Here is a 451,831-nt window from a genome sequence, read left to right as displayed (position 1 = left end):
CACCGGTCCCGTACCCGGTGCCGGAACCGACCCCCAGGCAGGTCAGCAGCCGGCACAGCAGGGCGCTCAGGCCCCCGTACAACAGCCTCTCCCGGCGTCACAGACGGGCAGCTTCCATCTGGCCCCGCCACCGCAGCAGCCGCCGCCCGCACAACTCCCGCACCCGGCCCAGCCGTCCACTCCTCCCCCCGTGCCGGCGGCCGCGGAACCCACGCCAACCCCACCCCACACCGTACCGGCGCACAGCGCCTCCCCGCTTCACACCCCCGCGCCCGAGCAGTCCTCGCAGTCCCGGACCGCTCCGACCGCGCCGGTGCACTACGAACCAGCTCTTACCCGTGCTTACACCGCTCAGAGCCCGCAGGTTCCGCCCTCGCACGCACCAGTTCCGCAGGCGGCACACAAGCGACCGGGACCGCCCCCGAAGGTTGCGATCCCGGTGCTGCTCGTTGCGCTGCTCTGTTTCGCGGTCGGCATCTGGGCGCTGACCCAGTCCTGAACCACCGGCCCTGAACTACCAGGCGGGCGGGGGTCCGTACTGTCCGGGCGGCGTCTGCCCGTGTGCCTGCCCGTGTGCCTGCCCTTGCGGCTGCCCCTGAGCGTGCCCGGAGGCCTGCCCATGCACGTGCCCCGGCGCCTGGTCCTGAACCGGGAAGGGGCCAACCGCCGGAGCGGGCCCCTGCACCGGGGCCGCCCGCCGCCGCGCGAGCAGCATCCACACCCCGAGCCCGAGCACCAGCACGGTCCCCGCCCCGATCCCGGCGGCGGCGACCAGCTTCATCGTGCCGCTCTGAGCCACCTCGGGCGCGCTCTTCCCGCTGTCGGCCGCCTCCTGGTCGTCCTGGGTGACCTCGAAGTCCCCGGCGGGCCCCGCGTACGACGGAGCGCTTTTCGCCTCGCCCTCGACGTTCACCCGCAAGGTCAGCGGGAGTGCCTTGTTGCCGTACTCCTCGGCGATCTTCGGGTTGAGCGTGACCGACAGGTAGTACCAGCCGGCGAACCGCATGGCGCTGGTTGCGCTGCTGGAGGCGTACCGGTTCTCGTACGCCACCGGAGGCAGCGGATCCAGCGCGACCGACTTCTGCTTGCCGTCGTAGTACATGCTCGATTCGTCCGCGACATAACCGCGGGCCGGGTTGTGCAGCGACAGCACGAGCGCGTTGCCGACGCCCGCGGCGTCCTCGGACGCAGTGCTCGTGCCCAGGTCGGCGCTGGCAAAGATCTGCTGTCCCCAGTTCACCGGCACCCGGTAGAAGAGCGTCTGGCCGGGGGTGATCCCGTCCTGCCACTCGCCCTGCCTGAGGCTGGTGGCGTCGAAGAAGCTCGTACCGCCGGGGCGCTTCTCCGGGCCACCGTCGGGCGCCGCGGGGGAGGCGGACGGCCAGTTCTCGCGCGGCGCGGTCGGGCCGGCCGCCTTCAGCCCCGGCTCCGAGGCGAAACGGATCTCGACGTCCCATGCCTCGGGCGTGGAGGTGGCCTCGGCGGTCCTCTCCAGGAGCACGTAGTACGCGCCCGCCTCCTGGCAGCTGTTGCGGTCCTTGACGATCGTCCGGTCCGCGTACGCGGCGACCGGCCGGGCGTACGTGGCGGAGCTGAACTGCGCGTCGTTGTCACCGCACTTGATGCCCTCGCGGTCCTCGACGCTCACGGACAGTTTGTCCGCGAACCCGACCTTGGTGGCCGGCTTGGGGACGGCCACCGCCGAGATGTACGCATTGGTCTTGGCGTCCAGATCGAGGCGGTAGTAGCGCTTCTCGCCCGGCTTGATCTTGTCCTTGTAGGTCGAACCGGCTGTCAGGGACGGCCCGTCACTGTTGACCGCCGAGCCCTGAACGGGCTTCGCAGCACTGTCGAAGTCGTAAGGATTGGGCTCACCGGCCGCCCAGGCCCGCCCGGGCAGCGCTGCCACCGCGCACATCGCCGCCACGCAGGCGAGCGTCACCCGGCCCCTGCCGCGCTGCCTCTTCACGCGCTTCTCCTTGTTGAGTCCGTTGAGTTGGTCGAGGGCGACGATTCCGTGGTCGAGTGCGCGACCGTGGCAGCACCCGCGGCCCGCCTGCGCCGTACCAGTACCAGCACCAGGCCCGCGACCACCACGAGCGCACCGCCCGCCACAGCCGCGGTCCCAGTGCCGGACCATCCTGCCCGTTCGGCCGCGTTGCTGTCTGCGCGCGCGGCCGAATCACCCTTCTTGTCCGCCTTCTTCGCCACAGCGGGGGCGTCGTGTTGCGGCCCGGCCAGTTCGCCGCCCATCACCGCCACCCGCAGCACTACGCCGATCTGCGGGTTCTCGGCGATCTCGGCGGACTTCGCGCCCAGCGTGACGGCGATGTAGAACCCGCCGCTGGTGTGCACCGGAACGGGCCCCCAGGGCGAGCAGCGCCGCGCCGATCATTGCCACCGCCGTACGGCGGCCCAGCCATGCCTTCACCATGTCCCCCCAAGACCAAAATTTGCACTTGCAACTTAATGGTTTACTGAAGGGAACTCAAGGCCAGGATTGTCACGGTCATGCAACGCCACCGAGGCGCTCAGGCAGCACGAAATCCCGGCCGGCACGGAGCCCGGAGCAGCACGAAGCCCCGGCCGCTTCAGCGACCGGGGCCCGTGACTCAAGACCGTTTGCGTCTCACACACCCGAACCTGCGGGCACGGAGTCGGTCGCCTCCGTCCACAGATCCTGCTCGGCGCGATCCGCCTGGATCTGGCGGTACACGAGGAGCCCGCCGATGGCGGCCAGTGCGACCAGGAGAAGCTTCTTCACCGCGCGACCTCGTCTTTCCTTGACGTATGAGGACTTCTGGCGCCCGACTATACACACCGACCGATACCGATCGGTGACCTGCGTACGGCCTCCGTACGCCCCAACTCCGGCCCCGGACAAAGCGATCGGCCCGCACGGAGAATCTCCGTACGGGCCGAATCGTCACTGTGGGGCTAACAGGATTTGAACCTGTGGCCTCATCCTTATCAGGGATGCGCTCTAACCAACTGAGCTATAGCCCCGCCGCGCTGCGCGCTGACTCATGAAGATTAGCGCACGTCGGGGCCAGTCCCAAAATCGGTTGTCCCGTCTCACTCGTCCTCTGCGAGCGTGAGCTCGACACCGCCCACGAAACCGGCGGAGAGGTTGTAGATAAAGGCTCCGAGCGTCGCCAGCGCTGTGGCCAGCACCACGTCGATCACCGCGATCACCGAGGTGAAGATCAGCACCCGCGGCAGCGAAAGGAACGACTGAAGGTCGAAGCCATTGCTCTCGTTGGAGCCGGTGGCCTCGCTGATCGTCCCGCCCACCGTGGAGAAGACGCCCATCGCGTCCATGACCATCCATAGCACCGCGGACGCGATCACCGTGCAGATCCCCAGCGCGATGGAGAGCAGGAAGCTGACCTTCATCACCGACCACGGATCGGCCTTGGCCACCCGCAGCCGCGCCTTGCGGGTCCGCGGCGTCGTGCGCGCCCCGGTCCGCGGCCGGCGCACAGCGGTGCCCGCCTGCTGCCCGCCATGCGTGCCGCCCCCGCCGGGCGGCGAGGGATAGGCCTGCGGCGGGTGGTACGGCTGCCCGGCCTGCTGCGGCGCCGACTGCTCGCCGCCAAACATCTCGTACGGGGGCTGAGGCCCCCGGGTGTCCGTCACCGTAACCCCCTGGGAGTCCGCGGCAGGGCCACGGGCACCGTTCGCTCCGGAAGCGGCCGATCCGGCGCCCGTGGCTCCACTCACGCTTTACTCCTCGTGCTCCCCGGCCGAGGACTCACTGCCCTCGACTGCCGCCTCGACCGCCTCATTGTCGGCCTCTTCGGTCCCTTCGACCTCTTCGGCCTCGCGACCTGCCTCGGCGTTACGAGCGATACCGACCACGGCATCGCGCTTGCCCAGGTTGATCAGTTGGACGCCCATGGTGTCACGGCCCGTCTCCCTGACTTCATTGACTCGCGTACGAATCACACCGCCGCCGAGGGTGATGGCAAGGATCTCATCGGTCCCCTCGACCACCAGCGCACCCACGAGTGAACCGCGGTCCTCCACGATCTTGGCGGCCTTGATACCGAGGCCGCCACGACCCTGGACGCGATACTCGTCGACGGCGGTCCGCTTCGCGTACCCACCATCAGTGGCAGTGAACACGAACGTACCGGGCCGGACGACATTCATCGAGAGGAGCTCGTCTCCCTCACGGAAACTCATCCCCTTCACGCCGGATGTCGCACGCCCCATCGGGCGCAGCGCATCGTCCGTCGCGGTGAACCTGATCGACTGCGCCTTCTTACTGATCAGCAGCAGATCGTCCTCGGCGGACACCAGCTCCGCGCCGATCAGCTCGTCGTCGCTGCCGTCCTCCGTCTCCCGGAGGTTGATCGCGATCACACCACCCGAACGCGGCGAGTCGTAGTCCTTCAGCGACGTCTTCTTCACCAGGCCGCCCTTGGTGGCGAGCACCAGATAGGGCGCGGCGTTGTAGTCGCGGATCGCCAGGATCTCGGCGATCTGCTCGTCCGGCTGGAAGGCCAGCAGATTCGCGACGTGCTGTCCGCGCGCGTCCCGGCCGGCGTCGGGGAGTTCGTACGCCTTGGCCCGGTAGACCCGGCCCTTGTTGGTGAAGAACAGCAGCCAGTGGTGCGTGGTCGAGACGAAGAAGTGGTCGACGATGTCGTCTTCCTTCAGCTTCGTACCGCGTACGCCCTTGCCGCCGCGCTTCTGCGAGCGGTAGTCGTCCGTCTTCGTACGCTTCACATAGCCGCCACGCGTGATGGTGACGACGATGTCCTCCTCGGCGATCAGGTCCTCGATGGACATGTCACCGTCGAAGGGCACCAGCTTGGAGCGCCGGTCGTCGCCGAACTTCTCGACGATGACGGCCAGTTCCTCGCTGACGATCTGACGCTGCTTCTCCGGCGAGGCGAGGATCGCGTTGTACTCGTTGATCTTCTGCTGCAGCTCGTCGTGCTCGGCGACGATCTTCTGGCGCTCCAGGGCGGCCAGTCGGCGCAGCTGCATCTCGAGGATGGCATTGGCCTGGATCTCGTCGATGGAGAGCAGCCCCATCAGGCCCGTGCGCGCGGTCTCGACCGTGTCGCTGCGCCGGATCAGAGCGATGACCTCGTCGATCGCGTCCAGCGCCTTGAGCAGACCGCGCAGAATGTGCGCCCGCTCCTCCGCCTTGCGCAGGCGGAACTTCGTACGCCGGACGATGACCTCGATCTGGTGCGTCACCCAGTGGCGGATGAAGGCGTCCAGCGAGAGGGTGCGCGGCACACCGTCGACCAGTGCCAGCATGTTGGCGCCGAAGTTGGTCTGCAGATCGGTGTGCTTGTAGAGGTTGTTCAGCACGACCTTGGCGACCGCGTCCCGCTTCAGCACGATGACCAGGCGCTGGCCCGTACGGGAAGAGGTCTCGTCGCGGACGTCCGCGATGCCGCCGATCTTGCCGTCCTTCACCAGGTCGGCGATCTTCTGCGCGAGGTTGTCGGGGTTGGTCTGGTACGGAAGCTCCGTGACCACCAGGCACTGGCGGTTCTGGATCTCCTCGACCTCGACGACCGCGCGCATCGTGATCGAGCCACGGCCGGTGCGGTACGCCTCCTCGATGCCCTTGCGGCCCACGACCAGCGCGCCGGACGGGAAGTCCGGGCCCTTGATCCGCTCGATGAGCGCGTCCTGCAGCTCCTCGTGCGAGGCCTCCGGGTGCTCCAGCGCCCACTGCGCGCCGGCCGCGACCTCACGCAGATTGTGCGGCGGGATGTTGGTCGCCATACCGACCGCGATGCCGGCCGAGCCGTTGACCAGGAGGTTCGGGAAGCGCGCCGGCAGGACCGTCGGCTCCTGGTTGCGCCCGTCGTAGTTGTCCTGGAAGTCGACGGTCTCCTCGTCGATGTCCCGGAGCATCTCCATCGACTGCGGCATCAGCTTGCACTCGGTGTACCGCATGGCGGCGGCGGGGTCGTTGCCCGGGGAACCGAAGTTGCCGTTGGAGTCCACCAGCGGCATGCGCATCGACCACGGCTGGGCCAGCCGGACCAGGGCGTCGTAGATCGAGGAGTCGCCGTGCGGGTGGTACGTACCCATGACGTCACCGACGACGCGGGCGCACTTGTAGAAGCCCTTCTCGGGCCGGTAGCCGCCGTCGTACATCGCGTAGAGCACACGACGGTGGACGGGCTTGAGACCGTCCCGTACGTCGGGCAGGGCACGCGAGACGATGACGGACATCGCGTAGTCGAGATACGAGCGCTGCATCTCCGTCTCGAGCCCGACGGGCTCGATCCGCATGACCGGCTCTTCTTCTTCGGTGGTGGCGGGGGTGTTTTCGTCGGCCATTGCTGGTCAAGATCCTTTCGAAGCGGTCAGCTGAGACCGACTCAGATGTCGAGGAAGCGGACGTCCTTGGCATTGCGCTGGATGAACGAGCGCCTTGCCTCGACGTCCTCGCCCATCAGCACCGAGAACAGGTCGTCGGCCTGTGCCGCGTCGTCCAGGGTGACCTGGCCGAGCACGCGGTGGTCCACGTCCATCGTGGTGATGCGCAGCTCCTCGGCGTTCATCTCGCCGAGACCCTTGAAGCGCTGGATCGAGTCTTCCTTGATCCGCTTGCCGTTCTGCTTGCCGAGCTCGACGAGCGCGTCGCGCTCACGGTCCGAGTACGCATACTCGAAGTCGTCCCGGCCCCACTTGATCTTGTAGAGCGGCGGGCGGGAGAGGTAGACGTGCCCGGCCTCGACCAGCGGCCGCATGAAGCGGAACAGGAAGGTCAGCAGCAGGGTGTTGATGTGCTGGCCGTCGACGTCGGCGTCCGCCATCAGAATGATCTTGTGATAGCGGAGCTTCTCGATGTCGAAGTCCTCGTGGACTCCGGTGCCGAAGGCCGAGATCAGCGCCTGGACCTCGGTGTTCTGCAGGATCTTGTCGATCCGGGCCTTCTCGACGTTCAGGATCTTGCCTCGGATGGGCAGGATCGCCTGGTACATCGGGTTACGGCCGGACTTCGCCGAACCACCGGCGGAGTCACCCTCGACGATGAAGATCTCGCACTTCGTCGGGTCGTTCGACTGGCAGTCACTCAGCTTGCCCGGCAGCGACGCCGACTCCAGCAGGCCCTTGCGACGGGTCAGGTCACGCGCCTTGCGGGCCGCGACACGCGCCGTCTGCGCCTGGATGGCCTTGCGGATGATGTCCGCGGCCTCGTTGGGATTGCGGTCGAACCAGTCGTTGAGGTGCTCGTGCACGACCTTCTGGACGAAGGTCTTCGCCTCGGTGTTGCCCAGCTTGGTCTTGGTCTGACCCTCGAACTGCGGCTCACCCAGCTTGACGGAGATGATCGCCGTCAGGCCCTCGCGGATGTCCTCGCCCGCCAGGTTGTCGTCCTTCTCGCGCAGGAACTTCTTCTCGCGCGCGTACCGGTTGACGAGACCCGTCATGGCCGCACGGAAGCCCTCTTCGTGCGTACCGCCCTCATGCGTGTGGATGGTGTTCGCGAAGGAGTACACACCCTCCGTGTACTGCGAGTTCCACTGCATGGCGATCTCGGCCGAGAGCAGACGCTCCTTGTCCTCGGCCTCGATGTCGATGACGGTCGGGTGGATCAGCTCACCCTTGCGCGAGTTGAGGTACTTCACGAAGTCGACGATGCCGCCCTCGTAGTAGTACGTCACCGTGCGGACCTGGTCCTCGGCCGCCTCCTCGACGGTGTCAGCACCGGCGGTGGCCTTCGCCGACTCGCGCTCGTCCGTCAGCGACAGGGTGAGGCCCTTGTTGAGGAAGGCCATCTCCTGGAAACGGCGCGAGAGCGTCTCGAAGGAGTACTCGGTCGTCTCGAAGATGTCCGGGTCGGCCCAGAACGTGACCGTGGTGCCGGACTCGTCGGTGGCCTCGTTCTGCGCGAGAGGGGCAGTGGGGACGCCGAGTTTGTAGTCCTGCGTCCAGCGGTAGCCGTCGCGCTTGACCTCGACGGAGACCCTGGACGACAGGGCGTTGACGACCGATACACCGACGCCGTGCAGACCGCCGGAGACGGCGTAGCCGCCGCCGCCGAACTTGCCGCCGGCGTGCAGAACGGTCAGCACGACCTCGACGGCCGGCTTGCCCTCGGACGGGACGATGTCCACCGGGATACCGCGACCGTTGTCGATCACGCGTACGCCACCGTCGGCAAGGACCGTGACATCGATGGTGTCCGCGTGCCCGGCGAGGGCCTCGTCGACGGAGTTGTCGACGACTTCGGTCACAAGGTGATGGAGTCCACGCTCACCGGTCGAGCCGATGTACATGCCGGGGCGCTTGCGGACCGCGTCCAGACCCTCGAGGACGGTGATCGCGCTGGCGTCGTACGAGGCTGTGACCTCGCCGTTGCCGCCGGCAACAGTGGACGGAATGTTCTCGTTGGGGTTGCCGGAATCGGCCACGAAGCGCCCTTTCTGGCACAGCACAAGCCGTTCTCCGGGCAGGCGGGAACGGCTGCGTCGTTCGACATGTTCCGCGAGTGGGCGGGATTGTCTGCCAGTCTACCGGTACCGCCGACCCGAATGGGGGTTTGCCGGTAGCTGAGTCCTCATGTGCCGCCCTGAACCCTGACGGTCCGACTCCCCATATCCGGGAAGGGGCTTCAGGAGGCTCACACGGGCATTGAGCGCTTCGGCCTGTCAACTACCCACTACGGTGAGGGACACCTCACACGCCTCGCCCGTTTTCCCCCGGCTCGCCCGACTCGGGGCAGAGCGAGGTCTGGGGGCGCGGGTGCGGGTGATCGGGCGCTGCACGGCGACGGCGACGGGCGGGTCACGGCGCCTTGCGGGGGCTCGTCGGCGCGAGCCAGATCACATGGGGCCGCGGCGCCAGGGTCGCACCCGTGGGTCTCTGCGGCGCGAGCCAGATCACACGCGGCTGCGCCCGGGCGTCCGGGGCGCGGCCCCCGGTTTCGGGAAGGGGGGAGGGGAGAAACACCCCCCGCTCTCACCCGTACGTGTCCCCCGGCCCCACACTCCCCGGAGCCCTCAACGGCCCATACCTCCGCGGCGGCCCCCCCGGCCCCAGCACCTTGATCAACTTTACGGTCCCCTGCCCCAGGTCCTCGTTCAGCCGCGCCACCAGCCGCGGCGCCAGCAGCCGCAGCTGCGTCGCCCACGCCGTCGAGTCGCACTGCACCGTCAGCACGCGCTCATCCTCGTCGTACTTCTGCGGCACACAGTGGTTCGCCAGGTCCTCGCCCACGATCTGCGGCCAGCGCCCCATCACCCCGCCCACCGCGGCCGGCGTCTCCCAGCCCCGCTCGGTGATCAGCCGGTTGATCGCCGCACCCAGCGGCAGCGGATCGCGCCCGTCCGCCCGCGCACCCGACCGTAGGCCGCCACCCCGCCTGGCCTGCTTCTTCTGCTGGGCCGCCGCGCCCCGCGCCTTCGCCTGCTCCTTCGCCGCGCGCAGCGCGACCCGCGCCAGATCGACCCCCGACGACTCGGGCGCCTTCGGCTGTTCCGCAGGCTGACCTGCAAGCTCCCCCGGAGACCGGTCGCCGGCCTGACGGCCGGAATCGTCGCTCATACGCGCGCCACCTCGCCCTCGGCCACCTCGTACCGCACCCCCGCCAGCACACCCGGCACATCGTCCTCGACCGCCGCCGTCACCAGCACCTGCTCGCCCGGAGCCACCAGTTCCGCCAGCCGCTCCCGCCGCCGGGCGTCCAGCTCCGCGAAGACATCGTCCAGGACCAGCACGGGCTCATTGCCCTCGGCCCGGAGCAGGTCGTACGAGGCAAGCCGCAGCGACAGCGCGTACGACCAGGACTCGCCATGGCTGGCGTACCCCTTCGCGGGCAGCTGCCCCAGCCTGAGCACCAGATCGTCGCGATGCGGCCCGACCAGCGTCACACCCCGCTCGATCTCCTGCTTGCGCACCTCCGCAAGCGCGGCAATCAGCTGCTCGCACAGCTCGTCGCGACCGTGCACACCGCCCGCCCCACCGGCGGAGGAACGGTACTCCAGCGCGATCGGACCGCCGCCCGGCGCCAACTGCTCGTACGCCTTGTCCGTCAGCGGCTGCAGCGCCGCGATCAGATCGATCCGCTGCGCCAGCAGCTCCGCCCCCGCCCGCGCCAGATGCTGGTCCCACACATCCAGCGTGGACAGATCCATCCCGCGCCCACCGTGCCGTCGCGCCATCGCCGCCGACTTCAGAAGGGTGTTGCGCTGCTTGAGCACCCGCTCGTAGTCGGACCGCACGCCCGCCATCCGCGGCGAGCGCGCCGTGATCAGCTCGTCGAGGAACCGGCGCCGCTCGCCCGGATCGCCCTTCACCAGCGCCAGGTCCTCCGGCGCGAAGAGCACCGTCCGCACTATCCCGAGCACATCACGCGGTCTGACCTGCGAGGACCTGTTGATACGAGCCCGGTTCGCCTTCCCCGGATTGAGCTCCAGCTCGATCAGCTGGGAGCGCTCGCCCTGGGTGACGGCCGCCCGGATGACCGCCCGGTCCGCCCCCATCCGGACCAGCGGAGCGTCCGACGAGACCCGGTGGCTGGCCAGCGTCGCGAGATAGCCGACCGCCTCGACGAGGTTGGTCTTGCCCTGCCCGTTCGCCCCCACGAACGCGGTGACGCCCGGGTCGAGAGGGACCTCGACCCGGGCGTACGAGCGGAAGTCGGCCAGCGACAAATGCGTGACGTGCATGGATGTACGCCGACCTCCCCCGGCTCAGGGCTACTTCTTGTTCTCGACCGCGTGGCCGCCGAACTGGTTGCGCAGCGCCGCGATCATCTTCATCTGCGGGGAGTCGTCCTGCCGGGACGCGAACCGCGCGAACAGCGACGCGGTGATCGCGGGCAGCGGCACAGCGTTGTCGATGGCGGCTTCCACAGTCCACCGGCCCTCGCCGGAATCCTGTGCATAACCGCGCAGCTTCTCCAGGTGCTCGTCTTCGTCGAGCGCGTTGACCGCCAGGTCGAGCAGCCAGGAACGGATGACCGTGCCCTCCTGCCAGGAGCGGAAAACCTCGCGTACGTCGGTGACCGAGTGGACCTTCTCCAGGAGCTCCCAGCCCTCGGCGTAGGCCTGCATCATGGCGTACTCGATGCCGTTGTGGACCATCTTGGCGAAGTGGCCGGCGCCGACCTTGCCCGCGTGGACCGCGCCGAACTCGCCCTCGGGCTTGAGCGCCTCGAAGATCGGCTGGACCCTCGCGACGTGCTCGGCCTCGCCGCCGTACATCAGCGCGTAGCCGTTCTCAAGGCCCCAGACGCCGCCGGAGACACCGCAGTCGACGAAGCCGATGCGCTTGATGCCCAGCTCCACCGCGTGCTTCTCGTCGTCCGTCCAGCGGGAGTTGCCGCCGTCGACCACCACATCGCCCGGCTCCAGCAGCGCGGCGAGCTCGTCGACGGTGGACTGGGTCGCGGCGCCGGCCGGGACCATCACCCACACGACCCGGGGGGCCTTCAGCTTGCCCACAAGCTCTTCGAGGCTGTGGACATCGGCGAGGTCCGGGTCGCGGTCGTAGCCGATGACGGTGTGGCCCGCGCGGCGGATGCGCTCGCGCATATTGCCGCCCATCTTGCCGAGGCCGACGAGACCGAGCTCCATCACAGATTCCTTAAGCGTTGTATGCCGATTCGTACCCGGCTCCGAGCCTACGCCCGGGCAGTACGCACGGCCTGACGGGCCTGCTCACGTCCGAGCAGGCCCGTCAGGAACGGTCGGTTCGTGCCCTGTACGCCGTGTCCGCTGTCTCAGCCGGACAGCCGCACGGGCATGATCAGGTACTTGTACGCCTCGTCCGCCTCGGCATCCACCGCCGGCTTGCCGCTCAGCAGCGCGGGCTTGGTGGAGGTGGTGAAGGACAGCTGGGCGACCGGCGAGTCGATGGCACTCAGGCCGTCGAGCAGGAAGGTCGGGTTGAAGGCGATCGAGATGTCGTCGCCGTCGAGGTTCGCGTCCACACGCTCCACAGCCTGTGCGTCGTCGCTGGAACCGGCCTCCAGGATCAGCACGCCCTGCTCGAAGCTCAGGCGCACCGGAGTGTTCCGCTCGGCGACCAGGGCCACACGCTTGACGGCCTCGACGAAGGGCGCGGTCTCGATGACGGCGACCGAGTTGAACTCGGTGGGGAACAGCGTCCGGTACTTCGGCAGATCGCCCTCGAGCAGACGGGTCGTCGTCCGCCGCCCGGCACCCTCGAAACCGATCAGCCCCTCGCCCGCACCCGAGCCGGAGAGCGCCAGGGTGACCGTGTCACCGCTCGTGAGCGCCTTGGCGGTGTCCAGGAGCGTCTTGGCGGGCACCAGGGCGACCGCGGAAGTCTCCGGGTTCTCAGGCTTCCACAGGAACTCGCGGACCGCGAAGCGGTAGCGGTCGGTGGAGGCCAGGGTGACGGAGTCGCCCTCGATCTCGATGCGTACGCCGGTGAGGACGGGGAGCGTGTCGTCACGGCCGGCGGCGATGGCGACCTGCGCGGCGGCGGAGGCGAAGACCTCACCGGGCACGGTGCCGGTCGCGGTCGGCATCTGCGGCAGCGCCGGGTACTCCTCCACAGGCAGGGTGTGGAGTGTGAATCGCGAGGAGCCGCAGACCACGGTCGCTCGTACACCGTCTGTGGAAATCTCCACCGGGCGGTTGGGGAGAGCGCGGCAGATGTCGGCGAGGAGCCGGCCGGAGACCAGAACGGTGCCGCCCTCGTCGACCTCCGCCTCCACGGAGACGCGGGCCGAGACCTCGTAGTCGAAGCTCGAGAAGCTGAGGGCGCCGTCCTCCGCCTTCAGAAGAAGGCCCGCGAGTACGGGCGCCGGCGGACGGGCCGGGAGGCTGCGGGCCACCCAGGCCACCGCCTCCGCGAGTACATCGCGCTCCACCCGGATCTTCACCGGAACCGCCTCCTGCTGTTGCTGGCTCGCCCTGCTGGCCTTCGTCGTCGGCTGTATCGCCGGGGACCAGTCTGACGTACGGCACCGACAGTCGGTGCGGGTCGGGGTCAAGTCGTGGCAAGAGGTGTCGGGGGCTCCGGGCTCGAGTTGTACACAGGGCCTTCTTCGAAGCGAATTTCCCCGTAACTCTAGGGGGCAGTAGTAGTAGGGCCTGTGGAAACGGTGGATAACGTCATCTGTGCAGGTCAGACCCGTTTTTTTGTCCACCGGGCCTGTGGGTGGAGCCGGTGGAAAACCGGGTCGTTCTGTGGACGCCCGAAAGTTCTGCACACCCGATGCACAGCCCGAGGGGACTTTTCCCCAGTGCTGTCCCCAGCTTTTCCCACGTTCCCCACAGCCCAACCGACCACGTCGGTGTGACGGCTTTCACTCGACACGGTGAGACCTGGTGTTTCGTTGCCGAACAGTGGACAGGGGTGTGGAGAAGCTGTGGGCAACGCGGCTCCGCCTGTGGGCCGCCGGTGGACAACGCCGATCACGCCCTGTGGACGATCTCCGTGTCCACAGTCTGTGGAGAACGGTTGGCCACAAATCCACAAGCAGTTGACCTGGTGCGATGAAGTTCCACCAGCCGTGCCTGTGGACGCGATCTGGACAACTTTCCAGTCCCCAGGCTGTGGACGGAAGATCCTCCCCAGATCTGTGGAGAACGGCACCCGGCCGACGCGTATTCGAACGCCGCAGACGTACGGAACGACGAAGGGCGCCCCGGGACTTCGTCCCAGAGCGCCCTCGAAGGCCTCTTCGCCGGCCGCCTCAGCCGTTCTTGATGCGGTTGGTGAGCTCGGTGACCTGGTTGTAGATGGAGCGCCGCTCGGCCATCAGCGCGCGGATCTTGCGGTCCGCGTGCATCACGGTCGTGTGGTCGCGGCCGCCGAACTGCGCGCCGATCTTCGGCAGCGACAGGTCGGTGAGCTCCCGGCACAGATACATCGCGATCTGGCGCGCCGTCACCAGCACCCGGCTGCGCGAGGATCCGCAGAGATCCTCCACCGTCAGTCCGAAGTAGTCGGCGGTCGCCGCCATGATGGCGCTCGCGGTGATCTCGGGAGCCGAGTCCTCCCCGCCCGGGATCAGGTCCTTCAGCACGATCTCGGTGAGCCCGAGATCCACCGGCTGCCGGTTGAGCGACGCGAACGCCGTCACCCGGATCAGCGCGCCCTCCAGTTCGCGGATATTGCGCGAGATCCGGGAGGCGATGAACTCCAGCACCTCCGGCGGGGCATTGAGCTGCTCCTGCACCGCCTTCTTGCGGAGGATCGCGATCCGCGTCTCCAGCTCCGGCGGCTGTACGTCGGTGGTCAGCCCCCACTCGAAGCGGTTGCGCAGCCGGTCCTCCAGGGTCATCAGCTGCTTGGGCGGCCGGTCCGAGGACAGCACGATCTGCTTGTTGGCGTTGTGGAGCGTATTGAAGGTGTGGAAGAACTCCTCCTGCGTCGACTCCTTGCTCGCCAGGAACTGGATGTCGTCGACGAGCAGGATGTCCACATCGCGGTACCGCTTGCGGAACGTGTCGCCCTTGCCGTCGCGGATCGAGTTGATGAACTCGTTGGTGAACTCCTCGGAGCTCACATACCGCACCCGAGTGCCGGGGTAGAGGCTGCGCGCGTAGTGCCCGATGGCGTGCAGCAGGTGGGTCTTGCCCAGGCCCGACTCTCCATAGATGAAGAGGGGGTTGTACGCCTTGGCCGGTGCTTCGGCGACCGCGACCGCCGCCGCGTGCGCGAACCGGTTGGACGCGCCGATGACGAACGTGTCGAAGAGGTACTTGGGGTTCAGGCGGGCTTGCGGCTCACCGGGGCCGGATGCCGGCGACGGCTGCGCGCCCAGCGGTCCCGGGGCGCCTCCGGGGGCGCTGCGGTGCCGGGGCTGGTGCTCCGGGAGGCCGTGCCGCTCCGGACGCTGCTGCTGATGCTGCTCGTACTGCTGGCGCTCGGGCGGCTGCGGCTGCCGGTAGTCGTGCTGGGGCTCGCGCGGCCGGGCGGTGGCATAGGGGTCGCGGTCCTGGAAGCCGCCGAGCCGCGGCTGCTGCCACAGGTCCTCCTGGGTGCGCGGCCAGGCGCCGGGTTCCGGTCGCTGCTGCTGGTGCTGCTGGTACTCGGGGTAGGCGGGGCGGACGTTCGGCAGTCCGTCGTCGGCGGGCCGGTGCCCGTACCCGTCGTAGTGGTCGTTCTGTCGCGGCTCATCGTGCTGCGGGCCCTGATAACGGGGCGCCTGCGGCTGCTGCTGCGACGGGGGTGCCTGCGGGGCCGGGGGCTCGCCCACGGAGTCGTCGACGGTGATCGCGATCCGGATCGGGCGGCCGCACTCACGGCTGAGGGTCTCGCTGATCAGTGGGGCGAGCCGGCCTTCGAGGACCCGCTTGCCCCATTCATTGGGGACGGCGAGAAGAGCGGTGTCAGCCACCAGTGCGAGTGGCTGGCAGCGCTCGATCCACTGCTTGTCCTTGGGCTCGATGCCCTGCTGGCCCTCCGCGAGGAGCTGCTCCAGCACTCGTGGCCACACTGCGGCAAGATCGGCAGGTACATCAGCCACAAGGCACGCTCTCTCACAGGTCCCGTCCCACGAATGTGTGGTTCTCGGGACGGGATGGGAAGACAGGCAGGAAAGGAATTGGAGTTCAGCCACGGTAGTCAGGCGAAGCCGCGCGGTTCAAGTTGTTGTCCACAGGCTGTGCACAGTGGACCCCGCCACGGGGCTGGTTTGACCGGATGGCTCAGCCGCGCGTACCGTAACCAGGTCGAGTTGTCGATGGCTGCTGCCGCCTGCCTCCGATGGGCAAAGATCACGGTCTGTGATCGTGAAGCGGTGCACTCGGGCGTAAACGCGAGCTACTCGTGGGCGCACGGTGACAGCCAGGCGATGTCCCGCCATCTACGAATTACTTCTGGAGCCCCCGAGTGAGCAAGCGCACCTTCCAGCCGAACAACCGTCGTCGCGCCAAGACCCATGGCTTCCGCCTGCGGATGCGCACCCGTGCCGGCCGCGCGATTCTCGCGAACCGCCGTGGCAAGGGTCGCGCGAGCCTGTCCGCCTGATCACTAACAGGTCATGACGTGCTGCCTACCGAGAATCGGCTGAGGCGGCGCGAGGACTTCGCGACCGCGGTACGCCGGGGACGCCGGGCCGGACGCCCGCTTCTCGTCGTCCATCTACGCAGCGGTGCAACGGACCCGCACGCGCCTGGGGAGAGCGCTCCCCCGACGCGTGCGGGTTTCGTCGTGAGCAAGGCTGTGGGCGGGGCGGTCGTACGCACCAAGGTCAAGCGAAGACTGCGCCACCTGATACGCGATCGGCTCGCCGAGCTGCCCCCCGGTAGCCTGGTGGTCGTACGGGCGCTGCCCGGTGCGGGCGACGCCGAATATGAACAGCTGGCCCGAGACCTGGATGCTGCTCTTCAGCGGCTGCTGGGAGGGGGCGCGCGATGAAGTACCCGCTGCTGGCTCTGATCAAGCTGTACCAGTGGACGATCAGCCCGTTGCTGGGGCCTGTCTGCAGGTACTACCCGTCGTGTTCGCACTACGGATTTACGGCCATCGACCGACATGGCGCGGTGAAGGGCACTGCTCTCACCGCCTGGCGCATTCTGCGGTGCAATCCGTGGTCGCCGGGCGGCGTGGATCATGTGCCCCCGCGCAAGCGCCCTCGTTGGCACGAAATGCTGCGCGAAGCCTTGCGTGGCAGCAAGGGCGGGCACTCCGCCGCTGATGTGCCTCACCGGGAGTCGGCCCCCGAACCCCCGAGCCCGGCCGCAGAGACTTCGCCCAATGCTCAAGGAGCCTGATTAGTGGACACGATTGCCGGTCTCTTCAGCTTTATCACCACACCTGTTTCGTGGGTCATCGTCCAGTTCCACTCGATCTACGGGGCGATCTTCGGCCCCGACACGGGCTGGGCCTGGGGACTGTCCATCGTGTCGCTGGTGATCCTTATCCGGATCTGTCTGATCCCGCTCTTTGTGAAGCAGATCAAGTCGACCCGGAACATGCAGGCGCTCCAGCCCAAGATGAAGGCGATCCAGGAGCGCTACAAGAACGACAAGCAGCGTCAGTCCGAAGAGATGATGAAGCTGTACAAGGAGACGGGCACCAACCCGCTCTCCTCGTGCCTTCCGATCCTCGCGCAGTCGCCGTTCTTCTTCGCTCTGTACCACGTGCTCTCGAAGATCGCCTCGAACGACACCATCGGTGTGATCAACGAGTCGCTTCTGCAGAGCGCTCAGAAGGCTCACATCTTTGGTGCGCCCCTTGCCGCGAAGTTCACGGACAGCCCGGAGAAGGTCGAGGCGCTCAACGCCTCCCTGACCGATGTGCGCATCGTCACCGCGATCATGATCGTCATGATGTCGGCGTCGCAGTTCTACACGCAGCGCCAGCTGATGCAGAAGAACGTCGACCTCACGGTGAAGACGCCGTACATGCAGCAGCAGAAGATGCTGATGTACATCTTCCCGGTGATCTTCGCCGTCATGGGTATCAACTTCCCCGTCGGTGTCCTCGTCTACTGGCTGACCACCAACGTGTGGACCATGGGCCAGCAGATGTTCGTGATCAACCAGAACCCGACGCCGGGCAGCAAGGCCCAGGACCACTACCTCCAGCGGCTGCTCAAGGGCGTCACCGTTCACAGCGAGGTGCGTTCGCGGCGCAAGCGCAACGTCGTCCAGGCGATCGTCGCCAAGGGCCCGGACCGCAACGAGAACGAGCGTAGGTTCATCACAGGCCTTGCCAAGGCGGGTCTTGCCGCCCAGCCGGACGGCACGGTGGTCAAGAGCGATGTCGCTGTTGCCGAGGCCGAGGGCGGTGCCACACCGAAGCGGCAGCAGCCCAAGCGCCAGACCAAGGCGAAGCGTCAGTCCGGCAGTGCCCAGCAGGCCGCCGCCAAGAGCCCCGAGGACGGCGACTCCGTGTCGAAGCCCTCGCTGCAGAAGGACGAGCCCGCTGGGGGCACCTCCCAGGCCGGAGGTTCTGGAGGAGACGCCAAGTCGAAGCCTGCCAGCGGTTCCGCACGCCAGCAGCCCAAGTCGGGTCAGCGCAAGGGCCAGCAGCGGCCCAAGCACCCGTCGTCCAAGAAGTAAGAAGGAGTCCATCCGTGACGGAAGGCACCATCTCCGCCGCCGCCGAGGGTGGCGACACCCTGACCCGCCTCGAGCAGGAAGGGGAGATCGCAGCCGACTACCTCGAGGGTCTGCTCGACATTGCCGATCTCGACGGTGATATCGACATGGACGTCGAGGCCGACCGGGCCGCGGTCTCGATCGTCGGCGACGGAGGAAGCAGGGATCTGCAGAAGCTCGTGGGCCGCGACGGTGAGGTCCTGGAGGCTCTCCAGGAGCTGACGCGCCTCGCGGTGCACCGTGAGACCGGGGACCGCAGCCGGCTGATGCTGGACATCGCGGGCTTCCGGGCCAAGAAGCGCACGGAGCTCGCCGAGCTCGGTGCCAAGGCCGCCGACGAGGTGAAGAGCACCGGTGAGCCGGTGAAACTGAACCCGATGACGCCCTTCGAGCGCAAGGTCGTGCATGATGCGGTCGCGGCCGCGGGTCTGCGCAGTGAGTCCGAGGGCGAGGAGCCGCAGCGCTTCGTCGTCGTCCTCCCGGCCTGAGTTCCATCGTTCCCTCGGCCCCGTCTGTTCGCAGGCGGGGCCGATCTTTGTCAGCCTGATAGTCAGCCAACCCAGTCCACAGCGCGACAGTGCGGTACGGAAGGACGGTTCCCGTGACGGAGGAAGCAGAGCTTCCCCAGGCGCCCGAAGTGGCGCGGACGGTATTCGGAGAGTTCTTTCCGGAGGCCGTGCGGTACGCGGAGCTGCTCGCTGATACGGGAGTCAAGCGCGGCCTGATCGGGCCTCGTGAGGTGCCGCGGCTGTGGGAGCGGCATCTGCTGAACTGCGCGGTGCTCTCCGAGGTCGTGCCCGAGGGTGTCACGGTCTGCGATGTCGGTTCGGGGGCAGGCCTGCCGGGCATTCCGCTCGCGCTGGTACGCCCGGATCTGAAGATCACGCTCCTCGAACCGCTGCTGCGCCGGACGAACTTCCTTCAGGAGGTCGTCGAGCTGCTGGGCCTGGACCACGTGACCGTGGTCCGGGGCCGGGCCGAGGAGGTACTCGGCACTCTGCCGCCGGTCCATGTGGTGACGGCGCGTGCCGTGGCCCCGCTGGACCGGCTGGCGGGCTGGGGGGTCCCCCTGCTGCGCCCCTACGGAGAGATGCTGGCGCTCAAGGGCGACACCGCCGAGGAGGAGATCCAGGGAGCCAGGGCCGCGCTGAGCAAGCTCGGCGTTGTGGATGCCTCCGTGCTGCATGTCGGTGAGGGGCTGGTCGATCCACTGGCCACCGTGGTGCGTGTGGAGGTCGGGGAGAGCCCCGGCGGAGTTCGCTTCGCGGCGAAGCGGGCCAAGGCCGCCCGCACGAGCCGTACCCGCCGGCGTCGCTGATCCGGCGTCCCCGGGCCACGCGGCCCGTCTGTACTGTCTATGAGCAATGCTCCATACAAGCTGCCATACGTACGCATTTCGGAGTGTCGTGTGGGCGTAGTCCTGCGGCCGGTGCATCGTGTTTCACGTGAAACGTCGCTCACTGCTGCAGGGAATCATCAGCCGCGGCCGTGCGGCCGCCCCGATGAAGGGTCGCAGGCCCCTCGAGCAGGTTACGAAATTGTCCACAGAGGTGGATTCCTCCACAGAACCACGGGCCTCGCTGGTTCACGACCCCGAAAGCATGGCAGGCTCTGTCCATTGCGAGCCTGAAGTCGAGGAGAGTGCCTTGCGGTCTGACGCCAACATCGCGGGGCCGATGACCGATCCGGTCCCCGGTCCCCGTACCGAGTCGGCGGGGGAGGATGTTTCACGTGAAACACCGCCCCCGATGGACGACACCCCCATTGGCCGTGCTGCCCAGCTGGCGGTGGAGGCGCTGGGGCGTGCCGGCGAGGGTCTGCCCCGGCCCGAGCAGACACGCATCATGGTTGTCGCGAACCAGAAGGGCGGCGTGGGGAAGACCACTACAACGGTCAACCTCGCCGCCTCGCTCGCGCTGCACGGCGCGCGCGTTCTGGTGGTCGACCTGGATCCACAGGGCAACGCCTCCACGGCGCTGGGGATCGATCACCATGCCGAAGTCCCCTCGATCTATGACGTCCTGGTGGAGAGCAGGCCGCTCTCCGAGGTGGTCCAGCCGGTCCTGGACGTCGAAGGTCTCTTCTGCGCCCCCGCCACCATCGATCTCGCCGGTGCGGAGATCGAGCTGGTGTCGCTGGTGGCGCGGGAGAGCCGACTGCAACGAGCGATCCAGGCCTACGAGCAGCCGCTGGACTACATCCTTATCGACTGCCCGCCGTCGCTCGGTCTGCTGACGGTCAATGCGCTGGTCGCCGGTGCAGAGGTGCTGATCCCCATCCAGTGTGAGTACTACGCACTGGAGGGCCTGGGTCAGTTGCTGCGGAACGTGGACCTGGTCCGCGGTCATCTCAACCCCGACCTGCATGTGTCCACGATCCTGCTCACCATGTACGACGGCAGGACCCGGCTCGCTTCACAGGTGGCCGACGAGGTGCGCAGTCACTTCGGCAATGAGGTGCTGCGGACGAGCATTCCCCGGTCGGTCCGTATCTCGGAGGCCCCGAGCTACGGACAGACGGTGCTGACCTACGATCCGGGTTCCAGTGGTTCCCTGTCGTATCTCGAGGCGGCCCGTGAGATCGCGCTGCGGGGGGTGGGGATCCACTACGACCCGCAGCATGCCCATCTGGGCAGCCAGAACAGCCAGCAAAACATGTCGGAGGGGATCCAGTGAGTGAGCGACGTAGAGGATTGGGGCGTGGGCTCGGTGCGCTGATCCCTGCCGCTCCGCAGGAGCAGACGGTGCCCCCTGCCGGGGCTGGGAGCTCTCCGGGAGCGATTCCGGTGCTGACCGCGGAACGCGGTGTGGCGGCGGCGAAGGTGACGATGCTGCCCAACGCATCCTCTCCGCCGGACGCGATCACGTCGGCGACGGAGCCGGAGGCGGTACCGCAGCCCGCGGAGCCGGCCGGTGCGCACTTCGCCGAGTTGCCGATCGACGCCATCACGCCCAACCCGCGCCAGCCGCGTGAGGTGTTCGATGAGGACGCTCTCGCCGAACTGGTTACTTCCATCAAGGAAGTGGGGCTCCTCCAGCCCGTCGTCGTGCGACAGGTGGGGCCCGAGCGGTATGAGCTCATCATGGGTGAGCGCCGCTGGCGGGCTTGCCGTGAGGCCGGTCTGGAGCGGATCCCCGCGATCGTCCGGGACACGGACGACGACAAGCTCCTCTTGGACGCGCTGCTGGAGAACTTGCACCGCGCCCAGCTGAACCCGCTGGAAGAGGCTGCCGCCTACGACCAGCTGCTCAAGGACTTCAACTGCACGCACGACCAGCTGGCGGACCGGATCGGGCGCTCGCGTCCGCAGGTGTCCAACACGCTGCGGCTGCTGCGCCTCTCGCCTCCTGTTCAGCGAAGGGTCGCTGCCGGGGTGCTGTCGGCCGGTCATGCCCGGGCGCTGCTCTCGGTGGAGGACTCCGAGGAGCAGGACCGGCTGGCGCACAAGATTGTTGCCGAGGGGCTCTCGGTGCGAGCGGTCGAAGAGATCGTGACCCTGATCAACTCGAGCCCCAAGAGCACGTCCAAGCCGAAGAGTCCGCGAGCTGGTGCCCGGTTGTCGCCGGCACTCACCGATCTGGCCTCCCGGCTCTCGGACCGGTTCGAGACGAGAGTGAAGGTCGACCTCGGTCAGAAGAAGGGAAAGATCGTCGTCGAGTTCGCTTCGATAGACGATCTGGAGCGGATCCTCGGCACCCTCGCTCCCGGTGAGGGGCGGGTCCTGGAGAAGGGACTCGACGAGGAGCCCGCAGAGGGCGACGAGGTCTGAGTCTTCAGAGATGCCGCCAGGGGCGGGCCGTGTCCGTTGGCTGACGGAACACGGTCCGCCCTTTGCCGTCGTACGGTACCCGTGCCGGGGCTGGGTGGATACGATGCGTTCTGGTATGGCGCATCCACCTTGATCCACCTCAGAGGGAGGGCGAGGGCCATGCAATCGGTGAGCCGCAGCCAACTGGTCACAGTCGGCTTGGGCCTTGGGGCAGTGGGCGGCTTCGTCAGCAGCCTGCTCCGGGAACGGAGCGCGCTGGCAGCCGCTCGTAGCGCGGCAGGCGAGGGAAGCGAGGAACAGCCTTCATGGGGCGTCGGCTTGCACCGCTCACGCTGGACAACGTTTCGGACCTTCCCAAGCGCTGTCGTGCGTGTGTCTTCTGGGAGCTTGATCCGGTCCGTGGCGAAGCCGCGGTAAAGGCGGGAACTCCCGAACTGGAGAAGGAAGCCTGGATCTCCGCTGTGCTGCTCGAATGGGGCTCCTGCGGCAGGGTCGTCTACGTCGACGAGGTGCCCGTCGGCTTCGTTCTCTACGCGCCTCCGGCGTATGTGCCGCGCGCTACGGCTTTCCCGACGAGCCCTGTGTCACCGGACGCCGTGCAGCTGATGACCGCATGGATCATGCCGGGCTATCAGGGGCAGGGGCTCGGCCGGGTCATCGTGCAGACGGTCGCCAAGGATCTGCTGCGCCGCGGGTTCCGGGCGATCGAGGCGTTCGGCGATGCCCGCTGGAAGGAGCCGGCCTGTGTGTTGCCCGCCGACCATCTGCTGGCTGTGGGTTTCAAGACAGTGCGTCCGCATCCGACGTACCCCCGGCTGAGGCTGGAGCTGCGGACGACGCTCTCCTGGAAGGAAGACGTGGAGTTGGCGCTGGACCGGCTGCTGGGTGCCGTGCAGAAGGAGCCGGTGCTGCGGCCGCTGTGAGCGGGAACGCGAAAATGGGCTCATCCCCCGTCAGGGATGAGCCCATTCGTGTTTCACGTGAAACAACGTCGCGATGACTACTCGCCGATGAAGCCCTCAAGGTCGCGAACAATCGCAGCCTTCGGCTTGGCACCGACGATCGTCTTGGCGACCTCACCGTTGAGGTAGACGTTCAGCGTCGGGATGGACATGACGCCGTACTTGGCTGCGGTGGCCGGGTTCTCGTCGATGTTGAGCTTCACAATCTCGATCTTGTCGCCGTGCTCAGCGGCGATGGCCTCGAGGGACGGCGCGATCTGGCGGCAGGGACCGCACCAAGCGGCCCAGAAGTCCACCAGCACGGGCTTGTCGCTCTTGAGGACATCCTCTTCGAAGGTGTCGTCAGTCACGTTCTTCAGGGCGCCGGCCACGGCGGCCTCCTTACTTCTTTGCGGGGTATGAGGGATGTGGTGCTGGGGTCAGACCGCGGTGGTCTTCTCCGGCTCGGCGGCCTTCTCGCCGTCGGCGAGCGCAGCGAGAAAGCGCTCGGCGTCGAGGGCGGCGGAACAGCCGGTCCCGGCTGCGGTGATGGCCTGTCGGTAGGTGTGGTCCACGACGTCACCCGCGCCGAAGACACCGGTCAGCTTGGTGCGCGTCGACGGCGCCTCGACCACCAGGTAGCCCTCATCGTCCAGCTCGAGCTGGCCCTTGAAGAGCTCGGTGCGCGGGTCGTGGCCCACGGCGATGAACAGACCCGTCACTGGGAGGGCCGAGGTCTCTCCGGTCTTGGTGTTGCGCAGAGTCAGACCGGAAAGCTTCTGCTCGCCCTGGATCTCGGTGACCTCGCTGTCCCAGGCGAAGGAGATCTTCGGGTCGGCGAAGGCGCGGTCCTGCATGGCCTTGGAGGCGCGGAGGCTGTCGCGGCGGTGGACGATGGTGACGGACTTCGCGAAGCGAGAGAGGAAAGTGGCCTCCTCCATCGCGGTGTCACCGCCGCCGATCACGGCGATGTCCTGGTCCTTGAAGAAGAACCCGTCACAGGTCGCGCACCAGGAGACGCCGCGTCCGGAGAGAGTGTCCTCGTTCGGCAGGCCGAGCTTGCGGTGCTGCGAACCGGTGGTGACGATGACGGCCCTGGCACGGTGGACGGTGCCCGCCGTGTCGGTGACGGTCTTGATCTCGCCCGTGAGGTCGACGGAGATGACATCGTCGGGAACCAGCTCTGCACCGAAGCGCTCCGCCTGGGCGCGCATGCTGTCCATCAGGTCAGGACCCATGATGCCGTCGCGGAAGCCGGGGAAGTTCTCCACCTCGGTTGTGGTCATCAGCGCACCGCCGGCGGTGACGGCACCCTCGAACACCAGCGGCTGCAGCGATGCGCGCGCGGTGTAGAGCGCGGCCGTGTAGCCGGCGGGCCCGGAGCCGATGATGATCACGTTACGGACGTCGCTCACGGGTTACTTCCTCGTCTCTGCGGACTGCCTGCTGCCTACGGGGGCCGGGTCAATGACTCTCACCCCACGCAACGGATCCTACGGGGCTTGCATTCCCGGTACGTCCGAGCGGCGCAATGGGGTGTGTCAGGCGCGGGGGTAGGCGTTTGTCAGCAGCAGTTTGCCCGTGGACGCGGGGGCAGTCTCGACGCAGGCCGCGTCGACCACATACGCCTGTACCTGCGCGCCGTCCGTGGAGTGCGGGAGCACGACGAGATAGGCGCTGTCGCCCTTGTACTGTCCGCGCTCGAAGGCGATGGGTGTATCCGTGCGGCCGGTGCCCTTCTGGATACAGGGCGGCACCGTGACGCCCGGCATGCGCTTGGGGGAGACGGGGGCGCTCCGGCTGTCGCTGGACGTCTCCTTCTCTATGTCCTGGTGCTGGGTAAGGGCGGGGGCGATGAGCGCCTGCACGCGGCCCTCGATGCCGGACTGCGAAAAGTCCTGGGTTCCGCCCTCAGCTGAGCTCGCGCTGTCCTTCGTTGCGCTGGCGTCGCCCCCGGTGGACTGCGGGCTCTGGAGGAACAGGACACTGATGCCGACTGCGGCAGCGCTGAAGACTGCGCCGAGGACCACTGCGCGGCGACGCCGTGTCCGGTGATTGCGGCCAGGACCCGTCGCGGCGCGCGGGCGTCCCGCCGGCCGATCGGCCTGTGTGGCCTCCGTCTGCTGAGTGACCGGCGTTGTTTCACGTGAAACATGCGCGGTCTCTTCAGGCGCGGTGGCGTCCAGAAGAGCCTCGGCGGCCAGAGCGGCATCGATCCGCCCGGCGAAATCGGCGGGCATCCGATGTGCCCCGGGGAGGGTGCCGAGCAGTCCGCGAATCTCCTCGAGGGACGTACGTACATCCGCGCACAGGGGACAGCCGTCGAGATGCTGCCGCACCTCGGCCGTGCGGTCAGGCGAGAGAAGACCTTCGGTGAGGTCGGAGATTTCCGAGACGTCCGGATGCTGAGTCGTGTCGGTCGTGGATGTCACGCGCGCCCACCTCCGCCCTTCACAGCTGCAGGGTCATTCGGCCCTGCGTCCCTTTGTCTCGACGCCGGTGGGACGGATGTCCCCGGCTTCCGGTTCCTTCCCTTGCTGACCTCGGTGCTATCCCCGGCATCGCTCCGCAGATGAGTGAGCATGGGCAACAGCCGTGCCCGGCCGCGCGCACAGCGGCTCTTGACGGTCCCGACCGGTACATCGAGGACGAGGGCGGCCTCCGCCACGGGGTAGCCCTGCATGTCCACCAGCACGAGCGCGGCCCGCTGATCGACGGGGAGCTTTGCCAGCGCTGCCAGCAGTTCCCGGTGGAGATCCTGACGCTCGGCCGGGGCCTCGGCCGACTCGTGCGGCTCGAGGATCTGTTCCAGGCGCTCTGTGTCGTCGACGGGGGACGTCTTGCGCGAGGCTGCCTTGCGGGCCCGGTCGAGACAGGCGTTCACCGTGATGCGATGCAGCCAAGTAGTGACGGCGGACTGGCCCCGGAAGGTATGAGCGGCTCGGAAGGCGGATACGAGAGCGTCCTGGACCGCGTCGGCTGCTTCCTCTCGATCGCCGAGGGTTCGCAGGGCGACGGCCCACAGCCGGTCGCGGTGGCGCCGTACGAGCTCACCGAAGGCATCCGGGTCCCCCGCGACATGGCGGGCCAGAAGGTCCTGGTCGCTCGTATCGCCGAGTGTCGCGTCGTCCAACGGTGACCCCCTCCCCTGATGCCGTCAGCTGGTGATCTTGATCTCCGAGACCTTGCCCCGGAAGTTGCCCTCGTCGGTCTGTGGAAGCTTGGTCAGCCAGACCAGAACGTACCGCGTCTGCACCGGTTTGCCGGGCTTGAGGGACACATTCGAACCGGACCCGTCGGCCACCTTGGTGAAGCCGTCGAGGGTTGTCGGCTCGGACGAGGCGCCCTCGGGTGCTGCCCGCAATTCCACCGAGGTGTCTCCACCGAGGAAGGAGACATCCACGGTGCCGACCTGTTGGACCTCGTCGAGATCCAGAACGATGCCGACGCCTGACTTGAGCCGCCCGAAGTCCGCGCTGAAGTAGCCGTCCGTGGTCCAGGACGTGCTCGGGTCTTCGTCGTAGCTGTTCTTTATCCCGGCCGGCTTCTCGGAGCCGTCGGTCCCAAGGGGGTCGAAGTCATGGGCGCCGGTGATGATGACCGGCTTGCCGGACTCCGGCTCGGGGTTCTTCTCGCCGTCGTTCGTCTGCGAGCTGTCCGGACCGGTCGGCTCGTTACCGCGGTCGATCAGCTTGTCGGCTACCTGCCAGCTGCCGAGTCCCAGGGCGGCGATAAGCAGCGCGGCCACGGTCCACTTGAGGACCTTGCCCGTGCGGCTCTGGAGCGGGGCGGGCGGGGTGGCTACCTGCTGGGGCGCAGTCACCCCCGGGTGAGGCGCAGGACGGCCGTACGTGCCCTGCTGGTAGGTGGTGCGCTGGTACTCGGGCCGGGTGGTGAACGCAGGTTCCGGCGGACGGATGCGGGGCATCGCCGCGACGGCCTTCGCCAGCTCGTCGGGCGTGGTGCAGGGCGGCTCTTGGCGGGAGGCGGTGGCACCGTCATTGACCAAGGCGCGCATGGCGAGCTCGGAGAGCCCACGGTGGATGCCGGCCCGCACCTGGTCCGGGGCGATGAGCCCGACACCCTTGGGCAGTCCGGAGAGACCGTAGGCGTCGTTCTCGTACGGCCACCGCTGCGTCAGCGCCGCGTAGAGGAGCGCGCCGATCGCCTCTGTGTCGGCCCGCTGGGGTCCCTCGGCGGTGATTCCGCGAAGGGCTGCGTTCACCGCGAGGCCGCGGATCCGGTACTGCCCGGTGGAGCTCCGCAGGACCGCGCCCGGGGTGAGCCTGAGGTGGGCGAGGCCCTCACGGTGGGCTGCGGCCATCGCCTGGGAGAGCTGGTCGACGAGCTGGTAGGCGTCATGAGGTTCCATGGGCCCCATGGCGAGCAGAGCGGTGAGGTCGGTCGCGTCCGGAAGCCATTCATGGACGACGTAGACGAGGTCGTTCTCCTCGACGGCGTCCAGGACCTGTACGAAACGGGGGTCGCCGAGGAGCGCGGAAGAGCGCGCCGCCGCGAGTACAGAGCGCGCCCGCGGGTGATCGGCGGGGAGCAGATGCACCCCGACGGCACGACGCAACTTCTCGTCGACAGCGCGCCAGCTGCTGAAACCGTCCAGACGGGTGACGCACTCCTCGAGGCGGTAGCGTCTGGCGAGCTTGTGGCCACTGTGCAGTTCAGGCGTTGTGATGGCAGGTTCGGCGTCCTGCCGCTCGCTGCCCGTGTCCGGTGCGGTCTTCTCCGCCGAGTCCTGGGATTCCGCCGCCCCGTCGGTCGTGGCCTTACCCGCCTGCGCGGTCAGCGGGTCGTCTCCGCTGTTGTCGGCCACGTCGACGGCAGCCGTGCTACGTTCCGCCACCGTCGTTCCTGCCTCCCCATCCATTGCGCACTATCCAACAGCCATGCCAATTGTGCCCACAGTCCGGCGCTATGCACGACACACGGCGTCCGACGATGGTTGTGCGGGACCGCTCGTCCATCAGCGTCCGAGCCGACCGCGGACCATGCCGACCATGGCGTTGAGCTCCTCGATACGCATCCGCTTCGCGGCGATGAAGAAGACGCCCAGCAGCACGATCCCACCGGCGAGCAGTGCGACGAGCGAGCCGGCGGCGCCATTGCCGAGTCCCTGAGTGACGGCGAAGGCGACCGCGCCGGCGGCGACCGCGGCCGGGACCGAAGCCATGCAGAGCCGAGCGTAGGTTCGCATGACGTGGGAGCCGTCCAGATCCCCGCCCAGCCTGTTCTTCAGCCGCCGCCAGGCGATGCCGACGCCGACGGCGTACGCGAGTCCGTACGAGGCTCCCATGCCCACGACAGCCCACTGAGCGGGGAGGAGCACGTAACAGAGAGCGGAAGCGGCCGCGTTGACCGCGGCGACGATGACGGTGTTGTAGAAGGGCGTGCGGGTGTCCTCGTACGCGTAGAAGCCGCGCAGCACGACGTACTGCACCGAGTACGGAATCAGGCCGAGCGCGAACGCCATCAGGATGAAGCCCATGCCCCGGGCGGACTCGAGGCCGCTGGAGGCGAACAACAGCGTGGACATCGGGACGCCGAGCGCCAGGAATGCGAAGGAGACGGGGACGATCGCGACCGCAGAGTTGCGCAGACCCTGGGAGATGTCGTCGCGTACGGCACCCGGGTCGCCGTCGTGGGCGGCGCGAGAGATACGGGGCAGCAGGGCGGCCATGACCGAGACGGTGATGATGGCCTGCGGCATGCCCCAGATCAGCTGTGCGTTTGCGTAGGCGATGAAACCTGCGCCCTGCCTGCCGGAAGCCTTCCCGGCGGCGGTGGCGAGCTGGGTGACGACGAGCACGCCCGCCTGGTTGGCGAGGACGAACAGCACAGTCCACTTTGCCAGCTTGACGGTCTTGCCGAGGCCGTGGCCCTTCCAGTCGAAGCGGGGGCGGAAGCGGAATCCGGTCTCGCGCAGGTAGGGGATCATCGCCAGCGCTTGGACCACGAGGCCCAGCAGGGTTCCGATGCCCAGCAGGCGCACACCGTCCGGCGGGATCGTCTGGACGCCCATCTGCGAATCGGCTGAAGTGCCGTACACCCAGATGAACAGGCCGAACGTGGTGATCATGACGATGTTGTTGAGGACCGGAGTCCACATCATCGCGCCGAACTTCCCGCGGGCGTTGAGGATTTGCCCCATGACGACATGGATGCCCATGAAGAAGATCGTGGGCAGGCAGTAGCGGGCGAAGGTGACGGCGACGTTGTTGGCCGCCTGATCGCTGGCGATGGTGTCCGACATCAACTGGATGAGCAGCGGAGCCGCGAACACCGCGATGCCGACGATGGCGCCGAGCGCCACCATGACGAGAGTCAGCAGGCGGTTGGCATAGGCCTCGCCACCGTCCTCGTCGTTCTTCATCGCCCGCACCAGCTGGGGCACGAAGACCGAGTTGAGGCCGCCACCCACGGTGAGGATGTAGATCATCGTCGGGAGGGTGTACGCAATGGTGAAGGTGTCACCCAGCAGGGCGGCACCCAGAGCGGCAGTGATCACCAGGCTGCGTACGAAACCTGTCAGACGGGAGACCAGCGTTCCGGCCGCCATCACCGCGCTGGACTTCAGCAGGCCCGAGGCACGACCGCCCGACTTCTTGGGAGCGGGCGTCGCCGGGAGAGGTTCGGGGGCGGGGGCAGGTTGACCGGAGGCCTGCTGGTCACGGAAGAGGTGCGCGAACGCGTCGGGCTCCGGCTCATCCTCGCCGGCCCGCGTGACCAGCTCGTCCACGCCGGTGAACTGGGTCGTCCTGGCGTCGTCCCCGTACGGCAGATGGCGGGACGGACCGGCGGGTTCGGGCGGCGGGGTCTGCGCCCAGATGCGGGGGTCCGGGGCGTGCTGAGGTGTCGGCGGCTGCTCGTACAGCGGCTGAGGCTCCTGGTAGGTGCCCGGGGGCGGCGGCGGGTGCGAGGCACGGTCGTAGAGTGCCTCGGTCACCGGGTCCTGGGCAGACAGATCCTGCGCCCGGTAAGGATCACGGGCGTAGGCGTCCTGGACATACGGGTCCTCGGAGTACGGATCAGGGGCGGGCTGGGGCGGCGAAGGAACCTGGTCTGCCGGGTCTCTGCCCGCGCCCTGACCGCGGTCACCGTCGTACGGCGCGTTCATTGCTACCCCACCTCATCGTCCCCGGCCGACCGGCCACGACATCGCTCAACGGTCCACTTTCTCACCCGTGCCCGACGGGTCGCCGCTTTCCGGTCCGGTGTCCGGTGCCGGGTCACTCGCCTGCGCGGGATCAGGGCTGTCGATGTCACCCACCGAGCCTTCCAAATCCTCAGCATTCTGTGATTTTTCCGAGGTCTCCGCATGTTCCGCAGCGGCGTCACGGGCTGCCGCGCGCTTGCGCTGGCTGTACATCCGGACGCCTGCGAGGACGAGCAGCAGGACGCCGCCCGCGATGACGAGCATCACGGTCGGGGTGATCTCGGAGACCTTTACCGAGAACTCCATGGGCTTGCCGTACGGCTTGCCGTCGTCGGTGTAGAGCTGGGCCGTCATCTGCACCGGGCCGTTGGCGTTGGCCGCGGCGGCGAACTTCACTGACTGGCTGTGGCCGCCCTCGACTTTGATCGGCTGCTCGACGATGGCCTTGTCGTCGTCGAGGCCGAGGCGGGTTGGGTTGTCGGACCTCAGCCGCAGCACCAGATGGTCGATGCCCTGGACCAGCTTGTTCTGCACGGTGACAGGAATGGTCGCGCTGCGCCCCGACAGGGTCACAGGCGACTTCTCGATCAGCTGCACCTCTTCGGTGAGGCTCTGCAGATAGGTTCGCACTCCGCTGCGGTACTGCTGCCCAGCCGCTGCGTGCCCGCGCCAGGACGTGGACATCTCCCGATCGATCGCCCTGCCGAAGGGCGTGACCACCCGGTCCTCCGCGGTGAGAATGACCTTGAAGTTGTCGAGGATGTTCTGAGTGTTCCAGATGTCCCGGAACGCCTGGACCGGCAACTCCTGCTGTCGCAGCTGCTTGGGATAGCGGGAAGAGCTGGGCATCCTGGTGTTGGCATCGGCGTCGGGTTTGGCGTCCGCGGCTGCGACCAGGTCGAGCGGCTGGGTCCAGCGCTGACTGTCGAGGGCGTGCAGTGCGCGCGCCATGGTCTGCGCCTGGGAGGCCGTCGGCATCCGCTGCGGGGCAACGACGATGCTCCGCTGGTTGTCCGGGTCCTGGCGGGTCAGCGCCAGCGTCTGGGCGAGGAACTCCTGAACCGCGAGAGTGGACTCGCCGGTCTGGAGCATGTCGCCCTGGAAGGCGGTGGAGAGCCGGGCGTCGGCGACCACGGCCGTCGTCCCCCCACCGATCGGCCGTGCCGAGGTGGGCGTGTACGACAGGTCGTCCCGCAGGCTGTCGCTGCGGGCGATCACCTTGTGGGCGCCGGCGGAGGTGCCGACATCGACGATCGAGGAGTCGATGGCGCCGTTCACCGGCCAGGCGAAGTCGACGGACGGTGTCACATGGAGGATCGTCTCCACCGTCGTCCCGGCGACCACGGTGGCAGGCTGCAGATGGCTGAGGGAGCCTGAGACGTTCTTGCCGCGGTGTGCCAGGGATGCCAGATCAGGGTCGGCGAATGGCAGCGCGATCACCTTGCGGCCCTGCACCGCGGCCTCGACGGCGCTCAGCCACCGCTTGGCGACGGCCTGATTCTTGCCCGCGACGGTCGTGGTCCCGTTCTTGACCCGGTAGCTCCTCGTCATGGCGTCGACGGTGGCCAGGAGATCCGGGTCGACGACCCACGTGACGGGGAGGCTGTTGCCGAGGGAGACGAGCTGCTCGAGCCGTCCGCCCGGGGCGAGCTCCGCGGCCAGCGCCTCGTCCTCGAAGACCGGGGTCTGCTGTTCGTCGGACCCCGTTTCCGAGGTGAGGTGGGTCGACGAGATCAGCGGCCAGAGATAGGTGAACTGGGTCTTCTTCTCCGTAGCCTCGGGCTGCCAGGGAAGGAAGGTCCGCTCGATGCCCAGAACCTGCTTGAACGGCTCGCCCGGGGTCTGTCCCGACAGGGACACACTGAGCTGGTAGACGCCGCCGTCCTCGTCGAGCTCGAGCTCGCTGATGGGGATCGACAGCGTGAAGTCCCGGCTGATGTGGGACGCCAGCTGCGGAATCTTGATGACGTACTTGCCGCCGACCGGCGAAGGATCGGGGCCCGGGACATATCCGGTGCGCTCGGCGGCGCGGTCGATGGCGGTCCTGCCGGACAGTGTCGGCCCCACACGCAGATCGACCTGCGCGTCGGTGACGGTCTGCTTGCCCTTGTTGTACACCGTGCCGGAGATCATGAGCGTGTCGCTCTTCCCGGGCACGGGCGGAGTCAGAGTGTCGAGAGACACATCGACCGTACGGGAGCCTGTGGCGCTCTCAGTGCCCCCCGCGGCGGACGCGGAAGGGGCGGCGGGACCCCATAGCAGTCCGGCCACGAGCGGGGCGCCCGCGATCACGGAGGCTGTACGTCGCAGCCACCGGCGGGCAGGAGAAGCACTCATCCCCTTGAAGTCTGCCGCCTCGGCCACGCGCTCGCCCGTCCCTCGTCGTCTGCTGCCGGTGGTGGTTCTCGGTCCTTGCGTCCACGCATGGTAACGAGGTGCGCTGTGCCGAAGTGCCGCGGAGTGCCCCACAAGATCGGAAGAGACTTCCGGGACCGATAAACAGGGACGCTCCGGTCGGCCCGGGCACGTACCCTTTTCTGTTGTGCCGAACGCCAATGAAGACAACCCCACTGCACTGAGCCAGGTGCAACGCCGCGCGGTGAGCGAACTGCTGCGGGTGTCCCCTGTCGCCGACGACCTTGCCCGCCGCTTCCAGGAGGCCGGGTTCAGTCTTGCCCTGGTCGGTGGCTCGGTCCGGGATGCGCTGCTCGGCCGGCTCGGCAACGACCTGGACTTCACGACGGACGCCCGCCCCGAGGACGTACTGAAGATCATCCGTCCGTGGGCGGACTCGGTCTGGGAGGTCGGGATCGCCTTCGGCACGGTCGGGGCTCAGAAGGCTGCCCGCGACGGAAGCGCTGATCGACTCTTCCAGATCGAGGTCACGACGTACCGCTCGGAGTCGTACGACAGGACCTCGCGCAAGCCAGAGGTGTCCTACGGCAACTCGATCGAGGAGGACCTCGTACGCCGTGACTTCACGGTGAACGCGATGGCCGTCGCGTTGCCGGAGAAGGAATTCATCGACCCGCACGGCGGTCTGGAGGACCTCGCCGAAGGCGTTCTGCGGACACCCGGTACGCCCGAGGAGTCCTTCTCCGACGACCCGCTGCGCATGATGCGGGCTGCTCGCTTCGCCGCGCAGCTGGACTTCGAGGTGGCGCCCGAGGTTGTCGCCGCGATGAAGGAGATGGCCGATCGCATCGAGATCGTCTCCGCCGAGCGGGTGCGCGACGAGCTCAACAAGCTGATCCTTTCCGCTCACCCACGCAAGGGTCTGGGGCTGCTGGTCGATTCGGGCCTGGCCGATCATGTGCTGCCCGAACTGCCGGCGCTGCGCCTGGAGAGCGACGAGCATCACCGGCACAAGGACGTGTACGAGCACTCCCTGATCGTTCTGGAACAGGCCATCGATCTGGAGGAGGACGGCCCGGACCTGGTACTGCGGCTCGCCGCGCTGCTCCATGACATCGGAAAGCCGCGGACGCGGCGCTTCGAGAAGGACGGCGGCGTCTCCTTCCACCACCACGAGGTGGTGGGCGCGAAGATGACCAAGAAGCGGATGGCCGAGCTCAAGTACTCCAACGACATGGTCAAGGACGTCTCGCGTCTGGTGGAGCTGCATCTGCGCTTCCATGGCTACGGGACCGGTGAGTGGACCGACTCGGCGGTGCGGCGGTATGTGCGCGATGCCGGACCGCTGCTGACCCGGCTGCACAAACTGACTCGCTCGGACTGCACCACGCGCAACAAGCGCAAGGCGGGCGCCCTCTCCCGCGCTTATGACGGACTGGAGGAGCGCATCGCGCAGCTTCAAGAGCAGGAGGAGCTGGACGCCATCAGGCCCGACCTGGACGGCAACCAGATCCAGGAGGTCCTGGGTGTGGGTCCTAGTCCGGTGATCGGGAAGGCGTATGCGTTCCTGCTGGAGCTGCGCCTGGAGAACGGTCCGATGGGGCGTGATGCGGCGGTCGCCGCGCTCAAGGAGTGGTGGGCAGAGCAGGGCTGAGCGTGAAACGGCGTCATGTTTCACGTGAAACATGACGCCGGACCGGTGTGCCGAGGGGCGGTGTTTCACGTGAAACACCGCCCCTCGGCGTATGCGACTGCATGTGCGATCGACCGCTTGTCGCGTGCGCGCTATAGCCCCGCCCCAACTCGGTTCCAACGGGCCATCATTACAGCGACCACCGCGTAGATCACCGCGACCACGACAACCAGGGGAACCGACCGGCCGTCAGGAGGCAGCATCAGTGCGGCGATTGCCGCAGCGACCACGAAGGCGACGTTGAACAGCACGTCGTAGAGGGAGAAGACCCTTCCGCGGTAGGCATCGTCCACCGATGTCTGTACCACCGTGTCCGTGGTGATCTTCGCTCCCTGGGTGATGAGCCCCAGGACGAACGCGGCGACGAGTATCGGTGTAGGAGCGAATGGCAGCCCCAGGGCGGGTTCGAGGACGGCGGCTGTCCCGGCGCACGCGACGATCCAGCCGAACTGGCCGAGCCGGCCGACCGCCCATGGGGTCAGTACGGCAGCCGCGAAGAAGCCCGCGCCCGAGATGGCGATGGCCAGACCGAGCAGGGCCAGGCCCTCCGGCTCGGTCTCGGACCAGGCGTACCGGCAGAGCATCAGGACCATCACGGTCAGCGCGCCGTAGCAGAACCGCATCAGCGTCATCGCGACCAGCACACGGGCTGCCGTCCGCCGCTCGGCCAGATGCCGCACTCCGTCCGTCAGCCCGCGCGCCGTGGACGCCAGTGCGGCGGCAAGCCGCGGCTGCACCAACTCCTGCTCGGGGCCGAGCAGGTCGCGCGCCATCCGGAGTGAAGCCAGCGCCGCGCAGAGATAGAGCGCGGCACCGAGCAGCACCACCGCGGCATCGGAATCCGCGGACACCAGCCGGACGGCGAACGCGAGCCCGCCGCCCGCGGTGGCGGCGAGGGTACCGGCCGTCGGGGAGATGGAGTTCGCCATCACGAGCCGGTCGGCGTCGACCACTCGGGGCAGCGCGGCGGAGAGACCGGCCAGGACAAAGCGGTTGACCCCGGTGACGGACAGAGCAGAGGCGTAGAAGAGCCAGTCGGGAACGGACGCGAGAATCAGCACCGCGGTGCCGCAGGCGAGGAAGGCCCGCAGCAGGTTCCCGTACAGGAAGACCTGCCTACGCTGCCAGCGGTCCAGCAGGACGCCGGCGAAGGGGCCGATCAGCGAGTACGGGAGAAGCAGCACGGCCATGGCGGAAGCGATAGCGGTCGGCGAGGTCTGCTTCTCCGGCGAGAAGACCACGTAGGTGGCGAGCGCCACCTGGTAGACGCCGTCGGCCGACTGGGAGAGCAGCCGGACCGCCAGCAGCCGGCGGAAGTCGGTCAGGCGCAGGAGTACGCGCAGATCACGCACGGCAGGCATGCGATCAAGCGTCACACACGAGGAGGGTCCCCGGGCGGATTGCTCGGGGACCCTCCTCGGTGAAGCAGGAAGAACGCTTAGCGCTCGACCTCGCCCTTGATGAACTTCTCTACGTTCTCGAGGGCTTCGTCGTCGAAGTACTGCACCGGCGGGGACTTCATGAAGTACGAGGACGCGGAGAGGATCGGGCCGCCGATGCCCCGGTCCTTGGCGATCTTCGCGGCGCGCAGGGCGTCGATGATGACACCCGCCGAGTTCGGGGAGTCCCACACCTCGAGCTTGTACTCAAGGCTCAGCGGGACATCGCCGAACGCGCGGCCCTCGAGGCGCACGTACGCCCACTTGCGGTCGTCCAGCCAGGCCACGTAGTCCGACGGGCCGATGTGGACGTTGTCGGCGCCCAGGTCACGGTCGCGGATCTGCGAGGTGACGGACTGCGTCTTGGAGATCTTCTTGGACTCCAGACGGTCACGCTCGAGCATGTTCTTGAAGTCCATGTTGCCGCCGACGTTCAGCTGCATGGTGCGCTCGAGGCGGACACCGCGGTCCTCGAAGAGCTTCGCCATCACACGGTGCGTGATGGTGGCGCCGACCTGCGACTTGATGTCGTCACCGACGATCGGGACGCCCGCCTCGGTGAACTTGTCCGCCCACTCCTTGGTACCGGCGATGAAGACCGGGAGAGCGTTGACGAAGGCGACCTTGGCGTCGATGGCGCACTGTGCGTAGAACTTCGCAGCGGCCTCGGAACCGACGGGCAGGTAGCAGATCAGGACGTCGACCTGCTTGTCCTTGAGGGTCTGGACGATGTCGACCGGCGCCTCGGCAGACTCCTCGATGGTCTCGCGGTAGTACTTGCCCAGGCCGTCGAGGGTGTGGCCGCGCTGAACGGTCACGCCGGAGTTCGGCACGTCGCAGATCTTGATGGTGTTGTTCTCGCTGGCGCCGATGGCGTCCGCAAGGTCGAGGCCGACCTTCTTGGCGTCCACGTCGAAGGCGGCCACGAACTCGATGTCAGAGATGTGGTAGTCGCCGAACTGGACGTGCATCAGACCCGGCACCTTGACGGTGGGGTCGGCGTCCTTGTAGTACTCGACGCCCTGCACCAGCGAGGCGGCGCAGTTGCCCACGCCGACGATGGCTACGCGAACCGAACCCATTCCGGTTGCTCCCTGTGTGATCTCGGTATTCCGGATGAAACCCTGCGGATCGCAGAGCCTCATTTGGCGGTGTCGTCGGACGGATCCGGCGGGGTGGAGGGTCCGGGGGATGTACCTCCGGACGACTCGGCACCCCTGTGCCGGGGCAGGCCGCCCGTCGCTCCAGGTGTGTTGTCCTGCTGAGCTGAGCTCTCGGGGGAGGGCTGTCGCTTATCCCGCCCCGCCCGCTCGCTCTCGATGAGCTCGTTCAGCCAGCGCACTTCGCGCTCCACGGATTCCATGCCGTGTCGCTGCAGCTCAAGCGTGTAGTCGTCGAGGCGCTCGCGGGTACGGGTCAGGCCGGCGCGCATCTTGTCCAGACGCTCCTCCAGCCGGCTGCGACGGCCCTCCAGCACCCGCATCCGTACCTCGCGCTCCGTCTGCCCGAAGAAGGCGAACCGAGCAGCGAAATGCTCGTCCTCCCATGTATCGGGGCCGGTGTGCGAGAGCAGCTCCTCGAAGTGCTCCTTACCTTCTGCCGTCAACCGGTAGACGATCTTGGCCCGGCGCCCAGCGAGTGAAGCGGCGAGCGCATCCTCGGGAGCACTGCCCGGCTCCTCGATCAACCAGCCGTTGGCGACCAGCGTCTTGAGGCAGGGGTAGAGGGTCCCGTAACTGAAGGCCCGGAAGATCCCCAGCGAGGTATTGAGCCGTTTCCGCAGCTCATACCCGTGCATCGGGGCTTCACGGAGCAGACCGAGCACGGCGAATTCCAGGATGCCGGAGCGCCTGCTCATCGTCGCCTCCTTCGCCGCGTCGGTCGTTATGTCGTGCTGATGTATCGACTCGATACATCAGCACGATAGAACGACGTTCCTGCTGCGACAAGAGGGGCCAAGGTGAACGGCGTCACATCGTCAATTCATAGGGAGCAAGTTGCCCGATTTAGGGTGAACTTCAGCGCTATGTGGGTTTTGACCGTGCGTAGTCTGTGCGGCATGCAGACCGCCGGGAACCATGTGACGCCTCAAAGCGTCATCGCCGTGGATGCACAACGGATGAGCTCTTCGCGGAGCTGGTCCGTATCCATTTCGGGGGGACCGGAACTCAACTGCCGCTTCCAGGCGTCTCGCCTGCCCGAGGAGTAGTCGTTCGATGAGCGAGCACCGTCGCAAGCCGCCGCAGCCGCCGCAGGGTGGCGGGCGGGCAGGAGCCAGGCGCGCCGCCCAGCAGCCCTCTGGCCGCCGCGCAGCCCCGTCCCGGGGCACCACGTCAGGTTCCCCTTCCGTTTCGTCCGGCGAGGAGCGTCCGTACGGCGGTCGTGCCGAAGCCCGCCGTGCCGCCCAGCGCAACGGCGGTGGTCGCGGACGCGTTGACGAAGGCGCGGGCGCCGGCCACGGAGGCCGGGGCGGTGGCCGCCGTGGAGGCGGCGGTGGGGGCCATGACGGTCCCGGCCGCGGTCGCGGGGGGCGGCCGTCCAAGAAGCGGATCATCGACTACCCGCGCCACAACAAGTACGGCTGGCGCCGGTGGGTGCCGTCGTGGAAGCTCGTCACCGGGCTCTGCCTGGGTTTCATCGGCAGTCTGATGGCCGCCGCGACCATTGCGTACGCCATGGTGGAGGTTCCGGACCAGGACAAGACGGCCAAGGCACAGAACAACGTCTACTACTGGGCGGACGGCAAGCCGATGGCCGCCACCGGCGGCGAGATCAACCGGCAGATCATCCCGATCGAGAAGATCCCCGCGAACATGCAGAACGCGGTGATCTCGGCGGAGAACAAGACGTTCAAGGACGACTCGGGAATCGACCCGATGGGTATCAGCCGGGCCCTGCTGAACATGGCCAAGGGTGGGCAGACCCAGGGTGGCTCCACCATCACCCAGCAGTACGTGAAGAACGCGATGCTCGGCGACCAGTCCCAGACGCTGACGCGTAAGTTCAAGGAGCTGTTCATCTCCATAAGGGTCGGCACGGACCTGGACAAGCCGGAGATCATGGCCGGTTACCTGAACACCTCGTACTACGGACGCGGTGCCTACGGCATCCAGGCCGCGGCCCGTACGTACTACGGCAAGAACGCCGACACGCTGGACGCCGGAGAGTGCGCATTCCTCGCCTCGCTCCTGAAGGGTGCGACGTACTTCGACCCCGCCGGCGCCGAGGACATCGACCCCGCGGCGACGGCGAAGGCCAACACGGAACGCGCAATCGAGCGCCGGAACTGGATCCTCGACGAGATGGTCAAGGACGGTCACCTCCCGGCCGGGGAGCGGGCCAAGGTCGCTGAGTTCAAGATGCCTGACAAGCCCAAGAAGGACGCACAGCTGGGCGGTCAGGTCGGCTATCTGGTGGACCTTGCCAAGTCCAACTTCCTCAACAGCAACCCGGACATGGACGCCACCGACCTCGCCCGAGGCGGCTACGAGATCCACACGACCTTCGAGAAGGACAAGGTCGACAAGCTGAAGGCCGCGGTCAAGAAGGTCCAGGACGCCAACATCAAGCCCGAGAAGCGCCCGAAGACGGACACCTTCGTCCAGTTCGGTGGCGCCTCGGTCAACCCGAAGACCGGTGCCATCGCCGCCGTCTACGGCGGCGAGGACGCGACCAAGCACTTCACGAACAACGCGAACGAGACCGGTGCCCAGGTCGGATCGACGTTCAAGCCGTTCGTGCTGGCCGCCGCGATGCGGGACGGTGTCCGTGACCCCGAGCTCGGCGAGGACCAGGATTCGTCCGAGCGCACCATCGTCGACCCCGACAAGGCGATCTACAACGGCAAGAACAAGCTCAAGATCAAGAAGTACGACGGTTCCATCTGGACGAACGAGGAGGGAAAGGAGTGGCTTCAGACCAACGACGGTGACGAGTCGTACAAGAACATCAACCTGCGGGAAGCCATGGTCCACTCCGCCAACTCGCCCTTCGTGCAGCTGGGCATGGACATCGGCATCCCGGAGGTCAGAAAGGCGGCCACGGACGCCGGTCTGCTCGACTCGTCCTTGTCCAAGTCGAACGTCCCGTCCTTCTCGATCGGTATCTCTTCTCCCAGCGCCATCCGCATGGCCGGCGCCTACTCGACCTTCGCGGCCAACGGCGAGCAGCGTGACCCGTTCTCCGTCACACGGGTCGAGTACCAGGGCAGGACGGTTTACAAGCACGAGGACCACGCCGAGCAGCCCTTCACGTCAGCCGTTGCGAGCAATGTGACCGACGTGCTCAGGTCTGTCGTCGACGAGCCCGAAGGCACCGGCAAGAACGCCCGGCTCCCCGGCAGGGAGGTCGCCGGCAAGACCGGTACGACCGACGGAAACAAGTCGGCCTGGTTCGTCGGCTACACGCCGCAGCTGTCGACCGCCATCGACATGTACCGGCTCGACGACAACGAGAAGAGCAAGAAGCGCGAGTTCCTCGAGATGTACGGCACCGGCGGCCAGGACAAGATCCACGGTGCTTCGTTCCCCTCCGAGATCTGGCAGGCCTACATGAAGGAAGCGCTCAAGAACACGAGCCCCGAGTCCTTCCCCGATGCTGAGCCGATCGGTGAGGCCTACTGGGGCGGCGGCGCGTCCAGCCCGCCCCCCACACCGTCGAACACGCCGTCCGGCACCCCGTCCTCGACGCCGTCGAACACCCCGTCCGGCACCCCGTCGGGCTCTCCTGACCCGAGCACGTCATGTGATCCGTGGCAGGACTGGACCTGCGACCCCACGGGCGGAGCCAGTGGCAGCAACGGCAATGGCGGAACCACCAGCGGCGCCTCTGGCACACCCTCGATCAGTCCGTCGACGACACCAACAGGAACCAACGGCAACGGTGGGGGCAATGGCAACGGAGGCTTCATCGGAGGCTCCGGGTAGCAGCCGGTCCGGACCGGCTTGAGCAACGCCACGAGGGCCGCCGCCCGGTACGCACAGCACCCTGTGCACTCCGGTGCGGCGGCCCTCGCCGTGTCCCGGGCCCCGTACGGCAGGATGTGCAGCATGCCCAGCGCAAAAGAGACCAGCGTGTACCAGGACCGGCCGGACGTACGCCCCACGCGGCAGGACCCCATCGCCGCGTCCGGCAGCGAGCTGATCGGCGGGCCCGCCGGTCGCTTCGCCTGGCGCGGCAGCAGCGGCTGGCTCAATCCCGTACGTGTCATCGCACTGGTGGCGATCGGCATGTTTGCGCTCGGCATGGTGCAGAAGATGCCCTGTTACAACTGGGCCTGGTTCCGAGGCACCAGCTCCCAGTACACACACGCCTGTTACTCCGACATTCCGCACCTCTACCTCGGGCGTGGCTTCTCGGAGGGTCTCATTCCGTACTTCGACCGGCTGCCCGGCGATATGGAGTACCTCGAGTACCCCGTTCTGACGGGTCTGTTCATGCAGGTGGCTTCGTGGCTCGATCTGGCCGGCGGCTCCATGCAGAACCAGGAGCAGATGTACTGGATGGTCAACGCAGGCCTGCTGATGATCTGCACCGCGATCATCGCCGTCTGTGTGGCCCGTACGCACCGTCGCCGGCCCTGGGACGCGCTGCTGGTGGCTCTGGCACCCGCGTTCGCGCTCACCGCCACCATCAACTGGGATCTGCTGGCCGTGGCGCTCACCGCCGCCGCGATGCTGATGTGGTCGCGCGGCCGGGTACTGGCTTTCGGCATCCTCATCGGGCTGGCGACCGCCGCCAAGCTCTACCCCGTGCTGCTGCTCGGGCCGCTGCTGCTGCTGTGCTGGCGGGCGGGTAAATGGCGAGAGTTCGCCACTGCGGCGCTCGGCGCGGCAGGCGCTTGGCTGGTCGTGAATCTGCCCGTGATGCTGCTGGCGCCGGAGGGGTGGAAGAAGTTCTACACCTTCAGCCAGGAGCGGCAGGTCGACTTCGGCTCGTTCTGGCTGATCATCACGCAGCGTACGGGTGAGCCCATGGAAGTCGAGTCGGTGAACACCTACGCGACGCTGCTGATGCTGCTTGCCTGTGCGGGCATCGCCGCGCTGACGCTCAGCGCGCCGCGGCGGCCCCGTTTCGCGCAGCTCGCCTTCCTGGTCGTCGCCGCGTTCATCGTCACCAACAAGGTCTACTCACCGCAGTACGTACTGTGGCTGATTCCGCTCGCCGCGCTGGCCAGGCCGCGCTGGCGGGACTTCCTGATCTGGCAGGCCTGCGAGGTCATGTACTTCCTGGGGATCTGGATGTACCTCGCGTACACGACCAGCCCCAAGCACCAGGGGCTGCCGCCCGAGGGCTACCAGGTGGCGATCGCCCTGCATCTGCTGGGGACGCTGTACCTGTGCGCGGTGGTCGTGCGGGACATCCTGATGCCGGAGCGGGACGGCGTACGCAAGGACGGGTCGGACGACCCGTCGGGCGGTGTGCTCGACGGAGCCGACGACGTCTTCGTACTGGGGCAGGCGGCGCATCCGCCACGGCACGCCGCGCACGCCCTGGAGGGGCCGCGGGTGGAGTGGGGGACGCGTTCCCAGGATCCTGGGAACTAGCCGGTCGTTCTGCTCTCTAGCGGTCGACGAGGCGGTCGAACTGCGTCGTCGTATGACGCAGATGAGCCACCAGTTCGTCGCCGACCTTCGGCTCCTGCGCGTCCGACGGCACGAACAGGATCGAGACCTGCATGTGCGGCGGCTCGGCGAACCAGCGCTGCTTGCCCGCCCAGACGAACGGCGAGAGGTTACGGTTCACGGTCGCCAGTCCGGCACGGGCGACACCCTTGGCGCGCGGCATCACACCGTGCAGGGCCTTCGGGGCCTCCAGGCCGACGCCGTGGGAGGTACCGCCGGCGACGACGACCAGCCAGCCGTCGGAGGCGGTCTTCTGCTGGCGGTAGCCGAAACGATCCCCTTTGGCGACACGTGTGACGTCGAGAACCGCGCCGCGGTACTCGGTCGCCTCGTGGTCGCCGAGCCACAGCCTTGTGCCGATACGCGCGCGGAAGCGGGTCTGCGGGAACTGCTGCTGGAGGCGGGCCTGTTCCTGGGCGCGCAGATGGCTGACGAACATGGTGTGCAGCGGCAGCCGGGCCGCGCGCAGCCGGTCCATCCAGCCGATGACCTCTTCGACCGCGTCCGAGCCGTCCGTACGGTCGAGGGGGAGGTGAAGCGCGAAGCCTTCGAGGCGTACGTCCTCGATGGCGGCGTGCAGTTGTCCCAGCTCCTGCTCGCTCACGCCGTGGCGCCTCATGGAGCTCATGCACTCGATGACGACCCGCGCGCCCACCAGGGCGTGCACGCCGTCGACCGAGGAGACGGAGCGGATGACGCGGTCGGGCAGCGGAACCGGCTCCTCGCCCCGCCGGAAGGGCGTGAGGACGAGGAGGTCGCCGCTGAACCAGTCCTTGATCCGGGCCGCTTCGTAGGTGGTGCCGACGGCCAGCATGTCGGAACCGAAGCGCGAGGCCTCGTCCGAGAGCCGCTCATGACCGAAGCCGTAGCCGTTGCCCTTGCAGACCGGTACGAGGCCGGGGAACTGGTCGATCACGGACTTCTGGTGCGCCCGCCAGCGCGCGGTGTCGACGTAGAGGGAGAGCGCCATGGCCGGCCCGGAACCTTTCTGGTGGCTGCGGTGTATCAGAGGTATGTACGAGATTTACGAGACTACGGCGTTGTGCGCGGCATCGTCAGCGGTCTCGATCCTGCCGACGGCCGTTCGATCAGCCGTGACGCCGCCCCTACCATCGTCAGCGGCGCGACATGTACATGTCGAGCGCCTTGTGGAGCAGCTTGTTGAGCGGGAAGTCCCACTCGCCGACATACTCCACAGCCTCGCCACCGGTGCCGACCTTGAACTGGATCAGGCCGAAGAGGTGGTCGGTCTCGTCGAGCGAGTCGCTGATGCCGCGCAGGTCGTAGACGGTCGCGCCCATCGCGTAGGCATCGCGCAGCATCCGCCACTGCATCGCGTTCGAGGGCCTGACCTCACGCCCGATGTTGTCGGACGCGCCGTACGAGTACCAGACATGCCCACCGACGACGAGCATCGTCGCCGCGGACAGGTTCACTCCGTTGTGCCGCGCGAAGTACAGGCGCATGCGGTTCGGGTCCTCGGAGTTGAGCACCGTCCACATGCGCTGGAAGTACGAGAGCGGGCGCGGCCGGAAGTGATCGCGCACCGCGGTGATCTCGTACAGCCGCTGCCACTCGGCGAGGTCCTCGTAACCACCCTGGACGACCTCGACACCTGCCTTCTCGGCCTTCTTGATGTTGCGGCGCCACAGCTGGTTGAAGCCCTTGAGGACATCGTCGAGCGAACGGTTCGCCAGCGGCACCTGGTACACGTACCGCGGCTGCACGTCCCCGAAGCCGGCGCCGCCGTCCTCGCCCTGCTGCCAGCCCATCTTCCGCAGCCGGTCCGCCACTTCGAAGGCACGCGGCTCGATGTGCGTCGCCTCCACGTCACGCAGGCGCTTCACATCCGGGTCCTGGATCCCCGCCTTGATCGCCGGCGCGTCCCAGCGCCGGATGACCACAGGGGGGCCCATCTTCACGGAGAAGGCGCCCTGCTGCTTGAGGTGGGCGAGCATCGGCTGCAGCCAGTCGTCCAGATTCGGCGCGTACCAGTTGATCACCGGGCCCTCGGGCAGGTACGCGAGATAGCGCTTGATCTTGGGCAGCTGGCGGTACAACACCAGGCCGGCGCCCACCAGTTCACCGCTCTTGTCGAACCAGCCAAGGTTCTCCGAGCGCCATTCAGTCTTCACATCCGCCCACGCCGGGACCTGGCAGTGACTTGCCGCGGGCAGGCTCTGTACATAAGCCAGATGCTGCTCTCGGCTGATGGTCCTCAGGGTCAGGCTCATGCGGGGCGCTCCTCGGCAGGTGTGTCCCCATGGATACAGGGGCTCCGGCTCTCGCGCCGAAGCCTACTGCGCCGGTGGAGCGCCCCGGATGGCCGCAGGGGAGAGCGTCGTTGTGACCCCCGTCCCCTCCTGACTCTGTTTCTGTTCCGGTCCCGTTCCGCCCTAGCCCAGGAGCCCGCCGAACAGTCCGCCGTGTGCCATGCCGAGGAAGAAGCCGAACGCGGAGGCGCCGAGGCCGAGGATCAGCGCGAAGCGCTCCCGTGTCGTCACCGAGATGAATTGCCCGTAGGCGCCTGTGAGGATCCCCACCAGCCCGGACCACGAGCTGAGCAGATGGAGGCTGTCGAACATCGCCGAGACGAAAGCGAGAGCTCCGAGCACCACGGTGACCGCCATCAGGGTGTCCTGAAGGGGATGGGGCTTGCCGTCGGTGGCGAAGAGGGAGACGGAGGACTGAGGTCGCGTTGCCTGTGCCATGGGGCACCTCCTGGCGTTGCCGGAAGGCGGCGCATCGTAGCGCCGCGCACACCCGATGTGTACAGATTGCGTCCCCTGGCCACCGGATTTCAACCGGAAGGCTGTCTGCGGGTACTCTGTACGGTCTGCACCGGTGTCTGCCCAGGCCAGAACGCAATCCCTCGGGATTGTCAGTGGCGGCCGATATCGTTGCTTACGCATCACGACCCTCCTGCCACGGAACGACCGTGGCCGCTGAGTCCAAAGGAGGTGGGTTCCACATGCGTCACTACGAAGTGATGGTCATCCTCGACCCCGATCTCGAGGAGCGCGCTGTCTCCCCGCTGATCGAGAACTTCCTCTCCGTCGTCCGTGAGGGCAACGGAAAGGTTGAGAAGGTCGACACCTGGGGCCGTCGTCGTCTCTCGTACGAGATCAAGAAGAAGCCCGAGGGCATCTACTCGGTCATCGACCTGCAGGCCGAGCCTGCGGTCGTCAAGGAGCTCGACCGCCAGATGAACCTGAACGAGTCGGTCCTCCGGACCAAGGTCCTCCGTCCCGAGACCCACTGAGCATCTAGCTCAGAGGTCATCGGGTTCGAGTAGCAGCAAGCAGCCAGAAGCAATCCCCGCCGAGAGGTTCACCCATGGCAGGCGAGACCGTCATCACGGTCGTCGGCAATCTCGTCGACGACCCCGAGCTGCGCTTCACCCCGTCCGGTGCGGCGGTCGCGAAGTTCCGTGTCGCGTCCACTCCCCGCATCTTTGACAAGCAGACCAATGAGTGGAAGGACGGCGAAGGCCTGTTCCTCACCTGCTCGGTCTGGCGTCAGGCGGCGGAGAACGTCGCGGAGTCGCTTACGCGAGGCATGCGCGTCGTCGTGCAGGGCCGGCTGAAGCAGCGGTCCTACGAGGACCGCGAGGGCGTCAAGCGCACGGTCTACGAGCTGGATGTCGAGGAAGTCGGCCCCAGCCTGAAGAACGCCACGGCCAAGGTCACCAAGACCACCGGTCGCGGTGGCCAGGGTGGCTATGGCGGCGGTCAGCAGCAGGGCGGCGGCAACTGGGGCGGCGGTCCCGGTGGTGGTCAGCAGCAGGGCGGCGGCGGTGCACCCGCCGACGACCCCTGGGCGACCAGCGCGCCGGCCGGCGGCGGCCAGCAGCAGGGCAGTGGGGGCAGCTGGGGCGGAAGCTCCGGAAGCTCCGGCGGTTCTGGCGGCGGCTACTCGGACGAGCCTCCCTTCTAAGGGCAGCTCGTACCCAACTTCTTGATCACACAGGAGAAACACAATGGCGAAGCCGCCTGTGCGCAAGCCTAAGAAGAAGGTCTGCGCATTCTGCAAGGACAAGACCGTGTACGTGGACTACAAGGACACGAACATGCTGCGGAAGTTCATTTCCGACCGCGGCAAGATCCGTGCCCGTCGCGTCACCGGCAACTGCACGCAGCACCAGCGTGACGTCGCCACGGCTGTGAAGAACAGCCGTGAGATGGCGCTGCTGCCCTACACGTCCACCGCGCGATAAGGGAAGGGTGACCGACTAATGAAGATCATCCTCACCCACGAGGTCTCTGGCCTCGGTGCCGCCGGCGACGTCGTTGACGTCAAGGACGGATACGCTCGCAACTACCTGGTCCCGCGTGGTTTCGCGATCCGCTGGACCAAGGGTGGCGAGAAGGACGTGGCGCAGATCCGCCGCGCCCGCAAGATCCACGAGATCGCGACCATCGAGCAGGCCAATTCGATCAAGGGCCAGCTCGAAGCCGTCAAGGTCCGTCTGGCTGTTCGCTCCGGCGACGCCGGCCGTCTCTTCGGTTCCGTCACCCCGGCCGACATCGCCTCGGCGATCAAGGCTGCCGGTGGTCCGGAGGTCGACAAGCGCCGCGTTGAGCTCGGTTCGCCGATCAAGACCCTGGGTTCGCACCAGGTGTCTGTGCGTCTGCACCCCGAGGTTGCCGCGAAGCTTGGCGTCGAGGTCATCGCCGCCTGAGCGCTGCGTAACTTGCTCGACTGAGCAGTAGGAAGGGTCGCACCCCAAGGGTGCGGCCCTTCCGCTTTGACGTCCTGCACGTGTCGTGTTTCACGTGAAACATCGAAGTTCAGCGCGTGGCGCCGGTGACGATCCAGCGACCGGAGCGGGCGCGGAGCCAGAGAGTCAGCATGCGGACGGTCATCATCAGCGTCATGGCCAACCACAGGGTGGTCAGTCCGCCGCCGAAGGCGGGGACGAGCAGGGCGACAGGGGCGAAGACTGCCAGCGTGACCAGCATCGCCCCGGCCAGATAGCGGCCGTCGCCCGCTCCCATCAGTACGCCGTCCAGTACGAAGACGATGCCGGCGATCGGCTGGGAGACGGCTACCACCAGCAGCGCCGGGAGCAGAGTGTCCTGCACCGCCTGGTCGCTGGTGAACAGGGGGATGAAGAACGGCCGGGAAACAACGACCAGAATGCCGAGCACCACACCTGCGGCGGCGCCCCACTGCACCATGCGGCGACAGGCCTGCCGGGCACCCTCTGCGTCGTCGGCTCCCAGATAGCGGCCGATGATCGACTGCCCGGCGATGGCGATCGCGTCGAGTGCAAAGGACATCAGGTTCCACAGGGAGAGGACGATCTGGTGGGCGGCGATATCGGTGTCGCCCAGGCGGGCCGCCACAGCGGTGGCGATCAGCAGGACGGCGCGCAGTGAGAGCGTACGGACCAGGAGAGGGGCACCTGCCTGGGCACTGGCTCGTATCCCTACGGTGTCGGGGCGCAGGGAGGCGCCGTGCCGACGCGCTCCCCGTACGACCACGATCAGATAGGCGGCGGCCATCGCGCACTGGGCGATGACCGTGCCCCAGGCGGAGCCGGCGACGCCGAGTCCGGCGCCGTAGACGAGTCCGACATTGAGCGCCGCGTTGGCGGCGAAGCCGCCGATGGCGACATACAGAGGGGTCCTGGTGTCCTGGAGGCCGCGCAGTACGCCGGTGGCGGCGAGCACGACCAGCATCGCGGGGATGCCGAGGCTGGAGATCCGCAGGTACGTGGTGGCGTACGGGGCTGCGGTGTCAGAGGCGCCGAAGAGCTGGACGAGCCAGGGAGCGGTGGGGAGGGTGACGGCGATGACGACGACACCGAGCAGCAGCGCGAGCCAGATGCCGTCCATGCCCTGCCGGATGGCGGCCGCGAGATCGCCCGCGCCGACGCGGCGTGCGACGGCGGCTGTGGTCGCGTAGGCGAGAAAGACGAAGATGCTCACTGCGGTCATCAGAAGGGCCGCTGCGACGCCCAGGCCGGCGAGTTGCGGCGTACCGAGGTGGCCGACGACTGCACTGTCGACCATCACGAAGAGCGGCTCGGCGACGAGGGCTCCGAAGGCGGGGACCGCGAGCGCGATGATCTCTCGGTCGTGCTGTCGCCGGCGGTCCTTCGGTGCCGCGGGAGCCTGTGTCATGGCAGCAATCTAATCTTCCACAGGTAAGAGATGCAATCCGCCCGTGGTCCTTACCACTCCTCTTGGTGTCCGTTCTGTCGTGCGCCGTTTGTTCTGATCTTGGTCCAGTCGGGAAAGTTTTTCTCCCCCACAGCCGGTGGACGGAAAAAGGCCAGGTCAGAGTACGTGAAGCGAGGTGGCTATGAGTTTGTCCACAGTACTGTCCCCCGGTCCGTGCACAGGTTCCGAGGGGTTCTCCACAGCATCTGGTCCGTCGTCCACATGGCCTGTGGATAACCAGATTGGCTGACGGTGCCGACGGGCCTACCGTGGACCGTCGCCCGACGCGCCGGAACCGGAGTCTGGCAACTCGTTTTGTCAGTGTCGTGCCGTAGAAAAGAGTGGCACGGCGAGGTCCGCGGAGCGGACGGGAGGAGGTGGCCCGGGTGAGCATTTCCGAGCCCTTGGACGACCCGTGGGCCCCAGATGGTCCTGGTGACCGTCTGCCCGTCTCCCGCCAGCGCCGCAGCGACGGTCGTGGTGGCCGCGAGGACCAGCACGAGCGGGGCAGGGAGAGCGGAGGCTGGGACGGAAGCTCCCCCGGTTTCGAGCGGGTGCCTCCCCAGGACCTCGATGCCGAGCAGTCCGTCCTCGGCGGCATGTTGCTCTCCAAGGACGCCATCGCCGATGTCGTGGAGATCATCAAGGGCCATGACTTCTACCGGCCCGCCCACGAGACGGTCTACACGGCGATCCTCGACCTCTATGCCAAGGGCGAGCCGGCCGACCCGATCACCGTCGCGGCGGAGCTGGTCAAGCGTGGCGAGATCACCCGCGTCGGCGGGGCGCCGTATCTCCACACGCTGGTCCAGTCGGTGCCGACCGCGGCCAACGCGTCGTACTACGCGGAGATCGTCCATGAGCGCGCGGTGCTCCGCAGGCTGGTGGAAGCCGGCACCAAGATCACGCAGATGGGATACGCGGCCGATGGCGACGTCGACGAGATCGTCAACTCCGCCCAGGCCGAGATCTATGCCGTCACCGAGCAGCGCACCAGCGAGGACTATCTCCCGCTCGGCGACATCATGGAGGGCGCGCTCGACGAGATCGAGGCGATCGGTTCGCGCAGCGGCGAGATGACCGGTGTGCCGACCGGCTTCACCGACTTCGACTCGCTGACGAACGGACTGCACCCGGGCCAGATGATCGTCATCGCGGCCCGTCCCGCCATGGGTAAGTCCACGCTCGCGCTGGACTTCGCCCGCGCCTGTTCGATCAAGAACAACCTGCCCAGCGTGATCTTCTCCCTCGAAATGGGGCGCAATGAGATCGCGATGCGTCTGCTGTCCGCCGAGGCGCGTGTGGCGCTGCACCACATGCGCTCCGGGACGATGACGGACGAGGACTGGACCCGGCTGGCCCGCCGGATGCCGGATGTCTCCCAGGCCCCGCTTTACATCGACGACTCCCCGAACCTCTCGATGATGGAGATCCGGGCCAAGTGCCGACGGCTCAAGCAGCGCAATGGTCTGAAGCTCGTCGTCATCGACTATCTGCAGCTGATGCAGTCCGGCGGTTCGAAGCGCGCCGAGAGCCGTCAGCAGGAGGTCTCGGACATGTCCCGAAATCTCAAGCTGCTGGCCAAGGAGCTCGAGCTCCCGGTGATCGCCCTCTCCCAGCTGAACCGTGGCCCCGAGCAGCGTACGGACAAGAAGCCGATGGTCTCCGACCTGCGTGAATCGGGATCCATCGAGCAGGACGCGGACATGGTCATCCTGCTGCACCGCGAGGACGCGTACGAGAAGGAGTCACCCCGCGCGGGCGAGGCGGACCTGATCGTGGCCAAGCACCGTAACGGTCCGACGGCGACGATCACCGTCGCCTTCCAGGGCCACTACTCCCGCTTCGTCGATATGGCGCAGACCTGACCGAGCCGGCTGTAGGTTCCCAAAACGCGTGGCCACTTTCCATCGGCGGTGGCCACCGCGTGGCCACTTGGCCACGGGGATGGAAATCATGCTCCGTGGACGAGTAGTTCCCCTCTTCGTGTAGAGGACCTCCCTGATCGTCGTCTCCGCTGCCGACCGGGGCAGGACCCCAGCGTTCGGTGGCCAGTAGGGCTGCCTCGGAAATCGCGGGGTTGGTGGTCCGATGGGTACAGCGGTGGCCGCGCCGGTACGGCTGAGCGTTCGGCGCGGTGACGAGACCGTGGTGGAGGACCTGGAGTGGCCGTCGGTGCCGCTCTCACTGCTGGGCGAGGCCCGGCCGTGGCGGACGTTCCGCTGGTACAAGGGGCAGCAGCACTACTCGGGCACATACTGGTCGGCCACCGTGGGCGATCATGTGATCTACGAGTCGCGGCTGGAACTGGGGCGGCTGATGTTCGCCGACTTCGCCCCGGAAGTGCGGCACATCGTCGCCCAGCCCTTCCTGCTCAAGGCCGATATCGATGGCAAGGTCCGCAAGCACATCCCGGACTATCTGCTACTGACGCATGACGGTCCGGTGCTCGTGGATGTCAAACCGCGTCACCGGCTTGAGAAGCCGGAGGTCGCCTTCACCTTCGCCTGGACACGGGAGGCGGTCATGTCGCGCGGGTGGCGGTATGAGGTGTGGAGCGAGCCGGATCCGCACGTGCTGGAGAACGTCCGGTTCCTCGCGGGCTACCGCCGCGCCTGGCTGTTCGTACCTGGTGGCCGCTTTACGGGCCGCTGATCTGGACGGGATGTCGCTGGGCGATGCCTTCCGGCTGCTGCCGGAATGGCCCCGGCCGCTGGTGAAGTCCGCGGTGTTGCACGTTCTGTGGTCCGGGCATGTCACGACTGCGCTGGACCGGCCGCTGAGCGCGGGCCACGTGCTGCGGAGGGCCGCATGAGCTGGGCGGGGACGAGGCTGGGGGTCGGGACGCACTTCCGGCTGGACGGCGAGACGGTCGAGGTCGTGGAGTTCGTCAGCCTGGCCATGGGCATGGAGGTCGTCCTCAGGGACGGGCGTGACCGGCTGGCCCGGATGTCGCTGCGTGAGTTGCTGACCTCCGATCGCGCCGAGCTGATCCACGACAGGTCGGGCCCGTCCTCCACCGACGATGAGGATCTCGTGGCCGTCGTGCTGAACCGCCTGACCAAGAGGGAGAAGAAGGAGGTTCTGGAGCGGGCCGAGCATGTCCGGGAGATGCTGACGGGCTACCGCTCCGGCAACCACGGCGTCACCAATGAAATTGACCCCGATCGGCGAAGCCGTAGTCGCAGCGATCCACGCGGCGACAGAACTGGGACCTGTCCGGCCGATCATGTGACTAGTGCGTGTCCGGGGCGTTGACGTGGGCACTGGGCGAGGGGATGGGATGTCCTCTCAAGCTGGCCAAGTCCGTCCGCTGCACCGTGTCGGGATGCCGCACACGGTGCAGCGGATCGGGACCCAGCAGCCCTTCTGCCTCCAGTTCAGCCCAGTGCGCAGCGATCGAGTGCAGCACGAACCCGGTTGAGTCCCTCCACTCTCCAGTGGTCCCGGTCAGGCATTTGGTCGTCTCGACGCCAGCGCCAGGCCGAGAACATCGCCCAGTTCAAGGCGCGGCACTGGTGAATCAGGCTGTGGTCAGCCCCCGCATAGTGCTTTCCCACTTCTTCGGGGGCATGGGTGGTTTTGTTCACGGATCACGACAGCGGTCGTTCAGCACTCTGGAAGGCGCCCGCCCGGGGGCGAGGTCGATGTTCACGAGAACGGACAGCACCCGTCTCCCCATCCCGGGCAGGGGTGGCTTTCCTGAGCCTCGGCACCCGCAAGACCGGATTGGTCCTCGATCCTCGGGTATGTCACCAGACCGTTCGCCTCGCCTGCGGCGCACCTCCGTGGTGCGATGGAAAAGGGTGTCGGAGGGAGAGAGTGATGGTCCCACCAGCAGCGGAGCGCAAGAGTGACGCGGCCCCGGTATCAGTCCGCCCTCTGGGTGAGGCGGACCTGGATCGGGCCGACGAGGTCTTCAGGGTCGCCTTCGGGACGTTCCTCGGGGCTCCCGAGCCGAAGACATTCTTCGGGACCGCCGACTACGTCCGCACTCGCTGGGCGGCCGATCCACAGGCGGCCTTCGCAGCGACGGTCGAGGGCGAAGTAGTTGGATCGAACTTTGCCACTAACTGGGGCAGCGTCGGGTTTTTCGGACCGCTGACCGTGCGTCCGGATCTGTGGGACCAGGGCATCGGCAGGCGTCTGATGGAGCCGGTCATAGACTGCTTCGACGCCTGGGGGAACCGCCACCTCGGCCTGTTCACCTTCTCGCACAGTCCCAAGCACCTTGAGCTCTACCGCCGGTACGGTTTCTGGCCTCGATTCCTCACAGCCATCATGAAGAAGCATGTCGCAGACGGTGCCCCAGTCCCCGGCCGGGTGCTCTATGGCGACCTGCCCGCCGCCGAGCGGCCTGACGTGCTGAGTCTCTGTGGAGCACTGACCGGGGCCGTGTACGAGGGCCTGAGCCTGGAACGCGAGATCGTGGCCGCGCACGCGCAGGGACTCGGTGACACCATCCTGCTCCATGGCGCTGGCTCCGAGCTCGATGGCCTGGCCGTCTGTCACTGCGGAGCCGGGTCGGAGGCTGGCGAGGACGTGTGCTTCGTCAAATTCGGCGCCGTACGTCCTGGTCCGGAGGCCGCCGACCGGTTCGAGCGACTGCTCGACGCGTGCGAGTGGCTGGCCGCCGAGCGCGGGCTGGGGCAACTGGACGCTGGCATGAACCTGGGCCGCTCGGATGCCTACCGGCGCATGATCGACCGCGGTTTCCGCACCTGGTTGCAGGGCGTGACCATGCACAGGCCCAACGAACCCGGGTACAGCCACCCCGACGCGTATGTGATCGACGACTGGCGCTGAGACCACCGCCGCGCTCGGCCCGCTAGGAAGGCTGCTCCCGGTTGTTCACTTCTCTGAGTGCCGCGGCGACTCGATCGGTGAAATGCGGTGCGTCCAGATCGATCTGGCGCAGGGCGGCATGGTGTCGCCTGAGCACGTCTGCGTAGTCGATCGGCGCGATCTCTGATCCCACAGGTTCGTAGTAGGTCCAGAGCGAGATGGCGACGGCGTCACGCAAATAGACTCGGGGCTCGACCCGAGGATCGAGCTCAGCCACCGGTGCGTCGACGTCGGCGAGGTGGTGAGCAACCTCTACTTCGAACTCGGAACCAGCCAGACAGGCTGTGGTCCGCGGACGGAACTTGGGAGCTTCTGCTCCAGCAGCCCAGGCCGCTGCCGACGCGGCAGATGAGATCGACTGGGACATCTCGGTCGACTCCACCATCGTCCGCGCTCACCAACATGCGGCCGGCGCCCGCACGCAGGCGCCTCCGGGCCCGCGCGCCGAGGAAAATGACACGCACCATGGGAATACGGCACTGACACGATGCTGGAACGCTGTGCAAAGCCGCAGGTCACGTGAACTGACGGTGAATCAGGTAGTGAGAACCTACACCGGCTGTAGGTTCGCATTTCCGATGTCCCTTTCTCGTTGGCGGTGGCCTTTTTTCTGGCCCAATGGACAGCGTGATGAGACGCACTCCAGTCTGATCATTCACTCGTCGTGGTGCTCGTAGGCGATCCGGGCATGGGCGAGGGCCGCCTGCAGCCGGAGTGAGTTCGCCCAGGCGTACTCGGGTCCACGGACACCGCGGCGCTGACGTACGTCGAGCAGCAGGCGGACGTCAGCGTGCCGCAGTCGTTGCAGGAAGGACTCGCCGTCGAGGCCATAGACGCCGATCGTCACCATTCTGAGCACCGGAAATCACCCATCTGCCTGCTACTCGTGCCGGTTCAACCGGCACCGGTAGCAGAGGCGGCGAGGTCGCATCACGCGACGGCGGTCCCTTCAAGCTCGACCATCTGGCCGGGGATCGCCAGCCGCGTCACCCCGAGCATCGTGGTGGTCGGCGCCACCCCGGCGGCGCCCAACCGCGCCGCCAGCACGCCGTAGTGCTGGAAAAGCAGATCGACGTCGGTCGTGTAGACGTTGAGCCGGACGAGGTTCGCGAGAGACATGCCAGCCTCGCCGAGCACGGCCTCCAGGTTGTCGATGCTCAGCGCCAACTGCGCCGCCATGTCACCGTCATGCTGGGGCTTGCCGTCGCCGCTCATCGCGGTCTGCCCCGAGATGTACAGGGTCCGGGCGTGCCCGGAGACGACCTCACCCTGGTTGAATCCCATCTCCACCGACCACGTCACCGGGTTGACCGCCGTTCGTTCCATTGCCACGTCAGCTCCATTCGATTCATTGGGAGTACGTACGTCCATCGGCTCGGTAGCCGCCGGCTTCGACGTCGTGTTAACGAGCCTCGCAACAAATCACGACATCCTTAGTCATGTATTTCGATAAAGTTCTCGTATGCGCGCCGACCGGTTGGTCTCGCTGGTGCTGCTGCTGCGTCAGCGCGGTCGGCTGACTGCGGACACGCTGGCCCGCGAGCTGGAGGTATCCACCCGCACCGTGCTGCGCGACATCGAGGCGCTGTCCGCGGCCGGCGTCCCGGTCTACGCCGAACGCGGCCGGCACGGCGGTTTCGCGTTGTCGCCCGGTTTCCGGACCGAGCTCACCGGTCTGAACCACGACGAGGCCCTCGCCTTGCTGACCGCCGGATCGGGGCGCGGCGAGCAGGTATTCGGCCTCGGCTCGGCGCTCGCTTCGGCCATGCGGAAGGTGGTCGACGCGCTGCCCGAAAGCCACCGGGCCACCGCGAGCGACGCGGCCCAGCGATTTCTCGTCGACCCCGAGACCGACCTGCTCTCACGTCGGCTGGTCACTGAGGAGGTACCCGACACCACAATGATCGAGGTCCGGCGCGCGGTGCTCGCCGGACACAAGCTGCGCATCCACTACGCAGCCACAGGCCAGACACCACAGTGGCGCACGCTGGACCCGATCGGCCTGGTCACCGTACGCGACCGGGGCTACTTGCTGGCCACGAGATCTGGCGCGGACCGCACCTACCGGCTGTCGCGGGTGTTGGCCGCCGAGGAACTCCCCGAAACGGCACAGCGACCAAACCGGGTCGATCTGGACCGGATCTGGCGGGAACGCTCCGCGCAGTTTCTCTCCGGCGGCGACCACATCACCGTGCTGGTACGGGTGAACCCGGTGCGGCGGGAGGACCTGCTGGACACCGCGCTGGCGGTCCGCGCAGAGGAACCCGACGCAGACGGCTGGCTGCGGCTGGAGGTGACCTTCCAAGATTCACGACACGCCGAATGGGCGCTGTGGCAGCTCAGCACGGACGCGGAAGCCCTGGCCCCGCAGTCGTTGCGCACCTCCCTACGCAACCGCGCCGCCGCGATTGCCACCCGCTACGGAGACTCATCCTGAGAGTGAGAAGCCATCTCATTTGGCTAACTGATCATTTCGGAGTGAGTTGGGTGCAGGGGCTTGGCGGTTGAGGTTGCCGACGGCAGAGTTCTGCGGGTGTCGGATGATCTTGTGGACCGCGTGCAGGCGGCGCCAGACGTACCCTGGCATGCTCGCCGATGCCATCCGCGATCTGAACTTGGCGTGGCAGTGCCGCCTGCGGTCGTTTCGGCTTTCGTGTAGAGGATCTCGCGGGCCTGCTCCGCGGCGCGGGTGATGCTCTCGCCGACGAAGTCGACGAAGCGGGCGATGTTCTCGAGGCGGGCGGCAGCCGGGGTGTCGGGGCCGAGGATGCTGACGCCCTGCCGTGCGATCTCGGCGAGCTGGGCGTTGGACCGGGCGCTGGCGATCATCGACTGGTACCAGACGTCGTCGTCGACGACGTAGCGCTCGCGGCGGCGTTCGTCGCGTTCCCGGCGGATGAGGCCCTGGCTTTCGAGGAACGTGATCGCTTTGGAGATGGACGCCGGGCTGACCTGGAGGTGCTGGACGAGTTCGGACGCGGTGAGGCTGCCCGCGTCGGTGGTGTAGAGGGACACCAGCACCCGGGACGTCATCTTGGGCAGGCCCGATTGCATGAGGAGGGTGGTGAACATCTCCTCGTACTCGCGCACGGCCTCGGCGTCGCGTCCATGGGCCTGCGGGGGCGCCTCCGGCCCTCGGGGCGCGGCCTGCCTGCGCCGGTGGGCGCGGCGTTCGGTGGCGCGGTGGGCCAGGTCGGCACGGCAGGCGGTGGGGCCGCCGTTGCGCAGCACCTCACGCGTGATCGTCGAGGTGGGGCGGTCGAGGCCTCTGGCGATCTCCGCGTAGGCGAGCCCGTCGGCCAGCCCCAGCGCGATCTGCTGGGTGAGCCTGCCTCCCGGCATCGCGATCTCCCTTCGTGCTTCCTTGATGCCTCAAGTATAGCGTTCACTCCCAATTCATTGCAACGAACGAGTGGCTGCTGTTGCATTAGGATCAGATCCATTGCAACGCTATCCTAGCTTCTACCTGCCATGATGGCGATTATGCGCAACGATCGTGTTGGCGGATCTTTGAATACAACGTAGCGTTTCCGGTATCAGAAACAACGGGCCGAAGGAGAGCACGATGCAGAAGTTCGACACCCTCGCCCCGGTCTCCGCCGTCCTCGACATCCCTGCGGGACGCATCCGGTTCATCGCCGCCGAACGGGCCGACACCACGGTCGAGGTCCTGCCCGCGGACGCCTCGAAGGGCCGCGACGTGAAGGCGGCGGAGCAGACCACGGTCGAATACGGCGACGGCGTCCTGCGGATCGAGGCCTCACCGGCGAAGAACCGGATTCTGGGCAGCTCCGGATCCATCGAGGTGACCATCCAGCTGCCCGCCGGCTCCCGCATCGAGGCAAAGGCGGCCAGCGCCGAGTTCCGGGGCGTCGGACGGCTCGGCGACGTCGCCTTCGCGGGCGCGCAGGGCTCGGTCAAGCTCGACGAGGCCGCGAGCGCCCGCCTCACCCTCCTCGCCGGCGACGTCTCGGTCGGCCGCCTGGGCGGCCCCGCGGAGATCAGCACCCAAAAGGGCGACATCCACATCGCCGAGGCCGTGCGCGGCACGGTCGTGCTGCGCACCGAGGCCGGCGAGGTGTCGGTCGGCGCCGCCAGCGGAGTCTCCGCCTCCCTGGACGCCGGCACCACCTACGGCCGGATTCACAACGCGCTCAAGAACACCGAAGGCGCCGCCGGCCTGAACATCCACGCGACCACCGCCTACGGCGACATCGCCGCCCGCAGCCTCTAAAGGAGCACCCATCGTGACCAACCTGGCCATCGCGGCGAACGGGCTGCGCAAGTCCTACGGCGACAAGGTCGTGCTCGACGGCGTCGACCTGGCCGTCCCCGAAGGAACGATCTTCTCCCTGCTCGGCCCGAACGGCGCCGGCAAGACCACTGCCGTCAAGATCCTCTCCACCCTCATCTGCGCCGACCCGGGCACCGGCGACATCCACATCGGCGGCCACGACCTGGCCGCCGACCCGCAGGCCGTGCGGGCCGCGATCGGCGTCACCGGCCAGTTCTCCGCCGTCGACGGCCTGCCCGAAGTAACCGCCATGACAGCGCGGGCCACCTCCCGCAACTCGTCCCGCTCCAGGGCGGCGTACTCCGACACCGCGTCGGCGTACGCCGCCCCGTCGGCGTTCTCGGCCATCCGGCCCGGGGATCCCCGGGCCGGCCCCTCGGGTCGTTTCCGCACGTCGGCGTCCGGCAGCCTTTGCGTCATGTCCGACTCGCTCCAGCTACTGGCCGGTCAGTTGTCCCGTGGTGTCCGAGCCGGGATTCCGGGGCCAAGTAGGCGAGCCGCGACCCATACCTCGTGGTCGGCATGGGACAAGACCGTGAGACCGCGCATCGTGAAATCAGCTCGACGTGGTGCATCGGCACCGATAGACCTGCCCCATGACCTCACCCTTTGAAGAGCTGCTCCCCAGTACGCAACGAGCCCTGCTGCACCGCATCGCCGTCGCTCAGTCCGAAGGGCGCGCCCCGTCGTTCGTAGGCGCCGTGGAGCGCGAAGGACAGGTGGTCTGGGCGGGCTCCCGCAGCTCGGTCGACGCACATGTACCGGACGCCGACACCCAGTACCGCATTGGCTCAATTACCAAGACCTTCACGGCCGTTCTGGTGCTGCGGCTGCGCGACGAGGGCCTGCTCGATCTGAACGACTCCCTGGAGATGCACCTCCCGGGCACGGGCGTGGGGGATGTGACCATCGCCCAACTCCTGGGCCACAGCGCCGGTCTGGGCGCCGAGACCCAGGCACCCTGGTGGGAGCGGACGCCGGGCTCGCTCCGCCCCGAACTTGCCGACGTCCTCGGTGAAGAGCCGCGGATGCATCCTGTCGGCCGTCGCCACCACTACTCCAACCCCGGCTATACGCTGCTCGGTTCACTGACCGAGGTGGTGCGCGGGGCCTCCTGGGAGGAGGTCCTGCAGCGCGAGATCCTCGAGCCGCTCGCCATGGACCGTACGAGCACTCAGCCCCGGCCCCCGCACGCCGGCGGTTGGGCGGTGCACCCCTGGGCCGATGTGATGCTGCCCGAACCCGTAGAGGATCTCGGTCTGATGGCGCCCGCAGGACAACTCTGGTCGACCGCCGCCGACCTCTGCCGGTTCGCCGCGTTCCTCGCCGAGGGCGACGACCGCGTGCTGAGCGCCGCGTCCTTGGAGGAGATGCGGACGCCGTCCGTGCCTCCGGAGGCCGGTGAGTGGGACAGCGGCTACGGCCTGGGGTTGCAGATCGTACGGAAGGACGGCCGCACTCTGGTCGGGCATACAGGCTCGCTGCCAGGCTTCCTCGCCGGACTCTGGGTGAGTGTGGACGACGGGGTCGGCGCCGTAGCGCTCGCCAATGCGACCTCGGGGCCTCTGGCGGGGACGGTCGCCGCCGATCTCGTACGGATCGTGGCCGAGGCCGAGCCGCGTATCCCCGAGCCCTGGCGGCCGCTGCCCGAGGTCGACCAGGCGCTTCTGGACCTGACCGGACCCTGGTACTGGGGGGCGTCTTCCTTCGGCCTGCGTCTTCTCGCCGACCGAGGCGTGGAACTGCAGCCCCTGCGCGGCACTGGCCGCGGGTCGCGCTTCGCTGCGGCGGCGGACGGGACCTGGACGGGCCTCGATGGCTACTACGCGGGTGAGACGCTGCAAGTGGTGCGGCGGGAGAACGGCTCGGTGAGTCATCTCGACCTCGGGTCGTTCGTCTTCACACGTGAGCCGTACGAGCAGGGCGATGCGATTCCCGGGGGAGTGGACAAGGAGGGCTGGCGCGGACTCCGCATGTGAAACGGGAGTGGAGCGATGTTTCACGTGAAACCCGGCGCGTGACCGCCACCAAGCCGGTCGGACCGCTCAAACCGCTCCGGCCGGTCCGGCTGGTCGAGCCGCCCCGACCGGTTCGGCCGGTCCCACCGGTCAGGCCGTCAACTCCCGCTCCAGCGGCGTACGGAAGCGGGGCGTGATCCGGGCCTCGCCCACCCATCCCGACAGCCGTGAAGCCTCCGCTTCGATCGTGGCGGCGGCCTCCCCGCCGGGATCGGTCAGCAGTCGCCAGACGATGTTGCCGTCCGTGCGCTGGGCCCAGCCGCCGATGATCTGTCCGTTCCACCAGACCGTGGGGCCGACGTTGCCCGACCGGTCGAAGAGCGCCGTGCGATGGTCGGCACTGAGGTGGAAACCGCGGTCGCCCCAGCCCATCGCGCTCGGATCGAGCGCGGGGAGCAGTGCGGCCCAAGGCTCCACGGTCGGTTCGGGCGCCATGTCGCCGGGCGCCACATAACCCGTGCCCTCGTCCAGCCCGACCTCCTCCGCACCGACGGCGGCCAGGGCCTTGCGTACGTCGCCGAGGGTCCACCCCGTCCACCACTTGAGGTCGGCCTCGGTGGCCGGTCCGTACGAGAGGAGCCAGTGCCGGGCCAGCTCGGCCCGTGCCTCGGCGGCCGGCAGTGCGGGCCAGGGTTCGCTCGCCGTCCAGTGGAACTGGCTGGAGGTCCAGGAACCGCGCGGCCGGTCCCGCCGGATACGGCCGTCGGCGGCGAGCACCCTGATGACCCGGCTGGCCACGCCCTGCACCGTCTCGTACTTCTTGCCGGGGAAGACGGTGATCTTCGTCCGAAGGGCCGGCACATCGGCGGAGAGCTGGCTGCCCGTCGCGGAGCCGCGTGTGGCGAGGGCCGCCAGGGCCGCCTCCTCGGCCTCGGCGAGCCACCGTTCGTCCAGCCCGTTCACGTCGTCCGTCAGATGATCGATGAGTGTCCGGCGCTCCTTGACCGCGATGGCACGCGCGGTGGAGGCGTCGACATACGGGGCGAGTTCGGCGGAGACGGCGAAGAGCGTGCGCCGCATGGAGAGCAGCCGTACCAGCGCCACGTCCTTGTACAAGGACCGCTCCACGGCCGCGACGCTCGGCTCGCCGAGGCGGGCACAAGCGGAGAGGAAGACCGTCGAGGCATCGGTGGCGTGCAGCGCGACGACCGCGTCGGCGACCGCCACGGGCGAGTCCGCCCGCACGGACGGGGCCAGCAGATGGCGGCGGCCGAGCCGGATGCGGCGCTGCTCGTCACTGATCCGGTGCACAGCGAACCCCCTTGTTCAGAGCATCGTCGGAGCGTGGTCAGAGCGGGAGTTTGAAGCCCACGTGGGAGGCGGTGAATCCGAGCCGCTCGTAGAAGCGGTGGGCGTCGGCACGGCTGACGTCCGAGGTCAGCTGCACCAACTGGCAGTCCTGGCGGCGGGATTCGTCGATGGCCCATTCGATGAGCCGGGTGCCGAGGCCGCTGCCCCGCTCGTCGGCGTGGACCCGTACGCCTTCGATGATCGAACGAGTGGAGCCGCGCCGGGACAGCCCGAGGACGATCGTGAGCTGCAGGGTGCCGACGACCCGGTCCTCGCGCACGGCGACGGCCTGGATCTGGTTCGGGTCCTGGGCCAGCCGCTCGAAAGCGGCGGTGTACGGGGTGAGGTCGTCCGGCGATTCACGCTGAGCACCCAGCGGGTCGTCGGCAAGCAGCGCCACGATCGCCGGGATGTCGTCGAGTACCGCGGGCCGTATGTCCAGATGGCTCATGATCGGCAGACTACGCGGGGACCTTCAGTTCCTCGACAGCCCTGACCAGGGGGGCCAGCTCGGGGTTCTTGCCGGCCTCATCGAGAGCCTCACGCAGGGCCGAGTCATTGGTGGGCCGGGCCTCGGCGAGCAGCTTCAGGCCGGCGTCCGTGACATCGGTGTAGGTCGCACGCACCGCAGTGACGTCACCCGCTCCGCGTCGGGCCGCTCACTCATCCGGCCTGATCCAGAAGACCGGCCCTAACCCGCCGCGACCGACAGGGGCGCGAAGCGGCGGGTCCAGTCGCCCGGGAGGTCCGGGGCGCCATAGACCATCACCGCGTTGAAGGCGGTCGGCTCCAGGCCGTGCTCCTTCACCCACGTGAGCAACTGCTCGTGGCGTACGTCGATATCCGTACGGAGCGCCCGGTCCGTGCCCGCCGCCAGCGCGGCGATCAGAGCCTTCGCCGTCTCCGTGTCCCGGGCGATCAGCGGGCCGACCACATGTGTGTCCATGTTCGGCCAGGCCGCCGCGTATCCCGTCAGGACGCCGTCCTCCTCCGCCACCCGAAGCTGGTCCGCGAAGGCGGGCAGGCGCGTGATCATATGCGTGCGGTCCAGGCCGAAGACCTCGGTGTCCAGGCGCAGTACGGCCGGGAGGTCCTCGGCGGTCGCCGGTCGGGTGGTCACATCGGGGAGTGGACCCGAGGAATGGAATCGGCCGCGGACCATTTCGGCGCGGCCGATGTTCGCAAAACCCAGTTCTTCGTAGAGCGGCTGTCCGTACGGCGTGGCGTGCAGGGTGACGGGAGTGTCCCCGGGCTCCGCCAGAACGTGCTTCATCAGCCGCCGCGCGACACCCTGCCGGGTGTACCGCTCGGCGACCAGCATCATGCCGATCGCGGCGAGCCCGGAGCCGTACGAGGTCAGTACGCAGGCCGTCACCAGTCCCTTGCCCGCCGGGTCGTCGATGCCGTATCCCGTTCCTGCTGTGAGCAGCAGGCCCCATTTGTGCTCCTCGCGCGGCCAGCCGCGGTCTTCGGAGAGGTCGGCGCAAGAAACGAGGTCGTCCGTGGTCAGACGCCGGATGGGGAGCTCGGAGAGCGGTGTCGACATGGGGTCAGGCTGTCTGACGCAGTGATCGCTCGTCCAGTGCTTTCCTGGAAGTGGCCGAGAGACGCGGCCTCCTGCCGCGCCGCGTAAGGCCCCACGGCTTGAGGACGGAGATGACCGTCATAAAGACATAGGTGGTCAAGGAGACGGCCGGGCCCATCACGAGGTCAAGCGGCTGGGCCAGCGAGGCGCCCGAGGAGACCGTCTCGACGGCGTCGTTGACACCTGGCCGCAGAGCGAAGAGCGATGCGGTGAGGGTGACAAGGGTCAGCCAGAACTTCGTGTAGACCCAGCGATGCCGGGCCAGGCCCCACTTGGTGCCGAGCGACAGCACGAGACCGCTGAGCAGGGTCAGCAGCGCCATCGGGATCACCAGCCAGTCCGTGAAGACCTTCATCGAGCGGCACGCGGCCTCGATCATGGGTGTGGATTCCGTGGTGGCCGCGGTGAGGGCAAGCGCGAGCAGTCCGAGCGTGAGCCCGAGCCAGCCTGCGGATGCGGCGACATGGACGACAAGGAGGGCCCGGCGAGCGGGGCGCTTGAGTGGTTTCACGTGAAACACGGTGCCGGGTGGGCAGGCGCACCGCGTCTGACAGCGGGAGTAATCGCGGGTACTAACCTCGGCGTACATGGAGAGAACACGCAGGCTGCATATCTTCGATCTCGATGGGACACTGATCCGCGGGTCGGCGGCCCCGGTGGAGATATCCCGGCAGCTGGGGCTGCTGGACGAGATCGGTGAGCTGGAGCGGGACTTGACCGCCGGCAGGATCGGCCCGCCGGAGTATGCCGTCCGCGTGCACGCTCTCTGGACCGATCTCACCGAGGCGCATGTGGCCGCCGCCTTTGAGGCGGCGCCCTGGCTGGACGGCATCCAGGAGGTGTGGCGGGAGATTCGTGAAGCCGGCGACTACTGCGCCGTCATTTCGCTCTCGCCCTCCTTCTTCGTGGAGCGGCTGCTCGGTTGGGGAGCTCATGCGGCGCACGGATCGCGCTTTCCCGAGGTGCCCTTCACGCGGCCGGTGGATCCGGCGGGCATTCTCAACGCGGCCGCGAAGGTGAAGATCGCTGACCGGCTCTGTGCAGAGTTCGGGGTGGGTCTGGACAGATGTGTTGCATATGGTGATTCCATGTCCGACGCGGAGATCTTCGCGGCTGTGCCCACAACGGTGGCGATGAATGCGGATCACCATCTGTCGGGGCTTGCCACATATACCTATACGGGGGGCGATCTGCGCGAGGCCTGTGAACTGGTGCGATTTCGCGAGTAGTTCAGGAGCCCGGGGCGGTCCGGGGGATCCCGCATGGGGACATGGGGCAATGGAGCCTAACGGGAAAGCGGGTTCGGATGCCCGGACTTTCTGCTCTTTGTCCGATGCGGTCACGATGCCTGGCATGCTGCGACGACTGGGGCTGCGGACAATGTCACATTCCGGGCTTACTCGCCCCTATTCGGCTTGTGGCTGAGGATAGTGTGGGCCAGCAGTAGTCCTGAGGCAGAGCGGCGAATTGAGGCACGTTCCGGACCAGCGGAAGTGCGCGGACCGACCGAAAGATGTTCGAGGCGAGGCACACAATGGACGCTCCGACCACCACGTCGGCCGGCAACGGCACGTCAGGCGACAGCGGCGGAGGCGGATGGTTCACCCCTCGTAAGCCGCCGGCTCAGGGCGGTGCCGCCCCCACGCCCGCTCCCGCTGAGGGGGCGTCCGCAGGTGACGCCGGGCAGGACCGAAGAACCGCCCCGAGGCGTACCGTCTCCTCCATACGACCGGTGGGCTCCGGTATGTCTCGTACCGCCCCGCAGCCCGCGGACGAAGCCCCCGTGGCCGAGCCTGTGGCCCGTGCCGGCGTGCCCGCCACCCCTGTGCCCGCCACCCCTGTGCCCGGCACCCATGTGCGTGCGGCGCCTGAGCCCGATGCCCCGTTCGGCGATCGTTCCCTCGACGAGGTCCGCACCGACGGCCTCCCGATCGATCACGTGCCGATCGATCACGGGGCGACCGAGTACGAGGCGGTCGAGCAGGCTCCGGACGAGCGCCCCCCGCGTCACGAGGCCTCCAGCCCCCACGAGCCCGCCCAGCGCCCCGAAGACGCCGCCCCGCCCGCCGCCGCGGACGACGCTTCCCCCGACGCCATCCTCATCCGCCGCACCATGGCGGAGATCGCACCCGTCGCGGACAAGGTCACCTCGTACTTCTACGCCCTGCTTTTCGTCCGCCACCCCGAGCTGCGCGGCCTCTTCCCGGCTGCCATGGACTCCCAGCGCGACCGGCTCCTCAAGGCGCTGCTGACCGCCGCCGAGCACATGGACAACGCGGCTGTGCTGACCGACTACCTCCAGCACCTGGGCCGCGGCCATCGCAAGTACGGCACCCAGGCCGCGCACTACCCCGCCGTCGGTGAGGCCCTGATCGGCGCGCTGACCCGGTACGCCACCTCGACCTGGGACGAGGAGACCGAGGCCGCCTGGATCCGTACGTACACCACGATCTCCCAGATCATGATTGACGCGGCGTCCTCGAACGAGCGGCTCGCGCCCGCCTGGTGGCATGGCGAGGTGGTCTCGCACGACCTCAGAACCCCCGACATAGCGATCATCACCGTGCGCCCCGACCAGCCGTACGCCTTTCTGGCGGGCCAGTACACCAGCCTGGAGACGCCCTGGTGGCCGCGGATCTGGCGGCACTACTCCTTCGCCGGAGCGCCCCGCCCCGACGGGCTGCTCTCCTTCCACGTCAAGGCGGTCCCGGCCGGCTGGGTTTCCAACGCCCTGGTCCACCACGCCCGCCCCGGCGACATCCTGCGCCTCGGACCGCCCGCCGGCTCGATGACAGTCGACCACAGCACCGACAACGGCCTGCTCTGCCTGGGCGGCGGCACGGGCATCGCGCCCATCAAGGCGCTGGTCGAGGATGTCGCCGAGCACGGTGAGCAGCGGCGGGTGCAGGTCTTCTACGGGGCGCGCACCGACTTCGACCTGTACGACATCGACACGATGCTTCGGCTCCAGCAGACGCACCCCTGGCTCTCGGTCCGGCCGGTGGTCGACGGCCGGTCGCAGTTCCCGGACGCCGTGCGGGAGTACGGCCCGTGGTATGAGTACGACGCCTATCTCTCCGGCCCGGCCGGCATGATCCGCAGTGGTGTCGACGCTTTGCGGGGCATCGGCATCCCGCAGGACCGGATACGCCACGACTCCCTCGAGGAGCTTGTGGCGGCCGGCGACTGACGAGCCCCGGCCCGGGGTGCTCAGCCCAGGTCCTGGACCCTGCCGGGCCTCAGCCCAGGTCGGGAGCGTGCATCGCCCGTACGCCCTCGATATTGCCGTCCAGGTAGTGCCGCAGGGACAGCGGTACGAGATGGACGGCCGCGATCCCGACCCTGCTGAACGGCACCCGTACGATCTCGTACTCCCCGCAGGGCTCCTCGATCTCCGGGCCGTGCCGCAGTGAGGGGTCCATGGACTCCAGTCGGCAGACGAAGAAATGCTGCACCTTCACTCCTGTCACACCGCCGTCCGCGATGTGTTCGACGGTGTCGACGAAGCAGGGCACCACATCGGTGATCTTGGCGCCGAGTTCTTCGTCCACCTCCCGGTGGAGCGCGTCGACGACGGTTGCGTCCTCCGGATCGACCCCGCCACCAGGCGTGAGCCAGTACGGATCCACTCCGGGCTTGGTGCGTTTGATCAGGACGAGGTCGTTGCCGTCCAGCAGAATGGCGCGTGCGGTGCGCTTGACCACGGGTCGTTCGGTCATGGCAAGAGAGTGGCCCGCGCCGCCCGTTCTGAAACTCCTGTCCGCCCTCCGTTCACCAGTCGATGGCAGCGCGCAGCAGACACTCGTGCGCCCGCGCGATGTGCGGGAGGGCGAGTGTGCCGGTTCGTACGACGAGAAAGTACGTACGCAGCGGGGGCACCGGAGGGTCGAGCAGCGCCACCAGCCGACCGCGTTCCAGTGCCTCCTCGCACAGATACCGGGGCAGCACGGCCAGCCCGGCGCCCGAGGCCGCGGTCTCCAGGACGGCCCGCAGATCGGGCGCTATGACGGCGCCCGCGGCGGCTGGACGGGAGTCGAAGACGGCGGACCAGTAGCGCGAGACCAGCGGCAGGGACTCGTGCACCTCGACCACCGGGAGCTGATCCAGCACCACGTGTCCCTTGCGCAGCGCTCCGGGCCCCAGCCGCGCCGCCCAGCGGGGCGAGGCGACCAGGACGTGTTCCTCGTCGCAGAGCGGAGTCGAGGTGAGCAGCCCGCCGCGCGGGCGGGCCGTCGTGATGGCCAGATCATGGTGTCCGGCGGCCAGGCCCTCCAGCGTCTCCTCGACGTTGCCGAACGAGGCCCGCAGGGCCAGCCCCTGGGAGATCAACGGGGTGAGAGCGGGCAGGGCGCGCAGCGAGGTGAACTCCGGGGGCCCGGCGAGATGCAGCGTCCGTACGCCCGACTCGTCGTCGAGGCCGGCCTCGGTGATCTCCACCAGGGCGTCCAGATGCGGAGCGGCCCGGTGCGCGAGTTCGTCGCCGATGGTCGTCGGGGTCACGCCGCGCGCCTGGCGCAGGAACAGCGGGCGGCCCAACTGCCGCTCCAGCGTGCGGATCTGGCCGGTCACGGCGGGCTGGGAGAGCCCGAGCAGCGCGGCGGCGCGGGTGAACGAGCCGGCCCGGTGCACCGTGACGAACGTGCGCAGCAGGGCCAGATCCATGCCATGCCCCTCCCGACCGGACGATGCCCGTTGGACGATGCTCGCCCGGTGCAGCCGCGGACCCGGCCAACTATAAATAAGTCGATAGGTCGCTGTCGCTACTGTGATTGGACACTGACGCACAGTCAACTAGCCTTGGTCGCGCGGTTCTTGGCGGGAGGAACCGGGGGCGGTCCGAGCCATGAGGGGGGAGGCTCGGGCCGCCTGTTGTACGTACGGACGCTCAGCGCGCCGACGTACACCGGCGTACGCCCCCAGCGGGCCCCCGCCCCAGCCGGGCCCCTGCCCCAGCCGGGCCCCTGCCCCAGCCGGGCCCGGACCGCGCCGCCCAGACCCCGCCCCTCCTACCGCCCCGCCTCGTCGAGCGCCCGCAGCACATCCGCCACCAGGTCGTCCGCGTCCTCCGCACCCGCCGAGAACCGGATGAACCCCTCCGGCACCGCATCACCGCCCCAGCGCCCGCGCCGTTCCGCGCTGGAGCGCACTGCGCCGAAGCTCGTCGCGTCGTCCACCAGCCGCAGCCCGCCCAGAAAGCGTTCCGCGTGCCCGCGGTCCGGCAGAACGAACGAGACCACGCTGCCAAAGCGCCGCATCTGCAGCGAGGCGGTCTTGTGCGAGGGATCCCCTGCCAGTCCCGGATAGCGCAGACCGGACACCTCTTCGCGCCCGCCCAGCGCCTCAGCGAGCGCCAGCGCGTTCGCACACTGCCGCTCGATCCGCAGCTGCAGTGTGGCCAGCGAGCGGTGCGCGAGCCAGGCCTCCATGGGCCCCGGGATCGCTCCGACGACCTTGCGCCAGCGCCGTACACCGGCAGCCAACTGGGTATCCCGGCAGGTCACATGACCGAGCAGAATATCGCCATGGCCGGTCATGCCCTTGGTGTCACTGGCCACCGAGAAGTCGGCGCCCAGCTCCAGCGGGCGCTGCCCGAGCGGCGTCGCCAGGGTGTTGTCGACGGCGACCAGTGCACCGGCCGCGTGCGCCGCCTCCGCCAGCCGCCGCACATCGCATACATCGAGCCCCGGATTGGACGGTGTCTCGATCCACAGCAGCCGTGCGCCGTCCAGGACGGACAGCTGGGCGTCGCCACCGGTCGGCGCGGTCCGCACCTCGATGCCGTACGCCTCGAGCCGCTCGCGCACCAGCGGCAGCGCCTGATAGCCGTCGTCCGGCAGGACCACCGCGTCTCCGGCCTTCAGCTGCGAGAACAGGACGGCCGAGACCGCCGCCATGCCGGAGGCGAAGGCGACGGTCTCGACCGACTCCCCCGGCGCCTCCAGCTCGCCGATCGCCCGCTCCAGATGCGTCCAGGTCGGATTCTGGTCACGGCCGTAGGTGTACGGCCCGGTGGGCTCGCCGGGCAGATGGAAGTGGGCCGCGAAGACCGGCCCCGGCAGGGTCGGTTCGTACTTCACCGGCTCGGGCAGCCCCGCCCGTACCGCCCTTGTGCCGTCTCCCACCGTGTCGTCTCCCACGCTCATGCAGCTCGCTCCTCAACAGCCGTCCGTACGGCGGCGAGCAGGCCCTCGCTCGCCGACTCCACCATCTCCAGGCACTCCTCGAACCCGTCCATGCCGCCGTAATACGGATCCGGAACGTCCACATCGCCAACGGCCCCGGGGTCGTACGCCCGCAGCAGCCGCACCTTCGCGGCATCCTCGGGGCTCGGTGCCAGGCGACGCAGCTCCCGCACATGCCCCTCGTCCAGCGCGATCACCAGGTCGAGGAGCGGGAACCAGTCGGCGCGGAACTGGCGCGCACTGTGCCCGGACTCGTAGCCGTTCGCCTCCAGTACGGCGACGGTGCGCCGGTCCGCACCGTCGCCCTCGTGCCAGCCTCCGGTGCCGGCGCTGTCCACCTCCACCACGTCGTCGAGTCCGGCCTCCGCCACCCGCGCGCGGAAGACGGACTCGGCCATGGGCGACCGGCAGATGTTGCCGGTGCAGACGAAGCAGACGCGATACGCGGAATTCACGCGACGATCAGTCCTTGTCGGGCAGAGCGACATTCATCGCCCACGAAACGACCGAGATGATCAGACCGCCGAGCACGGCCGTCCAGAAGCCCTCGACATGGAAGTTCAGGTCGAACAGGTCAGCCAGCCAGGAGGTCAGCAGCAGCATCAGGGCATTGATCACCAGTGTGATCAGCCCGAGGGTGAGGATGAACAGCGGCAGCGTGAGCAGCTTCACCACCGGCTTGACGAGGAAGTTGACCACCCCGAAGAGCAGAGCCACCAGGATCAGCGTCCATGCCTTCTTGCCGGTGCTGTCACCGGTCAGGGTGATGTCCTGGAGTATCCAGATGGCCACCAGCAGAGCCGCCGCATTGGCGATCGTCTTGACTAGGAAATTCTTCATGTGTCTGATCGTGGCAGACGTGATCGGACCAAGGGCAGGGGCGGACGGACGATGAAGGCATTCCGACTGGACGAGCTGGAGGCGGAGCGCGCCGCCAACGACGGTGCGTATCTGCAGTTCCTGCGCGAACGGAACATGTCGGTCGGGCTGTACGCACTGGACGCCGGCGAGCTCGACCCGCAGCTGCCCCACCGCCAGGACGAGGTCTACTTCGTCGTCAGCGGCCGGGCCGCCATCACGGTCGGCATGGAAACGACGCAGGTCGGTCGGGGCAGCGTGGTCTACGTCCCGGCCGGAGTGGCGCACAAGTTCCACCACATCACCGAGGATCTGCGGGTCATGGTGGTCTTCTCTCCCCCTGAGAGCTGACGGCGACCCTCGCCGGTCCCTAGGGGTTCGATCAGGGGAGTTCAAGGGCTCGGGGGCCCCCGCGCACCCCCTCTCCCGCCTAGCATCGAAGCCAGGAACTCAGAGAAGCGAGGTAAGGACGATGGCTGTGCGGGAAATATTCGCGGGGATGCCGTGGTGGGTGAAGTGGGTCGCGGTGCCCGTCATCGCCCTTGTCGTATTCGGCGGGCTGATCGCCAGCGTCGTTGGGTTTGTGATCGGGCTGCTCTTCAAGGTGCTGGTCTTCGTCGCCATCGTCGGCGGACTCATCTTCGTCGTGCGGAAGTTCATGTCGTCGTCGAGCTCGCGCGAGGACTGGTGAACGGCCCCTGTCCGTACGGGCGTTAGCCCGGCCGGGGGAAGCCCCCGGCAAACCTCCGGTACCGGACAGGGGCGGCCATTACAGTGGCAACCCGCTGCCGTCCCTTGGGAATCCGCGCGGCGGGCGCGCGGGGGCGGCCCCCGCGGGCGGGCGCTGAGCCCGTCACCAGCCTGGGGGTGACCTTTGGCCACGGTTACGAACGCCGCAGTCCCTACCCTGATCTGTTCGGTACAGCCGGCGCTGAAGCTGCCCGAGGCCGTGGGAGCCCATCCGGACGGGGCCCCGGCGAAGCAGCTCGCGCGTGAGGCGGGGGTGCCCCTTCCCACCGCCTACCACCTGCTGCGCACCCCGACGCACGAGGACTACCTGCGGCGCGAGAAGGGTGTGTTCGTCCTCGGTGAGGCCGTCGGCCGGCTCACCCTCGGCGGCGTCCTGCAGAATCGTCGCAGCAGGCTCGAGGAGTCGCTGGTGCACTGGCGGGACGCGATCGGCGTCCCGGTCTACTTCGCGGTCTACCGCGAGGGCGAGATCGAACTCGTTGCCGTCGCCGACACCCCGCCGCGATCATCTGGACCGCCACCCCGTGCAGCCGGTCACCCCCTACTCCGTACGCGACCGGCTCACCCTGCTGGAACGGCTCGCGTCGATGGAGCGAATGCAACCGGTCGTGGAGCGACAGGAATATGCGCTCGGCACGGTTTGTGCCGCAATTCCGATCACTGCCGGATCCAGTGCCGCGGCGACGGAATCGGAGGGCTCCTCAGCTCGCTAATGTTCTCTATCAGTATCTGAAAAATCACTCCTTGTGATCTGCTGGCGCTTCCAGCACGATTGCGTCAAGAGGGCCTATGGGGGCCATCCCGGCCGTCTTCAGCAGGTTTCATCTCACTGCTTCATCAACTGCGGGGTATCTGATGCGCGAGTCGGTCCGGGCCGAGGTCCTGATGAGTTTCCTGGTCTCCGAGGAACTCTCCTTCAAGATCCCGGTGGAGCTCCGGTACGAGACGGGGGATCCCTACGCAGTGCGGATGACCTTCCACCTGCCCGGAGACGCCCCCGTGACCTGGGCTTTCGGCCGCGAGTTGCTGCTCGACGGCATCAACTGGCCGAGCGGGGAGGGCGATGTGCGCATCGCACCGACCGGGCCGGAAGGCCTGTCCGGCGTCGCCATCAGGCTTCAGGTCGGCGCCGACCGGGCGCTGTTCGGGGTGGGCGCTGCGCCGCTGATCGCCTTCCTCGACCGCACCGACAGGCTGGTGCCGCTGGGGCAGGAGCGCACGCTGGGTGACTTCGAGGGGAGTCTGGAGGAGGCGCTCGGGCGCATTCTCGCCGAGGAGAACGCCGGCTGAGCGGACGCCGCCCGCCGGTCGCTACTTCTTACGGCGGCGGCCCTTGCCGCTCCGTACCACCGGCGCTGCCGGCGATCCGCCCGCCGCTCCAGCGGCTCCCGGTGCTCCGGCAGGTCCCGGCCGGTCCGCGGAAACCACCAGCGCGGCGAGCCCGGTGGTCACCGGCACTGAGGCGACCAGTCCGATCGACCCGATCAGGGTCCGTACGATCTCCTCGGCCACCAGCTCGCTCGTGGCCACCGTCCCCACACTGCTCTGCGCGATCGAGAACAGCAGCAGCAGCGGCAACGCCGCGCCCGCGTAAGCGAGTACGAGGGTGTTCACGACGGACGCGATGTGATCCCGGCCGATCCGGATACCGGCCCGGTAGAGCCCACGCGGGCCCATGCTCGGATCCGCCTGGTGCAGTTCCCAGACCGCCGACGTCTGGGTCACCGTCACATCGTCGAGCACACCGAGCGAGCCGATGATGACGCCTGCCAGCAGCAGACCGCTCATGTCGATGTTCGGATACAGGCCGTGGATGAGTCCCGTGCTGTCGTCGGTATTGCCGGTCAGGCTGGCCCAGCCGACGAAGAGCGAGCCGAGCAGCCCGATCACCAGCAGCGAGATCAGCGTGCCGAGCACCGCGACCGATGTACGCGCGGTGAGGCCGTGGCACAGATAGAGCGAGATCAGCATGATCGCGCTCGCTCCGATCACCGCGACGACCAGCGGATTCGAGCCCTGGAGAATCGCGGGCAGGATGAAGAGGGTCAGGACGGCGAACGAGGCTGCGAGCGCGATCAGTGCCATCACGCCGCGCATCCGCCCCACCAGCACCACCGCGAGCGCGAAGATCCCGGCCAGCAGCGCCAACGGGAACCCGCGGTCCACATCGGTCACCGAGTACTGCAGATCACGGGGTGCGTCGGGGGCGTACGCCACCACCACCCCCTGGCCCTTGTCCAGCTGACGGGGTGCGTCCGGCTGGATGATCTCGGTGAAGGTGCGGCCCTTGTCCTTGCCGGTGGTGACCTCGATCGTCGCCTTCTCGCAGCTGCCCTGCTGGGCATTGACCGCCTCGCGCCCCTCTGGTGTGGAGGTGTCGCCGGTCGGCGGGACCTGCGCGGCGTTGACGTCCTTGCAGTTGACCTTCTCGACCTGCACCACCTTCCCCTGCTCGGTCTGCCGGTCGAAGCCGACACCGGAGCGCTCATGGCCGGGGGTACCGCCCGGCCAGAGCACGAGAAGGCCGACCACGACGGCCGCGGCGAACGGAATCAGCACCGCCGCGATGACCTTGCGGAGATGCTTGGAGACGGGTGCGGCGGGCCCATGGCTGTGGGAATGGCCGTGCGCTTCGGGCGTCTGCTGCGATGAGGTCACCGACCGATCATCGCAAGAACGAAGGGGCCCTCTGTTCAGCACGCCAGAAATGACGCTAGCGTGGTGCCACCTTTGCACACGCGGGAGCTCGGAGCACCGGGCTGAGAGGGCGCTGACCTCCGTACAAGCAGTACGGAAGCCGCTGCGTCGACCGCCGAACCTGTTACCGGGTAATGCCGGCGTAGGGAGTAGGTCTCATGACCGTTCAGGATGCACGCACGCCTGCCGCCGACCAGGCGGAGCGCAAGCCGGGCTGGCACAAGGGGTACGTCGGGGGATCCCGCCCCGACCTGCGGGTGCCGGTCCGCCAGGTGCACCTCACCAATGGCAAGGACGTGACGCTGTACGACACGTCCGGCCCGTACACAGACCCCACCGTCGAGACCGACGTCCGCCGCGGCCTGCCGCCGCTGCGGGAGAACTGGATCATCGGCCGCGGCGACACCGAGGAGTACGCGGGCCGCCCGGTCCGCCCCGAGGACGACGGGATCAAGCACACCTCGCCGCGCGGGGGACTGCGCAACCTCGACGCGGTCTTCCCCGGCCGGCCGCGCCAGCCCCGCCGGGGCCGCGACGGGCAGGCGGTGACGCAGCTCGCCTACGCCCGCCGTGGCGAGATCACGCCGGAGATGGAGTACGTCGCCATCCGCGAGAACGTCTCCCCGGAGGTCGTGCGCGAGGAGATCGCCGCGGGCCGTGCCGTCCTGCCCGCCAACGTCAACCACCCCGAGATCGAGCCGATGATCATCGGCAAGCGGTTCCTGGTGAAGGTCAACGCCAACATCGGCAACTCGGCGGTCACTTCCTCCATCGAGGAGGAGGTGGACAAGATGACCTGGGCCACCAAGTGGGGCGCCGACACGGTCATGGACCTGTCCACCGGCCGCAATATCCACACCACCCGCGAGTGGGTGCTGCGCAACTCCCCCGTCCCGATCGGCACGGTCCCGCTCTACCAGGCGCTCGAGAAGGTCGACGGCAAGGCCGAGGAGCTGACCTGGGAGGTCTACAAGGACACGGTCATCGAGCAGGCCGAACAGGGCGTCGACTACATGACCGTTCACGCGGGCGTGCTGCTGCGGTACGTCCCGCTGACCGCCCGCCGCAAGACCGGCATCGTCTCGCGCGGCGGCTCGATCATGGCGGCCTGGTGCCTCGCACACCACAAGGAATCGTTCCTGTACGAGAACTTCGAGGAGCTCTGCGAGATCCTCGCCTCGTACGACGTGACGTACTCACTTGGCGACGGACTGCGCCCCGGCTCGATCGCGGACGCCAACGACGAGGCGCAGTTCGCGGAGTTGCGCACGCTCGGGGAACTCAACTCGATCGCCAAGCGTTTCAATGTGCAGACGATGATCGAAGGACCTGGTCACGTCCCGATGCACAAGATCAAGGAGAACATCGACCTCCAGCAGGAGATCTGCGAGGAGGCACCCTTCTATACGCTCGGCCCGCTCACGACGGACGTGGCCCCGGCGTATGACCACATCACCTCCGGCATCGGGGCGGCGATGATCGCTTGGTGGGGCACCGCGATGCTCTGCTACGTCACACCCAAGGAGCACTTGGGCCTGCCGAACCGCGACGACGTGAAGACCGGCGTCATCACCTACAAGATCGCGGCACACGCGGCGGACCTGGCCAAGGGGCACCCGGGCGCGCAGGAGTGGGACGACGCGCTGTCCGACGCGCGCTTCGAGTTCCGCTGGGAGGACCAGTTCAACCTGGCCCTCGACCCGGACACGGCACGGGAGTTCCACGACGAGACGCTTCCGGCCGAGCCGGCGAAGACGGCGCATTTCTGCTCTATGTGCGGGCCGAAGTTCTGCTCGATGAAGATCTCCCAGGACATCCGGAGGCAGCACGGCGGCTCGCAGGAGGAGATCGAGGAGGGTATGGCGGAGAAGTCCAAGGAGTTCGCCGCGGCCGGCAACCGGGTGTACCTCCCGATCGCCGACTGACGTTCCGCCGCGAGCACCGGCCGGTGGTCACTCCGGCTGGTGCTCGGGGCCGCCGAAGTCCGGGCTGGTGAAGTCCGGGCTGGTGAAGGTGGGACGCTGTCCCGCCGTCGATCCCTCGCTCGGGCTGGAGTAGTCCGGGCCGCTGTAGCCGATCTTCGGGAGATGGCTCACATGGCGCGGTGGGTCCGCAGAGGTGGGGTCGGCGCTGGGATCGGCCAGGGCTGCCCGTAGGAAGGGCAGCAGCCCGCGTTCCAGTACGGCGTGACGCCAGGCCTCTTTGGCGCGGGCCACTTCGTCGGGCTCGCCGGCCGCTTCCTCGGCCGGGACCTGCGTCGCGCCGTTGCGCAGGGCGGTGATCAGCAGCCCGGCCGCGGCGACCAGGATTCCGGCCGCCGTGACCGCTCCGAAGAACCAGCCCGCGGTGAGCAGGGTGTCCGCGAAGGACGGTGTGGGGCTGAGCATCTTGAGGATGTAGCCGACCAGCAGGAAGATCACCGCGGCGGTGCCCGCGAGCACGGGCGCCAGTACGGCTATGACGGCGGCGAACCCGGCACCGCTCTCGTCGGCCTCGCCCACGGCAGGTGCCAGTACGGAATTGCGCACGGAAGCGGCGGGCCTGGGCGTGCGCAGCTCCTCGCGGACCTTTACGTAGTGCTCGTACTCGGCCGCGGCGGCGGTGGTGATCAGCGCTGCCGCGTTCAGAGCCATGGTGCGGAGTTGCTCGGCGTTGAGTCGCTGCCCCACGGCGGCGAGATCCGGACGGTCATGGGCGTTGCGCAGCGCGTCGTCGAGGATTCGCTCGTACTCGGCACGATCCTCGGTCAGCAGGTGCGGAGCGCTGTTCATGTGCATCCCCCGATGCTCCGTAGGGCCGGATTGCCCGCATTGACCGGGCAGTTGGGCAGAAACGGAGGAGAGCCTGCTACGGATAAGCCGATGGTAGAGCGGTTACGGCACGGCGTGACAGGGGGTTTCGCTAAATCGCCTGCCCGGGGTCGGTTGAGTTATGCAGGGGGAGTTCGACGACAAGCAGTTTTCCGGCCATGGTCACTCCGCCGTCCATGGCGATCGCGAGCCCGTCCGCGTACACATGAGGGCCCTCGACAACCGGACGCGCGCCGTCCTCGCCGTCCTCGGTGCCTACTTCGCCCAGCAGATACGGAATGGGGCTGTGGCCGTGCACCACCCGCCCGCCGCCGTAGGCGGAGAGCAGTTCGCGTACGGCCTGTGGGCCGCCCTCGTCGCGGAAGGCGAAGCGCTTGGTGAACTTGCGGAAGAGGTCCCAGCACTCGTCGGCGTCATTGCGGGTCAGGGTCTCGCGGACCGTGTCGTTGACCGCTTCGATCGAGTCGCCGTATTCGAGATAGGCGGTGGTGTCGGAGTGCATCAGCAGATGCCCGTCCTCCAGCTCGATGGCGTCGAGCCGCGCCATCCACTGCAGATGAACGTCCTGCAGCCGGTCCATGTCGGATTTCTGGCCACCGTTGAGCAGCCAGGCTGCCTGGAAAGTGGCGGTGCCGGCACCGGAGTTGACCGGGGTGTCGCCGAAGCGCCTGGCGCCGAGCAGCAGAAGTTCGTGGTTGCCCATCAGGGCCTTGCAGTAGCCGCCGGCGGCCGCGGCCTCGGCGGAGAGCCGCATCACGAGGTCGATGACACCGATGCCGTCGGGGCCCCGGTCGGTGAAGTCGCCGAGGAACCAGAGGCGCGCGTTGCCCGCGGCCCACTGGCCTTCGGCGTCGATGAGTCCCTGTTCGGAGAGCGCCGCGAGGAGTTCGTCGAGATAGCCGTGGACGTCGCCGACGACATAGAGGGGGCCGAGTCCTTCGGGTGCGGGCGCCTCGTCCGGATCGACCTGCACCTGGACGGTGTCGCCGGGACCGCCGCGGGTGATCACCGGGAGGTCGCGCGCGGTGGGCGTGTAGCCGTCCGGCGCCTCGCCCTCCGGAACGGCGCTGCCGGGATGGTCCGACTCCGTGGACTGTTGTGCGTGAGGCTGTTGTTGACCTTGTGACTGCACGGGAACCTGCGCGTAAGGCGGTACGCGGAAATCACGCAACGTCGCCGTCCGCACCACGGGTCCTTGACCGGCCCCCTGAGTCATCGACCCCTCCACCACCGTCGCGCCGCCGTTCACCTCTCGGCCCAGCCTGGTCGGGGTGGTCCGCGGTGTCGTGCGCCCATCATAGGAATGAGCTCCGCGCTGTGTGACGCACCAGGGGTGGTGAATCCGTTCGCACCCCTGGTTCGCCGGTTGATTCGTACCGATTAGGGAGGTCTAGTCCGCTGAAGGGGATCGCGGGGCGCTCACAGTCGTTCGCGGAGGGCGGCGCTGTGAGGACGTCCGGACGATCAGTTCGGTCGGTATTACCTGCTCGACCGGCCAGTCCTCGTTGATTCCTTCGATGGCATCGATGAGGAGCTGGACGACCGCCGTGCCGATCCGGCGCGGTTTGAGCGAGAGCGTGGTGATGGGCGGTTCGGTGGTGGCGTACACGGTCGACTCGCTGCAGCAGACCAGCAGCAGATCGTCGGGAACGCGCAGGCCGTACCGCCGGGCGGCGGCGAGCAGGTCGGTGCCGTTGGGGTCGAAGAGCCCGTAGACGGCGTCGGGCCGGTCGGGGCGGGCGAGCAGCCGGTCTGCGGCTACGGCACCTGCGCATGGATCGTGTGCGGGGTAGGACTCGTAGACCGGGTCCTGGCCGACGCGCTCGCACCAGCGCAGATACGCCTCGGTGGAGAGCCGGGTGTAGGTGTCGGTGGTGTTTCCGGTGAGCAGGCCGATACGGCGGGCGCCGGCGGCGGCGAGATGGTCGAGCAGATCGAGGACGGCGGCTTCGTGGTCGTTGTCGACCCAGGCGGTGACCGGGAGCGTGCCGGCCGGACGGCCGTCGGAGACGACGGGCAGGCCCTGGCGGACGAGTTCGGTGACGACCGGGTCGTGGTCGGAGGGGTCGATGACGACGGTGCCGTCGAGGGCGACGTTCGACCAGACGTCATGGCGTGAGGTGGCGGGCAGGATGACAAGTGCGTAGCCGCGGGCGAGCGCGGCGGAGGTCGCGGCTCTCGCCATTTCGGCGAAGTACGCGAACTCGGTGAAGGTGAAGGGTTCATCCCCGTACGTCGTCACCGTCAGGCCGATGAGGCCCGACTTTCCGGTACGGAGCGTGCGGGCCGCGGCCGATGGGCGGTAGCCCAGCCGGTCGGCGACCTCGCGGACATGTCGGCGGGTGGCGTCCGGGAGCCGGCCCTTGCCGTTGAGTGCGTCGGAGACTGTCGTGATGGAGACACCGGCTGCGGCGGCCACATCTCGGATGCCCGCCCGACTTTGCCGGCTGCTCCGGCGGGATGTCTCCGTCCGGCTCACCTGGTGCTTCCCTGCTGCTGTCATGGCGAGCCGATAGTAGGGCTCGCGTGGGCGGTTGGGCCGGTCGCATATTCACTCGTCGACAGGCACGTTTCTGCAAGGCCTATCATGGTCAACTGCCTTGGAAATAAAGGTAGTTGAGCGGTGAACCCATGGCGTCTCGCGCCTCGAGCGGTATGGGCCTGTCGAATGGTCGATGTTTCGAAGAGGTCTCAACTCACCGGTACGGGGGATGCGCGCCACGGAGTGAGCTACCGGCGCGCGCCGGGCGAGGGGCGCTCCCCCTTTCCCGGGGCCCCCATTCGCAGCGGCGGCGAATCCTCATAAGGTGAGCAGTATTGGTGAGTGGTACTGCTGTGTACGGATGGTCGAGGAGGACCTGCGGTGAGCGAGACGAGCCCCAAGCTGCGCGCCGAGCTGGACGGCATCCCCACGTACAAGCCGGGCAAGCCGGCTGCGGCCGGCGGCCCGGTCGCGTACAAGCTGTCGTCCAACGAGAACCCGTATCCGCCGCTGCCGGGTGTGATGGAGACCGCGATCGCCGCGGCTCACGGTTTCAATCGCTACCCGGACATGGCCTGCACGGGCCTGATGAACGAGCTCGCGGACCGTTTCGGGGTGCCCCTGTCGCATCTGGCCGCCGGCACCGGTTCGGTGGGTGTTGCCCAGTCGCTGCTGCAGTCCACCTCGGGCCCGGGCGACGAGGTCATCTTTGCCTGGCGGTCCTTCGAGGCATACCCGATCATCACGCAGATCAGCGGGGCGAAGGCGGTGAGGGTGCCGCTGACCTCCGGTGATGTGCACGATCTGGACGCGATGGCCGAGGCGGTCACCGACCGGACCCGGCTGATCTTCGTCTGCAACCCCAACAACCCGACCGGCACCGTGGTGCGCCGGGCCGAGCTGGAGCGCTTCCTCGACCGGGTGCCGTCCGATGTCCTGGTGGTGCTGGACGAGGCCTACTGCGAGTTCGTCCGCGACGTCGATGTCCCGAACGGCATCGAGATCTACCGAGACCGCCCCAATGTGGCGGTGCTGCGCACCTTCTCCAAGGCGTACGGCCTGGCGGGGCTGCGGGTCGGCTTTGCGGTCGCCCATGAGCCGGTGGCCGCGGCGCTGCGCAAGACCGCGGTCCCCTTCGGTGTCTCGCAGCTCGCCCAGGACGCGGCGGTCGCCTCGCTGCAGGCCGAGGACGAACTGATGGGCCGGGTCGGATCACTGGTCTCCGAGCGTGGGCGGGTGTACGAGGGCCTGGTCAAGCAGGGCTGGACCGTGCCGGAGACCCAGGCGAATTTCGTCTGGCTGCGCCTCGGTGAACGTACGGTCGACTTCGCTGCGGTCTGCGAGAAGGCCGGTGTCGTGGTCCGGCCGTTCGCGGGCGAGGGCGTACGGGTCACCATCGGCGAGGACGAGGCCAACGATCTCTTCCTGCACACGGCCGAGGCGTTCCGCAAGGAGCTCTAGGGCCTCCAGGTTCTAGACCTCTTCGCCCAGGTCCGGGCGGTGGAGGAGAGTGGCAGAGCCCCCATGAGCGCCACGCTCGTGGGGGTTTCTTCGAGGGCCGCGGACAGCTGCCCGGCGGGCCATGAGATCCGTATCCGCATGCGGCGGATTCAACGAGATGTTGAAGTCCTTGAGGAGGGGTGCCCTCGGGGTACCCCCGCCCGACGGTGCGGATTTCGTATGAGCCATAATTGCTTGTGAATGTGAACGCGTTCACAAGCGCGTTCCCGTTTCTCCCGTGAGTAGTGGGATTAAAGGGGCAAACTGCCGCAGTGACCACGGCGATGTAAGGAGAAGACGACGTGGACGTAGCTCTGGCGCCAGAGACCTTGGCGCGATGGCAGTTCGGCATTACCACCGTCTACCACTTCCTCTTCGTCCCCCTGACGATCTCGCTCGCCGCGCTCACCGCCGGCCTGCAGACCGCCTGGGTGCGCACGGAGAACGAGAAGTACCTCAAGGCCACGAAATTCTGGGGCAAGCTCTTCCTGATCAACATCGCCATGGGTGTGGTCACTGGCATCGTCCAGGAGTTCCAGTTCGGCATGAACTGGTCCGACTACTCGCGCTTCGTCGGTGACATCTTCGGCGCCCCGCTCGCCTTCGAGGCGCTGATCGCCTTCTTCTTCGAGTCGACCTTCGTCGGACTGTGGATCTTCGGCTGGGACAAGCTGCCCAAGAAGATCCATCTGGCCTGCATCTGGATGGTCTCGATCGGCACCGTCCTCTCCGCGTACTTCATCCTGGCGGCCAACTCCTGGATGCAGCATCCGGTCGGCTACCGGATCAACACGGAGCGGGGCCGGGCCGAGCTCACCGACTTCTGGCACGTGCTGACCCAGAACACCGCGCTCACGCAGTTCTTCCACACCATGACGGCCGCCTTCCTCGTCGGCGGCGCCTTCATGGTGGGCATCGCCGCCTTCCATCTGGCGCGCAAGAAGCACATCCCGGTGATGCGCACCTCGCTGCGGCTCGGGCTGATCACCGTGGTGATCGCCGGACTGCTCACCGCTGTCAGCGGTGACCTGCTCGGCAAGGTCATGTTCAAGCAGCAGCCCATGAAGATGGCGGCCGCCGAGGCGCTGTGGGACGGGGAGGCGCCGGCGCCTTTCTCGATCTTCGCGTACGGCGATGTCGAAAAGGGCCACAACAAGGTCGCCATAGAGGTCCCGGGACTGCTGTCGTTCCTGGCCAACGACGACTTCACCTCGTACGTCCCCGGCATCAACGACGTCAACAAGTCCGAGCAGGAGAGGTTCGGGCCCGGCGACTACCGTCCCAACATTCCCGTCGCCTACTGGGGCTTCCGCTGGATGATCGGCTTCGGCATGGCGTCCCTCACCATCGGGCTGATCGGGCTCTGGCTCACCCGCAAGAAGTTCATGCTGCCGCCGGGGCTGCGAACGGGCGAGCATGAAGTGCCGAATCTGGTGCTCTTCAAGAAAAAGGTGCTCAGCCCCAAGCTCACCAAGTGGTACTGGATCATCGCGCTCTGGACGATGGGCTTCCCGCTGATCGCCAACTCCTGGGGCTGGATCTTCACCGAGATGGGCCGTCAGCCCTGGGTCGTCTACGGCGTGCTGCGCACCCGCGACGCGGTCTCCCCCAGTGCCTCACAGGGCGAGGTGCTCACCTCGATGATCGTCTTCACCCTGCTCTACGCGGTCCTCGCCGTGATCGAGGTCAAGCTGCTCCTGAAGTACGTCAAGGCCGGACCGCCCGAGCTGACCGAGGCCGACCTCAACCCGCCCACCAAGATCGGCGGCGACGACCGTGACGCCGACCGGCCGATGGCCTTCTCGTACTGAGGCCCTGAGGAGCTGCTGAGGCATGGAACTTCATGACGTCTGGTTCGTACTCATCGCCGTCCTGTGGATCGGCTACTTCTTCCTGGAGGGCTTCGACTTCGGAGTCGGTGTCCTGACCAAACTGCTGGCCCGGAACCGTACCGAGCGACGGGTCCTGATCAACACCATCGGGCCCGTCTGGGACGGTAATGAGGTCTGGCTGCTGACCGCCGGTGGTGCGACCTTCGCCGCCTTCCCCGAGTGGTACGCCACTCTCTTCTCCGGCTTCTATCTGCCGCTGCTGCTCATCCTGGTCTGCCTGATCGTGCGCGGGGTCGCCTTCGAGTACCGCCACAAGCGGGACGAGGCGCGGTGGCAGACCAACTGGGAGCACGCGATCTTCTGGACCTCGCTGCTGCCGGCTCTGCTGTGGGGTGTGGCCTTCGGCAACATCGTGCGCGGCGTGAAGATCGACGGACAGAAGGAGTACGTCGGCGACCTCTTCGATCTGCTCAACCCGTACGCGATTCTCGGCGGACTGGTCACGCTGACGCTGTTCACCTTCCACGGTGCGGTGTTCACCGCGCTCAAGACGGTCGGGGACATCAGGGTCCGGGCGCGTGGGCTGGCGCTGAAGCTGGGGCTGCTGACGGCCGCACTGGCGATCGGCTTCCTGATCTGGACGCAGGTCTCGCGCGGTGACGGCAAGAGCCTGATCGCCATGATCGTCGCCGTGGCGGCGCTCGTCGGGGCGATTGGGGCGATCACGGCGGGGCGCGAAGGCTGGTCGTTCGCGCTGTCGGGTGTGACGATCGTGGCCGCGGTCGCGATGCTGTTCCTGACGCTCTTCCCGAACGTCATGCCGTCCTCGCTCAATGAGGAATGGAACCTCACGGTCACCAACGCGTCGTCGAGCCCGTACACGCTGAAGATCATGACCTGGTGCGCCGGTATCGCCACACCGCTGGTGCTGCTCTACCAGGGCTGGACGTACTGGGTGTTCCGCAAGCGGATCGGTACGCACCACATCGTCGATGCCCACTAGTGGGGGATGTTTCACGTGAAACCGATCGACCCGCGTCTGCTCCGGTACGCCCGGGCCACCCGGCACTTCCTGATCGCGGTGGTGCTCCTCGGACTGGTCGGGGCGGCGCTGGTCGTCGCCCAGGCGATGCTGATCGCCGAAGTGGTGGTGGGGGCGTTCCAGCAGGGGCTCTCCACCTCCGGTCTTGGGACACCCCTGGCGCTGCTGGCAGCGGTCGCGGTCGGCCGGGCGGTTGTCTCCTGGCTGACCGAACTGGCGGCGCACCGGGCGAGCGCGGCGGTCAAGTCGGAGCTGCGGGGGCGGCTCCTTGAGCGGGCTGCAGAGCTGGGACCGGGATGGCTGAGCGGGCAGCGGACCGGTTCGCTGGTCGCGCTCGCCACCCGCGGTGTCGACGCTCTCGACGACTACTTCTCGCGCTATCTGCCGCAGTTGGGGCTCGCGGTGGTGGTGCCGGTGGCGGTGCTGGCGCGGATCGTGACCGAGGACTGGGTCTCGGCGGCGGTCATCGTGGTGACTCTGCCGCTGATTCCGCTGTTCATGGTGCTCATCGGCTGGGCCACGCAGGCCCGGATGGACCGCCAGTGGCGGCTGCTGTCCCGTCTTTCGGGACACTTCCTGGATGTGGTGGCCGGTCTGCCGACCCTGAAGGTCTTCGGGCGGGCGAAGGCACAGGCGGAGTCGATCCGGTCCATCACCTCGGAGTACCGCAAGGCGACGGTGCGGACGCTGCGGATCGCGTTCCTCTCGTCGTTCGCACTGGAGTTGCTGTCGACGCTCTCGGTGGCGCTGGTGGCCGTCGGGATCGGTATGCGGCTGGTGCACGGGGATCTGGATCTGTACACGGGCCTGGTGATTCTGATCCTCGCGCCCGAGGCGTATCTGCCGATCCGGCAGGTGGGGGCGCAGTATCATGCGGCGGCGGAGGGGCTGTCGGCCGCCGAGGAAATCTTCCAGGTCCTGGAGACCGAACCGCGGGTGGGCGGTGGGAGTGAGGTGCCGGGCCCGCTCCTGCTGGAGCTCGATGGGGTGACCGTCCGTCACGCGGGGCGTAGTGAGGCGTCGTTGGAGGCGGCCTCGCTGGTGGTGGAGCCCGGCGAGACGGTCGCACTGGTGGGGCCGAGCGGGGTCGGGAAGTCGACTCTGCTGGATGTGCTGCTGGGCTTCGTGGAGCCGGCCGAGGGACGGGTGCGGGTCGGCGGCACTGATCTGGCGACTCTCGACCTGGACCGCTGGCGCGAGCGGATCGCGTGGGTACCGCAGCGGCCGCATCTCTTCGAGGGGACGATCGCCGAGAACGTACGGCTGGCGCGGCCTGACGCCGATGACGAGGCGGTGCGGGAAGCGCTGCGGGACGCGGGGGCATGCGGCTTCGTGGCCGGACTCCCCCAGGGTGTGGACACTCCGCTCGGCGAGGACGGCGCGGGGCTCTCGGCCGGGCAGCGGCAACGGCTCGCGCTGGCCCGGGCGTTCCTCGCGGACCGGCCGCTGCTGCTGCTCGACGAGCCGACGGCGGCGCTGGACGGAGAGACGGAGGCGGGCATCGTCGACGCGGTGCGGCGGCTGGCGGCGGGGCGGACGGTGCTGCTGGTCGTCCATCGGCCGGCGCTGCTGGCGGTGGCGGACCGGGTGGTGCGGCTGGAGCCGGCGGCGGCTTCGGTGGGCGGGGCGCTTGTGGGTGCGGGTGTGGGTGCGGCGAACGGTGCGGGTGCCGCTGCGCGGAGCGGTCCCCTGCCCGCCCCTTCCCGTAGCCGGGGCTCCGCCCCGGACCCCGGTCCTCAAACGCCGGACGGGCTACTGGAGTTGGCCGCACGTGGGGGTGCGCTGGGGCGGGTGCGGAGCGCCGCAGGAGAGCTACGGGGCCGCCTCGGGCTCGCGCTGCTGCTCGGCAGTCTCGCGGCGGCGTCCGCCGTTGGGCTCATGGCCGTCTCCGGGTGGCTGATTTCGCGGGCGTCCGAACAGCCGCCGGTGCTGTACCTGATGGTGGCCGTGACGGCGACCCGCGCCTTCGGCATCGGGCGGGCCGTCTTCCGGTACGCCGAGCGTCTTGTGTCGCACGACGCCGTACTGCGGATGCTCGCCGAGATGCGGGTGGCGGTCTACCGCAGGCTGGAGCGGATCGCGCCCGCCGGCCTGCGGCAGACCCGGCGCGGGGATCTGCTGTCGCGGCTCGTCGCCGATGTGGACGCTCTGCAGGACTACTGGCTGCGCTGGCTGCCGCCCGCCGGCGTGGCCGTCGTCGTGGGAGCCGGCGCTGTCGGATTCACCGCGTGGCTGCTGCCCGAGGCCGGGGCCGTACTCGCGGTCGGGCTGCTCTTCGCAGGAGTCGCCGTACCGCTGATCAGCGGCGCCTTCGCGCGACGGGCCGAAAGGCAACTCGCCCCCGCGCGCGGGGCGCTGGCCACCCGCGTCGTCGACCTCCTCGGCGGTACGGCGGAACTGGCCGTCGCCGGAGCCCTGAAGGGGCGGGTCGAAAGGACACGGGAGGCCGACCGGCAGCTGACACGCATCGCCTCACGTGGTGCCGCGGCCACCGCGCTCGGCGGCGGGCTCTCCGCGCTGGCCTGTGGACTGACCGTCGTGTGCGCCGCGTTCGCCGGAGTGCAGGCGGTACGCGACGGGCGGCTCGACGGAGTGTCCCTGGCGGTCGTGGTGCTCACTCCCCTCGCCGCGTTCGAGGCGGTCACCGGACTTCCGCTGGCCGTGCAGTACCGGCAGCGGGTCAAGCGGAGCGCCGAGCGGGTGTACGAAGTGCTGGACGCGCCCGTCCCCGTACACGAGCCGGAGCAACCGGCCACCCCGCCCGCGACGGCGTTCCCGCTCGAGGTCCGGGGGCTGAGCGCCAGGTACGCCGGACAGCAGCGGGACGCGCTCGGCGGCTTCGATCTGACGCTCACCGCCGGGAGACGCATCGCCGTCGTCGGGACCTCCGGCTCGGGCAAGACCACCCTCGCGCAGGTGCTGCTCCGCTTCCTGGACGCCAGGGAGGGGACGTACACGATCGGAGGCGTGGACGCGGCGGCGCTCGACGGGGACACGGTCCGGCGCTTCGTCGGGCTGTGCGCGCAGGACGCCCACCTCTTCGACAGTTCCCTACGGGAGAACCTCAGGCTCGCGCGCACGGAGGCGACGGAGGACGAACTGCGGCAGGCGCTCGCCGAGGCCCGGCTGCTGAGGTGGGTCGACACACTGCCCGACGGCCTCGACACCCTCATCGGCGAGCACGGCGCGCAGCTCTCCGGCGGTCAGCGGCAGCGGCTGGCGCTGGCCCGTGCGCTGCTCGCCGACTTCCCCGTACTCGTACTCGACGAGCCCGCCGAGCATCTCGACCTGGCGACGGCGGACGCGCTGACGGCGGATCTGCTGAGGGCCACCGAGGGGCGGACGACGCTGCTGATCACGCACCGGCTGCAAGGGCTCGACGCCGTCGACGAGATCGTGGTGCTGGGGGAGGGCAGGACCGTGCAACGCGGTTCGTACGCCGAGCTCGCCGCCGCCGAGGGGCCGCTGCGGGGGATGCTGGAGCGCGAGCGGGCCGCGGACCTGCTCAGTACCCGACTTTCCTCGTGAAATGGGACTTACTGCCCTCAAGGGCATGACCGCGCCCGAATCGCCGTGCGCAGTGCCGTGCGCAGTGCCGTGTGCAGTGCCTTTCGCAGTGCCTTCCGCAGTGCCGCCGGCCATCCGGCGGCCGGGTTCTGGGCCAGGTGGCGGTACGACACCGCAGGGGTACCCGAAATCGCTCCCGAGCCGGGTGACGATCCCTCAATGGGCTCGACACACCGCGACCGGCTGCTGCTCGTCCCGGCGGTGCTGTGCGCGCTCCTCGGCACCACGGCTCCCGCGGCCACGGCGTCCGACGGGCCCGGCATCGGCACCGGCGCCGAGGTGGCGCGGCTGTACGACGACGCGGCGAAGGCCACCGCCGCGTACGAACAGGGCAGGCGCGCCGCGGATGCGCAGCGGATCCAGGCGGTCCGGCTCCAGGGGCAGCTCGCCGGGCGGCGGCGGGAACTCAGCACGATCCACGACGCCATCGGGGGCGTCGCCCGGGAGCAGTACCGCACCGGCAGCCCGCTCGCGCTCACCGCTCAGCTGCTGCTCGCCGACGACCCCGACGAGGTGATGCGCGGGCGGCGGCTCGCCCGGCAGGCGGAGACGGCCGTGAACCAGCTGCTCGGCCGGGCCAGGCAGGCCGAGCGGCGGCTCACCCTGGCCGAACGGACGGCCAGGGCCGCCCGGCACGCGCTCGACCTGCGCAAGGCGCAGCTGGCGAGGATCAAGCAGGGCATCGCGACCAAGCTGGAAGGGGCGCAGTGGAAGCTGCAGGGGGAGGCGGATCGCAGCGTGGCGGCGGGCAGATGCGCGGGCGCCGTCCGGCTGGAGGGGCGCGGGGAGGTGCCGCGGGGCACGGCATGGGTGACGCCGGTGGAGACGTACGAACTGTCCGCCGGGTTCGGCAGCGCCGGTGAGCGCTGGGCGCAGCGGCATACGGGGCAGGACTTCGCGGTGGGCATCGGCGCCCCGGTGCGGTCGGTCGGGGCGGGCAGGGTGATCTCGGTCTCCTGCGGCGGCGGCTTCGGCATCGAGATCGTCGTCCAGCACCCCGGTGGCTACTACTCGCAGTACGCGCATCTGGCGGCGGTCACGGTCGACCAGGGCGAACAGGTGCTCACGGGGCAGTGGATCGGGCAGGCCGGCACCACGGGCAACTCGACGGGGCCGCACCTGCATTTCGAGGTGCGGCTCACGCCGTATCTGGGCTCAGGGGTAGATCCGGCCGCCTGGCTGCGCGAACGCGGAGTAAGGCTTTGGCGCGGGTCTCTCTGATCCTGCCTGTGCCCGTTGACTTACGCGCGTCCCGCGAGGATCTGCTCGATGACGACCGCGACGCCGTCCTCGTTGTTGGCGACGGTGCGGCCGGAGGCCGCGGCGATCACGTCCGGGTGGGCGTTGCCCATCGCGTACGAGGTGCCCGCCCAGCTCAGCATCTCCACATCGTTGGGCATGTCCCCGAAGGCGACGACCTCGTCGGAGGAGATCCCGCGCTCGGCGCAGCAGAGCGCCAGCGTGCTGGCCTTGCTCACGCCCAGTCCGCTGATTTCGATCAGCGCGCTCGGGCTGGAGCGGGTGAAGGACGCGAGCCGGCCGGCGGTCGTACGGGCCAGGGTGAGGAAGCCGTCGGGCGCCAGCTCGGGGTGGTGGGCGAGCAGTTTGATCACCGGGGCGCTGGTGCCCGGCTCCTCCTCGTGGAGCAGCTTCTCGGCGGCGGCGACGGTGGCGCCCGGGTCGAGATGGAACGGCGGATAGTCCGGCTCGTAGTGGATACCGGTCGTCGTCTCGACCGCGAAGGAGGTGCCGGGGGCAGCGTCCCGCAGGGTCCGTACGACCTCCAGGGCGGTGTCCCGCTCCAGAGCGCGGACCTCGAGCAGCTTCCCGCCGGCGTGCAGATCGACGACTGCCGCGCCATTGGCGCAGATCGCGAGCCCGTGGCCGTGAACATGGTCACTGACGACGTCCATCCAGCGGGCCGGGCGGCCCGTGACGAAGAAGACCTCGATCCCGGCCTCCTCGGCGGCTGCCAGGGCGGCGATCGTACGGTCCGACACGGACTTGTCGTCGCGCAGCAGGGTGCCGTCCAGATCCGTGGCGATCAGCCGGGGCGTGGTGGGCAGGGGGCGGGAATGCATAGCTGAGGTCACAGACGCATTCTCCCGTACGACGGCGCACGGGCGTGCGACAGGGCGCACATTTGAGTGACCGGGGGTGAGTGTGCGAGCGCCCCTGTCGGGCGACGTAGTCTCGAAGGCATGCGTTTGAGTACCGTGATCCTCCCTGTCCGCCGCTGGCACGAAGGTGGCCGCGACGAGTGGCTGCGAGCCGAGCAGCTCGGTTTCCACACCGCGTACACCTACGACCATCTGTCGTGGCGGACCTTCCGCGACGGCCCCTGGTACGGCGCGGTGCCGACGCTGACCGCCGCAGCCGCCGCCACCGAGCGGCTGCGCCTCGGCACGCTGGTCACCTCGCCGAACTTCAGGCACCCGGTGACCCTCGCCAAGGACCTGATTTCGCTGGACGACATCTCCGGCGGGCGGATCACGCTCGGCATCGGCGCGGGCGGCATGGGCTTCGACGCCACGGTGCTGGGCCAGGAGGCATGGACGCCGCGCGAACGTGCCGACCGCTTCGGGGAGTTCCTGCCGCTGCTCGACCGGCTGCTGACCGAGGACTCGGTGACGTACGAGGGGACCTTCTACTCGGCGGTGGAGGCCCGCAACATTCCGGGCTGTGTGCAGCGGCCCCGGCTGCCCTTCGCGGTCGCGGCGACCGGGCCGCGCGGGCTCAAGCTCGCGGCGAAGCACGGGCAGGCGTGGGTGACCACGGGTGACCCGAAGCTCTTCGAGACGGGCACGCCGGAGGAGTCGGTCGAGGCGATGCGCGGGCAGATCGAGAAGCTCGGCAAGGCGTGCGCGGACATCGGGCGGGAAGTGGCCGAGCTGGACAAGATCCTGCTCACCGGCTTCACCCCGGAACCCGGCCGTCCGCTGGAGTCCCTCGACGCCTTTGTGGACTTCGCGGGCAAGCACTTCGAGCTCGGCTTCACGGAGATCGTCGTCCATGCGCCGATCCCGGACTCGGACTTCGCCGCTGATCAGGCGGTCTTCGAGCAGATCGCGACCGAGGGTCTCGCTCAGCTGACCCGCTGAGGTCGTCCTATCCGTCGGTCCGGCTGCCGGGGAAGCGCAGAAACTCCGGCGGTACGGAGTCGGTGAGCCAGACCCCGTTGGCGCTGACGTGGAAGAGGTGGCCCGCTCTGTGCATCGCTCCGGCGTCCACAGACAGGACGACGGGGCGGCCGCGGCGGGCGCCGACGCGGGTCGCGGTCTCGCGGTCGGGTGAGAGATGGACATGGTGGCGGTTCATGGCACGCAGTCCCTCGGCGCGGATCGCGTCCAGGCTGCGGGCGACGGTGCCGTGAAAGAGGTACGCGGGCGGCTCGGCCGTCGGCAGGTCGAGGTCGACCTCGACGGTGTGGCCCTGGTTGGCGCGGATGCGCGCGCCGTCGATCGTGAAGCGCTGCTTGTCATTGACGGCGACGACATGGTCGAGCTCGGCGCGGGTGATCCGGAAGCCGTGCTCGGCCGCGGCCCGCATCAGCTCGTCGACGGCCACCCAGCCGTTCTCGTCGAGGGTGATGCCGATGCGGTCCGGCTGGTGCCGCAGATGCTTCGAGAGGTACTTCGACACCTTCACGGTGCGCCGCTCGTCGGGCCGGCGGAGTTCTTCGTTCATCCGGTCAGCGTGCCCGCCCGTGTGGTGTCACCGCCACCCAAAAAATTCACTCCAAAGGTTTGATCCACAGCCAACTGTAGTTATCCACAAGTGAATTGGCGATTCTGTGGACAACTGTGGGGAGATTTAGGAAGTTTGGTTAACTTGTCCGGAATCTCCATTGATTGACATGAGAGAGTCCAATGTCCGTGCCTGCAGTTCCCGTTCGGTCGCGGCGGTGATGAAGGCGGCGGCGTTCTCCTCGCCAACCAGGGCGTGGACCGAGCGAATTGTCCCCGCCGGCAGTGTCACCGATCGGGGCTCGGTGTCCGCCGGAGGCAGCCTCTCCGGGCTCAGGTGCTGCTGAAGATGCCGGGTGGCGAACGTCCGCATGGCCCGCGCCAGTTCGGCGTCGACCGTCTGCTGCGCGAGCGGCCGCAGCCGCCGTACCAGCGACGCCGCTTCGGCCGCGTCCGCGTCGGTCGGCGGACGGTGCCCCAGGTAGCGCGCGAAGACATGCTCGGTGGTGAACTCCAGGAAACGGGAGGCGATGTGCTCGACCTGCCCGCGAAGTTCCCGCAGATGACCGGAGATCGCCGGGAGCGGTACCCCGGCGGCGTACAACTCGGCGGCGACCGCGAGCTCCTGGGGGCTGGGCACCAGGAATTCGTCGTCCCGGCCCGGGATGCGCTCCAGGACGCCGAGATCCACCGCCTCCGCGACGGCGGCCTCGTCCGGCTTCCCGCCGAACTTCCCGTCGAGCTCCGCGCGGGAGATCCGCGCCGCCTCCTCGTCCGTCCACGGGCCCTGCACCTCGGCGACCAGACCGAGCACTCCGCCCAGCCCGCGCCCGGCGTCCCAGGCCTCCAGGAGCTCCTTGATCGAGGCCAGGGTGTAGCCGCGGTCGAGCAGATCGGCGATCTGCCGCAGCCGGGCCAGATGGGCGGACCCGTACACATTGGCCCGCCCGCGCCGCTCCGGCTTCGGCAGCAGCCCGCGGTCCTGGTAGGCGCGGATCGTACGAACCGTGGCGCCGCTGTGGTGCGCCAGGTCCTCGATCCGGTACTCGGCGACTGACTGGCCTACTGACTGCTCGGACAATCCCGCCCCCTCGATGACAGGTCGATGACACGCCGCCTACGGCAAGGCCGCGCGGCCCACCGCCCCCGCCGCAACGCGGGCCGCGGGCGAGGTCGCGAGATAGTCGACGGCCTTGCGCAGCGAGCCCTCCTGCGAGGGATGGTACGACCGCCGGAAGTAGCGGGGTATGGCCGCGCCCAACTCGCGCCACGTGGGCAGCAGACCCTTGCCGACCGCGCGGTTGTGCTCGCGCAGGGAGTAGCGCAGCCGGCCGGCGAGCTGGGGGTCGTGCCGGATCAGATACGCGGTGCCCCATGCCCAGAGCCAGAGCAGCACGGGCGCCGTGACGGCCATGCCCTCGATACGGCGGGCGTAGCGCGGCAGCCCCTCGCCGCCGCAGTGCTGGTACATGTCGAAGGCGACGGCCCGGTGCTCGACCTCCTCCGCGCCGTGCCAGCGCAGCAGGTCCAGCATCACCTCGTCGGAGCCGGCCTCGTCAAGACCCTCGGCGTGCAGCACCCAGTTGCCCAGGACCGCCGTGAACTGCTCGATCGCGGCAATGACCGACAGCCGGAAGCGCAGCCACTCCTGGGGCGGTACCGGCGCGCCGAACGGCGGCTTCTCGCCGAGGAGTTTCTCGAAGAGGAAGTCGACGTGCTTGGTGAAGGCCTCGGTGTCGAGCCGCTGTGTGGCCAGATGGTCCAGCACATGCGCGTGCTGAACGCTGTGCGTGGCCTCCTGGCCCATGAAGCCCTTGACGTCCTTCAGCAGCACCGGGTCGCCGACCAGCGGCAGGGCTTCCTTGAAGACCTTGACGAACCACCGCTCGCCGGCCGGCAGCAGCAGATGCAGCACATTGATGACGTGGGTGGCGGTGGGTTCGTCCGGTATCCAGTGCAGCGGCGTGCCGTCCCAGTCGAAGGAGACCCGGCGCGGTGCGATGGCGTGGTGGTCGTCGTGCTCCTCGGCGCTCACAGCGGCGGCTCCAACCGGGCGATCGCCCGCAGCGTCCTGGGCGTGAAACGGGACATGAACAGGGCGCCGCGGGCCTCGGGGGTCACGGGCACGACCGCCTGGTTCCGCACGACGGCGCGCAGGATCGCGTCGGCGACCTTCTCCGGCGGGTAGTTGCGCAGCCCGTACAGCCGTGCCGCCTTCTTCTGGCGGCGCTTCTCCTCGGCCGCGTCGACCCCGGCGAAGCGCGCCGTCGACGTGATGTTGGTGTTGACGAAGCCGGGGCAGATCGCCGAGACGCCGATTCCCGCTCCCGCGAGCTCCGCGCGCAGGCACTCGCTGAGCATCAGTACCGCGGCCTTGGAGGTGCTGTACGCGGGAAGCGCCTTCGAGGGCTGATAGGCGGCGGCGGACGCGGTGTTGACGATATGGCCGCCCTGGCCGCGCTCGGCCATCTGCCTGCCGAAGAGCCGGCAGCCGTGGATGACGCCCCACAGATTGACGTCGAGGACCTTCTTCCAGTCCTCGGTGCTGGTCTCGAGGAAGGAGCCCGAGAGACCGATGCCGGCGTTGTTGACGAGGACGTCCACCACGCCGTACTCGGTGGCGACCTTCTCGGCGAGCTTCTCCATCGCCTGCTCGTCGCCGACGTCGACCGTCTCGCCCCAGGCCTCGGGGGAGCCGATCAGCCGCGACATCTCGGCGGTCCTCGCCGTGCCTTCGGCGTCCCGGTCCACCGCCACGATCCGCGCTCCCGCCTCGGCGAACGCGAAGGCCGTGGCGCGCCCGATACCGCTGGCCGCGCCCGTCACCAGGACGAGCTGCCCGCCGAACCGCTCGGCGTACGGCCCCTTGGCCTCCGTCCGGCGCGCGGCCGCTCCGGCGGCGGCGCCCTCGTTGGCCATGACGAACTCTCTGATCCAGGCGGTGAGCTGGTCGGGCCGGGTGCGGGGTACCCAGTGCTTGGCCGGCAGCGAGCGGCGCGTCAACTGCGGTGCCCACTCGCCCAGTTCGTCGTAGAGCCGCTCGGAGAGGAACACGTCGCCGGTCGGTGTGATCAGCTGCACCGGTGCGTGTGCGTACGCGTCGGAGCGTGGGCGGCGCAGCCGCGCACGGACGTTGTCGCGGTAGAGCCAGGCGCCGTGCGCAGCGTCCTGCGGCAGCGATGAGGTGGGGTAGTCGCCGGCGGGTACCTTCTCCATCCGCTCCAGGATCCTGGGCCATCGCTTGCCCAGCGGCCCGCGCCAGGCTAGCTCCGGCAGCACCGGCGTATGCAGCATGTACACGTACCAGGACTTGGCGCCCTGGCCGAGCAGCTGGCCGACCCTGCGGGGGGTGGGCCGGCGCATCCGCTTCTTGATCCAGTGCCCGAAGTGGTCCAGGGAGGGACCGGACATCGAGGTGAAGGAGGCGATACGCCCCTCGGTGCGCTTGACGGTGACGAACTCCCAGGACTGCACCGAACCCCAGTCGTGTCCCACCAGATGCACCGGCTTGTCCGGGCTCACCGCGTCCGCGACCGCCAGGAAGTCGTCCGTCAGCTTCTCCAGGGTGAACCCGCCGCGCAGCGGGGCCGGCGCCGTCGAGCGGCCGTGCCCCCGGACGTCGTAGAGCACCACATGGAAACGGTCCGCCAGCCGCTCCGCGACCTGCGACCACACCTCCTTGCTGTCCGGATAGCCGTGCACCAGCACCACGGTCGGCCGGGAGGCGTCCCCCAGCTCGGCGACGCACAACTCGATACCGCCCGTACGGACCCAGCGCTCACGCGCCCCCTTGAGACTCACGCCGACCTCTCCTCCGCCCAGTGCCGCACATGCGGCAGATCGTCGTCCAGCCAGAACGCGCTCTGCTCGGGGTCCTTGGAGTCGGTGACCACCAGGATCTCCTCGAACTTCGCGCCCGTACCCCGGAATCCGAGGTGCGGTTCGACCGCCCACAGCCCCGGCCGGGGCGGGTGGTCGGAGAACTTGTACGGGCTCCACAGCGGGGACCAGCCGTCGCGGTGGCCGTGCACCGCGTCGCTCGCGAGCCCCTTCAGCGACTGCGTGCCGAACCCGAAGAGATGCGGCGAGAAGCGGCGCTCCTTCACCCGGTCGATCTTGTGGGCGATGACGCCGAAGGGATACGCGCGATGCCGGTTGGCGTACCCCTGCCGGACCATCAGCCGGTCCACGTTCTCGTAGATCTCGCGCAGCGGACGCCGCTCCCGCACCTCGCGCAGGATCAGCTCGCGGTGCGCCTCCAGATCGGCGAGCAGTCTGTTGTGCACAGGGCTCGGGCCGAGGCAGCCGGAGTAGCCGATGTCCGCGGTGTAGCCCTTGTGGACCGGGGCCATGTCGAGGATGAAGGGCATCCCCGCCTCGAGCACGCGGTTGGTCGGGAAGAACTGCAGCGGTATCCGGAAGTTGGTGAAGGCCGTACGGTCCCCGAACCAGGCGAAGGGCAGGTGGAACCAGTCCCGTACGCCCCGCTCGCGCAGCCACTCGCGCTGCATCCGCGCCGCGCCACGCTCGGTCACCCCGGGCTTGAGCTGGGCCGCGACCGCCTCCGCGCATGCGTATGCGAGGCGCTGCACTTCCCTGAACCCCCGCAGTTCCGCGGGCAGTTCGCTTGCGACTGCTGAGGTCATGCCACCTGTCCGTCCGTGTGCGGTACGCGGCCGTAACTTGACACTGATGAATGTGACAATGCCCGGCGGCTACGTCAAGGGCCGTGCATCAGCCTGTGGAAAACCCCAGCGGAAGCCCGCGGCAACGCGAGCGACGAAGGTCTGGGGCCTAGGGGCTGCCTGTCCTCTTTAGTCGGAGCCCCCTACGGGTCCGTACCTCTCGAGTCGGACACGGATCCAGCCGCCAGGGCTGACGCCCCCTGTGTCGTGCGCCACTACCTTCGAATTGTGACTGTGATCGCGACCGAAAGCCTGAGCAAGCGGTTCCCGAGGGTGACCGCTCTTGACCGGCTCTCCTTGGACATCGGACCCGGTGTGACCGGCCTGGTGGGCGCCAACGGAGCCGGCAAGTCCACGTTGATCAAGATCCTGCTGGGTCTGTCCCCCGCCACGGAAGGCCGGGCCGCTGTGCTCGGCCTCGATGTCGCCACCAGCGGCAGCGCCATCCGTGAGCAGGTGGGGTACATGCCCGAGCACGACTGCCTGCCGCCCGATGTCTCGGCCACCGAGTTCGTCGTCCATATGGCGCGCATGTCCGGGCTGCCGCCGACGGCCGCCCGCGAGCGCACCGCCGACACCCTGCGCCATGTCGGTCTGTACGAGGAGCGGTACCGCCCCATCGGCGGCTACTCCACCGGCATGAAGCAGCGCGTCAAACTCGCGCAGGCCCTCGTCCACGACCCGAAGCTGGTCCTCCTCGACGAGCCGACCAACGGCCTCGACCCGGTCGGCCGCGACGAGATGCTCGGCCTGATCCGCCGTATCCACACCGACTTCGGCATCTCGGTCCTGGTCACCTCGCATCTCCTGGGCGAGCTCGAGCGCACGTGTGACCATGTCGTCGTCATCGACGGCGGCGCACTGCTGCGCTCCAGTTCCACCAGCGACTTCACCCAGACGACCACCACCCTCGCGGTCGAGGTCACCGACACCGACACGCACGCGGACGGCACCGCGGTGCTCCGTGAGGCACTGGTAGCCGCCGGAATCACGCTCCACGCGCGCGTGGAGGACGGTCTGCCCGGCGCGGGCCACATCCTGCTGCTCGAGGCCAAGGGCGAGGAGACGTACGACATCGTGCGCGACACCGTCGCCGGGCTCGGCCTCGGTCTCGTACGGATGGAACAGCGGCGCCACCACATCGCGGAGGTCTTCCGCCCGGAGGCAGCGGCACAGGCCATGGAGGTGCAGGCGCGATGAGCACGGAGACCCCCGAGACCACCCGGATCCACAACATCGGGTACCGGAACTACGAAGGGCCGCGGCTCGGCCGCGCGTACGCACGCCGCTCGCTCTACTCGCAGTCGCTGCGCGGGGCGTACGGACTGGGCCGCTCGGCCAAGTCCAAGGTGCTGCCGATGATCCTCTTCGCGGTGATGTGCCTGCCCGCGGCGATCATCGTCGCGGTCGCAGTCACCACGAAGCTCAAGGACCTGCCCCTCGACTACACGCGCTACGCGATCGTCACCCAGGCGGTCATCGGCCTCTACCTGGCCGCGCAGGCCCCGCAGTCCGTCTCCCGCGATCTGCGCTTCAAGACCGTGCCGCTGTACTTCTCGCGTCCGATCGAGCGCATCGACTACGTACTCGCCAAGTACGGGGCGATGGCCTCGGCCCTCTTCGTACTGACCGCGGCGCCGCTGGTCATCCTCTATGTCGGCGCTCTGCTCGCCAAGATGGACTTCGTGGACCAGACGAAGGGCTTCGCCCAGGGCATGGTCTCCGTCGCGCTCCTCTCCGTCCTCTTCGGCGGCCTCGGCCTGGTGATGGCAGCGCTGACGCCGCGCCGCGGCTTCGGCGTCGCCGCCGTGATCGCGACGCTGACCATCACCTACGGAGCCGTCTCCACCGTCCAGGCCATCGCCTGGGAGACCGGCTCGGCCGGAGTGATCAAGTGGCTGGGCCTGTTCTCGCCCGTCACGCTCATCGACGGCGTACAGACCGCGTTCCTCGGCGCCACCTCGGCCTTCCCCGGCGAGGCGGGACCGGGCGCCGGCGCGGGCATGGTCTATCTGCTCGTCGTCCTCGCGCTCGTCTTCGGCTCGTACGCCGTCCTGATGCGCCGCTACCGAAAGGTCGGGCTGTGACCACCATCAACATCGAGCACACCTCGCGGTGGTTCGGAAACGTCGTGGCCGTCAACGACGTGACCATGACGATCGGCCCGGGTGTCACCGGTCTGCTCGGCCCCAACGGCGCCGGCAAGTCCACCCTGATCAACATGATGGGCGGCTTCCTCTCGCCCTCCACCGGCGCCGTCACCCTCGACGGCAAGCCGATCTGGCGCAATGAGTCGGTGTACCGGCAGATCGGCGTCGTACCGGAGAGGGAAGCGATGTACGACTTCCTCACCGGCCGCGAATTCGTCGTCGCCAACGCCGAATTGCACGGCCTGGGAAAGCAGGAGGCCCAGCGCGCGCTGGCCACGGTGGAGATGGAGTACGCGCAGGACCGCAAGATCGCGACGTACAGCAAGGGCATGCGACAGCGCGTGAAGATGGCCTCGGCCCTCGTCCACGAGCCGTCCGTGCTGTTGCTGGACGAGCCCTTCAACGGTATGGACCCGCGCCAGCGCATGCAGCTGATGGACCTGCTGCGGCGGATGGGCGCCGAGGGCCGCACCGTGCTGTTCTCCTCCCACATCCTGGAGGAGGTCGAGCAACTGGCCTCCCACATCGAGGTGATCGTGGCCGGGCGGCATGCCGCGTCCGGCGACTTCCGCAAGATCCGCCGGCTGATGACGGACCGGCCGCACCGCTATCTCGTACGGTCCAGCGACGACCGGGCGCTCGCCGCTGCCCTGATCGCCGACCCGTCGACGGCGGGCATCGAGGTCGACCTGACCGAGGGCGCGCTGCGCATCCAGGCCGTCGACTTCGGCCGGTTCACCCAACTGCTGCCGCGGGTCGCCCGCGAGCACTCCATCCGGCTGCTCACGGTCTCGCCCTCGGACGAGTCCCTCGAGTCGGTCTTCTCCTACCTCGTAGCGGCCTGAAAGGAGCTGTGACGTCGATGTACAACCCCACAGTCGCCCGGCTCACCTATCGGGCCGTGCTCGGTAAGCGCCGGGCAGCGATTCTGTTCGTACTGCCCGGCCTGCTGCTGCTGATCGCGGCGGCGGTACGGAGCTTCAACGGCGTGGACGACCAGGTCGCCGCCGATGTCCTGGGCGGTTTCGCCATCGCCACGATGGTGCCGCTGATCGGAGTGATCGCGGGCACCGGGGCGATCGGCCCCGAGATCGACGACGGTTCGATCGTCTATCTGCTGGCCAAGCCGGTGAAGCGGTCGACGATCGTGTTCACCAAGCTGATCGTGGCGATCGCGATCACGATGGCCTTCTCGGCCATCCCCACGTTCATCGCCGGATTCATCCTCAACGGCAACGGCCAACAGGTGGCGGTGGCGTACACGGTGGCGGCGCTGGTCGCCTCGATCGCGTACAGCGCGCTGTTCCTGCTGCTCGGGACGGTGAGCCGGCACGCGGTGGTCATCGGACTGGTCTACGCCCTGGTGTGGGAGACCCTGTTCGGCAGCCTGGTCCCGGGGGCGCGCACGCTCAGCGTCCAGCAGTGGTCGCTTTCCCTGGCCGAGAAGATCGGCGGCGAGGGCCTGATCGGCTCGGATGTGGGCCTGCCGCTGGCGGTGACTCTGCTGGCGGGGGTCACGGTGGTGGCGACCTGGTACGCGGGGCAGAAGCTGCGGGTGCTGAAGCTCGCCGGCGAGGAGTGAGGCGGAGGGCGGCCTCGGAGCCTCGGTGTTGTCGGTCAACCCCCGTCCGGTGGACGGGGGTTGACCGCGTTTGCCAGCTGTATCCGTACGCGTCGGTCCGCTTCGCTACGGCTCGACCGCTGACGTGGGACTCGAAAACCAGTGGCATCGAACGGTCGTCCGGGGCACAGTAGTTGAGCCGGGAGCACGCCAGTGCAATCGGCGCCACCGACCGGGAGAGGAGCGCGGCGATGACCGAGAGTACGAGCGCGAGTCCGTCGAGCTCCCATCAGGGCAGCGCCGGGCAGGCAGCGGAGTAGCCACCGACCACTCCGCGCAGCCGCCCAGGGCACTGCCCGGGGGCGGCCGCTTCGAGCGCGCATCCGCGCGGGCCGCCCCCTCCCGGAGGATTGGCCGAGTGGTAAGGCAGCGGCTTGCTAAGCCGTAGTCGGGGCGCAGACCCCGCGCGCGTTCGATCCGCGCATCCTCCGCGGGGCCCTTGACCGGGCCGCACGTTCGGGCCCTGAGGCACGGGCAGACCGCCCACAAGCGGCGTCAGCTCGCGAGCAGGTGCTCCAGCACCACCGCGATGCCGTCGTGCTCGTTCGACGCCGTGATCTCGTGCGCCACGGCCTTCAGCTCGTCATGCGCATTGGCCATCGCCACTCCGTGCGCGGCCCAGCCGAACATCGGGATGTCGTTCGGCATGTCCCCGAACGCAATCGTGTCCGAAGCCCGCAGCCCCAGCCGCCGCGCGGCCAGCGAGAGCCCTGTCGCCTTGCTCAGCCCCAGCGGCAGGATCTCCACGACGCCCGCACCCGCCATCACCACGTCCACCAGGCTGCCGACGGTCGCCCTGGCCACCTTCGCCAGTGCGTCGTCGTCCAGTCCCGGATGCTGGATGTACACCTTGTTCAGCGGCGCGGACCACAGCTCGGCCGGGTCGTCGAAGGGCACCACCGGCAGCGGGCCCTCCTGCACGCGGTAGCCGGCGCCGACCAGTACCTCGCCGTCCAGACCGTCCCGGCTCGCGGCCAGCGCCAGCGGGCCGATCTCCGCCTCGATCTTGGAGAGCGCGAGCCCGGCCAGCTGCCGGTCCAGCGTCACCGAGGTCAGCAGCCGGTGCTCACCCGCGTGGTAGACCTGCGCGCCCTGGCCGCAGACCGCGAGCCCGTCGTATCCCAGGTCGTCCAGGATGTGCCGGGTCCACGGCACGGCACGTCCGGTGACGATGATGTGCGCGGCGCCCGCCGCGGTTGCCGCGGCGAGCGCGTCGCGCGTGCGCTCCGAGACCGTGTCGTCGTCACGCAGGAGCGTGCCGTCGAGATCGGTCGCTATCAGTTTGTACGGGAACGGGGCGGTGCTCACTTGGCCAGGGGCTCCAGAACCTCGCGGCCGCCCAGATACGGACGGAGCACCTCGGGCACCCGCACCGAACCGTCGGCCAGCTGGTGGTTCTCCAGGATCGCCACGATGGTGCGCGGTACGGCGCACAGGGTGCCGTTCAGCGTCGACAGCGGCTGCACCTTCTTGCCGTCGCGCATGCGTACCGACAGGCGGCGCGCCTGGAAGCTGTCGCAGTTCGACGCGGAGGTCAGCTCGCGGTACTTGCCCTGGGCCGGGATCCACGCCTCGCAGTCGTACTTGCGCGAGGCGGAGGCACCCAGGTCGCCCGTCGCCACATCGATCACCTGGAAGGGCAGTTCAAGACCGGTCAGCCACTGCTTCTCCCAGTCCAGGAGCCGCTTGTGCTCGGCCTCCGCGTCCTCGGGAGCGACGTACGAGAACATCTCGACCTTGTCGAACTGGTGCACCCGGAAGATGCCCCGGGTGTCCTTGCCGTACGTCCCCGCCTCGCGGCGGAAGCAGGGCGAGAAGCCCGCGTACCGCAGCGGCAGCTTGTCCGCGTCGATGATCTCGTCCATGTGGTACGCGGCGAGCGGGACTTCGGAGGTGCCGACCAGGTAGTAGTCGTCCTTCTCCAGGTGGTAGACGTTCTCCGAGGCCTGGCCGAGGAAGCCGGTGCCCTCCATGGCACGGGGGCGGACCAGGGCCGGGGTCAGCATCGGGATGAAGCCGGCCTCGGTGGCCTGTGCGATCGCCGCGTTGACGAGCGCGAGCTCCAGCAGTGCGCCGACGCCCGTCAGGTAGTAGAAGCGCGAGCCCGACACCTTGGCACCGCGCTCCACGTCGATGGCGCCGAGCGCCTCGCCGAGCTCCAGGTGGTCCTTGGGCGCGAAGCCCTCGGCGCCGAAGTCGCGGATCGTGCCGTGCGTCTCGAGGACGACGAAGTCCTCCTCGCCGCCCACCGGTACGTCCTCGTGGACGATGTTCCCGAGCTGCAGCAGCAGTCGCTTGGCCTCCGCGTCGGCCTCGTCCTGTTCGGCGTCGGCCGCCTTGACGCCGGCCTTCAGCTGCTCGGCCTTCGTCAGCAGCTCGGCGCGCTCTTCCGGAGTGGCCTTGGGGATGAGCTTGCCGAGCGCCTTCTGCTGGGAGCGCAGCTCGTCGAAGCGGACGCCGGACGACCTGCGCCGCTCATCGGCGGAGAGCAGGGCGTCGACGAGGGCGACGTCCTCTCCACGGGCGCGCTGGGAGGCGCGGACACGGTCGGGGTCCTCACGGAGCAGGCGAAGGTCAATCACCCCACCAGGCTACCGGTGCCTACTCGCGCCACCCCACCCGATATTGCCTTGCGTGTCATTTTGCCCGAATTGCCGGAATTTGGAAAGGTATCGGCAAATCACTGGCGTATCGCCGGTGTATCCCTGGTTATCGGCGCCGTAAGCGTCAATTAGTAAGCCGCTATTCGCCGAAATGGGGCACTCGGGGGGTGTCCGCGTTGACCCACTCCCCTTGTCCCGTCCGGGATTCGGGCACCCCTTGTCCACAGGGGCGCGGCCCCTCGAAAAGTTATCCACAGCCTGTGTGGGAGATCTGTGGACTACGGAAAAGATCGTTTCGAAAGCCGAGTGTGGGCCGGAGGATTCCCCACCCAAACCCACCTCACACACTCATTCGGGTGGGAATTCCTCGCTCTAAAGAGTTGATCAATGGAATTGAGGTGACACGAGGCAAGCTGCCACCCTGTGGACGGAAGTGGGGCGACTGGGCGGATTTGTCGACCATGTCGGCTTGCGTTGTCGACTTATCCCCAGGTCGAGAAGCGCACCTGTGGATAACTTCTGTGGATAACGAAAATCTGCAGGTAGGACCGGGTCGCAGTGGATTCGGGACCGCTCAGGCCCGGCCGTCCTGGCAGCGCGCCAGCCAGTCCGACGCCGCCGTGAACTCGGCGTCCGACGTCCCCGCGCGCAGCGCCCGTACGTCCTCCACCGCCACACCCGCCCGCGGATACGACCCGAGAAACCGCACGTTCGGGCAGATCCGCTTCAGGCCCATCAGCGCCTCGCCGACCCGGCGGTCCGAGATATGACCCTCGGCGTCCACGGCAAAGCAGTAGTTGCCGATCCCCGCGCCTGTCGGCCGGGACTGGATCAGCATCAGGTTGACCCCGCGGACCGCGAACTCCTGGAGCAGCTCCAGCAGTGCACCCGGGTGGTCCTCGCCCAGCCAGATGACCACCGAGGTCTTGTCGGCACCGGTCGGCGCCGCGGGCCTGGCCGGCCGGCCCACCAGGACGAAGCGCGTCTCCGCGTTCTCCGCGTCATGGATCTCGGTGACCAGCGGCTCGAGCCCGTACGTGGCCGCCGCGAACTCGCCCGCGAAGGCCGCGTCGTACCGCCCCTCCTGCACCAGCCGCGCACCGTCCGCGTTCGACGCGGCCGACTCCCACAGGGCGTCCGGCAGATTCGCCCGCAGCCAGTTGCGCACCTGGGGCTGGGCGACCGGGTGGCCGGTCACCGTCTTCACCGCGGAGAGCTTCGTGCCCGGCCGCACCAGCAGCGCGAAGGCGATCGGCAGCAGCACCTCGCGGTAGATCATCAGCGGCTGCCCGGAGGCCAGCTCGTCGAGGGTCGCGGTGACGCCGCCCTCCACGGAGTTCTCGATCGGTACGAGGGCGGCCGCGGCATCCCCGTTCCGTACGGCATCGAGCGCAGCGGGCACGGACACCATCGGGACGAGCTCCCGGGTGGCGGCTTCCGGAAGCGTGCGCAGGGCGGCTTCGGTGAAGGTGCCCTCGGGGCCGAGATAGGTGTAGCGCGTAGCCGACATACCGTCACCCTAATGGGCGTTGTGGATTCACGACTCCAGAAGCCGCTGGCCCACGTACTCGCCCTTGCGCGCACCGCCCGGCACCGCGAAAAGACCGCTCGCCTCGTGCCGGATGAACGCCGACAGCGCGTCCCCACGGTCGAGCTTGCGCTGCACAGGTACGAAGCCGCGCAGCGGGTCCGCCTGCCAGCAGACGAAGAGCAGCCCCGCGTCCGGCGTCCCGTCCGGCGCGATCCCGTCGTGGAAGGAGAACGGCCGCCGCAGCATCGCCGCCCCGCCGTTCTGCTCCGGCGCGGAGATCCGGGCGTGCGCGTTGCCGGGGATGACCAGCTTCCCGTCCGGCCCTGCCCTGTCCAGCGCGAGCTCGGTCGTCTCGCTGCCGCCCGTCAGCGGAGCCCCGTCGGACTTGCGCCGGCCGATGACCCGTTCCTGCTTCTTCTGCGGGAGCCGCTCCCAGTCGTCGAGCAGCATCCGGATGCGGCGTACGACGGCGTACGAGCCTCCCGCCAGCCAGTCGTACGCCGTCCCCGACGGCCGGCTCGGCACGAAGATCCGCTGGTCGAAGTCGGCCTCGGACGGCTTCGGATTGCGCGTGCCGTCGATCTGGCCCATCAGATTGCGCGCGGTCATCGGCTTTCCGGTGGCGCCCGGCGAGCGGTTGAAGCCGTTCATCTGCCAGCGCACCCGGGCCGCGTCGCCCGCCGCCTTCTGGATCGCGCGCAGCGCGTGGAAGGCGACCAGCGCGTCGTCCGCGCCGATCTGCACCCACAGATCGCCGTTCGAGCGCCCCGCGTCCAGCTGGTCGGAGGAGAAGGCGGGCAGCGGGTCCAGCTCCGGCGGGCGCTGCGCGACCAGCGCCGTACGGTCGAAGAAGGTGCGGCCGAAGCCGAAGGTGACGGTCAGCGAGGAGGGCCCGGCGTCCAGCGCGACGCCGGTGTCGTCGCCGCCACCGGGTACCTCACCCGCCATCAACTCGCCGGCCAGCGCGGACCAGCGGCGCATCAGCGCGGCCGCCTCCTTGCGGCCGGCGCCCGGCGCCAGGTCGAAGGCGATCAGATGGCCGCGGGCCTGCAGCGGTGTGGTGATGCCCGCTTGGTGCTCGCCGTAGAAGGGGACGCCGGTTGAGCCGACCGTGGTCAGCTCGGCCGGTGTTTCGCCGGCCGCGGCGTACGCGGCCGCGCCGCCCGCCGCCCCCAGCACAAGACCGGTCGCACCCGCCGCCCCCACGGTGCCGAGCAGCCGCCGCCTGGAGATGCCGCTGTCGCTCGAGGGCTCGCTCAGGGCGTCCTTCGCAGCGTCCTTCACGGGGTTGTTCACGGTGTCACTCACGGGTACATCAGCCGATCTTGATGTTCTTGTCGATGGTCGTCTGGTCGATGTCGGAGGTCCGTACCGTCACCTGGACCTGCCAGTCACCCGGCATCGGGATCTGGACCGCGCCCGCCGTCCAGTGTCCGGCGGTGACGCGGTCGGGGGTGATCGGCAGCGGACCGATCTGCTTGGCCTTGAGGGTGAAGGCGACCTTCACCTCGGGCACGTCCATCAGCTTCAGGTCCGGGCTGTAGATCCAGACGTGCATCTCGTTGGCGCCGGAGGCGGCGGGGTCGAGGCTGAGCCGGATGATGCCCTTGCCGTTCTTGCCGCCGGTGTCGAAGGGCAGCTTGATCTCGGCCGGTCCCTGGGGCACGGTCGCGGCCGCCCGGGTGCCGCCCGCCCTGGCCGCCTCTTCTTCCGTGCGACCCGGTTCGGTGCTGGTCAGGACGGTCGTCACCGCCAGCAGGATCACCGCGATGCCTGCCTCGGCCAGTACGGAACGGCGCAGTCCCCAGCGCTCCGGATCGTCGTCCCGGAGCTTCTTCTCGCGGGTCGTGGCCAGCGCGGCCTGCTGACGGGCGAGTTGAGCCGCCCGTTCCGGGTCTGCGGACTCCTCCGATCCGGCCGCGTCGTCGGGAACGGTGACCGACTCCAACTCCTGCTCGGTCGCGGTCACCTCGCTGAGCCGCGCCGTCCACCGCCGCGATATCCATGCGACGGCGACCAGGACGACGACGAGCGCGATCTTCACCAGCAGCAGCTGTCCGTACGAGGTCCCGGTCAGCGCCGACCAGGAGCCGACCTGCCGCCAGGACTGGTAGATCCCGGTCGCGGTGAGCACCACGACACTGCCGAACGCGAGCGTGGAGAACCGCTGCACGGCAGTGCGCTCGATCGACGGCGCCCGGTAGAGCGCGGTCAGCAACGCCGCGAGACCGCCGAGCCAGGTCGCCACGGCCAGCAGATGAGCCACGTCCACAGGCATCGCGAGCCCCGGCTGGATACCGGTCGAGGCGTGCTCCGACAGCGCCCAGGTCCCGGCGATCCCGGCCGCGACGACCGTGCCGCCGATCGCGAGGCCGAAGGTGAGGTCCTTCTTCTCGGCCTCGTCCTCCCGCTTCGCGTAAGCGCCGAAGAGCACGGCGATGAACAGCGCGGCAGCGCCGAGCAGCATCAGCCGGGAGCTGAGCGCGGCTCCGGTCTTGGTCTGCAGGACGTCCCGCAGCCCGCCGAGGTCGAAGGTGTCCGCGAGTTCGCCGGAGCCGGTGTAGGGGGTTCGCAGCAGCAGCATCGCGAGGGTGGCCGCGGTGAGCGTCACCCATCCCTGGACGACCAGTCGCTGCAGCGGCCTCTCGGAAGCGCCGCGCCGCCAGCAGACGAGGATGAACGCGGCGCCGCCGGTGAACAGCACGAAGCCGGCGTACGAGGCGTAGCGCACGATGTCGTAGAGGATGCCGACAACGCCTCCGCCGGCCTTCTGGCCGGACACGACGGCGGTGGTCTCGGAGGGGGCTCCGATGGAGAAGGTGAAGGCCCCGGAGACGGGATGGCTGTCGGCGGAGACGGCCTGCCAGGCCACGGTGTAGGTGCCGTTGGGGAGCCCGGGCAGCAGATCGACGGCGTAGGTGACCTTGCCGGCGGCCGAGAGGTCACGGATCTTGGCGGTGTCGGCGCGTTTGCCGCTGGGTTCGAGGACCCGTATCGAGTCGTTCCCCATGGCGATCTGCTCGGAGAAGGTGAGCGTGACGTCCTTTGGGGCCGTGGCGACCACCGCCCCGTCCTTCGGATTGCTTCCGGTCAGTGCGGCGTGCGCCGACGCGGGGCTCGCGCCGGCCAGGAGCGCGCCGACGAGGGTGCCGAGGAGCACGGTCGCGGCGAGCAGCAGCCGGACCGGGGATGGGCCGAAGCGCGGGGCGGTGGCTGTCATGGCGTGTTCAGTCCCTCAGTGCTCGGAGGTCAGTGCTTCGGGTTGTGGGTGGGTGCCTCGACGGGAAGTTCGACCTTGATCGGGCCGGACTTCTCGAAGCGCAGCTCCACGGTGACCTTCTCGCCCTGCTCCGGCTTCTGCTTGAGCCTCATGAACATGATGTGGTTTCCACCGCGTTCGAGATCGAGCTCGCCGTCCGCAGGTACGTCGAAGGCCTTCACCTCCTGCATCGTCTGGTTCTTCGACTCGTGGATCGTGATGTCGTCCGAGAGGTCGCTGGTGACGGAGGTGAGCCTGTCGGCCGTGCCTCCGCTGTTCTGCACCGTCAGAAACCCGGACGCCATCTCGGAGTTGACGGGCTGCGGCATGAACGCACCGCTGACCTTCAACTCGGGCGACCCGGGCTCACTGCCGGACGAGCAGCCCGCCAGTGCCAGCCCCCCGCTGAGGGCGACGACAGCGGCGAGAGCCGTGCTCCGACTCACGGGTTCTCCCCACGGATGATCTTCGGCAGGTCTTTGGCGTAGTCGTCCGCCGTGGTGTCCTCGCCGTACAGGACATAGCCCGCGTCGGTCTTCGGCGAGAACGCGATGACCTGCGCGCCGTGCATGGAGACGACCGTGCCGTCCTTCTCCTTCTTCGGCGGGTCGATGCCGATGCCCATCTGGCGCGCGCCCGCCTGGATGGTCGGGAAGTCGCCGGTGAGGCCGGTGAAGGACGGGTCGCCGGCGCTCGGGAGCCACTTGGCCAGCTCGGCCGGTGTGTCCCGCTCCGGATCGGTGGTGACGAAGACGACCTGGAGCTTGTCCTGGTCGGCCTTGGGGAGCTTCTTCTTGGCGATGGCGATATTGCTCATCGTCAGCGGGCAGACGTCGGGGCAGTGCGTGTAGCCGAAGTAGATCAGCGTCGGCCTGCCCTTGGTCTGCTCGCGCAGGTCGTACTTCTTGCCGTGCGTGTCCGTCAGGACGAGGTTCGGCTTGGTGTAGGGCCGGTCGAGCACGGTCGCGGGCCGGTTCGCCTGGGCGGAGACGTCGGCGACGGGGCTCTTCGCCGAGTCGTCGCCGCTTCCGCAGGCGGACAGGGTGAGCCCGGCGGTCACAACGAGCGCGGCCGCGAGCACAGTCTTCTTGCGCATGGAGAAATATCCCAAATGTGATGTACGAAGCGCCGGACGGCGCCGGAGCGACGTCGGGCGGCCTCTGGCTGCGTCAGGCGGAGCGACGGCGTCCGGCCAGGACGCCGAAGGCGACACCCGCGACACCGACAAGGATGCCGACGATGCCCAGGATGCGGGCCGTGGTGTCGCTGTCGCTGTCCGACGCCGCCTCGGACTTCGTGTCCTCGTCGTGCCCGGAGTTCTTGGCGTCCTTGGCGTCCTTCGCGGACGCACCCGTCGCCGCGGCGCCGTGCTCGTCCTCCGTGGCGGCCGACAGCTTGAGGACCGGCGCGGGGGACTCGGGCTCCGCCGCGCCCTCCTTGGCCTCCTCGATCCAGCGCACGACTTCCTTGTTGCTGTACGTCTGGATGGCCTTGAAGACCAACTGGTCGGCGTCCTCGGGCAGCCGGCCGAGAGAGACCGGGAACTGCTGGAACTCGCCGGGACCGATCTTTCCGCCGTCCGCGGTCCACGTGATCTTGGAAGGCGCCTCGGTGATCTGCTTGCCGTGCACCTCAAGGGGCTTGGCCAGCTTGGACTTGGTGACCACGGCCTTCCAGCCCGGGATGGGCTGCGGCATGGCAGACGCGATCGGGTGATCGGCCGGGAGGCTGACCTCGAGCTTCACGGTCGAGGCGTTGTCGCGCTCGTTGGGGACCTTGAAGTTGACCGTGGCGTAACCGCCCTTGGCGGCCTCGCCCTGGGGCTGCACGCTGACGTGCGCGAAGGCGGTGCCCGAGAGCAGCAGTACAGAGGAGGCGGCGACGCCGGTCACGAGCGCGATACGGGAAAGGTTCATGGAAGAAGGCACTCCGGATCAGGAGAGATGGGGTGTGTGCCGGGCACTTGGGGGTGAGCGGCACCGCGACACCACTCCCGTCGAGTGGGCCGCGTCAGGCTGCGAGAGCGAGGCGGGCGGCGGGCGGCCCGCGCCTGATCACCGTGTGCTGGAGTGCCTCTCCGGCCGACGGCACGGGAGGGGCGGACGACGGCCGGGGAGTGCGCGGATCCACCGCGGGCGTCCCCGTGAGACCGGCACGAAGCGCCCGTACGAGAACGAGGGCGGCGCGCAGCGACCGCAGCCAGGCGGCCTCCGCGACCTCATGGGCCGAGTCGGCGGACAGCCTGATCAGCCGGAGCAGCGCCAGATCCCCGCGCCGCAGCAGCCAGCCGGTCGCGACCGCGGCCAGCAGATGCGCCAGCAGCATCGGGAGGCTGGGCAGCAGCCCGGGCGATGCGGCGGAGGTCCCCGCCATGTGTGTGTGGACGCCGTGCGCCGTCGGGTCGATGCCCGCGTTGGTGACGATCCGGTGCGCGTCGGCGGGGCTCAGGGAGGAGGAACCCGCCCCGCACACCAGCTTCGCGGCCATCCTGATCAGCGCGTCGTCGGCGGTCGGCGCGAGGCGCAGATGGCTCTGGCCGGCCCCGAACAGGGCGTGCAGAGCGAGCTGTCCGGCGGTCAGCGCGACGGCGATGGACGGCAGTGACCGCGCCCGCCCGGCGAACGGCGCGACCAGCGCGAACACCCCGAGAAAGCCGATGGCCAGCGTCCACCGGGGGACGGCCGCACAGGCGGCCAGCGCATGTCCCGTCGCGGACAGCACGACACAGACCGCGGTGAACACCGAGGCCCTCAGCAGCCGCAGACCGGCTCTGGCGCGCGCAACGGGGATGGACGACATGGCCGGGTCATCATCGCACTGCGGTGAGAGCGGCCGTACGGCAGGTCCGGAAGATCCCCTTTGCCGACATACACCGGCGTGCGCGTGGCGCGCATCCGCCGAATGAGCGCAATCACATCAACTCTGTGCTTATGGACCGTCGCTTGCGGCAATACGTATCGGTATGTCGAGCCGCAGCCAGGAGGCTGGAGCATGAGCATCTGGTGGTCTCTCCACTTGCGGCGCGAAGCCGCGAGCGTCCCGCTCGCCCGCCGCCTGCTGCTCGGCACGATGGAGACCGCGGGGGTTGATCCCGACGTTTCCTACGATCTCTCCGTCGCGCTCAGCGAAGCCTGTGCGAACGCCGTCGAGCACGGCGGCGGTCAGGGGGCGAGCGAAGCCTCCGCGGCGTTCCGGGTGACCGCCTACCTGGACGGCGAGACGTGCCGTATCGAAGTGGCGGATTCGGGGCCCGGCTTCCCCGCCCGGCACGGCGGGCCGTGCGCACATGCGATGCAGCAGCCCCCGGCCATGGCGGAGAGCGGCCGCGGACTCTGTCTGATCGAGGAGCTCGCCGACCATGTCCACTTCCGCAACCGCCCGGGGCGGGGCGCGGTGGTCAGTTTCGACAAGATCCTCAAATGGCGGGAGGACGCTCCGCTCGTCGCCTCGTGAGGCGGCGGGTGGGTGCACGACATGCAAAAGCCGGCAGGCGGAGCCCACAAAGGGGCCCCGCCGGCCGGCAGGGTACGAAGAGTGGCTACGACGAGGTGCTGATCAGGCCTTGGGGCCCTTGAGCGAGGCCATCCAGGCCTCGACCTCGTCGGCCTGCCGCGGCAGCGCCGCCGACAGGTTCCGGTTGCCGTCCTCGGTGACCAGGATGTCGTCCTCGATCCGGACGCCGATGCCGCGGTACTCCTCCGGCACCGTCAGATCGTCCGCCTGGAAGTAGAGCCCGGGCTCCACCGTCAGGCACATGCCCGGCTCCAGCGTCCCGTCGACATACGCCTCGGTGCGCGCGGCGGCACAGTCGTGGACGTCCATGCCGAGCATGTGGCCGGTGCCGTGCAGCGTCCAGCGGCGCTGCAGACCGAGCTCGAGCACGCGCTCGACGGGACCTTCGACCAGACCCCACTCGACCAGCTTCTCGGCCAGCACATGCTGCGAGGCGTCGTGGAAGTCGCGGTACTTGGCGCCCGGCTTCACCGCCGCGATGCCCGCCTCCTGCGACTCGTACACAGCGTCGTAGATCTTGCGCTGCAGCTCGTTGAAGCGGCCGTTGACCGGCAGCGTGCGGGTGATGTCCGCGGTGTAGAGGCTGTGGGTCTCCACGCCGGCGTCCAGCAGCAGCAGCTCACCGGAGCGGACCGCGCCGTCGTTGCGCACCCAGTGCAGGGTGGTGGCGTGCGGGCCCGCCGCGCAGATCGAGCCGTAACCGATGTCATTGCCCTCGACGCGGGCGCGCAGGAAGAACGTGCCCTCGATGTACCGCTCGCTGGTCGCCTCGGCCTTGTCCAGCACCTTGACGACGTCCTCGAAGCCACGCGCGGTGGAGTCGCACGCCTTCTGCAGCTCGCCGATCTCGAACTCGTCCTTCACGGCGCGCGCCTCGGAGAGATAGGCGCGCAGCTCCTCGTCCCGCTCCGCGGTGACCTTGTCGGTCAGCGCGGCATCTATGCCGGCGTCGTGTCCGCGGACGGCGCGGACCGGGCCGCTCGCCCGGCGCAGCCGCTCCGGCAGCTCGCGCACATCCTTGGCGGGAATGCCCAGCAACTGCTCGGCCTCCGCCAGGGAGTGACGGCGGCCGACCCACAGCTCGCCCTGGCCGGACAGCCAGAACTCGCCGTTCTCGCGGTTGGAGCGCGGCAGCAGGTGGATCGTGGCCTTGTGCCCGCCGTCCTTGGGCTCCAGCACCAGGACGCCGTCCTCGGACTGGTCGCCGCTGAGGTAGGCGTACTCCGTCGAGGCGCGGAAGGCGTACTCGGTGTCATTGGAGCGGGTCTTCAGATTGCCCGCGGGGATCACCAGGCGCTCGCCGGGGAAGCGCGCCGAGAGCGCGGCACGGCGGGCGGCGGTGTGCGACGCCTGGGCGATGGGCTCCAGATCGTGCAGCGCCGTGTCCGCCCAGCCGCTCGTCATGTTCTCCGCGAGCTCGTCGGACACTCCCGGGTACAGGCCGTTCTTGCGCTGCTTGATCGGCTGCTCTTCTTCTTCCGGGCCCGCTGCGGCAGCAGCCTCATCGGACTCCGCCGGGGTGAGCTCCTCAGCCACGTCTTCTCCTCGATACGACACTGGACCGGCTTCCATCGTATGTGCGACGGGAAGACCGCCCGGTGCCCTGTGGAAAACGTGTGAGACATCAGTCAAAACGGGCGGCGAGCAGCACGACGTCCTCACCGCCGTCGGCCTCGTCGAGACCCTCGGGCAGCACCGTGCGCAGCACATGATCGGCGATCGCCGCGGGATCGTCGCGAGCCGGCATGGGCACACTCGCGGCCGCCGCGTGCAGCCGCGCGAAGGCCCGGTCCATGGGGTCGCCGGTTCGCCGCAGCAGCCCGTCCGTATACAGCAGCACCGTTTCTCCAGGCTCGGGCGAGAGCTCCACACTCGGCGCCTCCCAGCAGGCGAGCATCCCCAGCGGCGCCGACAGGGACGTCTCGACGAACTCGGTTCGCCGCTCGCCGACCACCAGCGGCGGCGTGTGTCCCGCCCCGGCCAGCACGATCTTCCTCCTGGCCGGCTCGGCGTAAGCGAAGAGCGCTGTGGCGGTGCGGGCGGGCTCGGTCAGCCGCAGCAGCAGCTCCAGGTCGGACAGTACGGCGACGGGGTCCTCGCCCTCCATCACGGCGTACGCCCGCAGGGACGCCCGCAGCCGTCCCATCGCGGCCAGCGCGCTCGGCCCCGCGCCGCTGACCGATCCGACGGCGAGCCCCAGCGCGCCCTCGGGCAGCGGCAGCGCGTCGTACCAGTCGCCGCCGCCCCGCGGACCCGTGCGGTGCCGGGCAGCGAGCTGGACGCCGGGCACCCGGGGCAGCCTGCTGGGCAGCAGCTCCTCGGCGACCGTCGCCACTGTGGCGCGGGCGTGCTCCAGTTCCAGGAGCCGGTCCAGATGCTCGGTGGCGTACCGCATATAGAGGCCCACGAGATGGCACTGCCGCTCCACCGGTGCGGCCGGCTCGTCGTACATCCAGACGGCCGCGCCGAGTGTGCCGGCCGCCGTGGAGGCGAGCGGCAGGGTGTAGCTGGCGGCATAGCCGAGGCGGACGGCGACCTCCCGGTAGCGGGGGTCGAGGGTCTTGTCGCCGAGCAGATCGCCATCGGCCACGGCTTCGGGGTGACCGGCGGGACCTGGCTGTCCGTCCGGGAGCCGGCCGTCCAGGATCCGGCCGTACGCGATCGCACTGCGTGGGACTGTCTCGATATGGCCCAGCTCGGCATGCGTGAACCCGAGGCGCTTGGTGAGAGCGGGACCGCGGCCTTCGTCGAAGCAGTCGTTCGCTCGCGAAGCGCCGGGCGGCGGTTCGAGTACGACCATGCCGCGACGGGCGCCGACCAGGGCGGCTCCGGCGCGCAGCAGCTCATGGAGGGCTTCGTCGAGCGAGCCGGTTCTGGCCAGGCGCTCGGTGAGTTCGTGGAGCGTGGTCAGATCGGAGACCCAGCCGGCCAGCCGGTCCTGAATCACCGCTCCGGGAGGGGCTGGTGCGGCAGGGAAGGCGGGCATGGGCGAGGAAGTCTGCGCGGGCGTCGGAACCGCTGAATCGATTCCAGCCACTTTCGGCAGGTGAGGGGCGCTCATGGCAGTCGGCTTTCCGACTGGTTCGTTTCGCTCAATAGCATCGCAAACCCCCATGTCATTCTGCGCCGCTATCAATGCATCCACATGTACACGCACAAGTAAGGGGATGTCCAGCATTGCCCCAGTGGTATTGGTGGTGTCTACGGGACCGTTAACTTGGCTGAAAAATGCACACGATGGCGGTGTACTGGGTTCGACTGATGGCGTTCGACCGGGGGTCCCCCCAGGGCGTCGGCCCGAAGGGGAGCGTCATCCCAAGCGTGATGGGTACGTAAACGGTGACGGCCAGGGGCAGTTGGGACCGCCCCGGAACCTGGCGGCGGGCCCGGGCGTCCTAACACCCGTAAGCCGCGCCCCATCCCCGAGTGGCGGGGAAAAGTTACAGCGGGACCGCAAGCGCCAGGCGCGCGCCACCCCTCGCCACGCGTTTAATGGACTACAGCCCACGTTCGACCCCCGGGCGGCGATCCTGCCGCAGGCGAAGCGGGGCGTCGCCCATGCAGGCGGCAAGGGCGGTGATGCGCCGACTTGTACGCACAGTGAAGAGCTGCACACATGTTGTGATGTGGACCTCGGCGTTCAACGGAAAGGAACGAGCGCTCATGCGCGAGATCCTCGGAAGGCGACGCAGGCTCCTGTTCCGTCGCAAGAGGGGGCCTGCACAGCTCGGAGCGGCGCTCACCTGCGTCGCCGAGTGGCAATGGCCTGTACTCCCCGGTGTGGGACTGAAAGCGGCCGGAAGTCGCGGTGACCGCGGCTGCGCCTGCCCCGACCCCGAGTGCGTCGTACCCGGCGCGCACCCCTTCGACCCCGGAATCCTGGCGGCGACAACCGACGAGCGGATGGTGCGCTGGTGGTGGACCAACCGGCCCACCGCCCCGATCATGCTGGCCACCGGAGGCCGCGCGCCGTGCGCGGTGAGCCTGCCGGCCGTCGCCGGAGCACGAGCGCTGTCGGAGCTCGACCGGATGGGTATGCGACTGGGACCGGTCGTCGCCACGCCCACCCGCTGGTCGCTGCTGGTGGCTCCGTACACCCTCGAGCAGCTCGGCGAGCTGCTCTTCGTGAAGGACTGCGTGCCGAGCTCGCTGCGTTTCCACGGCGAGGGCGGCTATCTGGTGCTGCCGCCCTCGGAGACGGGGACGGGACAGGTGCGCTGGGAGCGCGCGCCGCTGCCCGGATCCGCGGCTCCCTGGCTGCCGGACGTCGAGGCGGTGGTGGACGCGCTGGTCGAGGCGAGCACCAGCGCACCGGACGGCGGCAGCCGGCTCGCCTACTGAGCACTCGCCCACCGAGCAGTCGGCTCGACTGCCGAGCAACCGGCTCGCCTACGGGCGGCCGGTTCGCTCGCTGAGCAGTCGGCTCCTCTGCTGAGCCGAGCGCTCGCGGTCCAGCTCTCTCACTCGTACGGGTAAGAGCTGGACCGACTTGTACGGGAATTGGGCGCGCGGCCCCCCGGGCACCCGTATTCCGTCGATATCTTCGGCCCACCGTTGAATTTCCCGCGCAGTCGGCAGGTGGACCCATGAATCTCCGCATGATCGGTCTCACCGCCGCCGCGGTGTTCGCCGCACTGCTGCCGCCTGCCGCCTCCGCGGGACCGGCCGACGGTCTCTGGCCGGGATCCGACTCCTCGCCCCCGGAGGGGGCGAAGGTCAAGGCGGAGCCCAGGACGGAGCCCGAGCAGGGGCTGCTCCCCGGGATCGGCGGCTCCGAGGGATCCGATGCCTCGGACGACTCGGATGTGGCGGGGGCCATTGCGCCCCGGACGGCCGCGCAATGTGGGCCGGAACTCACCTCCCCCGACGGGGTCGAGGCCCAGACCTGTGTGCTGACCGAGGGACGCGACACATGGGCGCGCACGTACTACCGCAATGCGACGGGGGAGGAATTGAGTTCCGTACTCACTCTGATGGGGCCCGGCGGGCGCACTCTGCAGACGAACTGTGTGGTTGGCGCGGGGGACGAGCCGGACGCCTGTGAGACGCCCCGTGAGCCTTCTCGCGGCGCTGTCGCGGAGTATTCGGCGGTGGCGGAGTTCGCGACTGCGGACGAAGTGGGAGAAGGGCCTCTACTGCTGAGGTCCGGGAGCAACTCCGGTGCGCCTGAGGTCCGTTGACGACCGTTGACGGAACGAGCCGTTCCACAGAAATGGAAGCGCCCGGTCGCTGGCGACGGGGGATGCACCAGCGACCGGGCTTCTAGAACGGTAACAAGAGATCGGCAGTTCGCAAATTCGATCTGGAGTATTCGGACAGGGATTTACCTGTCCATAGGGCGAGTTGTGACTGGAGTCACCTATCGGTCGACAGAAACCGTCACTCTCAGCTCAGGGTGACCTGGCGGTTGGTGAGCCCGCCGCGCGCCCGGCGCTCCTCCGGAGTCAGCGGAGTGCCGGCCGCGAGGGCCGCCGCCAGCCGCTCGGCGAGCTCCGCCGCCGGCTTCTCGCACTCCTCGGCGTCCATCCCGCTCGGCAGGTCCCAGACCGGGACCATCAGTCCGTGCGCGCGGAAGGAACCGACCAGCCGGGTTCCCTCGCCGAGCGAGGACGTACCGGCGGCGTGCAGGCGGGCGAGCGCGTCGAGGAGCTGCTCCTCGGGCTGCGGCATGACCCAGCGCAGGTGGTTCTTCTCCGGGGTCTCGCACCAGTACGCGGAGTCGACGCCGGACAGCTTCACGGTCGGGATCGCGGCGGCGTTCGCGCGCTCCAGGGACGCGGCGACCTCGGGGGTGGCGCTCTCCGCGGAGTCAGGGACCCAGAACTCGAAGCCGGAGTGCACGGTCGGCTCGAAGTCGGCGCTGTCGTCGAGCAGGTCCTGCAGGCGTACGCCGTCGGCAGGCACGCGCTGGGCGGCGACCGGGGTGCCGGGCTCGGCCTTCAGCGCCCGCTGGAGGGTGTCCGCGAGATCGCGGCTGAGGTCGCCGGACGAGGTGTCGTTCTGCAGTCCCAGCAGGACGGAGCCGTCGTCTCGGCGCAGCGCCGGCCAGGCCATCGGCAGGACGGTCGCCAGGGTTACGGACGGCACACCCTCGGGCAGCCCGCCCTTGAGGGCCAGCGGGACCGTTGCTGCGGGAACGAGCTCGCGCAGGGCCACCAGGTCACACTCACCGGCCAGTCCCTCGAAGGGGCGCTGGACCAGCTGGGTCACGGCGTGCGCGGCGGCCCGGCCGTGGCAGGCCTTGTAGCGGCGGCCGGAGCCGCAGGGGCAGGGCTCGCGTGCGGCCACCACCGGGATCTCTGCGCTGGTGATCTGCGGCTGCTTGGCCTTGGTCTGGGGGCGCTTCTTGGCCATGGGTGGCTCTCTCCCGACTGCGGTGGTGCTGGGTCGGGCGCGAGCCTAGCCTTCCGCTGCCGTCACGGGGAGCAGCCCCACACGCGTTCCGCGGTCGCGTTGCCCGGTCGCGTTGCCCGGTCGTGTTGCCCGGTCGTGTTGCCCGGTCGTGTTGCCGGGGTCCCGCTCGGTCCCCGCCCCAGTCCGTCCGCACTCCGGCCGGAGTGCGTCCGCACTCCGGTCGCAGTCCGTCCGCGAGTCCGCCTCGGCGGACTCAGTCGAGATCGTCGTACGAGTCCGCGAAATCGAAGCTGGGGCTTGTGACGCGCGTAGCGAAATCCTCGCGCCGATGCCCTTCGGTGACGATCACCCACACGGTGACCTCGCCGGTCGCGCTGTCGCGGACACCCCAGTCCTGGGCCAGCGCGCTGATGATGTTGAGCCCGCGGCCGCCTCGGGCGGTCACCGATGGCGTGGCCGGAATCGGTCGGGTCGGACCGCCTCCGTCTGTCACCTCGACCGTCAGCCGGCCTGCTCGGTCGACGCGCCAGGCGGCACGGACATCTCCGTCGCCCACGTCCGCGTGCCCCAGCGGCCTGCCGTGCCGGCAGGCATTGCTGAGCAGTTCGGAAAGGATCAGTACTGCATCGTCGAGGATCGTCTCCGACACCCCGCTGCGGCTCAACTGCTCACGCATCCGGTGTCGTGCCTTACCCACGCCCGCAGGGCCGTGGGATACGGCCATGCTCGACGACGTGGGCACCTCCTGTGCCACCACCAACGCCACCCCCGAGACCTCCTTTGCCCCACGCCACGGTGTGAATGCCCCAATGGACTGGACCGGAAACCGGCCAAGGGCGGGCCAGTGACGCACTCGTAACGATCGAATACGGACCGAACGCGCCGGTGCACTCCCTGTAATCGGTGTTAAAGGCGGCCCAGTTGTGACAGCACCTGTTTCGGGCGATTGGTGATGATTGCCTCGACGCCGAGGCGGGCACAGAGCTCGACATCCTCCGGCTCGTTGACCGTCCAGACGTGCACGCGGTGGCCCGCCCGGTGCAGCCGGGCGATGTAGCCGGGGTGATTGCGTACGATCCGCATGCCCGGGCCCGCGATCCGTGCGCCGGCCGGCAGCCGGCCGTCGCGCAGCCGGGGCGTCACGAACTGCATCAGGTAAACGGTGGGGATGTTCGGCGCGGCCGCGGCGACCCGGTGCAGGGAGCGGGCCGAGAAGCTCATGATCCGTACGGGCGAGTCGTCGGCGGCCTCTGGGGCGTCCAGGCCGAACCGCCCGAGCAGATGAAGCAGTCGCTCCTCCACCTGGCCCGCCCAACGGGTGGGGTGCTTGGTCTCGATGGCCAGATCGATACGGCGGCCGGAATCGGCCACCAGCTCCAGCAGCCGCTCGAGGGTGAGTACGGAGGTGAGCGAGGGGTCTCCCCAGTCGGGGCTCTCCGCGGCGTCCTCACGGCCCTTCCAGGTGCCGAAGTCGAGGGCGGCGAGATCCGCGAGCTCCAAGGCGGAGACGGCGCCGCGGCCGTTGGAGGTGCGGTTGACGCGGCGGTCGTGGACGCAGACGAGATGGCCGTCGGCGGTGAGGCGCACATCGCACTCGAGGGCGTCCGCGCCGTCCTCGATCGCCTTCTTGTACGCGGCCAGGGTGTGCTCGGGGGCGTCTTCGGAGGCGCCTCGGTGGGCGACGACCTGGATGTTGTGCTGCCGTGCTTGAGTCACCGCGTCATGGTGTCACCGTGGCGGGGTAGGCGCGTGCTCGGGGCTCGCGGCGCGCCCGTCCGGTGGGTCTGAAGATGCGTCCGTTTTGCCGGACGTAAAGGATTGCGCGCATACACACAGGTCCTGCTTACAGTGGCCTGACGTGCTGTGGGAAAAGCTGACTGCGGACACCTGCACAGCGGAACGCTTGCCGAAGACTGATGTGGAACCGTGGAACCTGAGGAGAAAGAGCTGTGAGCAGCGAGAACGAGGGCAACGAGGGCACTGCGGTTCCGGCCGCCCCGGCAGTCCCGTCCGTACCTCCTGTGCCGGCCGCCGCTCCCGAAGGCACGCCTGCGTCGGCAAACGCCTCACGAGATGAGGCCCAAGAACCGGCAGCGGCCGCGGCCGAGCAGCCCGGGCACTCCCCCCAGCCCGAGCAAGCCGCCGCGCCGCTGCCCGGATACGTACCGGCCGCTTACCCGGCAGAGGCGCCTGCCGGGGCGACCGTCGGCACGACTGCGGGAGCGCAGCAGCCGGGAGCGACCTGGCCGCCGCCCCCGCCCGCGCTCCCGTCCTACGGCGGCGGGGCCGGCGGCGGTCCCGTTTGGGGAGCCCAGGTGGCGGAGCCCCCGCGCAAACGGTCCGGCGGACTGGTCGCCGCGGTGCTCGTCGCCGCGCTCGTCGCGGGCGGCGTCGGCGGTGGCATCGGCTACTGGGCCGCCGAGCGAAACGACGACACGAGTGGCTCAACCACGGTCGCCGCGGCCGAAGCCCCCAGGGACCTCAAGCGCGAGCCCGGCACGGTCGCGTCGGTCGCGGGCAAGGCGCTGCCGAGCGTGGTCACCATCGAGGCGAAGGCGGGCGGCGCCGGAACCGGCGAGAGCAGCGAGACCGAAGGCGGTACGGGTACCGGCTTCGTCTACGACAAGGAAGGCCACATCCTCACCAACAACCACGTGGTGGCCTCCGCGGCCGACGGTGGCACGCTCTCCGCGACCTTCTCCAACGGCAAGAAGTACGACGCCGAGGTGGTGGGCCGAGCCGAGGGCTACGACGTCGCCGTACTGAAGCTGAAGAACGCCCCCTCCGGGCTGACCCCGCTGGCCCTCGGCAACTCCGAGCAGGTCGCGGTCGGCGACTCGACCATCGCGATCGGCGCACCCTTCGGTCTGTCGAACACCGTCACCACCGGCATCATCAGCGCGAAGAACCGCCCGGTCGCCTCGGGCGACGGCTCCAGCGGCAAGAACTCCTACATGAGCGCCCTGCAGACCGACGCCTCCATCAACCCGGGCAACTCCGGCGGCCCGCTGCTGGACTCGCGCGGCGCGGTGATCGGCATCAACTCCGCGATCCAGTCGGCGGGCAGCGGCGGCCTCGGCCAGACGCAGGCCGGCTCGATCGGCCTCGGCTTCGCGATCCCGATCAACCAGGCGAAGAACGTCGCCGAACAGCTGATCAAGACGGGTAAACCGGTGTACCCGGTGATCGGCGCGACGGTCGACATGGCGGGCAAGGAATCGGGCGCCAAGATCGCGACCCAGGGCGCGGGCGGCACCGAGGCGGTGACCCCTGACGGTCCTGCGGCGAAGGCCGGATTCAAGGCGGGCGACGTCATCACCAAGTTCAACGGCAAGCCGATCGAGAGCGGTCCGACGCTGATCAGCGAGATCTGGAACCACAAGCCGGGCGACAAGGTGACGCTCACCTTCCAGCGCGACGGCAAGGAGAAGACGGCGGACGTGGTCCTGGGCGAACGCAAGGGCGACAGCTGACGCGCGGTGCTCCGGGTAGGGCTCTGGGTACGCGGTGCTCCGGCTACTCCTACGGGCACCAAGGAACGCTGCTGCGACGCGCGACGCGGGGCCGGTAGTCTGTAACCCGCTCCGCCGCAGGTGGCTGGGGCGTGGGTGGGTTGCCCGAGCGGCCTAAGGGAACGGTCTTGAAAACCGTCGTGGCAGCGATGTCACCGTGGGTTCAAATCCCACACCCACCGCAGCAGGTCAGCGTATGTGCTGGTCAGAAGGGGTGCCTCTCAGTGAGAGGCACCCCTTCTGCGTTCAGCCTGTCTCACCTTGGATCGCCGGTATCCCGGTGTTGACCAGCGCGTGTGGCCAGCCTGCGGCCAAGGCGACATCCAGTACGCCTCCGCTAGGAGATCGCCGAGTTCGGGATGGAGCCAACGGCTCACGGAAGCCAGCGCCACCACTCGAGGCAGAATGCCCGCGAGTCCGAGAGCAGGATTCGAGTCCGCGATGAGCTCAAGTGGACGGCGGTGTTGTTCCAGCGCGAGCGGCTGTTGAATGACGCCGATGTCCTGCGGCTGGGCCGCCGACCGCATGGAACGGTTAGAGCGCATCGAGGCGGAGCGGCATGCGTAATGGGCAAGGCCGTCGTGACTCAGGCTGGGATCCATCTTGGAAGACCCCAGAAGTGCGGCGGGCTGTGCGAGGAGGCGGATCTGCGCTCGCGTTCACGCCTAGGAAACGGAGCAGCCCATCCAGGTCGGCCGCCGGCCAGTCGTGCCAGGACGCGGAGGAGCGGGCGGTTTTCGACCATCAGGGGTGCCAGCGCGTTGTTCGGCGGCGCACCCCCTGGCCGGGTGCGGAGGGCGGGACGCTGCATGTAACCGGAGTCGGAGCACATCGGCATGACTGCCGGTCAGGACGGCTTCCACCCAAGAGACTTAGCGCATGTGACTCATGTCTCCTGAGGCTCGTGGCTTCACGGAATCACCACGACCGGTAATGCTCATGGGTCTTGATCGCTAGTGACACCCTCATGGGCCACCGTGGATCACCCCCATAAATAAGGAGAGTGGCGGCGCCCTCACCTTGTCAGGGACACCGCCACCCTGAGTGACGCGTTGATCATCATCTGTAACCCCTGCGTGCGGGAGTTTTGTCGGCGTCGGGCGGCCCCTGGGGTACCACCCCCCGGGGCCGTTGCCCGACCGCTGGCGCCAGACCGACCAAGGTTCAACGTCAGCGACACCAATGTAACGGCCGCCCCGCCAGAGAGAATCCTCAAAATTCAGGCGTTACTAAAGAGTAACCGCTCGATCCCTGGTTCCTGGGGGCTTGTCCCCGCGAGTAGCGCTCCGCGCTTCCCGGGCCACCATGCGGCCTTGTGGGTGACAAGACTGTCGCGCCCGTCGTATATCGTCGAGGGATCGATCGATATCAGCTCGATGACGGCGCTGTACTCGGACTTCACCAATCCAGTCCAAGCCGTCGATAAACCAGTCACTAGTGACTGGAAAAAGTCCAGACCGACCAATCGTTCAACAAAAGAGAGAAGACGAATGTCAGCGTTCCTTGTCGCGGCCGTCATGATCGTCGGGATCATGGCGATGACGATCGCGTTCACGGTCAAGGTGCTCTCCTCGACCCCCGTACGGATCGCGGTCGTCATCGCGGCCATCGTGGCCATGCTCACGCCGCTCCCGCGGGTGTTCGAGTCCCTCCAGCCGCAGAACCAGCAGCCCGCCACCGTGGCGCCCTCCCAGCCGAACTCCACTGGAACGGGGGCTCGGTGATGGCCTTCTGGAAGCGCAACGAGCCCATCCAGATCGGCTCCTCCTTCTATACGCTTGACATCGCTACGGGCAGGATCGACCGGGACAAGGGCCCGATCCGCCTGAACGCGGTGTTCGAGCGCAACTCCTTCCTCCGGGAGCTGTCTTCCGAACTCCGCTCAGGTTTCCGGGAGGTGGCCCACGGATCGCGCGAGTACCGGCGGCAGACCGAACTCCGGGGCCCCAACGGCGGCACCGCCGTTCACATCGTGCTCCGTGGCTGTGTTGCGGAGCGGACCCGGATCGGCTCCTCCTCCACCGTGCGCATCTTCGGGGCCGGCTCCGTCCTCGGATGCATGGAGGTCTTCGACGAGCGCATCCCGGCGCCCACCGCAATCTGCCTGAATGACACGTGGACCCTGTCGATGCCGCTCGACCGAATGAGGGCGCTCGCCGAGACCAACACCAGCCTGATGAAGGCGATCGGAATCTCCGTCACCGACCGGATCGAGGCGACGGAGCGGATCTACAACCGCCACTCCCTGAAGCCCGAGCAGCGCCTGGCTGGGCTCCTGGCACACCTGGTCATGCACTGCGCCGTCCCCGGCAAGACATACGACTTCATGGTCGAGGGCCCGGCGCAGACCGACCTTGCCGACGCGCTCGCCCTCAGTATCGGGTCCGTGGAAGCCGCCATGGCCACCCTGCGCAAGAGCAAGAGCGTGATCACTGGCTACCGAACCTACGAGTTTCCCTCGCTGCGCCGACTGCTGGATACGAGCGAAATACAGTTCCCGCCCGAGTCCCTCGCGGGAGCCCTGGCGACCTTTTAGCCGCTACGCAAATTTCAACCCGAAAGCGTTGGCCATAGGTGCGTGATCTGTGGCCAACGCTTTCAGTGTTTCCGGGGGTGCTGTGGACGAAGGAAGGAATGGAATACGGCAATTCCTTTCTGTCTGCACTGCGGCGGGTGGCCCTTTTCGGCCAGAAGGCTAAAACGTGCTCTGGCGTCGCAGTCGCCGCCTGTGGCACCTCTCGGGGCTTGATCGCGATGCTCGCGACACGGGATTCGAACGTATGTACTGTCAGGCGGGGCCGGTGTTCCCTGGCCCCTCTGCGTGTTCAGCGAACCCGCGGTCGATGAGGTCGTTCATCCTTGCCTCCTCACCGTCCAGAACCTTTGCGTAGTACCGCTGCAGAACGGCGATGCTCTGACCCGCCCGTCGTGCGGTTTCGGCGAGGCTCACCCCGGACCGGAGCCAGAAGGACACGCATGCGTGCCGCAGGTCGTACGGGATGGAAGCGAGCGGCGAGCCGACTTGCTCGGGGATCAATGCCCGCTTGCGCGCCTCTTTCCAGATCGAGCCGTACTCCTGTGACCGGATCGGGCCGTTGCGCACTGCCCAGAACAGCCGGCCGTCGTCGTCCGTGCCGAATTGCTCGATGTGCTGGCGCAGGAGAGCCACCAGGGCGGGCGGGATCGGCACCCGCCTGACCGTCCGCTGCGCACGATGCTTCAGCCCGCGCTCCTCGTACGGCTTGCCGTCGTCAGTCCAGCCGGAGCCCACCTGCGGCCGGGCGCCCGATAGATCGAGGCGCCCCCACCCCGTCTCGGGGAGCGTGCATTGCGACCGGGCGAGGATGGAGACCTCCTCGGGGCGCAATGCGCCGTAGTACATGCAGCCGAAGAACGCTTCGAGGTGCTCGCCCCGCTTTCCCTGGCTGCGCACGGCTGCGAGCAGGGCGGCGGCCTGGGCGGGAGTAGCCACGCTTCGCTCGTCCAGTTCCTCTACCGCCTTGGGTGTCTCCCAGTGGACGCGCTGGAGAGGGTTGCTGGGCAGCAACTCGCGCTCCACTGCGATGCGAAGGCAGTTGCTGAAGACGGCGCGACGACGCTTCACGGTGTTCGACGCCGCGGCGGTGCCGTCCTTCTTCTTGGCCAGCGCATCGAGGACCACCCGCATCCGCTGGGCGCTGTCGAGGTCGGCGATGGCCGGCGCATGCTTGTCCGCCCACGCGAGCGCGGCCGCCTCATCGGAGGGCGGCTCGGTGTCGCGTCGCCCAGCGTTGAATGCCCACTGGTACAGGGATCGCCGCAGCAACTCGGTCTCCGGCCGCCCCTTGCCGTCGGGGCAGAGCGCGAGGGTCGCGAGGGTCAGACTTTCGGCGATGCTGGCCCGGTGCTTGGCCGCGGCCTTGGCCCACTTGAGATCGACGTAGTTCCGGGCATGCGCGTACCACGTCGTTCGGTTGAGCTTCCGCAGCTCCGAGACGGGTAGCCCCGTCTCGGAGTCGAAGGCTTCACCGCTGCGAGCGGCCGTCATGAGTTGAGATCTGCGCGCATCCGCGAGCGTCTTGGTCACGAACGGCTCTTGCTGCTCCTTGCCGCCGACCAGCCAACGCAGCTGGAATGGCGCGCTCTTGCTGGTCCGGCGGCGAATCCCCCAGATACGGACGTCGTAGGTGTGCATGCGTCTCTCCCTTCGTACGCGAAGGGGGCCCGCCGCCTTGGCGGGCCCCCTTCGGTGTGGTGATTGGTGCTAAGCGGCAGGCAGTTCGCGGCTCTCCCACCACGCGTCGAGGTCCTCGCGGCGTACGCGGAGCTGGCCATTGGGGAGCTTGATGATGCGCGGGGCCTGCCCACGGGCTCGCATGCGGTAGAAGGCGGCTCGGCTCATGTCGATCTCTGCCAGCACTTCCGAGAGCCGGAGCTTCTTGAGGTTTGCCATTGAGCTGACTCCTTCGTGAGCTCGGTTATCCGCAGCAGGGATGAGTGGTGGCGCCGCCGGCCGTGCTGGGGTCCATGGGCTGTCGGCAGATGGCGCATGTCGGGTGCTGCCCAGAGATTGCGTGCATTTCAGCGTCCGCAGTGTCCGCAGCGTCCGGTGCCCCGGATTCGCGCAGGTCAGGGGAGCTGGGAGTTGTGGACGCTAGCGCGACGCCAGTGTCCGATCGAGAGGCCGCAGCGTCCGCAAGACGATCCTGCGGACGCTGAGCAGACGCCTTGCGGACGCTAGGGGCGCGCTCAGTGTCCGCCGATCGCCCCAGGTCAGATGTGACTGCGGACGCTGTGGACGCTACGGACGCTGGAATCGGCTCATCTCTGGTGTCCGCAGGGGCGGTGAGCGTGTAGAGACGTTGCCGGTGTCGGTCGGGGGTTCGCTTGCTGTCGTCGAACGTGATCCCGACCGACCGCAGAATCGGTGCGAGCCGCTTGAGCTGCCCGCCGGCCCGGGTGGCGTCCTTGGGCCACTTCTGGTGGGGCATCTCCGGGTGGGGCAGGTGCTCCAGCAGCATTCCTGCCGTGCCGGACCACGAGCCATCCGCCTCCACGAGGGAGACGACTGCGCTGCCGAACGGGTCACCCTCCAACGCGTCGGCAGCGACGTCTGCCGAGGATGTGGTGTAGGAGGCGAGGGTCTGCCACCCCTTGATGCGGTCCACGGCAGCCAGTACCCGGGCGAAGTCCGCCATCCGCGGCATCCGTTCCAACTGCACGTTCGGCAGCTCCTTGAGAACGGCCGCGAGCAGATCGAACAGCGCTGCGAGGATCATCGGTCGCGCGTCTCGGAACGCGTTGTCCAGCTCTTCCTCAGTGCGCCGCTTGTCCTCGTCGATCAGTTGCAGGTCGAGCATCAGCAGCCGTTCAGCGAGGTCACCCGCGAGCGCCCCGGCGTCGATCGTGGTCATCGCCAAGACGCGGCGGAACGTGAGGACCACCACGTCGTCATCCGTGTACAGGGCTCGATCGACGATGCCGTCGCCGGTCACGGCCTTGCACAGGGTGTCCGACAGCCACGGCGGGATCATGCTGATGTTGTCCAGGCACAGCGCCCAGGAGTTGAAGGCTTGCGTTGCCCAGGACTTCACGTCCCGCGGCTGGGACCGCTTGGCGGCAGGCGAGGGATCGATCAGGTTCACGATGGTCTGCGCGGCCTTCGACTTGCCGGTGCCCTGCTCTCCCTTGAAGGTGAGGACCGGATGTGGGATGTGCGGGATCCACGCGGCCACGAGCCAGGCCACCAGTTGATGGAATGCCTCGTCGTCCATGTTCACCAGCGACCGCAGCAGGGGCAGGCCCTCGTGGTCGCTGTCGTGGACGGGCTCAGGCATGACAGCCATTGCGCCTGAGCGACGGAAAAGCACAGGAGATCGGTCCTGCACCGACCACCCGTCGGGGGCGGCGACCACGCACCGGCCGTCGGCCGTGCCCAGATCCACCACTACCTGTTCGGCGTCGCCGGCCACCCGGAGCAGCACCGGCACGGGGTCGGTGGATGCGGCAATGCCTTCCAGCACGGTCATCGCGTCCGCGAGAGCCGACTGGGAGGCGACGGCTCCTTGGTTGATGTCGGTGAAGATCCGAGCGAGTTGAGAGCGCAGTCCGGCCCTACCTCGCAGAGGCAAGGCCAGGTTCGGCCCGTGCTTCTTGACTCCATAGGGGCGGCCGTCTTCGGAGGTCACCAGGTCGTAGCGCTCGCGTGCGAGGGTAACCAGCTGGCTGGCTTGCGATGGGCCCTTGCCGTCCTTCTCACTCAACGGTTACTCCTTCCCCCGCTGGTCCGTGCGCGTGCGCTGGCGATGGTCCGGGCCGCTCCGCGCTCGGGGTGCCCTGCTGCACAGGCCGCTGCCAGCAGCGCATCAGCGCAGGCTTCGGCGTCGCGGGGCTGCTCGAAGGCGCGGCAGGCGGCCCAGAACAGCCGGTTGTTCAACTGGCCTTCCGGCGATTCGCGGACGAACGTCGCCAGCGCATCCCCCGCTTCCCCCTCCACACGCGGCGGAGGCAATGACGTGGGTTGGCGGGCTGGGCTTGCCTCGGCTGCCAGGAGCTTCAGCAGAGCAGATGGCGCGGGCTGAATGCCGGCGGAGGCGCGGCTGGCTAGCTGGTACGTGCCGCGCGGGGACCAGGAGCCGGGTCCGGCCAGGTATCCGCCCGTGCCGCGGATATCGATGCCTGGGCCGAGACGGCTCACCGAGTTGGGCACGAGCGCATCGCCGGGGGCCTTGAGGTAGAGGTGCAGTCCTCCGCTCGGTGTATGGACGGTGGTGGTTGGAGGGAGGCTGAATTCGTGCCGGACCGCGAGCTGTTCGAGGGCTGCGACTCCGTCGACGCCGTTCTTGCGGTCCAGGTCGACGCCGACCAGATGCACGTGAGGCATTCCGCAGGCGATGCCGTAACCGGTCGCCCGGGGCGCCGACTTGAACAGCAGCTGCACCCGGGCAGGGTCGGTGCTCGCGTCGTGGACGCCGTGACCGATCCGGCCGCACTCACCGCGGCATGCTTCGCCGGGATGCGGGCTACGCAGCGCCGGCAACTTGCTGGAAGCCAGAGGAAACACCGGCAGGCCGTATTCGGCGGCAACTAACGCGCCCCGGAGGGCCTTGGGCCAGAACAGGGAAGGGGGCATGCTGACGGTCTCCTTGGTTCTTTCAGGCAGGGAGAACCCGGGGCGGCCGTGAGTCTTTGGCGAGATTGGGCGGCCGCCCCGGGCAGATAGTTCGTGTGATGGGAAATGGCCGGACCGTGTCGGTCCGGGCTGTGGAGCGGATTTCAGCTCCAGGTCCAGGACTCCCCGGCGTCGGCTGCGCGGTTGGCGGCGCGGGCGAAGACCGCAGCTTCGGCGGCCCACTGCCGCTTCATCCGTGGGTGGTTCGCTGCGCTGTGCAGGATGTTGCCGATCTCCCGCGCGCGGGCCGGCTCGACCGCGATCTCGTCGGCGAAAGCGCCGTCGAAGAGGAACTGGATGCGGGACCAGTCGTCACCAGTGAGGACCGAGCGGAGGTACGCACCGAGGTTGGCGATGGTGGTCGCGGACCGCCGCTCTTCGCCGAAGAAGTCCTCACCGTGCGACACGTTGATGCCCATGATCAGACCGCCTTTGCTACGGAGAGGACCAGGACGCGGTCTGCGTGCTCGGGTCCTCCGAGGCAGCGCCGGGCAATGTTGCGGCGGACGAAGCGGCCGTCGTAATGCGGCATACGGACGTTGGTCCTGTGGAACCCGCCGGTCTCGTCGTCGGACCAGCGGACCGTGTAGGTGATCAGTGCGTCGGTCATCGCCCTGCCTCCCGGGCGTTGGCGGCCGCGGTACGGACGAGGCGGAGGACCTGGTCGCGGGTGCGGCCCTCTCGGTCGTTCCACACGACGTACGAACCGGCCTCGGTGCCGAGCGTGTCCTGCAGGAAGTGCGAGGCGCGGCGCAGGGTGTCGACGTCGCCGTAGCCGAGGCGGTGCAGGACGTACTGGGCGCCGATGAGGCAGCGCTGTCCGGCGTTGCCGCGCTCGGTGCCCTGGGTCCAGCCGAAGCGCTCGATGACCAGCGCGACCAACTCGAGGTTCTCGGCTGCGGTGATGGGGCGCCCGCCTCCGTGCCAGGCCCGCAGGAGAGGAAAGCCGAGGACCCAGTCGGGCAGGCGGCGCAGGAATGCAGACGGGGCCGTCAGCCGCACCGCGCCGTCGGGTGCCAGCGCGGTGCCGAGCTGCGCGAGCGCCTCGGTCACCAGCTCCTGCGTGGTCTTGGTCAGGAGCGGGTGCGCGGTGGTCCGTACGCGGGCGGCCAGGTAGCGCTCGATCTCGACGACCAGGCCGTCGACATCGAGCGCGGTGACCGGGAGTTCGGCCGGGGCGTGGCTTGCTCTGGCAGTGGCGGTCGTGCTCATCTCGTACTACCTCCTGCGGTCTTGTGCCGTGGTCGGGTGGTGGGGCGCTCCTGTGCTGTCCAGGCGGAGGGAGCGCCCCGGTCCGTTCAGTGGTGCTGGCGGATCCGTGCGCGGTTGTAGTCGGCGATCTCCTGGAGGCTGATTCCGGCGGCGCGGGCTGCCTTCACTGCCTCGGACATCGGCTTGGGGTCGGTGGCGCAGCCGCTGTCGGCGTGCGCCTGGACCAGGTCGGCGGCCTTCTTCAGCACTGCCTCGCGGCGGTCCATGGCCTTCTCCTTCCGGGCCCGGGTGGTCTGACCGGGCTCCCCTCACCGCCCGTACGAGACGGGCGGATCGGGCAACGGTCAGGCCGACGTGCCGAGCGGGATGGTCATGCTGGCTACGGCGATCTCTGCCGCCTCGCTGCCATCGGTGGTGCGGGTGGTGAACCGGGCCGCGACCTCCTGCGCGATCTGGGAGGCCCGGTCGGCGTCTCCGGCCTGGCGGGCGGCGATGTAGTCGCGTACGGACTGGTGCTTGCTGCTCATCTCGGTCTCTCCCTCGGTGGTTGACGGTCAGTGCAGATGGCAGGAGCAGTCGTCAGCCGAGCAGGCTCCGCAGGCGGCGGGGCTTGCCCGCGACCTGGGCCTCAAGGCTCCTGATCTCCGCGTCCGACAGATCGCGGCCGAACCCCGTGCCCTCGGGCAGCGGTCCGGCGTACTGCGGGCCGGGCTGGTGAACGCCGCGCATCCCTGCCGGCTGCTCCGTGTAGACGGGGCCGAAGCGGAGCACCAGGCCCTCGACGCTGAGCGAGCCGCAGATCATCGGGGCGCCCAACAGCGGGTGCATGTACTCGACTCGGTGCTGGCTGTAGAGCTGGGCGTCTTCGTACGGCGCGAGGTTGGTCGCGACGTCCGCGACCGTGTAGAAGACATCGCCGACCTTCGCAATGCGGGACAACTCCTTGGCATCGCGCTCCGTCCGCTTCCAGACGGTCCTCTTGCCCATGACTTCTCCTTCGGTCCGGTGCGTGGTTGGGGGTGGTGGGGCGCTCCCGTGCTGTCCAGGCGGAGGGAGCGCCCCGGGCGGGGCAGCGGTCAGTGCCTGCCGCAGAGCTGCGTGCGGTCGCTGACGTTCTCTCCAACGGTTTGTACTGGTTTGGGAGATGGTCGGGTGGGTGGTCACCCCTCGGTCTACGCCTTGTTTGTCCTGGTTTGCCGGGCGGTCGCCGGGTGGGTCAGGGTGGTCGGGCGACCGGTTCGGGCTCCTCGGTGACCGTGTCGGATACCGGAGCAATCCGGGCGGCGACCGGGGGATGATCGGGTCTCGGACCGGGTTGGTCTGCCCCTATTTGCCGGTCTTCCCGTGTGCTTCGGCGATCTGCTCGCGCGTGTAGCCGTTGGGGTTGGCCATGCCGTCTATCGCCCCGAGCTTCCGGGTGGTGCCGGCGGCCGCGTCACGGAGCCGGGCCTGGAGCTGGGGGCGGGTCAGGTCGCCGTAGCGGCCGGGGTGGTGCTCCGCCAGGAGCTCGACCAGCCGTTCGGTGCGGGCCCGGTCGACCCCGGCCTGGTCGAGCACCGTGAGGCAGTCGGCCAGCAGGAGCCGGACGGCGGCCGCGGCCGCGTCTTCCTTGCCGTACTCAGCAGCGTCACCGGTCAACGTCCCGGCGGTGATCCGCAGATCGCGGCCTCGCAGGCAGATGTCCCTGAACTCGGGCAGGTCGATCACATCGGCCTTGAGCGTGACGTGGCCCTGCTCGCTGCCCTGGTCCAGGACGACGACACCCTTGGACGCCTCACCCAGCAGGTGAGGGGCGGCGCCCGCGTCGACCGCGTCGTCACCGAGGACCATCTTCGAGCTCTTGTCGCCCTTGACCCGGTAGCTGGCGCGCTTGGCGCAGACCTCACGGAGCTTGGTCGGCACCGAATCGGCGGAAGGGCGCTGGGTAATGAAGACGCCCATGCCGCCGACGAACCGGGTGACGCGCACGTAGCGGGCGAAGGCTTCGACCATGAGGTCACGGCCGGACCGGGTCTTGGGCCGGCCCCCGCCCTCGGGCTCGTCCTCGATGGCGACCTGGACCAGCGCGGCACCGTCCAGGAGCTCCTGCAGCTCGTCGACGACCAGGAGCACCGGGCCCATGCCCTTCTTCGCGAGCTCGGGCGTGATCTTCCCCTCGGGAACGGCGGCCGGGTCCTCCTCGTACAGGCGGTCCAGCTCGGTGCCCCGGTCCTGCATCTCACCGATGGTCTGCTCCATCACCCCCAGGACGCGGCGGATGATGTCGGGGGTCGCCCCGGCGATCCACTGGTGGGCGATGTGCCGCAGCGGTGCCCAGTCCGGGCCGGTCTTGCCGGTGAGGACGATGATGCGGACGGTCGGGTCCAGCGCGGCAGCGGCGGCCACCAGGCGAGCCAGGTAGCTCTTGCCGTAACCCATCAGGCCGCCGATCATCAGCGACGACCACAGCAGGTGCATCGTGTGACGGTCGCGCCGGGCGTCGGCACCGAGCGGGACGCCCTGCTGCCAGAAGTCCCAGACCGGGGCGGCGATCAGCTCGGACGGGTGCTTGCCGTTGCCGTAGGGGTTGTCCTCGTTGGCGACCCACAGGACGAACCGGCCCTCGTGGCCGTCGTCGCTGGTGTCGGCAGAGATCTCGATGCGGGACTTCTTGATCCGCAGTGCGGACGCGAGGTCCTCGACCCGGCTGACGGCCACCGACGCCTTGGTCCCGCGGGGCAGTTCCACGGTTGCGGTCCACCCCGGCCCGGAGGGCTGGATGACACCGGCAAGGTGGGTCTCGTCCCGCTGGGCCTCACTGACGATCCCGGCCTTGATGAGCGCGGTGACGAGGTCCTTCTCGCCCTGGACCCGGCCGGACTCGGGCTTGATCAGGCTGACGCGGCCCATGGCCGCGAGCGCGTCGGGAACGAACGGTGTGCCGGTGTCCGGGGCTTCGGCAGCGGGGAGCACCGCCCCATCGTGGCCCACAGCCTGCGCGGGGATGACCGCCTGCTTCTCGTCCTCGGTGACCGGACGGGAGAGGTACCACCAGGCGAGCGGGCCCGCGCCCAGCGAGGCCAGCGCGAGCAGCGGTTCGGCCGCGACGCCGTTGAGGTAGGCGAAGCCTCCCAGGGCCACGGCACCAAGTCGGCCGGCCTTCTTGCCCCAGCGGGCCCGGCCCAGGTCTCGGCCCGTCACCTTGAATCGGTCGGCGTCGTCGTCCTGGCGGAGCTGGATCTGCGACTCGGCTCCAGCCAGCTCGATGGCAAGGCCGGTCGCCTGGTCGCCTTCGGCGTGCCGCAGCTTCTCCCTGAGCACGCGGATCCGGGCGCGTAGCTCGGTCTCTCCCTGCTGCTGCGTCTTGCGCCGCTTGGTCTCGATCTCCTGCGCGAGCCTGGCGTCGGTCACGTCGGTAGTGGCGAACCAGGCCCCGACGCGGGCGAACACGACCTCACGCTGCCGAGCCATAGCGACGCGGGCATGTGCGGTCGCGCGGACCGTACGAGCCTTCGCCGCGGTCTTGAGCTGGTCCAGGCGGCCGACTTCCTCCACATCTATGACGTCGTCTTCAGGGGCTACGGGCCGGGTCGTCTCGATGGTCATCAGAGCCTGTCCTCTCCGGTCGAATGGGGCGCGGGAGTACCCGCGCCCCGACTTGCTGACTAGTTGGCTTGCTGGCTAACCCGCTGGTGGTGGGGTTACAGGCCGCCGAAGAGGTTGCCGAAGGCGGTGACGCCGGAGCCTCCGAGCTGGGTGACGAGCGGGCCGATGAAGGTGCCCGCGACCACCACGCCCATGGCCATCGAGGTGAACGCCCAGCCCTTGGAGACCTTGCCGCCCTTGATGCCGAAGAACAGGACGATGCCGAGGACCAGGGCCAGTACCGCGCCGGTGCCGAGTGCGGCGCCGCCGCCCGCCTGGGTCTGGATCTGCTGGGGGTTGTAGCCGGGCTGCTGGAGCCCGTTGCCGACGCCGCTCTGCGCGGGCTGCTGCCGCAGCGAGCCGTCGATTCCCGCCATGCCGCCGGGGGCGGTCCCGGCGGGGCCGGCGGCCAGCTGTACGACGGCGGTGCGGTGGGAGGAATCGGCCCGGTAGGCGAGCGAGTCGAGCCCGCGGACGTGGAGGGTCTTGCCGGACGGGAGGGCGACCGGGGTTCCTGCGGCGCGGTCGACGGCCGTCTCGATGGCGGTGGTTGTGGTCTGGGGGGTGGCGGCGGTGGCTGTGGCGGCGGTCCCGAGGACGGCAGCGGCGGCGGCACCGGACAGGGCGATCGTGCGGACGATGCGAAGCATTGCGGGGCTCCTTCGGGAGTCGGTACGACGGAGGTTGGGGTGGTGCTGCGCGGTGCTCACGCCGAGGTCTCAGCGGTGGTGCGGGCGCGGGCGGTCGCCCGCATCTGGCTGCGTGCGGCGGAGCTGTACAAGGTGGTGCCGGGGCGGCGTCGGGGAGGGGTTCCGCCGTTGCGCTTCCGTCCGTCTTCGCCGGGCTGCTTGGGCCCCTTGGCGGACTTCCCGTCCTCGGAGGTCAGTTGGGAATCGACCTGGGCTATTGCGTCCTTCTCGGGCTTCTCCAGCGGTCCGTTCTGGGCGAGCCTCACGGCGCGCTTCGCGGCCCTCGTGTGGGCGATCCGCTCGGCTGTCTGGCCGACCTCGGCACCGTGGATTTCGGTCCACGCGCGGCGGTACGTCGACTCGCTCGGGGTCTGCTCTGCCAGGGCGGCCGCGAGGTCGAGCGCGCGCTCCCACACGTCCTTGTCCCGTACGGCGCGCGCCTCGTTGACCGCGTCGATGCGCTTCGCCTCGCGCTTGGCTGCGCGGGCCTCCGCTCGGCGGACCGAGCGCGGGATGTGGCCCTCGCGCTTGGCGATCCGGCCGTGCTCGTGGAGGTCCCAGATCATGGGGCCGATCACCGAGCACAGCGCGCCACCGATGCCGGTAGCGATGCCGTACGTCTCGCTGCCGTGGGCGTAGTTGATGCCTGCGGCGATGAGCGCCTGGATCAGCGCTCCGAGGCGGTAGTGCCAGGACGGTCGGCCGTCGTCGATGGCTGCCTGCGCTCCGGTCAGCAGTGCCCAGGCCACGCCTTCGAGGACGAAGGGCGCGGCGACCAGGAACCATGCGTGCGGGTCCCAGAACGCCATGATCTGAAGGGGCAGGGAGACCAGGACACACACGGCGGCGATGCTCTTCGCGGCCTTCTTCCAGGTCTCGGCGGACTTCGCCGCGCGGGCCTTCGCCTCAGCCGATTCCCGGCGCGCCTCGTCCCGCCGGCGCTTCTCGTCGGCAGCCTCCGCGAGCGAGGCCTCGATGTCCGCCTGCGCCTTGGCCGCAGCCTTCTCATCGACCAGAGCCTGGCGGCGGCGATCCGATTCGGTCTTGGCACGCAGCGCGTCGGTCTCTGCCTCGATACGGGCGGCGCGGGCCAGGCCTTCGGCGTACGTCTCACCCGACTCGCGGCGAAGTTCGGTGACACTCACGCCGCCACCCCCGACTGGCGGGAGCGGCGCTGAGCCGACCGCACCAGAAGCCGCCTCGCATGCATCAGCGCCGCCGCATAAGCCGCAGCCTCGGAATCGCTCTCACGCAGATCCGCCAGGATGTCGCGGGCGGCGTCCAGCCTGGCCGCCCGATCGCTGGTGGACTCCGCATTGGGACCGATGAACAGGTCCAGGTCCACAGCCGGCACAAGCTCTGTGATCTCGACGGCCGTAACGGCCATATGACCAGCAACGATGCACTCCATGGGTCGTGCTCCTCTCACAGTGGAACGGCCCGAAAAGCGGCTCCGGTGTTCGAGCACCGGAGCCGCGCCGTTGTCTGTCCGTCTTGGAATGACGAGAAGTTCTGTCTCCTTCGGGAGCGCGCTCCCGTTTCAGGCAGAGACGTGACCTTTCGGTCTGTGCCCTCCGGTTGACCAGGGGTCCGGGTCCCTCGGCCCCATCTGTCCGGGGCCCCTTTGTCGTGCGTTTCGGAGCAGCACAAAGAAGGCCCTCCGAGTGCGTTCGCTTCGCTGTCCTAGGACTGCGAGCGACCTAGGGAGACTGTGCACCCACAGTCCTAGGACTGTCAACAGTCCTGGGACTGTGTTTCACTAGGCGGGTCGAGAGGAGGCGTGCATGGCACCGAAGTGGCGCGAGCTGGCCGACAAGCTGGCTGCACAGATCAGGGACGGCGAGTACGAGCCGGGTCAGCAACTGCCGCACATCCGCGATCTCGTCGAGGCCGGAGAGGGCTCAAAGTCCACGGTCCACACGGCCTATAAGGCCCTGGAGGCTGAGGGGCTGGTCACCTCATCGCGTGGACACGGCACGGTCGTACGGCAGCAGTCCCCGCTCAAGCGCCTCGGCATCGCGCGGTACGACAAGGCGAAGTGGCGCGACGGCGACGAGGTCGCGTTCATCGCGGACCGCGTGGCGTCTGGCCGCTCGTACCGCCGCGGGGACCAGACGCAGACGGTCTCCCGTGTCGAAGCCCCGCCGGCGGTCGCTGAGGCGCACGGTCTCCCTGCTGGTGCCGAGGTGTACGCACGCGCCCGCCTGGTGAAGGAGGGCGACCAGCCCACGCACACCCTCACCAGCTACTACCGTCCCGAACACGTCGAGGGCACGCGCATCGTCGACCCGACGCCTGGCCCGGCCGGCCGCGGCGGCGGCTTCCGCGTCTTGTACGACGCGGGTTACGAGATCGACCACATGAAGGAACAGCTCTTCGCCCGAGTCCCCACGGCGGAGGAGGCGAAGCTCCTTCAACTGACGCCCGGAGAATGGGTCGTCGAGCTGCACCGCACCACGTTCACCGCCGACGGCACGGTGGTTGAGTTCGCCATCGGACTCCACGCGGCCTCACGCTTCGCGTGGGAGTACGACTTCAAGGTTCCGGACTCGGCGCAGAACCAGGAGGCGCGGCAGTGATCTCGGAGCAGTCGTGGGCCGATGCGCAACTCCTGTGGGACTACCACCAGATGCACCATGAGCTGCGTCCGTGCTCGGTCGCGATCGGTCTCGGTAGCCACGACCTTGGCGTAGCGGACACCACGGTTGACCTCTACAAGCGAGGCTTGGCGCCGCTCATCGTCTTCACGGGGGCCACGAGCCGCACGACGCAGGACCGCATGCCGCGCGGTGAGGCGGTCCACTACCGCGAGCGGGCGCTGGAGTTGGGCGTTCCTGGCGACGCGGTGCTGGTCGAGCCCCGTGCCCGCAACACGGGGGAGAACATCCGCTTCTCGCGGGCGGTCCTGGAAGCGGCCGGCGTCGAGGTCTCGTCAGTGCTGCTGATCAGCAAGCCGTACGAGGAGCGGCGCGCGTACGCCACGGCGCGGAAGCTGTGGCCCGAGGTCGAGTTCGTCAGCGCATCCACTCCGATGACCCTTGAGGAGTACGTGGACTCCATCCAGGACGCGCGCCTGGTGATCGACATGCTTGTCGGTGCTCTACAGCGGCTGTTGCTCTACCCCAAGCAGGGATTCACCATCACCCAGACGGTGCCCGACGACGTGACGGCGGCGTACGACAGGCTGCGCCGCGCCAGCTTCACGAGTCGACTCATGCCGGACGGCGCAGATGCGAGGCGCTGAGCCGAAGAGGTGCAGCACCGCAGCCTGAGTAACAACTTTCTCTACACGTTCAAGGCGCCGCGCAAGCGCGGCGCGCGCGGCCGGGCGGCGGCGCACCGAGCGCGACACCAGCCCGAGAGAGATGCCTCCGGCGGGGGCGCTCAGACTCCGGGATGGATCCGGCGCCGTTCGCGAGTGTCGGCCGGGATGTGGCGAGCGTGGTGAGCTCCCATCCCGACCACCTTCGACCCAGGCAGAGCCGAGCAGTCGCGGCCCAGGGCGTCAAGGTCGTTCGTACAGTGGCGCGCTCCACCTTGACGCCCTGAACCACGCCCGCTCCACGGTGTGTGGGTCGAAGGCGGACGGGATGGGAGCTGGGGTGAGTAGTGGGTTGGGGTGGTGGAGCGAGCTGCGCGCAATCGAGCCCACCGGGAATCGAATCTTTGTTCCCGTTATGGATGCAGTCGTCAGACTTGTTCCATAAATGGACTTACCGTGATACAAATTCACGCACTGTCACCTGGGGGGTGTGGTAACGATGACGCAAAAGGCTCCGACCCTGCGCTTCAACTGCTTTTTGCTCCGGGAAGGCTTGGTATCTCATGAGCAAGCTTTCAGGGTTCAATATCGGCCAGGCAATAAATCGGGAATGCGGAAACTCACAACTTCGCCCGTGGCGCCTGAGGGGTGCGTGGCATTCTTGCGGGACAAGTCTGAGAAGGCGCCCGCATGGGCCAAACTTCTCGCACCAACATTCACCGAGCTGGAAAACGTATTGAACTTTTCGAATAGGCTTGTGATCTTCCTTCCTGTAGAGGATCGCACATTCGCCGTCTGTTTCGGTTATGGCAGTTCTACACTTGAGTGGTCTTGGGTGGAAGCGAATTTCGGCCTGAAATTTGCCGCCCGACGCTTTGACAGTAATGCCATGAGTGGAATCAGTAGCCGCAGGATCGACGCATCCGCGCGGTCGCAGTGGGTGCAAATCCCGGCCAATTCCTCTATCAGTGATTTCGAGGTGGAATTGGATGGTGAGTTCACTCGAAAATTGGTCGGCAAGCTTGATGCGGGACTCGAATTTCCGGAGCTTGGGGCTGTAGTCGCTACGGACTCAGTGTCGTTTAAGCTTGATACGAACCTTTACAGCGTTCGAGATGTACTGACAAAAATGCTCGTTACGGCAGAGACCGGTATTGCGGATAAAGATCTTGCTTTCATTGACTCGCTAGAACCCTTGCGCATGAAGAGTGAGATAGTCAAAGACCTAGAGAAGCTACTCGTTAACGAAGTCTTCCAGGAGCGTGCGCGCAAACCGCAGGGGCCCGACCTCGACACGCTGCCCGTCAGCGATCTGAACGTTCATGTTCTTGCATTCGCGCCACCCGACGATGTTTCTGTTGAGAACATCCATGACTTCACCGTGTACAAGAATGACTCATCCGAGGATTTCGAGGTAATGACTCTCGAATCCCTTAGGGGGGCGCTGTTGGAATTCCCCGGTAAGTTTGGAGTGTCGAGTCTCGCTGATATCAAAGTGATGGCCAGGGATTCTAACGGTGAGCCAGCCGGTATGGCGAAGCCGCTAAAACACTGGCTCGTTTTTGAGGCCGGCGACCAGGATAGGCGTTACCTGCTAACTCTGGGAAAATGGTATGCCCTCGCGGAGAAATACTCCGAAAGGCTGGACTATGACCTTGCGCAAATAAAGGACGTCACGTCAACTCTGAACCTCTGCACCTGGGACGATTGGGGGTGCCAAAAGAATTGGGAAAAACACTTCAACGAGAAGGCTACCGAGGACAGGTCGGATTTGATCTGTTTGGACAGGTACCCGCTTTTCGCGGAAGACGGGGAACAAATCGAAGCCTGCGACCTTCTGCATGCTGATGGCTATCTAATTCACGTGAAGCAGTACACGGGGAGTCAGACGCTGAGTCACCTATTCTCTCAGGGCTTCGTGTCGGCCCAGGTGATCATTTCTGACGAATCATACAGAAAGGATTTTATCGAGGCCGTCGAATCTATTAATTCGAATATTGTCGACGCGGCAAAATGGTTGCCACCGAAATATGTGACCTACGCCATTGCGTTCGATGGAAAGCAGCGTTTGCCGCAAGATTTGCCAACTTTCAGCAAGGTTAACCTCCGAAGTTTCAGCAAGAAAATTAAATTGCTCGGGTCGGTCGCAACACTTGCGCGTATTCAGATGACATTCAAACCGAAAAAGAAGAAGTGAAGTTAGGTTTGTCTTCTTCTTGGTCACTGGCCTCGCCTGACATCTACGCCTGACATCAACGGCCATGGACGGCGACAGCCTCGGGTGGCTGTCCACAACGGCCCTGTCAATGACGTGACCAGGTGCGAGGCGTGCCGGCCGAACTTACAAGGCAGATGTCGATGCCTGTGGACTATCTGCGGACTGGAGCAGGTTCAGTACCCGCATGCACACCCACGACCAGCAGCGCTACCACAGCCGCAAGGGGCCTCCCGAGCCGTGTGCGCAGGTTCGAATCCTGCCGGGGGCACTTCGCTTCAACCAGCTCGATCTAGCGGTTGACCAGCGCTGATGCCTTGGCCAAAGAGCCGGACTAGTGATGATGCCGCCCGCGCGTTGGGTGGTGCTCAGAAATCCTCGGCGTTGCCTCCACAACAAGCGGAAGGAATCCGCCACCTCGTTGATCCTTAAAGAATTCGACAGTCCAAGACTGCGATTCTGGACTCCACTCAATTATGTCGAAGAACATTGGAGTCTGGCGGATGCCGAGGGAGCTCCCACACCCTACCGTCATGAGGCGTCGCTCGTCCGTGCCTCTGCCAGTATCGACAGGGATCGAGTCTTCGATCAGGCGGGGAGTGTGGAGGTGGCCATGGAGAATCAGTCCAATTCCTCGCGCAGCGCACCAGTTGCGAAATTCCTCCCGGCCATCGAACCCAACAAATTCTTCCCTGCCGATCCAAGTCCGTGGATCGATCAGGGTCTCAACTCCCGGCGAAGCGTCAGGCTCGTAGGGATGGTGGTGGACGAGCGCGACCTTTAGATAGCCGTCGAGCCTGCCTTCGTTGTCTGCATGCTCATACTCCATGGCCATTTCATACAGTTGATCATCGTCCACTTTACCTCTTGCGAGGATGCCGCTCCGGCAGGAGTCGAAGCAAAAGAAAGCCATACGCGCTCTTGGGTTATCTGCGAATGCCTGGAAATGGAGTCCGGCAAGCTCGCGCAGGAGTCGACCGCGCGCGAAAATGTTATTTCCGAAGAGTCGTTGGTCGTGGTTCCCTGGGACCCAGATCGGGGGTCGGCGGCATATGGTCCGCAGAGTATTGGCGAATGTCTTATACTCTCGAGCATGCCTCTTCCATGGCTGGTCAAAGAGATCCCCCGTAATTACTACTTCGTCTGCCCTCTCTAGCTCGCCAGAGAGGGCCGCCACAAGATACGACTGCCGCTTCGAGACATCCTCTCTGCCGAAATGCAGGTCACTCAAGTGCAGTATCCGGCGGCGGACATTCCCGTCTCGCGCTGCAGCGTTCTGCACCATTATGCGCCATTGTATGGAGAACTTATCTTGCTTCACATCTGGGCGTTCTTGACTGATCTGCATCCATTGGACCATGTCGTGAAGTGATTTGTGGGCCGTATCGCCAGGAATGAAGACGGACCTGCCGGTCCTCATGCCCACGATTACACCAGGCCACAAATCTCGTCTCTTGACGGCAACCTCTACGCCCTCGTCAGGGTCGTGCACGCGAACGCTGTCGTCGGCTCCGTAGAACTCCGCAGGTAGCGCAACCAGGATTCCCGGAGCGCTTGCAGCCTCGGAAGCCATCTGTTCAAGTTCTCGAACGTCCTGCCACGAGCCAACAGGCACTACAACTAGGTCGTAGCTGCGCAATATCCGCAGGAGAGGGCGAAATATGCGATGAACGTCGGCCGCATCTGCGGGTGCTGGTTTGCCAGAGCATTTTTGGCGGAGATTGTACGCCTGTGCGACCCAAGTAGCCCAATTTCGTATTTCATCGGGCGAATCAGACGGATGGGTCAGGAGTCGGAGACCTTCCCCTTCGAGGATGTCTCTTACGAAGACATAAATGGCCTCGTACGTCAAATTGGGAGGTGGCTCCCCTTGAGATACCAAACATGAAAGGATGTTAGGTGATTCCAGGCCTCTGGTCCCCATGGCTCTCGCTTCCAACGGTGACCTGCCTACTTCCCCTCTGATCGAGTCTACGAAGGAATGTGTCACCACGCACCTCGTGGCCCCGTGAGATCTGCTGGGGTGCGCCAGCACCGCGCCGGAGAGGAGGCACAGCGGTGCCTGTTAGGGGAGGAAATCAGAGACGGACTCGGACTGGTGTCGAGGAACCATGATCGCGTTCAGAGGGAAGAGATCGCCTGCCAGAGCCGTCTCTGCACCGTCAGAGGGAGACCTGCAGCGGCCAACGACGACCAATGCCGGCGGCTTGGCCCATCTGTCGTTGCGGCATTGACGTCGATCACGGGGCGCGACTCCGTAGCCGCACTACTTCCTGCGGAAGCAGACGGTCTCAGAGGCCCTACAGCGGGACCCAGATGGAGGGGGTGGAGCACCCGCGCACGGTATGCGATAGAGACCCGTTACAGCAGCGCCACCATTCGGCGTACACGCAGGTGAGGAGAGCTGTGCACGATGGTCTCGGCATGCTCTCCGTAGCCGTGTGCGTAGGTTCGAATCCTGTCGGGGCACCTTGAATGTCTCGCGGAGACGCGTTCATCCCGGATAGGAGGGCCGACCGGGGCCGTGTCAGAGCCGTGGGAGGACACCCAGTAATGATCAACGTGAGCCACTGTCGACAGCTCACCGCAGGTCACAGCTTGATCCATTATGCGACCGCAGGTCACGGACCCAGCGAGTCGCTTCTCAAGAACTTGGCGCGCGGCATCGTGGCCCTCGTGTTTCTATGCCGACCGGTTGGAGGGGAGCGCGCACCTCTAGCGAATCGGTCGACGTGTAGTGGTTCACTCGCGAAGAGGTAGAGAGCCACATGCTTGAGGCGTACTCGGTGCGCGTGCTCGATGCCCTCGACAGCGACGCGGCGCAGGTGCAGGTGCATGATGGGCGCCGACTGATTGGCAGCGCCCATTCGACTGCGGTTTCTGCGGCTTCTTGGCCCCCGCTTCGGGCCCGGACGCGGGCCGTCTGTGGGCCGTCCGAAGGGGCCCAACGTCGACCGAAGACGACCAACGATGACCGCCCCTCCGGACGCGCTCGCCGCTTCCGCCCCTGATCGCGGGTCTCTGAGGAGCTTCCCAAGCTAAGGGCTCACCGCGGGTACCCAAACGCTCATTAGGGTTCAATTACCGCATGATGCGAAGCGGCCCCACCGACAGCGCCGCGGTGGTAAACGCCTCAGCGAATGCACGCTTGCGCGCCCCCGGCGGTCCTTCCACTGGCGTGACGTTGATCAGCGGGAAGCGCTCGCACTTCACCTTCCGCTCGTCGCCGTCGACCAGCAAGGTCACAGTGACGACCTGCCCGCGACGTAGGAGGGACGGCTTGACGTCAAGCCACCCGCGAACGCTCCCAGGACTGGCCAGGGTGACCTGTCGGCCGGTAGCCAGGTCTGGACGCAAGCTGCCGACTGGGACGTTCGCTACCTCCAAGATCGCTTTGACCTCATGGCCGAGGTCAAACCTGATCGGCTCGCTTGCATGGAACATGTCTGCCGTGATGTCGCGTCGCCCCTGGTTGGCAATGACTAGCTCAACGATGCGGGGCTGACTCAGTTGATCCGGACCGAGGTTGACAGTGAGTGGCCCGCTACCCGCGGAGAACTGCGGCAAGCTGATGAGGGGGGTATTGGACTTCACCCACCAGTTGATCCTGTGCTTCGGGTTGTTCGACCTGAACGTGGCCCATGCGCCAAGGACGCCGACCGCGATGCCCGCGATGATCGTGATGATGAACTGCCATAGGGAGCCGGAGGCCCACCAGTCCCCCGCAAGGATCTCCATGGGTGGGATTAAATCAGCTACGCAGCGGACGAGATGACGGCTTTACAGGAGGCTCGCTGAGTTTCTGATCAACCGCCTGCCAGTCGAAGCGAGTCCCTAAAGGGGTGCTCACCCTTTGCTCCCCTCAAAGCGAGGGCGTGAAGCCGGCACCCTGGTCGAGGTGGAACGGGGAGCCCGGAGCTGTTGGGGTCCCACCCTCGCGAAGGGCAGATTCTATGGCTTGGACCACGTCGGATGGCAGTACATGCTTGGCCTCGCGTCCGAGCTAGTGGCTCGGATGTGGCTGGTTGGTGGTGCCCCCGAGCGTTCTCCCGGGGCGTCTGCATGCTCGACCGCGAACGTGCACTGTGTCCAGGACAGGGCTTGAAAGTAGGCGGACCCACTGCGCCGCCGCCAGCGGTAGGCCGTGCCGTCGACGACGATGCGTCGTGCTCCATTGCGGCCCAGTGCCATGCTCCTCCTCGACTCGGGGGATGCTGGCGACTCCTGGCTCTGCCGTCCGTCTCGGTTTCCGTCTCATTCAGCACCGTTCATGGCCGTTCAGACGAGACCGAAGCCGATAGCCGCTTCTACGACCGACCGCCCATGAACGCAGGTGAACGCCCCTGCACCCAGCCCAAGACCCCACCAACACAGTTGGAAAGCGTGTGGGGCTTCGCAAGGCTGTCTAACGCAGTGCTGAACGACAGCCCCCACGACTGACCGAGACCCACGACACTTGCAGAAGCACGGACGGAGAGCCCATGGCAGAGAAGGAAACAGCGATCCGCGCCCTGGCCCAACTCGCTGACGACGTGTATTGGGTACGGGAGTGGCCCGACAAGCCGACCTGGCGCGATCGGCTCCGCCGATGGGTATACCCCGAGTCCTACCGCTTCGACCGGACTGCCGCCCTGCCGAGACCCTGGGTCGACCGACCCGCCGGGCACTATGAGCGGACAGGTTGGCGCATCCGAGCGGCCTACTTCAGATCCGACCTGGCTTTCGAGGTCGAGTACGTGGTCTGCGATCTGTGCGAGATCGGCTGGGTGGAATCGCCTTACTCCTATGAGGGCTACAAGCGCTGCGGCCTCGCTTCAGCCGCTCTCTGGTCTCTGCGCCGCGCCTACCCCGGAGTCCAGTGGCACACGGGCGGCGGACACTTCCGCGAGTCTGAGCCCTTCTGGGATTCCGTGAGCGTGGACGTTCCCGGCGGCTACACCCAGCAGGAAAGGTGTCATCACGTGGAACCGCGGCAAGCGCAGCGAGGGTGAGCACGACGCTACGCCAGGGCGTGGAAGGGGTCTCTGATGAAGCGGTCTGGTGATGCGGACCGCACCACAACCGCACCAGAACGAGCGGGGAACAGCGGGGAATCACGGTGAAAGCAAGCGCCACCGACGAGGCAACTGCCCGACCGTTTGCCCAGCTCAGCGGCCAAGCTGACCACAAATGATCGCAGCTTCCCAAGCTCAGAGCGCGGGTTGAATTCCCGTCACCCGCTCCACGAGCAAGGCCCGGGTCAGCGACCTGGGCCTTGCTTGTTGTCTGGACCGCTCCGACGCCGCGTGCTCTCCGCTTGCCGCATCTGCCGGTGAGGCCAGTGCGTCGGCGCACCCGCGCGACCACTCGGACCGCAGCGGGAGGCCACCTCCGGCCGAGCGTGGTGGGGGCATTCCCGCAGGCGGCCGTGATGTTGGAGGGCAAGAGAGCATGCCTCCGCCCGCTATTCAAGGCCAGGCCGATTCGTAGCGTGTCGGCCGACCCGAGGGCGCTTCTGAGCCAGACGCAGTCATTTCCCAGTGAAGTTGGGACTGTGTGGCACAGGGTGGGGTCCTCACAAGCAGCTTCCTCGGGGGAGGTGGCAGATGCCGCTGCTGTCATGGAGGGCTGCGGCACCCAAGGGGGGCAGCCCGGATCACACCGGGCCGCAGGGGCCCGAAGGTGTGCCGGGAGTCCCTGTAGACAGCGTGAATGGGAGGCCGATCGCCTACGTCGCCGGACGGGGCTCGGCTCGGACTGAGTATGCGCGGCGGGACCCGGTGCCGAGAACGAACTCGGTGATCCGAGGTCTGGCCGGTTCCGTGCATGAGCGAGTCAACCGTATTGGGCAGGCGCGGGACTGGCTCGGACGATGGCAGGACAAAGTTCAGGGAAGACCCCAACGCCCCATTCGAGCTCTGGACGAATTCACCGGTGAGTCGCTCGCACAGTGGGCCTTGACGAACGTGCTGTACGCACGGAAGCGTCCAGTGCCGTCCTTCGGATTCGGGCTGGCGCCCGTGCTCACGCACAGCCTTGCTGCACGGCGACAGCGCAGACTCCGGGGCGCGCTCTTGATAGCGGCGCTGGTCTACCTGGGGGCGTCCCATGTGCGAGGGCTGGCAGCGATCGTCGTTACCGTATTGCTTTGGCAGTTCATCGTTGGACGCCCTGGCCAGGCGATCTTGCGGTGGGGGTTTAGCGCGCTGGTGCCCGCTGTACTTCTAGCCGGAGTGCTGTTTGGCCTCTGGACTTTCGTCAGACCACGCATCCCGGTGCTGCGCGATGCCGCACTGGACGGATTACTTGTCGCGCCGCAACTGTTGATCGCAATAACTGCGGTGTACCTATTTGATCGCTGGGCGTGCCATGCCTACCTGCAGTCGCTGCGTCCAGGCCGCGAACACATCGCCGAGCGTCCCTTCCTAGCGCCGTTCGCTGCCAAGAGAATCGATGGGCGCAGGGTCACCGAGCAGTGGCAGAGCATCGCGTATCACAAGGAAGGCGGGGCGGATCGTTTCGTCGGAGCCGGCCTCGACTCATGGCCGAGGGGCGCTACCCGTATCCAGCTGACGGCAGCCCGCACCAATGAGGACGAAGAGGATAGCCAATCCTTGGATCCTGCCGACATCACCGGCCTCGACGAGAGCCAGAAGTTCGAGGCAGACGAGCTGCTCGACAAGGTGCGCGACGAGCTGGAAAAGCTCTGTGGAGCTCTAGTCGAGACTCACGCCCTGCCGAACTGCGACGTGGCGGAGTTCTTCGGAGTCCCCGAAGGACGATGGAAGAGTCTGAGCCAGACCAGCGGAGAGGGCGACAAGCATGAGTGGCCGGAGGCCACCGAGATGTGTACCGAAGCCCGGGATGCTCCCACCGGCCACTTCTCACGCAGATACCTCGCCGCGCAAGTCGTCGCCTGGGACGGTCAGATCGTCGTAACGGTGTACGCGCATGCCGCCCTGGAAGGCAACACCCTGCACTTCGTTACCCGCCCGCATGTCCTGGCACCACTGCTTCCCTCGGCAAACGGTACCCCCGCCACGGGCTGGGATCTCGCCAGGAAGCTGGCTGAAACACCGCTCCATGCGTGCGGGGACACCGTAGCGCTCGCTGCACGGGCCTACACCACCATCGGACGCGGCCTCGGCTTGCTGACCGCAGTCACCACGGCCGCTGTCGCTGTCCGCCAGAAAGACGATGGTCTGCCGGTGAGCCTGAGAGAGCACTGCAGCCGTGTCACAACAGAGGACATGCACCAGACCGAGGACGTTCAGCGCTACGTGTCGATCCTGCAATCACGCATGTTCAACACGGTGAGCGCCTTTCTTGCCGACCACGGACTGGCGACTGGCGAGTTCAAACGCCAGGCCATCGAAATCACCCAGAACTACATCAGCGGCAACAACAACCAGGTCAACACCGGCAACATGGGCGGTGGCATGCAACAAGGCCACGCGCCAGGCGGTCCGGCAAACGAAACCGAGAAGGCAGGTTGATCATGACATTCGGACGAGGAAACGCCGGCGGTGGCACCCACATCACCGGCAGCGGCAACCAGGTCAACACCGGCAGGGTCGGTGGCGACATGCGCCAGGTCCAAGTCTCGGGCGGACCAGCGGACGACCCCGGACTGCTGGTCGCGCAGAACAGACTCACCGAACTGGCGGCTGCGCTCGACGCGCACGCTGACGAGGTGAACAGCATCGACAGTTGCCGGCAGGCCGTCGCCAGGATTGACGAGGAGTTGCGTAGCCCCACTCCGGACGGGCGCCGTCTAACCGAAACCCTGGAGATGCTGGGCCTCGCGATCGGTTCCGCTGCGTCCCTCGCCTCGCTCGTCGGAACCCTCAGAAGCGCAATCGAGGCACTCATCGGCTGAAGCGTTGGCCCAGCGCAATGACCCAGGCGGCCCGCGTCAGTTGCCGAGGCGGCAGGAGCGCCACTGCCGGCCGGTTCGGGTGATCACTCCGGCTTGTTCCATCCGGCGGAGCTGGTACGCCACGGACGAGGTGCTCGACAGGCCGACGCTCTTACCGATCTCTCGGATCGTGGGGCCCTCCCCGTACTCGGCGATCCACTCCGTGATGCACCGCAGGATGCTCACCTGCCGCTCAGTGAGGTGATCGGCGGCCATGGGTCTCCCCTTCTTCCTGTGAGCGGACCAGCTCGCGCAGCTCCACCCGGGCCGCAGGCGACCGGCCCCGATCGGTGCCCCAGAAGGGATGGGCAGCGAGGCGGCAGGACAGCCGCAGCAGACGGCGACGCAGTGCCGTGTAAGGGACCTCGCGGGCAGCAAGCTCCGCGTAGGTGCGGTCCCAGGCGCGCTGGGCCTCCACCAGATCGGACGGGAAAGCGGTGTGGGCCATGCCTCCAATTCAATCATGTGTTCGATTTAAGGTGCATCGCAGACGCACACCCCTACGGGCTCGACTTGGCTGGCCGACCCGGGCGGAGACGGGATCCGTTTCCTTGCGCGGATGACGAGCGTGGGCAACGTTGACCCGCGGGAACAGCACCACCGGGACACCGTTCGTGCCGAGCGCCTCGCGCACTTGTATAAGGGACTTGTCGTCGGCGATGGACGAAGTGGTCTGGTCAGGCGCTGCGCGGCCAACCTGTGGCCAACATTCCGGGATGGCAGGCCTGCGACGCTTGTCTTCCCAGGTCAGGTGCCTGAAGGGTCGACGTATGGGCCGGTCTTGAAAACCGTCGTGGCAGCGATGTCACCGTGGGTTCAAATCCCACACCCACCGCGCAGGTCAGCGTAAGAGCTGGTCAGAAGGGGTGCCTCTCATTGAGAGGCACCCTTTCTGCGTTCGCCGGTCAGCGGCTGCCGGCCGGCTCGAAGCCCGCGAGCATCTGCTCGAGTGCCTGCTGGTCCGGGCCGACGAAGGGGTCTGCGGCGGGTGCCGTCGTGATCGTGTCGATCATGCTTGGGGCGAGGCCGACCGCGGGCGGCAGGTGCGTGGAGAGGACGATCTCGGGGTCCATGGTCCGCAGGGGCTGGACCGTGGCGAGGTACTTGTCGGTGTCGATGGCGTGGATCCAGGGGCTGTCGACCGTCGCCCACAGAAGTTGGGCGTCCCGCAGTTGCTCGGCGGCGAGGTCGCCGACGTTGTCGGTGACGGCGAGTTCCGCGCTGGGCATGGGGGCGCCGAAGCAGTCGGAGCTGAAGCAGGTCCGGGACCGGTCGTCGTAGAAGCCGACCGTGGCGGGGTTGTCGAACAGCGGCGGACGGAAGGCCTTGAGTGTGCGGTCGCCGACGTCCAGGGACTGGCCGGGGTTCACCAGGAAGACGCGGTCGAGCGGAAGTGGCCGCTCGGTGGACATGATCCCGGCGCCGATGAAGGTGGTCACCACGCGCGCCTTGGGAGCCGCGGCGAGGAGATCGAACAGTCCGCCGGTGTGGTCGCGGTCGGGGTGCGTGAGCCAGATCCACCGTACGTCGACGGGGTCGAGGACCGAGCCGAGCGTCTCGAGGAAGTTCCGGTCGGGGAGCCCGAGGCCGGTGTCGACGACGAGGGGCTGTTCGGAGTGCAGGACGAAGGCGTTGACCGGGATGAAGCCGATCCCGGGCACTTCCAGACAGTCGCTCAGTACGGTGGTGTCTCTTCCGGCCTTGTGAGTGCTCATGGCGGGTCTCCCTGAGTCTCCCCGGGGGCGGGCGCGGGACCGCGGCCGCGCGGGGAAGCCGCGGTTGCCGCCGGCCCCACGACCCGCTGGCGGGTGGAGCAGGACTACCGGCCCGCGGTGCCCCTACCTCCAGGGTGTGGCAGTCCGGTCGCGCGCGCACGCGGACAGTGGTGATGGGCGGCCCTGACCAGGGCCTCAGAGTTCCTTCCTGTCGGCCTCAGAGTTCGTCATCGGCCGCCGCGGCCCATGGTCAGCCGGTCGGCCGAGGCGATCGTTGCGCGGGCCTCGCGTTCGGTCAGGCCCGCGCGGACCGCCGCTTCGGTCAGGGCGTCCGCGAGGTCGTCGCCGAAACCGTTCTCGTAGGCGCGGCAAGCCGCCCAGAACAGCCGGGTGTTGCGCTGGCCTTCGTGGGCCGCGAGGACGAACTGGACCAGGCCCTGGCCCTGGGGCGGGCGGAGGGCGGGTGCGTGGGGTGGTGGGGCGTGCGGGGCGTGATGAGGCGCAGGAGTGCGCGGGGGCACGGCGCGGGGGACAGCTCGGCCGTGCCGGGCGCGAGGCGGTACGCGCCGTGGGCGCTCACCGAACCGGGGCCGACGAGATAGCCGCCGGCGCCGCGGACGTCGATGCCGGCGGCGAGCCGGCTTGCGGAGTTCGGGACGACGACGTCGGGCGGGCCGGTCAGCCAGAGGTGGCGGCCGCCGCTCGGGGTGAGGACGGTGACCGTATCCGGGATCGTGAACAGATGGTGGAGGGCCAGGTGCTGCAGCGAAGCCACGGAGTCGGTCGAGGACTTGGTGTCGAGGTCGATGCCGATCAGATGGTGCGGCGGCCGGCCGCAGGCGATGCCGTAGCCGGTGGCCCAGGGGGCGGCGGCGAACAGGGCGCGGATGCCCCCTGGGTCCGTGGTGGCGTCGTGGACCCCATGGCCAGGCAGGCCGCATTCGCCGCGGCACAGGACCGGCTCGGGGTCGCCCCGGTGGGGTGAGCGCAGGGCGGGAGCTTGGTGGGGGACAGGGGGATGACGGGGAGCCCGCGCTCGGCGGCGGAGAGAGCGTGGGCGAGGGCCAGGGTGGCGGTCTGCCGGTCGGTGGCGGCCATAGGTCTATCTTCGTACACGTGTTCGAAGAAGGGAAGGGGGGGGAATTGGCCGAACATATGCCGAAACGCTTCATCCCTTGTCCTGGCCGGGCTGTGTGGTGTGCACCGGCGTGAACTGGGGCCCTGCGGGCGCGAAGGGGGTTTATCGACATGTCCTCACGCTTGAGGGGGAATTGGGTGCTCCGGCGTGGTTCGTAGTGGATTCGGTGGGCAACTCTGATCTCGCGACGTCGTGACCAAGATCCGGGGCGGTCGGCCAACCGCCTTGGAACAAGCCGTACTTCTGCAGTTCCGGTTCATGGAGGAAATGACATGGCAAGCATCCGTACCGCCCGCGCCATCGCCGCTGTCGTTGCCCTGCCCCTCGCTGCCGCCCTCTTCTCGGGTGTTGCCCAGGCCGACAATGGCGCCTTCGCGGACGACGGATCGAACGCGACGGTGGCCTCGATCGTCAGCGGCGTAGGCGGCGATAACTGGGGCAATTCGACCACCACTCAACAGGTGGCGAGCGGTGCCGGCGCGTCCAATCAGAACAACACCGCCAGCGTGAACGGCTCCGGCTTCACTGCGATCGACCAGTCCAACACGGTGGTGAACTTCACGCCTCTGTGGTGGTGACCGGCCCGATGGGGGGTTTGGCCAAGGGGTGAACGACTGCCTGCGCGGCGGCACTTCGGTGCCGCCGCGCAGGCCGTTGTGCGTGGTGACGCCGTCTGTTGCGGCTGTGGGTGCCCCTGTGTGCGGTGCTCGCGTCCGACGCCGGCCTTGACAGCGGATATGTATCTGACGGACAGTCAGAAACCTCTGATCCGTATGCCCGGGAGGCGGCCCCCCGTGCACCTCGCCCCGACGGAGCGGCAGCAGCAGCTGCGCGCCGAACTGCGTTCGTACTTCCGAGATGTGATGCCGGAAGGACCGCCGCCCGCCGACGACGAGGCGGAGCGGCGCCGGCTGCTGCGGCGGATCGGCACGGACGGGATGCTCGGGCTCGGCTGGCCCGTCGAGTACGGAGGCCAGGGGCGGGGCCCCGACGAGCAGTTCGTCTTCTTCGACGAGGCGTACCGGGCCGGTGCGCCCGTCTCCATGGTCACGCTGAACACCGTCGGACCGACCCTGATGACGTACGGGACCACGGAGCAGAAGGCCTTCTTCCTGCCGCGCATCCTCAGCGGGGACGTCGTCTTCGCGATCGGCTACAGCGAGCCGGAGGCCGGGACCGACCTCGCGTCGCTGCGTACGCGCGCCGTGCGGGAACGGACGGATCACGGTGAGGTGTGGGTCGTCGACGGGCAGAAGATCTTCACCAGCAACGGCCAGAACGCCGACTGGATCTGGCTCGCCTGCCGTACGGATCCGCAGGCGCCCAAGCACAAGGGCATCTCGATCATCCTGGTGCCGACCGACGCGCCCGGGTTCGCCTGGACGCCGATCGAGACAGTGGGCGGACTCACCACGACGTCGACGTACTACGACGGGATACGGGTGCCCGCGGAGAACCTGGTCGGCGAGGAGAACGGCGGCTGGGGGCTGATCACCAACCAGCTCAACCACGAGCGGGTGGCGCTGGCGGCGATCGGGATGCAGGCCGAGGACTTCTACGAGGCGTCACTGGAGCGGGCGCGTACGCCCGATCCAGTGACGGGTGGGCGACGGATTGACGAGCCGTGGGTGCAATTCAGAGCGGCCGAAGTGCACGCCCGGCTGGCGGCAACGCGCCTGCTCAACTGGCGTTTGGTGGGGGATGTGGGGGCGGGCCGGCTGGCGCCCGGCGATGCGAGCGGCGTGAAGTTCGCGGGAACCGAATCCGCGGTCGAGGTGTATCGAATGTGCCAGGAAATCACGGGGGAGGAGGGGCTGATCCGGGGCGGATCGCCCGGCTCGCTCGACATCGGAGCTCTGGGTGACGGGGAGCTGGAGCGGATGAACAGAGCGGCGCAGATCAACACCTTCGGGGGCGGGGTGAGCGAGGTGCAGCGGGAGATCGTCGCGACGATGCGGCTCGGCATGAAGAGGGGGAAGAGGTGACCGATGAGTTGTACGGACAGCTGAAGGCGTACGAGGGGCGGGCCGCGGCCACGGCGGGCGTCGGCAAGGACCTGGTCAACGAGCCGATGATCAGGCACTGGTGCGAGGCAATGGGGGACACCGGCCCCGCCTACATGGGGCCGGATGCCATAGCGCCGCCGACGATGCTGCAGGCATGGACGATGGGCGGTCTCTCCGGGCATACGGACCGGACCGCGGCGCAGGACGAGCTGTTCGCCCTGCTGGACGGGGCGGGGTACACCTCGGTGGTCGCGACCGACTGTGAGCAGGAGTATCTGCGGCCGCTGCGGCCGGGGGACCGGATCACCTTCGACGCGGTGATCGAGTCGGTGTCGGAGCTCAAGACCACCAAGCTGGGGACGGGCCACTTCGTCACGACGCGGATGGACGTCCGGGCGAACGGGGAGCTCGCGGGCACGCACCGCTTCCGCATCCTCAAGTACGCACCGGCCGCGCGCCGGAAATCCGGGCCCGCGGCCCTGAGCCGGCGGCCACGGCCAGTGATCAACAGGGACAACGCCGGGTTCTGGGACGGGGTGGCCGAGCACAGGCTGCTGATCCAGCGCTGTGGGGAATGCGCTGCGCTGCGCCTTCCCTGGCTGCCGGGCTGCAATGCCTGCGGCTCGCCCGAGTGGGACACGGTGGAGGCGGGCGGCGCCGGGACCGTGTACTCGTACGTCGTGATGCACCACCCTCCCTTCCCGGCGTTCGACCCCCCGTACGCGGTGGGGCTGATCGAGCTGGCGGAGGGTGTACGGATGGTCACCAATGTGGTCGGGGTGCCGTACGACAAGGTGCGGATCGGCATGCCCGTACAGCTCGAATTCCTCCGGGTGGACGAGGAGTTGGAGCTTCCGGTCTTCCGGGGCCCGGACGGGGGTGCGGGCTGACATGGACTTCACGCCCACGGAGGAGCAGACGGCCGCGCGCGACCTGGCGGCGCAGATCTTCGGCGACCTCTCCACGCATGAGCGGCTGGCCGCCGCCGGGACCGGTACGGACACGGAGTTGTGGAAGGCGCTGTGCTCGGCGGGCCTTCCCGGGGCCGCCGAGGACATAGGTCTGCTCGGTCTGGTGCTGTTGCTGGAGGAGCAGGGGCGGACCACCGCGCAGGTGCCCTTCGCCGCGACCTGTGTGTACGGACTGCTGGCGGTGGCCGCGCACGGCACGGACGAGCAGCGGGCCCGGCTGCTGCCCGCGCTGCGCGACGGCACAGCGGTGGCGGCAGGGGCGTTCCCGGCCCACGGCGGGGTTCGGGCCTCCGCGCCGGGGTGGTTGAGTGGCTCGGTGCCCTTCGTGCCGTGGCTGCGGGACGCCACGCATGTACTGGTCCCGGACGCCGAGCGGGCGCTCTGGCTGATCCGGACCGCCGACGCGGAGGTCACGGAGGTGGAGACCACTGCGCCGTGGGCGGCCGCACGCCTCGTCCTGTCCGGGGCCGCGGGCGAGCGGCTCGGCGGGCCCGGTGCGTACGAGTCCGTGCTCGCCCTGGGCCGTACCGCCTTCGCCGGTCTCCAGGCCGGGGTCTGCGCGGGCGCGCTCGCCCGGGCCGTCGAACACACCGCGACCCGCGAGCAGTTCGGGCGTCCGCTCTCCACCAACCAGGGAGTGCTGCTGCGCGCCGCCGACGCGTACATGGATACGGAGGCGATACGGGTCACGGCCTACGAAGCCGCCTGGCGGCAGGACGAAGGGCTGGACGCCGCCGCCGAGGTGCTCACCACCGCATGGTGGGCCTCCGAGGCCGGCAAGCGTGTCGTGCATGCCGGGCAGCATCTGCACGGCGGGACCGGTGCCGACCTGGACCATCCCGTCCACCGGCACTTTCTGTGGGGCCGCCAGCTGGACGCCTACCTGGGCTCCGGCCCGGAACTCCTCGCCGAACTGGGCAAGTTGCTCGCGAAGGAGGAGCCCGTATGACGAGTGTCGGCGAAGAGCTGCCGCCGCTGACCATCCCCATCACCCGCACGCTCATCGTCGCCGGGGCTGTGGCCTCCCGGGACTACCAGGACGTCCACCACGACTCCGAACTCGCGAAGGAGAAGGGATCCCCGGACATCTTCATGAACATCCTCACGACCAACGGTCTGGTCGGGCGGTACATCACCGACTGCTTCGGGGAGCGGGCCGTGCTCCGCAGGGTCGCCATCCGGCTGGGTGCGCCCAACTACCCGGGAGACACCATGGTTTTGAGCGGCACGGTCACCTCCGTGGAAGGCGACACTGCCGAAGTGCGGGTCGTCGGCGCCAACAGCATCGGCAACCACGTCACCGGCACGGTGGCAGTGACAGTTCCGGGGGAAGGAACATGAGCATCCGCGGCCGGGACACGCTCGGCGGCCGGGCGGCCGTCGTCGGCATCGGGGCGACCGAGTTCTCCAAGGACTCGGGCCGCAGCGAGCTCAAGCTGGCCGTCGAAGCGGTGCACGCCGCCCTCGACGACGCCGGCCTCTCCCCCGCCGACGTCGACGGTCTGGTCACCTTCACCATGGACACCAGCCCCGAGATCACCGTCGCCCAGGCGGCGGGCATCGGTGAGCTGTCCTTCTTCTCCCGTATCCACTACGGCGGCGGCGCGGCCTGCGCCACCGTGCAGCAGGCCGCCCTGGCCGTCGCCGGCGGCGTTGCCGAAGTCGTCGTCTGCTACCGGGCGTTCAATGAGCGCTCCGGCCGCCGCTTCGGCTCCGGGGTGCAGCAGCGGGAGCCCTCGGCCGAGGGTGCGGCGCTCGGCTGGAATCTCCCGTTCGGGCTGCTCACCCCAGCCTCCTGGGTCGCCATGGCCGCCCAGCGCTATCTGCATACGTACGGGCTGACGCCCGAGGTGTTCGGCCATGTCGCCGTCACCGGCCGCCGCCACGCGGCGAACAACCCCGCGGCGTATTTCTACGAGAGACCGATCACCCTCGCCGAACATGCCGACTCGCGCTGGATCGTCGAGCCGCTGCGGCTGCTCGACTGCTGCCAGGAGACCGACGGCGGGCAGGCGATCGTCGTCACCAGCGCCGAGCGGGCCAGGGACCTGCCGAAGCCACCAGCTGTGATCGTCGCAGCCGCGCAGGGCGCCGGCCGGGCGCAGGAGCAGATGACCAGCTTCTACCGGGACGACCTCACCGGTCTGCCCGAGATGGGCGTGGTCGCCCGGCAGCTCTGGCAGACCTCCGGGCTCGCTCCCGGCGACATCGACGTGGGCATCATCTACGACCACTTCTCCCCGTTCGTGCTGATGCAGCTGGAGGAGTTCGGGTTCTGCGAGCCGGGCGGGGCGGCGGAGTTCGTGGCGGCGGACGCGCTGCCGCTGAACACCCATGGCGGTCAGCTGGGGGAGGCGTATCTGCACGGGATGAACGGCATCGCGGAGGCGGTCAGACAGCTGCGCGGCACCTCGTTCAACCAGATACCGGGCGCGGCCAGGACCCTGGTCACGGCGGGCACCGGCGTACCGACATCGGGGCTCATTCTGGGCGCGGACGGCTGATGGAGGCTCCGGTGCGGGCTCGTGGCCCGCATCCGACCCTGAGGGTCTCCTCCACCTTCAGGAGGTCGGGGCAGCACCACCCGTACAACCTGAGGCGGAGAGGGCTTCGGGACCTGGGGCCGATCCGCGACAGTAGTGCCCGCTCCTAGCGTGGACCTATGACCACGCCAGTCTGCACAAGCGCTTCGAGGGCCGCCGCGCCGGTGGTGTCGTACGCGCCGTACTCATCGTTTTCGTCGTATGTACGGGCGCGGGGGCCCGTACTGCTGCGTACCGCCCGCTCGCTCACCGCGAACCCGAGCGATGCCGAGGACCTGCTGCAGACCGCGCTCGCAAAGACGTACGTCGCGTGGGAGCGGATCGAGGACCACCGGGCGCTCGACGGCTATGTCCGCCGTGCCCTGGTGAACACCCGCACCTCGCAGTGGCGCAAGCGCAAGGTCGACGAGTTCGCCTGCGACGAGCTGCCCGAGCCGGAGAGCGTGCCCACGGCAGACCCGGCCGAGCAGCAGGTGCTGCACGACGCGATGTGGCGCGCCGTGATGAAGCTGCCGGACCGGCAGCGCGCGATGGTCGTGCTGCGGTACTACGAAGACCTCAGCGAGGCCCAGACGGCCGAGGTCCTCGGAGTGTCGGTCGGCACGGTCAAGAGCGCGGTGTCGCGGGCGCTCGGCAAGCTCCGCGAGGACCCGGAGCTGTCGCCGGTGCGCTGACGCCGGGCCGATGGCACGGTGATGCCGGGCCCCATAAGGGGCGATCCAGCCGACGGCGCGGCGATTCCTTACTCCCGGGTAGTGACATACCGAGCGGTACGTCGCAGAATCTGCACAACCCTTACTGCCACGTAGCGCTAGCGCCCACCGGGAGGACGCCGTGCTGAGCACCATGCAGGACGTACCACTGACTGTGACCCGCATCCTTCATCATGGGATGACGATCCACGGGAAATCACTGGTCACCACCTGGACGGGGGAGGCCGAGCCGCAGCGCCGCACGTTCGCGGAGGTCGGCGAGCGGGCCACCCGACTGGCCAATGCCCTGCGTGACGAACTCGGAGTCGTCGGCGACCAGCGCGTCGCCACGCTCATGTGGAACAACGCCGAGCACGTCGAGGCGTACTTCGCGATCCCCTCCATGGGCGCCGTCCTGCACACCCTCAACCTCCGCCTCCCCCCGGAGCAGCTGGTGTGGATCGTCAACCACGCCGCCGACCGCGTCGTCATCGTCAACGGCTCGCTGCTGCCGCTGCTCGCGCCGCTCCTGCCGCATCTGCCGACGATCGAGCACATCGTCGTCTCCGGCCCCGGCGACCGCGCCCTGCTCGCCGACGCACAGGCGCAGGTGTACGAGTACGAGGAGCTGATCGCCGGCCGTCCGAGCACATACGACTGGCCGGAGCTGGACGAGCGCACCGGTGCCGCCATGTGTTACACCTCGGGCACCACCGGCGACCCCAAGGGCGTCGTCTTCTCCCACCGCTCCGTCTATCTGCACTCCATGCAGGTCAACATGACCGAGTCGATGGGGCTGACCGACCGCGACACGACGCTGGTGGTGGTCCCGCAGTTCCATGTCAACGCTTGGGGACTGCCGCACGCCACGTTCATGACCGGCATCAACATGCTGATGCCCGACCGCTTTCTGCAGCCCGCGCCGCTCGCCGACATGATCGAGCGCGAGAAGCCCTCGCACGCCGCGGCCGTCCCCACCATCTGGCAGGGGCTGCTGGCCGAAGTCACCGCGAACCCCCGGGACCTGAGCTCCATGAAGACCGTCACCATCGGCGGCTCGGCCTGCCCGCCGGCGCTGATGGAGGCGTACGACAAGCTCGGCGTGCGGGTCTGTCACGCCTGGGGCATGACCGAGACCTCTCCGCTCGGCACGATGGCGCACCCGCCGGCCGGACTGAGCGCGGAGGAGGAGTGGCCGTACCGCGTCACCCAGGGCCGCTTCCCGGCAGGCGTCGAGCCCCGGCTGGTCGGCCCCGGCGGCGAGGTGCTGCCCTGGGACGGCGAGTCGGCCGGTGAGCTGGAAGTGCGCGGCACGTGGATCGCGGGCGCGTACTACGGCGGCGCGGGCGGCGACGACTTCAGGCCCGAGGACAAGTTCAGCGAGGACGGCTGGCTGAAAACGGGCGATGTCGGCGTCATCAGCCACGACGGCTATCTGACACTGACCGACCGCGCGAAGGACGTCATCAAGTCCGGCGGCGAGTGGATCTCGAGCGTGGATCTGGAGAACGCGCTGATGGCACACCCGGAGGTCGCCGAGGCCGCGGTCGTCGCGGTCCCGGACGAAAAGTGGGGTGAGCGGCCGCTGGCGACGGTGGTGCTGAAGGAGGGCTCGACCGCGGACTACCAGACGCTCAAGGCCTTCCTCGCCGAGACGATCGCCAAGTGGCAGGTGCCGGAGCGGTGGGCGGTGATCCCGGCGGTGCCGAAGACGAGCGTGGGCAAGTTCGACAAAAAGGTGATCCGCAGGCAGTACGCGGACGGCGAGCTGGACGTCACCGAGCTGTAGCACGGGTACGGAAGGGGGCGGCGGTCACAACCGCCGCCCCTTTCACGTCAGTTCGTACCGATCTTCGCCAGCAGATCGACGATACGGGCCTGGACGTCGCTGCTGGTGGAGCGCTCCGCGAGGAAGAGCACCGTCTCGCCCGACGAGAGCCGCGGCAGCTCCGCCCGGTCGAGGCCCGCCGAGGTGTAGACGACCAGGGGCGTGCGGTTCAACTGGCCGTTCGCGCGCAGCCAGTCGATGATCCCCGCGCGTCGGCGGCGTACCTGCATCAGGTCCATGACCACCAGGTTCGGCCGCATCTGGGTGGCGAGCGTGACCGCGTCCGTATCCGCGCCGGCGCGCGCGACCTGCATGCCGCGCCGCTCCAGCGTCGCCGTCAGCGCGAGCGCGATCTCCTCGTGCTCCTCGATCAACAGGACCCGCGGCGGATGCTGTTCGCTGTCGCGCGGGGCCAGCGCCTTGAGCAGTACGGCAGGGTCGGCGCCGTACGCGGCCTCCCGCGTCGCCTGCCCCAGGCCCGCCGTCACCAGCACCGGGACCTCCGCGGCGACGGCGGCCTGGCGCAGCGACTGGAGCGCGGTCCGGGTGATCGGGCCGGTCAGCGGGTCGACGAAGAGCGCCGCCGGGAAGGCCGCGATCTGCGCGTCGACCTCTTCGCGCGAGTGCACGACGACCGGGCGGTAGCCGCGGTCGCTCAGCGCCTGCTGCGTGGAGACATCGGGCGCGGGCCAGACAAGGAGCCGGCGCGGGTTGTCCAGCGGCTCCGGGGGCAGTTCGTCGTCGACGGGACGCGGCTGCGGCTGGTTGGCCACCTCGACCGCACCCCCCGGCCCGTCCAGCGGCTCGGGTCCCTCCGCACCCTCGTCGGGTGCGCCTATGGCGTACGACCGGCCCTCGGACTGCGCCGCGGACAGCCGCGGCCCGATCTGCGTGGCGGCCTGCGGGTGCGGACGGGCGGCGGGTTCGGGCCGCTCGCCCTCCGGAGGCGTGGCCAGCTTGCGGCGGCGGCCGGCGCCGAGCGTCTGGTTCTGCTGCTGGGCGATCTGCTGCGAGAACGGCACGCCCTGACCGAGCGTGCGCACGCTGAAGGCCCGCCCCTGCGAGGCGTCCGCGGAGACCGGCGCCTCGGCGGGCAGCGGTTGTGCGGGGGGCAGCGGCTGTGCTGCGCGCGCGGGGGCCGGCCGGGCGGGTGTCTCGGCGGGCAGGGGCAGCGGCAGCGGCAGCGATACGGAACCGGTGTCCTGGACCGTCTCCCCGCGCGCGCCCTCGTCGTCCGTGGCCATGTGGTGACCGGTCGAGTCGTCGGTGGCCAGGCGGTGACCGGTCGCGGCGAGAGCGGCGAGGCCGGTGCCCGAGGTGCCGTTCCCTCCCCATCCCGGCTGTCCGGATGCCTGCGCGGCGCCTTCCGGTGTCTGCGGGGCCTCCAGGGCGTGGGCCTCCAGCGCCTGCACGGGCTGGGGCTGGGGCTGGGCGTCCTTGCGGGCGCGGCGGCGGCCCGTCGGTACGGGATGCTGCTGCGACGGCGTGTGGTGATCCGTGCCCGGCTCGGTGCGTACGGCGTCGTGCCGGGCCGCCGGCGAGGCGTCCGCCGCACCGGCCGTCGGGGGGAGGGGCGCGACCGGCGCGATCCGGTCGGCCTCGGCCGGCGGGAGCGCGAACGCCGAGCGCCCGCTCTCCACGGCGGCCGGTGCGGCCGCCAGCGCCCGCCTGGCCCGCCGCCCGGCCGGCTGTGATCCGTCCGAAGCCGCAGCGGCGGAGGTCGCCGAAGGTACGGTGACCGGAGCGGCAGGTACGGCAGCCGGAGCGGCGGACAGTTCGGGCATGCCGCCGCCCTCCCCGCCACGCCGTGCGCGCCGGCCCGACGGACCCGTTCCTTCCGGTTGGACGGGGACGCCCTGCGGCGGCACCGCCTGGCCGAGCGCAGCCCGTCCGGTCGAGGCAGCGCCCTCCGCGGCCGTCACCACCGAACCCCCGGTGGGCTCAAGGGTTCCCGCGACAGCTCCGAGAGCTCCGAGAGCTCCGAGAGCTCCGACAGCACCAGCGGCTCCCGCGGCGCCCGCAGCTCCGACCGTCGCGGCGGACTGCTCGGCGGGGCTCGGCCGCCCGCGCCGCCGTCCGGTGCCGCCACTGCCGTCGCTCCCGGAACCTCTCCCCTCGCCCGAGTCCTGGGCCGGAATCCGTTCCTGCTGCGGCTCGTCCGCGGGAGACCCGGGAGACCCGGGAGCACCGTGGGCTCCATGGGCCCGGCGCCGCCCGGTCGGCTGCGCGGCCGTCACCGGGTCCTCGATGGCCACCGGGCTGTCCAGGAAGGCATCCGTGGTGGCCCGCCGCGCGCGCCGCCGCCCGCCCCCGCCGGACGTACCCGGTGATCCACTCGTCTGCTGTTCGGGCAGCGCGAGCGCGCCGCCCTCCGGACCGGCCGCGGGTGGAGCCGTCACCGTCCCTGAGCCCTCGCCGAGCGGCACCTCCAGGACGTACGCGCTGCCGCTCATCCCCGGCACCTCATGCGTCTGCAGCACACCGCCGTGCGCCCGTACGATCCCGCGCACGATCGGCTCGTGCACCGGGTCTCCCCCGGCGAACGGCCCCCGCACCTCGATCCGTACGACGTCACCGCGCTGGGCCGCCGCCACCACGATCGTCGAGTCCACGTAGCCGCCGCCCGGAACCACCCGGGCCTTGCCGGTCGAGTCGACCCCGGCCACGTCCGCGACCAGATGCGCCAGCGCCGTCGCCAGCCGCACCCCGTCCACCTCGGCCTCTATGGGCGGCGCGTGCACCGCGAACTGCGCCCGCCCCGGGCCGATCAGCTCGATCGCGCCCTCGACCCCGGCCGCCACGACCCCGTCGAGCAGCACCTTGGCCTTACGAAGCTGTTCCGCCCCGGTGTCGAGCCGCTGGTAGCCCAGCACATTGTCGACAAGTGTCGTCATCCGGGCGTATCCGGCGGTCAGATGGTGCAGGATCTGGTTGGCCTCGGGCCACAGCTGCCCGGCCGGGTCGGCGGCGAGCGTGCCCAGTTCGGCGCGCAGCTCCTCCAGCGGCCCGCGCAGCGACTCGCCGAGTACGGCGGTCAACTGGGCATGCCGGGCGGCCAGCTCCTCGTACCGGTCGTCGCGCACCTCGATCTCGGCCGCGTAACGCTCCGACTTGTCCGCGATGTCCGCCGTGAGCCGCTCGGTCGTCTCCGTGAGCTCGCCCGTCAGCCGCTCCGTCGCCTCCGCCAGCTCCGCCGCGTGCTGCTCCGCCAGCTCCTCGTACGGACGCCGGTCGGTGAAGGTCATCACCGCGCCGACGAGCTGATCCCCGTCCCGCACCGGCGCGGTCGTCAGGTCGACGGCCACCTTCGAGCCGTTCTTCGCCCACAGCACCTGCCCGCGCACCCGGTGCTTGCGGCCGGACTTGAGGGTGTCCGCGAGCGGCGATTCCTCGTACGGGAAGGGCTCGCCGTCCCCCCGCGAGTGCAGGATCAGGGGGTGCAGCTCCTGGCCGCCGAGGTCGCTCGCCCGGAATCCGAGGATCTGCGCGGCGGCCGGATTGACCAGCACGACCCGCCCGTCGGTGTCCGTCCCGACGACACCCTCGGAAGCGGCCCGCAGGATCATCTCGGTCTGCCGCTGCGAACGGGCAAGCTCCGCTTCGGTGTCCACAGTGCCCGACAGATCACGTACGACGAGCATCAGCAGCTCGTCGCCGGTGTAGCCGCTGGACGAGGCATAGGCCTCGCGCCCGTCCTCCAGACTCGCGCTGGTCACCTCGACCGGGAACTCGCTGCCGTCCGTGCGCCGGGCGACCATCCGAGCAGGCTTGGTGCGGCCCCGCTCGTCCGCGGCCTCGGGCCGTCGCATGGAGCCGGGGATCAGCCGCGAGTCGAAGGACGGCAGCAGATCGAGCAGCCCGCGCCCGACGAGTGCGGTGCCGGGAGACTCGAAGAGTTCGAGGGCGATGGTGTTGGCGTTGACGACCGTGCCGTTGGCATTGACGAGCACCAGCCCGTCGGGGAGGGCGTCGAGTATGGCTGCGAGGCGAGCAGCGCCTCGGGATGGCCTGCTGCTCACGACGACGCTTCCTCCCTGACCTACTGCATATTGCGGACGGCCGGTCCCATCTTGCCCCTCGGGCCTCAGCCTGTCACTGGAGGGAGTCTAAAGGCAGCGGATGCGGGCGTGACGGCGGATGAGGGGGAGCTCTCACCAAGGTTGTGTGCACATGACGTACGCCTTGGGCCTATGACCTGGTGTTGGGCAGTACCGGCTCCATCATCTGCCAGCGCGAGATTTCACAGCCGTTGGCCCGGCTGAAGGTGGCGTCGATGCTCCGCCCCTGCCATGTTCCGGTGACGTGCGCGCCGGCGGGACCGCCCATCTGCTGCGTGCACATCTGGTCCTGGGGCACCGGCGCGAAGGGGTCCTTCCCCTGCTGCGCCAACTGGTCCAGCCGGTCGCAGGCGGACTGCGCCGACGGGTGCGTCCCGCCGGTGGGCCCGCACTCGAGCTCGTACCGCCCGTCGGTCCGCGTGCTCCCGGACTCGGAGACGGTCACGGTCAGCTCATCGGGTGACGAGAGCAGCGGCAGCGGAAAGGGCAGGGGCGACGCCCCGGCCGCCGGCCCGGCGGCGGCGAGCGCGGCGACGGACGCGGTGGCGGTGAGAGCGGTGAGAACGAGGCGGCGCAGCATGGGAGCTCCTGGAGCTGGAGAGTCACGGGTCCGGCCGGGGCGCGATGCCCCGCCCTCTCTAACGCTCCTTGCGCCCCGGCGTTGCGCAACCGGACGGACGCCCTGTGGGGGACAGGCCCCGGCCTCCCGGAGTTTGCTCAGCGGCCGGACTTTGCTCTGCGGCCCACGTGCCTAGTACCGTGGGCAGCGATTGGTGACACCCCGCTGGGCTGTGTCATCATCTGCACGCACCACTCGCGCCCACGCGGGTGTGCTGGAGGCGTCGCCTAGTCCGGTCTATGGCGCCGCACTGCTAATGCGGTTTGGGTCTTAAAGCCCATCGAGGGTTCAAATCCCTCCGCCTCCGCCAGTTGATCACTGAAGCCCCGTCCTGATGGCCGGGGCTTCGGTCGTTTCAGCGTCGCGTCCAGGCACCGTTTCTGCAGTGTTTTTGCAGGTCAGGCGGGGTGTGCTTAACGGATTTCACCTGACGGCGCGGGTCATGTAATGTTGTTCCCGCAACGCCGACCAGGCAGAAAAGCCCGGAACGCCAGGCACTCGTAGCTTAACGGATAGAGCATCTGACTACGGATCAGAAGGTTGCAGGTTCGAATCCTGCCGAGTGCACAGCAGACCAGAGGCCCCCGGAGATAATCCGGGGGCCTCTGGCGTTGGGTGTACAGCAAACGGACTGAGGTCCGAGTGCCGACCCAGCTCGCGGCTAGGGTGTCGCGCATGTCGCACGTCGACCAGGGAGTCGAGAGATCAGTGCGACACCGGGAGGGGCGTTCATGAGGGTCAAGGCTCGAAGAGCAGGACTTGCTGCGGCGGTGCTATCCGCATTGGTGGGATGTGGGGCTCAGACCGCAGGTTCAGAGACAGGGGTGCGTGCAACGGTTGTCCCCTCTCCCCCAGTACCGCCCTCGACAGAGGGCCGTCTCTCCTCTGGGGATCTGCAAAGCCGGTGGTGGACGTGGGCGGCGTCGGAACCTGAGCAGACGAACCCCGTTGCTGACCAGGACGGAAGCTCATGCGGGCGCAACCAGTCACGAGACGTATGGTTTCTGGCGGGCTCTTTCGGCGGTCAGGTCAAGCGAACGTGCAGCGTCCCTAACGGAGTGCCTCTCGCTTTCCCCCTTGTGAACCTCATAGGAAATCCGTCGGCCTGCGCAGGCTTCATGAGTGCCGCCAAGGGGTCCGCGGTGCTGGATGGCAAGAAGGTCGCCTCGGAGGCACTCCGAGGGGAGGCGATCTCCGTGCTGGGGGTCGCCAACAACCCTGTCACCGGGACAGACGGACGCTTCACGGCTACTGGATGTGGCGTATGGGTGCAGCTGCCGCCACTGGAACCTGGGCAGCACGCGTTGACGATTCGCGGTGAGTCTGACGATTTCTCGGTCGGGGTGGACTATTCGCTTAACGTCGAGGCCGCTTCGGAGTAGCCCCCAACGGCCAGGAGATCCCGAGCGGGTCGCCTGGCCTTTCAGTTCTTCGATGCGCACCGCTCAGCCGGTGCGGCCCATTGCGTCGGACAGCTTGCCGATCGCGTCGCGTACAGCTTCCTCGCTCGCTTCGGCGTAGACCTCCATCGTCATGGCGATCTGTGAGTGCCTGAGGATGCGCTGGGCCACCTTCGGGTGGACCTTGAGGGCCACCAGGAGTGAGCTGCACGTGTGCCGGGTGTTCCGGAGCGGGATGACCCGGAGCCCGGCACGGCGAGCCCGCAGGGCGAACATGCGGGTGAGGTTGCCAGGCTCGATCGGGGTGCCGTGCTTCGTGGTGAAGATCAGGTCATGGCTGCCTTGCCAGAGCTCCCCGACGGCTTTCCGGTCGCCGAGCTGCTGCGCGCGACGCATTCGCAGAGCCTTGAGGCAGCGCCGGCAGAGGCAGGAAGTCGTCCGAGTCCTCTGTCTTGGTCTCGCGGTAGAGGATCTGACGCCCGGCCCGCTGGATCTGGTGATCCACGTACAACTCACTGGTCTCGAAGTCGACGGACTTCCACGTCGGGCCCAGGACCTCACCCCGGCGCAGCCCCAGGCACAGGACCCAGGCCGCGAAGAGGTGGTCATCACGGGCGGCGGCAAGCGCCAGCGCAGGCCAGTCAACGCCACTGCACTCCGTGTCTGCGGCCGGGGCCGTCGTGCGCGAGGACGGCCGACTCCTGGCGATCCGCTGAGCGGACAACGGGACTTGGGAACTGCCGGGCGGAATTCTCGAACTCACCGAGTCACCCGAAGCAGGCGTCACCCGTGAGGTCCTGGAGGAGACGGGCATCCACGTTGAGGTGGACGAACTCTCGGGCGTCTACAAGAACACGACGCGAGGCATCGTCGCCCTGGTCTTCCGCTGCAAGCCGTCCGGCGGCATCGAGCGCACCTCCGACGAGTCGACAGCAGTCGCCTGGCTCACGCCCGAGGAAATCGCCGAGCGGATGTCCGAGGTCTACGCGATCCGCCTGCTCGATGCCCTGGACGGCAACGGGCCGCATGTTCGCAGTCACGATGGCAAGCGGCTCGTCAAGGTCGGCTGACGGCGCCAGGTCAGGTGTCAAGCCGGGCTTGGCGGTCGCGTCGTCGGCGTCACGGAGTTGAACGCCGTCGCCACGCAGTTGGCAGTCCGCGTCGTGAGCTGAGCTCTTACTCGCCGTAGAAGCGACTCTCCGCCTGGCCACCGAAGTACACGAGTACGGCGAGAAGTAGCAGGCCAACTGCCAGGAAACACCCACAGCCGCTACCCGTGTAGGAGGCAATGGGGCCCTTGCGGCCCTCACGAACCCAGAGCGCGACTGCCAGGCCAATGAGAATGAGAATGATCAGGCCAGCCATGCATCCTCCATCGCGGCAGCGGAGCCTCACTCGCGTGCGGACTGTGACGCTACCTCCCCGCAGCAGGGCTCGCGGCGCGGTTCTCAAAGCTCCCTCACGCGTAGCTCTGCCGTTGAACCCCCAGCACTCGTAAGCCCGTTGGGGCGAGCGCGGCAGCGAGACCGGACAAGCTACAAGAGCGCCCGTGCGGTAGAAGTTTCCCTACTCAATCAAGTGCTCGCTTCGCTCGCTGCCCGACCCAGGGTTCGGTGAGCGAGCGAGGATCATTGGCAGCTCAGCCGCCACACGCAGCCAGCCACACGGGACCGGCCCTGTCCCTTGCCTGCCATGCGCCCGAGTGGTCCCCAGAAGGCTTCAGAGACACAAGCGCACCAGGCCCGGGGGATGAGGCGGATGCTCGGGAGAACACCACATTTGACGCATCGAGCGTCTGCTTTCCCGGCCTCCTGAACTGCGGTAGCAGTCTGATCAGAGATCAGAGAGTGCCGCGCACAGCGCGGCGGCGCCGGCCGGACGCCGCCGCGCTTGCCCCTCAATGTCTACGCCACCGGGGCCGCACGTCGTCGCCCGCCCGCGCCCACAAGGGGGCGAAAGAACCAGGCCGGGGGTGGGGTCGGTCGGCTCCACGGCTTTACCCACCTCTCCGATTCGGGTCCCGTGTCGAGCAAGACCAGGGGGCCACTCGGACACATTGCGGGCAGGGGTGAAGCCTGCCCGAGTAGCTGGCAAGCGTACGGCCCCCTGATCATGCTCGACCCCAAACCGGGCAGGACACCGGCCAAACCCGCACAGCCGACCTCACGTCGCGAGTCCCCGCGCACTCATTGATCACCTGCGGAGTCCCCGCACAGGCTCGACGTTGTAGAGCCTGCGCCCCAGCCGAACCTACAGCCGGACCTCCTGCCTGCCCACACCCCGCCCAACAAGCCGAAACGGCCCACCAGATGGACCGGCAGGCCGTCACGAAGGATCGAGGCTAATCAGCAGGCGTATTCGGGGTCCTTCGGGACCAGAATCCATCCTGCGTCCGCCGGCTTTGTGTAGGTGGACTCAGCCTTGTCGGTGTATCGGCAGCCGATCGGAACACTCGGGGCAAAACAACCTCGTGTAAGTCCGGGCTGCAACGTGGAGGCGGCACACCAGGCGTCCCCGCCGCCATACTCGCCGCCACCATTAGTGGACTCGAATACAATGCGGCCGTTGACCGCCTTGGGTAGCGTTGATGCATTCTGGAAAACCAGAACGGCCTGAGCCCAATGGCTCGAATTGACCACAATACATGTCTTCATATTGAGGCCAGCTTGAGCGGGCGCCCAGCCAGAACAATGCCAGTTCGAGTCCGTGCTCACTACCTTCCAGTTCATGGTAGGGCTGGCGGATGCGGGTGTGCTGCTGAACAGAAGGCTAGCGCTGACTGCTGCAGCCATTGCTATACCGCGTACCATCTTGCGCATAGTGGACCCCCCTTTTTCGCGTCGAAACAACGCGTCCTCGGATTCGGCATGAACATGCCGACTCCGAGGACACTATATGACACGACCTTCGCTGTCATGGCTCATTCCCGGTTTGGCCGCGCCATCAGCACGGGAGCCGCCGACTTGGGGGGCGTTGTGCTTCTCGTCAAGAGGTTCTGCGTCCGCGGAGTCCAGCCACCTATCGATTGCATCGGGGCCTGACCCGGCCGCAGTACAGCAGTCCAGTACGCAACCTCAGCAACCGCCTCCCTCCGATACCGTCCCTCCGGGGCCTTGAAGCGGCCGGTATGACCGTCGCTGACCGATCCGGCTAGAGCTACGGATCAGAAGGTTGCAGGTTCGAATCCTGCCGAGTGCACACAGCTCAGAAGCCCCCCGAGATCATCTCGGGGGGCTTCTGACATCAGCGGGTGACATCAACGTGCCAGGCGCTCTGAGATCTTCAGAACCGACGACCGCACCTGAGGGGTGGAGGACGCCATGGGCGGCTGGTCGTCGTTGGTCTATGACCTCGTAGTGGGCCTGGGCGCGATGGTCATCGCGTTCGACTACCGCAATCTCGGACTACGGTTTTATGACCTGATAGACCGGTGGACACCCGGCGGCGGGGTTGACCCGCGTTTCTCGCCCGACGTGCTGAGGGTGATTGCAGGTGCAGTGGGCGTCGCGGTCCTTGCCCTCGCGGCGGTCCGAGGGTTCGACATGTTCTGATCTGTGGCTCTAAGGCTTCAGCGTGCAGGGTCCGTGTCGAGCCCTTCCGCGTCGTCCACTCCCAATGCGTCGTCCATCCGGTCAGCAGCCCGCGCGGAGCGTCGACTGCATCACGTGGGCGTAGGTGTCGAGGGTCATGGTGATGGTGCCATGCTCGAGCGTCTCCATGATCGTGCGAGCGTCGACGCCTTGGGCGAGCAGCAGCGATGCGCACGTGTGCCGAAGGATCGTGCACTCTCACTCGTCACACCTTGGCATCCCGGCACAGGATGGTCAGCATCCGATTCAGACTGCGCGGGTCTGTGACCCGAGCATGTGTGGTGGTGAAGACCAGCCCGGCCGGCTGTCCGGGCCCCGGCTGCCACTTCCCGCCCGCGACCTTCCGCTCCTGCTCCTGCTGTGCGTGGTGCTCGCCGAGTGCCCGCGCACATCGCTGCGGCAGGGAGATCGTCCGGATCGAACGCGTTGTCTTGGGCGTGCCGAAGATGAGTTCCCGCCGGATGCGCTGCACGTTCCGCCGCACGCGCACGCGCACGGTCCCCGACCGAGGTCGATGTCCGCCCACGTGAGCCCGAGGGCTTCCCCACGCCGCAGGCAAACGGTGGGACTGGGCGGTCTTGAGCAGCAACCGCGCCTCTCCCGCGTCCAACGGACGTACCTCCTTGGCATCCACGGTTGGCGTCTCCACGATCCGGGCAACGTTGATGCAGTTGGCACGGGTCGCTGTAGATCGCCAGTGGGACCACCGCCGCCACCGTAAGCACGACCATCAACACCATGGCTAATCGCTGCCTCACGGCCGAGCACCTCGGCTCTCTGTCTCCCGGTAGGGGTTGCTTGGCGCCGGGTCCACCCGCCAGAAGCACTCCGTCACCGCCTTGAACTGACGATGCGTTGGATGCAGCCCCGTGTGCTTGAGGGCCCACACCTCCACCGGCAACCGTTCGCCGTCCACCGGCTGTGCCTCAGCGCCGCACGTGAGGCAGACCGCCGAGAAGATCGCCTGAGGTGCGCCCTCCGCCGTCTCCGCAGTCAAAGTCCACTCTGCGGCCGTGATGATCGTGTGCGGAGCCATCAGAACCCCCGGCTCTGACTACGCCTGTTGGTCTCAGCGACCCGCGCGCTTAGCGCCTCATCTCCGCTCGCCTCGCGGATGTCCTGCGGCTCTACGTCCCACTCGCGGCCACTTTCTAAGGGGCGCAGCTGGACCCTCGGCCCAACGTGGCCCATCACCCAACCAACCTTGTTCCGCTTCGTGTCGACAGCCATCGTGCCGATCTCCAGCGCGGCAGGAGTCCCGCTCTCCTGCCCGTCCGCCCAAGTCCCAGCCATGGTCACCACCTCGTGGTCTCACGCCTCGTACCGCCAAGACCAAAGCGTGATCGCTGTGTTCTGAGCCACACTTGATGCGCGCAGCGCATACGCGTATGCACGAAGCGCATTCGGATGCCAAGTGGCGCGGCCGGGGACCTACCGTCAGGAGAGGTGAGTCGATGAGCTGGTCCAAGCAGGCCATCCGGGACGCGTCACGCGAGAGCGACTACGGACGCGTCATTCAGCTTGCCCGCAGGGAACAGGGCCTCACACAGCGCCAGTTGGGCGAGGCATGCGGCCTTACTCAGTCCGCGGTCTCACGGCTCGAAGGCCGGGCAGCGGGCCCATACAACATGAGCATTCTGGCGAGCGCCGCCGCTTACCTGGGTCTTTCCCCACGTCTCGTCGGCCTCGCCGACGGAACGGCGGTATCAGCCGCAGATGGAAGAGATCCAGTGGAACGTCGCGAATTCCTGGCAGGAGCCGTTGCCGCAGCAGCGACGCCCGCCCTTGCAGCCCTTCCGATGCCCGAGCGCCAGGAGGCCGGCCAGGCCGCCACGCTCAGACTCGCCACGACAGCGTTCCGGCGCATGGACGGATCGACCCCGTCACGGCAGCTGTCCGAGGTGGTCTTCGCCCATCTGCGGCTGGTCCAGAGTGTCGCAGCGGAGGCACCGGACGAGGACCAGCGCGTCAGGCTCGCGGCAGTGGGCAGTGAGGCGGCAAGTCTGGCCGGGTGGTTGAGCTGGGACATGGGCGACCACGGCTCCGCCCGCACCTGGTACGGATCGGCAATCAAGGCCGCCCGTCGCTCAGGGAATCGACTGCTCGCCGCGTACCAGATCGGCAGCCTGGCCCAGATGGAGGCGGACGCGGGGAACGCTGCCCAGGGACTGAATCTGACGCGCTCCGCACGACGGCAACTCGGTACGAACGCTCCGGCCGTCGCCGATGCATGGCTCTGCACGGTGGAAGCCCTTGCGCATGCCGCCGCGGGGGATGAGCTGTCGACGGATCACGCCCTCGTACGCAGCAGAACGGCAGCAGCCCTCATCACGGCGGAGGAGCCCCCACCGTGGCCCTGGGTGTTCACCTTCGACGAAGCCAAGATTGCCGCCTGCCGGGTGACGTGCGGCGCGCGTCTCGGCCTGCCGATATGGGTGTTCGGCAAGCGTGACGAGGTGGCTACCGCGATGCCGTCATCGCACGCGAAGCAGCACGCGCTGTTGCAACTGGACCTTGCGGCCGGGCACCAGGCCGCCGGACGGTTGGAGGCTGCCTATGTCCTCGCGACCCAGGCGGTCGAATCCGGGCTGCGCTACCGATCCGGGCGCGTTGTCGAGCGGGCCCGAGTCTTCCGGCGTGCGTACACCAGCAGCACACCGCCCAAGGTGGTGCGGACATTCGACGACCGGTTGCACGGCGTGTACCTGTGAAGGCGAGAGGGGACGGAATGAGGGTTGGAATCACCGGGCATCGCGGTTTGCCTGTGGAGGTCGAAGAGCGCGTGAAGCGGGCAATCAGGGAGACCGTGAGCAGCTGTCCCGCCGCCGGCCTCGTGGGGATTTCCTGCATCGCGGACGGGCCGGATGCCTGGTTCGCACAGGCTGTGCTGCACCACGGTGGCGCTCTCGAAGTCGTCGTTCCTGCTGAGAAGTACCGGGAGTCGCTGCCCGAGTGGCATCACGACGTGTACGACGACCTCATGCGCCAGGCCACCCAGGTCCACGAGACCGGGATGACGGAATCCGACTCCGACGCGCACATGGCAGGCAGCGAGATCCTGGTCGGACTGGCGGACGAACTCATCGCGATCTGGGATGGACAGCCCGCACGCGGCTACGGCGGCACCGCGGATGTGGTGAGCTACGCCGAGCGGACGGGGGTGCCGGTACGGGTCGTTTGGCCCGAGGGCGCAAGCCGCGACTGACGGCAACCCTGTGGCAACGACGGCACACAGCGGCGAATGATCGCTAACCTCGACTGTGACAGCAGGAGCCTCCGGGGCCCCTGGCAAGGCACTGCCCGATCCTACGGATCAGAAGGTTGCAGGTTCGAATCCTGCCGAGTGCACAGCAGACCAGAGGCCCTGTGGAGCAATCCACAGGGCCTCTGGCTTTTGCGTTGACGGCAGTGTTTGACGGGCCGTGGAGCAAAAGTGAGTTGAGGCCAGGCGGCCAGGCCGAGCGCCCAGTTCGACTTGGCGAGCCGGAATCCGCCGTGACCCTCGCGAGTGCCTGAGGCCCTGTGGTCGGGGCGGCCGCCACATGTTCGGGCCCGGCCCGAGTTGTCGTCCACGGCACGCAGAAGCCCGGCCGGGTCAGGCCGACGCCTCGACGGCCGAGCCCGCCCGGGCCCGCTCCTGCACGACGCGGCGGCGCCGGGTCGGCATCCCGAGCGTCGGGTTGGCGACGCCCCAGGCCGCGCCTTTGCAGACCAGCTCCTTGTAGACGGCGGCGAGCCGTCCTGTCAGGGCAGCCCGGACGGCGCGGTCGTCGGCGGTGACGTACTGGATCACGCCTTCCTTGCGGCCCAGTGAGATGCACTGGTTGAAGTAGCGGAGCGGCGCGTTCGGGAGCTTCCCGCCGGTCAGGCGCGCCGCGATGGCGTCGGCGGCCTGCCACGCGGTGGGGGTGCCCGAGGCGCACGACATCCGCAGCGGCTTGTCGCCGGGGCCCATCACCATGGCCGCGTCGCCGATGGCGTACACGTCCGGGTGCGAGACCGAGCGCATGGTCCCGTCGACCACGATCTGGCCTGTGCCGGTGACCTCCAGAGCGGTGGCTTTCGCGATCGGGTGGACCGCGAAGCCGGTGGTCCACACGGTGACCGCGGCCGGGACGGACTTGCCGTCGGCGGTGGCGACGCGGTCGGCCTCCACGCCGGTGACGGCGGTGTGCTCGTGCACGGTGATGCCGAGCTTGTCGAAGACCTTCCGCAGGTGCCGGCGGCCTTTGGGCGAGAGCCAGTCTCCGAGCCCGCCGCGGGCGGCGAGGGTGACGTCCAGGTCCGGGCGGGCCTCGACGATCTCGGTCGCGGCCTCCAGGCCGGTGAGGCCGCCGCCGACGACGACCACGGGCTGTCCGGCGCCCAGGCCGGCCAGGCGCTCGCGCAGCCGGAGCGCTCCGGGGCGGCCGGTGATCTCGTGGGCGTGCTCGGCGGTGCCGGGGACGCCTTGGGTGTTCCAGCCGCTGCCGAGGGCGTACACGAGGCTGTCGTACTCCAGCTCCTCGGCGCCGTTCGCGTCGATGACGGCGACGGTCTTGCGGCCGACGTCGACACTGGTGACCTTCGCGAGCTTCAGTTCGACGCCGGTGCCTGCGAACATCTCGCTGAAGGGCCGGGGCCTGAGGTCATGGCCGACCGCCAACTGGTGCATCCGGACGCGCTCGACGAAGTCGGGCTCGGCGTTGACGAGGGTGATGGCGACGTCCTCGCGGCGCAGCCGCTTGGCGAGGCGACCGGCGGCGATGGCTCCGGTGTATCCGGCTCCGAGGACGATGATGCGGTGCTGCATTTCCCTGCTCCTGTCTCGCGCGGGTTCGCCACCTGAACAGGGCAGCCCGCCGTTTCCTGACAGGAACGCGATGTGAAGCACCTCACATCGAGGTCAGAATGCGTTGAGCAGGGGTTCCCCGTGGTCGGCGGCCGCCCACCGCTGGGTCGCGCGTTCGAGCTTGTCGGGGTTGACCTGGTTGCGGATCGCGGCGATGCCCTCGGCGGTGATCTCCAGGCACATGACGCCGATGACCCGGCCGTCGACGACCGCCACGAGGGCGGGGGCGCCGTTGGCGGTCGTTGCGTAGATCTCGGGGGAGCCGCCGGCGATGGCGCGCTTGGCCTTGCTGGGTTTGAACAGGCCCCGCATGAACTTCGCGACCGCGAGGGCGCCTTCGAACGCCTTGGCGCGGGCCGGGACCTTCCCGCCGCCGTCGCCGATCGAGATGGCGTCTTCGGTGAGCAGCCGCACGAGCGGCTCGGTCTGGCCGCTGGTGGCGGCCGCGAGGAACTCCTCGACGATCCGCCGGGTGGCGGCCTCGTCGATCTCGGTGCGGGCCTTGCCGTCCGCGACGTGCTTCTTGGCGCGGTGGAAGACCTGCTGGCTGGCGGCCTCGGTGATGTCGAGGATCTCCGCGATCTTCCGGTGCGGGTAGTCGAAGGCCTCCCGCAGCACGTACACCACCCGCTCGTTGGGGGAGAGGCGCTCCATGAGGGTGAGGACCGCGTACGAGACCGATTCGCGCTGCTCGGCGGTGTCGGCAGGGCCGAGCATCGGGTCCCCGGCGAGCAGCGGCTCGGGCAGCCATTGGCCCACATAGGTCTCGCGCCGGGCGCGGGCCGAGGTGAGCTGGTTGAGGCACAGGTTGGTGAGGACCTTCGTCAGCCAGGCCTCGGGGACCTCGATGCGGTCGATGTCGGCGGCCTGCCAGCGCAGGAACGTGTCCTGCACGGCGTCCTCGGCATCGCTCGCGGAGCCGAGGAGGCGGTAGGCGATGGCCTCCAGGCGGGGCATGGAGGCCTCGAACCGGTCCATGTCGTTCATGGTCAGGGCCATGGCCCGGATCCTAAGCGGTGTCGGGGAAGTCCGGGTGGGTGAAGGTGGGGGCACCCCCGTGCCCGCAGGGCTACGGGGGAGGGTTGAGGGCCGAGTCTGGCAAGGCGGAGGAAGGAGTCCACGCGGAGCGTCGGCGACTGACGACAACGCAGCCAGGCGACGGCCATCGGCCCGCGACGCCGCCCGGACTTCCCCGGGGCCGCTTAGCTCTCGCGTTGCCTGGGGCGGCCGTGAGCGGCAACCGCGTCAGCCGCCGTACCGTTTGGCCGACTCGTCTTCCTGTGCGAGACGTCGCAGCGCCAGCAGTGCAGGCTCCAGCAAGACGGTCAGCAGCACCGCCCGTTCGGCCCGTTCGAGGGGGTCGGTGGCGTCGGCCAGTTGGTCGAGGTCGAGGGTGGCGGTGTGCTTGGCGAGGGTGGCGTACGGGACGAGGGAGCGCCAGTCGTAGTCCACGCCGAGCGATCGCAGGGTCTCCAGGGTCTCGGTGATGACGGCCTTGGCCGGCGCGTGGTCCGAGACCTCCCAGCCCATCTCCGCCAGCAGTGCGTCCGCTTCGGCGTCCCGCGGCCCCTCCTCGTCCGCCGTCCCGGTGACCGGTCTGACGCCGAGGGCGAGGCCGAGGATCTGGTGGGTGTCGGACTCGTGCTCGGACACCGCGCCGAGCAGTTCCCTGGTCGTGTTCACCGACAGTCCGCGTACTGCGATGAGGGCGCGGATCAGCCGGAGGCGGCGTACGTGCGAGTCGTCGTACTCGGCCTGGGTTGCGGCCGTCGCCCGGCCGGGGGGCAGCAGCCCCTCGCGGAGGTAGTGCTTGATGGTCGTGATCGGCACCCCGCTGCGGCGGCTCAGATCGGAAATGCGCACCCGGTTCCACTCTCGTCCGACTCTCGTCCTGGCTATTGGAGAGTGTCACTCTCTAGTATGGATAGTGTCACTACCCATCCATGAAGGAGAGACGCGATGCCGACGCTCCCCTGGGTCACCCCGAACCCCACGCCGCCACACGGTCAGGCTTTCGTCATGGCCTCCCGCTTCGAGGTGCGGACTCTGAAGGACGTGCCCCGCTTCTTCCTGAAGTCGCTCGCCGCGTGGAAGCAGGTGCGGTCGGCGCCGGGAGCGTTCGGGGCCTCCCTCATCGCCCAGCCGGCGAAGCGCGTCTTCTTCACGCTGTCCGCGTGGGAGAGTCGCGACGCGCTCTACGCCTACGCGAGGACCGAGCCGCATCGCGGGATCATGACCGGGCTGCGCGCGACCATGCGCACCGCGACCCTCACGTTCTGGGAAGTCCCGGTCGAGGGGCTGCCGATCAGCTGGGACGAGGCCAAGCGGCGTATCGCGGAAGAGGCGCGGAAAGACCAGAGCTGACGAGGACCGGACGAAGAGGTGCCGAGTGCGTGAGTTGGCGATCATCGAGGCGCCGTCCGTGCTCGGGCTGCGGCCGTCCGGGGTCGAGGAGCTGCCCGGGGCGCTGCTCGGTGCGGGACTGCTGGGTCGACTCGGGGCCGTGGCCGCCGGCCGGGTCGAAGCGCCCGCGTACGACCCGGTGCGGGACGCCGGCACCGGGATCCTCAACCCGGGCGGCATCGCGGAGTACTCCGTCCGGCTGGCGGACGCTGTCGGCGGTGTTCTCGACCGCGGGCTCTTCCCCGTCGTCCTCGGCGGGGACTGCAGCATCCTGCTCGGCAATCTCCTCGCACTCGCACGACGCGGGCGGCACGGACTGCTGTTCCTCGACGGGCACACCGACTTCTACCAGCCGTCCGCCGAGCCGACCGGCGAGGCCGCCTCGATGGAACTCGCCCTGGCGACCGGCCGCGGACCCCGGGTGCTCAGCGACCTCGAAGGACGCGGGCCCCTCGTGCGCGACGAGGACGTCGTCGCCTTCGGCTTCCGGGACTCCGCCGAGTCCGCGGAGGAGGGGATGCAGCCGCTGCCGGAGCGGCTGCACACGATCGGCCTCGACGGGGTGCGCGCCGTGGGGGCCGCCGCGGCGGCGCGGCAGGCGCTGGAGCGGCTCGGCTCCGGCGGGAGCGCCGGGTACTGGGTTCACCTCGATGCCGACGTCCTGGACGACGCGGTCATGCCCGCCGTCGACTACCGCCTCCCCGGCGGGCTGACCTGGCCGGAGCTGGAGAGCGTGCTGCGGACCGCGCTGGCCGACGAGCGAGCCGTCGGCTTCGATGTCACGATCTTCAACCCCCGTCTCGACCCCGACGGGACCATCGCCGCTCGCCTCGTCGAGTGCCTGGGCCGGGGGCTGTCGGCGCGTTCCGGCCACAACTGAATGCGTGTTCAGCCCAGTTGTGCGTGCGGGCCCGCTTGACCACGACCGGTGTCAGTGCGCTCGGGTAGCGTCCCCGTATTCGCCACACGTGTGGCCGGAGGCGTGTCCGGAGGTGTCCATGGCGTGGCGGTGTGCGGGGCTCGGCTGGCCGCGTGGGACGCGGATGGCCGTGCTCGAGTGGGAGGGCGGGCGGATCAGTCCGCTGACCGCCGGCAAGGAGCTGGGGTTCCGGGCCGAGGGGGAGCGGCGGTGCGTCGGGGCGCGGGGGAACGCCTGTCCGCTGCGGGCCGTCGTGAGCGGGCGCGCCACCCAGGCGCGGTGTGCGGAGTGTGCGCGGCTGGACCGGGCGCACTCGGTGGCCGCCGACACGATCGCCGACGACCCCCGGACGTACCGCGTGTATCTCGCCTGGTTCGGTCCCGGGATGGTCAAGGTCGGGATCACCCGCGAGGAGCGCGCGGCGGCTCGGTTGCTGGAGCAGGGGGCCGTGGTCTTCAGCTGGCTGGGGCGCGGGCCTTTGATGGCGGCGCGGCGGACCGAGGAGCTGCTGCGTACCGCGCTGGGGGTGCCGGACCGGATTCGTTACGCGGACAAGCGGGCGGTACGAGCCGCGCTGCCTGGGGCTGCCGAGCGGTTCGCGGAGATCGAGGAGCTGCACCGGCGCGCGGTCGGTCTCGACGGGTGGGCCGAGTCGCTGGAGCGGCTGGACTTCGAAGCGGTCGATCATGGCGAGGTGTTCGGGCTCGACGGGCTGCCGGCCGCGACCGGGGTGGTGCGCGAGCTGGTGGACGACGGGGTCGTCGCCGGCCGGCTGGTCTCGGCCGCCGGGCCCGATCTGCATCTGCGGACCGGGGACGGCGGGCTGGTCGTGGTCGATACGCGGCTGATGACCGGGTGGGCACTGGTCGGGGCCGACTGCGACGCGGGGGTGACGGTCCCCCTCGTCGGGACGGGGGACAGCGGTGCCCCCGGAGCCGTACAGGACGGGCTCTTCTGACCGGAAGGTCAAATGTTGGATCCCCTGAGGATCCCGTACGGCAATGAGGGTGGACACCTCCCTGACCAGGGACGGAAGGTGGGTGTCATGAGCATCAAACCTGTGGCGGGGCATGAACCGCCTTATTACGCAGTGGTCTTCACCTCTGTCCCGACCGGGCGGCCCGAGGGGTACGGCGAGACCGCCGAGCGCATGAAGGAACTGGTGGCGGAGGTCCCCGGCTTCCTCGGATACGAGTCGGCGCGGACGCCCGGCGGGCTCGGGATCACCGTCGGGTACTTCAGGGACGAGGAATCCATCGCCACCTGGCAGCGGAATCTGGAGCACCAGGCCGCGCAGAAGCGCGGGCGGGCCGAGTGGTACGAGAGCTACAGCGTCCATGTCGCCAAGGTCGAGCGGAGCTACGACTTTGAGCGGGAGTGAGAGCGGGGCCGAGAGCGGGCGAGAAGCCGCGGATGTACGGGAGTTCTGGCAGCGGCTCGGGCTGCCCGGACTCGTCGACGTGCACACCCACTTCATGCCGGAGCAGGTCCTCAAGAAGGTCTGGGCCTACTTCGACGCCGTCGGCCCGCTCACGGGGATGCGGTGGCCGATCACCTATCGGCACGAGGAAGAACAACGGGTCGCGCTGCTGCGGCAGTTCGGGGTCCTCTCCTTCACCTCGATGCTCTATCCGCACAAGGCCGGGATGGCCGCCTGGCTCAACGGCTGGGCGGCGGACTTCGCGGCGCGCACGCCCGACTGCGTGCACACCGCGACCCTCTTCCCCGAGGCGGGCGTCGAGCGCTATGTACGAGAGGCGGTCGAGAGCGGGGCGCGGATCTTCAAATCGCACCTCCAGGTCGGCTCGTACGACCCCAATGACGCGCTGCTCGATCCCGTCTGGGGGCTGCTCGCCGAGGCCGGGGTCCCGGTCGTGATGCACTGCGGGTCCGGGCCCGCGCCCGGCAAGCACACCGGGCCCGAACCGGTGGGCCGGCTGCTCGCGCGGCATCCGCGGCTGCGGCTGGTGGTCGCGCACATGGGGATGCCCGAGTACACCGACTTCCTGGATCTCGCGCAGCGGTACGCCGGGGTGATGCTCGACACGACCATGGCGTTCACGGACTTCAGCGAGCGTTTCGCACCCTTCCCGGAGCGGGAGAGGGGGCGGCTCGCGGATCTCGGGGACCGGATCGTGCTGGGCACGGACTTCCCCAACATCCCCTATCCGTACGTCCAACAGCTTCAGGCCCTCGAGCGGCTGGGGCTCGGGGACGACTGGCTGCGCGCGGTGTGCCACGACAACGGTGCCCGGCTCTTTGGGCCCCGGCATTCCTAAGCGGCCCCGGGGAAGTCCGGGCGGCGTCGCGGGCCGATGGCTGTCGCCTGGCTGCGTTGTCGTCAGTCGCCGACGCTCCGCGTGGACTCCTTCCTCCGCCTTGCCAGACTCGGCCCTCGACCCGCTCCTCCACCCACCCGGACTTCCCCGACACCGCTTAGCCCTTTCTCAGGGAATTCACAGGAAGGAGCAAGGGCGCTCTCAGGGCGGGGTCGCAAGGTACGAGTATGACCACGACCTCGCCCCACGGGCGTACCGAAATGCTCAGGCCGGACGGCAGTCCCGTCCGCGTACTCGTCGTGGACGACGAGGCCGCGCTGAGCGAGCTGCTGTCGATGGCCCTGCGCTACGAGGGGTGGGAGGTGCGCAGCGCCGGCGACGGCGCGGGCGCCGTGCGTACGGCGCGCGACTTCCGGCCCGACGCGGTGGTGCTGGATGTGATGCTGCCCGACATGGACGGCCTGGCCGTCCTGGGGCGGCTGCGGCGCGACCTGCCCGAGGTGCCGGTGCTCTTCCTGACCGCCAGGGACGCGGTCGAGGACCGGATCGCGGGGCTGACGGCGGGCGGCGACGACTACGTCACCAAGCCGTTCTCGCTGGAGGAGGTCGTGGCCAGGCTGCGCGGGCTGATCCGGCGGTCCGGGACGGCGACCGAACGGAGCGAGTCGATGCTGGCGGTCGGCGACCTGACCCTCGACGAGGACAGTCATGAGGTCAGCCGCGGCGGGGACTTCATTCATCTGACGGCGACCGAGTTCGAGCTGTTGCGCTTTCTCATGCGCAATCCGCGGCGGGTGCTGAGCAAGGCGCAGATCCTCGACCGGGTGTGGTCGTACGACTTCGGCGGGCAGGCCAATGTCGTCGAGCTGTATGTCTCGTATCTGCGGAAGAAGATCGACGCGGGGCGGTCGCCGATGATTCACACCCGGCGCGGGGCCGGGTATCTGATCAAGCCCGGTGAGTAGTTCGGTGAGTAGCCTGAGGGGCCGCCGGTGGTCGTTGCGGACCCGTCTCGTGGTCTCCGCGGTGGCACTGATCGCGGTGGTGGCGGCGGTGATCGGCACGGTCACGACGATCGCCTACCGCACTTATCTGTACGGGCAGTTGGACACCCAACTGGCCACGGTCGGCATGCGTGCCTCCGGCCCACCGGGCCCGGTCGAGGAGCGGCCGCTCGGCATGCCCTCCGACAGGGGGCCGCTCGACTTCGTCATCGGCGGGGGTACGCCGGTGGGTACCGTGGGTGCCCAGCTCGCCAAGGACGGCACGGTCTCCGAGGCCGTGGCCAGCGTCGAACGGAAGACTGACGCGCTGGAGCCGCTTGCGAGCCCGCTCACCGAGACACAGTCCAAGGCTCTCGCCCAGGTCGCGCGAGATGGCCGTCCGCACACCCTGGAGCTGCCGGGCCGTGGCGACTACCGGGTCGAGTACGTCACGGGGGTTCGCGGCTCCTACCTCGTCGGGGTTCCGCTGAGCGACGTACAGGACGCGCTGACCACGCTGGTCCTGGTCGAGGTCTCCGTCACCGGTGCCGGGCTGATCGCCGCCGGAATCGCGGGTACTGCCCTGGTCGGCTTTGCGCTGCGGCCACTGCGGCGGGTCGCCGCGACCGCGACCCGCGTCTCCGAAATGCCGCTGCACAGCGGCGAGGTGGCCCTGCACGAGCGGGTGCCGGACGCCGAGGCCGATCCGCGGACCGAGGTCGGACAGGTCGGAGCGGCGCTCAACCGGATGCTGGGGCACGTCGGTTCAGCACTGGTGGTGCGGCAGGAGAGCGAGACGCGAGTGCGGCAGTTCGTCGCGGACGCCAGCCATGAGCTGCGTACGCCGCTGGCGTCGATCCGCGGATACGCCGAGCTCACCCGGCGCGGCCGGGAGGAGGTCGGCGCCGACACCCGGCATGCGCTGGGGCGGATCGAGGCCGAGGCGACCCGGATGACGGGCCTGGTCGAGGATCTGCTGCTGCTCGCGCGGCTCGACGCCGGACGCCCGCTCTCCTGCGAGAGCACTGATCTCTCGCCGCTGGTCGTGGACGCGGTCGGCGATGCGCGGGCGGCGGGCCAGGACCACAAGTGGCGGCTGGAGCTGCCGGTGGAGCCCGCGAACGTACAGGGTGACGGCGCCCGCCTCCATCAGGTGCTGGTCAATCTGCTGGCGAACGCCCGTACCCACACGCCACCCGGGACGACCGTCACCGCGCGGGTCCGGGTCGGCGGACCGACGGTCGTGCTGGAGGTCGAGGACGACGGGCCGGGCATTCCGCCCGCGCTGCTGCCGCACATCTTCGAACGGTTCGCGCGCGGCGACGCGTCCAGGTCCCGGCACGCCGGATCCACCGGTCTCGGGCTCGCGATCGTGCAGGCGGTCGTCGCCGTGCACGGCGGCCGGGTCGGTGTGCGGAGCGAGCCGGGGCACACGGTCTTCGCCGTGGAACTGCCGGCAGGGGCGGCAGGGGCGGCAGGGACTTCTGGGGCGGGTTGGACGGCAGGGGCCGGCTGGGCTCCCGGGGCCGGTCGGGCTCCCGCGTACGACTCACAGACGGGGCACAGGCGCATCACACAGCTGTGACAGCGCCCGGGCCGAGTGTCGTTCCATGCGAACCGACACCCCAATGGGGACTCTGCCGGCCCGGGAGCATCTGCTCGCCGACGCGGCCGACCTGCCCGTACTCGATGTGGTGATCCCGGTCTACAACGAGGAGGACGACCTCGAACGGTGCGTCCTGCGGCTGTACGACCACCTCGCGCGGACCTTCCCGTACGGCTTCCGGATCACCATCGCCGACAACGCGAGCACCGACCGCACCCCCGAGGTGGCGGCCCGGCTCGACGGCACGATCGCCGAAGTGCGGGCGTACCGGCTGGAGGAGAAGGGGCGGGGGCGCGCACTGCGCACCGTGTGGTCGCACTCCGACGCGCCCGTCCTCGCCTACATGGACGTGGATCTGTCGACGGACCTCAACGCGCTGCTGCCGCTGGTCGCGCCGCTGATCTCCGGGCACTCCGACCTCGCGATCGGATCGCGTCTGGCGCGCTCGTCGCGGGTGGTGCGCGGCCCGAAGCGGGAGTTCATCTCGCGTGCCTACAACCTGATTCTGCGCGGGTCGCTCGCCGCACGTTTCTCCGACGCCCAGTGCGGATTCAAGGCGATACGGCGTGAGGTCGCCGAGCGTCTGCTGCCGATGGTCGAGGACACCGGGTGGTTCTTCGACACCGAGCTGCTGGTGCTTGCGGAGCGCGCCGGGCTGCGCATCCATGAGGTGCCGGTGGACTGGGTCGACGACCCCGACTCCACGGTGCACATCGTGAGCACGGCGACCGAGGACCTCAAGGGGGTATGGCGGGTGGGGCGGGCGCTCGCGGTCGGCGCGCTGCCGCTGGACCGTCTTGCGCGGCCCTTCGGGGACGACCCGCGGGACCGGCAGCTCAGCGGAGTGCCGGGTGGTCTCGCCCGCCAGCTGGTCGGTTTCTGTGTGGTCGGCGCGCTCTCCACGCTGCTCTATCTGCTGCTGTACTCGCTCTTCCGGGCGGGCGTCGGGCCTCAGGTCGCCAATGCGGGCGCGCTGCTGCTGTCCGCCGTCGCGAACACGGCCGCGAACCGCCGGCTCACCTTCGGGGTACGCGGCCGGGACCGCGCCGTACGGCATCAGGCCCAGGGCCTGGTCGTGTTCGGTATCGGCCTCGCCCTGACGAGCGGATCGCTGGCCGCCCTGGACGCGGCCGCCGGAAATCCCGGCCACAGCACCGAACTGGCGGTCCTGATCGCCGCGAACCTGGCGGCGACGGTGCTGCGGTTCCTGCTCTTCCGGGCATGGGTCTTTCCCGACCGGCGCGATGCGCCCGCGGCACGCGAATCCGCGACCGGCGAATCCGCGACGACCCCGCCCGTGGCCTACCGGTCGCAGCACCCGTACGACACAGCCGACTTCCGCGCCTGTGAAGCCGCGGACCGCACGTGGGACGTGACGACGCAGTTGCGCGTCGTCCCGCAGGACAACGACCAGAGGAACGCACGATGACCACGTCGCACGACAGCCACGCGTACCCGCCCCCGGGCAGCCCGCCGGGGCTCCTGCCGCAGACGGTGGATCTCGCTCCCGCCGACAGGCCCGCACCCGGCGCCGCCCCCCTCCCGCCCGGCGCCGCACAGCAGGGGCTCGGCGGGCACCGCCGGGCGCGCGGGCCCATGGCCCGGATCTGGCGCGGGCGGGAGGATGACGCCCGCTGGGTGCGGCCCGCCTTCCTCGCGCTTCTTCTCGCCACCGCCCTGCTCTACGTCTACAACCTGAAGTCTTCCGGCTACGCCAACTCCTTCTACTCCGCCGCCGCGCAGGCCGGCAGCGAGAGCTGGAAGGCCCTCTTCTTCGGCTCCTCCGACGCCGCGAACTCGATCACCGTCGACAAGCCCCCGGCCGCGCTCTGGCCGATGGCCCTGTCCGTACGGCTCTTCGGGCTCGGCTCCTGGCAGATCCTGCTGCCCGAGGTGCTGATGGGGGTCGCGACGGTCGCTGTGCTGTACGCCGCCGTGCGCCGCCGCTTCACCCCGGCCGCCGGGCTGATCGCGGGCGCGGTGCTGGCGCTGACGCCCGTCGCCGTGCTGATGTTCCGCTTCAACAACCCGGACGCACTGCTCGCGCTGCTGATGACGGTGACGGTGTACTGCGTGCTGCGCGCGCTGGAGGGCGCTCGGACGAAGTGGCTGGTCTGGGCGGGCGTCGCGGTCGGACTCGCGTTCCTGACGAAGACGCTGCAGGCGTTCCTGATCCTGCCGCCGCTGGCGCTGGTGTACGGGGTGTTCGCGCCGACGACTCTGCGGCGGCGGCTCGGCCAACTCGCCCTGTCCGGCCTGGCGATGATCGTCGCGGGCGGCTGGTGGGTGGCGATCGTCGAGCTCTGGCCGGCGGCCTCGCGTCCGTACATCGGCGGCTCGCAGAACAACAGCTTCCTTGAGCTGACCTTCGGCTACAACGGCCTCGGCCGGATCAACGGCAATGAGACCGGCAGCGTCGGCGGTGGCGGTGGCGGTGGCGGCGGCCGTGGCTGGGGCGAGACCGGCATCGGCCGGATGTTCAACGACACCATCGGCGGCCAGATCTCGTGGCTGCTGCCCGCCGCGCTGCTGCTGCTCGTCGCGGGACTTGTGGTCACCTGGCGCTCGAAGCGTACGGACACTGCCCGCGCCGCGTTCCTGGTCTGGGGCGGCTCCCTGCTGATCACCGTGGCGATCTTCAGCTTCATGGCCGGGATCTTCCACGAGTACTACACGGTGGCGCTGGCGCCGTACATCGCTGCGCTGGTCGGCATGGGCGCGACGGTGCTGTGGGAGGAGCGGCGCTCGTTCGCGGCGTCCGCGGCGCTGGCCGGGACGGTCGCGGTGACGGCGTACTGGTCGTACACGCTGCTGGGCCGGAGCACGGACTATCTGCCGTGGCTGCGGTGGGCGGTGCTGATCGGCGGTCTGGCGGGTGCGGCGGGGCTGCTGATCGCCGGCAGGCTCGGGCGCCCGGGGCGCCGACTGGCGCTCGGCGCGGCGGTGTTGGCGCTGGCCGCGTCGGTGGCCGGGCCGGTGGCGTACTCCCTCACCACGGTGAGCGAGGGGCACGCGGGCTCGATCGTGACGGCGGGACCGGCGGTGGCCGGTGGCCGAGGCGGTCCGGGCGGCGGCGGTGCGCGCGACGGCGGCATGCAGCCGCCGACCGGTCAGCAGGGACAGGGACAGGCTCAGGGCCAGGGCCAGGGCCAGGGCCAGGGCCAGGCTCGGGGTCAGGGTCAGCCGCCGAACGGCCAGGGCCAGGGGCAGCGTCAAGGCCAGGGACAAGCACAGGGACAAGCACAGGGCCAGATGCCCGGTGGCATGGGCGGCCGCGAGGGCGGCGGCGCCGGTGGCATGGGCGGCCTCCTCAACGGCGCGAACGTCAACTCCGCCGTCGAGGCGAAGCTGACGCAGAACGCCGGCGACTACACCTGGGCCGCCGCCGCCATCGGCTCCCAGAACGCCGCCAGCTACCAACTCGCCACCGGAAAGCCGGTCATGGCGATCGGCGGCTTCAACGGCAGCGACCCGTCCCCGACCCTCGCGCAGTTCCGGCAGTACGTGGCGGACGGCAAGGTCCACTACTTCATCGGGGGCGGCGGCAACGGCGGTGGCCCCGGCGGTGGCGGCAGTTCGGCGATCACCACCTGGGTCGAGGAGAACTTCACCGCGGTCACCGTGGGGGGTACGACGCTCTACGACCTGACCGCCGAGAAGTAGCCTTATACGGCGTACGAGAGATGCTTGTACGGTGTACGGGACCCACGACCCCGTACACCGCACAAGGAGCATGCGTGACGGCAACGGCCGCCGAGACCGACAAGGCCCGCACAAGCCACCCGCAGCGCTGGCTGATCCTCGGCGTCATCTGCCTCGCCCAGCTCACCGCCGCGCTCGCCGCCGCCCGCGACGAGGGCGAGCGGCAGCGGATCGCGGACGCGTTCGCCTCGGGCCTGGAGACGAGTCAGCTGGTCGGCGCGGTGGCGGTGCCGGCCGGGGGCTGCTGGCCGCGATGCCGCTGCGGCGGGCCGAGCGTGCAGACGCACCCAAGGTGGCGGCATAGCATCGGAAGCGGGGGCGAGAACGGAGGAGGGTGCGCGATGGTGAGTGCGGCCGACCGCGCGAAGGGTCCCGCGCGGACCAGTGTGTGGCTCGACGGCAAGACGACCCCCAAACGCAGGCCCGAGCAGCCCGCCGGCCTCGACCGCGACAAGATCACCGCGGCGACGGTACGGCTCCTTGACTCCGAGGGCCTCGCTAAGTTCTCGATGCGGCGGCTGGCCGCGGAGCTGAACGTCACCGCGATGTCGGTCTACTGGTACGTGGACACCAAGGACGACCTGCTGGAGCTGGCGCTCGACTCGGTGATGGGGGAGCTGCGGCTGCCGTCGCCGGACGAGGAGGGCGGGGACTGGCGCGACCAACTCCGCCAACTGGCCGTCGGATACCGGAGGTTGCTGGTCGCCCACCCGTGGGTGTCGCCGCTCATCGGTGAGTACCTCAACATCGGCCCGCGCTCGATGGAGTTCTCGACGACGGTCCAGCACGTGATCCGCAACGCCGGTCTCCCGCTGCACGGACGGACGGGCGCGCTCGCGGCGGTGTTCCAGTTCGTGTACGGCTTCGGCACGGTGGAGGGCCGTTTCGCTCAGCGGTGCGCGGCGGCGGGGATCGGCCAGGACGACTACTTCCGCCAGGTCATGGGGACGATCGGGCAGCAGCCGGAGCTGCGGGAGGCGTTCGAGGAGTCGGCGGAGCTGATGAAGGCGAGGGGCGGGGACACGGTGGAGGAGATGAGGGAGAGGGACTTCGAGTTCGCGCTGGACTTGCTGCTGGCGGGCATCGAAGCGATGGGGGCTCGCGCGTAGGGGTGGGGCGCGGGCTCTTGTGCCCCGGCACAGGGGGCTCTTGTGCCCCGGGCACAGGTCGCCTCCGGCGCGGTGCGGGGTCCTGCCCGGTGGGTTCGTGGTGCCCGCTCCTGCTCGGTGCGGGCTTGGGGTTTCCCTACCCCGCCCCTTCCCGAAACTGGGGGCGGCGCCCCCAGACCCCTGGGCGCCGGCTTCGCGGCGCCAGGAGTGGGGCGACCGGCCGGGTCCGGACCGGTCCGCACCGGACAAGAGCCCGCGCGCGCCGGGCCCGAGCCACGGGAGCCCGCACCCGCACCCGCACCCGTGCCTCGGCCGCAGGACCCCGCCGAACCGTCTGGATCACTCACATGAATCGGGGCCCGGGGCCCACTTCCACCGGCCGTAGGCTCGCCTCCGCCACGAGCGAGCACCCGGCCGCGGGCTCACCTACTCGCCCGGGTGGGCGAGTTCGATGTCATGGCCGTCGACCCCGCGACCGGCCACCGTCAGCGCGCCCGCCACCGGCGGGTACCGCTCCGGCCTGCGGCACCGCCTCCGCGACGATCTCGGCTGTCTCCGACGTCTCGGGCGCCGAGTGGCTCTTCAGCGCCACCTCCTTGATGAACAGCGTCACCAGGAAGGCCAGCAGGGCGAACGGCGCGGAGTACAGGAAGACATCGCCGACACCGTGCCCGTACGCGGTCTCCATCACCGTACGGATCGGGGCCGGCAGCGCGTCCAGGTCGGGGATGCCACCGCCGCCCGTGCCGCCGTGGCCCAGCGCCGTGCCCTGCGGGCCGAGTTCGGCGAGCCCGTCCTTGACGTAGTGCGTGACCCGGTTGCCCATCACCGCGCCCAGCGCCGAGACGCCGATCGCACCACCCAGGGACCGGAAGAAGGTGACGACCGAGCTGGCCGAGCCGAGGTCCTCGGGGGCCACCTGGTTCTGCGTGCACAGCACGAGGTTCTGCATCATCATGCCGAGGCCGAGACCCATGACGGCCATGAAGATCGCGATGTGCCAGTACTCGGTGTCGTACCGAATGGTGCCGAGAAGACCGAGGCCCGCCGTCACCAGCGCGCCGCCCGCCACGAGCCAGGCCTTCCAGCGGCCCGTCCTGGTGATGATCAGGCCCGAGACGGTCGACGAGATGAACAGGCCGCCGATCATCGGGATGGTCATGACGCCCGACATCGTCGGCGACTTGTCACGCGCCAGCTGGAAGTACTGGCTGAAGAAGACGGTGCCCGCGAACATCGCGACACCGACGAAGAGCGAGGCCAGCGAGGCCAGCGTGATGGTGCGGTTGCGGAACAGCCGCAGCGGGATGATCGGCTCGCTCGCCCTCGACTCCACCAGGAGGAAGAGCGCGCCGAGCACGATCGAGCCGCCGACCATCGCGTACGTCTGCCAGGAGATCCAGTCGTACTTGTCACCGGCGAAGGTCACCCAGACCAGCAGCAGCGAGACCGCCGCGCTGATGAAGAAGGCGCCCGGCCAGTCGACCTTGACCCGACGCTTCACGACCGGGAGCTTCAGGGTCTTCTGCAGGACGACCAGCGCGATGATCGCGAAGGGCACGCCGACGTAGAAGCACCAGCGCCAGCCGAGCCAGGCGGTGTCGGTGATGACGCCGCCGAGCAGCGGGCCGCCGACGGTGGCGACGGCGAAGGTCGCGCCGAGGTAGCCGCTGTAGCGGCCGCGCTCGCGCGGGGCGATCATCGCGGCCATCACGATCTGCGCGAGGGCGGCGAGACCGCCGACGCCGATGCCCTGGACGACTCGGCAGGCGATCAGCATGCCGACGCTCTGCGAGAGTCCGGCGACCACCGAACCCAGGACGTAGATGACCAGGGCTATCTGGACGAGCAGCTTCTTGGAGAAGAGGTCCGAGAGCTTGCCCCAGAGCGGGGTGGTTGCGGTCATCGCCAGCAGCGAGGCCGTCACCACCCAGGTGTAGGCACTCTGGCCGCCGTCGAGGTCGGTGATGATCTCCGGCAGGGCGTTGGTGACGATCGTGGACGACAGAATGGCGACGAACATGCCGAGCAGCAGCCCGGACAACGCCTCCATGATCTGCCGGTGTGTCATCGGCGCGCCGTCGGCGGAGGGTTGTCCTCCGTGCTTGGCGTGGCCGCCCCGCACACCGGTTGGTGTGGTTGTAGCCATCGAGTTCCTTACCTTCTACGCGGGTGTACGGGTGGGGTGGTGGGCCCGGCAGTCCCCGAAGCTGTCGCGGAGGCGGGCCAGCATCACGATCAGCTGTCCGACGTCTTCGTCGGACCAGTCCTTGAGGTTCTGGGCGAACATGTCGGTGGTTCGCCTGGCCAGGTCGTCGATCATGTCCAGGCCCGTGGGGGTCAGCCGCAGGATGCGGGAGCGCTTGTCCCCCGGGTCGGGGAGCCGTTCGATCCAGCCGCGCTCCGCAGCGTGGGCGACATGCCGGCTGGTCACCGACATGTCGACGGCGAGAAGCTCGGCGAGCCGGCTCATCCGCATCTCTCCGTGCCGGTCCAGCAGGGTCAGTACGGCGGCTGTACCGGACGGGCACTCGGCGGGCAGCATCCGCGCGAGGCCGCGTTTCACGGCCCCGATGGCGCTGAGCCGGCGGGCCAGCTCCGCGTACTGGCTCTGTGCGGCCATGGCAGCCGACCCCTCTCATATCTTGTTGCTTAGGGCAACCATAGAAGCTGTTGGTTGCTGCAGGCAAATGAAAACGGGCTTGCAGCAGTAAAGGAACCCCAAAGGCTTCGCATGTGCGCGGTCATGACAGAGGACAGGGGCAATCTGCTGCCCGCCCGGGGTTGGGCGCGGCAGGCGGGTTCGCTAGGGTCCTGCCCCATGGCACACAACCCCCATGCACCCCAAGGTCAGGGCCCCGAGGGCAACTACGACCCCGCGGGCAGCACGCAGATGTTCCGCGCCTTCGTCGACGAGGGCGCGCCGCAGGGCCGTCAGGCCGCGCCCGCCGCGCAGTCCGGCTCCAAGACCGGGCTGATCGTCGGCATCATCGCGGCCGTCGTGATCCTCGGCGCCGTCGCCTACCTCGCCCTCGCGTAGGGCGTGTCTTTCGGATCTTGCCGGGGTCGGCTCACGTCGGGCCGGCTCGCCTCGGGCCGGCTCACTTCCACACAGCGGTGACGTCCTGGGTCTCGATATGCATGCCCAGGGGAACCCGCCAAGCGTCCACGCACACGGTGTACGGCTGTTTCCGTACCGCTCCCGCGGCGATCGGCGCGGGCAGCGGCTGCGTCGACTCGATGGTCGCCCAGTCGATCCCGAGCGCGCCGATGATGTGCGTTGCGAAGGTGACGGTGCCGGAGGCCACCGCTGAGCCGCCGGTGTTGCGGAACTCCACGGTGACCTGCTCGCACCAGCGCTTGTCCAGCGCCGCGCGCAGTGGTTCGCCGAGCCGCAGAACGGCGGGTCCCGCGGGAGTGGGTGTCGGCCGCGGCTTCGGTGGCGTGGTGCCGGGCGCCGGGGTGGCGCCCCCGCCACCGCTCGTACCCCCACCGCTCGTACCGCCGGAACTTCCCGTACCGCCTGTGCTCGTGTCGCCGCCCGTACCGGCACCGCCCGGCACGGCAGGCAGCTCCTGCCCTCCCGGCGTGGTCGCGGACCCGCCCGGCGCCCCCGGCGCCCCCGGCGTCCCCGGTGGCAACTCCTCCGAGCCGGACGCGGAATCGCCGCCGGCCGGCGGGTCCAGTGGCACCAGCTCGACCTTGCCCGTGGGCGGTACGGCCGCCGTGGGCGCCTCCTCGGGCCCCGATCCGGCGGCGCCGACCGCCGCATAGCCGTCGCCGTCACCGCTCCCGCACGCGGTCAGCGCCCCGCCGAGGCAGAGCGCGACCGCCGTGAGAACCGCTCCATGACGTCGTCGCATCGCGTCAGTGTGTCTGACGGACCGTCAATGAGGAACCCCGTGGCCCGGGTTCAGTCGGCGATCAGACCCTCTCGCAGTTGCGCGAGCGTACGGGTCAGCAGCCGCGAGACATGCATCTGCGAGATGCCGACCTCCTCGCCGATCTGCGACTGCGTCATGTTCGCGAAGAAGCGGAGCATGATGATCTGGCGCTCGCGGGGCGGGAGTTTGGCCAGCAGGGGCTTGAGCGACTCGCGGTACTCCACGCCCTCCAGGGCTGTGTCCTCGTACCCCAGGCGATCGGCGAGCGAGCCCTCGCCGCCGTCGTCCTCGGGCGAGGGCGAGTCCAGCGAGGAGGCGGTGTATGCATTGCCGACGGCGAGGCCGTCGACCACGTCCTCCTCCGACACCCCCAGCACCACGGCGAGTTCGGGCACGGTCGGGGAGCGGTCCAGCTTCTGCGCCAGCTCGTCGCTGGCCTTGGTGAGCGCGAGCCGCAGCTCCTGGAGCCGGCGCGGCACCCGCACCGACCACGAGGTGTCGCGGAAGAAGCGCTTGATCTCGCCGACGACCGTCGGCATCGCGAACGTCGGGAATTCCACGCCCCGTTCGCAGTCGAACCGGTCGATCGCCTTGATCAGGCCGATCGTGCCGACCTGGACGATGTCCTCCATCGGTTCGTTGCGGGAGCGGAACCGGGCCGCGGCGTACCGCACCAGGGGGAGATTGAGCTCGATGAGAGTGTCGCGCACATAAGTGCGCTCCGGGGTGTCGCCCGTACCCCCGTCGTCCAGCGCGCGGAGCCGCAGGAACAGGGAGCGGGACAGAGTGCGCGTGTCGATGGCTTCCGAGCTGTCAGGCACGACGGATGCGGGTGCGCTCTTCGTGAGCGTGAGCACCTTCGAGCTGCCCTGTTGTACGGACATGCCACCCCCTTGAGGTCGCTGACGATCGTGCGGCCACGACCATCGGAGGAACGCAGCCTCCACCTGAATACCGGAGGTGGGACTGCGGCAAACGCGGTTCCAGCAGAATGTCACATGTCGGCAACACGCTGTAGTGACATGTCGACAAGTATCCGGCAAATATGCGCAGGAAACAGGGGGTGTGCGGCTTTTATGCGACCCGTAACGGCCCTGAAACGGTCTACCCGTTCCAGCTACGCCTCGATCCTGTTTGCGGATCGCAGCCGGGCAAAGCTTCGGGCAAGCAGCCTTGACACATGCATCTGGGAGACGCCCAGTTCCTGGCTGATCTGTGACTGCGTCAGATTGTTGTAGTACCGGAGCATGAGGATCCGCTGTTCCCGCTCGGGCAGTTGTACGAGCAGATGGCGTACGAGGTCACGGTGTTCGACGCCGGCCAGTGCGGGGTCCTCGTAGCCGAGCCGGTCGAGGAGGCCCGGCAGCCCGTCGCCCTCCTGGGCCGCCTCCAGGGAGGTCGCGTGGTACGAGCGCCCGGCCTCGATGCAGGCCAGCACCTCGTCCTCGCCGATCTTCAGCCGCTCGGCGATCTCGGCGGTCGTCGGGGAGCGCCCATGAGCCGTCGTCAGATCCTCGGTGGCGCCATTGACCTGCACCCACAGCTCGTGCAGCCGCCGCGGCACATGCACGGTCCGTACGTTGTCGCGGAAGTACCGCTTGATCTCGCCGACCACCGTGGGCATCGCGAAGGTCGGGAACTGCACCCCGCGCTCCGGGTCGAAGCGGTCGATCGCGTTGATGAGCCCGATCGTGCCGACCTGGACGACGTCCTCCATCGGCTCGTTGCGGGAGCGGAAGCGGGCGGCGGCGTACCGCACGAGCGGCAGATTCGCCTCGATCAGCGCCCCGCGCACCCGGCAGTGCTCCGGGCTGCCCGGCTCCATGTCCTTGAGCTGGCCGAAGAGCACCTGGGTCAGGGCCCGGGTGTCCGCGCCCCGGTTCTGCGGTTTTCCGGCGGGCGGGGGGTCGTCCGGCCGCTCGTTCTGGGGTAGCACCTGAGGCGCAGTACTGGCCGGCACGGTCACGCCACCCCTTTGCGGTCAACTTCGATCAACTCATCCGTCAAAAGCGGTCATAGCATCACAAGACATGTCCACTGTGTGCAAGCACCCGATAACTCCGTGTTGAAGGCAAGTTGAGTCCTGCTGTGTTCTCCGGGGGGTGCGAGCCCTCCCGGCCCCATGCAAAATGCCCCCCGCCACAGAGGCGAGGGGCCGGTAAAGCAGGGGGTTCAGGCTGTGTTTCCCGAGGGACAGCCCCCGAAGCCCCGGCGGCTCAGAACTCGTAGTCGGCGATCACCCAGGTGGCGAACTCTCGCCACTGTCCGGCGGCTGCCTGATGGGCCGGATGCTCGATGTACCTCTTCAGGGCATCGAGGTCGGCCACCGCGGAGTTGATGGCGAAGTCATGGGCGATCGGCCGGTCGGTGATGTTCCAGGCGCACTCCCAGAACTCCAGCTCGGGGACGACGCCGTCCAGCTCCTGGAAGGCCTTCACGCCGGCGGCCACACGGGCCTCGTCGCGGTCGACGCCCTCGTTGAGCTTGAAGAGGACCAGATGGCGGATCAAGGGGCACTCCTAGTTGACGAGCTCGGTCATGAACTCTCCGACGCCTTGAGCGGCGCTCGAAATGCCCTCGAACCCTACCTGGACCATGTCGGCGGCCTTGGCCGGGGAAGTGATGATCGTGTACAGCACGAAGACGACGACGACGTAGAGAGCTATCTTCTTCGTCTGCACCATCAGCCCCTGCCTCCCCTGTGATGACTGTGGCCCCTGCGGTCCCTGCCATATCATCTGACCGCCGGGTCGCGTGAGTCTAACCGAGCCATTCGGGACCAAGGACCCGGCCATCAAGGCCCTTCGCCGACCGCTTCCGTGCCTTCCCCAAGGCCGGGGCTTCCTCGTCGGTGATGCCGAGTTCGTCGGTGCTGCCGAGCACGCGAAAGGGCCCGACGCGATGCGTCGGGCCCTTTCGAAGAGAGCGGTAGCGGAGGGATTTGAACCCTCGGTGAGTTTCCCCACACTCGCTTTCGAGGCGAGCTCCTTCGGCCGCTCGGACACGCTACCGGGAGAGAGCTTAGCCCAAGGTGGGCCGTGCTCTGAAATCGGTTGTACGGGCCCCTGGATCAGCGGTCGCGGAAGAAGGCGGTCAGCTGTTTCGCGCACTCCTGCTCGAGCACGCCGGTGATCACCTCGGGGCGGTGGTTGAGCCGCCGGTCCCGTACGACGTCCCAGAGCGAACCGGCCGCGCCCGCCTTCTCGTCCCGTGCCCCGTAGACCACCCGGTCCACCCGGGACTGCACGATCGCGCCCGCGCACATCGTGCACGGCTCCAGCGTGACGACGAGCGTGCAGCCGGTCAGCCGCCATTGTCCGAGGTGCTCGGCGGCCCTGCGGATGGCCAGCACCTCGGCGTGCGCGGTCGGGTCGCCGGTCGCCTCGCGTTCGTTGTGACCGGCGGCGATGACCGTGCCGTCCTGAGCCAGCACGACAGCGCCGACCGGCACATCGCCGGACAGCGTCGCGCGCTCGGCCTCCGCCAGGGCACGGCGCATCGGCGCCTCCCAAGGATCGCGAACGGGATCGGGCACGCGAGGGGTTGATACGGACTCGGGCGGTACGGGATCGGTCGGTACGGGATCGGGGGGTGCGGAATCAGGTGCGGGGCCGGTCACTAGCGGACGGTCTCCAGCACGTCGGCGGCGCCCACCGCGTCCGCGATCACCAGCAGTGCGTCCGTGTCCAGTGCCAGCAGCTCCTTCTCCGACAGCCCCAGGTCCATGAGGATGTCGCGGTCGCCAACCGGTCCCGCCGGCACCAGTTCGCCGCCCGGGCCCAACTCGCCGTCCGCTTCCTCCTCGTCGTCCCCGTCCGGCTCTCCGTCTTCCGTGCCGTCGAGGTCCAGCGTGTCCAGATCGTCGGCCGGGTCGTCATCGTCCCCGCCGAGCAGTTCATTGGTGAGGATCTCCCCGTACGAGGAGCGTGCGGCCGCGGCCGCGTCCGAGACGTAGATACGAGGGTCCTCCTCGCCCTCCACCCTGACGACGCCGAACCAGGCGTCTTCCTGCTCGATGTAGACGAGCACCGTGTCCTCATCCACCGAGGCCTCGCGGGCCAGGTCGGTCAGATCCGACAGGGTCTCCACATCGTCGAGCTCTGTGTCGCTCGCTTGCCACCCGTCTTGAGTGCGCGCGAGCAGTGCGGCGAAGTACACCGTGACTCTCCCACTGATCAGAGGTGTGACGACCGGCGGTGCGCTGCTTCGTGCCCGCCCACTCGGAATCGTGGCAGAAACGAGGCCGTTGCGAGAGGTCTTCCGTCGTTGCGTCGGCCACCAGTTCCTACGAGAAGGGGCTACCAGCGGAAGGTCCGCATACGCATCTGCTGGCGCATCCTTGCTGCTCGGGCCCGTCGCGGCTGGACCCGGTCGCGCAGTGCTTTGGCTTCGTTGAGCTCGCGGAGGAACTGGGCGCGTCGCCGCCGGCGCTGCGCGTCGGTCTCGGTTCCTGTGTCGTGCTGCTCCTGCTCGGGCTCGGGCATCGGCCACACCGCCCCACGGCTGGGTCTGTATTCCCCCTCGGCCCCGCGGCCCGGGGGTACCCCACCACCTTCCCTCCGGATCCTCGCTTGATGCGAGCGGGCTACTGTTACCGCATGCGGATCCATGTCGTCGACCACCCGCTGGTGGCGCACAAACTCACCACGCTGCGCGACAAGCGCACCGACTCTCCGACCTTCCGGCGCCTGGCCGACGAGCTGGTCACCCTGCTCGCGTACGAGGCCACCAGGGACGTGCGCACCGAGCAGGTCGACATCGAGACCCCGGTGACCGGGACGACGGGCGTGAAGCTCTCGCACCCGCGTCCGCTGGTGGTGCCGATCCTGCGGGCCGGCCTGGGCATGCTCGACGGCATGGTGCGGCTGCTGCCGACCGCCGAGGTGGGCTTCCTCGGGATGATCCGCGACGAGGAGACCCTGGAGGCGTCGACGTACGCGACCCGGATGCCGGAGGACCTCTCCGGGCGCCAGGTGTACGTACTCGACCCGATGCTGGCCACCGGCGGCACGCTGGTCGCGGCGATCCGCGAGCTGATCAAGCGTGGCGCGGACGATGTGACGGCGGTCGTGCTGCTGGCGGCGCCCGAGGGCGTCGAGATGATGGAGCGCGAGCTGGCAGGCGCGCCGGTCACTGTGGTGACGGCCTCGGTCGACGAGCGGCTCAACGACCACGGCTACATCGTGCCGGGCCTGGGCGACGCGGGCGACCGCATGTACGGCACGGTGGACTAAGCGGCCCCGGGGACACCGCTTAGGCCGTGTCTGCGGGCCGGGTCCCGGTCCTCAGCACTTTCCGGAGGGCGCGGGCGCGGGGTTGGCCAAGATGGCCAGCGCCGCGTCAGCGTCCTTCTTCGTGTCCAGGGTCTTGAAGGCCGTGCCCAGGATCAGGTCGATGTCCGGCGTCTGGCGGGCGTCCGTCTTCAGCAGGCTGCCCCGGAGCTGGGTCGCGAGGACGCGGAAGGCGCCGCCCTGCTGCGCCTCAGGCGCGCCCAGCAGTATCCCGGCGCCCGGGACCTTCTTGTCGTACGCCGGCGGGGCGTTGCCCACCTTGCCGATGGCGAAGCCGCGTTTCTTCAGCTCGTCCGCCGCCGCCTTGGCGAGACCGCCGCGCGGGGTCGCGTTGTAGACGTTCACCGTGATCTGGCCCGGCTTCGGCGGCGGAGGCACCGCGGACGGCGTCGGGGTGGGCCCGCAGTCCTTCTTGGCGCCCGCCGCTGTCTTCTTGCTGTCGCTCGTGAAGACATCGATGAGCTGCAGTGTTCCCCAGCCGGCCAGGCCCAGGGCGACCACCGCGGCGACTGCTGCCACAACGATCCTGCGGCGGTTCCGAGGGCGTCGCATACGCGGGTACCTGGCGCCCGTGATGCGGTACTTTCCGCCCATGCCGGGTGGAGTCAGCATGCTCATGGGCGCAGCGTAATGCGACCTGGTGCCGATGCCTACTAGATGATCAACCGATTGCGTCCGTACGGCCCGGAAAGGGTCCGAAAGGGTCAGTCGCCAGCCGGCCGGCCGGGCTCAGCCCAGCTCGAGCACGCGGGCATGCAGCACCTGGCGCTGCTGCAGCGCGGCGCGCACGGCGCGGTGCAGGCCGTCCTCCAGATAGAGGTCGCCCTGCCACTTCACGACATGGGCGAAGAGGTCGCCGTAGAACGTGGAGTCCTCGGCGAGCAGCGTTTCGAGATCCAGCTGGCCCTTGGTGGTGACGAGCTGATCGAGGCGGACCGGGCGCGGCGCGACATCCGCCCACTGCCGGGTGGATTCCCGGCCGTGGTCGGGATAGGGCCGCCCGTTACCGATGCGCTTGAAGATCACACGGAAAGCCTACCGGTCAAGAGGCTCTCGGCGCAGCCACGCGACGCCAGTGCAATGCTGGGCAAATGCTGTAAATCCGGAATAGAGGGCCGCTATGAGCGCCGGCGAACAGCCGCCGATCGCGCCGATTCCGCATGAGGCGGAGACGCCCGCGCCTGCTCCGGCGCCGCCGGCTGCTCCCGTCGGCGCGGCGCAAGCGGTAACCGGGGGCTGCGCCCCCGGACCCCGTACGGCCTCCGGCCGTGTCCTCAAACGCCCGACGGGCTGGATACTCCAGCCTCGTGGGAGTCCCCCCGGACGAAGTCCGGGGGGACTGAGGCGCGGGGGTCCGGGGGCGCAGCCCCCAGGGATCTACTCCGTCACATCGTGGTCGTGGCCGTCGTGCAGGCCACCCCCGCTGCCCGCGTCGCCGTCCGTCGGGACCGTGACCACCGGCTTCCGCAGCGAGCTCAGGTCGTGCGTGTACGTGCCCACCGCGTTGGCGATGACACCGATGTTGACGGCGAACGCCGTCATGTCGATGTTGCTGAGGTTGTCGCACTTGGCGTGGTAGCAGGAGTCGTACGCGACACCCGCCGTACCGCCGAACTTCTCCGCCTGTGCCGCCGTCTTGATGCCCTCGGCGCCCGTGAACGTACCGCCGGAGGGGATGCCGACCTCGATGAACGGGCCGTAGTCGGAGCGTCCGGTGAAGTCCGTTCCCTCGTGCGGCTTGCCCTTCTTGTCGAGGAACTCGTTGATGTCGCGCTCGAGTTGGGCCGAGCCGGCCGGGCCGGGGCCCGCGCCCACGCCGTCGGAGTCGTCGCCGTCGTAGACGAAGAGCCCGTAGTTCGGCGAGGCGATCATGTCGAAGTTCAGGTAGAGCTTGATCTCCTTCTTGCCCAGCGAGCTCAGGTTCGCGACGTACGCCTCCGAGCCGAGCAGGCCGTTCTCCTCCGCCGACCACCAGGCGAAACGGACCTTGTTGGCGGGCTTCGCCTTGGACTTGGCGAGCTCCTGGGCGACTTCGAGGAGTCCGGCCGAGCCGGAGCCGTTGTCGTTGATGCCGGGGCCCGCGGTGACCGAGTCGAGGTGCGCGCCGAGCATCACGGTGTTGGCGGCGTTGCCGCCGCGGGTCTCCGCGATGACGTTGTTGGTGGAGCGCTTCTGCTGGAGCTGGCGGATCTCGAAGGAGATGTTCACCGGGCCCGTGGCGAGGTCGGCGACGAGCTTCTCGCCCTCGGCCTTGGTGACGCCGCCGGTCGGGATCTTGCCGGTGGCCGGGTCGCCCAGGGTGCCGGAGAGCACGCCGTCGGTGTTGTTGTAGATGACCGCGCCGGCCGCGCCCGCGGCTGCCGCTGCCGCCTGCTTCTCACCGAAGGTGCAGCCGCCGCGCTTGATGAGCGCGATCTTGCCGGTGAAGGTCCCGGTGGCGTAGTCGGTGGCCTCGCAGCCGGTGGTCGCGTCCACCGGCACGGCGGCCAGGTCGGCCTTGACGCCGCCCACTGGGGTGGACGTCGTGTACGTCATGGCCTTGATCTCGACATCGCGCGGCGCGGGCGCGAGCACTTGGAGCTTCTCGGCCTGCGTCTCGGTGTAGATGAAGTCGAACTGCTGGTACGAGACGTCGTAGCCGTACTTCTTCAGCTGCTGGTAGACGTACGCGGCCGACGCGTCGTGCCCGAGCGACCCGGCGGCGCGGTGACCGTTCGTGGTGTCGGCTATCTGCTGGAACTTCTTCAGGTGCTGGTAGGCGTCCGTGGCGGACGACCTCTGGACCAGCTTCCCGGCCAGCTTCGCCGCGTCCTTGGCCGCCTGTTCGGCGGGGTCGTGGCGGTGCGCGGCGGAGGGGGAGGCTGATGCCAGCAGGAGCGGGGTCGCGAGTGCGGCTGCGGCCAGGGTGGCCACGGCTCTGCGATGGGTTGCCTTCACAGAGGTCCTTCCCGATGTGTACAAGGTTGAGGGGAAGTTAGCGATCTCTGAGTGTTCTGTGAACAGATGTGCGCCAAGTCACGGCGTATTTCATCGCATTGGCACCTGGACGTGATCGATCCGCTTCAACACGCCGCGCATCACGCCGTTCATCGCGCCGTTCATCGCGCTGCTCGTCAGGCTGCTCGTCACGACTTCTTCGCGGCCTTGGCGGCTCGTTTCATCTCCTGCTTGTGGGCGCGCACCTTGGAAAGCGACTCGGGGCCGGTGATGTCGGCGGCCGAGCGGTACGAGCCCTTCTCGCCGTACGCGCCGGCCGCCTCGCGCCAGCCCTTGGGCTGTACGCCGAACTGCTTGCCCAGCAGCGCCAGGAAGATCTGCGCCTTCTGCTCGCCGAAGCCGGGGAGCGCCTTCAGCCGGGCGAGCAGCTCGTCGCCGGTCGCGGCGTCCCGCCAGACGGCGCTCGCGTCGCCGCCGTACTCGTCGACCAGGTACTGGCACAGCACCTGCACCCGCTTGGCCATGTTGCCCGGATAGCGGTGGACGGCGGGTTTCGCCTTCAGCAGCTCGGCGAAGGCGTCGGGGTCGTACGCAGCGATCTCGGCGGCGTCCAGATCGTCGCCGCCGAGACGCTGCGCGACGGTGTACGGGCCGGAGAACGCCCACTCCATGGGGACCTGCTGGTCGAGCAGCATGCCGACGAGCGCGGCGAGCGGACTGCGGCCGAGGAGTTCGTCGGCCTCGGGCTGCTGGGCGATATGAATCGTGGGGCTCATGTCCCGATGATCACCCCGCCGCAGGCCCGCCGCCAGTGAACGGGCGCGGCCGAATGACTCGGGCCCCGTGGGCAGCGCACTGTGCCAGGGGACTGAGGGCGGGCTGCGCGCTATCCGGCGGATCCGCCCGGAGAGACCAGTCCCGTCTCATACGCGAGGACGACCGCCTGGGCGCGATCGCGCAACGTGAGCTTGGCGAAGATGCGACCTGGCGGTTCGAGGAACGCAGGCCGGAGATGGAACGGCGAGCCGCGACCCTCCTGGCGCGCTTCCCCGATGGCACCCGCATCTACACCAACATCGGCTGGAAGGGCGACCGCCCCGATTTCTACGAACAGGGCGTCCGGCGTTACAACTCCTTCAGCCACTACGACTGCGACGCCGGGCTGATCGTTGTGAACGACGACGAAGTCGCCGTGTTCTGGAACTTCCTGTCCACCTGATCCGACCATCCGAACCGGGAAGACCGAGTGCTCACCAGATCCGCCACATACCCAGACCGGGAAACCGCCCAGTGGGCCACCCAGCAGGTCGTCACCCGCAACGAGCAGGCCGTCCACCGCTGGCTCGCCCAGGGCGCCCGCCCCCGGCTCACCATCGAAGCCGCCTGGCCCTCGTGTGAGGCGCCGGTCGGCCGCGTCCTGATCCAGGCCATGGTGCTCGCCGGGCGCGGGGCCGTGGACGTGCGGGCCGCGCGGGTGGTGCTCCGGCGGGAGCCCACGAGCCCCCTCGGCTTCGTCGTGCACGCCACCTTCCCGATCTACCTGTAGAGGCACGGGTCCATGTCAATGAAGCCCCTGGAGTTCGACCGCCGCTACGGCGAGCTCGACCAGGTGATCAGCGCGTACGCCGGCCTTGCCGCCGACGACACCCCCGACCGGCCCGGTCAGGCCCTCACCGCCTACCTGCGCCACACCTGGCACACCCGACCCTGGGCCCTGTCGGTCGCCGAGCAGCAGCTCCGTACCTACGCCCAGAACCCGCCCGGGCGGCTGCGGTTGCGCCTCGGCGAGTTCTACCCGGTCCCGGACATCGGCCTCCCCGAGGCCGAGATCCAGCAGTGGCTGGTGCTGCTCGCCGACCACATCAAGCGAAGCGTCGAGGAGGGCCGGGTCCCGCCCCCGGCGGCGCTGCCCGAGACGCACTGGGAGTGGCACGCCCGCTTCCCCGAACTCGGCCAGTTCCTCGGCGGCTGGTTCTCGCAGGACATGCCCGACGAATTCGGCGACCACGACTCCGCCGTACGCGACTACGGCAGCACGGCCGACCGCACGCTCGTGGCCCGCCTCGTCGGTGAGGTGCGCGAACTGCTCGCCCTCGGCCTGGAGGAGGTTGACTACGCGCTCGCCGTATCCGAGTTGGGGATGGAGGTCGACCCGCCGACGCCACACACACCAGGCGCCTGGCTCGCGCTGGTGGCGGACCGCATCGGCGGGTTCCGGGCGGAGTACGGGCATCCGGATGCCGAAGGCTGAGTGTGTGTCTCCGGCCAACCAATCGTCTTCGGTCGACCGGCACGTTTCGCCGCCTTGGCGGCCGGCGCTGTATCGACTCCTTGACCCCTGCCGTGGCAGGTCCGGTACCGATGGATTGGTTCCTCTTGGCGGCCGGACGGTCTGTGAGGTTGACGGAGCAGAGGCGTTGGCCAGTACGTCAGCCTGCGGTGGCGGCGCGCAGGTGTCCCAGTCCTGCACGGTCCGTCTCTTCGACGGAGCCGTGCAGGCGGTGGACGACGATCCAACGGCCGTCGGGGACGGCTCCGGCGAAGATCGTTGACCTACGGGTGCCCCCGTTGTGCCACATCAGCGGCAGCGGTCCGGTGCGCTGCCAGCTGAGTGAGGGTTCCCCCAGCGTGCGGTCGAGGACGAGGCCGGTCAGTACGCGTGCGACGGTGCGGGGAGTGGCCCAGAGACCGCCTGCGGGCAGAATCGCGCCTGTCATGTCCCACGGCTTGACGCTGCGTCCGAACCACCCGCTCGCGAGTGATCGTCTGTGTTCCGGCGGGTGCGCGGTCATTGCTTCGGGTGGCAGGCCGAGTGGAGAGAGGACGTGCGTGGCGACAAGATCGCTGTACTCCTGGCTGCTCGCTGCCGTCAGGGCTGCCCCGAGCACGGCGTAGCCGAAGTTGGAGTACTCCTCGCGCTCTCCGGCGGGTGCGGTGGTGAGCCGGTCGAGACCCGCAGTGAGGAGCACACGCAGTCTGTCGTCGCTGAACCTCTTGTAGGGGTTGATGTTTGTGGTGCCGGGTGGCACCCGGGGGAGGCCGGAGGTGTGCTCGGCGAGATGCCGCAGGGTGATACCGGACCCTGAGGGGATGTCGAGCCACCGTTCGACAGGATCGTCAACGGTCAGTACGCCCTCCCTGGCCAGCTGCTCGAGGATGGTTCCGGTGATGACCTTGGTGAAGGAGCCCACCTCGGCGTACTTGTCGGGGTCGTGTCCACCGGTAGCCACTGGGGCTGTGATGTGTGAGCTGCCGATGATGCAGGTGGGGATGTTGGACATGATCATCCTGCCGGTTGGGGAACGGGGACATCGCCTTCGGCCTCAGCATGAGGTGAGCTCTGCGGCGTGACCGTCGCGTCAGCGCTTCCGCCCCGCCTGCGCCTCCACCGGCTCCGCACGGTCTCCGCCGAACTGCATGTCGTCAGGGGTCAGTTCTGTCAGTCGGCGCCAGACGGATTCTAGCTTCGCAAGGTTGGCGGCGACGTTGGCGGCAACCCGGTCGAACCGGTCGATCGCCGCCGCCAGATCGGCGTCCTCATGCTGCGAGTTCGGTTGACAGTCAACATATCGTTTATCGATACTATCGATAAACGATAAGCCGAACGCGGGGGAGTGACGGAGTCATGAGTACGAAGTCGTTGTGGAGCCTGATCGACAGCCGATTGCTGGAGTGGGGCCTGGGGTTGGCCCTCCTGCTGGCGGGGCTCTTCGGAGTGCTCTTTCCGATCCTCGGGGCGACCGGGCCCTTCGACCCGATGGACACACGAGAGGTCTGGCTCGAGGGCACGACGCGAGTGCCGGATGCCACGACGGGCGGCGTGGTGACACTCAACGGCACCCACCAGGCCGAAGTCGTCATCGCAGACCCGAACCTGAGGCAGCGCCTGCTGCTCGCGCTGCCTCGGATCACCACCAGCCTGCTCGTCATCCTGATCCTCGTACTACTGCTCCGGATGGCCCGGACCCTGCGCGGCGGCGATGTTTTCGCGCCGGAGAACGCCCGGCGACTGAACATCATCGGAATGACCGTGCTGGTACTGGGCTGCTTCGGCCCGCCGATGGAAGCGTTCACCACCCAACTGCTGGTGAGCGGCACGCCGGTGGCGGAACGGGTCGGCTTCTCGCTCACCGTCTCCGCGGCGCCCGTTCTGGTCGCTTTCCTCATCCTGGCCCTGGGGGAAGTCTTCCGACGCGGCGCCAAGCTGCGCGCGGACACGGAGGGACTCGTCTGATGCCACCGGAGGACGAGCACCGGATCAAGGTCCATCTGGACCAGCTGCTGGCGGACCGGGGCCTGACCCTGGCCGAGCTGGCGGAACGGGTCGGAGTGTCGGTCGTCAACCTGTCCGTCCTGAAGAACGACCGGGCGAAGGCGATCCGCTTCACCACACTCACGGCGATCTGCCGCGAGCTGGGCTGCCAGCCGGGCGACCTGCTCAGTTTCCAGGACTCCTAGGGCTGCCCCAGCGCCTGTCCGCCACCCCGGACCGGGGCTCCGAGCTCTTCCCCCTACTTCCGCCCCGGCGCGCAGAGTTCCCCGTCGATCAGCGCGTTGTGCGCCTTCTCCGTGGAGAGGTCGGGCGCGCCGTCGCCCGTTGCGTTCAGGACGACGATCCGGCGGCCGTTCTCGCTGGTGCCGTTCCGGGTGGTGTAGCCGGGGAGGTCACCGGGGTGGCTGTAGTAGGAGCCGCCGCAGGTGAGCGGGATGCGCAGCAGGCCCAGGCCGTAGCTCGCGCCGGGCCAGACCGGGTCCAGGTCCGGGGTCCGTACGGTCGTCTTCATCTCGGCCAGCTGCGCCGGGCGCAGAAGCCGGCCGCCCAGGAGGGCGGAGTAGAAGCGGGTCATGTCGGCGGTCGTGCTGATCATCGCTCCGGCCGCGCCGGCCGCGGAGGGGTTGAATTCGGTGACGTCGATCGTCGGGCCCGAGCCGCCGAAGTTGGAGTAGCCGTTCAGGTGCGAGCCGGGGATGTGGGGATGGGTGGCCGGCGCGAGGGTGTGGCGCATGCGCAGGGGGCGGATGATGCGCTGGGTGACCTCCTGCTGCCAGCTGTTGCCGGTGGCCTTCTCGATGATCATGCCGGCGAGGATGTAGCCGGTGTTCGAGTACGCCCACTTGGTGCCGGGCGCGAAGTCCGGCTTGTGGCTCATCGCGATGGCCACGAGCTGCTCGTCGGTCCAGGTGGTGAACCGGTCCTTCTGGAAGCCCTCCACGCTGTTGATCACGGGGAAGTCGCCGGTGTAGTTGAACAGTCCGCTGGTGTGCTGCAGCAGCTGCCGTACGGTGATCCTGCTGCCGTCGTTGCCGTTGCCGGACACGACTCCCGGCAGCCAGTCCTCGACCGTGTCGTCCAGTGACAGGCGGCCCTCGCCCACCAGTTGCAGCGCCACAGTGGCGACGAACGTCTTGCTGGCGCTGGCGATCCGGAACCGGTCGCCACTCCGCACGGGGGCACCCGTGGCCTTGTCGGCCACCCCGGCGGTGGCGTGGCCGTGTCCGCGCGGGCCCGTCGACCGGGCCACGACACCGACCGTCCCGGTCTTCTGGATCGCGTTCACCATGTCCTGCAGCCTGTCCTGCGATGACTTCGACGCGGACGGGGACGCCGGCTTGGTCGCGGACCCCGTCGCCGGCCCCGTCGCGCTCGCCGCGGGCATCACGAGACCGACGCCGGCCAGCGCGGTCACCAGCGTCGTGGCCACAATGCGGGAAGTGATCCTGGTCCTGGAACTGGTCCTGGTCGTGGTGCTCATGGGTCGCGGGCTCCTTGCGAATCGGCTGTCACACCGCGGCTGCGATGTGACCACCACGCTAGGAAAGAGAGCCGCCGCAAACGATGAGGCCACCGGGCCGGTACGAGGGGGTGCTCTCACCCCCGTGCCGGTACAGCCAGCTGTACCACCAAGGGTGATGACGCCTCGTCAGGCCCGGTGGCGTACATCCTCGAGATAGTGAAGGACCGCGGCGACCCGCCGGTCGACATGGTCGGTGGGCGACAGGTCGAGCTTGGCGAAGATGCTGCGGATGTGCTTGTGGACGGCGCCGTCGGTGACGACGAGCCGTTCGGCTATGGCGCTGTTGCCCAGGCCCTCGGCCATCAGGGCGAGTACGTCGCGTTCGCGAGGGCTGAGCCGTTCCAGCCGGGTGTCGTGGCGGCTGCGGGTGAAGAGCTGGGCGACGACCTCCGGGTCGATGGCGGTGCCTCCGTCCGCCACGCGCCGCAGTGCGTCCAGGAACTCCTCCACCCGCCCGACCCGTTCCTTCAACAGGTATCCGATCCCGCCCACTCCGCCGCCGAGGAGTTCCGTGGCGAAGGACTGCTCGACGTACGCGGAGAGGACGAGTACCGCGAGATCGGGTCGGCGGCGCCTGGCCTCGACGGCCGCGACGATCCCCTCGTCGGTGTGGGTCGGCGGCATCCGGACGTCGAGGATGGCGACATCGGGCCTGTGCTCGTCGATGGCGTCCAGGATCCCGTCGGCGGTGCCGGCGGTGGCCACCACGTCGAGGGATTCCGCGCGCAGCAGCAGGGCCAGCCCTTCGCGCAGCAACGGGTCGTCCTCCGCGATCACGATCCGCATGGAAGTTCCACCTTGAGGGTTGTCGGGCCGCCGGCCGGGCTGGTCAGGAAGAGGGTGCCGTCGTGCGCCGCGATCCGGCGGCGGATGCCGGTGAGCCCGGAGCCGCCGTCCTCGTCCGCGCCGCCCCGGCCGTCGTCGGTGATGTGCAGGTGCAGCCGGCCGTCGCGGCTGCGGACCGTGACGGTGGCGTTCTCGGCATGGCTGTACTTGGCGATGTTGGTCAGCGCTTCGGCCACCACGAAGTAGGCGGTCGCCTCCACGGACGCGGCGCACCGCTCGGGTGCCTCGACATCGATCCGGCAGGGCACCAGGCAGCTCGTGGCCAGTCCGGTGAGCGCGCCGGCGAGCCCCCGGTCGGCCAGTACGGGCGGCAGGATGCCGCGGCCGACCTGGCGCAGCTCGGACAGTGCCTGCTCGGCGGCGCTCTGGGCGCGTTCGAGGAGCTCTTCGGCGCCGGACGGGTCGCGGGCCACCATGCGGCGGGCGGCGCCGAGCAGCACGGTGACGGTGACCAGCCGGTTCTGGGTGCCGTCGTGGAGCGAGCGTTCGATGCGGCGCAGTTCGGCGGAGTGGGCGTCGAGGGCGGCCGCCCTCGAGGCGGTGAGCTGCGCGACGCGCAGGGACAGGTCCGTCTCGGGGCCCGCCGCGAGGAGGCCTCGTCCCGGGCGGGCCTGCAACCGCGCCATGCCAGGTGTGAGACCCATGATGATCGCGATCCAGCCCAGGCCCAGCAGGGCCACGGCGACGGCGTCCGGCCAGGAGTGTGCGGTCCCGACCCCGATGGACGTACTGGTCGCGCCCTCCGGCATCAGCTGCCAGTACAGCGGGAAGGTGGAGTCGCGTACGGCGAGGAGCGGCAGCAGTACGCCGAACAGGCCCAGGAGGAGTCCCAGCGTCGCGTGGTGCGCCAGCCAGCGCAGCTCCCGTCGGGTGGTGGGATCCACGAGGGCGAGCCGCAGTCGCGTCGGCGCCGGAGTGGGGCCGACGACCTCGGGGCCCCATCGGCCGAGCCGGTCGCGCTCGCGAGCGGCGAGGGAGTGCAGGGCGCGCAATACGGCGGGCGCCATGAGCAGGCCGACTCCGACCGCGCAGAGCACGGCGGTGACCGCCGTCCAGACCAGGACGAACAGCGCCATCACGGCGGTACTGAGTCCCCCGGCGAGCTGTTCGATCGCGGCGAGGGCGGCACCGGCCGCCCGGAACACGGTGTCCCGTATCCCGGGTTCTCCGGTCGTCGCGCCGTCGGCTGTGTCGGCTGCATCGCCTTTCCGGCCGTCGGCCGATGCGTCGTGCCGGGTCGAGATCGACATCCGCCCCTCCTTCCCTCTGTCGGCAATGACCTTAGGCCGCCGCCCAGTTCGCCGTCAGCTCTTCGCCGTCGGCTCAGCGGCCCAGGAGGGCGCGAGTACAGCCTGCTGTACCCCGAACCGGGCGGTGGGCGGGATCGGCCGCGAGGGGCCCTGATCCGTAGTTTCGCTGAACAACGGCAAGACCCCGAAGAGTTCGGAGAGAGGGAGCAGACCATGGCGAGTACGGATCCCTACCGCCTCACCACCCATACGGAGAGCCCGCACGCGGCATCACCCGGCGTCACCGGGGCGGACGTACTGCGCACGCTGCTCTGGCTCGTGCTGGTGATCAGTGCGATCGGCAACTCGGTCGCCTCGTACGGCGGCGCCACGACCCGGATCCACCTCGCCTTCGGGACGGTCACCGCGCTCTGCGTGGTGGCGCTCCTCGCGCAGCGTCTGCGGGGGCGGCGGCGATGAGCGAGGCCTTCACGAAAGCCGATCGCCCGATGACGACGGGCCTCTCACCCGCCATCGCGCTGGCGCGGCTCAGCAAGACGTATCCGGGTGGCGTACGCGCCCTCGACGACGTGTCCCTGACCGTGGAGCACGGCACTTTCCTCGCCGTGATGGGGCCCTCGGGGTCCGGCAAGAGCACCCTGATGCACTGCGCCGCGGGCCTGGACACCCCGACCAGCGGGAGCGTCCGCATCGACGGTCACGAGATCGGCGGACTGAACGAGACCCGCCGGACCGAACTGCGCCGGGAACGCATCGGGTTCGTGTTCCAGGCGTACAACCTGATTCCTTCCCTCACCGTCGAGGACAACATCACGCTGCCGCTGCGGCTTGCGGGACGTGTCCCGGACCGGGAATGGCTGATGACGCTGGTCGAGCGGGTCGGGCTGGCCCAGCGGCTGACGCACCGGCCGACCGAACTCTCCGGCGGCCAGCAGCAACGGGCGGCCATCGTCCGGGCGTTGGTGGCCAAGCCGGCCGTCGTCTTCGCCGACGAGCCGACCGGCGCACTGGATCTGCGCAGCGCCCACGAGGTGCTGAACCTGCTGCGCGACCTCGTCGACGAACTGCGCCAGACGGTGGTGATGGTCACCCACGACCCGGCCGCCGCCGCCCAGGCGCACCGAGCACTGGTGATGGCCGACGGCCGGGTGGTGTCCACTCTGGACGCGCCCACCGCGCCCGTCCTGGCGAGCCACCTCGTCGCGCTGGGAGAGGGCTAGATCATGTTGCGTCTCGCGGTACGCATGGCAGCACACCGGATCGCCGCGCTGCTGGCCGTGGCCTGTGCGGTGCTCGGTGGCGCGGCGCTGATCACCGGCACCGGAGTGCTGGCCGAGTCCGGACTCCGCTCCCACCTGCCGGCCGGCCGGCTCGCGCATTCGGACGTCGTGGTCTCCGCCGACCAGAACTTCCACCCGCCCGAGGACCTGCCGATCGCGCTCCCGGAGCGCGGCAGGGTCCCGGACCGGCTGGTCGGCCGGTTGGCGAAACTGCCGGGCGTCACCACTGCGGTCGGCGACATCAGCTTCCCCGCCGCCCTCGTGGATGCCAAGGGCCAGGTCGTACCGACCGAGGATCCCCGGACGGCAGGGCACGGCTGGTCCTCGACCGGGCTGCTGAAGGACCCGGGCATCGACGGCGGGAAGCCGGCCGGCCCCGGCGAGATAGCCGTGGACAACGCCATGGCCGCCGCCGCGGGAGTACGGGTGGGAGACACGGTCAAGGTCGTCGCGGCCGGCAGGTCCGCCGCCGAGTACCGCGTTTCGGCGGTGGTCTCCGCGCCCGGCGCCGGAATCCTCTTCGCCGACCCGACAGCCGCGCGGCTGGCCGGCCGGGACAGCGGCCCCCGTGCCGGGACCGTCGACCTGATCAGCCTCCGTACCGCGGCCGGAGCCGACGACACAGTCGCCGCCGCCGTACGTGACCGGGTGAAGGGCACAGGTCTTGTGGTGGCCACCGGCACGGACCGGGGTGACATCGCTTCGCCCGGTACGGGTTCGGCGCGGTCCCTGCTGATCCTGCTCGCCGGCTCGCTGGCCGGGATCATCCTGCTGATCACCGGGTTCGTGATGGCGAGCGCGCTGGCCGTGTCGATCGCCGGGCAGCGACGCGACCTGGCGCTGATGCGGGCCGTCGGTGCGACCCCGAAGCAGATCCGCCGGCTCGCCGCCGGGCAGGCCACCGTCGTCGCGGCCCTGGCCGCCGTGCCCGGCGTGGCTCTCGGCTACCTGCTGGCCGGGCAGTTCCGGCGGATGCTGGTCGAACGCGGGGTCCTCCCGGACGAACTGCCGCTGAGCATCAGCCCGTTGCCCGCCGTCGCCACCCTCCTCCTGCTGGCCGCCGTCGTCCAGGTGTCGGCCCGGGGCGCCGCCTGGCGTACGTCCCGCATGCAGGCCACCGAGGCGGTCGCCGAATCGCGCAGCGAACCGCGAACCCCGTCGAAGATCCGTACCAGCATCGGTCTGCTGGTCATCGCCGCCGCGACCACCCTCTCGGTCGCCCCGCTCCTCTCCCGGACCGTGATCGGCGCGACGGCCACCTCCCTCTCGGGCATCATCGGCGCGATCGGCCTGGCCATGGTCGGCCCCGCCCTGATCCGCGGTGCCGGCGACAACCTGGCCCGCCGCATGCGGCCCGGCACCTCAGCGCCGACCTGGCTGGCGGTGTCCAACGTCCGCGGCTACGCCCTGCGTATCGCCGGGGTCGTCAGCGCCCTCGCCATGGCGGTGGTGTTCGTCATGACCTACACCTTCGCCCAGACCACCGTAATGGCCGCCACCTCGGACGACACCCGCGCCGGCACCCTCGCCCAGCAGCGCGTGAGCGCGCCGGGACTCGGCGGACTGCCCGCCGACGCGCTCACCGCCGTACGGAACACCTCCGGCGTACGGGCGGCGGCCCCGGTCAGCGACACCACCGTGGTGTGGTCCTACAAACAATTCGGTGAGAGCGCGGTCGAAGCCGGCTCCGCGATGATCCTCACCCCGGAGGCGCAGTCCGTCCTCGACCTCGATGTACGGGACGGCAGCCTGACCCGCCTCACCGGGAAAACCGTCGCCGTCAGCAGCGAGGCCGCCCGGTCACGCGATGCGGAACTGGGCAGCAGCGTGCGCCTGATCCTCGGCGACGGCACCCCCGTCGACGCCCGGGTCGTCGCCGTCTATGACCGCGGCCTCGGCTTCGGCCCGGTCGTGCTCTCCCACGACCTCGCGGCCGGGCACACCACCGCGGGACTCGACCAGAGCATCCTCGTCCGCACCGACGGCACCGCCACGGCCGATCGCGGCCTCGCCGCTCTCGCCGCGTCCCGTCCCGGCCTGGCAGTCGAAGCCACCGACACCGGATCCGGCGACGGCCTGAGCGACGCCCCGCCCGAGGTGTGGATCAACCTGGCCACGATCGTGGTGCTGCTCGGCTACCTCCTGCTCAGCATCGCCAACAAGATCGTCGCCACCACCGCTCAGCGCCGGAACGAGATAGCCGCACTCCGTCTCATCGGCACCACGCCCCGTCAGATCCGAGGCATGATGCGCCGCGAGGCCGCGGTGATCGCCGCCGCCGCGCTGACCACGGGCCTCGCGCTGTCCGCGGTCCCCCTCGCTCTCCTGGGGATGGGTTTCCTCAATCAGCCCTGGCCCGCGGGTCCGGTCTGGCTGCTGCCGGCCACGGTCCTCACGATCACCGCGACGGCCTTCATCACCATCGAACTCCCCACGCGACAGGCACTGCGCACGGCACCCGCTCACGCACTCGCCAACCGTGAGTAGCTGAGATGGAGTACGAGTCCCGCGAAGTCACACGTCGCGACGGGCGAAGAACCGATGGGCCAGCAGCGCCGGACCCGCGCCCCACGCCACCAGGACCAGCAGCCCGTACGGCGCGTCCAGGGCGCTGGGGAAGGTCAGCTGGTCACCCAGCATGCTCAGCGCCACCCTCATCGGCTTCCTGCTCTACCTGTTCAACCTGGGCGGCCCCATCCTGTCGCTGGTTTCCGGGACCACCGCCCTCCAGCAGGGCCTCGGTGCGCTCGCCCGTATCGAGGAGGTCCGGGAAATGGAGACCGAGGACGACGTGGACCTGACGCCGGCCCGCCCACCGGCCCGCCGCCGGAAGTGGTCGTGGAGAACCTGGAGTTCGCCTACCAGGGCCGTACGCCTAACCTGAGGGCTCGACACCGAAGTGGGCTCGCGCGGTCTCGCCCTGTCCGGCGGCGAACGGCAACGGCTCGCCATCGCCCGCGCGTTGCTCCGCGAACCGCAGGTACTCCTGCTGGACGAGGTCACGGCACACCTGGACGGTCTCAGCGAGCTCGCCCTGCGCAAGACCGTCGAGCAGGCCGCCGAGAACTGCACGGTGCTGCTGATCGCGCACCGGCTCTCCACCGTGGCGTCCGCCGACCAGCTGATCCTCTTCGACGACGGCCGGGTGGGCGACCACGGCGCGCACCGGGAGCTGCTGGAGAGGAACGATCTCTACCGCGAGCTGACCGCGACGCAGCTGGCCTCGGCCCGCTGAGGAGCCCCCCCCCGCACACCGCACGTGACGAACCGCAGGTTCTGACCGCACTGAAGGACTTGACTCATGAACGACGCAGACCGAACCCCCATCGAGGACACGCGCTTCGGCGAGATCACCGTCCGGCAGGACGGTCAGGACCGCCTCGAGGTCGAAGGCGAGGGGATCCCCCGCGTGACCCTGGAGCGCGACCCCGAGTCGGAAGTGGACCCGCAGACCGCCATCGGCACGCGTGACCCGGCCCACCTCACGATGCGGATCGACGGCCGGGAAGTCGAGCTGAAGCCGGCGAAGGGCGGCCTGCGCAGGCGTTCGTACCGGGTGGACGTGGAGTACGAGGGAGTCGGCTACCGCCTGGTCCCGGACTCCGTTCCCAGCAGCCGGCTGACCCGGGACGGGGTGCACATCGGTGATTTCTCCTCCGACGGCGACGAGATGGTCATAGCCGAATGGAAGGAGGGCGCGGAGATCCGCCCGGTGGACGCCTCGATCGGATACGCCCTGTCGTCGGCCTTCGGTACGGGCGGGCAGCCCATGTGGATGATGATCGCCGACGGCGTGAGCAGCGCGCTCCCCTAGACCCGGACTTCGCGGGTCGTTGATTCGGATCTGCCCCGGTGGTTCCAGCGGGTCTCACTGGTGCCGTATCAGTGAACGCACCTGGCTCGGACGTGAGTTGCTCGGCAATGGAGGGCGGCGCGAGGGCAGGAACCTTGCCTGGCGGGTCATCGACCCGGGTGCCTCCGCACCACCGCGAACGGTGGGGCCCTTCAACGTATTGCCCGGTGAGGTGCTAACTGGCGAACGGCCCCGGACGGGGGTGAATGCAATCAGAACTGCAACCACTGCTCGACTACTTACGGCCCTCCTGGCCGTACCACTGGAGGGGTTGGCCGGTTACTGCGGCGATGCATTCGAAGTCGTGGTCACAGTGCAGGAGGGTGAGACCCTGCAACTCGGCAGTCGCGGCGACGACGAGATCCACTGCACCGGCGCTACGGTGCTTGCCTTGCTTGGTGAGGGCCTCCTGGACCTGCCAGGCCCGGTCGTAGGCGCGGTCGTCGACCGGGACCCAGCCGAAGATCAGCCGGACGTCCTCGATGCCGCGTGCCCGGTCGGCGGCCGATCGGGCGCTGTAGAAGAACTCCAGCTCCGTGATGGGGCACGTGGCGATCAGGCCGGCGGCCGCTGCCTGGTCCCAGCCGTACTGCTCCGCGTTGCCCCGCATGAAGCGGGCGAGGGCGCTGGTGTCAATCAGGTAGAGAGCGGCGTTCACCGTCGGTAGTTCCGCTTGTCCTCGAAGAGTGTCAGGTCGAACGCGCCTTCGTCGGCCGCGGCGCGTAGGCGAGTCAGAGCCAGCGCACGCCGCCTGTTCTCCAGTACCTCGCGCAGGGCCGTGTTGACCGTCTCCTTCTTGGTGCTGGTCCCCAGGGCCTTGGCTACGTCTGCGACCAGCTCGTCATCGAGGTCGATCACCGTCCGGCTCATTGTGCACCTTCCTTATATCAACTATGGAGACAACTATATCTCTCATGGTTCACCCGTGCCATGGGATGGATGGGCTCGGGCCGCGTCTGCGGGGCCATGACGGCATCACGCTGTGGATGCGTACGGGTCGGGCTCGGGTGAGGTCACAGGTGCGGCCCGCAAACGGGCAGCCAGGGCTGCCAGGTCCACGGGCACTGAGGTCCGATCCGCGCCGGAGCCCGGACGGCGCGGACGAGCGGAGCGGCCGGGCGCTCGTTGAGCGGGGACCGGGGTGGCATGCCGGTGCTGGGCTTGTCCGACCCGCGACGAGGCCGTCCCCACGGTGTGACTGGCCGCGTGTCATCACGAGGGAAGGCATCGGCTGCGCCGCGGAGCACTGACCGTTGTGCGCCTCACCCGTCCTTTGGGCCAAGGCCGGTAAGCGCGGCTCCCAGTCGACGTGCACCCTCGGTCAGCTCGGCGTGATCGGCGGTCGCGGCGAACCCGATACGCAGGTGAGCTGCCGGCGGCTCGGTGGCGAAGTAACGACTGCCGGCGCTCACGGCGACGCCGCGTTGCCGGGCGGCGCTGGTGAGGACGGTGTCGTCCACGCCCGGCGGCAGGCGAACCCACAGGTGCAGTCCGCCCGTAGGCAGCCCGGCCAAGGTCGCACCCGGGATCTCCCGCGTGACCGCGGCGGCCAGCACGGCGCACCGCTCCCGCAGCTCCGTACCGAGAGAGCGGACGTGCCGCTCCCAGGAGGGGGAGCTGAGCACCTCCAGCGCGGTCTCCTGGAGCGGGCGCGTGACGAAGAAGTCGTCGACCAGGCGCACCGCCCGCATGCGCTCCATGACCGGTCCGCGGGCCACCAGCGCCCCGATCCGCAGGCTCGGTGCGGCGGGCTTGGTGAGTGAGGTGACGTGGACGACCGTGCCGTCGCGGTCGTCGGCGACCAGCGGCCGCGGTACGGCGCCGCCGTGTCCCAGGTGCCGTGCGAAGTCGTCCTCGAGCACGAACGCGCCCGAGGCGCGCGCCACATCGAGGATCTGGCGGCGCCGTTCGGGCGTGAGTACGGTGCCGGTCGGGTTCTGGTAGGTCGGCTGGCAGTACAGCAGTCGCGCGCCGGTCATCGCGAACGCGTCGGCCAGCATTTCGGGCCGCAGGCCGTCGGCGTCGAGCGGCACTGGAACGGGCCGCAGCCCCGCGGCGCGAGCGGCGGCCAGGGCCCGGGGATAGGTGGGGGACTCCACCAGAACCGGGCTGCCGGGCCCGGCGATGGCTCGGAACGCGATCGACAGGGCGCTCTGCCCGCCGGCGGTGACCAGCACGTCCTCCGGCGCCACGCTGCCGCCGACGATCCGGGCGAACACGGTGCGCAGCGCCATCAGGCCGCCGGCCGGGGCGCGGTCCCAGGCGTCCGGACGGCGTGCCGCCCGCGCAAGCGCCGCGCTCAGGGCCCGGGCGGGCTGGAGCGAGCGGTGCACGTAGCCGCCGTCCAGCGTGATCGTCCCGGCCGGTGGCGGGCCGAGCGGGTCGGCGATCAGGTGGGTGTCGACGGCGCGGTCGGTGAGGGCGACCGTCTGCCAGTCGGTATCCGTGTCGCCGCCGACCGCGTCGCGGAGCCGGCCCAGCTGCGCCGCGAACGTCCCACTGCCCGGACGGGTCACCACCGCGCCCTCGGCGGCCAGGGCGGCGATGGCCCGTGCCACGGTCGCCGGGCCGACCCGGTACTCCTTGACCAGCTCCCGGCTGCTCGGCAGCCGGTCGCCGGGCGACAGCCGGGAGACCAGGGCACGGAGGCTGTCGGCCAACTCCCCAGAAGTGCTACTGTCATTCATGATAGACAACAGTAGCGCTTCTGGTCCTGGTCGGGAAGCACTTCGGCTGGACGTCGCCGCTCTGCGGGCCGACACCCCGGGGTGCCGCCAGGTGATCCACTTCAACAACGCGGGCTGCGGGCTGCTGGCAGCGCCCGTGACGGACGCGATGATCGGCCATCTGAACCTCGAAGCCCGGATGGGCGGTTACGAGGCATCGGCGGCCCGAGCCGCCGAAGTCCGCGAGTTCTACACGGAGATCGCCGCCCTCATCAACACGACGCCCGACAACATCGCCTTCGCGGGCAGCGCCACCCACGCCTACGCCAACGCCCTGTCCTCGATCCCGTTCGAGACCGACGACGTCATCCTCACCACCCGCGACGACTTCGTCTCCAACCAGATCGCCTTCCTCTCCCTGCGCAAGCGCTTCGGCGTGCGCATCGTCCACGCGCCCAACACCCCGGAGGGCGGGGTCGACGTGGAGGCGATGGCAGCGCTGATGCGGACCCACCGCCCCCGCCTGGTGTCCGCCACCCACGTCCCCACCAACTCGGGCCTCGTCTCGCCCGTCGCCGAAATCGGCCGTCACTGCCGGGAGCTGGACCTGCTCTACCTGGTCGACGCCTGCCAGTCGTTGGGCCAGTTCGTCATAGACGTGGAGGAGATCGGCTGCGACTTCCTCACCGCCACCTGCCGCAAGTTCCTCCGCGGCCCGCGCGGCTCCGGATTCCTGTACGTATCCGATCGCGTCCTGCGCGCGGGCTACGAACCGCTGTTCATCGACATGCACGGGGCCCGCTGGACGGAGCCGGGCGGCTACGAGCCCGTAGCGACGGCGGCCCGGTTCGAGGAGTGGGAGTTCCCGTACGCCACGGTGCTCGGCAGCGCCGCCGCGACGCGCTATGCCCGCAAGGTCGGCATCGAGGCCATCGAGCAGCGCACCCCGGCGCTCGCGGCCCGGCTGCGCGACCGGCTCGCACCGATCCCGGGGGTGCGCGTGCTCGACCGCGGCCCGCGTCTTGCCGCGCTCGTCACGTTCGGCATAGCGGGCTGGCAGCCGCAGCTGTTCAAGGCGGCCATGGACGCCCGCGGCATCAACTCGGCGCTCAGCCTCCGTGAGTTCGCACAGTTCGACTTCGGGGACAAGGACGTCGACTGGTGCCTGCGCCTGTCGCCGCACTACTACAACACCGAGGAGGAAGTGGACCACGTCGCGGACGCGGTCGCGGACCTCGCCGGCCAGGGACGGCGATGACCGCCACGCGGACACGCACCGAGGAGCCGTCCACGGAAAGCCTTTGGCGCAACGGCGACTTCCTCAAATTCTGGCTCGGCGAGACCCTCTCGCTCCTCGGCACCCAGGTCACGAACCTCGCCCTGCCGCTGACCGCGATCACCACCTTCAACGCCACCGACGAGCAGGTCGGCATCCTGCGGTTCCTGCAGCTCGTCCCGTATCTCGGGCTCGCCCTGGTCTTCGGGGTATGGGTGGACCGGGCCCGCCGGCGACGGATCATGCTCGGCGCCAACCTCGTCCGGATGGTCCTGCTGGCCCTCGTCCCCGTCCTGTACTGGACGGACGTGCTCGGCATGGGCTCGCTGCTGGTGATCGCCTGCGCCGTCGGCGTCGCCTCGGTGCTGTTCGACGTGAGCTGGATGTCGTACGTACCCACTCTCGTACGCGACCCCAAGCACTATGTCGAAGCCGGCGCCAAGATGGGGATGAGCTCATCGGCGGCCGATGTGGCAGGGCCCGGGCTCGCGGGTGTCCTGGTCGGCGCCCTCACCGCGCCCGTGGCACTGATCGTCGACGCCTTCTCCTATCTGGTGTCCCTGGTCTCGCTGCTGCTCATCCGCACGCCCGAGACCCGTCCCGAACCGCCCGCCGCACGGCGGCACCTGCCGACCGAACTCCGGGACGGCCTGCGCCTGGTGCTGAAGAACCCGGTCCTGCGGTCGCTGGCCCTGATCGGGTTCTGCTGCAACTTCTCCATGATCACCGTATGGACGATGTTCCTGCTGTACGGAACACGCGATCTGCACCTGGACTCGACGACTCTCGGCGGCATCTTCGCCACTGCCTCCGTGGGCGGTCTGATCGGCGCGGCGATCTCCCGCAAGGTCATCCGGCGCTTCCGGCTCGGCCTTGTCTATCTCGTCGCCCAGGCGGCCCTCCTCATCGGCCCGATGCTGATCGTGCTGGCCACCGGCCCCCGGCCGGTGATGGTGGGGATGTTCGTCCTCTCCTTCTTCACCACCTACCTCGGACTCGGTGTCGCCGGCGTCATCATCGTCAGCCTGCGCCAGACCAGTACCCCGCAGTCGATGATGGGCCGGATGACGGCGGTCTTCCGCACCTTGCTGTTCGGCGGCGGTGCACTCGGTGGCCTGTTCGCGGGCCTGCTGTCCGGCCGGATCGGCGCCCGGGGAGCATTGACCGTGGCGGCGATCGGCTCCGCCGCCGTGCTGATCGCGCTTGTCTTGTCGCCGGTGAGCCGACTAAGTGGCCTGCCGTCGGCACCGGAAGAGCCCGTCACGGCGGCAGCGGACGGGCAGGCCGCCGGCTGAAACGGAGAACGCCGAAGGGCCCCACCGCAAGCGGTGGGGCCCTTCAACGTATTGCCCGGTGAGAGCAATGGCGGAGGATACGAGATTCGAACTCGTGAGGGGTTGCCCCCAACACGCTTTCCAAGCGTGCGCCCTAGGCCACTAGGCGAATCCTCCGCCGCAAACAATACAAGACGTTGAGGAGTGCTGGCGAACTCGTTCCCACCCCCTGCCATCAGGTACCCTGTGCGGAGCCCCTCACGTGGCGCTATCTGACTGAACTCCCCCAGGGCCGGAAGGCAGCAAGGGTAGGTCGGCTCTGGCGGGTGCGTGAGGGGCGCTTACGTTTGCGGGTGCGGGGCGCGATCTTGGCGCGGCACCCCGGCACCCGGCACCCGGCACCCCGGCACTTGGGCCCGCGCGCGGGCTTCGGCGCCGGACCCCGGCGCGCGGCGTCGCTTGTCAGTGGGCCCCGATAACCTCGTAGGCGTGTCGTCCCTTGCGCTGTACCGCCGCTATCGCCCCGAGTCGTTCGCCGAGGTCATCGGGCAGGAGCATGTCACTGACCCGCTGCAGCAGGCCCTGCGGAACAACCGGGTCAATCACGCGTATCTGTTCAGCGGGCCGCGCGGCTGCGGAAAGACGACCAGTGCGCGCATTCTCGCCCGCTGTCTGAACTGTGAGCAGGGGCCCACGCCGACGCCGTGCGGCGAGTGCCAGTCCTGCCAGGACCTTGCCAGGAACGGGCCGGGGTCGATCGACGTCATCGAGATCGACGCCGCTTCGCACGGTGGTGTGGACGACGCGCGTGATCTTCGGGAGAAGGCCTTCTTTGGGCCGGCCGGCAGCCGATACAAGATCTACATCATCGACGAGGCGCACATGGTCACCCCGCAGGGCTTCAACGCCCTGCTGAAGGTGGTCGAAGAGCCGCCGGAGCACCTCAAGTTCATCTTCGCGACCACCGAGCCCGAGAAGGTCATCGGCACCATCCGGTCGCGTACGCACCACTATCCGTTCCGGCTGGTGCCCCCGGGGACGCTCCGCGAGTACCTGGGCGAGGTGTGCGGCAAGGAGAACATCCCGGTCGCCGACGGCGTGCTGCCGCTCGTCGTGCGGGCCGGCGGCGGGTCCGTGCGTGACTCGATGTCCGTAATGGACCAGCTGCTGGCGGGCGCGGCCGAGGAGGGTGTGACGTACGCCATGGCCACCGCCCTCCTCGGGTACACGGACGGCTCGCTGCTCGACGCGATCGTGGAAGCCTTCGCCGCGGGCGACGGGGCCGCGGCCTTCGACGTCGTGAACACGGTGATCGAAGGCGGCAACGACCCGCGGCGCTTCGTCGCCGATCTGCTGGAGCGGCTGCGGGACCTGGTGATCCTGGCCGCCGTGCCGGACGCGGGGACCACCGGGCTCATCGACGCACCCGCCGACGTGGTCGAGCGGATGCAGGCCCAGGCGTCCGTCTTCGGTGCGGCCGAGCTGAGCCGGGCAGCCGATCTGGTCAACACCGGGCTCACGGAGATGCGCGGCGCCACCTCGCCGAGGCTGCAGCTCGAGCTGATCTGTGCGCGCGTGCTGCTGCCCGCGGCCTTCGACGACGAGCGGTCGACGCAGGCCCGGCTGGACCGCCTGGAGCGGGGGGCGACGTTCTCGACCGGGGGCTCCGGGCCCGCGATGGGGTACGTCCCCGGGCCGGAGGCCCAGGCGCACGCGCCCGTACCGCCGGTGCCGCAGGGCGGGGGACCCGTCGCGGCTCGGGCGGCGGCCGGGGCACCCGCGGCCGAAGCGCCCACCGCACCGACGCCCGCGCAGACCGCTCCGGCACCGGCACCCGTGGTGGAGCCCGTGGACCAGCCGCAGGCCGGCCAGCGACCCGGAGCCTGGCCCGCCGCGGCCGCGCCGGAAGCCGGTCGGCGTCCCGGCGGCTGGCCCACCGCGTCGGCCCCGGGCCAGGGCGGCGGTCAGCCGCCTGCGTCCCAGCCCGCCGCGCCCGCCCCCACGCCCGCAGCCGCCGCGCCCGCCCCCGCCGTGCCGAGCGCCGGCATGGTCCAAGGCGCCGTACAGGTGCGGAACATGTGGCCGGACATCCTCGAGGCAGTCAAGAACCGCCGCCGCTTCACCTGGATCCTCCTCAGTCAGAACGCGCAGGTCGCGGGGTTCGACGGCACCACACTCCAGCTCGGCTTCATCAACGCCGGCGCCCGGGACAACTTCGCGAGCAGCGGCAGCGAGGAGGTGCTGAAGCAGGCACTCTCCGAGCAGTTCAGCGTGCAGTGGAAGGTCGAGGCGATCATCGATCCCTCGGGCGGCACGGGCGGTCCCTCGGGTGGCACGGGCGGTACGGGCGGCCCCGGCGGCGGTCCTTCCGGCGGCTCCGGCGGCTCCCAGCCTCCGGGCGGTGGCGGCTTCGGCGGCGGGCGGGCCCAAGCGGCCCCGCCCGGCCGCCCCGCCCCGCTCCTCCCCGGCCGCTCCCGGTCCGCCCCGCCCGCAGTCCCCTCGCCCGAGCCCCCGAGACCGGCCCAGGCACACACACCGCCCCCGGTCGCCCCCGAGGACGACGTACCGGAAGAGGACGACCCCGACCTCGTCGACTCGGCGCTCTCCGGTCACGACCTGATCGTTCGCGAGCTCGGCGCCACGGTCGTGGAGGAATACACGAACGAATAGGGGAGGGTCGCTCGGAGGCCCGTACAAGAGCGGACGGCCGCGGCGGTTAGGCTGGCTGCCGTGAAGGTCCTCGTCATCGGCGGCGGCGCCCGCGAACACGCCCTGTGCCGCTCTCTCTCCCTCGACCCCGACGTCACCGCTGTGCACTGCGCGCCCGGAAACGCCGGCATCGGCGAGGTCGCCCAGCTGCACCCGGTCGACGCGCTGGACGGCGCTGCCGTGGCGCGGCTCGCCACCGAACTGGCGGCCGAGCTCGTCGTCGTCGGCCCCGAGGCGCCGCTCGTCGCCGGGGTCGCCGACGCCGTACGGTCCGCGGGCATCCCCTGCTTCGGCCCCTCCCGGGAGGCCGCCGAGCTGGAGGGCTCCAAGGCCTTCGCCAAGGACGTGATGGCGGCGGCCGGAGTGCCCACGGGCCGCAGCTATGTCTGTACGACCCCCGAGGAGATCGACGAGGCCCTCGACGCCTTCGGCGCTCCGTACGTGGTCAAGGACGACGGCCTTGCCGCGGGCAAGGGCGTCGTCGTCACCCACGACCTCGCCGCCGCCCGCGAGCACGCGCTCGCCTGCGGCCGCGTCGTCATCGAGGAGTTCCTCGACGGCCCCGAGGTCTCCCTCTTCGCCATCACCGACGGCGAGACGGTCCTCCCGCTCACCCCCGCCCAGGACTTCAAGCGCGCCCTCGACGGCGACGAGGGCCCCAACACCGGCGGCATGGGCGCGTACTCCCCGCTCCCGTGGGCCGACCCCAAGCTGGTCGACGAGGTCATGGCCACCGTCCTGCAGCCCACCGTCGACGAGATGCACCGCCGTGGCACGCCGTTCGCCGGGCTGCTGTACGCGGGCCTCGCGATCACCTCGCGCGGCGTACGGGTCATCGAGTTCAACGCCCGCTTCGGCGACCCGGAGACCCAGGTGGTCCTGGCCCGGCTGCGGACCCCGCTCGCGAGCGTGCTGCTCAACGCCGCCCAGGGCTCCCTCGACCTCGAGCCGCCGCTGCGGTGGCGCGAGGACGCGGCCGTGACTGTGGTCGTCGCCTCGCACAACTACCCGGACACCCCGCGCACCGGCGACCCGATCGAGGGTCTGGACGAGGTCGCGGACAAGGACGCGCCCCATGCGTACGTCCTGCACGCCGGGACGAAGCATGCGGGCGACGCGATCGTGAGCGCCGGCGGCCGGGTACTTTCGGTCACCGCGACCGGCAAGGACCTGGCGCAGGCCCGCGAGCGGGTGTACAAGGCGGTGGCCCGGATCCGGCTGGACGGCTCGCAGCACCGTACGGACATCGCACGCAAGGCCGCCGGGGAGTGAACCCCTAGGCCCGTAAATCCGTCATCACCTTTGCCCAAAGCCATTCCATCGAGTGACGGCTGACCCATCCGGATGACGCCTGCCAAAGCCCCAACTAGGGTGCGGCGCAGGCGTTCCGGCACTTGGCCCACCGGCATTGCGATGTCGGTGGCGGGTGCCACAGTGGGGGAGTGAGCAACACCGTCGCAGGGCAGAGGGGGTGAGTCCGGCCGTGTCCGGTACCGGAAGCGGTGAGTCGATGGGCGCGCTGGCAGCGCGCTCCCGGGCTCTCGCCGTACTGCGCATCCGCAGCAGGGCGCTGGCCGTGGCGCTGCTGCCCGCGGCCGTCGCCGTCGTGCTGCTCGCGGGCGGTGCCATGGGGCGCATGGGCGGCGGGAGCTGGGACACGGCGCGCTGGATCGTGACCGTCTTGGCGGTGGTCGTGCTGCTGCTCGCCGCGGCCGTCGCGGCCGTGATCGTACGGGCCAGTCCGGCGCTCAGCCCGACCGTGGAGCTCTCCGAGCGGGCCGCCCCCGATCTGTACCGGCTGGTGCGGGATCTGGCCGAGCGCCTCAATGTGCCCGCGCCCTCCGCGCTCGCGCTCACACCCGACTGCGACAGCTGGCTCGAGGACCGTACGCACCCGGCCCACGCGATACCGGGCGGGCCCAGGCGCCGGTCGGCCGAGGCGCCCGTGCTGGTCATCGGCTCGCCCTTCCTGTGGTGGATGCGGGTCGCCGAGCTGCGGGCGGTGCTCGCGCCGGTCGTCGCCGGGACCGCGCCCTCCGCCCACCCCGACATAGCCGCGGCGCGCCGCTTCGTACGGGGTCTGGACGCCGCGGTCGCGGTGGCCGCGCACCGGCAGGGGCTGATACGCAGGCTCGCGCTCGGTTTCGTCGGCCGCATCGCCCGGCTGCTGCTGCGCGGCTGCCAGGTGCATGCCTCCGAGATGGAACGAGGAGTCGCGGCCGCCGCATCCGAGCGTGCACAGGCTGTGGACTACGGTCTGCGGATCGTCGCCCAGGAGCAGGTGGGCCTCGCCTACGCAGGCTGGGACCGGCTGCTGACCAGGGTCGCGCTGCCCGCCTGGCGCATGGGCCGCTGGCCCTCACGGCTGGACGCGGGGGTCGTCTCGGCCCTGACCGAGCTCTCCCGGCGCGACCGTCTCGCCGAGGGCTTCGCCTCCCGGCTGGGCGAGCGCCCCGCCTGCGATCTGCTCGAGGAGCCGGGCACGATCGACGAGGCCGCTTCGCTGCTGGCCGCCCGGCTCTTTCACGGCGGACCGGCCGAGCCCGGCCCCGACTGGTCCCCGGTGGACTGGCAGCAGTACCCGGAAGAGGTCGTGGACCGTAAGTGGCGTACGGAAGCGGCCCGCCTCCACCGGGTGCTCGACGATCTGGGCGTACCGCCTTCGACCGGGCCCGAGGGCCCGACGCTCGCGCGGGTGATGGACCACCTCTCCGGCGGGAGCACTGGCACCCCCACCCGCACCGAAAGCGGCACCGGCACCGACACTGGCGACAGCCTGGCGGCGGGGATCAGCGCGGAGGTCGCCCGCGAGGAGGCGGCGGCCCCGCCGGTCCCGCAGAGCCCGCCGGACGCTCCGAGTGGCTGGGGATCGGACCCGCTCCCCCTGTTCCCGCTGCAGCCGCCGCGTACCGGCCGCGAGCTGCTCGCCGACCATGTCACCGCGATGGTCTGTTGCGCCGCGGTCGACACGGCGGGCGCGGCCCCCGGCCTCGACTGGCTGGACGGACCGGCGCTCCTGATCCACGGCGAACGCCGCACGGACCTGGCCGCCCGCGTGCTGAGCCTGGTCGAGGACGCGGACGCGACCCCCCTGCGCGGCTGGCTCACCTCCCTGGGCATCCGCCCCGAGAAGCCGGTCCGCCTGGTGTAGCCGGCCCGCCCCCAGCGGAACCACCCGTTCCGCTTTGCTTTAATTCGCGACGAACAGTGACGGACCGCGTGCGTTATGTGATGTGCTGGAGACCGGCGCTGAACAGTCGGCGCAGCACAGTTGGTCCCGGGGCACCGAAAGAGGGCGCGGCATGGGGGCGGAGCAGATCCGGCGATGGGAATCGGGCGCCCTCGCCCACGCGGTCACGGACCCCTTCGGGCAGGGCCCGCTCCCCTGGCTGCGCGGCAGCGAGCACTACTTCGACGACACCGGCCAGGTTGTCCCCTGGTACGCCGACCCGGCCCTGGCCGGCGGCCGCTCCGGCGGGCCCCGTACCGCCGACGACGTACGCCGCCAGATCAAGGGCTTCGCGTCCACCGGCGCGGCCGCCCCCGGCGAGGCGATCGACTTCCACATCACCGTGGACCCGCCCCAGCAGTTCTCCGTCGACATCTACCGCATCGGGCACTACGCGGGCGACGGAGCCAGCAAGATCACCACCAGCCCCCGCCTCCCGGGCATCGTCCAGCCGCCCCCGCTCACCGCCGACCGCACGGTCTCCTGCCATCACTGGTGGCTCTCCTGGCGGCTGCAGATCCCCTCGTACTGGTCGGTCGGGGCGTACGTCGCGGTGCTCACCACCCGCGACGGCTACCGCTCCCACATCCCCTTCACGGTCCGCGACGACCACCCCGCCGACCTCCTCCTGCTCCTCCCCGACGTCACCTGGCAGGCGTACAACCTCTACCCGGAGGACGGCCGCACCGGCGCCAGCCTCTACCACGCCTGGGACGAGCGGGGCCGGTTGCTCGGTGAGGAGGACGCCGCCATCACGGTCTCCTTCGACCGCCCGTACGCGGGCGCGGGACTGCCCCTCCATGTGGGCCACGCCTACGACTTCATCCGCTGGGCCGAGCGCTACGGCTACGACATCGCCTACGCCGACACCCGCGACCTCCATGCCGGCCGCGTCGACCCCACCCGCTACCGCGGACTGGTCTTCCCCGGCCACGACGAGTACTGGTCCGCCCCGATGCGCCGCTCCGTCGAGCTCGCCCGCGAGCACGGAACTTCGCTCGTCTTCCTCTCCGCCAACACGATGTACTGGCAGGTCGAACTCGCCCCTTCGCCCTCCGGCGTCCCCGACCGTCTCCTCACCTGCCGCAAGCGCCGCTGCGCCGGTAAGTCGGCGCTCTGGCGCGACATGGACCGGGCCGAGCAGCAGCTGATGGGCATCCAGTACGCGGGACGGGTTCCCGAGCCGCACCCCCTGGTCGTACGGAACGCGGATCACTGGCTCTGGGAGGCGACCGGCGCCGGCGAGGGCGACGAGATCCCCGGTCTGGTCGCGGGCGAGGCCGACCGCTACTTCCCGCGCACCGCGCTTCCCGAGCACCAGGGCAGGATCCTGCTCGCCCACTCCCCTTACCAGGACGGCGAAGGCGCGGTCCGCCACCAGGAGACCTCCCTCTACCGGGCCCCCTCCGGCGCCCTGGTCTTCGCGTCCGGCACCTTCGCCTGGTCCCCGGCGCTGGACCGGCCCGGCCATGTCGACACCCGCGTCCAGCGGGCGACCGCGAATCTGCTCGACCGCATCTGCAAACGGGACTGAGCGGCCCCGGGGAAGTCCGGGCGGCGTCGCGGGCCGATGGCTGTCGCCTGGCTGCGTTGTCGTCAGTCGCCGACGCTCCGCGTGGACTCCTTCCTCCGCCTTGCCAGACTCGGCCCTCGACCCGCTCCTTCACCCACCCGGACTTCCCCGACACCGCTTAGTGCCGCATCTGCAAACGCGATTGGTGCGGCCAGGACCGACCTGGACCCCCTGACCGGGCCCGCCCTCCCCCCATACGGGAGAATCGAGGCGATCAGACAGAACCACGGGAGGAACCGTGTCCGGATTCGTCGAAAAGCCCGAGCCGCTTCAGGTGCCGGGCCTGGTACATCTGCACACCGGCAAGGTGCGCGACCTGTACCAGAACGAGGCGGGCGATCTCGTGATGGTCGCCAGCGACCGCATCTCCGCCTACGACTGGGTGCTGCCCACCGAGATCCCCGACAAGGGCCGGGTCCTCACCCAGCTGTCGCTGTGGTGGTTCGAGCGTCTCGAGGACCTCGTCCCGAACCACGTCATCTCCACCGAGCTGCCCGCCGGCGCCCCCGCCGACTGGGCCGGCCGCACCCTCGTCTGCAAGTCCCTGCGCATGGTCCCGGTCGAGTGCGTCGCCCGCGGTTACCTCACCGGCTCGGGCCTCGCCGAGTACAACGAGACCCGTACCGTCTGCGGGCTCGCGCTGCCCGAGGGCCTCTCCGACGGCTCCGAGCTCCCCGCCCCGATCTTCACGCCCGCCACCAAGGCGGCCGTCGGTGACCACGACGAGAACGTCAGTTACGAGGAAGTGGCCCGCCAGGTCGGCGCCGAGACCGCCGCCCAGCTGCGCCAGACCACCCTCGCCGTCTACGGCCGGGCCCGCGACATCGCACGCGAGCGCGGCATCATCCTCGCGGACACCAAGTTCGAGTTCGGCTTCGAGGGGGACGAGCTCATCATCGCCGACGAGGTGCTGACCCCGGACTCCTCGCGCTTCTGGCCGGCCGCCACCTGGGAGCCGGGCCGCGCCCAGCCCTCGTACGACAAGCAGTACGTCCGCGACTGGCTGACCTCGCCCGCCTCCGGGTGGGACCGCAGGAGTGAACAGCCGCCGCCGGCTCTCCCGCAGGAGATCGTGGACGCGACCCGCGCCAAGTACCTCGAGGCGTACGAGCTGCTGACCGGCACCACCTGGCAGTAGACGCACGAAGAAGGCCCCGGTCGTGATGACCGGGGCCTTCTTTGCCGAGCGGACGACCAGGTTCGAACTGGCGACCTCAACCTTGGCAAGGTTGCGCTCTACCAACTGAGCTACGTCCGCATGCGCCGTAGCGCGAAGACCACTATACCCAACCTCGCTCGCGTGCGAGACGCACCGCCGTATGGCGATTCTCGGCCCCCAGCTTGGAGGCGGCCGACGAGAGGTAGTTCCGCACGGTCCCCGGCGACAGCGAGGCCCGCTCCGCGATCTCCGCGATCGGCGCCCCGTCCGCCGCCAGTTCCAGCACCTCGGCCTCCCGGAGGGTCAGCGGAGAGTCCCCGGCGGAGATCGCATCGGCCGCCAACTCCGGGTCCACATAGCGGTTTCCGGCGTGCACAGTACGGATGATCTCCGCCAGCCGCCGGGCGCTGACCGTCTTCGGGACGAAGCCCCGCACGCCCGCTGCCAGCGCTCTCTTCAGGTGCCCGGGCCGTCCGTGGCTGGTCACGATCATCGTCCGGCATTCGGGCAGTTCCGCTCGTAGAGATGTGGCCACACTCACACCGTCCGGGGCGGGCATCTGAAGATCGAGGACCGCGACATCGGGCCGGTGCGCCCGCGCCATGGCGAGGGCCTCGGTCCCCGACGCGGCCTCGGCGACCACTACGAGATCGTCTTCGAGGGCGAGCAGCGCGGCCAGTGCGCCGCGGATCAGATGCTCGTCATCGGCGAGCAGTACCCGTACGGTCACACCGCCTCCTCCATGTCCTGTCCCGCCTGCTGTCCCAGCGGAACGCGGGCGGTCAGACGGAACCGCCCGCCCCGCGCCGGTCCTGCCTCGAGCGTGCCGTCCACGGCGGACAGCCGCTCCCGCAGGCCCGCCAGGCCCGAGCCCGGGGTGCCGGCTGCCGCCTCGGCCGCCCCGTCGTTCTCGACGACCAGCACCACCGTGTCGTCCGCGGTGCGCAGCGATATCGTGCAGCGCCGCGCGTCCCCGTGCCGCAGCACGTTCGTCGTGGCCTCCCGGACCACCCAGCCCAGCGCCGACTGGACGCCGACGGGCAGCTCCGCGTCCCCGGACCGGACCGTGCAGCTGATCCCGGCTGCCGCCAAGACGCCCCACGCACCGGCCAGTTCCACGCTCAGGTCCGCCTCCCGGTAGCCACGCACCACGTCCCGCACCTCTCGCTGCGACTCCTGGGCGATGCGCTGGACCTCGGTCATCTGGTCGACCGCCTCCGGCCGCCCGCGCCGCGCCAGCTGCACCGCCAGCTCGCTCTTCAGCGCGATCACGGCGAGATTCCGGCCCATCACGTCGTGCAGATCGCGGCCGAAGCGCAGCCGCTCCTCCGCGACCGCAAGCCGCGCCTGTACGTCACGCGCCTCCCGCAGCTTCCACATCACCGCCAGCACCCACATGGACCAGCGGGCCGTGAAGGCCATCCACCCGTTCGCGAAGCCGGTGGTCACGACGGTGAACAGCACCTCATCGGCCGTGCGGCCGGTCAGCGAAACCATCCCGCACACCACGACCAGCACCACGAGCTGGATCAGGGTCGTGGTCCGGTTGCTTACGAGCAGACTGTGGACGGCCAGGAACGGCGCCAGCGCCGCCGCAAGCATCGTCGGCAGCAGCCCGGTCAGATCGGCCGTCGCCGCCAGCACCACCACGGCGGTCGTCGCCCCGGCCGTGACCGCGGCCGCCCATGAGACCAGCCTCCGGGGCACCTGCCCCTGCCCCAGATAGGCGTCCATCGCGTGCCGGGCCAGCCGCCCGCAGAGCACCCCCTCCGCGAGGGCCAGCAGCGAGGCGGTCACGACCAGGACCAGCTGCCCGTCCCCGCGGACCGGCCGGCCCAGCAGCAGCAAGGTCAGCCCGAGAACCCCCACCCACACGATCAGATGGACCGTGCCGCGCGTGTAGAGGTCCACCTTGGCAAGCCCGCTGCGACTGCTCCAGCCCTTCACCCGCACAGGCATCCCCTCAGTCAGCGGCGCGGCTCCCAGCGGAACCAACGCTGAACAGCAAACACCGAGATCGCGGTCCAGGCCAGCGTCGTCAGGGCGGCACCCAGCAGGTCCCCGGAGTCGGCCCCGCCCAGCCATCCGGCCCGGACGAGCGTCATCACCCCGGTCAGGGGCAGCAGTTCGCACACCGACGCGACCTTCTCCGGCATCACCTCCAGGGGTACGAAGAGACCGGAGCCCGCCATCGAGATCAGGAACATCGGCATGGTGGTGATCTGCACGCTCTCCACGGTCCGGGTCACCGCAGACGTCGCAGCCGCCAGTACGGTCAGCAGCACTATCCCCAACACCACGCCCAGCACGAGCAGTTCGGGCCGCTCCGGCGCCCCCAGGTGCAGGAGCGCGACCCCCGCCACCACCAGCAGGACGCACTGCGCGAGGGCGAGACCGGCGGCGGGCAGTGCCGTCCCGACGAGGATCTCGCGGTCCGGCACCTCCCCTGTACGCAGCCGCTTGAGCACCAGCTCCTCGCGCCGGGCAACATAGGCCGAGACGAGGTTGAGATGGACGACAAGGATCAGCACCATGCCGATCCCGCCGGTCATCGCCGCCTCGGCGGCGCTCATCCCGGCCTGGTCGGGATCCATCTGGTCCAGCGACGACTTCGTCCCCACCACCATCGCCCCGGGCATCAGCAGCGCCACGCAGAGTGCGGTCCGGTTGCGCAGGAGAAGAGTCAGTTCGGCCCGCCCGAGAGCGGTCAGCCGTCCGGCCGTCGCAGTCATGTCAGGCACCCGCCGTCTGAGTCTGCGCGATGTCGAGGAAGGCCTCTTCGAGCGAGGCCGAGCGGGCGTCGAGCTGTTCCAGCCGTACGTCCGACTCCTTTGCCCACAGCAGCAGTTCACCGAGGGACTGCTGCAGGTGGTGCGTACGGATCTCGATCCGCCGGCCGGCCGCCGCGGCCCGCAGCGAGAGCGGCAGCCGCCCTGCCGCCACCCCCTCGGGCAGTACGAAACGGATGCGGGCAGGCCGGGCCGCCGTCACCTCGGCCGGAGTCCCCGTGGTCACGATCCGCCCCCGGTGCATGATCGCCAGCCGGTCGGCCAGCGACTCGGCCTCCTCCAGATAGTGCGTGGTCAGCAGCACGGTGGTGCCGCCGTCCCGCAGCGCACGCACCAGTTCCCAGGTGTCGCGTCGCCCTTCGGCGTCAAGACCGGTCGTCGGCTCGTCGAGGAAGAGCACCTCGGGCCGCCCGAGCAGCGCCAGTGCCAGATCCAGCCGCCGCCGCTCACCGCCGGACAGCTGCTTGACCCGTACGCCGGAGCGCTCCGCGAGCCCCACCAGCTTCAGCGCCTCCCCGGTGGGGCGTGCCCCGCTGGTGCACCCCGCCCACATCCGGGTGGTCTCGGCGACCGTCAGGTCGGAGGGAAAGCCGCCCTCCTGGAGCATCACGCCGATCCGGGGCCGGACGGCGGCGCGCTCGCGGAAGGGATCCTGGCCGAGCACCCGCACCCGCCCGTCGTCGGGGGCGGTGAGGCCCTCCAGCAGCTCGACTGTGGAGGTCTTGCCCGCGCCATTGGTTCCGAGCAGGGCGAAGATTTCGCCGCGCGCCACGGAGAAGGAGATCCCGGTCACTGCCTCGAAGCCACTGGCGTAGGTCCGCCGCAGCCCTTCCGCCTCGATCACATACTCGTCGCTGGTCATGACTCAAGGCTTCCGCCGGCCAGGGGCGTCGGGCAGTGCGCACTGTCACCGGCTCCGATGACAAATGTCATCGGGGGTCCACACCCGTCGGGCGCATACGACGAAGGCCCCGGTCATATCGACCAGGGCCTTCACTCTGAGCGGACGACGAGATTCGAACTCGCGACCCTCACCTTGGCAAGGTGATGCTCTACCAACTGAGCCACGTCCGCATTGCTGCCGCTCAGCTCTCACTGGGCGGTGCGTCCACCACCCTACCCGACCCACTGAAGCAGTCCGGTAAAGCGATGCAGAGCGGGTGACAGGAATTGCACACTGCGCCTTCCCCCTGGAAGGAGGATGTTCTACTACTGAACTACACCCGCACGCTGCGTGAGGTGGGGCTTTGCGGCCTCGCCCCTCGGCGTGCTCCAGACTCTAGCCGAACTGCGGGGGTGCAGTGCAACTCGGATCCGCGCGTGCCCCTCAACTGGCTTCGCGGAAGGCCTCGTAGACCCGCTTGGGGATCCTGCCGCGCGCGGGCACGTCCATCTTGTTGGACTGTGCCCACGCCCGTACGGCCGCCGGGGCGGGCGCGAGCGAGGTGTGCCGGTAGGAGATGCGGGACTTGTCATGCTTGCTGGCGTTTGTCTGCTTTCGGCCGGCCGCCATGTACGGGGCCAGGGCCTTGCGCAGTTTCTTTGCATTGGAGGGATTGAGGTCGATCTCGTACGACTTCCCGTCCAGCGCGAACGCGACCGTTTCCGCCGCTTCTCCGCCGTCCATGTCGTCGGAGAGCGTGACCACTACTCGCTGAGCCACGGATATCGGTCCTTTCCTGCGGTATCACCGGTTCTGACGGGCGGCGATACCGGCTTTCCGGCCGTTGAGGGGCAATGCTGCTTTCCTCTGTATTCCTTTGTACAGCGGTGGGTGGCGCATTGTGAAGCCCAGCCAATTACATGCGCGTGTCCGACGGCAATGGGAAGCGCGATTTTTCCCTGGATTTTCCCTGGGTGTTCTTGCGATATCTACCCGCGTAGATTTTTCGGCCGGGTACGCTGAGGGAACCGCCCTCGCAACACACCACCGGGAGTGCCCGTGGCACGCGTCGTAGTCGACGTCATGCTCAAGCCCGAGATCCTCGACCCCCAGGGACAGGCAGTACAGCGCGCACTGCCCCGCCTCGGATTCGACGGAATCGCGGACGTACGTCAGGGAAAGCGCTTCGAGCTGGAGGTGGAGGGGCCGGTCGACGAAGCCGCCCTCGCCCGCATCCATGAGATGGCCGAAACGTTCCTCGCCAACACCGTCATCGAGGACTTCGTCGTAAAGGTGGAGTCGTGACCGCTCGCATCGGAGTCGTCACCTTCCCCGGCACGCTCGACGACCAGGACAGCCTGCGGGCCGTCCGCCTCGCGGGCGCCGAACCCGTCTCGCTGTGGCACCGCGACAAGGACCTCAAGCAGGTCGACGCCGTGGTGCTGGCCGGAGGCTTCTCCTACGGCGACTATCTGCGGGCCGGAGCCATCTCCCGCTTCTCGCCGGTGATGGAGACGATCATCGAGCAGGCCAGGGCCGGTCTGCCGGTCCTCGGCATCTGCAACGGCTTCCAGATCCTCACCGAGTCGCATCTGCTGCCGGGCGCGATGCTCCAGAACAACCACCTCCACTTCATCTGCCGTGAGCAGAAGCTGCGGGTGGAAACGAGTGGGACGGCCTGGACCGCGGACTACACCGCCGGTCAGGAGATCCAGATCCCGCTCAAGAACATGGACGGGCGGTACGTCGCCGACGAGCGCACGCTCGACGAGCTCGAGGCCGAGGGCCGCGTCGCTTTCCGGTACCTCGACTTCAATCCGAACGGCTCGCTCCGGGACATCGCCGGCATCACCAACGCCGCGGGCAATGTCGTCGGCCTGATGCCGCACCCCGAGCACGCCGTCGAGCCGCTGATCGGTACGGGCCGTACCGACGGCCTCGGATTCTTCACCTCGATCCTGAAGAAGCTGGTCAACGCATGATGACCGAGCGAAGCGAGGGCACCATCAAGCACAGCCTCGACACCGTCAAGCACGCCACCGGGACGCCCGACGTCGAGCAGCCCTGGAAGGAGCTCGGCCTCAAGCACGACGAGTACGAGCGCATCCGGGAGATCCTGGAGCGCCGTCCGACCGGTGCCGAGCTCGCCATGTACTCCGTGATGTGGTCGGAGCACTGCTCGTACAAGAGCAGCAAGGTCCACCTCAAGCAGTTCGGCGAGAAGGTCCCGGAGAACGACGCGATGCTGGTCGGCATCGGCGAGAACGCCGGTGTCGTGGACGTCGGCCAGGGTTACGCGGTCACCTTCAAGGTCGAGTCGCACAATCACCCCAGCTACATCGAGCCCTACCAGGGCGCGGCCACCGGCGTCGGCGGCATCGTCCGCGACATCCTCGCCATGGGTGCCCGCCCGGTCGCCGTCGTGGACCCGCTGCGCTTCGGTGCCGCCGACCACCCCGACACCAAGCGGGTGCTGCCCGGCGTCGTCGCGGGCATCGGCGGCTACGGCAACTGCCTCGGCCTGCCGAACATCGGCGGCGAGGTCGTCTTCGACGCCTGCTACCAGGGCAACCCGCTGGTCAACGCCGGCTGTATCGGCGTGATGAAGCACGAGGACATCCACCTCGCCCAGGCGTCGGGTCCCGGCAACAAGGTGATCCTGTACGGCGCCCGGACCGGCGGCGACGGCATCGGCGGTGTCTCGGTTCTGGCGAGCGAGACCTTCGATTCCACGGGTCCCGCCAAGCGCCCCGCCGTCCAGGTCGGCGACCCCTTCCAGGAGAAGCTCCTCATCGAGTGCACCCTGGAGATCTTCCGCGAGCACCTCGTCGCCGGTATCCAGGACCTCGGCGGTGCCGGTCTGTCCTGCGCCACCAGCGAGCTGGCCAGCGCCGGCTCCGGCGGTATGCGGGTCGAGCTGGACACGGTTCCGCTGCGCGACTCCTCCCTCTCGCCCGAGGAAATCCTCATGAGCGAGTCGCAGGAGCGCATGTGCGCGGTCGTCGAGCCGGACAAGGTCGACCGCTTCATGGAGATCTGCGAGAAGTGGGACGTCATCGCCACGGTCATCGGCGAGGTGACCGAGGGCGAGCGGCTGGAGATCTTCTGGCACGGCGAGCAGATCGTGGACGTTCCGCCGCGGTCCGTGGCCCATGACGGTCCGGTGTACCACCGTCCGTACGCCCGTCCCGAGTGGCAGGACGCGCTCCAGGCCGACGACGCGAACAAGCTCCCGCGGCCGGCGACGTCCGCCGAGCTCCGCGAGCAGGTCCTCAGGCTGGTCGCCTCCCCGAACCAGGCCTCGAAGGCGTGGATCACCGACCAGTACGACCGTTTCGTGCAGGGCAACACCGTGCTCGCGATGCCCGAGGACGCGGGCATGGTCCGGATCGACGCGGAGTCGAATCTGGGCGTGGCCATGGCGACCGACGGCAATGGCCGGTACACGAAGCTCGACCCGTACACGGGCGCGCAGCTCGCGCTGGCGGAGGCGTACCGCAATGTCTCGGCCTCCGGCGCCAGGCCGCTCGCCATCTCGGACTGCCTGAACTTCGGTTCGCCCGAGGACCCGGGCGTCATGTGGCAGTTCGCGGAGGCCACGCGCGGTCTCGCGGACGGCTGTCTGCAGCTCGGCACCCCGGTGACCGGCGGCAATGTCTCGCTCTACAACCAGACCGGCGATGTCGCCATCCACCCGACGCCGGTCGTGGCCGTCCTCGGTGTGATCGACGACGTCAACCGCCGTACGCCGATCGCCTTCAAGGAAGAGGGCCAGCTCCTCTATCTGCTGGGCGACACGCGTGAGGAGTTCGGCGGCTCGGCCTGGTCCCAGGTCGTCCACGACCACCTCGGCGGGCTGCCGCCGGCCGTGGACCTGGACCGCGAGAAGCTGCTCGGCGAGATTCTGATCTCGGCCTCCCGCGACGGCATGATCGACGCGGCGCACGACCTGTCGGACGGCGGTCTGATCCAGGCGGTCGTCGAGTCGTGCCTGCGCGGCGGTACGGGTGCGCGGCTGATCGTCCCGGACGGGCTCGACGCCTTCACCTTCCTGCTGAGCGAGTCGGCGGGCCGCGCGGTCGTCGCCGTGCCGCGCAGCGAGGAGCTCCGCTTCAACGACATGTGCGGGGCGCGGGGACTGCCCGTGACCCGTATCGGCGTGGTGGACGGCGAGGCCGTGGAGGTCCAGGGCGAGTTCAGCATCGCGCTGAGCGAGCTCCGCACGGCGCACGAGGCGACCATCCCGGGTCTGCTGGTCTGACGTACTGCCGTGGTCTGACGACTGCTGCTGACCGAGCCCCTGCCGGGTCCCCCGGCAGGGGCTCGGTCTCGCTGTCGTACCCACGGCCTACTGTCGGTCCATGCCACCGGCCAAGAAGCGCACGCGCAACTACGACCCCGTCAAGATCCGCGCCGCCGTCCTCGCCCAGTTCGAGCACGTACGGCAGGCGGTCGGCACGCTCACGCCCGAGCAGCTCGCCCTGCCGACCCGCCTGGGGGACTGGACCGTACGTGACCTGGCCGGGCACATCACCATGGCGGTCGGCGCGGTCGCCCAGTGCCTCGAGCAGCCCGCGCCGGCCAAGCTGGAGGTCGAGCTGCTGGACTGGCCGTTCGCGACAGCCGGGCACGCCGGGGACATCTCCGACGACACCAAGGAGATCGCGGCGAGCGCGGAGCCGCCGGAGCTCTACGCGCGAACCGCGGCCCGGTTCGCCGAGCTGTTGCCCGTCGCTTCCGACGACCGGCTGCTCGCCACTCGCGTGGGTGCGATGCGGCTCGGCGACTATGTGGTCACCCGCGCCGTTGAGCTCGTCGTCCACACCGACGACGTGAACGATGCGACCGGGCTCGGCATCCCGTACGACCGGCGGGCGCTCGCCGCGTGCACCCGGCTCCTCGCGGACGCGCTCGCGGTCAAGGCTCCCGGGGCGTCCACGGAGGTGCGGGTGCCGCCGTTCGCCGTGGTGCAGTGCGTCGAGGGCCCGCGGCATACCCGTGGCACCCCGCCCAATGTCGTCGAGACCGACCCGCTGACCTGGATCCGGCTCGCCACCGGGCGTACGGGATGGGCCGAGGCGCTCGAGACGGCGAAGGTCAGCGCGAGCGGCGAGCGCGCCGACCTCTCGGGGCTGCTGCCGATCCTCGGCTGACGAAGAATGATCGCCCGCCCGGCTCAGGACGATCGCAGAGCCCAGGGACCACAACCCGGGAACCGGAGCCTCGGCTGTCCCGTCCCATGGGTATGCGCAACCAGCTGAGCATTCCTGTCACCACCCTGGCCCTTCTCGCCCTCGCCGCCTGTGGCACGGAGCCGGGGTCCGGATCCGGTGACGGCGGCGGAGGCGGCACGGTCACGACCGATCTGCCCCTCGCCGGCGTCCACTGGTCCGTCGACAGCGTGACCGTCGACGGCAGGAAGTCCGCGGCCCCGTCCGGCGCGCACGTCGAGATCACCAAAAAGGGCCGCGCCCAGGGCAACTACGGCTGCAACCACTTCGGTGCCGATGTCACCGTCAACGGCGACACCATCACCGTGGGCCGGGGCGAGATGACCGAGATGGCCTGTGCCAAGGACGTCCAGGGTTTCGAGGACGCCCTGCGCGCCGCCTTCCACGGCAAGCTCAAGGCGAAGGTCGCCGACGACAAGCTCACCCTGACCACCGAGAAGGGCGACTCCATCAACCTCACGTCCGAGCCCCCGGCTCCGCTGGTGGGCACCAAGTGGGTGGTGGACTCCCTCCTGGCCGGCGGGACTGCGTCGTCCCTGACCGCCGGCACGGAGGCGAATCTGACCTTCGGGAAGGACGGTTCCGTACACGGCAGCCTCGGCTGCAACACGTTCACCAGCACCGCGAAGGTCTCCGGGGCCAAGATCACGTTCGGCCGCCTCGCCACCACCCGGAAGCTCTGCCCGGGCCCGGAGATGAAACTGGAGCGCGAGATGCTCAAGGTCCTCGACGGGACGGTGATGTACGAACTTCAGCACCGCAGCCTCTCCCTCACCGCGGCGAACGGCAAAGGACTGGCCGCGAACGCGGAGCCGATTCCGCAGCAGTGATCAGCAGTGATCAACAGCGGTCAGCAGTGATCAGCGTGATCGGCGGGGAGCCCGGCCCAGCTCCGGCGGGGGCTCCGCGTAGGCCCAAATCACCCATCGTGATCACCGCCTGAGGGATCGGCCCGCTGTGACACTTAGCACCCGGTCGCCCGGTCCGCCCCTCCCACCTGCACCGGAGCGATTCCGGCGGCTGCCAGGACGCCTCAGGAGCGACCTCCGGCCTTCCCCAATTCGGACCAGTGGTCGATCTCGCCTACACTCGGTGCCGTGCCACGTGGTGACGGACGACTCAACCACGACCTGCTCCCCGGTGAGAAAGGCCCCCAGGACGCTTGCGGCGTCTACGGTGTCTGGGCCCCGGGTGAAGAGGTCGCGAAGCTCACTTACTTCGGGCTCTACGCCCTCCAACATCGAGGCCAGGAATCCGCGGGAATCGCGGTGAGCAACGGCTCACAGATCCTCGTCTTCAAGGACATGGGCCTGGTCTCTCAGGTCTTCGACGAAACCTCTCTCGGCTCGCTCAAGGGTCATATCGCGGTCGGTCACGCCCGCTACTCGACCACGGGCGCCTCCGTGTGGGAGAACGCGCAGCCGACGTTCCGGGCGACCGCCAACGGCTCGATCGCGCTCGGCCACAACGGAAACCTGGTCAACACCGCTCAGCTCGCCGAGATGGTCGCCGAGCTCCCCAAGGAGGACGGCCGGGCCACCCAGGTCGCCGCCACCAATGACACCGATCTGGTCACCGCGCTCCTCGCGGGCCAGGTCGACGAGGACGGCAAACCGCTCACCATAGAGGCGGCCGCCGCCAAGGTGCTCCCGGAGGTCAGGGGCGCGTTCTCCCTCGTCTTCATGGACGAGAGCACCCTGTACGCCGCCCGTGACCCGCAGGGCATCCGCCCCCTCGTCCTCGGCCGCCTCGACCGCGGCTGGGTTGTCGCGAGCGAGTCCGCCGCCCTGGACATCTGCGGCGCCAGCTTTGTCCGCGAGATCGAGCCCGGCGAGCTCATCGCCATCGACGAGAACGGACTCCGCACTTCCCGATTCGCGGAAGCGAAGCCCAAGGGCTGTGTCTTCGAGTACGTCTATCTGGCCCGCCCGGACACCGACATCGCCGGCCGGAACGTCTATCTCTCCCGTGTGGAGATGGGCCGCAGGCTCGCCAAGGAAGCTCCGGCCGACGCGGATCTGGTGATAGCGACGCCGGAGTCCGGCACCCCCGCCGCCATCGGCTACGCCGAGGCCAGCGGAATCCCGTACGGCTCCGGCCTGGTGAAGAACGCCTACGTCGGCCGCACCTTCATCCAGCCGTCCCAGACCATCCGCCAGCTGGGCATCCGCCTCAAGCTGAACCCCCTCAAGGAAGTCATCCGGGGCAAGCGCCTGGTGGTCGTCGACGACTCGATCGTCCGCGGCAACACCCAGCGCGCCCTGGTCAAGATGCTCCGCGAGGCCGGCGCCGCCGAGGTCCACATCCGGATCTCGTCCCCGCCGGTGAAGTGGCCCTGCTTCTTCGGCATCGACTTCGCGACCCGCGCCGAGCTGATCGCCAACGGCATGACCGTCGACGAGATCGCCGCCTCCATGGGCGCGGACTCCCTCTCGTACATCTCCCTCGACGGCATGATCGAGGCGACGACCATCGACAAGCCGAATCTTTGCCGCGCCTGCTTCGACGGCGAATACCCGATGGATCTGCCCGATCCCGAACTGCTCGGCAAGCAGCTGCTGGAGACCGAGCTGGCGGGCGGCTCCGATGCCGCCGACGCGCTCCGTCGCCCGTAACGCCCCCGTTTTACGACACGAAAGTTCTTGGCTATGTCTGCTGAGTCCACCGGTGCCAGCTACGCGTCCGCAGGTGTCGACATCGAGGCGGGTGACCGCGCCGTCGAGCTGATGAAGGAGTGGGTGAAGAAGACGCAGCGCCCCGAGGTCCTCGGCGGCCTCGGCGGCTTCGCCGGCCTCTTCGACGCCTCCGCCCTCAAGCTCTACGAGCGCCCGCTGCTCGCCTCGGCCACCGACGGCGTCGGCACGAAGGTCGACCTCGCCCGCAAGATGGGCGTGTACGACACGATCGGCCACGACCTCGTCGGCATGGTCGTCGACGACCTGGTCGTCTGCGGCGCCGAGCCGCTTTTCATGACCGACTACATCTGCGTCGGCAAGGTTCACCCCGAGCGTGTCGCCGCCATCGTCAAGGGCATCGCCGAGGGCTGTGTGCTGGCGGGCTGCGCGCTCGTCGGCGGCGAGACCGCCGAGCACCCCGGCCTGCTGGGCGAGGACGACTTCGACGTCGCCGGCGCCGGTACGGGCGTGGTGGAGGCCGACCGGCTGCTCGGCGCGGATCGTATCCGTACGGGTGACGCGGTCATCGCCATGGCGTCCTCCGGCCTTCACTCCAACGGGTACTCGCTCGTCCGCCATGTCGTGTTCGACCGGGCGGGCTGGGCGCTGGACCGCGAGGTCGAGGAGTTCGGCCGGACGCTGGGCGAGGAGCTGCTCGAGCCGACCAAGATCTACTCGCTGGACTGCCTGGCGCTCACCCGGACCACCGAGGTGCACGCTTTCAGCCACATCACCGGCGGCGGTCTTGCCAACAACCTGGCCCGGGTCGTCCCGGACGGTCTGCACGCGGTCGTCGACCGTTCGACCTGGACCCCCGGCGCGGTCTTCGACCTCGTCGGCAAGGCCGGTCAGGTCGAGCGGCTCGAGCTGGAGAAGACCCTCAACATGGGCGTCGGCATGATCGCCGTCGTCCCCGAGGAGTCGGTCGACGCGGCGCTGACCACGCTCGGGGACCGCGGCGTCGACGCCTGGGTCGCGGGTGGGATCACCGAGCGCGGCGGCCACGCCACCGGTGCGGCGCTGACCGGGGACTACGCGAACTGAGCCCGCAGGGGCAGCACGAAACCCGGTCCGGGGCGGACGCCCCTGACCGGGTCACGTGGGAATGCTTTTTGAGGTGTACGTACGTCAAGCGCCGCGGCGCTGCGACGACGGACCGGACTCGTCGTCCTCGTCATCGTCGTCGTTGTACAGCTCCGCGTACTGTGCGTACGGGTCATCTTCCTCGTCGTCATCCTCGAACGGCTCTGCGTTCGGTGGTTGACTCGAAGGCGATGCGCCCAGCTCATTGGCCAGACGCGACAGGTCAGTCCCGCCGCTGTTGTACTTCAGCTGGCGGGCGACCTTCGTCTGCTTGGCCTTGGCCCGGCCGCGCCCCATGGCTCGACCCCCTCGGTGACGGGGCTCGACGGCCCCAGAGTCTTGACACGCGTTCACAATTCAGAACGGGCTCTCCGTGGAGAGACCGGTCCGTAGGACTTCAACGGTACCTGCTTCCGCGGCCATACGGTACGCCGCCCGCATGACGTGCCACGTGGCAGGGCCGGCAAGGAGCCCTGTCCTTGCTGGTCAACCGCGATTTTAACCTCTTCTTGGCCGTCGACCCGCCGACCGGGGTGAGTCTTGTCTCCCGAGTCGGCGGGCCGGCGCTGCCCGGATCAGTGAAGGCGGGCCTCCGCCATGCGCTGTTCGGCGATCCGGTCGGCCGCGGCGGCCGGCGGAATACCGTCAATCTTCGCACGAGCGAATATTGCCAGAGTGGTGTCGAAGATCTTCGAAGCCTTCGCCTTGCACCGGTCGAAGTCGAATCCGTGCAGCTCGTCGGCGACCTGGATCACGCCGCCGGCGTTCACCACGTAGTCGGGGGCGTAGAGGATCCCGCGGTCCGCGAGGTCCTTCTCCACGCCCGGGTGCGCGAGCTGGTTGTTGGCCGCGCCGCAGACCACCTTCGCGGTGAGCACCGGCACGGAGTCGTCGTTCAGCGCGCCGCCGAGCGCACAGGGCGCGTAGACCTCCAGGCCCTCGGTACGGATCAGGGCGTCGGTGTCGGTGACCGCGGTGACCTTGCCCGGGTGCTTGTCGAGGATCCGGCGTACGGACTCCTGCCGTACATCCGTGATCACGACCTCGGCGCCGTCCTGGAGCAGATGCTCGACCAGGTGGTGCCCGACCTTGCCGACGCCCGCGATGCCGACCTTGCGGCCGCGCAGCGTCGGGTCGCCCCACAGGTGCTGGGCCGAGGCCCGCATGCCCTGGAAGACGCCGTAGGCGGTCAGCACGGACGAGTCGCCGGCGCCGCCGTTCTCGGGGGAGCGGCCGGTGGCCCAGCGCGTCTCGCGCGCCACGACGTCCATGTCCGCGACATACGTACCGACGTCGCAGGCCGTCACGTAGCGGCCGCCGAGGGACTCGACGAAGCGGCCGTAGGCGAGGAGCAGCTTCTCGCTCTTGATCGTCTCGGGGTCACCGATGATCACGGCCTTGCCGCCGCCGTGGTCGAGGCCGGCCATGGCGTTCTTGTACGACATCCCCCGGGAGAGGTTCAGCGCGTCCGCGACGGCCTCTTCCTCGGTGGCGTACGGGTAGAAACGGGTGCCGCCGAGGGCCGGGCCCAGGGCGGTCGAGTGGATGGCGATGACGGCCTTCAGGCCGGAGGCACGGTCCTGGCACAGCACGACCTGCTCGTGGCCGCCCTGGTCCGATCGGAACAGGGTGTGCAGGACGCCGTCGGTCACATCGGTCACGGTGGTGACTCCCAAGTACGAAGCGGCGGAGGAAGGCCCTCCTGTGGGTGGGGAAGGCCCAGTTGGGACAGAGGGTAAGTCCTACGCGTGCGTAGATCCGACGCAGTGCTGAGGATCACCCCCTGGCGGCGTACCGGCATGGAAGGATTTGCGGCATGCCTGCGCTGTCCTCGGTTCACGTCCCCTATGCGGCCTATCTGCGAGTCTACGAACCGCTGGCGGCCTTTCCCGAGCCCGAGCGGAGCCATTGGGCCCGCTACGCCCGCCGGGAGCGCACCCCCACGGCCCAGGACGAACTGAGGCGTTCGCTGGCCGACCTGCTGCCCACCCCGCCGGTCCCGGTGCCGGTCCACGAGAGCGCCGACGCCTTTGTCGCGGAGATCGACGGGGTGGTGTGCGTCTGTCCGTGGCGTACCCGGCTGCGCGGCTGGCTGGCGCTGGAGGAGCTGGCCGAGCAGCTGCCCGCGCCGCTGCTCGACGCGGTGCTGCCGCCGGTGGTGCGCGAGCAGGCGGCCGCGGACTACGAGCGGTGGCGCGAGCGCAACCCGGACGCGCGGCCGTGGATCAGGACGTCGGTCTGGCAGGTGCCGGTGCGCTGGTTCGCGCTCTTCTCGGACAAGGAGCGCGAGTACGAGCCGGCCGGGCCCAGGGCGGCGGTGCTGCGCTACCGGACGCCGATGGTGCAGGCACGCCGCCGGGTGGCCCGCGCACTGAAGACGCTGAGAGACGCGATCGACGAGGGACAGCTGACCGAGGGCCTGGTAGATGTGGGGCGCTGGCTGGAGGAATTCCATCCGCGATCCCTGGTCGAGCTGGATTACGGCGGCCTGGTGCACGTACTTCCCGGACCGCATCTCGCCGACGACCGTTCGGCGGCGGATGTGGCCGCGGGGATCGCGGCGCTGCGGGCCGGGGACGGCGAGGGGGCGGGCGAGGCGTACGCGCGTCTGGCGGAGCGCTGGCGGGCCGTCAGGGACCGTCAGTTCGCCAACTGAGCGATTCTGGGGATCCCTGAGGAATCCCGGTCCGGGACGTAGGTCCCGATCCGGGCCTTTGCCTCAAGGGTGACGGACGGCACTTACCAGCCCCTTGCGCCCATCGCCCACCCTCGTGTCAAAATAGGACAAGGAGCCCGGGGAGGGCTCCTTCCGTCCAAGTAAGGGCGGAATACTCGGCATTGCACTCTATGGGGGGTCTGATGACTTCTGATCACCCTGTGACTGATCGTCACCGGCGGGTGACTGTCCGCTATGGCATGGTCCATCGGGCTTCCGCCGCTGATGAACACCTCAGAGGGCAATTCCATCGGTTTGGCCGACGTGGCTGGACGGATGGTGTAGTTGTAGTGCCGAGGACAAGCCGTTCGTCCTATAACCGACTCGGCCCGCGTCCGCCATTTCGGGCAACGCGGGTCAAGGTGCAGAATTTAGAGGAAAGAACCGAGATGGTTCGGTTCTCCCGAGGAGGCCGCTCATGACCGCTCGCACCCCTGATGCCGAGCCGCTGCTGACCCCGGCTGAGGTTGCCACGATGTTCCGCGTGGACCCGAAGACGGTCACCCGCTGGGCCAAGGCTGGCAAGCTCACGTCCATCCGCACGCTCGGAGGACATCGTCGGTATCGCGAGGCAGAGGTCCGCGCACTGCTTGCGGGTATTCCGCAGCAGCGTAGCGAGGCCTGAACACCCCATCGATCGGGCATGTCCGGGACCCCCATCCCGGGTAGGCCCGCCTATAGCTCCATATGACGGGCGTCTGCCCCAACAGACTTCAGTCATTGATCGCGCTGGACTCCGCCGGGTCCAGCGCGATTTTTTTCTGCCCGGACGCCGCCCGGATGCCGACCGGGTGCCGGCCGGACGCCGACCGGGTGTGGCCCGGCCGCGGTTCTGATGCGGCCTGTGGTGGCTTCTGGGGAGGCGGTGGCCGGCGGTCGGGGAGATGTTCAAGAGGGAGTGCAATTGCACATATTAAATTGGTCGGTTGTAGGGAGGGGGTAAGTTCCCTACTTCGGAAAACCCGTTCGGTGACACCCGTCACATCGCGCAACTCTTGCCAAAGACGAGCCTGCCACGGAAAAACCGGCGCACAACAGGGCGGACGTCACTCGGCGGTGGGCCCCCTGTCCTCGGCGGTGGGTGGCGGAGCCGCAGGTCCGGGGGTCCGCGTGGGCCCGGGCGCGGACGGTTCCATGGCGAGCCGTTGGAGGCGATAGCAGATGGGGCAGTGGCGCGTGAGATGCCGGTAGCCGGATGCGGCCTTCAGATGGGCGCGTAGAAGCGCTCTGGTCTCGTGCTGTCTCGCTGCGGACGCCGCCATGCACGTCACCTCCAGGTGTGTGCCGTCCCCTGAAACACGCCCTGGTCCCTGGGTACCCGTGGCAGATGACGCCGTCAAGATGCCCGCCCGGCGAAGCACCGCGCCTCACCGGGTCCGGGCACGACAAAGGCCCCGCACCGTGATGGTGCGAGGCCTTGTCAGTAAGCGCGGTCCTGACGGGATTTGAACCCGCGGCCTCCACCTTGACAGGGTGGCGAGCACTCCAAGCTGCTCCACAGGACCAGATTTCGCGGCGCTTCTTTCCCTGCGCTGCGAAGCAAGACTGTACAGCAGGTCAGCGGGTCCGGTCGAACTCACTCCTGGCGACGGCCGCGTTACGGCGCCGCCGCGTCGATCGCCTTCACGATGCGCTTGTCGGAGACCGGCTGCGCGGTGCCCAGCGCGTGCGCGAAGTAGCTCACCCGCAGCTCCTCGATCATCCAGCGGATGTCCAGGACCTCCTGCGGGACCGGGCGGCCCTGCGGCATCTGTTCCAGCAGCCAGGCGTATTCGTCCTGCATCTCGTGGACCTTCGCCATGCGCGTCGTGTCGCGCTGGACATTGGTCGGCATCTGCTGGAGCCGGCGGTCCACCGCGACCAGGTAGCGCATCAGGTCCGGCAGCCGCCGCAGGCCCGTCCTGGTGACGAAGCCGGCCGGCATCAGCGCCGCCAGCTGCCCGCGCACGTCCTGGACGTTGTTGATCAGGGTCAGGCTGTTCGTGGCCTTCAGGCGGCGCTCGCACGCCTGCCAGGCCGCCAGGATCTGCTGCACCTGGCCCACCGTCCGTACAGTCGCGTCGACGAGGTCGGCGCGCACCTTGTCATGCAGCTTCCGGAACGATTCCTCGTCCCAGGCGGGACCGCCGTGGTCCGCGATCAGCTTGTCCGCCGCGGCCATGGCGCAGTCGTCGAAGAGCGCCTGGATCGAGCCGTGAGGGTTACGGGACAGGGCCAGCTTGTGCTGGTTGGTGAGCTTGTCCGCGGCGAACTTGGCGGGATTCACCGGGATGTTGAGGAGGATCAGCTTCCGGGTGCCCCGCCACATCGCCTGCTGCTGCTCGGCCTCGGTGTCGAAGAGGCGTACGGCGACCGTCTCACCGGCGTCCACGAGAGCGGGGTACGCCTTGACCGGCTGGCCGGCCCGGCGGGTCTCGAAGACGCGGGTCAGGGTGCCCATCGTCCAGTCCGTCAGGCCCGTGCGCTCGATGCCCTCGCCCCCCGAGGGGCCGGACGTGGCGGCCGCGGCGGCCTTGGAGAGTGCCTGGCGGGCCTTCGGCCTCAGCTGGAGCTTCAGCGCCTCCAGGTCCTTGTCCTCGGCGAGGTTCTTGCGGCGCTCGTCGACGATCCGGAACGTGATCCTCAAGTGGTCGGGCACCCGGTCGAGACCGAAGTCGTCGGCCGTGACCGGGACGCCGACCATGCGCTGCAGCTCGCGCGCGAGCGTCGCCGTGATCGGCTCCTGGAGGGGCACAGCGCGCTCCAGGAACGCCTTCGCGTAGTTCGGAGCCGGGACGTAGTGCCGGCGGATCGGTTTGGGGAGGGAGCGGATCAGCTCCATCACCACGTCCTCGCGCAGGCCCGGGATCTGCCAGTCGAAGCCCTCGGAGGTGACCTGGTTCAGCACCTGGAGGGGGATGTGGACGGTGACGCCGTCCGCGTCCGCCCCCGGCTCGAACTGGTACGTCACCCGGAACGTCAGCGCGCCCTGGCGCCAGGAGTCCGGATAGTCGTCCTTGGTGACCGATCCGGCCTTCTCGTTGATGAGCATCTCGCGCTCGAAATCGAGAAGTTCGGGCTCGTCCCGGCGTGTGTGCTTCCACCAGGAGTCGAAGTGCGCACCGGACACGACGTGCTCGGGCACCCGCTGGTCGTAGAAGTCGAAGAGCGTCTCGTCGTCCACGAGGATGTCGCGGCGGCGGGCACGGTGCTCCAGCTCCTCGACCTCGGTGAGGAGCTTGCGGTTGTCGGCGAAGAACTTGTGGTGCGTACGCCAGTCGCCCTCGACCAGCGCGTTGCGGATGAAGAGATCGCGCGAGGTCTCCGGGTCGATCCGCCCGTAGTTCACCTTGCGCTGGGCGACGATCGGCACGCCGTAGAGCGTCACCCGCTCGTACGCCATCACCGCCGCCGCGTCCTTCTCCCAGTGCGGCTCGCTGTAGGTGCGCTTGATCAGATGCTGCGCCAGCGGCTCGATCCACTCCGGCTCGACCTTGGCGTTGACCCTGGCCCACAGCCTGGACGTCTCGACGAGCTCGGCCGACATGATGAAGCGCGGGGGCTTCTTGAAGAGGGCGGAGCCGGGGAAGATCGCGAACTTGGCGCTGCGGGCGCCCAGATACTCGTTCTTGTCGGTGTCCTTGAGGCCGATGTGCGAGAGCAGGCCCGCCAGCAACGAGGTGTGGACGGACTGCTCGGGCGCGGCCGCCTCCGCCGAGGGCTCCTCCAGATGCATGCCCATCTGCTTGGCGACCGTACGCAACTGCGCGTAGATGTCCTGCCACTCGCGGATCCGCAGGAAGTTCAGATACTCCTGCTTGCACATCCGGCGGAAACTGGAGGAGCCGCGCTCCTTCTGCTGCTCGCGGATGTAGCGCCAGAGGTTGAGGTAGGCGAGGAAGTCGGAGGTCTCGTCCTTGAAGCGCGCGTGCTGCTGGTCCGCCTGTGTCTGCTTCTCTGCGGGGCGCTCGCGCGGGTCCTGGATGGAGAGCGCGGCCGCGATCACCATGACCTCGCGTACGCAGCCGTTCTTGTCGGCCTCGATGACCATGCGGGCCAGGCGCGGGTCGACGGGGAGCTGGGCGAGCTTGCGGCCGAGCGGCGTCAGCTTCTTCTTGGGATCCTTCTCGACCGGGTCGAACGCGCCCAGTTCCTGCAGGAGTTGGACACCGTCGCGGATGTTGCGGTGGTCCGGGGGGTCGATGAAGGGGAACTTCTCGATGTCGCCGAGGCCGGCCGCGGTCATCTGAAGGATGACGGAGGCCAGATTCGTACGCAGGATCTCGGCGTCCGTGAACTCCGGGCGGGAGAGGAAGTCGTCCTCGTCGTACAGCCGGACGCAGATGCCGTCGGAGGTACGGCCGCAACGGCCCTTGCGCTGATTGGCACTGGCCTGCGAGATCCGCTCGATGGGCAGGCGCTGGACCTTGGTGCGGTGGCTGTAGCGGGAGATACGGGCGGTGCCCGGGTCGATCACGTACTTGATGCCGGGGACCGTGAGGGAGGTCTCGGCGACGTTCGTCGCGAGAACGATCCGGCGGCCGGTGTGCGGCTGGAAGACGCGGTGCTGCTCGGCGTGCGAGAGCCGTGCGTACAGCGGCAGCACCTCGGTGAATCTGTACTGCTTCTTGTTGAGCGCGTCCGCGGTGTCGCGGATCTCGCGCTCACCGGAGAGGAAGACGAGGATGTCGCCCTTGCCCTCGGACTGCAGCTCCTCGACGGCGTCGCAGATCGCGGTGATCTGGTCGCGGTCGGAGTCCTCGGCGTCCTCTTCGAGGAGCGGGCGGTAGCGGACCTCTACGGGGTACGTACGGCCGCTGACCTCGACGATCGGGGCTTCGCCGAAGTGGCGGGAGAAGCGCTGCGGGTCGATCGTCGCGGAGGTGATGATCACCTTGAGATCCGGACGCTTGGGCAGCAGCTGCGCGAGATAGCCGAGCAGGAAGTCGATGTTGAGAGACCGCTCATGGGCCTCGTCGATGATGATCGTGTCGTAGGCGCGCAGCTCGCGGTCGGTCTGGATCTCCGCGAGGAGGATGCCGTCCGTCATCAGCTTGACGAAGGTCGCGTCCTGGTTGACCTGGTCGGTGAAGCGGACCTTCCAGCCGACGGCCTCGCCGAGGGGGGTGCGGAGCTCTTCCGCGACGCGTTCGGCGACGGTGCGGGCGGCGATGCGGCGCGGCTGCGTATGGCCGATCATGCCGCGTACGCCCCGGCCGAGTTCCAGGCAGATCTTGGGGATCTGGGTGGTCTTGCCCGAGCCGGTCTCGCCCGCGACGATCACGACCTGGTGGTCCCGTATCGCCTCCAGGATCTCGTCCCGCCGCTGGCTGACGGGCAGCTGCTCGGGGTAGGTGATCTCGGGCACCCGGCCGGCGCGCCGGGCGGTGCGGGCAGCGGACTGCTCGGCCTCGGTGACGATCTCGTCCAGCACGGCCTGCCGCGCCTCGGGCTTACGGATGCGGCGGGCGCCTTCGAGACGGCGGCCGAGCCGGTGGGCGTCGCGCAGCGACACCCCGGCCAGCAGGGTCTGAAGGTCGGCGAGGGAAGTAGACATACGGATGCCAGGATCGCACCCCCGGGAAAGCACTGGCGAACGCATTTACCCGACGAGCTGGTGCAGTATGGAGCAGATCCGTCCAGATCCGTAACCGGGGGAAGCACGTCCATGCCGTTCAGCCGCGAGTGCCGGCGCCGTCTGCCGGCGACCGCGGCCGCGTTGCTGGGGCTGCTGTTCGCCCTGCTGCTGTGTTCGACGGCACAGGCGAGCCCCGGACCGGCCGACAGCCGGGCGGTGGGCGTCGCCGACGCGGGCCGGGCGCCCGGCTGCGGCAAGGGTGCGCCGGACCAGGACCGTGGCGCTCACCCCGGGACTCCGCCGCGGGGCGGTACCTCCTACGAGCTGCTGCCGGCGCTGTACGACGCCCATGGCGCGAGCGCTTCCCGGTGCCAGGACGGTACAACGCTGGACATCACCCCGGAACGAGGGCCGCCGCCGCTCGTGCCGCCCTCTCCGGTCGACCTCTCGATCCTGCGCGTTTAGGCCGTGGCTGCGTTCTCGCACCCGTTCCGGTCTTTCTCTCTCGCTCAGGAGCACCACCATGTCCTCTTCCTCCCGCAAGCCCCTTGTCCTCGGCGCGGGCGTCGCCGTCGCCGCGCTGCTGCTCGGCCTGGCGTCGTACACCGCGACCGGGCCGGAGCCGTCCACGGGCTCCGCCGCGGCCGCCGGTGTGTCCGCCGAACCAGGTGCCGGCACCTACCCCGAACTGGAGAAACTCGCCCGCCGCGAGGCCAGGGACCCGCTTGCGCTTGGCCGCGCCGACGCGCCCGTCGTCATGGTCGAGTACGCCGACTTCAAGTGCGGCTTCTGCGGGAAGTTCGCCCGCGACACCGAGCCCGCGCTGGTGAAGAAGTACGTCGACGAGGGCACGCTGCGCATCGAGTGGCGCAACTTCCCGATCTTCGGCAAGGACTCGGAGGCGGCGGCACGGGCGGCCTGGGCGGCCGGGCAGCAGGGCCGTTTCTGGCAGTTCCACGCGGCGGCGTATGCCGAGGGCTCGAAGGAGAAGGGCTTCGCGAAGGACCGGCTGGTCTCGCTGGCGCGGGACGCGGGGGTGAAGGACCTGGACCGTTTCGGGCGGGACCTGGACGGCGAGGGTGCGCGGCAGGCGGTGAAGAAGGACCAGGACGAGGCGTACGGGCTCGGCGCGACGTCCACGCCGTCGTTTCTGGTCAACGGGCGTCCGATCGCGGGGGCCCAGCCCATGGAGACGTTCACCGAGGCGATCGAGGCGGCGAAGAAGGCAGCCGGGAACGGGGCCGGGAGCGCGGCAGGGAAGAGCGCCGAGAAGTGACGGACATCGGCTATCTGGCCGCCCTCCTCGGCGGCCTCCTCGCGCTGATCAGCCCCTGCAGCGCGCTGCTGCTCCCGGCCTTCTTCGCGTACTCACTCGACTCGGCCGGCAAGCTGCTGGCCCGTACCGGAATCTTCTACGCCGGGCTGGCGACCACCCTTGTCCCGCTGGGCGCGGCCGGGTCCTTCGCCGGCCGGCTGTTCTACGGCCACCGCGATCTGCTCGTCTCCGTCGGCGGCTGGCTGATCATCACGCTCGGCGTGGCCCAGATCCTGGGCATGGGCTTCGCCTCGCGCCGTATCGCCGAGATCTCCGGCCGCATCCGCCCGACGACCGTGGTGTCCGTCTACGCCCTGGGCCTGGTCTACGGCCTCGCCGGCTTCTGCGCGGGCCCGATCCTCGGCAGCGTCCTGACGGTGGCGGCGCTCAGCGGCAGCCCGGTCTACGGCGGACTGCTGCTGGCCGTCTACGCGCTGGGCATGGCCGTTCCGCTGTTCCTGCTCGCGCTGCTGTGGGAGAGGTTCGACCTGGGCAAACGCGGCTGGCTGCGCGGCCGTTCGGTGCGGCTCGGCCGCTTCGAGCTGCATACGACCTCGCTGCTGTCGGGCCTCTTCTTCATCGTCCTGGGCACGGTCTTCCTGGCCTTCGACGGCACGACGGCGCTGCCCGGCCTGCTCTCGGTGGACGATTCGTTCGCGGCGGAGGAATGGGCCGGCGGCATCGGCAGGACGGTGCCGGACTGGGCCCTGCTGGTGGCGGTGTTGGCGGTGGCCGCGGTGATCCTGGGCGCACGGGGCCGGCGGCGCAGGGAGCGGGGGTAACGACCCGGACAGGGCCGAAGGGCCCCGTCCGGTGGACGGGGCCCTTCGGGGGCGCGGGGTTACGGCTCGCGGGTTGGGACGGGTATGGCGAAAGCCCCGGTCCGCTGGGGATCCGGGGCTTTCGGGTTGTGGCTGGGGCCGGGGTCGAACCGGCGACCTATCGCTTTTCAGGCGATCGCTCGTACCAACTGAGCTACCCAGCCACGAAGCTCTCGCGAGCTTCAGCGGTCCTGACGGGATTTGAACCCGCGGCCTCCACCTTGACAGGGTGGCGAGCACTCCAAGCTGCTCCACAGGACCAAGCAATGTGCGAGCGCAAGTCTCGCACATGGTTTTGCGTGCCCCCAACGGGATTCGAACCCGTGCTACCGCCTTGAAAGGGCGGCGTCCTGGGCCACTAGACGATGAGGGCTAAGGGCCCACCTGGGCGCCTCTCGGCGCGTCGGGGACGTGAGAAGCATATGGGATGTGGGGAGCTATCGCCAAAACGCTTTTCGGGGGTGGCCCGCGACGGAGCCGCCGACGTCAGCGCGTCCCCCGGGGCAACGCGGTCAAGGCCGCCGACGGGGTGGGGGAGCCGGGGCTCGGGGACGGGGTTGCCCCCGGGGTGTTCTCCTCCGGGAGATGGCGGCTGACCTCCGCCGTCGTCAGGCCCAGACCTCCCAGCGTGATCTCGTCCCACGCCTGCAGCCGTCTGGTCGTACGGTCCAGATAGAGCACCGACGCCCGCACCTTCTCCGGTTTCTCGTTCTGCACCGCGCGCAGGCCGCCGCCGCCCGTCGAGCCCTCGATCTTCAAGCGGGTGCCGTGGGCGAGTACCTCCGTCTCGCGGTGGTGGACATGGCCCGCCAGTACGAGCGGGACCTCGCCGTCCGTCTCGCGGGCCGCCACCGGGTTGTGGGCGACCGCGATGTCGGCCGGGGTGCCGGCGCGCTTCTGGTCGCGCAGGGCCGAGGCGAGGCGGATGCCCGTCATGCGTTCGGCAGGGTCGCCCTGGGCGACGACCGAGCGGTCGGGGGTGAACTGCGGGTCGCCGGTGCCCGCGATGCGCAGGCCCGCGATGGTGACGGCCTTCCCGTCGTCGAGGACGTGCACGTTCCTGAGGCGGGAGAGATACGCCTGGGTGACGCCGGAGTCGTGGTTGCCGCGCACCCAGACGTAGGGCGCGCCGAGGTCGGGGATCGGGTCGAGGAAGGCGTTCTCGGCGGCTGTGCCGTGGTCCATGGTGTCGCCGGAGTCGATGATCACGTCTATCCCGTACTGCTCGACGAGCGAGGCGATGATGTGCCACGCCGCCGGGTTGAGGTGGATGTCGGAGACGTGCAGCACGCGCATCGTGCCGGGGTCCGGCTGGTACGTGGGAAGGGTCGAGGTCGCGTCGTACAGCTTGGTCACATTGGTGACCAGGCGCGCCAACTCCTGCTGGTAGACGTCGAATTCGGTGACGATGGAGCGGGCGTTGCCGACGACCGAAGGGGCGCTGGAGAGGAGGCCGGAGAACTTGGGCTCCAGGACCGACTTCGGGTTCCAGGTGGCGTACGCGGAGATCCCGGAGGCGGTGAGCAGGGTCAGGGCCAGGCCACCCGCCGCCAGAGCCCGGCGCGGGCGGCGGTAGACGGCGAGGCCCAGCGCGGTCGCGCCGGAGACGACGGCGACGCAGGAGCGGACGGCCAGCTCGGTCGTGCCGTCGCTCACGTCGTGGGCGACCTCCTCCTGGAGGCCGGAGATGCGCTCGGGGTGTTCGACCAGGGCCTGGGAGCGGGCCGGGTCGAGCTGGTCGACATCGACGTCGAGGCGGATGGGCGCCACATGGGAGTCGAGTTCCAGGGCGCCCAGCGGAGAGACGTTGATCTTTGTGCCGCCGGAGAGGGACGGGCGCAGGGTCATGCTCGTGTCCATCGGCCCCACGGGCGTACGGACGCTGCCGACGATCAGCAGGCCGAGCCAGGCGCCGAGCAGGACCACGGTGGCGAGGCCCAGCGCGCGGGTCCAGGGGTGCGGGGTGTGGACGAGGGTGCTCGTGGGTTCGGTGTTGCGCGAGCGGTAGAGGCGCTGGAGCCGGACGAGCGCGGATCGGATCGAGCGGATCGGTTCCGGAGCTTCGCGGGCCATTGGTCCCGTATGCCCAGGAGTGCGGGCGCCCATGCCGGGGCGAGCCGGTCGTACGGGTGCGGTCGTACGGGTGCGCTCGCACGGCGTACGTGACAATGGCCACGTGCTGGAGATGACGCGCGAGGAGTTCGAGGAACTGGTCGCTGAGGCGCTGGACAGGATCCCGCCGGAGCTGACGCGGCTGATGGACAACGTGGCGGTGTTCGTGGAGGACGAACCGGCCACCGACGATCCCGAGCTGCTCGGGCTCTACGAGGGGACTCCGCTGACCGACCGCGGCGAGTGGTACGCGGGCGTGCTGCCGGACCGGATCACGATCTACCGCGGACCGACGCTGCGGATGTGCGAGACCCGCGAGGACGTCGTCGCCGAAACCGAGATCACCGTGGTCCATGAGATCGCCCATCACTTCGGGATCGACGACGAGCGGCTGCACGCGCTGGGGTACGGATGACGTCGCCCGGCGTTCCGGAGCCCGCTGAGGCGATCGATCCGGATGTCGATCTGCATGTGCCCGGCCAGCGCGCGGAGACCGCCGGCCGTGGCAAGTGGTGGGTGCTCTCGGCGATCTCGGTGGGCGGCGTGGCCGGCGCCCTGGCCCGGTACGCGGCGTCCCTGCTGTGGCCCGCCGCCGAGGGCGCGTTCCCGTGGGCGACCTTCTGGGTCAACGTGGTCGGCTGCGCCCTGATCGGCGTACTGATGGTGCTGGTCAGTGAGCACGGCCGGTCGGCGCATCCGCTGGTGCGGCCGTTCCTCGGGGTGGGGGTGCTCGGCGGCTTCACGACCTTTTCGACGTACGCGCGGGACTTCACGGAGCTGCTGGAGCGTGAGGAGGCGGGCACGGCGATGGCCTACGCGGGCGGGACGCCGGCCTGCGCGCTCGGCGCGGTGTGGCTGGCGGCGTCGGTGACCCGGTGGGCAGTGTCCCGGCCGGCGGTGGCGCGATGAACTGGCTGCTGGTGGCGGTGGGTGCGGCGATCGGCGCGCCGCTGCGGTATCTGACGGACCGTGCGGTGCAGGTGCGCCACGACTCGGTGTTCCCGTGGGGGACGTTCGTGGTCAACGCGGCCGGGAGCCTGGTGCTGGGGGCGGTCGCGGGGGCGGCGGTGTCGTCCTCGACGTACGCACTCCTGGGGACGGGCCTGTGCGGCGCCCTGACGACGTACTCGACGTTCTCGTACGAGACGCTGCGGCTGGCCGAGCGCGGCTGGACCTTCCTCGCGGCGGCGAATGTGGTCGCGTCGCTGCTGGTCGGGCTCGGATCGGTGGTCCTGGGCACGGAGTTGGCGCGCGGGCTGGTGGCTTAGGCCACGGCCTGGGCCCTGATCCGGCCTGATCGACGGGACAGGACCCAGGGGCGTACGCGTGCGTGTCCCTTGTGGGGCGCGGGGAGTTGGGCAGTGGGACCACCGCCGAAAGCCATGTCCGATCCCACGCCCCGTGCCCCGGAGGCCCCCGTGCGCCAGTCGTCCGTCCCCTTGTCCGTCCCCGGCCGGTTGGCTGTCCGGATCGCCGCTTCGCTGGCCCTCGCGGCCTCGGCAGGCTGCATGAGCGTGAGCGACGACGAGGGCGGGAAGCCGGCGCCCCGTTCGTCGACCGACCGGCGTGGGGCGGTGGCCGAGCCGGACGGCGGGCGCGGGGTGCCGGGCAGCGGGCAGCACGGCAGCGGGCGGGGCGGGTCGGACGCGAAGGCCGAGGGGGGCGACGAGGCCTCGCCGAGTCCGAACGGCCCCGCGTCGCCCAGCGCTCAGCCGCCGCGGGGCGGGCAGCGACCGCTGCCGCCGCACGATCCCGCACCGAACGGAGGCGGAGCACCCCCTTCTGTACCGCCGCCGGCGCCCCCGCAGCCGATCCCGTCCGAGCCGCCGTCGGTGAGTCCTTCGCCACAGCCGAGCGAGCCCTCCGATCCGCCCTCCGCATCGTCCGCGCCGGAGGTGCACGCAGGGGCGATGCGGGTGGCCGACGGACAGGGGATGCTTATGGAACCGACGGCATCGCCGCAGGTGGGACCCATGTAACGGGGGTCACTTCGGGTCGGTTTGCCATTTGGGGGGGAGGGTGCGTATGGTTATAGATCGTTTGATCCCATCGCCCGGCGCCGACCCAGAAGAGCGCCGCGTGGCGCGTACTCTCCCTAGCCGTGGCTGACCGCATTGAGGCGGTCGAATTGCGAAATCACGGAGTTTGGGCGCGTGCCGAGACTCCGGAAGGTTTCGCATTTCGCATGTCCAATTTCAGTACTGATCACGCCGTCATGCCCGAGAACGACGAGGCTGCGGAGGCCGTAACGGCCGCCGCCGTCGAGACCATCGAGGCTGTCGACACCGAGGCCGTCGTCGAGACCGTCTCCAAGACCGAGGCCGTGACCGTCTCCGAGACCGAGGTCGTGGAGGTCGTGACCGTCTCCGAGGCCGAGGTCGTGGAGACCGAGGTTTCCGACGAGCCCCAGACCACATTCGCCGACCTGGGCCTGCCCGAGGGCGTTGTCCGCAAGCTCGCGCAGAACGGCGTCACCTCCCCCTTCCCGATCCAGGCCGCGACCATCCCGGACGCCCTGGCCGGCAAGGACATCCTGGGCCGCGGCCGCACCGGCTCCGGCAAGACCCTCTCCTTCGGCCTCCCGCTGCTGGCCACGCTGTCCAGTGGTCACACCGAGAAGAAGAAGCCCCGCGGCATCATCCTCACGCCGACCCGTGAGCTCGCGATGCAGGTCGCGGACGCGCTCCAGCCGTACGGCGACGTGCTCGGCCTCAAGATGAAGGTCGTCTGCGGCGGTACGTCCATGAGCAACCAGATCTACGCGCTCGAGCGTGGCGTCGACGTCCTCGTCGCCACCCCGGGCCGTCTGCGCGACATCATCACCCGCGGCGCCTGCTCGCTCGAGAAGGTCCAGGTCGCCGTCCTCGACGAGGCCGACCAGATGTCGGACCTGGGCTTCCTGCCCGAGGTCACCGAGCTCTTCGACCAGATCCCGGCCGGCGGCCAGCGGATGCTCTTCTCCGCCACCATGGAGAACGAGATCGGCACGCTGGTGCGCCGCTACCTCGTCGACCCGGTCAGCCACGAGGTCGACAGCGCCCAGGGCAACGTCACGACCATGACGCACCACGTGCTCGTCGTGAAGCCGAAGGACAAGGCGCCGGTCACGGCCGCGATCGCCGCCCGCAAGGGCCGCACGATCATCTTCGTCCGTACGCAGCTGGGCGCCGACCGTATCGCCGAGCAGCTCGTCGAGTCGGGTGTGAAGGCGGACGCGCTGCACGGCGGCATGACGCAGGGCGCCCGTACGCGCGTCCTCGAGGACTTCAAGAAGGGCTACGTCAACGCGCTCGTCGCGACCGACGTCGCCGCCCGCGGTATCCACGTCGACGGCATCGACCTGGTCCTGAACGTGGACCCGGCCGGCGACCACAAGGACTACCTGCACCGCTCGGGCCGTACCGCCCGTGCCGGCAAGTCCGGTGTCGTGGTCTCGCTGTCGCTGCCGCACCAGCGCCGCCAGATCTTCCGTCTGATGGAGGACGCGGGCGTCGACGCCTCGCGCCACATCGTCGCCGGTGCCGGTGTCTTCGAGCCGGAGGTCGCCGAGATCACCGGCGCCCGTTCGCTCACCGAGGTCCAGGCCGACTCGGCGAACAACGCCGCCAAGCAGGCCGAGCGCGAGCTCAAGGACCTGGGCCGGCAGCTCGAGCGCGTGCAGCGCCGCGCCACGGAGCTCCGCGAGGAGGCCGACCGCCTGGTCGCCCGTGCCGCGCGCGAGCGTGGCGAGGACCCGGAGGCGGCTGTCGCCGAGGTGACCGAGGCCGCCGAGGCCGAGATCGCCGCGGTGCCGGAGCAGCCGGCGCCGGCCGAGGAGCGTCGCGACGACCGCGGCAACTTCGACCGTCGCGGCAACGACCGTGGCGGCTTCCGCCGGGACGACCGCGACGACCGTCGTGGCAACGACCGCGGTGGCTTCAACCGTGACCGTGGCGGCGATCGTGGCGGCGACCGTGGTGGCCGCTCCTTCGAGCGTCGCGACAACGACCGTCCGTCCGGCGGCTTCCGTCGCGACAACGACCGTCCGTCGGGCGGCTTCCGCCGTGACAACGACCGTCCGTCCGGTGGTTTCAACCGTGACCGTGACGACCGTGGTGGCCGTTCCTTCGAGCGTCGTGACGACCGTCCCTCGGGCGGCTTCCGCTCCGGCGGCGACCGTCCCTCCGGCGGCGACCGTCCGTCCGGCGGCTTCCGCCGCGACGACCGCCCCTCCGGTGGTTTCCGTCGCGACGACCGTGACGACCGTCGCGGCAACGACCGCGGTGGCTTCAACCGTGACGACCGTTCCTCGGGCGGCTTCCGCTCCGGCGGCGACCGCCCCACCGGCGGCCACCGTGGCAGCGACCGTCCGTTCAACCGCGACCGTCGTGACGACCGCCCCGCGGGCGGCTTCCGCGCGGGCAGCAGCGACCGCCCGAACGGCCGCCGCGACGACCACCGCGGTGGCACGACCGGCACCGGCACGAGCACCGGTTCCTTCGGGCGCCGCGACGACAAGCCGCGCTGGAAGCGCAACGGCTGATCGGCTGACGGCTCACTGAGCCTGACCTGCTGACAGGGCCCGTACGACACTTCGGTGTTGTGCGGGCCCTGTCCGCTTTCTGGGCGGCGTGCTGCGCGCGTACAAGCCCGCCTGCGGGAAGGCGCCGACGCCGACAACTGCGTACACCTCCCTCGGCGCGGCCTGGGCGCAGTTCAACGTGCTGACCTCGCCCGGGGACGTGACGGGTGACGGGCGCCCGGATCTGGTGGCGCGGCAGGCGTCGACCGGCGACATGTACCTCTACGCGGCCGACGGCGGGCAACGTGTTCGTCGGTGTCGGAGACCTGAACAGGGACGGCAGGGCGGATCCGGTCTCGCGGAACGCAGCCGGTGATCTGCTGCGCAACAGCGGGAACGGGGCGGGGTCGTTCGGGTCCACGGCGAAGATCGGCACTGGCTGGCAGTACTACAAGTCGATCTTCTGAGCCCACGGCGGGCCGGTGATCCGATACCCGATCGGCTCACCGGTCCCGTCCGGCTATGCTCGGGGGTGTTGTGCCGAGGGCCGTTAGCTCAATTGGCAGAGCAGCGGACTTTTAATCCGTTGGTTGTGGGTTCGAGTCCCACACGGCCTACCGTCAGAGTCACCGGGAAAACCACGGTTGACCTGCACTTCAGCGCTCAGGCTGGGATTGTCCAGTCGGGGCGCTTTCGTGTTTCCGGCCGCAGGTGAGCCCGAGGTGAGCCCGGCTGTGTCGCCAACTCCACGGTGAGGCGGACCGTGAGGGACTGCCCGCGGTTCAGCCGGCGGCACGTCTCCTCGATGTCCGGGAGCGGCGCCAACTTGGTCAGGGGCCGTTCTCATTCGCGTTGTCCGCCAGCGACCGCTGTTCCCCGCTGTTTCCCGGCCGAACGGGCACGGGAAGGGCACGGCCACCTTTAGTTCGCACCGGCTCGGCTGCCGTGCGCCGGATGCCACCGTGCGCAGTCCGACGGCTTCCCGCCCGTGCGGAGCGTGGTCTGCTCAACGACCCTGGAGGTATGAACAGCCGGACCCCTGAGCGTCCCGTGGAGACCTCGGCGGCCAATGCGGCCCAGATCGATTACACCGGTGCTGTCTACGGCTCGCTGCTTGCCGCCTCGGTGGTGGTCGGCGCCGGAACGCTCGGTTCGTTTCCCCGGGTGCAACTCGTTCTGCTGCTGCTGTGCACCAGTGTCGTGTTCTGGGCCGCGCACGTCTTCTCCGGCCTTTTCGGGGCCCGAATGGTGCGCCATTTGAGTTGGGGGGAGGTCCGCCGCGCGAGCGCAGAAGAGCGCCCGATCATCGAGGCGGCCGTCCCACCGGCCTGTGCCGTGGCCATCAGTCCACTCTTCGGACTGGGCATCGAGGGGACGTCATGGCTGGCACTCGGGGTCGCTTTGGCCGGACAGGTCGGCTGGGGAACCGTGGCCGCCAGCCGCGCCGGCGCCTCGCGCCGTCTGATGCTGCTCGCCGGTGCGATCAACCTTCTCCTCGGGTTGATCGTCGTGGTTCTCAAGGTCGCGGTAACGCACTGAGGGCCCGCCTGAGCGATAAGCGCGGGTCCACGGCGGCAACCTCGGTCACCCGGGCCGCAGTGGATCGGGTCGTCAAGAACCAAGACCCTGCGGAAGACGGCCCAGAGACGGCCCAGAAGAGCTCTTCGCACTGGTGATACCGGCGATTGAGCACCTGCGACGTAGGCGCTAACGATGACCTGAGGTCCGTGGAGTCTCATGGTCCGAGTCAAGTCGTCGGCCAGCCTGCGCCTCTCGATGCGAACTACCGGCGGGCGGTTGCTGAGGTCTGCTGGGCTGGTCAGTCGTGGCCCTGGGGCAGATGATGATGTCGCTTCCCCAGACCCGAAGGAGCATCGGATGGCGATCGAAAGCGTCTCTCCCTACCTGCGGTACGACGACGCAGATGCCGCGCTGGACTGGATGGAGCGGGTCTTGGGTTTTACCGGCGCGGTCCGCTGGCGCGACGACTCGGGGCGGACGTTCGAGGCCGACATCTATGCCGGTCCGGCGAAGATCGGGGTCAGCGGCGGCGGCATGAGCGACGACGGGAAGAACGCCATTCTCATCGTGCACGTCGACGACGTCGATGCACACTTTGAGCAGGTTCGTGCCGCAGCCGACACCGAGGTAGCCCCCCCGATGGACCAGCCCTATGGGCCGCGGACCTTCACTATCACTGACCCCTGGGGATACCAGTGGAACTTCTGGCAGGGCGAGGCCACGCCACCCGAGTGATCAGTGCGGGGCGCGGCATGCCGAAAGCGCGTTGGTCCTGCTGGGGGAGCGTCTGCGCTGGGCTCACGTTGGGCACGCAGTGGGAACGGAAGCCCGAATCAGGGCAGCAGAGATCAACACGGGCTGGGGGTGAGCGCCCCTGTGACCAGCCAAAACGCCAGAGTTGATCACTCGTCATCACCGAGCGGCAGGTCTGAATTCGAACTCTTAATTCACGTGCCAGGCCGTAGTGGTGCAGCCCTCGCGCTGCCCCTAGTACGGCGTGATCTGGACCGCTACGCGCCCGGCGCCCGGTACTGGACTCGTTCGGCTTTGCGCATGGCATCCATGGTTTCATCGACGGTCAGGAGAACACTCGTCTCGAACGAGCTGAGCGCACCGCCTGCACTGATCGCCAGCGCAACCGCGGCCATGGACACGTTGTCGGGGGCCTCCCACAGGTTGTAGCCGTCGTGCGTGCCGAAGGCGTACCAGAAGCCGTGGAGCTTCCCGCCGACGGACTCGATGTACGACTGAGCGGCCTTTGCGCGGTCCTCGGGGTGGACGATCAGCCTCGCCCAAGTCTCCGGTGTGTAGCTGAACCTCGATAGATAGAGCGGCATCATGTCTCCGTTTCGTTCCACCAAGGGATGCCCCGCGGGGCGGGAAACGCGCCGGATGGGCCCGCGTATCCCCCGAACGGCCGGGGACGATGACCGGCACGGCCACAGCCCAGGGGTACTCGGCCGGCGCTCGGCCGAAGTACAAACGATCAAGACATGAAGGAGCCCCGGCCTGTCCGCGACGGGGGACGCAGACAGACCGGGGCGGTCGGGGAACTAGGCGGTGGCCGGCGCGCTCTGCGCGAGACGCCCCTTCGGGGTGGCTCCTCCGCAGTTCTCGCACGAGACGATGACCGCGCCTTCATAGAGCAGCGGGACCGTCTGTCGACTGTGGCATTCCCGGCACGGGGTGTGGCGGAACTGCTGGATGGACCTGTGCGCCGCGGCCACCTGGTTCGCGTCCATGGTCAGACGGCCGCGGCGGCCTGCTCCATCTCGGCATCGGTTGCCATGAGGTCGTCGAACTCGCCGTCCCTGACGCCCTCGAAGAACTTCCGGATCTCGGCGCGGCTGAAGTACAGGACGGGGCTGGTCGGGTCCTTGTCGTCCGAGAGGGCGACCATGCGGGTGCCGTCCGGGATGCTGTCGTGAGGGTGGCCCTCGGCGTCCGGCGCTGCGGCCAGAATCACGCAGTCCTTCAGGATCGGGTCGAGGTCTGTCCGCCCTGCCTTGCGCCAGTTCAGCCCGGGGGCGTGCGAGTTCTCGAACGAGACCGTGCCGCGACCATTGCTGAGTGTGCCCATGAGTGGTGTCCTCTCTCGTGGATGTGCTCTGTCCTTGCACTCCGTCCCGGCCGGGATTCCTGGCGAGGTGATCCGGCCGGGGCGGGGATCAGTGGGGTGTACGCAGCCGGGCGCGCTCCTTCTCAGCGGACTCGTCGCTCTCGCCCTCGGCCGTCACGCAATGCCCGCCGGTATGCGCGACCCGGTGCCGCATGACCGAGCTCTGCGAGGCGTCGCGGGTGAGCCGGTCCCAGTCGTCGACGAGGCACACGATCGGGCCGGTGGCCGCGTCCATGGCCACGCACAGCGCGCCGAACTGCGGCCGGTGCTGTCCAAGAGCGTGGTCGCCGAGGTCGAGCCAGATGCCCGCGAGCTCCCAGCCGCGGGACTTGGCGTAGGCGAGGCACCGGTCCAGGCGGATGTCCAGGATGACGGTGGAGGTCGTGGCGTGCCGGTCGTAGATGAAGGCGCGCGGCCGTGCCTCGGCCAGGCCCTCCGCGCCGCCGGCCGAAGGGTCGGATCCTGTCGCGATCTGTGTACGTCCAGTAGTCACATGGGGATGATGGGCTTGCACGTCTGGACCCAAATAGGTCGCGGTACGGCCACGTAGCGGCCATGGCCGAGGACACGGGCAATGACACCTCAGACTGGGCGCGTGAACCGCAACGACGCATTGAGAGCGGCCCGGTTACGGAAGGGCTGGCGCACCGTCGAGGCCGCCGCCGCAGCACTTCAGGAGCACGGGCAACAGCTCCTCGACGACTGCCAGTTCACCGTGTCCGCGCGGACATGGCGCCGGTGGGAGGGCGGCCGCCCCGGCTGGCCGGCGGAGGACACCGCGATCGTGCTGCACGACGCGCTCGCCCGCTGGCCCGAAGACCTCGGCTTCACCACACCGCCTGGCTGGATCCGGCCCGAGCACCACCAGGAGGACGACGTGAAACGCAGGGCTTTTGTCTCCGTCACCGCCGCCGCACTCGTCGCCGGGCCCGTCGCCCCGCAGCACGTCGACCCTGCCCTGATCGACTACTTTCAGCAGCAACTCGAAGGCCACTACAGGGTGGACATGTTCCTCGGCCCCCACGATCTGATTGGCACCGTGTCCGCTCAGTACCAGCTGATCGACAAACTGATCCGGTCCGCGAAGGGCGAGACGCGCCGCAGCCTCCTCAGGGTCGGCGCCGCCTACTCGGCGCTCGTCGGCTGGCTGTACCAGGACGCGGGCGACATGGACGGCGCTGCCTTCTGGCGTGGCGTAACGCAGGAGATAGCGATGCGCTCCCGCGACCCGCACCTGATCGGCTACTCGCTCGTCAACCAGGCGCAGGTCAGGACCGACTTGGGAGACGGGCACGCGGTCATCGACCTGTGCGAGGCCGCGCTCGACGACACCCCGCGGATCCTGCCGAAGGTCCGCATCATGGCCATGCAGCAGAAGGCCCATGGCGCCAGCCTCACCGGAGACCGCTCCGCCGTTGACTACCTACTTGACCAGGCGGACGGGCTCCTCGGCCGGGTCGACGACGACCTCCCGTGGGGCAACGCCTGTCGGCGGACGCCCGGCTACCTCGAGGTGCAGCGGGCCACCTGCTACGGGCGGCTCGGCCTCAGCCGCGAGGCGGACTCGCTGTGGTCCCAGGTGCTGACGATCGTGCCGGAGACGGCCCGTAGGGACCGCGGGGTGTACCTCGCCCGGCATGCCACCGCGGCGGCTGCAGCGCGGGAACCAGACCACGCCTTGGTGCTCGCGCGCATTGCCGCGGAGATCGCGGTCGAGACGCGATCCGCGCGCATGGCTCGGGAGTTGGCCACGCTCGAGCGGGCGATGCGGCCATGGCACGATGCCCCGGTCGGCCGGGACCTCGCCGAGGTGCTGGCACCTGTGACCGAGAGGGGATGACGTGGCAGGCGTACCGAAGCCGCTGAGCGACGAGGAGATCGAGGCGAGGCTGGCCGAGCTGCCGGATTGGACCCGGGCGGGAGATGAGATCGTGCGCACGGTCGCGATCCGCTATCACGCGGGCGTCGCGATGATCGTGCACATCGCGGACCGTGAACGACGCATCGGGCACCACGCGGACATCGACTTGAGGATCGACCACCTACGCATCGCCGTCACGACGCATGACGCCGGCCACAAGCTGACGGTTGCCGACTTCGACCTGGCCGCACGCATCGACGCCATCGCCGCAGCACACCTCTCCACACCGGTCGACTGACCCCGGACGCACGAATGCGTCCCCTCCCACCCGAAGGTGAGAGGGGACGCAGTGCGTTACGGGCACTGGCGGCGGCTGGGATCGAGGCCGAGGGACAGCAGGTCGCGCTGTTCTGTCTGTTGAGGTGCGCTGTCCCTGCGGCACACGAAAAGGACGGCTCCGATCGGTCGCGTCTCGCTGGCCGGTGATGCGAACCGTATGCCGGGGGCCGGATGCGGGACCATGGACAAGCCACAGCCGTTGTTGGACGGTTCGGCCGCTTGGTGCATGCTCCGCCGCCTTGGGCGCAGAGGACGAATCGGTGGCGGCTCAGTCGTCCTCCGCCGCCGCGGATTCGGCCTCTGCCGCGGCCGACTCCGCGCCATCCACCAGCTTCTGCATCTCCGTGACGTCCGAAGTGCCGGCGTCCGACGGGCTTGTGGTCGCCGAGCCCTCGGTTCCACCGCAGCCCGTGAGGCCCGTCAGGCCGGCGACGACGAGGACGGCAGCCGCGACAGCTACCGCTGCGCGCCGACGCCGCGTCACTTCTCGCTCCCGCCGGCGTTCGCCTCGCACCACGTCTTCACCGCGGCCAGGTCCTTCTGGCGCTTCTCCAGAGTCGGCACCAGCGTGCGGCGGAAGGTCAGCTTGTCGTTGAGGTAGGTCTCGATCTCGGTGTGGCCGGCCTTCTTCGCGTTCTCGGCCCGCTTCTGCAGCCGGGCGATGGAGCCGCGTTCCGTCACGTCGCCGTCCAGTCGGGACAGGATGCGCTCCAGGCGCTTGTCGATCTTCGGGACCCGCTTGCACAGCGCCTGCGCGCCGTCGCCCGTCGGTGTGGCTTTCGGTGCCGGTGTGCTCGTGCCTGTGCCTGTGCCTGTGCCTGTGTCGGCCGAGGCCGCCCCTGTCGTGGCGAGCAGCGCGGCGACGGCCGTGAGAGCCAGGGCGGCGGTCTTTTTGGCGGTCCTCATGGCGGTGTACCTCCGGGAGCCGGGCGAGGCCGATGTGCCTTCGCGTGGCCAGAAGTTAGGAGCCGTCTTTGTGGAAACCCTGTGGGTACTCGGCCGTGCCGATCAGCCAGTCCCGGTCGGCCGGCAAGGGGGGCGGCACGGCAGGTGCGGTCTCTCCTCGGAGGGGGAGGCGGACCTCGATACGGGTGCCCTCGCCCCCGGGCCGGTCCAGCGCGCGGACGTGCCCCCTGTGCAGGGCCGCCTGCTGGGCGACCAGGGTGAGGCCGAGGCCGGAACCGGGGCTGGCCGGGCCGCGGTGGAAGCGGTGGAAGACCGCGTCGCGCCGAGCCTGTGGGATGCCGGGCCCCCGGTCGTCCACCGTCAGGACCGCGACCGGCCGCGTGGCGTGGCCACCCGCGCGCAGGCCCACGTCGATACGGGCCCGCCCGTCGCCGCTCCTGCCGTGGAGCAGGGCGTTGGCCAGGAGGTTGTCGACGATCGTCCGTACGCCCGGCTCCCATCCGTAGACGTTCAGGCGCGGCATGACCTGCGGCACGCCCATCTCCGCCGTGGGATGCCTGCGCCGCGCGTCGGAGACCGAGGCGTCGATCACCTCCGCGAGGTCCACCGGGCCGAACGCGTCGGCCTCGACCAGGTCGCCCCGGCCGAGCTCCCGCAGCATCACCAACAGGCCCAGCAGCCGGGTGTGTTCGCTGCGCAGATCGTCCAGGACCTCCGTACGGTCCGACGACGCGAGGCCGGGGTGCTCGGTGAGGATCTCCAGGTTCGTCTGCATGCTCATCAGCGGGGTGCGCAGTTCATGGGCCGCCGAGGCCGCGAAGGAGCGGGCGGTGGCCAGCGCGCCGGTGGTTCTGGCGGCCTGTTCGTCGTAGCGGGCGAGCACCGTCTGCAGGGTCCGGGCCAGGTCGTCCACTTCGGTGACCCCGGTCGGCGCGTGGTCGAGCCGTGCCGTGTCGGCCCTCGGGTCGAGGCCGCTGGTGCGCTGCTGCAGCCTGCGCAGCGGGCGGCTCGCCCTTGAGGCGACGGCCAGGCCCAGCAGGCCGGCCACCGGGGCGGCCAGCAGCGCCACCATCACCACGCGCCTTCGTACGAGGGTGAGTTGGTCCTGGCTTCCCGTATCGGGGGAGAACAGCCACAGGGTGCCCTCGACACCCGGCCGTGATCCCCGTACCCGGACCGACAGGACCCGCCAGCTCCTGCTTCCCTCCTCGATGGTGACCGGCTTGGGCGCACTGGCCGGGAGCGGCAGGGATGACGCGGGCTGCGGGCCTCCCGAGACGGTGCCCTGCGGGCCGGTCAGCCGGATGCCGACATCCAGGGCCGAGGCGTACAACTGCCGCTCACGGGCCTGCTCGACAGCGGCCGGCCGGTCGGCGGCGGTGACCCGCAGCAGTCGGCGGGCATCGGCGGCGGCCAGCGTCGCGCGCTCCCGCAGATGGGTGTCCTGTTCCGCGTGCAGGTCACGGGCGACCAGCTGGAGCAGCAGCCATCCGGCCGCCAGTACCAGTACCGGCACGGTGATACCGACGGCGAGTGCGATGCGGGTTGAGAGTTTCACGTGCTCGGGCTCCCATCGCGGTCGCGGCCCGCATCGCGGCCCTCGCCCCCGCCGCGGCTGCGGTCCTCGTCGCGGTCGCCGCCCTCGTAACGCAGAACGAAGCCAACTCCCCGTACGGTGTGGATGATCCGTGCCCGCCCGCCGCTCTCCAGCTTGCGCCGCAGATAGCTGACGAAGGTGTCGACGGCATCGGTGCGCACCTCGAAGTCGTACCCCCAGACCCGGTCGAGCAGCTGGTCCCTGGTGAGCACGATCCCCGCATTGCGCGCGAGGACCTCGAGCAGCTCGAACTCCCGCCGGGTCAGCGGCAGCAGCTCGTCGCCGAGCCGTGCTTCCCGGGCCGCCGGGTCCAGCACCAGCGGGCCGATGCGGACCACGTCCGTGTCCCTGGGCGGTCGCCGGCGCAGCAGCGCCTCGAGCCGCAGCACCAGCTCCTGCAACGCGAACGGTTTGACCAGGTAGTCGTCGCCACCTGCCTGCAGTCCGGCGATCCGGTCCGCCGTCTCATCCAGCGCGGACAGCATCAGCACGGGCACGTCGTTGCCGTCGTCGCGCAGCGTCCGGCACACCTGGATGCCGTCCAGGTCCGGCATGGAAATGTCCAGTACGACGACATCGGTCGGCTGCTGCCGTACGTGGGCCAGGGCGGGCCGTCCCCCCTCGGCCAGGGCCACCGCAAAGCCGGCCAGCCGCAGTCCTCGCTCCAGCGAACGCCGGATCGCCGAGTCGTCGTCGACCACCAGGACCCGGCCCCGGCCGGTACCACCGTCCATTCGTGCCCCTCCCTCCCTGATGCCACGCCGCCGATCGGTCCCGGCGCATGCGTCCCCGAGTGGTCCCGACGCCCGCTCCCCCGGAGTGGTTCCAAGGCGTGGTTCCGAGGAGTGGTTCCGAAAGAATCTTCCGCGACGTGTCGAGAATCCGTCATCGGCCGCGACGTCCCCTGTGAGAGTTGCCCACAAGGGGCGGCGACGCATCCGAGGGAGCGAATCATGAAGTATCTGGTGATGATCCAGGGCACGCAGGCCGACTACGAAGCGATGCGCGGCGAGGCGTCCGCCAACGCCCCGGCCTGGAGCGAGAAGGATCTGCAGGCGATGTTCGCCTTCATGGGCGCGGTCAACAACGACCTGTCCGAGTCCGGTGAGCTCGTGGACGGGAACGGTCTTGCCGAGCCCGCCCAGACCCGGTTCGTCGGTGCCGGCAAGGACGGACGGCCCGTGATCACGGACGGTCCGTACAGCGAGACCAAGGAGCTCCTCGCCGGGTACTGGGTGCTCGACTGCGAGAGCCTGGACCGGGTGACCGAGATCGCCGCGCGCGTCGCGCTGTGCCCGGTTCCCGAAGGGACCCCGGACTACCCGGTGATCATCCGGCCCATTCTGGACAGCGGAGGCGATGTGTGAGACGTCCGACCGGCGTCGAGGACCTGCTGCGCTCCCACGCGCCGCAGGTCCTCGGTGCGCTGGTGCGCCGGTACGGGCACTTCGATCTGGCCGAGGACTCCGTACAGGAAGCACTGCTCGCGGCCGCGCAGCAGTGGCCGGAGCAGGGTCTGCCGGACAATCCGCGCGGGTGGCTGATCAAGGTCGCGTCCCGGCGGCTCACGGAGGCGCTGCGCAGCGACGAGGCGCGGCGGAGGCGGGAGGAGACCGTCGCACAGCTCACGCCTCGCGACGCCTTCACGGCGCCCGCACCCGGTGAGAGCCGCGCCCCGTCCGAGGACGACACCCTCACCCTGCTCTTTCTGTGCTGTCACCCCGAGCTGACCGCCGCCGCGCAGATCGCTCTCACCCTGCGGGCCGTCGGGGGTCTGACCACGGCCGAGATCGCCCGCGCGCACCTGGTCCCCGAGGCGACCATGGCGCAGCGCATCAGCAGGGCCAAGCAGAAGGTCAAGGGCGTGCCCTTCCGGCAGCCGGTGACCGAGGACCGTGACCAGCGGCTCGCGGCCGTGCTCCAGGTGCTCTACCTGATCTTCAACGAGGGCTATACGGCGACCTCCGGCCGCGATCTGCACCGCGCCGACCTCGCCCGCGAGGCGATCCGGCTGACCCGGGCCGTACGCCGGCTGCTGCCCACGGAGGGCGCGGTGACCGGGCTGCTGGCGCTGATGCTGCTCACCGATGCCCGCAGCGCCGCCCGCACAGGACCGCACGGCGAACTGATCCCGCTCGACGAGCAGGACCGCGGCCGCTGGGACCCCCAGGCGATCACGGAGGGCTCCGCCCTGGTGGAGGAGGCGCTGTCGCAGGGGCCGGCCGGGGCCTACCAGCTGCAGGCGGCGATCGCGGCGCTGCACGACGAGGCGGCTCGCGCCGATGACACCGACTGGCCGCAGATTCTCGCCCTGTACGACATCCTCGTACGCCGTGCCCCCGAGCCGATGGCCGAACTCGGCCGGGCCGTGGCCGTCGCCATGGTGCACGGTCCTGAGGCCGGGCTGGCCGAAGTCGCCAAGCTGGAGGACCGGTTGGCGGGCCACCACCGGCTCGACGCGGTACGCGCGCATCTGCTGGAGAAGGCGGGGGACACCGAAGGCGCGCGAGCCGCGTACCGGCTGGCGGCGCAGCGCACTCTCAGCGTCCCCGAGACGCGCTATCTGCAGATGCGCGCGGCCCGGCTGCTGCCCTGAGCCGGGACCCCCGATTCGGCGCTTGACCTTTACGCAACGTCAAGATTTAACGTGAAGCGCATGGAGTGGTCGATCCAGGAGATTGCCCGGCGGGCCGGGACGACGAGCCGCACGCTGCGGCACTACGGCGAGCTGGGGCTGCTCGAGCCCAGCCGCGTGGGCAGCAACGGCTACCGCTACTACGACCAGGACGCGCTCGTACGGCTGCAGCGCATTCTGCTGCTGCGGGAGCTCGGGCTCCCACTGCCCGCGATCGCCGAGGTGCTCGAGGGCCAGCGGGACACCGCTGCCGCGCTCAGGACGCATCTGGCGCTGCTGGAGCAGGAACGGGTACGCATCGGGCGGCAGATCGCCTCGGTGCGGACCACTCTCCACAAGACCGAGGAAGGGGAGGAGCTCATGGCCGAGGAAGTACTCGACGGCTTCGATCACACGCAGTACGAGCGGGAGGTAACCGAGCGCTGGGGCCGGGAGGCGTACGAGAAGGGCGACCGCTGGTGGCGCTCGCTCAGCGCGCGGCAGAAGCGGGAGTTCCAGGAGCAGCAGGTCGCCATCGCCCAGGACTTCGCGCAGGCGCTGAAGGACGGGAAGGCGGCCGGCAGCGACGAGGTACAGGCGATCACGCGGCGGCAGTACGAGTGGCTGTCGATCACGGTCACGCCGACCAGGTCGTACTTCACCGGGCTCGGCGAGATGTACGTCGCGGACCCCCGCTTCACCGTCAACTACGACCGGCACGGTGAGGGGACCGCTGCCTTCGTCCGGGACGCGATGAAGGTGTACGGGGAGCGGCACCTCACGGACGGGTGACGGCCCCGCGGGCGGACCCGGCCGTTCCCGGCAGTGAGCTGCCTGCCTCGGGCCCCCTTCGCAGGGTGGAGTTGATCTTGCTCCGGATGGCGTAAGGTTGCATTCAACGGCGCGGGGTGGAGCAGCTCGGTAGCTCGCTGGGCTCATAACCCAGAGGTCGCAGGTTCAAATCCTGTCCCCGCTACTGAAGACACTGGCCCGGCACTCGATCAGAGTGCCGGGCCAGTGTCGTACCCGGCCCGGCGAGATCGGCCGGACAGGACCTGAGGCCCCATGAGGTCGTCGCCCGGTTGGCCGACGGTGAGTCGCCGCCCGGCGCGGCTGCGGCCAGCCTGGGAAGAGCGCGGTACCGTCCGCGGCTGTGGGTGGACCAGGCAGGAGATCACTGGTGGTGCACCGAGAGCAGGACGGCGGCGGCAACGCCAATCGCCTTGTCCGCGTCCTGCCCATGATGATGATCATCGGCGGTGTTGTCTTCGATCTCGCGACGCCGGCCGGGTTCACCGCCTCGCCGCTCCTCGCGGCCGCACCGTTGATCGCCGCACCGTTCTTCTCCCTGCTCAACACCGTGCTGACCGGCGTCGCGGCAATCGCCGCCGCGGTCGGTCTTGAGCTTTACAACCGCACCCTGGGCAATGTCACCTCCAGCACGGAGGTGGGCACCGTCGTCACCGTCGCCGGGCTCGCGGTGCTCATCAACCGGGTCGTACGGCTCGGTGGGGAGCGGCTGGCCTCCGCCCGCGTCATCGCCGAGACCGCGCAGCGGGCCGTGCTGCCCACTCCCGCGGACCGGATCGGCGGGCTGCAGGTCGCCGCGCGGTACGAGGCGGCGCAGGCGGACGCGTTCATCGGCGGTGACCTCTTCGCCGTACAGGACACTCCGTACGGCGTACGCCTCATCGTGGGCGACGTCCGGGGCAAGGGCATGGAGGCGGTCGAGTCGGTGGCCATCGTCATCGGGGCGTTCCGGGAGGCCGCCGAGCAGGAGAGCTCGCTCGAAGGGGTCGCCGGGCGCCTGGAGCGGGCGCTGGCGCGCGAGGGCGAGCGGCGGGCAGGTCTGGAATCCGTCGAGGGGTTCACCACCGCCGTACTCGGCGAGATCCCGCGCGCCCGCAGTGTGGTGCGGCTGGTGAACCGCGGGCATCCGGAGCCGCTGGTGCTGTACGCCGACGGGGGCCTGGACAGCCTGCGGCCGGCCAAGGCCGCGCTGCCCCTGGGGATGGGTCTGGGGGAGTGGCCGGACCGGGCGGGGGAGTATCCGCTGCCCGCCGGGGCCACGCTGCTCCTGTACACGGACGGTGTGTCCGAGGCGCGCGACCGCCGCGGCGTCTTCTACGACCCGGGCGAACGGCTCGCCGGGCGGCTCTTTCCGGGGCCCGAGGAACTGCTGGACGCGATCGTCGACGACGTACGCAGGCATACGGGCGGCGGCTCCACCGACGACATGGCGCTGCTGGCGGTCAGCCGCCCCGCCGAGGGGCAGCCGGACCGCCGCAGGACCGTACCCGTGGTGAAGGGCGAGGAGAGCGAGTGAGCGGTCGGGTCAGCCGCTGAATGCTCGGCCGTGCGGGCCGGTGAAGGCCACCGCGCGCTCGTCGGCGGGCCGCTCCCTCATCCGCCTGATCAACCGGACAGAATCTGGTCGCGCACCGTGTGTAATCGAAGGACACCCCTCCGCATAACATTTGATGCACCGTCAGAAGTGTGAAGTGACCTGAGGGGCGATCAAGTCGTCCGGCTCCGCCTGCATGTGTCCCGGTAAGTCCCGGCCGATGTTGTTAATGATCAGTCGGAACAGCTTGGAATCCGGCCCTGGTGTCTATTAACGTTCGATAACGCAGCGCGGTCGTCCCAGTCGTCGCAAGAGACGGCACCGTGCGCACGCGCCGAATTCCGCAAGGGAACCGGGGAACCACCAATTGGGGTGAATCGGGCACCTTTTGCCGCTTTTTTCGCGGTTGAAGCGCCCGTAGGAGACCTTCCTGCTCCGAACCCGTCAGCTAACCCGGTAGGCGAGAAGGAAGGAAAGGAGTACGCCTCCGTGGCGTCCAACAACCCTGCCCCAGTAGCCCCTCTGCATTCTGACTACTTCGGTGACGAGGTGGCGGAGCGGGCATGGGAGGAATGGAACCCCACCGAGGACTCCGTCCGTCCGGTGCGCGGTCGGCACCGTGTGATGAAGCAGCGCGGCGGACTCGCCCGCAGCTCCACTGTGCTGGGCGTCGGTGTGATCGCGGCGGTCGGCGCGGGTGGCATGGCCACCGCGCAGGACAAGCCACCGGTCTCCATATCGCTTCCCGACTCGATCGCGGACAACCTGCCCGACGCCAAGTCCCTGCCGGGCGTCGGCTCCTTGATGTCCGACGACTCCTCCGACGAGGAGCCGGGGAACGCCTCGCCGCTCACGGCGATGTCCCTGGCCTCGGACACCGGTTCCGGCGGGACCGGCGTGGACCAGGAGGCCGGCGCGGGGGAGGCCCTGCGCGCCCGGATCCTCCAGCAGGCCGAGCAGCAGCAGTCCGAGGCGGCCGCCGAGGAGAAGGCCGCGGCGGAGAAGCTCGCCGCCGACCAGGCCGCGGCGGAGGCGAAGAGGCAGCAGACGGCGGCGGAGGCGAAGGCCGAGGCCGCGAAGCAGGCGGCCGAGGCGGCGGCGGAGGCCAAGGCGGAGGCCGAGCGGCTCGCGCAGCTGGCGAAGAGCTACGCGCTCCCCACCTCCTCGTACACGATCACCTCCACCTTCGGCCAGTCCGGCTCCCTGTGGGCCTCGGGCCAGCACACCGGCCTGGACTTCGCCGCCCCGACGGGCACGCCCCTCAAGGCGGTGCACACGGGCACCGTCACGGCGGCGGGCTGGTCGGGTTCGTACGGCTACCGCACGGTCCTGGAGCTCGAGGACGGTACGGAGGTCTGGTACGCCCACCAGTCGTCGATCTCGGTCAGCGTCGGGCAGAAGGTGACGACGGGCGAGACGATCGGCCGCGTCGGCGCGACGGGCAATGTCACGGGCGCGCACCTGCACCTCGAGGTCCACACATCGGGCGGCACGGGCATCGACCCGATGACCTGGCTGCGGGACAAGGGCCTCACGGTCTGAGCTCTTCTCGGTTCTTCTTACGGCGCCCCTCGCACCGAACGGTGCGAGGGGCGCCGCGCGTTGCCGCCCGGCCTGACCAAAACGAAAGACCCTAGCTGCGGTACGGGTTGTAGCCGCCGTAGTCGCGGTGCGGCGGCGGCACCGGCACCCGGCCCGTCGCCCGTGCCGCGTACGTCAGCGCGGGCGCGGCCACCTCCTTGCGCTGCCACAGATGGTGCAGCAGCTCCTGCTCGCGCTCCACGAAGTCCGGGCCCGCCGCGCCGCGGTGGGCCCGGTGGCGCAGAAAGGCCAGGGACGTCGCAAACGTCTCGTACTCCGACACGGCGTGCGCCGCGGCCGGGCCGTGCATCCGCCGGGCGACGTCGCGCGCCATCGTGCGTGCCCGCATCGAGGACAGCGCGCGCGGCTCGGCGGCCGTCAGCCAGCCGGCCGCGGCGTACGCGGGCAGCTCGGCGGATATCGTGCGCAGCTCGCGCTGCCTGGTCCAGATCGTCAGCCAGGTCAGCAGTCCGAAGACGGGGACCATGAACGCCCCGTACACGCCGTAGAAGCCGAAGGGGCCCAAGAGCGACGCCGAGCCGTTCCACAGGGCGTGCATGCCCATCGCGAGGGCGAGGCCGAGCAGGGGCAGGGCGACCCGGCGGATCTTCTGGCGCTGTGTGGCGAGTGCCGCGATCCCGAAGCCGATGCCGGTGAGCACGGTGAACAGCGGATGCGCGAACGGCGACATCACGACCCGTACGAAGAAGGTCGCCGCGGTCACCGAGGCGAGCCCCGATGCGCCTATCTCCTGGTCCTCACCGAAGGCGGTGCCCAGGTAGAGGATGTTCTCGGTGAAGGCGAAGCCGGTCGCGGTGAAGCCCGCCACGACCACACCGTCGACGATCCCGGTGAAGTCCCGTCTGCGGAAGAGGAAGATGAGCAGCACCGCGGCGGCCTTCGCGCTCTCCTCGACGATCGGGGCTATCACCGTCGCGCCGAGGGTGTCCGCGCTCGCCGGGTCCGCGGTGGCGGTGGCTATCCAGCGGGTCGCGAAGGAGTTCGCGATGATCGCGACGAGGGCGGCGGCGAAGGCGCCCCAGGCGAAGGCGAAGAGCAGATTCCGCCAGGGTCCCGGCTCGACCCGGTCCAGCCAGCGGAAGGCCGCCGCGAGCAGCGGGACGGGCAGGGTCGCGAGGGCGAGGCCGACCAGGAAGCCCTGGGTGCCGGTCTGTTCGCGTACGAGCGCGAGGATCACCAGGCCGGAGAGGGCGAGGAGGGTGATCAGCGCCCCGGCCCGTACGGCCTTGCTCTGCCAGAGCCGGGAGACGCGGCGGGGCTTGTAGCGCCACCGGGAACGCTCCGGCACGGCGTCGAACAGCGGCTGCCGCTCGAACGCCGGGACCGCCGGATGCGGTGGGGGGTGCTGCGGGGGCGACTCGGACACCTATTGACCCTAACGAGGGCCACTGACAACTGGCGATGGGGCCCGGGGCACTACCGAGGGTTACGCCTCCGGGAGCGCCGGGCCGGCAGGATGGCCGGACACGGTCCAAGCGGTGTCCCCGGGGCCGCTCAGCGGCGGCGGAACAGCAGGTCCCGCACCTTGTGCCCCTTGTCCAGGCCCTGCCCCTCGAAGCGGGTCAGGGGCCGGAATCCGGGGCGGGGGGCGTAGCCGCCGTCGTCCCGGGTGTTCTCGAAGTCCGGGTGCGCGGACAGCACCTCGAGCATCTGCTCGGCGTACGGCTCCCAGTCGGTCGCGCAGTGGACGACGGCGCCTGGCTTCAGGCGCTGCGCCGCGAGGGTGAGGAACTCGGGCTGGATCAGCCGCCGCTTGTGGTGGCGCTTCTTGGGCCAGGGGTCGGGGAAGTAGACGCGCAGCCCGTCGAGGGAGCGGGGCGCGAGCATCTCCCGGAGCAGGATGATCGCGTCGCCGTTGGCGACCCGGATGTTGGACAGTCCGTTCCGCTCCGCGAGACCGAGCAGATTGCCCTGGCCGGGGGTGTGCACGTCGACGGCGAGAACCCCGGTGCCGGGGTCCTCGGCGGCCATCTGCGCGGTGGCCTCGCCCATCCCGAACCCGATCTCCAGGACGACGGGGAGCCCGCCGAACATCTCGTCGAGACCGAGGACGCGGTGCCCGTCGATGTCCATGCCCCAGACGGGCCACAGCCGCTCCAGCGCATCGCCCTGCCCGGCGGTCACCCGGCTGCGACGCGGCTGAAAGCTACGGATCCGCCGCTCATGATGCGACCCGGCAGGATCAGCGACGGGCCCCCCGGGAAAGCGGGGCTCGCTCTTGGCCCGAATGGGGGACTGGGGGGCTTGGCCGGTGGTGGGGTTTCGAAGCTCAGACACAGTGGCTGAATTCTACGGTCTCGCCGGTGCGGGAGCTTGTGGCTGGTGCACGGGTGCGACAGATCACCCGGCCAGGCCCCGTGCCACGCGCCCCTCCGCCAGTGCCGTCAGTGCCCTCCGCGCGACCTCCCTGCCGATCGGCAGGGACGCCGTCGCCGCCGGCGAAGGCGCGTTGAGGACATGCACCGTCCGCGGTGCCTCGCGGATCAGGAAATCGTCCGCCAGCGTCCCGTCCCGCAGCACCGCCTGCGCCCGCACCCCCGCCGCCGCCGGGCGCAGATCGTCCTCCGTCACCGCCGGCAGCAGCCTGCGCACCGCCGTCGCGAACGCGCGCCTCGACAGGGAGCGGTGCAGCTCTCCCGCCCCGTACCGCCAGTGCCTGCGCGCTATCCGCCACGTGCCGGGCCAGCCGAGCGTCTCCGCCAGCTCCCGGGGCCGTACCGCCGACCAGCTGTAGCCCTCGCGGGCCAGCGCCGGGACCGCGTTCGGGCCGACGTGGACGCCGCCGTCGATGCCACGCGTCAGATGCACGCCCAGGAACGGGAACGCGGGGTCCGGCACCGGATAGACCAGTGCGCGCACGAGATCGGGGCGGGCCAGCTCGTAGTACTCGCCCCGGAAGGGGAGGATCCGCATCCCCGGGTCGTCGCCCGCCAGCCTCGCTACGTGGTCGCAGTGCAGCCCCGCGCAGTTCACCAGCACCCGTGCCCGGATCACCGTCCCTGATGCCGTACGCACCGCGACACCCCAGCTCCGGCGGTCGACGGCGGTGACCTCCTCGTCGTACCGGATCTCCGCGCCGGACGCGGCCCCGAGCTGCGCCGCCACCGCCCCGAAGTCGCACACCCCGGTCGTCCCGACGTGGATCGCCGCGAGCCCGCGCACCTCCGGCTCGTACTCCGAGATCTGCGCCGGGCCCAGCTCCCGCACCGGAATGCCGTTCTCCCGGCCGCGCTGGACCAGGGCGTGCAGCCGCGGCAGCTCGTCCCGGCCGGTCGCGACGATCAGCTTCCCGCTGACCTTGTGATCGATGCCGTACTCCGCGCAGAACTTGACCATCTCGGCCGCCCCGCGCACCGCGAACCGCGCCTTCAGCGAGCCCGGACGGTAGTAGACCCCGCTGTGGATCACTCCGCTGTTCCGCCCGGTCTGGTGCCTGGCCGGGCCCGGTTCCTTCTCCAGAACCGTCACCCGGGTCCCGGGAGCCGCGCGCGTGAGCGCATAGGCCGTCGACAGGCCGACGATCCCGCCGCCGATCACCAGCACGTCACAGTCGAAGTCATGCCCGAAGCCGTGCCCGGACGCCGTCACCGCGTCACCTCCCACCCCGATAGTGCACTGGCCCACTGACAGAGCCCTTAAACCAGGTGGACGAGGGGGGTGTGGTCCAGGGCAGGCCTGTCCTCCGAATCCGGCCCTATGCCGGGGCGACCAGCAGCGGCCGGGCCCGCTCGCGCAGCTCCACGACCCGCGGCTCGTCGCCGTACGGCTCGAGGCGGTGCAGCAGATCCCGCACGTACTCCGTGGTCCGCGCCGAGGAGATCCGGCCCGCGACCTCCACCGCACGCGTGCCCGCCGCGCACGCCGCGTCCAGATTCCCCGACTCCAGTTCGGCGACCGCGCTCACCACGAGCCGCAGGCCGTGCGAGCGTACGAACTCCTCCGTCGGCCGCGACAGCGCCTGCTCCGTGAAGCGGCGCACCTGGCGTGGTGCCTTCAGATCGCGGTAGCACTCCGCGGCGTCTGCGGCGAACCTGTCGTAGGAGTAGAAGCCCAGCCAGGTCGGGTCCGCATCGCCCTCCCGCGAGCGCTCCAGCCAGCCTTCCGCCGCCTTCAGCGCCGCACCGGCCGCCACCGCGTCGGTGGCCTTCGCGTGCGCCCGCGCCTCCACCAGCCGGAAGAAACTCATCGTGCGGGCGGTGGCGAGGCCGCGGTTGCGCTCGAGCGCCGCCTGCGCGAGGTCCACGCCCTCGTCCGCGAAGCCGCGGTACGTCGCCTGCAGCGACATCGAAGCCAGGACATACCCGCCCAAGGGGACATCCGCGGCCGCGCGGGCCAGACGCAGCGCCTGGATGTAGTAACGCTGCGCCGCCTCCTGCTGCCCGGTGTCGAAGGCCATCCACCCGGCCAGCCTGGTCAGTTCGGCCGTGGCGCCGAAGAGCGCCCGGCCGACCTCGTCGGAGTACGAACCGAGCAGCAGCGGGGCCGCGTCAACCCGAAGACACTCCGGCACCATCGACGAACGCCAGTCCCCACCGCCGTACTTGGAGTCCCAACGGCGCGCATCCTCCGCCGCCTCGCGCAGCTTGGCCACATCACTGTGGCCCACGCGGGCGGGAGTGTCCTCTGTGGCGTCCACGGACCGCTCGACGGAGGAGTCGGCGGGCGTTATCAGCCAGCGGGACGCGGGCGTTGCGTAAGCGCTCACTGCGAAGGAACCGGCCAGCGACTGCCAGATGCCTCCGCTTCCGGCCCGCCGGCCCGCCAGATCGAGGCGGTAGAGCTCGGTGGCCGATTTCACCGCCTCGCCCACATCGCGAGGGAACGCGAGCCCGACCTCGGGGGCCGGGTCGGCGTCCGCCAGACCGATCTCGTGCAGCGGCACCGGACGGCCCAGTTTGGCGCCGATGGCCGCGGCGATCAGGTGGGGCGCGGCGCCTTGGGGCACCATGCCCTTGGACACCCACCTCGCCACGGATGTCTTGTCGTAGCGAAGGGTCAGACCGCGCTGAGCGCCGAGGTCGTTGACCCGCCGGGCGAGACCGGCGTTGCTGATTCCCGCGAGGGCGAGAACGGTGCCGAGTTTTTCGTTCGGCCCGCGTTGCTCCCTGGACATGCGCCACCCCTCGACACACAGACGGCCGCCGCGTCGCTGCCTGGGCGCACGGCATTCGTGCTGTGTTCTCCCCTGGTGAACAGCTTCCGTACCGTCCCGTGATCCCGCCTGCAAAAGCACCTGGCCGAACCCCTCGGAATATGCACCCCTGCGGAGAACATCAGTAAACACAGCGTAGTTCGCCGCATCCCGACCGTTAAGAGGCGGTGTTCCCTATGGCGAGATTGTTGTGCGCTGGAGCAGACGCACGTCGGATGGGCCTCGTCGTCGTGCTCCCGGTGTGTGGCCGTGCGCCCGTCCGTGCGCTCTGGTCCGGCCGGTGCGGGAGCGCTTCCATGAGTCCTGCGTGGGTCGGCCCACTGCGTACTGGAACCAGTGGGCTGGGGGACACCGCCGCCTTCAATCCCCGCGGGCGGCGGACCGGTCCGGGAGGCGGACAGCGCCTCCCGGACTGTGTGTGCACAGGGTGAGTGACGCGGGTACGGCTCGGAGAATGGCTGAATGCCGACCGTCCTCCGGGTCCCTTTTGCGCCCATGTGGGCGTTCGCCGCTCGCCCCTCCGTCCTCCCGACCGTCGTCAAATCGCCATTGCCAGGGGCGCGTTCCCTTTTTGCGTGCGCTACCCGGAGCCCCTCCTGTGCGCCGCCTTCGTGGCAGCATGTCCCCGAACGGCTACGGCCCTGTGGTCCGACCTCCTGTGCTCCGGGGGCCGGCGGGTCGAGTTTGTCCACAGCCTGTGGAGGCGGCGATGCGGTGGTTGGTGGGGTGGAGCAGTATCGCCGCGAACTTCGGTACGGCCGGCGCCGTCGGAGCATCCGGCGAGGGGCGCACGGTCCACCCGGTGGGCGCCCAACTCCTGTGGGGTGACCCGGATCCGCTCTGGGCGGTCGGTGACTGGCGCCCCGACGAGGTGCGCGTCGTCACCGTCGACTCCCTCACCAAACTCGCGGTACTCGGCTGCTGCGCGGCCAGTGACGAGGAGCTGAAGGTGGGGCTGTTCGCGGCGCGCGGCGGGGCGCTGCGGCATCTGACCGCCTGGGCGGGCAGCTACACCGCCGTCGTCCAGTCCGGCCGCCGGGTCACGATCGCGGGCGATCTGGCCGGGGCGAGACCCGTCTTCTACACGCCATGGGCGAACGGCACCGCGTACGCCACCGCCGCGCTGCCGCTCGCCGACCTCATCGAAGCGCAGCTCGACGTCGGGCACTTGGCGGCGCTGCTCGCCTGCCCGGAGACGCCGGAGGCGCTGCGCGACTCGACTCCCTACGACGGGGTGAAGCGCATCCCGCCGGGGCACGCGCTGATTCTGCGCGAGGGCTCGCGCGAGATCACCGGGTACGAGCCGGTGGCCTCACTCGCCGTCGCCGGGCCGCAGATCGAGGCGGTGCGCGCGATCGACGGCGTACGGGATGCGCTCATCGACGCGGTACGGGCCAGGCTCACCGCGCCCCGGCACGCGCCCGGGACGCCGCCCGACCCGGGGCCCGTCCCGGGGATGGGGCCGGCGGAGCGGCGGGCCGCGCGGGGCGCGCCCATGCCCGGCATCGGGGCCGACCTCTCCGGGGGGAGCGCATCGGGCACACTCGCGCTTCTGGCGGCCGGGCTGCCCGGCGCGCCCGGCACGGTTCTCGGCCATGGCACGGGCGCGGGCGAACGCCTGCTGGCCCTCACCTTCAACGACCTGGCCACGGGCGGGCGCGAGGCCGAACTGGAACGGGCGCGGGTGATCGCCTCCAACCCCCGGCTGCACCATGTGGTGGTCGCGGCGGGGGAGGAGGGGCTGCCGTACGCAGGCCTGGACTCCGTGCAGTTGACCGACGAGCCGGCCCCGTCGCTGATCATGGCCGAACGCCACCGGGGGCGGCTGTCCGCGGGCAGCGCGGACCACTTCACGGGGGCGGGGGCCCGGCAGGTCCTGGACGCGCATCCGGCGCGGCTCGCGGATCTGCTGCTGGACCGGCGGCGGCGTCATCTCCTGCGTCCGGTCGCTGCGTTGGCGCGGGCCGAGGGTCCTTCGCCGCAGTCGCTGTTCATCCCGCTGAGGGTGTACCGGGCGGCGCGGAAACTCGCCCGCACGCCGTACCGCACCGGTCTGGAGACGGCGGCGGACCGGCTGCTGGCGGCGAACCGTGGCGGCCTGCTGAACGGCTCCGGTCCGCTGGGGGCGTCGCTCGCCGCCCTGACCTGGTCCCGGCCGGGGCCCGCGGCGCGCTGGCTCACGGGCGAGGCGCTTGCTGAAGTATCGGTTCGCCTGACGGAGGCGGCGACGAGGCCGACGTCCGTGCAGCGCCCGGGGGAGGCCCGCGCCAGGGCGGCGCTGGCCCGCCAGGCGACGGACCAGCGGATCCTGGAGCAGGCCGCGGAGATCCGCAGCCAGCGCCTGCACGCGCCGTTTCTCGACAACCAGGTCGTACGGGCCTGCCGCGCCCTCCCCGAATCGCTACGGGTCCAGCCGGGCGCCCGCGCGGCGATTCTCCGCACGGTGCTGGCGGGGGCGGGCATCCACGACCTGCCCCCGGGCTGGGGCGCGACGACTCACGCGACGTCGACGGCGGCGGCCCGGACGGGCCTGCGGGTCGCGCTCCCGCACCTGATCGCCCTGTTCGACGCGCCGCTGCTGGCAGACGCGGGCCTGGTGGAGGCGCGGGTGGTTCGGAAGGCACTGCGGGCGGCGTCGGAGGGGGAAGCGGTGCCGCTGGACGGCCTGGCGGACTTGATCTCGACGGAGCTGTGGCTACGGAGGCTGCTCTCGCGCCGGGGCACCTGCTGGACGGGCACGGCGGCGCCCCGCCAAAGGGCGGTTGCGGGAGGAGTCCCCCCACGCCCGACGCTGCGGTCGTAGGGGGCGCCCGGACAGGCCCCAGGGGAAACCGCCCCCGCGACAGTCACCGGCAAGTGATCTGCGACTGCGCCCAGTCCCCCAGCGCCACCGAGTCCAACGCCGAGTGCGGATCCACGACCAGCCGGATTGTCTTCCGGCCGACGATCGGCACGTGCACCGGCACCGCCGCGTCCCCGCCGCGCATCACCGGGGACCGCCACAGCCGCCCCCCGTCCCCGTAGACCGAGAAGCGCACCGCCCCCAGGCCCAGAGTCAGGTCGTCGACCCCGACCAGCGCGTCGTAGCTGTTGCACCGGCGGTTGAGGTCGATCGTGACGGAGGACTTGGCGTGCACGGTCACCCCGTGCCCGTACCGCGCGCCGCTGATCGACATGCCCGAGCGCTGCCAGAGCCAGCTGCTCTCGCCGAGGCGCAGCTCGGGCCGGGTGTGGTCGCCGAACACGCCGTACTCCAGCCGGTTGAGCTGGTACACCTCCGGGGCCGGCGGAGGCGGCGGGGTGGGCGTGGGCGTGGGCGTCGGCTTCGGTCTCTGCGTGGGTGCCGACGGGACCGGCGGCTGGGGCGTCGCGGACGTCGGCCTCGGAGTCGGCGTGGGCGTCGGAGTCGGCGTGGGCTCGGGCGTCGGCTTCGGGGACGGCTTCTTCTGCGCCGTGGCCGGCTCCGCCGCGGGCGGAGCCGGAGGCTCCGGCTTCGTCGGCGACGGGACGGGCTTCTGCGGTACGACGGGCACCGTGGCCGGCGGTTTCGCCTCGGGCTTCGGCGCCGGCGTGGGGTCACCGGGAAGCGCCCACACCAGCCCTGCCGCCGCGACGGCCACTGCCGCCGCGATCCCCGCCTTCGCCGGGGCGCCAAGCCCCTCCGAGGCGGCAGCGCCACCCGCGGCGCCGCCCGAGGCGCCCGACGTGCCGCCGGTCGCTGCGGCGGCAGCACCCGCACCCGCACCCGCCGCGCCCGCGGCCCCGCCGGCCACGACACCGGCGACCTTGAGGGAGTACCCCGCGGCGAACCAGCCGATGACCGCCACCGGAAGCAGCGCCGGAATCCCCGCGTTGACATGCGCCAGCTCACCCGCGGCCACCCGGCACTTGGCGCACTCGTCCAAGTGCTTGCGCAGGCCCCGCTCGGCCCGCATCCGCAGACCGCCGCGGGCATACGCCCCCAGCCGGTCGGCGTACCGCGCGCAGTCGCCGCGGGAGGTGAGCGCGGTGCTCACATGGGCCTGCAGATAGGCCTGCTTGAGGCCCTCGCGCGCCCGACTGGCCAGTACGGCCGTGGCATTGGCGGTCAGCCCGAAGAGCGGCGCGACCTCGCTCGGCGACTCCTCCTCGACCGTGGTGTGCCAGAGCACCGCCTGCCAGCGCTCGGGCAGGGAGCGGAAGGCCTGCATGGCGAGCGACTGCTCGGCCTCGTGCATCGCGCGGACATCGGCGCCCAGGTCGAGGGTGTCGTCGGTCGCGGCATCCGAACTGCGGGCGGCGTCCGCAGCGAACACCGCGAAGTCATCGACCAGTTGCTCCCGCTTTGCTGTTTTCATCCAGGTTGCGGCCACTCGCCGGACCGTCGTGAGCAGATACGCCCGTACTGCCTGATCGGGTCCCGCGCCCCCGCGCACCGCCTGCAGGGTCCGTGCGAACACCTCGGCGGTCAGGTCGTCGGCGGTGTGCGCGTCCCGGCAACACGTGCGCGCGTAGCGGCGGACGGAGACCGAGTGGCGGCGGAACAGCTCCTCGTAGGCGCTGTCGTCGCCCTCCCGCATGCGCTGGATCAACTCGGCGTCGGGCGTGGGCAGTTCGCGGAGAGGCCGCAGTACGGAGTCGAGCCCGCCCTCGCGCTGAGGCGGCACGGCGTGCTCGTCCGAACCACCCGCGCCAAGACCGGACGCGCCGACGGGGCCAAAGGCACCCGGCGCACCGGATGACCCACCCGGTCCGCCCTGGCTCGGCACCTGCCGAGAGGGCAGACCGGCCGATTCCGCGCCGCTCGTACCGCCGAGTGACTCGTCCCGACCGTCACCGCTCATCGCGGAAGCCCCCGTAAGCACCTTCAGACCCGAACACCGCGCCAAGAGTGCCACAGAGCGGCAGCGCTTCGAACCCTCATGTCAGGCAACCACTCATCCGGGGAGACTTCCCGGATCCGAGCGCTGTCCGTCACTCGTTCGTGGAATGCTCAACCAACGTTACTCAGAGGTCAGTTGGTGACCCAAGGATTCCGGGCCAATGCCGATCAGTACGGACGCGTCGGCCGATCAGGGCCGGTCGAGGCCTCTCGCAGGCCGGTCGAGGCCTGTCCCGTGTCGGTCGAGGCCTCTCGCAGGCCGGTCGAGGCCTGTCCCGCGTCGGTCCAGGCCTCTCGCGGACTGTCCGACGCCCCGACCCTCACCCGGACCGCGGCCGCAGACCCTCCAGCAGGATGTCCAGCAGCCTGGCCGAGGCCGCCGCCTGATGTGCCGCGTCCGGCAGCGCGGGCGCGGCCGTGGCTATCACCAGCAGTACGTCCGCCACGGTCACATCACCGCGCAGCTCACCCGCCGCCCGTGCCCGGTCCACCAGCTGCCCCACGACCTCGAGCAGCTCCGCGGCTCCCGTGTCGTCCTGCTCCTCCGCCGGCACCGGACGCGGCCCGACCACACGCAGATCGGGCTGTGGGCCCACCCGCTGGTGCGGCACCCGCGACTCGGCCCGCGCGACAACCGTCGACTCTTCGCCGTCCACACCCACCCGCAGCACCTGCGGCGGGAGCAGTCGTCCCGCACCCGAAGCCACCGATGTGCGCAGGAAGCGGGAGAGCGCCGACCACGGCTCGTCCTCCTGCCCCAGAGCCGTACGTGCCTGCTCCGTCAGCCGGGAGGTCTCCTCCTCGGCTATCCGGCGCACCAGGACGTCCTTGCTCGGGAAGCGCCGGTATACGGTCCCGACTCCGACCCTCGCCCGGCGCGCCACGTCCTCCATCGGCGCCCCGTAGCCCAGCTCGCCGAACACCTCGCGAGCGGCCCGCAGTACATGCTCGAGATTGCGCTGTGCGTCCACACGGAGCGGCGCAGAGCGGCTGGCCCCGCCCTGTCCCACCCGCCCGTTACTTCCGATGCCGCCGTTCCCGTCAGAGGTCGAAGCCGGTACGACGGCAGCCTGCCAATGCGAATCCTGAATGGTCATAAACGTTCCCCCGGTCATGGTGTCTCCCCCCGGAGACCTCCCCGCCCTGTCTGTCGGGCGTGCCACGACCGGACACCCCGACGAGGTACGAACATAGTTGAGCCAGGGTCAATTCAGAAGGGGGTAGTTCCGCACGGAGCGCCCCCCGATCGGAGCAAGGACCGGAAGGTGCCTGATTACGCCCCCATCTGCCACCCCCCTCGTACGGCCTGACCTGCGCACCTTCCCCATCGCCCGGATCCCGGCCCGAGCCGGAGTGTTCGAATCCTCCGGTCACACAATTTGCCGGGGCTGTGGACAAACGCCTGAGGCCGTTGCGTCATGGGATGGTGAAGGCTGCCAATCTCCGGGGGACGACCCCCGGCACCCCGCCGAGCACCAGCATTCTTGTCGTCGGCGGCGGCTACGTCGGGATGTACACAGCGCTGCGCCTCCAGCGGAAGCTGAAACAGGAGCTGGACAGTGGCCGGGTGGAGATCGTGGTGATCACGCCCGACCCCTATATGACGTATCAGCCCTTCCTCCCGGAAGCGGCCGCGGGCAACATCTCCCCGCGCCATGTGGTGGTTCCCCTGCGGCGCGTGCTCAAGAGATGCAAGATCCTCCTCGGCGAGGCCACGGCCATCGACCACGCCAAGCGCACCGCGACCGTCGCCACGCTCGCCACCGCCGAAGAGGGCACCGGCCCCGTGGAGATCACGTACGACGAACTCGTCATCGCGCCCGGCTCCGTCTCCCGCACCCTCCCTGTCCCCGGCCTCGCCGAGCACGGCATCGGTTTCAAGACCGTCGAGGAGGCCATCGGCCTGCGCAACCACGTCATCGAGCAGATGGACATCGCCTCCTCCACCCGCGACCCGGCGATCCGCGACGCGGCTCTCACCTTCGTCTTCGTGGGCGGCGGCTACGCAGGCGTCGAGGCACTCGCCGAGCTGGAGGACATGGCCCGCTACACCGCGCGGTACTACCACAACATCAAGCCGGACGACCTGAAATGGATCCTCGTCGAGGCCAGCAACCGCATCCTCCCCGAGGTCGGCGAGGAGATGGGCAAGTACGCCATCCGTGAGCTGCGCGCCCGCAATATCGACGTACGCCTGGAGACCCGGCTGGACTCCTGCGAGGACCGCGTCGCCCTCCTCAGCGACGGCAGCCGCTTCCCGACCCGCACCGTCGTGTGGACGGCGGGCGTCAAGCCCGCGCCCCTGCTCGCCGCCACCGATCTGCCGCTCAACGAGCGCGGCCGCCTCAAGTGCACCGCCCAGCTCACCGTCGCCGGCGTCGACCACGCCTGGGCGGCGGGCGACGCCGCGGCCGTCCCCGACGTCACCTCCGACGAGCCCGGCAAGGAGACGGCGCCCAACGCCCAGCACGCCGTGCGCCAGACCAAGGTCCTCGCCGAGAACATCGTCGCCTCGCTGCGCGGCGAGCCGCTCAAGGAGTACGCCCACAAGTACGTGGGATCCGTCGCCTCCCTCGGCCTCCACAAGGGCGTCGCCCATGTCTACGGCCGTAAGCTCAAGGGCTATCCGGCCTGGCTGATGCACCGCGTGTACCACCTCAGCCGGGTCCCCACCTTCAACCGCAAGGCCCGGGTGCTCGCCGAGTGGACCCTGTCCGGTCTCTTCAAACGCGAGATCGTCTCCCTCGGTTCACTGGAACACCCGCGCGCCGAATTCGAACTCGCCGCGGGTGGAAGGCGTCCCGGTCATGGACCCGACACCCCGAAGGGCGGGTCCCACGACGACTCCGGAGGGACCTAGCCGGGACCTGGCCGGTCCCTGCCCAGGACCCGGACAGGACCGGGTACAGGGACCCGGACAAGGACTGGGCCAACGACGACTGTCAGTCCGGTCGGTCACACTGGACGTGTGACCATAGGTGGGCTCACACCTGCACAGAGTGACCCTTGGCGACAACCATTGAGGCTAGAAAGTCAGTGAACTTCACGCGTTGGAGCCCGAGGCTCCCCGGTACGCAGCGTCGCGCCGCAGCGCGGAGGACCGACCACGGTGTCTCCCCCGCACAGCGAGGAGAAGGCTCCGTGCCCGCGGCCCGCGGCGAGTTCGAGCAGCAGCCGGAGCCCCTCCCCGACGCCCCCGCGCTCGAGGACTTCTCCGTACAGGAGATCCTCGGCCGGCTCCCCGCCCTGGTCGCCCTTGTATACGGCTCAGAGCACCGCGTCGCGTACGTCAACGACGCCTACGCCGCTGCCTTCGGCCACCGCCGGCCCGGCACCGCCGCCGCCGACAGCTGCCCCGAGCTCACCGAACTCGGCCTGTTCCCGCTCATGGACCAGGTGCTGCGCAGCGGCAAGCCCCGTACGGTCAAGTCCCGCAAGGTGCAGGGCCAAGGCTCGTACACGGTCACCTGCCTGCCCGCCGAGAGCCTCAAGGACGGCGGAGGGGTCCTCGTCTTCGCCGCCGACGTCACCGACCACGCCGAGGCCGCCGAGCGGCTGCGCGCCAGCGAGCGCCGCCACCGCGAGACCGCCGTCACCCTCCAGCGTTCCCTGCTCCCCCAGGAGTTGGAGCAGCCCGACGATCTGCGCATCGCCGCCACGTACCAACCGGGCGGCACGGACGCCGCGGTCGGCGGCGACTGGTACGACGTCATCACCCTCGGCGCGGGCCGCACGGCGCTCGTCATCGGCGATGTCATGGGCCGGGGCGTGCGCGCCGCCGCCGTCATGGGCCAGCTCCGCACCGCCGTACGGGCCTACGCCCGCCTCGACCTGCCGCCGCACGAAGTGCTCCAGCTGCTCGACGGCCTCGCCGCCGAGATCGACGCCAGCCAGATCGCCACCTGCGCCTACGCCGTCCACGACCCCAACGAAGGCCTGCTCGTCTACGCCTCGGCCGGCCACCTCCCGATCCTGGTGCGCGACGACGACGGCACCATCCGCCGCGCCGAGGAACCGACAGGACCCCCGCTCGGCACCGGCGGCTGGCTGCACACCTCGGGCACCATCGCCCTCCCGCCCGGCTCCAGCGCCGTCCTCTATACGGACGGTCTCGTCGAGCGGCGCGGCGAGGACATCGACGAGGGGGTTGCGGCGCTGGAGCGCGCGCTCTCCGGGGCGACCGGCTCCCCGCAGGTCGTCTGCGACCGGCTGATCCGCTCCCTGGGTGTGACGGCCGAGCACGACGACGACGTCGCCGTGCTCGTGGTCCAGCATCCGACCCGTACGGGCCCATCCGCCGAGCTGTTCCACAACGCCGCCCTCGAACTGCTCGGCGGCATCGAAGCGGCGCCCCGCGCCCGCGCCTTCGCCTCCGGGGTGCTGGCTTCCTGGCGGTTCTCCCCGGAGCTCCACGACCTGGGTGTGCTGGCCGCCAGCGAACTGGTCGCCAACTCCCTCCAGCACGGCACCCCGCCCATGCGCCTCAGACTCCGCCGCACCAATCGCCGCCTGATCATCGAGGTGACGGACGGCGACGATCACCTTCCGCGCCGCCGCCGCGCCGAAACAGAGGACGAGGCGGGTCGCGGGATCTCCATCATCGCGACGATCGCCTCGTCCTGGGGGAGCCGCCGCACTCCGGGCGGCGGCAAAGCGGTCTGGTGCGAGTTCGCCCTGCCCGTTTAGACAGCAGCGGGCTCGGCGCGCTCAGCCGGCTTGTGCTGGGCGACCACGCGAGACTTCGCCGCGAGGGACGGCTGATTCTGTACGGGCGTGAGCTGCTTGCCCAGCCGCAGCGCCAGCACCGTGATGCCGAGCGAGAAGAGCACAAAGGTCGCGATGTACGGCCCGTGCAGCGCGGCCCCCATCGGCCCGCCCACGGCCGGACCGACCGCCAGCGCGAGCTGCTTGACCAGTGCGAATGCGGCGTTGTACTGCCCGACCATCGACTCCGGCGCAAGATCGGCGACGAGCGGGGCCACGGTCGGCGACAGCATCGCCTCGCCGAGCCCGAAGAGCGCGTACGTCGAGATGAACGCTGCCGTCGCCATCGCCTGGCTGCCGTGCCCGAGCCCGGCGTATCCCGCGGCGATCCACGCCACGGCCCAGATCAGACCCACGGCGGCGATCACCCGGCTGCGCCTGCGGCGCTCGACGAACCTCAGCACCACGAACTGCGCGACCACGATCACCGCGGTGTTGGCGGCCAGCGCCGTCCCCAGCGTCGAGGGCTCGATCCCGACGGCCTCGGTGCCGTACGCGGCGAGGCCCGACTCGAATTGTCCGTAGCAGGCGAAGAAGAGGACGAAGCCCAGCACGCACAGCTGCACCATGGCCCGGTTGCCGAGCAGCGCACGCATCCCGCCCTTGGCCTTCGCCTCGGTGTTCTCGGGCATCGCGTCCTTGATCGAGAGTGCACGCGGCAGCCGCACACTGCACACGATCCCCGCGAGCACCAGGAACATCACGGCCTCGATGCCGAACAGCAGAGTGAAGCTCCCCGGCCGGCTCTCGTCGACGATGTGCCCGCCGATCAGACCGCCGATGCCCAGTCCCAGGTTCTGCAGGAAGAACTGCGTGGCGAAGGCGCGCGTACGGGTCGAGGTGTCCGAGCACCAGACGATCATCGTCGCGAGCGCCGGCTGCATCACGGCCGTACCGGCCCCCAGAAGGGCGGCGGACAGGACGACGGCCGGCACGCTGCCCGCCAGCCCCATGCTCGCCGCGCCCGCGGACGCCAGCACCGCGGCTCCCAGCAGCACGGGCAGCGGCCCGCGCCGGTCGATGATCCGCCCGGTGAAGGGGAGGGCGACGAGTGCGGCCATCGCAAAGACAGCGAGCACGATGCCCGCCGTCGCAGCGCCCAGATCCCGCACCTGCGCCACATAGACGTAGAGATACGGAACGGTGAAGCCGAGTCCGAACGCGCTCAGCGCGTTCCCCGTCTGAATCCGGCGCATCGCAGCGCCCATCGCCCTGGTCACACTCACCTGCCTCGAGGTATCGAAGGACTGAAGCCTGAAGACTTCAATAGTAAAGTTAGAACCTCAACAATACACAGTGAAGGACTTCAACGCCAACGGGCCTCATGCGATACTTCGCCGCATGCCTACCGCGACCCCTGAGGGCCCCGAGTCGCCCGGCCCCGACCCCCAGGAGCCGAGCCTCGACGAGCAGATCGCCGCTTATCAGCGAGAGTTCGGCGACCTGGACCCCCAGGTCGAGGTGGTCGTCTCGGCACTCGGCCGGCTCAACCGCCGGATGAACGTCGCCTACGGGCGCCAGGTCGCCGCCCTCGGTATCAGCAACGCCGAGTGGGAGGTCCTGAAGACCCTGGTGCTCGCGGGCTCCCCGTACCGGATGGGCCCGGGCGAGCTCGCCAAGCGGCTCGGCCTCACCCCGGCCGCGATGACCCACCGCATCGACCGCATGGCGGGCGAGGGCCTGGTCACCCGCGATCGCGACGAGAACAACCGGGTGCGGGTCATCGTGGAGCTGACGGACGAAGGCCGTACGAAATGGCTCGAGGCGATGCGCATGGCGTCGAACTTCGAGGAGGACCTGCTCCAGGACCTGGAACCGGAGGAGCGGGGCATGCTCGGGGAGCTCCTGATCCGCGTCCTGCGCCGGGTGGAACACGCCCAGCCGGACGCCGGCGGCCGCCTCACTGACCTGGACTAGGACGGCCGAGGGCTGGAGTTGACACACCCTTCACCTGTCCGTAAGATTCTCCGAGTTGTCACGGGGCCGGAACGGTTCTGCGACAGCCACTCCCGCCGCGAATGCGGCAACCAAACACAGCACGATCTCCCGGCCGGGACGAATTTCGCATGCCGAAATTCATTTCGAGGACTCGATTATGAGTCGCCCGGGAAATCCGCTAGAGTTTGGACGTCGGAACGGCTCAACGGCCGGAAAGACAACCCGAGTTCGACCGGGAATCAGGCCCGAAAGGATCTGATAGAGTCGGAATCGCCGGAAAGCCGAAAGGCCGGAAAGCAGCCCCGCTCCGACGGGGAATCGGACACGAAAGAGTCTGATAGAGTCGGAAACGCAAGACCGAAGGGAAGCGCCCGGAGGAAAGCCCGAGAGGGTGAGTACGAAGGAAGCGTCCGTTCCTTGAGAACTCAACAGCGTGCCAAAAGTCAACGCCAGATTGACAACCCCGGCCCACTTCGGTGGGTTGAGGTTCCTTTGAAAGTCCTACTGGCCCTTGTGGCGGGTAGGCAATGACACAGCGAGGACGCTGTGAACGGTCGCTCTTATTCCGAGTCGACTGTTCCGCTCTAAGTGGTGTTCATCCCGATTACGGGAAAACATTCATGGAGAGTTTGATCCTGGCTCAGGACGAACGCTGGCGGCGTGCTTAACACATGCAAGTCGAACGATGAAGCCCTTCGGGGTGGATTAGTGGCGAACGGGTGAGTAACACGTGGGCAATCTGCCCTTCACTCTGGGACAAGCCCTGGAAACGGGGTCTAATACCGGATAATACTTCTTCCCGCATGGGAAGAGGTTGAAAGCTCCGGCGGTGAAGGATGAGCCCGCGGCCTATCAGCTTGTTGGTGGGGTGATGGCCCACCAAGGCGACGACGGGTAGCCGGCCTGAGAGGGCGACCGGCCACACTGGGACTGAGACACGGCCCAGACTCCTACGGGAGGCAGCAGTGGGGAATATTGCACAATGGGCGAAAGCCTGATGCAGCGACGCCGCGTGAGGGATGACGGCCTTCGGGTTGTAAACCTCTTTCAGCAGGGAAGAAGCGAAAGTGACGGTACCTGCAGAAGAAGCGCCGGCTAACTACGTGCCAGCAGCCGCGGTAATACGTAGGGCGCAAGCGTTGTCCGGAATTATTGGGCGTAAAGAGCTCGTAGGCGGCTTGTCACGTCGGATGTGAAAGCCCGCGGGGCTTAACCCCGGGTCTGCATTCGATACGGGCTAGCTAGAGTGTGGTAGGGGAGATCGGAATTCCTGGTGTAGCGGTGAAATGCGCAGATATCAGGAGGAACACCGGTGGCGAAGGCGGATCTCTGGGCCATTACTGACGCTGAGGAGCGAAAGCGTGGGGAGCGAACAGGATTAGATACCCTGGTAGTCCACGCCGTAAACGTTGGGAACTAGGTGTTGGCGACATTCCACGTCGTCGGTGCCGCAGCTAACGCATTAAGTTCCCCGCCTGGGGAGTACGGCCGCAAGGCTAAAACTCAAAGGAATTGACGGGGGCCCGCACAAGCAGCGGAGCATGTGGCTTAATTCGACGCAACGCGAAGAACCTTACCAAGGCTTGACATATACCGGAAAGCATCAGAGATGGTGCCCCCCTTGTGGTCGGTATACAGGTGGTGCATGGCTGTCGTCAGCTCGTGTCGTGAGATGTTGGGTTAAGTCCCGCAACGAGCGCAACCCTTGTTCTGTGTTGCCAGCATGCCCTTCGGGGTGATGGGGACTCACAGGAGACTGCCGGGGTCAACTCGGAGGAAGGTGGGGACGACGTCAAGTCATCATGCCCCTTATGTCTTGGGCTGCACACGTGCTACAATGGCCGGTACAATGAGCTGCGATGCCGTGAGGCGGAGCGAATCTCAAAAAGCCGGTCTCAGTTCGGATTGGGGTCTGCAACTCGACCCCATGAAGTCGGAGTTGCTAGTAATCGCAGATCAGCATTGCTGCGGTGAATACGTTCCCGGGCCTTGTACACACCGCCCGTCACGTCACGAAAGTCGGTAACACCCGAAGCCGGTGGCCCAACCCCTTGTGGGAGGGAGCTGTCGAAGGTGGGACTGGCGATTGGGACGAAGTCGTAACAAGGTAGCCGTACCGGAAGGTGCGGCTGGATCACCTCCTTTCTAAGGAGCACTTCTTACCGAGCCTGCTCGGTCAGAGGCCAGAACACCGGCGAATGTCCGGTGCTGGTTGCTCATGGGTGGAACGTTGACTATTCGGCACGGTCTGTTGGGATCACTAGTACTGCTTCGGCGTGGAACGTGAATCCTGACTGGTCGTGCCGGGCGCGCTGTTGGGTATCTGAGGGTGCGAGCGTGAGCTCGTCCTTCGCGATGCCGGCCCCAGTGAACTCGCCTGTGAGGGCGGGGTGATGGGTGGCTGGTCGTTGCTTGAGAACTGCACAGTGGACGCGAGCATCTGTGGCCAAGTTTTTAAGGGCGCACGGTGGATGCCTTGGCACCAGGAACCGATGAAGGACGTGGGAGGCCACGATAGTCCCCGGGGAGCCGTCAACCAGGCTTTGATCCGGGGGTTTCCGAATGGGGAAACCCGGCAGTCGTCATGGGCTGTCACCCGCTGCTGAACACATAGGCAGTGTGGAGGGAACGAGGGGAAGTGAAACATCTCAGTACCCTCAGGAAGAGAAAACAACCGTGATTCCGGGAGTAGTGGCGAGCGAAACCGGATGAGGCCAAACCGTATGCGTGTGATACCCGGCAGGGGTTGCGCATACGGGGTTGTGGGATTGCACTTCAACAGTCTGCCGGCTGTTGGGCAAGTCAGAAACCGTTGATGTAGGCGAAGGACATGCGAAAGGTCCGGCGTAGAGGGTAAGACCCCCGTAGCTGAAACATCAACGGCTTGCTTGTGCGACACCCAAGTAGCACGGGGCCCGAGAAATCCCGTGTGAATCTGGCGGGACCACCCGTTAAGCCTAAATATTCCCTGGTGACCGATAGCGGATAGTACCGTGAGGGAATGGTGAAAAGTACCGCGGGAGCGGAGTGAAATAGTACCTGAAACCGTGTGCCTACAAGCCGTGGGAGCGTCGCTCATTGAGTTTACTCAATGGGTCGTGACTGCGTGCCTTTTGAAGAATGAGCCTGCGAGTTAGCGGTGTGTAGCGAGGTTAACCCGTGTGGGGAAGCCGTAGCGAAAGCGAGTCCGAACAGGGCGATTGAGTTGCACGCTCTAGACCCGAAGCGGAGTGATCTAGCCATGGGCAGGTTGAAGCGGAGGTAAGACTTCGTGGAGGACCGAACCCACCAGGGTTGAAAACCTGGGGGATGACCTGTGGTTAGGGGTGAAAGGCCAATCAAACTCCGTGATAGCTGGTTCTCCCCGAAATGCATTTAGGTGCAGCGTCGTGTGTTTCTTGCCGGAGGTAGAGCACTGGATAGGCGATGGGCCCTACCGGGTTACTGACCTTAGCCAAACTCCGAATGCCGGTAAGTGAGAGCACGGCAGTGAGACTGTGGGGGATAAGCTCCATGGTCGAGAGGGAAACAGCCCAGAGCATCGACTAAGGCCCCTAAGCGTACGCTAAGTGGGAAAGGATGTGGAGTCGCAGAGACAACCAGGAGGTTGGCTTAGAAGCAGCCACCCTTGAAAGAGTGCGTAATAGCTCACTGGTCAAGTGATTCCGCGCCGACAATGTAGCGGGGCTCAAGCGTACCGCCGAAGTCGTGTCATTTCAGCATATAGGGCCAACGCCCGCTGGGATGGGTAGGGGAGCGTCGTGTGCCGGGTGAAGCCGCGCCGGAAGGCAGTGGTGGACGGTACACGAGTGAGAATGCAGGCATGAGTAGCGATACACACGTGAGAAACGTGTGCGCCGATTGACTAAGGGTTCCTGGGTCAAGCTGATCTGCCCAGGGTAAGTCGGGACCTAAGGCGAGGCCGACAGGCGTAGTCGATGGACAACCGGTTGATATTCCGGTACCCGCTTTGAAACGCCCAATACTGAATCCTCTAATGCTAAGGCCGTGAAGCCGCCCTGATCTCTTCGGAGTTGAGGGGAGTGGTGGAGCCGCCGGCCCAAGGTGGTAGTAGGTAAGCGATGGGGTGACGCAGGAAGGTAGTCCAGCCCGGGCGGTGGTTGTCCCGGGGTAAGGGTGTAGGCCGTGTGGCAGGTAAATCCGTCACACATTAAGGCTGAGACCTGATGCCGAGCCGATTGTGGTGAAGTGGATGATCCTATGCTGTCGAGAAAAGCCTCTAGCGAGTTTCATGGCGGCCCGTACCCTAAACCGACTCAGGTGGTCAGGTAGAGAATACCGAGGCGTTCGGGTGAACTATGGTTAAGGAACTCGGCAAAATGCCCCCGTAACTTCGGGAGAAGGGGGGCCATCACTGGTGAGAGGACTTGCTCCTTGAGCTGGGGGTGGCCGCAGAGACCAGCGAGAAGCGACTGTTTACTAAAAACACAGGTCCGTGCGAAGCCGTAAGGCGATGTATACGGACTGACGCCTGCCCGGTGCTGGAACGTTAAGGGGACCGGTTAGTGCGCTTTCGGGCGTGCGAAGCTGAGAACTTAAGCGCCAGTAAACGGCGGTGGTAACTATAACCATCCTAAGGTAGCGAAATTCCTTGTCGGGTAAGTTCCGACCTGCACGAATGGCGTAACGACTTCTCGACTGTCTCAACCATAGGCCCGGTGAAATTGCACTACGAGTAAAGATGCTCGTTTCGCGCAGCAGGACGGAAAGACCCCGGGACCTTTACTACAGTTTGATATTGGTGTTCGGTTCGGCTTGTGTAGGATAGGTGGGAGACTTTGAAGCGGCCACGCCAGTGGTTGTGGAGTCGCCGTTGAAATACCACTCTGGTCGTGCTGGATGTCTAACCTGGGTCCGTGATCCGGATCAGGGACAGTGTCTGATGGGTAGTTTAACTGGGGCGGTTGCCTCCTAAAGAGTAACGGAGGCGCCCAAAGGTTCCCTCAGCCTGGTTGGCAATCAGGTGTTGAGTGTAAGTGCACAAGGGAGCTTGACTGTGAGACCGACGGGTCGAGCAGGGACGAAAGTCGGGACTAGTGATCCGGCGGTGGCTTGTGGAAGCGCCGTCGCTCAACGGATAAAAGGTACCCCGGGGATAACAGGCTGATCTTCCCCAAGAGTCCATATCGACGGGATGGTTTGGCACCTCGATGTCGGCTCGTCGCATCCTGGGGCTGGAGTCGGTCCCAAGGGTTGGGCTGTTCGCCCATTAAAGCGGTACGCGAGCTGGGTTTAGAACGTCGTGAGACAGTTCGGTCCCTATCCGCTGCGCGCGCAGGAGTCTTGAGAAGGGCTGTCCCTAGTACGAGAGGACCGGGACGGACGAACCTCTGGTGTGCCAGTTGTCCTGCCAAGGGCATGGCTGGTTGGCTACGTTCGGAAAGGATAACCGCTGAAAGCATCTAAGCGGGAAGCCTGCTTCGAGATGAGGACTCCCACCTCCTAGAGAGGGTAAGGCTCCCAGTAGACGACTGGGTTGATAGGCCGGATATGGAAGCACCGCAAGGTGTGGAGTTGACCGGTACTAATAGGCCGAGGGCTTGTCCTCAGTTGCTCGCGTCCACTGTGTCAGTTCTGAAGTAACGAACTGTCGAACCGCCTCATAGGTCACATGAGGCCGGGTTCCGGATCGATATTTTCATAGAGTTTCGGTGGTCATAGCGTTAGGGAAACGCCCGGTTACATTCCGAACCCGGAAGCTAAGCCTTTCAGCGCCGATGGTACTGCAGGGGGGACCCTGTGGGAGAGTAGGACACCGCCGAACAATCATTGTGGGAAAGCCCCGCACCTTATGGTGCGGGGCTTTTCTGCGTTCAGGGTGTGATATCGCGTTGCTCAGGGACGGGCCCCGCGGTCAGTATCGGCACATGGACTACGTGATTCGAGGCGTACGCGCCGAGGAGTGGGTGAAGGCCCGAGAGCTCCGGCTCGCCGCTCTGCGGGACCCCGCCGCGCCCATCGCCTTCCTGGAGACGTACGAGCAGGCCGTCGAGCGGCCCGACGGGTTCTGGCAGGAGCGTACGGCCCGGGCTGCGGAGGGGATCGCGGGGCGGCAGTTCATCGCCGAGGGGCCGGACGGGCAGTGGGCGGGCACGGTCAGCGTGCTGGTGGAGCGGCCGGCGGGGGATGTGCGGTTCGGGGAGGTGGCGAAGGTCGACCAGACGCATCTGGTAGGGGTGTTCGTACGGCCCGAAGCGCGCGGTGCGGGGGTGGCGGAGGCGCTGTTCGAGGCGGCTCTGGAGTGGTCCTGGTCGTTGGCGGGGCCGCCGGTGGAGCGGGTGCGGCTGTATGTGCACGAGCACAATGAGCGGGCCGCGGCGTTCTATCGGCGCGTCGGGTTTGTGCCGAGCGGGGACTCCGTGCCCGTGCCGGGGGACTCCTCGGCACGCGAGTTGGAGCTGGAAGTGCTCCGCTAAGCGGTGTCCCCGGGGCCGCTTAGGCCGTGCCCGAGGGGAGCGGCTCGGGCCAGCGGGCGCGTGCCTGTTCCGCGGAACGGAGCAGGACCAGAGTCGGAAGTCCCCGCTCCTGACCGCCTGCCAGCAGCTCCGGAAGCCGGGGAAGGGGAGCCACGGCCGCGACGTCGTCGAGAACGAGCGTCATTGGTGGGTCGAGCCGACCGTCGGCTGACCGTGCGGCCAGGCGGCGGCCGTGCTCGACCACGTCTGATGCGAGTGCGGTGAGCAGAGGCATCGCACCGGGGTGGGTCCTGGGATCCTCGATCGGTTCACCCACCACATAAAGGGTGCCCCCTTCGTCTATGAATGATTCCAGGGTGAGGGAATCGGCTCGGTTCGGGGTGCAGGCCTCACGGATGTGGATCGAGGAGAGCGCGGAGAGCACCCGGACGACCAACTGCTGGGCGATCTCGCGGCGTTCGGGGTGCCCGATGAGCGCGGACTCGAGCAGTCCGGCGAGTCCGGCGGCGGCTTTGGGATGCGTACGGAGGATGCGTACGGCGTCCTGGGCGCCGGCGCCCTGTGCCCAGCGGTGGAGCTGCTTGAACGGGCGCCCGTCCACGGCCGCGGCGTGCAGCCAGCAGCGCAGGAGCGTTTCCGCGGTGTCGGCCATGGCGGCGTCGAGGCGGGCGCGGGGGCGTACGGGCGAGAGGAGGGCGGTGGCGCGCTCCTGAGCCGTGGCGGCGTCCTCGCAGCGTGCGGTGGGAGACCAGTGGAGGCGGGCGGGGGTGTCGCAGAGATGCCCGGGGTCGTAGACGAGGACAGGGCCGAGCTTGGCCCGCGCGTCCTTGGTCTCGGCCCAGACGGTGGGGTCGGAGGTGACGACGAGGGCGGGGCCTTCGGAGTCGAGGACGGCTTGGAGGGTGGTGGGGCGGCGGGTTGCGGGGTCGCCGTAGAGGAGGCGGGGATACGGGTGCGGGGACGGGGTGCCGGCCGCCCGCCCCTTGCTCCGCAAGAGGGTTGGGCCCTGCGGCCCCGGGGAGCGGGCTCACGGCTGCGCCGTTGCCCGTGCCGGAGGGGCCGGCGTGAACGGGACCGTGGGGATCCGATCTGCCCGCCCCTTGCTGCGCAAGCGCGTCAGGGCCTACGTCGTCCGAGGCCGGGCTCGCGGCTGCGCCGCTGACCGTGGCGTATGAGAAGCCAGGGCTCGCCGGGTGACCCCCGCCTGCCGTTCCGGAGGTGGCGCCGCTGCCCGGGGTGCCCGGTGTACCCGGGGCGTACGGGCGGGCGTGGGCGAGTTGACCCGAGTCGGCCATTGCTGCGCCGCTGCCCAGGGCGCCCGGTGTACCGGGGCCCGCAGCGTGGACCGGATCTGCCGTTCCGGCGGCTGCGGCGCTGCCTGAGGCGTACGGGCCGGGGTGGGCGGGGTGAGCCGGGCCTGCCGCGCTCGGCGGCGCCATGTACGAGGCAGCACCCGCGGGGTTACCCGGGGCTTCCGGCTCAAGCGGCGACTTCCCCATCGCGCTCGGCTTGGCCCCTCGGCCCGCCCTCACCGCGCGCCAGCGTGCCAGCGTGCCCAGGGCGAATACCGTCAGGACCACCAGCACCATCAGCTCGCCGATCGCCAGACCCCAGAACAGCCCGTAACCCGACAGCTCCGCCGGTGGTGTGGCCGGCCAGGCCGACGGGAGGTCGTGCGGGGCGGATGCCAGTGCGCGTATGGCCAGAGGCGTACTCGTGAACGTGACGCCCTCCGGCCACGCGCCGTGTGCCATGACGCCCGCCAGGCCCGTGGCCGTCCAGGCCAGCAGGGTCAGGCCGAGCAGGAAGCCGAGCAGGCCCACCAACAGGCCGTCGGGGATGCCGCGTTCGTCGCGGTCCCGCGGGTGCTGGTGGTAACGGCCGTCGCGCATGTCATGCCACCGTCGACTCGGAGGACTCGTCCATCTGCCGGCGCTCGACCAGGGCCGCGCGCTGCTCCGCCTCCCACTCCGCGGCCGCTACGTCCTCGGGCAGCGCGGGCCCCGAGGATTCCGTCATCGCCCGGTCCGTGAAGACCAGTGGTCTCTCCGCCTCCGTCACCAGGTGCTTGACCACCTGGACATTGCCGTTGACGTCCCAGACCGCGATGCCGGGAGTGAGCGTCGGGATGATCTCGACCGCCCAGCGGGGCAGGCCCAGCACGCGGCCGGTCGCCCGTGCCTCGTCCGCCTTCTGGGCGTAGATGGTTCTGGTGGAGGCCATTTTGAGGATCGCCGCCGCCTCCCGCGCCGCCGCTCCGTCGACCACGTCCGACAGGTGGTGGACCACAGCCACGAAGGAGAGACCGAGCCGGCGGCCGAACTTCAGCAGCCGCTGGAAGAGTTGGGCCACGAACGGGCTGTTGATGATGTGCCACGCCTCCTCCACCAGGAAGATGCGTTTCTTGCGGTCCGGCCGGATCCACGTGTGCTCCAGCCACACCCCCACGATCGCCATCAGGATCGGCATCGCGATCGAGTTCCGGTCGATGTGCGAGAGGTCGAAGACGATCAGCGGCGCGTCCAGGTCGATCCCGACCGTCGTCGGGCCGTCGAACATGCCCCGCAGGTCACCGTCGACCAGCCGGTCCAGCACCAGCGCCACGTCCAGACCCCACGCGCGTACGTCGTCCACGTCGACGTTCATCGCCTCGGCGGACTCCGGCTCGGGGTGCCGCAGCTGGTCCACGATGTCCGTCAGAACCGGCTGCCGGTCGACGATCGTCTCGTTGACGTACGCGTGCGCCACCTTCAGCGCGAAGCCCGACCGCTCGTCGAGCCCGTGCCCCATCGCGACCTCGATGATCGTACGGAGCAGCGCCAGCTGACCCGTCGTCGTGATCGCCGGGTCGAGCGGGTTGAGCCGGATACCGCCGTCCAGCGCCGTCATCGGGTCCAGCCGGATGGGGGTTATTCCCAGCTCCTGGGCGACGAGGTTCCACTCGCCCACCCCGTCCTCGCCCTGTGCGTCCAGGACGACGACCTGCCGGTCGCGGAAGCGCAACTGGCGCAGTACGTACGTCTTCTCCAGCGCCGACTTGCCGTTGCCGGACTCGCCGAGCACCAGCCAGTGGGGCGCCGGCAGCTGCTGGCCGTACAGCTGGAAGGGGTCGTAGATATAGCCCTTGCCGCTGTACACCTCACGGCCGATGATCACGCCCGAGTCGCCGAGGCCCGGCGCCGCGGTGGGCAGGTACACGGCCTGCGCCTGGCCCGTCGACGTACGCACGGGGAGTCGGGTCGTCTCCACCTTCCCGAAGAGGAAGGCGGTGAAGGCATCCGTGAAGACGGACAGCGGATCTCGCATGGCGGTCTGCCCTCTCGTCAGCGTCGGATGCCGGTCGCGAACGGCAAGGTGTTCACAAAGGCCCGGTGGTGCTCGCGGTCGCACCACTCCAGCTTCAGATAGGACTTGCCGGCCGAGGCCCTGATGGTGCGCTTGTCCCGGGCCAGGGACTCGGGCGAACGCGATGACACAGTGATGTACCCGACAAGGTTGACCCCCGCCGCACCGCTCGCGAGATCTTCACCCCGCTGGTCCAGTCGGCCGTGGGCGGCGATGTCGCGCGGGTCGACGGTGCGGTTCATCTTGGCGGCGCGGCTCGCGTCCGCCTCGTCGTTCGTCTTCTCGGTGAGCATCCGCTCGATGGCGACCTCGGTGGGCTCCAGGTCCATGCAGACCGCCACCGTACGGATCACATCGGGCGTGTGGACGAGCAGCGGGGCCAGGAAGTTGACGCCGACCGGGGTCATCGGCCACTCCTTCACCCAGGCGGTGGAGTGGCACCAGGGCGCGCGGGTGGAGGACTCGCGGGTCTTCGCCTGGAGGTAGGTCGGCTGCATGGCGTCCAGCTCGGCCGGCCAGGCGTTCCGTTTCGTCATCGCCTGGATGTGGTCGATCGGGTGGTCGGGGTCGTACATCGAATGCACGAGGGAGGCGAGCCTGCCCTGGCCGAGCGGCTGGCGGACGCGGATGTCGGCCTCGGCCAGGCGCGCGCAGATGTCGGTGAGCTCGCGCGCCATGACGACGGCGAGGCCCGCGTCCTTGTCGAGCTTGCGGCCGGACTGGGGGCGGGCTGCGCGAGCCATGGCGTGGGCCTCGGCGGCCAGTTCGCGGGTGTAGTGCATACAGGCGACGAGGTACGCGCGGTGCTGCTCGCTGGAGGTGGAGACCATCGACTGGAGTTGGTCGTACGAGTCGCGCAGCCACATCGGCGTCTGCTGGTCGCCGCGCTGGGCGACGTCCTTGGCGTGCGCGTCGGGGTCGGCGGGCAGCGTACGGGCCAGCATCTGAATGCGCGTCACAAAACCGTCGCCGTTGGCCACATGCTTCAGCAGCGTGCCGAAGCGGTCGACGAGGGCCTCCTGATCCTCGCTGTCGCGCAGTCCGACGCCCGGGCCCTCGATCTCGATGGCGGCGGTGACGGTACGGCGGTCGGCGTGCAGCAGTACGGCGATCTCGTCCGGGCCGAAGGGCGCGGCGAGCCAGTTGATCCTGCCGATGCCCGGGGGCGGGCCGACCTCGAACTCGCGGCCGTCGAGGCGGATGCCGGCCTCGGCGGCGGAGGAGCGGTAGAGGGTGCCGCTGCGCAGGGTGCGCTTGTAGCTGCGGTTGATCTCGAACCACTTGTAGATGGTGCGGTGGTTGTACGGGACGTACACGGCGGCGAGGGCGAGGAGCGGGAAGCCCATCAGCAGCACGATCCGCAGGGACAGGACGGGGACCAGCAGCCCGCTCATCATGCCGAGGAACGCGCCGGCGATGATCAGCGCGATCTCGCCGGTCTCGCGGTTCTTGCCGACGATCGCGTTCGGCCGGGCACGGCCGATGAGATACGTACGGCGGGGCGTGATCGGTTGGGACTGGGTCGTCAACGCCCGCCACCTCCTGTGCTCTTGCGGTTGCTGTGCGGGGTGCCACTGGTGGGACCGGTACTGGGCCGGCTGCTACGGGGTGGGGGTGCGGCGGATCCGCCCCCGCCGCCGCCCCTCCGGCGCCTCCCGGGTTGCGGCTGCTGTGGGCGGCGACGCCCCCGCTGAGGGGGTTGGCGGGGCGGGGGGCGCTGCCGCTGTTGCTGCCGCCTCCACCGCCGCCCTCGTTGCCGCGGCTGCTGTGGGTCTTGATGCCCTGGGAGACGAGGGCGGCGGGTGAACTGATGACGGCGGCCGCGGCGTTCTCGGCGCCGTTCTGCAGGCGGTTGTTGCGGGAGGCGACGATCTCGTCGCCGAAGCCGGGAACGAAGCGGTAGATCATCGCGGAGGCGAAGATGGCGAGCAGGATGATCGCGAGGCCGGAGACGACGGCGGAGAAGGAGTCGGGTCCCTCGTTGGCGGAGAGGGCGCCCGCGATTCCGAGCACGATCGCGATCACGGGCTTGACCAGGATGATCGCGATCATGATGCCGGCCCAGCGGCGGACGTGCCCCCACATGTTCTTGTCGACGAGTCCGGCGTAGACGACGACGCCGAGGAGGGCACCGACGTAGAGGAGCACGGCGCGGATGAACAGCTCGAGGTAGAGCACACCGGCCGCGAGAACGGTGACGAGCGAGACGACGATCAGCATGATCGGCCCGCCGCCGATGTCGGTGCCCTTCTTCAGGGCTGCGGAGAAGTTCCCGAAGAACTGTTCGGTCTGGCCGCTGGTGCCGCCGGCGATGACCTCGGTGACGCCGTCGGTGGCGGAGACGAGGGTGTAGAGGATCAGCGGGGTGAAGGCGGAGGCGAGGACGGTGAGCCAGAGGAAGCCGATGGCTTCGGAGATGGCGGTGGTGAGGGGGACGCCGCGGATGGCGCGCTTGGCAACGGCGAGGAGCCAGAGGACGAGGGTGAGGATGGTGGCGGCGGCGAAGACGACGGCGTACTGGGAGAGGAAGGTGGTGTTGGTGAAGTCGACGGTGGCGGTGGACTTCACGGCTTTGGAGAGGGTGTCGACGGTCCAGACGGCGGCGTCGGCGCAGCCGCGGGCGAGGGAGGCGAGGGGGTCCAGGGCGTCGGCGGGGTCGGTGGAGCGGGGGGCGCGATTGCTGTCGCCCGATTCGCAGTAGTCCCGGGCGGGGCCGACGATGAGGTCGCAGTTGTCCTTGTTGGACGGCGTCGGTGTCGGCGTCGGTGCTGCGAAGGCACGCGATGCCCCGAGCACGGCAGCCGTCTGGACGGTTGCGAAAACGGCCGTGAGCGTGTGCGCGCGGCGCGGGCTACCGGGCATACGTGAGCCCTCCGTACTGCTCGACTGCCTTGGCGATCTCGTCGGCGCTGGATGCCGTACGGTCGGCGTTCACCGGTGCCGGGCCGTCCTTCTGGGAAAAGCTCTCGACCTTCCAGTCCCCGTCTGCCCACCGGAGCTTGAGCGTCATGGTGAACCAGTCGTTGGTGACGGGGTTGGTGGAGCTGACTCCGGCCGTGCCGAACACGCCGGTGCACCAGACCTCCACGGTGGTGGACGTGTCCGTGTACGCCGTGACCTTGGTCCCTACAGGTGCCGTGCGTGAGACGTAGGTCAGCCCTTTGGCGGCGTTGCCGTTCGCGTCGAGCCCGATCTTGGCGAGGAACTCCTGGTTGTACGCCTGGTCGAGCCGGGCCCCCAGGTCCCCGACCTTGTCGGTGACGAAGAGCTGGCGCACGACCTCGCGCCGCCGGTCGGGCTTCAGGATGTCGGCGGACACGAGCGCCACCGCGTAATTCGCCGCCGCGCTCTCCGCTCCCTGCTCATCCTTCGCGAACCCCGACGGAATCTCCCCGTTCTTCCCCGTCACCGGCTTCACCCCCGTCGCCGCCGTCGGAGCCCCCGCCGCCCCCTTCGCACCCGTACCCGACGGGGCGTCATCGTCGCCCCCGCCCTGGTTCGCGAACGCGATAGCCGCGATCAGCAGGACCACCACACCCACCACCGATGATGCGACTCGCCGCCGAGCCGCCGGGGCGCACCGGGTGCGCCGCGAGTAGCTCGTCACCGGGCTCGGGCGCGCCCGGGGAGGACCGGCGGGGGGGCAGACAGCCATCCCGTACACGATGGTGAACAGGGTCCCCAGCGACCCGATGATGAAGACGCCGGTCAGCCCGGCGACAATCAGGCCCTTGCCCTGCTCGGCGCTGAAGGTGTCGCGCAGGGCCGTCGCTCCGATGCGCTGTTTGGCCGCGCCCCAGATCGCGATGCCCAGGCAGAGGAGGATGGCAATGGCCATCACTACCTCGATCATCACTCGAGCCTCGTTCCCCAGGCTCCCGAAAGGCCCCCAGTTCGGGGCGATTCCGCCGATGATGGTGGTGATGTCGCCCTTTTCGGCTGCCAGGATCATGTAACTCACCGCCCCTGTTGGGTTGTTCAGTGCCCTTGCCCCTCGGCATGGGCCGTCGTTCTATCTTCGCTGATGAATCCGCCCACGTAAGCCGACTTGGCGGGTCTCTTTACCCGATCTCCGCACGTATGACCGATCCCACCGTCCTGACCTGCGACGGCGGGGGCCGGGCCGGTTGCAGTGAGCGCGTCTGGTTACTCTATGTATCACGGAGGGTGACTCCGGGCAATGACTGTCGTTGTCGCACCTTTGGGGGCGCTTCGGGCAGTCGTCGCCCTGGCGGTGCTGCCGCCCGCCGTCATGGTCAGGACAGCGGTGACCAGGACGCCTTCGCTCGGCCCGCGTCTGCCCGCACTGGGCACACGGCGACGCCTGACGTGTCTGTCGAGGGTTAGGGGGTGATGGGGCCCTGTCCGTCGAGCTCTGCGAAGTGGTCGAACTCGCCGGCCCGGACCCCTAGGACGAACGCGTCCCACTTCTTCAGGGTCGTCGTGACGACGTTCTCGGGGGCGCTGGTTTCGCGTAGATGGACAAAGCCCTCAGACCCGAAGGCGACCTCGATCCAGGGGCCGGGCCCCTCGGCGCCTTCGGGGGCGGCGCGGGTCCAGCTGAGGCTGGTGGGGATGTCAGCCACGGTTCTCCTTGAGGGCCCGGAGGAGTGCGGACCAGGTGGCGGGGGTGGTGTGGAGTATCGCCCCGTCGGGGTCGCTGCTTTCGGTGAGTTTGACGGAGCCGCGGCTTGCCGCAACGTTCAGGCACGCGTCGCCCTCCCCGCAGTACGACGACTTCTGCCAGTCGAGTGTCGGCACAGCTGATCCCTTCACAGGTGTCGGGCGATATTGCGGATGAAGTCCTGTGACTTCTTCCGCTCGAGGGCGACGGAGTTCATGCGGTCGAGCAGTGTTCGGTACTTGTGGAGTTGAGCCTCGGCGTCCACCAGCACGGGGCCATGGGACTGGTCGAGGTGAACGGTGTCGAGCCGGGGTACGGGGCCGAGTGCGTACGCCACCGATTGCCCCGAGCCCGGGAACGCGCCGACCTCGAACGGGATCACCAGGACCGTGATGTGGTCGTGTTCGCTCATCGCGAGCAGGTGCTCGAGCTGGCGGCGGGCGGTAGCCGTGCCTCCGAACGTCATGCGCAGCGCCGCCTCGTGAACGATCGCCGAATAGGGCATCGGGCCTGCCCGGTAGATGACGTCCTGCCGCTTGATGCGGTGGGAGACGCGGTGCTCGATCTCGGGCGGAGACAGTTCGGGCACGACCTGGCGGAAGACCTCGCGGGAGTGATCAGCGATCTGGAGGAGGCCGGGAATGTGGGCGGTGTACGCCGTGCGCAGTGCCTTGGCGTGGTGCTCCATCTCGGCGAGGTCGCGCAGGCCGACCGGAAGGATGTCCCGGTACTCCTCCCACCATCCCCGCTTCCGGTCGGCAGTCATGTCCGCGAGGGCATCGATGAACGCCTGGTCTGAGCAGTCGTAGATACGCGCGATGGCGCGGATTCGGTCGGCGCTGGCGCCGAAGCGGGCCACCTCGATGTTGCTCAGCTGGCCCGGGCTCGTGCCGAGCATTGCGGCCGCTTGGGTGGAGGTCATCCCGGCGCGTTCGCGGAGTTTCCGCAGCTCGGCCCCCAGGCGCAGACGGCGCGCAGAGGGTGCTGGCCTGCTTGCCATGGGTCAACTCCCTGGAGATTGAGGGTGGTTGCAGGGTCACCCACACGAATGAACGATAGGCGGAATCCTTGGATTCAGGTCAAAGAATCCTTGTGAGAGCTCTAGTGTGTGACCCAGGCCACCCGCCTGGAAGCACCCCGCTCGACGGAGCGGCCCGGTCACCAGGCTCACACCCCAACCGCCGCTCCGCGAAGGAGACTTCCGATGGCCACCGTATCCCCGCCCTGGGCCTACACCCTCCAACTCCCGCACGACCCCCGCGCCCCCGGCATCGCTCGTTCCACCCTCCGGGCCGTCCTGCGGGCCCACCGCATGGCCGACCTGACCGACACCGCCGAGCTGCTCGCGAGCGAGCTCGTCACCAACGCCCACCGGTACTCCCAGGGGCCATTCAGTCTTCGTCTCCGCGCCCCCGAGCCGCACCGGCTCCGGCTCGGGGTCCGGGACGCCAACCCCGAGATCCCGCCACCCTTCAAGGGGGCGCTCAGTCCGCCCGGTGCGGACGCCGAGCGCGGGCGGGGGCTGCATCTCGTGGAGCTTTGCGCCGACAGGTGGGGCGCGTGCCCGCTCCAGCGGGGCGGCAAGCTCCTGTGGGTGGAATGCGTACAGAACCTGGAGTGTCAGTGGGGTGACCTATCGTGACTGAACGTAGCGAATTCGACGCGACTGGTGGAGGGGGACCGTGATGTCCGAGGCCCATGAATACGCGGGGCAGTACGGTGGAGACGTCGCTGAGCGGGTCACAGGTCCTCCCCTTGCTCCCGCTCGCGCAGCCGAGGAGCCCGACCCGCAGGGATGGAGGCCGCCAACCATGTCCGTGCTGCCGCCGCTGCGTCCGCGTCCGCGCCCCGGCAATCTGCGCGAGGTCGCCGAGCAGATCGAAGCAGCGACGGGTCTGCGCGTGCAGATCGTGGGAGGAAGCCTCGTGATGTCCCCGACTCCGCGCGGAAAGCACGCGGGTGTGATCTACCGGCTCGAGGAAGCGATCCGGCCGAGGCTGCCCGCGACGCTCGTCGCGGCGGAGATGGCGTCCATCGAGATGCCTGAAGATCCGGACGACTACGTGACGCCGGATCTCACAGTCTGCCCCGCGGAGTTCCTGGAGTCCGACGACTGGCTGATCGACCCGCAGGACGTCGAGCTCGCCGTCGAGGTCATCTCCAAGTCCGAGAAGGCCAGGGACATCAGCCAGAAGAACGACTGGTACGCCGTCGCCGGGGTGAAGGTCCTCCTCGTCGTCGATCCACGCCACGGGACCTGGGCGCTGCACACCCAGCCGCGCGGGGGCGGCTATCAGGAGACCCTGCGCGGCAAGTACGGCGAGGAGATCCCCCTTCCCGGTCCCCTCTGCCTCCAGCTGGCCACCGACCGTCTGCCCGTGTACGCGTCCGGCTGAGATCTTCGGAGCCAACCCGGGCCTCGGCAGGCAGAGTTGGATATCTTGAACAGCGTGACCGACGACGAGAACGTACTCGCCAGAATCGACACCAGCCGGCCGCACACGGCCCGGATCTGGAACTACTGGACCGGCGGCAAGGACAACTACTCCGTAGACCGCGAGGCCGGCGACCAGATCCGGCAGCTCCACCCCGGCATCGGCGACTACGCCCTGGCCGACCGGCTGTTCCTGGGGCGGTCGGTGCATCACCTCGCCGCCGATGTGGGTATCCGGCAGTTCCTCGACATCGGCACCGGGCTGCCCAGTGCCGACAACACCCACGAGGTGGCCCAGCGCGCCACGCCGGACGCGCGGATCGTGTACGTGGACAACGACCCCCTCGTTCTCGCGCACGCCCGCGCCCTGCTCACCAGTACCCCCGAGGGCCGCACCGACTACCTCGACGCCGATCTGCGCGACGTCGACACGATCCTGGAGCGCGCCGCCGGGACGCTGGACTTCACCCAGCCCGTCGCGCTGATGCTGCTCGGTGTGGTGATCTTCGTCGAGGACGACGAGGAGTCGTACGGCGTCGTGCGCCGCCTCATGGACGCGCTGCCCGTCGGCAGTCATCTTGTGCTCTCCCACACCATCACCAGCCCGGCGATGCCGGACGTGGACGCCGCCGTCGCGTTCTGGAACGAGCACGGCACGCCCAGGCTCACCCAGCGCACTCCGCAGCAGCTCACCCGGTATTTCGACGGCCTCGACCTGCTGGAGCCCGGTGTGGTCTCGTGCTCGCGCTGGCGGCCGCAGGTCGCGGACGGGGAAGTGCCCGACGAGGTCGCCATGTTCGGCGGTGTCGGACGCAAGGCCGAACAGAAGGCCGCGGACCAGGCATAGAGAAGGCATGGACAAGGCGTGGACAACGCGTCGGCGCGCGGGTGGAAACGGGCCGGAACGCGGCCCGGGTGGGGGAGGGTTGAGCAGTGCGGAAAGTCTGGATGGCCAGTGGGGTCGGGATCGGCCTGTGCCTGAGCTTCGTCGCGCTGCTCGTCGTCGGGACCTACTCCGCCGCCGCTGGGCTGATGGGCGGTGCGAACGGCGGGCGGGCGGTCGGGCTGGCGAAGGGCGCCGTACCGGCGCTCTACCAGCCGCTCGTCCAGAAGTGGGGCAACCTCTGCCCGGCCATCAATCCCGCGCTGCTCGCCGCCCAGCTGTACCAGGAGAGCGGCTGGAACCCCAAGGCGCGGAGCCCCGCCGCCGCCCAGGGCATCGCGCAGTTCATCCCCGGCACCTGGGCGACGCACGGCGTCGACGGGGACAAGGACGGGGACCGCGACGTCTGGGATCCGGCCGACGCGATTCCGTCCGCCGCCTCGTACGACTGTGAACTGGCCGGATACGTCAAAAAGGCGCCGGGCGACCCGACGGACAACATGCTCGCCGCGTACAACGCGGGCGCGTACGCCGTCATCAAGTACGGGGGCGTGCCCCCGTACCGCGAGACGCAGAACTACGTGAAGGTCATCCGCACCCTGGAGAAGAGCTTCGCCCGGCCCGCCGGGCGGGTCGAGCCGTCGCGGCAGGCGGCCGGGGCGATCTACTTCGCGCAGCAGAAGCTCGGTACGAAGTACCTGTGGGGCGGCAACGGCACGCCCGATCAGGGCGGGCGCTTCGACTGTTCCGGGCTGACACAGGCCGCGTACCGCACCGTGGGGATCGAGATGCCGCGTGTCGCGAACGATCAGTACAACGCCGGGGAACACCCCTCGCGCGACGAGCTCCTCCCGGGCGATCTGGTCTTCTTCTCGGACGACCTCACCAATTCGCGGGCGATCCGGCACGTCGGTCTCTATGTGGGCGGCGGGTACATGATCAACGCTCCGTACACCGGTGCCGTGATCCGCTTCGACAAGATCGACACCCCGGACTACTTCGGCGCGACCAGGGTCACCAAGGATGGCGCGAAAGCGCTGCCGACGCCGCTCCCGGAAGCCTGACGCAGCATCCGCCATGGCCGGAACCCTCTGCTAGGCCAAGGCCCTGAGCTGCGACGATGTGTCACTCTTCGATAACGTCATGGTGATCGTTCGGTGGAGAGTGGAACGTACGGGGGAAGCGGGCCGTTCCCTGGACTGGGACAGCCGCACTGACCATGCAGCAGACACCGCACTGAACACGGGGGTTGGCAGATGCGGCGCACACGGAGGTGCGTCGCGGCAGGCGACAAGGCAAGGGGCCGCGGCAGATGGCTGGACTCGCATTGGGGTTTCCCCTGACGGAGTCGATGGGGTCCCCCCTGACCAAGTCGGGGTCCGATCCCGACCTCAGCCTGCTCTACGACATCAACGGCCTGGCCAAGGACGCCCCGTCGTGGCTCGACCGCACCATGGAGTTCACCGGCGAGTACGGAATCATGCTCGCGCTGGTCCTGATGGTGCTCTGGTGCTGGTGGAGCGTGCGCCGGCGCGGCACCACGGAGGACTCGGTGGCGGCGGTCGCCGGGCTGGTCTGGGCGCCGCTGGCCGCCGGTATCGCGCTGCTGGTCAACATCCCCATCCGCGGGTTCGTCGAGAGACCGCGGCCGTTCCGGGATCACGAGGGCATCGAAGTCCTGGTGGCAGGGAAGACCGACTTCTCGTTTGTGAGCGACCACGCGACCATGGCCATGGCGATCGGGGCCGGGCTCTTCGTCGCGCACCGCACGTTCGGACTCGCCGCGATCGGGCTCGCGCTGGCCGAGGGCTTCTGCCGGGTCTACATGGGTGTGCACTACCCCACCGACGTCGTCGGCGGATTCGCGCTCGGTACGGCCGTGACGCTGCTGCTCGCACCCCTCGCGCTGGCGCTGCTGACGCCGCTGGTGTCGGGGATCGCCGGGTCGGGCCGGGTGGGATGGCTCGTACGGTCGAAGCGGGCGGCGGCCGGGCCGGCGGACCGGCACGAGACGCTGGGCATTCCGGAGCCGAGAACCGAGGGGTCCGGGACCGGCGAGAACGATCTCGCGGCCTGACGTCCTGGCCAGTGGCCCGACCACCCGGCCCGGCACCCGCTACAGCGCCTGCGGGAAGGTGAAGATCCTGTCAGGGTCGTACTGCTTCTTCAGCCGGGTGAGGCGGTCCGCGGCGCTTCCGTAGTACGCCCGGCGCCAGTCGGTCAGGGTGGGATCGATGTAGTTCTGGTACGCGGCCCCCGACGCGTAACGGCGCATCGACGCATGGGCGCTTTTCAGCCAGGCCTGCTGCGCCGAGCCGGCGGTTCCCGGCCGCCAGGCACCGATGTACTGGGCGAGCATCCGGGAACGCCGGTGCACGAACGATGTCGCCGACGGGTCCACCCGGTTGATCGCGCCGCCGAGCGCGGTGAGCGCGATGGAGCCGCCGCCACCGCCCTGGCCCGGCGAGATCCGGGTGAAGGCCTCGGTCGCCGCGATCAGCGCGTGGAGCCCGGCCGCGGAGAGGCCGCGGTCGAAGAAGTCGGACGCGGCGGCGTAGGTCTCGCGCTGCAGCGCACCCTGCGTGTTACGGCCCGGAGTGGTGCCCGGCAGGTGGCACTGGGCTTCCGCGAACGTCGAACAGCCCGCGTAACCGAGCATCGCGTCCCGGTAGCCGCGGCGTCGCACCGAGACCGAGCGGGCGGGCGAGCCCGCGCTGTCGGCGAGGCGGTCCAGCGCGTTCTTGAGATCGCCCTCGCTGCCGAGGGAGAAGGCCGCGATGGAGAGGGTCGGCGAACCGCCGCCCGGCCCGGCGGCCAGATGCGCCGACGACCAGATCTCGTCCGGCTGGTCCGGGCCCCACTTCTGCCAGGCGCCGAGCACGGCCGCGGCCTTCGACCAGGGCCAGGTGAGATAGGCGGTGACGGTCGAGGGCGTGGGATGCGTACGGAAGCGGAGCCGGGTCACGACACCGAAGTTGCCGCTGCCCGCGCCCCGCAGCGCCCAGAACAGGTCCTTGTTCTCGGTGGCGCTCGCGGTCAGCTGCTTGCCGTCCGCCGTGACGATGGTGGCCGAGGTGAGGCTGTCGCAGGTCAGACCGTACGCGCGGGAGGTGACGCCATGCCCGCCGCCGAGAGCGAGACCGGAGACGCCGACGGACGGGCACGAGCCGGCGGGGATGGTGCGCCCGTTGCGGGCGAGGGCGTTGTAGACGTCGATGAGCTTGGCGCCGGCGCCGATGGAGCCGTCCGCGGCGACGCGGTTCAGCGATGACACATCGATGACGAGCCGGCCGTTTCCGGAGGACCAACCGGCGTAGGAGTGGCCGCCGTTGCGGATCGAGACGGGGACGCGGTGGGCCCGGGCGTAGGCCAGGCACTCCCTGACGTCGTCCTCGCCCGCGACATAGGCGACGGCGGCGGGCTTCAGCGAGTCGAAGCGGGTGTTGTAGAGCTGCCGGGCGGTGGGGTACGCGGCGTCACCGGGGCGTACGAGCTTCCCGTCCAGCCCGCGCCCAAGGGCGCTCCAGTCGGGCGCGGCCGACGTGGAGACGGCGGTGGAGGCCGGGGGTCTGCCCGGCGTGGGGGTGCGGGTGGGTGGGACGGTGGGTGGGGCGATGGGTGCCGCGCCGGCGCCGCTGTCCTTGCCTGTGCAGGCGACAGCGGTGAGAGCAACAGCGGTGGTGAGCAGCGCGCGCCGGTCCATGGGGCCTCCTGGGGAACGAGACGGCTCCAGGGGGTGGAGGGTTCCCATGGCGGGAAGGTTTGGCGCGTACCCGCGCGTCAGTTTGCTGAGGTGTGCGACTCGGCGTCCGACCGCGCGCGGTCGCGGGAGCGACGGGCAGGTCCGCTCCAGCCGCAGGTGCACCGGGCGACGGCGAACGAGCCGCGCTCGGTGGTGGTGGTGTCGTGATGGGCCGGGGCGCTGCGTGCTGCGTCTTGCTGTGGCACCTCTCCACGGTACTGGGGCGCGGGCCGTACCCGGAGAGCCGCGTCTGGGGGACCGGCCCCGCGTGACGGGCGGCCAGGGCTGTCGTTATGCGGGACGGGTGGGGGTCTCGTACAAGCAGCGGTCCCGTTTCGGGGGTTGGCAGGCGATGGTGGTGCAGCAGCACAGACGCAGAGGCGGGGCGTTCGCCGTCGCGGCCGTCGTACTGGCGGTGGCGACCGGCGGGTGTTCCGGCGGTGGTGGCGCTGTCGCCGGCGACCGGCGCGGCGGCGGCATCGACGACGTACGCAAGGCCGCGGACGTGCTCGCCGAAGCCGGCAGCTCCAAGGCCCGTACGTCCATGGAGATGGCGACCGGCGGGACCCGGGTGACCATCCGTGGCGAGGGCGGATACGACTTCAAGCGGCGTACGGGGCAGCTCACGGTCGTGCTGCCCAAGGACCCCGCGGGCGCGGACGAGCACCGTCCGATCACCGAGCTGCTGGCGCCCGGCGCGCTGTACATGAAGAACCGGGGCGCGGGCGTGCCGGCCGACAAGTGGGTCAGGGTCGATACGACCACGCTCGAGGACGGCAATCTGGTCACCGGCGGCGCGACCGATCCGCTCGCCGCCGCCGAACTTCTGCGTGGCGCGCGGGAGGTGACGTACGTCGGCGACGAAGAGCTGGCCGGGACCAGGGTGCGGCACTACCGCGGGACCACCGACATCGCACAGGCGGCGCGGGTCGCCGAACCCCATGCGCGAGCCTCGCTGGCCGCCGCGGCGAAAGGGTTCGCCAAGGACATCGTGCCCTTCGACGCGTACTTCGACGACGCCGGACGGCTGCTCAAGGTCCGGCACCGGTTCAGTTTCACCAATGAGAGCGGTGCGGTCGCCGTTACCTCGACCACCCTGTTGTACGACTTCGGGACACCGGTAGTGGTGCGTCTCCCCGACGAACGGGACATTTACGCCGGGAAGATCGGGGCTTAGGGGGTGTCTTATGGATCAGGCCGGATCAGGGAGCGGGGTCTGGTGCCGTGCATCGCAAGGCGGAGGAAGAAGTCGACGCGGAGCGTCGGCGACTGACGACAACGTAGCGAGGTGCGGTGCCAGGGCACGCGAGCCCGGCAGGATCCGTAAGACACCCCCTTAGTTAGCCGTAAATGGTCCGGAAGTGCCATGCGCGGTGCGTGGCCCAATCCCTACGCTAGGAAGTCGGCACCGGCAGGAAGAGGTGAATGCGCGTGGCTCCGCCCAGTACTGCGACCGTCCAGGACCACGTTGCCCTCGCCGAGATCGAGCTGTGTGGCGAGTTGATGATCGCGGCATCGGCCGCGGACGGGGAGTGGCTCAGCCCGGACCGTATTGACGAGGTGCTGAAGGTAGTGGCCGAGCGGGCTGCGCTCTCGCGCGAGTCCCGGCAGGAGCGAGGGGAAACATCCCCCGGGTGAGGCGCGGCCGGGATGCCGTCGCCGCGCCTCCGCCGACGGGAGGCGCCTGACTGCCGTCAGCTGTACGGCTGTCAGGCGCACGGGCGTCAGGCGCACGGGCGTCAGGTGCGCAGAAGGCGCGCGATCGCCTTCGTCGCCTCCTCGACCTTCGCGTCGATCTCGTCGCCGCCCTTCACGGCAGCGTCCGCGACGCAGTGCCGCAGATGCTCCTCGAGCAGCTGGAGCGCGAAGGACTGCAGGGCCTTGGTGGACGCGGAGACCTGAGTGAGTATGTCGATGCAGTAGACGTCCTCGTCGACCATCCGCTGCAGGCCGCGGATCTGGCCCTCGATCCGGCGCAGGCGCTTGAGGTGCTCGTCCTTCTGCTTGTGGTAGCCGTGCACCCCGTGGTCGTGGTCCGGGACCGGGGGGTCGGCCGCCTCGGTGGTCGTCATCGCGTCCTCCCGTTGTCCAGCTTTGCTTGTCCGACTGTGCTTGTCCGAAACAGGGCTACATACCCCTCATGGGTATATGGTACCGAATCCCGCCAGAACGGGAACGGGACCCCGTGCGGATCGTCGTGGCTCATGGGCGACACTGAGGAACGCCGGTTAGCCGTGGCCGGATGATGCACCTAGCATCACCCTGACCGAATCCAGAGCATCCCGAGGACCCCACGTGCGATTTCGTCTGACCCCCAGGGAGACGAGCTTCTATGACATGTTTGCCGCATCCGCGGACAACATCGTCACGGGCTCCAAGCTCCTGATGGAACTGCTCGGTGCGGATGCCTCCGCCCGGGCCGAGATCGCGGAGCGGATGCGGGCAGCGGAGCATGCGGGGGACGACGCCACACATGCGATCTTCCACCAGCTGAACTCCTCCTTCATCACGCCGTTCGACCGCGAGGACATCTACAAGCTCGCTTCGTCGCTCGACGACATCATGGACTTCATGGAGGAGGCCGTCGACCTGGTCGTGCTCTACCAGGTCGAGGAGCTGCCCAAGGGGGTCGAGCAGCAGATCGAGGTCCTGGCGCGGGCGGCCGTGCTGACGGCGGAGGCCATGCCGCATCTGCGGACCATGGACAACCTCACCGAGTACTGGATCGAGGTCAACCGCCTCGAGAACCAGGCCGACCAGATTCATCGCAAGCTTCTCGCACATCTCTTCAGCGGTAAGTACGAGGCCATCGAGGTCCTCAAGCTGAAGCAGATCGTGGATGTGCTGGAAGAGGCGGCCGACGCCTTCGAGCATGTTGCGAACACCGTGGAGACCATCGCGGTCAAGGAGTCCTGACCTTCGTGGACACCTTTGCCCTGATCGTGACCATTGGTGTCGCGCTCGGATTCACGTACACCAACGGCTTTCACGACTCCGCGAACGCGATCGCGACCTCGGTCTCCACGCGTGCGCTGACGCCGCGCGCGGCGCTGGCGATGGCCGCGGTGATGAACCTCGCCGGCGCCTTCCTCGGCCAGGGCGTCGCCAAGACCGTGAGCGAGGGACTCATCGAGACGCCCCAGGGCCCGCGGGGCATGGGCATTCTCTTCGCGGCGCTGCTCGGCGCGATCGTGTGGAACCTGGTCACCTGGTACTTCGGACTGCCGTCGTCCTCTTCCCACGCGCTGTTCGGCGGCATGGTGGGCGCGGCGCTGACCGGCGGGACTGAGGTCATCTGGAGCGGGGTGCTCGAGAAGGTCGTCATCCCGATGTTCGTCTCGCCGGTCGTCGGCCTGCTCTGCGGCTATCTGGTGATGGTCGCGATCATGTGGTTGTTCCGGAAGTCCAATCCGGCCAGGACCAAGCGCGGTTTCCGGATAGCGCAGACGGTCTCGGCGGCGGCCATGGCGCTCGGTCACGGTCTGCAGGACGCGCAGAAGACGATGGGCATCGTGGTGATGGCGCTGGTCATCGCGGATGTCGAGGACCAGGGCGACGCGATTCCGGTCTGGGTGAAGATCGCCTGCGCGATGATGCTCTCGCTCGGTACGTACGCGGGTGGCTGGCGCATCATGCGGACGCTCGGCCGCAAGATCATCGAGCTGGATCCGCCGCAGGGGTTCGCGGCGGAGACGACGGGGGCGTCGATCATGTTCGGCTCGGCGTTCCTGTTCCAGGCGCCGATCTCGACGACGCATGTGATCACCTCGGCGATCATGGGCGTGGGGGCGACGAAGCGGGTGAACGCGGTGCGGTGGGGTGTCGCGAAGAACATCGTCATGGGGTGGTTCATCACGATGCCGGCGGCTGCGGCTGTCGCCGCGATGAGCTACGGGATCGTGTACCTGATCTTCGGTTAGGGCCCGCGCCTCAATCGCCGGCGAGGCTGAATTTGCCGCCCGGCGACGCTGGATACGTGAATGGGCCCGCCCCCCTGGGAGAGGGGGCGGGCCCTTCGTCTTGCGGTGGCACCGCCATGCAGCACCGCGAGACGTCTTAGGGGGCCTCGGGGAGTTCAGCGGTTCGCCGGGTGAAGCCACTCACCGGCAGCAACCACCAACGCCCCCGGCCCACGGTGCCCACGTGACCGGGTGATCATCCAAAGCGTCCGGAGATGTAGTCCTCCGTGGCCTGGACCGACGGGTTCGCGAAGATCCGCTCGGTCTCGTCGATCTCGATCAGCTTGCCGGGCTGGCCGACCGCCGACAGGTTGAAGAACGCCGTACGGTCCGAGACGCGCGCCGCCTGCTGCATGTTGTGCGTCACGATGACGATCGTGAAGCGCTCCTTCAGCTCACCGATCAGGTCCTCGATCGCGAGGGTGGAGATCGGGTCCAGCGCCGAGCACGGCTCGTCCATCAGCAGGACATCCGGCTCGACCGCGATCGCGCGGGCGATGCACAGACGCTGCTGCTGACCGCCGGAGAGACCGGAACCGGGCTTGTTCAGCCGGTCCTTGACCTCGTTCCAGAGGTTCGCGCCCTTGAGGGACTTCTCGACGACGTCCGCCAGCTGGTTCTTCTTGTACGAACGGTTCAGCCTCAGCCCCGCCGCGACATTGTCGAAGATCGACATGGTCGGGAAGGGGTTCGGCCGCTGGAAGACCATGCCGACCGTACGGCGTACGGCGACGGGGTCGACGCTGGAGCCGTACAGGTTCTCGTCGTCCAGCAGCACCTTGCCCTCGACGCGGCCACCGGGGGTGACCTCGTGCATACGGTTCAGGGTGCGCAGGAAGGTGGACTTGCCGCAGCCGGACGGGCCGATGAAGGCCGTCACCGAGCGGGGCTCCACGGTCATCGAGATGTCCTCGATCGCCTTGTGGGAGCCGTAGAAGGCGCTGAGCCCGCTGACGTCAATTCGCTTGGCCATATCAATTCACTTCCAGATGGCCTTAGCGGCCGGTCTTCGGGGCCTTCCAGCGGGCGATGCCGCGGGCCACCAGGTTGAGGATCATGACGAAGGCGATCAGCACCAGCGCGGCTGCCCAGGCGCGGTCGTACGACGCCTCACTGCCGATCTTGTACTGGTCCCAGATGTAGAAGGGGAGCGAGGACTGGGCGCCTTCGAAGGGGTTGGAGTTGATCAGCTGGCTGCCGAAAACGAGCAGGATGATCGGCGCGGTCTCACCGGCGATACGCGCGATCGCGAGCATCACACCGGTGGTGATGCCACCGAGCGCGGTCGGGATGACCACCTTCGTGATCGTGCGGTACTTCGGTACGCCGAGGGCGAGCGATGCCTCGCGCAGCTCGTTCGGGACGAGCTTGAGCATCTCCTCGGTGGAGCGGACCACGACCGGGATCATCAGGATCGCCAGCGCCAGCGCCCCCATCAGGCCGGACGGCTGCAGGTCGAACATCAGCATGATCGAGAGGAGGAAGAGACCGGCGACGATCGACGGGATACCCGTCATGACGTCGACGAAGAAGGTGACGGCCCTGGCCAGTGCGCCCTTGCCGTACTCCACCAGGTAGATCGCGGTCAGCAGACCGATCGGCACCGAGATCAGAGTGGCGAGGCCGACCTGCTCCAGCGTGCCGATGATGGCGTGGTACACGCCGCCGCCGGGCTCGATGCCGGGGACGCCGGCCATGGAGTGCGTGAGGAAGTACGTGTCGAGCACCTTGATACCGCGGCTGACGGTCACCCAGATCAGCGAGAACAGCGGGATCACGGCGAGGATGAAGCACACCCAGACGATGCTGGTGGCGAGCCGGTCCTTGGCCTGGCGCTTGTTCTCGACGATCGACGTCGCGATGTACGAGATGACCAGGAAGAGCAGGGCCGAGATCAGGCCCCACTGAACGCGGCTCTCCCAGCCGGCCGCCACGCTGATGCCGACGCCGAGGGCGATCGAGACGACCGCGAATCCTGCCGGGGCCCAGCGGGGGAGCGAACGGCCGCTGAGGCCGCCCTTCGGGGGAACAGGAGCCGGGGTGGGCCTGTCCTGTATGGCTGTCTGGCTCATGCGTTGGCCCCCGAGTACTCCTTGCGGCGCGCGATGATGAGGCGGGCCGCGCCGTTGACCAGCAGGGTGAGGATGAAGAGGACGAGACCGGAGGCGATCAGGGCGTCGCGCCCGAGCTCATTGGCCTCGTCGAACTTCGCGGCGATGTTCTGGGCGAACGTTCCGCCGCCCGGGTTGAGCAGATGCCCGGAGATCAGGAAGCTCGGGGAGAGGACCGTGGCGACGGCCATCGTCTCGCCGAGCGCGCGGCCCAGGCCCAGCATCGAGGCGGAGATCACGCCCGAGCGGCCGAAGGGGAGCACCGACAGGCGGATGACCTCCCAGCGGGTGGCGCCGATCGCGAGGGCGGCCTCTTCGTTCATCCGCGGGACCTGCAGGAAGACCTCGCGGCTGACGCTGGTCACGATCGGCAGGATCATGATCGCCAGCAGCACGCCCACGGTGAACAGCGAGCGGGCGACGCCGACTTCGGTCTTCTCGAAGATGTACGTCCAGCCGAAGAACTCATCGAGCCAGAGGTTGAGGCCCTCCATGTACGGGACAAGGAAGAGGGCGCCCCAGATGCCGTAGATGATCGACGGCACGGCGGCCAGCAGATCGACGACATAGGCGATGGGGGCGGCGAGCCTGCGCGGCGCGTAGTGCGAGATGAACAGCGCGATGCCGACGGCGATCGGTACGGCGATCGCCATCGCGATGATCGAGCTGACCACGGTGCCGAAGAGGAGGACGGCAATGCCGAAGACCGGCGGGTTGCCCGCCGGGTTCCAGTCGAAGGTGGTGAGGAAGTTGCCCTCGTCCTTCGAGATGGCAAGTGTCGCTCGGTAGGTCAGGAACACGGCGATCGACGCCATGATCACCAGGAGCAGGATGCCCGAGCCGCGGGACAGGCCGAGGAAGACCTTGTCGCCTGCGCGGCCGGTGGACGTACCGCTCCTCTTGGTGACCGGCGGAGCCGGTGTTGGAGGAGGTGCGTCTATCGGTGTGGTGGAAGCCATCAATCTTTCCGGTCTGTGTGGGGGAGCGGTCGACTCCCCTGGCGGCGGTGCACCGGATGGGTGGCCGGCGGGGGCGCGAAGCCCCCGCCGGCCTGTTGCGCTACTTCAGACCCGCGACGGTCGTGCGGACCTTGGCGTTGATCTCGGCCGGGATCGGGGCGTAACCGGCGTCGGTGAGAACCTTCTGGCCCTCGTCGCTGGCGGTGTAGGTCAGGAAGGACTTGACCGTGCCCAGGGTGTCGGCCTTGTTGCCGGTGTCGCAGACGACCTCGTAGGTCACCAGGACGATCGGGTAGGCGCCGTCGGCCTTGGTGGTGTAGTCGAGGCCGAGCGCCAGGTCGTTGCCGGTGCCCTTGATCTTGGCGGCGGCGATGGCCTTGGAGGCGTTCTCGCTGGTGGCCTCGACCGGGGCGGCGGCACCCGTGGCGATGTTGACGGTCGGGATGGACTGCGAGGTCGCGTACGAGAGCTCGAAGTAACCGATCGCGCCCTCGGCCTGCTTGACCTGCGCGGCGACACCGGAGGAGCCGGAGGCGGCCTGGCCACCGGGGGCCGGCCACTTCTTCTCGGCCTCGTAGGGCCAGTCGGTCTTGGCGGTGGCGCCGAGGTACTTGCCGAGGTTCTGCGTGGTGCCGGAGTCCTCGGAGCGGTGGAAGGCCTGGATCGCGGTGCTCGGGAGCTTGACGCCCGCGTTCAGCGCGGCGATCGCCGGGTCGTTCCAGGTCTTGATCTTGCCGCTGAAGATCTTGGCGATCGTCGCGGCGTCCAGGTTCAGCTTGTCCACGCCCGGGACGTTGTAGCCGATGGCGATCGGGCCGCCGACCATGGGCAGGTTTATGCCCTGGCCGCCCTTGCAGACGGTCTTCGACTCGGTGACCTCTTCGGGCTTGAGCGCCGAGTCGGAACCGGCGAAGCCGACGGTGCCCTGGTTGAAGGCGACGATGCCCTCGCCGGACGAGGAGGACTTGTAGTTGATCTCCACGCCGGTGCAGGCGGCCATGTAGTTCTTGACCCAGACGTCCATGGCGTTCTTCTGCGCGCTGGAACCGGAGGCGAGGAGCTTGCCCTTTGCGCCGTCACACTTGATGTTCGACGCGGCGCTGGTCTTCTCGCCGGTGCCGCCGGTGCTGCCACCCGCGTTGTCGTCCGAACCACACGCCGTGAGAACCAGGGCGCCGGAAACGGCGAGGGCACCGAGCGCGGTGGCGCGAAGGCCGATCTTGCGCTGAAGCTTCACTTCGGGTTGTTCCTTCCAAGAGCCGCCGGACGCTGACTGGTGTCGAAGACGTTCAAAGCGGCGTGTGTCGGGGTGGGGGGACCGGCACTGCACCGGTCACCGTGTAGGGCCGAAATTAGGCAGATCAGGTGAAGCGGCCAACGGGAGAGGGTGAACGGAAGGTGAACCGTGTCGGGCGGCTGAGTGCCCGCCGGTCGGGACACCCATTCGGCTCACGCAGAGTGCAGCGCGTCGAGCAGAGCATCCATGTCTCGAGGCGTCCGGCCGCCATGTAACCCGCGGTGGGCTGCCGGGCAGAAGGAGCGCGCGGTGCCTTCGCTGCGCCGGTTCTTGCCCTTCGGATGTGACGAATATCGTGACATGGCTGGGCGCAGTGCTCCTATCATCACAGTGTGATCGACACTCGTAACTCATTGCGACCGTCCAGGGCGTTCTCCCGCTCCTGCATCGCCCCGCCTCTCCAGGCGTGGCTGGACAGAGGCGGCACGGTCGAAGGCTGGCTCAACGGCCGTACCCCCTTGATCTCCTACGCCCGTATCTCTGCCGACCGGCTGACCGGTGACGCCATCGGCGTCGGACGCCAGCACAGGAACAACACCAGGAACGCAGAGCTCCACGGGTGTGTGGTTGTCATGCACTACGAGGACAACAACCTCACGGCTGCGAAGCGCGAGGTCATCCGCCCGGCGTTCCGGCAGATGTGCACCGACATCACTCACGGTCGCGAGGAGGAGACGGGGATACCTGTCCGTGGCTGCGTGGCCGTCGAGAAGGAGCGCGTGTACCGCCTTCCCCGTGACTTCATCGCTCTCCAGGACGCACTCGTCATGGTGGGCGACGGCGTCTTCATCGAGGACAAGGCGATCCTGGACCTCGTCAACGACGACGGGATTGGCGAGCGCGAGGTGAAGAAGGTCGGCACGCGCACCGCCCGGAACGCAGCGGATCGAGCCGAGGAGGGCAGGATCTACGGTGCGCCGCGCCGCTTCGGCTGGCTCGGGGCGTCCAAGGACCCCGTCAGGGTCGGCAACAAGCACAAGGATCTTGAGGAGTGGCCGCACCTGATCGACATGATCAAAGCGCGGTACGCGGGGCGCTCATGGCGCGGTATCACGGCCGACATGAACAAGAAGAAGGTCACGACTGCGAGGGGCGGGAGCTGGTCGGAACAGGCGGTGAAGGGCCTCGTCACGAACCCGGCGTGGTGGGGCGGGAGAGTCCTCAACGGCAAGATCGTGACGGACCCCAGGACCGGCGAACCCGTGATCGGGGACTGGGAGCACGCCGACGAGGAGATCGACGGCGTCACGTACGAGATGTGGAAATGCATCATGACCGGGGTCCAGGCGAACCGTCTGCACCGTGGAATGAAGCAAGCCGAGGGAGCCAGGTCCGAAGGGGAACTGCGAACGCGGACCTACCTGTTCTCCGGCTACCTGCGCTGCGGACGCCTCAACGACTTCGAGGAAGTCTGCTGCTCGCAGCTCTCCGGCAACAAGGCCACCGGCAGGAACGCCAAGTACGGCGACTACTACCGATGCGGAGACGCCAACTGCAAGGGCATCGGCCGCAGGGTGGCACCGGTGGACGAGTATCTGGAGGGCCTGGTTCTGGCTTACCTCGACAGGCACTTCGCCGGCACAAAGAGCAGGACGATCCCCTGGCGGGGCAAGGCCAAGCTTGCCCATCTCTGCAAGCAGCGACGGGATGTCGAGGACTCAGTCACTTCTGGGGAAGCCCACTGGAGCGACGTACAGGGCTTGCTCACGCGTCTGAACCGGAACATCGAGACGCTGGAGCAGGAAGAGACGGACCACCTGATGGCCGAGGCCAGGCGAAACCTTCTCCGCGGGTGGAAGCGAGAGAAGTGGGATCGACTGGAGCTGGAGGAGAAGCGAGCGGTGATCGGTCAGGTCATCACCTCCGTCGTCATCGTGCCGATCCCGGAAGGCGTCAGCGACAAGGCGCCGTTCGACCCCGCTTTGCTCAAGGTCTCCTGGCGTGAGAAGAGGACGGCCGTCAGTGGGCTGCCTGGTCGTCGCGCAGTCATCGCTTGAGGGCAGCGACCTGCCGAGCACGCGCGTCCAGATCCCGGACAGCACGTACCTTGCGGTAGGGGGCGATGCGGTTGCGCATCGTCCCGAAGTGTTCGTCACCGCGAGCAGTCGACAGCATCACGTAGTCGTCGAGGAACGCGCCCCATGTCGAGCACGCCTCTTCGAGATGCCCCAGCTCGAACTGGCGCTGGGCCATGACCGCGTGGGAATGCACGCGCCCTTGCCGTTCGTTCTTCGGCTGCGCCCGAAGGGACGCTTTCATGGCTGACCATGGACATCGATCCCGAGTTGGTGGCGCTCGCCTCCGATCGCCTGTCCACGTACGGGCAGAAGTCCTTCGTCGTAGCGGGGGACGGCGCTCTCGGCCACCCGGGCCGCGCACCCTACAGTCGGATCATTGCCACGGCTGCTCTCCGCTGTATCCCGCCCGCGCTCCTCGGCCAGGCTTCCACTGGCTCGGTTGTCGTCGCCCCGATCGGCTTCGGTGTCGTACGGGCAACCGTCATAGGCCCTGGCCACGCACGGGGACGCTTTCTTCCGACCCCCGCACACTTCATGCCACGCCGTACCCCCGGCAGGGCGCCGGACTTCGCGGCCGTGACCGAGCAGCCGGCCAGGGACACCGTCGTCCACCTTCCAGACGTGCTTGACCGGCTGAAGTTCCCGATGTCTCTCGCGCTACCCGGCTGCAACTCATGCTCATGGCCCGATGAGGGCGGCAGCCTGACCGGCATCGGCTTGTGGACAGAGGACGGCTCCACCGCCGTGGCCCACGTCCGGCAGACCGGCCCGCGAATGCTGTGGGACACGGTCGAGGAGCTCGCCGCGCTCTTCCCGCGCGTTGCCCCAGCCCGCGAGGACTTTGCCCTCACGATCACTCCCGCCTACCAGATCGCTTGGTACCGCGAACCGGGTTGACCGTCCTGGACCCTGTCCGGGCAGTGGGCACGCACCGGTTGCTTACAGCCCCTCCTTGGTCGCATGAAGTGTGTCGAGGAGCGCGGGGACGAGCTGCCGGTCCCGGTCCTGCGTCAGACGGGTGCATGCCTCAGCGGGTGGCAGCCACACCAGGCGGTCCACCTCCCTGTTCGGCTCGAACGAACCGCCCATGGCCTCGGCTGCCCAGTAGCGGACGTCCTTGGGGCGGCCTTCGACCTGGTAGCGGGCGTTGGGCAGCTCAGGTCCCAGGTCGCACGTCATGCCGGTTTCCTCCAGTACCTCACGTACTGCTCCCTGCCGGGCGTCCTCGCCGCGCTTCAGCTTGCCTTTCGGGTGCGACCAATCATTCCATTTGGGTCGATGAACCAGGGCAATCTCGATCCCGTCGCCCGAGGGCGAGCGACGCCACAGAACGCAGCCCGCCGCGAGAATCACTGAGTCATTGTTCATACGGCTGCTCCTCGTAGAAACCGCTTCTGACGTGCGGCTTTCTTGATCGCTTGCCGTGTGTCTCTCACGGGGCCGTCACGGGCGTCGCGGCCGGCGCCCGCTGCCACACCTGCTGGAAGGCGAAGCGGGCGGCCTCCACCTCGTGCCGCTGGTCCGCGTGGAGCACACCGAGCGCGTACGCGGTGGCCGGGGCGATACGCGGCGTACGGGCGGCGGTGGCCGCGGCAGCCGCTGCCTCGGCGGCGTCGCGGTGGCGGTCGAGGATCAGCCCCGCGTGGCACAGCACCGGGTCCGCCTCGGGGTGCAGCACCTCCTGGGCGTACCGGTGCAGTCGCAGCAGCAGCCGCACCTGGTGCCAGGGGGAGTCCTGCGCCTCCCCGGCCGAGGCGGCGGCGAGGCCGTGCACCAGGGCCTCGGCGTTGTACGGATGGGCTGCCCGGGCCAGCGGCAGCCCGGCCACGGCCTCGAGCAGCCGGCGCTCGGCAAACTCCGCGGGTGGCGTCAGAGCCTCGACGGCCGGGGCGGCGGCCACCGGCCCCAGCGGCAGCTCGGAGGCGAGTACGGCCACGGCGTCGGCGACGGCGTGGAACCGGGAGGAGCCCAGTGCCTGGAGCGCGGCCGAGTGGGCGCGGGTCCGGGCGAGGGTGAGCTGCCGCTCCAGCAGGGCCCCGGCCCGCGCGGCCCCCACGGTGAGCGCGCCGGTGGCGCGGGGAGCGCCGTCGGCCGCAGTGGATGCCCCAGCGGATGCCGCACCGGATGCCGCACCGGACGGTTCACCGGATTCGGGAGCGGCGTCCTTGAGCGCGCCGACTTCTCCCCTCGCCGGCGGCAGCGGCGTCGCGCCCGAGAGACGGGCCAGCGCCTCGAGCAGCCGGCCGAGCCGCGAGGTGAAGGCGTGCTCCTGGGCCAGGGTCGCGGACAGCCAGGCCAGTTCCGTACGCAGGTCGTCCGCCCAGGCCGGGTCGAGCAGCGGCCGGAAGGTGTGCAGCGTCCCGCTGATGCGCCGGGACGCCTGGCGCAGCGCGCGGGCCGCTTCGGCCACGCCCGCCGTGTCCGCGCCGCTCTCGCTGTGCAGGCGCAGACTGCGCAGGAAGTCGCCCGCCTGCGCATGGAGATACCGGGCCAGGGCCTCGCCCGCCGTGGCCGGGAGACCGGGGACGACGGCAGAGTCCCGCCGGGAAATATCAGGGCTGTGCACGCCGGCGCCTCCGGGCGTCTATGAGCGTCTCCTGTACGTGCCGCAGCGGCTGGCCTTCCGGGTCCGTGGCATGCCGGGTCCAGGCGCCGTCCGGGCCGAGGTGCCAGGAGGACGAGCTGTCGGACATGCCCATCTCAAGGAGCCGGGTGAGGGCCGCGCGGTGGGCCGGGTCGGTGACCCGTACCAGTGCCTCGATACGGCGGTCGAGGTTGCGGTGCATCATGTCGGCGCTGCCGAACCAGATTTCGGGCTCGCCGCCGTTGCCGAAGGCGAAGACCCGGGAGTGCTCCAGGAAGCGGCCGAGGATCGAGCGCACCCGGACGTTCTCCGAGAGGCCGGCGACTCCGGGGCGTATCGCGCAGATGCCGCGTACCCAGATGTCCACCGGCACGCCCGCCATCGCCGCCCGGTAGCAGGCGTCGATGATCGCCTCGTCCACCATCGAGTTGACCTTGATGCGTACGTGGGCGGGGCGTCCGGCGCGGTGGTGCGCGACTTCCTTGTTTATTCGCGAGATGAGTCCGTCGCGCAGGGACTTGGGGGCGACCAGGAGGCGGCGGTACGTCTCGCGGCGCGAGTATCCCGACAGCCGGTTGAACAGGTCCGAGAGGTCGGCGCCGACCTGCGGGTCGGCGGTCAGCAGCCCCAGGTCCTCGTAGAGCCGGGCCGTCTTCGGGTGGTAGTTGCCGGTCCCGACGTGCGAGTAGCGGCGCAGCGTCTCGCCCTCCTGACGGACCACCAGCGACAGCTTGCAGTGGGTCTTCAGGCCGACGAGGCCGTAGACGACATGGCAGCCGGACTCCTCCAGCTTGCGCGCCCACTTGATGTTGGCCTGCTCGTCGAAGCGGGCCTTGATCTCGACGAGTACCAGGACCTGCTTGCCCGACTCGGCGGCGTCTATCAGCGCGTCCACGATCGGGGAGTCGCCGGAGGTGCGGTACAGCGTCTGCTTGATGGCCAGCACGTCCGGGTCGGCCGCGGCCTGCTCCAGGAAGGCCTGGACGGAGGTCGAGAACGAGTCGTACGGGTGGTGCAGCAGTACGTCACGCTCGCGCAGCGCCATGAAGATGTCGGGCGCGGACGCCGACTCGACCTCGGCGAGTTCGCGGTGGGTGCCCGCGACGAACTTCGGGAACTTCAGCTCGGGCCGGTCCAGCGCCGCGATGCCGAAGAGCCCGGTCAGATCGAGCGGCCCCGGCAGCGGGAAGAGCTCGGCGTCGGACATCTTCAGCTCGCGGACCAGCAGGTCGAGCACGTACGGATCGATGGACTCCTCGACCTCGAGCCGCACCGGCGGGCCGAAGCGGCGCCGCATGAGCTCCTTCTCCAGCGCCTGCAGGAGGTTCTCGGCGTCGTCCTCCTCGACCTCCAGGTCCTCGTTCCTGGTCACCCGGAACATGTGGTGCCCGAGCACCTCCATGCCGGGGAACAGCTCCTCCAGATGCGCGGCGATGACGTCCTCCAGGGGGACGTACCGCTGCGGGGAGGCCTCCAGGAAGCGGGACAGCAGCGGCGGGACCTTCACCCGGGCGAAGTGGCGGTGGCCGCTGACGGGGTTGCGCACGATCACCGCGAGGTTCAGCGAGAGTCCCGAGATGTACGGGAAGGGGTGCGCCGGGTCCACGGCCAGCGGGGTCAGCACCGGGAAGATCTGCTGCCGGAAGAGCGTGAAGAGGCGGGCCTGCTCCTTCTCCGTGAGCTCGGGCCAGCGGATGAGGTGGATCGACTCCTCGGCGAGCGCCGGGGCCACGTCCTGCTGGTAACAGGCGGCGTGCCGGGCCATGAGCTCGCGGGAGCGGGTCCAGATCAGGTCCAGCACTTCGCGGGGCTGCAGGCCGGACGCGGAACGGGTGGCGACACCGGTCGCGATGCGCCGCTTCAGACCGGCCACGCGGACCATGAAGAACTCGTCCAGGTTGGACGCGAAGATCGCGAGGAAATTCGCCCGTTCGAGGAGCGGGGTGGCCGGATCCTCGGCGAGCTCGAGGACGCGCTCGTTGAACGCGAGCCAGCTGCGCTCGCGGTCGAGGAACCGTCCCTGGGGCAGTTCTGCGCCGGTTCCGTCGTGCTCTTCCTCGTACGCGTCGAGATCGGCATCGAGATCCGGCTCCAGGTCCGACACCGTGGCCGCGACTGTGTGCGGGCGGTGCGCGGCTATGGAACCGACGGACGGCTGGGGGTGCTGGACCGGTACCTCGGCGGGCTGCTGACTCATGGACCCATTCTCCTGCGTCAAGGGCATTACGGGCGCGTCGGAGAGGGCCGGGGTGAGGGGAATCTTGCCGTTGGGGGAGGCGGGCACAGCGGGCTGCATTGAGAGAGGGTCGCAAGGGCGTCTGAATGGCCGGTAACGACGACATGACGTGAGGGAAAGCGGGACAGGGCCCGCAGGAGTCGATCTTGGCGGGCCCCGTGGGGTGCGTACGTCAGTGGTGGCGTCGGCGCAGCCAGCATGCTGCGGCTGTGGCGGCTACGGCAAGAGCGGGCACGATCACGGTCTGGAACCGGTCAGGACTCCGTGCGGTACATGAGGTCCACCTCGTGCGTGACGAAGCCGAGGCGCTCGTACATCGTCACCGCCGACGTGTTGTCCGCGTCGACGTAGAGCATCGCGGTCGGGAGCCCCTCGGCGGCGAGATGGCGCAGGCCGATCGCGGTGAGGGCCTTGCCGAGGCCGCCGCCCTGCGCGTCCGGGCGGATGCCGACGACGTACACCTCGCCCAGGTGCTCATCGGCGTGCACCTTCGTCCAGTGGAAGCCGATGAGCTCACCGTCGCGCTCGGCGAGGAAGAAGCCCTTGGGGTCGAACCACGGCTCGGCCTTGCGGTCGTCGAGGTCCCGCTGGGTGAGTGAACCCTGCTCGGGGTGGTGGGCAAAGGCGGCGGCGTTCACGGCGAGCCAGGCGGCGTCGTCCTGCCCCGGCGCGAAGGTGCGTACGGTGACGCCGGCCGGGAACACGGGCTCGGCGATGTCCATCGGGCTCAACGGCCGCCGCAGCTGGCGCAGTTCACGGAAGAGGGTCAGTCCGAGCACCTGGGCCAGATGCCGCGCCGCGGACTTCCCGCCGTGCGCCCAGACCCGCAGCCGCTTCCCGGAAGTCCCCAGCAACGCGGTCCCCAGCGCCCGCCCGTGCCCGCGCCCCCGCTGCGAGGGATGCACGACGAGCTCGGCGGCCGGGGCCTCGACGGGGTCGGTGTCCTCCAGCTGCGCGTACCCGACGAGATCGCCGCCGACGGTGAGGAGCAGATGCCGTACACCCTCCCGCTTCCCGCCGCGCAGCTGCAGCCGCCCCTGCTCGGAGACGGCCTGCATTCCGTCGGACCGGGCGGCGTCACCGAGCAGCGCGAGCACGGCCTGGGCCTGCTCGGGCGTGAGCTCATCAAGGGTCTGGATCTGCCGCCCGGGCTCGAGGGCTGCTGCGTCAATCGTCATAGCTCGAGAGTACGGCGGGGGGGTGGCGGGCGGGGGATCCGCGCGGCTCGGCAAAGTTGTCCGGCGGTGCGAAGAAACGCCTGTTGACGAACGAAGGCAACCAGCTTGTAACCCGTACCCCCCTGTCGCGCTACGCGCGTTGACTCTAGGCTGCCGCTCGCATCCCACACACCACGCTGAACTGACAAGGGGACAGATGTCAGCGACACCGCACAAGACCCGCCGCCGCATACTCGCCGCAGTTGCCGGGCTGACCACCGCCGGCGCGCTGGTCGCCGCGATGCCCGCAGGCGCCCAGGAGAGCGGCCACGGACACGGCCACGGACAGAGCCGCACTGTGGACGTACAGCTGCTGTCCTTCAACGACCTGCACGGAAACCTGGAGCCGCCCGCCGGCTCGGCCGGCCGGGTCACGCACACCAACGAGGACGGCACGACCAGGACGATCGACGCGGGCGGCGTGGAGTACCTCGCCACGCATCTGCGCGAGGCCCGCAAGGACAGCAAGTACTCCGTCACCGCCGCCGCCGGTGACATGGTCGGCGCTTCGCCGCTGCTCTCCGGGCTCTTCCACGACGAGCCGACCATCGAGGCCCTGAACAAGCTGGATCTCGACGTCACCTCCGTCGGCAACCACGAGTTCGACGAAGGCGCCAAGGAGCTCGCCCGGCTGCAGAACGGCGGCTGTCACAAGACCGACGGCTGCTACGTGGAGGGCGAGGGGTTCCAGGGAGCGGACTTCCCGTATCTCGCCGCCAACGTGACGAAGGAGAAGACCGGCAGGCCGCTGCTCGACCCGTACTTCATCTGGAAGAAGAACGGGGTCAGGATCGGCTTCATCGGAGTGACCCTCGAGGGCACCCCGGACATCGTCACCGCCGAGGGCGTCAAGGGCCTGAAGTTCGGCGACGAGGTCGAGACGATCAACAAGTACACCAAGATCCTTGAGCGCAAGGGCGTCAAGTCGATCGTCGCGCTGATCCACGAGGGCGGGGCCCCGGCCTCCTCCTCGTACAACTACAACTGCGACAGCCCCGGCCCCGGCAACGGCGTCTCGGGACCGATCGTCGACATCGCCAAGAAGGTCAGCCCGCAGGTCGACGCCCTGGTGACCGGTCACACGCACCAGGCGTACGCGTGCTCGATCCCGGACCCGTCGGGCAAGCCTCGCACGGTCACGTCGGCGGCCTCGTTCGGCAAGCTGTACACCGACACGACGCTCACCTACGACCGTCGTACGAACGACATCGTCCGTACCGCCGTCGCCTCCGCGAACCACGTCGTCACCCGTGACGTGCCGAAGGCCGAGGACATGACCCGGCTGATCCAGCGGTGGAACACGCTGGCCGCGCCGATCGCGAGCCGGCCGGTCGGCTTTATCTCCGCCGACATCGACAACCCCTTCGACGCGCCCGAGAAGCCGCTGGGCAATCTGATCACGGATGCACAGCTGGAGGGTCTCGCGCCGGCGGACAAGGGCGGGGCGCAGCTCGCGATCATGAACCCGGGCGGCATCCGCGCGGGCCTGGTCCACAAGGCGACCGGCAGCGAGGGCGACGGCGTCGTGACGTACGGCGAGGCGTTCACCGTGCAGCCGTTCACCAACATGATGAACGTCGTCGACCTGACCGGCGCCCAGCTGATCACCACGCTCAAGCAGCAGGTCAGCGGGGCGAACCAGGCCGTCCCGAAGATCCTCCAGGTGTCGAAGGGCTTCACCTACACCCTGGATCTGACGAAGACCGGCGCCGACCGGGTCGTGGATTCCTCGGTCAAGCTGAACGGCGAGGCGATCGACCCGGCGAAGACCTACCGGGTCGCGATGAACGAGTTCCTGGCGGGCGGCGGCGACGGCTTCCCCGTGCTGAAGGAGCACAGGAACAAGCTCGTCGGCGCCTCCGACCTGGAGATGCTGAACGCGTATCTGGCCGCGCACTCCAGCGCGAGCGCGCCGCTCGCGCCGCCGGCGACGGGCCGGATCACGGTCGTCAAGTAGCAGTCACTACGCAGTAGTTGGGGCGGCGGGCCTTCCTGAGGCTCGCCGCCCTTTCGCGTGCGCCTCTTGTTCGTCCCGAGGTCTCCTATGTCATGGCCATGTCTGCCATCATCCCGGGTGCCGACCGCGGTCCGCCCCCACGGCCGCGGAGGCCGACGAAGGAGACGTCACATGCCCCTGAGCAGACGTGGTTTCCTGGCGGGCGCAGCCCTTGCGTCCGCCGCAGCGGTCATCGGCGGCGCACCCGCCGCCGCTGCCGCCGCACCGCGCAGCGCACTCGGCACGCGCAGCGCACTCGGCACCCAGGACTGGCTGGCAGGCTTCGGCGACGCCACCGCCCTCCAGCGCCTGACGATCCCCGGCACTCACGACTCCGGCGCCCGCTTCGGCGGACTCTGGGCCCAGTGCCAGAACACCACCATCGCCGACCAGTTGAACAGCGGCATCCGCTTCCTCGACATACGCTGCCGGGTCACCGGAGGCTCCTTCGCCATCCACCACGGAGCGGCCTTCCAGAACATCATGTTCGGCGATGTGCTCATCTACTGCCGCGACTTCCTGAACGCCCACCCCTCCGAGACCGTCCTGATGCGCGTCAAGCAGGAGTACTCCTCGGACAGCGACGCCACCTTCCGCGCCATCTTCGACGACTACCTCGGCAACAGGGGCTGGCGCTCGCTGTTCCACATCGGCGACGGTCTCCCCTCGCTCGGCCAGGCCCGCGGCAAGGTCGTCCTCATCGCCGACAACGGCGGACTGCCGGGCGTCAAATGGTGGGACGGTGGCGTCTTCGACCTCCAGGACGACTGGAACGCCCTGCCGAACGCCAAGTACCCCAAGATCGAGGCGCACTTCCGCAAGGCCGTCCAGCAGCCCGGCAAGATGTACATCAACTTCGTGAGCACCTCCGCGTCGCTGCCGCCGCGCTGGAACTCCGACAACCTCAACCCGAGGGTGCACAGCTTCATCAACGGCTCCGAGGCGAGCGGCTGGCGCGGCCTCGGCATCGTTCCGCTCGACTACCCCAACACCCGCGCTGGTCTGGTCGACTCACTGATCAGGCACAACTGAGCCTCAGATGTGCGCCGGGGGCGGCTCGGCCGCTCCCGGCAGCCGGATCACCGCACGCGTGCCGCCGCCCGTAGCGGGCTTCAGCTCGATTTCGCCGCCCGACTGCTGCACCGTACGGACCACGATCGACAGCCCGAGCCCCGATCCCGGCAGCGCGCGGGCGGACGGCGAGCGCCAGAACCGCTCGAAGACGTGCGGGAGTTCGTCGGCCGGGATACCGGGGCCGTGGTCCCGCACCGACAGCTCGCCGTCCTTGAGGCTCACCTCGACCGTCCCGCCCGGCGGCGAGAACTTCACCGCGTTGTCGAGGACGTTGACGATCGCCCGCTCCAGCGCCGTCTGCTCGGCCCGCACGTACCAGGGCTGCAGATCGGCCGTGATGGCCAGCTCGGGACCGCGCAGCCGGGCGCGCCGCAGCGCGGCCTCGGCGACGTCGTGGAAGGCGACGACCTTCAGCGGCCCGCTCTGGACCGCGTCCGGCCGGGACAGCTCCTGCAGGTCGCCGATCAGCAGGGCCAGTTCCGTCATCTGCGCCGTGACCGACGCCATCAGCGCCGTACGGTCCGCGGGCGGGAGAGCACGGCCCGTCTCCTCGCTGCGCGCGAGCAGCTCGATATTCGTACGCAGCGAGGTCAGCGGCGTCCGCAGCTCGTGCCCGGCGTCCGCGATCAGCTGCGCCTGCCGCTCGCGGGAACTCGCGAGGGCTGCGGTCATGGAGTTGAAGGAGCGGGAGAGGCGGGCGATCTCGTCCTCGCCCTCGACGGGGATGCGTACGGTCAGATCCTCGGTACGGGCGACATGCTCGACGGCGCCGGTGAGCCGGTCGACGGGCTTGAGCCCGGCACGGGCGATCCACAGTCCGGCCGCGCCCGCGCCGAGGACGCCGATGCCGGACACGATGAGCAGCAGGAGGGCCAGCTCGTTGAGGGTGCCCTCGGTCTCCTTGAGCGGGTACCCGATCAGCAGCGCGGTGTCCGCGACGACCCCGCCGCCCGGACCCTGGGCGACGGCTGCGACGGCTGCGCCGGTGAGTACGCGGACGTCCCTCCCGTCGGTGTCCGTGCCGTTGCGGAACGTCCAGACGGACGGATCTGCCCTCCGCGCCACGTCCTGGTCACTGCTGTCGACCTGGACGGTGCCGACGGAGTTGGCGAAGACGCACGGCTTGTCGTCGGCGGTCCGGACGAGCTGGAAGTAGTAGTCGGCCTTCGGGCCTCCGAAGTCGGCCTGGGAGTCCGGGGTCTGGGAGCAACTGCGCAGTGCGACGGCGAGGTCGGAGGACCGCACGGGCCCGCTCGCGGACTTCAGCTTGGAGTCGACCTCGTGGTACAGCTTGCCGCGCACCACGAACCAGCAGGTGGTGGAGACGGCCGCGACCGCCACGGCCACCGCGACCGCCACGAGCAGCGCCAGCCGCGAACGCAGTGGCAGCGAGCGGAACTTGTGGATCACTCCGCGCCGCCCGACCGCAGCGCGTACCCCACACCGCGCACCGTGTGCACCAGGCGCGGCTCACCGGCCGCCTCCGTCTTGCGGCGCAGATACATCACGTACACATCCAGCGAATTCGAACTGGGCTCGAAGTCGAAGCCCCACACGGCCTTGAGGATCTGCTCACGCGTGAGCACCTGGCGCGGGTGCGCGAGGAACATCTCCAGCAGCGTGAATTCGGTACGGGTCAGCTCCACCCGGCGCGTGCCTCGGTGGACCTCGCGGGTCGCCAGGTCCATCCGCAGATCGGCGAAGGCCAGTACGTCGTCGTCGGTGGCGGCGCTCGCCGCCGCCGCGTACGAGCTGCGCCGCAGCAGCGCCCGCACCCGGGCGAACAGCTCGTCCAGCTCGAACGGCTTGACCAGATAGTCGTCGGCGCCCGCGTCGAGACCGGTCACCCGGTCGCCGACGGTGTCCCGTGCGGTCAGCATCAGGATCGGCGTCGTCGAACCGGTGGCGCGGAGCCGGCGGGCCGCGGTCAGGCCGTCCATCCGGGGCATCTGGATGTCGAGCACGATCAGATCGGGCGCGTACGCCTCCGCCCGGGCGAGGGCGTCGACGCCGTCGGCGGCGACCTCGGTCCCGTACCCCTCGAAGGCGAGAGAGCGCTGGAGCGCCTCACGGACGGCGGGCTCGTCGTCGACGATGAGGATGCGGTCGCCTTCGCGGGGGGTCGTCATGGCTTCAGCCTCGCACGCGCTCAGCCGTTGCCGCCGGAGCGCAGGTCGTCGAGGTCGGCCTTGACCGTGTCGATCGGGATGGCGAAGCCGAGACCGACGCTGCCTGCGGTGGAACCGGTAGCCGAACTGGGCGAGTACATGGCGGAGTTGATGCCGATGATCTCGCCGTTCATGTTGATGAGGGCGCCGCCGGAGTTGCCGGGGTTGAGCGAGGCATCCGTCTGGAGGGCCTTGTACGTCGTCTTCGACGAGCCCGTGTCGCCGTTGAACTGCTGCCCGCCGAACTCGAAGGGCCAGCCGCCGCCGCCCTGCTGTTGCCGGCTCGGGTCCTGCTCCTTCGCGACGGTGACATCGCGGTTCAGAGCGGAGACGATGCCGCTGGTCACCGTGCCGGTCAGCCCCTCGGGCGAACCGATGGCCACGACCTCGTCGCCGACCCTGACCTTGGTCGAGTCCCCGAGCGCGGCCGCCTTGAGGCCGCTCGCGCCCTCCAGCTTGATGAGGGCGAGATCCTTGTCCGGGTCGGTGCCGACGACCTTGGCGGTGTAGGTCTTGCCGTCGCTGAGCCGCACCTTGACGGAGTCGGCGCCGGAGATGACGTGGTTGTTGGTGATGATCTCGCCGTCGCCGGTGATGATCACGCCGGAGCCGGTGGACTGGCCGGCGTTCGAGGTCGCGCTGATCTCGACGATGCTCGGCGACACGGCCTGGGCGACTCCGGCGACGGTGCCCTTGCTGCTCTGCGCCACGGTGGTACCGGCGACGCTGCTGCTGCCGCTGGTGCCGTTGTCGGTGAGCTCCTGCACGAGCGCGGACACACCGCCGCCGATGACCGCGGCGGCGATGGCGACGGCGGCGATGAGCGCGACGGGACGCTTGGCCCTGGCCCGGTGAGAGGGCTCGCCGGGGGGCGGCTGGTGCGCGGGGGGCTGGTACGCGGGCGGCTCGCCCGCGACGGGGGGCTGGTACGCGGCGCCACCGTCACCCGGCCACACGGTGACGGGAGGGCGGGCGGGGCGGGGTACCCGCCGCTGGAGTGCGGCTCCTGCTGGAATCCGTCGTCGCCGGTGCGGCGGTAGTAGTCCGTCATGGGAATGACTGTCGTGGGTGGAGATGAGAGGAGCGTGAGGGGGCGCTGAGAAGGCTGACAGAAGAGGCGTCCGGTCATGTCCACCGGCGAACCGAGGCTCACCCGGTCATGTGGTGGGCGTGGGCCGGGGGCGTTGGTGGTTGCTGTCCGGTGGGTGGTTTCCACCGGCGAACCGAGAGCCCGCACCGCGCAAGAGCGGGCACCGAGGCGGGGGATCTTGTCCCGTCCTGGTGGGGAGGGGCCCCGGAGCCCGCACCCGGCAAGAACCCGCACCCTGCGGCCCGGGTCACAAGACGCCGCACCCGGTAAAACGCGCTACGCGCACCCGCAGGAGCGGCGGATCACCAGGCCCGAGGGGAACTGCTTCACCCGCTCCCGGCGCGAACCCGCCACCCTCAAGCCGTCGTCCAGTACCAGGTCCACCGCCGCCCGTGCCATCGCCGGGCGGTCCGAGGAGACCGTCGTCAGCGGCGGGTCCGTGAGCGCCGCCTCCTTGACGTTGTCGAAGCCCGCCACCGCCAGCTCGCCCGGGACGTCTATCCGCAGTTCACGCGCCGCGCGCAGGACGCCGATCGCCTGGTCGTCCGTCGCGCAGAAGATGGCCGGCGGACGCTCCGGGCCCGAGAGCAGCTTCAGGGCGACGAGATACGCGTCGTAGCGGTTGAACGGGGCCTGGAAGAGCCGGCCCTCCACCGAGCGGCCGGACTCCAGCATCGCCCGGCGCCAGCCCTCGACGTGGTCCGTCACCGGGTCGCCGACCGCCGGGGTCGACTCGACTCCGCCGAGGCACGCCACGTACGGATGCCCGTGCTCCAGCAGATGCCGCGTCGCCAGCTGCGCGCCGCCGATGTCGTCCGTGACGACCGCCACGTCATCGATGGCCTCCGGGCGCTCGTGCAGCAGCACCACCCGCGCGTCCCACGCCTCGATCTCCGCCGCGGCCCGCTCGCTCGGGCCCTGGCTGACCAGGATCAGCCCGGAGACCCGCATCCCGAGGAAGGCCCGCAGATAGTGGACCTCGCGCTCGTCGCGGTAGTCGGAGTTCCCGACGAGCACCATTTTTCCGCGTTCCGCCGCGGCCTGTTCGACCGCGTGCGCCATCTCCGCGAAGAACGGCTGCCGCGCGTCCGGCACGATCATGCCTATGAGGTCGGTCCGCCGCGAGGCCATCGCCTGGGCGACCCGGTCGGGCCGGTAGCCCAGCTCCTTGATCGCTGCGAGTACCCGCTCGCGCGTGGCCGGGGCAACCGGCCGGGGTCCGTTGTTGATGACGTAGCTCACGACCGCGGTCGAAGTCCCCGCCAGTCGCGCCACATCGTCCCGCGTCACCTTGGCCACGCGCGGCAGTCTACGCGGGGTGACCTACCTCTGGGCAGGGCGTACGCCCGCTTCCTGCGGCTCGGCCGTGTCCTCCGTCCGGGGGACGGAAACCGCCGCCTGAGCCGCCGCCCGCTCGGCCGCGGCCGTCGCGGCCGCCGCCTTGGCCCTCGCCGCCTCCTCGGCCGCACGCTCGACCTTCTCCGGCGTCACAAAGCGGTAGCCGACATTGCGTACGGTCCCGATGAGCGACTCGTGCTCGGGCCCGAGCTTCGCGCGCAGCCGCCGTACGTGGACGTCGACCGTCCGCGTACCGCCGAAGTAGTCGTAGCCCCAGACCTCCTGGAGCAGCTGGGCCCGGGTGAAGACCCGCCCCGGGTGCTGCGCGAGGTACTTCAGCAGTTCGAACTCCTTGAAGGTCAGATCCAGGACCCGCCCCTTCAGCTTCGCGCTGTACGTCGCCTCGTCGACCGACAGATCGCCGTTACGGATCTCCATCGGACTGTCGTCCGAGGTGATCTGCTGCCGGCCCGTCGCCAGCCGCAGCCGCGCCTCGACCTCCGCCGGACCCGCTGTGTCGAGCAGCACATCGTCGATGCCCCAGTCCGCCGTGACGGCCGCGAGACCGCCCTCCGTGACGACCAGGATCAGCGGGCAGCCGGGTCCGGTGGACCGCAGCAGCTGGCACAGCGACCGCACCTGCGGCAGATCGCGGCGGCCGTCGATCAGGATGACGTCGGCACCGGGGGTGTCGACAAGGGCCGGGCCTTCGGCAGGCGCCACCCGCACGTTGTGCAGCAGCAGTCCGAGGGCGGGAAGCACCTCCGTCGACGGCTGGAGGGCATTGGTCAGGAGCAGCAGAGAGCTCATCGCGCCCCACCTGCCCGGGTCGTCCTACTGTTCTGCACGGTTCGCTGGCCCATAACGTCGGTTCCTCCTCGGTCCCTGCGAGGACGTTGCGGCACTGCCTCGTACGGTGGCTCCCGCGCCCTGAGAGCCTTTGTTCACCTGCCTGTAACAACGGCCGGAAAACACAAAAGGACCCGGGGGCTTCGTTGCCCGGATCCTCTGCCCAGCAGAATAACCCACATGAGTTCCCTGTCAGAGGGTCCGTTTCACACTTCGGACGTTTCCTTGACGGCCGGAGGCTTTCGGCGCGCAATCTTGCGTACCGATGACGGAGTCCGTATCGAGGCTGTGTACGAGCCGTGTACCGCGGGTTCAGCCGCGACCGCGATCGTCATCGCGCACGGTTTCACCGGCTCTGTCGACCGGCCCGCAGTGAGACGCGCGGCACAGGTGTTCGCGCAGCGTGCGGCCGTGGTCACCTTCTCCTTCCGCGGCCACGGCGGCTCGGGCGGCCGCTCCACGGTCGGCGACCGCGAGGTGCTGGATCTCGCGGCGGCGGTCGAGTGGGCGCGCTCCTTCGGCCACGCGCGCGTGGTGACCGTCGGCTTCTCGATGGGCGGCTCGGTGGTGCTGCGGCACGCCGCGACGCACACGGAGACGGCGGAGACGGACGCGATGCACGGGGGGCGCAAAGAAGCGCGTACGGACGCGGTGGCCGCCGTCAGCGCACCCGCCCGCTGGTACTACCGCGGTACGGCCCCGATGCGGCGGCTGCACTGGGTGGTCACGCGTCCGCTCGGCCGGCTGGTCGGCCGCTACGGCCTCGGCACCCGCATCCACCCGGACGAGTGGAACCCGGTCCCGCTCTCCCCGGTCGAGTCCGTACCCCTCATCGCGCCGACGCCGCTGCTGATCGTGCACGGCGACCGCGACCCGTACTTCCCGCTGGACCATCCGCGGATGCTGGCCGCCGCGGGTGACGCCGAGCTGTGGCTGGAGCCGGGCATGGGTCACGCCGAGAACGCCGCCGACGACGAGCTGCTCGGCCGCCTCGCCGACTGGCTCGCCGGCGAGTAGCCCATCATGGAAGCCGACGAAAGGAGTGCCGACATGGCAGCGGGAACCATCCGCTACTGGGCCGCGGCCAAGGCAGCGGCCGGGATCGCGGAGGAGCCGTACGCCGCGGGAACACTCGCCGAGGCGCTCGACGCGGTGCGCGACCGCCACCCCGGCGAGCTGACGCGCGTACTGCAACGGTGTTCGTTCCTCGTCGACGGTGACCCCGTCGGGACCCGCGGCCATGAGACCGTACGCCTTGCCGAGGGCGGCACGGTCGAGGTGCTCCCGCCGTTCGCAGGAGGGTGAACCGCACATCATGAGCAGCGATCAGCAGTATCCGTACGGGCAGCAGCAGCCGTATCCGGAGCAGCCGTATCAGCAGTACCAGGACCCGTACCAGCAGCCGGTCCACGACGCGGGCGCCACCCAGACCTGGCAGGCCGAGACCTGGGACACGCAGTACCAGCCGATCGTGCAGCCCGCGCCGCCCGCCGCCGACGCCGCGTATCTGCCGCAGCAGGGCGCGTACCCGCTGCCGCCCGAGGCGCCCGCCCCGCAACCGGCCCCGCAACCGGCCCCGCGACCCGCCCCGCGACCCGCGGCGTACGAGCCGCCCGCCGCCTCCGCCGAGTACAGCGCCCCCACCACCGTGGGGAACGCCCGCATCACGGACGCCCAGCGCGCCCGCGCCGAGGGACGCTCGCCGATCATCCCGCCCGGCATGCAGCCCGCCGGGCTGACCGCCGCACTCGGACTGCTGCTCGCGGGCGGTGCTGCCGCCGGCCAGTACGCCCTGCTCGTACCGCTCGTGCTGCTGCAGGCCCTCACCGCCGCCGGCTGGTTCCGGCTGAACGGCATGTGGCCCGCCCGCCAGGGCATCGCGCTCGCCTTCGCGGGCGGCCTCGCCGCCGATGTCGTACTGCTCGCCGTCGGCCGCGAGAACGCCCCCGCCGCGATCATCGGCACGCTCGGCGTCTGGGTGCTGCTCACCCTCGTCCTGCAGCTGCGCAGCCGCGCGGGCGCCGACGAGCGGATGCAGGGCCTGATGGCGACCGTCGCATCGGCCGCACTCGCCATCCTCGCGACCGGGCATCTCGCGGCCACCGCCGACGCCGTGGTGGTCGGCGGGATCGCGGTCGCCGTGGCCGTCCTCGCCCGCGCGCTGCCGCTGGCCGGTGCCGCGTCCGCCGTCCTGGCCCTGCTGGCGGCCACCGGCGCGGGCATCGCGGCCGGCGGCCTGACGGACATCGGCGCCGAGGGCGCCCTGCTCGGCCTCGCCGCGGGCGGATGCGCGCTGGTCGGACTGCGGGTGGCGAGCTACGACTACCCGTCCCGCTTCGTCCACATGACGGCGGGCGTGGCCCTGCCGCTGACCGCCGCGGCCCCCGCGGTCTATCTGATCGGCCGCGCGCTGGTGTGATCCCCCGGAACCAAAGGCACGCGCCAGTCGTCGATCATTTGAACGAAGGCGTCGTCCGGACTGACTAGGCTCACGGGCGTCATGGGGGCCGGAGACATCAGGGTGGGGGACACCGAGCAATGCGCGCACTGCGAATACTGCTGATCATCGCCGTGATCCTGGGCGGCATCTTCGTCGCCGCGGACCGGATCGCGGTCAACATGGCCGAGTCCGAGGCGGCCGACAAGATCAAGAGCAGCCAGGGGCTGACGTCGACCCCGGAGATCTCCATCAAGGGCTTCCCCTTCCTCACCCAGGTCGTGGGCAAGGAACTGGACGAGGTCGACGTCAGTCTCGCCGGCATCACCGCCACCGCGGGCGACCGCTCGGTCAATGTCACCGAGGTCAAGGCCGAGCTGCGCAAGGTACGGATCGACAGCAGCTTCTCCTCCGCCGTGGCGGACCAGGCCGACGGCTCGGCCCGGATCTCCTACGCCGACCTGACGAAGGCCGCGCCGCAGGGCGCGACCGTCAGCTATGCGGGCGCCGACCGGGCGGCGAAGGGCCAGGTCAAGGTCACAGGCCCGCTCACCGATCTGCTCGAGGGTGCGGGCATCGATGTCCCCGGGGCCCTGAAGGGCATGCTCGACGGCCGCACGATCACCACGTACAGCACGGTCGTGCTGAACGGCGGCAGCACGGTGCAGTTGCGGGCCGAGGCGATGCCGAAGCTGCCGGTGCCGGGCTTCGACGAGAAGCTGCGCAAGGCCGTCGACTACGACCTGAAGATCGCCGGGATGCCGTCGAGCATCAAGCTCGACAAGGTCGATGCGACGGAGAGCGGACTGGGGTTCTCGGGCAAGGGCACGGACGTGTCCCTGGCGGGCTGACTGCCCGTTCCGGCGCTCGAGGACAAGAGCTGACAGCCTGTCCGGCGCTTGAGGACAAGAAGCGGGTAGGGGCGGGCGGGGCAGGAACCCGCCGTACGCCCGCCCCGCCCGATCGCATGGTGAGACGCCGCTGTCCGCTGGGTAGAAGGCGGGCCCGCGCACATCCGCCGCGGAGGCCGCCGGGAGGCGCCCGGGCGGCCCTGGTGTCCCGCATGGTGGACGATCGCGTCTCAGCATCCGACACGCCGGTGACACGACGGCCGACTCGTCCCTACGATCGGTGGCATGAAGCGACAGGCGGATCTCACGAAGCGGCGGGCAGTAGACCTGTGCCGCGTCGCCGCCATGCTCTGTCGCACCTTCTGAGCGGGAGCCCGACTCCCGTATCCCCCAGGCCCTTCGACGATTGTCAGGGCCGCCCCCCGTGCCGGATGCCGCGTGTTCCGCGTACCCGCACACCCCTCTTCGCACCAACCGCCGCACACTGCCCCGGAGGAGAAAGCGCATGAGCCGCAGCGACGTCCTGGTAGACGCCGACTGGGTCGAGGCCCACATCGACGACCCGAAGGTCGTCATCGTCGAGGTCGACGAGGACACCTCCGCCTACGAGAAGAACCACATCAAGAACGCCGTCCGCATCGACTGGAAGCAGGACCTCCAGGACCCGGTGCGCCGCGACTTCGTCGACCAGGCCGGCTTCGAGAAGCTGCTGTCCGCCAAGGGCATCGCCAACGACGACCTGGTCGTCCTCTACGGCGGCAACAACAACTGGTTCGCCTCGTACGCCTACTGGTACTTCAAGCTCTACGGCCACGAGAACGTGAAGCTGCTCGACGGCGGCCGCAAGAAGTGGGAGCTCGACTCCCGCGACCTGGTCGACGCCGTGCCGACGCGCGCCGCGACCGAGTACAAGGCCAAGGCCCAGAACACCGCGATCCGCGCCTACCGTGACGACGCGGTCGCCGCGATCGGCAACCAGAACCTGGTCGACGTGCGTTCGCCCGACGAGTTCAGCGGCAAGCTGCTCGCCCCGGCGCACCTCCCGCAGGAGCAGTCGCAGCGTCCGGGCCACATCCCGACCGCGCGCAACATCCCGTGGTCGAAGAACGCCAACGACGACGGCACCTTCAAGTCGGACGACGAGCTCAAGGAGCTCTACGCCGACGAGCAGGTCGACCTGGCGAAGGACACCATCGCCTACTGCCGCATCGGTGAGCGTTCCGCGCTGACGTGGTTCGTCCTGCACGAGCTGCTCGGCATCGAGAACGTCAAGAACTACGACGGCTCGTGGACCGAGTACGGCTCCCTCGTCGGCGTGCCGATCGAGCTCGGCGCCAACAAGTAACCCCTCCCGAACAAGTAACCCCTCCCACCTCCCGCTCACGAAGGACAGCCCCTATGTGTGGAGCAAAGGCCGGCGGCCCCGACGCTTCGACGATCAAGCCCGGCGAGACGACCATCCAGGGCAGCGTGACGCGTGACGGCGAGCCCGTCACCGGTTACGTGCGCCTCCTGGACTCGACCGGAGAGTTCACCGCCGAGGTCCCCACCTCGGCGACCGGACAGTTCCGCTTCTACGCGGCCGAGGGCACGTGGACCGTTCGTGCGCTCGTCCCGGGCGGCACGGCGGACCGTACGGTCGTCGCGCAGACCGGCGGCCTCGCCGAGGTCGCGATCGCGGTCTGAGTTCTCTCGTACTGGCCGAAGGGCCGCACCCCAGGGGGTTGGACGCTTCCTGAGCGGGGTGCGGCCCTTCGGTCGTGCCATGCCCCGTGCCGGACCCGGCCGTACGCTGGAAACATGTACGCGCGACGCCGGCGTCGATACTTCGTGCTGATGGGCGGATGCGTCCTTCTCTTCGTGTCCGCCTGGGCCTTCGTGCGTCTGTGGTCGATACCCGTCGCCGTCGGTATGTGCGTTGTCGCCATGGTCATCCCGCCGCTGGCCGCGATGGTCGGCAACGCGCGCGGTCCTGACGACCGCTGGTGGGACGACCCGTCCGGGGACCCGAAGTCCGACGAGTGGTGGGACGAGCTGGACGGCAAGAAGCGCCGTCAGCCATAAAGTTGTACTCAGTGGCTGTTCTCAGTAGACGAGGGCCTGGACGCCCTCAGGCATGATCTCGCTGACGAAGACCTGCGCGCCCGCGATCCGTACGCCGTCCAGCACATCCTTCTCCGTGATGTCCCGACGGGCCGCGCACTGCGTGCAGAGCGTGATCTGCCCGGCCGCCTGGATCGACTCGATCAGATCGGGCAGCGGCGCGGCATGCGGGAGTTCGAACTCGGCCGCGCGCCCCGGCAGCGCGAACCACGCGGACTCGCCGGTCAGCCAGAGCGAGACCTCCACGCCACTGGCCACGGCGACGGCCGCCACCGTGAAGGCCTGCGAGCAGCGCTCGGGGGCGTCGGCGCCGGCGGTCACCTTGATCACGAGCTTCTTCGACATGCCCGAACTGTAATCCCGGACCGCACAACCCCGTCCGCCCGTCGGTGGTCTGTGGTGTGCACAGGTAACGGACTCTGTGCTTCATGTCCCGTGGGGGGACCCTTTGGAAAAGCCAGAAAACCGTCCTGAGCTGCCGAAATCGCCGCGCCCGCCGCGCAGACGGGGCCGTACGACCTTGCTGATCGCCGGGGCGGCGGTGCTCGGCGTGGTCGCGGGAGTGGTCACGGGATACGCCGTCCAGTACGACCGTGAGCCGACCCCGCTGCCGCCGCTGTCGCAGCCGGAACTGAGTGACTCGAAGACCGTTCCGGCGGGCGCGAGCACCACCGCGCAGTCGGTCAATGTGAACCGTCAGGTCAAGACGGACGGCGATCTGCGCAAGCTGCTGGTGAGAAAGCCGAAGGGCGCCACGGCGGACAAGTCGCAGGCCGCGGACTGGATGAGCCTCATTGAGTACGCGGGCGACTTCAAAAAGCCGGACCGTATGTTCGAGGACATGCTGAGAGACGATCCCCGCCGGATCGCGACGACCTCCTGGGGGCAGCGCGGCGAGGTCTTCGTCACCGTCAATCTGATCCAGTTCCGCGACGACGACCGGCTCTCCGCCCCCGAGTGGGGTCTGGGCCAGCAGGCCTACATGTCCCATGACGACTACGCCGGAAACAACGGCAAGCCGATCCCCGGCAGCGGCAACGGAAGGGTCTATGTCTACGACGAACCGTTGCGCAAGGCCGGATACGAGCCGGTCTACCAGGCACGGGTCATAGCCCGGCGCGGTGATGTCGTCATGGAGATCTGGTACATGAACAACACCCGCAAGGTCTCCGAGAAGGCCGTCATGTCCCTCGCCAAGCAGCAGCTGGAGCGCCTGTGACCGAGCAGCCGGCCACCCTTGAGATTCCGGAGTCCCCGGAATCCGCTCCGGAGATCCTCGCCACCCCCAAGGAGCCCCGCCGCATCGACCGCAGGCTGGTCGTCGGGGTGTCGGTCGTACTCGCGCTCGCGGTCGTCGCGGGCGGCGGCTTCTGGGCGCTGGACCGGCTCGGCGATGCCGACCGCACCGCGCCCACCGTCGTGTGGGCGGAACCGGCGGGCGGGGCGGCGGACGACGGCAAGGCCGCGCAGCCCAAGGGGCTCGCCGCCAGTCTGCTGCCGGTGCCGTACGGCTATGAACTGGGCCCGGACATCGACGTCTACGGGAACGACACCGTCCTCAGCAAGAGGCAGGCTGTCGCCGTGTTCAAGGAGGGCTCGCGCGGCCTGCCCTCCGCTCAGCGCAATCAGCGCAACAAGGCGGTCGACAAGCTGAAGCTGCAGGGCGTCGCGATGCGCAGCTACCGCTCCTTCGACGGCGGGTTCGCGATCGAAGTCCAGCTCGCGCAGATCGAGAACGCCGGGAAGGGCCGCGAGCTGGCCCAGTTCCAGAGCGCGTTCGCTGACGCTCTCGGCATCTTCCGGAAAGGCCCCGCGATCCAGGGCTACAAGAACGCCAAGTGCTTCCTGATGCCCAAGGACTCCAAGGCGAAGCTCGACGCCATGTTCTGCAGTGCCTACCAGGGCGATGTGCTCATGAACGCGACCGCCTACGGGGTCAAGCCGCTCGACACCATCGGCGCTGCGGCGATTCTCTCCAAGCAGCTCGACCATCTGAAGTCCCCCGGGGAGTACGTGTGACCGGCCAGAAGTCCGAGATGCCACCGCTTCCTGAGTTCCCGCCGTCGGCCGATGGCCTGCCCGAGATACCGGCGATGCCCGAGCGTGCGCCCGATGCGGTGGCAGCGCCCCAGGCCGAGGCCGAGGCAACGCCCGAACCCGAAGCTGCGCCCGCGCCCAGGCCCGAGCGCCGCAAACTGCGCGCCGTACTCCGCTGGACTGCGGCCGTGCTCGTGTTCGGCTCGCTGGGTACGGGTGTCGCGTACGGCATCACCGACCAGACACGCACCGACGTTCCTGGCCTCAGCACCAGGGACGACGGCCGCTGGGTCTACCCGACCCTGACGATGCCGGTACTGCCGGCAGGTGCCAGGCTGCCGTTCGACAAGGACAATCCCGGCGGGATCCACTACGCGAGCCCGAGCGCGCTGCTGCTTCCCGCGCCGGCCGGTTCGAAGGTCCTCCCCGAGCTCAAGGGCGCCAGGAACAAGGTGTCGGCCGACCGTTTCCTCGCGGAGTACGCCGAGGAGGACCGGGCCGACATGAAGCAGGACCTCACCGACGATGGCCTGCTCGACATCGCGGCCCGCGGCTGGACCATGCCGGACTCCACCTCGACCCGGATCTACCTGGTCCGGTTCCGGTCGGCCGGGTTCGCGAACGTGTTCTTCGGCAACCACCTCGGAGGCGACCTGGAGGCCAGCCCTCCGGTCAACGGGGTGGAGGAGAGCGCGCCGCTGGACGAGTCGTATCCGGGCCATGTCACTGTTCCTTCGACGGAAGGCACTGTGTACGACGAGGCGGCACCCCGCGGCCCCGTCCACGTCCGGCACGCGTACATCACGGCGGGCGACACGATCGCGCTGATCATTCAGTCGAAGAAGGGCAAGGCTCCGGCCGTCCCCTTCCACCAGGCCGTGGTCCTCCAGAACCAGCTGCTCGGCTGACCTCGCAGAGAGGGCCGGGCCCCAACCCATTAGGCTGGGGCCCGGCCCTTTACCGCCCACCGCTCATCCGAGGAGCACCCCGTGCTTGTGGCATTCTTCGAAGCCCTGCTGGTTCTGGTCTGCGTCGGCGTCGCCGCCTTCGCCGGACTGACCGTGAAGAAGCTGTACCAGGGTCAGCGCTAGTCACACCCGTATCTCTACAGATCGACAGAGCTGCTCATGATCGAGATTCCGTCCGACCTGAACCCGGGCCTCGTCCCCCTCGCCTTCCTCCTCGGCACCTGGGAAGGCGCGGGCGTTTCCGACTTCCCCGGTGCCGAGAAGTGCAATTTCGGCCAGGAGGTCACCTTCAGCCACGACGGGCGGGACTTCGTCGAGTACGTCTCGCACACCTGGGTGCTCGACGCCGAGGGCAAGAAGGTCCGCCCGCTGGAGTCCGAGTCCGGCTACTGGCGTATCGACGCCGATCGCAAGGTCGAGATCGTCATGGCCCGTGACCAGGGTGTCGTGGAGATCTGGTACGGCGAGCTCGCCGACCAGAAGCCCCAGATCGACCTGGTGACGGACGCGGTGGCGCGCACCGGGGTCTCGGGTGCGTACAGCGGTGGCAAGCGGCTCTACGGCTATGTGAAGGGCGACCTGATGTGGGTGGGCGAGAAGTCCACCCCGGAGATTCCGCTGCGGCCGTACATGTCGGCGCATCTGAAGAAGGTCGTCTCCCCGGAGCAGGTCGAGTCCTGGGCCAAGGACCTCGGTGACCTTCCCGACGACGGAATCGCCTTCTTCCGGTAGCCCGACGCCGGTTCACCGTCGTGGGGCTCCTGGGCGGAGCCCCGCTCCTGGGCGGAGCCCCGGCAAGGGCGCCCGGTTCGGGCCACCGTTCCGCAGCCCCGCCTACACTGGACCCCGTGGTGAGCACCGACTGGAAAAGCGATCTGCGGCAGCGCGGCTACCGGCTGACTCCGCAGCGCCAGCTTGTCCTCGAGGCCGTCGACACCCTCGAGCACGCGACCCCCGACGACATCCTCAGTGAGGTCCGCAAAACCGCGTCCGGCGTGAACATCTCCACGGTCTACCGGACCCTCGAGCTGCTCGAGGAGCTCGATCTGGTCTCGCACGCCCACCTCGGCCACGGCGCCCCGACGTACCACCTCGCCGACCGCCACCACCACATCCACCTGGTGTGCCGGGACTGTACGAACGTGATCGAGGCGGATGTCTCCGTCGCCGCCGAGTTCACCGCGAAGCTGCGCGAGAGCTTCGGTTTCCAGACGGACATGAAGCACTTCGCGATCTTCGGCCGCTGCAGCACCTGCACGGCTGAATCTGCTGATGCTTCAACTATCGAGTCGTAGGCTTATCTGCATGAAGAGCCCCCTGCTGTTCCTGCCCGGTGCCGTCGCCGCCGAAGGACACGACGAAGGTGTCGCCGCGCACTACGGCGATCTGTTCCGCGAGCAGCGCGCCCTCGCGGACGGCACCGGCTTTGTCGACCTCTCGCACCGCGGCGTCGTCACCGTCACCGGCGACGACCGGCTGAGCTGGCTGCATCTGCTGCTCACCCAGCATGTGAGCGAGCTCCCGGCGGGCCAGGCGACCGAGGCGCTGATCCTCTCCGCGCACGGTCACATCGAGCACGCGCTGTATCTCGTCGACGACGGCGAGAGCGTCTGGGCGCATGTCGAGCCGGGCACGCAGGAGGCGCTGATCGGCTATCTGGAGTCGATGAAGTTCTTCTACCGGGTGGAAGTCGCCGACCGCACTGAGGAGTTCGCGGTCGTGCACCTGCCCGCCGGCTCCATCGCCGAGCCGCCCAAGGGCGTTGTCGTACGGGAGACCCCGCACGGCCGCGATCTGTTCCTGCCGCGCGCCGGCCTCGAGTCGTTCGCCGCCGAGCACGGCCCGGCCGCCGGGATCCTGGCGTACGAGGCACTGCGCGTCGAGACCCACCGCCCCCGCGTCGGCTTCGAGACCGACCACCGCACCATCCCGCACGAGCTGGGCTGGATCGGCAGCGCGGTCCACCTCCAGAAGGGCTGCTACCGCGGCCAGGAGACCGTCGCCCGCGTCCACAACCTGGGGAAGCCGCCGCGCCGGCTGGTCTTCCTGCACCTGGACGGCAGCGAGGTGCACCTTCCGGGGCACGGCACCCCGGTGCGGCTCGCGTCGGACGGTGAGGAGGGCCGCCAGCTCGGCTTCATCACCACATCCGCCCGCCACCACGAGCTCGGCCCGATCGCGCTCGCGCTGGTGAAGCGCAATGTGCCGGTGGACGCGGAGCTGCTGGCGGGCGACACGGCGGCCGCGCAGGAGCCGGTGGTCGAGCAGTAGCCGTACGGCAAGACCGGCCTAGCCGTACGGCAAGGCCGGCTGGGGGGCGGCCTAAACCTCGACGATCACCGTGAACGGGCCGTGGTTCGTGAGCGAGACCCGCATGTCCGCCCCGAACCGGCCCGTCTGCACCGTCGCCCCCAGCGCCCGCAGCTGCGCCACCACCTCGTCGACCAGCGGCTCGGCCACCTCGCCGGGCGCGGCGGCGTTCCAGGTGGGGCGTCGGCCCTTGCGGGCGTCCCCGTAGAGAGTGAACTGTGAAATCACCAGCAAGGGCGCATTCACGTCCGAGCAGGACTTCTCGCCCTCCAGAATCCGGACCGACCAGAGCTTGCGGGCCAGCCGCTCCGCCTTCTCCGCGGTGTCCTCGTGGGTGACTCCCACCAGCACACACAGGCCTTCGCCGACGATCTCGCCGATCGTCTCGCCCGCCACGACGACGCTCGCGCCGTCGACTCTCTGCACCACTGCACGCATACAGACCAACCTATCTGGGGCTGAACGGGTGCAGAGCGCCTGCGTCGGGACCTCGCGGAGTGGCACCATGCACGAAGGCGGTGCAGCCGCACCGGTCGAGGGGACGGACATACGCACATGAGTACATCTGGCGCCGGGCAGCCGACCGGTCCCGTATCGCTTCCCGCACTTCCTGCGTTTCCCGCGCATCCCGCGCTCCCCGCATTTCCGGCAACTCCTGTGGCAACTCCTGTGGCGACCCGTGCCGCGCGACCGCCCCACCAGCGTTCCGGGGACGCCCTGCCGGAGGCCCCCCAGCACAACCTGCCGGCCCTGCGGCTGCCGGAGCTGCGCAATCTCCGCCGCGACTCGCACCGCGACGAGGCGGACCTCAGCTATGTGCGACGGCTGCTGCAGGGGCGGATCGACATCCTGCGGGCCGAGCTCGCCCGGCGTACGGACCCCCAGAAGCCGGTCGTCCCGGAGCCGCCGGTGGTCGACCGGCTCTCCGAGATCCTTGCCGACGCCCCCTCGCAGCACCGCTCCTCCGCCCGCCATGTGACGCTCTCCACGCCGCACAGCGAGGAGTACCGGATCCTGGCCGCCGACATGCTCGCCGAGGTCGCGCTCTCCGACCTCGACGCCCGTACGAACGATGAGCTGCTCTCGGCGATGGGGCGGCTGATCCGCTACGAGCAGCAGGTCTCGCGCCGCCGTCAGCTGCTGCAGCGCACGGCCGACGATTGCAGCGCGGAGATCGCCCGCAGGTACCGTGAAGGCGAAGCACAAGTAGACGACCTGCTCACCTGAAGCGACTCTCCGAACCGATCGTTCCGTCGATCGCTCCGTCGAACCTGCGGCGATCCTTCCGGGAGCGGGCCCCCACCCGGAAGGCCGATATGAGCACCTCCACCGCTGCCATACCCCCGGTCCTCGCCGAAGTCGTACGTTCCGGCTTTGTCGAGGGCCATCACCGGGGTTCGCTCGTCGTCCTGGCGGCGGACGGCAGTGTGGAGCTGGCGCTCGGCGACCCGGCCGCGCCGGTCTTCCCTCGCTCCAGCAACAAGCCCATGCAGGCCGCGGCCGTACTGCGCGCCGGGCTCGACCTCTCCGGGGAGCGGCTGGCACTGGCCGCCGCCAGCCACTCGGGCGAGGCCTTCCACCTCGATCTCGTACGCAAGCTGCTCGCCGAGCACGAGCTGACGGCCGATGAGCTGCAGACCCCGCCGGATCTGCCGCTGGACCCGGCCGAGGCGGAGACGTATCTCGCCGCGGGCCGTGACCGCGACAAGGTCACCATGAACTGCTCCGGCAAGCACGCGGCGATGCTCGCGGCCTGCGCGCTGAACGGCTGGGACCGCGCCGGATACCTGGACCCGGCGCACCCGCTCCAGCAGCTGGTGCACTCGGTGGTCGAGGACGCGTCCGGCGAGCGGGTCACGGCGGTGGGCACGGACGGCTGCGGGGCCCCGCTGATGGCGATCAGCCTGACCGGCCTGGCGCGCGCCTTCCGCCACTTCGTGCTCGCCGAGCCGGGCTCCGCGGAACGCCGGGTCGCCGACGCGATGCGCGCCCACCCCGAGTACGTCGCGGGCACGCGCCGCCCCGACACCTGGCTGATGCGCGAGGTGCCCGGCACGCTCTCCAAGATGGGCGCGGAGGCGGTCCAGGCGGTGGCGCTGGCGGACGGCCGCGCGCTGGCCTTCAAGGTGCACGACGGCTCGGCGCGGGCGCTGGGCCCGGTGCTGGCCCGGTCGCTCGAACTGCTGGGCGTGGACTCGCCGGTGGTGGGCCGGATCGGGCACGCGCCGCTGCTGGGCGGCAGCGCGGAGGTCGGCGAAATTCGGGCGACATTCTGAACGACGCGTGGCTAGCGTGGTGAGTATGAGCCTCGAAACCCGCAGGGTCACCGAATCCGAGTTCCGCGACTGGCTGCGGGCGCTGGCCACCGGGTTTCTGCGGCCGCCGGTGGTCTCGGAGGCGGAGGCCGCCGACCGCCTGGCGCATACGGACCTCGCGCGGGTGCGCGGCGCCTTCGACGACGGCCGCTGTGTGGCGACGTACCGCTCCTTCGCCCAGCAGCTCACCGCGGTGGGCGGCGCCGCGCTCCCGGCGAGCGCCGTCTCGAACGTCACCGTCTCGCCCACGCACCGCCGCCGGGGCCTGCTCAGCCGCATGATGACCGCGGACCTGGCGGAGGCGAAGGAGCGCGGGGACATCGTGTCCACGCTGATCGCCGCCGAGTACCCGATCTACGGGCGGTACGGCTACGGCCCGGCCGCCTCGATCACCGAGTGGGCGATCGACGTCCCGCGCTCCGGCCTCGACCCGCGCTGGTCGGGCCCGGAGGACGGCGGCCGCATCGATCTGGTGGACGGCACGGACGTACGCAAGACCGGCCCGGAACTGCATGCGCGCCTCGCGGCCGTGCAGCCGGGCGTGGTGACCCGCGACGAGCTCTGGTGGCGGGCCGCCACCGGCCAGGAGCAACTGCCGGGCCAATCCTGGACGGAGCCGTTCTACGCGGTCCACCGCTCGGCGACCGGAGAGGCGGACGGCCTGATCGTCTACGCGTCGGACGACGAGTGGGGCGACGCCAAGCAGCCGCTGAACACGGCGTCGGTGCGCGACATGATCGCGCTGACGCCCGCGGCGGAGCGCGCGCTGTGGCACTACGTCTGCTCGGTGGACTGGATCACCACGGTCAAGTCGGGCTACCGGGCCCCGGACGACCTGCTCCCACTGCTGCTGCCGGACCCGCGCGCGGCGAGGATCCTGACGCAGGCGGACTTCTTGTGGGTGCGGATCCTGGATGTCGTACGGGCGCTGGAGGGGCGTACGTACCCGACGTCGGCGTCCCTGGTGGTCGAGGTCCACGACGGTCTGGGCCTGGCGGGCGGCCGCTTCCGGCTGGACGCTTCGCCGGACGGAGCGGTCTGCGCGCCGTCGTCGCAGGCGCCGGACCTGACGCTGGATGTACGGGAGTTGGGCTCGCTCTACCTGGGCGACGAGTCGGCGGTCCGGCTGACGGCACTGGGCCGGGTGGAGGAGGGGACACCGGGGGCGGCGGGGGTGGCGGACGCGGTGTTCCGTACGCCGAGGCGGCCGTGGTGCCCGGACATCTTCTGAGGCGGATCCCCCCGTCGGCCAAGTTGGCACCAACTTCATTGGAGTTGTCCACGCTTGGCGGACTACTCAGACAATCGGTGGACAACTATCAGTGGGTGGCGTCGAGTTGTAGCGTTCTGTTGTGACCCATGAGCGCAGTGGAGTGAACGGCACCAGAAGGCCCACGTCCGGAGAAGTGGCGGAGATTCTGAGCGAGCGCATCCGTACCGGCGTCCTGAAGGCCGGTGACCGGATGCCGACGCAGGAGAGCCTGGCCGAGCAGTTCGGGGTGGAGCGGGGCGCGATCCGGCAGGCGCTGACGCACCTCGAGGAAGCCGGCCTGCTCGAGGGCAGGACCAGGGGAGCTCCGGCCCGCATCGCCGAACTCTCGTCCGGCGCGGGCCCGGCAGCCGAAGAGCCCCAGCAGACGATTGCCGGCCTGGGGCCTCGCATCATGGAGGCGTTCGAGGCGCCCCACGTCCGCATCGACGCGATCTGTCTGACCGCGGAGACACTCAACCTCGCGCTCGCCGAGCCGCTGCAGTTGATCCGCGCCGGCCGGGTCACCCCCGCCACGGTGAAGGTCCGGCTTCTGCTGCCGGCCCGCGACCTGGACCTGGCCTTCCCTCGCCCCGCCGAGAGTTCCGGCGACGAGAGGCGGGTGCACGAACACTGGCTGTCGCTGCGCAACACCCAAGGCGCCGTCCTGCGGCACAGCCTCCGGGCGCTTCGCAGCACGCGCAGCATCGACGTCGAGGTGACCTTGAAGGCGCTGCCCTTCACCCCGCCCGTGAAGCTCTATCTGCTGAACGGCTCGGAGGCGCTGTTCGCGTTCTACACCGTCAAGCGGCGCGAGGAGCAGATCGATGACACGTCGGTCGAGATCTACGACGCGCTCGGCAGCGATTCGATGCTCTTCCCCTTCGGCCGCGGCGGGGAGAAGCGGGACGAGGCTTTTGTGACACAGGCGCAGGCGTGGTTTGACGGCATGTGGGGGACGATCGCCACAGAAATCAACCTTGCACCCTGATCAGCCACCAGCGCCGTAACAGGAGTACGAGGCCGACGGCAGCCGGAGGCGGACGGGGAACACGCTCTGTATCGTCGGCACAACGATGCACCCTATGGACGGAGTGCTGTGGGCGCCGACTTGCACGGACTTCTGGCGGCCGCTGAGTGCGTGATCTTTGACTTCGACGGTCCGGTGTGTGCCCTCTTCGCCGGGTATCCGGCGTCGGGGATCGCCGAGTCTCTTGTGGACTTGCTCGAGCAGCGCGGGGCGCCGAGGCTGCTGCCTGAGCAGACGCGCCACTCGAGGGACCCACTCGAGATCCTCAAGGTGCTGGCTGAAGTGGCTCCTGCCAGTCCGCTTGTCCGGAACATGGAGGAGTGGCTGACGGTGGAGGAACTGAAAGCAGCGGTGAGCGCCACGCCCACCTTGGGGGCCGCCTCGTTGATCCGTGAACTCAGGGGCCGTGACCGGAAGCTCGCCGTTGCGTCCAACAACTCGCCTCGTGCGCTGAAGACCTACTTGGCCAGGCATGACCTACTGGCGTACTTCGAGCCCCACATCCACGGCCGCACCTTCGACCCGGCCTTGCTCAAGCCGCATCCCGACTCGATCTGTCGTGCACTGAAATCCACCGGGACGGAACCGGACAGGACGCTGATGATCGGGGACACTCCTGCCGATGTCATCGCTGCCGGCCAGGCGGGCGTGCCGTTTCTGGGCTATGCCCGCAACCGTCGGAAGGAAGATCTGCTCCTGCGGTCCGGGGCGTCGGATGTCGTTGGCGCGATCTCGGAGGTATTGGCGGCACTCAGGGCTGTCACTGGCGGCGACTGATCCGGCACGATAGCCAACTGACTTGTCGTTCACGGGACTTGGGGTGCTTCGTGTCGAGTGATCAGTCCTTGCGCCAGCGCATGTCCGACTTCCAGGAGCGTGCCGAGTCGGCGGTGACACGCTGGCTGCTGGTCGGCATTTTCGCGCTCGGACTGGTCGCCCAGTTCGTGAAGCCCGTGGGGGATGCGCTGGAGGACAAAGCGTTCCTTGGCGGTGCGCTGCTCAGCCTCGTCGGCTACGCGCTCTACAGCTCCGTACAGCGGCTGATCGAAGTCTCGAAGCCGGCTGTCAGGGACCGGGTCGGGCCCGGGGAGCTCGCCGAGCACTTCGAGGAAGTATTCGAAGAGCGGACCGTCAGTATCGGCTTCATCGGCTACACCGGCGAAACCCTCATCGATCAGCTGGCACGGCGGTTGGACCGGCTCAAGACGCGCCCTGGGCCCACCCGGAACGTCGACGTACGGATACTGCTTCCCGACTTCTGGGATCCGAATGTGCTGCCCGGCAAACTGACGGCGGAGGGGAAGGTCGAAGACGACCCGGAGTTCCGTGCGTATCTGCAGTCGAAGATCAAGGACTACAGGGACTCGCTGGAGCGGAGCAAGCGAGTGCTCGACCGGGGTGGGGTGGTCGATCTCAGGGTCGAGTTCAGATTCTTCCGGATGCCGGCCGCTCTCAAGCTGTACCTGATGAACGACCAACTGGTCTTCGAGGGTTACTACAATAAACTGGAGAAGACCGACTTTCCCTTCGGAGCAGCCGCCGACAGAAGGGTCCTGGACCCTCAGGGGTACAACTCGATGCTCACGCGCTGGCACCACGCGGGCGGCAAGGACGCGACAGAAGCGATCAAGGCATGGCGCGAGTACTTCGACGAATTGTGGGGGATCTCGCGGGAGCCAGGCTGGTAGTTCGCGCCGCTGGACGCGTTCTCTTCGACTTCGACGGCCTCTTCCGTCGGCTCTTCGTAGCCGTCCCGCGCCGGAGCGGAATCGCACTCAGATGCGCCGAGGCGCCGGCACCGAGAACGACAACAGGCTCACTGGGTACGCACCCTGAACAGCACCCCCGACAGCGCCACCGCCACCCCCAGCATCCCCCCGCACCACGCCAGCGCCGTCCACGGTGCCGTCCCCACCGGCTGGGCCAGCAGCAGGCCTCGCAGGGACTCGATCAGCGGGGTCACCGGCTGGTGTTCCGAGAAGCCGTGGAGCCAGTTCGGCATCGTCTCGATCGGGACGAACGCACTGCTCGGGTAGGGCAGGAACATCATGAAGAAGGTGAAGCCGGCCGCCGCCTCGGGAGTTCTGGCCAGCAGGCCCACCGCCGCCGAGAGCCAGGAGATCGCCAGCAGGAAGGCGATCAGGATGCCCGCGGCCGCGAGCCAGCCGAGTGGTGTTGCCGACGGTCGGAAGCCGATGAGGAGGCCGACGCCGAGGACGAGCATCGTCGAGAACAGATTGCGGACGGTGCTCGCCGCCACATGCCCGGCCAGGATCGCCGTGCCGCCGACGTCGAGCGAGCGGAAGCGGTCGATGATCCCTCCCTTCATGTCCTCGCTCACGCTCACCGCGGTGGAGGACGCGCCGAAGGCGGCGCAGAGGACGAGGATGCCGGGGATCACGTAGGTCACGTACTTCGTGCCGGTGTTGATGGCTCCGCCGAAGAAGTAGATGAAGACCAGCATCAGCATGAGCGGCAGCATCATCGAGGTGATGACGGCGTCGATGTTGCGCCGGCTGATACGGATGCTCCGGCCGGTCATGGTCAGGGCGGGTGTCAGTACGTCAGACATGAGCCGGCTCCTTGTGGGTGCGGGCAGGGGAGCCGGTGAGGGCGAGGAACACGTCGTCGAGCGTGGCGGTGTGCAGCGCGAAGCGCGTCACATCCCGGCGGTCCGGATCGACCTCGTCCAGCAGCGCCCGCACATGGGCCGCCGTGCCGTCCGTCGGCAGGCCGAGCGTGAGCGTCCCGGGGGAGCGGTGCACGGCGCGTGACTCGAGCCGCCAGTACGCCGCCGTGTCGTTGAGTACGAGATCGAGGCGGTGGCCCGCGACCCGTGCCTTGAGTTCCGCCGCCGTGCCCTCCGCCACCAGCCGGCCGCCGTCGACGACCGCGATGCGGTCCGCCAGGCGGTCGGCCTCCTCCAGGTACTGGGTGGTCAGGAACACCGTCGCGCCCCGGTCCGACAGATCCCGCACCACCTGCCAGAGCTCGGCGCGGCTGCGGGGGTCGAGGCCGGTCGTCGGCTCGTCGAGGAAGACGACCTCCGGGTCGCCGACCAGGCCCGCGGCGAGGTCGAGGCGGCGGCGCATCCCGCCGGAGTACGTCACCGTCCGGCGGCGGCCGGCATCCGCGAGGTCGAAGCGTTCGAGGAGTTCTGCGGCGCGGCGGCGGGCGTCCCGCCGGGACAGGCCGCTGAGGCGGGCCATCATCCGGAGGTTCTCCTCGCCCGTCTGCTTCTCGTCGACCGCCGCGAACTGGCCGGTCAGGCTGATGGCACGGCGCACCCGGCCGCGGTCGGCGACGATGTCGTACCCGGCGACGCGCGCCCGGCCCGCGTCGGCGGTGGTGAGGGTGGCGAGGATCCGTACGGTCGTCGTCTTGCCCGCGCCGTTGGGCCCGAGCAGCGAGAAGACGGTGCCGCGGTCGACTCGCAGGTCGATGCCGTCGAGAACCTTCGACTTTCCGTAGGCCTTCGAGAGGCCCGTGGCCTCGATGGCCGGTGACTCGTTCATGACTGCCGCACTCTCCTTCTCGCAGGGTCATCCCGGGAGCAGTTACTGCGTATGACATACGCGGTACTGTGTAAGGGTTACGCATTACTAGGATGTGCGTCAAGCGCAAGAGCAGACGAGCGGGCGAAGGCGGAGGGTGATGACCGGCAGCAGGCGCGGCGACGTCAGCGATACCGGGCTGCCCGCCAGCATCGAAGCCGCCTGGGGCCTGCGCGAACGCCCCGCGAAGGGCCCCAAGCCCGGGCTCAGCCTGGACCGCATTGTCGACACGGCCGTCGCCGTCGCGGCCGCGGAAGGGCTCGCCGCGGTCTCCATGGGGCGGATCGCCAAGGAGCTCGGCGTCTCGACGATGTCGCTCTACCGATATGTCGCCGCCAAGGACGAGCTCTACATCCTGATGCAGGAGGCGGTCATCGGAACGCCGCCCCCGCACCCCGCACCCGGCACCGGCTGGCGGGAGGCGCTGGCGGCGTGGGCGCGGGCGCAGCGCGAGGTGTTCCACCGGAACCTGTGGGCCCTGCGCATCCCCATCTCGGGGCCGCCCGCCACGCCCAACTCGGTGGCCTGGTGGGAGCAGGCCCTGGTCGCGCTGGAGGACACCGGGCTCGACGAGGGCGAGAAGATCTCGGTGATCCTGCTGGTCGGCGGCTTCGTGCGGAACGAGGCGCTGCTGATGGCGGACCTGGGTGCGGCGATCGAGGCGAGCGGGCTCTCGCCCGAGGAGGTCATGGCCCGATACGGCCGGACCCTGAAGAGGTTCGCGGACCCGGACCGCTATCCGGCGCTCGCGCGCATGCTGGAGTCCGACGTGATGTTCGAACCGGACGACCCGGACTTCGAGTTCACCTTCGGCCTGGACCGGGTGCTGGACGGCATTGAGGTGCTGATCGAACGACGCCGCTGAGGAGGCGCGAGGGCCGGGGTGCGATTCGCTCACGCGACCTGTCTCGGGCCGCCCCCGAACCTGTCCCGTCACGTCGTCGGCAGCACCTTCCCGAGCAGCGTCCGTCCCTCGCTGACCTCACGTGCGGTTGAGGTCGGCCTCGGATGCGTACGCTCGTCGTCATGAGCGGTGAGTCATGAGCGGTGAAACGGGATTGCGCGAGCGCAAGAAGCGGCAGACGTACCGGGCGATCTCGGATGCCGCGATCGCGCTCTTCCTGGAGAAGGGCTTCGACGCGGTCCCGGTCGCCGAGGTCGCGGCCGCCGCGGATGTCTCCAAGCCGACCCTCTTCCGGTACTTCCCCGCGAAGGAGGACCTGGCGCTGCACCGGTTCGCCGACCACGAGGACGAGGCCGCCCGTGTCGTGGCGGCCCGGCCGGCCGGGCACTCCCCGCTGCACGCCCTGCACCGGCACTTCCTCGACGGTCTGGAGCGGCGCGACCCGGTGACCGGGCTCAGTGACGAGGAGGGCGTACTCGCCTACCACCGGCTGCTGTACGGGACGCCGAGCCTGGTCGCGCGGCTGTACGCGTACCAGGGCAGGTCGGAGTCGGCGCTGGCCGCTGCCCTCGGCGGCGGGCTCGGCGCACGGCTCGCGGCCGGCCAGATCGTCGCCGTGCAGCGGATCCTGGCCGAGGAGAACTGGCGGCGGATCGCGGCGGGGGAGAGCGCCGAGCAGGTCCGTCCGGACGCGGTCGCCGCGGCGGCGCTGGCGTTCGGGCAGCTGGGCGGCGGCCTCGAGTGAGTCGCGGTTAAAAACTTAACTCGGTTACGTTATTCTCGGTGGAATGACGGCACCCGACGATGCGCTCACCCAGGAACCGGCCCACGGACTCACCCAGGAACTGACGCGGGAGCGAAACTTCCATGAGGCCTGCCGTGCGGCCATGACCGGCATGGCCGAAGGCGCCACCCAGCAAGTCGTCAGCGGCGAGAACGCCTTCGCCTCCGGCGCCGACGCCGAAGTCCTCGGCTACCAACTGCGCAGCTGGGCCAAGGCGTTGAACGAGGAGCCGGACAGCCCGCTGTTCTTCGGCCGCCTCGACCACCTGGACGGGCAGAGCTACCACATCGGCCGCCGCCGTATCACCGAACAGCCCCTACACGGCACTGCCCCGCCCCTAGTCGTCGACTGGCGCGCTCCCGTCTCGCGCGCCTTCTACCAGGCGAGCGCCCGCGATCCGCAGGGCGTCGCCGTACGCCGCCGCTTCGGCTGGGCGCCCTGGAGCAAGGGAGATTCCGCCGATCTGAGCAGTCTCGAGGACGAGCGGCTGACCGCCGGCGACTCGGCCGGGAGCGCGATCCTGGCCGGCGAGATCGAGCGGCCGCGCGTCGGCCCGATGCGCGACATCGCGGCCACCATTCAGCCCGAGCAGGACGATCTCGTACGGTCCGGGCTCGCCGAATCCGTCTGCGTCCAGGGCGCCCCCGGCACCGGGAAGACCGCCGTCGGCCTGCACCGGGCCGCGTATCTCCTCTACACCTATCCGCAGCGCATCCAGCGCCGCGGACTGCTGATCCTCGGCCCCAACCGGACCTTCCTCTCGTACATCTCCGAGGTGCTGCCCTCGCTCGGCGAGACCGGTATCCGCCAGTCGACGGTCGACGACGAGATCGCCCGCCACGAGGTGCGGACGCAGGACAGCGAGGCCGCCGCGGTCGTCAAGCACGACGCCCGGATGGCCGCCGTCCTGCACCGGGCGCTGTACGTGAGGGTGTCGGCGCCCGCCGAGGAGGTCGCCGTGCCCGACGGCTCGTACCGCTGGCGCGTCCCGCTCGACGAGCTGGAGCAGATCGTCGCCGAGGTGCGGGCGGAAGCACCGCCGTACGCCGTCGGCCGCGAACGCGTCCGCACCCGCGCCGTGCGCGCCATCCAGCTCCGGGCGGAGCGACGGGCCGGACCGATGGGCAACACGTGGGTGCAGAAGGTCGGCCGGGCGCGTGCGGTCTCCGCGTTCGTCGACACGGTGTGGCCGCATACGCAGCCGGAAGAGGTGCTGGCCGCGCTGCTCACCGACCCGGCCCGAGCTGCCGACCCGCTGCTCTCGGGGGCGGAGCAGGATGCCATCCGCTGGGACCGGCCTCCGCGCTCGTACAAGTCCGCGAAGTGGTCGGCCGCCGATCTCGTGCTCCTCGACGAGCTCGCCGGTCTGATGGAACGCCCCGAGGGCTACGGCCACATCGTCGTCGACGAGGCACAGGACCTCTCACCGATGCAGTGCCGCGCCGTCGCCCGCCGGGCCGGCTTCGGCTCGCTGACCGTGCTGGGCGACCTCGCGCAGGGCACCACACCGTGGGCCGCTCGCACGTGGTCCGAGCAACTGGCTCACCTGGGCAAGGAGCAGGCGGCCGTGGTGCCGCTGACGACCGGGTTCCGGGTGCCGGCGGCAATCGTGGACCTCGCCAACCGGCTGGTCCCGGCGCTGGGCGTCGACGTACCTCCGGCCCGATCGATGCGCGGGGACGGTGAGCTGACGATCCGCGAGGTCGACGACCTGGCCGCCGCGACGGTCGATGCGGTGCGGGCGGCGCTGGACCACCAGGGCTCGATCGGGGTGATCGCGGACGGCCCGGAGACGGACCGGCTGCGCGCGGCGCTCGCGGAGGCGGGCATCGCGACCGCCACGGCCGACGACCTCGCGGCCGAGGCGCGCGTGACCGTACTGCCCGCGACGGTCGCCAAGGGCCTGGAGTACGACCATGTCGTCGTCGCCGAACCGGCGGCGATCGCGGGGGCGGAGACGCGCGGCCTGCACCGGCTGTATGTCGTGCTCACTCGCGCGGTGTCCCGGCTCGACGTGCTGCACCGCGGCCCGTTGCCGCCGGAGCTGGAGATCCGAAGGGGCGGTGAGTAGGACACCCGTCGGCGAGCAGGACACCCCGCTACGGCCAGACCGTCCCCCTCAGGCCCCGACCGTCCCGTCGATGCCCTCGCGGAGGAAGTCGGCGTGGCCGTTGTGCCGGGCGTACTCGTGCACCATGTGCAGCATCACCAGCCGGAGCGACACCTGCTCGCCCCACCGGGGCTGGTAGCCGGTGACGTCGAGGGACTCCGCCTTCTCCTCGATCCGGCGGGAGTGCTCAACTTCCCTCTGCCAGGCCCCGAACGCCTCCGAGCGCGTGGACGCGCTCGCGTCGTACGCCACCTGGTAATCGCCCTCGTCCGACCACACGAGCGGTATGTCCTCCCCGTTGATCACCCGGCGGAACCAGGTGCGCTCCACCTCGGCCATGTGCCGCACCAGGCCGAGCAGAGAGAGCGTCGACGGCGGCATCGACTGCGCTTGCAGGTCCTCGTCGGAGAGGCCGTCGCACTTCATGGCGAGTGTCGCGCGGTGGAAGTCGAGGAAGGCGCGCACCGTCTCGCGCTCGCCGCCGAGCAGGGGCGGGCCGATTCGTTCGTCGGACACTGCTGAATCCTCTCGACGGCGGCGGGGGCTTGCGGCCACGTATCGGCCGGTGCCAGACGCTACCCAACGACGGGGGCAGAGTCGTTCAGATATCCGAGGGTGCGTAGCGTTGTCGCATGCCCGAACTCCAGCGTCTCCGCCTCGATCACGCTCCGGCCCTGCTCCAGTTCGAGCGCGAGAACCGGGCGTACTTCGCCGCGTCGATTCCCGACCGTGGTGACGGCTACTTCGCCGGATTCGACGCACGACACGGCGACCTGCTCGCTGAACAGGCCGCCGGGCTGCACCACTTCCATGTCCTGGTGGACAACGACGGTGCGGTGCAGGGACGGGTCAACCTGATCGACGTCGCGGACCGCTCGGCCGAACTCGGCTACCGGATCGCCGAGAAGGCGGCCGGACGGGGCCTGGCCACGGCTGCCGTCCAGCAGGTATGTGCCCTGTCCACAACGGAGTACGGCCTGACCACGCTGCGGGCCGTGACGACGCTCGACAACGCGGGCTCGCGAGCGGTGCTGGCCCGTACGGGATTCGTACCCGTCGGCGAGATCCGGCTGGACGGCCGCCCAGGGATTTCCTACGTCCGGAACCTGAGCGGAGCACTCGACGGTGCCGCCGGGTAACTCCGCCGACAGCATCGGGGTCAGTCGGCCAAGAGGGTGATCCGGAGCCAGGGCCGCCGCGATGCGTTCGGTGACCGTCTGCGCCGTGTCGCCGACGGGCGCGTCCGGGCCGATGGTCGTCGACAGTTGTCCGTCCACAGCGGACGACAAAAGGCAAAGGCAAGGAGTTACCACTCCTTGCCACTCTCAAGATATAGCGCACCGGGGGGCTTGCGGCAAGGCCCGGGTCGTGCCGCAGAATGGCCGGCCAAGGCCAGGGCCTGCGGAAATGGCAGATTCGCTAAGTACGTGAGTTGTTGTCGGCGTACGGGTTGCGCGGGAAAGTCGAACCGCCGGTGGGACTCGCGGTGCGGTTGCGGGGACTCGGCGCGGAGGTGCGGGTGTGCGGGTGTGCGTGCCGCCGGACTGCGCGGAGCGGCTGGCCTGAATTCAACATCGTTAAATGGGGGTTCTCATGATTGACGTGATCGTGGTCGGCGGCGGACCGACCGGTTTGATGCTGGCCGGCGAGTTGCGGCTGGCCGGCGTGCACGTGGTCGTGCTGGAGAAGTTGACCGAGCCGACCGGGGAGTCCCGCGGGCAGGGCCTGCACGCACGCAGCGTCGAGCTGATGGACCAGCGCGGTCTGCTGGACCGGTTCCTCGCGGTCAGTGAGAAGTTCCAGGTCGGCGGTCTCTTCGGCGGCATCATGAAACCGTGGCCGGACCGGTTGGACACGGCGCACCCGTACGGCCTCGCCACTCCGCAGCCGGTCACCGAGCGGCTGCTCAACGAGCGTGCGCTCGAACTCGGTGCCGAGATCCGGCGCGGCTGCGAAGTGGTCGGGCTGAGCCAGGACGAGGACGGGGTGACCGTCGAGCTGGTGGACGGCACCCAGCTGCGCTCGCGCTACCTCGTCGGGTGCGACGGCGGCCGCAGTGCGGTGCGCAAGCGGCTCGGCGTCGATTTCCCCGGCGAGCCCGCCAAGGTCGAGACGCTGCTGGGCGAAATGGAGGTGACCGAGGATCCGGCGACGATCGCTGCCGTTGTCGAGGAAGTCCGCAAGACCCAACTGCGGTTCGGCGTCGCCCCCGGCGAGGACGGGGTGTGCCGCATCGTCGTGCCCGCCGACGGGGTGGCCGAGGACCGTGCGACCGAGCCGACCCTCGACGACTTCAAGAAGCAGCTGCGGGCGTTCGCGGGCACCGACTTCGGCGTGCACTCGCCGCGCTGGCTGTCCCGGTTCGGCGACGCCACCCGGCAGGCCGAGCGCTACCGGGTCGGCCGGGTGCTGCTGGCCGGCGACGCGGCGCACATCCACCCGCCGACCGGCGGGCAGGGGCTCAACCTCGGCGTGCAGGACGCGTTCAACCTCGGCTGGAAGCTGGCCGCCGCGGTCAACGGCTGGGCACCGGAGGGGCTCCTTGACAGCTACCACGCCGAACGGCACCCGGTGGGCGCCCGCGTGCTGGACAACACCCGCGCGCAGATCACGCTGCTGGGGACCGATCCGGGGGCGACCGCGCTGCGGGAGCTGTTCTCGAAGCTGATGGACTTCGAGGAGGTGAACCGGTACGTGACCGAGATGATCACCGCAGTCGGGGTCCGCTACGACTTCGGCGAGGGGCATGAACTGCTCGGCCGGCGGATGCGGGACGTGGGGCTGAAGCGGGGGCGCCTCTACGAGCTGATGCACGGCGGCCGCGGGCTGCTGCTCGACCAGACCGGCCGGCTCTCGGTGGCGGGCTGGGCAGATCGGGTCGACCACGTCGTCGACGTCAGCGAGGAGCTGGACGTGCCCGCGGCGCTGCTGCGGCCGGACGGCCACGTGGCGTGGGTCGGCGAAGATCAGCAGGATCTGCTCAGCCGGCTGCCCAGGTGGTTCGGCGCTGCCGTCAGCTGAGGGCGCAGCCGTGGCTCGGAAGGGTGGGCCGTTGGAACTGATACCACGCCTGGGTCGTCAGCCACGACTGGTAGTCCAGCTGCCGGTCCTGTTCCTGTTCCTGTTCCTCTGGCCGATCCGGAGTGGAGGTTCTCCGGCTGCGCCAGGACCGTAGGAACGGAACGTTTCAGTGGTCGCGCCGTGGCGTAACAGTGGCTCATCACCCACTGTTACCTGTGCCTGTTACGTCTGTTACTTACGCCTGCTGCTCAAGCCTGTTCCTCACGCCTGTGACTTGCGCCGACGCCTCGGCCGTCTTGGGGCCACCTGCTCCGCTGTCGGCGGTGGCCGAGGAGGAGGCGGGCCCCGGGTCCAGGGCGTCGCGGACGGCGGTCAGGATGTCCTCGGTGTCGGCGCCGAGCGCTCGGGCAGCGGAGGTGAAGTCCCGGGCCAGAGTGGTGAGTTGGTCGGCATCGTGCGAGTGCGGCTCGGACGGGAGCGCCGCGACCCGGGTGCCCGCGCCACGGCGCGTGCGGATCAGCTCGGCGGCCTCCAGCTCGCGGTAGGCGCGGGCCACGGTGCCCGGCGCCAGACCGAGGTCGGCGGCGAGCTGGCGCACGGTCGGCAGGCGCTCGCCCTCGGCCAGCCGGCCGGTGCGGATCAGCGCGGCCAGCTGGGCGCGGATCTGCTCGTACGGCGGTACCTGGCTGGTGGTGTCGACGCGGACGGCGGTGTCACTCATCGTCGAAAGTCCCATCGTCGGCTGCCTCGTCGTCGACCGCCCGGGGTGCCACCACGGTGACCAGGGACCATCCGAAGGTGAACAGGCTCAGCAGGCCCAGGGGGCAGATCACCACGATGGTGGCGGCGCCCAGCGGGCCGGCGCAGGCCTTCTCCGTGAGCGCGACGAAGATCATCAGAACGACGAGCAGCACCTGGCTCGACACCAGCAGCCCCCAGGCTCCGGTGATCGCCCACGCGCGGTCGCGGCGCTGCTGGTCGTCGCCCGGGCCGTGGGCGATACGGCGCAGGGCCCAGACGCAGACGGGGGTTCCGACCGCGAGGGCGGCGAACATCGGGCCGCTGTAGTACAGGCCCGGCCAGGGACCGAGGGATGCGCGCATCCCTTAGCAGGTGACGGTGATGACACGCCCCGCTGTCCGGGCGGGGTCGGAGGAGGCCGTGACCGCACCCATCACCAGCAGGGTGACGAGGGACGCCGCCTGCAGAAGAAGCAGGGGCGCCATACGGGGCGGCACTTGGTCTCGGACCAGGCGCGGGGCGAGACTCGCGGTGCGTACCGCTTCCTGGGGACGCAGGGTCAGGGCGTCGCCGAGCAGGACACCGCCCACCGCGCACAGGCCGAAAGCGGTGATGGCGAACACGAGGGGCATCGTGATGTCGCCGCTCTCCATCGTGACCAACTGCTGTGCGGCCACGATGCCGATGGCCAGACCGGACCAGCGGGCGTAGTGGTCGGCGTGGTCGAGGAACCGGGACTGGAGCGGGACGGTGTCGAGCATATGGAGATCCCCCCAGATCATCTTGTATCAAGCAGTGGGTACAAGATGCCCTGGTCGGGGTCTTGTGTCAAATGCTCGATACAAGGCGATACATAGGGAGACGGCTTCTGGCACAAGGGAGTTACCTCCGGCGCAATGAGGGTCGCCCTCCGGCTCACTGGTGTCCCCTGGGCCGGCTCGGCCCACGGTGATGACGTGGGATTCCGCATCGCGCGAGCTGGCCTCTCGTTTGGGCGCCTGACAGCGGCGAAACCCCCTGGTTCTCGATTGCCAAATCGGCCAAGGTGCATTGGTGAGCACTGCAACTGGTCCCGTCGAGCACGAGGACAGATGGATCCTGAACCTCCGTGGCCTCAGCATCACCAGGATCACCGTCGACTTTCGACTCGTGCTGGCCCTTGACGAGGACTGGGAAGTCGCATTGGAAGCACCCGCCCGTCTCTCGCGCGGGTCGATCCGGACCAACCCCTCAGTACTCCTGACGCCGGAGTCCCAGGACGTCGCAGCGGCCCTTCCTCTGTTCGGGGCGAAAGTCGCGTCTGCGGTCGCGTTCAAGTCCGGCACACTGCGGCTGGTGTTCGAGACGGGCTTCCATCTGAACTGCCCGGCCGACCCGACGTTCGAAGCGTGGCAAGTCACGGGGCCAGCGGGATGGCGCTTCATATCGTTGCCCGAGGGTGAGCTCGCCGTCTGGTCCGGCCCGGGCGCCGGTGGGACCGAAACGGATCAGAGCAAGGCGAAGTAGGGGGCGGGGTGTGCCGGTGGAGCCGCAGGGACTGTTCGAGGGTGGCGACCAGGGCATGCCAGTCCTCGCGCTGGCGCGGGGTTCCGTAGGGGAACGCGCCGCTCTCCAGGACCGCGAAGCGGCTGGCGATCTGTTTGCCGCGGGTGCCGTTGAACAAACCGGTGCTGTCCATGTCGAGTCCGGCATAGACGAAGGTGGCCGGGATCCGCTCGGAGAGGTACTTCAACTGGTCAGAGGTCTCCGAGCCGTTGCGGGTGGTCAGCGACATGTTGTGGAGTTCGTCGACTTTACCGACCGCAGGAGCTCGTGCGTCAGCTCTGAACTGCGACGATTCATAGACTGCATGTCCGTGATGGCGAGGTGGGCCGTGGCTGTAGCTCGTCTGAGCTGGGTGGTCTCGTGGGGCGGTCCGTCCACTGGGACGGTGGACGGACCGTGGTGCAGCCAACTGGGCACCGGAGCATCGCCGAAGTAGCCCTGAGCGGCGAGGGCGCTGGGCTATTTGATGCGGTCGAGGAAGCCGAGCACCCGATGGATGGCCTGCGTTGCCGCGTGCTCGTCGTGCGACGGAAGGCTGCTGTCGGTGAACAGGTGCCTGTCGCCGGGGTAGAGGAACAGCTCGGCATCCGCCGCCGTCTCGACGAGCGCGCGGGCCGCGTCCACATCCCCCTCCCCGGCGAAGAACGGATCTGCGTCCATGCCGTGGACCTGCACTGGGACATCCTGGGGCCAGGCACCGCCGAACTCCGGGACCGGGACGCATGCCTCGAGCAACAGCGCGCCCTTTGCGCCGGGGCGGGTCTGGGCCAGCTTCTGCGCCGGCAGGACGCCGAGTGAGAACCCGAGGTAGACGAGCTCCGCAGGCAGCCTCTCGGCTGCGGCGGTTCCGCGCGCAATGATCGTGCCGAACCCGGCTTTCTCGGCGTAGCCGATGCCCTCCTCGAGGCTGTCGAATACCTGCCCTTCGAACAGATCCGGGACGTGGACGGTGTGTCCGGCCTGTCGCAGCAGCTCAGCAAACTCTTGAATGCCGGTGGTCAGACCGTGCCCGTGGTGGAAAACCAGCACCTCAGCCATGTCGCTCCCCTCGTGCTGCGGCGCCCGGACGGCACCGCAGCACGAGTATGACCCGCAGCACTGACACCCACGGATCCCCAGCCGGGCAGGATCAGATTGCTGATCCCGGCTCGGTGATCTGGGCTTCGAGGTCGGCCATGCGGCGGTCCTGGAAGCGGAGGTTGGAGCGGGCGGCCTTGAGCCGCTCGTCCAGGGTGTGGTTATCGGTGGTGAGCTGGCGGACGCGCTGTTTGAGGGTGGTGTTCTCGGTGGTGATCCGCTGGACGGCTCCCGGCTCGCCCGTCCCGAGCACCTAATCCGGCGATCTGCGCCACAGCGCCCTGACAGGTCGGGGGCGGTTCTTCGTCCTGGCCCATGGGGACAGAACGAGGACACGTTCGCGGCCCCTCAGTCGAGACAGAACTCGTTGCCCTCGATGTCCTGCATCCCGAGGCACGACTCGTTGTTGTCATCGGCAAGCAGTAGTCGCCCGCGTACCGCGCCGAGCGGGACCAGTCGTGCGCACTCGGCCTCAAGTGCGGCCAGGCGCTCTTCACCCACGAGTCCGGTACCGACCCGCACGTCAAGATGCAGCCGATTCTTGACGACCTTGCCTTCGGGGACGCGCTGGAAGTACATTCGCGGGCCCACACCTGAGGGATCCATGCAGACGAACCCTGAACCCTGGCGCTCAGGCGGCAGCGAGCGATTGAAATCGTCCCAAGTGGCAAACCCCTCCGGTGGAGGCGGTACGACGTACCCCAACACCTCGCACCAGAAACGAGCGACGCGCTCAGGTTCTGCGCAGTCGAAGGTGACTTGGAACTGCTTGATCGACGCCATCGGCCCACCGTAGTGGCGTGTGCTGTTCACCGAACCCCCGGGGTGTCACCGCCGCGCGGGTCGAGGTCTCGCGGGACAGGAGTAGCCCGGACCAGATCGCCTGAGACGGCGAGCGAATCGGACCAGATCACCTGAGACAGGGGCCAATTAGCATGAGACGGGGCAACGGCAGTCAGTCGCAGAGCAGTTCAGTGAGACGCAGGCCCGGATCGGATCAGCTTCGGTGAGATCGGAGCAGGTCGCCTGAGGCAGGACAGCCATCTTCGCCGGGACTCCGGCACATCCACTGGGAACGGACAACGTGCTCAGGTGTCCTGTCCCAGATAAGTGTGGGCGGGGCGATGTCCTGAACTGCGGTGCCTACGGTTGTTCGGGACGGGGTGATGGCTGGCGTCCCACTCAACCGTAGGCAGCTGCTCTTCTGGCATCAGGCGTTGGTGCCATTGCCCAGTGGGTAGCCGATCTCAGCGATGTCCTTTGCCAGGGCGTCCATCGCGACCTGGGGGTTCAAGGCCGCAACCACCTCGCTTGTCAGAGGGTGCAGTGCAAACACATGCCGACCTCCGACCGCTGGCCGACGACCCTAGGGGCGCCCCGGGCATTTCTGGTGTGTCGCCGGCTAGCCGACAACTCCGATGAGTGATAATTCAGTAACTTTCAGTAGTCGATTCGGGGTGCACATGAAAGACGACCAGGTCACCTTCTACGCCCAGCTCTCCTTTGCGGGCGAGGCGCACACCTACGACCTTGGAGCCAACGAGAATCTCCATCCGGGCGAACTCAACGACAGATTCAGGTCGGTGAAGGTAGGCCGGCAGGTCAAGGTGCTCGCCTGGCAGCACGCCAACCAGACCGGCAGGTACCAGGAGTGGGATCTTGACCAGGCGGACATCACCGGCATCGGAGGTCTGACGAGGTTCAAGGTCATCCGGGACACCACGCTGCCCATCGCGGTCCGGCTGGAGGACCTAACCGGAGGGCAGAACGGGCAGTACAGCTTGAAGGTGGCCTCCTTCGAGGTGGGCGAGATCCTGGTCTATTCCGGGGACCCCGAGTACGGCTTGGTCGGCGTTATGCCGGAGGACGGCCCTCCCGTGACCTCAGCCATCTACGTCCGCAGCGAGCAAAGCGGAGAGTACGTCGCCATGGGGTCCGTCTACTTCGTCTGGAACGGCACCACCAAGTCGGTCGATGTCGCCGACGAGACGAATTTCCCCGCCAACATGAGGTACAAGCGGGAGGGTCGCAACCAGTTCATCTTCGAACTGACGGACGTCTAGCGTCCGTTACCTTTTGGCGGCCCGCTGATGCAGGGCAGGGGCCAGGGGCGGTCAGGCCGCCTGCCCCTGCAGGTAGTACGAGGTAACGTCGCGGCGGGCGGCGGGCCGGGCCTTGCGGCGGGTGAGACGGCGGCTCATCACCGTGATCGCCGCACCCGCTCGCAGAAGCCGCGGACGCGACGGCATAACCGCCCCCTTCCCTTACGTCTCCAAGCCCAACCCGCGTACTCGCCGACAGCAGTCCCGCGCGGAGATCCACGGCAAGAACACGTAGCCAGAGCAGATGGAAGAGGACCGGAAGCACTGCGATCTGATCGCCCACCCGTCTGGCCCCGGCCAGCAGCGAGGCCTCGTCGGCGAACACCTCCATCAACCGGGCGACGACCTGTGGGCGGTGCACACGCAGATGGCGGTAGCCGGCCAGCCATCGCACGTTCTCCATCAGCACCGCATCCGGCGTCCCCACTCGCGCGAAGTCCCACCCCACGAGGCCACAGGCCGCGGCCGTCGCCGCGAACTTCACCGCGTCCCGCGGCTCGATCTGCTCATCCGGGCGCACGTCCACCACCAGCGCCGTGCCGTCCGCGCGGCGTACGAAGAAATCCGGCGTGTGCCGCACCCTCTTCCCATTCGCCCCCCGACCACGACAGCTGAAAGGGCTGCGAGGCAACCGCCGTCAGCCGCGGGTCGAAGTCGAGCAGCATCAGATGATCGCGCTCCAGCCACGACTCATAGCCGACGTGCCCGCCGCAGGTCGCCGACCAGTACCAGCCGCACCAGTTGCCCTGCCCCCGGAAAGCCGGAAACCGGCGCTCAGGCCGTCCGCCCTCGAACCGCACCGACCACAACCGGCTCAACGGCCCCCGCCGACGAACGCCCGCCGGATCCACGTACTCGACCTCGAACCCCTCGGCCGACTCCGGGCCATCCACGCGTGCAGTCATCCAGGCCCCGTACGTACGACGCCGACCATCCATACCGACCGTAGGAAGACCTTCGCCGCACTGCCCACTGAGGACTGGAACACCCCGGAACTTGCCTACAGATGACCGGGACGGTGGCCCGCTTGCCCACAGAAGAGCGGGACTGCCTACACATCGCTGGGACCGGACATCAGGTGTCGCGTCTCATTGAGACTGCTCCGGCGTTAGGCCCCTGACCAGGTCGGAGCAGTTTCGTTGAGACTGGCGGGACCTGGTGTGTGTCATCCGATCTGCTTCATCGTGCAGTTTTACTCGGGGGATCTCACGGAATCTGCTCCATGTGGTGCATCTTCGATGGCGCTCCGCCGCGTGGTGTAGGCCGTGCAGATCTGTGCAGGGGGCTGGCGCTGGCGAGCACCGTAGGCGCGACATAACCGATCGACACCCTGATCGTGATGACGTTAGCTGGGCACCATGCCGGAACTGCGTACCGATCGTCTCCTGCTCCGCCGGTGGCGGGAGTCCGACCTCGAACCATGGGCGGCGATGAACGCCGATCCCGAAGTTCGGGAACACCTGGGCGAACTGCTGACGCGGGAGCAAAGCGATGCCACGGTGGCTCTCATGCAGGCAGAGTTCGACGAGCGAGAGTTTGGGTGGTGGGCGCTCGAAGCACGGGAGACCGGTGAGTTCATCGGCCGCGCCGGCTTGGACGAGGTGGGCGAGGACTTGCCGTTCGCGGGGGTGGACGTCGGGTGGCGGTTGATACGTTCAGCATGGGGTCACGGTTACGCCACCGAGGCCGCCCTGGCCTGCCTGGCCTTTGGCTTCGAGGCCCTCGGGCTGCCGGAGATCGTTGCGTCGACGACGGTCAACAACCTTCGTTCCCAGGCGGTGATGCGCCGGATCGGAATGGCCCGGGATCCGGCCGACGACTTCGAGGATCCGAGTGTGCCCGAGGGGCCGCTTCGCCAGTGTGTGCTGTATCGGACCACCGCAGAGATGCCCACAGGCTAGACCACGCGGCGGGACACGACCGCATCTTCACCGAAGACCTCCGGGGTGGGCCGTAATAGGTGCCGGTAGGGGGACGGGCTGAAGCGCTCGCGTAGTTCGTCGAGGACCCACTTGGTGAAGGCCGGATAACTCCCGTAGTGCGAGTACGGGTGCCAGCTGAAGTAGGGGTTGACGGTCCTTCGGATCTCTTGGACGAATAGCTCGATGCCGGGTGTGCTCTCCATCAGCCAGCAGAAGTCGGCCGGGACACCGAGAAGTTCGAAGGGCTCACGCGGAGTGCTTGCAGGGAGATGCTCATCGAGGATGAGTGATCGCCAGTAAGGCGAGGACAGGATCCGGGTCAGTTCGATCACGTTCGGGTAGTAGGCGGCTTCGGATTCCGGATCGTCGTGACGGACGCTCCACTTAGGGCCGAGGATGTCCGTCAGACGCCGACTGATCTTCTTGTTGAAGATGCCGATCTTGTTCCACTCCCAGCAGAGCTTCTTCGCGTCGTAGTAGGCCGCGCGGACGGCGAGGCGTCCGCGTCGGCGGATCAGTCTTCGGTGGCGCCGGTTCGCCGTGATGACTTCCGAGGCGACCTTGGGATGGCTGCTGAGGTCGAGCGAGCTGGTGGTGCCGGTCCAGACCCAGTGGCTTGGGCAGATGACGTCTTCTTGCCGGGCCCAGAAGCGTTCGTGGGTGCGGCCGAGCTGCTTGAGTGCCGTGCTCTTACCGGTGGTCGACGGCCCGGAGACGATCAGCCCTCTGCGAGCGCTGATCTCCCGCCGGTTCAGCAGGGTGAGCAGCCGCCCCCGGTGTGTGACCTCGCGGACCGCGGAGGTCGCGACCACGATCATCTCTGAGTGATAGTCGATGCGCTGTTCGTCATAGGTGTCACGGTCCGCGACGGACATCTGCGTCCACTGCGTGTCAGGGAGAAGCGCCAGTTGGGGTGGCGAGGATTCGACGAAGCGCCGCCAGCCCGACAGGGTCAGCGTGGTGTCGCGAGGCATGTCCGAGTGCACCGGGGCAGGAGTGCTCACCACCGTCGCTCGGCCTCCTTGCGGGCGTCGAAGATGCCGAGGGGCACGACGTCTGCCAGGGACTCGTCCTCTTCAAGTTGATTGGTTTCGGGCTCATCGAACGCGGGCTCGTCCGGGGGTCGGGCGCGTGAGCCGGATGTATCGAGGACGGCCGGACGGCCAAGCGCGTTGGAGCGCCGCCGCTTGCGCCGGGGTGGAGTCTTCTCCGTGGAGGCTCCGGGCGGACCGTCGTGTGCGCGCTGGAGCAACTTGCCGACCACTGCGGCGATACACCTCGGTCGACCAGGTCCGCCGGGCGCTGCCGCCGTCGCCGACGTGAAGGCTCAGCTGCCGCCGGGCCCGAAGAAGAGCGTTGACGCGGAGTCCGAAGTGGTCAGGGCCAGCGGCCCGAGCTTGGGCAACCCGGACCCTCCACCGTCCGAGCGCGAGAAATACAGAGGTTTTGGCCTGTCCAGTGCAACGCAGGTCAGCGGCGGGGTAGCACGCCCAGGAGGGTCGCGGTCAGGGCCAGCTTCAAGTAGTCCTTCAGCTCCAAGTGGAAGCGGGCCAGGTCGGGCTCGGCCTGGTAGGCCGCCTGCAGGCTGGGTGGGGGTGTGCTGTACGCCGACAGCGCGCCGGCCATGACCATGGTTTGCAGGCTGAACAGTGTTGCGTTCTCGCCCAGCTCCGGCAGGTACTTCTGGATCAGGGCGGTCATGGTTGTCAGGCGGTCCAGGGAGGCGCGCTTGTAGCGTGCTACGACCTCGACGGAGACGTTGTGTTCCAGGACGCTGCCCTGTGCGCCGAAGAGGTCGCACAGCACCACTCGGCCGGAGAGTGAGCGGCTGAGGATCTCGGCCACCGCTGCCGCTCGCTCGGTCATGGGTAGATTTTCGTCGATGCCGGCGGCCAACTCGCCTGCCAGTTCCGTCAGCCACTCCTGCAGGAAGTGGTCCAGCAGTTCTAGCAGCACCGCCTCGCGAGACTCGAAGTAGCGCAGCACGTTCGGCTTCGCCAGGCCTACCCGGCGGCTGAGCTCGTTCAGGGTGACCGCGGCCACAGGCATCTCGTCGAGCATCGCCGACGCCATGTCGAGGATCGCCCGTCGGCGGATCTCCCGCTGCTCTTCGGTTCGCGCCCGCTGGAAAGTCACGATCGCCAGCCTAACTTAGGTACCTGCGGTACGTTGACAACGTACCGAAAGTACTTTAACGTCATCGGCGCAAGATACCTTCGGTACGTTAGTTAGTTGGGAGCCTGATCATGAGCGAGAAATGGACGACGGCGAACATTCCGGACCAGCGCGGGCGGGTGGCCGTGGTGACCGGGGCCAACACCGGACTGGGGTACGAGACCGCCAAGGCGCTCGCCGAGCGCGGGGCGTCCGTGGTCCTCGCCGTGCGCAACGTCGAGAAGGGCGAGCAGGCCGCGGCCCGCATGACCGGCGACGTGACCGTGCAGGCGCTGGACCTGACCTCGCTCGACTCCGTCCGGACCGCGGCGGCGGCGCTGCGGTCCCGGCTCGACCGGATCGACCTGCTGATCAACAACGCCGGCGTGATGTACACCCCGAAGCAGACCACCCGGGACGGCTTCGAGATGCAGTTCGGCACCAACCACCTCGGCCACTTCGCGCTCACCGGGCTGCTGCTGGACCTGATGCTGCCGGTGCCCGGCTCGCGCGTGGTGACGGTCAGCAGCACCGGCCACCGCATCCGGGCCGCGATCCACTTCGACGACCTGCAGTGGGAGCGGTCGTACAGCCGGGCCGCCGCCTATGGTCAGTCCAAGCTGGCCAACCTGATGTTCACGTACGAGCTGCAGCGCCGGCTCGCCACGCACGGCACCACCGTCGCGGTGGCCGCGCACCCCGGCATGTCCAGCACCGAGCTCGCCCGCAACACCCCCGCGGCCCTCCGGCTTCCGCTCACCTGGCTCGCGCCGCTGATCACCCAGACGCCGGCGATGGGCGCGCTGCCGACCCTGCGCGCCGCCACCGACCCCGCCGCGCTCGGCGGCCAGTACTACGGTCCCGGCGGACGCAACGAGGTCATGGGCCACCCCCGGCTGGTCACCTCCAGCCCGGAGTCGTACGAGGTAGCCGTCCAGCAGCGGCTGTGGGCCGTCTCCGAAGACCTCACCGGGGTGAAGTTCCCCGTCGTTCAGTCCAAGCAGAACTCGTTTCCCTCCGGATCGGCCATCACGATGTAGCCCGCGCTGGTAGGAGGCGCCGGCTCGTCGCGGCGCAAGCGGGTGGCGCCGAGACCGACGAGGCGCTCGCACTCCGCTTCGAGGGCGGCCATCCGCTCGTCGCCGTGCAGGCCGGGTGCGGATCGTTGTCGGCCGGCGATGACGGTTCTGACGGTGGTCAGGGCGATGACCTGGCCCTGGACACGACGGTCGTGGATCTGGTCGATCATTTCGCGGTGATCGACGACCCGCGCGATGCAGAACCCGTTGTCGAGCAGGACGAACGCGCTGAGCTCCTCGCCGGCCTCGCGCTCCGGGACGACAGTTCGGTGTGTGGATCCGTCGGGGAGGACGCCCTCCAAAGTCCGGCTGCCCTGATGCGGGTACGCGACCCAAAGGGTGCCGAGCCCCCGGAGTCCATCATCGTCACGATCGTCTCCAGCGGGCTTGCCCCGTAGCTGGTCGCATACAGCGGACCGGACGCATCCTGTGCGGCCACGGACCGGACCGGCATGGCAATGCGAGAGGAGAGAGAGTCATGCGTCCGCATCCTGCCGCATGCCACTGGCACTGTCAGCGGAGTGATCAACGCTCAAGAGCCGACCGTCTCGGCTGATCAGTTCGGCCGGGAATCAGTCAGATCGCTGGTCACTTCCACCGGGTCTCGCTCAGTTCTACTGGGAAAGGACAGACGGGACATCAGGCACCCGAATCACTCGCGTGTTGCGTGGCGCACTATTGCAAGCATGCGCTTGCAATAGTTAGCACTGATGGTGCAGCATCGGGACATGGCATCACTCAACGTCGGCAATCTCGGCGAGTACCTCCGCGAGCAGCGGCGCAGTGCGCAGCTCTCGCTGCGGCAGCTCGCCGACGCCGCCGGGGTGTCCAATCCGTATCTGAGCCAGATCGAGCGCGGCCTGCGCAAGCCGAGCGCGGAAGTTCTGCAGCAAGTCGCCAAGGCGCTGCGGATTTCCGCCGAGACGCTGTACGTACGGGCCGGGATTCTCGATGAGAAGGAGCGCGGGGAGCTGGAGACGCGTGCCGTCGTCCTCGCCGACCCCTCGATCAATGAGCGGCAGAAGCAGGTGCTGCTGCAGATCTACGACTCGTTCCGCAAGGAGAACGGGTTCGAGGTCTCCGGCAGTACGGAAAACGCGGATGCAACGGACATGATGGACACCGCCGCTGAAGGCCCCCGCACGGATGGGGGCACCTCCCAGGCCGAAGGCTCTGGGGGCAATGATGCCGACCAACCCTCAAACTGATCTGCGATCCGGGAGGACCACAGTCATGGCCATCACCGATGACCTGCGTAAGACCCTCACCGACCCGACCCCCCTCTACTTCGCCGCCGGCACCGCCGACCTCGCCGTTCAGCAGGCCAAGAAGGTCCCCGCGCTGATCGAGCAGCTCAAGGCAGAGGCCCCGAGCCGTATCGACGCCGTGCGCAACACCGACCCCAAGGCCGTGCAGGAGAAGGTGACCACCCAGGCCAAGGAGGCCCAGGCCACCGTGCAGGCCAAGGTCACCGAGGTGCTCGAGACCTTCGACACCGATCTGAAGAAGTTCGGCGAGACCGCTCAGGACCTGGCGCTGCGTGGTGTCGGCGTGGCCGCCGAGTACGCGGTCAAGGCCCGTGAGACGTACGAGAAGGTCGCGGAGCAGGGCGAGCACGTCGTGAAGGCGTGGCGCGGCGAGGCGGCCGAGGAGATCGCCGAGATCGCCGTCGCCGTCGAGCCGAACGCCGAGCCGGCGCCCAGGGCCGACGTGACGACCGAGGCGCCCGAGGCGAAGGACGAGGCCAGGAAGCCCGCTCCGCCCGCCGCCCGTAAGGGCCCCGCGCGCAAGGTGACGGCGAAGAAGAGCAGCCCGTCGTCCGCCAAGTAACAACGGTTACAGCGGTGACGCGTACCGGGAAGACGGGCCGGGCACCTTTTGGGGTGTCCGGCTCGTTCTCCCGGTACTTTGGCCGCGAGGCGCTACACAACCACTCATGAGGCGGTGCTCAGCATGTTGCGTGCGGGATTCGACTTCGGCCTCTGGCTGGTGCTGAACCTGGTCTTCGTCGTCAGCTCCGTGACCGCGCTGATCATGGCGGCCATGGCCCGCGAGGACGCCTACCGCGCCGCCGACAAGCAGAAGAAGTCCTTCTGGCTGATCATCCTCGGCATCACGGTCGCGCTGAACCTCTTCGTGTCCGTGCTGTTCCTGTCGATCGCCGGACTGATCGCGACCATCGTCTTCTTCGTGGACGTGCGGCCCGCTCTCAAGCAGGTCTCCGGCGGCGGCCGTGGTGGCCGCGGCGGATCGAGCAGCGACGGCCCGTACGGCCCGTACAACGGCGGGCGGTAACGGGGGACAGTGGCGGCAGCGGGCCGGCGAGTGCGCCACGACCCGTAGAGCGAACGGGCCCTACCTCCGCGGCGTACCGTTTCTGCTCAGCAGCAGCACGGCCACATCGTCCGTCAGCTCCCCGCCGTTCAGATCGCGCACCTCCGAGACCGCCGCCTCCAGCAGCGACTCGCCCTCGAGTCCCGCCGCCAGCTGCCGGTTGATCATCTCGACCATCCCGTCCTGGCCCAGGCGCTGCTTCGTGTCCGGCCCCTGCCGTCCCTCGATCAGCCCGTCCGTGTACATCATCAGGCTCCACGCCCCGCCCAGCTCCACCTGGCGGCGCGGCCAGCGGGCCCGCGGCAGCAGGCCGAGTGCCGGGCCGCCGTCCTCGTACGGGAGCAAGTGCGCCGCCCGCCCCTGCCGGGCGATCAGCGGCGCGGGGTGGCCCGCCAGGTACAGGCCCGCCCGCCGCCCGTCCGGTGCGATGTCGACCGCGCAGAGCGTCGCGAAGATCTCCTCGCTCTCCCGCTCGTGCTCCAGCACCTGCTGCATCGTGGAGAGCAACTCGTCCCCGCACAGGCCCGCGAAGGTCAGGGCCCGCCAGGCGATACGCAGCTCGACGCCGAGCGCCGCCTCGTCCGGGCCGTGTCCGCAGACGTCGCCGATCATCGCGTGGACCGTGCCGTCCGGGGTGCGGACCGTGTCGTAGAAGTCGCCGCCGAGCAGTGCCCGCGAGCGTCCCGGCCGGTAGCGGGCGGCGAAGCGCAGATCCGAGCCCTGGAGCAGGGGAGTGGGCAGCAGGCCGCGCTCAAGGCGGGCGTTCTCCTGGGCACGCAGCCTCGACTCGGCCAGTTTCACCTGGGCCGCGTCCGCGCGCTTGCGCTCGACGGCGTAGCGGACGGCGCGGCTCAGCAGCCGGCTGTCGAGCTCGTCGCGGAAGAGATGGTCCTGTGCCCCCACGCGTACGGCCTCGGCCGCGCGCTCCGCGTCGCCCGAAGTGGTCAGGGCGAGCACCGCGTGGCGTGGCGCGAGCCGCAGGACGTGCCTGAGCGGGCCGAGCGTGTCCTGGCCCGCGGCACTCGGCAGGGCGAGGTCGACGAGGATGCAGTGGACGTCGTCCGTGAGCAGCCGCTCCGCCTCGGTCAGATTGCGGGCACTGCGGATACGGACCCGGGTGCCGGCCGCGTCGAGCAGCTCGGGGACGGTGAAGGTGCCCGCCGGGTCGTCCTCGATCACCAGAAGCGTGAGGTCGCCGCCGGCGGAGCTGCCGCCGGCGGTGCTTGCGGTGGAGCTCCCGCCGGTGGAGCTGCTGCCGGTGCTCGTCGCACTGGCGCCGGCGCTCCCACGGTGGGTCTCCGCGAGGGGGACCCCCCTCTGGCGCGGTACGGGTACGGGCATCGTCTCCTGGCTCCTTCCCTCCCCCCGAGGGCGCGGTGGAGCGACGATCGACGCTCCACCCGACGGGGACCATAGCGGTACCGGACGCCGGAGCGGAATGCCGTGAGTCAAAGAGCCACTGTCATATGCCGCGCATGGGGAGGTACTTGCTCAGCGAGCCATGACGAACATCACGCACCCGTCACCCCGTGGTCATATTCCTTCACTTGTCGGGGCGTACGACTCCGAGAATGGCCATCGAACCCGCGCCCGCAATCGTCACATTCCGCCCAGGGCGCGGCGCGTGCACGATCGCGCCGTCGCCGATGTACATCCCCACATGGCTCGCGTCGGCGTGGTAGATGATCAGGTCGCCGGGCCGCATGTCCTTGATCTCGATCCGCGGCAGCAGCCGCCACTGCTCCTGCGAGGTGCGCGGGATGCCCTTCCCCGCCGCCGACCACGCCTTCGACGTCAGCCCCGAGCAGTCGTACGACCCAGGGCCTTCCGCCCCCCATACGTACGGCTTGCCGATCTGCGCCGTCGCGAACTGGAGCGCCTTCTTGCCCTGCGGGCCCGCGCTGCGGCTGATGTCCTTCAGTGCGCCCGAACTCAGCCAGGCCGTCTGCGCCTTGTACTCCGCCTGCTGCTCCAGCTGGAGAAGCCGTGCCAGCTCCTCCTTCTGGAGCTTGTCCTCCAGCTTCTTGGCCGCGGCGAGCTGGGTGTTGATCTCCTTCTTCGCCGCCGCCTGCTTGACGCGGTTCGCCTCGAGCTTCCGCCACTGGGCGCTCGCGTCCTTGGTGTACGCCGCCAAGTCGGCCTGTGTCCTGGCCAGTTCGCCGAGGAGGTCCTTGGTGGCCTTGTGGCCCTGCTGGATACGGCCCGCGCCGTCCAGGAAGAGCTGCGGATCGTCGGTGAGCACCAGCTGCGCCTCGGGCGGCAGGCCGCCGCCGCGGTACTGCGCGCGGGCGGCGGCGCCCGCCTGGTCCTTGAGCCGGTCGATCCGGGCCTGTCCTTCGACCGTCTCCTGCGCCAGTCTGACGATCTCGGCCGACTGCTTGTCGGCCTGCTCCTCGGCGAGGTTGTACGCGTCGGTCGCGGCGCCGGCCTTGCGGTAGAGAGCGTCGATTTCCAGACGCACCTGCTCCAGCGACTTCTTGGGGCCACCGGCACCGGTACCCGCACCCGCGGAAGGGGGCGGCTCGGGGGCCGCGAAGGCCTGGCCGGGTGACGCCAGCACGGTCAGTGCGCAGACCAGAGTGATCGCGGCAGTGGCACAGCGGCGTCGGTTCACGACTCCCCCTCCGTGAATGTGATTTACCGTCAGTAACTTGGGGCGCCGTCGCGATCGTGCCACGACGTCCGCAAAAGTGACAGAGCCAGTCGGCAGATGACTGCCGAACGGTGGATCACTTCCACCCGTCAGGGACGAACAACGCGCTCCCTGCGTTCCCTCGTTCGCACCTGTTCACATGGAAGTGGGTGCGAGCGCCGCCCAGTTCACCGTGACTTCTCCCTGTCGCCACCGCCGCCGGTCGTCCACCACCGGCCAGTCGCCCGCCACGTCCCGTACGGCTCTGATCCAGCGCTGCCGGGCGCCCAGCGAGGCGTACGGAGCGGCCGCCGCCCACGCCCGGTCGAAGTCCCGCAGGAACGCGTGCACCGGCTCGCCCGGCACATTGCGGTGGATCAGCGCCTTCGGCAGCCGTTCGGCGAGGTCCGACGGTCGCTCCAGAGAGCCCAGGCGGGTCGCGAAGGTGACCGTGCGCGGACCCTCCGGGCCGAGCGCGACCCACACGTGCCGCCGCCCGATCTCGTCGCAGGTGCCCTCGACCAGCAGCCCGCCGGGCGCGAGGCGCGCCCGGAGCCGCGCCCAGACGGCGGCGACCTCGCCCTCGTCGTACTGGCGCAGCACATTGGCCGCCCGGATCAGCGCCGGCCGCCGCTCCAGCGGGATCTCGAAGCCGCCGTGCCGGAAGGCGAGCCCCTCGCGCTCGTACGGCTTCGCGGCCGCGACCCGGGCCGGGTCGATCTCGATGCCGACGACCTCGCAGCGGGGCTCGGCGGTGCGCAGCCGCTGCAGCAGTTCCAGGGCGGTCCAGGGGGCGGCCCCGTACCCGAGATCGACGGCGACGGGCGCCTCGCTGCGGCGCAGCGCGGGGCCGTGGGTGGCGGCGATCCAGCGGTCCATGCGGCGCAGCCGGTTGGGGTTGGTCGTCCCGCGGGTCGCGGTGCCGACGGGACGGGTCATAAAGCGAGGGTATGTGCTCGCGACCCGCCCTTTGGATGGTAATGATTTGGCAAAGCGGAGTGCCGCCGGAAATGGAAGGGCGAAGTCCGCTGTTGTGAGCCTCGAAGGGCTGCGTACGCCTGCAGCTTGCCGTGCCCGCAGCTTGCCGCCCGCAGCGAGGAGGACCGTCGTCGTGAGCCAGTACGTCTCCCGCCTCGGCGGCAGCCTGGTGGCACCGCGTATCCGGTTCCCCGGCGGTCATCGCAAGCCGCGCCGGATCGCCATGCTCAGCGTCCACACCTCCCCGCTGCACCAGCCGGGGACGGGCGACGCGGGCGGCATGAACGTCTACATCGTCGAGCTCGCCAAGCGGCTCGCCGCGATCAACATCGAGGTCGAGATCTTCACGCGGGCGACCGCGGGCGAACTGCCGCCGGTGGTGGAGCTGGCTCCCGGCGTGCTCGTACGGCATGTCGACGCGGGTCCCTACGAGGGCCTCGCGAAGGAGGACCTCCCGGCCCAGCTGTGCGCCTTCACGCACGGCGTGATGCAGGCCTGGGCCGGACACCGCCCCGGCCACTACGACCTCGTCCACTCGCACTACTGGCTCTCCGGCCATGTCGGCTGGCTCGCGGCCGAGCGGTGGGGCGTCCCGCTCGTCCACGCCATGCACACCATGGCGAAGGTCAAGAACGCCGCGCTCGCCGAGGGAGACACGCCCGAGCCGCCCTCGCGGGTCATCGGCGAGACCCAGATCGTGCGTGCCGCGGACCGGTTGATCGCCAACACCGGCGAGGAGGCGGACGAGCTCGTCCGCTTCTACGACGCCGATCCGGCCAAGGTCGCGGTGGTCCACCCGGGCGTGAACCTCGAGCGCTTCCGGCCCGCGGACGGCCGCGCCGCCGCGCGGGCCCGCTTGGGGCTGCCGCAGGACGCGTTCATCCCCCTCTTCGCGGGACGCATCCAGCCGCTGAAGGCCCCCGACATCCTGCTCCGCGCGGTCGCGCTGCTCCTTGAGCGCGACCCCTCGCTGCGCGGCCGCCTCTTCGTCCCGATCGTCGGCGGCCCGAGCGGCAGCGGCCTCGCCAAGCCGGAGGGCCTGCAGAAACTGGCCGCCCGCCTGGGCATCGCGGACATCGTCCACTTCCAGCCGCCCGTCGGCCAGGACCTGCTCGCGGACTGGTTCCGGGCGGCGTCCACGCTGGTCATGCCCTCGTACAGCGAATCCTTCGGCCTGGTGGCGATCGAGGCCCAGGCGGCGGGCACGCCGGTGGTGGCGGCGGAAGTCGGCGGCCTGCCCGTGGCGGTACGCGACGAACTGACCGGTTTCCTGATCCCCGGCCACAACCCCGCGGACTACGCGCAGGCTCTGCACCGCCTGCTGGCCGACCCCGCCCTGGCCGCCCGGATGGGTACGGCGGCGGCCCGGCACGCGGAGTCCTTCGGCTGGGACACGGCGGCGTCGGCGACGGCGGACGTCTACACGGCGGCGATGTACGAACACCGCCGGCGGGTACGCTCGCACCATGGCTGACGTAGGGCAGACAGCGCAGGTCATCGAGCGGACGCTGAAGGACGCAGAGCTGGAGTGGGAGAGCCCGGAGCCCGGCTCGTACGTGGTGAAACTCCCCGGCACCCGCAAGCTGTCGACGACCTGCTCGCTGCGGGTCGGCAAGCACTCCCTGTCGGTCAACGCCTTCGTCATCCGCCATCCCGACGAGAACGATGCCGCGGTTCACCGCTGGCTGCTGGAGCGCAATCTGCGTCTGTACGGGGTGAGTTACGCGATCGACCGACTGGGCGACATCTATCTGGCCGGCCGCCTCCCGCTCTCGGTGGTCACCCCGGAGGGGCTGGACCGCGTACTGGGCACGGTCCTTGAGGCGGCGGACGGCGCGTTCAACACGCTGCTCGAGATGGGCTTCGCGAGCGCGATCCGCAAGGAGTACGCGTGGCGGGTGTCGCGGGGGGAGTCCACGCGGAACCTGGACGCGTTCACGAATCTGACCGGTGGTGGGTGAGGCGGGGGTTCCCCCACTCCACCCCTTCCCTTGGCCGGGGCTCCGCCCCGGACCCGGCGATTGAGGACACGTGCGTCCGGGGGGTCCGGGGCCGCACAAACCCTTCCCGCGCCCCGCAACCCATGGCATGCTCGCCGCAGACTCACACCTGAACGTCGTTCACATCCATGGAAGGCGGGCTCATGGGCACCGGTCATCGCGCCATCACCAGACGCACCCTGCTCGGCAGCGCCACAGCCGTCGCCGCAGTCGGCATTGTCGGCCCAGGCACCGCCGTCGCCGCCGCCGCCGCCGAAACATCCCCCCTCTGGGCCGAGTTCCGCCGCACCCCCTACATCCACCCCCAGATCCCGTACGTCGGACGAGCCGGCCAACGCCACGGCGCCGCACACTTCCCCCGCCGCCCCGTGATGGCCAATGTCCTTGCCTACGGGGCCGAACGGGACGGCTCGGCCGATGCCGCTCCTGCCATCAACCGTGCCGTCGCCGCTGTAGGCGAACGCGGCGGCGGCACGGTCCACATCCCCGCCGGCACCTACCGCATCGACGACCTGATCCGCATCGGACACAGCAATGTCGTCCTGCGCGGCGCCGGCAGCGGCCGCACCAAGCTGTACGCGACCAAGAACCTCACCGAGCTCATCGGTCCGTACGGCAGCCGCTACGGTGGCGACAAGTCCTCCTGGTCCTGGGCCGGCGGGCTCATCTGGCTCTGTCCCAGGGACCGTTGGGCCCAGCTGACCGACGCCATCAAGGCCAAGGACTGGCCCTTCGAGGGCTGGACCGGCAACAGGCGCGACGAGTGGCGCACCCTCGCCACCGTCCGGCCCGCCCAGCGCGGCGACCGGTCCGTCACCGTCGCGGACGCCTCCGCGCTGCGCCGCGGGCAGCTCGTACTGCTCCGCCTCGCCGACGACGCGAACCACACCCTCCTGGAGCACATGGCGGGCGACGGCGCCGGCCCCGAGGCGTACATCTGGGACGACAAGACAAAGCTGACCTCGTACGTCCCCTACGAGTGGCCCGTACGAATCACCCGCGTCAAGAACAACACCGTCACCTTGGAGCGCCCCCTGCCCCTCGACGTACGCCCCGAATGGGACCCGAGGATCACCACCCTCGCCACCCCGCTCACCGGCTCCGGCGTCGAAGGCCTCACCCTCGAGGCCGTGGAGACCCCGCAGTCCCAGCACCTCCTCGACAAGGGCTACAACGGCGTCACCTTCCAGTGCGCGTACGACTGCTGGGCCGACGACATCACCGTCCGCCACGTCGACAACGGCTTCGGCCTGGTCGCCGCCTCCGCCTGCACCCTGCGCCGTACCCGTGTGGAGGGCCGCGGCTCCCACCACCCGTACTTCTGCCGCGAGGGCTCGCACGACAACCTCATCGAGGACTTCGGCATAGCCCAGCGCACCACACCCGCCCCCGCGAACACCCAGCTCCACGGCATCAATGTGGAGGGCCTGTCCAGCTACAACGTCTGGTCGCGCGGCCAGATGGAGATGGGCACGTTCGACACGCACCGCGGGATGCCGTTCGCCAACGTCCGCACCGAGATCACGGTGAACAACAACGGCCGCCACGGCGGCGACGCCTCCGCGGGACCGCTCTACGGAGCCCGGTTCACCCACTGGAACGTCACCGTCACCAACGAGCGCGCCGGCCTGGTCAAGATCGACACCATCGCCCCGTACAGCGCGACCGTCGCCATCAGCACGGTCCGCGAGTTCGACCAGATCGACGTCCCCGACTTCGGCGGCGCGTTGAACTCCCGGCTGGAGGCATACGGCACGCCCGGTGGCGTACAGCCCCGCAATCTGTACGAGGCTCAGCGCGAGCTGGAGCGATAGCGACCGGGGGACACCCCCACCAACCGCTTGAAGTGGCGCGTGAGATGGGACTGGTCGTAGAAGCCGGTCGCGGCGGCGACGTCACCCGGCGGCCGCCCGTCGAGCAGGAGACGGCGGGCGCGGTCGACGCGGCGGGACGTCAGGTACTGGTGCGGGGCGATGCCGTACGCACTGCTGAACGCCCGCACCAGGTGGGCGGGATGTGCCTGCACGAGCCGCGCGGCCTCGTCCAGGGCGATGCCTTCGACGAGCCGTTCGTCGAGGAGTTCGCGCAGCCGGCGGGCGAGGGCGGGGTCACGGCGCGGGGCCTCGGCGACGAGCCTCGGCCGCAGGTGCGCGCGCAGCCGCTCACCGACGAGCGTCAGCCGGCTCTCGGCCTCCAGTTCGTCGCCGGGGTGGGTGAGCGCGGTGTGCAACTGGCCGACGCGCAGCCGCAGTACGGGATCGCGCAGGTCGGGCCCGTCCACGGCCGGCCCGATGAGGTCCTCGCCGAGGCGGGTGCTGTCGAGATAGAGGACGCGCTTGCGGAAGCCGTACGGGGTGACGGGGGAGCCGTTGTGCGGGACGTGCGGCGGCAGCAGGGACACCGTGTCGTGCGGGGTGCCGTGCTCGTGCCGGTCGAGGTCGTACCGTACGGCGCCGTCGTCGACGATGAGCAGCGTCCACGCCTCGTGGACGTGCATCGGGTACGCGTACTCCGTGAAATGGGCGTGGAAGACCTCCACGACACCCGGGATGCGCGGGCGCCAGGCGAAGACGTTCCGCTGTGGGGCCATGCAAAGAACGTACAAGACGGCGTCGTACGGCGGCCGCCAGTCTCGACGTATGAGCACTGAACCGATGCGCTTCGACACGAAGATCGCCGTCCTGCTGCGGGAGGACCTGGAGCCGTGGCAGCGCCTGAACGTGACCGCCTTCCTGGTCAGCGGCCTGGGCTCACAGCTCCCGGAAGTGATCGGCGAACCCTACGAGGACGCGGACGGCGTCCCGTACCTCCCGATGTTCCGCCAGCCGGTCCTCGTCTTCGAGGGCACGAAGGAGACCGTGACGTCCGCCCACACGCGGACCCTGTCCCGCGCCCTGCCCCGCGCGGTTTTCACTTCCGACCTCTTCACCACGGGCAACGACGACGACAACCGCGCGGCCGTGAGGGCGGTGCCGACGGGGGAGCTGGACCTGGTGGGGATGGCGGTGTACGGGCCGAGGAACGCGGTGGACAAGGTGCTGAAGGGGGCGAAGATGCATCCGTGATCGCGCTCGATGCCGGGGCAGGGTGTGTTCAACATGCGTACCTGGTGACCCCAGGCCGTCAGGCTTCGCGTCGCGCTGCCTGCTCCGGCAACTGCTCCGGCAACGGCTCCGGCGCGGACTCCGGTGCTGAAGCAGCCGGTTGCAGAGCCGGGTCCGCGTCCTCGGCGCTCTCCGCCGGCAGCCCGCGCATCAGCAGCCAGTACCCGAGCCCGGCCACCGTCCCCAGCACCGCGCACGTGCCCCACAGCCACTGAGCCCCGTACCGGTCGATGATGACGCCGGACATCAGCGGGGCGATGAGCGCCGCCACCGACCAGGACAGGGTGTACATGCCCTGGTAGCGGCCGCGCCCGTGCAACGGGGATAGCCGCACCACCAGACCGGTCTGCGTCGGAGCGTTGACGATCTCGGCGAGCGTCCAGACGCAGATCGTCACCGCGTACACGGCGACCGAACCGGCGAAGGCGGTGAGCCCGAAGCCGTACCCCGCGAGCAGTGCGGAGATGATCAGCAGCCGGCGCGGATCGCGGTGCTCGATGAAGCGGGTGACCGGGATCTGCAGGGCCACGATCAGTACGCCGTTGACCGCGATCGCCATGCCGAAGTCGGAGCTGCTGAAACCGTCCGCGCCCATCGCAAGCGGCAGTCCGACATGCCCCTGCATGAAGATCAGCGCGATGAGGAACGACAGACCGACGACGCTCATGAACCGCCCGTCGCGCAGCACGGTCCCCATGCTGATCTCCGGCTCGGCGGGCTTGTCCGCGGTGGCCTTCGCCCGCTCGGGCCGTGACTCCGGCAGTTTGACGAAGATGACGATCGCGCAGATCAGCGTCATCACGGCCTCGCCGAGGAATCCGGCGAGATAGCTGTACTCGGCGATGAAGCCCGCGCCCGCGGACGAGATCGCGAACCCGAGGTTGATCGCCCAGTAGTTGAGGGAGAAGGCCCGCACCCGGTCCTCGGGCCGGACGATGTCGGCCATCATCGCCTGCACGGCGGGCCGCGAGGCGTTGGACGCCATGCCGACCACGAAGGCGACGGCGGCGATGGCGACGGGGTGCTGCACAAAGCCGAGCACCGCGACGGAGACGGCCGTCGAGCTCTGCGCGATCAGCAGCGTGGGCCGCCGGCCGAGCCGGTCGGCCATCACACCCCCGCCGAGCGAGGAGACGACACCGCCGAGCCCGTGCAGGGAGGCCACAAGTCCGGCGTACGCGGGCGAACAGCCCCGCTCCAGGGTCAGGTACAGCGCCATGAAGGTCGCGACGAAGGCCCCGAGCCGGTTGATCAGCGTGCTCGTCCACAGCCACCAGAACTCCCGGGGCAGTCCCGAGACGCTCTCTCTGGCGGCACGTCTGAGACCGGCGACGGACATACGGATTCCCCCACGGAGAGCATCATGCTTGTAAGTGGCCGAGCAGCCATCCGCAAGTTACATATGCCGGGGCCCCGGCCGCCAGTCAATTGACGCCGACCGTCAACTGTCGGCGGTGTCGTGTGCGTCATTGGCGTCTATTAGGCTCGGACGCATGGCCGACGCACCGTACAAGCTGATCCTCCTCCGCCACGGCGAGAGCGAATGGAACGCGAAGAACCTGTTCACCGGCTGGGTGGACGTCAATCTGACGGAGAAGGGCGAGAAGGAGGCAGTCCGCGGCGGTGAGCTGCTCAAGGACGCCGGCCTGCTCCCCGACGTACTGCACACCTCCCTCCAGAAGCGCGCCATCCGCACGGCGCAGCTGGCGCTGGAGTCCGCGGACCGCCACTGGATCCCGGTCCACCGCTCCTGGCGCCTGAACGAGCGTCACTACGGCGCGCTGCAGGGCAAGGACAAGGCGCAGACGCTGACCGAGTTCGGCGAGGAGCAGTTCATGCTCTGGCGCCGCTCGTACGACACCCCGCCGCCGGTCCTCGAGGACGGCACGGAGTTCTCGCAGAGCGACGACCCGCGCTACGCGACGATCCCGGGCGAGCTGCGTCCGCGCACCGAGTGCCTCAAGGACGTCGTCGAGCGGATGCTGCCGTACTGGTACGACGGCATCGTCCCGGACCTGCTCACGGGCCGCACGGTCCTGGTCGCCGCCCACGGCAACAGCCTGCGCGGCCTGGTCAAGCACCTGGACGGCGTCTCGGACGCGGACATCACGGGCCTGAACATCCCGACGGGCATCCCGCTGGTCTACGAGCTCGACGCCGACTTCCACCCGGTCAGGCCGGGCGGCACCTACCTCGACCCGGACGCGGCGGCGGCGGCGATCGAGGCGGTCAAGAATCAGGGCAAGAAGAAGTAGTTTTTGCGATCACGCCCCTGACCTGCGCGGTAAGCGCAGATCAGGGGCCGTCGCATTTCCTGGGCCGTCTGTGGGCCGTCACTCCGCGTGATCTTGGGGCCTGAGCGCCCTGCCGAGAGCCTTTCGGGCACGGTTGCGGCTGCTCGGCATCAGGTGTGCGTACACCTTCAGCGTGAGCCCCGGATCGGAGTGCCCCAGGTACTCGCTGACGGCCTTGATGCTCTCTCCCGCGTCCAGCAAGACCGAGGCATAGAAGTGATCGCCTTCGGGATTACACCCACCTTGGCGAGCGCGGGCTTCCAGTGGTCCTCGTTCAGCGACGTACGCCAGACGTGCCCCCCGAGCGGACCGGTGAAGATCAGGCGCTTGGTCACGGGCGAACCGCCGGCACGCATCCACGGCAACGTGATCTCTACCGGTGGGAAGAGCTTCATGTGTGCCTTGAGCGCGTCTGCCACGGGCTCGGGCAGCGGCACGTCACGTAGCTTGCCGCCCTTCGGGGGAGCGAACACAGGCTGGCTGAGACTCAGCTTGAGCTGCTGTACGACGCTCAGCATCTCGTTGTCGAAGTCCAGCTCTTCGACTGACAGACCGAGGATTTCCCCCTTTCGCATGCCGCAGCCAGCACCGACGTCCACCATGGGGCGGAAACGCTCGACCAGGGCTCCGCGCATGGCGAAGACCCGTTCCGGCAGCCACGGGACGACGCGTCGCGCTCCCATCTCGGGGAGCGTCACCGTGCGGGAGTGGCAGGGATTCCGAGGCAGGTATCCGTCCTCCACGGCCGCGCTCAGGATGGCGCACGTTGGAGAAGATGACCCGAGCGTACGAGCCGGACATCCCGGAGCCTTCGAGCTGCGTCACAAACTCGCGGATGTGGCTCGGCTGGAACGTCCCGAGCGGGCGCGGCCCGATCTTCGGGAAGGCGTGCAGCCGCAGTTGGGACTTGATCGAGGCCCTGGTGTTCGGCTCGCCGCTGTGGCTCGCGATCCACTTTTCCCCGAACTCCTGGAAGGTCATGCGGGTGGTCCTCGGCTCGATGTACTGACCGCGCGACATGTCGGCCTCGATACGAGCCAGCCACTCCTCAGCGAGGCGCTTCTTCCCGTCAGGGAAGCTCTTGCTCTTCTCGGTGCCGTCGGGAGCGACGTAGCGGGCGCGGTAGCGCATACCTGCGCCGTGCCGGTCGGTCTTGACGCGGACGGTCTTGCCCTCCGGCTGACCGCCTGCTGATGACCATCGAGGCGGGAACCGTCTTCATGCTGCGCGATGGGCAGGTGACGGCGGCGACCATCACTCTCACGCCCGATGCGGAGGAGGGGCTCTGGACGGAAGACGAACTGCGGGAACCGTCCATGTTCGTCAACAAGCTGACGGTCGCCCGCACGCATGCCGGCCGAAATCTCGGGGGGCGCCTTCTCGACTGGGCAGGGGATCGAGCGCACAGGGCGTCGGCCAAGTGGCTCCGACTGGATGCTTGGACGACGAATGCGAGATTGCAGGACTACTACCTGAGTCAGGGTTTCGTTCACGTCCGGACGGTCCTTGAAGGCGATGCAGTGAACGGCGGCCCGCGCGTCTCTGGATGGCTCGCACAGCGAGCGGCGCAACCAGCTGAGCACGGGTTTACTGATCAGACGCCCGCGCCGACTCGCTTGGGATTCTTGCCTCAGTGACCGGTCAAAGGAGCGGCCTTCGGCCTCGCGACCCTAGGTCCTGTCCGGGCGATCTTCGTGGGCCCGCGGCGCCTGGCACGGCACCTCGCTGCGTTGTCGCATCGTGCGAGTACGGCCGAGTACGAGCTGCGATGCTCCGCCTTGCGATGCAGCTCGGCATCCGAAGACGCGGACCATGGCACCGCCGGGGGCGGCCCTGGTGGCGTTCGAGCCGGTCTGAGCGGCTTGGGCAGGAATGAACTTCCCAGTCCACAATGGATTTGGTGACTTCGAGCGACGCGGCGTCCACCTCCGCACGCCCAGCGTCGAATCGTCGAACGGCACGACACCAAACAGAGGAGGACCCCATGTACGTCGTGGTCCAGCACAGGATCTTGAACCCGGAGACAGCGTTTCCCCGCGGCCAGGCCCTTATCGACGGCATCGGTGCGCCGGATGGCAGCCGGGTGCTGCAGTTCTACCCACACGTCGACGGATCCGCCGTGACGTGCCTCTGGGAGACAGAGTCCGTTGAGGACGTCCAGCGCTTCGCCGACGAAACTCTCGGTGACTCGAGCATCAACGTCTGCTACGAGGTCGACTCGGAGAAGGCATTCGCCGCCCCTCCACTCGGCCTCAGGCCGTCGTCGGCACCTGCCACCTAAGAGTTAGTGCTCAAGCAGCACCGAGCGGTGGCCACCCGCTATCACAAGCGCCGCGACGTCTACCTCGTCACCGCCACCGCCGCAGCCTTCACCATCTGGCTCCGCACATGATCGGCCGGACAAGCCTGGCCCGAGCGGGGCCGTCTGGGGGCCGTCCGAGGACGACCGACAACGACCAACGACGACCACCAACGACAGCTCAGCCGCAGGTCAGTTGGGGTGTGCGGCTCTCTGACCAGGGACGAATAACGGGCGGGTCAGACCCAGGGCAAGAAGTAACGCCCCATACGCAGGCGTGTACGCGAAGGGCCCCGTCCTGCTTGGACGGGGCCCCTTCGTATACGTACGCGGTCGCGGGCTATCCGCAGCAGCCGCCGCACTGGCACGGCGCGCCCGACTGGCAGCCGCAGCCGCAGCCCGAGCCGCAGCCGCAGGCGCCGAGGACGGGCAGGAACACTACTTCAACAGGGGTTTCCTGCTGAGGGTCAGTGGTCGGGGATTCGGCCATGGGTGCCTCCTCATGGGCGCACGAGATGTCGCCTCTGCCCATTGCATGCCCACCGCGGCAGGCGCATCAACAGCGCGCAGGGGCACGGGCCGCCCGCCGGAGCGGGCCGTGACCCGGGGCGCGGACGCCCGCGCCCCGGCTCCTGTTGCGCGCCCTGGGCGACTTACGCGCCGTCGACCTGCGTCGGCGGCTGGATCTCGTCCGCGTGCTCGCCCGTCACCAGGTACACGACCCGCTTGGCCACCGACACCGCGTGGTCGGCGAAGCGCTCGTAGTAGCGGCCGAGCAGCGTCACATCCACCGCCGTCTCGATGCCGTGCTTCCAGCGGTCGTCGATCAGGTGCTGGAAGAGCGTGCGGTGCAGCAGGTCCATCTCGTCGTCGTCCGTCTCCAGCTGGAGCGCGAGGTCGACGTCCTTGGTGATGATGACCTCGGCCGCCTTGGCCATCAGCCGCTGCGCCAGCTGCCCCATCTCCAGGATGGTGGCGTGCAGGTCGTTCGGCACGGCTGTGTCGGGGAAGCGCAGCCGGGCCAGCTTGGCCACGTGCTGGGCCAGGTCGCCCGAGCGCTCCAGGTCCGCGCTCATGCGCAGCGAGGTCACCACGATCCGCAGATCCGTCGCGACCGGCTGCTGCCGGGCCAGCAGGGCGATGGCCCGTGCCTCCAGGTCGTGCTGCAGGTCGTCGACCTTCTGGTCGGCGGCGATCACACTCTCGGCGAGCTTGAGATCGGCGTCGAGCATGGCCGTGGTGGCGCGCCCGATCGCCGACCCGACCAGCCGGGCCATCTCGACCAGGCCCTCGCCGATCGAGTCCAGTTCCTCGTGGTACGCGTCCCGCATGGGGTGTCCCTCTCTTGATGCGACCGGGGTCCGGGTGGGGTCAGGGTGTCCTCGGACCCCCACGCTCCCACGTTCTGTCCGTTACGCGTCCGGCTCCTCCATCGCAAGTGAACCGGCACTATCCCCCTGGTGAACTCTGGGCGACGACTGTTCGAGGTGCCACCCGTTTGGCTGGGAGCATCTCTACCACCCCGCATAACCTGTGGGTATGGACGTGAACGCGGCGGTCGCCGCAGCGGCAGCGATCGCCGGGCTGTGCACCGGTGTCATCGCCATGCTGGCGTTCCGCTGGAGCGAACGCGACCAGGCGAGACCCACCCGCACCTCCCTGCACACCGACGCCGTGCTGCCGCCTGGCGTCGACACGGTCCTGTCCGTGCTCCGCTCCTCCGCGGTCGTCCTCGACGAGAGCGACTCCGTCGTCAAGGCCAGCTCCGCGGCGTACGCCCTCGGTCTGGTCCGCGGCGGAAAGCTCGCCGTCGAGCCGATGCTGCACATGGCCCGTGACACCCGTCGTGACGGCGAGATACGACAGGTGGAGCTGGATCTGCCCCGGCGCGGCACCGGCCGCGGCGAGGCACTCGCCGTATCCGCCCGGGTGGCTCCCCTCGGCTCGCGCCTCGTCCTGCTCCTGGTCGAGGACCTCACCGAGGCCCGCCGTATCGAAGCGGTACGGCGCGACTTCGTCGCGAACGTCAGCCATGAGCTCAAGACCCCGACCGGTGCGCTCTCCCTGCTCTCCGAGGCGGTCATGGACGCCTCGGACGACCCCGAGGCGGTCACCCGCTTCGCCGGCCGGATGCAGATAGAGGCGACCCGGCTCACCAACCTCGTACAGGAGCTCATCGACCTCTCCCGGGTGCAGAACGACAACCCGCTGGAGGACGCCGAACCGGTACGTGTGGACGAACTGGTCGCCGAGGCCATCGACAGGTCCCGGCACTCCGCGTCCACCAAACAGATCACGATGGCCGCAGGAGGCACCGCCGACCTGCACGTATGGGGCAACCGTGGCCAGCTCGCCGCCGCTCTCGGCAACCTCGTCGAGAACGCCGTCAACTACTCTCCTGCCCGCACCCGCGTCGGCATATCCGCGCGCCGCGTCGCCGCGCCCGGCGGGGATCTCATCGAGATAGCCGTCACCGACCAGGGAATCGGTATCTCCGAAAAGGAACGTGAGCGGGTCTTCGAGCGGTTCTACCGCGTCGATCCAGCCCGCTCCCGGGCCACCGGAGGTACGGGTCTGGGACTGGCCATCGTCAAGCATGTGGCCGCCTCGCACGGCGGGGAGGTCACGGTGTGGAGCTCCGAGGGTCAGGGCTCCACGTTTACCCTGCGACTGCCCGAAGCGGGTGCAGTACGGGACCGCTCATCCACCGGACCGGATCGCGTCGACGAGGACGACGACCGGCCTTACGACACCGATCCGAACGCCGAAATTCCTGCCCCGGAGGTCCTTCCGTGACCCGAGTGCTCGTCGTCGAGGATGAGGAATCATTCAGCGACGCCCTGTCCTACATGCTCCGTAAGGAGGGCTTCGAGGTCGCCATCGCGACCACGGGGCCCGAGGGGCTCGACGAGTTCGAGCGCAATGGCGCCGACCTCGTCCTCCTCGACCTGATGCTGCCCGGCCTGCCGGGCACGGAGGTCTGCCGCCAGCTGCGCGGCCGCTCGAATGTCCCGGTCATCATGGTGACCGCCAAGGACAGCGAGATCGACAAGGTCGTCGGGCTGGAGATAGGAGCCGATGACTACGTCACCAAGCCCTTCTCCTCGCGGGAGCTGGTCGCCCGCATCCGCGCGGTCCTGCGCCGCCGCGGAGAGCCGGAGGAGGTCGCCCCGGCAGCCCTGGAGGCCGGCCCGGTCCGCATGGACGTGGACCGCCACGTCGTCACGGTCTCGGGCGGCAAGGTCGACCTCCCGCTCAAGGAGTTCGACCTGCTGGAGATGCTGCTGCGCAACGCGGGCCGTGTGCTGACCCGTATGCAGCTGATCGACCGGGTCTGGGGCGCGGACTATGTCGGCGACACCAAGACCCTGGACGTCCACGTGAAGCGCCTCCGCGCCAAGATCGAGCCCGACCCGGGTGCCCCGAGGTACCTGGTGACGGTCCGCGGCCTGGGCTACAAGTTCGAGCCGTAAACCGAGCGCGTCGGCCGTCGGCCGGACAAGTACCTGGTGACGGTCCGCGGCCTGGGCTACAAGTTCGAGCCGTAGACCGGCCTGGTTCACGACGGGTCAACACACGAGGGCGCCCCACCGGAATTCTGGTGGGGCGCCCTCGTTGTGGCAGTGACCGCGTCAGTGACCCGCGTCCGCGCTGTGCGATGCCGAGGAGGAGTCGGACGGCGTACCCGGCTCGCCGTTGCCCGGCTCGCCCGCCGCGCCCGTGGCGCCTTCCGACGGGGTGCCGGACGGCGTCGTCTCCGGGGAACCCGACGGCGTGCCCTCGGGCTTCTCCGGCGGCTTCGGCAGCGTGCTCGGGCCGAAGCCCTCGAAGAACCCCTTCGCGGGGACCACGAACGCCTGCATCTTCACGTCGCCGGTCTCGCTGAAGCGGAAGACGACTTCCTGTACGCCGCCGCTCCGCGTCGCCTCGCGGCCGTTCTCGACCACCGCGGACGCGTTGCCCGCGCCGCCGATGACGACCGAGCCGAGCGCCGGCACCGTGATCGGGCCGGAGCCCGTGGCCGGGGAGAGCTTCACCTGCGCGTTCGTGCCCGGCAGCGTGATCGCGTCGATGGTCTGCTGCTCGTTGTCGTTGTTGAAGACCGTCGCGGAGATGACCGCGGGGCCCTCCGCGGTGAGCTCCGGCTGGGCGATCACCGTGGCGTTCTGGATCTTGATGTTGTCGACCGACGTCTCGGCATTGTCCGGCCTGACGCCGAGGGTCTGCGCGTCATTGCCCGCAGCACAGGCCGAGAGCGAGGCGATCGAGAACACGATGGCAGTGGCGGCGAGGGCGCCGCGTCGAAGGCTGCGGCTCACGGCGGCGGCATCTCCTAGAACGTACGGGACTGGCTACGGACGGGCGGTGAACTGATTCGAAGATCGGCTAAGTGAGTGTCAGCCGCGCTCAGGTTACCGAGTCACCATGCCCGCCCGCACCCGACCCGCCCCTTCCGCGGCCCCGACCGCCCGCCGCCCTGCGCGGCGCCACACGCGCCACGCCGAGAGCCGACCCCGGAGTTGACCCGACAGGCGACCCAACTGGTGATCCGGCAGCCGACCCGAGAGACCGTCCGATCTCCCCGTTTCGTACGCCGCTCGCATAACGGCGGTGATCAATTCCCCCGGCCGCCACACATTCCTTACGAATACTTGTCGTAGATCAATTCCGGATTCGCCGGCACGTGCGCCCGTACGGGTGACCGACCGCCGAACGGAGTACGGGAAGTTCACCACTTAGAACCCGGCAAATCGGGACGTTCGGTCACTCGGGAGGGGGTTTCACTGTGTGTAACGTGCGCGTTTCTGCCCACCCGCGCAGCCGCTCCGACCTGCGAATACCCCCCTCCGGAAGCCGTCCGCAGCACGTTCGTGTTGCTGTTGTCAAGCCCCGAGATATGCCCTGACCTGCGAAAACGCCATTCAGAACAAGCGGTTCTCGTGTTACTCTGGATAGCCACGGAAGGGGTACCTGTCACATGACGTTCAAGGTTGGCGACACCGTGGTCTATCCCCATCACGGGGCCGCGCTGATCGAGGCCATCGAAACTCGCCAGATCAAAGGCGTGGACAAGACCTACTTGGTGCTCAAGGTCGCCCAGGGCGACTTGACGGTTCGTGTACCGGCAGACAATGCGGAGTTCGTCGGCGTACGCGATGTGGTTGGTCAGGACGGGCTGGACCGGGTCTTCGAGGTGCTGCGCGCACCGTATGCAGAAGAGCCGACGAACTGGTCCCGTCGCTACAAGGCAAATCTCGAAAAGCTCGCCTCCGGCGATGTCATCAAGGTCGCCGAAGTGGTGCGTGACCTGTGGCGTCGTGAGCGTGAGCGTGGGCTTTCCGCTGGTGAGAAGCGGATGCTCGCCAAGGCGCGCCAGATCCTGGTGAGCGAGCTCGCCCTCGCGGAGAACACCAACGAAGACAAGGCCGAGGCTCTGCTCGACGAGGTCCTCGCGTCCTGACGCATCACAGGCACGACAATGCCGCGGTGCCCGCTGACATGCTGTGAAAACAGTCCTGTCGCCGGGCGCTGCGGCATGCTCATCTCCAGCCCACAGCACACGTGCGCCGATCTCTTGGCGTGCCGGGCCCGGACGGCTGGCGCTGACCGATTGTCACGGAAGGGTCCGGTCAAGGCGTCGCGCCCGGCACGCTGAGGCCATACCCATGTCGGCCAAGGAAACAAACCTGCCGGAGTGCAACCGATGTCAGATGAATCGCGCCCGTACCGCACCGCCGCGGTGATTCCCGCGGCCGGCCGGGGTGTACGGCTCGGCCCGGGAGTCCCCAAGGCGCTCCGCACGCTGAACGGCACCCCGATGCTGATCCACGCGGTACGCGCCATGGCGGCCTCCCGTGCCGTCTCGCTCGTCGTGGTGGTGGCCCCGCCGGACGGCGCCTTCGAGGTGAAGAACCTCCTTGACGAGCACGCCCTGCCCGAGCGGACCGACTACCTGGTCGTGGCGGGTGGCGACACCCGGCAGGAGTCCGTACGGCTCGGGCTCGACGCGCTTGCGGACAACATCAACGTCGTCCTGGTCCATGACGCGGCCCGCCCGCTGGTGCCCGTCGACACCGTGGACGCGGTCATCGAAGCCGTACGGAACGGGGCCCCGGCCGTCGTACCGGCGCTGCCGCTCGCGGACACCGTCAAGGAGGTCGAGCCGCAGGCGAAGGGCGAGGCCGAACCGGTCGTCGCGACGCCCGAGCGGGCCCGGCTGCGCTCCGTGCAGACCCCGCAGGGCTTCGACCGGGACACGCTGGTGCGCGCGCACGAGACGGTCGCGGTCAATGGCGAGGGCGCGACCGACTGCGCCGGCCTGGTCGAGCGGCTCGGCGCGCCCGTCGTGGTCGTACCGGGCCATGAAGAGGCGTTCAAGGTGACCCGGCCGCTCGATCTCGTACTCGCCGAGGCGGTCCTTGCCAGGAGGAGGGCCAACGATGGCTTCTGAGCCGCGGATTCCCCAGGTCGGGATCGGCACGGACGTGCACGCCTTCGAGGCGGGACGTGAGCTGTGGTGCGCGGGTCTGCTCTGGGAGGGCGAGGACGGTCTCGCCGGGCACTCCGACGGCGACGTCGCCGCGCACGCCGCCTGTGACGCGCTCTTCTCGGCCGCCGGCGTCGGCGACCTCGGCGCCCACTTCGGCACCTCGCGGCCACAGTGGTCCGGTGCCTCCGGCGTCACGCTGCTCGCGGAGGCGGCGCGGATCGTACGGGCCGAGGGCTTCGAGATCGGCAATGTCGCCGTCCAGGTCATCGGGGTACGCCCGAAGATCGGCAAGCGGCGCACCGAGGCCCAGAAGGCGCTGAGCGCGGCGGTCGGCGCGCCCGTCTCCGTGTCCGGGACGACGACGGACGGGCTGGGTCTGACGGGGCGGGCCGAGGGGCTGGCCGCGATCGCCACGGCGCTGGTGGTCCGGGTCGGCTGAAAGGCGTTGCGCGAGTGCGGCGCGAGCGCGAGTGCGGCGCGCGTGCGCCGAAATATCCGGCGGGGGCGGTGCGTTGGGCCGGGGACGGGTACCAGTTATCCGCGTCCCTTCACCGCGCAAGGAAGGCCGATATGTCAGCCGTGCTCTCTGACCAGCTCAAGGCGCTTCTCGACAGCCCCGTGTTCGTCTCCGTCGCGACGATCCAGCCCGACGGCAGCCCGCAGGTGTCCCCTGTGTGGGTGAAGCGGGACGGTGACCACGTACTCATCTCGACGACCGTCGGCCGCCGCAAGGAGCAGAACCTGCGGCGCGATCCCCGGGTGACGGTGCTGCTGCAGCCCTTCGACGCCCCGTACTCGTACGCCGAGATCCGCGGCACGGCCACGCTCGTCGACGAGGGCGGCCAGGAGCTGATCGACGAACTGGCGGTGAAGTACACCGGGAAGAAGTACGCGGAATTCAACCCGTCGTCAGGCGACGACGCTCCGCGGGTGGTCGTCCGGATCATCCCGCGCAAGGTCGTGGGCAGGATCTGAGCCGTCAGCGCGTCGAATCCGAGTCGTATCCCACCAGGCCCTGGGCCGTAGGTCACAAACGTGTCCCCGCGGCCGGAAGGGTCGCGGGGCACTGGTATCGGGCCACTACCCTTGATGCGTGACCATTCGCCTGTACGACACCAGCGCCCGGCAGATCCGTGACTTCACCCCGATCGTGCCGGGTTGTGTCTCGATCTACCTGTGTGGCGCCACGGTGCAGGCCGCCCCGCACATCGGGCACATCAGGTCCGGGCTGAATTTCGACATCATGCGCCGCTGGTTCGAGTACCGCGGCTATGACGTGACCTTCATCCGGAACGTCACCGACATCGACGACAAGATCATCTGGAAGTCCGCGGAACAGAACCGCCCCTGGTGGACGATCGGGTACGAGAACGAGCGCGCCTTCAACGACGGCTACGACGCGCTCGGCTGCCTGCCGGCCACGTACGAACCGCGTGCCACCGGCCACATCACCGAGATGGTCGAGATGATGCGCGGCCTCATCGAGCGCGGTCACGCGTACGAGGCCGACGGCAACGTCTACTTCGACGTGCGCTCCTTCCCCGGCTACCTCGAACTCTCCAACCAGGACCTGGACGATCTGCGCCAGCCGTCCGGCGAGGGCGAGACCGGCAAGCGTGACGCCCGCGACTTCGCCATGTGGAAGGCCGCGAAGCCCGGCGAGCCGAGCTGGGAGACCCCCTGGGGCCGCGGCCGGCCCGGCTGGCACCTGGAGTGCTCGGCGATGGCCCACAAGTACCTCGGCGAGGCGTTCGACATCCACGGCGGCGGGCTCGACCTGATCTTCCCGCACCACGAGAACGAGATCGCCCAGGCCAAGGCGTTCGGCGACGCCTTCGCGAACTTCTGGGTGCACAACCACTGGGTCACCCTCAGCGGCGAGAAGATGTCCAAGTCGCTCGGCAACTCGGTGCTCGTCTCCGAGATGGTCAAGCAGTGGCGCCCCATCGTCCTGCGCTACTACCTCGGTACTCCGCACTACCGCTCCACCATCGAGTACAGCGAAGAAGCCCTGCGCGAGGCCGAGTCCGCGTTCGCGCGGATCGAGGGCTTCGTGCAGCGGGTGATCGAGAAGGCGGGCGGCGTCGTCGAGCCGGCCTCCGAGGTGCCGCTCGTCTTCGCCGAGGCGATGGACGACGATCTGGGGGTGCCGCAGGCGCTCGCCATCGTCCACACCACGGTCCGCCAGGGAAACTCCGCGCTGGCCGCCGACGACAAGGACGCGGCCGTCGCCCGGCTGGCCGAGGTACGGGCCATGCTCGGTGTCCTCGGCCTGGACCCGCTGGACGAGCGCTGGGCGGGCGAGGGCGAGCGCAGCGAAGATCTTCACGGGGTCGTCGACACGCTGGTGCGGCTGGTGCTGCAGCAGCGCGAGGCGGCCCGCGGGCGCAAGGACTGGGCGACCGCAGACGCCATCCGCGACCAGCTGCTGCAGTCCGGTCTGGTCATCGAGGACGGTCCTGACGGCCCGCGGTGGACACTCGGCCCCCGCTGAACCCACCGGGCCCTCCCGACAAGGATGTGCCGCCCGGTCGCCTGGGCGGCACACTTCACTTACGTACATACTTTTGAGCGAGCTTTACAGAAACAGGTAGGTCATGGCCGGGAACAGCCAGCGCAGGAACCGCCGCACGTCCAACAAGAAGGGCGCGCAGGTCGGCAGCGGTGGCAAGCGACGCCGCGGACTCGAGGGCAAGGGCCCGACGCCGCCCGCGTCCGAGCGCAAGGGACACAAGAAGAACCGCGTGGCCGGTGCCCAGGCCAGGCAGGCCGCTGCCCGCCGCCCGGCCCCGCGCCGCGGTGGCGCCAAGGGCACGTCCGAGATGGTCGTCGGCCGCAACCCGGTCTTCGAGGCGCTGCGCGACGGCGTCCCGGCGACCACGCTGTACGTCCAGCAGTACATCGACAACGACGAGCGGGTGCGCGAGGCGCTCCAGCTCGCGGGCGAGCGCGGCAACATCAACCTGATGGAGGCGCCGCGCCCCGAGCTCGACCGGATGACGAACGGGCTCAACCACCAGGGCCTCGTCCTCCAGGTCCCGCCGTACGAGTACGCGCACCCGGAGGACCTCACGGCCGCCGCGTACGACAACGGCGAGGACCCGCTGATCGTCGCCCTCGACGGGGTGACGGACCCGCGGAACCTGGGCGCCATCGTCCGCTCCGTCTCCGCCTTCGGCGGCCACGGCGTGGTCGTGCCCGAGCGGCGCGCGGCCGGCATGACGGCAGGCGCCTGGAAGTCCTCGGCGGGCACGGCGGCCCGTACGCCGGTCTCCCGCGTCACCAACCTGACCCGCGCGCTGGAGGGCTACCAGAAGGCCGGCATCACGGTCGTGGGCCTGGCGGCGGACGGCGATGCCACGGTCGAGGACCTGGAGGCCCTGGGCGGCCCGGTCGTCATCGTCATCGGCAGCGAGGGCAAGGGCCTGGGCCGCCTGGTCGGCGAGACCTGCGACTACCTGGTCCGGATCCCCATGCCGGGTGGCGCGGAGTCCCTGAACGCCGGTGTCGCGGCGGGTGTGGTGCTGTACGAGGCGGCCAAGCGCCGTCGCTGACGGCCCCGGGGCGGTTCGTCATGAGGTCGTCATGAGGGTCGTCATGACCCCATCCGACCGAAATGAGGTGTCTTGACGGGTCTCGGACAGACAGGGCCCGTCGGGGCAGTGTCCTAAACACACGTCACTCGGTTAGATGAGTGTGGACACCAGAACGCCCGGGCCCGGGTTCGATGATCAGCCTGTGCTGAGCATGGTCAAGGTGGACTGCGATCCCGCGCAGGTCATCGTGAATCACGCCAGCTTCCGGGTGCGGCTCGCCCCGAGCCCGCGCCCCGCACGTACCCGGGCGGACGCCGCACGGATCCCCGTCGTCGGCGGAGCCGGGTCGGTGGGGCGCAGGCGGGCTCCCGTTGTGTGGAGCGGCAAGTCGGCGCCGGGGGACGTCGGCGCGACCGGACTGCTGCAGGCCGTACGCAACTCCACCGCGGAGCGCGGCACCTTCGACCGGGACTCCTTCGACCGTGGCTCCTTCGACACGGGCGCCACGCAGGTCATCCCGCGGATCGACCTCGACGCGCAGACCACGCGGACGCCCACGGTCGGCCCGCCGGGCGGGCCGGGCGACTCGGGCAGGCCGTTGCTGCCGCAGATGCGGCAGGAAGTCGGCGCGAACGACTCGTACCACTCCTACGGCCAGGAGCCGCAGGAGAACGAGGAGTTCGAGCAGACCGACGGCGACGCACGCGCCCATCGGCACGGCGCCGACGCAGTGCGGCACGCCTACTACCCCGGGCGCCGGATGAACCTCGGAGTGGTGCTCCTGCCGCTCCGGGTGTTCCTCGGCTTCATCTCCATCTACGCGGGCATGGGCAAGCTCTGCGACCCCGTCTACTTCGACGGCGGCGAACGCGGCTCCATGGTCAAGTGGCTCAACTCGCTGCACCCCTGGGCACTCGCCGAGCCGCTGCGCGACTTCGCGCTCTCCCACCCGGTCGGGGCGGGGCTCACCGTCGCCTTCCTCCAGGTGGTCGTCGGCGTGCTCACCGTGCTCGGGCTCTGGCAGCGGGTCGCGGCGGTCGTCGGCGCACTGCTGTCGGCCGCGTTGATCCTGACCGTGAACTGGAAGACCGTAGCGGCGTACGACGCGCCCGACATCATCTATCTCGCCGCCTGGTCCCCGCTGATCATCGCCGGCGCCCCCGTCTACTCGGCGGACGGCCGGCTCGCGGGCGAGGCCTGGCGCAAGCTCGGGCCGCGCTCGGAGCTGTGGGAGCTGCGCCGGCGCGTGCTGCGGCGCGGCACCGTTGTCGCCTCGCTCGTGGTCGGTCTCACGCTGCTGACCGGCTCGATGCTCGGCGGGGCCGTACGTTCCTCGGACATGGTGACGGTGCCGGGGCCGAACCAGGACCCGACCAACCACCTTCCCGGGTCCCCGCTTCCGGAGGAGCCCGGCGGCGAGAGCAGCTCCGCGAACAGGCCCGGCGAGGACGGCAGGCCGTCGCCGTCCGCGACCCGCTCCGGCACTCCCGAGGCCGAGAAGGCCAAGCCGTCCGAGGAGACGGTCCGCGAGACCGGCCGGGTCGAGGGCGGACAGCCGAGCCAGACGCAGGGCACGGGGCAGCAGCCGCCCGGGCAGTCGGAGCCGGCGCCGCCGCCGTCCAGCAGCTCGGGTCCCTCGTCGAGCGGCGGCACCGGCAGCGGCGGTGGCAGTGGTGGTGCCAGTGGTGGTGGCAGTGGTGGTGGGGACGGCGGCTCCGGAGGAGGCAGGGTGATCGGCGGCCTGCTGGGCTGAGTACGCGACGAGAGGGGCGGCCACCGCGATGTGCGGTGGCCGCCCCTCTCGTCGTAACCATGAGCCGAGCCCATGAGCTGTGCCCAGGAGCCAGTGTCCGGGCGTGGAGGACGATGACGGTCAGCGGGCCTGCGCGGCGAGCTCCTTGGCGGCCTCGGTGAGGTCCTTGGCGGTGTCGATCGCCCGCCAGTACGCACCCTGCGGCAGCGGGAAGCCCGCAAGACGCTGCTCACGGGCGAGGCGCGGGAAGGTGGTGCGCTCATGGTCGCCCCGGTCGGGCAGGAGCTCGGTGAAGGCCGCGGAGAAGACGTACACACCGGCATTGATGAGGAACGGCGACGGCGGGGACTCGATGAAGTCCGTGATGTGACCGAAGGCGTCCGTCTCGACGGCTCCCCAGGGGATCCGGGGGCGGGCGAGGGCCAGGGTGGCGATGGCGTCGCGTTCGGCGTGGAAGGCGGCCATCTCGCGCAGCGAGAAGCGGGTCCAGATGTCGCCGTTGGTGGCGTACCAGGGCTGGTCCGGGTGCGGCAGGCCGGCGGCGGCGTACTTGAGGCCGCCGCCGCGGCCGAGCGGCTCCGTCTCGACGACGGTGGTGACGCGCAGGGGCAGTTCGGCGCTCTCCAGCCACTGCTGGAGGACCTCGGCGAGATGACCGCAGGAGACGACGGCGTCGGTCACGCCCTCAGCGGCCAGCCAGGCAAGCTGATGGCCGATGATCGGGGTCCCGGTTCCCGGGATCTCGACCATCGGCTTGGGGCGGTCGTCGGTGTACGGGCGCAGCCGCGAGCCCTGGCCGCCCGCCAGGACCACGGCCTGCGTCGGATACGTAGGCGTATGCATGCCGTGAACGATATGCGGCGCGGGCCGGAAACCGGCTGTCAGCTCCCCTGGGTCTGCTGCGAGACGCCGGTGGCGAAGGAGAGGTCGCAGACGGGGCGGGAGAAGGTCTGGGCGCGCGTGGGGCCGTAGCGCTCGACGGCGGCGCGGCCGAGGGCGCGGGCGATCGACATGCAGTGCTTGGCGAGCGACGGGCGCGCCTCGACCTCGCGCTGGAGGTGGGTGAGGGCGGTGCCCGCGTCCTTCTCCTGGAGTTCGGCGAGCAGCCGGTCGAGCAGAATGTCCTGCGGGGCGCGGGACTTGGCGCGCACGGAGACGTTCTGCGAGGAGGCGGTGAGCATCTGCGACTCGGTGGATTGCCCTGCCCACGGGACGCTGGTGACCGCGAGGGTTCCGGAGAGCACCAGGACGACGGGCAGAACGAGAGCGAGAGAGCGGCCGATTCGGCGGGCTGTGTGGGTCACGCGAGCGAGCGTAGCGGTCAGTGATGATTTGGCGACATTTAGTCACTCGCGCGGGGGATGGTTCGATGATGTTTTTCGAATCGGGTGTTGACGGACGGGATCGAAATGACCGGTGTGCCGGGGTATTGTCGACATACGTCTCACCATGCGGAACGGCCCCGCACCGAAATGCGGGGCCGTTCCTGTGACTTGGGGTGGCGTCAGTCGGTGAGGCGCTCGCCCGTCGAGGTCGAGAAGACGTGGATCTCGCCCGGACGCGGCACGACGTGCAGCTCGGCGCCCTTGTCCGGGACGGAGCGGCCGCCGACGCGGACCACGAGGTCCTTGTGCTCGCCGCCGACCGTGGCGGAGCCGTAGACGTAACCGTCGGCGCCGAGCTCCTCGACGACATTGACGGAGACGGCGAGGCCGGCCGGGGCGTCCGCGGTGTCCTTGGAGAGAGACGCCGCGGCCGCGGAGCCGTTCAGTTCGACGACGTCGAAGTGCTCGGGGCGGACGCCGACCGTGACGGTGGTGTCGCCCTTGTCGGCGGCGGCGGTCAGGGCCTCGCGGTTGACCGGGACAACGCTGTTGCCGAACTTCACGCCGCCGTCGGTGATCGGGACCTCGATGAGGTTCATGGCCGGGGAGCCGATGAAGCCGGCGACGAAGAGGTTGGCCGGGCGGTCGTACATGTTGCGCGGCGAGTCGACCTGCTGGAGCAGACCGTCCTTGAGTACCGCCACGCGGTCGCCCATGGTCATGGCCTCGACCTGGTCGTGGGTGACGTACACCGTGGTGATGCCGAGACGGCGCTGGAGGCTGGCGATCTGCGTACGGGTGGAGACGCGGAGCTTGGCGTCGAGGTTCGACAGCGGCTCGTCCATGAGGAAGACCTGCGGCTCACGGACGATGGCGCGGCCCATGGCGACACGCTGGCGCTGGCCGCCGGAGAGCGCCTTGGGCTTGCGGTCCAGGTACTCGCTGAGGTCGAGGATCTTCGCGGCCTCTTCGACCTTCTTGCGGATCTCGCTCTTGTTGACGCCGGCGATCTTGAGGGCGAAGCCCATGTTGTCGGCGACGGACATGTGCGGGTAGAGCGCGTAGTTCTGGAACACCATGGCGATGTCCCGGTCCTTGGGCGGCAGGTGCGTGACATCGCGGTCGCCGATACGGATGGAGCCGGCGTTGACGTCCTCGAGACCCGCGAGCATGCGCAGGGAGGTCGACTTGCCGCAGCCGGAGGGTCCGACGAGGACGAGGAACTCGCCGTCCTCGGTCTCGATCTCGAGCTGGTCGACGGCGGGCTTCGTGGAGCCCGGGTAGGTCCGGGTCGCCTTGTCGAACGTGACAGTGGCCATGGTGATGTTTCTCCTTCACCGGCAGGAACGTGCCGGACGATCCGAGTAAGGGAGTGGTGTAGTCCACCTGCGGTGAACCTGCCGTGACGCTACCTGGCGATGTCCGGTCTGTCAGTAGCTGAACGGTGATGGAATTTTCGACTCTGGCCCGGTGGGGTCAGAGCAACGCGCTTTTGGCCTGGCCTGCACAGGCGGAGCAGCGACCTTTTGGCCCGCTGCCCCACGTACGCAGTTTCCTGCTTCAGCGCCCATCGCCACCCCGGTACAGCCCTCATGGGCCACACCTGGACGGTCTTACGCGGGCTCCACAGGCATTTCGGACCGACGGCCCGTCGGTCCGTACCTCTACGCAGCCAGCAGGACCTCTGCCAGCTCCGATGCCCTGATCACCGACGGTGGCACTCTGCCCGGCGGTAGCGCAGCAGCCACCAGCCAGTACAGTCGCATCCCCTCATCCCGGAGATTCACCGCCGCGTTCTCGTCCCGGTCGTGCACCACGCCACACTCCGGGCAGGTCCACTCCCGTACCGACACATCCAGCCGGGGCCCCTTCGTATGGCAGGCGGAGCAGCGCCGTGTGGACGGAAAGAAGCGGTCCACGATCACCAGCGTCCGGCCGTACCACTCGCACTTGTAGCGCAACTGCCGGAGCAGCTCACCCCACGCGGCATCGCGGATCGCCTGGTTCAGTCTGGCCTTTCGCCGCCGTCCCTTCCCGACCGTCGGCCGCATCAGATTGGCGATGCACAGGTCCTCCACCACGAGCACTTGGTTCTCGCGCACGAGGCGGGTGGTGAACTGATCCAGCATGTCCCTGCGGACATCACCGATGAGCACGTACAGCCGGGCGATCCGCTTCCTGGCCTTCTCTCTGTTCTTCGATCCCTTCTTCTTGCGGTGCAGCTCGCGCTGCTTCCGTGCCAGCTCGTCCGCGTACTTCTTCAGCAGCCGGGGATGGTCCAGCTTCGTGCCGTCGTCCAGCGTCACGAGCGCCGCCAGACCGAGGTCCAGCCCGACCGCCTTCGGCTCTCCGCCGGGCAGGAATGCCGCAGGAAGCGGCAGGATGCGCTCCTCGACGAGTACGGAGAGGAAGTACCGGCCCGCGCGGTCCCGCGTCACCGTCAGCTTCACGGGCACCTGCCCGCCCGGCAGCGCACGCGACCACCGGACATCCAGCGGGGTCGGCTGCTTCGCGAGCGTCACCAGCCCGGTGCCCGGCCGCTCCGGATCCTCGACCCACCGGAAACCGGTCCGGACGTACGTCGCCGAATCCCGCGAGCGGTGCTTCTTCTTCCGCTTCGGATATGTCGCCGTTCCCTTGAAGAAGCGGCTGTACGCCCCCTCCAGATGCCGTAGGGCCTGCTGCAGCACCGTCGAGGACACGTCCCGCAGCCACGACGTCGCGTCGGACCGTCGCCAGCCGGTCAGAGCCCGGCACGTCTCCGCGAAACCGACCGACACCCGGTGCTGCTCCCAGGCGCCTGATCGCAATGCCAGACCCTCGTTGTAGACCCAGCGGCAGGCGCCGAAGGTCTGCTCCAGCTGCTCGGCCTGCATCGGCGTCGGGTAGAAGCGGAAGCGGTACACCCGCTGCTGAGTACCGGACTCCTTGGCCCGCCGCTTCATCGGCGTGGCCGGGCGGGAGTGGTGCTTGCGCCGGTCGGCGATGCCCAGGCCATCGCGTTTGATGCGCTTGGCTTCAGCGCCCGTGACGCGAACAGGCTTCTCCGGTGAGTCCGCCATAACCCCTCCCTACAGTCCGATCTTCACAACGGCATGCCAGTCCGTTCAACGAACTGGTGGCCGAGAGGTCACGGGAGCCGGCAACTTCGTGGATCGGTGGATGGGGCTCTGTGTAGAGTGTGGAGGCCTCCGCGTACGGCGTTGAGTGCGCGGCGCCGCCTTAGCTCAGTTGGAAGAGCGGGATACTTGTAATATTCAGGTCGTCGGTTCGATTCCGACAGGCGGCTCCAGTAAAGGCCAGGTCACCTCTGACCTGGCCTTTTCCCTTGCCTGCCGAAGCTGAGGACCGGGCGTCGGTTCGGACCGACCGCGCGGCTCCGCCCGAAACGGTGTCCTTCACCGGCCCCCTCCGGGACACTGGCCTTTCCGCATGTGTGGGACATGTGAAGAGGGGCTCGGCATCGCTGGCCCCCGGGGGTGGGGAGGTCGCCGGATGAGTCGTCGCTCCAGCGGGTTGATCGGGGTCTGGGCGGAGGCGCAGAGACAGCAGCAGCGCCAGCGGGAAGCCCAGAACCGGGCGTGGGCACAGGGGCAGCGGGAGCAGGAGCGGCAGCAGCGGGCGCAGCAGCGGGACATGGCCCGTTTACACCGTGAGCAGCAGGCCGCGTACAGGCAGCGGCGTGAGGCGGATGCGCGGGAGCTCACGGAGGAACTGGAGGCCAGGGTAGGGGCGTTGACGGGGCTGCTGGCCTCGGGATGCCGGGCGGCGGCCTTCCGGACGGCCTCGCTGACACGCGCGGAGGAGATCGAGCCGTTCGCGCCCGGGCAGCTGGCCAGCCCCCTTCCGATGCCGGACGTGAACCGGTACCCGGCCCAGGGGGGCTGGACCGCGAGCCGGCGGGCGCAGGGGCAGCAGGAGGCGCAGGCGCGGTATCAACACGACCTTCGGGCCGCGCAGGCGGCGGAGGCGCAGCGACTGCAGCAGCTGGCGACCTACCGGCGGCAGTATGACGACTGGGCGGGCGCACGGAGGGCGGAGATACGCCGCCACAACGCCGGTGTGGCCGAGATGGCCGCCGCGCTGCGCAGCGGGGAGCCGGACACGGTTGTTGAGTACTTCTCCGCCGCGTTGTACGCGTCGACGGCCTGGCCGGAGGGGCTGCCGAGGCAGGTGAAGGCGGCTTTCGACCCGGCGGGCCGGCAACTGGTCCTGAACTGGGAGCTGCCGGGGTACGACGTCGTTCCTGAGGTGAAGTCCGTGAGGTACCTGCCCAGTGCGGATCAGGACAAGGAGAGCCCACGGCCCGCTACGCAGCGCAGGAATCTTTACCGGGACGTGCTCGCGCAGTGCGTGCTGCTCGTCCTTCGTGACCTTTTCGCTGCCGACGAGTTCGGGACGCTTGAGTCGGTGGCTCTGAACGGTTTCGTCGACGACGTCGATCCGGCGACGGGTCAGCAGGCTCAGATCTTCCTGAGCACGGTGATGGTCGCGCGCAGGGACTTCAACGGGCTGAACCTGGAACAGGTGAGCGCCGTGGACTGCCTGGTGGGGGCGGTGCGGGGCCAGCTGTCGGCGCGACCCGACCAGCGCGTCGCCGTACGGCCGGGCCGGATCCCGGAGGATGTGGGGGCCGGGGTCGTCTCCCACGGTGGCGGAGGGGAGCCGGATCTGCTGGAAATGGATCCGGTGGAGTTTGAAGGCCTCGTCGCCGAACTCTTCCGGGCGCGGGGCATGCAGGCGGTGACGACGCAGCGCTCCAACGACGGTGGCGTCGATGTGGAGGCGCTCGACCCCGACCCGATCAGCGGCGGAAAGATCATTGTGCAGGTCAAGCGCTACCGCAGCACGGTTCCGCCGAGCGCGGTCCGGGACCTGTACGGGACCGTTCAGGGAGCGGGTGCCAACAAGGGTGTACTGGTGACGACTTCGGGCTTCGGTCCAGGCTCCTACACCTTCGCCAACGGCAAGCCGCTGACGCTGGTGTCGGGCACCGAGCTGGTCGATCTGCTGGGGCGCTACGGGCTGCGCGGGCGCTTGGGTGCGAGCGCCGTGCCCGCGCAGCGGACATCGGCGGACGCGACCGCAGCGACCACGGACGACTACAACGTGCTGGGCATGTCGTGGTCCGGGGGCGTGGCGCTGGATGTGTGCGCGCTCGTCTGCCGGGGCGGCCGCGTGCTGAGCGACGACCACTTCGTCTTCTTCAACAACACGCGGACGCCCGACGGGTCCGTGTCCGCGGTGCCCGGCTCCGCCGGTGACAAGGCGGCGATCCGGGTCTCGTTCGAGGGGTTGCCGGAGCGGGCCGACCGCCTCGTTCTTGTCGCGGCGGTCGACCCGGAGGTCAATCCGGATGCGGATCTGACCGGCTTCACGGACGCCGGAATCAGGCTCCGGGACGCGCGGGGCACCGAGTTGGACCGTCTGGACGTCTCGGACGGCCGTGCGGGGGAAACTGCTCTGGTTCTCGGGTCCTTCCGTCGCCGTGGGAACGGCGACTGGGAGTTCGTCATCGGCGGCAAGGGCTATCCGGGAGGCCTGGAGGCTCTCGTGCAGGAGTACGGGATCGAGGTCGGCTAGCCGCAGCCGGCAGGTACGGCCTAGTGCCGGCCCGCGATGCGGTCCGCCAGCCGGGCGATGCCGTCCGTCTGTGCCGTGCTCGCCGCCGCCTCGCGGCGGTCCGCCGCGCGGTAGGCCGCGTACATGCCCTGCACGCCCAGCCAGCGCATCGGCTCCGGTTCCCACTTGCGGACCTTGTGGTTCACCCAGGGCAGCGCCGTGAGTTCGGTGCCGCCCGCCTGGCCCGAGTCCTGTTGGATCAGGTCGCGCAGGGTGCGGGCCGCGAGGTTGGTGGTGGCTACGCCGGAGCCGACGTAGCCGCCCGCCCAGCCGAGGCCGGTGGAGCGATCCAGGGTGACCGTGGCGCACCAGTCGCGGGGGACGCCGAGGACGCCCGACCAGGCGTGGTCGATGCGGACGCCCGCCGTCGTCGGGAAGAAGCGGACCAGGATCTCGCGGAGCGCCTCGATGGTGGCGGGCTGGGTGCGGCCGTCGTTGTCCGTGCGGGAGCCGAAGCGGTAGGGGACGCCGCGGCCGCCCAGCGCGATCCGGTCGTCCGCGGTGCGCTGCGCGTACATGTACGCGTGGGCCATGTCGCCGAGCGTCTCGCGGCCCTCCCAGCCGATGGTGTCCCAGACGGACTGGGGGAGCGGCTCAGTGGCGATCATGGAGGAGTTCATGGGGAGCCAGGCGCGTTTGTGGCCCTTGAGGTTCGCCGTGAAGCCCTCGGTGCAGCGCAGGATGTACGGGGCGCGGACCGTGCCGTACGGGGTGATCGCGTGCTTGGGGCGGATGTCGGTCACCGGGGTGGACTCGTGGATCGTCACGCCCAGCGCTTCGACGGCATCCGCGAGGCCCTTGACCAGCTTCACCGGGTGCAGCCGCGCGCCGTGCGGGGTCCAGGTGGAGGCGACGGCGCCCGTGATCCGTACGCGCTCGGCGGTCTCGCGGGCGCCGAGCAGTACGCGGTCCTTCTCGCCGAACGCGATCTCGACTGCGTGGAAGGCCTTGAGGCGGGTCAACTGGGCAGGGGTACGGGCGACTTCGAGGACGCCGCCCTGGTGGATGTCGGCGTCGATGTTCTCTTCCGACGCGACTCGTACGACCTCGTCGACGGTGTCGTTCATGGCGTGCTGGAGGCGGACGGCGGCGTCGTGGCCGTGCAGTTTGGCGTAGCGGTCGCGGCCGGCGATGCCGTTGTAGAGCCAGCCGCCGTTGCGGCCGGAGGCCCCGTAACCGCAGAACTTGCCTTCCAGGACAGTTATGTTCAGGAAGGGGACGGCCTTCTTCAGGTAGTAGGCCGTCCACAGGCCGGTGTATCCGCCGCCGACGATGCAGACGTCCGCGGTGGCGTCGCCCGGGAGCGGCTCCCTCGGGATCGGGGTGCCGTCCTGTGCGTACCAGAACGATATGCCGCCGTTGACGGTGCTGGTGCTCATGATGCCCCTGCTGCTCAGCGTGAGTGCGTGTGGCGGGAGGGTACTCGCAGCGCCGTGGTGGTGTGCGGGCGCCCACCGCCGTGGCTTCCATGGTCGTACGGAACAGTGTTCGTCGCCACGGCCGTAGGATCCGGCACGTGATCGACATTCCGGACGAGCTGGTGGCCAACCGGCGCGAGAGCAGTCGGGGCGCCGCGACCTGGTCGCCCGGCGGCTTCGGGGGCGTTGTCAGTGGGAGCGGGCACGATGGGGGCATGGCACGGAAACCGGGAAATGCGCGGGCAGCGGGAGCGGGAGCGGGGGCCGGACGCGCGGCGGGAGCGGTACGGGCGGCTCAGCGGCCCGAAGTTCGGCTGCCGCCGCTCGTTCCGTACGACGGCGGTGACGGCGGCGGACTCGAGCCGGACGGCGACTACGACGGCCTGGAGTTCCAGGGCATCGACTTCACGGGGCAGTCCGGCCGCGGTGCGCGCTTCATCGACTGCGCGCTGCGGGAGTGCGGCCTGGACGAGACGGAGCTGCTCAACGCCCGCTTCGTCGACTCCGTGCTCAGCGGCATACGGGGCGTGGGCACCGATCTCGCGGGCGCCTCGCTCCGGGACGTGGAGGTGACGGACGCGCGGCTGGGCGGGGTGCAGCTGCACGGAGCCGTACTGGAGCGGGTGCTGATCCGCGGCGGGAAGATCGACTACCTGAATCTGCGGAAGGCGAAGCTGAAGGACGTCGTCTTCGAGGGGTGCGTGCTCTCGGAGGCGGACTTCGGGGGAGCGCTGCTGGAGCGGGTGGAGTTCCGGGGCTGCGTGCTGCGGCGGGCGGACTTCAGCGCGGTGCAGATGAAGGACGTGGATCTGCGGACGGCCGCCGAGCTGGACATCGCACGGGGCGTGGACCGGCTGGCGGGGGCGGTGATCAGCCCGGCCCAACTGCTGGATCTGGCACCGGCGTTCGCGGCACAGATCGGGGTACGGGTGGAGGGGTAGGGGTCAGGCCGGATGAGTGAGCGGCCCGCCGCGGAGCGGCTGATGTCGTGCGTGCGTGCCAGGGCACAAGGCAGGACCTAGAGACGGGGGAAGCGGGCCTGGAGGTCCCAGACCACCGGGTTGTCGGCGAGGCCCTCGTGCATGTCGGACAGGTCCGCGACCAGATCGTGCAGAAAGTCGCGGGCCTCGCTGCGCAGCGCGCTGTGGCCGAAGGTGAGCGGCGGCTCGTCGCCCGGCATCCAGTCGGCCTCCACATCCACCCAGCCGAAGCGCCGCTCGAAGAGCATCCGGTCGGCGGACTCGGTGAAGTCCAGCTCGGCGTACTGCGGCTTGGCGGCGCGGCTGCCGAGGGGGTCGCGGTCGAGCTGCTCGACGATGTCGCACAGCGCCCAGGCGAAGTCGAGCACCGGCACCCATCCCCAGGCTGTGGACACCTCGCGGTCCTCTTTGGTGTCGGCGAGGTAGACGTCACCGCAGAAGAGGTCATGGCGCAGAGCCTGGACGTCCGCGCGCCGGTAGTCGGTCTGCGGGGGGTCGGGGAAGCGCCGGGAGAGGGAGTAGCCGATGTCGAGCACGGCCTGATGGTGTCATGACGGGTGCGGGTCCCCGCACGGGCGGGGCGGCTCCCCTGACCGGGTGGGGCGCCCGATCCCGTCAGGGGAGGAGCCGTTGCTCCTTGGCCACTGCGACCGCGCCGGCTCTCGTATCGACGCCCAGCTTGGCGTAGATCCGGCCCAGATGCGTCTTCACCGTCGCCTCGCTGATGAACAGCGCGCGAGCGATCTCGCGGTTCCCCAGGCCCCGTGCCAGCTGTCCCAGGATGTCCCGTTCCCGCTCTGTCAGGGTCGGCCGGCCCGTGCCCCGCATGCGGTCCATGACGCGGCTGGCCACCGGGGCCGAGAGTGCCGTGCGGCCCTGCGCCGCCGCGTGGATCGCCGCGAACAGCTCCTCCGGGCGCTCGGCCTTCAGCAGATAGCCCGTCGCGCCGGCCTCGATGGCCCGCGTGATGTCCGCGTCCGTGTCGTACGTCGTCAGTACGAGGACATGCACCTCGGGCGTCGCGATACCGCGGGTCGCCTCCACACCGTCGATGCCCGCCCCCAGCTGGAGGTCCATCAGCACCACGTCCGGCCGCAGTTTCGCGGCCATCGCGACCGCCTCCTCCCCGGTTCCCGCCTCGCCGACGACCTCGATGTCCGGCTCGCTGCCGAGGAGGGCCAGCAGCCCGGCGCGTACGACCGCATGGTCGTCACAGAGCAGGATCCGTACGGGGGGCACAAGGGCCATGGGAGTCACGCGTCCCCCAGGGGGATCGCGGCGGACAGGACCGCGCCCTCGCCGGGCGTCGACTCGATCGTCAGCGTGCCGCCCAGCTGCCGTACGCGGGCGCGCATCGCCGGCAGTCCGTGGCCGCGTACGCCCGGAGTCCCGGACGCCCCGCGTACGCCCGGAGTCCCAGACGCCCCCCGTACGCCCGGCGGCACCACCACGAAGCCGCGGCCGTCGTCGGCGACGTCCAGCACCACCTGGTCGTCCAGGTGGCTGAGGGTGAGCGCGGCGTTCGCGGCGCCGGAGTGCTCCCGTACGTTCGCCAGCGCGCCCTGCGCGATCCGCAGCAGCGCCGACTGGACCCGGTCGGGCAGCTCCACCGGCGTCCCGTCCCGGTGGAAGCGCACCTGGAGCGAGTCCGTGGACTCGCGCCCGGCGAGCGTACGCAGCGCCTCGGCCAGGCCGCCGCCCTCCGCGAGACCGGCCGGGGCCAGATCGTGCACGAAGCGCCGGGCCTCGGCGAGGCTGCGCTCGGCGATCGACTCGGCGGTACGGACGTGGCCGCGGGCGGCCGCCGCGTCGCTGTCCCAGGTGCGGTCCGCGGCCTGGAGCAGCATCTGCTGGCTGGACAGGCTCTGCGCGAGGGTGTCGTGGATCTCCATGGCGAGCCGCTCGCGTTCGGCGAGGGTGCCCTCGCGCCGTTCGGTGGCGGCCAGTTCGCGGCGGGTGCGGATCAGGTCGTCCACCGTCGCCCGCAGCCGGTCGGCCTGCCGCCGCATGTAGATGAAGACGCTGGTGGCGAGGACGGCGACGGCAGGCGGCAGCAGGAGGAGATGGGGGTCCACCCCGTCCGCCAGGCGCCACTCCGCGATCATGACCAGCGCGCAGAGCACCGCGACGAGGGTGACGGCCGCCCGGGTCGGCAGGGAGCGCAGACCGGTGTAGATCAGCGGTACGGCGCACCAGGCGAAGCTCGGTGCCAGCAGCACGATCACGACCCAGCACACGACGACCGAGCCGAGCACGACCAGGCCGTGGCGGCCCGGCCGCTGCCCGCGCCCCAGCCAGTGGCCGGCGAGCTGGAGCCCGGCGAGCGCGATGCTCAGGCCGACGACCCAGGGCAGCCGCGGGCTGTCCGGGTGCTTGAGGAGATAGCGCAGCAGGGATCCGGCGAGGAGGGCCAGAAAGGCGGTGTTCATCACCGTCACCAGCCAGCGGGCATCGGGATCCCGGTCGGCAGCGGCGGGCGGTGCGGGGGACATGGACTCTCCTGCTGGATCACGTGTGAGCTGGGTCTTCTTCTGCATCGTGACCCGGCGGGACCACCTCCGCATCAGCCGATCGGCTGACCCGGCCGTCATCCATCATGCCTGCGCGGAGCAGCCGGTACGCCGACCGTCCGGGCCCGGAGCCGACCCGAGGATCGAGAGAGAGAAGCCCCGAGCCCAAGGAGCCAACGACCATGAAGAAGATGTCTCTGCGCACCCGCGTCCTGACCGGAGCCGTCGCCGCCGCCGCGCTGGGCGCCGGCACCTTCGGCGCCGTGTCCGCGAGCGCCTCAGCCCCGGCTGCCGCCTCACGCGCCGCGGTCACGGCCGACGCCTCGGACCGCAACCTCCAGCAGTCCGCCCACCTGACCGTCGAGGCCGCCACCAAGGCCGCGCAGGCCGCTCTGGACGCCGCCGAGAAGGCGAACCAGCGCGTGACCGTCGCCGTCGTCGACCGCAACGGCAACACCATCGTCACCCTGCGCGGCGACGGCGCGGGCCCGCAGTCGTACGCCTCCGCCGAGCGAAAGGCGTTCACCGCCGTCTCCTGGAACGCCCCCACCTCCGAGCTCGCCAAGCGCCTCGAGCAGGCCCCGAACCTGAAGGACATCCCCGGCACGCTCTTCCTCGCGGGCGGCGCCCCGGTGCAGTCCAAGGGCGCCCCGATCGCGGGCATCGGCGTGGCGGGCGCCCCCAGCGGCGACCTGGACGAGCAGTTCGCGAAGGCGGGCGTCGCGGCGCTGGGCAGGTAGTCGGCAAGCGGCAGCAAGTCGGCTGCGCAGTACTCCCGTTGGGCATCGCGGCCCCACGGACCGGCCCCGCGCGTACGCCCGCATAGGATCAAGCGCGTGGACCAGCGAACCCTCGTACGCACCCTCTCGCCCGCCGTCGTCCTGCTGCTCCTCGCGGGCTGCACGGACGAAGGTCCGGGCGTGCACGGCAAGCCGGGAGCCGCGGGCGTGCGCGATCCGTACTTCAAGAAGCTCGGCAACGGCGGATACGACGTCCAGCACTACGCCCTGACCCTCGACTACGAGCCGAAGACGGGCCGCCTCAAGGGCACCGCCGAGATCACCGCCCGGGCCACCCAGGATCTGAGCGCCTTCAACCTCGACCTCCACGGGATGACGGTCGAGGGCGCGACCGTCGGCGGCAAGAAGGCCGCCGCCAACCGGGCCGGCGACGAGCTGACGCTGCGTCCGCACAGCGACATCGGCAAGGGCACGACCTTCCGCACGGTCGTCCGCTACTCCGGCGACCCGGAGATGATCACCGATGGGGACAATTCGGAGGAAGGCTGGCTGAAGACCGCGGACGGCGCGCTCGCGGTCGGCCAGCCCGCCGGGTCGATGGCCTGGTTCCCCGGCAGCAACCACCCGGGCGACAAGGCCACGTACGACATCACGGTCACCGTCCCCAAGGGCCTGAAGGCCATCTCCAACGGCGAGTTGAAGAGCGAGCGCACGACCGGCGGGCGCACCACCTTCGCCTGGAAGTCGAAGGAACCGATGGCGAGCTACCTCGCCACACTCGCCATCGGAGACTTCCGGCTGACCCCGTCCCGTACGCCCTCCGGCGTGCCCGTCCTCACCGCCGTGGACCCGGCGGTGGCCGAGGAGAGCGCGGAGGTCCTCGCCGAGATCCCCGAGATCATGGAGTGGGCGACGGAGAACTTCGGCACATACCCCCTCTCCTCCACCGGCGCGATCGTCGTGCCGACGAAAGAGGTCGGCTACGCCCTGGAGACGCAGACCAAGCCCGTCTTCCCCCTGGACCAGCTCGATGTCACGACGCTCGTTCATGAGATTGCCCACCAGTGGTACGGCAATTCCGTGTCGCCCAAGTCCTGGAAGGACATGTGGCTCAACGAAGGCTTCGCCCAGTACGCCGAGTGGATCTGGGCCGAGGACTACGACGACAAACGTGCCCAGGAGTCCTTCGACGAAGCCTTCGCCGACGAGGCCAACTGGGAGTTCGCGCCGGCCGATCCGCCCACGGCTGCGGACATCTCTGGAGATCCGGTGTACTACCGCGGCGCGATGGTCCTCCACAAGGTCCGGCAGGCGGTGGGCGAGGACACCTTCTACGAGATCCTGCACGGCTGGGCGCAGACGTACCGCCACGCCAACGCGTCCACCGCCGACTTCACGGCGTACGTCGAGAAGAAGTCCGGCAAGGACCTCGACGAACTGTGGGACACCTGGCTGTACGGGAAGGACAAGCCGGCGACGCCGTGACAACGGCAGAGGTGCGACAGGGGTACGGAAGGAGCCCCCGGCGAGCGGCCGGGGGCTCCTGCTGTTGACTGCGTACTCAGTACGTCAGAGACGCGTACGTCAGAGCCGCTTACGTCAGAGGGTGACGCCGAAGTCGCGGGCGATGCCCTCCAGGCCCGCGGCGTAACCCTGGCCGACGGCGCGGAACTTCCACTCCGCGCCATTGCGGTAGAGCTCGCCGAAGACCATCGCGGTCTCGGTGGCGGCGTCCTCGCTCAGGTCGTAGCGCGCGAGCTCAGCGCCGCCGGCCTGGTTGACGATGCGGATGTAGGCGTTGCGCACCTGACCGAAGTTCTGGCTGCGGGTCACGGCGTCGTAGATCGAGACCGGGAAGACGATCTTGTCGACGTCGGCCGGCAGACCCGCCAGGTTGACGTTGATCTGCTCGTCGTCCCCGCCGCCCTCGCCGGTGCGGTTGTCACCGGTGTGGACGATGGTCTGGTCCGGCGTCGCCTTGTTGTTGAAGAAGACGAAGTGGGCGTCGGAGGCGACCTTGCCACCGGGGTTCACACCGATCGCGGAGGCGTCGAGGTCGAAGTCGGTGCCGGTGGTGGTGCGGACGTCCCAGCCGAGGCCGACCGTGACGGCGGTCAGGCCCGGTGCCTCCTTGGTGAGCGAGACGTTGCCGCCCTTGGACAGGCTTACTGCCATGGGGAAGTCCCCTTCGTGGTCGTGTGTGCGGGCTTCGAGCGCTCCCGAAGCTACCGTCACACGTCATAACGCATGCAAGGGACCGCCAGGTTCCATACGTATTTGCTTTCTTTGCGGCGCGACTCGCACAGCTGTGTGTAAAAGCGGGTGACGCGAACGGCGCGGGCACGGGACCATGGACACATGTCCGGGACCCAGCCCCATCGGGGGTCCGGGGGTCGTCCCCCGGGTAAGCACAGCATTCGCGGTTCGGTCTCCCTGCCGGAGGCCGAGCTCATGTGGCGTTTCTCCAGGTCGTCGGGGCCGGGCGGCCAGCACGTCAACACCAGCGACTCGCAGGTGGAGCTCCGCTTCGACCTCGCGAAAACGGAGGCGCTGCCGCCGGTGTGGAAGGAGCGCGCGCTGGAGCGGCTCGCGGGGCGGCTGGTCGGGGGCGTGATCTCCGTACGGGCGTCGGAGCACCGCTCGCAGTGGCGCAACCGGGAGACGGCGGCGGTGCGGCTGGCTTCGCTGCTCGCGGAGGCGACGGCGCCGCCGCCGAGGCCGCGGCGGGCGACGCGGATTCCGCGGGGGATCAATGAGCGGCGGCTGCGGGAGAAGAAAGCGCGGGCGGAGACGAAGCGGGGGCGGACGGGGCGGGACTGGTAAGGCGGGCCCCTGCCAGGGCGCTGCCCTGGACCCCTGCCCCGGACCCCGCGCCTCAATCGCCGGCGGGGCAGGATCTCTGTGTCCGGCGAGGCTGATGTGTCGCGCTCAGCCCAGCCGGCGGTAGCGGCCCTTGAAGTACGCCAGGGGGCCGCCGTCCGCGCTCTCCAGGCCCGCCGTCAGGACCCGCCCGATCACCAGCGTGTGGTCCCCCGCCTCGATCCGCTGTTCCGTACGGCACTCCAGCGTCGCCAGCGCTCCCCGCACCAGCAGCGCCCCGCTCACCTCGCCCCTCGTGTACGGGATGTCCTCGAAGAGCAGCCGGTCGCTGACCCGCCCCTTCATCGCGAAGCGCCCCGCGATGTGCCGCTGGCTCTCCGAGAGCACCGAGACGCCCCACAGCGGCTGTTCCGCGAGCAGGTCGTCCATGCGGGAGCCGTTCCGCAGGCTCACCAGTACCAGGGGCGGGTCCAGTGACACCGACATGAACGCGGTCGCCGTCATGCCGGCGTCCTCGCCGTGCGGGCCGTAGTCGGCGTCGTGCGCGGTCACCAGCACCACGCCCGAGGCCAGTCGGGACATAGCCGCGCGGAACTCCTCGTTGCTCACCCCCTCAGCATGGGGGATGGCAACAGGGGCGGGAGTAGGGGTCGTCTGCAACACACGAGGAACGCTAGTCTCGGCCGTCCGGCGCCCGCATCGGCCCAGGGGACCAGTCAGGTCCTAGGACCGGTCGGGACAACATGCAAAAACCGGCACACGGAATTTGCGTTCAAGAAAGCCATGGAGCTCCCACCCCGCGCTCCCAACCTTTCATCATCTGATGTGACTTGAGTCACAGAGTGCAGTATTTGTTGACCCTGCGTACCGAGTGAGCAGCTCGCTGTGATTCAGTGGCCGTGATACCGCAACAAGAACGCTGATGAGAACCCTGGAGTTTGCTGTCGAGGTCTCGGGGAGAGCGAGCAATGGAGACCGAGTCGGAGCCCTACGTCCGTCTTGCGACCCTGCGGCAGCTGCACCAGGTCGTCGCGGACCTCAACACGGCCCGGAGCTTGGCCGACACTCTGCAGACCGTCGCCGACGGCATCGTCGCAGGACTCGGCTACGAGCTGGCCTGCGTCAATCTCGTACGGCCCGACGGTGATCTCGTCGTCGCCGCGTTCGCCGGCAGTGCCGCAGCGGAAGCCCTGATCACCGGACGGGTCGGCTCGCGCCCCTCCTGGGAACGCCGGCTCTCCATGGGCGAGGCCTGGGGCGAGCTGCGCTTCATTCCGCACACCGAGGGCTGGGTCCTCATAGAGGACGACGTGCCGCAGTGGCACACCGAGGGACCCGATCCCCGCTTCGAGGACGAGTGGCACCCGCAGGACCGCCTGTACGCCCCGATGTACGCGTCGGGCGGCGGCCGCGAACTCCTTGGTGTGATTTCCGTGGACCGCCCGCGCAACGGGCGCCGGCCGGGACCCTGGGGCCAGGAAGCGCTCCAGATGTACGCGTCCCAGGCCGCGATTGCGATCAGCAACGCCCGGCTGCGAGCAAACATGCAGCGCGCCCTGGTCCGCCTCGAGCGCGAGCAGCAGGCCCTGCGCGCCAGCGAGGAGTCCTTCCGGCAGGCCTTCGAGTACGCCCCGTCCGGCATGGCCATCGCCGAGATGGGCGGCGACCAGCACGGCCGGCTGCTGCGTACCAATGACGCGCTGTGCCGGCTGCTCGGACGTCCCGCCTCCGCGATGCGCCGCTACTCCTTCGCCGACCTGGTCCACCCCGAGGACGTCGGCACCCTGCTCCGTACGTCCGCCGAGGGCGGGCGCGCCGAGCTGCGTCTGGGCCGCCGGGACGGGACGTACGTCTGGGTCTCGCTGCGCAACTCCGTCGTCGCGGACACCGCGGACGGCCCCCGGTTTCTCCTCACTCACGTCGAGGACATCGAGGAGCGCAAGCGGCACGAGCTGCAGCTCGCACACCGCGCCTCGCACGACTCGCTGACCGGTCTGCCCAACAGCGCGGAGCTGCGCGCGCGGCTCAGTTCCCGGCTGTGCGAGCGGCCGTACGCGGCGCGGGAGACGGCCATCGAGGCGCTGGACGCGGCGTACGGCGGCAGCGACGGCGGTGGTGGTGACACCGAGCACATCTTCCGCAGCGAGGGCTTCGGCAGCGAGTCGGTCGGCGGCCTCTACACCCACCATGTGCACACGGTCGCGCCCGACGGCGAGACCGACGACGGCACCAAGGGGCTCGCGGTCCTCTTCTGCGACCTGGACGGTTTCAAGTCGATCAACGACCGCTTCGGGCACCAGACGGGCGACGCCGTGCTGGTGGAGGTCGCGCGCCGGCTCACCACCGGCGTACGGGACGGGGACACGGTCGCCAGGCTCGGCGGTGACGAGTTCGTCGTCCTCGCCGACGGCCTGGCGGCGGCGGACGCCGCGGACCTGGCCGTACGCCTGCGGAACGCGATCATCCTGCCGATCCGGGTGGGCGGCCGCGGGGTCCGCGTCGGGGCCAGCTTCGGAATCGGCTGGGCGAGCTGCGGGATGTCCGTCGAGGAGGTCCTGCAATCTGCCGATCAGCGGATGTACATCGAGAAGCGATCCCGGGCGAAGGTGCACCGGCGGGCGGGCTGAGGCCAACGCCACCCATTTGGCTACTCCGAACCGGGTAGGCTCGCCCGCGTCGGCGATGTGCTGACGACATGGTGAGGAGTGACTGGGATGACGGCCGCGAACAACGGCGCGAGCACGCCCGAGGACGACGATCCGTTCGGCTACCTGTACGAGGATGGACAGGCAGCGGGCGCTACACCGCCCGGCCAGGGCCGCGGCTACGGCTATCCGGGTCCCGCAGCGCAGCCCGGGGTCCCCAGAACCTCGTACAACCAGGTGCGGACGGTCGGCGAGCGCCAGTACGGCCAGCAGGTCCCGCAGCAGCAGGCGTACGGCCAGCAGCCGCCGGCATACGGCCAGGGCCAGCCGACCGCGCAGTACGCGGCACCCGAGACGTACCCCGGCGGCGCGCCCACCCGCCCGGTCCCGCCCCAGCCGGGCGGTCACGGCGGCGGCCGCAGCGGCGGCCCCAACACCAAGGTCCTGCTGATCGCCGCGATCGCGGTGGTCGCGGTCGTCGTGATCGGCATCACCGTGGCACTGATGAATGGCGGCAAGGACGACACCGCGGGCAATCAGCCGGGCGGGAACGGCGGCGCGACCGCGGGCCAGAGCGTGAAGCCGAGCGAGGAGCCGACGGCGCCGGACGAGCCGGTGGAGCTGCCGAAGCAGGACGCGGCGACGCTGCAGTTGGGTGCGCCGGCCGCGCTCGCGAAGGACGTCAAGGGCGCGGAAGGTTCCGGTGGCGCGTATGTCACCGGCTTCAACGCTCCGGGCGCGTCGGTCACCTGGAAGGCGAACGTCGCCGAGAAGAAGTCGTACCGCCTGTATGTGCGCTACGCCATCCCGGCGCAGGACGCCAACGCCACCTTGACCGTCAACGGCAAGGCGAACACCAACCCGCTGGGCCTGAAGAACTTCATCAACTCCTCGGACCCGAACTTGGAGAAGAACTGGCAGACCACCTGGGCGCCGGTGAATCTCAAGAAGGGCGAGAACGAGATCAAGATCTCGTGCGAGGCGGGCAACCAGTGCAACGCCCTCCTCGACTGGCTGCAGGTCAGCGACGGGGCGCTCTGAGCGTTCGGGAGCGCGATCAGGGCCGCGCGGATGGTGCACAGGCATCATGATCTTGCTTCTGTACTACGGGAGTTGAACCCCCGCTCATCGACCACGAGCGGGGGCCGGAATCGCGACTATTCCGAGCGTCATTGCTTCTTGTGTGCTCTTTGCCTCGGCCCCGGCAGCCCATGCCGACATATCGGGTGCCTATGCGGGTGTTGACTGGAACGTCCGTGCATCCACGTCGACCGCTTCCGCCGTGGTTGTCAGGATTCACGCGTTGAACACGGGAACTCCTGACTACGCCATGTGCTGGACCAGCACATGCGGGGGCCGGGTGAACGGCGGTTCGTACAAGTGCTCCGGCGAGTCTGCGACGTACAAGACCTGGACGCCCCTCAACTGGGGCGGAACGAAGCGCTGGGTCGCCGACAGGTGTGTGTCCCTGGGCCGCGTTGCCTAGAGCTCTCCGGCAGGGCTGAGCGGTGAGCCCAGGCCTCGGCCTGGGCGTCACATCAGTCCCAGGAACCCCGCCACCGTCCCGGCCATCGCAGTGCGAGCCGGGACGAGGTATTTCCGGGGGTCCACCGCCTGCGGGTTGGCGTCCAGGAACGTACGGACCGCGCCAGTGAACGCCGTGTTCAGCGCCGTGCCGACGTTGATCTTGGTCATGCCGGAGGTGACCGCCTTGCGGACTTCCGCGTCGGGCACGCCGGACGAGCCGTGCAGGACCAGCGGGACCGGGACCGTGGCGCGCAAGGCTGAGATCAGGGTGTGGTCGAGGGCCGCCGTGCGCTCGGTCATCGCGTGGGAGGAGCCGACCGCCACGGCCAGGGCGTCCACGCCCGTGGCGGCGACGTAGGCCGCCGCCTCGGAGGGGTCCGTGCGGACGCCGGGGGTGTGGGCGTCGAGCGGGGCCTCGCCCTCCTTGCCGCCGACCTTGCCGAGTTCCGCCTCGATCCAGATGCCGCGTTCGTGGCCCCAACGCACCGCGTCCGCCGTGGCCTTGACGTTCTCGTCGTACGGCAGCTTCGAGGCGTCGAACATCACCGAGCTGAAGCCCTCGCCGTCGGCCGCCCGCAGCAGGTCCGCCGAGACGACATGGTCGAGGTGGAGGGAGAGGCGCGCGGACGAGGCGCGGGCGACGGCGGCCGCGGCGGCCGCGACCGCGGAGAGCCTGCCGCCGTGGAACGTCACCGCGTTCTCGGATATCTGCAGGATCGCGGGCGCGCCCGCCTGTTCCGCCCCGGCCGCGATCGCCTCCGCGTGCTCCAGGGTGATGACGTTGAAGGCGGCGACACCGCGTCCCTCGGCCACGGCGGCCGAGACGAGTTCACCGGTGCTGACGAGTGGCATGCTCAACCCAATTCCCGGGCGGCTGGGCCCGATTGATCGTGGCCGCGGCCGTTCGCGGGCTCACGCCGCGGCCGCCCGCTCCGTCACCGCTATGCGCGGCAGCAGGTCCTCGTACGCCTCGGCGTCGAACTCGCCCGCCGCCGGGGCCAGTACGGTCGCCGCCGACAGCGCCACGGCCCGCGACAGGCGGTCCGGCCACGGGAGTTGCTCCACGAGCCCCGACAGCAGTCCCGCCACCGCCGAGTCGCCCGCGCCCGTCGGGTTGCCCTTCACGGACGCCGGCGGCGACGCCTGCCAGACGCCGTCCGGGGTCGCCGCGAGCACCCCGTCCGCGCCGAGCGAGGCGACGACCGTGTGCGCCCCGCGGCGGCGGGCGTCACGCGTGGCGCGCAGGGGCTCGCGGGAGCCGGTGAGCTGGGCGAGCTCGTCGGCGTTGGGTTTGACCAGGTCCGGGCGGGCGGCGATGCCTCGGCGCAGCGGTTCGCCGCTGGTGTCCAGGAGTACGGGGACGTCCGCGGCCCTGGCGCGGCGGACCAGTTCGGCGTACGCGCCCACGTGGATGCCGGGCGGCAGGCTGCCGCACAGGGCGACTGCGTCGGCGTCCCGCAGGAGGGAGCCGTACGAGGAGAGGAAGGCGGCCCACTCCTCGGGGGAGACGGTGGGGCCCGGCTCGTTCAGCTGTGTGGTGTCGCCGCTCGCGTCGTCCACGACGGCGAGCGTGCGGCGGGTGGTCCCGGCGATCGGGAGCAGTGCGTCGTGCGGCGCTAGAGGAGCCAGCAGGTCCCGCAGTACGGCTCCGGTCGCGCCGCCCGCGAACCCGGTGACGACGGTCTCGTGGCCCAGCGCGGCCAGTACGCGGGCGACGTTGAGGCCTTTGCCGCCGGGGCGTTCGCGGACCTCGCCGACGCGGTGGCAGGCGTGCGGGGTCAGCGCCGGGACGTGGTAGGTGATGTCGAGCGCGGTGTTCAGCGTGACCGTGAGGATCATCCGTAACACCCCCGCAGAACGCGCTTGCCGTGCTCGTACGGGGCCTGATCATGCCAAACAGAAGGCGGTTGGCCCAGACCCCCAGGCCAACCGCCTTGACGCACCTTGCTCTAACTTGAGGTGAAATCACCTCACTTGGGGCTCAACCACCCATTCGCCCTTGCGCATGACGCCCTTGAGCGTGAACTCCCCGTCGAGGACCACCAGGTCGGCGTCCTTGCCCGGCTCCAGCGAGCCGACCCTGTCGTACACGCCGAGCAGCTTCGCCGGGTTGGCCGAGATGGCCCGTACGACGTCCTCCACCGGCAGCCGGTCGATCGTGGCCGCGCGCCTGAAGGCGGTGTCCAGGGTGAGCGTGGAGCCGGCGATCGAGCCGCCCTCCACCAGGCGGGCCACGCCGTCCGTGACGTCGACCGCGAGGGGGCCGAGCTGGTAGCGGCCGTCGCCGAAGCCCGCCGCGTCCATCGCGTCCGTGATGAAGGCGACCCGGCCCGCGCCCGCGCGGTGGAAGGCGAGCTCCAGGGCGGCGGGGTGCAGATGGGTGCCGTCGTTGATCAGCTCGACCGTGATCCTCTCGTCCTCAAGGAGCGCGGCGATCGGGCCGGGCGCGCGGTGGCCGAGTGCGGGCATCGCGTTGAAGAGGTGGGTCGCCACGGTCGCGCCCGCGTCGATGGCCTCGACGGTCTGCTCGTACGTCGCGTCCGTGTGCCCGATCGCGGCGATCACACCGTGCTCGGCGAGCAGGCGTACGGAGTCGATGCCGCCGGGCAGCTCGGTGGCGAGGGTGACCATCCGCGCCGTACCGCGCGCCGCGTCGATCAGCTTGCGCACCTCCGCCGGGTCGGGGTCGCGCAGCAGCTCCTCGCTGTGCGCGCCCTTGCGGCACGGCGAGATGAACGGGCCCTCGAAGTGGATACCGGCCAGGTCGCCCTGCTCGACGAGCTCCGAGAGGAAGCCCGCCCGGTGGGCGAGGAAGTCCATCTCGCCGGTGACGGTGGAGGCGACGAGGGTGGTGGTGCCGTGCTCGCGGTGGGTCCGTACGCCCTTGAGCACGTCCTCGACGCTGCCGGAGGTGAACGAGGCGCCGCCGCCGCCGTGGTTGTGGATGTCCACGAAGCCGGGCACGACCCAGTGGCCGGAGAGATCGCGGGCGGGGGCGCTGTCGGGCGCGGCCCCGGCGATCCTGCCGCCCTCGATGATCACCCGTCCGTTCTCCACGGTCCCGGTCGGCAGCACCACCCGGGCGCCGGCGAGAACGGTGCTTTCGGCGCTTGCGGCCATCAGGCGGTTTCCTCCGAGTCGGTGGCGGTGTCGGTAGCGGTGTCGGTGTCGGTGGCGAGCAGATCCCAGGCGAGCAGTCCCGCGCCGAGGCATCCGGCGGTGTCCCCGAGGGCCGCCGGGACGATGGCGGGCAGCTTCTGGAACGTGACGCGCTCCTCGACCGCGGCCCGCAGCGGTGTGAACAAGGTTTCCCCCGCCTCGGCCAGACCGCCACCGATGATCAGGGTGCCGGGGTCCAGCAGGGTGAGCGCGGTGACGAGTCCGGCGGCGAGCGCGTCGACGGCGTCGAGCCACACCCGTACGGCGCGTTCGTCGCCGGACTCGACGGCCTTCGCGCAGTCGGCGGCGTCGGCGTCCGGGCCGCCGCCGGCCTCGGCCCACGCGCGGGTCACCGCCGCGGCGGATGCGAGCGTCTCGAGACAGCCGCGCTGGCCGCAGCCGCAGTCGGGTCCGTCGGGGCGGACGACGATATGGCCGATCTCGCCGGCGTATCCGTGGGCGCCGGCCTCGATGGACCCCGCGATGCCGATGGCCCCGGCGATCCCGGTGCCGAGCGGCACGAACAGGAAACGGTCGGCGCCCTGTCCTGCCCCGATCCGGCCCTCGGCGAGTCCGCCGGTGCGGACGTCGTGTCCGAGCGCGACGGGTACGCCGCCGAGACGCTCGGCGAGCCGGGCCCTGAGCGGTACGTCGCGCCAGCCGAGGTTGGCGGCGTAGACGGCGATGCCGTTCTCGGAGTCGACGATGCCGGGGACGGCGACACCGGCGGCGACGGCGCTCTCGCCGAGGTGCTCGGTGCCGTGCGCGCGGAGCTCGCCGGCGAAGTCGAGGATCGACTCCACGACGGCGTCGGCCCCGCGCTCCCGCCCGGTCGCGCGGCGGGCCTCGTGGAGCAGGGTCCCGTCCACCCCGACGAGGGCGGCCTTCATCCCGGTGCCGCCCACATCGAGGGCGATGACGTGTCTCACGTGGACAGTCTGGCGTGTACACCCAAGAAAGGTCTAGTCCACTACGACGGATTGTTGCGCGGGTATACAAAACGAGGACCCGGTGTGCGCCGCACCAAGGTCCCCGTACCCAGCGCGCCGCACCAAGCCCCCGTACCCAGAGAGTGCGTCAGGAGGACAAAATCACGCTGCGCGTCAGGTTGCGCGGGTGGTCCGGGTCGTAGCCCTTGGATTCCGCCAGCGTTACCGCCAGGCGCTGCGCGCGGATCAGGTCCGCCAAGGGGTCCGCTTCCTGGCGGGCCACCAGCGTGCCGCCCACCCTCGCCACGTCCACCGACAAGCCCTCCGGCAGCGTGCCGAACACCCACGCCACCCGGCCCGGGCCCGTGATCGAGATCGGACCGTGGCGGTACTCCATCGCCGGGTACGACTCCGTCCACGCGCCCGCCGCCTCACGCATCTTCAGCGCCGCCTCCAACGCGAGACCGTACGTCCAGCCGCGGCCCAGGAACGTCCACTGCTCCGCCCCCACCACCGCCTCCGGCAGCGGCTCCGTGATCGCCAGCTCCGCGTCGACCGCCGCCTCGGCGACCGGCTTCACGCCGGGGATGTCACCCAGACCGGCCCGCAGGAAGGCAAGCGCGGTCGTCGCGAAACGCGTCTGGACGACCGACTCCTCGTCCGCCCAGTCCAGCACCGCCACCGCGTCCGCCGCGTCCATGACGGGCGTCTTGGGGTCCGCGGTCAGGGCCAGCGTCGGGACCTTGCCGCGGAGGGCGGACAGCAGCTCCAGCACCTCCGTCGTCGTCCCCGAGCGCGTGATCGCGACGACGCGGTCGTAGGAACGGCCCGACGGGAACTCGGACGAGGCGAACGCGTCCGTCTCACCGTGTCCCGCCGCCTCCCGCAGCGCGGCGTACGCGATCGCCATGAACCACGACGTCCCGCACCCGGTGACGGCGACGCGCTCACCCGGCTCCGGCAACCCCTCGAAGAGGGCGGCGGCCTCGGCGGCTCGTCGCCAGCACGCGGGCTGGGTGGCAATCTCTGCTGCGGTACGGGACATGCGGGAAGGCTCCTAGCGACGTTTCGCGTAACTCGGGACCGGCACCGGCCACTTCGTGCCGGGGACGTGCTTAGCAGGCCGTGGCGCGCCCGGGCAATGCCCGCAGGCTCAGGGACAGACGTTGCGGAAGTGATATCCAGTGGAGTAGACCTCATACCCCCGGATGGGGGAAAATCGCAGCTTCTCAGGAAGTCGCGGGGGACCGTCTGGGACAAGACGGGCAACCAACAGCAGAGGGTGGGGACGCTGTGCAGCGGCGCTTCTTGGGTCTGACCGCGGCAGTCGCCGCACTGGGAATGACAGCGGCACTCGCGGGCTGTGGCACCTCCAGCGGTTCCGGCGACGTGACTCTCAAGTTGGTCGCGGCCGACTACGACGTGGCCGGCGGCGAGAGCAGCAAGGCGTACTGGGCCGACCTGGTAGCCGAGTTCGAGAAGACGAACCCCGGCATCAAGGTCGACGTCCAGATCGAGTCCTGGAACGACGTCGACCGCAAGGTCGCCGAAATGGTAAAGGCCGGCAAGGCCCCCGACGTCGCACAGATCGGCGCGTACGCCGACTACGCCGCGGCCGACAAGCTCTACACCGCCGACCAACTGCTCTCCATACCCGTGCAGTCCAACTTCCTCGCACCCCTCGTCGACGCCGGCGAGCAGAAGCGCGTCCAGTACGGCCTGCCCTTCGTCGCCTCCACCCGGCTGCTCTTCTACAACAAGAAGCTCTTCAACGAGGCCGGGATCAAGGACACTCCGCAGACCTGGGACGACCTCCAGGCCGACGCGGTGAAGCTGAAGGAGCAGACCGACGCGAAGTACCCCTTCGCGCTGCCGCTCGGTCCCGAAGAGGCCCAGGCCGAGACCATGATGTGGCTGCTCAGCGGCGGAGAAGGGTACGTCGACCCGGTCGGCAACTACTCGATCGGCTCCAAGACGAACATCAGCACCTTCAACTGGCTGAAGACGAATCTCGTCGACAAGGAGCTGACCGGCCCGGTCGCCCCCGGCAAGCTGAACCGCAAGGACGCCTTCGCCGCCTTCACACGCGGTGAGGTCGGCATGCTCAACGGCCACCCCTCGCTGATGCAGGCCGCCGCGAAGGCGGGCATCGATGTCGGCACGGTCGCGCTGCCCGGCAGGGCCGGCAAGGCCAAGTCGACGATGGGCGTCGCCGACTGGATCATGGGCTTCAAGCAGAACGGCCACCGCGCCGAGGTCGGCACGTTCCTCGACTTCGTCTTCAGCGACAAGAACGTCCTCGACTTCGCCGACCAGAACGACCTGCTGCCGTCGACCATCTCCGCCTCCGAGGCGATGGAGAAGGACCCGAAGCACAAGGACCTGAGGGAGTTCCTGCGGGCGCTTCCCACCTCGGAGCTCCCGCCGGTCGGCAAGACCTCGTGGGCGAAGGTCAGCGAGAACATCAAGGGGAACATCGGCAAGGCCGTCGAGCCGGGCGGCAGCCCGGCGATCGTCCTGGAGCGGATCGGCCGGGCGGCGGCCACGGCGGAGAGCGCCGAGTAGCAGACTGCACCGAGTAGCAGACTGGGCTGGACAGCGGGAATGCCTGACAGCCGGACTGCCCCACGGCGGACTGCCCGGCAGGCCGACCGGGGAGGGCCACTCGCGGATATGTTGGATCGTATGACCGACGACGATGCGCTCTCCGAGCGGGACCGTGCCGTACTGGCCATGGAGCGCCGCTCCTGGCCGGGTCCCGGCGCCAAGGAGCGCGCCGTCCGGGAGCAGCTCGGCATCTCCCCGGTCCGCTACTACCAGCTGCTCAACGCCCTCCTCGACGACGCGCGCGCCCTGGCCCACGACCCGGTCACGGTCAACCGGCTGCGCCGTGTCAGAGACGACCGGCGCAGTCGCCGATAGGGTCGGGGCATGGGCAGCACTCCGTACGCGCACCCCTTGCCGACGCCGTCCACCCCGGCCGGCCGTGATGGTCTGGCCGCGCTTCTCGCCCGGCCCGACCAGGCGGTCGTCGCCCTCGACTTCGACGGCACCCTCGCCGAGATCGTGCCCGACCCCGAGCAGGCCCGCGCCCACCCCGGCGCCGTCCCCGCTCTCGCCGCGCTCGCGCCGAAGGTCGCCTCCGTCGCCGTGGTCACCGGCCGCCCCGCGGGTGTCGCCGTGCGGTACGGCGGCTTCGCCGGAGTGCCGGGCCTGGACCATCTCGTGGTCCTCGGTCACTACGGCGCCGAGCGCTGGGACGCCGTCACCGGCACCGTCCGCACGCCCGCGCCGCACCCGGGAGTCGCGGCGGCCCGCGCCGAACTCCCGGGATTCCTGGACGACATCGGCGCCTGGCACGGCACCTGGATCGAGGAGAAGGGCCAGGCCGTCGCGGTCCACACGCGCCGCGCGTCCGACCCGCAGGCGGCCTTCGAGGCCCTGCGCGGACCGCTCGCCGTGCTCGCCGCCCGGCACGGCCTGATCGTGGAGCCGGGCCGTATGGTCCTGGAGCTGCGCCCGCCGGGCATGGACAAGGGCGTGGCCCTCGCCGAGTACGTACGCGAAGTGGACGCCCAGGCCGTGCTCTACGCGGGCGACGACCTCGGCGATCTGCCCGCCTTCGGCGCCGTCGAGAAACTCCGCTCGGACGGCGTCCCCGGACTGCTGGTGTGCAGCGGCAGCGCGGAGGTCCCGGAGCTCGCGGACCGCGCCGATCTGCTGCTGCCGGGCCCTGCCGCGGTGGTCGGCTTCCTGTCAGCCCTGGCGCAGCGCCTGTAGCTGTTCCAGGAACCACTGCTGCGGCGGCAGCGCGGTCGCCGCGGCCGCGAGCCGCTTGGTGTGCCGGGACCGCTCGTCGTCCGGCATCGTCAGCGCCTCGTGGAGTGCGTCGGCCGTGGCCATCACGTCGTACGGATTCACCACCACCGCGTCCTCGCCCAGCTCCTCGTACGCCCCCGCCTCCCGCGAGAGCACCAGCACGCAGCCCTCGTCGGAGACGACCGGGATCTCCTTGGCGACGAGGTTCATGCCGTCGCGGATCGGGTTGACCAGGGCGACGTCGGCCAGCCGGTACGCGGCCAGCGAGCGGGCGAAGTCGTCCTTCACATGGAGGACGACCGGGGTCCAAGTCGCCGTCCCGTAGGCGGAGTTGATCTCGTCGGCGAGGCGCTGGACCTCCGCCGTGTAGTCGCGGTACACCGCCAGGTCCTGCCGGGAGGGGTAGGCGAAGGCGACATGGACGACCCGCTCCCGCCACTCCGGGCGGGCCATGAGGAGCTGGCGGAAGGCCAGCAGCCCGCGGACGATGTTCTTGGACAGTTCCGTACGGTCCACCCGGACGATGGTCTTGCGCCCGGGGCCCACCTGTTCGCGCAGCGCGGCCATGCGCTCGGCCACATCCGGCCGGTGCGCGCGCTCCCGCAGGAAGTCCGCGTCCGCGCCGAGCCCGTGCACCCCGATCCGGGTGCCCGCGAGCGAGTCCGCGCCCAGCACCTCCGCACAGCACGCCGTGAACGCATCCGCCCACCGCCGGGTCAGAAAACAGGTCCGGTCCGCGCCGAGGAGTCCGCGCAGGAGCTGCTCGGCGATGTCGTCGGGCAGCATCCGGAAGTAGTCGACGGGCGCCCATGGGGTGTGCGAGAAGTGCCCGATCCTGAGGTCGGGCCGCCGCTCGCGGAGCATGCCGGGCACCAGCGCCAGGTGGTAGTCCTGCACGAGGACCGCGGCGCCTTCGGCGGCATGAGCCGCCAGCGCGTCCGCGAAGGCCTGGTTGTAGGTCTCGTAGGAGGCCCACTGCCGGCGGAACTCCGCGTCGAAGACCGGCTCCAGCGGCGTCTGGTAGAGCATGTGGTGGACGAACCAGAGCACGGAGTTCGCGATGCCGTTGTACGCGTCGGAGTGGACGGCCGGGTCGATGTCGAGCATCAGCACCCCGGGCTCGCCGACCCCTCGCCGTACCGCCTCGCGGTCGCCGTCGCCCAGGGCGGCGCACACCCACAGGGCGTCCGCCTCGGAACCGATGGCCGACAGGCCGGAGACCAGCCCGCCCCCGCCGCGACGGGCGTCGAGTGAACCGTCCTTGCTCAGCGTGTACGAGACCGGGCCGCGGTTGGACGCGACGAGGACCTGGGCGGCTGTCTGCTCGGAGACCATGTGCCGAAACCTAGCCCGTCCCACAACCCCTCAAACGTGCGTACGGCTGAGGCGCAGGTCAGCTGGTCAGTGCTTGCGCCGCCCGCGGGTGGCGACGACGGCGATCACACCGGCCGCGGTCAGCGTCAGCGCCAGACCGGCGAGAAGCCAGAGCCGCTCCGTCCTGTCACCGGCCTCGGCCATCTCACCGGGTGTGCCCTGTGCGGGGTCCTGTCCCGGCCCTGGGGCCGGCGCTTCGGCACCGGCCTGCTGGGCGAGGCTGCCGACGGCCGCGGTCTGCGCCTCCGCCCGCGCTTCCGCCCCCGCCGGGGCCGCCGCTACGAGGGTCACGGCGGTGATGACCGCCAGGGCTCCGAGGCCCGTTCCGCGTCTCAAGCTCATACATACGAAATTTAGGCAAAATGCCCGGGAATGCGTGGTTATGCCGCGCGACGCGCCGCGTACTCACCGATCTCGCGCATCGGCGGCCGCTCCTCCGTGTCCACCACATACGTACGCGGTACGAAGCCGTCCTCGCCCCGCTCGAACTGGGTGAGCGAGGGCCGCACCAAGTGGCCCCGGGAGAGCCGCAGTTGGGCCGTACGGTAGATGGCGGCGGCCATCCTGCCCAGCGCCTGCTCGTCCTGATGGCGGTGCTTGCGCGAGCCGACGTCCACCTGCGCCAGCGCGTCCAGGCCCACCGTGTGCAGCGCGTCGACGAGCAGCCCCAGCTCCACTCCGTAACCCACGGGGAAGGGCAGCCGCTCCAGGAGAGAGCGCCGCGCCGCGTACTCCCCGCCCAGCGGCTGGACGAACCCGGCCAGCTGCGGCCAGTGCAGATTCAGCAGCGGCCTGGCCACCAGCTCGGTGACCCGTCCCCCCTGACCCGCCGTCCTGCCGGAGGCGAGCGCATCGAACTCAGGTCCCAGCGGCCGGTCGTACATGCCTTTGACGAACTGCACGTCGGGCTCGGTCAGCAGCGGCCCCACGATCCCGGAGACGAAGTCCGCGGAGAACTCCCGCAGATCCGCGTCGATGAAGCAGACGATGTCGCCGCTCGTCACCATCAGCGACCGCCACAGCACCTCGCCCTTGCCGGGCACGGCGGGTATCCGGGGCAGGATCGCGTCCCGGTGCACCACCCGCGCACCGGCAGCCGCGGCGACCTCCGGCGTACGGTCGGTCGAGCCCGAGTCGACGACGACCAGCTCGTCGACGAGGGGCACGGCCTCCATCAGCTCGCGCCGGATCACCGTGACGATATCGCCGACGGTCGACTCCTCGTCGAGCGCGGGCAGGACGACGCTGATGGTCGTACCGCGCTTGGCGGCCACCAGCCGGTCGAGCGGGCGGTCGGCCGCGGACCAGGAACGCCTGGTCAGCCAGCGCTCCACCTCTTCCAGCACGTGCGCGTCTCCCTTGACATCCGGATCTTGTGATCCATCTCGCGGTTCGGACGACTATCTCAAGCGTCCGGGCCTTCGGTTACAGTCTTGAACAACGCGGATGACCGTCGCATGTCGGGGGTCCTCACGCTGATAACCGAATAGCGCTCATCCAGAGGGACAGAGGGAACGGCCCGTTGAAGTCCCGGCAACCCTCCCGCCGACCGCGAGGTCACGGTGGGGAAGGTGCCAATTCCGTCTCGTGGCGAAATGCGCCACGGGGAAGATGAGGAGAAAGGGCCTCGCCACCATGGCTGTGCAGACTGTTTCGAGCACCACCACCCCCGTGAACCTGGGTCCCGCCGCGGCGCTCTCGTGCCGCGAGTGCGGAGAGCGTTTCGAACTCGGCCCGATCTTCGCCTGTGCCCTGTGTTTCGGGCCGCTCGAGGTCGCGTACGACCTGCCGAGCGGCGACCCCGAGGCGCTGAAGAAGCGGATCGAAGCGGGTCCGAACAACATCTGGCGGTACGCCCCGCTGCTGCCCGTCCCCGCCGACGTGGCCGAGAAGCCGAACATCAACCCCGGCTTCACCAAGCTCGTCCAGGCCGACAATCTCGCCCGTGAGCTGGGCGTCACCGGCGGCCTGTTCATCAAGGACGACTCCGGCAACCCGACGCACTCCTTCAAGGACCGTGTCGTCGCCATCGCCGTGGAGGCCGCGCGCGCCTTCGGCTTCACGACGCTCTCGTGCTCCTCCACCGGCAACCTCGCCGGCGCCGTGGGCGCGGCCGCTGCCCGGGCCGGCTTCCGCTCCTGCGTGTTCATCCCGCACGACCTGGAGCAGGGCAAGGTCGTCATGGCCGCGGTGTACGGCGGCGAGCTCGTCGGCATCGAGGGCAACTACGACGATGTGAACCGCTTCTGCTCCGAGCTCATCGGCGACCCGGTGGGCGAGGGCTGGGGCTTCGTCAACGTCAACCTCCGCCCGTACTACGGCGAGGGCTCCAAGACGCTGGCGTACGAGATCTGCGAGCAGCTCGGCTGGCGGCTGCCCGACCAGATCGTGATCCCGATCGCCTCGGGCTCGCAGCTCACGAAGATCGACAAGGGTCTGCAGGAGCTGATCAAGCTCGGTCTGGTCGAGGACAAGCCGTACAAGATCTTCGGCGCCCAGGCGGAGGGCTGCTCGCCGGTGTCGACGGCCTTCAAGGCCGGGCACGACGTCGTACGCCCCCAGAAGCCGAACACCATCGCCAAGTCGCTGGCCATCGGCAACCCGGCCGACGGCCCGTACGTGCTGGACATCGCGCGCCGCACGGGCGGTGCGGTCGAGGACGTCAACGACGAGCAGGTCGTCGACGCGATCAAGCTGCTGGCCCGCACCGAGGGCATCTTCGCGGAGACCGCGGGTGGTGTGACCGTCGGCGTGACGAAGAAGCTGATCGAGGCGGGCGTGCTGGACCCGTCGCTCACCACGGTCGTCCTCAACACCGGCGACGGGCTCAAGACGCTCGACGCGGTGGCGCCGACGACCGGCCTGACCGCGACGATCCGCCCGAGCGTGGACGCGTTCCGCGCCGCCGGCCTCGCCGGCTGACCACCCGAGACTCAAGGAAGGCACGCAGCATGAGCGTCAAGGTCCGCATCCCCACCATTCTCCGTACGTACACGGGCGGTCAGGCCGAGGTCCCGGCGGAGGGCGCGACGCTCTCCGAGGTCATCGCCGACCTGGAGAAGAACCACACGGGCATCGCCGCCCGCGTCCTGGACGACCAGGGCAAGCTGCGCCGCTTTGTGAACGTGTACGTGAATGACGACGATGTCCGGTTCGAGCAGGGCCTTCAGACGGCGACCCCGGACGGTGCCGGAGTTTCGATCATTCCCGCCGTCGCCGGCGGCTGAGCCACGCAGAGTTACGCCTATTGCCCCCTCCGCGAGAGAAGCGGAGGGGGCAATTCTGCAGGGTTGAGCGCGGTACAGTTGGGGAAGCCCCCTCCGCTGCTTGTGCCGCCCGCATATGAGAATGCGCCCGTGCGCGATAAGAAGCAGCCAAAGTGTTCGATCGAATTGCCTCATAGGCGTCATTTGCCGGGCCCGACTTGCCCCGGAATACTTTGAATTCTGGTCAATTATCCGTTCGGTCGTGCTCAGAATTCTCGTCCAATTGACCTGTTGCAGAGGGCAGTTGGGCAGATACATTCAGCCGCGGTCGACGCGTTCCGGCGCACACCCCCTCCTGTCGGGTGGTGAGTTCTGACCCGGGTCCGCGAAGTGCGGTCCTGTGCAGGGGCCAGTAATAGGGGAGTTAGGCATGGCTCAGGGCACCGTCAAGTGGTTCAACGCGGAGAAGGGGTACGGCTTCATCGCGGTCGACGGTGGTGCGGATGTTTTCGTCCACTACAGCGCGATCCAGATGGACGGGTACCGCACCCTTGAAGAGGGTCAGCGAGTCGAATTCGAGATCTCGCAGGGCCAGAAGGGTCCGCAGGCGGACATGGTCAAGCTCGCCGTCTGATCTCGGCGCGACCGGCCACCGACGCACTCACGCCGAGGGGCCCGCATCCCACCAGGGATGCGGGCCCCTCGTGCGTGTGCCCGTGCCCGTGCGTGTGTCCGCGTGTGTCCGCCTGTCCCTCTTCGATCCGTCAGGGCCGCTTGCACTCTCCTAGGGCGAGTGCTAATCATTGGCGTTAGCACTCTCCAGGTGAGAGTGACAACTTAGGACCGGGTCGGTGAGGCCCGAAGGGTCGGCGGGGCAAGGAACCGCACGGCCCTCAGGCCGTCCGTCGCGGGCGCCAGCGCGGTCCGGAGAATCCACCCCAGTCCGGGAGGACCACTTCACATGGCCAAGATCATCGCGTTCGACGAGGAGGCACGGCGCGGTCTCGAGCGCGGGATGAACCAGCTCGCCGACGCCGTCAAGGTCACCCTTGGCCCCAAGGGCCGCAACGTCGTCCTCGAGAAGAAGTGGGGCGCCCCCACGATCACCAACGATGGTGTTTCCATCGCCAAGGAGATCGAGCTCGAGGACCCGTACGAGAAGATCGGCGCCGAGCTGGTCAAGGAAGTCGCCAAGAAGACGGACGACGTCGCCGGTGACGGTACGACCACCGCGACCGTCCTGGCGCAGGCGCTGGTCCGCGAGGGCCTGCGCAACGTAGCCGCCGGCGCCAACCCGATGGCCCTCAAGCGCGGCATCGAGAAGGCCGTCGAGGCCGTCTCCGGTGCGCTGCTGGAGCAGGCCAAGGACGTGGAGACCAAGGAGCAGATCGCTTCGACGGCCTCCATCTCCGCCGCCGACACCCAGATCGGCGAGCTCATCGCCGAGGCCATGGACAAGGTCGGCAAGGAAGGCGTCATCACCGTCGAGGAGTCCCAGACCTTCGGTCTGGAGCTCGAGCTCACCGAGGGCATGCGCTTCGACAAGGGCTACATCTCGGCGTACTTCGCCACCGACATGGAGCGTATGGAGGCGTCGCTCGACGACCCGTACATCCTGATCGTCAACTCCAAGGTCAGCAACGTGAAGGACCTCCTTCCGCTGCTGGAGAAGGTCATGCAGTCGGGCAAGCCCCTGCTGATCATCGCCGAGGACGTCGAGGGCGAGGCCCTGTCGACCCTGGTCGTCAACAAGATCCGTGGCACCTTCAAGTCCGTTGCCGTCAAGGCTCCGGGCTTCGGTGACCGCCGCAAGGCGATGCTGAACGACATCGCCATCCTCACGGGCGGCACGGTCATCTCCGAGGAGGTCGGCCTCAAGCTCGACAACGCGGGCCTGGACCTGCTGGGCCGCGCCCGCAAGGTCGTCATCACCAAGGACGAGACCACGATCGTCGACGGCTCCGGCGAGAGCGACCAGGTTGCCGGTCGCGTGAACCAGATCCGTGCCGAGATCGAGAACAGCGACTCGGACTACGACCGCGAGAAGCTCCAGGAGCGCCTCGCGAAGCTGGCCGGCGGCGTGGCCGTCATCAAGGCCGGCGCCGCGACCGAGGTCGAGCTCAAGGAGCGCAAGCACCGCATCGAGGACGCTGTTCGCAACGCGAAGGCGGCCGTCGAGGAGGGCATCGTCGCCGGTGGTGGCGTGGCTCTGCTCCAGGCTGCCTCGGTCTTCGAGAAGCTCGAGCTCACGGGCGACGAGGCCACCGGTGCCGCGATCGTCAAGCTCGCGCTGGAGGCTCCGCTCAAGCAGATCGCCGTCAACGGTGGTCTCGAGGGTGGCGTCGTCGTCGAGAAGGTGCGCAACCTGGCCGTCGGCCACGGCCTGAACGCCGCGACCGGCGAGTACGTCGACATGATCGCCGAGGGCATCATCGACCCCGCGAAGGTGACCCGCTCTGCTCTGCAGAACGCGGCCTCCATCGCGGCGCTGTTCCTGACCACCGAGGCCGTCATCGCCGACAAGCCGGAGAAGGCGGGCGCCGCCGCTCCGGGCGGTATGCCGGGCGGTGACATGGACTTCTGATCCTTCACGGATCGGCTGTTCACGCTGTACGGACCGAGGGCGGCACTCCCACTGGGGGTGCCGCCCTCGGGCGTTTCCGCGCTCGGATCCTTGGACCCTCGGGTCCTCGGGTCCTAGGGATCCTCAGGTCCTAGAGGACGCCGGAGCCGGAGATGGTGATCTTGGCCTTGGTGCGGCCGCTCTGCGAGCCGTAGCCCTCGATCTTCTTGACGAGCGCCATGCTGTCGTCGTCGGCGACCTCGCCGAACACGACGTGCTTGCCGTCCAGCCACGGGGTCAGGACGGTGGTGATGAAGAACTGGGAGCCGTTGGTGTTCGGGCCGGCGTTGGCCATCGAGAGCAGGCCCGGCCGGTTGTGCGTGAGCTTGAAGTTCTCGTCGGCGAACTTCTCGCCGTAGATGCTCTTGCCGCCCGTGCCGTCACCCCGGGTGAAGTCGCCACCCTGCAGCATGAAGTCGGGGATGACCCGGTGGAAGGAGGACCCCTCGAAGCCGAAGCCCTTCTCGCCGGTGGCGAGCGCGCGGAAGTTCTCCGCCGTCTTGGGAACGACGTCGTCGTACAGGTTGAAGTTGATCCGCCCGGCGGGGGCGTCGTTGATGGTGATGTCGAAGTAGATCTTGGTGGTCATAGGACCATCCTGACATCCCTGCTACGCCCGGGCACGACGGGCGTCCCGGTGGACACCACACGTGTCGGGCCCGAAGCCGGAAATGATGCGGACCGATGTGCACGCCCACCTGTGGAGCGAGGACTATCTCCGCCTCCTGGAGTCCTACGGTCGCGAGGGCACGGCGACGCAGCGGGGTCTGGGAGCGGGCGACAGTCCGGCGGAGCTCGACGCCCGGTCGCGATGAACGACGCGGCGGGCATGCCACGGGGTGGGCCGGGTGCGTTGGCTTCTGGTGGGGCCGCCCTCTGGGTCTTGATGGTTGCGGCTTCGGGCCGGGTGTCAAGGGCGCTCCTGCGTCGCGTCGGCTGCGCCGATTGCGCTGCGCTTCACCCTTGACTCCCGTCCCTGCGCCGCTGAAGGGGCCTTGGGAGGGCGGCCGGGGGAGCGGGGCGGTCCACTGTTTGTGCGCGGTGCGGCGCCGTGGCCGTCTGCGGCGCGGTTCGCCCTGCGGGGCTGCGCGGTAGTGGAGTGGGGTGACGCGGGCTGGCTTAGCGGCCGTCCGTCGGGGAGCAGTTGGCCTTCAGACCCTCGCTTCGGTGGGCGGGTGGAGCCCTCCGGTCCCGGCGAAGGGGCTGTCGGCGGCTGTCGGGCCGGTGGGGAATGAGGGCTGGGAGGAGCGTCTCGCTGGTGGGGATGTGACGAGTGGGGTGTTGGGGCCGGGTGTGGTGGCCCTGGACCTGATCCTGTACACGGATTCCGACTCCACCGGAATCCGTGTACAGGATCTGTTCTGGCGGGGTCCCGGGGCCCCGCCGGCTGTCCCGATGCCCCGTCGACCGGCCTCGCCCGGGACCGCCGGGGTGCCACCCGCTCACGGTAGCGAGGGTCTGAACGCCGACTGCCCTCCGGCGGGCGGCCGCTGAGCCGGGTCGCCACCACCCCATTCCACTGCCGCGAGCCCCGCAGGGCGAACCCGGCCGCAGTCGCCGACGGCGAATGGCGCCCGGTCACCTCTTGCGCCGACCCTTCCCCGGCCGCCCTCCCAAGTGCCCTTTCAGCGGCGCAGGGGCGGGGGTCAGGGGTGGGCGGAGCCCATCGCGCAGCGACGCGACGCAGGAGCGCCCTTGACGCCCGGCCCGGAGCCGCGACCATCAAGAACCAGAGGGCGGCCCCACGGCACACGGACAAGAGCGGCCAGTTCCGAGGGGCTCCGCCGGCTAGTGCTGCTTGAGATCCGCGATGAAGGCGGACCAGGTGACGGCCGGGAACACGAGCTTCGGGCCGTCGGGGTTCTTGGAGTCGCGGACGGGGACGATGTCGGGGTGGTTGTCAGCGACTTCGAGGCAGTCGGCGCCGTCGGGGCCGCTGTGAGTGGACTTGCGCCAGGTGGCGACCTCAAGGCAGTCGCCGCCGCTGCCGTCGCTATAGCTGGACTTGTGCCAGGTCGCCGCGGCCAGGTCGTACTCAGGGCTGCTGATCTCCATGGGCGTAATCCTCTGCGGCTGATTCCATCAGGGCCAGGGATGCTTCCGGTGACAATGCGCTGGCCCTGAGCAGATCGTAGGTCAGTTCGTGCCGAGCGACCGTTGCCGGATCGTCCAACAACTGGCCTGTGCCGACGCCGTCGATGTAGGCGAGCGGGGGTGCGTCGGGGAAGTGCATCAGCTTGATGCTGCCGCCGATGGCGGCGATGGCACCTGCGCTGAACGGCAGCACCTGCGCGATGATTCTGTGACGCCTGACTTGCTGGCACACATGGCTCAACGCCTCTGCCATCGTTGCTGGCCCGCCTACCGGTCGTCGCAGAGTCGCCTCATCCAAGACGGTCCAAAACAAGGTCGTTGTTGGATCGTCGAGCAGACGTGCGCGATGGAGTCGCGCGTCGACCAATTCGTCGATCTCCGCGTCCGGTGCCGTCGGTCGGTATGCGCGGCACAGCGCTGTCGCGTACGCCTGCGTCTGCAACAGGCCCGGGATCAGCAGCGGCGCGTACTGCTTGATCGTCGTCGCGATCGCTTCCGCCTCCACCGCCTCGGCGAAGTGGTTGGGATAACGGGACTTGTTCAGAGCCTCGCAGTTGCGCTCGAAGAAGCCGTTCGTCTCCAGCATCTCGTCCAGCTTCTGCGCGTACTCCGGCTGCATCCGCCTCGTCCCCGCCTCCAACTGGCCGATGAACGAGCCGCTCACGAACAGGGGTGCGCCCAGCTCCTCCTGGGTGAGCTCCGCCTTCTCCCTCGAATGGCGCAGCTCCGCGCCCAGCAGCGCCCTCGGCGACGAGGACGGGTCGAGGTCCTTCGGTCCAGGCATGGCAACTCCCTGTCGTACAGGTGGGATTGTTGGGCAGCCGTCCCTGTTCAGGCTAGCCGGGGCCGGACACGCTGGGTGAGGAAAGCGAACACTCGGTGTGGAGGTGCCTGGTCATGGCGGTGCGATCGGCGGAGCGGCTGCGGGCTGCCGAAGAGGTGGTGGCCCAACTGCGGGACGGGCTCGGTGTGGTGGCCGTGACGTTGCCGCCGTTGCGGGTCGACGTGGTGACGCTCGCGAGTGAGGCGCCCTACCCGCTGGTGGACATGGGGCGCTGCAACCTGGACACGGCGCTGCGGCTCGCGGCCGTGCTGCAGGGGCTCAAGCCGTGACCACGGACGGGGTGCCCGCCCTGGGGACGTACGCCGTCGATGGCCGGAACGGGCGGGTGGGCCGGTCATGGGGCGGGTGGGCACCTATGTGCAACTGCGGCCGCCGGGCGGGGGGCAGGAGTGGGACTGCCCGCCCGGGGACGTACAGCCGGCCTCGATGGGTGAGGTGCTGCGGGCGCGGGTGCGGGAGGTCAACGCGGAGGGGCGGCTGCCGTGAGGCGGCCTCAGGTCACGGTTGGGCTTCTCATCCGGCTCTCACGGTGGCCTTAACCCACCATCACATCCCGTACCTACGTTCCAGCCATGTTCTTCACCTACCTCCGGCGCGAGCTGCGCCGCCGCAGAAAAGCGGCGCTTGTCGTCGCCTCGGGGCTCGCCCTCGGGATCGCGCTGGTCATCGTCGTCAACTCGGTGTCGTCCGGGATGACTCGCGCCCAGGACAAGGTCCTGGAGTCGCTGTACGGGCTCGGCACCGACATGACCGTCACCAAGGCCGCCGCGCCGCCCGGGGAGGGGGACACCGCGAGGCGGCCCCGCTTCGAGTTCGACGCCAACGACAGCGACGACGACGCCGAGCAGAGCCAGGACATCGTCATGGTCGAGGGGTTCGAGACCCTCGCCGCCACGACCGTCGCGCAGGTCGGCAAGCAGGACGGCGTCGCGGACGCGGTCGGCGGGCTGAGTGTGCGCGTGATGAAGGTCAACGGGGAGTTCAAGCGCGGGGAGATCGAGCCGGGGCAGCAGCAGCCCGGGCAGGGTGGCGGAGGCACGACCGGCGGGTCCGGCGGGTCCGGCGGCGGTACGGTGCGCGGCGGCGGGGCCGCGTTCGACGTCAACTCGTACACCGTGTACGGAACAGATGTCGCCCATCAGGGGCTTGGGCCGCTGACCTCCTCGAAGATCACCTCGGGGCGTACCTTCAAGACGACAGAGACCGCCGCCAAGGTCGTCGTCGTGGACAGCGCGTACGCCAAGGAGCAGAAGCTCACGGTCGGCAAGAAGCTGACCATCTCCGGTACGGCGTTCACCATCATCGGGATCACGACGGCCGACAGCGGGGACGCGGCCGCCAATGTCTATCTGCCGCTCGCCCAGGCGCAGACGCTCGCCGATGCGAAGAGCAAGGTCACCACGGTCTACGTGCGGGCGGCCGACTCGCAGCAGATCGACGGCGTCAAGCAGGCCATCCAGAAGAACATCTCCGGTACCACGGTCACGACGTCGGCCGACCTCGCCGACACCGTCTCCGGGTCGCTGTCCACCGCGTCCGACCTCGCGGCGGGTGTCGGCAAGTGGCTCTCGTACCTGGTGCTGGCGGCGGCGTTCCTGGTCGCCGGACTGCTCACGTCGGCGGCGGTGAGCCGGCGGGTGCGGGAGTTCGGCACGCTGAAGGCGCTGGGCTGGAAGAGCGGCCGGGTCACCCGGCAGGTGGCCGGCGAGGCGCTGGTCAACGGGCTGGTCGGCGGGGCGCTCGGGATCGGGATCGGGCTGCTGGGGGCGTGGCTGATCACGTCGTTCAGCCCGACGCTCACCGCGCAGCTCGGCGGCGCGGGGGGCGGCGCGGCCGGTGGCGGCCGGGCCCTCGGCGGGGGCGGCGGGCCCGTCAGGGAGTCCGCGTCCAAGGCGCTGGACATCGCGCTCACCGCACCGGTCTCGCTGACGACGATCGGGCTGGCCGTGGCGCTCGCGGTGGCGGGCGGTCTGGTCGCGGGCGGCTTCGGCGGCTGGCGCGCGTCGCGGCTGCGGCCGGCGGACGCGCTGCGCCGTGTCGAGTAGCGCCGTGTCGAGTGGCCCGAACCCCCATACGCAGAGAAGGAGTTGAATCATGTACGAACTCAATGGCGTCCATAAGCGCTATCGGCGCGGCAAGGACACCGTGCAGGCCCTCGACGGGGTGGACCTGGTCATCGAGGACGGCGGGCGGCTGGTGATCCAGGGGCCGACGGGCGGTGGCAAGTCCACGCTGCTGCAGATGCTCGGCGGCCTGGACCGGCCGACGGAGGGAAGCGTGGTCCTCGACGGGATCGACCTCGCGACCCTGCCGGAGGCGAGGCTCACGCGGGTGCGGGCGGAGAAGATCGGCTTCGTCTTCCAGAGTTTCAACCTGATCCCCACGCTGACCGCGCAGGAGAACGTGGAGACCGCGCTCGTACCGCTCCGCCTGAAGGCGTCCGAGCGCCGCGAGCGGGCGGCGGAGGCGCTGGCCTCGGTCGGACTCGGGGAACGGCACGGGCATGTGCCCGGGGAGCTGTCGGGTGGGCAGCAGCAGCGGGTGGCGATCGCGCGGGCGCTGGTCAAGCGGCCGGCGGTGCTGCTGGCCGACGAGCCGACCGGCAATCTCGACGAGTCGATGCGCGACGAGATCATGGATCTGCTGGAGGGGTTGTGGGAGGAGCACACGCTGACGTTCGTGATGGTCACGCATGACTCGGCGCTGGCGAGGAGGGCGCCGAGGCTGGCGGTGATCAGGAAGGGGCGGGTGACGATCAAGGAACAGACGGCGGGGGTGGGGTGAGCGGGGCTCCGCCCCGGACCCGTACGGCCTTGGGCCGTGTCCTCAGTCGCCGGACGGGCTTGAGGTTGCCGGACCGGCAACCTCAAGCCCCCGGGCCGTCAGACCTTGGCCGGTTCCTGGGGGGCGGTCTCCGCAGGGACCGGGGAGACCGACAGCTCCTCCAGCATTGGCTGCGTGAAGCCGAAGATGTACGTCGCCAGGAAGCCGGCCACGTAACCCACCAGCAGCCCACCCCCGTAGACCGCGATCGTCTCGCCCACGCCCTTGTTTCCGTCGAGCAGGGGGAACAGCGCCCAGCCCGACGGGCCGATCGCCGTCGAGCCCACCTGGTGGCCCAGCATGCTGAAGAAGCCCACGAAGCCGCCGCCGAACGCGCCGCCGATGCAGGCCGTGATGAACGGGCGGCCCAGCGGGAGCGAGACGCCGTAGATCAGCGGCTCGCCCACGCCCAGAAAGCCCGCCGGGAGGGCGGACCTGATGGTGGCGCGGATCGAGGTGTTGTGGGGGAGGCGGACGTAGACCGCCGCCGCCGCGCCGACCTGGCCCGCGCCCGCCATCGCCAGGATCGGGAGCAGGACCGTGTAGCTCTGCTGCTCGATGAGGGTGGTGTGGATCGGGATCAGTGCCTGGTGCAGGCCCAGCATCACCAGCGGCAGGAAGAGCCCGCCGAGTACGAAGCCCGCGGCCGCGCCGCCGCCTGAGAGCAGCCGGTTCGCGAAGTCGCCGATCGCCGCGGAGACCTCACCGGCCACGAACATCAGGCCGAAGATGGTGACCAGGCCGGAGACGAGGACCGTGAGGGTCGGGGTGAGAAGGACGTCCAGGGACTCCGGCACCCAGCGGCGGCACCACTTCTCCACGTACACCGCAAGCACCGCCGCGCCGAGCGCGCCCAGGACGCCGCCCTGGCCGGGCGAGAGGTGGACACCGAAGGCGGTGATCTTCGCGATGCCCGGGAAGACGATGATCGCGGCGACCGCGCCGCCCAGGATCGGCGTACCGCCGAACTCCTTCGCGGTGTTGTAGCCGACGAAGACCGCGATCAGCGACATGAAGCCGGCGGCGATCGCGGCGAGGGCGGGGACCACGGCGGGAAGCCGGCCGAGGTTGGTGAGCAGGCCGTTGAGACCGGCGATGATGCCGCAGCCGATGAGGGCCGGGATGAGCGGGACGAAGATGTTCGCGATACGGCGCAGGAAGAGCTTGAAAGGCGTCGAATTCCTGGCCTTCCGGGCCGCCTTGATGGCGGCGCCCCGGTCCGCGAGTTCCCCGGCGGTCCGGGGGGCGGCGGCGAGGTCCGCGGCGGTCCCGGGCGCCGACGCCACCAGCGCCTCGAACTCCGGGGTGACGCGGGCGACCGTGCCCGGGCCCAGCACGATCTGGTACGTGTCGTCCTCGACGACGCCCAGCACGGCGGGGAGTGCCTTGAGCGCCTCTTCCTGTACGAGGGAGAGGTCGCGCAGGCCGAGGCGGAGGCGGGTCATGCAGTGGGCGACGGAGGTGACGTTTCCGGCGCCGCCGACGAGGGGGAGGATGGCGGCGGCGGTGGCGCGGGTCCTGGGGTCTGGTGCCATGGGGCGGGTGCCTTGCTGTGGGGGGCGGGTGGCTGGATGCCTAGGGGCGCGAGGCCGAGAGCGCGGCGCGCAGGTGGCCGCCGGTCTCCCCCAGGAGCCGCGTCGCCGTCTCCGCGTCCACGCCCCCCAGAATCGTCAGGATCGCCGGCTTCACCTCGCCGTCCGTCGCCGCGAGCGCCGCCTCGATCTCCTCGTTCGGCGCCCCGGTCGCCAGCGCCACGATCCGGCGCGAGCGGGCGCGCAGCTTCTCGTTGGAGGCGCGGACGTCCACCATCAGGTTTCCGTACGTCTTGCCGAGGCGGATCATCGTGATCGTCGAGATCATGTTGAGGACCAGCTTCTGCGCCGTACCGGCCTTCAACCGGGTTGATCCGGTGAGCAGTTCGGGGCCGGCCACGACTTCGATGCCATGCTCCGCGGCCGCTCCGAGCGGGCTGCCCGCGTTGCAGGACAGCCCGATGGTCAGCGCTCCGCAGGCGCGCGCGTGCTCGACCGCGCCGATCGCGTACGGGGTGCGGCCCGACGCGGAGATCCCGACCACCGTGTCGTCCGCCGTCAGCTTCAGCGCGTCCAGGTCGGCGGCGGCCAGCTCCTTGCTGTCCTCCGCGCCCTCGATCGACTTGACCATCGCGGACGGGCCGCCCGCGATCAGGCCCACGACCTCGGCGGGGTCGGTGTTGAAGGTGGGCGGGCACTCGCTCGCGTCCAGGACGCCGAGGCGTCCCGCCGTGCCCGCGCCCGCGTAGATCAGCCGGCCGCCGCCGGACATCCGCTCGGCGGTGGCGTCGATCGCGGCGGCGATGCGGGGCAGCTGCGCGGCGACGGCGGCGGGGACGGTCTCGTCCTCGCCGTTCATGATCTGGGCGATCTCGACGGTGGGCAGCCGGTCGATGTCGGCGAGCTCGGGCCGGAACGCCTCGGTGGTGAGCGTGGCCAGCTCAGCGCGCAGCTCGGAGTAGTCCTGGGTGGAGGTCATGATGAGCGGCTCTGCTTTCTCGGTCCGTGGGGGGGGGTCGGGCGCCTAGCGGGTGCGGGTGCGGGGGCTGTGGCGGTGCGCGAGTGCCTCGTACGAAGCGGCCAGGGCAGGAGCCGCCGTCTCGTACGTACGCTGCGCCACGCCTATGAACAGGCAGTCCACGACCAGGAGCTGGCTGGTACGGGACGACATCGCGGCCGGCCGCAGCTCGCTCTCCCGGGCGGTGGACGTGGTCAGCACATGGTCGGCGTACTGGGATACCGGCCCGTCCGGGCGGCCGGTGATCGCGACCGTCGTCGCGCCGCGGTCGAAGGCGACGCGCAGCGGCTCGATGACGTCGCCGGTCGATCCGGAGTGGGTGATCGCGATGGCCACATCGCCGGAGCGGAGCTGTACGGCGTTGGTCACGGCGAGGTGCGGGTCGGTGTGGGCGTGCGCGATGAGGCCTATGCGCAGCAGTTTCTGGGCAAGGTCCATGCCGACGAGGGAGGACGCGCCGACACCGTAGATGTCGATTCGGCGGGCGGTCGCCGCGGCGGCCACGGCCGCGCCCAACTGGACGGTGTCGAGCCCCGCGGCCGTGTCGGCGAGTGTCTGCTGCTCGTCGTAGGCGAGCTTGGCGACGACGTCGGCGATGGGGTCGTCGACGGCGATGTCGGCGGTGACGGCGGGGGCCCGGCCCGACTGCTGGTGGGCGGCGAGCCCGGCGAGGGCGAGGCGCAGATCGCGGTAGCCGGGGTAGCCCAGGAGCCGGGCGGTGCGGACCACGGTGGCTTCGCTGGTGCCGGTGAGCTCGGCGAGGCCGGTGACCGTGAGGGCCGCGCAGCCGGCCGGGTCGTCGGCGACGGCTTCGGCGACCCGCTGCATGGAGCGGGTCATGGACGGCGCGAGGGTCCGCACCTTGGCCGCGAGGGCGGCGGGGGCGGGCGGAGCGTCGCCGCTGAAAATTTCCTTCACTGGATTGGTCACCCTTGAAAGATATTTTCGCGGTTCGGGCAGCGTCAACCCCTCTCCGGCTCCGGGGGACAATGGCCCCATGAACGACGCGAACCCCCTCGAGCAGGCCCTGCACGCCGCGCGTGCGCTGGTCCTCGCCGATCTGGCCGCCCGCGATGTGGCGGACGCCGGGGTGGTCTCGCTGGTCGAGGACGCGGTGACGCACCGCCGCTGGTGGGTCGAGCAGTGGCCCGAGGGTGTCGAGTACGTCGCTGGCCTGGTCGCCCAGGACGTCCAGGACGCGCTCCTTGAGCGGTACGGCAGGTGGCCGCTGTGCCCCGTCTGCGACGCGGGCGACCCGCACGCGATGGACGTCGAACCGGAGCTCGGCCCGGACCCGCACTGGGTCTGCGGCAAGGCGGGCGTGATCGTGGCCCGGGTCGGCGGACTGACGTGAGCCTCTACATCGACCCGCCGACCTGGCCGGGCCATGGCCGGCTGTGGTCGCACCTGGTCAGCGACGTCTCGTACGAGGAACTGCACGGTTTCGCGGCGGCGATCGGCTGCCCGCCGCGGGCCTTCGAGCGGGACCACTACGACGTCCCGTCACACAGGTACGCGGACGCGGTGGCGGCCGGCGCGGTGGAGATCGGCTCCAAGGAGCTCGTACGACGGCTCACGGAGGCGGGTCTGCGCCGGCCCAAGGGACGCCCGGCGTAGGGCCTGTCCGGGCGGGTCAGGCTGTCAGCAGCCGCAGTTCCGTGGTCAGGTTGTGGCGGGCCCGGGACTCCCACTCCCGCTCCCCGTACGGCGTGCGGAACAGCCGCGGCAGCTCCAGCAGTTGGCGCAGCACCGCCGCGCGGCCCTCGCTGAAGGCGTCGTCCGGGACGAACCCGTACTCCTCGCGTACGGCGGCGGTGTAGGCGGCGTACGGCTCCGGGCCCGCCGCCAGGATCGCCAGGTCCGCGTCGCACAGGACCGCGCCGTTGGCGTCCGGCTCCTCGGCGGCATGAGTGACCGTCAGACGCACCAGGCGGGCGACCTCGGCGGTGCGGGCGGGGGGCAGCCCGGCCTCGGCGAGTGCGCGTTCGGCGAGGCGGGCGGAGCGTTCCTCGTTCTCCGAACGGTCGGGGAAGTAGACCGCGTCGTGGAACCAGGCGGCGAGGCGGACCAGGTCGGGGTCGTCGGCGTACTCGGCGAGGGTGTCGATGTGGTCGAGGACCGCGGTCAGGTGCGCGGTGGTGTGATAGCGCCGCTGCGGCTCCGCCCAGCGGGCGAGCAGATTCTCGGCGTACGGCAGGGGGTCCGGGGTGCTCGCTCCGTCGCGGGCGCTGCGCAGGGCCCGTGTCCAGCGGTGACGGAGGTCCACGTGCGGGTCGCTCATGGGGCGACTCTAAAGGGCTGTCGGCCGGCCGGCGGGCCGCCCGCCGACCGGTGCGCGCTCCGAGCTCACCGGAGCGAGCGAGTAGAGCCGGTCTTCATCGGCCTAAACAGGCGATACCAGGCGATAATGGCGGTAGAGGGCCTGTGTGCCATCCCTGAGTGCGGAGGCAGACACAATGAACGCTTTGCTGATCGCCCAGAACGGCTCGGTCTCCGAGCTGGCGTCGGCTGCGACAGCCGCTCCGATCATTCTCGGAGTTCTCCTCGTCGGCCTCCTGGCGGGCGCGATGTGGTGGGACGGGAAGCGCCGGTCGCAGGAGACCCCGCCGCTCCCTGAGGAACAGCCGAAGTCGCCCGACCGCCGCGAGCACATCGAGGAGGTCCGCGACGAGGACGAGGACGACTTCCCTCATGACGGTCGGCTCCTCCCGTACAACATGAAGACCCACAGCAGTCACAGCACGGGGAAGGGGCCCGAGGAGAGGCCCAAGCACGGCAAGAACGCAGGCGGGGGCGCGTTCGGCAGTGGCGGTCTGGGCGGCTGAGGCGCGCCCGACGTCCTGCCCGGCGCCACGTGGTGATCCTGTGCGGAAGCTCCGTACGGGAGGCGCTTACGGCTGCCTTCGCGCTACACGCGCATTAGGCTGGCATTGGACTAGACCTGTATGAGCCGTAGGCGTCTCCCTGGAGGAATGGGTTCCATGAGCAACCGTGCAGTCCTGGAGGTGATCGCTCTCGATGCCAAGGACGCGATCGCGGCCCGGTCAGGAGGGGCCGACCGGCTCGAGCTGGTCACCGACATGGCGGCGGACGGGCTGACTCCGAGCCGGGAGACGTTCGCCCGGATCCGCGCGGCCGTCGACATCCCGCTGCGCGTGATGCTGCGCCTCACCGACGGCTTCGCGGCGGGCGACGCGCGCGCGGTGGACGCGCTGGTGCGGGCCGCGCGGGAGCTGCGCGCGGAGGGCGCGGAGGAGTTCGTCCTCGGCTTCCTGGACGAGGCGGGCAACGCGGATCTGGTCGCGGTGGAGCGGGTGGTGGCGGAGCTGGAGGGCTGCCGGTGGACGTTCCACCGCGCGATCGACCGGGCGGCGGACCGGGATGCGCTGCGCAAGCAACTGGCGGACCTGCCGGGCCTGGACACGTACCTGACGGCGGGTTCGGCTTCGGGGGTGGACGCGGGTCTCCCCACGCTCCTGGCGGAGGCGGCGCGACGGGGAGAGCCGGGCTACGAACCCCAGATCCTGGTGGGCGGCGGCTTGCGCCTGGACCATGTGGCGGTGCTGCGGGCGGCGGGCGTGGACGCGTTCCACATCGGTGGCGCGGCGAGGCCGGACGGGTGGGGAGAGCGGGTGGGCGCGGCAGCGGTGGGGGAGTGGCGCGCGGCGCTCGACGGGTAGGCCGTACGGCCTTCGGCCGTGTCCTCAATCGCCGGACGGGCTCAATGAGCCCCTCCGGCGATTGAGGAGCGGGGTTCGGGCGGAGCCCCGCTACCCCAACTCCTCCGGCAGCGGCGACGCGTGCAGGACCGTCAGGCCCGAGACCGACCTCGTCAGGCTGACGTAGAGGCGGCGCAGGCCCGTCCGTTCGTCCGGTTCCGCGTCCACCACCGCCCTCGGCTCGTCCAGCACCACGTAGTCGTACTCCAAGCCCTTCGCCAGCGACGCGGGTACCAGCGTCAGCCGCGACTCCGCCGTCGTCTCCTCGCCCGGCGAGAGGAACGCATGTCCCGCCGCCGACAACGCTCCGGCCAGCGCCGGCACCCGCGCATCGGCCGCGATCAGGCCGATCGAACCCTCGTGCGCGAGCGACTCCCCGCACGCCGCCACCACCGCCGCATCCAGATCCGCCGGATCACCCACCCGCCTGATCTCCAGCGAACCCGGCGCCTCCCGCACCGACTTCACCTCCGCCAGGCCCGGCGACATGTGCGGCAGCAGCCTCGACGCGTACGCGATCACCTCCCGCGGCACCCGGAACCCCGCAGTCAGCTCCTCCACCACCGCGTCCGACTTGCCCAGATGGGAGAGCGCCTCCGCCCAGCTCTCCGTCGCCCACGGGGTCGTCCCCTGCGCCAGGTCGCCCAGCACCGTCGCCGAGCCCGTCGTGCAGCGGCGCCCCACCGCCCGGTACTGCATCGGCGACAGGTCCTGCGCCTCGTCGAGCACGACATGGCCCAGCGAGTGCGTGCGCTGCACGAGATCCGTCGCCTCGTCGATCAGCACCGCGTCCGCCGACGACCACTTCGCCGCCCGTACGCTACGGGCCGGCTTCGCCAGGAGGACCCTCTTCTGCTCGTCCGCGGACAGCACACCCTCCGCATGAGCCGCGAGGAAGTCCGCGTCGGACAGGAGCCGCAGCACCAGCTTCGCCGGATCCACCGGCGGCCACACCGCCTTCACCGCCGCCTTCACCGCGGGATTACGCGCCACCGCGTCCTGCACCCGGTCGTCCGGCGCCTCGCCCGCCTGCTCCATGCGGACCAGCACCGTGTGCGCGATCCGCTGCGGCAGCGCCTCGCGCGCCGCCCCGTAGCGGATGTCGCGGTCGAGCAACTCCCGTACGATCTCCTCGAGTTCGTACGCCGGCACCCGCCACCGCCGCGAACCGCGCACCACCATCAGCGGCTCCACCGGCATCGTCACATGCGAGCGCACCGCCCGCCGCAGCACCTCTGCCATCCGGGCGTCGCCCTTGATGACCGCCGCGTCCGCCGCGTCCGCGCCGCGCACCTCCACATGCGCCACCAGGTCGTCGACGGTCGCCTGCTTGACCTCCAACTCACCCAGCGCGGGCAGCACTTGTTCGATGTAGTGCAGGAAGGACCTGTTCGGCCCGATCACGAGCGTCCCGGTCCTGGCCAGCCGCTCCCGGTGCGCGTACAGCAGATACGCGACGCGGTGCAGGCCCACCGCCGTCTTTCCGGTGCCGGGGCCGCCCTGGACACACACCGTGCCGCCGAGCCCGGACCGTACGATCTCGTCCTGCTCCGGCTGGATCGTGGCGACGATGTCCCGCATAGGGCCGACGCGCGGCCGCTCGATCTCCGCCTGGAGCAGCCTGCTCGTACGCTCCTGCTCGGACGGGTCGGTCAGATGCTCGTCCTCGTACGCCGTGAGGTCGCCGCCCGTGTAGCCGAAGCGCCGCCGCAGGCCGACGTCCAGCGGGTCCTTCCTCGACGCCCGGTAGAACGGCTGCGAGACGGGCGCGCGCCAGTCGATGACCATAGGGTCGCCGTCCGCGTCGTGCACATGCCGGCGCCCGATGTAGAAGCGCTGCCCTTCCTGCGTGGTGTGCAGATAGTCGAGTCGGCCGAAGAAGAGCGGGGTGTGGGAGAGATCGGCGAGCGCCTTGACGCGTTCCTCGATCTGGCGCTCCAGGACGGCGGCGTTGACCCAGTTCGCGGTGACATCGCGGATGTCGAGGGCCTGGACGTCCTCGCGCATCGTGCGGAGCGCGGTACGTGAGGCGGCGAGATGGGCGCGCTCACGAGCGAGCGGACCGGGTTGGTCGGGTTGATCGGGCTGATCGGGTTCAGGGACGTGCGCGGGCACGGGTTGCCTCCGGCGGATACGGCGAGGATCACGACATGGCGGACCGGCCGGTTTCCGTCCGGGCGGCGGCGCTCCCCAGGGGAGGCGGGCAAGACCGGCGATTGTAGTGAGGGCGCGCATCGCGGGCGAATGGTTTTCCAGGGCGATGGGGGAGGGGAGAAGGACCTGCGGCCGTCCTCCCCGTAGGGGATGGCCTCTGTCTGGAGTCGTACGCGGGCGGGCTCCCGGTTCAGTCCGTGGATCGATGCGTCCCGCCGCCCCGGGAACCATCATGGAGACATGAGTACAGCAACCTTCACCCCGGGCACCCACGTCCCCCATCCCCGTTACGGTGCCACCGCCACCGGCGCCGCCCCCCACTCCCCGCACCGCCTCGGCAACGCGCTGCGCGCGGTAAAGGTCTTCGCAGGCGCCGTCTTCAGCGTCGCGGTTCTCGGTGAGTACGCCGAGGAAGCCGGAGTCCACCGCCGCTGATCCGCCGCGTCCCCCTCGCCCCCTAGTAGGGTCGCGGCCGTGAAGTACCGGAACGTGACCTTTCGTTCACTCCTCGTCATCAGTGCCCTCGCGATTTCCCTGGCCGCGCTCGCCGCACTCCGCGTAGCCCAGCGCATCCCCATGGCCGACACCCTCGTGTACCGCGCCGAAGGGGCGGCCGTCGCCAACGGCACCGCTCTCTACGTGTTCACCGTCACCGAGTGGCAGCTGCCCGCCGCCTACCCGCCCTTCGCGGCGATCCTCTTCGTACCGACCACCTGGCTGCCCGTCCCGGCGCTCAAGGTGGTCCTCGTCGTCGGGAACGTACTCCTGCTCGCCCTGCTGGTCCGGCTCTCCTGCCGCTTCGCCGGGCTCCCCGCGCGGCTCCCGCTGGTGATCGCCGCGGTCGTGGCCGGCCTCTGGCTCGAACCGGTCTTCCACACCCTCCACTTCGGGGAGATCAACCTCGCCCTCGTCTGCCTCGTGCTGTGGGACCTGTCCCGCGACAAGAAGGCCATCGGCAAGGGCTTCGCGCTCGGCGTCGCCGCCGGGATCACACTCACACCCGCCGTGTTCATCGTCCATCTGCTGATCACCGGGCGGGTACGGGCGGGGCTCACCGCGCTCGCCTCCTTCACCGGCACGGTGCTGCTCGGTGCGCTCGTACTCCCGCTCGCCAGCGTCGAATTCTGGACCGGGCGCATCTTCGAGACCGGCCGTACCGGCAAGGTGTGGATCGTCGACAGCCAGTCGCTGCAAGGCCTGTTCGCGCGGCTGCTGCACACCCCCGATCCGGGCGCGGTGTGGCTGCTCGCGGCGGCCGCGACCGCGGTGGCGGGTCTGTGGATCGCGCGCAGGGCGCCGGAGCGGTGGGGCGTGCCCGCCGTCGCGTACACCACGCTGCTCGTCTCACCGGTCAGCTGGTCGCACCACTGGGTGTGGTGCGTACCGCTGCTCGCGCTCCTGATCGCGGAGGGCCGCACCCGCACGGCGAGGTGGCGGAGCACGCCCGTCCGCGCCCTGCCGGCTCCGCGCGCCGAGTACCCGCGCACGGACGAACCGAGTGCGCGCCCGCAAGTGGCGGCAGGGCGCCGGGAGGTTGACCGACGCCCATGACGACGACGCCCGCCCCTGAAGGTGCAGTACGCGCTGCTGCTGGGCCCCGTGCTGGTCGGCCTCGCCCAGGCCCTGTCCGCCCGGACAGGGCCTAGGGCGCCAGCAGCTCGTCCGCGTCCACGATCCGGTACGCGTACCCCTGCTCCGCCAGGAACCGCTGCCGGTGCGCCGCGAAGTCCTGGTCGATCGTGTCCCGCGCCACCACCGAGTAGAAGTGCGCCTTGTGCCCGTCCGCCTTCGGCCGCAGGACACGGCCGAGGCGCTGCGCCTCCTCCTGCCGGGACCCGAACGTGCCGGAGACCTGGATGGCGACGGTCGCCTCCGGAAGGTCGATGGAGAAGTTCGCCACCTTCGACACGACCAGCACGGAGATCTCACCCTGCCGGAATGCCTCGAAGAGTTTCTCGCGCTGCGCGTTGGACGTCTCGCCCTTGATGACCGGCGCGTCCAGATGCTCGCCGAGCTCGTCGAGCTGGTCGATGTACTGGCCGATGACCAGGGTCTGCTGGCCCGCGAACTTGCGAACCAGCGCCTCCGTCACCTTCCGCTTGGTCTCGGTCGTCGCGCAGTAGCGGTACTTCTCCTCCGTCTCGGCGGTCGCATAAGCGAGCCGCTCGGCGTCGGTGAGATTGACCCGGACCTCCACACAGTCCGCGGGCGCGATGTACCCCTGCGCCTCGATCTCCTTCCAGGGCGCGTCGAAACGCTTCGGCCCGATGAGGGAGAAGACGTCCGACTCGCGGCCGTCCTCGCGCACGAGCGTCGCCGTGAGACCGAGCCGCCGCCGGGCCTGCAGATCCGCGGTGAACTTGAAGACCGGCGCGGGCAGCAGATGCACCTCGTCGTAGACGACCAGGCCCCAGTCGCGGGAGTCGAAGAGCTCGAGGTGGGCATAGATCCCTTTTCGCTTCGTCGTCAGCACCTGGTACGTCGCGATGGTGACCGGGCGGATCTCCTTGCGCGTACCGCTGTACTCGCCGATCTCTTCCTCGGTCAGAGACGTCCGCTTCACCAGCTCGTGCTTCCACTGGCGGGCCGAGACGGTGTTGGTGACCAGGATCAGGGTCGTGGCCTTCGCCTCGGCCATCGCACCGGCCCCGACCAGCGTCTTCCCGGCACCGCACGGCAGCACGACCACACCGGACCCGCCGTGCCAGAAGCCCTCGACGGCCTGCTTCTGGTACGGACGCAGCGCCCAGCCGGTCTCGTCCAGCTCGATGGGGTGCGCCTCGCCGTCCACGTACCCGGCGAGATCCTCGGCCGGCCAGCCCAGCTTCAGCAGCGTCTGCTTGATCTGCCCGCGCTCGGAGGGATGCACGGCGACCGTGTCCGGGTCGATCCGTGCTCCGACCAGCGGCTGGACCTTCCTGGACCGGAGGATCTCCTCCAGAACGGGCCGGTCGGTGCTGGTCAGCACGAGCCCGTGGACAGGGTGCTTGCTCAGCGTCAGCCGACCGTAGCGGGCCATCGTCTCGGCGACGTCGACGAGCAGGGCGTGCGGGACGGGGTAGCGGGAGTACGCCACGAGCGCGTCGACGACCTGCTCGGCGTCGTGCCCGGCGGCGCGGGCGTTCCACAGACCGAGCGGGGTGACCCGGTAGGTGTGGATGTGCTCGGGGGCGCGCTCCAGTTCCGCGAAGGGCGCGATGGCACGACGACAGGCGTCCGCCTGCTCGTGGTCCACCTCGAGGAGGAGGGTTTTGTCGCTTTGGACGATTAGGCAGGACACACAAACCTCCGCGGATAGGGTCGTCTTGTGACAGACAGCACACCTGCCACGGCTCGGGCCATGCCCCGGGCCCGGCGCTCGAAAGGACTCTCGGCCAACGCGCCGGGAATGCGTGCCGCTATCTGCATTCGCCTTTCGCGCGAAACAGAAGAGTCTACCTCGCCCGAGCGTCAGCGAGCGGCCTGCGAGGCGCTGTGCGAAGCGCGGGGATGGCAGGTCATAGCCGCAGAGGAAGACCGTACTGAGTACCGGGAGCGGAGGGGGGTATGGGGGTCAGGGGGATCAGGCCGGGTCGTCCGCGAGTTCGGCGACGCCGGTGATGCGGTGTAGCGGGTACGTGCGGACCTCGTCCGCCGTGTGGTCGTACGCCGTGACGAAGCCGCCCTCGACGCGCACGGGCGCGATCACGCGCTGGCTGGCCGCGCCGTCCGCGTTGACGTAGCCGATCCAGAGGGCGGAGCCCGTCATCGCCGCCGCCTGGACGGTGGCGAGGGTCTCGGCGGAGGTGGTGCGGGGGAGCTCGCCGTTCTTCGCCGGTTCGGGTGCGGACTTGCGGACGACCGTGGACGCGAGGTCGCCCGCCATGATCGCCTTCACCGCGGCGCCGAGGAGAGTGCCGTCGGGCACGGGCGGGCCGTCGGGGACGGGGGCGGGCGGGGTACGGGGCGGGGTGCGGCGGGCGTGGGCGCGAGTGATCAGGACATCACCCTCGGCGGACTCGGCGGCGGGTGCGTAGCCCATGGTGCGCAGGCCTTCGAGGAGCGTTCCCGGGTCGGCCTGGGCGGCCAGCACGGTGGGGGCGAGGCGGCGCAGTCGCAGGCCCTGGGAGCGCTTGTCGGCGAGGATCTCGCCGAGCAGTGCGTCGTCGTCGCAGCGCACATAGGCGGAGGCGGCGCCGATCCGCAGGTGTCCGTGGCGGCGGGCGACATCGTCGATGAGGTAGCTGAGCGGCTGCGGCACGGGGGTGCGGGAGTGCGTGGCGAGGAACGTGTGCAGGTCGGATGCGGTCCGGCCGGCGTCGAGTGCGCGGCGTACGGAGGCGGGCGTGAAGCGGTAGACGGTCGCGCCGCCCTTGGACTCGACGTCGGCGAGCACGGACAGCGTCTCGGCGAGCGGCCGTTCCAGGGGCCCGGGGGCGACGGCGGTGAGGTCGGCCTGGAGGAGGACGTGGTCGAGCGGCTCGGGCAGCAGCGGCGCGAGCGCGTTGGCCGCTTGCGCGGTGAGGTCCTCGGTGGGGCTCAGGAGCAGTCGGCCGTGCGTCGACAGCGCCCCGCGGCCCGTCACACCGAGCACCTCCGCCTCCGTCAGCGTCCAGGCCGCGATGCGGGAGCGCAGGTCCCTGGGCCCGCCGTCCGCCGCGTTGCGTGCCGCGTTCGCGTCGCCGCTCTGTGCCCCGCCGCCGCCCCGCAGCGGGCGTTCCCAGCGCAGCCGGGCCAGCACCGTCTCCGGGTCGGGGGCCGTGCCCGCGGGGAGTGCCGCCAGCAGGGCGAGGACCCGGCTGCGGACCTCCAGCGCCGCTGTGCGGTCCAGGCCGGGGCCGAGTACGGAGAGCGTGCGGCCCTTGGGGTCCTGGCTGCCGACCAGGCCGGGCGTACGGGTCGCGCCGATCCAGGCCGTGGCGAGGTGCGCCCAGCGGTCCGGCGCCGGGAGGGTCAGCCACTCGTCGTACGCGGGCGTCGGCGCGTACCGCTCGTCCGCTTCGCCGTCGGTCGCCAACAGGCCCGCCGCATAAGCCAGTTCGAGCCAGAACGCGGCCATCTGCTCGTTGGTGTCCAGCGCGGTGGCGGCGCGCTTGAGGTCACGTACCGCCAGGCCGCCCGACCGCAGCACCGCGGGGCCGCCCTCGTGCCAGTCCTTCAGCAGGTCCTCGACCGTCGTGAGCGCGGTGTACGCCTGGCCCGCCGCCGTACTGTCCACAGCCTGTGGACGGCCCTGGGTCATCGACGCGGTCGCGGCCGGCGTGACCGCGGGCGGTACCGGCTCCGGCGCGTACTGCGCGCGCCCGGCCCGCAGATACAGTGCCGCCTCGCGCGGCAGCACGACCGTGCGCGGCGACGCGGGCAGCAGCAGTCCGCGGTCGCGCAGCCACCGCACCGGCGGGGTCGGACTGGCCGTCACCTCGCCGTACGGAGGGCCCCAGACCAGCCGGTCGAGCACCGTCAGCGCCTCGGGCGGGGCGGTGTCCAGCAGCCGCGCCATCCGCGTGCGGTCGGTGAAGAGCGAGGCCAGCGCGGCGACGGCGGAGACCGGGTCGTGCGTGGTCGGCAGCCCGGCGGCGGCCAGGATCTCCTGAAGCCGGGTGGGCGACATCCCGGCGGTGGCCTCGGCGACGGTCGGGCCGAGGCCGGTCGGGGACGGGCGGGTCGGGGACGGGGCGAGGAGTTCGCGCGCGGTGCGCACCAGCCGCAGCCGGTCGTCGCCGCCCCAGATCAGGGCCTGGGTGCGCAGGGTGCCCACGGCGCGGGGCAGGGCCGCCTCGATCTCCTCGTCGCCCTCGTCGCCGGTCAGCAGCCCGAGCAGGGTGTCGTACGAGGCGGGGTCGGGGGCCACGGCCAGCGCCTCGGCGGTCTGCAGCGTGAACCGGTCGAGCCGTTCCAGGGCGCGTACGACGGAGGCGCGGGTGCCCGCCCGGGCAGCCAGCTGCGACAGGTCGTTGGGCACGGGGTTCAGCAGATCGGGACGGGCGCGCAGCAGTGCGGCCAGTTCCTCGTCGCCGCGGGCGCGCAGCGCTTCGGCGAGCGTGCGCGGGCTGCTCGGACTGGTCGGACTGCTTGCTTCGGGCATGGTCCCCATCCGCCCCACGGTAGTGCCTGGAGCGCTACGGTCGGGGACAGGGCGGGCCCGGGAGAGAGGGCGGCCCGGCTGGGAACGTCAGGGGAACGCCGGTGGGGATCGAGAGCGATCAGCTCGTCTACGACTATCTGAGCCGGGTCGGCGACCTGGCGCAGCGGCAACAGCTGCCGTCCGGCACCCGGATGCGGCTGGTGTCGTCGCTGCGCAGCGAGATCGACCGGCAGCGGGCGGGATTCGGCAGCGACAGCCCCGCCTCCGTACGCCGCATCCTCGGTCGGCTCGGTACGCCGGACGAGGTCGTCGCGGCCGCGTCCGAGGACGGCGGCGCCAGCGCGTCCCACGTGCCCCGGCCGGCACCGAAGCCCGCCCTGCCGCAGCAGCGCGTACGCCGCCGGATCCCCAAGCCGCGCAGGTCGGCGGCACCGGAGCAGGCCGAAGTTCCGCGGATGACCACCGGCGCGTCGCCGCCCCATCTCGCCGGGACGGACGAGCTCGGCCCGTCCGGCAGCGAGCCCGACTGGTGGCGGATCGAGCCGGGGCCGTTCGGTGCGGGGGAGTCCGTGGCCGGGTTCACCGGCGGTGTGGAGATCCCCGAAATACTGAAACCGCCGCCCTCCGAGGAGGAGTCGGAGGAGCAGGACGAGCACGAGGACGAGGAGTACGAGGACGACGACGCGGTGGAGGCTGAGCCCGAACCGCGCCGGTGGCGTCCGCGGCTCCGCCGCCGTACCGGGGAAGGCGAAGCCGCGGTCGCCCCCGCCTTCGCCAGCCCCTTCCTGATGCTGGCCGCCGCCCTCCTCGTGGGCGGTGCCGTCCTCGGCTCCTGGCTCGCGCTGGGCAGCGGCTGGCTCCTCGCGTACGCCTCGCGCAGGCTGTCCCGTACCGAGGCGAAGTGGGCGGTCGTCGGCCTGCCGGGCGCCGTCGCGGTGGGCGGGCTTGTCTGGCTGTGGGGTCGGGTCAACGAGCGCTGGGGCGAGCCGGTCCCCGAGAACGGGATGCGCGACGCGCTCACCGGCACCTGGCCGTGGGTGGTGAAGGGGGCGGCCGTCGCCTCCGCGCTCTACCTGGTGTGGCGGGCGCGGAGGCGATAGCCCGCGAGGACCGAGAACGACGACGCGCTTGGGCGCGTCGGGGAGGGCGCGGCCGGATGGGCACAATGGCCCCTATGGCTACGCATCCGGCCACTACCGCAACCCGCCCGCTGACGGTCGGCTTCGACCTCGATATGACGCTGATCGACTCCCGGCCCGGCATTCACGCCGCCTACCTCGCGCTTTCCGCCGAGACCGGGGTGTGGATCGATGCCGACCTGGCCGTCACCCGGCTCGGGCCGCCCCTCGAACAGGAGCTGGCGCACTGGTTCCCTGACGAGAGGATCCAGGAGGTGGGCGACCGGTACCGCGAGATCTATTCCGTATACGCGATCACCCCGACCCTCGCCCTGCCGGGCGCCCGCGAGGCGGTGACCGCCGTCCAGGAGCTCGGCGGCCGCGCGATCGTCGTCACTGCCAAGCACGAGCCGAACGCCCAACTCCACCTGGCCCACCTCGGCATCGACGCGGACGACGTCATCGGCCGGCTGTGGGCCGAGGCCAAGGCGGAGGCGCTGCGTGAGCACGGCGCGAGCGTGTACGTCGGCGACCACACCGCAGACGTACGGGGAGCGCACACGGCCGAGGCGCTGTCGGTGGCGGTGCCGACGGGCCCGTGCGACGAGGCGGAGCTGCGCGCGGCGGGCGCGGACGTGATCCTGCCGGACCTGACCGCTTTTCCGGCCTGGCTGCGCACCTACAGCAGGAGTTGGGTCTAAGCGGCCCTGGGGCGCTACAGCGCGGATCTGGCCTGTCGCCGCTGCGCCGCGATCGAGCGCAGCACACCCGCCGCCGCGATCAGGAACCCGACGCCCATCAGCATGCAGACCGCGTACGCGATCGGCGGGAACGGCTCGGTTCCCAGGAACAGCGGGGCCACGGTGACCAGTGTGGCCACAGCGCCGACGATGAAAACGATCGCGCCGACGCGCACCAGCCCGTCACCGGGTGCGGGAGGAGTAGCAGTCATCCAGCCAGGGTAGTTCCTTGCGCGTAGGAACCGTCCGGCGACGTCTTGTCACCAGCCCCTGGACCATTAGCCTTGGGGGTGGCGGGTCAGGCGACCCGCTGTAGTGCTATCCAGAGCCGTTTTGCGGTGCCCAAGTTCCGGTGCCCCAACGAGTACGAGGACGAGGACAGACGTGCCTACCGGCAAGGTCAAGTGGTTCAACAGTGAGAAGGGCTTCGGCTTTCTCTCCCGTGACGACGGCGGCGACGTCTTCGTTCACTCGTCGGTGCTCCCCGCAGGGGTCGACGCGCTCAAGCCGGGCCAGCGCGTCGAGTTCGGCGTAGTGGCGGGACAGCGTGGTGACCAGGCGCTTTCGGTGACAGTTCTCGACCCGGCGCCGTCCGTGGCGGCGGCCCAGCGGCGCAAGCCGGACGAGCTGGCGTCCATCGTGCAGGATCTGACGACCCTGCTGGAGAACATCACGCCGATGCTGGAGCGCGGCCGGTACCCCGACAAGGTGCACGGCGCGAAGATCGCCGGCCTGCTGCGGGCGGTGGCGGACCAGCTCGACGTGTAGCCCGCTGCAGCCAGCTAGACGAATCGCAGCGCATCGCGGCCGAGGGGCGGTACGAGCCCCTCGGCCGCGGCGCGTGTCAGCAGTCCCCGTACCGCCGCGTAGCCGTCGTCACCGAGGCCCGCGGTGAACTCATTGACGTAGAGCCCGATGTGCTGGTCGGCCACGGCCGGGTCCATCTCCTGCGCGTGCTCCAGTACGTACGGGCGGGAGGCCTCCGGGTCGTCCCACGCCATACGAACCGACGTACGCGCGGATTCGGCCAGCAGCCTCAGCGTCTCGGCGCCCAGCGACCGCTTGGCGATGATCGCGCCCAGCGGGATGGGGAGGCCGGTCGTCGACTCCCAGTGCTCGCCCATGTCCGCGAGCGAGTGGAGTCCGTACTGCTGATACGTGAACCGGGCCTCGTGGATGACGAGTCCGGCGTCGACCTTGCCGTCGCGCACCGCCGGCATGATCTCGTGGAACGGCATCACGACGACCTCGCCGACGCCTTCCGGAACCACGTCGGCCGCCCACAGCCGGAACAGCAGATACGCCGTCGAGCGCTCGCTCGGTACGGCGACGGTCCTGCCGGTGAGGTCGGT

At 69.3% G+C, this 451,831-nt stretch carries 421 protein-coding genes, 18 tRNA genes, 3 rRNA genes, 1 other RNA gene, 20 pseudogenes and 2 riboswitches (2 of these 465 cut by a window edge); of the genes and pseudogenes, 231 read left to right on the top strand and 232 right to left on the bottom strand.

Translation table 11 applies throughout. The annotated features are described in order from the left end of the window. Nucleotides 1-499, top strand: partial view of a serine/threonine-protein kinase gene (locus SLUN_RS20120; protein ID WP_108150278.1) — the 3' portion only. 866 nt of this gene lie to the left of the window's left edge; only the last 499 of its 1,365 coding nucleotides appear in the window; the start codon falls outside the window, past its left edge; it ends in the stop codon at nt 497-499. Between the two features lie 15 nt (nt 500-514). Here SLUN_RS20120 and SLUN_RS20115 read toward each other — a convergent pair whose 3' ends face one another. The 12 genes from SLUN_RS20115 to dnaA form a co-directional block, all read right to left on the bottom strand. After that, nucleotides 515-1,969: a hypothetical protein gene (locus SLUN_RS20115; protein WP_108150276.1), complete on the bottom strand. Its 1,455-nt coding sequence runs from the start codon at nt 1,967-1,969 to the stop codon at nt 515-517. Further along, nucleotides 1,966-2,355: a hypothetical protein gene (locus SLUN_RS20110; protein ID WP_108150274.1), complete on the bottom strand. Its 390-nt coding sequence runs from the start codon at nt 2,353-2,355 to the stop codon at nt 1,966-1,968. The genes SLUN_RS20115 and SLUN_RS20110 overlap by 4 nt, the downstream gene beginning before the upstream one ends. A gap of 274 nt (nt 2,356-2,629) precedes the next feature. Next, complete coding sequence (locus SLUN_RS40495) at nt 2,630-2,764, bottom strand: DLW-39 family protein (RefSeq protein WP_003958712.1); 135 nt, start codon at nt 2,762-2,764, stop codon at nt 2,630-2,632. Nucleotides 2,765-2,932: 168 nt separating this feature from the next. Next, nucleotides 2,933-3,006 (bottom strand) — tRNA-Ile (locus SLUN_RS20100). Nucleotides 3,007-3,075: 69 nt separating this feature from the next. Next, entirely contained in the window at nt 3,076-3,639 is a 564-nt protein-coding gene (locus SLUN_RS20095) for a DUF3566 domain-containing protein (RefSeq protein WP_108150272.1), read from the bottom strand. Between the two features lie 87 nt (nt 3,640-3,726). Continuing rightward, entirely contained in the window at nt 3,727-6,318 is a 2,592-nt protein-coding gene (gyrA, locus tag SLUN_RS20090) for a DNA gyrase subunit A (protein ID WP_108150270.1), read from the bottom strand. A 41-nt stretch (nt 6,319-6,359) separates the two neighbouring features. Further along, nucleotides 6,360-8,423, bottom strand: a complete 2,064-nt coding sequence (gyrB, locus tag SLUN_RS20085; protein WP_108150268.1) for a DNA topoisomerase (ATP-hydrolyzing) subunit B — start codon at nt 8,421-8,423, stop codon at nt 6,360-6,362. 523 nt (nt 8,424-8,946) lie between these two features. Further along, on the bottom strand, nt 8,947-9,531 hold the full coding sequence (locus SLUN_RS20080; RefSeq protein ID WP_108150266.1) for a DciA family protein: 585 nt from the start codon (nt 9,529-9,531) through the stop codon (nt 8,947-8,949). After that, nucleotides 9,528-10,655 carry a DNA replication/repair protein RecF gene (gene recF, locus SLUN_RS20075; protein ID WP_108150264.1) on the bottom strand — a complete coding sequence of 376 codons (1,128 nt, stop codon included), beginning with the start codon at nt 10,653-10,655 and terminating at the stop codon, nt 9,528-9,530. The genes SLUN_RS20080 and recF overlap by 4 nt, the downstream gene beginning before the upstream one ends. 30 nt (nt 10,656-10,685) lie before the next feature. Further along, complete coding sequence (gnd, locus tag SLUN_RS20070; RefSeq protein ID WP_108150262.1) at nt 10,686-11,564, bottom strand: phosphogluconate dehydrogenase (NAD(+)-dependent, decarboxylating); 879 nt, start codon at nt 11,562-11,564, stop codon at nt 10,686-10,688. Between the two features lie 146 nt (nt 11,565-11,710). Beyond that, on the bottom strand, nt 11,711-12,841 hold the full coding sequence (gene dnaN, locus SLUN_RS20065; RefSeq protein ID WP_108150261.1) for a DNA polymerase III subunit beta: 1,131 nt from the start codon (nt 12,839-12,841) through the stop codon (nt 11,711-11,713). Nucleotides 12,842-13,657: 816 nt separating this feature from the next. After that, complete coding sequence (gene dnaA / locus SLUN_RS20055) at nt 13,658-15,436, bottom strand: chromosomal replication initiator protein DnaA (protein WP_108150259.1); 1,779 nt, start codon at nt 15,434-15,436, stop codon at nt 13,658-13,660. Between the two features lie 365 nt (nt 15,437-15,801). On the opposite strand from dnaA, the gene rpmH reads away from it, so the two are divergent. The 9 genes from rpmH to SLUN_RS20010 all read left to right on the top strand — a co-directional run bounded on the left by rpmH (nt 15,802) and on the right by SLUN_RS20010 (nt 22,709). Further along, nucleotides 15,802-15,939, top strand: coding sequence for a 50S ribosomal protein L34 (gene rpmH, locus SLUN_RS20050; RefSeq protein WP_006381191.1), 138 nt, complete (start codon nt 15,802-15,804; stop codon nt 15,937-15,939). Between the two features lie 18 nt (nt 15,940-15,957). Next, a complete protein-coding gene (gene rnpA, locus SLUN_RS20045) occupies nt 15,958-16,329 on the top strand; it encodes a ribonuclease P protein component (RefSeq protein ID WP_108150257.1) in 372 nt (123 codons plus the stop codon). Next, the gene (yidD, locus tag SLUN_RS20040) at nt 16,326-16,685 is read left to right on the top strand and encodes a membrane protein insertion efficiency factor YidD (protein ID WP_108150255.1); all 360 of its coding nucleotides are present in this window, start codon (nt 16,326-16,328) and stop codon (nt 16,683-16,685) included. The genes rnpA and yidD overlap by 4 nt, the downstream gene beginning before the upstream one ends. Before the next feature lie 3 nt (nt 16,686-16,688). Next, nucleotides 16,689-17,978 (top strand): membrane protein insertase YidC, encoded by a 1,290-nt coding sequence (gene yidC / locus SLUN_RS20035; RefSeq protein ID WP_108150253.1) that lies wholly within the window; start codon nt 16,689-16,691, stop codon nt 17,976-17,978. 14 nt (nt 17,979-17,992) lie between these two features. Beyond that, nucleotides 17,993-18,505 (top strand): Jag family protein, encoded by a 513-nt coding sequence (locus SLUN_RS20030; RefSeq protein WP_108150251.1) that lies wholly within the window; start codon nt 17,993-17,995, stop codon nt 18,503-18,505. Between the two features lie 113 nt (nt 18,506-18,618). Continuing rightward, nucleotides 18,619-19,335 carry a 16S rRNA (guanine(527)-N(7))-methyltransferase RsmG gene (rsmG, locus tag SLUN_RS20025; RefSeq protein WP_108150249.1) on the top strand — a complete coding sequence of 239 codons (717 nt, stop codon included), beginning with the start codon at nt 18,619-18,621 and terminating at the stop codon, nt 19,333-19,335. Nucleotides 19,336-19,618: 283 nt separating this feature from the next. Next, nucleotides 19,619-20,692 (top strand): ParA family protein, encoded by a 1,074-nt coding sequence (locus SLUN_RS20020; protein ID WP_108150247.1) that lies wholly within the window; start codon nt 19,619-19,621, stop codon nt 20,690-20,692. After that, nucleotides 20,689-21,786 carry a ParB/RepB/Spo0J family partition protein gene (locus tag SLUN_RS20015; RefSeq protein WP_108150245.1) on the top strand — a complete coding sequence of 366 codons (1,098 nt, stop codon included), beginning with the start codon at nt 20,689-20,691 and terminating at the stop codon, nt 21,784-21,786. The genes SLUN_RS20020 and SLUN_RS20015 overlap by 4 nt, the downstream gene beginning before the upstream one ends. A gap of 305 nt (nt 21,787-22,091) precedes the next feature. After that, nucleotides 22,092-22,709, top strand: a complete 618-nt coding sequence (locus SLUN_RS20010) for a GNAT family N-acetyltransferase (protein ID WP_108150243.1) — start codon at nt 22,092-22,094, stop codon at nt 22,707-22,709. Nucleotides 22,710-22,786: 77 nt separating this feature from the next. Here the strand turns inward: SLUN_RS20010 and trxA are convergent, their stop codons facing one another. The 7 genes from trxA to SLUN_RS19975 all read right to left on the bottom strand — a co-directional run bounded on the left by trxA (nt 22,787) and on the right by SLUN_RS19975 (nt 32,259). Then, nucleotides 22,787-23,119 carry a thioredoxin gene (gene trxA, locus SLUN_RS20005; RefSeq protein WP_108150242.1) on the bottom strand — a complete coding sequence of 111 codons (333 nt, stop codon included), beginning with the start codon at nt 23,117-23,119 and terminating at the stop codon, nt 22,787-22,789. 48 nt (nt 23,120-23,167) lie between these two features. Then, entirely contained in the window at nt 23,168-24,142 is a 975-nt protein-coding gene (trxB, locus tag SLUN_RS20000; RefSeq protein WP_108150241.1) for a thioredoxin-disulfide reductase, read from the bottom strand. Nucleotides 24,143-24,268: 126 nt separating this feature from the next. Next, nucleotides 24,269-25,159, bottom strand: a complete 891-nt coding sequence (locus tag SLUN_RS19995) for an anti-sigma factor family protein (RefSeq protein WP_108150240.1) — start codon at nt 25,157-25,159, stop codon at nt 24,269-24,271. Then, nucleotides 25,156-25,860, bottom strand: coding sequence for an RNA polymerase sigma factor SigM (sigM, locus tag SLUN_RS19990; RefSeq protein WP_108150239.1), 705 nt, complete (start codon nt 25,858-25,860; stop codon nt 25,156-25,158). Before sigM ends, SLUN_RS19995 begins: the two co-directional genes overlap by 4 nt. Nucleotides 25,861-25,884: 24 nt before the next feature. After that, nucleotides 25,885-27,585, bottom strand: coding sequence for a protein kinase family protein (locus SLUN_RS19985; protein WP_108150238.1), 1,701 nt, complete (start codon nt 27,583-27,585; stop codon nt 25,885-25,887). Nucleotides 27,586-27,705: 120 nt separating this feature from the next. After that, nucleotides 27,706-29,856, bottom strand: a complete 2,151-nt coding sequence (gene murJ, locus SLUN_RS19980) for a murein biosynthesis integral membrane protein MurJ (protein ID WP_108150236.1) — start codon at nt 29,854-29,856, stop codon at nt 27,706-27,708. Nucleotides 29,857-29,901: 45 nt separating this feature from the next. Then, complete coding sequence (locus tag SLUN_RS19975) at nt 29,902-32,259, bottom strand: DUF6049 family protein (RefSeq protein WP_108150234.1); 2,358 nt, start codon at nt 32,257-32,259, stop codon at nt 29,902-29,904. 178 nt (nt 32,260-32,437) lie between these two features. On the opposite strand from SLUN_RS19975, the gene SLUN_RS19970 reads away from it, so the two are divergent. Continuing rightward, nucleotides 32,438-33,904 carry a CCA tRNA nucleotidyltransferase gene (locus SLUN_RS19970; RefSeq protein WP_108150232.1) on the top strand — a complete coding sequence of 489 codons (1,467 nt, stop codon included), beginning with the start codon at nt 32,438-32,440 and terminating at the stop codon, nt 33,902-33,904. A gap of 131 nt (nt 33,905-34,035) precedes the next feature. Here the strand turns inward: SLUN_RS19970 and SLUN_RS19965 are convergent, their stop codons facing one another. From SLUN_RS19965 to SLUN_RS19955, 3 genes are all read right to left on the bottom strand, one after another. Next, on the bottom strand, nt 34,036-35,304 hold the full coding sequence (locus SLUN_RS19965) for an MFS transporter (RefSeq protein WP_108150230.1): 1,269 nt from the start codon (nt 35,302-35,304) through the stop codon (nt 34,036-34,038). A gap of 77 nt (nt 35,305-35,381) precedes the next feature. Beyond that, on the bottom strand, nt 35,382-36,464 hold the full coding sequence (locus SLUN_RS19960) for an inositol-3-phosphate synthase (protein ID WP_108150228.1): 1,083 nt from the start codon (nt 36,462-36,464) through the stop codon (nt 35,382-35,384). 59 nt (nt 36,465-36,523) lie between these two features. Then, a complete protein-coding gene (locus SLUN_RS19955) occupies nt 36,524-37,240 on the bottom strand; it encodes a PadR family transcriptional regulator (protein WP_108150226.1) in 717 nt (238 codons plus the stop codon). Between the two features lie 358 nt (nt 37,241-37,598). Here SLUN_RS19955 and SLUN_RS19950 point away from each other — a divergent pair, with 358 nt between their 5' ends. After that, nucleotides 37,599-40,307 (top strand): transglycosylase domain-containing protein, encoded by a 2,709-nt coding sequence (locus SLUN_RS19950; RefSeq protein WP_108150224.1) that lies wholly within the window; start codon nt 37,599-37,601, stop codon nt 40,305-40,307. Nucleotides 40,308-40,430: 123 nt separating this feature from the next. Then, complete coding sequence (locus SLUN_RS19945) at nt 40,431-41,927, top strand: glycosyltransferase family 87 protein (protein ID WP_108150222.1); 1,497 nt, start codon at nt 40,431-40,433, stop codon at nt 41,925-41,927. A 16-nt stretch (nt 41,928-41,943) separates the two neighbouring features. Here SLUN_RS19945 and SLUN_RS19940 read toward each other — a convergent pair whose 3' ends face one another. The 3 genes from SLUN_RS19940 to SLUN_RS19930 all read right to left on the bottom strand — a co-directional run bounded on the left by SLUN_RS19940 (nt 41,944) and on the right by SLUN_RS19930 (nt 44,716). Then, entirely contained in the window at nt 41,944-42,975 is a 1,032-nt protein-coding gene (locus SLUN_RS19940) for an alanine racemase (RefSeq protein WP_108150220.1), read from the bottom strand. 145 nt (nt 42,976-43,120) lie between these two features. Next, complete coding sequence (locus SLUN_RS19935; protein WP_108150218.1) at nt 43,121-44,239, bottom strand: lipid II:glycine glycyltransferase FemX; 1,119 nt, start codon at nt 44,237-44,239, stop codon at nt 43,121-43,123. Between the two features lie 162 nt (nt 44,240-44,401). Beyond that, the gene (locus SLUN_RS19930) at nt 44,402-44,716 is read right to left on the bottom strand and encodes a hypothetical protein (protein WP_108150216.1); all 315 of its coding nucleotides are present in this window, start codon (nt 44,714-44,716) and stop codon (nt 44,402-44,404) included. 260 nt (nt 44,717-44,976) lie between these two features. Between SLUN_RS19930 and rpsF the strand changes: the two genes are divergently transcribed. From rpsF to rplI, 4 genes are all read left to right on the top strand, one after another. After that, nucleotides 44,977-45,267, top strand: coding sequence for a 30S ribosomal protein S6 (gene rpsF, locus SLUN_RS19925; RefSeq protein ID WP_006604399.1), 291 nt, complete (start codon nt 44,977-44,979; stop codon nt 45,265-45,267). A 74-nt stretch (nt 45,268-45,341) separates the two neighbouring features. Next, nucleotides 45,342-45,941, top strand: a complete 600-nt coding sequence (locus tag SLUN_RS19920; RefSeq protein ID WP_108150214.1) for a single-stranded DNA-binding protein — start codon at nt 45,342-45,344, stop codon at nt 45,939-45,941. A 43-nt stretch (nt 45,942-45,984) separates the two neighbouring features. After that, on the top strand, nt 45,985-46,221 hold the full coding sequence (rpsR, locus tag SLUN_RS19915; protein ID WP_003956534.1) for a 30S ribosomal protein S18: 237 nt from the start codon (nt 45,985-45,987) through the stop codon (nt 46,219-46,221). Nucleotides 46,222-46,239: 18 nt separating this feature from the next. Next, a complete protein-coding gene (gene rplI, locus SLUN_RS19910) occupies nt 46,240-46,686 on the top strand; it encodes a 50S ribosomal protein L9 (protein ID WP_108150213.1) in 447 nt (148 codons plus the stop codon). Nucleotides 46,687-46,795: 109 nt separating this feature from the next. Here rplI and SLUN_RS19905 read toward each other — a convergent pair whose 3' ends face one another. Further along, nucleotides 46,796-48,133, bottom strand: a complete 1,338-nt coding sequence (locus tag SLUN_RS19905; RefSeq protein WP_108150211.1) for an MATE family efflux transporter — start codon at nt 48,131-48,133, stop codon at nt 46,796-46,798. A 443-nt stretch (nt 48,134-48,576) separates the two neighbouring features. Between SLUN_RS19905 and dnaB the strand changes: the two genes are divergently transcribed. The 5 genes from dnaB to SLUN_RS19880 all read left to right on the top strand — a co-directional run bounded on the left by dnaB (nt 48,577) and on the right by SLUN_RS19880 (nt 52,978). Next, nucleotides 48,577-50,040, top strand: coding sequence for a replicative DNA helicase (dnaB, locus tag SLUN_RS19900; protein ID WP_175313228.1), 1,464 nt, complete (start codon nt 48,577-48,579; stop codon nt 50,038-50,040). Between the two features lie 223 nt (nt 50,041-50,263). Next, complete coding sequence (locus tag SLUN_RS19895; protein WP_254708572.1) at nt 50,264-50,827, top strand: TnsA-like heteromeric transposase endonuclease subunit; 564 nt, start codon at nt 50,264-50,266, stop codon at nt 50,825-50,827. A 10-nt stretch (nt 50,828-50,837) separates the two neighbouring features. Next, nucleotides 50,838-50,987 (top strand): hypothetical protein, encoded by a 150-nt coding sequence (locus tag SLUN_RS41355; protein ID WP_254708573.1) that lies wholly within the window; start codon nt 50,838-50,840, stop codon nt 50,985-50,987. Next, a complete protein-coding gene (locus SLUN_RS19890; RefSeq protein ID WP_108150207.1) occupies nt 50,984-51,430 on the top strand; it encodes a hypothetical protein in 447 nt (148 codons plus the stop codon). Before SLUN_RS41355 ends, SLUN_RS19890 begins: the two co-directional genes overlap by 4 nt. A 567-nt stretch (nt 51,431-51,997) precedes the next feature. After that, a complete protein-coding gene (locus tag SLUN_RS19880; RefSeq protein ID WP_108150205.1) occupies nt 51,998-52,978 on the top strand; it encodes a GNAT family N-acetyltransferase in 981 nt (326 codons plus the stop codon). 31 nt (nt 52,979-53,009) lie between these two features. On the opposite strand, the pseudogene SLUN_RS19875 reads toward SLUN_RS19880, so the two are convergent. Further along, a pseudogene (locus tag SLUN_RS19875) lies at nt 53,010-53,294 on the bottom strand (aminoglycoside phosphotransferase family protein); the annotation flags it as partial. A gap of 2 nt (nt 53,295-53,296) precedes the next feature. Here SLUN_RS19875 and SLUN_RS42390 point away from each other — a divergent pair. Then, nucleotides 53,297-53,451: pseudogene (locus SLUN_RS42390) on the top strand (IS5/IS1182 family transposase); the annotation flags it as partial. 221 nt (nt 53,452-53,672) lie between these two features. Here SLUN_RS42390 and SLUN_RS19870 read toward each other — a convergent pair. Both SLUN_RS19870 and SLUN_RS19865 read right to left on the bottom strand, forming a co-directional pair. After that, the gene (locus tag SLUN_RS19870) at nt 53,673-53,867 is read right to left on the bottom strand and encodes a hypothetical protein (RefSeq protein ID WP_217502330.1); all 195 of its coding nucleotides are present in this window, start codon (nt 53,865-53,867) and stop codon (nt 53,673-53,675) included. A gap of 80 nt (nt 53,868-53,947) precedes the next feature. Further along, the gene (locus SLUN_RS19865; protein ID WP_108150203.1) at nt 53,948-54,343 is read right to left on the bottom strand and encodes a RidA family protein; all 396 of its coding nucleotides are present in this window, start codon (nt 54,341-54,343) and stop codon (nt 53,948-53,950) included. 136 nt (nt 54,344-54,479) lie between these two features. On the opposite strand from SLUN_RS19865, the gene SLUN_RS19860 reads away from it, so the two are divergent. Continuing rightward, the gene (locus tag SLUN_RS19860; protein WP_108150201.1) at nt 54,480-55,454 is read left to right on the top strand and encodes a helix-turn-helix transcriptional regulator; all 975 of its coding nucleotides are present in this window, start codon (nt 54,480-54,482) and stop codon (nt 55,452-55,454) included. 167 nt (nt 55,455-55,621) lie between these two features. Here SLUN_RS19860 and SLUN_RS19855 read toward each other — a convergent pair. Continuing rightward, a pseudogene (locus SLUN_RS19855) lies at nt 55,622-56,359 on the bottom strand (GbsR/MarR family transcriptional regulator); the annotation flags it as partial. A gap of 223 nt (nt 56,360-56,582) precedes the next feature. Here SLUN_RS19855 and SLUN_RS19850 point away from each other — a divergent pair. From SLUN_RS19850 to SLUN_RS19840, 3 genes and pseudogenes are all read left to right on the top strand, one after another. After that, entirely contained in the window at nt 56,583-57,251 is a 669-nt protein-coding gene (locus SLUN_RS19850; RefSeq protein ID WP_108150197.1) for a DUF4097 family beta strand repeat-containing protein, read from the top strand. A gap of 13 nt (nt 57,252-57,264) precedes the next feature. Then, nucleotides 57,265-57,546, top strand: a pseudogene (locus SLUN_RS19845) (ATP-binding cassette domain-containing protein); the annotation flags it as partial. Nucleotides 57,547-57,907: 361 nt separating this feature from the next. After that, nucleotides 57,908-59,290: a serine hydrolase domain-containing protein gene (locus SLUN_RS19840; RefSeq protein ID WP_108150195.1), complete on the top strand. Its 1,383-nt coding sequence runs from the start codon at nt 57,908-57,910 to the stop codon at nt 59,288-59,290. A 129-nt stretch (nt 59,291-59,419) separates the two neighbouring features. Here SLUN_RS19840 and SLUN_RS19835 read toward each other — a convergent pair whose 3' ends face one another. The 5 genes and pseudogenes from SLUN_RS19835 to SLUN_RS19815 all read right to left on the bottom strand — a co-directional run bounded on the left by SLUN_RS19835 (nt 59,420) and on the right by SLUN_RS19815 (nt 62,715). Next, nucleotides 59,420-60,580: a winged helix DNA-binding domain-containing protein gene (locus SLUN_RS19835; RefSeq protein WP_108150193.1), complete on the bottom strand. Its 1,161-nt coding sequence runs from the start codon at nt 60,578-60,580 to the stop codon at nt 59,420-59,422. A gap of 37 nt (nt 60,581-60,617) precedes the next feature. Next, nucleotides 60,618-61,070, bottom strand: a complete 453-nt coding sequence (locus tag SLUN_RS19830; protein ID WP_108150191.1) for a GNAT family N-acetyltransferase — start codon at nt 61,068-61,070, stop codon at nt 60,618-60,620. 10 nt (nt 61,071-61,080) lie between these two features. Then, a pseudogene (locus SLUN_RS19825) lies at nt 61,081-61,242 on the bottom strand (MarR family transcriptional regulator); the annotation flags it as partial. A 68-nt stretch (nt 61,243-61,310) separates the two neighbouring features. Further along, nucleotides 61,311-62,165, bottom strand: coding sequence for a GNAT family N-acetyltransferase (locus SLUN_RS19820; RefSeq protein ID WP_108150189.1), 855 nt, complete (start codon nt 62,163-62,165; stop codon nt 61,311-61,313). Between the two features lie 4 nt (nt 62,166-62,169). Continuing rightward, nucleotides 62,170-62,715: a DUF2269 domain-containing protein gene (locus SLUN_RS19815; RefSeq protein ID WP_108150187.1), complete on the bottom strand. Its 546-nt coding sequence runs from the start codon at nt 62,713-62,715 to the stop codon at nt 62,170-62,172. Nucleotides 62,716-62,791: 76 nt separating this feature from the next. Here SLUN_RS19815 and SLUN_RS19810 point away from each other — a divergent pair, with 76 nt between their 5' ends. After that, nucleotides 62,792-63,433 carry an HAD family hydrolase gene (locus SLUN_RS19810; RefSeq protein ID WP_108150185.1) on the top strand — a complete coding sequence of 214 codons (642 nt, stop codon included), beginning with the start codon at nt 62,792-62,794 and terminating at the stop codon, nt 63,431-63,433. A 305-nt stretch (nt 63,434-63,738) separates the two neighbouring features. Further along, complete coding sequence (locus tag SLUN_RS19805; protein WP_108154844.1) at nt 63,739-65,394, top strand: globin domain-containing protein; 1,656 nt, start codon at nt 63,739-63,741, stop codon at nt 65,392-65,394. A 49-nt stretch (nt 65,395-65,443) separates the two neighbouring features. On the opposite strand, the gene SLUN_RS19800 is transcribed toward SLUN_RS19805, so the two are convergent. The 5 genes from SLUN_RS19800 to SLUN_RS19780 all read right to left on the bottom strand — a co-directional run bounded on the left by SLUN_RS19800 (nt 65,444) and on the right by SLUN_RS19780 (nt 69,226). After that, nucleotides 65,444-65,923 carry an NUDIX domain-containing protein gene (locus SLUN_RS19800; protein WP_108150183.1) on the bottom strand — a complete coding sequence of 160 codons (480 nt, stop codon included), beginning with the start codon at nt 65,921-65,923 and terminating at the stop codon, nt 65,444-65,446. A gap of 52 nt (nt 65,924-65,975) precedes the next feature. Continuing rightward, on the bottom strand, nt 65,976-66,866 hold the full coding sequence (locus SLUN_RS19795; protein WP_108150181.1) for a LysR family transcriptional regulator: 891 nt from the start codon (nt 66,864-66,866) through the stop codon (nt 65,976-65,978). Nucleotides 66,867-67,210: 344 nt separating this feature from the next. Beyond that, a complete protein-coding gene (locus SLUN_RS19790; protein WP_108150179.1) occupies nt 67,211-68,347 on the bottom strand; it encodes a cystathionine gamma-lyase in 1,137 nt (378 codons plus the stop codon). Further along, nucleotides 68,344-68,874 carry a low molecular weight protein-tyrosine-phosphatase gene (locus SLUN_RS19785; RefSeq protein WP_108150178.1) on the bottom strand — a complete coding sequence of 177 codons (531 nt, stop codon included), beginning with the start codon at nt 68,872-68,874 and terminating at the stop codon, nt 68,344-68,346. Before SLUN_RS19785 ends, SLUN_RS19790 begins: the two co-directional genes overlap by 4 nt. Then, entirely contained in the window at nt 68,849-69,226 is a 378-nt protein-coding gene (locus SLUN_RS19780; RefSeq protein WP_108150176.1) for a phage holin family protein, read from the bottom strand. Before SLUN_RS19780 ends, SLUN_RS19785 begins: the two co-directional genes overlap by 26 nt. A gap of 51 nt (nt 69,227-69,277) precedes the next feature. Here SLUN_RS19780 and SLUN_RS19775 point away from each other — a divergent pair, with 51 nt between their 5' ends. The 4 genes and pseudogenes from SLUN_RS19775 (at nt 69,278) to SLUN_RS19760 (ending at nt 71,284) form a co-directional block, all read left to right on the top strand. Then, nucleotides 69,278-69,595 carry a cupin domain-containing protein gene (locus tag SLUN_RS19775; RefSeq protein WP_108150174.1) on the top strand — a complete coding sequence of 106 codons (318 nt, stop codon included), beginning with the start codon at nt 69,278-69,280 and terminating at the stop codon, nt 69,593-69,595. Nucleotides 69,596-69,722: 127 nt separating this feature from the next. After that, a complete protein-coding gene (locus SLUN_RS19770; protein WP_108154843.1) occupies nt 69,723-69,935 on the top strand; it encodes a DUF5326 family protein in 213 nt (70 codons plus the stop codon). 183 nt (nt 69,936-70,118) lie between these two features. Then, nucleotides 70,119-70,677 (top strand): annotated as a pseudogene (locus SLUN_RS19765) (helix-turn-helix domain-containing protein); the annotation flags it as partial. A 172-nt stretch (nt 70,678-70,849) separates the two neighbouring features. Beyond that, nucleotides 70,850-71,284 (top strand): SsgA family sporulation/cell division regulator, encoded by a 435-nt coding sequence (locus tag SLUN_RS19760; protein ID WP_108150172.1) that lies wholly within the window; start codon nt 70,850-70,852, stop codon nt 71,282-71,284. A gap of 21 nt (nt 71,285-71,305) precedes the next feature. Here the strand turns inward: SLUN_RS19760 and SLUN_RS19755 are convergent, their stop codons facing one another. Further along, nucleotides 71,306-72,652, bottom strand: a complete 1,347-nt coding sequence (locus SLUN_RS19755) for a YibE/F family protein (RefSeq protein ID WP_108150170.1) — start codon at nt 72,650-72,652, stop codon at nt 71,306-71,308. Between the two features lie 197 nt (nt 72,653-72,849). Here SLUN_RS19755 and thiC point away from each other — a divergent pair, with 197 nt between their 5' ends. Beyond that, nucleotides 72,850-74,616 carry a phosphomethylpyrimidine synthase ThiC gene (thiC, locus tag SLUN_RS19750; RefSeq protein ID WP_108150168.1) on the top strand — a complete coding sequence of 589 codons (1,767 nt, stop codon included), beginning with the start codon at nt 72,850-72,852 and terminating at the stop codon, nt 74,614-74,616. A gap of 27 nt (nt 74,617-74,643) precedes the next feature. Here thiC and SLUN_RS19745 read toward each other — a convergent pair whose 3' ends face one another. The 3 genes from SLUN_RS19745 to SLUN_RS19735 all read right to left on the bottom strand — a co-directional run bounded on the left by SLUN_RS19745 (nt 74,644) and on the right by SLUN_RS19735 (nt 78,004). Beyond that, nucleotides 74,644-75,468: a hypothetical protein gene (locus tag SLUN_RS19745; protein WP_170146591.1), complete on the bottom strand. Its 825-nt coding sequence runs from the start codon at nt 75,466-75,468 to the stop codon at nt 74,644-74,646. Between the two features lie 124 nt (nt 75,469-75,592). Next, nucleotides 75,593-76,732, bottom strand: a complete 1,140-nt coding sequence (locus SLUN_RS19740) for a metallophosphoesterase (protein ID WP_257153928.1) — start codon at nt 76,730-76,732, stop codon at nt 75,593-75,595. A gap of 159 nt (nt 76,733-76,891) precedes the next feature. Beyond that, on the bottom strand, nt 76,892-78,004 hold the full coding sequence (locus SLUN_RS19735; protein ID WP_108150166.1) for a LacI family DNA-binding transcriptional regulator: 1,113 nt from the start codon (nt 78,002-78,004) through the stop codon (nt 76,892-76,894). Between the two features lie 360 nt (nt 78,005-78,364). Here SLUN_RS19735 and hisC point away from each other — a divergent pair, with 360 nt between their 5' ends. The 5 genes from hisC to SLUN_RS19710 all read left to right on the top strand — a co-directional run bounded on the left by hisC (nt 78,365) and on the right by SLUN_RS19710 (nt 87,145). Then, nucleotides 78,365-79,444: a histidinol-phosphate transaminase gene (gene hisC, locus SLUN_RS19730; protein WP_108150164.1), complete on the top strand. Its 1,080-nt coding sequence runs from the start codon at nt 78,365-78,367 to the stop codon at nt 79,442-79,444. Between the two features lie 341 nt (nt 79,445-79,785). Continuing rightward, the gene (locus SLUN_RS19725; RefSeq protein ID WP_108150162.1) at nt 79,786-81,294 is read left to right on the top strand and encodes a cytochrome ubiquinol oxidase subunit I; all 1,509 of its coding nucleotides are present in this window, start codon (nt 79,786-79,788) and stop codon (nt 81,292-81,294) included. 22 nt (nt 81,295-81,316) lie between these two features. After that, nucleotides 81,317-82,318: a cytochrome d ubiquinol oxidase subunit II gene (gene cydB / locus SLUN_RS19720; protein WP_108150160.1), complete on the top strand. Its 1,002-nt coding sequence runs from the start codon at nt 81,317-81,319 to the stop codon at nt 82,316-82,318. A gap of 15 nt (nt 82,319-82,333) precedes the next feature. Then, nucleotides 82,334-85,885: a thiol reductant ABC exporter subunit CydD gene (gene cydD / locus SLUN_RS19715; protein ID WP_108150158.1), complete on the top strand. Its 3,552-nt coding sequence runs from the start codon at nt 82,334-82,336 to the stop codon at nt 85,883-85,885. A gap of 198 nt (nt 85,886-86,083) precedes the next feature. Beyond that, nucleotides 86,084-87,145 (top strand): M23 family metallopeptidase, encoded by a 1,062-nt coding sequence (locus tag SLUN_RS19710; RefSeq protein ID WP_108150156.1) that lies wholly within the window; start codon nt 86,084-86,086, stop codon nt 87,143-87,145. Nucleotides 87,146-87,165: 20 nt separating this feature from the next. Here the strand turns inward: SLUN_RS19710 and SLUN_RS19705 are convergent, their stop codons facing one another. Next, a complete protein-coding gene (locus SLUN_RS19705; RefSeq protein WP_108150155.1) occupies nt 87,166-88,005 on the bottom strand; it encodes a Cof-type HAD-IIB family hydrolase in 840 nt (279 codons plus the stop codon). A gap of 120 nt (nt 88,006-88,125) precedes the next feature. On the opposite strand from SLUN_RS19705, the gene SLUN_RS19700 reads away from it, so the two are divergent. Further along, nucleotides 88,126-89,025 carry an LLM class flavin-dependent oxidoreductase gene (locus SLUN_RS19700; protein WP_108150153.1) on the top strand — a complete coding sequence of 300 codons (900 nt, stop codon included), beginning with the start codon at nt 88,126-88,128 and terminating at the stop codon, nt 89,023-89,025. Between the two features lie 7 nt (nt 89,026-89,032). Here SLUN_RS19700 and SLUN_RS19695 read toward each other — a convergent pair whose 3' ends face one another. From SLUN_RS19695 to SLUN_RS19675, 5 genes are all read right to left on the bottom strand, one after another. Next, nucleotides 89,033-89,611 (bottom strand): RNA 2'-phosphotransferase, encoded by a 579-nt coding sequence (locus tag SLUN_RS19695; protein ID WP_108150151.1) that lies wholly within the window; start codon nt 89,609-89,611, stop codon nt 89,033-89,035. A 126-nt stretch (nt 89,612-89,737) separates the two neighbouring features. Beyond that, nucleotides 89,738-90,691, bottom strand: coding sequence for a MerR family transcriptional regulator (locus SLUN_RS19690; RefSeq protein WP_108150149.1), 954 nt, complete (start codon nt 90,689-90,691; stop codon nt 89,738-89,740). A 36-nt stretch (nt 90,692-90,727) separates the two neighbouring features. Then, nucleotides 90,728-91,645: a metal-dependent hydrolase gene (locus SLUN_RS19685; protein WP_175314006.1), complete on the bottom strand. Its 918-nt coding sequence runs from the start codon at nt 91,643-91,645 to the stop codon at nt 90,728-90,730. Then, complete coding sequence (locus SLUN_RS19680) at nt 91,642-93,411, bottom strand: SDR family oxidoreductase (RefSeq protein ID WP_108150146.1); 1,770 nt, start codon at nt 93,409-93,411, stop codon at nt 91,642-91,644. Before SLUN_RS19680 ends, SLUN_RS19685 begins: the two co-directional genes overlap by 4 nt. Continuing rightward, a complete protein-coding gene (locus tag SLUN_RS19675) occupies nt 93,408-94,256 on the bottom strand; it encodes a M24 family metallopeptidase (RefSeq protein WP_108150144.1) in 849 nt (282 codons plus the stop codon). The genes SLUN_RS19680 and SLUN_RS19675 overlap by 4 nt, the downstream gene beginning before the upstream one ends. Before the next feature lie 273 nt (nt 94,257-94,529). Between SLUN_RS19675 and SLUN_RS19670 the strand changes: the two genes are divergently transcribed. From SLUN_RS19670 to SLUN_RS19650, 5 genes are all read left to right on the top strand, one after another. Next, nucleotides 94,530-95,495, top strand: coding sequence for an ABC transporter ATP-binding protein (locus tag SLUN_RS19670; protein ID WP_108150142.1), 966 nt, complete (start codon nt 94,530-94,532; stop codon nt 95,493-95,495). After that, the gene (locus SLUN_RS19665; protein ID WP_108150140.1) at nt 95,492-96,382 is read left to right on the top strand and encodes an ABC transporter permease; all 891 of its coding nucleotides are present in this window, start codon (nt 95,492-95,494) and stop codon (nt 96,380-96,382) included. The genes SLUN_RS19670 and SLUN_RS19665 overlap by 4 nt, the downstream gene beginning before the upstream one ends. Further along, entirely contained in the window at nt 96,379-97,290 is a 912-nt protein-coding gene (locus tag SLUN_RS19660) for an ABC transporter ATP-binding protein (RefSeq protein ID WP_108150138.1), read from the top strand. The genes SLUN_RS19665 and SLUN_RS19660 overlap by 4 nt, the downstream gene beginning before the upstream one ends. 17 nt (nt 97,291-97,307) lie before the next feature. Beyond that, nucleotides 97,308-98,027, top strand: a complete 720-nt coding sequence (locus SLUN_RS19655; protein ID WP_108150136.1) for an ABC transporter permease — start codon at nt 97,308-97,310, stop codon at nt 98,025-98,027. A 383-nt stretch (nt 98,028-98,410) separates the two neighbouring features. Beyond that, a tRNA-Ser gene (locus SLUN_RS19650) sits at nt 98,411-98,497 on the top strand. A gap of 64 nt (nt 98,498-98,561) precedes the next feature. Here SLUN_RS19650 and SLUN_RS19645 read toward each other — a convergent pair. The 9 genes from SLUN_RS19645 to SLUN_RS19605 form a co-directional block, all read right to left on the bottom strand. Then, a complete protein-coding gene (locus tag SLUN_RS19645; RefSeq protein WP_108150134.1) occupies nt 98,562-99,374 on the bottom strand; it encodes an HAD family hydrolase in 813 nt (270 codons plus the stop codon). Then, entirely contained in the window at nt 99,371-100,648 is a 1,278-nt protein-coding gene (serS, locus tag SLUN_RS19640; protein WP_108150131.1) for a serine--tRNA ligase, read from the bottom strand. The genes SLUN_RS19645 and serS overlap by 4 nt, the downstream gene beginning before the upstream one ends. Before the next feature lie 595 nt (nt 100,649-101,243). Continuing rightward, on the bottom strand, nt 101,244-102,179 hold the full coding sequence (gene pheA / locus SLUN_RS19635) for a prephenate dehydratase (RefSeq protein ID WP_108150129.1): 936 nt from the start codon (nt 102,177-102,179) through the stop codon (nt 101,244-101,246). A 27-nt stretch (nt 102,180-102,206) separates the two neighbouring features. Then, nucleotides 102,207-103,484 carry an iron uptake transporter deferrochelatase/peroxidase subunit gene (gene efeB, locus SLUN_RS19630; RefSeq protein ID WP_257153927.1) on the bottom strand — a complete coding sequence of 426 codons (1,278 nt, stop codon included), beginning with the start codon at nt 103,482-103,484 and terminating at the stop codon, nt 102,207-102,209. Between the two features lie 31 nt (nt 103,485-103,515). Then, on the bottom strand, nt 103,516-105,420 hold the full coding sequence (locus tag SLUN_RS19625) for a copper resistance CopC/CopD family protein (RefSeq protein WP_108150125.1): 1,905 nt from the start codon (nt 105,418-105,420) through the stop codon (nt 103,516-103,518). A gap of 29 nt (nt 105,421-105,449) precedes the next feature. After that, complete coding sequence (locus SLUN_RS19620) at nt 105,450-105,905, bottom strand: copper chaperone PCu(A)C (protein ID WP_108150123.1); 456 nt, start codon at nt 105,903-105,905, stop codon at nt 105,450-105,452. Continuing rightward, nucleotides 105,902-106,555, bottom strand: a complete 654-nt coding sequence (locus SLUN_RS19615; RefSeq protein ID WP_108150121.1) for an SCO family protein — start codon at nt 106,553-106,555, stop codon at nt 105,902-105,904. Before SLUN_RS19615 ends, SLUN_RS19620 begins: the two co-directional genes overlap by 4 nt. 73 nt (nt 106,556-106,628) lie before the next feature. Beyond that, entirely contained in the window at nt 106,629-107,375 is a 747-nt protein-coding gene (locus SLUN_RS19610; protein WP_108150119.1) for a YcnI family copper-binding membrane protein, read from the bottom strand. Nucleotides 107,376-107,469: 94 nt separating this feature from the next. Next, the gene (locus SLUN_RS19605) at nt 107,470-108,258 is read right to left on the bottom strand and encodes a hypothetical protein (protein ID WP_108150117.1); all 789 of its coding nucleotides are present in this window, start codon (nt 108,256-108,258) and stop codon (nt 107,470-107,472) included. Between the two features lie 192 nt (nt 108,259-108,450). On the opposite strand from SLUN_RS19605, the gene SLUN_RS19600 reads away from it, so the two are divergent. Further along, nucleotides 108,451-108,912 (top strand): ATP-binding protein, encoded by a 462-nt coding sequence (locus SLUN_RS19600; RefSeq protein ID WP_108150115.1) that lies wholly within the window; start codon nt 108,451-108,453, stop codon nt 108,910-108,912. 102 nt (nt 108,913-109,014) lie between these two features. Here SLUN_RS19600 and SLUN_RS19595 read toward each other — a convergent pair whose 3' ends face one another. Continuing rightward, a complete protein-coding gene (locus SLUN_RS19595; RefSeq protein ID WP_108150113.1) occupies nt 109,015-110,508 on the bottom strand; it encodes an aminopeptidase P family protein in 1,494 nt (497 codons plus the stop codon). Nucleotides 110,509-110,596: 88 nt separating this feature from the next. After that, the gene (locus SLUN_RS19590; RefSeq protein ID WP_108150111.1) at nt 110,597-112,150 is read right to left on the bottom strand and encodes a PP2C family protein-serine/threonine phosphatase; all 1,554 of its coding nucleotides are present in this window, start codon (nt 112,148-112,150) and stop codon (nt 110,597-110,599) included. A gap of 485 nt (nt 112,151-112,635) precedes the next feature. Between SLUN_RS19590 and SLUN_RS19585 the strand changes: the two genes are divergently transcribed. Both SLUN_RS19585 and SLUN_RS19580 read left to right on the top strand, forming a co-directional pair. Continuing rightward, a complete protein-coding gene (locus SLUN_RS19585) occupies nt 112,636-113,313 on the top strand; it encodes a bifunctional DNA primase/polymerase (RefSeq protein ID WP_108154839.1) in 678 nt (225 codons plus the stop codon). A 245-nt stretch (nt 113,314-113,558) separates the two neighbouring features. Next, a complete protein-coding gene (locus SLUN_RS19580) occupies nt 113,559-114,152 on the top strand; it encodes a hypothetical protein (protein WP_108150109.1) in 594 nt (197 codons plus the stop codon). Nucleotides 114,153-114,357: 205 nt separating this feature from the next. Here the strand turns inward: SLUN_RS19580 and SLUN_RS19575 are convergent, their stop codons facing one another. The 3 genes from SLUN_RS19575 to SLUN_RS19565 form a co-directional block, all read right to left on the bottom strand. Beyond that, nucleotides 114,358-115,326: a DUF5926 family protein gene (locus SLUN_RS19575; RefSeq protein WP_108150107.1), complete on the bottom strand. Its 969-nt coding sequence runs from the start codon at nt 115,324-115,326 to the stop codon at nt 114,358-114,360. Nucleotides 115,327-115,579: 253 nt separating this feature from the next. After that, the gene (locus SLUN_RS19570; protein ID WP_108150105.1) at nt 115,580-116,179 is read right to left on the bottom strand and encodes an ATP-binding protein; all 600 of its coding nucleotides are present in this window, start codon (nt 116,177-116,179) and stop codon (nt 115,580-115,582) included. A gap of 53 nt (nt 116,180-116,232) precedes the next feature. Continuing rightward, nucleotides 116,233-117,042, bottom strand: coding sequence for a glycerophosphodiester phosphodiesterase (locus SLUN_RS19565; RefSeq protein WP_108150103.1), 810 nt, complete (start codon nt 117,040-117,042; stop codon nt 116,233-116,235). 233 nt (nt 117,043-117,275) lie between these two features. Between SLUN_RS19565 and SLUN_RS19560 the strand changes: the two genes are divergently transcribed. The 4 genes from SLUN_RS19560 (at nt 117,276) to SLUN_RS19545 (ending at nt 121,374) form a co-directional block, all read left to right on the top strand. Beyond that, complete coding sequence (locus SLUN_RS19560; RefSeq protein WP_108150101.1) at nt 117,276-118,799, top strand: S1C family serine protease; 1,524 nt, start codon at nt 117,276-117,278, stop codon at nt 118,797-118,799. Nucleotides 118,800-118,933: 134 nt separating this feature from the next. Continuing rightward, nucleotides 118,934-119,020: transfer RNA gene (locus tag SLUN_RS19555), tRNA-Ser, on the top strand. A 1,308-nt stretch (nt 119,021-120,328) separates the two neighbouring features. Next, entirely contained in the window at nt 120,329-120,562 is a 234-nt protein-coding gene (locus tag SLUN_RS19550) for a hypothetical protein (RefSeq protein WP_108150099.1), read from the top strand. Next, the gene (locus SLUN_RS19545; protein ID WP_108150097.1) at nt 120,562-121,374 is read left to right on the top strand and encodes a Crp/Fnr family transcriptional regulator; all 813 of its coding nucleotides are present in this window, start codon (nt 120,562-120,564) and stop codon (nt 121,372-121,374) included. The genes SLUN_RS19550 and SLUN_RS19545 overlap by 1 nt, the downstream gene beginning before the upstream one ends. Before the next feature lie 252 nt (nt 121,375-121,626). On the opposite strand, the gene SLUN_RS19540 is transcribed toward SLUN_RS19545, so the two are convergent. The 14 genes from SLUN_RS19540 to SLUN_RS19475 form a co-directional block, all read right to left on the bottom strand. Continuing rightward, complete coding sequence (locus tag SLUN_RS19540) at nt 121,627-123,012, bottom strand: tyrosine-type recombinase/integrase (protein WP_108150095.1); 1,386 nt, start codon at nt 123,010-123,012, stop codon at nt 121,627-121,629. 69 nt (nt 123,013-123,081) lie between these two features. After that, the gene (locus SLUN_RS19535; RefSeq protein ID WP_108150093.1) at nt 123,082-123,270 is read right to left on the bottom strand and encodes a helix-turn-helix transcriptional regulator; all 189 of its coding nucleotides are present in this window, start codon (nt 123,268-123,270) and stop codon (nt 123,082-123,084) included. Nucleotides 123,271-123,295: 25 nt separating this feature from the next. Beyond that, the gene (locus SLUN_RS19530) at nt 123,296-125,080 is read right to left on the bottom strand and encodes an AICE element replication initiation protein (protein ID WP_254709956.1); all 1,785 of its coding nucleotides are present in this window, start codon (nt 125,078-125,080) and stop codon (nt 123,296-123,298) included. Further along, nucleotides 125,077-125,949 (bottom strand): bifunctional DNA primase/polymerase, encoded by an 873-nt coding sequence (locus SLUN_RS19525; RefSeq protein WP_108150091.1) that lies wholly within the window; start codon nt 125,947-125,949, stop codon nt 125,077-125,079. Before SLUN_RS19525 ends, SLUN_RS19530 begins: the two co-directional genes overlap by 4 nt. A gap of 143 nt (nt 125,950-126,092) precedes the next feature. Continuing rightward, a complete protein-coding gene (locus SLUN_RS19520) occupies nt 126,093-126,407 on the bottom strand; it encodes a DUF7739 domain-containing protein (protein ID WP_108150089.1) in 315 nt (104 codons plus the stop codon). 2 nt (nt 126,408-126,409) lie between these two features. Further along, complete coding sequence (locus tag SLUN_RS19515; protein WP_108150087.1) at nt 126,410-126,598, bottom strand: hypothetical protein; 189 nt, start codon at nt 126,596-126,598, stop codon at nt 126,410-126,412. After that, nucleotides 126,595-127,200 carry a DUF6197 family protein gene (locus SLUN_RS19510; RefSeq protein ID WP_108150085.1) on the bottom strand — a complete coding sequence of 202 codons (606 nt, stop codon included), beginning with the start codon at nt 127,198-127,200 and terminating at the stop codon, nt 126,595-126,597. The genes SLUN_RS19515 and SLUN_RS19510 overlap by 4 nt, the downstream gene beginning before the upstream one ends. Before the next feature lie 86 nt (nt 127,201-127,286). After that, on the bottom strand, nt 127,287-127,466 hold the full coding sequence (locus tag SLUN_RS19505; protein ID WP_108150083.1) for a hypothetical protein: 180 nt from the start codon (nt 127,464-127,466) through the stop codon (nt 127,287-127,289). A 78-nt stretch (nt 127,467-127,544) separates the two neighbouring features. Then, on the bottom strand, nt 127,545-127,727 hold the full coding sequence (locus SLUN_RS19500; protein ID WP_108150081.1) for a hypothetical protein: 183 nt from the start codon (nt 127,725-127,727) through the stop codon (nt 127,545-127,547). Nucleotides 127,728-127,779: 52 nt separating this feature from the next. Continuing rightward, nucleotides 127,780-128,187 carry a hypothetical protein gene (locus tag SLUN_RS19495; RefSeq protein WP_108150079.1) on the bottom strand — a complete coding sequence of 136 codons (408 nt, stop codon included), beginning with the start codon at nt 128,185-128,187 and terminating at the stop codon, nt 127,780-127,782. Nucleotides 128,188-128,526: 339 nt separating this feature from the next. Next, nucleotides 128,527-130,785 (bottom strand): hypothetical protein, encoded by a 2,259-nt coding sequence (locus SLUN_RS19490; RefSeq protein ID WP_108150077.1) that lies wholly within the window; start codon nt 130,783-130,785, stop codon nt 128,527-128,529. A gap of 95 nt (nt 130,786-130,880) precedes the next feature. Next, nucleotides 130,881-131,474 carry a hypothetical protein gene (locus SLUN_RS19485; protein ID WP_108150075.1) on the bottom strand — a complete coding sequence of 198 codons (594 nt, stop codon included), beginning with the start codon at nt 131,472-131,474 and terminating at the stop codon, nt 130,881-130,883. Nucleotides 131,475-131,530: 56 nt separating this feature from the next. Then, on the bottom strand, nt 131,531-132,658 hold the full coding sequence (locus SLUN_RS19480) for a hypothetical protein (RefSeq protein WP_108150073.1): 1,128 nt from the start codon (nt 132,656-132,658) through the stop codon (nt 131,531-131,533). Then, nucleotides 132,655-132,924 carry a hypothetical protein gene (locus SLUN_RS19475; RefSeq protein ID WP_108150071.1) on the bottom strand — a complete coding sequence of 90 codons (270 nt, stop codon included), beginning with the start codon at nt 132,922-132,924 and terminating at the stop codon, nt 132,655-132,657. The genes SLUN_RS19480 and SLUN_RS19475 overlap by 4 nt, the downstream gene beginning before the upstream one ends. A gap of 373 nt (nt 132,925-133,297) precedes the next feature. Here SLUN_RS19475 and SLUN_RS19470 point away from each other — a divergent pair, with 373 nt between their 5' ends. From SLUN_RS19470 to SLUN_RS19460, 3 genes are all read left to right on the top strand, one after another. Continuing rightward, entirely contained in the window at nt 133,298-134,092 is a 795-nt protein-coding gene (locus SLUN_RS19470) for a GntR family transcriptional regulator (protein ID WP_108150069.1), read from the top strand. Beyond that, complete coding sequence (locus tag SLUN_RS19465; protein WP_108150067.1) at nt 134,089-134,757, top strand: YdcF family protein; 669 nt, start codon at nt 134,089-134,091, stop codon at nt 134,755-134,757. Before SLUN_RS19470 ends, SLUN_RS19465 begins: the two co-directional genes overlap by 4 nt. Nucleotides 134,758-135,274: 517 nt before the next feature. Continuing rightward, a complete protein-coding gene (locus SLUN_RS19460; RefSeq protein ID WP_108150065.1) occupies nt 135,275-136,972 on the top strand; it encodes a DUF6119 family protein in 1,698 nt (565 codons plus the stop codon). Nucleotides 136,973-137,324: 352 nt separating this feature from the next. Here the strand turns inward: SLUN_RS19460 and SLUN_RS19455 are convergent, their stop codons facing one another. Together SLUN_RS19455 and SLUN_RS19445 are read right to left on the bottom strand one after the other, a co-directional pair. Then, nucleotides 137,325-138,629, bottom strand: coding sequence for a metallophosphoesterase family protein (locus SLUN_RS19455; protein WP_159100290.1), 1,305 nt, complete (start codon nt 138,627-138,629; stop codon nt 137,325-137,327). Between the two features lie 1,442 nt (nt 138,630-140,071). Further along, nucleotides 140,072-140,728 carry a hypothetical protein gene (locus SLUN_RS19445; RefSeq protein WP_108150061.1) on the bottom strand — a complete coding sequence of 219 codons (657 nt, stop codon included), beginning with the start codon at nt 140,726-140,728 and terminating at the stop codon, nt 140,072-140,074. A 743-nt stretch (nt 140,729-141,471) separates the two neighbouring features. On the opposite strand from SLUN_RS19445, the gene SLUN_RS19435 reads away from it, so the two are divergent. The 3 genes from SLUN_RS19435 (at nt 141,472) to SLUN_RS19425 (ending at nt 144,848) form a co-directional block, all read left to right on the top strand. Beyond that, nucleotides 141,472-141,981, top strand: a complete 510-nt coding sequence (locus SLUN_RS19435) for a hypothetical protein (protein ID WP_108150059.1) — start codon at nt 141,472-141,474, stop codon at nt 141,979-141,981. A gap of 954 nt (nt 141,982-142,935) precedes the next feature. After that, nucleotides 142,936-144,465, top strand: coding sequence for an AbeC-like domain-containing protein (locus SLUN_RS19430; RefSeq protein WP_257153926.1), 1,530 nt, complete (start codon nt 142,936-142,938; stop codon nt 144,463-144,465). A 2-nt stretch (nt 144,466-144,467) separates the two neighbouring features. Then, nucleotides 144,468-144,848: a DUF5955 family protein gene (locus SLUN_RS19425; RefSeq protein WP_254709958.1), complete on the top strand. Its 381-nt coding sequence runs from the start codon at nt 144,468-144,470 to the stop codon at nt 144,846-144,848. 36 nt (nt 144,849-144,884) lie between these two features. On the opposite strand, the gene SLUN_RS19420 is transcribed toward SLUN_RS19425, so the two are convergent. Together SLUN_RS19420 and SLUN_RS19415 are read right to left on the bottom strand one after the other, a co-directional pair. Then, complete coding sequence (locus SLUN_RS19420) at nt 144,885-145,103, bottom strand: LexA family protein (RefSeq protein ID WP_108150056.1); 219 nt, start codon at nt 145,101-145,103, stop codon at nt 144,885-144,887. Then, complete coding sequence (locus SLUN_RS19415; protein ID WP_108150054.1) at nt 145,081-145,335, bottom strand: DUF8825 domain-containing protein; 255 nt, start codon at nt 145,333-145,335, stop codon at nt 145,081-145,083. Before SLUN_RS19415 ends, SLUN_RS19420 begins: the two co-directional genes overlap by 23 nt. Nucleotides 145,336-145,637: 302 nt before the next feature. Between SLUN_RS19415 and SLUN_RS39500 the strand changes: the two genes are divergently transcribed. Continuing rightward, nucleotides 145,638-145,722, top strand: a tRNA-Ser gene (locus SLUN_RS39500). A gap of 70 nt (nt 145,723-145,792) precedes the next feature. On the opposite strand, the gene SLUN_RS19405 is transcribed toward SLUN_RS39500, so the two are convergent. Then, a complete protein-coding gene (locus SLUN_RS19405) occupies nt 145,793-146,602 on the bottom strand; it encodes an MBL fold metallo-hydrolase (RefSeq protein WP_108150052.1) in 810 nt (269 codons plus the stop codon). Nucleotides 146,603-146,829: 227 nt separating this feature from the next. Next, nucleotides 146,830-147,700 (bottom strand): annotated as a pseudogene (locus SLUN_RS19400) (bifunctional DNA primase/polymerase). Nucleotides 147,701-148,012: 312 nt separating this feature from the next. Between SLUN_RS19400 and SLUN_RS19395 the strand changes: the two are divergent. From SLUN_RS19395 to SLUN_RS19360, 8 genes are all read left to right on the top strand, one after another. Beyond that, nucleotides 148,013-148,318, top strand: a complete 306-nt coding sequence (locus SLUN_RS19395) for a hypothetical protein (RefSeq protein WP_108150050.1) — start codon at nt 148,013-148,015, stop codon at nt 148,316-148,318. A gap of 216 nt (nt 148,319-148,534) precedes the next feature. Continuing rightward, nucleotides 148,535-149,725, top strand: a complete 1,191-nt coding sequence (locus tag SLUN_RS19390; RefSeq protein WP_108150048.1) for an acyl-CoA dehydrogenase family protein — start codon at nt 148,535-148,537, stop codon at nt 149,723-149,725. Beyond that, a complete protein-coding gene (locus tag SLUN_RS19385) occupies nt 149,722-150,636 on the top strand; it encodes a bifunctional MaoC family dehydratase N-terminal/OB-fold nucleic acid binding domain-containing protein (RefSeq protein ID WP_108150046.1) in 915 nt (304 codons plus the stop codon). The genes SLUN_RS19390 and SLUN_RS19385 overlap by 4 nt, the downstream gene beginning before the upstream one ends. Before the next feature lies 1 nt (nt 150,637). Beyond that, nucleotides 150,638-151,666: an acyl-CoA dehydrogenase family protein gene (locus SLUN_RS19380; RefSeq protein ID WP_108154837.1), complete on the top strand. Its 1,029-nt coding sequence runs from the start codon at nt 150,638-150,640 to the stop codon at nt 151,664-151,666. Next, nucleotides 151,663-152,058, top strand: a complete 396-nt coding sequence (locus tag SLUN_RS19375; protein ID WP_108150044.1) for a MaoC family dehydratase — start codon at nt 151,663-151,665, stop codon at nt 152,056-152,058. Before SLUN_RS19380 ends, SLUN_RS19375 begins: the two co-directional genes overlap by 4 nt. Beyond that, on the top strand, nt 152,055-153,221 hold the full coding sequence (locus tag SLUN_RS19370; RefSeq protein ID WP_108150042.1) for a lipid-transfer protein: 1,167 nt from the start codon (nt 152,055-152,057) through the stop codon (nt 153,219-153,221). Before SLUN_RS19375 ends, SLUN_RS19370 begins: the two co-directional genes overlap by 4 nt. A 158-nt stretch (nt 153,222-153,379) precedes the next feature. Beyond that, nucleotides 153,380-153,934: a SigE family RNA polymerase sigma factor gene (locus tag SLUN_RS19365; protein WP_108150040.1), complete on the top strand. Its 555-nt coding sequence runs from the start codon at nt 153,380-153,382 to the stop codon at nt 153,932-153,934. Between the two features lie 160 nt (nt 153,935-154,094). Beyond that, nucleotides 154,095-155,741, top strand: a complete 1,647-nt coding sequence (locus SLUN_RS19360; protein WP_108150038.1) for a long-chain fatty acid--CoA ligase — start codon at nt 154,095-154,097, stop codon at nt 155,739-155,741. Nucleotides 155,742-155,788: 47 nt separating this feature from the next. Here SLUN_RS19360 and SLUN_RS19355 read toward each other — a convergent pair whose 3' ends face one another. Together SLUN_RS19355 and SLUN_RS19350 are read right to left on the bottom strand one after the other, a co-directional pair. Continuing rightward, complete coding sequence (locus tag SLUN_RS19355; RefSeq protein ID WP_108150036.1) at nt 155,789-159,799, bottom strand: PAS domain-containing protein; 4,011 nt, start codon at nt 159,797-159,799, stop codon at nt 155,789-155,791. 169 nt (nt 159,800-159,968) lie between these two features. Beyond that, nucleotides 159,969-160,418 (bottom strand): SSI family serine proteinase inhibitor, encoded by a 450-nt coding sequence (locus SLUN_RS19350; protein ID WP_108150034.1) that lies wholly within the window; start codon nt 160,416-160,418, stop codon nt 159,969-159,971. A gap of 255 nt (nt 160,419-160,673) precedes the next feature. On the opposite strand from SLUN_RS19350, the gene SLUN_RS19345 reads away from it, so the two are divergent. The 3 genes from SLUN_RS19345 to SLUN_RS41345 all read left to right on the top strand — a co-directional run bounded on the left by SLUN_RS19345 (nt 160,674) and on the right by SLUN_RS41345 (nt 161,839). Further along, a tRNA-Ser gene (locus SLUN_RS19345) sits at nt 160,674-160,767 on the top strand. 184 nt (nt 160,768-160,951) lie between these two features. Continuing rightward, a tRNA-Arg gene (locus SLUN_RS19340) sits at nt 160,952-161,024 on the top strand. A gap of 551 nt (nt 161,025-161,575) precedes the next feature. Further along, nucleotides 161,576-161,839 (top strand): hypothetical protein, encoded by a 264-nt coding sequence (locus SLUN_RS41345; RefSeq protein ID WP_254710413.1) that lies wholly within the window; start codon nt 161,576-161,578, stop codon nt 161,837-161,839. Between the two features lie 63 nt (nt 161,840-161,902). On the opposite strand, the pseudogene SLUN_RS42085 reads toward SLUN_RS41345, so the two are convergent. After that, nucleotides 161,903-162,488, bottom strand: a pseudogene (locus SLUN_RS42085) (site-specific integrase); the annotation flags it as partial. A 49-nt stretch (nt 162,489-162,537) separates the two neighbouring features. Between SLUN_RS42085 and SLUN_RS19325 the strand changes: the two are divergent. Then, nucleotides 162,538-162,927: pseudogene (locus tag SLUN_RS19325) on the top strand (NUDIX hydrolase). A gap of 2,250 nt (nt 162,928-165,177) precedes the next feature. Further along, a complete protein-coding gene (locus SLUN_RS19315; RefSeq protein WP_159100289.1) occupies nt 165,178-165,408 on the top strand; it encodes a hypothetical protein in 231 nt (76 codons plus the stop codon). 81 nt (nt 165,409-165,489) lie between these two features. On the opposite strand, the gene SLUN_RS41335 is transcribed toward SLUN_RS19315, so the two are convergent. From SLUN_RS41335 to SLUN_RS42625, 3 genes are all read right to left on the bottom strand, one after another. Beyond that, nucleotides 165,490-165,579: a hypothetical protein gene (locus tag SLUN_RS41335; protein ID WP_257153925.1), complete on the bottom strand. Its 90-nt coding sequence runs from the start codon at nt 165,577-165,579 to the stop codon at nt 165,490-165,492. 73 nt (nt 165,580-165,652) lie between these two features. Then, complete coding sequence (locus SLUN_RS41330) at nt 165,653-165,937, bottom strand: site-specific integrase (RefSeq protein WP_254710326.1); 285 nt, start codon at nt 165,935-165,937, stop codon at nt 165,653-165,655. Between the two features lie 264 nt (nt 165,938-166,201). Then, the gene (locus tag SLUN_RS42625; protein WP_108150026.1) at nt 166,202-166,483 is read right to left on the bottom strand and encodes a DUF7848 domain-containing protein; all 282 of its coding nucleotides are present in this window, start codon (nt 166,481-166,483) and stop codon (nt 166,202-166,204) included. Between the two features lie 331 nt (nt 166,484-166,814). On the opposite strand from SLUN_RS42625, the gene SLUN_RS19295 reads away from it, so the two are divergent. Together SLUN_RS19295 and SLUN_RS19290 are read left to right on the top strand one after the other, a co-directional pair. Further along, on the top strand, nt 166,815-168,158 hold the full coding sequence (locus SLUN_RS19295; RefSeq protein ID WP_503461800.1) for a helix-turn-helix domain-containing protein: 1,344 nt from the start codon (nt 166,815-166,817) through the stop codon (nt 168,156-168,158). A gap of 17 nt (nt 168,159-168,175) precedes the next feature. Then, on the top strand, nt 168,176-168,652 hold the full coding sequence (locus SLUN_RS19290) for a hypothetical protein (protein WP_108150023.1): 477 nt from the start codon (nt 168,176-168,178) through the stop codon (nt 168,650-168,652). Nucleotides 168,653-169,042: 390 nt separating this feature from the next. Here the strand turns inward: SLUN_RS19290 and SLUN_RS19280 are convergent, their stop codons facing one another. From SLUN_RS19280 to SLUN_RS19270, 3 genes are all read right to left on the bottom strand, one after another. Beyond that, complete coding sequence (locus tag SLUN_RS19280; protein ID WP_108150020.1) at nt 169,043-170,239, bottom strand: NAD(P)/FAD-dependent oxidoreductase; 1,197 nt, start codon at nt 170,237-170,239, stop codon at nt 169,043-169,045. 93 nt (nt 170,240-170,332) lie between these two features. Beyond that, nucleotides 170,333-171,277 (bottom strand): RNA polymerase sigma-70 factor, encoded by a 945-nt coding sequence (locus SLUN_RS19275; RefSeq protein WP_108150018.1) that lies wholly within the window; start codon nt 171,275-171,277, stop codon nt 170,333-170,335. Between the two features lie 246 nt (nt 171,278-171,523). Then, the gene (locus SLUN_RS19270; RefSeq protein ID WP_108150016.1) at nt 171,524-172,141 is read right to left on the bottom strand and encodes a MerR family transcriptional regulator; all 618 of its coding nucleotides are present in this window, start codon (nt 172,139-172,141) and stop codon (nt 171,524-171,526) included. A 96-nt stretch (nt 172,142-172,237) separates the two neighbouring features. Here SLUN_RS19270 and SLUN_RS19265 point away from each other — a divergent pair, with 96 nt between their 5' ends. From SLUN_RS19265 to SLUN_RS19220, 10 genes are all read left to right on the top strand, one after another. Beyond that, entirely contained in the window at nt 172,238-172,642 is a 405-nt protein-coding gene (locus tag SLUN_RS19265; RefSeq protein ID WP_108150014.1) for a DUF3291 domain-containing protein, read from the top strand. A gap of 25 nt (nt 172,643-172,667) precedes the next feature. Then, the gene (locus tag SLUN_RS19260) at nt 172,668-173,561 is read left to right on the top strand and encodes an arginase family protein (protein WP_108150012.1); all 894 of its coding nucleotides are present in this window, start codon (nt 172,668-172,670) and stop codon (nt 173,559-173,561) included. A gap of 118 nt (nt 173,562-173,679) precedes the next feature. Next, a complete protein-coding gene (locus tag SLUN_RS19255; protein ID WP_108150010.1) occupies nt 173,680-174,558 on the top strand; it encodes a DUF2797 domain-containing protein in 879 nt (292 codons plus the stop codon). Nucleotides 174,559-174,645: 87 nt separating this feature from the next. Next, nucleotides 174,646-174,981, top strand: a complete 336-nt coding sequence (locus SLUN_RS19250; protein ID WP_108154835.1) for an antibiotic biosynthesis monooxygenase family protein — start codon at nt 174,646-174,648, stop codon at nt 174,979-174,981. Beyond that, the gene (locus SLUN_RS19245) at nt 174,938-175,879 is read left to right on the top strand and encodes an amidohydrolase family protein (protein WP_108150008.1); all 942 of its coding nucleotides are present in this window, start codon (nt 174,938-174,940) and stop codon (nt 175,877-175,879) included. Before SLUN_RS19250 ends, SLUN_RS19245 begins: the two co-directional genes overlap by 44 nt. Before the next feature lie 227 nt (nt 175,880-176,106). Beyond that, entirely contained in the window at nt 176,107-176,844 is a 738-nt protein-coding gene (locus tag SLUN_RS19240) for a response regulator transcription factor (RefSeq protein ID WP_108150006.1), read from the top strand. Between the two features lie 4 nt (nt 176,845-176,848). Continuing rightward, a complete protein-coding gene (locus SLUN_RS19235) occupies nt 176,849-178,447 on the top strand; it encodes a sensor histidine kinase (RefSeq protein WP_218929500.1) in 1,599 nt (532 codons plus the stop codon). 25 nt (nt 178,448-178,472) lie between these two features. Then, nucleotides 178,473-179,897: a bifunctional glycosyltransferase family 2/GtrA family protein gene (locus SLUN_RS19230; protein ID WP_108150002.1), complete on the top strand. Its 1,425-nt coding sequence runs from the start codon at nt 178,473-178,475 to the stop codon at nt 179,895-179,897. Continuing rightward, entirely contained in the window at nt 179,894-182,131 is a 2,238-nt protein-coding gene (locus SLUN_RS19225) for an ArnT family glycosyltransferase (protein WP_108150000.1), read from the top strand. The genes SLUN_RS19230 and SLUN_RS19225 overlap by 4 nt, the downstream gene beginning before the upstream one ends. Nucleotides 182,132-182,511: 380 nt before the next feature. Continuing rightward, a complete protein-coding gene (locus tag SLUN_RS19220; RefSeq protein ID WP_108154834.1) occupies nt 182,512-183,279 on the top strand; it encodes a TetR/AcrR family transcriptional regulator in 768 nt (255 codons plus the stop codon). Between the two features lie 502 nt (nt 183,280-183,781). On the opposite strand, the pseudogene SLUN_RS19215 reads toward SLUN_RS19220, so the two are convergent. Next, a pseudogene (locus SLUN_RS19215) lies at nt 183,782-185,350 on the bottom strand (MDR family MFS transporter); the annotation flags it as partial. Between the two features lie 93 nt (nt 185,351-185,443). Then, nucleotides 185,444-185,902, bottom strand: a complete 459-nt coding sequence (locus tag SLUN_RS19210; RefSeq protein WP_108149998.1) for a MarR family winged helix-turn-helix transcriptional regulator — start codon at nt 185,900-185,902, stop codon at nt 185,444-185,446. 198 nt (nt 185,903-186,100) lie between these two features. Here SLUN_RS19210 and SLUN_RS19205 point away from each other — a divergent pair, with 198 nt between their 5' ends. Then, entirely contained in the window at nt 186,101-186,319 is a 219-nt protein-coding gene (locus SLUN_RS19205) for a hypothetical protein (RefSeq protein ID WP_108149996.1), read from the top strand. 61 nt (nt 186,320-186,380) lie between these two features. On the opposite strand, the gene SLUN_RS19200 is transcribed toward SLUN_RS19205, so the two are convergent. The 9 genes from SLUN_RS19200 to SLUN_RS19165 all read right to left on the bottom strand — a co-directional run bounded on the left by SLUN_RS19200 (nt 186,381) and on the right by SLUN_RS19165 (nt 191,647). Continuing rightward, nucleotides 186,381-187,142, bottom strand: coding sequence for a hypothetical protein (locus tag SLUN_RS19200; protein ID WP_108149994.1), 762 nt, complete (start codon nt 187,140-187,142; stop codon nt 186,381-186,383). A 50-nt stretch (nt 187,143-187,192) separates the two neighbouring features. Continuing rightward, entirely contained in the window at nt 187,193-188,047 is an 855-nt protein-coding gene (locus SLUN_RS19195; RefSeq protein WP_108149992.1) for an RNA polymerase sigma factor SigF, read from the bottom strand. 233 nt (nt 188,048-188,280) lie between these two features. Continuing rightward, nucleotides 188,281-189,123, bottom strand: a complete 843-nt coding sequence (locus tag SLUN_RS19190) for an RNA polymerase sigma factor SigF (protein WP_108154833.1) — start codon at nt 189,121-189,123, stop codon at nt 188,281-188,283. Nucleotides 189,124-189,379: 256 nt separating this feature from the next. Continuing rightward, a complete protein-coding gene (locus SLUN_RS19185; protein WP_108149990.1) occupies nt 189,380-189,673 on the bottom strand; it encodes a Dabb family protein in 294 nt (97 codons plus the stop codon). 9 nt (nt 189,674-189,682) lie between these two features. Next, a complete protein-coding gene (locus tag SLUN_RS40020) occupies nt 189,683-189,847 on the bottom strand; it encodes a hypothetical protein (protein ID WP_170146589.1) in 165 nt (54 codons plus the stop codon). Nucleotides 189,848-190,089: 242 nt separating this feature from the next. Continuing rightward, nucleotides 190,090-190,174: transfer RNA gene (locus SLUN_RS19180), tRNA-Ser, on the bottom strand. Nucleotides 190,175-190,233: 59 nt separating this feature from the next. Then, on the bottom strand, nt 190,234-190,662 hold the full coding sequence (gene tadA, locus SLUN_RS19175; protein ID WP_108149989.1) for a tRNA adenosine(34) deaminase TadA: 429 nt from the start codon (nt 190,660-190,662) through the stop codon (nt 190,234-190,236). A 119-nt stretch (nt 190,663-190,781) separates the two neighbouring features. After that, nucleotides 190,782-191,321: a tRNA adenosine deaminase-associated protein gene (locus SLUN_RS19170; RefSeq protein WP_108149987.1), complete on the bottom strand. Its 540-nt coding sequence runs from the start codon at nt 191,319-191,321 to the stop codon at nt 190,782-190,784. Nucleotides 191,322-191,461: 140 nt separating this feature from the next. Beyond that, complete coding sequence (locus SLUN_RS19165; RefSeq protein ID WP_175263693.1) at nt 191,462-191,647, bottom strand: hypothetical protein; 186 nt, start codon at nt 191,645-191,647, stop codon at nt 191,462-191,464. A 114-nt stretch (nt 191,648-191,761) separates the two neighbouring features. Here SLUN_RS19165 and upp point away from each other — a divergent pair, with 114 nt between their 5' ends. Beyond that, nucleotides 191,762-192,397, top strand: a complete 636-nt coding sequence (gene upp, locus SLUN_RS19160; protein WP_108149985.1) for a uracil phosphoribosyltransferase — start codon at nt 191,762-191,764, stop codon at nt 192,395-192,397. Between the two features lie 51 nt (nt 192,398-192,448). Here the strand turns inward: upp and SLUN_RS19155 are convergent, their stop codons facing one another. The 5 genes and pseudogenes from SLUN_RS19155 to SLUN_RS41315 form a co-directional block, all read right to left on the bottom strand. After that, the gene (locus SLUN_RS19155) at nt 192,449-193,072 is read right to left on the bottom strand and encodes a LytR C-terminal domain-containing protein (protein ID WP_108149983.1); all 624 of its coding nucleotides are present in this window, start codon (nt 193,070-193,072) and stop codon (nt 192,449-192,451) included. A gap of 111 nt (nt 193,073-193,183) precedes the next feature. Further along, nucleotides 193,184-193,480: a type II toxin-antitoxin system VapB family antitoxin gene (locus tag SLUN_RS19150; protein ID WP_003955420.1), complete on the bottom strand. Its 297-nt coding sequence runs from the start codon at nt 193,478-193,480 to the stop codon at nt 193,184-193,186. A 351-nt stretch (nt 193,481-193,831) separates the two neighbouring features. Beyond that, nucleotides 193,832-195,367: a M28 family metallopeptidase gene (locus tag SLUN_RS19145; RefSeq protein ID WP_108149981.1), complete on the bottom strand. Its 1,536-nt coding sequence runs from the start codon at nt 195,365-195,367 to the stop codon at nt 193,832-193,834. Nucleotides 195,368-195,579: 212 nt separating this feature from the next. Further along, on the bottom strand, nt 195,580-196,167 hold the full coding sequence (locus SLUN_RS19140) for an HhH-GPD-type base excision DNA repair protein (protein WP_108149979.1): 588 nt from the start codon (nt 196,165-196,167) through the stop codon (nt 195,580-195,582). Nucleotides 196,168-196,277: 110 nt separating this feature from the next. Next, nucleotides 196,278-196,373, bottom strand: a pseudogene (locus SLUN_RS41315) (DNA-binding response regulator); the annotation flags it as partial. Between the two features lie 30 nt (nt 196,374-196,403). Between SLUN_RS41315 and SLUN_RS40015 the strand changes: the two are divergent. Genes SLUN_RS40015 through SLUN_RS19125 form a run of 3 tightly spaced genes read left to right on the top strand, consistent with a single transcriptional unit; the run spans nt 196,404 to nt 197,642 of the window. After that, on the top strand, nt 196,404-196,610 hold the full coding sequence (locus SLUN_RS40015; protein WP_170146523.1) for a hypothetical protein: 207 nt from the start codon (nt 196,404-196,406) through the stop codon (nt 196,608-196,610). 27 nt (nt 196,611-196,637) lie between these two features. Continuing rightward, nucleotides 196,638-196,937, top strand: a complete 300-nt coding sequence (locus SLUN_RS19130; RefSeq protein WP_108149977.1) for an RNase A-like domain-containing protein — start codon at nt 196,638-196,640, stop codon at nt 196,935-196,937. 12 nt (nt 196,938-196,949) lie between these two features. Beyond that, the gene (locus SLUN_RS19125; protein WP_108149975.1) at nt 196,950-197,642 is read left to right on the top strand and encodes a contact-dependent growth inhibition system immunity protein; all 693 of its coding nucleotides are present in this window, start codon (nt 196,950-196,952) and stop codon (nt 197,640-197,642) included. Between the two features lie 178 nt (nt 197,643-197,820). Here SLUN_RS19125 and SLUN_RS19120 read toward each other — a convergent pair whose 3' ends face one another. Continuing rightward, on the bottom strand, nt 197,821-198,672 hold the full coding sequence (locus SLUN_RS19120; protein ID WP_108149972.1) for a serine hydrolase domain-containing protein: 852 nt from the start codon (nt 198,670-198,672) through the stop codon (nt 197,821-197,823). Between the two features lie 344 nt (nt 198,673-199,016). On the opposite strand from SLUN_RS19120, the gene SLUN_RS19115 reads away from it, so the two are divergent. Together SLUN_RS19115 and SLUN_RS19110 are read left to right on the top strand one after the other, a co-directional pair. Next, complete coding sequence (locus SLUN_RS19115) at nt 199,017-199,625, top strand: DUF2975 domain-containing protein (protein WP_108149786.1); 609 nt, start codon at nt 199,017-199,019, stop codon at nt 199,623-199,625. After that, a complete protein-coding gene (locus SLUN_RS19110) occupies nt 199,625-199,849 on the top strand; it encodes a helix-turn-helix domain-containing protein (RefSeq protein ID WP_108149784.1) in 225 nt (74 codons plus the stop codon). Before SLUN_RS19115 ends, SLUN_RS19110 begins: the two co-directional genes overlap by 1 nt. 53 nt (nt 199,850-199,902) lie before the next feature. On the opposite strand, the gene SLUN_RS19105 is transcribed toward SLUN_RS19110, so the two are convergent. From SLUN_RS19105 to SLUN_RS19095, 3 genes are all read right to left on the bottom strand, one after another. Continuing rightward, nucleotides 199,903-201,144, bottom strand: a complete 1,242-nt coding sequence (locus SLUN_RS19105; RefSeq protein WP_108149782.1) for a serine hydrolase domain-containing protein — start codon at nt 201,142-201,144, stop codon at nt 199,903-199,905. 168 nt (nt 201,145-201,312) lie between these two features. Continuing rightward, a complete protein-coding gene (locus SLUN_RS19100; protein ID WP_108149780.1) occupies nt 201,313-201,972 on the bottom strand; it encodes a response regulator transcription factor in 660 nt (219 codons plus the stop codon). Then, on the bottom strand, nt 201,960-203,282 hold the full coding sequence (locus SLUN_RS19095; RefSeq protein ID WP_108149778.1) for a sensor histidine kinase: 1,323 nt from the start codon (nt 203,280-203,282) through the stop codon (nt 201,960-201,962). Before SLUN_RS19095 ends, SLUN_RS19100 begins: the two co-directional genes overlap by 13 nt. A gap of 213 nt (nt 203,283-203,495) precedes the next feature. Between SLUN_RS19095 and SLUN_RS19090 the strand changes: the two genes are divergently transcribed. The 3 genes from SLUN_RS19090 to SLUN_RS19080 are packed head-to-tail and all read left to right on the top strand — an operon-like array spanning nt 203,496 to nt 207,049. Further along, complete coding sequence (locus tag SLUN_RS19090) at nt 203,496-203,741, top strand: hypothetical protein (RefSeq protein ID WP_108149776.1); 246 nt, start codon at nt 203,496-203,498, stop codon at nt 203,739-203,741. Continuing rightward, entirely contained in the window at nt 203,738-204,502 is a 765-nt protein-coding gene (locus tag SLUN_RS19085) for an ABC transporter ATP-binding protein (protein WP_254710095.1), read from the top strand. Before SLUN_RS19090 ends, SLUN_RS19085 begins: the two co-directional genes overlap by 4 nt. 3 nt (nt 204,503-204,505) lie before the next feature. Then, on the top strand, nt 204,506-207,049 hold the full coding sequence (locus SLUN_RS19080; RefSeq protein WP_108149771.1) for an FtsX-like permease family protein: 2,544 nt from the start codon (nt 204,506-204,508) through the stop codon (nt 207,047-207,049). Between the two features lie 27 nt (nt 207,050-207,076). On the opposite strand, the gene SLUN_RS41310 is transcribed toward SLUN_RS19080, so the two are convergent. After that, nucleotides 207,077-207,202, bottom strand: coding sequence for a hypothetical protein (locus tag SLUN_RS41310; protein WP_257153761.1), 126 nt, complete (start codon nt 207,200-207,202; stop codon nt 207,077-207,079). Between SLUN_RS41310 and SLUN_RS42620 the strand changes: the two genes are divergently transcribed. From SLUN_RS42620 to SLUN_RS19065, 3 genes and pseudogenes are all read left to right on the top strand, one after another. Further along, the gene (locus SLUN_RS42620; RefSeq protein ID WP_108149769.1) at nt 207,201-207,446 is read left to right on the top strand and encodes an ABC transporter ATP-binding protein; all 246 of its coding nucleotides are present in this window, start codon (nt 207,201-207,203) and stop codon (nt 207,444-207,446) included. The genes SLUN_RS41310 and SLUN_RS42620 overlap by 2 nt on opposite strands. After that, nucleotides 207,447-207,797 (top strand): annotated as a pseudogene (locus SLUN_RS42615) (ATP-binding cassette domain-containing protein); the annotation flags it as partial. Nucleotides 207,798-207,863: 66 nt separating this feature from the next. Next, nucleotides 207,864-208,376 carry a hypothetical protein gene (locus SLUN_RS19065; RefSeq protein WP_108149765.1) on the top strand — a complete coding sequence of 171 codons (513 nt, stop codon included), beginning with the start codon at nt 207,864-207,866 and terminating at the stop codon, nt 208,374-208,376. 274 nt (nt 208,377-208,650) lie between these two features. On the opposite strand, the gene SLUN_RS19060 is transcribed toward SLUN_RS19065, so the two are convergent. The 3 genes from SLUN_RS19060 to SLUN_RS19050 all read right to left on the bottom strand — a co-directional run bounded on the left by SLUN_RS19060 (nt 208,651) and on the right by SLUN_RS19050 (nt 211,102). Next, entirely contained in the window at nt 208,651-209,073 is a 423-nt protein-coding gene (locus SLUN_RS19060; RefSeq protein WP_108149763.1) for a PIN domain nuclease, read from the bottom strand. Beyond that, nucleotides 209,070-209,285, bottom strand: a complete 216-nt coding sequence (locus SLUN_RS19055; RefSeq protein ID WP_079428878.1) for a type II toxin-antitoxin system VapB family antitoxin — start codon at nt 209,283-209,285, stop codon at nt 209,070-209,072. The genes SLUN_RS19060 and SLUN_RS19055 overlap by 4 nt, the downstream gene beginning before the upstream one ends. A gap of 392 nt (nt 209,286-209,677) precedes the next feature. Continuing rightward, a complete protein-coding gene (locus SLUN_RS19050; protein WP_108149761.1) occupies nt 209,678-211,102 on the bottom strand; it encodes an aminotransferase-like domain-containing protein in 1,425 nt (474 codons plus the stop codon). Here SLUN_RS19050 and SLUN_RS19045 point away from each other — a divergent pair. Together SLUN_RS19045 and SLUN_RS19040 are read left to right on the top strand one after the other, a co-directional pair. Continuing rightward, the gene (locus SLUN_RS19045; RefSeq protein WP_108149759.1) at nt 211,101-212,339 is read left to right on the top strand and encodes an aminotransferase class V-fold PLP-dependent enzyme; all 1,239 of its coding nucleotides are present in this window, start codon (nt 211,101-211,103) and stop codon (nt 212,337-212,339) included. The two genes, SLUN_RS19050 and SLUN_RS19045, sit on opposite strands and share 2 nt — an antisense overlap. Further along, nucleotides 212,336-213,652: an MFS transporter gene (locus tag SLUN_RS19040; protein WP_108149757.1), complete on the top strand. Its 1,317-nt coding sequence runs from the start codon at nt 212,336-212,338 to the stop codon at nt 213,650-213,652. Before SLUN_RS19045 ends, SLUN_RS19040 begins: the two co-directional genes overlap by 4 nt. A gap of 68 nt (nt 213,653-213,720) precedes the next feature. Here the strand turns inward: SLUN_RS19040 and SLUN_RS19035 are convergent. Beyond that, nucleotides 213,721-213,808, bottom strand: a tRNA-Ser gene (locus SLUN_RS19035). Nucleotides 213,809-213,880: 72 nt separating this feature from the next. Here SLUN_RS19035 and ffs point away from each other — a divergent pair. The 6 genes from ffs (at nt 213,881) to SLUN_RS19005 (ending at nt 222,280) form a co-directional block, all read left to right on the top strand. Beyond that, an RNA gene (gene ffs, locus SLUN_RS19030) (signal recognition particle sRNA small type) lies at nt 213,881-213,979 on the top strand. A 141-nt stretch (nt 213,980-214,120) separates the two neighbouring features. Further along, nucleotides 214,121-216,301, top strand: a complete 2,181-nt coding sequence (locus SLUN_RS19025) for a DNA polymerase III subunit gamma and tau (RefSeq protein ID WP_108149755.1) — start codon at nt 214,121-214,123, stop codon at nt 216,299-216,301. A 60-nt stretch (nt 216,302-216,361) separates the two neighbouring features. Next, nucleotides 216,362-217,612 carry a phosphoribosylamine--glycine ligase gene (gene purD / locus SLUN_RS19020; RefSeq protein ID WP_108149753.1) on the top strand — a complete coding sequence of 417 codons (1,251 nt, stop codon included), beginning with the start codon at nt 216,362-216,364 and terminating at the stop codon, nt 217,610-217,612. A gap of 211 nt (nt 217,613-217,823) precedes the next feature. Beyond that, entirely contained in the window at nt 217,824-219,491 is a 1,668-nt protein-coding gene (locus SLUN_RS19015) for a M48 family metalloprotease (protein WP_108149751.1), read from the top strand. A gap of 151 nt (nt 219,492-219,642) precedes the next feature. Continuing rightward, complete coding sequence (locus SLUN_RS19010; protein ID WP_108149749.1) at nt 219,643-221,103, top strand: N,N-dimethylformamidase beta subunit family domain-containing protein; 1,461 nt, start codon at nt 219,643-219,645, stop codon at nt 221,101-221,103. 277 nt (nt 221,104-221,380) lie between these two features. Continuing rightward, nucleotides 221,381-222,280, top strand: coding sequence for a phosphoribosylaminoimidazolesuccinocarboxamide synthase (locus SLUN_RS19005; RefSeq protein WP_108149747.1), 900 nt, complete (start codon nt 221,381-221,383; stop codon nt 222,278-222,280). A 47-nt stretch (nt 222,281-222,327) separates the two neighbouring features. Here the strand turns inward: SLUN_RS19005 and SLUN_RS19000 are convergent. The 8 genes from SLUN_RS19000 to SLUN_RS18965 all read right to left on the bottom strand — a co-directional run bounded on the left by SLUN_RS19000 (nt 222,328) and on the right by SLUN_RS18965 (nt 226,753). Next, nucleotides 222,328-222,400: transfer RNA gene (locus tag SLUN_RS19000), tRNA-Gly, on the bottom strand. A gap of 22 nt (nt 222,401-222,422) precedes the next feature. Then, nucleotides 222,423-223,031, bottom strand: a complete 609-nt coding sequence (locus SLUN_RS18995; RefSeq protein WP_108149744.1) for a response regulator transcription factor — start codon at nt 223,029-223,031, stop codon at nt 222,423-222,425. After that, a complete protein-coding gene (locus tag SLUN_RS18990) occupies nt 223,028-224,260 on the bottom strand; it encodes a sensor histidine kinase (RefSeq protein ID WP_108149742.1) in 1,233 nt (410 codons plus the stop codon). The genes SLUN_RS18995 and SLUN_RS18990 overlap by 4 nt, the downstream gene beginning before the upstream one ends. A gap of 8 nt (nt 224,261-224,268) precedes the next feature. Further along, entirely contained in the window at nt 224,269-225,033 is a 765-nt protein-coding gene (locus SLUN_RS18985) for an ABC transporter permease (RefSeq protein ID WP_108149740.1), read from the bottom strand. Between the two features lies 1 nt (nt 225,034). Further along, complete coding sequence (locus tag SLUN_RS18980; protein WP_108149738.1) at nt 225,035-225,952, bottom strand: ABC transporter ATP-binding protein; 918 nt, start codon at nt 225,950-225,952, stop codon at nt 225,035-225,037. A gap of 139 nt (nt 225,953-226,091) precedes the next feature. Further along, nucleotides 226,092-226,164: transfer RNA gene (locus tag SLUN_RS18975), tRNA-Gly, on the bottom strand. 81 nt (nt 226,165-226,245) lie between these two features. After that, a tRNA-Gly gene (locus SLUN_RS18970) sits at nt 226,246-226,317 on the bottom strand. Nucleotides 226,318-226,417: 100 nt separating this feature from the next. Then, nucleotides 226,418-226,753 (bottom strand): histone-like nucleoid-structuring protein Lsr2, encoded by a 336-nt coding sequence (locus SLUN_RS18965; protein ID WP_175257621.1) that lies wholly within the window; start codon nt 226,751-226,753, stop codon nt 226,418-226,420. A 279-nt stretch (nt 226,754-227,032) separates the two neighbouring features. On the opposite strand from SLUN_RS18965, the gene purS reads away from it, so the two are divergent. The 7 genes from purS to purM all read left to right on the top strand — a co-directional run bounded on the left by purS (nt 227,033) and on the right by purM (nt 234,923). Continuing rightward, nucleotides 227,033-227,278: a phosphoribosylformylglycinamidine synthase subunit PurS gene (gene purS, locus SLUN_RS18960; RefSeq protein ID WP_078076409.1), complete on the top strand. Its 246-nt coding sequence runs from the start codon at nt 227,033-227,035 to the stop codon at nt 227,276-227,278. Then, nucleotides 227,275-227,955, top strand: coding sequence for a phosphoribosylformylglycinamidine synthase subunit PurQ (gene purQ / locus SLUN_RS18955; protein ID WP_108149734.1), 681 nt, complete (start codon nt 227,275-227,277; stop codon nt 227,953-227,955). Before purS ends, purQ begins: the two co-directional genes overlap by 4 nt. Next, nucleotides 227,955-230,234, top strand: a complete 2,280-nt coding sequence (purL, locus tag SLUN_RS18950; protein WP_108149732.1) for a phosphoribosylformylglycinamidine synthase subunit PurL — start codon at nt 227,955-227,957, stop codon at nt 230,232-230,234. Before purQ ends, purL begins: the two co-directional genes overlap by 1 nt. 100 nt (nt 230,235-230,334) lie before the next feature. Then, complete coding sequence (locus SLUN_RS18945; RefSeq protein WP_108149730.1) at nt 230,335-231,126, top strand: maleylpyruvate isomerase family mycothiol-dependent enzyme; 792 nt, start codon at nt 230,335-230,337, stop codon at nt 231,124-231,126. Between the two features lie 92 nt (nt 231,127-231,218). Next, nucleotides 231,219-232,034, top strand: coding sequence for an META domain-containing protein (locus tag SLUN_RS18940; RefSeq protein WP_108154831.1), 816 nt, complete (start codon nt 231,219-231,221; stop codon nt 232,032-232,034). A gap of 267 nt (nt 232,035-232,301) precedes the next feature. Then, nucleotides 232,302-233,819: an amidophosphoribosyltransferase gene (purF, locus tag SLUN_RS18935; protein ID WP_108149728.1), complete on the top strand. Its 1,518-nt coding sequence runs from the start codon at nt 232,302-232,304 to the stop codon at nt 233,817-233,819. 33 nt (nt 233,820-233,852) lie between these two features. Continuing rightward, on the top strand, nt 233,853-234,923 hold the full coding sequence (gene purM / locus SLUN_RS18930) for a phosphoribosylformylglycinamidine cyclo-ligase (RefSeq protein ID WP_108149726.1): 1,071 nt from the start codon (nt 233,853-233,855) through the stop codon (nt 234,921-234,923). An 84-nt stretch (nt 234,924-235,007) separates the two neighbouring features. Here the strand turns inward: purM and SLUN_RS18925 are convergent, their stop codons facing one another. Together SLUN_RS18925 and SLUN_RS18920 are read right to left on the bottom strand one after the other, a co-directional pair. Then, entirely contained in the window at nt 235,008-235,259 is a 252-nt protein-coding gene (locus SLUN_RS18925; RefSeq protein ID WP_108149724.1) for a DUF3073 domain-containing protein, read from the bottom strand. A gap of 278 nt (nt 235,260-235,537) precedes the next feature. After that, nucleotides 235,538-236,623 (bottom strand): Leu/Phe/Val dehydrogenase, encoded by a 1,086-nt coding sequence (locus SLUN_RS18920; protein WP_108154830.1) that lies wholly within the window; start codon nt 236,621-236,623, stop codon nt 235,538-235,540. A gap of 155 nt (nt 236,624-236,778) precedes the next feature. On the opposite strand from SLUN_RS18920, the gene SLUN_RS18915 reads away from it, so the two are divergent. Beyond that, entirely contained in the window at nt 236,779-237,618 is an 840-nt protein-coding gene (locus tag SLUN_RS18915; protein ID WP_108149722.1) for a DUF8083 family protein, read from the top strand. Nucleotides 237,619-238,096: 478 nt separating this feature from the next. After that, the gene (bldC, locus tag SLUN_RS18910; protein ID WP_003949541.1) at nt 238,097-238,303 is read left to right on the top strand and encodes a developmental transcriptional regulator BldC; all 207 of its coding nucleotides are present in this window, start codon (nt 238,097-238,099) and stop codon (nt 238,301-238,303) included. A gap of 421 nt (nt 238,304-238,724) precedes the next feature. Here bldC and SLUN_RS41295 read toward each other — a convergent pair whose 3' ends face one another. From SLUN_RS41295 to hrpA, 3 genes are all read right to left on the bottom strand, one after another. Next, nucleotides 238,725-238,940: a DUF6274 family protein gene (locus tag SLUN_RS41295; protein WP_108149720.1), complete on the bottom strand. Its 216-nt coding sequence runs from the start codon at nt 238,938-238,940 to the stop codon at nt 238,725-238,727. Between the two features lie 168 nt (nt 238,941-239,108). After that, nucleotides 239,109-239,183: transfer RNA gene (locus SLUN_RS18900), tRNA-Asp, on the bottom strand. Between the two features lie 92 nt (nt 239,184-239,275). After that, entirely contained in the window at nt 239,276-243,214 is a 3,939-nt protein-coding gene (hrpA, locus tag SLUN_RS18895) for an ATP-dependent RNA helicase HrpA (protein WP_108149718.1), read from the bottom strand. Between the two features lie 111 nt (nt 243,215-243,325). Between hrpA and SLUN_RS18890 the strand changes: the two genes are divergently transcribed. Genes SLUN_RS18890 through SLUN_RS18880 form a run of 3 tightly spaced genes read left to right on the top strand, consistent with a single transcriptional unit; the run spans nt 243,326 to nt 245,332 of the window. Further along, nucleotides 243,326-243,700, top strand: coding sequence for a hypothetical protein (locus SLUN_RS18890; RefSeq protein ID WP_108149717.1), 375 nt, complete (start codon nt 243,326-243,328; stop codon nt 243,698-243,700). Between the two features lie 58 nt (nt 243,701-243,758). Beyond that, nucleotides 243,759-244,511 carry a DsbA family protein gene (locus SLUN_RS18885; RefSeq protein WP_108149715.1) on the top strand — a complete coding sequence of 251 codons (753 nt, stop codon included), beginning with the start codon at nt 243,759-243,761 and terminating at the stop codon, nt 244,509-244,511. Continuing rightward, nucleotides 244,508-245,332, top strand: coding sequence for a cytochrome c biogenesis CcdA family protein (locus SLUN_RS18880; RefSeq protein ID WP_108149713.1), 825 nt, complete (start codon nt 244,508-244,510; stop codon nt 245,330-245,332). Before SLUN_RS18885 ends, SLUN_RS18880 begins: the two co-directional genes overlap by 4 nt. Before the next feature lie 129 nt (nt 245,333-245,461). On the opposite strand, the gene SLUN_RS18875 is transcribed toward SLUN_RS18880, so the two are convergent. The 4 genes from SLUN_RS18875 to SLUN_RS18860 all read right to left on the bottom strand — a co-directional run bounded on the left by SLUN_RS18875 (nt 245,462) and on the right by SLUN_RS18860 (nt 247,444). Then, nucleotides 245,462-245,535 (bottom strand) — tRNA-Phe (locus SLUN_RS18875). 22 nt (nt 245,536-245,557) lie between these two features. Next, nucleotides 245,558-245,632: transfer RNA gene (locus SLUN_RS18870), tRNA-Asp, on the bottom strand. Between the two features lie 39 nt (nt 245,633-245,671). Beyond that, nucleotides 245,672-245,744, bottom strand: a tRNA-Glu gene (locus SLUN_RS18865). Nucleotides 245,745-245,857: 113 nt separating this feature from the next. Continuing rightward, nucleotides 245,858-247,444: a metallophosphoesterase family protein gene (locus tag SLUN_RS18860; protein WP_108149711.1), complete on the bottom strand. Its 1,587-nt coding sequence runs from the start codon at nt 247,442-247,444 to the stop codon at nt 245,858-245,860. Nucleotides 247,445-247,547: 103 nt separating this feature from the next. Here SLUN_RS18860 and SLUN_RS18855 point away from each other — a divergent pair, with 103 nt between their 5' ends. From SLUN_RS18855 to SLUN_RS18820, 8 genes are all read left to right on the top strand, one after another. After that, complete coding sequence (locus SLUN_RS18855) at nt 247,548-247,898, top strand: metallopeptidase family protein (protein ID WP_179955314.1); 351 nt, start codon at nt 247,548-247,550, stop codon at nt 247,896-247,898. Continuing rightward, a complete protein-coding gene (gene crcB, locus SLUN_RS18850; protein ID WP_108149707.1) occupies nt 247,895-248,392 on the top strand; it encodes a fluoride efflux transporter CrcB in 498 nt (165 codons plus the stop codon). Before SLUN_RS18855 ends, crcB begins: the two co-directional genes overlap by 4 nt. Further along, nucleotides 248,389-248,751: a fluoride efflux transporter FluC gene (locus SLUN_RS18845; protein WP_108154829.1), complete on the top strand. Its 363-nt coding sequence runs from the start codon at nt 248,389-248,391 to the stop codon at nt 248,749-248,751. The genes crcB and SLUN_RS18845 overlap by 4 nt, the downstream gene beginning before the upstream one ends. A gap of 917 nt (nt 248,752-249,668) precedes the next feature. After that, on the top strand, nt 249,669-252,005 hold the full coding sequence (locus SLUN_RS18835) for a DEAD/DEAH box helicase (RefSeq protein WP_175314050.1): 2,337 nt from the start codon (nt 249,669-249,671) through the stop codon (nt 252,003-252,005). A 284-nt stretch (nt 252,006-252,289) separates the two neighbouring features. Continuing rightward, complete coding sequence (locus SLUN_RS39490) at nt 252,290-252,451, top strand: hypothetical protein (protein WP_159100288.1); 162 nt, start codon at nt 252,290-252,292, stop codon at nt 252,449-252,451. 77 nt (nt 252,452-252,528) lie between these two features. After that, a tRNA-Lys gene (locus SLUN_RS18830) sits at nt 252,529-252,601 on the top strand. Nucleotides 252,602-253,007: 406 nt separating this feature from the next. Then, entirely contained in the window at nt 253,008-253,523 is a 516-nt protein-coding gene (locus tag SLUN_RS18825) for a hypothetical protein (protein WP_108149704.1), read from the top strand. Between the two features lie 339 nt (nt 253,524-253,862). After that, nucleotides 253,863-254,240 carry a VOC family protein gene (locus tag SLUN_RS18820; protein WP_159100287.1) on the top strand — a complete coding sequence of 126 codons (378 nt, stop codon included), beginning with the start codon at nt 253,863-253,865 and terminating at the stop codon, nt 254,238-254,240. 275 nt (nt 254,241-254,515) lie between these two features. Here SLUN_RS18820 and SLUN_RS18815 read toward each other — a convergent pair whose 3' ends face one another. From SLUN_RS18815 to SLUN_RS18800, 4 genes are all read right to left on the bottom strand, one after another. Further along, nucleotides 254,516-254,842: a GYD domain-containing protein gene (locus tag SLUN_RS18815; protein WP_108154827.1), complete on the bottom strand. Its 327-nt coding sequence runs from the start codon at nt 254,840-254,842 to the stop codon at nt 254,516-254,518. A gap of 216 nt (nt 254,843-255,058) precedes the next feature. After that, nucleotides 255,059-255,247 carry a hypothetical protein gene (locus SLUN_RS18810; RefSeq protein WP_108149700.1) on the bottom strand — a complete coding sequence of 63 codons (189 nt, stop codon included), beginning with the start codon at nt 255,245-255,247 and terminating at the stop codon, nt 255,059-255,061. A 2-nt stretch (nt 255,248-255,249) separates the two neighbouring features. Continuing rightward, the gene (locus SLUN_RS18805) at nt 255,250-255,585 is read right to left on the bottom strand and encodes a DUF397 domain-containing protein (RefSeq protein ID WP_108149698.1); all 336 of its coding nucleotides are present in this window, start codon (nt 255,583-255,585) and stop codon (nt 255,250-255,252) included. A gap of 88 nt (nt 255,586-255,673) precedes the next feature. Next, nucleotides 255,674-256,117, bottom strand: a complete 444-nt coding sequence (locus SLUN_RS18800; RefSeq protein ID WP_159100286.1) for a recombinase family protein — start codon at nt 256,115-256,117, stop codon at nt 255,674-255,676. A 102-nt stretch (nt 256,118-256,219) separates the two neighbouring features. Here SLUN_RS18800 and SLUN_RS18795 point away from each other — a divergent pair, with 102 nt between their 5' ends. Both SLUN_RS18795 and SLUN_RS18790 read left to right on the top strand, forming a co-directional pair. Continuing rightward, a complete protein-coding gene (locus SLUN_RS18795; protein ID WP_108154826.1) occupies nt 256,220-257,464 on the top strand; it encodes an NsdA family TPR-like regulatory protein in 1,245 nt (414 codons plus the stop codon). Between the two features lies 1 nt (nt 257,465). Beyond that, nucleotides 257,466-257,783 (top strand): 4a-hydroxytetrahydrobiopterin dehydratase, encoded by a 318-nt coding sequence (locus tag SLUN_RS18790; protein WP_108149694.1) that lies wholly within the window; start codon nt 257,466-257,468, stop codon nt 257,781-257,783. A 309-nt stretch (nt 257,784-258,092) separates the two neighbouring features. On the opposite strand, the gene SLUN_RS18785 is transcribed toward SLUN_RS18790, so the two are convergent. From SLUN_RS18785 to SLUN_RS18770, 4 genes are read right to left on the bottom strand one after another with little or no spacing between them, the layout of a single operon-like run. Beyond that, nucleotides 258,093-258,308 carry a hypothetical protein gene (locus SLUN_RS18785; RefSeq protein ID WP_108149692.1) on the bottom strand — a complete coding sequence of 72 codons (216 nt, stop codon included), beginning with the start codon at nt 258,306-258,308 and terminating at the stop codon, nt 258,093-258,095. After that, nucleotides 258,305-258,730, bottom strand: coding sequence for a hypothetical protein (locus SLUN_RS18780; protein WP_108149690.1), 426 nt, complete (start codon nt 258,728-258,730; stop codon nt 258,305-258,307). The genes SLUN_RS18785 and SLUN_RS18780 overlap by 4 nt, the downstream gene beginning before the upstream one ends. Before the next feature lie 55 nt (nt 258,731-258,785). Beyond that, on the bottom strand, nt 258,786-260,288 hold the full coding sequence (locus tag SLUN_RS18775; protein ID WP_108149688.1) for a sensor histidine kinase: 1,503 nt from the start codon (nt 260,286-260,288) through the stop codon (nt 258,786-258,788). Further along, the gene (locus tag SLUN_RS18770) at nt 260,285-261,061 is read right to left on the bottom strand and encodes a response regulator transcription factor (protein WP_108149686.1); all 777 of its coding nucleotides are present in this window, start codon (nt 261,059-261,061) and stop codon (nt 260,285-260,287) included. Before SLUN_RS18770 ends, SLUN_RS18775 begins: the two co-directional genes overlap by 4 nt. Nucleotides 261,062-261,280: 219 nt before the next feature. On the opposite strand from SLUN_RS18770, the gene SLUN_RS18765 reads away from it, so the two are divergent. The 6 genes from SLUN_RS18765 (at nt 261,281) to SLUN_RS18740 (ending at nt 266,827) form a co-directional block, all read left to right on the top strand. Further along, nucleotides 261,281-261,694, top strand: coding sequence for a YciI family protein (locus SLUN_RS18765; protein ID WP_108149684.1), 414 nt, complete (start codon nt 261,281-261,283; stop codon nt 261,692-261,694). Next, nucleotides 261,691-262,923: an RNA polymerase sigma factor gene (locus SLUN_RS18760; protein WP_108149682.1), complete on the top strand. Its 1,233-nt coding sequence runs from the start codon at nt 261,691-261,693 to the stop codon at nt 262,921-262,923. Before SLUN_RS18765 ends, SLUN_RS18760 begins: the two co-directional genes overlap by 4 nt. A 60-nt stretch (nt 262,924-262,983) precedes the next feature. Beyond that, on the top strand, nt 262,984-263,733 hold the full coding sequence (locus SLUN_RS18755) for a MerR family transcriptional regulator (protein WP_108149680.1): 750 nt from the start codon (nt 262,984-262,986) through the stop codon (nt 263,731-263,733). Nucleotides 263,734-263,843: 110 nt separating this feature from the next. Then, nucleotides 263,844-263,917, top strand: a tRNA-Met gene (locus tag SLUN_RS18750). Nucleotides 263,918-264,181: 264 nt separating this feature from the next. Further along, nucleotides 264,182-265,267, top strand: a complete 1,086-nt coding sequence (locus tag SLUN_RS18745; RefSeq protein WP_108154825.1) for a PP2C family protein-serine/threonine phosphatase — start codon at nt 264,182-264,184, stop codon at nt 265,265-265,267. A gap of 340 nt (nt 265,268-265,607) precedes the next feature. Continuing rightward, a riboswitch (cyclic di-AMP (ydaO/yuaA leader) is annotated at nt 265,608-265,763 on the top strand. Between the two features lie 11 nt (nt 265,764-265,774). Beyond that, nucleotides 265,775-266,827 (top strand): M23 family metallopeptidase, encoded by a 1,053-nt coding sequence (locus SLUN_RS18740; RefSeq protein ID WP_108149678.1) that lies wholly within the window; start codon nt 265,775-265,777, stop codon nt 266,825-266,827. 91 nt (nt 266,828-266,918) lie between these two features. Here SLUN_RS18740 and SLUN_RS18735 read toward each other — a convergent pair whose 3' ends face one another. The 4 genes from SLUN_RS18735 to SLUN_RS18720 all read right to left on the bottom strand — a co-directional run bounded on the left by SLUN_RS18735 (nt 266,919) and on the right by SLUN_RS18720 (nt 272,000). Next, complete coding sequence (locus SLUN_RS18735; protein ID WP_108149676.1) at nt 266,919-268,253, bottom strand: PrsW family intramembrane metalloprotease; 1,335 nt, start codon at nt 268,251-268,253, stop codon at nt 266,919-266,921. Nucleotides 268,254-268,381: 128 nt separating this feature from the next. After that, complete coding sequence (gene trmB, locus SLUN_RS18730; protein ID WP_108149674.1) at nt 268,382-269,164, bottom strand: tRNA (guanosine(46)-N7)-methyltransferase TrmB; 783 nt, start codon at nt 269,162-269,164, stop codon at nt 268,382-268,384. A gap of 63 nt (nt 269,165-269,227) precedes the next feature. Continuing rightward, nucleotides 269,228-270,475, bottom strand: a complete 1,248-nt coding sequence (gene lhgD, locus SLUN_RS18725) for an L-2-hydroxyglutarate dehydrogenase (protein WP_108149672.1) — start codon at nt 270,473-270,475, stop codon at nt 269,228-269,230. A 106-nt stretch (nt 270,476-270,581) separates the two neighbouring features. Continuing rightward, nucleotides 270,582-272,000 (bottom strand): NsdA family TPR-like regulatory protein, encoded by a 1,419-nt coding sequence (locus SLUN_RS18720; RefSeq protein ID WP_108149671.1) that lies wholly within the window; start codon nt 271,998-272,000, stop codon nt 270,582-270,584. A gap of 748 nt (nt 272,001-272,748) precedes the next feature. Between SLUN_RS18720 and SLUN_RS18715 the strand changes: the two genes are divergently transcribed. Continuing rightward, complete coding sequence (locus tag SLUN_RS18715) at nt 272,749-274,842, top strand: asparagine synthase-related protein (RefSeq protein WP_108149669.1); 2,094 nt, start codon at nt 272,749-272,751, stop codon at nt 274,840-274,842. A gap of 43 nt (nt 274,843-274,885) precedes the next feature. Here SLUN_RS18715 and SLUN_RS18710 read toward each other — a convergent pair whose 3' ends face one another. Both SLUN_RS18710 and SLUN_RS18705 read right to left on the bottom strand, forming a co-directional pair. Continuing rightward, nucleotides 274,886-276,862: a sigma-70 family RNA polymerase sigma factor gene (locus SLUN_RS18710; RefSeq protein WP_108149667.1), complete on the bottom strand. Its 1,977-nt coding sequence runs from the start codon at nt 276,860-276,862 to the stop codon at nt 274,886-274,888. A 358-nt stretch (nt 276,863-277,220) separates the two neighbouring features. After that, nucleotides 277,221-277,997 carry a TetR/AcrR family transcriptional regulator gene (locus SLUN_RS18705; protein WP_108149665.1) on the bottom strand — a complete coding sequence of 259 codons (777 nt, stop codon included), beginning with the start codon at nt 277,995-277,997 and terminating at the stop codon, nt 277,221-277,223. A 326-nt stretch (nt 277,998-278,323) separates the two neighbouring features. On the opposite strand from SLUN_RS18705, the gene SLUN_RS18700 reads away from it, so the two are divergent. Continuing rightward, on the top strand, nt 278,324-279,760 hold the full coding sequence (locus SLUN_RS18700) for an NAD(P)/FAD-dependent oxidoreductase (RefSeq protein WP_108149663.1): 1,437 nt from the start codon (nt 278,324-278,326) through the stop codon (nt 279,758-279,760). Between the two features lie 176 nt (nt 279,761-279,936). Beyond that, nucleotides 279,937-281,586, top strand: a complete 1,650-nt coding sequence (locus SLUN_RS18695) for an ATP-binding SpoIIE family protein phosphatase (RefSeq protein ID WP_108149661.1) — start codon at nt 279,937-279,939, stop codon at nt 281,584-281,586. Here the strand turns inward: SLUN_RS18695 and SLUN_RS18690 are convergent. Next, a complete protein-coding gene (locus tag SLUN_RS18690; protein WP_257153922.1) occupies nt 281,583-282,884 on the bottom strand; it encodes an MFS transporter in 1,302 nt (433 codons plus the stop codon). The genes SLUN_RS18695 and SLUN_RS18690 overlap by 4 nt on opposite strands. A gap of 121 nt (nt 282,885-283,005) precedes the next feature. Between SLUN_RS18690 and SLUN_RS18685 the strand changes: the two genes are divergently transcribed. The 5 genes from SLUN_RS18685 (at nt 283,006) to SLUN_RS18660 (ending at nt 290,039) form a co-directional block, all read left to right on the top strand. Next, nucleotides 283,006-283,581 (top strand): MarR family winged helix-turn-helix transcriptional regulator, encoded by a 576-nt coding sequence (locus tag SLUN_RS18685; protein WP_108154823.1) that lies wholly within the window; start codon nt 283,006-283,008, stop codon nt 283,579-283,581. Nucleotides 283,582-284,219: 638 nt separating this feature from the next. Then, a 16S ribosomal RNA gene (locus tag SLUN_RS18675) occupies nt 284,220-285,747 on the top strand. A 299-nt stretch (nt 285,748-286,046) separates the two neighbouring features. Then, nucleotides 286,047-289,171, top strand: a 23S ribosomal RNA gene (locus SLUN_RS18670). A gap of 99 nt (nt 289,172-289,270) precedes the next feature. After that, nucleotides 289,271-289,387: ribosomal RNA gene (gene rrf, locus SLUN_RS18665) — 5S ribosomal RNA — on the top strand. The 16S, 23S and 5S rRNA genes sit together here, the layout of an rRNA operon. A 103-nt stretch (nt 289,388-289,490) precedes the next feature. Further along, nucleotides 289,491-290,039, top strand: a complete 549-nt coding sequence (locus tag SLUN_RS18660; protein ID WP_108149659.1) for a GNAT family N-acetyltransferase — start codon at nt 289,491-289,493, stop codon at nt 290,037-290,039. A 19-nt stretch (nt 290,040-290,058) separates the two neighbouring features. On the opposite strand, the pseudogene SLUN_RS42610 reads toward SLUN_RS18660, so the two are convergent. From SLUN_RS42610 to SLUN_RS18620, 9 genes and pseudogenes are all read right to left on the bottom strand, one after another. Then, nucleotides 290,059-291,931, bottom strand: a pseudogene (locus tag SLUN_RS42610) (type IV secretory system conjugative DNA transfer family protein). A gap of 1 nt (nt 291,932) precedes the next feature. Beyond that, nucleotides 291,933-293,345 (bottom strand): ATP-binding protein, encoded by a 1,413-nt coding sequence (locus SLUN_RS18650; protein WP_108149657.1) that lies wholly within the window; start codon nt 293,343-293,345, stop codon nt 291,933-291,935. A 17-nt stretch (nt 293,346-293,362) separates the two neighbouring features. Continuing rightward, nucleotides 293,363-294,913 carry an SCO6880 family protein gene (locus SLUN_RS18645; RefSeq protein ID WP_108149655.1) on the bottom strand — a complete coding sequence of 517 codons (1,551 nt, stop codon included), beginning with the start codon at nt 294,911-294,913 and terminating at the stop codon, nt 293,363-293,365. Beyond that, nucleotides 294,910-296,246, bottom strand: a pseudogene (locus SLUN_RS41290) (hypothetical protein). The gene SLUN_RS18645 and the pseudogene SLUN_RS41290 overlap by 4 nt, the downstream one beginning before the upstream one ends. After that, nucleotides 296,236-297,039, bottom strand: coding sequence for a DUF8175 domain-containg protein (locus SLUN_RS41285; RefSeq protein WP_371413918.1), 804 nt, complete (start codon nt 297,037-297,039; stop codon nt 296,236-296,238). Before SLUN_RS41285 ends, SLUN_RS41290 begins: the two are co-directional and overlap by 11 nt. A gap of 6 nt (nt 297,040-297,045) precedes the next feature. Next, nucleotides 297,046-297,237, bottom strand: a pseudogene (locus SLUN_RS42705) (DUF8827 family protein); the annotation flags it as partial. Between the two features lie 490 nt (nt 297,238-297,727). Beyond that, nucleotides 297,728-297,970 (bottom strand): DUF397 domain-containing protein, encoded by a 243-nt coding sequence (locus SLUN_RS18630; RefSeq protein ID WP_108149653.1) that lies wholly within the window; start codon nt 297,968-297,970, stop codon nt 297,728-297,730. Beyond that, entirely contained in the window at nt 297,963-298,145 is a 183-nt protein-coding gene (locus SLUN_RS18625) for a DUF397 domain-containing protein (RefSeq protein ID WP_108149651.1), read from the bottom strand. Before SLUN_RS18625 ends, SLUN_RS18630 begins: the two co-directional genes overlap by 8 nt. Before the next feature lie 11 nt (nt 298,146-298,156). Next, a complete protein-coding gene (locus tag SLUN_RS18620; RefSeq protein WP_108149649.1) occupies nt 298,157-299,008 on the bottom strand; it encodes a helix-turn-helix domain-containing protein in 852 nt (283 codons plus the stop codon). A gap of 204 nt (nt 299,009-299,212) precedes the next feature. Here SLUN_RS18620 and SLUN_RS18615 point away from each other — a divergent pair, with 204 nt between their 5' ends. The 5 genes from SLUN_RS18615 to SLUN_RS18595 all read left to right on the top strand — a co-directional run bounded on the left by SLUN_RS18615 (nt 299,213) and on the right by SLUN_RS18595 (nt 303,402). Further along, complete coding sequence (locus SLUN_RS18615) at nt 299,213-299,650, top strand: ATP-binding protein (RefSeq protein ID WP_108149647.1); 438 nt, start codon at nt 299,213-299,215, stop codon at nt 299,648-299,650. Nucleotides 299,651-299,819: 169 nt separating this feature from the next. After that, the gene (locus SLUN_RS18610; protein WP_108149645.1) at nt 299,820-300,404 is read left to right on the top strand and encodes a Uma2 family endonuclease; all 585 of its coding nucleotides are present in this window, start codon (nt 299,820-299,822) and stop codon (nt 300,402-300,404) included. A gap of 54 nt (nt 300,405-300,458) precedes the next feature. Beyond that, the gene (locus SLUN_RS18605) at nt 300,459-301,289 is read left to right on the top strand and encodes an SAM-dependent methyltransferase (RefSeq protein WP_108149644.1); all 831 of its coding nucleotides are present in this window, start codon (nt 300,459-300,461) and stop codon (nt 301,287-301,289) included. Nucleotides 301,290-301,390: 101 nt separating this feature from the next. Then, entirely contained in the window at nt 301,391-302,389 is a 999-nt protein-coding gene (locus SLUN_RS18600; protein WP_108149642.1) for a C40 family peptidase, read from the top strand. Nucleotides 302,390-302,637: 248 nt separating this feature from the next. After that, nucleotides 302,638-303,402: a phosphatase PAP2 family protein gene (locus tag SLUN_RS18595; RefSeq protein ID WP_175314310.1), complete on the top strand. Its 765-nt coding sequence runs from the start codon at nt 302,638-302,640 to the stop codon at nt 303,400-303,402. A gap of 39 nt (nt 303,403-303,441) precedes the next feature. Here SLUN_RS18595 and SLUN_RS18590 read toward each other — a convergent pair whose 3' ends face one another. Together SLUN_RS18590 and SLUN_RS40005 are read right to left on the bottom strand one after the other, a co-directional pair. Then, nucleotides 303,442-305,028 (bottom strand): FAD-binding oxidoreductase, encoded by a 1,587-nt coding sequence (locus SLUN_RS18590; protein WP_108149638.1) that lies wholly within the window; start codon nt 305,026-305,028, stop codon nt 303,442-303,444. A 77-nt stretch (nt 305,029-305,105) separates the two neighbouring features. Continuing rightward, nucleotides 305,106-305,273 (bottom strand): hypothetical protein, encoded by a 168-nt coding sequence (locus tag SLUN_RS40005; RefSeq protein WP_170146587.1) that lies wholly within the window; start codon nt 305,271-305,273, stop codon nt 305,106-305,108. Between the two features lie 146 nt (nt 305,274-305,419). Here SLUN_RS40005 and SLUN_RS18585 point away from each other — a divergent pair, with 146 nt between their 5' ends. Both SLUN_RS18585 and SLUN_RS18580 read left to right on the top strand, forming a co-directional pair. Beyond that, the gene (locus tag SLUN_RS18585; RefSeq protein WP_108149637.1) at nt 305,420-306,244 is read left to right on the top strand and encodes an SCO4651 family lipoprotein; all 825 of its coding nucleotides are present in this window, start codon (nt 305,420-305,422) and stop codon (nt 306,242-306,244) included. Nucleotides 306,245-306,492: 248 nt separating this feature from the next. After that, nucleotides 306,493-306,705 (top strand): hypothetical protein, encoded by a 213-nt coding sequence (locus SLUN_RS18580; protein WP_108149635.1) that lies wholly within the window; start codon nt 306,493-306,495, stop codon nt 306,703-306,705. 101 nt (nt 306,706-306,806) lie between these two features. Here the strand turns inward: SLUN_RS18580 and SLUN_RS18575 are convergent, their stop codons facing one another. Continuing rightward, nucleotides 306,807-307,139 (bottom strand): metal-sensitive transcriptional regulator, encoded by a 333-nt coding sequence (locus tag SLUN_RS18575; protein ID WP_108149633.1) that lies wholly within the window; start codon nt 307,137-307,139, stop codon nt 306,807-306,809. A 223-nt stretch (nt 307,140-307,362) separates the two neighbouring features. Here SLUN_RS18575 and SLUN_RS18570 point away from each other — a divergent pair, with 223 nt between their 5' ends. Next, nucleotides 307,363-307,983 carry a DUF47 domain-containing protein gene (locus SLUN_RS18570; protein WP_108149631.1) on the top strand — a complete coding sequence of 207 codons (621 nt, stop codon included), beginning with the start codon at nt 307,363-307,365 and terminating at the stop codon, nt 307,981-307,983. Nucleotides 307,984-307,988: 5 nt separating this feature from the next. After that, nucleotides 307,989-308,987, top strand: coding sequence for an inorganic phosphate transporter (locus SLUN_RS18565; protein WP_108149629.1), 999 nt, complete (start codon nt 307,989-307,991; stop codon nt 308,985-308,987). Nucleotides 308,988-309,222: 235 nt separating this feature from the next. Here the strand turns inward: SLUN_RS18565 and pstB are convergent, their stop codons facing one another. The 4 genes from pstB to pstS form a co-directional block, all read right to left on the bottom strand. Beyond that, on the bottom strand, nt 309,223-309,999 hold the full coding sequence (gene pstB, locus SLUN_RS18560; RefSeq protein ID WP_108149627.1) for a phosphate ABC transporter ATP-binding protein PstB: 777 nt from the start codon (nt 309,997-309,999) through the stop codon (nt 309,223-309,225). 22 nt (nt 310,000-310,021) lie between these two features. Then, nucleotides 310,022-311,098, bottom strand: a complete 1,077-nt coding sequence (pstA, locus tag SLUN_RS18555) for a phosphate ABC transporter permease PstA (protein WP_108149625.1) — start codon at nt 311,096-311,098, stop codon at nt 310,022-310,024. Then, nucleotides 311,095-312,096 (bottom strand): phosphate ABC transporter permease subunit PstC, encoded by a 1,002-nt coding sequence (gene pstC / locus SLUN_RS18550; protein WP_108149624.1) that lies wholly within the window; start codon nt 312,094-312,096, stop codon nt 311,095-311,097. Before pstC ends, pstA begins: the two co-directional genes overlap by 4 nt. 100 nt (nt 312,097-312,196) lie before the next feature. Continuing rightward, entirely contained in the window at nt 312,197-313,333 is a 1,137-nt protein-coding gene (gene pstS / locus SLUN_RS18545; protein WP_108149622.1) for a phosphate ABC transporter substrate-binding protein PstS, read from the bottom strand. A gap of 392 nt (nt 313,334-313,725) precedes the next feature. On the opposite strand from pstS, the gene SLUN_RS18540 reads away from it, so the two are divergent. Next, on the top strand, nt 313,726-315,390 hold the full coding sequence (locus tag SLUN_RS18540; RefSeq protein ID WP_108149620.1) for a recombinase family protein: 1,665 nt from the start codon (nt 313,726-313,728) through the stop codon (nt 315,388-315,390). On the opposite strand, the gene SLUN_RS18535 is transcribed toward SLUN_RS18540, so the two are convergent. Beyond that, nucleotides 315,380-315,586, bottom strand: coding sequence for a hypothetical protein (locus SLUN_RS18535; protein WP_306610703.1), 207 nt, complete (start codon nt 315,584-315,586; stop codon nt 315,380-315,382). The two genes, SLUN_RS18540 and SLUN_RS18535, sit on opposite strands and share 11 nt — an antisense overlap. Before the next feature lie 74 nt (nt 315,587-315,660). Between SLUN_RS18535 and SLUN_RS18530 the strand changes: the two genes are divergently transcribed. Further along, nucleotides 315,661-316,308, top strand: a complete 648-nt coding sequence (locus tag SLUN_RS18530; RefSeq protein ID WP_108149618.1) for a methyltransferase domain-containing protein — start codon at nt 315,661-315,663, stop codon at nt 316,306-316,308. Between the two features lie 42 nt (nt 316,309-316,350). Here the strand turns inward: SLUN_RS18530 and SLUN_RS18525 are convergent, their stop codons facing one another. From SLUN_RS18525 to mshD, 4 genes are all read right to left on the bottom strand, one after another. Next, nucleotides 316,351-316,779, bottom strand: coding sequence for an NUDIX hydrolase (locus SLUN_RS18525; protein WP_108149616.1), 429 nt, complete (start codon nt 316,777-316,779; stop codon nt 316,351-316,353). A 64-nt stretch (nt 316,780-316,843) separates the two neighbouring features. Beyond that, a complete protein-coding gene (locus SLUN_RS18520; RefSeq protein ID WP_371413837.1) occupies nt 316,844-317,977 on the bottom strand; it encodes a CHAD domain-containing protein in 1,134 nt (377 codons plus the stop codon). After that, entirely contained in the window at nt 317,964-320,192 is a 2,229-nt protein-coding gene (locus tag SLUN_RS18515; protein WP_108149614.1) for an RNA degradosome polyphosphate kinase, read from the bottom strand. Before SLUN_RS18515 ends, SLUN_RS18520 begins: the two co-directional genes overlap by 14 nt. 293 nt (nt 320,193-320,485) lie before the next feature. After that, entirely contained in the window at nt 320,486-321,409 is a 924-nt protein-coding gene (gene mshD, locus SLUN_RS18510) for a mycothiol synthase (RefSeq protein ID WP_108149612.1), read from the bottom strand. Nucleotides 321,410-321,605: 196 nt separating this feature from the next. On the opposite strand from mshD, the gene SLUN_RS18505 reads away from it, so the two are divergent. Both SLUN_RS18505 and SLUN_RS18500 read left to right on the top strand, forming a co-directional pair. Continuing rightward, a complete protein-coding gene (locus tag SLUN_RS18505; protein WP_108149610.1) occupies nt 321,606-323,405 on the top strand; it encodes a bifunctional metallophosphatase/5'-nucleotidase in 1,800 nt (599 codons plus the stop codon). Between the two features lie 171 nt (nt 323,406-323,576). Further along, on the top strand, nt 323,577-324,476 hold the full coding sequence (locus tag SLUN_RS18500) for a phosphatidylinositol-specific phospholipase C (protein WP_108149608.1): 900 nt from the start codon (nt 323,577-323,579) through the stop codon (nt 324,474-324,476). 3 nt (nt 324,477-324,479) lie between these two features. On the opposite strand, the gene SLUN_RS18495 is transcribed toward SLUN_RS18500, so the two are convergent. The 5 genes from SLUN_RS18495 to SLUN_RS18475 form a co-directional block, all read right to left on the bottom strand. Continuing rightward, nucleotides 324,480-325,928, bottom strand: coding sequence for a HAMP domain-containing sensor histidine kinase (locus tag SLUN_RS18495; protein WP_108149606.1), 1,449 nt, complete (start codon nt 325,926-325,928; stop codon nt 324,480-324,482). Beyond that, on the bottom strand, nt 325,925-326,647 hold the full coding sequence (locus SLUN_RS18490) for a response regulator transcription factor (RefSeq protein WP_108149604.1): 723 nt from the start codon (nt 326,645-326,647) through the stop codon (nt 325,925-325,927). The genes SLUN_RS18495 and SLUN_RS18490 overlap by 4 nt, the downstream gene beginning before the upstream one ends. 20 nt (nt 326,648-326,667) lie before the next feature. Continuing rightward, nucleotides 326,668-327,642, bottom strand: coding sequence for a S1C family serine protease (locus tag SLUN_RS18485; protein WP_257153758.1), 975 nt, complete (start codon nt 327,640-327,642; stop codon nt 326,668-326,670). A 410-nt stretch (nt 327,643-328,052) separates the two neighbouring features. Beyond that, the gene (locus SLUN_RS18480) at nt 328,053-329,075 is read right to left on the bottom strand and encodes a LacI family DNA-binding transcriptional regulator (protein ID WP_108149601.1); all 1,023 of its coding nucleotides are present in this window, start codon (nt 329,073-329,075) and stop codon (nt 328,053-328,055) included. 24 nt (nt 329,076-329,099) lie between these two features. Then, a complete protein-coding gene (locus tag SLUN_RS18475) occupies nt 329,100-329,924 on the bottom strand; it encodes a response regulator transcription factor (protein WP_108149599.1) in 825 nt (274 codons plus the stop codon). Nucleotides 329,925-330,143: 219 nt separating this feature from the next. On the opposite strand from SLUN_RS18475, the gene SLUN_RS18470 reads away from it, so the two are divergent. The 8 genes from SLUN_RS18470 to SLUN_RS18440 all read left to right on the top strand — a co-directional run bounded on the left by SLUN_RS18470 (nt 330,144) and on the right by SLUN_RS18440 (nt 335,315). Further along, nucleotides 330,144-330,980, top strand: a complete 837-nt coding sequence (locus tag SLUN_RS18470) for an alpha/beta hydrolase family protein (RefSeq protein ID WP_108149597.1) — start codon at nt 330,144-330,146, stop codon at nt 330,978-330,980. A gap of 33 nt (nt 330,981-331,013) precedes the next feature. Continuing rightward, nucleotides 331,014-331,268, top strand: coding sequence for a MoaD/ThiS family protein (locus SLUN_RS18465; protein WP_108149595.1), 255 nt, complete (start codon nt 331,014-331,016; stop codon nt 331,266-331,268). After that, entirely contained in the window at nt 331,204-332,382 is a 1,179-nt protein-coding gene (locus SLUN_RS18460) for a hypothetical protein (protein WP_257153757.1), read from the top strand. Before SLUN_RS18465 ends, SLUN_RS18460 begins: the two co-directional genes overlap by 65 nt. Before the next feature lie 119 nt (nt 332,383-332,501). Continuing rightward, a complete protein-coding gene (locus SLUN_RS18455; RefSeq protein WP_170146586.1) occupies nt 332,502-333,251 on the top strand; it encodes an LmeA family phospholipid-binding protein in 750 nt (249 codons plus the stop codon). A 285-nt stretch (nt 333,252-333,536) separates the two neighbouring features. After that, the gene (locus SLUN_RS42375; RefSeq protein WP_350310325.1) at nt 333,537-333,617 is read left to right on the top strand and encodes a putative leader peptide; all 81 of its coding nucleotides are present in this window, start codon (nt 333,537-333,539) and stop codon (nt 333,615-333,617) included. Between the two features lie 139 nt (nt 333,618-333,756). Continuing rightward, on the top strand, nt 333,757-334,596 hold the full coding sequence (locus SLUN_RS18450) for a sulfurtransferase (protein WP_108149591.1): 840 nt from the start codon (nt 333,757-333,759) through the stop codon (nt 334,594-334,596). Between the two features lie 53 nt (nt 334,597-334,649). After that, the gene (locus SLUN_RS18445) at nt 334,650-334,937 is read left to right on the top strand and encodes a DUF1416 domain-containing protein (RefSeq protein ID WP_018101653.1); all 288 of its coding nucleotides are present in this window, start codon (nt 334,650-334,652) and stop codon (nt 334,935-334,937) included. Nucleotides 334,938-335,051: 114 nt separating this feature from the next. Beyond that, on the top strand, nt 335,052-335,315 hold the full coding sequence (locus SLUN_RS18440) for a DUF3099 domain-containing protein (protein WP_108149589.1): 264 nt from the start codon (nt 335,052-335,054) through the stop codon (nt 335,313-335,315). Nucleotides 335,316-335,336: 21 nt separating this feature from the next. Here the strand turns inward: SLUN_RS18440 and SLUN_RS18435 are convergent, their stop codons facing one another. Then, a complete protein-coding gene (locus SLUN_RS18435) occupies nt 335,337-335,699 on the bottom strand; it encodes a DsrE family protein (protein ID WP_108149587.1) in 363 nt (120 codons plus the stop codon). Nucleotides 335,700-335,874: 175 nt separating this feature from the next. Here SLUN_RS18435 and SLUN_RS18430 point away from each other — a divergent pair, with 175 nt between their 5' ends. The 6 genes from SLUN_RS18430 to ygfZ all read left to right on the top strand — a co-directional run bounded on the left by SLUN_RS18430 (nt 335,875) and on the right by ygfZ (nt 340,630). Continuing rightward, nucleotides 335,875-336,573, top strand: coding sequence for a hypothetical protein (locus SLUN_RS18430; protein WP_108149585.1), 699 nt, complete (start codon nt 335,875-335,877; stop codon nt 336,571-336,573). Further along, nucleotides 336,570-337,373 (top strand): hypothetical protein, encoded by an 804-nt coding sequence (locus SLUN_RS18425; RefSeq protein ID WP_108149583.1) that lies wholly within the window; start codon nt 336,570-336,572, stop codon nt 337,371-337,373. Before SLUN_RS18430 ends, SLUN_RS18425 begins: the two co-directional genes overlap by 4 nt. Then, nucleotides 337,370-338,299, top strand: coding sequence for a hypothetical protein (locus SLUN_RS18420; protein WP_257153756.1), 930 nt, complete (start codon nt 337,370-337,372; stop codon nt 338,297-338,299). The genes SLUN_RS18425 and SLUN_RS18420 overlap by 4 nt, the downstream gene beginning before the upstream one ends. Before the next feature lie 219 nt (nt 338,300-338,518). After that, nucleotides 338,519-339,091 (top strand): heme-binding beta-barrel domain-containing protein, encoded by a 573-nt coding sequence (locus SLUN_RS18410; protein ID WP_108149579.1) that lies wholly within the window; start codon nt 338,519-338,521, stop codon nt 339,089-339,091. A 116-nt stretch (nt 339,092-339,207) separates the two neighbouring features. Beyond that, entirely contained in the window at nt 339,208-339,654 is a 447-nt protein-coding gene (locus SLUN_RS18405) for a Fur family transcriptional regulator (RefSeq protein ID WP_108149577.1), read from the top strand. Between the two features lie 10 nt (nt 339,655-339,664). Next, nucleotides 339,665-340,630: a CAF17-like 4Fe-4S cluster assembly/insertion protein YgfZ gene (gene ygfZ / locus SLUN_RS18400; protein ID WP_108149575.1), complete on the top strand. Its 966-nt coding sequence runs from the start codon at nt 339,665-339,667 to the stop codon at nt 340,628-340,630. A 51-nt stretch (nt 340,631-340,681) separates the two neighbouring features. Here ygfZ and dtd read toward each other — a convergent pair whose 3' ends face one another. Further along, nucleotides 340,682-341,107 (bottom strand): D-aminoacyl-tRNA deacylase, encoded by a 426-nt coding sequence (gene dtd / locus SLUN_RS18395; RefSeq protein WP_108149573.1) that lies wholly within the window; start codon nt 341,105-341,107, stop codon nt 340,682-340,684. A gap of 117 nt (nt 341,108-341,224) precedes the next feature. On the opposite strand from dtd, the gene SLUN_RS18390 reads away from it, so the two are divergent. The 6 genes from SLUN_RS18390 to SLUN_RS18365 all read left to right on the top strand — a co-directional run bounded on the left by SLUN_RS18390 (nt 341,225) and on the right by SLUN_RS18365 (nt 346,951). Beyond that, on the top strand, nt 341,225-341,896 hold the full coding sequence (locus SLUN_RS18390; protein WP_108149571.1) for an RsiG family protein: 672 nt from the start codon (nt 341,225-341,227) through the stop codon (nt 341,894-341,896). A gap of 89 nt (nt 341,897-341,985) precedes the next feature. Continuing rightward, entirely contained in the window at nt 341,986-342,945 is a 960-nt protein-coding gene (locus SLUN_RS18385) for an asparaginase (protein ID WP_108149569.1), read from the top strand. A 25-nt stretch (nt 342,946-342,970) separates the two neighbouring features. Then, entirely contained in the window at nt 342,971-344,215 is a 1,245-nt protein-coding gene (locus tag SLUN_RS18380) for a GNAT family N-acetyltransferase (protein ID WP_108149567.1), read from the top strand. Between the two features lie 175 nt (nt 344,216-344,390). After that, on the top strand, nt 344,391-345,224 hold the full coding sequence (locus SLUN_RS18375) for a GntR family transcriptional regulator (RefSeq protein WP_257153755.1): 834 nt from the start codon (nt 344,391-344,393) through the stop codon (nt 345,222-345,224). Between the two features lie 108 nt (nt 345,225-345,332). Then, nucleotides 345,333-346,040, top strand: coding sequence for an HAD family hydrolase (locus tag SLUN_RS18370; protein WP_257153754.1), 708 nt, complete (start codon nt 345,333-345,335; stop codon nt 346,038-346,040). An 80-nt stretch (nt 346,041-346,120) separates the two neighbouring features. Further along, the gene (locus tag SLUN_RS18365) at nt 346,121-346,951 is read left to right on the top strand and encodes a hypothetical protein (protein WP_108149563.1); all 831 of its coding nucleotides are present in this window, start codon (nt 346,121-346,123) and stop codon (nt 346,949-346,951) included. Between the two features lie 128 nt (nt 346,952-347,079). On the opposite strand, the gene SLUN_RS18360 is transcribed toward SLUN_RS18365, so the two are convergent. Both SLUN_RS18360 and SLUN_RS18355 read right to left on the bottom strand, forming a co-directional pair. Continuing rightward, nucleotides 347,080-347,835 (bottom strand): ABC transporter permease, encoded by a 756-nt coding sequence (locus SLUN_RS18360; RefSeq protein WP_108149561.1) that lies wholly within the window; start codon nt 347,833-347,835, stop codon nt 347,080-347,082. Next, nucleotides 347,828-348,778, bottom strand: a complete 951-nt coding sequence (locus SLUN_RS18355; RefSeq protein WP_108149559.1) for an ATP-binding cassette domain-containing protein — start codon at nt 348,776-348,778, stop codon at nt 347,828-347,830. Before SLUN_RS18355 ends, SLUN_RS18360 begins: the two co-directional genes overlap by 8 nt. A 139-nt stretch (nt 348,779-348,917) precedes the next feature. Between SLUN_RS18355 and SLUN_RS18350 the strand changes: the two genes are divergently transcribed. The 3 genes from SLUN_RS18350 (at nt 348,918) to SLUN_RS18340 (ending at nt 352,576) form a co-directional block, all read left to right on the top strand. Then, nucleotides 348,918-349,682 (top strand): TetR/AcrR family transcriptional regulator, encoded by a 765-nt coding sequence (locus tag SLUN_RS18350; protein WP_108149557.1) that lies wholly within the window; start codon nt 348,918-348,920, stop codon nt 349,680-349,682. A gap of 175 nt (nt 349,683-349,857) precedes the next feature. Beyond that, a complete protein-coding gene (locus SLUN_RS18345; RefSeq protein ID WP_108149555.1) occupies nt 349,858-350,466 on the top strand; it encodes a TetR/AcrR family transcriptional regulator in 609 nt (202 codons plus the stop codon). A 43-nt stretch (nt 350,467-350,509) separates the two neighbouring features. Beyond that, nucleotides 350,510-352,576 (top strand): HelD family protein, encoded by a 2,067-nt coding sequence (locus SLUN_RS18340; RefSeq protein ID WP_371413836.1) that lies wholly within the window; start codon nt 350,510-350,512, stop codon nt 352,574-352,576. A 48-nt stretch (nt 352,577-352,624) separates the two neighbouring features. Here SLUN_RS18340 and SLUN_RS18335 read toward each other — a convergent pair whose 3' ends face one another. After that, a complete protein-coding gene (locus SLUN_RS18335; protein ID WP_108149553.1) occupies nt 352,625-353,131 on the bottom strand; it encodes a DinB family protein in 507 nt (168 codons plus the stop codon). 116 nt (nt 353,132-353,247) lie between these two features. Here SLUN_RS18335 and SLUN_RS18330 point away from each other — a divergent pair, with 116 nt between their 5' ends. After that, on the top strand, nt 353,248-353,754 hold the full coding sequence (locus SLUN_RS18330; protein ID WP_108149551.1) for a GNAT family N-acetyltransferase: 507 nt from the start codon (nt 353,248-353,250) through the stop codon (nt 353,752-353,754). A gap of 454 nt (nt 353,755-354,208) precedes the next feature. Beyond that, a complete protein-coding gene (gene rox, locus SLUN_RS18320; protein ID WP_108154817.1) occupies nt 354,209-355,636 on the top strand; it encodes a rifampin monooxygenase in 1,428 nt (475 codons plus the stop codon). 346 nt (nt 355,637-355,982) lie between these two features. Here the strand turns inward: rox and SLUN_RS18315 are convergent. The 3 genes and pseudogenes from SLUN_RS18315 to SLUN_RS41270 form a co-directional block, all read right to left on the bottom strand. Continuing rightward, nucleotides 355,983-356,357: pseudogene (locus tag SLUN_RS18315) on the bottom strand (GntR family transcriptional regulator); the annotation flags it as partial. Beyond that, nucleotides 356,350-356,739 (bottom strand): hypothetical protein, encoded by a 390-nt coding sequence (locus SLUN_RS41275; protein WP_254709977.1) that lies wholly within the window; start codon nt 356,737-356,739, stop codon nt 356,350-356,352. The pseudogene SLUN_RS18315 and the gene SLUN_RS41275, both read right to left, overlap by 8 nt. Before the next feature lie 3 nt (nt 356,740-356,742). After that, nucleotides 356,743-357,138 (bottom strand): hypothetical protein, encoded by a 396-nt coding sequence (locus SLUN_RS41270; protein ID WP_254709978.1) that lies wholly within the window; start codon nt 357,136-357,138, stop codon nt 356,743-356,745. A gap of 292 nt (nt 357,139-357,430) precedes the next feature. On the opposite strand from SLUN_RS41270, the gene SLUN_RS42370 reads away from it, so the two are divergent. Continuing rightward, nucleotides 357,431-357,883, top strand: coding sequence for a DUF6188 family protein (locus SLUN_RS42370; protein WP_108149549.1), 453 nt, complete (start codon nt 357,431-357,433; stop codon nt 357,881-357,883). Here SLUN_RS42370 and SLUN_RS39485 read toward each other — a convergent pair. From SLUN_RS39485 to SLUN_RS18290, 4 genes are all read right to left on the bottom strand, one after another. Further along, entirely contained in the window at nt 357,798-358,151 is a 354-nt protein-coding gene (locus SLUN_RS39485) for a hypothetical protein (RefSeq protein ID WP_159100285.1), read from the bottom strand. The genes SLUN_RS42370 and SLUN_RS39485 overlap by 86 nt on opposite strands. 230 nt (nt 358,152-358,381) lie before the next feature. Continuing rightward, nucleotides 358,382-358,960 (bottom strand): dienelactone hydrolase family protein, encoded by a 579-nt coding sequence (locus SLUN_RS18300; protein WP_108149547.1) that lies wholly within the window; start codon nt 358,958-358,960, stop codon nt 358,382-358,384. A 91-nt stretch (nt 358,961-359,051) separates the two neighbouring features. After that, nucleotides 359,052-359,252 (bottom strand): hypothetical protein, encoded by a 201-nt coding sequence (locus SLUN_RS18295; RefSeq protein ID WP_108149545.1) that lies wholly within the window; start codon nt 359,250-359,252, stop codon nt 359,052-359,054. Between the two features lie 95 nt (nt 359,253-359,347). Then, a complete protein-coding gene (locus SLUN_RS18290; protein WP_108149543.1) occupies nt 359,348-359,782 on the bottom strand; it encodes a VOC family protein in 435 nt (144 codons plus the stop codon). A 680-nt stretch (nt 359,783-360,462) separates the two neighbouring features. Between SLUN_RS18290 and SLUN_RS18285 the strand changes: the two genes are divergently transcribed. After that, the gene (locus SLUN_RS18285; RefSeq protein WP_159100284.1) at nt 360,463-361,062 is read left to right on the top strand and encodes a beta/gamma crystallin domain-containing protein; all 600 of its coding nucleotides are present in this window, start codon (nt 360,463-360,465) and stop codon (nt 361,060-361,062) included. A 51-nt stretch (nt 361,063-361,113) separates the two neighbouring features. Here SLUN_RS18285 and SLUN_RS41265 read toward each other — a convergent pair whose 3' ends face one another. From SLUN_RS41265 to SLUN_RS42075, 3 genes and pseudogenes are all read right to left on the bottom strand, one after another. Beyond that, the gene (locus SLUN_RS41265; RefSeq protein WP_257153966.1) at nt 361,114-361,248 is read right to left on the bottom strand and encodes a hypothetical protein; all 135 of its coding nucleotides are present in this window, start codon (nt 361,246-361,248) and stop codon (nt 361,114-361,116) included. Nucleotides 361,249-361,339: 91 nt separating this feature from the next. Continuing rightward, a pseudogene (locus SLUN_RS42080) lies at nt 361,340-361,681 on the bottom strand (TnsA-like heteromeric transposase endonuclease subunit); the annotation flags it as partial. Continuing rightward, on the bottom strand, nt 361,608-362,006 hold the full coding sequence (locus SLUN_RS42075) for a hypothetical protein (protein WP_306610768.1): 399 nt from the start codon (nt 362,004-362,006) through the stop codon (nt 361,608-361,610). The pseudogene SLUN_RS42080 and the gene SLUN_RS42075, both read right to left, overlap by 74 nt. Nucleotides 362,007-362,459: 453 nt before the next feature. Here SLUN_RS42075 and SLUN_RS18275 point away from each other — a divergent pair, with 453 nt between their 5' ends. Continuing rightward, nucleotides 362,460-363,002, top strand: a complete 543-nt coding sequence (locus SLUN_RS18275; RefSeq protein WP_108149540.1) for a GNAT family N-acetyltransferase — start codon at nt 362,460-362,462, stop codon at nt 363,000-363,002. Here SLUN_RS18275 and SLUN_RS40335 read toward each other — a convergent pair. Continuing rightward, nucleotides 362,999-364,027 (bottom strand): hypothetical protein, encoded by a 1,029-nt coding sequence (locus tag SLUN_RS40335; RefSeq protein WP_175313438.1) that lies wholly within the window; start codon nt 364,025-364,027, stop codon nt 362,999-363,001. The two genes, SLUN_RS18275 and SLUN_RS40335, sit on opposite strands and share 4 nt — an antisense overlap. A 466-nt stretch (nt 364,028-364,493) precedes the next feature. Beyond that, nucleotides 364,494-365,159, bottom strand: coding sequence for a TetR/AcrR family transcriptional regulator (locus SLUN_RS18260; RefSeq protein ID WP_108149536.1), 666 nt, complete (start codon nt 365,157-365,159; stop codon nt 364,494-364,496). A 110-nt stretch (nt 365,160-365,269) separates the two neighbouring features. Between SLUN_RS18260 and SLUN_RS18255 the strand changes: the two genes are divergently transcribed. Further along, nucleotides 365,270-366,217, top strand: a complete 948-nt coding sequence (locus tag SLUN_RS18255) for an SDR family NAD(P)-dependent oxidoreductase (RefSeq protein ID WP_108149534.1) — start codon at nt 365,270-365,272, stop codon at nt 366,215-366,217. Here SLUN_RS18255 and SLUN_RS41260 read toward each other — a convergent pair. Continuing rightward, nucleotides 366,169-366,558, bottom strand: coding sequence for a VOC family protein (locus SLUN_RS41260; protein ID WP_254709979.1), 390 nt, complete (start codon nt 366,556-366,558; stop codon nt 366,169-366,171). The two genes, SLUN_RS18255 and SLUN_RS41260, sit on opposite strands and share 49 nt — an antisense overlap. 426 nt (nt 366,559-366,984) lie before the next feature. Here SLUN_RS41260 and SLUN_RS18245 point away from each other — a divergent pair, with 426 nt between their 5' ends. The 3 genes from SLUN_RS18245 to SLUN_RS18235 all read left to right on the top strand — a co-directional run bounded on the left by SLUN_RS18245 (nt 366,985) and on the right by SLUN_RS18235 (nt 368,551). After that, entirely contained in the window at nt 366,985-367,464 is a 480-nt protein-coding gene (locus SLUN_RS18245; RefSeq protein WP_108154816.1) for a helix-turn-helix domain-containing protein, read from the top strand. 25 nt (nt 367,465-367,489) lie between these two features. Continuing rightward, the gene (locus SLUN_RS18240) at nt 367,490-368,086 is read left to right on the top strand and encodes a hypothetical protein (RefSeq protein WP_108149532.1); all 597 of its coding nucleotides are present in this window, start codon (nt 367,490-367,492) and stop codon (nt 368,084-368,086) included. Nucleotides 368,087-368,209: 123 nt separating this feature from the next. Continuing rightward, nucleotides 368,210-368,551 carry a DUF2516 family protein gene (locus SLUN_RS18235; RefSeq protein ID WP_108149530.1) on the top strand — a complete coding sequence of 114 codons (342 nt, stop codon included), beginning with the start codon at nt 368,210-368,212 and terminating at the stop codon, nt 368,549-368,551. Nucleotides 368,552-368,611: 60 nt separating this feature from the next. Here the strand turns inward: SLUN_RS18235 and SLUN_RS18230 are convergent, their stop codons facing one another. The 3 genes from SLUN_RS18230 to SLUN_RS18220 all read right to left on the bottom strand — a co-directional run bounded on the left by SLUN_RS18230 (nt 368,612) and on the right by SLUN_RS18220 (nt 372,161). Continuing rightward, a complete protein-coding gene (locus tag SLUN_RS18230; RefSeq protein ID WP_108149528.1) occupies nt 368,612-369,931 on the bottom strand; it encodes a PP2C family protein-serine/threonine phosphatase in 1,320 nt (439 codons plus the stop codon). A 202-nt stretch (nt 369,932-370,133) separates the two neighbouring features. Beyond that, complete coding sequence (locus SLUN_RS18225) at nt 370,134-371,204, bottom strand: C40 family peptidase (RefSeq protein ID WP_108149526.1); 1,071 nt, start codon at nt 371,202-371,204, stop codon at nt 370,134-370,136. A 174-nt stretch (nt 371,205-371,378) separates the two neighbouring features. Further along, nucleotides 371,379-372,161 (bottom strand): class I SAM-dependent methyltransferase, encoded by a 783-nt coding sequence (locus SLUN_RS18220; RefSeq protein WP_108149524.1) that lies wholly within the window; start codon nt 372,159-372,161, stop codon nt 371,379-371,381. A gap of 172 nt (nt 372,162-372,333) precedes the next feature. On the opposite strand from SLUN_RS18220, the gene mshA reads away from it, so the two are divergent. The 3 genes from mshA to SLUN_RS18205 all read left to right on the top strand — a co-directional run bounded on the left by mshA (nt 372,334) and on the right by SLUN_RS18205 (nt 376,014). Continuing rightward, entirely contained in the window at nt 372,334-373,674 is a 1,341-nt protein-coding gene (mshA, locus tag SLUN_RS18215; RefSeq protein WP_108149522.1) for a D-inositol-3-phosphate glycosyltransferase, read from the top strand. Next, nucleotides 373,667-374,161 (top strand): type III secretion system chaperone family protein, encoded by a 495-nt coding sequence (locus SLUN_RS18210; protein WP_108149520.1) that lies wholly within the window; start codon nt 373,667-373,669, stop codon nt 374,159-374,161. Before mshA ends, SLUN_RS18210 begins: the two co-directional genes overlap by 8 nt. A 182-nt stretch (nt 374,162-374,343) precedes the next feature. Further along, nucleotides 374,344-376,014: a glycosyl hydrolase family 28-related protein gene (locus tag SLUN_RS18205; protein WP_254709980.1), complete on the top strand. Its 1,671-nt coding sequence runs from the start codon at nt 374,344-374,346 to the stop codon at nt 376,012-376,014. On the opposite strand, the gene SLUN_RS18200 is transcribed toward SLUN_RS18205, so the two are convergent. After that, the gene (locus tag SLUN_RS18200; protein WP_108149516.1) at nt 375,993-376,790 is read right to left on the bottom strand and encodes a helix-turn-helix transcriptional regulator; all 798 of its coding nucleotides are present in this window, start codon (nt 376,788-376,790) and stop codon (nt 375,993-375,995) included. The two genes, SLUN_RS18205 and SLUN_RS18200, sit on opposite strands and share 22 nt — an antisense overlap. Here SLUN_RS18200 and SLUN_RS18195 point away from each other — a divergent pair. Beyond that, nucleotides 376,789-377,265, top strand: a complete 477-nt coding sequence (locus SLUN_RS18195; protein WP_175313443.1) for a DUF2000 family protein — start codon at nt 376,789-376,791, stop codon at nt 377,263-377,265. The genes SLUN_RS18200 and SLUN_RS18195 overlap by 2 nt on opposite strands. Before the next feature lie 58 nt (nt 377,266-377,323). Here SLUN_RS18195 and SLUN_RS18190 read toward each other — a convergent pair whose 3' ends face one another. Further along, the gene (locus SLUN_RS18190; protein ID WP_108149511.1) at nt 377,324-378,643 is read right to left on the bottom strand and encodes an MDR family MFS transporter; all 1,320 of its coding nucleotides are present in this window, start codon (nt 378,641-378,643) and stop codon (nt 377,324-377,326) included. Nucleotides 378,644-378,797: 154 nt separating this feature from the next. Here SLUN_RS18190 and SLUN_RS18185 point away from each other — a divergent pair, with 154 nt between their 5' ends. Beyond that, the gene (locus tag SLUN_RS18185; RefSeq protein ID WP_108149509.1) at nt 378,798-379,559 is read left to right on the top strand and encodes a phosphoglyceromutase; all 762 of its coding nucleotides are present in this window, start codon (nt 378,798-378,800) and stop codon (nt 379,557-379,559) included. Between the two features lie 78 nt (nt 379,560-379,637). Here the strand turns inward: SLUN_RS18185 and SLUN_RS18180 are convergent. After that, nucleotides 379,638-380,801 (bottom strand): annotated as a pseudogene (locus SLUN_RS18180) (tyrosine-type recombinase/integrase); the annotation flags it as partial. Between SLUN_RS18180 and SLUN_RS18175 the strand changes: the two are divergent. Further along, nucleotides 380,774-381,235: pseudogene (locus SLUN_RS18175) on the top strand (GNAT family N-acetyltransferase); the annotation flags it as partial. The pseudogenes SLUN_RS18180 and SLUN_RS18175 sit on opposite strands and share 28 nt — an antisense overlap. A 347-nt stretch (nt 381,236-381,582) precedes the next feature. Further along, nucleotides 381,583-381,879, top strand: a complete 297-nt coding sequence (locus SLUN_RS18170; RefSeq protein ID WP_108149505.1) for a hypothetical protein — start codon at nt 381,583-381,585, stop codon at nt 381,877-381,879. Nucleotides 381,880-382,550: 671 nt separating this feature from the next. On the opposite strand, the gene phoU is transcribed toward SLUN_RS18170, so the two are convergent. Then, a complete protein-coding gene (gene phoU, locus SLUN_RS18165) occupies nt 382,551-383,228 on the bottom strand; it encodes a phosphate signaling complex protein PhoU (protein ID WP_108149503.1) in 678 nt (225 codons plus the stop codon). Between the two features lie 208 nt (nt 383,229-383,436). Here phoU and phoR point away from each other — a divergent pair, with 208 nt between their 5' ends. Then, nucleotides 383,437-384,693, top strand: coding sequence for a two-component system sensor histidine kinase PhoR (phoR, locus tag SLUN_RS18160; protein WP_108149501.1), 1,257 nt, complete (start codon nt 383,437-383,439; stop codon nt 384,691-384,693). Between the two features lie 5 nt (nt 384,694-384,698). Continuing rightward, nucleotides 384,699-385,370, top strand: coding sequence for a two-component system response regulator PhoP (phoP, locus tag SLUN_RS18155; protein WP_465270274.1), 672 nt, complete (start codon nt 384,699-384,701; stop codon nt 385,368-385,370). A gap of 159 nt (nt 385,371-385,529) precedes the next feature. Here the strand turns inward: phoP and SLUN_RS18150 are convergent, their stop codons facing one another. Next, nucleotides 385,530-386,216 carry a DUF461 domain-containing protein gene (locus tag SLUN_RS18150; protein WP_108149497.1) on the bottom strand — a complete coding sequence of 229 codons (687 nt, stop codon included), beginning with the start codon at nt 386,214-386,216 and terminating at the stop codon, nt 385,530-385,532. A 659-nt stretch (nt 386,217-386,875) separates the two neighbouring features. Between SLUN_RS18150 and SLUN_RS18140 the strand changes: the two genes are divergently transcribed. The 7 genes from SLUN_RS18140 to SLUN_RS18110 all read left to right on the top strand — a co-directional run bounded on the left by SLUN_RS18140 (nt 386,876) and on the right by SLUN_RS18110 (nt 393,676). Continuing rightward, a complete protein-coding gene (locus SLUN_RS18140; RefSeq protein WP_003953493.1) occupies nt 386,876-387,358 on the top strand; it encodes a CarD family transcriptional regulator in 483 nt (160 codons plus the stop codon). A 243-nt stretch (nt 387,359-387,601) separates the two neighbouring features. After that, complete coding sequence (gene ispD / locus SLUN_RS18135) at nt 387,602-388,348, top strand: 2-C-methyl-D-erythritol 4-phosphate cytidylyltransferase (RefSeq protein ID WP_108149493.1); 747 nt, start codon at nt 387,602-387,604, stop codon at nt 388,346-388,348. Further along, complete coding sequence (ispF, locus tag SLUN_RS18130; RefSeq protein ID WP_108149491.1) at nt 388,338-388,826, top strand: 2-C-methyl-D-erythritol 2,4-cyclodiphosphate synthase; 489 nt, start codon at nt 388,338-388,340, stop codon at nt 388,824-388,826. The genes ispD and ispF overlap by 11 nt, the downstream gene beginning before the upstream one ends. Before the next feature lie 131 nt (nt 388,827-388,957). Beyond that, complete coding sequence (locus SLUN_RS18125; protein ID WP_108149489.1) at nt 388,958-389,362, top strand: PPOX class F420-dependent oxidoreductase; 405 nt, start codon at nt 388,958-388,960, stop codon at nt 389,360-389,362. Between the two features lie 118 nt (nt 389,363-389,480). After that, complete coding sequence (gene cysS, locus SLUN_RS18120) at nt 389,481-390,881, top strand: cysteine--tRNA ligase (RefSeq protein WP_108149487.1); 1,401 nt, start codon at nt 389,481-389,483, stop codon at nt 390,879-390,881. Between the two features lie 103 nt (nt 390,882-390,984). Next, complete coding sequence (rlmB, locus tag SLUN_RS18115) at nt 390,985-391,941, top strand: 23S rRNA (guanosine(2251)-2'-O)-methyltransferase RlmB (RefSeq protein ID WP_108149485.1); 957 nt, start codon at nt 390,985-390,987, stop codon at nt 391,939-391,941. A 193-nt stretch (nt 391,942-392,134) separates the two neighbouring features. Next, nucleotides 392,135-393,676, top strand: a complete 1,542-nt coding sequence (locus tag SLUN_RS18110; protein ID WP_108154815.1) for a DoxX family membrane protein — start codon at nt 392,135-392,137, stop codon at nt 393,674-393,676. A 120-nt stretch (nt 393,677-393,796) separates the two neighbouring features. Here SLUN_RS18110 and SLUN_RS18105 read toward each other — a convergent pair whose 3' ends face one another. The 4 genes from SLUN_RS18105 to SLUN_RS18090 all read right to left on the bottom strand — a co-directional run bounded on the left by SLUN_RS18105 (nt 393,797) and on the right by SLUN_RS18090 (nt 398,063). After that, nucleotides 393,797-394,519, bottom strand: coding sequence for a nucleotidyltransferase family protein (locus SLUN_RS18105; protein ID WP_108149483.1), 723 nt, complete (start codon nt 394,517-394,519; stop codon nt 393,797-393,799). 38 nt (nt 394,520-394,557) lie between these two features. After that, nucleotides 394,558-394,980 carry a hypothetical protein gene (locus SLUN_RS18100; protein WP_108149481.1) on the bottom strand — a complete coding sequence of 141 codons (423 nt, stop codon included), beginning with the start codon at nt 394,978-394,980 and terminating at the stop codon, nt 394,558-394,560. A 200-nt stretch (nt 394,981-395,180) separates the two neighbouring features. Then, on the bottom strand, nt 395,181-396,320 hold the full coding sequence (locus SLUN_RS18095; RefSeq protein WP_108149479.1) for an ABC transporter ATP-binding protein: 1,140 nt from the start codon (nt 396,318-396,320) through the stop codon (nt 395,181-395,183). Between the two features lie 345 nt (nt 396,321-396,665). Then, nucleotides 396,666-398,063: an RNA-guided endonuclease InsQ/TnpB family protein gene (locus tag SLUN_RS18090; protein ID WP_108149477.1), complete on the bottom strand. Its 1,398-nt coding sequence runs from the start codon at nt 398,061-398,063 to the stop codon at nt 396,666-396,668. A 154-nt stretch (nt 398,064-398,217) separates the two neighbouring features. Between SLUN_RS18090 and SLUN_RS18085 the strand changes: the two genes are divergently transcribed. Next, nucleotides 398,218-398,293: transfer RNA gene (locus SLUN_RS18085), tRNA-Thr, on the top strand. Between the two features lie 203 nt (nt 398,294-398,496). Continuing rightward, nucleotides 398,497-400,584 (top strand): restriction endonuclease, encoded by a 2,088-nt coding sequence (locus SLUN_RS18080; RefSeq protein WP_108149475.1) that lies wholly within the window; start codon nt 398,497-398,499, stop codon nt 400,582-400,584. A gap of 20 nt (nt 400,585-400,604) precedes the next feature. On the opposite strand, the gene SLUN_RS18075 is transcribed toward SLUN_RS18080, so the two are convergent. After that, on the bottom strand, nt 400,605-402,002 hold the full coding sequence (locus tag SLUN_RS18075; protein ID WP_108149473.1) for an NAD(P)/FAD-dependent oxidoreductase: 1,398 nt from the start codon (nt 402,000-402,002) through the stop codon (nt 400,605-400,607). A gap of 254 nt (nt 402,003-402,256) precedes the next feature. Between SLUN_RS18075 and SLUN_RS18070 the strand changes: the two genes are divergently transcribed. Further along, complete coding sequence (locus tag SLUN_RS18070; protein WP_108154814.1) at nt 402,257-402,982, top strand: pentapeptide repeat-containing protein; 726 nt, start codon at nt 402,257-402,259, stop codon at nt 402,980-402,982. Between the two features lie 77 nt (nt 402,983-403,059). Here SLUN_RS18070 and SLUN_RS18065 read toward each other — a convergent pair whose 3' ends face one another. The 3 genes from SLUN_RS18065 to SLUN_RS18055 all read right to left on the bottom strand — a co-directional run bounded on the left by SLUN_RS18065 (nt 403,060) and on the right by SLUN_RS18055 (nt 405,513). Further along, entirely contained in the window at nt 403,060-403,557 is a 498-nt protein-coding gene (locus SLUN_RS18065; RefSeq protein WP_108149472.1) for a hypothetical protein, read from the bottom strand. A gap of 79 nt (nt 403,558-403,636) precedes the next feature. Further along, entirely contained in the window at nt 403,637-404,269 is a 633-nt protein-coding gene (locus SLUN_RS18060) for a response regulator (protein WP_175313810.1), read from the bottom strand. Between the two features lie 5 nt (nt 404,270-404,274). Further along, entirely contained in the window at nt 404,275-405,513 is a 1,239-nt protein-coding gene (locus tag SLUN_RS18055) for a sensor histidine kinase (protein WP_254710159.1), read from the bottom strand. Between the two features lie 200 nt (nt 405,514-405,713). Here SLUN_RS18055 and SLUN_RS18050 point away from each other — a divergent pair, with 200 nt between their 5' ends. Together SLUN_RS18050 and SLUN_RS18045 are read left to right on the top strand one after the other, a co-directional pair. Beyond that, nucleotides 405,714-406,271, top strand: coding sequence for a GlcG/HbpS family heme-binding protein (locus tag SLUN_RS18050; RefSeq protein ID WP_108149471.1), 558 nt, complete (start codon nt 405,714-405,716; stop codon nt 406,269-406,271). A 96-nt stretch (nt 406,272-406,367) separates the two neighbouring features. Beyond that, nucleotides 406,368-407,756 (top strand): M1 family metallopeptidase, encoded by a 1,389-nt coding sequence (locus tag SLUN_RS18045; RefSeq protein WP_108149470.1) that lies wholly within the window; start codon nt 406,368-406,370, stop codon nt 407,754-407,756. A gap of 114 nt (nt 407,757-407,870) precedes the next feature. On the opposite strand, the gene SLUN_RS18040 is transcribed toward SLUN_RS18045, so the two are convergent. Continuing rightward, complete coding sequence (locus tag SLUN_RS18040; RefSeq protein ID WP_108149469.1) at nt 407,871-408,446, bottom strand: TerD family protein; 576 nt, start codon at nt 408,444-408,446, stop codon at nt 407,871-407,873. 183 nt (nt 408,447-408,629) lie between these two features. Between SLUN_RS18040 and arfB the strand changes: the two genes are divergently transcribed. Next, nucleotides 408,630-409,094 carry an alternative ribosome rescue aminoacyl-tRNA hydrolase ArfB gene (arfB, locus tag SLUN_RS18035; RefSeq protein WP_108149468.1) on the top strand — a complete coding sequence of 155 codons (465 nt, stop codon included), beginning with the start codon at nt 408,630-408,632 and terminating at the stop codon, nt 409,092-409,094. A 105-nt stretch (nt 409,095-409,199) separates the two neighbouring features. Here arfB and SLUN_RS18030 read toward each other — a convergent pair whose 3' ends face one another. Continuing rightward, nucleotides 409,200-409,754 (bottom strand): flavin reductase family protein, encoded by a 555-nt coding sequence (locus tag SLUN_RS18030; protein WP_170146585.1) that lies wholly within the window; start codon nt 409,752-409,754, stop codon nt 409,200-409,202. A gap of 305 nt (nt 409,755-410,059) precedes the next feature. Between SLUN_RS18030 and cdgB the strand changes: the two genes are divergently transcribed. Further along, nucleotides 410,060-411,718 (top strand): diguanylate cyclase CdgB, encoded by a 1,659-nt coding sequence (cdgB, locus tag SLUN_RS18025; RefSeq protein WP_108149466.1) that lies wholly within the window; start codon nt 410,060-410,062, stop codon nt 411,716-411,718. 87 nt (nt 411,719-411,805) lie between these two features. Continuing rightward, the gene (locus SLUN_RS18020) at nt 411,806-412,777 is read left to right on the top strand and encodes a CBM35 domain-containing protein (protein WP_108149465.1); all 972 of its coding nucleotides are present in this window, start codon (nt 411,806-411,808) and stop codon (nt 412,775-412,777) included. A gap of 492 nt (nt 412,778-413,269) precedes the next feature. On the opposite strand, the gene SLUN_RS18015 is transcribed toward SLUN_RS18020, so the two are convergent. From SLUN_RS18015 to SLUN_RS17995, 5 genes are all read right to left on the bottom strand, one after another. Then, the gene (locus SLUN_RS18015; protein ID WP_108149464.1) at nt 413,270-414,115 is read right to left on the bottom strand and encodes a class II fructose-bisphosphate aldolase; all 846 of its coding nucleotides are present in this window, start codon (nt 414,113-414,115) and stop codon (nt 413,270-413,272) included. A 60-nt stretch (nt 414,116-414,175) separates the two neighbouring features. Then, the gene (locus SLUN_RS18010) at nt 414,176-415,102 is read right to left on the bottom strand and encodes a 1-phosphofructokinase family hexose kinase (protein ID WP_108149463.1); all 927 of its coding nucleotides are present in this window, start codon (nt 415,100-415,102) and stop codon (nt 414,176-414,178) included. Between the two features lie 126 nt (nt 415,103-415,228). After that, complete coding sequence (gene nagA / locus SLUN_RS18005; protein ID WP_108149462.1) at nt 415,229-416,383, bottom strand: N-acetylglucosamine-6-phosphate deacetylase; 1,155 nt, start codon at nt 416,381-416,383, stop codon at nt 415,229-415,231. Next, nucleotides 416,383-417,312 (bottom strand): ROK family protein, encoded by a 930-nt coding sequence (locus tag SLUN_RS18000; RefSeq protein WP_217505763.1) that lies wholly within the window; start codon nt 417,310-417,312, stop codon nt 416,383-416,385. The genes nagA and SLUN_RS18000 overlap by 1 nt, the downstream gene beginning before the upstream one ends. A gap of 187 nt (nt 417,313-417,499) precedes the next feature. Next, on the bottom strand, nt 417,500-418,396 hold the full coding sequence (locus tag SLUN_RS17995; RefSeq protein ID WP_108149460.1) for an SIS domain-containing protein: 897 nt from the start codon (nt 418,394-418,396) through the stop codon (nt 417,500-417,502). Between the two features lie 248 nt (nt 418,397-418,644). Here SLUN_RS17995 and SLUN_RS17990 point away from each other — a divergent pair, with 248 nt between their 5' ends. From SLUN_RS17990 to otsB, 3 genes are all read left to right on the top strand, one after another. Next, nucleotides 418,645-419,916, top strand: coding sequence for an ABC transporter substrate-binding protein (locus SLUN_RS17990; protein WP_442759038.1), 1,272 nt, complete (start codon nt 418,645-418,647; stop codon nt 419,914-419,916). A 108-nt stretch (nt 419,917-420,024) separates the two neighbouring features. Then, nucleotides 420,025-420,273: a DUF3263 domain-containing protein gene (locus SLUN_RS17985; RefSeq protein ID WP_108149459.1), complete on the top strand. Its 249-nt coding sequence runs from the start codon at nt 420,025-420,027 to the stop codon at nt 420,271-420,273. Nucleotides 420,274-420,282: 9 nt separating this feature from the next. Further along, nucleotides 420,283-421,131 (top strand): trehalose-phosphatase, encoded by an 849-nt coding sequence (gene otsB / locus SLUN_RS17980; protein ID WP_108149458.1) that lies wholly within the window; start codon nt 420,283-420,285, stop codon nt 421,129-421,131. On the opposite strand, the gene SLUN_RS17975 is transcribed toward otsB, so the two are convergent. The 3 genes from SLUN_RS17975 to SLUN_RS17965 all read right to left on the bottom strand — a co-directional run bounded on the left by SLUN_RS17975 (nt 421,108) and on the right by SLUN_RS17965 (nt 423,890). After that, the gene (locus tag SLUN_RS17975; protein WP_108149457.1) at nt 421,108-422,505 is read right to left on the bottom strand and encodes an alpha,alpha-trehalose-phosphate synthase (UDP-forming); all 1,398 of its coding nucleotides are present in this window, start codon (nt 422,503-422,505) and stop codon (nt 421,108-421,110) included. The two genes, otsB and SLUN_RS17975, sit on opposite strands and share 24 nt — an antisense overlap. Nucleotides 422,506-422,571: 66 nt before the next feature. Next, nucleotides 422,572-422,886 (bottom strand): hypothetical protein, encoded by a 315-nt coding sequence (locus SLUN_RS17970; protein WP_159100283.1) that lies wholly within the window; start codon nt 422,884-422,886, stop codon nt 422,572-422,574. A 38-nt stretch (nt 422,887-422,924) separates the two neighbouring features. Further along, nucleotides 422,925-423,890 carry a glucosyl-3-phosphoglycerate synthase gene (locus tag SLUN_RS17965; protein WP_108149455.1) on the bottom strand — a complete coding sequence of 322 codons (966 nt, stop codon included), beginning with the start codon at nt 423,888-423,890 and terminating at the stop codon, nt 422,925-422,927. A 144-nt stretch (nt 423,891-424,034) separates the two neighbouring features. Continuing rightward, nucleotides 424,035-424,162, top strand: a riboswitch (SAM riboswitch). Nucleotides 424,163-424,179: 17 nt separating this feature from the next. Here SLUN_RS17965 and thrC point away from each other — a divergent pair. The 4 genes from thrC (at nt 424,180) to groL (ending at nt 428,334) form a co-directional block, all read left to right on the top strand. After that, entirely contained in the window at nt 424,180-425,466 is a 1,287-nt protein-coding gene (gene thrC, locus SLUN_RS17960) for a threonine synthase (RefSeq protein ID WP_108149454.1), read from the top strand. A 29-nt stretch (nt 425,467-425,495) separates the two neighbouring features. Then, on the top strand, nt 425,496-425,771 hold the full coding sequence (locus SLUN_RS17955) for a MoaD/ThiS family protein (RefSeq protein ID WP_108149453.1): 276 nt from the start codon (nt 425,496-425,498) through the stop codon (nt 425,769-425,771). A gap of 409 nt (nt 425,772-426,180) precedes the next feature. Further along, nucleotides 426,181-426,384: a cold-shock protein gene (locus tag SLUN_RS17950; RefSeq protein WP_005315736.1), complete on the top strand. Its 204-nt coding sequence runs from the start codon at nt 426,181-426,183 to the stop codon at nt 426,382-426,384. 327 nt (nt 426,385-426,711) lie between these two features. Further along, nucleotides 426,712-428,334: a chaperonin GroEL gene (gene groL / locus SLUN_RS17945; RefSeq protein WP_108149452.1), complete on the top strand. Its 1,623-nt coding sequence runs from the start codon at nt 426,712-426,714 to the stop codon at nt 428,332-428,334. Between the two features lie 130 nt (nt 428,335-428,464). Here the strand turns inward: groL and SLUN_RS17940 are convergent, their stop codons facing one another. Beyond that, the gene (locus tag SLUN_RS17940) at nt 428,465-428,962 is read right to left on the bottom strand and encodes a peptidylprolyl isomerase (RefSeq protein ID WP_108149451.1); all 498 of its coding nucleotides are present in this window, start codon (nt 428,960-428,962) and stop codon (nt 428,465-428,467) included. 61 nt (nt 428,963-429,023) lie between these two features. On the opposite strand from SLUN_RS17940, the gene SLUN_RS39480 reads away from it, so the two are divergent. After that, complete coding sequence (locus SLUN_RS39480; RefSeq protein WP_159100282.1) at nt 429,024-429,188, top strand: hypothetical protein; 165 nt, start codon at nt 429,024-429,026, stop codon at nt 429,186-429,188. A 973-nt stretch (nt 429,189-430,161) separates the two neighbouring features. On the opposite strand, the gene SLUN_RS17935 is transcribed toward SLUN_RS39480, so the two are convergent. Beyond that, entirely contained in the window at nt 430,162-430,428 is a 267-nt protein-coding gene (locus tag SLUN_RS17935; protein ID WP_108149450.1) for a DUF397 domain-containing protein, read from the bottom strand. Further along, nucleotides 430,409-431,251: a helix-turn-helix domain-containing protein gene (locus tag SLUN_RS17930; RefSeq protein WP_108149449.1), complete on the bottom strand. Its 843-nt coding sequence runs from the start codon at nt 431,249-431,251 to the stop codon at nt 430,409-430,411. Before SLUN_RS17930 ends, SLUN_RS17935 begins: the two co-directional genes overlap by 20 nt. A gap of 113 nt (nt 431,252-431,364) precedes the next feature. On the opposite strand from SLUN_RS17930, the gene SLUN_RS17925 reads away from it, so the two are divergent. The 4 genes and pseudogenes from SLUN_RS17925 (at nt 431,365) to SLUN_RS17910 (ending at nt 434,095) form a co-directional block, all read left to right on the top strand. After that, complete coding sequence (locus SLUN_RS17925; protein WP_108154810.1) at nt 431,365-431,580, top strand: hypothetical protein; 216 nt, start codon at nt 431,365-431,367, stop codon at nt 431,578-431,580. Nucleotides 431,581-431,591: 11 nt separating this feature from the next. After that, nucleotides 431,592-431,797, top strand: a pseudogene (locus tag SLUN_RS17920) (hypothetical protein). Between the two features lie 86 nt (nt 431,798-431,883). After that, a complete protein-coding gene (locus SLUN_RS17915; RefSeq protein WP_108149448.1) occupies nt 431,884-433,356 on the top strand; it encodes an ABC transporter permease in 1,473 nt (490 codons plus the stop codon). A 49-nt stretch (nt 433,357-433,405) separates the two neighbouring features. Next, nucleotides 433,406-434,095, top strand: coding sequence for an ABC transporter ATP-binding protein (locus SLUN_RS17910; protein ID WP_108149447.1), 690 nt, complete (start codon nt 433,406-433,408; stop codon nt 434,093-434,095). A 98-nt stretch (nt 434,096-434,193) separates the two neighbouring features. Here SLUN_RS17910 and SLUN_RS17905 read toward each other — a convergent pair whose 3' ends face one another. Genes SLUN_RS17905 through SLUN_RS17895 form a run of 3 tightly spaced genes read right to left on the bottom strand, consistent with a single transcriptional unit; the run spans nt 434,194 to nt 437,614 of the window. Next, nucleotides 434,194-435,669 carry a PTS transporter subunit EIIC gene (locus SLUN_RS17905; RefSeq protein WP_108149446.1) on the bottom strand — a complete coding sequence of 492 codons (1,476 nt, stop codon included), beginning with the start codon at nt 435,667-435,669 and terminating at the stop codon, nt 434,194-434,196. Nucleotides 435,670-435,709: 40 nt separating this feature from the next. Beyond that, nucleotides 435,710-436,645: an N-acetylmuramic acid 6-phosphate etherase gene (murQ, locus tag SLUN_RS17900; RefSeq protein ID WP_108149445.1), complete on the bottom strand. Its 936-nt coding sequence runs from the start codon at nt 436,643-436,645 to the stop codon at nt 435,710-435,712. Between the two features lie 45 nt (nt 436,646-436,690). Beyond that, nucleotides 436,691-437,614, bottom strand: coding sequence for a MurR/RpiR family transcriptional regulator (locus tag SLUN_RS17895; protein ID WP_108149444.1), 924 nt, complete (start codon nt 437,612-437,614; stop codon nt 436,691-436,693). Nucleotides 437,615-437,681: 67 nt separating this feature from the next. Here SLUN_RS17895 and SLUN_RS17890 point away from each other — a divergent pair, with 67 nt between their 5' ends. Then, the gene (locus SLUN_RS17890) at nt 437,682-438,038 is read left to right on the top strand and encodes a DUF8819 family protein (protein ID WP_108149443.1); all 357 of its coding nucleotides are present in this window, start codon (nt 437,682-437,684) and stop codon (nt 438,036-438,038) included. Continuing rightward, nucleotides 438,035-438,301: a DUF4031 domain-containing protein gene (locus SLUN_RS17885; protein WP_108149442.1), complete on the top strand. Its 267-nt coding sequence runs from the start codon at nt 438,035-438,037 to the stop codon at nt 438,299-438,301. The genes SLUN_RS17890 and SLUN_RS17885 overlap by 4 nt, the downstream gene beginning before the upstream one ends. 16 nt (nt 438,302-438,317) lie before the next feature. On the opposite strand, the gene SLUN_RS17880 is transcribed toward SLUN_RS17885, so the two are convergent. After that, nucleotides 438,318-438,965: an HD domain-containing protein gene (locus SLUN_RS17880; RefSeq protein WP_108149441.1), complete on the bottom strand. Its 648-nt coding sequence runs from the start codon at nt 438,963-438,965 to the stop codon at nt 438,318-438,320. Nucleotides 438,966-439,140: 175 nt separating this feature from the next. On the opposite strand from SLUN_RS17880, the gene SLUN_RS17875 reads away from it, so the two are divergent. Continuing rightward, entirely contained in the window at nt 439,141-439,509 is a 369-nt protein-coding gene (locus SLUN_RS17875; protein ID WP_108149440.1) for a DUF6479 family protein, read from the top strand. Between the two features lie 156 nt (nt 439,510-439,665). Beyond that, a complete protein-coding gene (locus tag SLUN_RS17870; RefSeq protein ID WP_108149439.1) occupies nt 439,666-440,364 on the top strand; it encodes a copper homeostasis protein CutC in 699 nt (232 codons plus the stop codon). A gap of 90 nt (nt 440,365-440,454) precedes the next feature. On the opposite strand, the gene SLUN_RS17865 is transcribed toward SLUN_RS17870, so the two are convergent. Then, entirely contained in the window at nt 440,455-442,518 is a 2,064-nt protein-coding gene (locus tag SLUN_RS17865; RefSeq protein WP_257153753.1) for a HelD family protein, read from the bottom strand. A gap of 279 nt (nt 442,519-442,797) precedes the next feature. Between SLUN_RS17865 and SLUN_RS17860 the strand changes: the two genes are divergently transcribed. Next, nucleotides 442,798-442,992, top strand: coding sequence for a hypothetical protein (locus SLUN_RS17860; RefSeq protein WP_108149437.1), 195 nt, complete (start codon nt 442,798-442,800; stop codon nt 442,990-442,992). A 141-nt stretch (nt 442,993-443,133) separates the two neighbouring features. Next, a complete protein-coding gene (locus tag SLUN_RS17855; RefSeq protein WP_108154809.1) occupies nt 443,134-444,108 on the top strand; it encodes a glycosyltransferase 87 family protein in 975 nt (324 codons plus the stop codon). A gap of 91 nt (nt 444,109-444,199) precedes the next feature. Here SLUN_RS17855 and SLUN_RS17850 read toward each other — a convergent pair whose 3' ends face one another. After that, on the bottom strand, nt 444,200-445,837 hold the full coding sequence (locus SLUN_RS17850) for a DNA repair helicase XPB (RefSeq protein WP_108149436.1): 1,638 nt from the start codon (nt 445,835-445,837) through the stop codon (nt 444,200-444,202). 282 nt (nt 445,838-446,119) lie between these two features. Further along, nucleotides 446,120-448,630, bottom strand: a complete 2,511-nt coding sequence (locus SLUN_RS17840) for a helicase C-terminal domain-containing protein (protein ID WP_257153752.1) — start codon at nt 448,628-448,630, stop codon at nt 446,120-446,122. Between the two features lie 92 nt (nt 448,631-448,722). Here SLUN_RS17840 and SLUN_RS17835 point away from each other — a divergent pair, with 92 nt between their 5' ends. Next, nucleotides 448,723-449,721 carry a hypothetical protein gene (locus SLUN_RS17835; RefSeq protein ID WP_108149433.1) on the top strand — a complete coding sequence of 333 codons (999 nt, stop codon included), beginning with the start codon at nt 448,723-448,725 and terminating at the stop codon, nt 449,719-449,721. A gap of 65 nt (nt 449,722-449,786) precedes the next feature. After that, nucleotides 449,787-450,440 (top strand): HAD family hydrolase, encoded by a 654-nt coding sequence (locus tag SLUN_RS17830; RefSeq protein ID WP_371413917.1) that lies wholly within the window; start codon nt 449,787-449,789, stop codon nt 450,438-450,440. 14 nt (nt 450,441-450,454) lie between these two features. Here SLUN_RS17830 and SLUN_RS17825 read toward each other — a convergent pair whose 3' ends face one another. Then, entirely contained in the window at nt 450,455-450,691 is a 237-nt protein-coding gene (locus SLUN_RS17825) for a hypothetical protein (RefSeq protein WP_108149431.1), read from the bottom strand. A gap of 172 nt (nt 450,692-450,863) precedes the next feature. Between SLUN_RS17825 and SLUN_RS42070 the strand changes: the two genes are divergently transcribed. Then, nucleotides 450,864-451,247, top strand: coding sequence for a cold-shock protein (locus tag SLUN_RS42070; RefSeq protein WP_108149430.1), 384 nt, complete (start codon nt 450,864-450,866; stop codon nt 451,245-451,247). Nucleotides 451,248-451,261: 14 nt separating this feature from the next. Here SLUN_RS42070 and SLUN_RS17815 read toward each other — a convergent pair whose 3' ends face one another. Next, nucleotides 451,262-451,831, bottom strand: the 3' portion of a protein-coding gene (locus tag SLUN_RS17815) for a 1,4-dihydroxy-6-naphtoate synthase (protein ID WP_175257672.1). It continues 270 nt past the right edge of the window; only the last 570 of its 840 coding nucleotides appear in the window; the start codon falls outside the window, past its right edge; it ends in the stop codon at nt 451,262-451,264.

The organism is Streptomyces lunaelactis (genome assembly GCF_003054555.1).
Classification (GTDB): domain Bacteria; phylum Actinomycetota; class Actinomycetes; order Streptomycetales; family Streptomycetaceae; genus Streptomyces; species Streptomyces lunaelactis.
Note: the sequence above shows the minus strand (reverse complement) of the source record. Positions and strands in the feature narration are given on the sequence as shown.

Bases quoted from the DNA above. Each gene is read 5' to 3' on its own strand.
- gyrA (WP_108150270.1), bottom strand. From the start codon at position 6,318: ATGGCCGACGAAAACACCCCCGCCACCACCGAAGAAGAAGAGCCGGTC.
- SLUN_RS20080 (WP_108150266.1), bottom strand. From the start codon at position 9,531: ATGAGCGACGATTCCGGCCGTCAGGCCGGCGACCGGTCTCCGGGGGAG.
- recF (WP_108150264.1), bottom strand. From the start codon at position 10,655: ATGCACGTCACGCATTTGTCGCTGGCCGACTTCCGCTCGTACGCCCGG.
- gnd (WP_108150262.1), bottom strand. From the start codon at position 11,564: ATGGAGCTCGGTCTCGTCGGCCTCGGCAAGATGGGCGGCAATATGCGC.
- yidD (WP_108150255.1), top strand. From the start codon at position 16,326: ATGAAGTACCCGCTGCTGGCTCTGATCAAGCTGTACCAGTGGACGATC.
- SLUN_RS20020 (WP_108150247.1), top strand. From the start codon at position 19,619: ATGGCAGGCTCTGTCCATTGCGAGCCTGAAGTCGAGGAGAGTGCCTTG.
- SLUN_RS20010 (WP_108150243.1), top strand. From the start codon at position 22,092: ATGGGGCGTCGGCTTGCACCGCTCACGCTGGACAACGTTTCGGACCTT.
- murJ (WP_108150236.1), bottom strand. From the start codon at position 29,856: ATGAACGCGCCGTACGACGGTGACCGCGGTCAGGGCGCGGGCAGAGAC.
- SLUN_RS19965 (WP_108150230.1), bottom strand. From the start codon at position 35,304: ATGCCTGCCGTGCGTGATCTGCGCGTACTCCTGCGCCTGACCGACTTC.
- SLUN_RS19960 (WP_108150228.1), bottom strand. From the start codon at position 36,464: ATGGGTTCGGTTCGCGTAGCCATCGTCGGCGTGGGCAACTGCGCCGCC.
- SLUN_RS19955 (WP_108150226.1), bottom strand. From the start codon at position 37,240: ATGAGCAGGCGCTCCGGCATCCTGGAATTCGCCGTGCTCGGTCTGCTC.
- SLUN_RS19950 (WP_108150224.1), top strand. From the start codon at position 37,599: ATGAGCGAGCACCGTCGCAAGCCGCCGCAGCCGCCGCAGGGTGGCGGG.
- SLUN_RS19945 (WP_108150222.1), top strand. From the start codon at position 40,431: ATGCCCAGCGCAAAAGAGACCAGCGTGTACCAGGACCGGCCGGACGTA.
- SLUN_RS19940 (WP_108150220.1), bottom strand. From the start codon at position 42,975: ATGGCGCTCTCCCTCTACGTCGACACCGCGCGCTGGCGGGCGCACCAG.
- SLUN_RS19935 (WP_108150218.1), bottom strand. From the start codon at position 44,239: ATGAGCCTGACCCTGAGGACCATCAGCCGAGAGCAGCATCTGGCTTAT.
- SLUN_RS19930 (WP_108150216.1), bottom strand. From the start codon at position 44,716: ATGGCACAGGCAACGCGACCTCAGTCCTCCGTCTCCCTCTTCGCCACC.
- rpsF (WP_006604399.1), top strand. From the start codon at position 44,977: ATGCGTCACTACGAAGTGATGGTCATCCTCGACCCCGATCTCGAGGAG.
- SLUN_RS19920 (WP_108150214.1), top strand. From the start codon at position 45,342: ATGGCAGGCGAGACCGTCATCACGGTCGTCGGCAATCTCGTCGACGAC.
- rpsR (WP_003956534.1), top strand. From the start codon at position 45,985: ATGGCGAAGCCGCCTGTGCGCAAGCCTAAGAAGAAGGTCTGCGCATTC.
- rplI (WP_108150213.1), top strand. From the start codon at position 46,240: ATGAAGATCATCCTCACCCACGAGGTCTCTGGCCTCGGTGCCGCCGGC.
- SLUN_RS19905 (WP_108150211.1), bottom strand. From the start codon at position 48,133: ATGACACAGGCTCCCGCGGCACCGAAGGACCGCCGGCGACAGCACGAC.
- SLUN_RS19895 (WP_254708572.1), top strand. From the start codon at position 50,264: ATGGGTACAGCGGTGGCCGCGCCGGTACGGCTGAGCGTTCGGCGCGGT.
- SLUN_RS41355 (WP_254708573.1), top strand. From the start codon at position 50,838: ATGTCGCTGGGCGATGCCTTCCGGCTGCTGCCGGAATGGCCCCGGCCG.
- SLUN_RS19890 (WP_108150207.1), top strand. From the start codon at position 50,984: ATGAGCTGGGCGGGGACGAGGCTGGGGGTCGGGACGCACTTCCGGCTG.
- SLUN_RS19880 (WP_108150205.1), top strand. From the start codon at position 51,998: ATGGTCCCACCAGCAGCGGAGCGCAAGAGTGACGCGGCCCCGGTATCA.
- SLUN_RS19870 (WP_217502330.1), bottom strand. From the start codon at position 53,867: ATGGTGACGATCGGCGTCTATGGCCTCGACGGCGAGTCCTTCCTGCAA.
- SLUN_RS19865 (WP_108150203.1), bottom strand. From the start codon at position 54,343: ATGGAACGAACGGCGGTCAACCCGGTGACGTGGTCGGTGGAGATGGGA.
- SLUN_RS19860 (WP_108150201.1), top strand. From the start codon at position 54,480: ATGCGCGCCGACCGGTTGGTCTCGCTGGTGCTGCTGCTGCGTCAGCGC.
- SLUN_RS19850 (WP_108150197.1), top strand. From the start codon at position 56,583: ATGCAGAAGTTCGACACCCTCGCCCCGGTCTCCGCCGTCCTCGACATC.
- SLUN_RS19840 (WP_108150195.1), top strand. From the start codon at position 57,908: ATGACCTCACCCTTTGAAGAGCTGCTCCCCAGTACGCAACGAGCCCTG.
- SLUN_RS19830 (WP_108150191.1), bottom strand. From the start codon at position 61,070: ATGAGCCATCTGGACATACGGCCCGCGGTACTCGACGACATCCCGGCG.
- SLUN_RS19820 (WP_108150189.1), bottom strand. From the start codon at position 62,165: ATGTCGACACCGCTCTCCGAGCTCCCCATCCGGCGTCTGACCACGGAC.
- SLUN_RS19810 (WP_108150185.1), top strand. From the start codon at position 62,792: ATGGAGAGAACACGCAGGCTGCATATCTTCGATCTCGATGGGACACTG.
- SLUN_RS19805 (WP_108154844.1), top strand. From the start codon at position 63,739: ATGGACGCTCCGACCACCACGTCGGCCGGCAACGGCACGTCAGGCGAC.
- SLUN_RS19800 (WP_108150183.1), bottom strand. From the start codon at position 65,923: ATGACCGAACGACCCGTGGTCAAGCGCACCGCACGCGCCATTCTGCTG.
- SLUN_RS19795 (WP_108150181.1), bottom strand. From the start codon at position 66,866: ATGGATCTGGCCCTGCTGCGCACGTTCGTCACGGTGCACCGGGCCGGC.
- SLUN_RS19790 (WP_108150179.1), bottom strand. From the start codon at position 68,347: ATGAGCGTGGGAGACGACACGGTGGGAGACGGCACAAGGGCGGTACGG.
- SLUN_RS19785 (WP_108150178.1), bottom strand. From the start codon at position 68,874: ATGTCGCTCTGCCCGACAAGGACTGATCGTCGCGTGAATTCCGCGTAT.
- SLUN_RS19780 (WP_108150176.1), bottom strand. From the start codon at position 69,226: ATGAAGAATTTCCTAGTCAAGACGATCGCCAATGCGGCGGCTCTGCTG.
- SLUN_RS19775 (WP_108150174.1), top strand. From the start codon at position 69,278: ATGAAGGCATTCCGACTGGACGAGCTGGAGGCGGAGCGCGCCGCCAAC.
- SLUN_RS19760 (WP_108150172.1), top strand. From the start codon at position 70,850: ATGCGCGAGTCGGTCCGGGCCGAGGTCCTGATGAGTTTCCTGGTCTCC.
- thiC (WP_108150168.1), top strand. From the start codon at position 72,850: ATGACCGTTCAGGATGCACGCACGCCTGCCGCCGACCAGGCGGAGCGC.
- SLUN_RS19745 (WP_170146591.1), bottom strand. From the start codon at position 75,468: ATGCACATGAACAGCGCTCCGCACCTGCTGACCGAGGATCGTGCCGAG.
- SLUN_RS19735 (WP_108150166.1), bottom strand. From the start codon at position 78,004: ATGACAGCAGCAGGGAAGCACCAGGTGAGCCGGACGGAGACATCCCGC.
- cydB (WP_108150160.1), top strand. From the start codon at position 81,317: ATGGAACTTCATGACGTCTGGTTCGTACTCATCGCCGTCCTGTGGATC.
- SLUN_RS19710 (WP_108150156.1), top strand. From the start codon at position 86,084: ATGGGCTCGACACACCGCGACCGGCTGCTGCTCGTCCCGGCGGTGCTG.
- SLUN_RS19705 (WP_108150155.1), bottom strand. From the start codon at position 88,005: ATGCATTCCCGCCCCCTGCCCACCACGCCCCGGCTGATCGCCACGGAT.
- SLUN_RS19700 (WP_108150153.1), top strand. From the start codon at position 88,126: ATGCGTTTGAGTACCGTGATCCTCCCTGTCCGCCGCTGGCACGAAGGT.
- SLUN_RS19695 (WP_108150151.1), bottom strand. From the start codon at position 89,611: ATGAACGAAGAACTCCGCCGGCCCGACGAGCGGCGCACCGTGAAGGTG.
- SLUN_RS19675 (WP_108150144.1), bottom strand. From the start codon at position 94,256: ATGACCTCAGCAGTCGCAAGCGAACTGCCCGCGGAACTGCGGGGGTTC.
- SLUN_RS19665 (WP_108150140.1), top strand. From the start codon at position 95,492: ATGAGCACGGAGACCCCCGAGACCACCCGGATCCACAACATCGGGTAC.
- SLUN_RS19655 (WP_108150136.1), top strand. From the start codon at position 97,308: ATGTACAACCCCACAGTCGCCCGGCTCACCTATCGGGCCGTGCTCGGT.
- pheA (WP_108150129.1), bottom strand. From the start codon at position 102,179: ATGTCGGCTACGCGCTACACCTATCTCGGCCCCGAGGGCACCTTCACC.
- SLUN_RS19625 (WP_108150125.1), bottom strand. From the start codon at position 105,420: ATGACAGCCACCGCCCCGCGCTTCGGCCCATCCCCGGTCCGGCTGCTG.
- SLUN_RS19615 (WP_108150121.1), bottom strand. From the start codon at position 106,555: ATGCGCAAGAAGACTGTGCTCGCGGCCGCGCTCGTTGTGACCGCCGGG.
- SLUN_RS19610 (WP_108150119.1), bottom strand. From the start codon at position 107,375: ATGAACCTTTCCCGTATCGCGCTCGTGACCGGCGTCGCCGCCTCCTCT.
- SLUN_RS19605 (WP_108150117.1), bottom strand. From the start codon at position 108,258: ATGTCGTCCATCCCCGTTGCGCGCGCCAGAGCCGGTCTGCGGCTGCTG.
- SLUN_RS19600 (WP_108150115.1), top strand. From the start codon at position 108,451: ATGAGCATCTGGTGGTCTCTCCACTTGCGGCGCGAAGCCGCGAGCGTC.
- SLUN_RS19590 (WP_108150111.1), bottom strand. From the start codon at position 112,150: ATGCTGGACATCCCCTTACTTGTGCGTGTACATGTGGATGCATTGATA.
- SLUN_RS19585 (WP_108154839.1), top strand. From the start codon at position 112,636: ATGCGCGAGATCCTCGGAAGGCGACGCAGGCTCCTGTTCCGTCGCAAG.
- SLUN_RS19580 (WP_108150109.1), top strand. From the start codon at position 113,559: ATGAATCTCCGCATGATCGGTCTCACCGCCGCCGCGGTGTTCGCCGCA.
- SLUN_RS19575 (WP_108150107.1), bottom strand. From the start codon at position 115,326: ATGGCCAAGAAGCGCCCCCAGACCAAGGCCAAGCAGCCGCAGATCACC.
- SLUN_RS19550 (WP_108150099.1), top strand. From the start codon at position 120,329: ATGTCAGCGTTCCTTGTCGCGGCCGTCATGATCGTCGGGATCATGGCG.
- SLUN_RS19545 (WP_108150097.1), top strand. From the start codon at position 120,562: ATGGCCTTCTGGAAGCGCAACGAGCCCATCCAGATCGGCTCCTCCTTC.
- SLUN_RS19540 (WP_108150095.1), bottom strand. From the start codon at position 123,012: ATGCACACCTACGACGTCCGTATCTGGGGGATTCGCCGCCGGACCAGC.
- SLUN_RS19535 (WP_108150093.1), bottom strand. From the start codon at position 123,270: ATGGCAAACCTCAAGAAGCTCCGGCTCTCGGAAGTGCTGGCAGAGATC.
- SLUN_RS19525 (WP_108150091.1), bottom strand. From the start codon at position 125,949: ATGCCCCCTTCCCTGTTCTGGCCCAAGGCCCTCCGGGGCGCGTTAGTT.
- SLUN_RS19520 (WP_108150089.1), bottom strand. From the start codon at position 126,407: ATGGGCATCAACGTGTCGCACGGTGAGGACTTCTTCGGCGAAGAGCGG.
- SLUN_RS19515 (WP_108150087.1), bottom strand. From the start codon at position 126,598: ATGACCGACGCACTGATCACCTACACGGTCCGCTGGTCCGACGACGAG.
- SLUN_RS19510 (WP_108150085.1), bottom strand. From the start codon at position 127,200: ATGAGCACGACCGCCACTGCCAGAGCAAGCCACGCCCCGGCCGAACTC.
- SLUN_RS19505 (WP_108150083.1), bottom strand. From the start codon at position 127,466: ATGGACCGCCGCGAGGCAGTGCTGAAGAAGGCCGCCGACCTGGTCCAG.
- SLUN_RS19500 (WP_108150081.1), bottom strand. From the start codon at position 127,727: ATGAGCAGCAAGCACCAGTCCGTACGCGACTACATCGCCGCCCGCCAG.
- SLUN_RS19495 (WP_108150079.1), bottom strand. From the start codon at position 128,187: ATGGGCAAGAGGACCGTCTGGAAGCGGACGGAGCGCGATGCCAAGGAG.
- SLUN_RS19490 (WP_108150077.1), bottom strand. From the start codon at position 130,785: ATGACCATCGAGACGACCCGGCCCGTAGCCCCTGAAGACGACGTCATA.
- SLUN_RS19485 (WP_108150075.1), bottom strand. From the start codon at position 131,474: ATGCTTCGCATCGTCCGCACGATCGCCCTGTCCGGTGCCGCCGCCGCT.
- SLUN_RS19475 (WP_108150071.1), bottom strand. From the start codon at position 132,924: ATGGAGTGCATCGTTGCTGGTCATATGGCCGTTACGGCCGTCGAGATC.
- SLUN_RS19470 (WP_108150069.1), top strand. From the start codon at position 133,298: ATGGCACCGAAGTGGCGCGAGCTGGCCGACAAGCTGGCTGCACAGATC.
- SLUN_RS19460 (WP_108150065.1), top strand. From the start codon at position 135,275: ATGACGCAAAAGGCTCCGACCCTGCGCTTCAACTGCTTTTTGCTCCGG.
- SLUN_RS19445 (WP_108150061.1), bottom strand. From the start codon at position 140,728: ATGGAGATCCTTGCGGGGGACTGGTGGGCCTCCGGCTCCCTATGGCAG.
- SLUN_RS19435 (WP_108150059.1), top strand. From the start codon at position 141,472: ATGGCAGAGAAGGAAACAGCGATCCGCGCCCTGGCCCAACTCGCTGAC.
- SLUN_RS19425 (WP_254709958.1), top strand. From the start codon at position 144,468: ATGACATTCGGACGAGGAAACGCCGGCGGTGGCACCCACATCACCGGC.
- SLUN_RS19420 (WP_108150056.1), bottom strand. From the start codon at position 145,103: ATGGCCGCCGATCACCTCACTGAGCGGCAGGTGAGCATCCTGCGGTGC.
- SLUN_RS19415 (WP_108150054.1), bottom strand. From the start codon at position 145,335: ATGGCCCACACCGCTTTCCCGTCCGATCTGGTGGAGGCCCAGCGCGCC.
- SLUN_RS19405 (WP_108150052.1), bottom strand. From the start codon at position 146,602: ATGAGCACTCACAAGGCCGGAAGAGACACCACCGTACTGAGCGACTGT.
- SLUN_RS19395 (WP_108150050.1), top strand. From the start codon at position 148,013: ATGGCAAGCATCCGTACCGCCCGCGCCATCGCCGCTGTCGTTGCCCTG.
- SLUN_RS19380 (WP_108154837.1), top strand. From the start codon at position 150,638: ATGGACTTCACGCCCACGGAGGAGCAGACGGCCGCGCGCGACCTGGCG.
- SLUN_RS19375 (WP_108150044.1), top strand. From the start codon at position 151,663: ATGACGAGTGTCGGCGAAGAGCTGCCGCCGCTGACCATCCCCATCACC.
- SLUN_RS19370 (WP_108150042.1), top strand. From the start codon at position 152,055: ATGAGCATCCGCGGCCGGGACACGCTCGGCGGCCGGGCGGCCGTCGTC.
- SLUN_RS19365 (WP_108150040.1), top strand. From the start codon at position 153,380: ATGACCACGCCAGTCTGCACAAGCGCTTCGAGGGCCGCCGCGCCGGTG.
- SLUN_RS19350 (WP_108150034.1), bottom strand. From the start codon at position 160,418: ATGCTGCGCCGCCTCGTTCTCACCGCTCTCACCGCCACCGCGTCCGTC.
- SLUN_RS41345 (WP_254710413.1), top strand. From the start codon at position 161,576: ATGAGTGCCGCCAAGGGGTCCGCGGTGCTGGATGGCAAGAAGGTCGCC.
- SLUN_RS19315 (WP_159100289.1), top strand. From the start codon at position 165,178: ATGGGCGGCTGGTCGTCGTTGGTCTATGACCTCGTAGTGGGCCTGGGC.
- SLUN_RS42625 (WP_108150026.1), bottom strand. From the start codon at position 166,483: ATGGCTCCGCACACGATCATCACGGCCGCAGAGTGGACTTTGACTGCG.
- SLUN_RS19295 (WP_503461800.1), top strand. From the start codon at position 166,815: ATGCGCGCAGCGCATACGCGTATGCACGAAGCGCATTCGGATGCCAAG.
- SLUN_RS19290 (WP_108150023.1), top strand. From the start codon at position 168,176: ATGAGGGTTGGAATCACCGGGCATCGCGGTTTGCCTGTGGAGGTCGAA.
- SLUN_RS19280 (WP_108150020.1), bottom strand. From the start codon at position 170,239: ATGCAGCACCGCATCATCGTCCTCGGAGCCGGATACACCGGAGCCATC.
- SLUN_RS19275 (WP_108150018.1), bottom strand. From the start codon at position 171,277: ATGGCCCTGACCATGAACGACATGGACCGGTTCGAGGCCTCCATGCCC.
- SLUN_RS19265 (WP_108150014.1), top strand. From the start codon at position 172,238: ATGCCGACGCTCCCCTGGGTCACCCCGAACCCCACGCCGCCACACGGT.
- SLUN_RS19255 (WP_108150010.1), top strand. From the start codon at position 173,680: ATGGCGTGGCGGTGTGCGGGGCTCGGCTGGCCGCGTGGGACGCGGATG.
- SLUN_RS19250 (WP_108154835.1), top strand. From the start codon at position 174,646: ATGAGCATCAAACCTGTGGCGGGGCATGAACCGCCTTATTACGCAGTG.
- SLUN_RS19245 (WP_108150008.1), top strand. From the start codon at position 174,938: ATGTCGCCAAGGTCGAGCGGAGCTACGACTTTGAGCGGGAGTGAGAGC.
- SLUN_RS19240 (WP_108150006.1), top strand. From the start codon at position 176,107: ATGACCACGACCTCGCCCCACGGGCGTACCGAAATGCTCAGGCCGGAC.
- SLUN_RS19230 (WP_108150002.1), top strand. From the start codon at position 178,473: ATGCGAACCGACACCCCAATGGGGACTCTGCCGGCCCGGGAGCATCTG.
- SLUN_RS19225 (WP_108150000.1), top strand. From the start codon at position 179,894: ATGACCACGTCGCACGACAGCCACGCGTACCCGCCCCCGGGCAGCCCG.
- SLUN_RS19220 (WP_108154834.1), top strand. From the start codon at position 182,512: ATGGTGAGTGCGGCCGACCGCGCGAAGGGTCCCGCGCGGACCAGTGTG.
- SLUN_RS19210 (WP_108149998.1), bottom strand. From the start codon at position 185,902: ATGGCCGCACAGAGCCAGTACGCGGAGCTGGCCCGCCGGCTCAGCGCC.
- SLUN_RS19205 (WP_108149996.1), top strand. From the start codon at position 186,101: ATGGCACACAACCCCCATGCACCCCAAGGTCAGGGCCCCGAGGGCAAC.
- SLUN_RS19200 (WP_108149994.1), bottom strand. From the start codon at position 187,142: ATGCGACGACGTCATGGAGCGGTTCTCACGGCGGTCGCGCTCTGCCTC.
- SLUN_RS19195 (WP_108149992.1), bottom strand. From the start codon at position 188,047: ATGTCCGTACAACAGGGCAGCTCGAAGGTGCTCACGCTCACGAAGAGC.
- SLUN_RS40020 (WP_170146589.1), bottom strand. From the start codon at position 189,847: ATGGTGCAGACGAAGAAGATAGCTCTCTACGTCGTCGTCGTCTTCGTG.
- tadA (WP_108149989.1), bottom strand. From the start codon at position 190,662: ATGCGCCGTGCCCTGGCGGAGGCCGAGCGCGCGACGCTGTCCGGCGAT.
- SLUN_RS19165 (WP_175263693.1), bottom strand. From the start codon at position 191,647: ATGCCCGAGCCCGAGCAGGAGCAGCACGACACAGGAACCGAGACCGAC.
- upp (WP_108149985.1), top strand. From the start codon at position 191,762: ATGCGGATCCATGTCGTCGACCACCCGCTGGTGGCGCACAAACTCACC.
- SLUN_RS19155 (WP_108149983.1), bottom strand. From the start codon at position 193,072: ATGAGCATGCTGACTCCACCCGGCATGGGCGGAAAGTACCGCATCACG.
- SLUN_RS19140 (WP_108149979.1), bottom strand. From the start codon at position 196,167: ATGAGCCCCACGATTCATATCGCCCAGCAGCCCGAGGCCGACGAACTC.
- SLUN_RS40015 (WP_170146523.1), top strand. From the start codon at position 196,404: ATGGAACGGCGAGCCGCGACCCTCCTGGCGCGCTTCCCCGATGGCACC.
- SLUN_RS19125 (WP_108149975.1), top strand. From the start codon at position 196,950: ATGTCAATGAAGCCCCTGGAGTTCGACCGCCGCTACGGCGAGCTCGAC.
- SLUN_RS19120 (WP_108149972.1), bottom strand. From the start codon at position 198,672: ATGTCCAACATCCCCACCTGCATCATCGGCAGCTCACACATCACAGCC.
- SLUN_RS19115 (WP_108149786.1), top strand. From the start codon at position 199,017: ATGAGTACGAAGTCGTTGTGGAGCCTGATCGACAGCCGATTGCTGGAG.
- SLUN_RS19110 (WP_108149784.1), top strand. From the start codon at position 199,625: ATGCCACCGGAGGACGAGCACCGGATCAAGGTCCATCTGGACCAGCTG.
- SLUN_RS19105 (WP_108149782.1), bottom strand. From the start codon at position 201,144: ATGAGCACCACGACCAGGACCAGTTCCAGGACCAGGATCACTTCCCGC.
- SLUN_RS19100 (WP_108149780.1), bottom strand. From the start codon at position 201,972: ATGCGGATCGTGATCGCGGAGGACGACCCGTTGCTGCGCGAAGGGCTG.
- SLUN_RS19095 (WP_108149778.1), bottom strand. From the start codon at position 203,282: ATGTCGATCTCGACCCGGCACGACGCATCGGCCGACGGCCGGAAAGGC.
- SLUN_RS19090 (WP_108149776.1), top strand. From the start codon at position 203,496: ATGGCGAGTACGGATCCCTACCGCCTCACCACCCATACGGAGAGCCCG.
- SLUN_RS19085 (WP_254710095.1), top strand. From the start codon at position 203,738: ATGAGCGAGGCCTTCACGAAAGCCGATCGCCCGATGACGACGGGCCTC.
- SLUN_RS19080 (WP_108149771.1), top strand. From the start codon at position 204,506: ATGTTGCGTCTCGCGGTACGCATGGCAGCACACCGGATCGCCGCGCTG.
- SLUN_RS42620 (WP_108149769.1), top strand. From the start codon at position 207,201: ATGCTCAGCGCCACCCTCATCGGCTTCCTGCTCTACCTGTTCAACCTG.
- SLUN_RS41310 (WP_257153761.1), bottom strand. From the start codon at position 207,202: ATGCTGGGTGACCAGCTGACCTTCCCCAGCGCCCTGGACGCGCCGTAC.
- SLUN_RS19065 (WP_108149765.1), top strand. From the start codon at position 207,864: ATGAACGACGCAGACCGAACCCCCATCGAGGACACGCGCTTCGGCGAG.
- SLUN_RS19055 (WP_079428878.1), bottom strand. From the start codon at position 209,285: ATGAGCCGGACGGTGATCGACCTCGATGACGAGCTGGTCGCAGACGTA.
- SLUN_RS19045 (WP_108149759.1), top strand. From the start codon at position 211,101: ATGATAGACAACAGTAGCGCTTCTGGTCCTGGTCGGGAAGCACTTCGG.
- SLUN_RS19050 (WP_108149761.1), bottom strand. From the start codon at position 211,102: ATGAATGACAGTAGCACTTCTGGGGAGTTGGCCGACAGCCTCCGTGCC.
- SLUN_RS19040 (WP_108149757.1), top strand. From the start codon at position 212,336: ATGACCGCCACGCGGACACGCACCGAGGAGCCGTCCACGGAAAGCCTT.
- SLUN_RS19010 (WP_108149749.1), top strand. From the start codon at position 219,643: ATGGGGGCGGAGCAGATCCGGCGATGGGAATCGGGCGCCCTCGCCCAC.
- SLUN_RS18990 (WP_108149742.1), bottom strand. From the start codon at position 224,260: ATGCCTGTGCGGGTGAAGGGCTGGAGCAGTCGCAGCGGGCTTGCCAAG.
- SLUN_RS18985 (WP_108149740.1), bottom strand. From the start codon at position 225,033: ATGACTGCGACGGCCGGACGGCTGACCGCTCTCGGGCGGGCCGAACTG.
- SLUN_RS18980 (WP_108149738.1), bottom strand. From the start codon at position 225,952: ATGACCAGCGACGAGTATGTGATCGAGGCGGAAGGGCTGCGGCGGACC.
- purL (WP_108149732.1), top strand. From the start codon at position 227,955: ATGACCGAGCGAAGCGAGGGCACCATCAAGCACAGCCTCGACACCGTC.
- SLUN_RS18945 (WP_108149730.1), top strand. From the start codon at position 230,335: ATGCCACCGGCCAAGAAGCGCACGCGCAACTACGACCCCGTCAAGATC.
- SLUN_RS18940 (WP_108154831.1), top strand. From the start codon at position 231,219: ATGCGCAACCAGCTGAGCATTCCTGTCACCACCCTGGCCCTTCTCGCC.
- purM (WP_108149726.1), top strand. From the start codon at position 233,853: ATGTCTGCTGAGTCCACCGGTGCCAGCTACGCGTCCGCAGGTGTCGAC.
- SLUN_RS18925 (WP_108149724.1), bottom strand. From the start codon at position 235,259: ATGGGGCGCGGCCGGGCCAAGGCCAAGCAGACGAAGGTCGCCCGCCAG.
- SLUN_RS18915 (WP_108149722.1), top strand. From the start codon at position 236,779: ATGCCTGCGCTGTCCTCGGTTCACGTCCCCTATGCGGCCTATCTGCGA.
- bldC (WP_003949541.1), top strand. From the start codon at position 238,097: ATGACCGCTCGCACCCCTGATGCCGAGCCGCTGCTGACCCCGGCTGAG.
- SLUN_RS41295 (WP_108149720.1), bottom strand. From the start codon at position 238,940: ATGGCGGCGTCCGCAGCGAGACAGCACGAGACCAGAGCGCTTCTACGC.
- hrpA (WP_108149718.1), bottom strand. From the start codon at position 243,214: ATGTCTACTTCCCTCGCCGACCTTCAGACCCTGCTGGCCGGGGTGTCG.
- SLUN_RS18890 (WP_108149717.1), top strand. From the start codon at position 243,326: ATGCCGTTCAGCCGCGAGTGCCGGCGCCGTCTGCCGGCGACCGCGGCC.
- SLUN_RS18885 (WP_108149715.1), top strand. From the start codon at position 243,759: ATGTCCTCTTCCTCCCGCAAGCCCCTTGTCCTCGGCGCGGGCGTCGCC.
- SLUN_RS18860 (WP_108149711.1), bottom strand. From the start codon at position 247,444: ATGGCCCGCGAAGCTCCGGAACCGATCCGCTCGATCCGATCCGCGCTC.
- crcB (WP_108149707.1), top strand. From the start codon at position 247,895: ATGACGTCGCCCGGCGTTCCGGAGCCCGCTGAGGCGATCGATCCGGAT.
- SLUN_RS18845 (WP_108154829.1), top strand. From the start codon at position 248,389: ATGAACTGGCTGCTGGTGGCGGTGGGTGCGGCGATCGGCGCGCCGCTG.
- SLUN_RS18835 (WP_175314050.1), top strand. From the start codon at position 249,669: ATGTCCAATTTCAGTACTGATCACGCCGTCATGCCCGAGAACGACGAG.
- SLUN_RS18825 (WP_108149704.1), top strand. From the start codon at position 253,008: ATGAACAGCCGGACCCCTGAGCGTCCCGTGGAGACCTCGGCGGCCAAT.
- SLUN_RS18820 (WP_159100287.1), top strand. From the start codon at position 253,863: ATGGCGATCGAAAGCGTCTCTCCCTACCTGCGGTACGACGACGCAGAT.
- SLUN_RS18815 (WP_108154827.1), bottom strand. From the start codon at position 254,842: ATGCCGCTCTATCTATCGAGGTTCAGCTACACACCGGAGACTTGGGCG.
- SLUN_RS18810 (WP_108149700.1), bottom strand. From the start codon at position 255,247: ATGGACGCGAACCAGGTGGCCGCGGCGCACAGGTCCATCCAGCAGTTC.
- SLUN_RS18805 (WP_108149698.1), bottom strand. From the start codon at position 255,585: ATGGGCACACTCAGCAATGGTCGCGGCACGGTCTCGTTCGAGAACTCG.
- SLUN_RS18780 (WP_108149690.1), bottom strand. From the start codon at position 258,730: ATGAGGACCGCCAAAAAGACCGCCGCCCTGGCTCTCACGGCCGTCGCC.
- SLUN_RS18770 (WP_108149686.1), bottom strand. From the start codon at position 261,061: ATGGACGGTGGTACCGGCCGGGGCCGGGTCCTGGTGGTCGACGACGAC.
- SLUN_RS18765 (WP_108149684.1), top strand. From the start codon at position 261,281: ATGAAGTATCTGGTGATGATCCAGGGCACGCAGGCCGACTACGAAGCG.
- SLUN_RS18755 (WP_108149680.1), top strand. From the start codon at position 262,984: ATGGAGTGGTCGATCCAGGAGATTGCCCGGCGGGCCGGGACGACGAGC.
- SLUN_RS18745 (WP_108154825.1), top strand. From the start codon at position 264,182: ATGATGATGATCATCGGCGGTGTTGTCTTCGATCTCGCGACGCCGGCC.
- SLUN_RS18720 (WP_108149671.1), bottom strand. From the start codon at position 272,000: ATGTCCAGGGAGCAACGCGGGCCGAACGAAAAACTCGGCACCGTTCTC.
- SLUN_RS18715 (WP_108149669.1), top strand. From the start codon at position 272,749: ATGCGGTGGTTGGTGGGGTGGAGCAGTATCGCCGCGAACTTCGGTACG.
- SLUN_RS18710 (WP_108149667.1), bottom strand. From the start codon at position 276,862: ATGAGCGGTGACGGTCGGGACGAGTCACTCGGCGGTACGAGCGGCGCG.
- SLUN_RS18705 (WP_108149665.1), bottom strand. From the start codon at position 277,997: ATGACCATTCAGGATTCGCATTGGCAGGCTGCCGTCGTACCGGCTTCG.
- SLUN_RS18700 (WP_108149663.1), top strand. From the start codon at position 278,324: ATGGTGAAGGCTGCCAATCTCCGGGGGACGACCCCCGGCACCCCGCCG.
- SLUN_RS18685 (WP_108154823.1), top strand. From the start codon at position 283,006: ATGCCTACCGCGACCCCTGAGGGCCCCGAGTCGCCCGGCCCCGACCCC.
- SLUN_RS18660 (WP_108149659.1), top strand. From the start codon at position 289,491: ATGGACTACGTGATTCGAGGCGTACGCGCCGAGGAGTGGGTGAAGGCC.
- SLUN_RS18650 (WP_108149657.1), bottom strand. From the start codon at position 293,345: ATGCGAGATCCGCTGTCCGTCTTCACGGATGCCTTCACCGCCTTCCTC.
- SLUN_RS41285 (WP_371413918.1), bottom strand. From the start codon at position 297,039: ATGGCTGTCTGCCCCCCCGCCGGTCCTCCCCGGGCGCGCCCGAGCCCG.
- SLUN_RS18620 (WP_108149649.1), bottom strand. From the start codon at position 299,008: ATGGCAAGCAGGCCAGCACCCTCTGCGCGCCGTCTGCGCCTGGGGGCC.
- SLUN_RS18615 (WP_108149647.1), top strand. From the start codon at position 299,213: ATGGCCACCGTATCCCCGCCCTGGGCCTACACCCTCCAACTCCCGCAC.
- SLUN_RS18610 (WP_108149645.1), top strand. From the start codon at position 299,820: ATGTCCGTGCTGCCGCCGCTGCGTCCGCGTCCGCGCCCCGGCAATCTG.
- SLUN_RS18600 (WP_108149642.1), top strand. From the start codon at position 301,391: ATGGCCAGTGGGGTCGGGATCGGCCTGTGCCTGAGCTTCGTCGCGCTG.
- SLUN_RS18595 (WP_175314310.1), top strand. From the start codon at position 302,638: ATGGCTGGACTCGCATTGGGGTTTCCCCTGACGGAGTCGATGGGGTCC.
- SLUN_RS18590 (WP_108149638.1), bottom strand. From the start codon at position 305,028: ATGGACCGGCGCGCGCTGCTCACCACCGCTGTTGCTCTCACCGCTGTC.
- SLUN_RS18585 (WP_108149637.1), top strand. From the start codon at position 305,420: ATGGTGGTGCAGCAGCACAGACGCAGAGGCGGGGCGTTCGCCGTCGCG.
- SLUN_RS18580 (WP_108149635.1), top strand. From the start codon at position 306,493: ATGCGCGTGGCTCCGCCCAGTACTGCGACCGTCCAGGACCACGTTGCC.
- SLUN_RS18575 (WP_108149633.1), bottom strand. From the start codon at position 307,139: ATGACGACCACCGAGGCGGCCGACCCCCCGGTCCCGGACCACGACCAC.
- pstB (WP_108149627.1), bottom strand. From the start codon at position 309,999: ATGGCCAAGCGAATTGACGTCAGCGGGCTCAGCGCCTTCTACGGCTCC.
- pstA (WP_108149625.1), bottom strand. From the start codon at position 311,098: ATGAGCCAGACAGCCATACAGGACAGGCCCACCCCGGCTCCTGTTCCC.
- pstC (WP_108149624.1), bottom strand. From the start codon at position 312,096: ATGGCTTCCACCACACCGATAGACGCACCTCCTCCAACACCGGCTCCG.
- SLUN_RS18535 (WP_306610703.1), bottom strand. From the start codon at position 315,586: ATGGCCCAGCGCCAGTTCGAGCTGGGGCATCTCGAAGAGGCGTGCTCG.
- SLUN_RS18530 (WP_108149618.1), top strand. From the start codon at position 315,661: ATGGACATCGATCCCGAGTTGGTGGCGCTCGCCTCCGATCGCCTGTCC.
- SLUN_RS18525 (WP_108149616.1), bottom strand. From the start codon at position 316,779: ATGAACAATGACTCAGTGATTCTCGCGGCGGGCTGCGTTCTGTGGCGT.
- SLUN_RS18515 (WP_108149614.1), bottom strand. From the start codon at position 320,192: ATGAGTCAGCAGCCCGCCGAGGTACCGGTCCAGCACCCCCAGCCGTCC.
- mshD (WP_108149612.1), bottom strand. From the start codon at position 321,409: ATGACGATTGACGCAGCAGCCCTCGAGCCCGGGCGGCAGATCCAGACC.
- SLUN_RS18505 (WP_108149610.1), top strand. From the start codon at position 321,606: ATGTCAGCGACACCGCACAAGACCCGCCGCCGCATACTCGCCGCAGTT.
- SLUN_RS18500 (WP_108149608.1), top strand. From the start codon at position 323,577: ATGCCCCTGAGCAGACGTGGTTTCCTGGCGGGCGCAGCCCTTGCGTCC.
- SLUN_RS18490 (WP_108149604.1), bottom strand. From the start codon at position 326,647: ATGACGACCCCCCGCGAAGGCGACCGCATCCTCATCGTCGACGACGAG.
- SLUN_RS18475 (WP_108149599.1), bottom strand. From the start codon at position 329,924: ATGAGCTCTCTGCTGCTCCTGACCAATGCCCTCCAGCCGTCGACGGAG.
- SLUN_RS18470 (WP_108149597.1), top strand. From the start codon at position 330,144: ATGAGTTCCCTGTCAGAGGGTCCGTTTCACACTTCGGACGTTTCCTTG.
- SLUN_RS18465 (WP_108149595.1), top strand. From the start codon at position 331,014: ATGGCAGCGGGAACCATCCGCTACTGGGCCGCGGCCAAGGCAGCGGCC.
- SLUN_RS18460 (WP_257153757.1), top strand. From the start codon at position 331,204: ATGAGACCGTACGCCTTGCCGAGGGCGGCACGGTCGAGGTGCTCCCGC.
- SLUN_RS18455 (WP_170146586.1), top strand. From the start codon at position 332,502: ATGCGCGCACTGCGAATACTGCTGATCATCGCCGTGATCCTGGGCGGC.
- SLUN_RS42375 (WP_350310325.1), top strand. From the start codon at position 333,537: ATGAAGCGACAGGCGGATCTCACGAAGCGGCGGGCAGTAGACCTGTGC.
- SLUN_RS18450 (WP_108149591.1), top strand. From the start codon at position 333,757: ATGAGCCGCAGCGACGTCCTGGTAGACGCCGACTGGGTCGAGGCCCAC.
- SLUN_RS18445 (WP_018101653.1), top strand. From the start codon at position 334,650: ATGTGTGGAGCAAAGGCCGGCGGCCCCGACGCTTCGACGATCAAGCCC.
- SLUN_RS18440 (WP_108149589.1), top strand. From the start codon at position 335,052: ATGTACGCGCGACGCCGGCGTCGATACTTCGTGCTGATGGGCGGATGC.
- SLUN_RS18435 (WP_108149587.1), bottom strand. From the start codon at position 335,699: ATGTCGAAGAAGCTCGTGATCAAGGTGACCGCCGGCGCCGACGCCCCC.
- SLUN_RS18410 (WP_108149579.1), top strand. From the start codon at position 338,519: ATGATCGAGATTCCGTCCGACCTGAACCCGGGCCTCGTCCCCCTCGCC.
- ygfZ (WP_108149575.1), top strand. From the start codon at position 339,665: ATGAAGAGCCCCCTGCTGTTCCTGCCCGGTGCCGTCGCCGCCGAAGGA.
- dtd (WP_108149573.1), bottom strand. From the start codon at position 341,107: ATGCGTGCAGTGGTGCAGAGAGTCGACGGCGCGAGCGTCGTCGTGGCG.
- SLUN_RS18390 (WP_108149571.1), top strand. From the start codon at position 341,225: ATGAGTACATCTGGCGCCGGGCAGCCGACCGGTCCCGTATCGCTTCCC.
- SLUN_RS18385 (WP_108149569.1), top strand. From the start codon at position 341,986: ATGAGCACCTCCACCGCTGCCATACCCCCGGTCCTCGCCGAAGTCGTA.
- SLUN_RS18380 (WP_108149567.1), top strand. From the start codon at position 342,971: ATGAGCCTCGAAACCCGCAGGGTCACCGAATCCGAGTTCCGCGACTGG.
- SLUN_RS18365 (WP_108149563.1), top strand. From the start codon at position 346,121: ATGTCCGACTTCCAGGAGCGTGCCGAGTCGGCGGTGACACGCTGGCTG.
- SLUN_RS18360 (WP_108149561.1), bottom strand. From the start codon at position 347,835: ATGTCTGACGTACTGACACCCGCCCTGACCATGACCGGCCGGAGCATC.
- SLUN_RS18355 (WP_108149559.1), bottom strand. From the start codon at position 348,778: ATGAACGAGTCACCGGCCATCGAGGCCACGGGCCTCTCGAAGGCCTAC.
- SLUN_RS18350 (WP_108149557.1), top strand. From the start codon at position 348,918: ATGACCGGCAGCAGGCGCGGCGACGTCAGCGATACCGGGCTGCCCGCC.
- SLUN_RS18345 (WP_108149555.1), top strand. From the start codon at position 349,858: ATGAGCGGTGAAACGGGATTGCGCGAGCGCAAGAAGCGGCAGACGTAC.
- SLUN_RS18340 (WP_371413836.1), top strand. From the start codon at position 350,510: ATGACGGCACCCGACGATGCGCTCACCCAGGAACCGGCCCACGGACTC.
- SLUN_RS18330 (WP_108149551.1), top strand. From the start codon at position 353,248: ATGCCCGAACTCCAGCGTCTCCGCCTCGATCACGCTCCGGCCCTGCTC.
- rox (WP_108154817.1), top strand. From the start codon at position 354,209: ATGATTGACGTGATCGTGGTCGGCGGCGGACCGACCGGTTTGATGCTG.
- SLUN_RS41275 (WP_254709977.1), bottom strand. From the start codon at position 356,739: ATGCGCGCATCCCTCGGTCCCTGGCCGGGCCTGTACTACAGCGGCCCG.
- SLUN_RS41270 (WP_254709978.1), bottom strand. From the start codon at position 357,138: ATGCTCGACACCGTCCCGCTCCAGTCCCGGTTCCTCGACCACGCCGAC.
- SLUN_RS39485 (WP_159100285.1), bottom strand. From the start codon at position 358,151: ATGTCGCTGACCACCCGCAACGGCTCGGAGACCTCTGACCAGTTGAAG.
- SLUN_RS18300 (WP_108149547.1), bottom strand. From the start codon at position 358,960: ATGGCTGAGGTGCTGGTTTTCCACCACGGGCACGGTCTGACCACCGGC.
- SLUN_RS18290 (WP_108149543.1), bottom strand. From the start codon at position 359,782: ATGGCGTCGATCAAGCAGTTCCAAGTCACCTTCGACTGCGCAGAACCT.
- SLUN_RS18285 (WP_159100284.1), top strand. From the start codon at position 360,463: ATGAAAGACGACCAGGTCACCTTCTACGCCCAGCTCTCCTTTGCGGGC.
- SLUN_RS41265 (WP_257153966.1), bottom strand. From the start codon at position 361,248: ATGCCGTCGCGTCCGCGGCTTCTGCGAGCGGGTGCGGCGATCACGGTG.
- SLUN_RS42075 (WP_306610768.1), bottom strand. From the start codon at position 362,006: ATGACTGCACGCGTGGATGGCCCGGAGTCGGCCGAGGGGTTCGAGGTC.
- SLUN_RS18275 (WP_108149540.1), top strand. From the start codon at position 362,460: ATGCCGGAACTGCGTACCGATCGTCTCCTGCTCCGCCGGTGGCGGGAG.
- SLUN_RS18255 (WP_108149534.1), top strand. From the start codon at position 365,270: ATGAGCGAGAAATGGACGACGGCGAACATTCCGGACCAGCGCGGGCGG.
- SLUN_RS18245 (WP_108154816.1), top strand. From the start codon at position 366,985: ATGGCATCACTCAACGTCGGCAATCTCGGCGAGTACCTCCGCGAGCAG.
- SLUN_RS18240 (WP_108149532.1), top strand. From the start codon at position 367,490: ATGGCCATCACCGATGACCTGCGTAAGACCCTCACCGACCCGACCCCC.
- SLUN_RS18235 (WP_108149530.1), top strand. From the start codon at position 368,210: ATGTTGCGTGCGGGATTCGACTTCGGCCTCTGGCTGGTGCTGAACCTG.
- SLUN_RS18230 (WP_108149528.1), bottom strand. From the start codon at position 369,931: ATGCCCGTACCCGTACCGCGCCAGAGGGGGGTCCCCCTCGCGGAGACC.
- SLUN_RS18220 (WP_108149524.1), bottom strand. From the start codon at position 372,161: ATGACCCGTCCCGTCGGCACCGCGACCCGCGGGACGACCAACCCCAAC.
- SLUN_RS18210 (WP_108149520.1), top strand. From the start codon at position 373,667: ATGGCTGACGTAGGGCAGACAGCGCAGGTCATCGAGCGGACGCTGAAG.
- SLUN_RS18205 (WP_254709980.1), top strand. From the start codon at position 374,344: ATGGGCACCGGTCATCGCGCCATCACCAGACGCACCCTGCTCGGCAGC.
- SLUN_RS18195 (WP_175313443.1), top strand. From the start codon at position 376,789: ATGCAAAGAACGTACAAGACGGCGTCGTACGGCGGCCGCCAGTCTCGA.
- SLUN_RS18200 (WP_108149516.1), bottom strand. From the start codon at position 376,790: ATGGCCCCACAGCGGAACGTCTTCGCCTGGCGCCCGCGCATCCCGGGT.
- SLUN_RS18190 (WP_108149511.1), bottom strand. From the start codon at position 378,643: ATGTCCGTCGCCGGTCTCAGACGTGCCGCCAGAGAGAGCGTCTCGGGA.
- SLUN_RS18185 (WP_108149509.1), top strand. From the start codon at position 378,798: ATGGCCGACGCACCGTACAAGCTGATCCTCCTCCGCCACGGCGAGAGC.
- SLUN_RS18170 (WP_108149505.1), top strand. From the start codon at position 381,583: ATGTACGTCGTGGTCCAGCACAGGATCTTGAACCCGGAGACAGCGTTT.
- phoU (WP_108149503.1), bottom strand. From the start codon at position 383,228: ATGCGGGACGCGTACCACGAGGAACTGGACTCGATCGGCGAGGGCCTG.
- phoR (WP_108149501.1), top strand. From the start codon at position 383,437: ATGGACGTGAACGCGGCGGTCGCCGCAGCGGCAGCGATCGCCGGGCTG.
- SLUN_RS18140 (WP_003953493.1), top strand. From the start codon at position 386,876: ATGACGTTCAAGGTTGGCGACACCGTGGTCTATCCCCATCACGGGGCC.
- ispD (WP_108149493.1), top strand. From the start codon at position 387,602: ATGTCAGATGAATCGCGCCCGTACCGCACCGCCGCGGTGATTCCCGCG.
- ispF (WP_108149491.1), top strand. From the start codon at position 388,338: ATGGCTTCTGAGCCGCGGATTCCCCAGGTCGGGATCGGCACGGACGTG.
- SLUN_RS18125 (WP_108149489.1), top strand. From the start codon at position 388,958: ATGTCAGCCGTGCTCTCTGACCAGCTCAAGGCGCTTCTCGACAGCCCC.
- rlmB (WP_108149485.1), top strand. From the start codon at position 390,985: ATGGCCGGGAACAGCCAGCGCAGGAACCGCCGCACGTCCAACAAGAAG.
- SLUN_RS18110 (WP_108154815.1), top strand. From the start codon at position 392,135: ATGGTCAAGGTGGACTGCGATCCCGCGCAGGTCATCGTGAATCACGCC.
- SLUN_RS18105 (WP_108149483.1), bottom strand. From the start codon at position 394,519: ATGCATACGCCTACGTATCCGACGCAGGCCGTGGTCCTGGCGGGCGGC.
- SLUN_RS18095 (WP_108149479.1), bottom strand. From the start codon at position 396,320: ATGGCCACTGTCACGTTCGACAAGGCGACCCGGACCTACCCGGGCTCC.
- SLUN_RS18090 (WP_108149477.1), bottom strand. From the start codon at position 398,063: ATGGCGGACTCACCGGAGAAGCCTGTTCGCGTCACGGGCGCTGAAGCC.
- SLUN_RS18080 (WP_108149475.1), top strand. From the start codon at position 398,497: ATGAGTCGTCGCTCCAGCGGGTTGATCGGGGTCTGGGCGGAGGCGCAG.
- SLUN_RS18075 (WP_108149473.1), bottom strand. From the start codon at position 402,002: ATGAGCACCAGCACCGTCAACGGCGGCATATCGTTCTGGTACGCACAG.
- SLUN_RS18070 (WP_108154814.1), top strand. From the start codon at position 402,257: ATGGCACGGAAACCGGGAAATGCGCGGGCAGCGGGAGCGGGAGCGGGG.
- SLUN_RS18060 (WP_175313810.1), bottom strand. From the start codon at position 404,269: ATGGCCCTTGTGCCCCCCGTACGGATCCTGCTCTGTGACGACCATGCG.
- SLUN_RS18055 (WP_254710159.1), bottom strand. From the start codon at position 405,513: ATGTCCCCCGCACCGCCCGCCGCTGCCGACCGGGATCCCGATGCCCGC.
- SLUN_RS18050 (WP_108149471.1), top strand. From the start codon at position 405,714: ATGAAGAAGATGTCTCTGCGCACCCGCGTCCTGACCGGAGCCGTCGCC.
- SLUN_RS18040 (WP_108149469.1), bottom strand. From the start codon at position 408,446: ATGGCAGTAAGCCTGTCCAAGGGCGGCAACGTCTCGCTCACCAAGGAG.
- arfB (WP_108149468.1), top strand. From the start codon at position 408,630: ATGTCCGGGACCCAGCCCCATCGGGGGTCCGGGGGTCGTCCCCCGGGT.
- cdgB (WP_108149466.1), top strand. From the start codon at position 410,060: ATGGAGACCGAGTCGGAGCCCTACGTCCGTCTTGCGACCCTGCGGCAG.
- SLUN_RS18020 (WP_108149465.1), top strand. From the start codon at position 411,806: ATGACGGCCGCGAACAACGGCGCGAGCACGCCCGAGGACGACGATCCG.
- SLUN_RS18015 (WP_108149464.1), bottom strand. From the start codon at position 414,115: ATGCCACTCGTCAGCACCGGTGAACTCGTCTCGGCCGCCGTGGCCGAG.
- SLUN_RS18010 (WP_108149463.1), bottom strand. From the start codon at position 415,102: ATGATCCTCACGGTCACGCTGAACACCGCGCTCGACATCACCTACCAC.
- nagA (WP_108149462.1), bottom strand. From the start codon at position 416,383: ATGGCCGCAAGCGCCGAAAGCACCGTTCTCGCCGGCGCCCGGGTGGTG.
- SLUN_RS18000 (WP_217505763.1), bottom strand. From the start codon at position 417,312: ATGAAGGCCGCCCTCGTCGGGGTGGACGGGACCCTGCTCCACGAGGCC.
- SLUN_RS17995 (WP_108149460.1), bottom strand. From the start codon at position 418,396: ATGTCCCGTACCGCAGCAGAGATTGCCACCCAGCCCGCGTGCTGGCGA.
- SLUN_RS17985 (WP_108149459.1), top strand. From the start codon at position 420,025: ATGTTGGATCGTATGACCGACGACGATGCGCTCTCCGAGCGGGACCGT.
- otsB (WP_108149458.1), top strand. From the start codon at position 420,283: ATGGGCAGCACTCCGTACGCGCACCCCTTGCCGACGCCGTCCACCCCG.
- SLUN_RS17975 (WP_108149457.1), bottom strand. From the start codon at position 422,505: ATGGTCTCCGAGCAGACAGCCGCCCAGGTCCTCGTCGCGTCCAACCGC.
- SLUN_RS17970 (WP_159100283.1), bottom strand. From the start codon at position 422,886: ATGAGCTTGAGACGCGGAACGGGCCTCGGAGCCCTGGCGGTCATCACC.
- thrC (WP_108149454.1), top strand. From the start codon at position 424,180: ATGGCTGTGCAGACTGTTTCGAGCACCACCACCCCCGTGAACCTGGGT.
- SLUN_RS17955 (WP_108149453.1), top strand. From the start codon at position 425,496: ATGAGCGTCAAGGTCCGCATCCCCACCATTCTCCGTACGTACACGGGC.
- SLUN_RS17950 (WP_005315736.1), top strand. From the start codon at position 426,181: ATGGCTCAGGGCACCGTCAAGTGGTTCAACGCGGAGAAGGGGTACGGC.
- groL (WP_108149452.1), top strand. From the start codon at position 426,712: ATGGCCAAGATCATCGCGTTCGACGAGGAGGCACGGCGCGGTCTCGAG.
- SLUN_RS17940 (WP_108149451.1), bottom strand. From the start codon at position 428,962: ATGACCACCAAGATCTACTTCGACATCACCATCAACGACGCCCCCGCC.
- SLUN_RS17935 (WP_108149450.1), bottom strand. From the start codon at position 430,428: ATGGAGATCAGCAGCCCTGAGTACGACCTGGCCGCGGCGACCTGGCAC.
- SLUN_RS17930 (WP_108149449.1), bottom strand. From the start codon at position 431,251: ATGCCTGGACCGAAGGACCTCGACCCGTCCTCGTCGCCGAGGGCGCTG.
- SLUN_RS17925 (WP_108154810.1), top strand. From the start codon at position 431,365: ATGGCGGTGCGATCGGCGGAGCGGCTGCGGGCTGCCGAAGAGGTGGTG.
- SLUN_RS17915 (WP_108149448.1), top strand. From the start codon at position 431,884: ATGTTCTTCACCTACCTCCGGCGCGAGCTGCGCCGCCGCAGAAAAGCG.
- SLUN_RS17910 (WP_108149447.1), top strand. From the start codon at position 433,406: ATGTACGAACTCAATGGCGTCCATAAGCGCTATCGGCGCGGCAAGGAC.
- SLUN_RS17905 (WP_108149446.1), bottom strand. From the start codon at position 435,669: ATGGCACCAGACCCCAGGACCCGCGCCACCGCCGCCGCCATCCTCCCC.
- murQ (WP_108149445.1), bottom strand. From the start codon at position 436,645: ATGACCTCCACCCAGGACTACTCCGAGCTGCGCGCTGAGCTGGCCACG.
- SLUN_RS17890 (WP_108149443.1), top strand. From the start codon at position 437,682: ATGAACGACGCGAACCCCCTCGAGCAGGCCCTGCACGCCGCGCGTGCG.
- SLUN_RS17880 (WP_108149441.1), bottom strand. From the start codon at position 438,965: ATGAGCGACCCGCACGTGGACCTCCGTCACCGCTGGACACGGGCCCTG.
- SLUN_RS17875 (WP_108149440.1), top strand. From the start codon at position 439,141: ATGAACGCTTTGCTGATCGCCCAGAACGGCTCGGTCTCCGAGCTGGCG.
- SLUN_RS17870 (WP_108149439.1), top strand. From the start codon at position 439,666: ATGAGCAACCGTGCAGTCCTGGAGGTGATCGCTCTCGATGCCAAGGAC.
- SLUN_RS17860 (WP_108149437.1), top strand. From the start codon at position 442,798: ATGAGTACAGCAACCTTCACCCCGGGCACCCACGTCCCCCATCCCCGT.
- SLUN_RS17855 (WP_108154809.1), top strand. From the start codon at position 443,134: ATGGCCGACACCCTCGTGTACCGCGCCGAAGGGGCGGCCGTCGCCAAC.
- SLUN_RS17840 (WP_257153752.1), bottom strand. From the start codon at position 448,630: ATGGGGACCATGCCCGAAGCAAGCAGTCCGACCAGTCCGAGCAGCCCG.
- SLUN_RS17830 (WP_371413917.1), top strand. From the start codon at position 449,787: ATGGCCCCTATGGCTACGCATCCGGCCACTACCGCAACCCGCCCGCTG.
- SLUN_RS17825 (WP_108149431.1), bottom strand. From the start codon at position 450,691: ATGACTGCTACTCCTCCCGCACCCGGTGACGGGCTGGTGCGCGTCGGC.